Source organism: Streptomyces roseirectus (genome assembly GCF_014489635.1).
Classification (GTDB): Bacteria; Actinomycetota; Actinomycetes; order Streptomycetales; family Streptomycetaceae; genus Streptomyces; species Streptomyces roseirectus.
Map to the genome: position 1 here is coordinate 1,768,005 of NZ_CP060828.1, position 458,068 is coordinate 2,226,072.

Genomic DNA, 458,068 nt, shown 5'->3' on the forward strand with positions numbered 1-458,068 from the left:
GGAAGGGAACCCCCACCGTGCGAAGAACCCGCATCCTCACCACCGTGCTGGCGCTCGCCGCCGGTCTGCTCGCGGGCGCGCCGCCCGCACTCGCCGCGAAGCCGCCCGCGCGGGCGCTCGCGGCGGAGTCGTACAGCTGGCAGAACGCCCGGATCGACGGGGGCGGTTTCGTCCCCGGGATCGTGTTCAGCCGCAAGGAGAAGAACCTGATCTACGCGCGCACCGACATCGGGGGCGCGTACCGCTGGCAGGAGGCGTCGAAGACGTGGACGCCGCTGCTCGACTCGGTGGGCTGGACGGACTGGGGCCACACCGGCGTCGCGAGCATCGCGGCGGACCCCGTCGACGCGAACAAGGTGTACGCGGCCGTCGGCACGTACACCAACAGCTGGGACCCCGGGAACGGGGCGATCCTGCGGTCCGGCGACCGGGGCGCGACCTGGCTGAAGACGGACCTGCCGTTCAAGCTGGGCGGCAACATGCCGGGCCGGGGCATGGGCGAGCGGCTGGCCGTCGACCCGAATCGCAACAGCGTGCTGTACCTGGCCGCGCCGAGCGGCAAGGGGCTGTGGCGTTCGACGGACTCCGGGGCGACCTGGGCGCAGGTGACAACGTTCCCCAACGTCGGCAACTACGCGCAGGATCCGACGGACACGAGCGGGTACGCGAGCGACAACCAGGGCGTCGTGTGGGTGACGTTCGACGAGTCGACGGGCGGCGTGGGCGGCGCGACCCGCACGATCTACGTGGGCGTCGCCGACAAGGACAACGCCGTCTACCGTTCGACGGACGCGGGCGCGACCTGGTCCCGGCTCGCCGGTCAGCCGACCGGCTACCTCCCCCACAAGGGCGTCCTGGCGAACGGCGACCTGTACCTGGCGTACAGCGACAAGGGCGGCCCGTACGACGGCGGCAAGGGCCGGCTGCTGCGGTACGCGACGGCCACCGGCACCTGGACGGACATCAGCCCCGTCGCCGAGGCGGACACCTACTACGGCTTCAGCGGCCTCACCGTCGACCGGCAGAAGCCCGGCACGGTCATGGCGACCGCGTACAGCTCCTGGTGGCCGGACACCCAGATCTTCCGTTCGACGGACTCCGGGGCGACCTGGACGAAGGCGTGGGACTACACGTCCTACCCGAACCGCGCGGACCGCTTCACCATGGACGTCTCCTCCTCCCCCTGGCTGACCTGGGGCGCGAACCCCGCACCGCCCGAGCAGACGCCCAAACTCGGCTGGATGACCGAGGCGTTGGAGATCGACCCGTTCAACTCGGCGCGCATGATGTACGGGACGGGCGCGACGATCTACGGCACGGAGAACCTCAACAACTGGGACTCCGGAAGCAAGTTCACCATCAAGCCGATGGTGCGGGGCCTGGAGGAGACGGCCGTCAACGACCTCGCCTCGCCCCCGTCCGGCGCCCCGCTGCTCAGCGCGCTCGGTGACATCGGCGGGTTCCGGCACACGAGTCTGACGTCCGTGCCGCCGATGATGTTCACGCAGCCGAACTTCACGACGACGACCAGCCTCGACTTCGCCGAGACCAAACCCGACGTCTTCGTCCGGGCCGGGAACCTCGACTCCGGTCCCCACGTGGCGTTCTCGACCGACAACGGCGCCAACTGGTTCGCCGGGACCGACCCTTCGGGCGTGAGCGGCGGCGGAACCGTCGCGGCGGCGGCCGACGGGAGTCGGTTCGTGTGGTCCCCCGAGGGCACCGGCGTGCAGTACACGACCGGGTTCGGGACGTCCTGGCAGGCGGCGAGCGGGATCCCGGCGGGCGCGATCGTCGAATCGGACCGCGTCGACCCTCGGGTCTTCTACGGCTTCAAGTCCGGCACGTTCTACGTCAGTTCGGACGGCGGCGCGACCTTCACCGCGTCCGCCGCGACCGGCCTGCCCACGGGCGACTCCGTCCGCTTCAAGGCGCTGCCCGGCGCGAAGGGCGACGTCTGGCTGGCGGGCGGCGCGACCGGCTCGGCGTACGGGCTGTGGCACTCCACCGACTCCGGGGCGACCTTCACGAAGCTGTCGAACGTCGAACAGGCCGACACGATCGGCTTCGGCAAGGCGGCGAGCGGGGCCTCGTACCAGACGCTCTACACCAGCGCGAAGATCGCCGGGGTGCGCGGCATCTTCCGGTCGACCGACAAGGGGGCGAGCTGGACGCGGATCAACGACGACGCCCACCAGTGGGGTTGGACCGGCGCGGCCATCACCGGGGACCCGCGTGTGTACGGGCGGGTGTACGTCTCCACCAACGGGCGGGGCGTGATCTACGGCGACACGAGCGGGGGCAGCGGCGAACCCGAGCCCACCGGGGGCTGTTCGGTCTCCTACACCGTCACCGGCCAGTGGTCCGGGGGCTTCCAGGCGGACGTGAAGCTCACCAACACCGGTACGTCGGCGTGGAGTTCGTGGGCGCTGGGCTGGTCGTTCCCGGGCGGGCAGAGCGTGTCGGCGATGTGGAACGCCGAGTACACGCAGTCGGGGGCCTCGGTCACCGCGAAGAACGTCGGCTGGAACGGGGGCGTGGCCGCCGGGTCGTCCGTGAGCTTCGGGTTCACGGGGAGCTGGTCGGGGACGAACGCGAAACCGGCCGCGTTCAAGGTGGGCGAGCGGAGCTGCACGGTGCTCTGATCACCCATCAGGAATGAGTACGGCTACTCATGAGGAGGCGGTGGCGTTCCCGGCAGGCTGGTCGCATCCACCGACCAGGGAGCATTCCATGTCACGCCACCGCCTTCTGCCGCTGCTCGCCCTCGCCGGGCTGGCCGGCGCCCTGCTGACCGGCTGCTCCATCGAGGAGTCCATCTGCTCCGACGGCGAGTACCCGGTGCTGGCCGTGGGCGGCGCGGGCAGCGCCTGCGTCAAGGACGGCCAGGAGCCGGACAAGGGCTACGCCCGCTACCCGGCGGGGAAGGTTCCCGAGAAGGTCGGGGACAAGTGGGACGAGTACTGGCAGACGCGGACGCTCGACGAGAACGGCAAGGAGATCCCGGCACCGCCGATGTGACCGGGTGAGCGAGGGGGCCGGTGGACCGGCCCCCTCTTCCGGCACCGGCTACGGCGTGTAGACCGTCGGCCTCGGTGCCGTCGGCATCCCGGCGCCGATGAAGAAGCTGGGGTGCGAGGGCTGGTTGTAGGCGGTGTTCTGCCAGGCCAGGCCCGTGCGGTACATGGTGTCGTGCAGCAGGGTCGTGATCTTCGTGGACGTCTCGTGCGGCGTCGAGTAGATCCTCAGGGCCCGGTTGTCGGACGTCGCCCAGACGACTTCCTCGCGCCAGTCGCCCAGGATGTCGCCGGAGAGCGCCGGGGTCGCCTTCGTGCCGTTGGTTGGAGTGGACGCCGGAGCCGGTCAGCAGCCGGGTGTCGGACGCGGTGCCGTACTTGTCGATCCGGGTGCCGTCGAGGAGTTCGCGGACGGTGTCGCCGTCCCACCAGGACAGGAAGTTGACGGAGGACGGCTCACGTCCCTTGGCCGCGCCGCCCTCGTCGCGGATCGAGGTGTCCGAGGCCGACCAGACCTCGGCGCCGTCGTTGCCCGCCCAGACGTCCCCGGCGACTCCGCGCCCGTTGTCGCAGCAGACGGCAAGCGACCAACTCACCGTGCCGTTCGCGGGGTTGATGTAGAGCTGGGCCGGCTGCGACGTCGACTCCGAGACCTTGAAGTACTCCAGGCCCGCGCGCGAGGGGTCGAGGTCGCCGAGGTGCTGGGCGTCGCCGTGGCCCGTCCGGGTCGTCCACAGCCCGCTGCCGTTGTCGTCGACGGCCATCGCGCCGTACACGATCTCGTCCCTGCCGTCGTTGTCGACGTCCCCGACGGACAGGCTGTGCGAGCCCTGACCGTCGTACCCCCTACCGGAGTTGGTGGAGGAGCTGGTGTCGAAGGTCCAGCGGCGGGTGAAGGCACCGCCGCGCCAGTCCCAGGCGGCGATCACACTGCGCGTGCAGTAGCCGCGCGCCATGATCAGCGAGGGCCGGGCGCCGTCGAGGTAGGCGGTGCCGGCGAGGAAGCGGTCGACGCGGTTGCCGTACGAGTCGCCCCAGGAGGAGACCGTGCCGCGCGCGGGGACGTAGTCGACGCTCTGCATCGCGCGCCCGGTCCGGCCGTCGAACATGGTCAGGTACTCCGGGCCCGACAGCACGTACCCGCTCGAATTGCGGTGGTCCGCGCCGGAGTTGCCGATGACCGTGCCGGCGCCGTCGACCGTGCCGTCCGCCGTCTTCACGGCGACCTCGGCCTTGCGGTCGCCGTCGTAGTCGTACACCTGGAACTGCGTGTAGTGCGCGCCGGAGCGGATGTTGCGGCCCAGGTCGATGCGCCACAGCCGGGTGCCGTCGAGCTTGATCCCGTCGAGGACCGTGTTCCCGGTGTACCCGGACTGGGAGTTGTCCTTCGCGTTGGTCGGCTGCCACTTGAGGACGAAGTCCAGCGCGCCGTCGCCGTCGAGGTCGCCGACGGACGCGTCGTTGGCCTCGTAGGTGTAGGCGACACCGTCGGGCGTGGTGCCGCCGGCGGGCGGGGTGAGCGGAACGTCCTTGTATCCGGTGCGGAGTTGGACCGCGTGCACGGAGTCGGCCTGGGCGGGGGTGCCGGAGTGGAAGAAGTTCGTCGAGCCGCTGACCGGCGTCGAGTTGACCTTCGTGCCGGCCCGGTAGACGTTGAAGGAGACGTCGTTGGCGTCGGTTCCCAGCCAGCGCCAGCTGACCAGGTTCCCGGTGTCGGTGTGGACGCTCACCACGCCCCGGTCCAGCGCCTCGGCCTGGCGCGCGGTGGCGGCGCTCGCGGGGTGCGGGGCGAGGGCGACAAGTCCCATTCCTAGCAGGGCCGTTGCGGTGAGGAGGGCGAGGCTGTGTCTACGGTGGGGGGACGCTTCGGGGACGGGGTTCCTTCGGTGCGGGTGATGCATGGTGGGGGTTGGGAACTGTTGCTCTGTGACTGAGCGGGAGTGGAGTGTGTTCTGGTGTCCATGGGTGATTTCCGGAGGTGGAGGGGACCGGATTCCGCAGGTGCGGATATGCGTTCGTCGAACGCGTGACCTTTGCGTGTGGTGGTCGTTGTGTACGACGAAAGGGTCATCGGCCGGAGGGCGAGGCGGCGGGGTGGGCGGGTTGCGGAAGGTGGCGGCGTCGTTCGTGGTGCCGGGCCCGTCCGGGGTAGCGGTCCGTGACCGGCTCAAGCACCTCACCGGCCGGGACGAGGAGGTGCTGCGGCTGGTGGGCGCGCATCTGGGGCGTCTGGCGGCCTTGGATCTCAAGACCCGGTGCGCCGACGGCCTCGACCACGACTCGGACACGTGGGCAAAGCGCAAGCGGGATCTGACGGCCGGGTCGTCGTCGCGGTGGGCCGGGAGCATCACCAAGGCCACCCACGATCAGTGGGCACTCTCCCGCCGCTGCCAGTACGCGCACCTCCAGAGCCTGGAGGCAGGAGTCCGCACCCTGCGGCACCGGCTGTCGCTCCCCGTCGGGGAGAAGGGCACCCGACGCACGCCCGGCGGGTACCGGTCCCGTCGCGAGTGGTTCACGAAGTCCCGTCGCCTGGCAGACCTGGAGCACCGTCTCGACACCGTGCGTGCCGAGTGGGCGGCGGGTGTCGTGCACGTCGTGCGCGGCGGACGACGGCTGCTGAACACCCGGCATCACCTCGACGCCGCCGGGCTGACCGAGCCTCAGTGGCGGGAACGCCGGGAGGCGGAACGCTGGTTCCTGGCAGCCGACGGCGAGTCCGGCAAACGCTTCGGCAACGAGACCGTCCGCGTCACCCCCGACGGCGAGATCAGCCTCGAACTCCCCGCGCCACTGGCCCACCTCGCCAACAGTCCGCACGGCCGTTACACCCTCACCTCCACGATCGCCTTCGCGCACCGGGGCGCCGAGTGGCGTGACCGTGTCGAGGGGAACCGGGCCGTGGCCTACCGCATCCACCACGACGTGACCCGTGGCCGCTGGTATGTCACCGCGTCCTGGACCCGGCCCGTCGTCAAGACCGTGCCCCTGGAAACCGCACGCGCCCAGGGCCTGATCGGCGTCGACACCAACGCAGACCACTTCACCGCCTACCACCTCGACCCACACGGCAACCCCGTCGGCGGCCCCAAGCGGTTCTTCTACGACCTGTCCGGCACCGCCGACCACCGTGACGCCCAGATCCGGCACGCCATCACTCGCCTCCTCCACTTCGCGAAACGCACGGGTGCGCAGGCGATCGGGATCGAGGACCTGGACTTCACCGCCGAGAACTCAAAGCCCGGCTCGTCCCCATGGCCGCCGAACACGGCCTGTCCATCGTCGCCGTCGACCCGGCATACACCTCGATGTGGGGCGACGAGCATTGGCGCAAGCCGCTGACCAACAGGACTCGCAAGATGTCCCGACACGATGCCGCGAGCATCGCGATCGGGCGACGCGCCCTCGGACACCCGATCCGGCGTCGGGCGGCACCACCCCGTGCACACCAGAGCGATGTGCACGGGCATCGGACCACCCAGGCCGGACCAGGCGAACGAGGGCGTGAGGAAACCCGCCCCCGCATTCCCGGACCACGCACAGGATGCGTGCCGCCCGAAGCGGAGCGAACGCGGGAGACCAGGACACCCAAAACCGTTCGGGATGTCCGCAGTACACAGGTTTGGGTCCAAGACTCACTCCTGCTCACTGACTAGGAACGGTGGGCGGATTTCCAGGGCGCCGTTTTGGATTTCTAGGGCGCCCTCCTGGATTTCTAGGGGGCCTTCCTGAACGCCCGCACCCTGAACTCCGGGTCGGGCCTGGGCCTTTCCTGGTCCGGCAGAGCGGCCAGGCGCCGCGCGAAGCCGTCCGCGAGGGGGTGTCCCGGGGGCAGCGTCATGAACCAGCCGCGCCTGAGGTCCGTGATGGTCCGGCGCGGGCTGCGCCCCTGGCCCCGGCCGGTGAACCGGGCCTCCCCCGCCGCGACGAGGCCCGCCTCGGCCGCGTACGCCTCGACCCGCGCGGACGCGTCCGGCACCGGGGAGGCGGGGCGGGCCGCCATCACGGCGTCGATGTCACTGCCGACGTTGTGCGAGGGGCCCTTGTCGACCGTCGTGACATACACCCCGCCCGGCCGCAACAGACGCGCGCACTCCGCGATCGTCGCCCGCACCTCGCCCCGGCCCGGCAAGAGGTGCAGCAGCCAGACGCTGGTGACCGCGTCGAACGTGCCGTCCCTGAACGGGAGTTGCCTTCCGTCCGCGAGGACGATCGCGCCGGGGAGCCGCGCCGCCGCGTGCCGCGCCATGCCGTACGTCAGGTCGGCGCCGGTCACCCTCAGCGCCGGGCGGTCCTCAGCGAGGCGGCGAGTGACGATGCCGGTGCCGCAGCCCAGGTCGAGGAGGGTGCGGGCCGTGTCGGGGACCAGCCCGAGGACGGCACCGGCAGCGGCCTCGGCTCTGGGCTCACCGCCACGCAGGGCGTCGTAGCGTTCGGCTTCCTTGTCGTAGTCGAGCATGGCGGGGGCGCCCCCTGGGTCTGCTGTGATGTGTAATGCACTACACCGCACCCTGCCCCGCAGCCACCCCCTCCACCCGCCGCGCCAGCTCGAAGTCCAGCCCGGTCAGCGCGCCGCCGGCGGAATGCGTGGAGACGGCCAGCCGCACGGTGTCGTACCCGAGTGTCAGCTCGGAGTGATGGTTCAACTCGTCCTGGATCCGGGCCACATGGCCGACGAAGGCAGCGGCGTCCGCATGGGAGGAAAACCGGTACGAGCGGCTGAGGTTCCCCGACTCGACGGACCAGCCCGGCAGTTCGGCCAGCCGTTCCTCGATCTCCTTCTGGGACAGGGGCTCGGCGGACATGGCACTGTTCCCTTCGCTGGGTTCCCTCTCGCGGAGTTCCCCTTCAGCCTGCCACTACCGCGCCCGCCCCGCCCACTCGGCGGCGAAGTCGTCGGCCAGTGCCGCGATCCGGGCACGCCCCTCGACCTGTTCGACCCAGCGCTGCGGCAGCGCGAGGTCGCCGTGCATCACGCCTAGGAGGTTCCCGCAGAGCGACCCCGTGGAGTCGCTGTCGCCGGAGTGGTTGACCGACAGCAACAGGGCGCTCTCGACGTCGGGTTCGGCGAGGGCCGCGTACACGGCCATGGCCAGCGCCTCCTCGGCGACCCAGCCCTCGCCCAGTTCCTCGACCTTGGAGGCGTGGGCCCCGTCGTAGGAGGCGAGTTCGAGGGCCCGGCGCAGGGCGGTCGCCGTCTCCTCGTGGCGGGGGTAGGGCGCGAGGAGGCGCAGGGTGCGCAGGACGGCGGCCTCCAGGGACTCGCCGCGCACCAGGTGGGCGACGATCGCGGCGAACGCTCCGGCCGCGTAGTAGCCGGTCGGGTGCCCGTGGGTGAGCTGCGCGCAGCGGGCGGCGAACCCGAAGGCGGTGCCGGGGTCGGCGCCGGTCAGCCCGAAGGGCGCCGACCGCATGACGGTGCCGCACCCCTTCGAGTCCGGGTTGACGCGGCCGGGCTCACCGAGTTCGGACCAGGCGGCGTCGGAGTGGGGGACGCCGAGCCCGGAGAGGCAGGCGCTGCCGGGGGCGCGGCGGGCGTAGAGCCAGGGTTCGTCGACGAGCCCGCCGGAGGGTCCCTCGTAGGCGGGGCCGCCGTCGGGGCGGGGCACCGTCTGGGTGTGCAGCCAGCGGTCGTAGGCCCAGCGGATCACGCGGGTGCGTTCGACCTGGCGTCGGCCGAGGCGTTCGCTCTCCTTGATCTGGCGCAGGCCCTCGACGGTGAAGAGGGTCATCTGGGTGTCGTCGCTGACGCGGCCGAGGATGTTGTCGCCGTCCGGTACGTAATGTGTGACACCTCGCGGGCCGTGGGCGGCGCGGATGCGGTCCAGGGACAGGAACTCGACGGGATAGCCGAGGGCGTCGCCGACGGCCCCGCCGAGCAGGCAGCCGCGCACCCGGGCCCGGTACACGGCCTCCGCCTCGAAGGACCGCGGCTTCCACGGCTCGGTCATCTGCTCGGCTCTCCTTCTCGCCCGTCCGGTTCCGGGCTCCGGTCAACTACGGTCGCCCTCATGACCATTGTCCCGAGCGGCGCCGCCCCCTCGTCCACCGCCCCTGCCCAAGGCGCCGGACCACTGCTGCGAGCGTGGCGGCAGCGGCGTCGGCTCAGCCAGTTGGAGCTGGCGCTGCGCGCGGAGTCGTCGGCGCGGCACATCAGCTTCGTCGAGACGGGGCGGGCGAGGCCCAGCGAGGAGATGGTGCTGAGGCTCGCCGAGCATCTGGAGGTGCCGGTGCGGGAGCGCAACGCCCTTCTGCTGGCGGCGGGTTACGCCCCGCGCTTCACCGAGACCCCGCTCGACGACCCGGCGCTCGACGGGGTGCGCGCGGGCCTGGAGCGGCTGATCCGGGGCTACGAGCCGTACCCGGCGCTGGTGGTGGACGGTGTCTACACGGTCGTCGCCGCGAACCGCGGCATCGCGATGCTCCTGGACGGTGTCGACGAGGCGCTGCTCACGCCGCCCCTCAACGCGATGCGGCTGACCCTGCACCCGGGCGGTCTCGCGCCGCGCGTGCTGAACCTGCGGGAGTGGCGCGGGCATCTCCTGCACCAGATGGAGCGCCAGCTCGCCCTCCACCGGTCGCCGAGGCTGCGGGAGTTGTACGAGGAGGTCGCCGCGTACCCGGTGCCTGCCAGCGCGCCCGGGGACGGGTCCGGCGGTGAAGTGCCGGATTTCGCGCTGCCCTTGCGGATCACGCACGAGGGTCGCACCCTGTCGTTCGTGTCGTCGATCTCCACGTTCAACACCCCGATGGACGTGACGGTCGCCGAACTGGCCGTGGAGACGTTTCTGCCGGCCGACCCGGCGACGGCGAAACACCTTCAGGCGTACGCGTCCTGACAAAGGATCAGTGCGGTGCGCATCGGGGCGGGGCCGGGCGGGAAGGTAAAGCTGTGGTACGTGATATGTCACGCACCACCTGAAAGGCGTACGATATATCACACATCATGCACCCGCAGTCTCGCCGCTGAATCTCTCTTCACACCCGTGAGACCCACACCGGAACATGACACACTGCACACAGTTCTCGACGCGTAGGGGAGACGTGGCGTGAGTGAGCGGCGGCCCGCGCCCACGGTGGGCCAGGTGGTACTCGGCAGACGGCTCCAGGAGCTGCGGGAGACGGCCGGCCTCGGCCGGGAGGAGGCGGCCCGGGCCCTGCGGGTGGCGCCCGCCACGGTCCGGCGCATGGAGACCGCCGAGGTCGCCCTGAAGATCCCGTACGTCCAGGTCCTGCTGGAGACGTACGGGGTGCCGAACGACGAGGCGGCGGCGTTCGTCATGCTCGCCGAGGACGCCAACCGGCCCGGCTGGTGGCAGCGGTTCCACGACGTGCTGCCCGAGTGGTTCAGCCTCTACGTCAGCCTGGAGGGCGCGGCGCGGATGATCCGCTCGTACGAGCCGCACTTCGTGCCCGGTCTGCTCCAGACGGAGAACTACGCGCGCGCGGTCCTCGAAGCGGGCACGGTCGGCCAGACCACCCCCGAGACCATCGAGCGGCACGTCACCCTGCGGATGGCCCGGCAGGCCCTCCTGGAGCGTGACAACCCGCCGCACCTGTGGACCGTCATGGACGAGACGGTGCTGCGCCGCCCGGTGAGCACCGACTGCTCGGTCATGCGCGAACAGCTCGACAAACTCATCGAGTTCAGCGAACGCGACCGCGTCACGCTCCAGATCTCCGAGTTCGCGGCAGGCCCGCACCCCGGGACGTACGCCCCCTTCTCCCTGTTCCGCTTCGCCGAACCCGAACTCCCCGACATGGTCGTCACCGAGTACCTGACCGGCGCCCTCTACCTGGACTCCCGCAAGGAGGTCTCGGCCCACCTCGAAGTCCTCGACCACATGACGACCCACGCGGCATCGGCACAACGCACCCAGCAGATCCTGCGCGAGATCCGCGACAGTTACTGAGAGCGGCGGCGACCATGACCGGACCCGACGGCGAGACCGTCCGTATCGACACCACGCGTCCGCACCCGGCGCGCGTGTACGACTGGTGGCTCGGCGGCAAGGACAACTACCCGGTGGACGAGGCGCTGGCGCGCCGGATCCTGGCGGTCGACCCGACCGTGGTGCGCGGCGCCCGTGCCAACCGGCGCTTCATGCAGCGCGCGGCGCGCACGGCCGCCGAGGCGGGGCTGCGGCAGTTCCTCGACGTCGGGACGGGCATCCCGACCGAGCCGAACCTGCACCAGGTCGTGCAGGGTGTCGTGCCCGAGGCGCGTGTGGTGTACGCCGACAACGACCCGATCGTCCTGCGGCACGCGCAGGCGCTGCTGCGGGGCACCCCCGAGGGCGTCACCCAGTACGTGCACGCCGACGTCCGCGACCACGCGTCCCTGCTGGCCGACGCCGCGAAGTCGCTGGATCTCTCCCGGCCGGTCGCCCTGTCGCTGGTGGCGCTCACGCACTACCTGGACGACGGTGTCCACGACCTGCTGAGGCGGTACGTCGACGCGCTGGCGCCCGGCAGCTGGCTGATCCTCTCGCAGGTCACGCCCGATCTGAACCCGGAGGAGGTCGCGCGGGCCACCGAGCAGTTCCGGCGCTCCGGTACCCCGTTCTTCCCCCGCCCGCTCCACGAGTTCGCCCGCTTCTTCGAGGGACTTGAGCTGCTGGGGCCCGGCGTGATCCCGGTGCCCGGGTGGCGGCCGGATCCCCAGGACGTGGCGGATCAGGCAGAGGGCATCGTGCCGGTGTACGCGGGGGTGGGACGCAAGGGGTGAGGGGCTGCCTCAGTGCCCGCCACGGCAGCCGCAACGCCCGCTACATCAGCCCCAGGTCCCGCAGCTCCTTGTGCAGATCCGCGCGCGGATTGTCCCCGGACGACGCCGGCGGCGCCCCCTTCGTCCCGCCTCCGTCGGTCACGGCGGGCGCGGACGGCGCTGCCGGCACCGGCGCGGCCCCGGCCGTCGGCGTCTTCGCCGCCCTCGGCGCCCGGTCGCGCAGCAGCCACGCCCCCAGCAGCCCGCCGACGAGCCCGCCGAGGTGCCCGAGCCAGCTCACCCCGGGTGTACCGGGCACGGCGACGGTGAGGAGATAGGCGAACGACGCGCCCATCACCACGCCGATGAGGCTGTCGACGAGGTGCCGGTCGAAGAGCCCGCGCACCACGACGTACCCGAAGTAACCGAAGATCAGCCCGCTCGCGCCGACGGTCGAGACCCGGTCGTCCTCGAAGAGCCAGACGGCCGCCCCGCTGACCAGCGCGACGAGCCCCGACAGCACCAGGAACTTGGCGACGCCCCGGTACGCGGCGAGGAAGCCGAAGACGAACAGCGGACCCGAGTTGCTTTCCAGGTGGGCCCAGTTCCAGTGCAGGAAGGGCGCGGAGAGGAGGTGCGGCAGGGAGCCGGCGTCGCCGGAGACGATGCCGTACTCGCGCGAAAGCCCGTAGTCGTCCGCGAAGTTGGCGAGCTGGACCGCCCAGACGACGGCCACGAACGCGAACATCACGAAGAACGCCTTGCGCGCCTCCGCGATCATCCGCTCGGCGTCGACCTGCTGTCTGGCGCTCATGCCCCGCTCCCCTGTTCGCACCGCTTTCGGCCACTGTACGCATGACCGGGACGTTTCCGACACCGGTGCCCGGACGCTACGCGGCGCCGCCCTTCCCCTCCCGTTCGTCCCGTTCGTCGTCGACGATCTCGGCGTCCACGACGCCCTCCTCCTCGGACGCCCCGCCCGCCGGCGGCTCCTGGGCCCGCTCGTACATGGCCTGCCCCATCCGCTGGCTGACGGCGGACAGTTTCTCGACGCCGGCCCGCAACTCGGCGGTGTCCGGCTCCCCTTGGAGCAGCGTGCGCACCTCGCCGAGGGCGGCGTCCACCTCGGCCCTGGTGCCGGCGGGCACGCTCGCCTCGTTCTCGCGGACGAACTTCTCGGTCTGGTGGACGAGTTGTTCGGCCTGGTTGCGGGTCTCGACGGCCTCGCGGCGCCTGCGGTCGTCGTCCGCGTACCGTTCGGCGTCGCGCATCATGCGGTCGATGTCGTCCTTGGGCAGGGCGGAGCCGCCGGTGACGGTCATCTTCTGCTCGCGGCCGGTCGCGAGGTCCTTCGCGAAGACGTGCATGATCCCGTCGGCGTCGATGTCGAAGGCGACCTCGATCTGCGGGACACCGCGCGGGGCGGGCGGCAGTCCGGTGAGGTCGAAGACGCCGAGCTTCTTGTTGTAGGCGGCGATCTCGCGTTCGCCCTGGTAGACCTGGATGCCGACGGAGGGCTGGTTGTCGACGGCGGTGGTGAAGATCTCCGAACGCCGGGTGGGGATCGTGGTGTTGCGCTCGATGAGCTTCGTCATGATGCCGCCCTTGGTCTCGATGCCGAGGGACAGCGGGGTGACGTCGAGCAACAGGACGTCCTTCACGTCGCCGCGGATGACGCCGGCCTGGAGCGAGGCGCCGAGGGCCACGACCTCGTCGGGGTTGACGCCCCGGTGCGGGTCCTTGCCGGTCAACTCCCGTACCAGGTCGGCGACCACGGGCATGCGGGTGGAGCCGCCGACGAGGATGACGTGGTCGACGGCGGACAGTTGCACCTTGGCGTCCTTGACCGCCTGGTGGAAGGGGGTGCGGCAGCGGTCGAGCAAGTCGGCGGTCAGCTCCTGGAACTGAGCCCGCGTCAGTTTCTCGTCGAGGTGCATCGGGCCTTCGTCGGAGGCGGTGATGTAGGGCAGGTTGACGGTCGTCTCGGTCGACGACGACAGCTCGATCTTCGCCTTCTCGGCGGCCTCGCGCAGGCGTTGGAGCGCCATCCTGTCCTTGCCGAGGTCCACGCCGTACTGGCCCTTGAACCGCTTGACCAGATACTCGACGATCCGCTGGTCCCAGTCGTCGCCGCCGAGGTGCGTGTCGCCGTTGGTGGCCTTGACCTCGATGACGCCGTCGCCGATCTCCAGGAGGGAGACGTCGAACGTGCCGCCGCCGAGGTCGAAGACGAGGACCGTCTGCTCCTCGCCCCGGTCGAGTCCGTACGCGAGGGCGGCGGCCGTCGGTTCGTTGATGATCCGCAGCACCTTCAGGCCCGCGATCTCCCCGGCCTCCTTGGTGGCCTGGCGCTGGGCATCGTCGAAGTAGGCGGGGACGGTGATGACGGCGTCGGTGACGTCCTCGCCGAGGTACGCCTCCGCGTCGCGCTTCAGCTTCTGGAGCACGCGGGCGGAGAGTTCCTGGGCGCGCAGCCGTGCCCCGTCGATCGAGCCCTGCTCGGGGAAGCGCCAACTCGCGTCGCCCATATGGCGTTTGACGGAGCGTGCGGTGCGGTCGACGTTCGTCACCGCCTGGCGTTTGGCGACCTCGCCGACCAGTACCTCACCGTTCTTGGCGAACGCCACGACCGACGGCGTCGTCCGCGCGCCCTCCGCGTTCGCGACGACTGTCGGCTCCCCTCCCTCCAGTACCGCCACCACCGAGTTCGTCGTCCCCAGATCGATCCCGACCGGCCGTCCCATCGCCGTCCCCTTCCGTCCGGGTGTGTACGACTTCCAGCACAAAACTTGAGCGGGGGGTTGTCAAGGGGGCGTGTGGGGAACGGCAACGCGCGGGCCCCCTCCAGGGGAACCCGCGCGTCGGTGGGCGTCAGCCGGTCGCGTCTCAGACGGACTCGACCGTCAGCGTGATCTCCGTGCCCGCGAGCGCCTGGCTCACCGGGCAGTTCTTCTTGGCGTCCTCGGCGGCCGCGGCGAAGCCGTCCGCGTCGAGGCCGGGGACCTCACCGCGGACGGTGAGGTGGATGCCGGTGATGCCGGTGCCGGGCTGGAAGGTGACGTCCGCCTTGGTCTCCAGGCGGGTGGGCGGGGTGCCGGCGCCGGTCAGGCCGTGCGAGAGGGCCATGGAGAAGCAGCTGGAGTGGGCGGCGGCGATCAGCTCCTCGGGGCTGGTCTTCCCGTTCGCCGCCTCGGCGCGCGACGGCCACGACACGGCCTGCTCGCCGATGCCGGAGGAGTCGAACGAGACGGTCCCGTTCCCCTCGACCAGGTTGCCTTCCCAGACGGTGTGTGCGGTGCGCGTGGTGGCCACGGCTGTTCCTTTCGCTGTCGCGTCGGTCCCGGTTCCGGGTATCCGTGCCCCCTATCCGATCACACTCCCTGTCAGCGCACGTGAAAGACCGGCCCCCGGGGCGTGAACGGCAGCCTTCGCCCCTGCGGCACCAGATACGCGTGCTCGCGCCGCACCCGCAGCACGTCGCACCACCCGTCGGTGATGACGAGCACCGGCGCCCCCGCCGGAAAGTCCGCCGCGCGCAGCAACAGGTCGACGCCCGGCTGGAGTTGGGTCCCCCCACGCCCGCGCACCCGTACCCTCCCGGCGATCTCGGTCACCGGCAGGTAGCCGGCGTCGTAGGGCGCGGCGTCGCAGAACACGACGCGCGCGGCGGGGACGTCCCGCGCCTCGGCGTACGAGGCGATGGCGCCCAGCGCCTTGCCGAGCAGCGTGCGGTCCATGGAGCCGGAGGTGTCGAGGACGACGCCGAAGGTGCACCGCTCGGCCTCCTCGGGCGGGAAGTACCGTCCGGCGCGCGGGATGTCGGGGGTGGCCGCCTGCCGCCGGGAGGGACGGGCGTACGTCCGCAGGGGTTCGGGGCGCGGCACGAACTCGTCGAACCAGCGCGCGAGTCGCGCGTCCCACGGCAGCGGCGGATGGCTGAGCGCGCGGATCTCCTCGACCAGCCCGGCGGGCAGGAGGCCGCGTTCCTGGCGCTCGTGCAGGTCGAAGCCCTGGCACAGGCCGCGCCGGTAGAACTCGTCGAGGTCGACGTGGTCGGCGGGCGGGCCGAGCGGGGCGCCGAGCATGTCGCCGAGCCCCTTGCCGCGCAGGGTGGCGAGCCGCCGCATGCGGCGCAGGTCGCCGGCGATCCGGTCGTACACCTCCTCGGCGGACAGCCCCGTCAACTCCGGGTCGTACAGCAGCCCTTCGGGCATGACGCCGACGTTCATCTCACGCAGCCAGGCGTTGACGACGTAGTCGCAGGCGACGTTGAAGAGGTAGGGGTCGCGGGGTCCGCGGCGGTCGCCGTGGCGCAGGGCGGCGTGCAGCATCTCGTGGGCGAGGACGAACCGCCATTCCTCGTCGTCCAGTTGGACCATCGGGTTGACGTAGATCTCGCCCGCCTCGGCGTTCACGGCGGCGACGGAGATGCCGTGGGCGCGGGCGAGTTCGGCGTCGGCGACGAGGGTGATGCCGGCCGCGATGCCGCCGAGGAGGGGATAGGCGGAGATGAACCAGCTCAGCGCGCGCTGCCAGGGCCGCAGGGGCTCCTTCTCGCCGGTGAGGGTGTCGCGCCGGCCGCCCGCGACGTCCATGGCGGCGCTCATGGTGCGGGTCAGGGCGTGCGCGAACTCCGGCTGCCAGTCCGGGGGTTGCTGCTGGTCGTGGGACCAGGTGAGAAGCAGTTGGTCGGGTTCACCGCCCGCGGTGCCGCAGCGCTCGTAGGCGAGGGGGATCCCGTCGCGCCGCCAGCGGGCGGCGAGCCGGTCCTCGTCGCCGTCGGGGTAACCGGCCGGGAGGTCGTCGGGGGCGCGGCCGACGGGGAAGGTGAGCAGGAAGCGGTTGACGACGGCGCAGCGGGCGGCGAGGTCGGCGCGGTCGGGCTGGACGCGTTCGCCGCGCGCGGCGGGGACGTGGCCGAAGCCGAGGTGGAGGGCGGCGTGGGCCAACGCCCAGGCCCACTCGGCGGGTTCGGCGAGCCGGTCGGGGTGGGCGTGCGCGACGCCGTCGGACTCGACGACCAACAGGCCCTCGCGGGGCGCGAGTCGGCAGTCCTCGTGCCGGCAGGCCGTCAACGGGACGGAGTTCAGGGCCGGGTTGGCCCGCATCAGCCGCATGCCCTCGATGAACGCCTCGCCCGCGACGTCCCGCTTCTTCTTCTGCCGGCTCCCCCGGCTCACTTGCGCGCCTCCACCAGGCGCGGCATGTCGCGGGCCGCCTCGACGAGGAACCAGGACGGCAGGACGGGGTTGCCGTCGGCGTCGGAGGCGATGACCTCCTGGGCGATCTCCACGGAGATCTCGGCGAGTTGGACGAGCAGCGCCTTCGCGCGGTACGCGGTCTGGCGGCCGTTCGCGGACACGTGCTCCTTGCTCGCGGGGAGTTCCTTGACCAGGCGTTCGCGGAACGACTCGGCGAGGTAGTACAGCAGGTCGCGGTCCTCGACGCGGTGCGGCCAGCGGGCGTCACCGCGCAGCACGGCCTCGATGCCGAAGCGGCTGCGCACGATCTTGACGTACCCGCAGAACGCGGTCGCGTGCGTGGGGGTGAGCGTGCCGTGGGCGAGGATCTTCAGGGTCTCCTCGTCGAGGCCCTGGCCGAAGGAGTGCAGGGCGTCGGAGAGCATGTGCCAGGAGCGGGGCGTGGAGAACGGCTCCTCGGTCTTCGGCGGCTTCGACCACAGGTGGTCGGGGCGGTCGGTGAGGTGGTCGACGATCCACGGGTGGATGCCGGCGCCCGCCGCCCACGCCAGCCAGTCCTTCGGGGACGCCTCCAGGTGGATGTGCGCGAGCCGGTTGACCAGCGCGGACGCGATCGGGCGGGCGAGCGCGTTGTCGGTGGCGCGGTTGCCGGCGCCGATGACGATCGAGCCCTCGGGGAGTTCGTAGTTGCCGATGCGGCGGTCCAGGATCAGCGAGTAGAACGCCTTCTGCACGTCGGGCGTGGCCGCGTTCAGCTCGTCCAGGAACAGGCAGTACGGCTCGTCGCGCGCGATCGTCTCCGGCGGGCAGAACACCGAACGGCCGTCCCTGATCTGCGGCACCCCGATCAGGTCCTCCGGCGCGAGCTGCGTCCCGAGCAGACTCACACACTCCAGGCCCAGCGAGTCGGCGAACTCCCTCACCAGGGAGGACTTTCCGATCCCTGGCGCGCCCCACACGAACACCGGCCGCACGGTGGCGAGGCCGAGGAGGAGTTCCGGGAGGCGGGCGGGGGTGACGGTGACGGCTGCCTGCACGAGGCGGGCTCCTTGGGGATCGACGAGGCTCCGGGCGGATTCACGGGGCCTCGGACAGTGTGGGCGGGCGGGGCGGGGGCGCGCAGCCGATTTTCCGACGGTACGACCGCCGTGCCGGTATGCCCCGTCCCCTACGCCGCCTGCCGGTCCTCGTCCGGGTCCTCCACCGGCACCTGCGGCCCGTTCGCCTCGGTGAGCCAGCGGCGCAGGACCTGGTGGACGTGTTCCGCGCCGACCAGGTCCTCGCCGTCGCCGACCGGCTCGGACAGCGCGCGGGGGGAGAGGAGGAACGGTTTGCCCTGGGCGCCGCCGAGGCCGCCGTGGGAGCCGATCTGCTCCTCGAAGGCGAGGACTTCGCCGTCGTCCGGGTCGTGGAAGGAGTTGACCATGACGTCGGCGGTGTGCGGGAAGCCGTGCGTGCGGCGGACGGCGTCGGCGGCGCCGGGCCCGAAGGGGGCGAGGGGGCCCTTGCCGTCCTCCAGGTCGGCGACCGGGATCTGCGCGCCGTACGCGCCGAGGACGACCCCGCCGTGCTCGGCGCTGGCGACCAGGAGGAAGCCGATGCCGGGGTGGTTGGCGAGGGTCGTCAGGAGGGCGGGGTGGCGGGCGTCGATCTCCTCCTTGGTCATGCGGTGCGGGACGTCCGGGAAGGAGATCAGGCCGAGGTTCCCCGACGCGAGGACGATCGGCTCGGAGCGCCTGGAGGGCCGGTGCCGTTCACCGCGCTCCTCGACGGGCCGACGCAGTGCCGCGCGGACGGCGGCGCGCGCCTCCGCGCCGCTGTGGGTGCGCTCGGCGCGGCGCGGCACGGGCAGTCCGCAGCCGGCCCTCACGAGGTCGCCGAGGGTGAGTCCGTAGCGGGCGTGGAAGGTCTCGCCGGGGCTCTGGCCGTGGTCGGACAGGACGACGATCCGGTACGGGCGCGGCGCGTGCTCGGCGACCTTCTCGACGAGCGCGAGGGAGCGGTCGAGGCGGGCGAGGACCTTCTCGGCGTCGCGGCTGAGCGGCCCGGAGTGGTGGGCGACCTCGTCGTAGGCGACGAGGTCGGCGTACACGGACGTGCGCCCGGCGAGCATGTCGCCCATGACGGCGGCCACGACGACGTCCCGTTCGACGACCGTCGCGAACGCGCGCACCATCGGGTACAGGCCGCCCCGGCTCACGCGCGGGCGTTTGCGGCGGACCCGCGCGCGGGTGGACTGGCCGATCTCGCGGCCGACCTCGGCGACGAACGACAGCACGGTGCGCACCGCGTTGGCGGGGTCGGAGAAGTAGGCGAAGTAGCCCGCGCGGGAGCGGTTCTCGCGCCTGCGGCGGGCGGCGACGGACAACACGAGGGCCTGTTCGTCGGCGCCGCCGCCGAAGAGGTTGCCGCGGCTCGCGCCGTCGGCGGACAGCAGGCCGCTGTCGCGGGTGCGCTCGACCGCGCGGCGCTGGAGTTCGGCGGCGCTGGTGGGCCGGTTGCAGACCATGACCTCCCGGGTGTCCTTCTCGTACCAGCGGAAGGCGGGGATGTCGTGGTTGGAGCCGTGCAGGATGCCGAGCTGGCTGGCGCCGGTCTGGCTGGACCAGTCGGTGCGCCAGGGGGTGAGGCGGTGTGTGCCGGTGTCGCCGTCGAGCCAGCGGGCGACGGTCGGCATGAGGCCCGTGTGGGCGGCGGTGTGCAGCAGGTCGTGGCCGACGCCGTCGAACTGGAGGAAGACCGTCCCGGGCGTCTGGGGGCTCGCGGGGCCGCTGCCTCGCCTGCGGTCGGCGAGGCGGTAGAGGCGGCGCCGGTAGGCGTCGTCGTCGCGGACGGCGAGCGCGCCGCCGGTCGCGGAGGCGACGGCGGACATGACGGCGGCGACGATCACGGCCGTCTCGGGGGCGGCGGCGCCCTGTCCCGAGGGGTTGACGCGCAGCGCGACGAGCAGCAGCGAGCCGTTGAGCGCGAACACCAGCAGGCCGAGGACGAGCGCGGGCACGAGCAGCAGCAGGCGCACGAGGACGGGCCACACCAGGGCCGACAGGACGCCGAACACGCCCGCTCCGGCGCCGGCGGTGACGGCGATGCGGGTGGCGCTCTCGCCGTCGTTCGAGGTGAGCCGGAAGTCGGGCAGGATGCCGGCGAGGACGAGCATCGTGAGTGTGGACGCCGCCCATACCGTGCTGCTGCGCCCGATCTGACTGGCGATCCGCCGCCAACGCCCACCGCTCTTCACGGCTCCACCCTGTCACACGCCACTGACAACGCCCCGCCGCTCACGACCGGGGACGGCCCTCAGCGGCCGTCGTAGCCGGCGGTCGGCATGGAGAGCCTGCGGTGGACGCGGGCCTTCATCTGGGCGTCGTAGGCCGGTTCCGCGCCGCCGACGGTCTCCACCCGCACCCCGCGCCGCGCGCACTCGGCGGTGAACTCCTCGACGGACGACAGGGCGCTCTCCAGCACGCGCGTGCTGGGCGCGACGAACAGGTCGGCCCCGGGGCGCACCCCGTCCCACAGGACGCAGTGGTCGGCGCGCAGTCCGCTGACGACGAGTTCGCGCACGACGGTGAGGCCGCGCTCCTCGGCCCAGCGGGCGCAGATGGCGTGCTGGGTGCGGGAGTCCACCAGGAAGGGGTCGTCGTCGAGTTCCTGAAGCGGCGTCAGACTCGCGATCGCCGTGACGCGCACCGGTCCCATGGCGCCCCCTCACCTCCGGGTTTCGCCGCCGACCCTACTCCTGCCCGTAGGCTTCGGGGGAGTCGCGCGAAGGAGGCAAAGGGGTGCCGGTGGAGATCACCTGGTGGGGCCACGCCACCTGCACGATCGAGGATGCGAACGTACGCCTGCTGACCGACCCCCTGTTCGCCCGCAGGCTGGCGCACCTGCGCAGGCGCCGGGGCGCGGTGCCGCCCGAGGACGCGCTCCGCGCCGACCTGGCGCTCGTCTCCCACCTGCACTCCGATCATCTGCACATTCCGTCGCTGGCGCGCCTCGCGCCGGGTACGCGCCTGCTGGTGCCCCGGGGCGCCCCGCGCGCCGTCCCGGGCCTGCGGCGCCTGGCCCACCTGGACGTCACGGAGGTGGAGCCGGGCGACGAGACGACCGTCGGGCACGTGCGCGTGCGGGCGGTTCCGGCGCGGCACGACGGGCGGCGCCTGCCGGTGGGCCCGCAGCGCGCGCCCGCGCTGGGGTATGTGGTGGAGGGCGAGGCGCGGACCTACTTCGCCGGGGACACCGGGCTGTTCGAGTCGATGGCCAAGGAGGTCGGTCCGGTCGACGTGGCGCTGCTGCCGGTGGGCGGCTGGGGCCCGTACCTCGGGGAGGGGCATCTGGACGCGGGGCGCGCGGCCGAAGCGCTCGCGCTCCTGGGGCCGCGCAGCGCGGTGCCGGTGCACTACGGCACGTACTGGCCGATCGGGTTGGACGCCGTGCGCCCCCATGAGTTCCATGCGCCGGGTGACGAGTTCGTGCGCCTGGCCGCCGTGCGCGCGCCCCAGGTGACCGTGCACAAACTGCTGCACGGCCAGAGTGTGCGTCCGGAGGCCGCCCGGTGAGCTGGGAGTGGCTGGCGCAGAGCGCGTCGACGACGCCCGCCGAGTCGACGCAGCAGGCAATCGGCTATCCGACGCTGTTCCTGCTGGTGCTGCTCGGTGCGCTGGTGCCGGTGGTGCCGACGGGCGCGCTGGTGAGTTCGGCGGCCGTGGTGGCGTTCCACCAGACGGCGCCGTTCGCGCTGGCGCTGGTGTTCGTGACGGCGTCCCTGGCGGCGTTCTGCGGGGACGCGGCGCTGTATTGGCTGGGGCGGCGCGGGGTGGGGTCGAAGAACGGGTCGCGCTGGCTGGCGGCGATCCGCGCGCGGGCGCCGGAGGACCGGCTGGAGAAGGCGCAGGAACGGCTCGCCGAGCACAACGTGGCCGTCCTGGTGCTGTCCCGGCTGGTGCCGGCGGGGCGGATCCCGGTCATGCTGGCCTGCATCCTGGCGGGCTGGCCGCTGCGCCGCTTCGCGCGCGGGAACCTGCCGGCCTGCCTCGCCTGGGCGGTGACCTACCAGCTGATCGGGATCCTGGGCGGTTCCCTCTTCCCCGAGCCCTGGGAGGGCATCGTCGCGGCGATCGCGCTGACCGTGGCGATCAGCGCGGCGCCGATGCTGTGGCGTCGGGTGCGGGGGCCTTCGGAGTCGGAGGCCCACTAGGTCCGTCGGGGCCCGCGCCCGGACTGCTCATGCCAGGGTTCTCGACCCTCCGATCGGCAGGTCCCACAGGTCCGCGCGGTCCAGTCCCGCCTCTTCCCAGGCGGCGCGCACGCGTGTCAGGGGTTCCAGGACGGGTTCGGCGGAGAGCACGAACGTCCCCCAGTGCATGGGCGCCATCCTGCGCGCGCCGACGTCCTGCGCGGCGCGCACGGCCTCCTCGGGGTCGCAGTGGACGTCGCTGAGCCACCAGCGGGGGTCGTAGGCGCCGATGGGCAGCAGGGCGAGGTCGATGCCGGGGTAGCGCTGGCCGATGCGGGTGAACCAGTGGCCGTAGCCGGTGTCCCCGGCGAAGTAGACGCGCCGTCCGTCGGGCGCGGTGAGGACCCAGCCGCCCCACAGGGACCGGCAGGTGTCGGTCAGGGTGCGCTTGGACCAGTGGTGGGCGGGGACGAAGTCGAAGCGCACGCCGTCCAGTTCGGCGGCCTCCCACCAGTCGAGTTCGGTCACGCGCGCGAAGCGCCGCCGCCGGAACCAGGCACCCAGGCCCGCCGGCACGAACACGGGGGTGTCGCGCGGGAGCCTGCGCAGGGTGGGCCAGTCCAGGTGGTCGTAGTGGTTGTGGCTGATGACGACGGCGTCGACCTTCGGCAGCGTCTCCCAGGGGACGCCGACGGGCGTGATGCGCGCGGGCGTGCCGAGGATGCGGCGCGACCACACCGGGTCGGTCAGGACGGTGAGCCCGCCGACGCTCACGATCCAGCTGGCGTGGCCCGCCCAGGTGACGGCGACCGTGCCGGCGTCCACGCGGGGCGGGGCGCCCTGGGTGACGGGGAGGCGGGTGACGTCCGCCAGGCCCTCGCGGCCGGGGCGCACCGAGCCCTCGCGGGCGAAGCGGGCCATCGCCTTGAGGCCGGGCAGCGGCGCGGTCAGCCGGTCGTGGAACGCCCGCGGCCACACCCGGCGCTCCCCCAGCGGGCGGGGTTCGGCGAGCGGCGGGTACGGGGGCGCGAGGGAGGAGGGGTCCGCCGGGACACCGGTGTCCCGCGTGGTCGTGGCCGCTGCCGACTCGGACTGCTGCGTCATCGAGGCTCCCATCGCTGAGCGTCGTCACGGAGGCCGTCGAACACCGACCTCACGAGGGTCAACGCACGGTGCACGTGTGGCAGTTCCAACGGCGAGGGTGACGTGAGGCATTCCGCCCGTTCGTCGTCCGCCGCGCCCAGGAGCGCGCCCGTGGACAGGCGTACGCGCAGTGCGCCCAGGTCGTCGCCGAACCGGTGTCCGCCCGGCGCGGGCATCCCGAGCCGGGCGGTGAGGTGGTCCTCCAGTTCCTGGGCGTCGCCGACACCGCGCGCGGCGAGCGCGGGGCGCAAGGGGCCCAGATCGACGTAGACGTGCCGTCCCGCGCGCGGGGGCCGGGCCAGGGCGCCCGCCGCGACGACGGTGCGGTGCACGGCGTCCGCCACGCGTGCGTGCAGCCGTGCGACGTCCGCCACGCGCGCGGTGACCTCCGGGGGTTCCGCCAGCGCGCGGGCCGCCGCCGCGGCGACCGGGGTCGCGACGCGGGCGCCGAGCGCGGTGAGGACGTCCAGCACGCGTGCGTGGAGGCCGTTGCCGGCGGGCGTGCCGGGGAACCTCGCGATCGCGGCGGGCCAGCCGGCCGGCAGCAGCGCGCCCGCGAGGTCGCTCACGGCGATGACCTGTTCGGGCAGCATCTCGGCGGGGCTGACGAGGACGGTGTCGTGCGGGGCGTGCACGGTGTCCCGCCAGGTCTCGTCGCTGACCAGCAGCAGCCCGGCCCCCTCGGCGGCCTCCACCGCCTCGTGGACGGCCTCCGGAGGCGCGACCGTCGCCGTGGGGTCGTCGGCGACGGACAGCACCAGCAGCTTCGGCTCCCCGCCCTCCTCGCGCACCCGGCGCACGGTCTCCAGCAACGCGTACGGGTCCGGCACGCCCCCGCACTCGGCGGGCGTGGCCACGTGGAACACCGGCCGCCCCAGCAGCCGCGCGTACGGCGCCCACCAGGCCGCGCAGGGCCGCGGCACCAGGACGTCCCCGCCCAGCGCGGCGGTCAGCGCCAGCAGCAGCGCGGGCGCCCCCGGCGCGCCCACCACCTCCCCTCCCCCGATCCCACGCCGCCCCCAGTACCCGCGCGCCCCCTCCAACAGCCCGGCACCCCCACCCACCGGCTCGCTCTCCGCCCGCCCCGCCGCCGACACCACCGCCTCCACGAGCAGCGGCAACACCGGAACCCCGTCGGACGGCAACGGCGGCCCGTACCGGACGGTCCCGTGCCCACCGTCCACGCGCGCCGGCCGAGCACCATCGCCGCCCGTCGGACCGGCCCCGCCGGTGTGATCGCCGCCGCTCGGGGCATTCCCGCCGGAGCCGTCACCCGCACGCGCCCGCCCTACGGCGTCACCGCCACGCGGACCGCCCGCCCGGCCCCCGGCCCCGGCCTCCCGTTCTCCGCTCAGCCCCTCACCGGCCCCCCGGCCGTCCCGCGCGCCGGCGCCGTCCCCTGCGCCCGCTCCCCCGGCACCGCGACGCTGCCCCGAACCCTCCGTCTCTCCCCCGGCACCGCGACGCTGCCCCGAACCCTCCGTCTCTCCCCCGGCACCCGCGCCCGCCCGCCCCCGCGCGCCACCACCCCCAGCACTCGCCTCGCGCGCACCCCCGCCGCTCACCCCGCGCGTACCCGCGCCGTTCTCCTCGCGCGCACCCCCGCCACCCCCTCCACGCGCGCCCGCGCCGAAGTCGTCCCCATCCATTCCCGCACCCCGCACGGCGCCCTCAGCCCCCCGCCCCCGTGCCCCGGCGCCACAGCCGGTGTCCGGCGGCGGCGAAGGCGCCGGCGATGAACAGGCCGCCGGCGACCAGGGCGGGGACGGAGTCGGTGAAGGTGCCGCCGGCGCCGGCCTTGACGCCGTGCTGGACGGCCGGGCCGGGGCAGGAGTCGGGCCGGGACTGCTGCGGGGGACGTGTGCAGGTGCTGCCGCCGCCGGGACCGCCGCCGCCCGCGCGCGAGACGTCCAACGTGACGCTCCACGCGCGCCCTCGACCGCTCGCGCCGGGACAGGTGCCGTCGACCGTCCAGGCCGTGTCGGGCCCCGTCCCGTCGAGCCCCGTGAACTCCTCGGCCCCCGCGATTCGCGCGGTGCCCCGATAGACGGGGGCGGCGCCGGACACCAGCTGAAGACTCACCGTGTCCTCGGCGAACGCCAGGGACGTCGCCTCGATGCTCGCCGGCGCCGTACCGGTGACGGGGTCGCAGGTGACGGAGACGGTGACCGTGCCGCCGGGCGACACGGACGCCGGGGTGACCTCGGCGGCGGGGTCGGCGGCGGCGACCGGCGTCACGGCGCACACCCCGCCGGCGAGGACTGCGGCGGACAGGACACGGACGCTGCGGCGCATGGCGCTCCTTGGTGCGACGGCTGCGGAGGACGTACACCCATCACAGCCCGCCGCACGGCGCCACGCGCGCGTGCACCCTCGTTCGGCGGCAGCGGCGGCACCCGCCCGGGTGAACGGAGGCCCCAGGCGGCCCCGAGCAGACCGGGCAGCCCCACAAGGACGCCCCCAGGCCCCGGGCACCGGGCCCGAGACGGCCCCAGAGCGGCCCAGATCGCCCCGGAGTCCCAGAGACTCCCGGAACCCGCCTCGGACGGCCCCACGCGGCCCTGCACAGCCCCACGCGGCCTCAGGCGGCGTCCTGGAGGACCTGCTCCCGCACCCGCTCGCAGCAGCGGCTGATCAGCCGGGAGACGTGCATCTGGGAGATCCCGAGCTGTTCGGCGATCCGGCTCTGCGTCATGTCGCCGAAGAACCGCATGTAGAGGATCGCCCGCTCCCGCTCGGGCAGCGCCGCGAGCCGCCCCCGGACGGCCTCGCGGTCGACGACGGTGTCGAGCGCGGGGTCGGGTGCCCCGAGGACGTCGCCGAGGGAGTACCCGTCCTCGCCGCCGGGCAGCTCGGCGTCGAGCGAGAGGGCGGTGAAGCTGTCGAGCGCTTCCAGGCCCGCGCGCACGTCCTCCTCGCTGAGCTGCGCGCGCTCGGCGATCTCGGCGACGCTCGGCCGCTGCTGCCCGGCGCTACCCTGGGTGAGGTCCTGGCAGGCGAAGCGGACCCGGTTGCGCAGGTCCTGCACCCGGCGCGGCACGTGCAGGGTCCACAGGTGGTCACGGAAGTGCCGTTTGATCTCCCCCGTGACGGTCGGTACGGCGTAGCTCTCGAACGCGTTGCCCCGGTCGGGGTCGTAGCGGTCGACGGCCTTGACCAGGCCGAGCGCGGCGACCTGGCGCAGGTCCTCCAGGCTCTCGCCGCGGCTGCGGAACCGGCCGGCGAGGCGGTCCGCCATGGGCAGCCACGCCTCGACGATCTCGCCGCGCAGGGTGTCGTGGTCGGGGCCCTCCGGCAGGTCGGCGAGGCGGCGGAACGCCTCGGCGGTGTCGGGGGCGTCGTCGTGCGGGTGGTGCGTCACGCTCGCTGTGGTTCGCATGGTGGGTCGCAACTCCCTTGCCGGTGCTCTGGGGTGGACGGTTCACCGGGAGCGCACCCGCGCGGCGGACGGCCGTGCAACGAGCCGCCGGACGCGAGGCTCCTCGGAGTGCCTCCGGTCCGAAGCACGTGATTCCGCCTGCCCCGGCCCTCGCCCCGCAAACACCTCCACCCGGCCGCCAAAGCCCCGGGCGGCCGTCCGCACCCACGTCAGGCGCCCGCGTATGGCACCCGCCCCCGCGCCCGGCGCCCCTACCGCGCCCGCTCCACCCTCCGCTCGTCCCACACCGGCTCCGCCGTCTCCCGGACCTTCCCGTCGCTGCCGAACACCAGGTACCGGTCGAAGGAGCGCGCGAACCACCGGTCGTGGGTGACCGTGAGGACGGTCCCGTCGAACGCTTCGAGCCCTTCCTGCAGCGCCTCCGCCGACTCCAGGTCGAGGTTGTCGGTCGGCTCGTCGAGCAACAGGGCGGTGGTGCCCTGGAGTTCGAGGAGGAGGATCTGGAAGCGGGCCTGCTGGCCGCCGGAGAGCCGGTCGAAGGTCTGCTCGGCCTGCTGGGTCAACTCGTAGCGTCGCAGCCGGGACATGGCGGCGCCCCGGTCCTGGGAGTGCTCGGTCCACAGGATGTCGAGCAGGTCGCGGCCGAGGAGTTCGGGGTGGGCGTGGGTCTGCGCGAAGTGCCCCGGCACGACGCGCGCGCCGAGCTTCCACTCGCCGGTGTGCGCGACGTCCTCCCCGGCGAGGAGCCTCAAGAAGTGCGATTTCCCTGACCCGTTGGAGCCGAGGACGGCGACGCGCTCGCCGTAGAAGACCTCCAGGTCGAACGGTTTCATGAGCCCGGTCAGCTCAAGTCCCTTGCAGGTGACGGCCCTTACGCCGGTGCGCCCGCCCTTGAGCCGCATCCTGATGTCCTGCTCGCGGGGCGGCTCCGGCGGCGGCCCGGCCTCCTCGAACTTGCGCAGCCGGGTCTGCGCGGCCTGGTAGCGGGACGACATCTCGTGGCTGACGGCAGCCGCCTGACGGAGTGTCAGCACCAGCTTCTTGAGCTGCGCGTGCTTCTCGTCCCAGCGCCTGCGCAACTCCTCGAAGCGGGCGAAGCGTTCACGCCGCGCCTCGTGGTAGGTCCCGAACCCGCCGCCGTGCACCCACGCGTCGGCGCCGGCCGGTCCGGGCTCCACGGAGACGATCTTCTCGGCGGCGCGGGCGAGGAGTTCACGGTCGTGGGAGACGAACAGGACGGTCTTGCGGGTCTCCTTGAGCCGTTCCTCCAGCCACCTCTTGCCGGGCACGTCGAGGTAGTTGTCGGGTTCGTCGAGGAGCAGCACCTCGTCGCCCCCGCGCAGCAGCGCCTCCAGCACCAGCCGCTTCTGCTCGCCCCCGGAGAGGGTGCCCACCTTGCGCCACTGCGCCCGCTCGTACGGCATGCCGAGCGCGGCCGTCGTGCACATGTCCCACAGCGTCTCGGCCTCGTACCCGCGCACCTCGGCCCAGTCGGCGAGGGCCTGCGCGTACTGGAGCTGGGCGGCCTCGTCGTCCACGGTCATCAGCGCGTGCTCGGCGCGGTCGACGGCGCCGGCGGCCTTACGGATCTCCGGCGGGGCGACGGAGACGAGCAGGTCGCGGACGGTCGTGTCGTCGCGGACGGAGCCCACGAACTGGCGCATGACGCCGAGCCCGCCGCTGACGGTGACGGTGCCGCCGTGCGGTTTGAGTTCGCCGGAGATCAGCCGCAGCAGGGTCGTCTTGCCCGCCCCGTTGGGGCCGACGAGGGCGACGACCGCCCCCTCTCCCACCCGGAAGGAAACGTCGCCGAGCAACGCCCTCCCGTCGGGGAGGTAGTACTCGAGGTGCGCGGCTTCCAGATGTCCCATGGGACCGCATTCTGCGGGGCCGCGACCAGCAGGGCAAACCGATAAACGGCGCCCGCGCCTGACACACCGTCAGACCACATACTGAAACGGATTATCTCAGCATACGGCCCGCCGCGTTACCGTGAAGTCCGCACCGACCCGACGACGCGAAGGGGCACAGCCATGCCGAAAGCACGGGAGACGGCCGTCTACACCCACGGCCACCACGAGTCCGTCCTGCGCTCGCACACCTGGCGGACCGCCGCCAACTCGGCCGCCTATCTGCTGAGTTCGCTGAAGCCGCACATGCGGATCCTGGACATCGGCTGCGGTCCCGGCACGATCACCGCCGACCTGGCGGCCCTGGTCCCCGACGGCCGCGTGACGGGCGTCGACCATGCCCCGGACATCCTGGAGCAGGCCCGCGCGACCGCTGCGGAGCGGGGCCTGACGAACGTCGACTTCGCGGTCGCCGACGTCCACGATCTGGACTACCCCGACGACACGTTCTGCGTCGTCCACGCCCACCAGGTCCTCCAGCACGTCGGCGACCCGGTGCGGGCGCTGCGCGAGATGCGCCGCGTGACCAAGCCGAACGGTTTCGTCGCCGTCCGCGACTCGGACTACGCCGGCATGGTCTGGTACCCCGCCTCGGCGGGCATGGACGCCTGGGCCGACCTGTACCAGCGGGTCGCCCGCGCCAACGGCGGCGAGCCGGACGCCGGGCGCAGGCTGCGCTCCTGGGCGCTGGAGGCGGGGTTCACGGACGTCACGTCGACGTCCGCGACCTGGACGTTCGCGTCCGAGGAGGAGCGCGCCTGGTGGAGCGGCCTGTGGGCGGACCGCACGCTGGCGTCCGCGTACGCCGACCGCGCCACGGAGGGCGGCCACGCGACGCTGGACGACCTGCGGGCCGTCTCGGACGCCTGGCGGGAGTGGGGACGGCAGCCAGACGCCTGGTTCTCGGTCCTGCACGGCGAGATCCTGTGCCGGAAGTGACCTGACGGCCGTCCCGTGGGCGGGCCCGCGTCGCGGCCGTTCACGGGGCTTCGGCCGACGGCCACCGGCCCCGCGCGTCCCGTCCTCAGGGCCGCATCTCGACGGTGAGCGCCCACCGCTCATGGTCGCGCCAGGCCCCGTCGACGTGGAGCATCTTCGGCGACAGCCCTTCGAGCCGGAACCCGGCACCGCGCGCGAGCGCGATGGACGCCGTGTTGCCCGGCTGGACGTTTATCTCCAGCCGGTGCAGCCGCATCGGCCCGAAGGCGTAGCCGACGACCAGGTCGAGCCCTTCGCGCATCAGCCCCCGCCCGGCGGCGTGCGCGAACGCGCCGTACCCGAGCGCCCCGCACTGAAACGCGCCCTCGACGATGTTGTTGATGTTGATGAACCCGGCGATCGCCCCGTCGTCCTTGGCGCACACCAGGAACCCGGCCTTGGTCGGGTCCTCGATCAGCCGCGACGCGTACGCGGTGTACGCGTCGACCGTGTCGGGCGGGAACAGCCACGGCTGGTGCAGTTCCTTGCTCTCGCGCGCCCGCGCGGCGAACTCGGCCCCGTCCCCGTAGGTGAAGTGGCGTATCCCCACGCGGGGCCCTTCGGCGAGATAACGCTGGTCATGAGGCATCCGACCAGCCTACGACGGCCCCGCGCGGGGCGGGGCCGCCGCTACCGTCGTCGGCGCACGAAGTACGCCCCGCACAGCGCCCCCACGACGGCGGTCGCGAGGAGCGCCGTCCACAGCGGCATCGTCACCTCGGGGATCAGCAGCCGGATCTTGGTGGCGCGGGTGTTCTCGAAGATGAAGACCAGCGCGAGCACGGCCAGCACCGCGACGGCGATCCGCCCCGGCGTGAGCACGCCGCCCGCGCCCTTCTTCGCCCCGCTCTCGGGAGTCGTCCTAGGGCTCATGCGACCAGCGTGCGCCCGCCCGGCCGCATCCGCACGGCGAGCCCCGCCCCGGAGCGAGCCCCACGGCCCTCACCGCAGCGCGGGTTCCTCCAGCGCCAGCGTCCCCGCGTCCGCGTCGAGCCGGGCGGCGACCCCGAAGGGCACCGTCAGCGCGCCGGGCGCGTGCCCGAAGCCGAACTCCTCGACGACGGGGACGCCGAGCCCGCCGAGCCGGTCGGCCAGCATGGCGCGGACGAGGGGGTAGGCGTCGCAGTCGGCCCAGGACCCGAGGAGCACGCCCCGCACGCCGTCGAGCCACCCGGCGCGCAGCAGCTGGGTGAGGTAGCGGTCGAGGCGGTAGGTCTCCTCCCCCACGTCCTCCAGGCACAGCAGCCCTCCTCGCGCGGACGCGCGCGCGTGGGGCGTGCCCAGTTCGGCGGCGAGCAGCGCCAGGCAGCCGCCGAGCAGGACGCCCGCGGCCCGCCCGCCGACCAGCGCGCCGCCGCCGGTCGCGGCGATGACCTGGACGGTCTCGGGGGCCATGAGGGTCGCCCGGAGGTGTTCCTGCGTGGCGGCGTTCTTGACGAAGTCGACGCCGGCCGCCATCGGCCCGTGCAGGGTGACGAGGCCGAGCCGGTTCGCGAACGCCTCGTGCAGCGCGGTGACGTCGCTGAAGCCGACGAGCACCTTGGGCCCGGCCGCGCGCATCGCGTCCCAGTCGAGGAGGTCGGCCATGCGCTGGACGCCGTAGCCGCCGCGCGCGCAGATGACAGCGTCGACGGCGGGGTCGCACCAGGCGCGCTGGAGGTCGGCGGCGCGGTCGGCGTCGGTGCCCGCGAGGTAGGGGAACTCGGCGTGCCGGTCGAGGACATGGGGCGCGACGACGGGGTCGAGGTCCCAGCCGCGCAGGACGTCGAGGCCGGCCTGGAGGCGTTCCTCGGGGATCGGCCCGCTGGGGGCGACGATCGCGACGCGGGCGCCGGGGGCGAGGCGCCGGGGCCTGGTCAACTCGTTCACGGGGCCTGTTCTTTCGTGGTTCGGGGCGCGAACACCTGGATGTAGAGGGCGAGTTCGGCCTCCAGGGCGCGCACGTTCGTGTCGGCCCGGCGGAATCCGTGCCCCTCGCCCTCGAAGGTGAGGTAGGTGTACGGCACATCGACGCGGGCCAGGAACCGTGCGGACTGCGCGGGCGGGCAGATGACGTCGTCCAGGCCCTGGAGCAGCAGGAACGGCACGCGGACGCGATCCGCGTGGTCCGCCGGGGAGCGCTGCGCGAACCGTTCGCGCGGTCCGATGAGGCCGTCGAGGTAGCGGGACTCCAGGTCGTGCGTGCCGCCGTCCGCGAAGGCGGCGGGGTCGAGGACGGGGTAGCGGATCGCGGCGCAGGCGTAGACGTCCGTGGCGGTCAGCGAGACGGCGGCGGTCCAGCCGCCCGCGCTGCCGCCCCGGATCGCGAGCCGCGCCCGGTCGGCGGTGCCCTCGTCGGCGAGGGCGAGGGCGACGGCCGCGCAGTCCTCGACGTCGGCAACTCCCCAGCGTCCGCGCAGCCGTTCGCGGTAGGCGCGGCCGTAGCCGGTGGAGCCGCCGTAGTCGACCTCGACGACGCCGATGCCCCGCGAGGTGAAGTAGGCGACCTCCAGGTCGAGCACGAGCGGCGCCCGGCTGGTGGGCCCGCCGTGCGCCCACACCACGAACGGCGGCAACTCCCCTTCGGGGGCCGTGTGTTCGGGGTTGCGCGGCGGGTACACCTGGGCGTGGATCTCCCGGCCGTCCGGCCCGGCGAAGGTCCGCACGACCGGTCGCGGCACGTACTGCGGGGCGACGGCGTCCCGGTGCGCGGCGCCGATCGCCCGGACCCGCCCGCTCGCGGCGTCCGCCTCGACGACCTCGTACCCGCGGGACGGGCTCGCGCCGACCCCGACGACCCGCTCCCCGCGCACGGCGAGCGTGGCGGCGAACTCGGTCCGCCCGCCGCCGAGTTCGGTGATCTCCCCGGTGGCGGGGTCCAGCAGGCCGAGGGCGGCGGCGCCCCGGCCGTGGACGACGGCGATCCGCCCGTCGTCCAGCGGCGCGAACCAGCGTTGCCCGAGCGTCCACAGCGGCCCGCCGAACTCCTCCTCGCGCGGGTGGAGTCGGCGTCCGTCGCGGTACAGGTTCCACCAGCCGTCGCGGTCGGAGACGTACAACAGGCCGCCGTCCGGGGCCCATTCGACCTGGGCGACGGACTCCCGCGGGCCGCCCGCGACGACGCGGGGTGGCCCGCCGTCCACGTCGGCGACGAGCAGGTCGGTGCCGTCCCACGGCATCCTCGGGTGGTCCCAGGCGAGCCACGCCATCCGCCGCCCGTCCGGGGACAGCCGGGGCCCGGTGACGAACCTCCGTGTGTCGTCGGTGAGTTCGCGGACGGCGCCGGATCCGTCCAGCGCGACGGCGGCCAGGACGCGCCGTACGTCGGTGGGCGCGGGGCCGGTGAACTCCTCCTTCACGCACCAGACTTCGCCGCGCTCCGGCAGCAGGACCGGGTCGGCCCAGCGCGGCCCGGCCGAGGTGAGCGGGCGGGGTTCGCCGCCGTCGTACCGGTAGAGCCGCTGGTCGGCGAAGTGGACGAACACCACGAGGAGTTGACCCTCGTGCAGGGTGCCCGCCCAGGGGGTGCCGCCGTACTCGTGGACCCGGCTGCGGACGTTCCAGGGCGCCGGCAGGACCGCCTCCTCGGTGCCGTCGGGCCGGCGGCGGACGAGGGCGCGGCGGCCGTCCTCGGCGGGCCGGGGCGCGGTCCACCACACCTCGTCGCCGACGAACGCGACGTGGTCGGGGCGGCCGTCGTGCGCGGCGGCGAGGTCCGCGGTGACGGGCGAGGGCCAGGTGCCGTACGGCAGGACGCGGTTCACGCGGTGCGCAGGAAACGGTCGAGGACGTCGACGCCGAAGCGCAGCGCCTCGACGGGGACGCGTTCGTCGACGCCGTGGAACAGCGCCTGGTAGTCGAGCCCTTCGGGCAGCTTCAGCGGCGCGAACCCGTACGTCACGACGCCGACCCGGGAGAACTGCTTGGCGTCGGTGCCGCCCGACATGCAGTACGGCACGGTGTGCCCCTCGGGTGCGAACTCCTGGACGGCGGCCCGGAGTCGGGCGTACGTCGGCGTGTCCAGCGGCGCCTGGAGCGCGACGGAGTGGTGCTGGAACTCCCAACTGACGTCAGGGCCGGTCAGCTTGTCCAACGTCTGCCTGAACTCGTCCTCGGCGCCCGCGAGATACCGTCCGTCGACGTAGGCGACGGCCTCGCCGGGGATGACGTTGACCTTGTAACCGGCGTCCAGCATCGTCGGGTTGGCGCTGTTACGGACGGTCGCCTCGACGAGGCGCGCGGCGGGGCCGAGCTTGTCGAGGAGGGCGTCGACGTCGTCGAGGTCGGCCTCGACGCCGTAGAGCGCGGCGAGTTCGGTGAGGGCGGCGCTGACCGTGGGGGTGAGGCGGGCGGGCCACTCGTACTCGCCGATGCGGGTGATGGCCGCGGCGAGGCGGGTGACGGCGTTCTCGCGGTTCACCTTCGAGCCGTGCCCGGCGCGGCCGCGCGCGGTCAACTTCAGCCAGGCGGTGCCGCGTTCACCGGCCGCGATGGGGTAGATCTCGCGTCCGGCGCCGTCGTGGAAGGTGAACGCGCCCGACTCGCTGATGCCTTCGGTGCAGCCCTCGAAGAGCCCGGGGTGCTTGTCGGCGAGGAACCCTGAGCCGTCCTCGGCGCTGGCCTCCTCGTCGGCGGTGAACGCGATCACCACGTCCCGCCGGGGCCGTACGCCCTCGCGCGCCCAGGAGCGGACGACGGCGAGGACCATCGCGTCCATGTTCTTCATGTCGACGGCGCCGCGCCCCCACACGACGCCGTCGCGGACCTCGCCGGAGAACGGGTGGACGCTCCAGTCGGCGGCCTCGGCGGGGACGACGTCGAGGTGGCCGTGGACGAGGAGCGCGTCCGCCGACGGGTCGGTGCCCTCGATGCGGGCGACGACGTTGGTGCGGCCCGGCACGCGCTCCAACAAGGCGGGTTCCAGGCCGGTTTCGGCGAGTTTCTCGGCCGCGTACTCGGCGGCGGGCCGCTCGCGGCAGTCGCCGCCGCCCCGGTTGGTGGTGTCGAAGCGGATCAGGTCGGACGTGAACGTCACGACCTCGTCCCGTGCCTGCTGGTCAGCCATACTGCTCCTCGATCGCCGCCGCGGCGATCGTCGTGACCGCCTTGAACGTCCGGATGCCGTCGTACATGTGCTCGCTCGTGTAGGCGACCTTGCGCTCCCCCACGCGTTCCACGCCGGGCACGACCGTCACGGCCATCGCGAGGTGTTCCGCGTCGAACTCGACGGCCACCGTGTGCGGGCCGGCGCTCACCGGGTCGTGGCGGACCGCCAGCGCCGTCGCCTCGCGGGCCGCCGCGCGGATGTCGGCGGCCGTGCGCGCGGGCGTGCGGCAGACGGCCGCGTAGCGCGACACGTGGTCCTTGACGGCGACCTTCCGCGCCTCGGGCGCGTACCCGAGGGCGTCCTCGCAGGCGACGTCGTCGCCGGTCACCAGGATCACGGGGACGCCGTACTCGGCGACGACGCGCGCGTTGAGCAGGCCCTCGCTGGCGCGGACGCCGTCCAGCCAGACGCCGGTGATGCTGTTGGCGAGGTAGGTGTGGGCGAGGACGCCCTCCATGCCGGCGCCGCCGTGGTAGCCGACGAACGCGATGCCGTCGACGTCGCCGTACTGGACCCCCTCCACCATGGACAGGTCCTTGTGACGGCCCGTCAACATGTCAACGCGTTCGTCAAGACGCTCAAGCAGCAGGTTGCGCATCGTGGCGTGCGCCTCGTTGATCATCACGTGCTCGGCGCCACCGTCGAAGAAGCCGCGGACGGCCGCGTCGACGTCCGAGGTGAACAGCTCCCGGCACCGCTGCCACTCCGGGGAACCCGGCCGCACGTCCGCCGGCCAGGTGACCCCGGTGGCGCCCTCCATGTCCGCGCTGATCAGGATCTTCATGAGGCGTCACGTTACGCCACGGCGTCAGCCGGGGGCTCGGCCAGTGCGGCGGCCAGCGTGGCGCGCGCCCGCGCGACGCGGGAGCGGACCGTGCCGACGGGGCAGCCGCTGCGGACGGCCACCTCCTCGTAGGGCCACCCGGCGATCTGGGTCAGCACGAACGCCTCCCGGCGCTCCGGGGGCAGCGCCGCCAGCAGGTCGAGCAGCAGGACGCCGTCCTCGAACCCGGGGGCGACGACCGCCTCCCACGCGTCGGAGTCGCACACGCGCGGGCGCACGGCGGCCCGGCGGTGGCTGTCGACGACCGCGCGCCTGGCGATCGTCAGCAGCCACGCGCGCGAGGAGCTGCGCCCCTCGAACCGGTGCAGGCTGCCGAGGGCGCGGACGAAGGTGTCCTGGACGAGGTCGTCGGCGCCCTGCGGGTCGGCGCTGAGGTGGATGACGTAGCGCAGCACGTCCCGGTAGAGCGCCCGCACCCAGCGGTCGACGGCTACGGGGTCGCCGTCGCGCGCGGAGAGCGCCCACGCGGTGAGCGAGGCGTCGGCGTCCGGGCACGGCGGAGGCAGCGTGGAGACAGTCACGTCGGGGTGTCCTTCTCGGGGTCACGTCCGAGACCGCGCACGCGTGCGCGTGCCGGTCCGGTGAAGGTGAAGAAAGGTGAGGTGGAGGCGGCCGGGTACGGCCGTGGCCCGAGGCGCGCGGGGGCGGCTCGGGGCGACGGCTGCCGTCAGGCGGCAGCGCACCCCGGGGGCGGGCCCCTGGACGTGAGGGAGTGGACGAGCAGACGTGACTTCGGCGCCCGCGCGCTGTGCCGTCCCCGCCACCGGGGGCGCGGGAACTCCGGCGGCACGGCCACGGCGAGCGCGAGCCGCAGCGGGGCCGCCAGGCGGGCGCCGACGGCCCTGGCGATCCGGAACGCGGCGCGCTCCCCGTACGCCAGCCACAGGCCGCACAGGAGCGCGGCGAGGAGGTGGGCGAGGAGCATGCCGGGGGACGACGTCGAGGCGTCCGCGCCGGAAGACGTCATGCCGTCGTGGGCGTGCGGCATGCCCATGTGGGCCATGGAAGGCATCTGGGACATGTCCATGCTGGCCATACCGGCCGTGTCCGGCGTGCCCGCGTGCTGGACGGCGGAGAACCCCTGGTGCAGCAGCGTCTGGACGGCGAGGACGCCCGCGACGACCGCCGGCAGCCCCCGCTCACGTCCGGCGAGCGTCCAGGCGACGGCCCCGGTGGCGCCGAAGGCCGCCGCGAGCGCCCACGCGGGCAGGCCCGCGCCGGACATCGTCACGTGGCCCAGGGCGGCGAGCAGCACACAGACGGCCGCGAACATCGCGGCTCTCCCTGTACGCGCGCACCACCCGGCAGTCATGGGGCCACATCCTCGCATCCGGGGTCAGGCCGTCGGCCTGGGGTACGGACACCACCCCCGCCGACCGCTCACTCTGAGGGGTGTGATCCACGCCACGCAAGAGGGCGGAGGCCATCGCCCTCGGCCCGGCTCAGGCGGTGCGCCCCGCCACGGCCCACCGGGACGGCAGCACGATGAGCGCGCCGTCGGCCGTGTGCTCGGTCGTCGTCAGGGGCGCCTGCCCGAGCGCCAGGACGGTGAGCCCCGCCGACGTCAGGTGGCCGGGCACGGCCGCGTCGGACACCGCTCCGGGAGCGATGCCGTGCCGGAAGATCGGGGCGACCTTGGGTGGCGGCCCCTCGGGACGGCGTGCGAGGCCGCCCAGGATCGCGCCGGCCTCCTCGGAGGGCTCGACCAGGAAGACGCGGCCCCGGGCCCCCAGAAGGGCCGCCACGGCCTCCGTGAGGGGCCCGCGGTCCTCGGGGCCGCACTGGTGCAGGAGGCCCCTCATGTAGACGTTCGCGTCGCCCAGTTCGTCGTGGAGGCGTTCGGCGGCGTCCCGGTCGACGGCGTCCAGGAACCGGTACTCCGCGCGCCCCTCGGGGTCGGCGCGGCGGGCGTGCTCCAGGGCGGCCTCGGCGAGGTCCACGCCGAGCACTCGCGTGAAGCGGGTCGCGAGGAACCGCGTCTGGGTCCCGTTGCCGCAGCCCAGGTCGATCAGCGGCAGCCCGGGGTCGAGGAGGTGCGGCGTGAACAGTGGCACGTGCGCGGCGGCGGTGACGTCCGGCTCCGCGTCCCAGAGCACCGAGCCGGGCTCCTGCGGCGCCTCCCGCCAGAACCCTTCCCACGCCTCCCGGTAGTGCTGTGTCACGCTCATGACCGACTCTCCCCAGGGTGCGTCGCGGACCGCCGTGCGCCGACGGGCGAGTACGGTCTACCGCGCCCCGCGCCCGCCCACAAGCACGCGTCCGCCACAGTCGCCTCCCGGCGGCACGGCGTCCCCGCGCTCACCGCCTCGGCAGCGTCAGTTCGAACCACACGCTCTTGCCGGCCCCCGACCGGCTGGCGCCCCACTCGCGCGCCAGCGTGCTCACCACCCGCAGTCCGCGCCCCGTCTCGTCCAGCGCGCCCGCGTCGAGGAGGGTGGGCAGTTCGTGGTCCGCGTCGTCGACCTCGCACAGCAGCGTCTCCCCGCGCACGAGCCGCACGGTGACGGGCCGCCCGCGCGCGTGCCGGACGGCGTTGGTGACCAGCTCGCTCACCATGAGGACCGTGTTGTCGACGAGGCGGGCGAGCCCCCAGTCGTACAGCTGCTCGGCGATCGCGGCCCGCGCGCGGCGGACCTCGGCGGGCTCGGGTTTCAGGCGCCACTCGGCGACGTCGTCGGGCTCGATGCCGTTGAGGCGGGCCATGAGGAGCGCGACGTCGTCCTTGCGGCCCCCGCGCGGGTTGAGGGCGCGGATGATCGTGTCGCAGGCGTCGTCCATGGAGGCCGCGGGGTGCGCGGCGGACTCGCACAGGGTCTCCAGGCCGACACCGATGTCCTCGCCGCGGATCTCGACGAGCCCGTCGGTGCACATGACGAGCCGGTCGCCGGGCTCCACGCGCAGGCGCACCGCCTCGAAGGGCACCCCGCCGACGCCGACGGGCGCGCCGGTGGGCAGGTCGAGGAGTTCGCTGCCCCCGTCGACGGCGCGCACCAGGACGGGCGGGATGTGGCCCGCGTTGGCGATGCTCAGCTCGCCGGCGATGGGGTCGTACACGGCGTACAGGCAGGTCGCGAGGTAGTCGCCGCCGAGCCGCTGCGCGAGGTCGTCGAAGTTGCGCAGGAGCTGCGCGGGCGGCAGGTCGAGGCCGGCCATGGTCTGGATCGCGGTGCGCAGCTGGCCCATCTTGGCGGCCGAGTTGAGGCCGTGCCCCATGACGTCGCCGACGACGAACGCGGTGCGCGCGCCGGGCAGTTTGACCGCGTCGAACCAGTCGCCGCCGATGCGCCCGAGCTGGGTGCCCGGCAGGTAGCGGGTGGCGATGTCGCAGCCGGCCATGCGCGGCGCGATGTGCGGCAGCATGCTGTCCTGAAGGGTCTCGGCGACCGCCTCCTGGTACGTGTACATGCGCGCGTTGTCGAGGACGAGGCCCGCGCGGGCGGCGAGTTCGGCGCCGGTGACGCGGTCCATGTCGTTGAACTCGGCGCGCTCCGGGTGGCGCAGCAGGATCATGAAGCCGAGGACGACGTTGCGCGCCTTGAGGGGGACGACGAGCATCGAGCGGCCCGTGATCAGGGGCCGGATGTCGCGCTTGTCGAACTGCGAGGCGATCGCGTGCCCCAGCCGCTCGTCGATCCTCGGCACGAGCACGGGTTCGCCGGTCGTCATGCACTGGAAGAACGGCGTGTGCGCGGGGAACGGCATGGCCTCGCCGACGGGCACGACGTCGTCCCAGCGGCCGGGTTCGTCGGTGTGCTCCAGGGCGACGCGGTGCCACATGGTCCGCGTGTCGGGCACGCCCTCGTCGAACGCCTCGCCGGCGACGACCTGTTCGCGCAGGTAGGTGCCGGCGACGTCGGTGAAGCGTGGGACGACGGCCCGGCTGACCTCGACGATGGTCCGCGCGAGGTCGAGTGACGTGCCGATGCGCCCGCTGACCTCGTTCAGGAACTCCAGGCGCTCGCGTACGGCGACGTACTCCAGGTCCTCGCCGTCGTCGGTGAGGTCGTCGGGCACGGGCAGGCCCTGGGCGGCGGCGCGGGCGGCGCGTTCGCGGCGGACCTTGCGTTCGGTGCGCCGCGAGACGCCCCAGTCGGGGGTGACGGGCACCTTCTCGTTCTGGCTGAACTCCAGGACGGGGTAGCCGAGTTCGAGCACCTGGGAGACGATCCGGGCGCTCTCGCCGACGCTCATGCTGGGCAGGATCTCGGGGAGCCCGCGCGCGAGGTTGTCGGCGCCGGTGAACTCGGTGTGCCGGGCGAACCCCGGGGAGACCCGCTCGACGCACACGGCGTCGTCCGGGGTCTCGTCGTACAGGACGGCCGCGTCGGCGGCGAGCACCAGGAGCCGTTCGGTGCCGGGGCCGAGCAGGGGGTACGCCCACCACAGGACGTCCGCGCGGTCGTCCCCGGGCACGCTGATGCGGGCGCGTCCGGCGGAGGGGTAGCCGAGGTCCGTGCCGAGCGCGGTGCCGTGGCCGTCGTACTCGGCGAGGACGTCGTAGGGGGTGGGGGCGGGGGTGTCCGCGGGGTCGGGGAGGGCGCCGGCGACGGGCAGCAGGTCGAGGGCGGGCCGGCCGATCGCGTCCTCCTTGGGGACGCCGAAGAGCCTGCGCGCGCCGGTGCTCCAGTGGGAGACCAGGCCCTCGTGGTCGACCACGGCGACGGCCAGCGGGACGCGTCCCGGGCCGGGAGGCGTGTCCCGCTCGGTGCCACGGTCCATGGCCCAGGCCCTCTCTCCCCAGAGCTTCACAAGATCTGTCCCGCAGCCACCACGGTACGGGGGCGGCGGGCCGGGATGTGCGGCATTGCTGGAATTGGTGCGAGCGGGGCGCCGCCGGGCGCACAGGGCGCTCGACAGGGCGTTCGTCCGCCGCCCCGCGCCCCGGTCCCGGCCTCGGTGGTTCACGCGCGCCCCCACGCCTCAGTCCTCGTACCCGAGCTGGAGGTCCCGTTCCGTCCGGCCGCCGCCCGCGACCTGGAGGACGGTGGCGACGGGCGGGTACCCGGCGGCGATGACGGTGTACTCGCCGGAGGACAGGTCGACGAACCGGAAGCTGCCGTCGGGGCCCGTGGTGAGGGTGTCGACGACGTTCCCGGCGGCGTCCAGGAGGGTCACGCGCGCGTCCTCGACGGGCCGGCCGCCGCCCGCGCGGACGGTGCCGCGCAGGACGGCGCCGCCCGCGAGTTCGACGTCCTGGCGGGTCTCGCGGGCCTGCTGGACGGTGACGGGCAGGGCGGCGGGCCGGAAGGCGGGCGCGCTCGCGGCGAGCGTGTACTCGCCGGCCACCAGCTCGGTCATGGTGTAGCCGCCCTCGCGTCCGCTGCGGGTGGCGGCGACGACCTCGCCGTGGACGTTGGTGAGGGTGACCGTGGCGTCGCGCACGGGGGCGCCGTCGGCGGTGACGACCGTCCCGGCGAGGCGTCCGGCGCCGCCGAGGACGATGTCGAGGTCGACGGGGCGTTCGCCGACGGTCACGGAGACGGCCTGCGGCTGGTGGCCGCCCGCGGCGGCGATCAGGACGTACGCCCCGGTGCCCGGGGTGGCGAGCGCGTACCGCCCGTCCTCACCGCTGGCGCCGCGCCCGATCTGGGTGCCGGCGACGTCGATGAGGGTGAGGGCCGCGCGCGGGACGACGGTGCCGTCGGGGTGCTGCACGGTGCCGCAGACGGCGATCCCGGCGGCGTACGCCGCGCGGGCCGTCGGGACGGCCAGGGGCTCGGTCTCCGTCTCGTTGTGGGACACGAGGGGTTTCTCCTTGAGGAAGAAGGCGAGGAACAGGCCGACGAGCAGGACCGGCACGAGGTACAGGAAGATCCTCGGCATGGCGTCGGCGTAGGCGCGAATGTAGGCGTCGCGCAGCGCCTGGGGCAGCGCGTGGACGAGCTGCGGGGTGAGCGATTCGGCGTCGGGCGGTGCGGCGCCCGCGTGCGCGGGGACGCGGTCGCGCAGGGCGTCGGCGAGCCGGTTCGCGAAGAGGGTGCCGAAGATCGCGGCGCCGACGCTGCCGCCGATCTGCCGGAAGTAGTTGTTGGCGCTGGTGGCGGTGCCGAGGTCGGCGGGGCGCACGGAGTTCTGCACGGCGAGGATCAGCACGGGCATGACCAGGCCGATGCCGGCCCCGAGGACGGCCATCCAGAGGCTGTAGTGCAGCCGGGGCGTGTCGGTCTCCAGCAGCGACAGCAGCCACATGCCGGCGGCGGACAGGGCGCCGCCGAGGAGCGGGTAGAGCTTGTAGCGGCCGGTGCGGCTGATGAGCTGTCCGGAGACGACGGAGGCGACGACGATGCCCGCCATCATGGGCAGCATCAGCAGCCCGGACTCGGTGGCGGAGGCGCCGTCGACCATCTGCAGGAAGGTCGGCAGGTAGCTGGCGGCGCCGAACAGGGCGACGCCGACGACCAGGCCGATCAGCGCGGTGACGTTGAAGACGGAGTCCCTGAACAGCCGCAGGGGGATGAGGGGTTCGGCCGCGCGGTGCTCGGCGAGCAGGAACAGCAGGCTCGCGAGGACGGCGCCGGCGCCGAGCCCGAGGATGGCGCGCGAGCCCCACGCGTACTCGGTGCCGCCCCAGCTGGTCAGCAGGACCAGGCAGGTCGAGGCGGCGGCGAGCAGCAGCGTCCCGAGGACGTCGAACCGGGGCCGTACCGTCGGTTTGGGCAGTTTGAGGACGACGGCGACGACGGCGAGGGTGACCAGCCCGAAGGGGACGTTGACGTAGAAGCACCAGCGCCAGGAGAGGTGGTCGGTGAAGTAGCCGCCGAGCAGCGGGCCCGCGACGGAGGCGAGGCCGAAGGCGGCGCCGATGAGGCCCATGTACCGGCCGCGTTCCCGGGGCGGCACGATGTCCGCGATGATCGCCTGGACGCCGATCATGAGCCCGCCCGCGCCGACGCCCTGGACCGCGCGGAAGGCGATCAGCTGGTCCATGGTCTGGGCGCGTCCGGCGAGCGCGGAGCCGACGACGAAGACGACGATGGCGAACTGGAAGACGCCCTTGCGGCCGAGGAGGTCGCCGAGCTTGCCGTAGACGGGCAGGCCGATGGTGGAGGTCAGCAGGTAGGCGGTGATCGCCCAGGACATCTTGTCCAGGCCGTGCAGCTCGCCGACGATCTTCGGGAGGGCGGTGGCGACGATCATCTGCTCCAGCGCCGCGAGGAGCAGCGCGAGCATGAGGCCGACGAAGACGAGCCGCACCCGGCGGGGGCTGAGCCCGGCGTCCTGGGGAGGGGGTGGGGGCGCGGCGGCCGGCGGGCTCGCGACCGCCGGCTCCTCCTGCACCAGAGTGATCCCGCCCACGTACCGCTCCCCTCGTCGCACTTGCCTCACAATTCCCGCGTAAAGCGACAACTCCTGGCAAGCGCGACGAGTTACGGCGCCGACCGGGTTCGGGGGATCAACCACCCGAACCAGTGAATTCGATCAACGGCCGTGGACCGGGCGGAACTTGACCGCGCGGCCCGGCGTTCTACTTCTCCACCTCGGCGGCGAGGTTGGCGAGGAGCGCGTCGTAGATGCGGGCGAGGCCCTTGGGGGCGAAGGTCTTCTCGAAGAAGCCGCCGATGCCGCCGGCACCCTGCCAGGTGGTCGTGACGACGACCCGCGCGCGGCCCTCGCCGGCGGGGGTGACGCGCCAGACGGTGACCATGGAGGAGTTGCGGTCCTTCTCGACGAGTTCGCCGTCGCTGGGCTCGGTCACCTCCAGGAGGCAGTCGCGCACGCGCTTCTTGGTGGCCTGGAGCTTCCAGTGGACGAGGGTTCCCTCGCCGTCGCCGCCCTCGCGCACCTCGAACTCGCTGAACTGTTCGGGCATGAGCTTCGCGCGGGGGCCGCTGTAGTCGGCGAGTGTGTCGAACACCGTCTCCGGGTCCGCCGCGACGACGCGCTCGGTGATGGCCTCGACCTGCGCCATGAGTTCCTCCAGGGCCTGTTTCTCGGGGTCGGGGCAAGCCAACCACCCCGCCCGTCGGCCGCCCAAATCGGGGGTCCCAAAGCGATCGGAAACGGCACTCGCACGATCATGGGAACACGTGTTCTATTCTGGGGTCAGTGCTACCCAGGAGGCGTCATGCGCTGGCAGAACCTCACCCAGGAGCCCGGCGAGCACGGCCGGGCGGCCGACCCCGCCCTGTTCGGCGCGGACGCGGTGACCACCCGCACCTTCGACACACCCGAGTTCCGGGGGATCACGTTCCACGAGGTGCGGGCCCGCTCGGTCCTCAACCGCGTGCCGGGCGCCTCCCGGATGCCGTTCGAGTGGACGGTGAACCCCTACCGGGGCTGCACGCACGCGTGCGTGTACTGCTTCGCCCGCCGCTCGCACGGCTACCTGGACCTCGACACGGGCATCGGGTTCGACACGCAGATCGTCGTCAAGGTGAACGCCCCCGAGGTGCTGCGCCGCGACCTCGCCTCGCCGCGCTGGCGCGGGGAACACGTGGCGATGGGCACGAACGTCGACTGCTACCAGCGCGCGGAGGGGCGCTACCGGCTGATGCCGGGCATCCTGGCCGCCCTGCGGGACCGCACGAACCCGTTCTCGATCCTCACCAAGGGCACGCTGATCCTGCGCGACCTCGACCTGCTGCGGCAGGCCGCCGAGGTCACCGACGTCGGCGTCTCCGTCTCGGTGGGCTTCCTGGACGAGGCGCTGTGGCGCACGGTGGAGCCGGGCACCCCGGTACCCGAACGGCGCCTGGAGGTCGTGCGGGCGCTCACCGGGGCGGGGCTCGGGTGCGGGGTGCTGATGGCGCCGGTGCTGCCGTTCCTCAGCGACCACCCCGATCAACTGCGCGCCACCGTGCGGGCGATCGCCGCCTCGGGCGCGACGTCGGTGACGCCGCTGACGCTGCATCTGCGGCCCGGCGCGCGCGAGTGGTTCATGAGCTGGCTGGCGCGCCACCACCCGCATCTGGTGGCCCGCTACGACCGGCTGTACGCGTCCGGCGCGTACGCCCCGAACTGGTACCAGCGCCGGATCACCCGTCAGGTCCACGAGCTGGCCCGGGAGTACGGCATCGGGCCCACGCGCGGGGGGATGCCGCGCCGGCCGCCGCAGCCCGGTGACGCGGAGGAACCGGAGCCGGCCGGGCCGGTCCAGCTGAGCCTGCTCTGAGCGCGTCCGGCGGCTCCTTTCGGGTCAACTATGGGCGGAACGGGTTCTTCCGGCCGTAGTTGTCGGGACGATGCCGCGTGGGCCGTCGACCCGCGCGGCCCCGGCAGTCCCTGGGAGGCTCCATGAGAAAACGCGCAGCCGTACTGTGCGGTGCCGCCGCCGTCGTGGCCGCGACGCTCACCGCCGCGCCCGTAGAGGCCGCTCCGGCGCCGGCCGCCGCGAAGCTCGCCTGGAAGAGCTGCGGCACGTCCGACCACCCGACGCTCCAGTGCGCGTCCCTGAAGGTGCCGCTCGACCACGACAACCCGCGCGGGCGCCAGATCACGCTCGCGCTGTCGCGCGTCCCGCACACCGCGAAGCGGTTCCAGGGGCCGCTGCTCGTCAACCCCGGCGGGCCCGGCGGCAGCGGGCTGTCCCTCGCCGGGTTCGTCGCCTCGACGCTCCCCAAGGGCGTCGCCGCGCAGTACGACGTCATCGGCTTCGACCCGCGCGGGGTCGGGAAGTCGACGCCCGCGCTGGACTGCAAGCCCGGCCACTTCGATCCCGTGCGGCCCGACTCGGTGCCCGTCACCCCGGCGATCGAGCGGGCCAACCTCAAGCGGGTCCGGTCCTTCGCGCAGGCGTGCGGGAAGAAGTACGCGAAGCTCCTGCCACACATCGACACCGTGAGCGCCGTGCGCGACATGGACGCCATCCGCGCGGCCGTGGGCGCGCCGAAGCTGAACTACTTCGGGTACTCGTACGGGACCTACCTGGGCGCCGTCTACGCCAAGCTGTACCCGCAGCGCGTGCGCCGGCTGGTGCTCGACTCGATCGTCGACCCGACGGGCGTCTGGTACGACGACAACCTCGCCCAGGACCTCGCCTTCAACGACCGCCACCGCGCGCTGATGGCCTGGATCGCCCAGCACGACGCCGTCTACCGCCTCGGCACCGACCCCGAGAAGGTCGAGACGAAGTGGTACGCGATGCGCGCGGCGCTCGCGAAGAAGCCGGCCGGCGGGAAGGTCGGCGCGTCCGAGCTGGAGGACACGTTCCTGCCGGGCGGCTACTTCAACGGCTACTGGCCCCACCTCGCCGAGGCGTTCGCCGCGTACGTCAACAGCAAGAACGCGGCCCCGCTGGTCGCCGCGTACGAGACCTTCGCCGCCGTCGACGCGTCCGGGGACAACGGGTTCAGCGTCTACACCTCGGTGCAGTGCCGGGACGCCGCCTGGCCGCGGGACTGGGAGCGGTGGCGCGCCGACAACTGGGCTACGTACGCCAAGGCGCCCTTCATGACCTGGAACAACGCCTGGTACAACGCGGCGTGCGCGTTCTGGCCGGTGAAGCCGCTGCGCCCGGTGAACGTCACCAACCACAAGCTCCCGCCGGTCCTGCTGTTCCAGGCGACGAACGACGCCGCGACCCCGTACGAGGGCGGCGCGCTCACCCACGCGCTGCTGCGCCGCTCCAGCCTCGTCGTCGAGGAGGGCGGCGGGAACCACGGCATCACGCTCAGCGGGAACGCCTGCCTCGACAAGCACCTCGCCGCGTACCTCACCGACGGCACCGTGCCGCGCTCCGACGGCGGCCCCGTCGACGCGGTCTGCCCCAGCCTCCCCGACCCCAAGCCCCGCACCGACAAGGCCGCCGCCCCCTCCACCCACGGCTCCACCCTCCACGGCCTCTTGGGCTTCCGGGGCTGAGCCGCAGGTCAGGGGCGCTGCCGGGCCCTGATTCCCGACGCCGTCGGGGGCGTTGTCAGACCCGTGATCCAAGATGGACCCATGAGCGATCTGACCCGCCTCCCGGCCCCCGACGGCGTCGCCCCCGCCGCGCAGTACACCCACGTCGTCACCGGCACCGGTCGCCTGGTCGCCGTCTCCGGTCAGCTCGCCCTCGACGAGAAGGGCGAGCTGGTCGGGGCGGGGGATCCCGCCGCCCAGGCCCGCCAGGTCTTCGACAACCTCCGCCGCTGCCTCGCCTCGGCCGGCGCGGGCTTCGACGACGTCGTCAAACTCACCTACTTCGTCACGGACATGGCGTACATGCCCGCGATCCGGGAAGCGCGCGCCGCACACATACCCGACGACCGGCTGCCCGCCGCCTCCGCCGTCCAGGTCGCCGGGCTGGTGCGGCCCGAATTCCTCATGGAGATCGAGGCGTTGGCGGTGACCGCCCCGTGACGCCGCTCTCCGTCCGGCCCATGACCCTCGCGGACTGCGACCGTGTCGCCGAGATCCGCGTGCGGGGGTGGCAGAGCGCCTACCGGGGGCTGATCCCGCAGGACCACCTCGACGCCCTCTCCGTCCGCGCGGACGCCGCGCGGCGCCGGGAGCACCTTGAGCGGGCCGGGGCGGAGGTGGTGAACCTCGTCGCCGAGCGGGCGGGGACGGTCGTCGGGTGGGCCTGTCACGGGCCGTACCGGGAGGGGGACGCGCGTACGGCGGACGCGGAGTTGTACGCGCTGTACGTGGACGCCGGGGAGTTCGGTACGGGGGTCGGGCGCGCGTTGTTCCAGGAGACCGTGCGGCAGGTCTCCGTGCGAGGGCCGCGTCGGCTGTACCTGTGGGTGCTGAAGGGGAACGTGCGCGCGCGGCGGTTCTACGAGCGGGCGGGGCTGCGGGCGGACGGGGTGGAGGAGCCGTTCGAGGTGAGCGGGGTGGCGGTGCCGGAGGTGCGGTACGCGGGGGAGGTGGGCGGGTGATGCCGAGGGGCGCCGGGACGGGTGGGGCCGCGAGTTGCCGGGCACCCGGCAAGCCGTTGAGCCCGGGTGACACCGGGTATCCGGAAGGCGGGCGAGCCCCGCGTGGGGCACCGGCCGTCGAACCCCGACATGACGCCGCTGGGCCGTCGGCCCGCCCCGCCGCTCAGGCGCCCCCGCGCGGTGTCAGCCCTCCCCCGGCAGGCGGGCCAGTGCGCGTACCGCCGCCTCCGCCAGTGCCGGATGGGCCAGGGCTTCGCGCAGGACCGGGCGGGCGCGGGGGTCGGCAAGGGTGGCGAGGCCGTCGATGCAGGCCAGGGCGATGCGGCGGTAGGGGTCGTGGGGGGTGAGGCGGCGGTGGAGGGTCGTGATGAGGGCCGGGGTGGATTCGGGGGCCGCGAGGGTCGTGAGGAGGCGGACGGGGTGGAGGGCGTAGGCGACGCGGAGTTCGTTGGTGGCGAGGGCGGCGGCGGCGCGGGCGGTGCGGGGGTCGCCGAGGCGGGCCAGCGCGTGGGCGGCGGAGGCGCAGCGCGGGGGGTCGCGGTGGTTGAGGAACAGGACGAGGGATTCGAAGGCGCGCCGGTCGCCCGCGAGGCCGAGGCGGAACGCGGCCAGCTCCCGTGCCCACAGCGGCTGTCCGGGTTCGGTCAGTACGGCGGCCAGCGCGTCCGTGTCGTCGGTCGTCGCGAGCCGCTCGAAGAGCGCGCCCCCGCCCGACTCCCGCCGTAAGCGCTCCGTGAGCGATCGCGACTCCTCGTCCATGATTCAGAGCGTAGGCGGGGTGCGACCAGGAGGGGAACGGGTTGACGAAGTCCACCCGTTCCAGGGGCTGGCGCGCTCGTTACTCACCGGTTAAGCTCATACGAGCGGGACACCCTCTCGCGCACCTCCTCATGGCGGCCTGGTGACGCAGCCGCCATGGGAAGCACGACCCGGCTCCGGGACAGGGCCGGTCGGATCAGCAAGGCGCCGTACGGCAGGCGGGCGTGTGCACGCCCCCCGTCGACGGCCCCGGGCGTGTGCGCTCGCAGCCCGGCATCACCCGCACCCCTCAGCCCGGCATCACCTGCACCTCCGGGCATGCCTTCCGCACCTCCGTGCACCCCTTCCGCGCCCCGCGCGCCCCCTCGGCGCACCCGGCGCTCTCCCAGTCGTCACCTCTTTCCTGGAGTCCCGCGATGGCCGCTCCCCTGTCCCCTTCCACCGCCCCCGCCTCGACCGCCTCCCCCGCCCCCGCCGGCACCGACGGCACCGCCCTGCGGACCGTCGCCGTCGTCGGTCTCGGCACGATGGGCACCGGCATCGCCGAAGTCCTCGCCAAGGCCGGCCGCCAGGTGATCGGCATCGACATCAGCGCCGCCCAGACGGCCCGCTGCGTCGCCGAACTGGAGACCTCCACCGCCCGCGCCGTCGCCCGGGGCCGCCTCACCGAACGGCAGCGCGCCGACGCGCTCGCCCTGGTCCGCACGACGACCGACCTGCGCGAGGCGGCCGGCGCCGACCTGGTGATCGAGGTCGCGCCGGAGTCGTACGAGGTCAAGCAGCGGCTCTTCCGCGAACTGGACGCCGTCGTGCGCCCCGACACGATCCTGGCGACCGGCACGAACGCCCTGTCGGTGACCCGGCTCGCGGCCGAGTCACAGCGCCCGGAACGCGTGCTGGGCCTGCACTTCTTCAACCCGGCGCCCGCGATGAAGCTGGTCGAGGTCGTCTCGTCGGTGCTGACCGCCCCGCAGGCCGTCACCCGGGTCACCGAGCTGGCCGTCGAGCTGGGCAAGGAGCCGGTGGCCGTCGGCGACCGGCCGGGGTTCGTCGCGGACGGCCTGCTGTTCGGCTACCTCAACCAGGCGGCGGCGATGTACGAGGCGCGCTACGCCTCCCGCGAGGACATCGACGCGGCGATGCGCCTGGGCTGCGGCCTGCCCATGGGCCCGCTCGCCCTGCTCGACCTGATCGGCGTCGACACCGCGCGCACCGTCCTGGACGCCATGTACGCCGCCTCCCACGACCGTCTGCACGCCCCCGCGCCGGTCCTCAGGCAGCTCAGCGAGGCGGGGCTGACGGGCCGCAAGGCGGGCCGCGGCTTCTACACGTACGAGGCGCCCGGCAGCGCGGTCGTCGTCCCGGACGCCCTCACGCCGCTGCCCGGCGGCTCTGGCGTCCCCGGCCGCCCGGTCCGGTCGGTCGGTGTCGCCGGGTCGGGGACCATGGCGTCCGGGATCGCCGAGGTCTTCGCGAAGGCCGGGTACGACGTCGTCCTGGCCGCCCGCAGCGAGGAGAAGGCCACCGCCGCGAAGGCCCGGATCGGGTCGTCCCTCGCGCGCTCCGCCGCCAAGGGGCGGCTCACCCCCGAGGCGGCGGCCGGCGCGCTGGAGCGGATCACGCCCGCCGGGTCCTACGAGGCGTTCGCGGACGTCGACCTCGCCGTCGAGGCCGTCGCGGAGGATCTGGCGGTCAAGCAGCAGTTGTTCGCGACGCTGGACAAGGTGTGCAAGCCGGGGGCGGTGCTGGCGACGACGACGTCGTCCCTGCCGGTGATCGCGTGCGCGCGGGCGACGTCGCGGCCGCAGGACGTCGTCGGGATGCACTTCTTCAATCCCGCACCGGCGATGAAGCTGGTCGAGGTCGTCCGTACAGTGTTGACGGCGGACGATGTCCGATCAACGGTTGACGAGGTCTGTGCGGTGATCAAGAAGCATCCCGTCAACTGTGGAGACCGCGCCGGGTTCATCGTGAATGCCCTGCTGTTCCCGTATCTCAACAACGCGATCAAGATGGTCCAGGAACACTACGCGTCTCTTGACGACATTGACGCGGCGATGAAGCTGGGCGGCGGCTACCCGATGGGCCCCTTCGAGCTCCTGGACGTCGTCGGCCTGGATGTCTCGCTCGCCATCGAGAAGGTCCTGCACCGCGAGTTCCGCGACCCGGGCCTCGCGCCGGCCCCGCTTCTGGAGCACCTGGTCGCCGCGGGCTGCCTCGGCCGCAAGACGGGCCGCGGCTTCCGCGAACATGCCAGGCGCTGACGCCTTCCGGGAGGCGGCGGACTGGGGCGGACTGCTCGATTCCGCAGGCCGGGCGGACCCCGGACCTGCGCATCGAGCCGCACGCATGCAGTACGTTCGGGTCATGTCCCAGCCCGCCAAGTCCTCCCGTACCCCCGCCCCGTCCGACGCGCCGGAGAGTGCCGCAGGCAGCCGTGCCGCCGCCCAGCGGCTCAAGATGCGCCGAGAACTGGCGGCCGCCGCGATGGAGTTGTTCGCGACGAAGGGCTACGAGGGGACCACCGTCGACGAGATCGCGGCAGCGGCCGGGGTCGCGCGCCGTACGTTCTTCCGCCACTTCCGGTCCAAGGAGGAGGCGATCTTCCCGGACCACGACGACACCCTGGTGCGCGCGGAGGCGGTGCTGAACGCCGCCCCGGCGCACGAACACCCCCTCGACACCGTGTGCCGCGGCATCAAGGAGGTCATGCGGATGTACGCGGCGCGGCCGGAGATCTCGGTCGCCCGGTACAAGCTGACGCGCGAGGTGCCCACCCTGCGCGAGGCGGAGATCGCGTCGGTGGCCCGCTACGAGCGCCTGTTCACCCGTTACCTCCTGGGTCACTTCGACGAGCACGCGCACGACGACGACGCGAACGACGACCCGCTGCTGGCCGAGGTCGCCGCCTCGGCGGTGGTCACCGCCCACAACCACGTGCTGCGGCGCTGGCTGCGCGCGGGCGGCCAGGGCGATGTCGAGGCGCAGCTGGACCACGCCTTCGGGATCGTGCGCCGCACCTTCGGCACCGGCATCGGGCTCGGGCGCGCGACGACGGCCCCCTCCCCCGCCGCCCCGGCCCCGGCGTCGCTGTCCACGCAGGGCGAGGTCCTGGTGACGGTCGCCCGCACGGACGCCCCGCTGGACGAGGTCATGCGGGCCATCGAGCAGGCGCTCAAGGAGCGCTGACCCCCGCACGGACATCTCTGTGACGACGGCCACCCCACCGGGTGGCCGTTTTGGCATGTCAGAGGGCGTTTTCACCCGCCTCCGAACCCCCACTTGATCGATCATCGCTCACTTGTCAAGTAAAGATTTCATCTGAGCGCAATTCCTGGCACCCAGTGCCTTGCCGAGTGACACGGGGTGCCATACCGTGAAGTCGTCCGGGTGGCCGGCGGACGGCGACAAGCCGTACGCCGGTTGTCCCCGCGCACCACGTCGCCGCGCACCCGGACGCCTGCGTCACAGGCAACCTCCCGCGCCACAAAGCGCCGCCGCACCACAGAAGCCAGCACCCTCACCGCGCCCTCCCCTCAGGGGCGCACACCGCCGGAGGCAACACCGTGACCGTGAAGGACATCCTGGAGGCGATCCAGTCGCCACAGACGACACCGGCCGACTTCGCCGCCCTCCCGCTGCCCGAGTCGTACCGCGCGATCACCGTCCACAAGGACGAGACGGAGATGTTCGCGGGGATGACGACCCGCGAGAAGGACCCGCGCAAGTCGCTGCACCTGGACGAGGTGCCGGTGCCCGAACTCGGGCCCGGCGAGGCCCTGGTGGCGGTCATGGCGTCCTCGGTCAACTACAACTCCGTGTGGACGTCGATCTTCGAGCCGCTGTCGACGTTCGGGTTCCTGGAGCGCTACGGCAAGCTCAGCGAGCTGACGAAGCGTCACGACCTGCCGTACCACGTCATCGGCTCCGACCTCGCCGGCGTCGTCCTGCGCACCGGGCCCGGCGTCAACGCGTGGCGGCCCGGGGACGAGGTCGTCGCGCACTGCCTGTCCGTCGAGCTGGAGTCCTCGGACGGCCACAACGACACGATGCTCGACCCCGAGCAGCGGATCTGGGGGTTCGAGACGAACTTCGGCGGGCTCGCGGAGATCGCGCTCGTCAAGTCGAACCAGCTGATGCCGAAGCCGGCCCACCTCAGCTGGGAGGAGGCGGCCTCGCCGGGGCTGGTCAACTCGACGGCGTACCGGCAGCTCGTCTCAGGCAACGGCGCCGGGATGAAGCAGGGCGACAACGTGCTGATCTGGGGCGCGAGCGGCGGACTCGGCAGCTACGCGACGCAGTTCGCGCTCGCGGGCGGCGCCACCCCGATCTGTGTCGTCTCCAGCCCGCAGAAAGCCGAGATCTGCCGCCGGATGGGCGCGGAGGCGATCATCGACCGGACCGCCGAGGGCTACCGGTTCTGGAAGGACGAGCACACCCAGGACCCGAAGGAGTGGAAGCGGTTCGGCAAGCGCATCCGTGAGCTGACCGGCGGCGAGGACGTCGACATCGTCTTCGAGCACCCGGGCCGCGAGACCTTCGGCGCCTCGGTGTACGTCACCCGCAAGGGCGGCACGATCGTCACCTGCGCCTCCACCTCCGGCTACACCCACGAGTACGACAACCGCTACCTGTGGATGTCGCTCAAGCGGATCGTCGGCTCGCACTTCGCCAACTACCGCGAGGCGTGGGAGGCCAACCGCCTGGTCGCCAAGGGGAAGATCCACCCGACGCTGTCCAAGGTGTACGCCCTGGAGGAGACCGGGCAGGCCGCGTACGACGTCCACCGCAACCTGCACCAGGGCAAGGTCGGCGTGCTGTGTCTCGCGCCCGAGGAAGGTCTGGGCGTGCGCGACCACGCCAAGCGGGCCGAGCACATCGACGCCATCAACCGCTTCCGGAACGTCTGAGGGCACCCGATGACAGAGCGCCAGAAAGACCGCCCGTGGCTCATGCGGACGTACGCCGGGCACTCCACCGCCGAGGCGTCCAACGAGCTGTACCGCCGCAACCTCGCCAAGGGTCAGACGGGTCTGTCGGTCGCCTTCGACCTGCCGACCCAGACCGGCTACGACCCCGACCACGTCCTCGCGCGCGGTGAGGTCGGCCGGGTGGGCGTGCCGGTGGCCCACCTCGGGGACATGCGGCGGCTGTTCCAGGACATCCCCCTGGAGCGGATGAACACCTCGATGACGATCAACGCGACCGCGATGTGGCTGCTGGCGCTCTATCAGGTCGTCGCCGAGGAGCAGGGCGCGGACGTCGAACAGCTCCAGGGGACGACACAGAACGACATCGTCAAGGAGTACCTGTCGCGCGGGACGCACGTCTTCCCGCCGGGGCCCTCGCTGCGGCTGACGACGGACATGATCTGTTACACGGTCAACCACATGCCGAAGTGGAACCCGATCAACATATGCAGCTATCACCTCCAGGAGGCGGGGGCGACGCCCGTCCAGGAGATCGCGTACGCGATGTCGACGGCGGTCGCGGTGCTGGACGCCGTCCGTGACTCCGGGCAGATCCCCGAGGAACGTTTCGGTGACGTCGTCGGCCGGATCTCCTTCTTCGTCAACGCGGGCGTCCGGTTCATCGAGGAGATGTGCAAGATGCGGGCGTTCGGCCGCATCTGGGACCAGGTGACGCGCGAGCGGTACGGCATCGAGGACCCCCGGCAGCGCCGGTTCCGCTACGGCGTGCAGGTCAACTCGCTGGGGCTGACGGAGGCGCAGCCGGAGAACAACGTCCAGCGGATCGTGCTGGAGATGCTGGCGGTGACGCTGTCGAAGGACGCCCGCGCGCGGGCCGTGCAGCTGCCGGCGTGGAACGAGGCGCTGGGGCTGCCGAGGCCGTGGGACCAGCAGTGGTCGCTGCGGATCCAGCAGGTGCTGGCGCACGAGAGTGACCTGCTGGAGTACGAGGACATCTTCGCGGGGTCGCACGTCGTCGAGAAGAAGGTGGACGCGCTGGTCGCGGACTCCCTCGCGGAGATGGCGCGGATCGAGGAGATGGGCGGTGCGATGGCCGCCGTGGAGTCGGGGTACCTGAAGTCGCAGCTGGTGGCGTCGCACGCGGAGCGCCGGGCTCGTATCGAGTCCGGTCAAGAGTTGATCGTCGGCGTCAACGCGTTCAACACGACCGAGCCCAATCCACTCACCGCCGACCTCGGTCAAGCGATCCATACAGTTGATCCGGCTGTCGAGGAACGTGTCGTGGAGGCCGTCGGGCAGTGGCGTTTCACCCGGCAGGAGTCGTCCGACCGGCAGGGCATGGGCGATCCGTTCCACTATCCGACCGTCCGCCAGGCGCTCGACCGTCTGAAGGAGGCCGCGCAGGGGACGGAGAACCTGATGGAGGCCACCTTGGAGTGCGCCCGCGCGGGGATCACGACCGGCGAGTGGGCGGGCGCACTGCGCGAGGTGTTCGGCGAGTTCCGGGCGCCGACGGGCGTCTCGTCGGCGCCGGTCGCGGTCCCGGTGGAGGAGGGTTCGGCGCTGGCCGAGGTGCGTCGCAAGGTGGACGTCACCGCGCGGGAGCTGGGCTCGGGCAAGCTGCGGTTCCTGGTGGGCAAGCCGGGGCTGGACGGGCACTCCAACGGCGCCGAGCAGATCGCCGTGCGCGCGCGGGACGCGGGTTTCGAGGTCGTCTACCAGGGCATCCGGCTGACGCCCGAGCAGATCGTGGACGCGGCGCTCGCGGAGGACGTGCACGCGGTCGGCCTGTCCATTCTGTCCGGCTCGCACGCCCGGTTGGTGCCGGATGTCCTGGAGCGGCTGCGTGTGGCCGGTGCCACAGACATTCCGGTGATCGCCGGTGGCATCATCCCCAGCGGTGACGCCGAAGAGCTGCGGGCCGCAGGTGTGGCCGCCGTCTTCACCCCGAAGGACTTCGACATCACCGGGATCATCGGCCGCATCGTCGACGAGATCCGCACAGCGAACCGGCTCGACCCCCTGGAGGTCCCCGCATGACGCCCGTCAACCGCCTGCGCCCCCGCCGCTCCTGTCTGGCCGTTCCGGGGAGCAACCCGCGCTTCCTGGAGAAGGCGCAGGGCCTCCCGGCGGACCAGGTGTTCCTGGACCTGGAGGACGCGTGCGCGCCGCTCGCGAAGCCGGAGGCGCGGCACACCATCGTCAAGTTCCTCAACGAGGGCGACTGGACGGGCAAGACGCGGGTCGTGCGCGTCAACGACTGGACGACCGAGTGGACGTACCGGGACGTCGTCACGGTCGTCGAGGGCGCCGGGCAGAACCTTGACTGCGTCATGCTGCCGAAGGTGCAGAACGCGCAGCAGATCGTCGCCCTGGACCTGCTGTTGACGCAGATCGAGAAGACCATGGGCTTCGAGGTCGGCCGCATCGGCATTGAGGCGCAGATCGAGAACGCCCAGGGACTCAACAACGTCAATGAGATCGCCCAGGCCAGTCAACGTGTCGAGACGATCATCTTCGGTCCGGCCGACTTCATGGCGTCGATCAACATGAAGACCCTCGTGGTCGGCGAGCAGCCGCCGGGCTACCCGGCGGACGCCTACCACTACATCCTCATGAAGATCCTGATGGCGGCCCGCGCGAACGACCTCCAGGCGATCGACGGCCCCTACCTCCAGATCCGCAACGTGGACGGCTACCGCGAGGTCGCCCGGCGGGCCGCAGCGCTCGGCTTCGACGGCAAGTGGGTGCTGCACCCGGGCCAGGTCGAGGCGTCCAACGAGATCTTCTCGCCGTCGCAGGAGGACTACGACCACGCCGAGCTGATCCTCGACGCGTACGACTACTACACGTCCGAGGCGGGCGGGAAGAAGGGCTCGGCGATGCTCGGCGACGAGATGATCGACGAGGCGAGCCGCAAGATGGCGCTGGTGATCTCCGGCAAGGGCAGGGCGGCGGGCATGACCCGGACGTCGAAGTTCGAGATCCCGGAGGCGTGAGCGCGATGCAGTTCGGGCGCACCTACGAGGAGTTCGAGGTCGGGGCCGTCTACAAGCACTGGCCCGGCAAGACGGTCACCGAGTACGACGACCATCTCTTCTGCCTCCTCACGATGAACCACCACCCGCTCCACATGGACGCCAACTACGCCGAGAACACGACGGACTTCGGCAAGAACGTGGTGGTCGGGAACTACGTCTACTCGCTGCTGCTCGGCATGTCCGTGCCGGACGTCTCGGGCAAGGCGATCGCCAACCTGGAGATCGAGTCGCTGAAGCACGTCGCGCCGACGTTCCACGGCGACACGATCTACGGCCAGACGACGGTGCTGGACAAGTGGCCGTCGAAGTCGAAGGACGACCGCGGGATCGTCCACGTCGAGACCAAGGGCTACAAGCAGGACGGCACGCTGGTGTGCGTGTTCCGACGCAAGGTCATGGTGCCGACGGAGACCTACATCAAGGAGCGCGGCGGCGAGCAGCCCGGCCGCCCGGAACTTCAGGAGGGCTGAGTCACCATGGCACGCCTCGCGCAGACCGCCGGCCTCACCGACGTGCAGGCCGAAATCCTGTCCACCGTACGGGACTTCGTCGACAAGGAGATCATCCCGGTCGCGACGGAGCTGGAGCACCGGGACGAGTATCCGCAGCAGATCGTGGACGGGCTCAAGGAGTTGGGCCTGTTCGGGCTGATGATCCCGGAGGAGTACGGCGGTCTGGGCGAGTCGCTGCTGACGTACGCGCTGTGCGTGGAGGAGATCGCCCGGGGCTGGATGTCGGTGTCCGGGATCATCAACACGCACTTCATCGTGGCGTACATGCTCAAGCAGCACGGCACGAAGGAGCAGAAGGAGCACTTCCTGCCGCGGATGGCCGCAGGGGACGTCAGGGGCGCGTTCTCGATGTCGGAGCCGGGCCTGGGTTCCGACGTGTCGGCGATCACGTCGAAGGCGGTCAGGGACGGCGACGAGTACGTCCTGAACGGCCAGAAGATGTGGCTGACGAACGGCGGGACGTCGTCACTGGTCGCCGTTCTCGTGCGAAGTGACGAAGGACACCCGGAGGGTACGGCGCCCCACAAGTCGATGACGACGTTCCTGATCGAGAAGGAGCCGGGCTTCGGCGAGGTCCGGCCGGGCCTGACGATCCCCGGCAAGATCGACAAGATGGGGTACAAGGGGGTCGACACGACCGAACTGGTCATGACTGACCTGCGCCTTCCGGCCGACCGCGTGCTCGGCGGCGCCACCGGCCGAGGTTTTTACCAAATGATGGACGGCGTCGAGGTTGGCCGCGTGAATGTCGCGGCGCGTGGCTGCGGCGTCGCTCAGCGTGCCTTCGAGTTGGGTGTCCGGTACGCCCAGCAACGTCACACCTTCGGCAAGCCGATCGCCCAGCACCAGGCGATCCAGTTCAAGCTCGCGGAGATGGCTACCAAGGTCGAGGCCGCCCATGCGATGATGGTCAATGCGGCACGCAAAAAGGACTCGGGTGAGCGAAACGACCTGGAGGCCGGGATGGCGAAGTACCTCGCCTCCGAGTACTGCAAGGAGGTGGTCGAGGACGCTTTCCGGATCCACGGCGGCTACGGCTTCTCCAAGGAGTACGAGATCGAGCGCCTGTACCGCGAGGCGCCGATGCTCCTGATCGGTGAAGGCACCGCCGAGATCCAGAAAATGATCATCGGCCGAAGGTTGCTCGAAGAGTATCGATTCCAGGGCTAGATATACCGGTTGGGGGTGTTTTCTTCGAGAAGAAGGTCACACCCCGTCAACCCGTCTCAGCCGCCGACTCGTCTTCCTGGCTTACCCAGTTGTGGTCGTGAACCGCTACGATCGCCGGAAAGCCGCCGTCCCCCGTTCAGAGCGCGGCATCATCCGCTACGAAGGTCATCCATGCCCCACAGCCAAACCTCTGCACCTCGCGACAGCCTCGCCGGCGTACGCCTTGCGCGCGGAGCATCGCCGTGGCTTCTCCCGACCGTCGCCACCGCAGCCGTCAGCCTGGTCCGCGCCCGCCGCTCGGGCGCCGCGAAGGCAGTCGCCGTGCCCGCCACCGCGCTCGCGGCGGGCATGCTGTGGTTCTTCCGCGACCCCGAGCGAGAGATCGCCTCGGGCCGGGTCATCTCCCCCGCCGACGGCGTGGTGCAGAGCATCATGCCGTGGAAGGACGGGCGCACCCGGGTCGCGATCTTCATGAGCCCGCTCAACGTCCACGTCAACCGCGCGCCCCTCGCGGGCACGGTGACGTCCGTGGAGCACGTGCCGGGCGGTTTCGTCCCGGCGTTCAACAAGGAGAGCGAGCACAACGAGCGGGTCGTCTGGCACTTCGACACCGAGCTCGGTGACATCGAGATGATCCAGATCGCCGGCACGGTCGCCCGCCGCATCGTCCCCTACATCCCCGAGGGCACGAAGGTCGAGCAGGGCGAGCGCATCGGTCTGATCCGGTTCGGTTCGCGCGTGGACGTCTACCTGCCCGAGGGTATCGAGGCCGCCGTCGAGGTCGGGCAGAAGACCGTTGCGGGGGTGACTCGTCTTGACCGTGATTGACCCTGAGACGCAGACCGGCTGGGTGCCGGAGGCCGACGACGCGGACGACGAGGAGGAGATGCCCCTCTCGCTGCGGCTGTCGATAGCGGACGCCCTGACGCTCGGCAACGCCACCTGCGGCTTCATGGCGGTGTACTTCACCACCACCGGCATCCTCATCCCGCACCTCACCGGCAGCCAGGAGACCGGCATGGCGCGCAGCAGCGCGGCCACCGCGGTCATCCTGATGCTGTGCGCGGCGGTCTTCGACCTGTTCGACGGCCTGGTCGCCCGCAAGCTGCGCTCGTCCCCGATGGGCGCGGAGCTGGACAACCTCTCCGACCTGGTCAGCTTCGGTCTGGCCCCGGCGTACTTCGTCCTCGTCTACGGCATGGTCGCCAACGACGCGCACCAGCGGGTGGCGGCGGTCGGCGCGGTCGTGGTGCTGCTCGCGGTGGTGCTCAGACTCGCGCGCTTCTCGTGCGTGACGCCCGCGAACGGCATGTTCCAGGGCATGCCGTCGCCGTTCGGCGCGCTGACGGTCGTCGCGATCGTCCTGCTGGAGCTGCCTTTCGTGGCGACGCTCCTGGCGATCGTCGGGACGGCCTGGCTGATGGTGAGCCGCGTCGAGTACCCGAAGCCGCGCGGGCCGCTCGCGGGGGCGATGCTCTCGTGGATCGTCCTGTCGATGGGCATGCTCGCGGCGTGGGCGTTCGGCGCCCCCGGCGGGCAGCTCCTCCTCCAGACGGGCTGCGCGCTCCAGCTCGTCATGGGCGCGGTCATCCCCCTGTTCGCCACGGCCCGCCGGGTGAACAACTTCCGCGACAACCGCCGCGAGGCGCGCACGGCCCAGCTGCCGTAACCGCCCGCCACGCGTACGAAGCGCCCCGGACCTCTTCCAAGGTCCGGGGCGCTTCGGCGTTCCGCGGGTTCAGGCCGCCAGTTCCCGGCCGATCCGTTCGGCCACCTGCTCCAGGATCGGGCCCGCCTGCGCGATGCACAGGGCGACGTCCGGCTCGACCTCCGTGAGCGGGTAGGCGCGGCGGATGCCCGCGCCGGCCAGGTCCTGCGGGGTCAGGGCGAGCCGGCCGCAGACGGCGACGACGTCCTTGCCGGCGGCGCGCGCGGCGGCGGCGACGCCGGCCGGGGCCTTGCCGTGCAGGGTCTGGGCGTCGAGGGAGCCCTCGCCGGTGATGACGAGGTCGGCACGGGCGAGGGCGGGCGCGAAGCCGAGGACGTCGAGCATGACCTCGATGCCGGGGCGGAAGCGGGCGCCGAGCAGCAGCGCGCCGTAGCCGATGCCGCCGGCCGCACCGGCGCCGGGGGCGGCGGCGTGCGTGGCGGCGTCGGGGCCGAACGCGGTCTCCAGGACCTTCGCGAAGTGGGTGAGGGCGGCGTCGAGGTCTTCGACGTCGTCCGGGGAGGCGCCCTTCTGGGGGCCGTAGACGGCGGGGGCGCCCGTGGGGCCGGTCAGCGGGTTGTCGACGTCGCTGGCGAGGATGAGGTCGACGTCCTTCAGGCGGGCGTCGAGGCCGGTCAGGTCGGCGCGGGCGAGGGCGGCGAGGCCGCCTCCGCCGGGGGCGACCGGTTCGCCGTCCGCGTCGAGGAAGCGGGCGCCGAGCGCGGTGAGCATGCCGGCGCCGCCGTCGGTGGTGGCGCTGCCGCCGACGCCGAAGACGATCGTGCGGGCGCCCGCGTCGAGGGCGGCGCGCAGGAGTTCGCCGGAGCCGTACGTCGACGCGGTGAGCGGGGCGAAGACGCCGCGCGGGAGCCGCTGGAGGCCGCTGGCCTCGGCCATCTCGACGACGGCGGTGTCACCGCGCAGCGCGAACGCGGCGGTGACCTCGTGTCCGAGGGGGCCCGCGACTGCCGCCTCGCGGCGTTCGAAGCCGGCCGCGAGCGCGGCGGCCACCGTGCCGTCGCCGCCGTCCGCGACGGGCAGCGTCTCCACCTCGACGCCGGGGAGCGCCCTGCGCAGGCCCGCCGTCACCCGCTGCGCGACCTCGACGGCCGTCAGTGAGCCCTTGAACTTGTCCGCCGCGACGAGCACGTGCCGCCCGCCGTGGTCCGAAGCCTCCGCCACCTGTCTCCCATCCCCGCGCCGGTTCACGCCGCTGTGACCATAACCGGAGGACACCTTCGCCGTCATGCCCCGTCCGAAGACTGGGTTCCGGCTGGTTTCCGGCTGGTTTCCGGCTGGGTGGGGGCTGTGGGCGGGAGGGTGGTTCGGGAGGTTTTGGGGGTCCTCGGGGAGGTGGCTCGATACGCTGCCGAGATGAGCACTCTTGACTACGCCGCGTACATCGCCTCTCTGCCCCGTATCCTCGCGGGCGCCGCCGCGCTCTTCCGGGACGGTGAGGGGCGGGTGCTGCTCGTCGAGCCCAACTACCGTGAGGGGTGGGCGCTTCCGGGCGGCACGATCGAGTCGGACACCGGTGAGACGCCCCGGCAGGGGGCGCGGCGCGAGACCCTGGAGGAGATCGGCCTCGACCGTCCGCTCGGGCGGCTCCTCGCCGTCGACTGGGTGCCCGGCACCGGCCGTCCGCCGCTGGTGGCCTACGTGTACGACGGGGGTGTGCTCGGCGAGGCGGAGCTCAAGTCGATCCGGCTCCAGGAGGAGGAGCTGCTGTCCTGGAAGCTCGTGCCCCGCGACGACCTCGCGGCGCATCTGCCCGGCCAGTTGGGGCTACGCGTCCTCGCCGCGCTGGACGCGCTCGCGGACGGGGCGGGGACGGCGGAGCTGGAGAACGGGCTGCCGGCCTTCTGAACGGGGCTGTCGTTGGCGGGTGTTGGCTCTCGTCCGGGCCAACGGGCTGGCAACGTGCCTAGCCCTGCTCGGTGTTGGGCCTGATCTCGACCTCGCGCAGGGCCTCGTCGCGTTCGGCGACGCGGGCCTCTGTGCGGTGGCCGCGCTGGATGTAGTCCCGCAGGACCAGTTCGACGGCGTCCTGCGGGGTGCCGACCCCGGCCAGCACCATGGCCTCGACGACGAGTTCGGCGTCGAGGGAGACGGAGACCTTTGCCATGGCGTGACGCTATCACCGGGGCGCGGGGCCGGGATATCCGTTCGCCGGGCCGGGGTCGGAGACCTACGCTCGGCCCATGGCCAAGCCTCTCGTCGCGATCCTCACCGGTGCCGGTGTCAGCACGGACTCCGGCATCCCCGACTACCGCGGGCCGAACGGACTGTGGCGGCGCGACCCCGGGGTCGAGAAGCTGGTGACGTACGAGTACTACATGGGGGACCCGGAGATCCGGCGCCGCTCGTGGCGGATGCGGCGCGAGAGCGGGGCACTGAGGGCCGAGCCGAACGCCGCGCACCGGGCGATCGTGGAGCTGGAGTGGTCGGGGGTGCCGGTGCGGGTGCTGACGCAGAACGTGGACGGACTGCACCAGCTCGCCGGGCTGCCCGACCGCAAGGTGCTCGAACTCCACGGCAGCGCACGCCGGTTCGTGTGCACGGGGTGCGGTGCGCGGGGGCCGATGGAGGACGCCCTCGCGCGGATCGACGCCGGTGAGGACGATCCGCCCTGCCTGGAGTGCGGCGGCATCCTCAAGTCGGCGACGGTCATGTTCGGCGAACACCTCGACCCGGCCGTCCTCGGCGACGCCCTCGCCATCGCCAAGGCGTGCCAGGTCTTCTACGCCGTCGGCACGTCCCTCAAGGTCCACCCCGCCGCCGCCCTCGCCGGCGTCGCCGCCGAGCACGGGGCCCGGCTGATCGTCGTCAACGCGGAGGAGACGCCGTACGACGGGGTCGCGGACGAGGTGGTCAGGGAGCCGATCGGGACGGCGCTGCCCCGGCTGCTGCGGGAGCTGGCCGGGTAGAACTCCCGTTCAGAACAGGGCCGTTCCGCGTTCGAAGTCCAGCAGGCGGCGTTTGCGGGGCAGGCCGCCGCCGTAGCCGGTGAGGTCGCCCGAGGCGCCGATGACGCGGTGGCAGGGGACGATGATGCCGACGGGGTTCTTGCCGTTGGCGAGGCCGACGGCGCGGGAGGCGCGGGGGTTGCCGAGGGCGTCGGCGAGCTGGCCGTAGGTGCGGGTCTCGCCGTAGGGGATGGCCCGCAGCTGGGACCAGACGGACTTCTGGAAGTCGGTGCCGTTCAGGGCGAGTTCGAGGGTGAACTCGGTCAACTCGCCCGCGAAGTACGCCTCCAGCTGGGCCTCGGCCTCCGCGAAGCCGGTGTCGTCGCGGGGGCCGAAGGTCTCCTCCGGCGGGCGGTGGCGCTGGTCGGTCATGTAGAGGCCGCACAGGACACCGTCGTCGGCGACGAGGGTGAGCGGGCCGTAGGGGCTGTCGACGACCTTGTGGTGCTTCATGTGAACAACCTTAGGCGGGGAGGAAGTTGATGGGGTGGTCGTCGGTCGCCCACAGGTACTGGACGGCGTAGGCGCGCCAGGGGCGCCAGGCGGCGGCGCGGGCCGTGAGGGCGGCCGGGGTCGCGGGCAGGCCCAACTCCTGTGCGGCGCGGCGGACTCCGAGGTCGGTGGGGAGGAAGGCGTCGGGGTCGCCGAGGGCGCGCATGGCGATGACGTCGGCGGTCCAGGGGCCGAGGCCGGGGAGTCGGAGGAGGCGGGCGCGGGTTTCCGGCCAGTCGCTCTCGGGGCCCAAGTGGAGGGTGCCGTCCGCCAGTTGGGTGACGAGGGTGGTGAACGTCGTGCGGCGGGTGCGGGGCATCGCGAGGGTGTCGGGGTCGAGGGCGGTGAGTGCTTCGGGGGTCGGGAAGAGGTGGGTGAGGCCGCCCTCGGGGTCGTCCACGGGGTCGCCGTGCGCGGTGACCAGGCGGGCGGCGTGGGTGCGGGCCGCGGCCGTCGAGACCTGCTGGCCGAGGACCGCGCGGATCGCGAACTCGGGTTCGTCGACGGTGCGGGGGACTCTGCGGCCGGGGGCCTTGTCGACGAGGGGGGCGAGGGCGGGGTCGGTGCGCAACTGGTCGTCCACGGCGACCGGATCAGCGTCCAGGTCGAGCATGCGGCGGCAGCGGCTGGTCGCGACGGTCAGGTCGCGCAGGTCGCTGAGGGTGAGGCGGCAGGCGATGTGGTCGGGGTGCGGGGTGAGGGCGACGATGCCGTGGCCGTACGGGAGGCGCAAGGTTCTGCGCAGGGCGCCGCCGCGCCACTCCTCCACGCCGGGGACGGCTGTCGCCGCGAGGTGGCCGAACAGGTTGTCGGGGTTCAGGGGGGCGCGGAACGGGAGCCTCAGCTGGAGCGCGCCGGGGGTCTTGTTCGCCGACTTCGGTGCGCGGCAGCGGAGTTCGGTGGGTGAGAGGGCGAAGACCTCGCGGACGGTGTCGTTGAACGTCCGGACGGACGAGAAGCCCGCCGCGAACGCCACGTCCGCCATGGGGAGTTCGCTGGTCTCGATCAGGATCCGTGCGGTCTGGGCACGTTGTGCCCTCGCCAACGCCAGGGGGCCCGCGCCGAGTTCGGCGAGGAGTTGGCGCTCCACCTGCCGGGTGCTGTACCCGAGTCGGGCGGCCAGTCCCGGCACGCCGTCCCGGTCCACCACGCCGTCCGCGATCAGCCGCATCGCCCTCGCCACGGCGTCCGCCCGCTGGTTCCACTCCGGCGAGCCCGGGCTCGTGTCCGGCCTGCACCTCTTGCACGCCCTGAACCCCGCCTGCTGACACGCCGCCGCGCTCGCGTAGAACGTCATGTTCTCCGCCTTCGGCGGCACCGCCGGACAACTCGGCCGGCAGTAGATCCCCGTCGTATACACCGCCGTGAAGAACCACCCGTCGAACCGCGCGTCCTTCGACCGCACGGCCCGCACACAGCGCTCCCGGTCAGTGTGCATCGCGTTCTGCATACCCCCAGCATGGGGCCACCCCGAGGCTTCGGCTGGCGGAAATCCGACATGGACGTGGGGGTGGGTGACGCAGGGGCCCAGACCAAACGCAGCGAGCTGCACGACACGATCGCGCAGGTCCCGGGGCACGTCCCGGAGGAGAGACCGCAGCCGGGGCCGGGGGAACGGGGGCTGGAGCTGAGGGCCGAGGGTCGGGAGCTGAGGGCCGGGAGCTGGGGGCCGGGAGCTGGGGGCCGGGAGCTGGAGGCCGGAGGCCGGAGGCCGGAGGCAAGGTCGGGAGCCGGGGGTCGGAGGCCGGGAGCCGAAGGCCGGGGGTCGGAGGCCAGGAGCCGAAGGCCGGGGGTCGGAGGCCAGGAGCCGAAGGCCGGGAGCCGGGGCCGGGAGCCGAAGGTCGGAGGCCGGGGGCCGGGGGCCGGAGGCCGGGGGCCGGAGGCCGGAGGCAAGGTCGGGGGCGGGGGCCGGAGGCCAAGGGAACCGGCCAGCCTCAGCACGTCGGCGAGGACAGCCGGCTCCAGGGCCGCCGGGGTGGCGGGGTGGTCACGCCTTGTGCTCCTTGAGGATCGAGTGGACGACGACCGCGCGGACAGCGACGGACGCGGCGGTGCTTGCGACGGCGAGGAGCATGGAGACCAGGACCGCGCCGGCGACGAGGACCAAGGCGCCGCCGCCCGCGACGAGAGCGAACGCGCTGCCGAGGGAGAGCTGGATCGCCGGGCGGTGGGAGACCAAGGCGGACGGGACCGGGGGCGGGACGGCCAGAGTAGGGATGGCCGAGGGCCGGGGCCAAGGGCTGGAGCCGAGGCCGGGGGCCAGGGCCAAGTCCGAGGGCCGGAGCTGCGGCCGGGGCCCGGGAGTGGGGTTGCTCAGGGGCTGGTTCTGCTGGTTTCCCGGCAGGGCGGCGGATGCGGCAGGCGTGGGCCTGTGCCGACAGGCTCAGACGCCGCCCGGCGGTTCCGGGCCGGGCGCTGAGGGCCTTCGGGAGGGCTGCGCTCGGGCGGCGGGCTCGAACCCAGCGGACCTCATGCCCAGCCCCCGCCGCCCTCGCACCCGCACCCGCACCCGCACCCGCACCCGCACCCGGCCAGCCTCACCTCTGGGTCCGGCAGGACCTATACCCCGCCAACCTCACCCCGGGTCCGCCAGGCCCCATACCCCGCTGCCCTCACCCCCGGCCCTGGCTCCGGCTCCGGCCCTCGCTCCCGGCTCCGGTTCCGGCCCTAGCCCTCGATCCGGCTCCGGCTCCGGCTCCGGCTCCGGCTCCGGCTCCGGCTCCGGTCAGCCTCGCCCCCGGCCCCCGGCCCCCGGCCAGCCTCACCCCCTCAAACCCGCCAAGCCGACTCCCTCAGCAGTCGCAAGCCGTTCAGGCCGACCAGGACCGTCGAGCCCTCGTGGCCTGCCACGCCGAGCGGCAGCGGCAAGTGGCCGAGGAGGTCCCACAGGACGAGGGCCGTGATGAAAGTGCCGGCGATGATGAGGTTCTGGCGGACGAGGCGGCGGGCGGTGCGGGAGAGGCGGATGGCGGCGGGGACGGCGGTGAGGTCGTCGCGGACGAGGACGGCGTCGGCGGTCTCCAGGGCGAGGTCCGCACCGGCGCGGCCCATGGCGATGCCCGCGTGGGCGACGGCGAGGGCGGGCGCGTCGTTGACGCCGTCGCCGACGAAGAGGACGCGGGTGCCGAGGCCCTTGACGGCCGTCACCTTCTCCTCGGGGAGCAGACCGGCCCGGACGTCGGTGACGCCGGTCGCCTCGGCGACGCGCGCGGCCGCGCCGGGCTGATCGCCGGTGAGCAGGACCGGCGGGGCCGTGGTGAGCGCGGTGAGCGCGGCGACGGCGGCCGGTGCCTCGGGGCGCAGCCGGTCGGTGAGGACGAGGGTGCCGACGGGGACGCCGTCGCGGGTGACGAGGACGGTGGTGGCACCGCCCTCGCCGTCCACGCCGTCCACGCCGCCGTCGCCGTCCACGCCGCCCTCCGGCGCCGTCCCGGGAGCCGGCGGACGTCCGACCGTCACCACGGCGCCCTCGACCACGGCCTCGACCCCCACCCCCGGGCGTGCCGCGAACTTCTCGGCGGGCACCAAGCGGACCCCCCGCTCCCCCGCCGCTGCGACGATCGCGCGGGCCAGCGGATGTTCGGACGCGTACTCGGCGACGGCGGCCAGCGCCAGCAGCCCCGTCTCGTCGAGCCCGGAGCCGGGGGCGGGGAGTACCGAGACGACCTCGGGCGTCCCCTCGGTCAGGGTGCCCGTCTTGTCCAGCGCGACGACGTCCACGGCCCCCAACTGCTCCATGGCGACGGCGGACTTGACGAGGACCCCGTGCCGTCCGGCGTTGGCGACGGCCGACAGGAGCGGCGGCATGGTCGCGAGGACGACCGCGCAGGGCGAGGCCACGATCATGAACGTCATCGCGCGCAGCAGCGCACTCGTGAGGTCGGCACCGAACATCAGCGGCACGGCGAACACCGCGAGGGTCGCGACGACCACCCCGACGGCGTACCGCTGCTCGACCTTCTCGATGAGCACCTGGGTGGGCGCCTTGGTGCGGGACGCCTCCTCGACGAGCCCCACGATGCGGGCGATCACCGAGTCGGAGGGGTCGCGTTCGACGCGGACGCGCAGCGCGCCGGTGCCGTTGAGCGTCCCCGCGAACACCTCGTCGCCGGGCCGCTTGACGACGGGCATGGACTCGCCGGTGACGGTCGCCTGGTCGGCCTCGCTGAGGCCGTCGAGGACACGCCCGTCGGCGCCGATGCGCTCGCCGGGGCGGATCAACAGGACGTCGCCGACGGCGAGTTCGGCAGCGGGGACGGTCTCCTCGCCGGTGTCGGTGAGGCGGGTCGCGGTATCGGGCGCGAGGTCGAGGAGGCCGCGCACGGAGTCGGCCGTCCGGGCGGTGGCGAGCGCTTCGAGGGCGCCGGAGGTGGCGAAGATGACGATCAGCAGGGCGCCGTCGAGGACCTGCCCGATGGAGGCCGCGCCGATCGCCGCGACGATCATCAGGAGGTCGACGTCGAGGGTCTTCTCGCGCAGCGCGCGCAGGCCCTCCAGGGCGGGTTCCCAGCCGCCGGAGACGTAGGCGGCGGCGTAGAGGGGGCCGTACAGCCAGGCGGGGCCGCCGCCGAGGTCCGCCACGAGGGCGAGGACGAAGAGGAGGGTGGCCGCGAGGGCCCACCGCACCTCGGGCAGGGCGAGCAGCCGGGTGCGGCGGCGCGGGACGGCCGCCGGGCGGACAGGGGTGGGGGCAAGGGTCGCTGACACCCTCCCCACCATACAGGAACACATGAAGACTCATTCATTCGTTCATGTGCGATGAGTAGACTGTTCCCATGGGCCATGGAGTCGTCACCACCGAAACCGCAGATCGGGTCCGCCTCGACGCGGACAACGTGGCGAAGGTGGCCACCACGCTCCAGGCCCTCTCGACGCCGTCCCGTCTGCTGATCCTCGCGCGCCTGCGCGAAGGACCGCTGCCCGCGACGGAGTTGGCGGCGGAGGTCGGCATGGAGCAGTCGGCCTGCTCGCACCAGCTACGGCTGCTGCGCAACCTCGGCCTGGTGGTCGGCGAGCGGCGCGGACGGTCCGTCGTCTACGCGCTGCACGACCACCATGTCGCCGAGCTGCTGGACCAGGCGGTGTACCACGTGGAGCACCTGCGGCTGGGGCTCAGCGACACCGCCGAGTAGGGCCTCACACCTCACATATTGATCATGTGTCCGGCCAGCCCGTGCACCGCCTCCTTCACCGCCTCGCCCAGCGTCGGGTGGGCGTGCACGTTGCGGGCGACCTCGTGGACCGTGAGGTCCCACTGCTGCGCCAGGGTGAGCTCCGGGAGCAGTTCGGTGACATCGGGGCCGATGAGGTGCCCGCCGATCAGCTCGCCGTACTTCGCGTCGCTGATGAGCTTCACGAACCCGGTGGTGTCACCGAGGCCGTGGGACTTGCCGTTGGCCGTGAAGGGGAACTTGGCGACCTTCACGTCGTAGCCCTTCTCGCGGGCCTGCGCCTCCGTGTAGCCGAAGCTCGCGATCTGGGGCTGACAGTAGGTGGCCCGGGGGATCATCGCGTAGTCCAGCTCCATGGTCTCGGCGCCCGCCAGGGTCTCGGCGGCGATGACGCCCATGGCCTCGGCGGTGTGCGCGAGCATCAGCTTCGCGGTGACGTCGCCGATCGCGTAGATGTGCGGCACGGAGGTGCGGCAGCGGCCGTCGACGTCGATCGCGCCGCGCTCGGTGAGCCGGACGCCGGTCGCCTCCAGGCCGTAGCCGGTGACGTTGGGGGCGAAGCCGATGGCCTGGAGGACCTTGTCGGTCTCCAGGACCTGCCGCGCGCCGTCCCTGCCGGTGACGGTGACGCGGACCTGGTCGCCGGAGTCGTCGATGGACTCGACGCGGGTCGAGGTCAGCACGTCGATGCCCAACTTGCGGTACTGGCGGGCGAGTTCGGCGGAGACCTCGGCGTCCTCCAGCGGGGCGACGCGGTCCAGGAACTCGACGATCGTGACCTTCACGCCGTAGTTGTGCAGGACGTACGCGAACTCGATGCCGATGGCTCCGGCGCCCGCGATCACGATCGAGCGCGGGAGGTCGTCGGCGAGGATCTGCTCCTCGTAGGTGACGACACGCGCGCTCTTGCTGGTGCCGGGCAGGAGGCGGGGCGTGGCGCCGGTCGCGATGATGCAGTCCGTGAAGCCGATGGTCTTCGTGCTGCCGTCCGCGCCGCTGACCTGGAGGGTGTTCGCGTCGAGGAAGGTGCCCCGGCCGTCGAACTCGGTGATCTTGTTCTTCTTCATCAGGTAGTGGACGCCCTTGACGCGGCCGTCGGCGACGCGGCGGCTGCGCGCGTACGCCTCGCCGTAGTCGAAGGTGACCTGGCCCTCGACCTTGATGCCGAAGGTCTTCGCCTCGCGGGTGAAGATGTGGGCGAGTTCGGCGTTGCGCAGCAGGGCCTTGGTGGGGATGCAGCCGACGTTCAGACAGACGCCGCCCCAGTACTTCTCTTCAACGACCGCGACGCTCTTGCCCAGTTGGGCCGCGCGGACGGCGGCGACGTAGCCGCCGGGCCCCGCTCCGAGCACGACGACGTCGAATCGCTCGTCCATGACGGAATTCCTCTTCCCTCGGGAGCGCCCGAGGTGCCCCGGGCGCACGCGGTGGCCGCCGGAAACAGTGTCCGGCGGCCGTCTCCGTGAGGAATTCTCCTACTCGGCCGAGGTCGGACGGCGGGAGGCGGCTGTCGCGTCCGTCACGTCCTTGATCGGCCGCAGCCGGTAGGTGTAGGCGTAGTCGCGGCCGGCGAACAGCTTGTACTCGTCGTGGGTGTGCGCGCCCCAGCTGTTGTCGCCGCCGACGCCCATCTGCCGGTGGCTGACGCGCAGGACGACCTCGGCACGCGGGGTGAGCTGGTAGTCGTGCCGGACGCCGGCGGACAGGTCCTCGGGGGTGAAGTGCGAGGCGTTCACCTCGACGAGGGGTTCGCCGGAGACCAGCAGGCCCCTCCCCCGGGCGTCGGTGAGCGCCGCCCAGCGGACGTCGGTCTTGTTGCCGTTCTCCTGGGGGCGGATGTACGGGGTCCACTGGCCGGTCACGGTGCCGGACCAACGGCCCACGTCCGTACCGTTGTTGCGGTCCCAGTGGTTCTCCTCGGGGCCGCGCCCGTACCAGTGCAGGTGTTCGAGGCGGGCGGGCAGGAACAGCAGGCTGCCGACCTCCGGGATGTACGGCAGGTTCGCCGCGCCCGGGTGGAGGGTGTGGTCCACCTTGATCTCGGCGTTCCCGAAGACCGTGTAGGTGGTGGTGTACGTGGAGACCGTGGTCGTCGGCAGGGTGCCCTCGACCCTGATCTCGACGGCCCTGTCGGCGAGTTCGCGCACGGTGACGCTCTTCACCGCGCGCCGGGCGCCCGCGTCCCGCCAGGTCTGGTTGCGGGTGTGCTGCCCGTTGCCCTTGTCGTTGTCGGTGGGCGCCCGCCAGAAGTTGGGGGCGGCGCCGGAGACGAGCAGGGGCGCGCCGTCGACGACGTACGAGGTGATGAGGCCGCTCGCCCGGTCGACGGCGACCGTGAAGTTCCGGCCCGTCACGGTGACCTTCTCGGTGTCCTCGGTGTGGCTCAGGGCCGCGACCGCCGTGAGCGGTACGGGAGTCACCGCCGGGCTGCCCGCGTCCAGGGGGAGCTGGGCGCGGGCGACCTCGTGGCCGGACTTCGCCCAGGGCGTGGACTCCTTGAGGGTGAAGGCGAGTTGGAGGAAGTACTCGGCGCCGGGCGCGGGCTTCGCGGGCAGCTTCACCGGGACGGTGATCGCCTTGCTGGTGAGCGGCGCGACGTCGAGGTGACTCCGCGTCAGCTTGCCCTTCTGGACGGTCTCGCCGTCCAGGACGAGGGCCCAACTCGCGTCGAACTCGCGGAGGTTGGTGAACAGGTACTCGTTGACGAGGGTGACCTCGCCGGGCCTGGCACCCGCCGTGAACTGGATCTCCTGGTAGACGCGCTTGATCTCGGCGGCCTTGCCGGTGTGGCCCCGGTCGGCGGTGACGACGCCGTCGGCGACGAAGCTGCCGTCGTTCGGGAAGTCGCCCCAGTCGCCGCCGTACGCGAAGTACGTCTTCTCCTTCGGCTTGACGCCGGTGACGGCGACGGTGGCCGCGTCGAACCAGAGGCGGACGCCGTCGTCGGTCGGCTGCCGGGTGGTGGAGGCGAGTTCGGCGGCCGTCAGGGCGCGGGCGTAGACGTGGGCGCGGCGGATGGTGCCGCTGAACTCGCGGGTGTGGTTGTCGGTGTCGTTCGCGAGGGCGAGCGGCGCGGTGTTGCTGCTCGGGCGGCGGGTCGTCGTGCGGGTGGCGCGGGAGACGCCGTCGACGTACAGGGTGACGGTGCCCGCGTCGGCGTCGAAGACACCGGCGACGTGGTGCTCGCGGCCCGCCCAGTCGGCGGGCAGGGGCCAGGTCGCGCTGACCCACTGGCCGCCGCCGTGGATGAAGAACTCCAGGTTCTGGTCGGACTGCTTGAGGGCGTACTGGGTGTCGCCCTTGGCGATGATCGGCTGCTGGTAGCCGGTGACGCGCGGGGTGATCCAGGCTTCCAGGGTGAGCGAGCCGGTGAGGTCGAGGCCGGGGTCGCGGGGGAAGACGGTGGCGCCGGAGACACCCTTGTCGCGGTCGAACTCGCCCGCCGACGACATGAGTTCGGCACGCAGCTTCAACGGGCCCGTCTCGGTGAGGAGTTGACGGACCGGGGTGCGCTCGGTGAGGGACTGGTCGACGAAGTCCCAGATCCAGCCGCCCTGGAGGACGTCGTAGCGGCGGATCAGGTCCCAGTACTTCTTGAAGTTGCCGTTCGAGTTGCCCATCGCGTGGGAGTACTCGATCATCACGTACGGCCGGGTGTCGGCGGTGTCCTTGGCACGGGCCTCGACGCGCGCGGGCGAGTCGTACATCTCGGAGCGGATGTCGCTGATGCCGGGGCGGTCGTCGCCCTCGTACTGGACGACGCGGGTCGTGTCGTACGACTTGATCCAGTCGTGCATGTTCACGAACGTCCGCCCGCCACCCGCCTCGTTGCCGAGGGACCAGATGACGACCGAGGCGTGGTTCTTGTCGCGGTGGACCATGTTCTGGGCGCGGGCGACGCAGGCGGCGCTCCAGTCGGGGTGGTCGCCGGGGAAGCGGTCGCGGATGCCGTGGGTCTCCAGGTTGGTCTCGTCGACGAGGTACAGGCCGTACTCGTCGGCGAGTTCGTACCACAGCGGGTTGTTCGGGTAGTGGGAGGTGCGGACGGAGTTCATGTTGAGCTGTTTGATCAGCTTCATGTCCTCGACCAGGTCCGCGCGGGTGAGCGCCATGCCCCGGTCCGGGTGCATCTCGTGGCGGTTGGTGCCCCGGAAGGAGACCGGCCTGCCGTTGACGCGCATCAGCCCGTCCTTCAGGGCGAACTCGCGCAGGCCGACGCGGTGGGACACCGTCTCGACGACCTTCCCGGCCGGGTCGCGCAGTTGGAGGACGGCCGTGTAGAGGTAGGGGTGCTCGGCGGACCACAGGCGCGGCGCGGGGACGTCGCGGGAGGCGGTGACGGTGACGTCCTCCCCGGCGACGGTGACGTCGGCCCGCCCGCTGAGGGGGCGCGGCCAGACGGGGTGGCCCTTGGCGTCGTACAGCATCGTGTCGACGGTGTAGGCGCCCTTGGTGCCGTCGTACGCGCGCACGCTCGCGGTGACCGCGAGGGCGGCGCCCTTGTAGTCGCCGGTGAGCGGGGTGTCGAGCTTGAAGTCGCGCAGGTGGACGGGCGGGGTGGAGTACAGGTACACCGAGCGGAAGATGCCGCTCAGACGGATCATGTCCTGGTCCTCCAGCCAGTCGCCGTCGGAGTAGCGGTAGACCTCGACGGCGATCTGGTTGGTGCCCGCTCTCAGGTGCGGTGTGATGTCGTACTCGGCGGGGGTGTACGAGTCCTCGCTGTAGCCGACGAGTTCGCCGTTGATCCACACGTAGTGCGCGGACTTGACGCCCTCGAAGTGCAGGAAGGTGCGCCGGCCCGACCAGCCCCGGGGGACCGTGAAGGTGCGGCGGTACTGGCCGACGGGGTTGTAGCGGGTGGGGGCGGCGGGCGGCTGCGGGTTCTCGCCGAGACCGTTGGGACCCCACCAGGGGTAGGTGATGTTGACGTAGATCGGGAAGTCGTAGCCGTGCCGCTGCCACACCGACGGGACCGGGATCGTGTCCCAGCCCCGGTCGTCGAGGTCGGTGCGGTGGAAGTCCACGTCGCGGTCCTCGGGGCGGTCCGCGTAGGCGAACTTCCACGCGCCGTCGAGGCTCAGCCGGTACGGGGAGCGGGTGCGGTCGGCGGCCAGGGCCTGGGGGACGCCGTCGTAGGGCATCAGGGTGGTGTGCGGGGGCTGGGTGCCGACGCGGAAGGTGTCGATGCGGCCGTTCCACTCCGGCTGGGCCGCCGCCTCGCCGACCGCCCGCGCCGGGTGCGCGGTGCCCGCCGAGGCGGACAGGGCGAACGCTCCGAGGACGGCGGCGGAGCCCTCCAGGAGCCTGCGGCGGCTGACGGCCGGGCGCCAGGAGTCCGTCGGGAGCGGCTGTTGCGGGTGCGGGTGCGGCATTGGCCGTGACCTTCCTCGGTTCCTCAGGATGAACGGTCCTGTCGGATGCTGTTGCCGAACCGAACAGCGGCACGTTTCACTGACGATCCGTCAACTCATCCCCCCACCCCCCGCATTACCGCGCGGACGTGGGAGTACTGCTGGTGAAACGATGGCTACCGAGCCAGCCACACCCTAGGTCCCGAGTACAGTCGAGGCAATCACCCTGTAAGACTTTGTGCAATTCTGATCGACCGGAGCGTCACCTTCGACGGGCCTCCCCGATGCACGCGTCGAGGATCCCGACCGCCGCGTCGATGTCCCCCGCCGTGTGCTCCGCCATCACCTGGAGCCGGAACCGCGCCGCGTCCGAGGCCACGGCGGGCTGCTCGACGAGGTGCGCGATCAGCCCGGCACGCGCGATCAGCCCGGACGCGGTACGCCCCGTCGCGGTGTCACCGATCAGGACGGGGACGACGGGACAGACGACGTCCCCCATCACCTCCAGGCCGCGCCCGGTGAGCCCGTCCCTGAGCCGAACGGCGTTCGCCCGCACGGCGGTTCGGCGCCGGGCTCCCTCCTCGGAGGTGACGACGGACAGCGCGGCGAGGGCCACCGCCGTCTGGACGGGGGTGATGGCGCTGGAGAAGGTCTGCGGGCCGCCGAACATGCGGACGTACTCGCGCGCCGAGGACGAGCGCGTCGCGAGGAAGCCACCGGTCGACGCGAACGTCTTGGAGAACGCGCCCACCACGAAGTCGACTTCACCCAGGATGCCGTGCGCTTCGAGCTGCCCGCCGCCCCGTTCGCCCATGGCGCCGAAGTCGTGCGCCACGTCCACGAGGAGCTGGGCGCCGAACTCCCGGCACAGCGCGAGGAGTTCGGCGAGGTCCGGGGTGTCGGAGTCCATGGAGAAGACGCCCTCGGTGACCACCAGGACCGCCCTGGCCGTGTCGGTGGCACGGATCTTGGCGAGATGACGCCGGACCGCCTCGTTGTCCAGGTGCCGGAAGAACTCGACCGTCGCGCCGCTCGCCGCCGCGCCCTGCCTCAGCGAGTCGTGGGAGAGCTTGTCGAGGAGGATGTGGTCGCCCTTGTGCATCAGGGCGCGGATCGTGCCGAAACCCGAGGCCCAGCCGGTGGGGAACAGCATGACGTGGTCGGTGCGGAGCGCTTCGGCGAGGCCCGCTTCCAGGGCCTTGCTCAGCGGGTTCCCGCCGCCCAGCGCCGGCGAACCGGCCGTCAACGGGCCGTAGGTGTACAGCGCCTTGTGGGCGGCCTCCAGGATCTCGGGGTGTCCGGTCAGCGAAAGGTAGTCCTGGCCGCCGAAGTTGGGGCCCGCCGTGGTGACACCGGTGTCCGAGACCGCCGTGGCGTGCGGGGTGAGCGGGGTGGCGTAGCTGCGGAAGTAGGGCCACAGTCCGGCCTGTTCGCGGGCGCGCTGCCAGGCGAGGTAGGGGTCGTTGCGGGTGGTGAGGTCGGCGCCGGACGGGGTGCGGAACCGCATGATGTCCTTGCGGAGGGTGTCGTCCGCCGTGGGGAGAGGCATGAGGGGTCTTTCTCGAAAAGGGCCTGGTGAGAACGACGTTATGGGTGGGGTCTGGGGGTTGTGGGGTGTCCTGACGCGGTCTTGATCTTGCGTGAGCGGTTTCTGTACGCGCGGTCGCGGGCGGTTCGGGCGAAGTGCTCCCTCGGCGCGTCGTGCCGGGCCACAATGAACGGACTTGGGGGGCTCATGAAGATTCCGGCCTTGCTGTTCTTCCTGGTCGCCGTGCCGGCCGTCCTCTTGTTCCTGCCGCGTCCGAAGTGGGTGCGGGCACGGCAGGTGTTCGAGTTGCCGGAGGCGCGGGAACCGGCGGCGCATGTGCGGTACTCGGTGCTGGTGCCGGCGTTGCGCGAGCCGTACCTCGACGCGATGTTCACGCACCTGATGGATCCGGGCCGCCGGGACTTCGAAGTGCTGCTGCTCGTGTCGCCGGACGACCACGACACGCTAGCGCAGGCGCGGAGGCTGGAGGCCGTGGACCCACAGCTGTTCCGGACGGTCCTGCGCACCACACAGGGGTCCAGGCTGGCCGCCGCCCTCAACGAAGGGCTCGCCCACTGCGCCGGGGAGGTCGTCGGATTCCTGGAGGTCGACGACCCGTTGGCGCCCGGTCTCATCGACCGTGTCGACGGGGCGTTCCGGGCGTCCGGGGCGGACGTGGTCCGGCTCGCCGTGGACGTGCCCGGTGTGCTGGAGGCCGGGGAGATCGTCCACCGGACCGACGACGTGGTGTGCGTCCGGGGGCGGTCACCCGTCCGGACGACCCCGCACTTCTGGCGGGGCCACAGCGCCGGCTATTTCGTCCGCACCGACCTGCTGCGGCTGGTCGGCGGCTGGGACGACGGCTGCAGCGCCGAGGAACTGGAGCTGATGCTGCGCCTGTTCACGTACGGGGCGACCGGCGCGGTGCTGTACGGAGAGGAGACCCGGGTCACGATCCCCGTCGAGGCGACCCTGTCCCTCCAGACACGCATGCTGTACCGCCGTCGCCTGCGCCGGAACACGGGGCTGCTCCAGATCTACCGGACCCGCGAGTGGCACCGGATCCAGGGCAGGTTCCGCCGCTGGTCGGCCCGGCTGGCGCTGCTCCTGCCGCTGGTGCGGGACCTGGCCGGACCGACGGTCGCGGCGCTGACGGTCGCGGCGTCCTTCTTCGTGGGCGAGTCCGTCACCGTCGGAGTGGGGTGGACCGCTTTCGTCGTGCTGGCGTTCGTCCTCCCGGATGACGCCGCCGTGGTCTGGCTGCGTGCTCAGACGCGCACGGACCAGTCCTGGCTGAGGACGGCGTCGCCCGCGTCCATCGCGAACACCCTCCTCAGCGCCCTGACCCGCACCCCCGCCGCGCTCACCGCCCTCACCCACTACCTCCGGGGCGACACCCCCGTCCTCAACGCCCACTTCGAACACAGCCTCCGCAAACCGCCACCCCGCGCTCCCGGACCACCCCCGCCCGAGTCCGAGGAGGACGCCCCGGCGGACCTTCTGGCCCTCGCCTCCTCCCCCGACACCCCGGCGGCGGCCCAGGCGCTCGCCGCCGGACTCGACACCCTGTTCACCGCCCTGGGGCCGCCCCCAGAGGCGCAGCGCCTCGCCGGAACGGGCCCGGCGCCCAAGGGAGACGGAGGAGCCGACGATGGCTGACGAGATCGGGACGCAGCCCGCCCGGCAGCCGAGCGCCCTCGACATCGCCGCGCAGTGGGCCCAACTCCCCGCCGAACACCTGGCGGTGGCGCTCAGCGCGCTGGAACCGCAGCTCGCCCGGGAGCACGAGGCGCGGATGCGCTCCGAACAGGCGCAGGCGTACGCCGAGTTGGAGCAACTGCGTTCACGGGAGGCCGAGTTGAAGCGGGCGCACCGGCGCCGGCTGACGGGGACGTACTGCGCGGTGCTGGTGGCGCTCACCACCCTGGGCACGTCCGCGTACTTCGGGACGCATCAACAGCCGTGGCTGGCCGTCGCGTTCTTCGGCCCGACCCTGCTGTCCCTGGTGAAGATCCTCGCGCTGGGCCGCAGCGACGCGGACGACGTGAAACAGGCGGCGGCCGCCGTCCGGGCCGCCGCGAACGCGCTCCCGCCGCCGCCGTGACTCAGTAGACGTCCCTCATGTACCGCTTCTCGGCGGCGAGTTGCTTCACGTACGCCGCCGCCTCCGCCTCGGTCATGCCGCCGTGGACCATGGCGATGTCGCGCAGTGCGCGGTCGACGTCCTTGGCCATGCGGGAGGCGTCACCGCAGACGTAGAAGCGGGCGCCCTCGCGCAGCCAGGACCAGAGTTGGGGGCCGTGTTCGCGCATGCGGTCCTGGACGTAGACCTTGGCGCGCTGGTCGCGGGAGAACGCGGTGTCGAGGCGGGTGAGGGTGCCGTCGGCGAGGAGCGCGGAGAGTTCGTCCTCGTAGTAGAAGTCGGTGGCCCGGCGCTGCTCGCCGAAGAAGAGCCAGTTGGGGGCGCGGTGGCCGAGGGCGCGGCGTTCGTGGAGGAAGCCGAGGAAGGGGGCGACGCCGGTGCCGGGGCCGATCATCACGGCGGGGACGCCGGTCTCGGCGGGCGGGCGGAAGTGCGGGGAGCGCTGGACGTGCAGCGGGACGACGGTCCCGGGTTCGGCGTCGGCGAGGAACGGGGAGCAGACGCCCTGCCGGGGCCGTCCCTCGCGGTTCTCGTAGCGGACGACGGAGACGGTGAGGGAGACGAGGTGGGGGTCGGTGAGCGGGCTGGACGATATGGAGTACAGGCGCGGACGCAGCCGGCCCATGACGTCGGCCCATTCCTGCGCGTCCGCCTCGATGCCGAACTCGGCGGCCACGTCGACGGCTTGGCGGCCCCAGGACCACTTGGCGAGTTCGTCCTTGTTGTCGGGGCGCAGCAGCTTGCGCAACTCGCGCGGGTCGCGGGTGCGTTCGGCGGCGAAGCGGAGCAGGGAGGAGGTGACGCGGGTGATGTCGAGGTAGCGGGACAGGGCCTCGTCGAAGGGGACCTGGTCGCCCTCGACGCTGACCGGGGTGTCCGCGTCCAGTCCGGTGACGGTCAGCCACTCCTTGACCAGGGTCGGGGAGTTGAGGGGGCGTACGCCGAGCGCGTCGCCGGCCTCGTAGACGAGCGGGACCTCGCTGTCGCGGGTGTCGAACGTGAAGCGGCGCACCTCCTTGCCCGAACCGGCGCCGCTGAGCAGGACGTTGCCGACGAGGCGGCCGGTCGCGCCGGCGGGGCGGGGCGCCCGGCGCGGGGCAACCGCCTTGGGCGGTATGGGTGTTGCTGGAGCGGCGGTGGTGGTGAGGGCGCCGAGGACCTGGTCCAGCCACTCCTCGGCCCGCGTCTCGTAGTCCGGTTCGCAGTCGATGCGCGGCGCGAGGCGGACGGCGCCCAGCTCGTCCATGCGGTCGTCGAGCCGGCGTCCGTGGCCGCAGAAGTCGTCGTAGGACGAGTCGCCGAAGGCGAGCACCGCGTACCGGCGGCCTTCGAGGCGGCCCGCGTCGGGTGCGGTGAGGCCCGCCCAGAAGCCGGCGCCGTTGTCGGGGGCGTCGCCGTCGCCGAAGGTGCTGGTGATGAGGAGGAGGTCGGCGTCGGTGGGGAGGGCGGCGGGGTCGGCCTGGTCCATCTCGACGAGGGACGCGGTGTGGCCGCCCTGGGTGAGGCGGGCGGCGGTGGCGCTGGCGAACTCCTCCGCGTTGCCGGTCTGCGAGGCCCACAGGATGACAACCTGACGTGTGGCGGCGGGAGTCGGGGCCGTCGTCCGCGAATACAGGCCCGCCAGCGTGCCGTTGACCCACAAGGCGTGCTCGGGGCTGAAGGGCGCGTCCGGGGGGAGGACGGGGACGCCGGGGCCGCCCGCGGGGATCGCGGCGAGGAAGCCGAGCAGGTACTGCCGTTCGCGTTCGCTGAGGACGGGGGGCGGGGTGTTCTCCAGGCCGAAGAGGGCGGCGGAGGAGGTGGGCGGGGCGGTGGGGGAGGTGAAGACTGCGGACGGGACGAGGGCAGCCTTCGTGCCCTGTTCGGCGCCGTCCGGCATGCGTACGCTCACCGCCGTCGCCGTCTTCGTCAACGACACCGCGCACACCTTGAGTTCGGGCTGGAACGACAGCGGGTCGACGGCGTCGCTGCTGACCGCGTTGACGCTCAGGTACTCCCCGAAGAGGTCGTTCCAGTGGAACGGCGCGAAGCAACTCCCTTGCTGCACACGGTCGGTGACGACGGCGGGCAGGACGGCGCGGCCTCGCCGGGAGGCGACCTCCACCGAGTCGCCGTCCACCAGGCCGAGTTCGGCCGCGTCCTCGGGGTGGATCTCCACGAACGGGCCGGGGTTCAGCTTGTTGAGCTTGGCGACGCGCCCCGTCTTGGTGAGCGTGTGCCACTGGTGCTGGAGGCGCCCGGTGTTGAGGACGAACGGGTAGTCGTCGTCGGGCAGCTCGGCGGGCGGCAGGTGCGGGCGGGCGTGGAAGACGGCCCGCCCGGAGGGGGTCGCGAAGTTCAGGGTGCCGTCGGGGCGGACGTAGCGGATCGGGTTGCGGTCGGGTCCGGCGGGCGCGGCCGGCCACTGCACGGGCGTCTCGCGCAGCCGCTCGTAGGTCACCCCGCGCAGGTCGTAGCCGGTGGCGGGGTTGTAGGCGCCCTTGATCTCCTCGAAGATCTCCTCCGCGCCCGCGTAACTGAATCCGCTCGCGTAGCCCATCGCGCAGGCGATGTCGGCGATGAGCCGCCAGTCGGCGACGGCCTCGCCGGGCGCGTCGACGGCGGGCCGGGCCAGCGTGAGGGTGCGCTCGCTGTTGATGAGGACGCCCTCGGTCTCCGTCCACAGCGCGCCGGGCAGGATGACATCCGCGTACGCGGCCGTCTCGGTCTCCGCGAACACGTCCTGGACGACGACGAGTTCGGCGGCCTCCAGGCCCTCGATGACGGTCCTGCGGTTGCCGACGGAGGCTACGGGGTTGGTGCAGATGATCCAGGCCGCCTTGATCTCGCCGTCGGCCATCTTGCGGAACATCTCGACGGTGCCCTTGCCGACGCCGTCGGCGCGGATGGTGCCGGGCTCCAGTCCCCACAGTTCCTCGGTGAACCGCCGGTCGGCGTCGGCGAGTACGGACCGCTGGCCGGGCAACCCCGGTCCCATGTAGCCCATTTCGCGGCCGCCCATCGCGTTGGGCTGGCCGGTGAGGGAGAACGGGCCGCTGCCGGGGCGGCAGATGGCGCCGGTCGCGAGGTGGAGGTTGACGAGGGCGTTGGTGTTCCAGGTGCCGTGCGTGGACTGGTTGAGGCCCATCGTCCAGCAGCTGGTCCACTCCCCCGCCTCGCCGATGAGGCGCGCGGCCTCGCGCAGGTCGGCCTCGGGTATGCCGGTGAGTTCGGCGACGGTGTGCGGCGGGTAGTCGGCGAGGAAGGCGGGCATCGCCTCCCAGCCCTCGGTGTTCTTGGCGATGAACTCGGGGTCGGTGTGGCCGTTCTCGACCAGCAGGTGCAGCAGTCCGTTCAGCAGCGCGAGGTCGGTGCCCGGCTTGACCTGGAGGAACAGGTCGGCCTTGGCGGCGGTGGCGGTGCGGCGCGGGTCGACGACGATGAGTTTCGCGCCGGACGACTTGATCCGGTCCATCATCCGCAGGAACAGGATGGGGTGGCAGTCGGCCATGTTGGAGCCGATGACGAGGAAGACGTCCGCCTTGTCGAAGTCGTCGTAGGAGCCGGGCGGGCCGTCGGCGCCGAGGGACAGCTTGTAGCCGGTGCCCGCGCTGGCCATGCACAGCCGGGAGTTCGACTCGATCTGGTTGGACCGCAGGTAGCCCTTGACCAGCTTGTTCGCGAGGTACTGGGCCTCCAGGCTCATCTGTCCTGAGACGTAGAGGGCGACCGCGTCGGGCCCGTGCTCGTCGACGATCGCGCGCAGCCGGCGGGCCGTCTCGGCGACGGCGTCCCGGACGGGCGTCGGGTGGGGTTCCTCGCCCCGGTCCGTGCGGACGAGGGCGGTGGTGAGGCGGCCCGGCGCGGTGAGCATGTCGGCCGTGGTGGCGCCCTTGGTGCAGAGCCGGCCGAGGTTCGCGGGGTGCTCCTTGTCGCCGGACGCCTTCAGGACCGTCCGCCGTCCGTCGGGTCCGAGGCCGATGTCGAGGACCATGCCGCAGCCGACACCGCAGTACGAGCAGACCGTGCGCACCTTCGTCGCGCTGTCGGTCCGCGGGTCCGGCACGGCGGCCACGGGCGCCCCCTTCTGTCTGACGGTCGGCCTGGTTAGAGCCTCAGTGACGGTACGAAGTGCTGATTACGCCGGTGTCTCCCTCGCAGGTCACCGGGGGTTAACCCCGCCGCACAGATGCGGCGGGCGGGGTGTGAGCGCCGCCGGTCTCCAGCCCGGCGAGATCGCTCCGGCCCTGGTAGAGGGTGCGTCCGTCGCGGACGACGGTCAGGGTCAGCGGCGCGGTCAGGTGGTGCGCGGAGGCGGTCAGGGCGTGCGGTTCGGCCAGCGGCACGGGCACCGGGCTCGCCCCGCCGCCGGGCGCCTCGGCGGTGATCCGCACGGTCGTCCGGGGCCCCGCCGCCGTCACCCGCCACCGCCCGCCTGCGATCTCCGTCCGGACCCGGGCGAGCGGCGGGACGAGACGCAGGACGCGGGCGCCGACGCGGACGACGACGCTGGTCAGACGGGTGTCGAGGGGCCCGGCGGACAGGGGGCCGCCGGCCAGGGCGACGCAGACGTCGGGCCGGTCGAAGCCGTGCGCCTGCGCCCACCACCAGGTGTCCGGGAAGGCCGGGCCCCAGTTCTTCTCCGCGTAACAGCGGGCGCCGTCGAGCGCCGTCGGCGGGCCGCCGAGGGTGGCCTTGCCGGTGACGTCGGCGTCGAAGAGGTACGGGTGCCAGTACTGCGACAGTCCGGGCAGGAGGGAGCCGGCGCCGAGGCCGTGCAGCGGGCGGCCCGTCCACAGGGCGGGGCGCTCCAGCCGGACGGACAGACGGGCGTCGTCACCGAGGTCGACGTCCAGGCGGTCGCCGTCGACGGTGAGGGCGTCGCCGACGGTCAGGGCGAGGCGGTCGGGGTCGGACCAGGTGGCGTCGGTGGTGGTGGCGCGCAGGAAGCCGCCGGGTTCGGATGCGAGGAAGGCAAGGCCCCAGCGGTTTCCGGCATGCCGGACGAGGGCGCAGCCGGCGATCACCACCCGGTTCCCGGGTGTGGTGAAGCGCCAGAAGAAACCCTCGGTGGCGACGCCGTGCGCGGGGCGCGGATCGCCGAAGGGGAGATCGGCGCCGGTGGCCCGCCAGGCGTGGCGGAGCGCGGGGATCATGGGAGTCTCCTCATGGCACGGTACGGACGTCGCACGGCACGAAAATCGAGTATCACCGGTTTCCACCGGTTTCCCCGGCTCACCTCGGCAGGGCCAGGGCCGCCGCGAAGGCCGCGAGCACGGCCGGCGGATGCCAGGTGGCCCGGTTGAAGACGGCCATCGCCGCAGCGGCGGACGGCTCCCGCAGCAGCCGCACGCCGGGCCCGAGGAGCAGGAACACCGTCGCCAGGGCCGTGATTGTGACTCCGGACACACCGTATGAGTCCGTCAGGTACAGGGCGAGGGCGACGGCCGAGACGCCGGCGACGAGCAGGGCGACGGCGGCGCAGCGGACGGCCGCGGCGGGGCCGAGGACGACCGGGACCGTGCGGATGCCGAGGCGGGTGTCCTCGCCGGCGTCCACGAAGTCGTTCGGGATGTTCCGGCCGCCGATCTCCCAGGCCGCGAGCCACAGGCACAGCAGCCCGAGGGCGGGCCAGGGCACCGGGCCCGGCACCGCGAGGGCGCCCGCGCACGCGCCGACGGCGACGACGACGCCGGACAGCAGGCACTTCAGCGCGCTGACCGTGGCCAGCTTGCAGTACGCCACCTCCAGCGCGACGGCGACGACGAGGACCACGAAGGACACCGGCGACAGCCACGCGGTGACCGCCGTGCCCAGCGCCCCGAGCCCGACGACCCACATCACGGCGACGCGGTACGGGAGTTCACCGCGCGCCAGCGGGTGACGCACGCCGACGGTGTCGATGTCGAACCCGCTGAAGTCGCGTTCCTCGTGCGCGAACCGGGCGCGGTCGAGGCGGTGGTCGAGGACGTCGTTGGCGGCGAACGTCGCCAGGAACACGGCGAGCATCGCGCAGGCCAGCAGCAGGAAGCGGGCCGGGTCCGGGTCGTCGTCCACCACCAGGGCGGCGACGAGGGGCTGGGCGGTGCTGAGGGTCGCCTGGGCGGCGCGGGAGAGGCCGCAGAGCGCTTTGACGTACCGGAGCAGGCGATTGGGCCTGGACGGGCGTTCGGGCGCACCTCCGCCGGTGCTCGGCTCTGACCGTTTTTGTTCTGTCTGTTTCTGAAGTACCTCACTCACGGTGTGAAAACGGACTCCGCACCGGCGTAGTCACGGGCGAAAGCGGTCGCGTACGGTCCCGTCCTCGCCAGCGCGCGGATGCGTTCGCGGCGCAGTCTGAGGGCGAACCGGCGTTCCTCGGGGCCGCCGGGCGGCAGGTGGAGCAGGTCGAGGAGCCGGTCCGAGAAGTCCTGCGCCCACCAGGCCCCGGCGCCGCGCCGCGCCTCGTACCCGGCGAGGAGGCTGTCGTCGCCGGTGCGGACGCGGTGGATCAGGCCCGCCGCGAGGTCGGCGGCGTCGGCGACGGCGAGGTTGAGGCCCTTGGCGCCGGACGGCGTCAGGACGTGCGCGGCGTCGCCCGCGAGGAACACGCCGCCCGCGCGCAGTCCCCGGCGGACCCGGCCCCGCATCCGCAGCATGCCCCGCTCCCGCAGCCGGACGGGCCTCGGGTCGCCGGCGCCGGGGGCGAGCCGCAGGTCGAGGGCGGCGAGCACGCGGTCCTCGGGCCAGTCGGCGGGGTCGGCGCCGGCCGGGACCTGGAGGTAGAGGCGGGCGACGTTCCCCGTGCGCGGCATCATCCCGGCGAACCCGGCCTCGTGGACGGCGTACAGCACGCCCGCGACGGGGCCGGTCATGTCGGCGAGGACGGTCAGCCAGTCGTAGGGGTAACGGCGGCCCGTCACCAGGGAGTCGGGGACGCTCGCCGCGACGACGCCCTGCGCGCCGTCGCAGCCGGCCACGAAGTCGGCCCGGACGGCGCCCTGTCGGAGGCGCAGTGTCGTGCCGTCCAACTCCTGTACGGGGGCGTCGAAATGGACCGGGCAGCCGATCTCGTCCAGCTTCTCGACGAGGTCGCGCAGCAGCAGGTGCTGCGGGTACACCCAGTGCCGGAACCCGCCGGAGAGGGTGCCGTAGTCGACGCGGACGCGTTCGCCGAGGCAGGCGAACACGCACCAGCCGTGCCGTTCGCCCTCCTTCAGCAGCCGGTCGGCGAGGCCGTGCGCGGCCAGGAACTCGACGACGCGGTGCTCCAACAGGCCCGCGCGGGGCCGCTGTTCGACGTCCGCGCGGCTGCGCCGCTCCCACACCTCGACGTCGATGCCGGCGCGGTGCAGGAGCGCCGCGAGGACGAGTCCGGCGGGGCCCGCGCCGACGACCGCGACGCGTTCGCCGCTCATCGCGCGTCCGCCGGGACGACCGCCGGGTTGAACAGTTCGAAGACCGCCGCGAAGGGGCGTTCGCCGTGCCACAGGAGGTACGCCTTGTACGCGGCCGGTTGTCCGCACGGCCCCCAGGGGCGCCGGCCCGCGTCGAGCAGCGAACGCCGGTAGGCGGTGCCCGCCGCCTGGAGCATGGGGCCCAGCGGGGCGGAGGTGTCTTCGAGGCAGTGCCGGGCCGCCGGGCACAGGTCCGGGCGGGCGACGACCGCGTTCCGCGAGAGGTCGGCGCCGTCGGCCCCGCCGAGGACGGAGTGCCGGACGATGGCCTCGGCGCCGTCCGTGCCCAGCAACTTGCCTGCGCCCCAGGGGGTTTCGGCGGCGGGCACGCGGTGCTGCGCCGCCCGCAGGACCGTGACGTCGGCGCCGGTCCAGGCCCGCAGGAGGGTGGTCGTCAGGCCGTCGCCGCTCAGCAGGAGGCGGGTGGCGGGGTGGGTGAAGCGGCGGATGCGGGCGGTGACCTCCTCAAGGGGTCTCGCCACGAAGCGGGGGCTGTCCTCCTCCCGCTGCTCGGCGCTCAACTCATCGGTCCAGATAGGTGATTGCACCGGCACGCTTTCTCGGACGAAAGGACAGCAACCCGCCGAAAGGTAGCAGCAGAACGTTTCTGCCCTTCCGGGAAGAAACGTTCCGGCCGCCCGGAGTCACACCATGGGGTGAACCCGCGCGGCCTCCTAGAGCGCCGCGTACCCCGTGAACGCCGCGTACGCCGCCTCGTCGAACAGCACGAACCGCACCTCCTCGACCCGGGTCGGCGTCCGGCGCACGGTCCGGATCGCGATCCGCGCCGCGTCGTCGAGGGGCCAGCCGTAGATGCCGGCGGAGACGGCGGGGAACGCGACGGTGCGGGCGCCGAGTTCGTCGGCGAGTTCGAGCGACGCGCGGTAGCAGGAGGCGAGTTGGTCGGAGCGGTCGTCGGTGGCGCTGTGGACCGGGCCGACGGTGTGGATGACCCAACGGGCGTTGAGGTTCCCGGCTGTTGTGGCCACCGCCTGGCCGGTCGGGAGGCCCTTGCCGTAGTGCGAGGCGCGCAGCTTCCGGCAGTCCTCCAGGATCGCGGGGCCGCCCCGGCGGTGGATGGCGCCGTCGACGCCACCGCCGCCGAGCAGCGAGGAGTTCGCCGCGTTGACGATGGCGTCGACGGACTGGTCGGTGATGTCGCCCTGGACGAAGGTAAGGGTGGTCATGGGGCGTTTCTAGCAACCGGCGCGGTTCTCCGGGGAGTCATTTCGGCTGGCTCTGCTGGCGGGCCAACTCCAGCAGGACGTCCTTGATCTCTGTCGCCGCGTACGCCTCGCGGGTCAACGTCGGCTCTGAGCACAGGAGCACGGGGGTGTGGGCGGGGTTGTCGGGGAGGCGGCCGTGGCTGCCTCGGATGCCGGAGGGGTCGAGGGGGACCGTGCGGATGCGGTAGCGGAAGCCGAGTTTCTTGCGGAGCACCGAGCCGACGGCGCGGAGCCGGACGGCCGGGACCGTCGGGTCGTACAGCAACTCGGCCGGGTCGTAACCGGGTTTGCGGTGGATCTCGACCTGGCGGGCGAAGTCGGGGGCGCGTTCGTCGTCGAGCCAGTAGTAGTAGGTGAACCAGGCGTCGGGGTCGGCGACGGCGACGAGTTCGCCGGAGCGTTCGTGGTCGAGGCCGCGCTCCTTCTTGCCCGCCGCGTCCAACACCTCGTCCACGCCGTCGAGTTCGGCGACGACCTCGGCGACCCGGTCGGTGTCGGCGGGGTCGCGGACGTAGACGTGGGCGATCTGGTGGTCGGCGACGGCGAAGGCGCGGGAGGTCCAGGGGTCCAGGTACTCCATGCCGTCCTGGGTGTGGACGTCGAGGAGCCCGGCGGAGCGCAGCGCGCGGTTGATGTCGACGGGGCGGTGCGCGGGCGCGATGCCGTACTCGCTGAGGGCGACGACCGTCGCGCCCGCCCGCTCGAAGTGGTCGATCAACGGGCCGAGCGCGGCGTCGAGCCGGCGCGCCTCGGCGGCCGTCCGCGGGGAGTCGGGGCCGGTGCGCTGGGGCTCGTAGTCGAGGTGGGGGACGTAGACGAGGGTGAGGTCGGGCTGCTTCTCGTCGAAGATCTGCCGGGCGGCGCCCAGGATCCACTGCGTGGAGGGCAGCCCCGCGTTCGGGCCCCAGTAGGTGAACAGGGGGAACGGGCCCAGGCGTTCGGTGAGTTCGTCGTGCAGCTCGGGCGGCCAGGTGTAGCAGTCGGGTTCCTTGGCGCCGTCGGAGTAGTAGATGGGGCGCGGGGTGACCGTCCAGTCGACGTCGGCGCCCATCGCGTACCACCAGCAGACGTTGGCGACCGTGAAGCCGGGGTGCTCCCTGCGCGCCGTCTCCCAGATCTTCTCGCCGCCGACGAGCGCGTTGTGCTGGCGCCACAGCAGGACGTCGCCGAGGTCGCGGAAGTACCAGCCGTTGGCCACCGCGCCGTGTCCGGAGGGGAGTTCACCGGTGAGGAAGGTGGACTGGACGGTGCAGGTGACGGCGGGCAGGACGGTGTCGAGGCGGGCCCGCGAGCCGCGTTCGCCGAGGGCGGTGAGCGAGGGCATGTGGCGCAGGAGGTTGGGGGTGAGCCCGACGATGTCGAGGACGACGAGACGCTTGTTCATGGGCGTTCCTCTGAGGGGTCGGGGTGGGTGTTCTTGGCGTCTTTCAGGGCGGGGCGGGTGTCCTTCGGGGCGGGGCCGGTGTCTTTCAGGGCGGGGCCGTCGAGGCCGAGCCCGGTCAACCGGCCGTGGGCCCACGCGAGTTCGGCCGCGATGCCGCCGGGGAGGTCGGTGGGCGGGGTCGGCAGGACGGACCACGTGTACGTCTCGACCTCGACGTGGTCGCACAGCGCCTCCTGACCCGCGTACAACTCGGCGAGCACGGCGGCGAGTTGGCCGGAGGTGGTGCGCAGCGGCGGTTCGGGGTCGGCGTGCAGCGGGGCGTGGAAGTGGACGCGCCAGGGGCCGGTGTCCGTCGGGAGGGCGCCGTCGAGGGCGTCGGGCAGGTCGTCGGCGTCGAGGACCCGGCCCGCGCGGACGGTCCGGGTCTGGTGCAGGAACCGGGGTTCGGCGAGCCGGCGCAGGGCGGCGCGGGCGGCCGGGTCGGCGGGGTCGGTGGCCTCGATCGCGCTGGACGCCTGGAGTTTGACGACCGGCAGCCCGGCGGCGCGGAGGCGGGCGAGCGCGGCGGCCGGATCCTCGAACTGCACGGCGAGGTGGCAGGCGTCGAGGCAGACGCCGAGCCGGTCGGGGTCGAGTCCGCCGAGCCGTTCGACGGCCTGCGCGGTCGTCTCGACGACACAGCCGGGCTCGGGTTCGAAGCCGACACGGATCCGTCGCCCGGTGTCCGCCTCGATCCCGGCGAGCCCGCCGGCCAGCCGGTCCAGGGCCCGGCGCGCGGCGTCGGCGCGGTCGGCGGGCCAGGGTTCGCGCCAGGCCAGCGGGACCGTGGAGACGCTGCCCCGCCGGGCGTCGTCCGGCAGCAACTCGGCGAGCACACGGGCGCATTCGAGGGTGTGGGTCAGGCGTGCCTCGTCGGCCCAGTCGGGCAGGTAGACGTCCCGCTTGACGACCTCGCGGTGGAAACCGGCGTACGGGAAGGCGTTCAGGGTGACCGTCTCCAGCCCCCTGGCGGCGAGTTCCCCCTTGAGGCGCTTCAACTGCGCTGGTTCCCGGACGAGTTCCACGACGACGTCCCGCGCGAGCCACAGTCCGATGCCGAGCCGGTCCACGCCGAGGCGTTCGCGCACCGGCTCGGCGTACGTGGCGAGTTGGGCGACGACGCCGTCCAGGTCCTCCGCCTGGTGGACGTTGCTGCAGTAGCCGACGTGGACTGTCGAACCGTCAGGGTGCGTGAACCGCACGGGGGTTCACTCCCCGCCGCGTTTGATGGAGTTGCCGGCGAACAGGGCCGTGTCGTCCGGCTTGAGGTCCGCCAGGTCCAGGCGTCCGCTCTGGCCGTAGAAGGCGACCGGGTTGCGCCACATCACCTTGTCGACGGTGTCCTCGTCGAAGCCGTCGGCGAGCATCGCGTCGGCGGTCTTGCGTGTCTTCAAGGGGTCCGAACTGCCCCAGTCCGCCGCCGAGTTCACCAGGACGCGGTCGGTGCCGTGGCCTTTCAGGATCTCGACCATGCGGTCTTCGCTCATCTTGGTCCTCGGGTAGATCGAGAACCCGGCCCAGCAGCCGCTGTCCAGCACCATGCCGACGGTCAGCTCGTTCAGGTGGTCCAGGACGACGAGTTCGGGGGCGATGCCGGACTCGCGGACGACGTCCAGGGTGCGGCGGGTGCCGGCCGCCTTGTCGCGGTGCGGGGTGTGCACGAGCGCGGGCAGGCCGTGGTCCACGGCGAGTTGGAGCTGACGGGCCAGTGCCTCGTCCTCCGCCGGTGTCATCGAGTCGTACCCGATCTCGCCGACCGCCACGACGCCGTCCTTGGCGAGGTACCGGTCCAGTTCGTCCAACACCGGTAAGCAGCGCGGGTCGTTGGCCTCCTTGGGGTTGAGCGCGATCGTGCAGAAGTGCCGGATCCCGAACTGCGCCGCCCGGTAGGGCTCCCAGCCCAGCAGCGCGTCGAAGTAGTCGTGGAAGCTCTGCGGCGAGGTGCGCGGCTGGCCGAGCCAGAACGCCGGTTCCACCAGCGCGCGGACCCCTGCCGCGTACATCGCCTCGTAGTCGTCGGTCGTGCGGGACGTCATGTGGATGTGCGGGTCGAAGATGCGCATGGTCAGGACCTCCTTCGGGGGGCGGTGGTGCCGAGGGGGAGCGCGGGGGCCGGGCCGTCCGCGTCCGTCTCCGCCAGGGCCGCGAGGGCGCGGGACGCCGCTTCCGGGCGGGTGCCGGCGAGGTCGCGGGCGCGGGCGGCGAGGGACTTGGCCAGGGCCGTGTGCGCGCGGACCAGGGGCCAGACGTCGGCCGGTACCGTGCGGCCCGCCGCGATGCGTTCGTGCGCGAAGTCGGCCAGCATCCGGGCGAGTTCACGGTCCGCACGGGCGTCGAGGCCGTACAGGCGCTCCAGCGGGATGTCGTTGAACACGCACTTGAGGACGGCCTGCCGGTACTCGGCGTCCGGCAGCCGCGCCGCCGCGTACGCGCCCAGCGCCGCCTCGATCACGCTGTTGTCGTTGCCGCGCAGGGCCTCGCGGACGAGGTCCAGCGCGAGGTCACCGAGCCGGTCGGCGGAGGCGGACGCGAAGAGGGTGCGGCGGACGCCGGGGACACCGGGGGGTGGGGTGCGGCGGGGGGTGGGGATGGCCGGGGCGAGGGAGCCTGCCGGGATGCCGGTGGTGTCCAAGTCACCTGCTGCGTAGGGCTGTTCGGCGTCCGGGGGCCACTGCGCGCACTCCGTGTTGACCTCCTCCAGCAGGGGCAACGCCCGTAGTACGGCGCGTTGTTCGGCGGGGTCGCCGTGGCGGTAGAGGTCGGCGACCGCGTCCGCGAGGGCCGCTCCGCGCAGGGGGAGGGCGGTGAGGAGGGCGGCGCGGGCGGCGTCGTCGGTGTGCCAGTGGTCGGTGAGCCGGTCGTGGCCGCACTGGCGGCGCGCGGCGGGGAACAGGGCGCGGATGGCGGCGGGGTCGGCCGCGATCCGGGTGGTGGCGTCGTCGAGCCAGGCGCGCGCCCGGTCGGGGAGCGGTGCGCCGGCGAGCGCGGGCCGGGGGTCCGGTGGCGCCTGCGGGATCGGATGAGCGGTAGCCATGCCTGCGAACTCTCCTGGGGGATGGGAGGAGAACCGGGGGAAAACGAGGGGCTGTTACGCCGCCGCGCGCAGGAAGTCGAGGGAACGGCGGGCGAGTTCGGGCGCGTTCAGGGCGCCGCCCTGGATCTCGACGGAGACGAGCCCGGTGTGTCCGAGGTCGCGCAGCGCGGCCAGCACCGGGGGGAAGTCGATCTCGCCGGTGCCGAGTTCGAGGTGTTCGTGGATCCCGCGCCGCGCGTCCTCGACCTGGACGTTCAGCAGCCGGGGCGCCGCCAGCCGGATACAGTCCAGGACGCTCGCCTCCTCGACGCAGTGCGCGTGCCCGACGTCGAGGGTGATGCCGAACCGCTCGTGTCCGCCGGTGAGTTCGGCGAGGCGCAGACAGCGTTCGACGGTGTTGACGAACATGTACGGCTCGGGTTCGAAGGCGAGCGAGACGCCGTAGAACTCGGCGGTCTCCAGCACCCGTCCGACGCCGTCCGCGAGCCGCTTGAACGCGTCCACCTCCGGGACGCCGTCCGGCGCGGGCCCGCTGCACAACTGCACGCTGGGTGAGCCGAGTTCACCGGCGATGCGGACGGCCCGCCGCAGCAGGTCGACGCGCTGGTCGACGCCGTCGCCCATGAGGGTCGGCTGATGCTTGCCGTAGGCGTCGAGGAGGTAGGGCGCGCCGGTCTCGACGGTGACGCTCAGCCCGCGCCGCTCCAACTGGCGCCGTACGCCCTCGACTCGGCGGGGCAGGTCGTCGGCGTAGGGGTCGAGGTGGACGTGGTCGAGGGTGAGGGCCACTCCGTCGTAGCCGAGGTCGGCCAGGACACCTAACACCTGGTCGAGCCGGTGGTGCGTGAAACCGTTGGTGCCGTAGCCGAACTTGAGGGGGGAGGCCATGCGGGGGTTCCTCACGTCAGGTGGGGGACACGCGCCGGGCCAGTCGGCGCGCGAAGGGGTGCAGGGCGGCGAGGGCCGCTGCCGCTGCCGGGGCGCCCGCGCGGGCGGTGAGCGCCGCCTGGAGCGGCACCAGGGCGGTGATCCCGGCCCCGACCGCTCCGCGCACGTTCGCGCCCGAGGGCGCGCGGACGGCCCTCAACTGCGCGGCCCCGTAGGACCCGAGGTAGGCGAGCGCGGATCCGCCGACGACGAGGGCCGTGGCGGCGGTGCGCCGGTCCCGGGTCCGGCGGTCGAGGAGGGCGGTGAGGCGGGGGCCGACTGCCGTGCGGGGGGCCGTGGTTGGGTGGGTGCCGGGGCGGATCGCCTTTCCGGCGAGGCGAGTTGCCGTCGCGGCGGAGTGGAGCAGGGCGGCGAGGGCGGGCCGTGCCGCTTCACCGGCTGCCGCGCCGGCGGCCTCGGCCGTCCCGCTCGCCCCCGTCCCGCTCGTCCGGGGCGTCGTCCCCGTCCCCCCGTTCAGGCCCCGTGCCACCGGTCCCGCCGCCGTCGCCACCGCGGCGGCGGCCGAGGCCGCGAAGGTGCGGGCCGGGACGCTCGCGGGGGCGCCGGAGATCTCGTGGCGGCTGAGGGCGGTGAGCGTGTAGGTGTGGGCGCCGATGAGCGCGGCCGGGACGGCGCCCCGGCGCAGGGCGCTCGCCGCCGCGCCGCGCGGGGCGACGGCGAGGGCGCCGGTGAGGACGTCCGCCGCGCGGGCGCCCGCCATCACGGCGGGGCCCGCCGGGGTGGACTTGAGGCCGAGGTCATAGGCCCAGACGAGGCCGGCCAGCGGAAGCGCTCCCAGCAGCCCCCGGCGCCCGCCCGTGGCCGCCGCGATGCCGAGGCTCGCGGCGGTCAGCCCGGTCGCGACGGCGAGCGCCGTGCGCCGGGGCACGCGCCCCGAGGGGATGGGCCGGTCGGGGCGCTCCACGGCGTCGACCGCGGCGTCGGCGTAGTCGTTGAGCGCCATGCCCGCCCAGTACATGCACACGGACGACGCCGTCGCGCCGAGCACCCGTGGCCGCCAGGGAGTTCGGGCCGCCGCCGCTCCGGCGAGCACATCGCCCGGCACGCTCAGGGCCGCAGGCGCCCTGACGAGGCGTACGAAATCGGAAACGCGCCGGTCAGAGGCTTGTTCGGAGCGGAATAAGGATTTCCGATCATCCATACCCGCACCTTACTCACACAATTTTCACTTTCAAAGGTCTCCGGCGAAACCCCATCTCACCCTTGTTCCCGCAATCTTCGCCATACGGCCTTCGCGGCGTTGTGTCCGGACATGCCATGTACCCCCGGACCAGGGGGAGTCGCGGAGGAACAGATGAAGATCGCCGGGTGCGGGGTGGTGTACGGCGACAGCGAGAGCTTGGGCCGCAGCATCACCTGGAGCCCGGAGAACGCGCCGGTGCCGATGTCGCCGCCGACGTAGTTGGCGTTGCGGACGGCGAGTTGGGGCGGTCCGAAGGTGGCGCGAGCGAGGACCCTGTCCCTGAACCCCGGGGCGAACCGCTCCAGTTGGCGTTCGATCGCGTCCGTGAGGTCGCCGGTCCAGCCGCTCGGTACGTGCCCGTACGCCCAGAAGACCTGCTTGCCCTCGGGGGCCCGGGTGGGGTCGACGATGCTCGGCTGGACGGTGATCATGAACGGGCGGTCGGGGGCGCGGTTCTCCCGCGACGCGGCCCTCAGCGCGGCGCCGATCTCCGCGCTGTCCGCGCCGATCTGCACGGTCGTCGCGGACCGGGGCTCGCTCGCCCGCCACGGCACCGGGCCGTCGAGCGCGTAGTCGACCTTGAACACGCCCGCGCCGTACCGGTAGTTGTCGTAGTAGCCGCCGAAGCCGGCGATGCGCGCGAGGGCGGTCGGCGAGGTGTCGAAGACGTACGCGCGGGCCGGCGGGAGGTCGTCGAGGCGCTTGACCTCGTAGTCGGTGTGGATCTCGCCGCCGAGGTCCTTCAGGTACGCGGCCAGCGCGTCGGAGATGCCCTGGGAGCCGCCCCGGACGACCGGCCACCCGCGCGCGTGCGCGGCGAGCGCGAAGATCAGGCCGACGGCGCCGGTGGCGAGGCCGGAGAGCGGGGCCATCACGTGGGCGACCAGGCCCGCGAAGACCGTCTTCGCGCGCTCGTCCCGGAAACGGCGGGTCAGCCACGTCGACGGGGGCAGGCCGGTGAGTCCGAAGCGGGCCAGTGTGAGCGGGTCGCGGGGCAGCGCGGTCAGCGGCAGCGACATGAAGTCGCGCACCAAGGTGTCCCAGTGGGGCAGGTACGGCTCGACCAGCCGCCGGTACGCGCCCGCGTCACGCGGGCCGAACGACGCGGCCGTCTCCGCGACCGAGCGGGCCAGGACCGCTGCCGTGCCGTCCGGGAACGGGTGCGCCATGGGCAGCTCCGAGTGCAGCCATTCCAGTCCGTACCGTTCAAGAGGCATCGCGCGGAACGCCGGTGAGTTGATCCCCAGAGGATGCGCCGCCGAGCACGGATCGTGCAAAAACCCCGGCAGCGTCAACTCCTCGGTCCGCGCTCCCCCGCCGACCGTCCCCTTCGCCTCGAACAACGCGACCGAGAAACCCCTCCGCGCCAACTCCACAGCGGCAGTCAGTCCGTTCGGCCCCGCCCCCACCACCACCGCATCGAACACCGCCGCCACTCCGAACCCCTCCATCAGCCGACCGGCCATTCGAGCCCAGGATATGCCGGGGGTCTGACAGGGGGGTGGGGGCGGGTGTCAGGGGGCGGGGCAGGGGCAGGGGGAGGCGGACGGGGCGCCGGGGACCGCCCGGGGCGGTGGGGACCAGGGAGCGGGGACGGGTGCCGGGGAACCGTGAGACAGGGGCAAGGTGAGCGAGTTCAGCGTGGCGTCACGCACCGGGACGACGAGGACAGGGCCGACGGCCACCCTAACCCACGCCTCCGGCGAACCAGACGGGGCAGCGAGGCGGCGAGGGGGACGCTCGGGGCGGTGAGGGCTGAGGGCGGAGGTGAGTGCCGGGGCAGCGAGGCGGGGGCAAAGTGGGCGAGTTCGGCGCGGCACCACGCGCCGAGGCGACGAGGAAGGGGCGGCCTCTCTGTCCCACGCCTCCGGCAAACCGGACGGGGTGACGAGGCGCCCAGGGTGACTGCTCGGGGCCGTGAGGGCCAGGAGCGGAGGTGGGTGCCGAGGAGCAGCGAGGCGGGGGCAAAGCGGGCGAGTTCAGCACGGCGTCACGCGCCGGAGCGACAAGGACAGGGGCTGACGCCCTCCCCAGCCCACGCCTCCGGCGAACCGGACGGGATGGCGAGGCGCCGGGGTGACCGCTCGGAGCAGCGGGGGTGTGCCGGGGCGCGGAGGCAGGTGCCGGAGCGGCTGCCGGCGGCGGTGCACGCCCCGGAGCAGCCGCACAGCGCTGGTCACGCGAGTTCGGTCGGCGGCCCACGCCACCGCGCCCGCCCGCGCCCCTCGCGCACCGCACCGCACCGCACCGCACCGCACCGCACCGCACCGCACCGCACCGCACCGCACCGCACCAGCCTCAGTCGACTCCCGCCGGTCGACCACCACACTCGCCAGCCCCGTCGGACGCCCCTCCACCCGCGCCCGGCTCTGCACCACACCAGCCCCGGCCGACCGGCTCCCGCCCGCGCCCCTGCCGCGCGCCACCGCACCTCGCCAGCTCCGTCGGCCGCCTCCCCGCCCGCGCCCCGGCTCTGCACCACACCAGCCCCGGCCGACTGGCCCCCGCCCGTCAAATACCGCGCCACGTCAGTCCCGTCGGACGCCCCTGCACCCCGCGCTCCTGCCACGCACCACACCAACCCCGGCCGGCCGGCTCGGCGCCCGGCAACCACCGCGCTCCGCCGGCCCCGTCGGCCGCTCCCCCTACGCCGCCCCGCCCCCGCCCGCCAGCAACCCCGAGACCCTGCGTGCCGTCTCCGTGTCCCGTGCGGTCGTGAACGGCAGGGCGTTCTCGCCGGTGATGCGGAAGGGCTCGCCGGTGACGGTGAGGTGGGTGCCGCCGGCTTCCTGGACGAGGAGGAGGCCGGCGGCGTGGTCCCAGGCGGCCTCCCAGGAGAAGGCCGTGGCGTCGGAGTGGCCGCGGGCGACGGCGAGGTATTCGAGGCCGGCGGCGCCGCACGCACGCGGGGCGACTCCGTCGGTCCACAGGCGCCGCAGGACGTCCTTCTGGTCGTCGGTGGTGTAGTCGGGGTGCGAGCAGGCGACGCGGAGGTCGGCGCCGGGCTCGGGGCTGCCCGCGTGGAGGCGTTCGCCGTCCAGGAAGGCGCCGCCGCCGCGCACGGCCGTGGCGAGCCGGCCGAGCGCCGGCGCGTACGTCCAGGACGCGAGGAGGACACCGCGACGCGCGAGCGCGACCAGCGTGCAGAAGCCGTCCTCGCCGCGCACGAACGGGCGCGTGCCGTCGACCGGGTCGACGATCCAGACGGGGGCGTCACCGCGTATCGCGTCGTACACCGACGGGTCCGCGTGGACCGCCTCCTCGCCGACGACCACGGAGCCCGGCAGAAGCTTGCCGAGCCGTTCGGTGAGGAACTTCTCGGCGAGCCGGTCCGCGTCGGTCACCAGGTCGTGCGGTCCCGCCTTCTCGTCGACGTCGTGCGCCTCCAGCTGCCGGAAGCGGGGCATGATCTCGGTCGCGGCGGCCTCCCGGACCGCCTCCTCCACATCGGCCGCACGCCGGGCGAGAAACTCCTCGATGGTTTCCATGTCTTCGATCATGTCTCCATGAGAGCACGCCCCACTGACAACCGGCTCCCGCCCGGTGCACCCCGGGTGGAATCGGGATGAAACCCGGGTTCCGGGCGGTGCTCAGCGTCCGACCGCGTACCCCTGCATCCCGCGCGGGTTCGCCGCCGCCGACAGCACCCCGGTCCCGGGATCGCGCGCGACGGCGCACAGCCGCCCCTCCGACCAGGGCCCGCCCACGGTCACGTCGTGTCCGCGCCGCCGCAGCCCTTCGACGACGTCACCCGGCATCCGGGACTCCACGGTGACGCTGCCGGGCTTCGTCGCGCGCGGGTAGAACGAGCTGGGGAAGGAGTCGTTGTGCCAGTTCGGCGCGTCGATGGCGCCCTGGAGGTCGAGTCCGCCACGCGTGTGCGCGCGCAGGGCGACGGCGAGGAAGAAGTGCACCTGCCACTGGTCCTGCTGGTCGCCGCCGGGCGTGCCGAACGCCAGCACGGGGACGCCGTCGCGCAGGGCGATCGACGGCGACAGGGTCGTGCGGGGGCGCCGGCCGGGCGTCAGGGTGTCGGCGAGCCCTTCCTCCAGGCGCGTCATCTGGAGCCGTGTGCCGAGGGGGAAGCCGAGTTCGGGGACGACCGGGTTGGACTGGAGCCAGCCGCCGCTGGGGGTGGCCGCGACCATGTTGCCCCAGCGGTCGACGATGTCCAGGTGGCAGGTGTCGCCCCGGGTGGTCCCGTCGGTGGCGACGGTGGGTTCGCCGACGCCCATGCCGCTGACGTCCCCGGCGGCACCGGCCGCGTCGGCGTCCCCGCGTGCGTGCCCGCCGATACGCGGCTCCCGCCCGCCCGGCGCGCCGGGCCGCAGCTCGTACGACGCCTTGTCGCCGATCAGTGCGCGCCGCCCGGCGTTGTAGGCGTCCGACAGGAGTTCGGCGAGCGGCACGTCCCCGGTGTCGCCGTACCAGGCTTCCCGGTCGGCCATGGCGAGCTTGCAGCCCTCGATCAGGAGGTGGACGTAGTCGGCGCCGCCGTGGGGCGGCAGTTCCGGCGGGAGCAGGGCGAGTTGCTGGAGGAAGGCGGGGCCCTGGCTCCAGGGGCCCGGTTTGCAGACGGTCCAGCCGTTCCAGTCGTACGACGCGGGCGTCTCGTAGCTCGCGGACCAGCCCGCGAGGTCGGCGGCCGTGAGGGTGCCGGTGCGGCGCTCGCCGGTGGTGTCGAGGGTGGGGCGGGCGGCCTGGCGCGCCAGGGCCTCGGCGATGAAGCCCCGGCGCCACACGTCGCGCGCGGCGTCGATCTGCGCCTGCCGGTCGGCCGTGCCGGACACCTCGTCCAGGAGGCGGCGCCAGGTGGCGGCGAGGGCGGGGTTGCGCAGGAGCGTGCCGGGGCGGGGCGGGCGCCCGTCCGGGAGGTAGATCTCCGCCGAGGACGTCCACTCGGTCTCGAAGAGGCGGCGTACCGTCTCGACGGTCGTGCCGACGTTCTCCACGGGCGCGTGCCCGTGCTCGGCGTATCCGACGGCGTACTTCAGGACGTCGGCCAGGCGCTTGGTCCCGTGGTCGCGCAGGAGCAGCATCCAAGCGTCGAAGGCGCCCGGTACGGCGGCGGCCAGCGGTCCGGTGCCGGGCACGAGGTCCAGGCCGAGGTCCCGGTAGTGCGCGGCGCTCGCCGCGGCCGGGGCGACGCCCTGCCCGCACAGGAGCCGCACGTCCGCGCCCGCGGGCGCGAGGAGGATCGGCACCTCGCCCGCGGGCCCGTTCAGATGGGGTTCGACGACGTGCAGCACGAACGCGCCCGCGACGGCCGCGTCGTACGCGTTCCCGCCGTCCTCCAGGACGGCCATCGCCGACTGCGAGGCCAGCCAGTGTGTCGACGACACCATGCCGAAGGTCCCCTGGAGCGTCGGCCGTGTCGTGAACATCTCGTACCTCGCAGTCCGGGTCTCACGGGAGTTCTCGCGGTCATGGTAGATCGTTGCTACGACCATCGGACCGGCCGCGAACCTCCCCGCGGGCGCGCGCTAGCGGTTGGTCACCGGCATGCCGGTGCCCCGCCCGCGCGTCGCCGCCCGGTACCCGGCGCCGATCACCGCGGCCTGCACGAGCGCCCCGACGACGATCCCGACCAGCGGCAGCGGGCCCGGCAGCATCAGGAACAGCCAGGAGGTGGGCGCGGTGACCAGGAACAGCCACACGCCCACGAGACTCGCGTCCGGGTGGTCGACGAACAGCGCGTCCACGGCGACCCAGCCGGCGACGGCGAGCACCAGCGCGAGGTACGCCAGCGCGGCCGGGTTGACCAGGTTCTGCCGGGCCTTGACGACAAGCTGTGAGCCGTTCATGACGATCCTCCGAGATCTGCCGTGTCCTTCCTCCACCATCCCGGACCCGGTGCCCGCCGCCCTGAGTACGCGTACTCAAAACCGCCTCGCTCCTCGCCCCACCCGCGCCCGGCGTCACGTCCCGTCGCGGGCGCCGAGTCTGGTCATCGCGCGGCTGATGCGGGTCTTCGCGGTGAGGTGGTCGAGGCCGGGGGCGGTGGCGTGGTCGGGGGGCCGGGAGACGAACTCGCCGATGAGGGTGCGGGGCACGGCGGGGGCCGGGAGGGCGCCCCGCGCGCGATGACGTCGATCGCCTGGAGGAGGTCGGCCGGTTCGGCGTCCTTCAGCGGGAACCCGCTCGCCCCGGCGCGCAGCGCCTCGAAGACGTACTTTCGACCAGTGCGACGTCCGGCCGCTCGGCCCGGATCAGTTCCAGCGCCCGTTCCCCGTCGCCCGCCTCCCCGACGACCTCGACGCCGTCCTCGGCGTCCAGCAGGGCCCGGAAACCGGCCCGCATGAGGGCCTGGTCGTCGACGAGGGCGACGCGGATCACGGCGCCGCCCCCGGACCACCACAACGCCCCGGGTGCCACTCCCCCGGCTCCCGCGAGAACGCCCTCTCCATCTCAGGCCCCCTCCCCCAGCGGCAGTTCCGCCCGGACCGAGAAGCCGCCCTCCGCGCGGGGGGCCGCGTGCAGGGTGCCGCACAGGGCCGTGACGCGTTCGCGCATGCCGGTCAGGCCGGTGCCGGGACGAGGGGGGCGGGACGGGTGGGCGAGGCCGTCGTCGTCGACGCGGATCACCAGCGCGCGTTCGCCGTAGTCGAGGCGGACCTGGACGGTGGCCCGGCCGGCGTGGCGGGCGGCGTTGGTGAGGGCTTCCTGGACGATGCGGTAGGCGGCGCGTTCGACGGGGACGGCGAGGGCGCGTTCGACGCCGGTGACGGTGAGGCGGGCGGCGAGACCGGCGGCGCGGGCGCGTTCGACGAGGAGCGCGGGCGTGCCGTGGGGCTCGTCGGTGCGCAGGACGTGCAGCGTGGCGCGCAGTTCGCGCATGGCCTCTCCACTGGCCTCCTGGATGGCGGCGAGGACGGGCGGGACCTCCTCGCCGCGTTTGCGGGCGAGGTGTACGGCGACGCCCGCCTGGAGCTTGACGACGGAGATGCTGTGGGTCAGCGAGTCGTGCAACTCGCGCGCGATGCGCAGCCGTTCCTCCCCCGCCCGGCGCAACGCGGCCTCCTCGCGGGTGCGTTCGGCGTCGATGGCGCGTTGTTCGGTCTGGCGCAGGTACGCCTGCCAGTTGCGGTCGGCGAGCCCGCTCACGGCCGCGCACAGCACCCACCCGGCGAGCAGCGCGGCCGTGCCGGGCCGGTGGACGGCGTACCCGGCGAGGAACACCGCGCCCGCCCCGAGCGCGAGCGCGCGGTGTCCCACGCGCGCGGCGGTGTGCACGGCGCCCACGACCGGCAGCGCCGCCCAGGGCCCGGGGTCGGCGCGCAGGACGTACGCCGTGCCCCCGATCGTGGCGAGGGCCAGCACCGCGCGCGGGGCGCCGCGGTGGGCGGCGAGGGCGAGGGCGCCGGCGAGGATCAGGGGGAGGTCGACGGCCCGTGTGGACGTGTCGAGGGCCGCGCACGTCACCACGAGGGCGCCGGCCACGGCCGCGAGCGCCGCGTCGGCGAGCCGTGTCCGCGTGATCACTCGCCCGTCCATGTCCGCACCCTAGACCCCGGCACCGACAACGGCGTCCGCCCTGTGGACGGCTCCGGGACTACTCCCGCCGCAGTAGCCGGCGGCGGGACGACTCCGGTGGGTGTGCGTCACAACCGCTACGCCTGTAGGACGTTTTCGCGCGCGTCCGGCGGGAGGCTGCTGTGCATGACCACGCCCTTCCGCCACACCACGCCCCCGTCGCCCAAGGCCGCCGAGGGCCGCGTCGCCGAGGCGTACGCCCAGATCGCGCGCGACTTCGGGATCACCGCCCCGCCCACCTTCGTGGTCCTGTCGTCCGCGCCGGAACTGATGCTCCCCGCGTGGGCGCTCCTGCGCGAGTCGCTGATCGCCGGTCCGGGGGACCGCACCGGCAAGGAGGTCGCCGCGTACGGCGTCTCGCTGGCCAACAGGTGCCCGTTCTGTGTGTCCGCGCACACCGTCCTGCTGCACGCGACGGGCGACCACGCGCTCGCGGAACGCCTCGCGCGGGGCGAGCGCCCGGAGAGCGACGTCCACGCGCGCGTACTCGACTGGGCGATCCGGACCCGCGTCCCCGGCGCGGACCTCGGGCCGCTGCCCTTCGCGCGCGAGGAGCGCGCCGGGTACTTCGGGACGGTGCTCACCTTCCACTTCGTCAACCGTTTCGTGTCGGCCCTGCTGACCGGGGACCTGCTCCCGGCCGGCGCGCAGCGGCTGCGCCCGATGCGGTCCCTGACGGGCCGCGCGCTGTCCCGCACGGTCCGCCGCGAGGCCGTCCCGGGTGCGTCCCTGCCGCTGCTCCGCACGCCCGCCGAGGGGCCCGACGGAAACACCCGCGAGAACGCCGCCAACAGCCCCTGTGAGGGCCCGTCATGGGCGTCCGGCACCCCGGTGGCCCCCGCCTACGCCGCGCTGCGCACAGCCGCCCTCACGGGCGCCGACCTCCTCACGCCGGACGAGCGGAGCCTCGTCGAGGCGGCCGTCGCCGCCTGGGACGGCGCGCACCCGCCCGTCATCCTGCGCGGCTACCCCCACCGGCGTGAACTCCCGGCCGCGCGCCTCGCGCTGCTGTCCGCGCTCGCGCCGTACCGGATCACGGCGGACGACGTGGCGGCCTGGCGCGAGCACGCGGTCGAGGGCGACGGCACGGACAAGAGCGGCGACGGCGAGGGCGACGGCCGTACGGACCGTGACCTCGTCCGTCTGGTCGCGTACGGCGCGTTCCTCGCGGTGGAGCGGGCCGAGGCGACCTTGAACTTTTCACCGGCGCCCGCGCGGCACATTTAGGGAGGTTCGCCTCGTCAGCGCCTCTCAGCGCCCCGTCAACCCGGTGCCGCTGTCACCACTCAGCCACGCAGCGAGTTCGCGCTTTCGCACCACACACAGTCGTGTGACACTGGCGTCCCGTCGTCCGCGGTGCGGACTGGTCTCCGTGCCCTCCCCCACAAAAGAAGTGCGCCTGTGCGTTCTCTTCCTCTGCCGCTCGCCCTCGCGGCGCGTCTGTCCCCGGTGGTCGTGCTCGCCTGCGCGGGCTGGGCGCTGTCGTCCTCCCCCGCCGCTCCCGAAGACACGGCGGCGCAGGGGGACACCGGGCAGCGGACCCAGTCCGAGCCGGGGGACGCCCCCGCCACGCCGACGGCGACGAAGGCGTACGCGGCGGCTCCCGCGCCGTGCGGGAGCGTCCCCGTGGCGACGGTCACCTCGCTGGTGCCGGGCGCGAAGACGGCCGGCAAGGAGATCCCGTCCACGGACACGAAGATCCGGCGGACGTGCTCGTGGAACGCGCTCAAGGGGTTCGACTACCGCTGGCTCGACGTGTCGTTCGAGATCATGGACACCGAGGACGCGGCGGCGAAGTCGTACAAGGCGCGCGTCGGCGAGAAGAGCGGCGGCGGGGTGGTGCCGGGGCTCGGCGACGAGGCGTACTCGGTGGTCAACCTCACGACCGAGGACAAGCAGCAGACCCGCGAGGGCGTGGTGTTCGCGCGCGCGTCCAACGCGATCGTCATCGTCACGTACAACGGCAGCGACTTCGAGTCGAAGAAGGCGCCGGACACGAGCACGATCAACACGGGCGCGATCAAGGCGGCGAAGGACGCGATGGCGGCGCTGCGGGGCAGCGGCACGGGGTGAGGCGGGACGAGCGTCCGGCCCGCCCCGCTTCCCGGACCTCACGCGTCCGGCTCACCCCGCCACCGCGCCTCAGGCGTCCGCCGTCGCCCCCTTCCCCCTCCCCCGCAGCGCCATCAGCGCCAGGTACACCGCCATGGACGTCCCGAGCCCCACGGCCCACCCGTAGTCCGCGAGGGACTTGAGCGCCGGGATGGGCCGCCCGTCGATGATCGGGTCGAAGTCCGCGCCGCCGACCGCGAGGACGCCGCCGGCGAGGAAGGCGACGACGGCCCGCCAGTTCCAGCCGTTCTCGTACCAGTAGCGCCCGCCCGCGCGGTACAGGTCGACGAGGTCGAGCTTGCCGCGGCGCAGGATCCAGTAGTCGGCGATGAGGATGCCGGCGACGGTGCCGAGCAGGCCGCCGACCAGGCCGAGCCAGGTGAAGATGTAGCCCTGCGGGTCGGAGTACAGCTTCCAGGGGAAGATCAGCACGCCGAGGACACAGGTCGCGAGGGCGCCGGTGCGGAAACTGATCCTGCGGGGCGCGATGTTGGAGAAGTCGAACGCCGGGGAGACCAGGTTCGCCGCGATGTTGACGGACAGCGTCGCCACCAGGACCGTCACCAGCGCGAACAGCAGCCCGAAGACGTTGTCGGTCTTGGCGGCGAGCTGGACCGGGTCCCAGATCGTCTCGCCGTAGACGGCCTGCGAGCCGGAGGTGACCATCACGGACAGCAGCGCGAACAGCGTCATCGTGGTCGGCAGGCCGAGCGCCTGCCCCCAGGTCTGCGCCTTCTGGGACTTGCCGTAGCGGGTGAAGTCGGGGATGTTCAGCGACAGCGTCGACCAGAAGCCGATCATGCCCATCAGGGACGGCCAGAACAGTTTCCAGAAGTCGCCGCCCCAGCCCAGCTTGGACGGCTGGTCGAGCAACGGCCCGAAGCCGCCTGCCTTGTTGCTCATCCAGATCAGCATCACCACCGCGCCGACGAGGACGAAGGGCGCCGCCCAGTTCTCGAACCGGCGGATCGTCTCCATCCCCCGGTAGATGATGGCCACTTGGATCGCCCAGAAGATCGCGAACGACAGCCACATCGTCCACGCGTACCCGCCGAACTTCGCGGCGTCGCTCCACCCGGAGCCGATCAGCTTCCCGGCGAGGAAGTAGATCGCCTCACCGCCGATCCAGGTCTGGATCCCGAACCAGCCGCACGCCACCAACGCCCGTACGACGGCGGGGAGGTTGGCGCCGCGCACCCCGAACGAGGCGCGCGCGAAGACGGGGAACGGGATGCCGTACTTGGGCCCGGCGTGCCCGGTCAGCAGCATCGGCACCAGCACGATGACGTTGGCCAGCGCGATGGTGAACACCGCCTGCTTCCAGTCCATGCCGACGGCGATGAGACCCGAGGCGAGCGTCCAGGACGCGGTGTTGTGGGCCATGCCGACCCACAGCGCGGAGAAGTTGTACGTCGTCCAGGTGCGTTTCTCGACCGGGACGGGCAGCAGGTCCTCGTTGGCGTAGGGGCCGCTGGGCTGCGGAGCGCCGGGGGCGATCTCCACCCGGCCGTCGGCGAGGGTGACTTGGGAGGTCGGGGGCGGCGCGGTGGGCGCGGTGTCGGTCATGGGCCGGCCTATCGGGGAGAGGGAACGGGGCGAAGCCGTGCGGGTGCCGTGAGCGGTGCGCGTGGGGGTGCGCCCGGCCCCCGTCCCGGAGCGCGCGAACGGCCGTTCGCCGTGCGGCTTTCCGGGGCGGGGGAGACCAACTGACCAGGAAACGCTCAGCCGTTGACGGCCGGGATCACCGTCGTGCCGTACGCGTCGATGACCGCTTCCTGCGCGTCGTGCATGTCGTAGATCGCGAACTGGTCGACGCCGAGGGCCCGTAGGGCGTTCAGTTTCTCGACGTGCTGTTCGGGGGTGCCGATGACGCAGAACCGGTCGACGATCTCGTCCGGCACGAACTGGGTGTCGGGGTTGCCGCTGCGTCCGTGGTGGGAGTAGTCGTAGCCCTGGCGGGCCTTGATGTACTCGGTGAGTTCTTCGGGGACTTGGGAGGAGTGTTCGCCGTACTTGGAGACGAGGTCGGCGACGTGGTTGCCGACCATCCCGCCGAACCAGCGGCACTGTTCGCGGGCGTGGGCCAGGGCCTCGGGCGAGTCGTCGGCGGTGACGTAGGCGGGGGCGGCGACGCAGATCTTCACGTCGTCGGGGTTACGTCCGGCGGCCGCGGCGGCGTCCTTGACGGCCTTCACCATGTACTCGGTGAGGTAGAGGTCGGCGAGCTGAAGGATGAACCCGTCGGCCTCCTCGCCGGTCATCTTCAGCGCTTTGGGCCCGTACGCGGCCATCCACACGGGGAGTTGGGCGTCATCCTTGATCCAGGGGAACCTGACGACGGTGCCGCCGCCGAGGTCGGCCTCCTGTCCTGAGCCGAGGGCGCGGATGACCTTCATCGCGTCGCTGATCCGGGCCAGGGTGTTGGGAGTTCGCCCCGCGACGCGCATCGCGGAGTCGCCGCGGCCGATGCCGCACACCGTGCGGTTGCCGAACATGTCGTTGAGGGTGGCGAAGGTGGAGGCGGTGACCTCCCAGGTGCGGGTGCCGGGGTTGGTGACCATCGGCCCGACCGTCAACTTGCTTGTCTGCGACAGGATCTGACTGTAGATCACGAACGGCTCCTGCCACAGCACGGCGGAGTCGAAGGTCCAGCCGTAGGTGAAGCCGTTGTCCTCGGCGCGTTTCATCAGCTCGATGACACGCGAGGCGGGCGGGTCGGTCTGGAGGACAAGTCCGAAGTCCATGGGCGCCATTCCCTAGATGAGGTACTGACAGGTGGAGCGCGGGGTGTAGGCGCCGTGTCCGGCGCGTCCGGTGAACTCCCGCTCGGTGATGACGAGTTCGCCGCGCGAGAGCACCGTCTCGACCCGGCCGGTGAGCCGCTTGCCCTCGTACGCCGAGTAGTCGACGTTCATGTGGTGGGTCTCGGCGGAGACGGTCTGCTCGGCGTGCGGGTCGTAGATGACGACGTCGGCGTCGGCGCCCGGCGCGATGGTGCCCTTCTTCGGGTAGAGGCCGAACATGCGGGCCGGGGTGGCGCAGGCGATCTCGATCCAGCGGCGGCGCGAGATGTGGCCGTCCACAACTGCCTGGTGCAGCAGGTCCATTCGGTTCTCGACGCCGGGCAGGCCGTTGGGGATCTTCGAGAAGTCGCCCCGGCCCAGCTCCTTCTGTCCCACGAAGCAGAAGGGGCAGTGGTCGGTGGAGACGACCTGGAGGTCGTTGGTGCGCAGCCCCTGCCACAGCTTCGCCTGGTGCTCGCGGGGCCGAAGGGGCGTGCTGCACACGTACTTGGCGCCCTCGAAGTCCGGTTCGGCGAGGTTGTCGGTGGACAGGAACAGGTACTGCGGGCAGGTCTCGCCGAAGACGTTGAGCCCTTCGTCGCGCGCCCGCGCCAGCTCGGCGACTGCCTCCATCGCCGAGACGTGCACGACATACAGGGGGGCGCCCGCGACCTGCGCGAGCCGGATCGCGCGGTGCGTGGCCTCGGCCTCCAGGAGCGCCTTGCGGACCTCGCCGTGGTAGCGGGGGTCCGTCTCCCCGCGTTCCAGGGCCTGTTGGACGAGGACGTCGATGGCGATGCCGTTCTCGGCGTGCATCATGATCAGGCCGCCGTTGTCGGCGGAGCGCTGCATGGCGCGCAGGATCTGACCGTCGTCGCTGTAGAAGACGCCGGGGTAGGCCATGAACTGCTTGAAGGAGGTGACGCCTTCCTCGACGAGGAGGTCCATCTCCTTCAGCGTCTCGTCGTGGACGTCGGAGACGATCATGTGGAAGGCGTAGTCGACCGCGCAGTTGCCCTCGGCCTTGGCGTGCCAGGCGTCCAGGCCCTCGCGCAGGGTGTGGCCGACGCTCTGCACCGCGAAGTCGACGATGGTCGTCGTACCGCCCCAGGCGGCGGCGCGGGTGCCGGTCTCGAAGGTGTCCGAGGCGAAGGTGCCGCCGAACGACAGCTCCATGTGCGTGTGGGCGTCGACTCCGCCCGGGATGACGTACTTTCCGGTCGCGTCGATGGTCCGCTCGGCCGTCCACGCCTCGGCCGACGGGGTGCCGGTGGCGGCGAGGGCGGCGATCCGGCCGTCCTCGATCAGGACGTCGGCGTGGATCTCGTCGGACGCGGTGACGACGAGACCGCCGCGGATGACGGTACGACTGCTCATTGCTCCCTGCTCCTTCCTCACGAACGGTTACGGCAACGCCCGCGCGCGGGCCCGGAGTTCACGCCTGCCGGGCCCGCGCGCGGTGCCGGTCAGGGAGCGGTCAGCGGGCCGTAGGCGTCGGTGCGGCGGTCGCGGTAGAACTGCCAGCGGTCGCGGACCTCGCGGAGTTTCGCCAGGTCGAGGTCGCGGACGACGAGTTCGGACTCCTTGTCGCTGGCGACCTCGCCGACGAACTGGGCCTCCGGGTCCACGAAGTAGCTCGTCCCGTAGAAGTCGTTGTCGCCCAGTTCCTCCACGCCGACGCGGTTGATCGCGCCGACGAAGTACTCGTTGGCGACGGCCGCCGCCGGCTGCTCCAACTGCCACAGGTACGCGGAGAGTCCGCGCGAGGTCGCCGACGGGTTGAAGACGATCTCGGCGCCCGCGAGCCCGAGCGCCCGCCAGCCTTCCGGGAAGTGGCGGTCGTAGCAGATGTAGACGCCGATCCTCCCGGCCTTCGTGTCGAAGACGGGCCAGCCCGCGTTGCCGGGACGGAAGTAGAACTTCTCCCAGAATCCCTTGACTTGGGGGATGTGGTGCTTGCGGTACTTGCCGAGGTAGGAGCCGTCCGCGTCGATGACGGCGGCGGTGTTGTAGAGGACGCCGGGCTGTTCCTCCTCGTACATCGGCAGCACGAGGACGATGCCGTGCTCCTTGGCGAGTGCCTGGAACCGCTTGACGATCGGCCCGTCCGGGATCTGCTCGGCGTACTCGTAGAACGCCGGGTCCTGGACCTGGCAGAAGTACGGCCCGTAGAACAGCTCCTGGAAGCACAGGACGTCGGCTCCCTGGGCGGCGGCGTCGCGCACCGCCTGCTCGTGCACCTGGATCATCGACTCTTTGTCGCCCGTCCAGGCGGTCTGGAAGATCGCGGCACGGATCACTCTGCTCATCGGGACCTCCGGTCGCTGGGTGTGCTGGGGCGGGCGCCGGAAGTGCCGTCGTCCGCCCGAAGGGCGGGCTCTGCGGCGTCCGGTGCGTGCTCTCGGCGTGCCGCGCACAAGCCCTCGTACTGGGCGTACGTGGGCTTGTGCGCGGTGCGGCGAGAGTGCGTGCCGGGTGTCGCAGAGCAGACGGAACTTCCGGCGCCCGCCCCAGGAGCCTAGGAAGTCCGCGGGGGCGCTTTGAGTTGCAGCGTGTCACGTCTGCGGGCGTCTCGCGTGGCACGGTGTCACGCTCTCCTCGGCCCATGTTTCACCGCCGTTTTCGCAGGTCGTTCAGTGTTTCAGCGCTGTTGCGCGTCGTGCGCGAGGAGCGCGATGTGCATGGACGCGGCCTGTTCGAAGTCGTCGAGGTCGACACCGAGGCGCGCCTGTATCGCCTCCAGCCGGCGGTACAGGGCGGGCCGGGAGACGTGGTGGAGCTGCGCGGTGCGCGACTTGTTGCGGCCGGTCGCGAGGTAGGTGCGCAGGACGGCGAGCAGGTCGTCGTCGCCGTCGCACAGCAGCCCGTCCAACTCCCGTTCCGCGAACGCCTGGACGTGCGGGTCGTCGCGCAACAGCCGGACCAGGCCCCGCAGATGGACGTCCCGCAGGCGGACGACGCCGGGGAGGTCGAGGGCGTCGCCCGCGCCGTCGACGGCGTCGGCGACGTGCCGCGCCTCGCGCAGCCCCGCCGGGACGTCCTCCCAGCCGCCGCGGGGCCCGGCGGAGGCGACGACGGCCGGTCCGAGGCGGGCCGCGAAGTGGGCGGTGAGCGCGTCGGCGTCCTGGTCGCGGGGGAGGCTGAGCAGAACGGCGGTGATGCCGTCGGCGAGTTCGGCGACGAGTCCGGGCAGCCCCAACAGCCGTAGCGTGCGCTCCAGTTCACCGGCGTCGCGGTCGCGCACGACGAGCGGGACGAAGGTGCGCCGGTTGACCGGCAGCCCGGCGGCCCGTGCCCTGGGCAGGAGTTGGCGGGCCGGCACGACGCCCAGCGCGAGGTCGGTGAGCAGGCTCTGCGCGGACTGCTCCTCCCAGGTGGGGGCGGCGCCGAGCATCCGGTGCAGGACCAGCGCCTCGGCCGCCCGGTCGGCGAGGAGCCGGCCGCCCGCGATGTCGCCCCGGTAGCCGCACAGCACGAGCTGCCCCCAGCGTTCGCCCCGGCCGCCGAGTTCCGCGCGGATCCAGCCGTCACCCTCCCGCCCGCCGGCCTGCCGGGCGATGCGCTCCCAGTCGCGCAGCACGTCGTCGACGGCCGAGCGTTCCCCGGCGGTGGCGAGGACGCGGTGGGCGAGGTTGGTGACGACGACGGGACAGCCGCTGTGCTGCGCGACCTCGTCGAGGAGGCGTTGCAGCGGGGCCCCGGCGGTGATGAGTCCGGTGAGGGCGGTGCGGACCGCCTCGGAGAGGCTGACGGCGGCGAACTTCCGCCGCACCAGCCGGGATTGGACCTCTTCCGTCAACTCGGCGAAGGGGAACGGGCGGTGGAGGACGACGAGGGGCAGCCCGCACCGTTCGGCGGCCCGGCGCATCGCGTCGGGCGGGGTGGGGAAGGCGCGGCCGAGCCCGAGGACGACGGCGGCGGCCTCCGCGCGGTACAGGGACTGGATGTACTCGGCCTGCGCGCTGTCGTCCCCGGCGAGCAACACGCCTGTGGTGAGGACCATTTCACCGCCGCTGAGCATGACGCCGACGTCGGGCGCCTCGGCGACGTGGACCCAGCGCACCGGCCGGTCGAGCTGGCCGGCGCCGGCCACCACCTCGGGTTCCCCGGCCAGCACCCGTTCCAGGGACAGGACCTGACGGACCGACAGAGCTGGTTCCAAGGTGGTGGTCATCGCGTGGTTCCTTCGTTACCGCGTACTCCCGCTGTTACCGCGTGTTCCTGAGCGCGCTGTCGAGGATCGCGGCGCCCTCTTCGGCCTCCGCGACGGTCAGGGTGAGCGGCGGTGCGACGCGCAGGGCGCTGGTGGCGTGCCCGCCGCCCTTGCCGATGAGCAGTCCGCCGTCGCGGGCCGCCTCCAGGACGGCGGCGGCCCGGTCGGGGTCGGCCTCGTCGGTGCCGGGCCTGACCAGTTCGACGCCGATCATCAGCCCGCGTCCGCGCACTTCACGGACGCCGGGGTCCTGCGCGGCGGCGGCCCTGACGCGTTCGATGAGGAGGCCGCCGACGCGGCGGGCGTTGCCCTGGAGGTCGTGCTCCAGCAGGTAGGTGAGGTTGGCGAGCGCGGCGGCCATGGTGACCTGGGTGCCGCCGAACGTCGAAATGCTGTTGGAGTCCAGGCAGTTCATGATCTCGGCGCGGGCGATGACACCGCCGACGGACATGCCGTTGCCGATGCCCTTGGCGAAGGTGACGATGTCGGGCGGGCCGCTGCGGGCGTGCGCCTGCCAGCCCCAGAAGTGGTCGCCGGTGCGGCCCCACCCGGTCTGCACCTCGTCGGCGATCCACAGGATGCCGCGCTCGCGCAGCACTTCGCGGAACGCCGCGTACAGGCCGTCGGGCGGGGAGGTGAACCCGCCGACACCCTGGACGGGTTCGGCGATCAGCGCGGCGGGCGGGCGGGTGTGGCCGAGGAGGTCCTTCAGGTCGTCGACGCAGGCCGCGACGAACGCGTCGTCGTCGAGGTGGGCGTAGGGGCCCCGGGTGCGGACGCCGCCGTGGACGTACAGGGTCTGGAGCGGGGACAGGGAGGTCGGGGACCAGCCCTTGTTGCCGGTGATGCCGACCGTGGAGAAGGAGCGGCCGTGGTAGCTGTTGCGCATGGCCAGCACGGTGTTGGTGCGCCGGTAGGTCGTCGCGAGCAGCAGGGCGGTGTCGTTGGCCTCGGTGCCGGAGGTGGTGAAGAAGACGCGGGCGTCCGGGATGCCGGACAACTGGGCGATGCGCTCGGCGAGTTCGACCATCGGACGGTTCAGGTACAGGGTGGAGGAGTGGATGATCCGTCCGGCCTGCTCGCTCACCGCCTTCGTCACCTCGGGCAGGGCGTGCGCGGTCATCGTGGTGAGGATGCCGCCGAAGAAGTCCAGGTATCTGGTGCCGTCGGCACCCCACACGTACCGGCCCTCGCCGTGGGTGATCTCCAGCGGCTCCTCGTAGTACAGCGCGAGCCAGTCCGGCATGACGGCTCGGTGGCGGGCGTACAGGTCGCTCACGGCTTCACCAGTCCTTCGTAGGCGTCGGGGCGGCGGTCGCGGTAGAAGGCCCACTGCTGCCGCACGTCCTCGATCAGGTCGAAGTCGAGGTCACGGACGACGAGTTCCTCGTCCTCACCGCTCGCGACCTCTCCCACGAACTGTCCCCGCGGATCGACGAAGTAAGACGTCCCGTAGAAGTCGTTCTCGCCGTACTCCTCGCGGCCCACGCGGTTGATCGCGGCGACGAAGTACTCGTTGGCGACGGCCGCGGCGGGCTGCTCCAACTGCCACAGGTACGCGGAGAGTCCGCGCGAGGTCGCCGACGGGTTGTAGACCAACTGGGCTCCGTTGAGCCCGAGTTGCCGCCAGCCCTCCGGGAAGTGCCGGTCGTAGCAGATGTAGACGCCGATCTTCCCGACGGCCGTGTCGAAGACGGGCCAGCCCGCGTTGCCCGGCCGGAAGTAGTACTTCTCCCAGAACCCCTTGACCTGCGGGATGTGGTGCTTGCGGTACTTGCCGAGGTAGGAGCCGTCCGCGTCGATCACGGCGGCGGTGTTGTAGTAGAAGCCGCTGCCCTCGACCTCGAACACCGGGACGACGATCACCATGCCCGTCTCGCGCGCCAGCTCCCGCATCCGGCTCACCGTCGGCCCGTCCGGCACCGGTTCCGCCCAGCGGTAGTGCTCCGGCTCCTGGACCTGGCAGAAGTACGGCGCGTTGAACACCTCCTGGAAGCCGATCACCCGCGCGCCCTGCCGGGCCGCCTCCCTGGCGTGCTCCTCGTGTTTCGCCACCATGGACTCGGTGTCGCCGGTCCAGGTGGCCTGGACCAGTGCGGCACGTACGACATTGGCCATGAGCTGCTCCTTCGACGGGACGTCACAGCCTCTACGCCCGTAGAGAGCGGGGTACAGAGGCACGAACGTAAGCCTCAGCGACGCCCTTGCCAAGACCACCGCCGTTAACCCGGGGAGTCGATCGCGTTTCACACGCGGGAGGGGGTGGGGCGGGGCTGTTCGGAGTACACCGGGTACTACGGGTATGACAGAGCCCCGCCCGCCGCCCTCACGCCGTGAACCCCGCCACCCGCAGCGCGTGCACCACGTCCCAGTGCCGCTCGTCCGACACGCCCCGCGCGGCCCGCACGAGCAGCGGCACCAGGGTCTTCGGGTCCGGGGCGACGCTGCGGGCGGCCTCCTCGGGGGCGCGTACCCGGACGTACGCGTCGAGCAGGGCGTCCACCTCGCGCCGCCGCCCGTCCGCCGCCAGCGCGAGGACGGCCTGCCCGATCTCCTCGGCGGGCCGTGCCACCCCCTGCCGCAGGATCTGCTCCCCGTCGGCGCCGCGCCCGGCACCGGCGAGCGCGTCGGCCGCCTCGACCAGCCGTTCGGCGGGCAGCGAGGCCGCCTCCCACAGCAGCGTCGTCCAGTCGGCCCCGAGCCCGGCCCGCTGGAGCTCCCCCGCGACCAGCGGGATCCGCGCGGCGGGCCAGTACGCCAGCTCCACCAGCAGCGCGTGCGCCTCCCCGCTGCGCCCCTCGCCCCGCAGCGCGACCAGCCGCCGCACCACCTCGGCGGTCTCGCGCCGCGCGTCCGCGTCCGGCGTCTCGACGACCGGCTCCGCCGTCACCTCCGCGCCGGCCTCACGCCCGCCGGCCCGCGCGAACCGCGCCCCGCGCGGCCCCCGTCCACCGCCCGCCTCCGGCACGACCGTCACGGCCTCCTCCGGCACGGCGACGGCGGCCCCCTCCTCCACAACCCCCGCGAACCGCGCGCTCCCCCGCCGCCGCTTGCGCTGCTTGGGCACGGCGGCCGGACTCTCCCCACCACCGTCCGCCCCGCCGGCATCACCACGCACGACACCCCGGGCCACGGCCTCACCCCGCCCGGCCTCATGCCTCCCGGCCTCGACGGGGACGACGCGCCCGGCACCACCCTCCGCACCCCCCTCACCTTGGCCGGCGCCGGCCGAACCGCCCTCGGGAGCGCCCGCCGCACTCCCGCCGACCTCCCCTCCGCTCCCCCCGAATCCCCTGAGCCGACCGTTCACGTCCCGCCCTAACACGCCCACTTCACCGGCACCGGCAGCCCCGCTCCCGCCGACCCCACCACCCCAACCTCCGCCCCCGTCCCATCCACCCCACCCGTCCCGCTCCCGCTCCCGCCGCTCCAACTCCGCGACCCGGCCCCGCAGTTCCACGCACCGGGCGGTGGCCCGCTCGTGGTCGTCGTGGGCCCACGCGAGGTCGAGCCGTATCGCGTCGGCCTGTTCCCGCGTCGCGGCGGCGGCGAGCCGGCGGCCCAGCTCGGCCTGCCGCTCGACCGCGTAGCGCTGCTCGCGGAGCATGACGTCGAGCCGGTCACGGAGGGCGTCACCGGCGCCGGGCCGGGAGTCGTGGGCGTGCAGCGCCGCGCCGTGCAGGACGCGGACCCGCCGCGCCTCCTTCTCGGCGACGGCGGTGCCGTATGCGGCGGCGAGGTCCTGGAGCAGCGCCTCCATGACGTCCCAGGGCGGCAGTTCGGTGCCGTCGAGGCAGGCCCGCATGCCGTCGGGGTCGCGCTGCCAGAAGACGGCGCACCAGCCGGAGCCCTGGTCGAGGCGGCCCAGGAGGCCGTCCAGGCAGCTCACGAACTCCCGCACCTGCGCCGGGAGTTGATCCACACTCATCCCCAAACTCCTGCCGGCGGCCCGCACTTGGACTGGCCAGAAAACACCAGCCGTGTTACAGCGCGGCTACGAGCAGTTTGCGAAGGGGCCGCGAAGGCAACATGGCGAGATCCCGACCCACTCTCCCGATTCCGTTCACACCACCCCGGCGAGGACGCACCGCGCGGCCAACTCGTCCATGGACAGGCCGAGTGCGCCCGCCAGCGCGGCGATCGTGAAGAACGCGGGGGTCGGCGCCCGCCCGGTCTCGATCTTGCGCAGCGTCTCCGCCGAGATCCCGGCGTCCGCCGCGACCTCGGCCATGCTCCGTCCGCCGCGGGCCTCACGGAGCAACCGGCCCAGCCGCTCGCCGCGTTCACGTTCTTCGGGGGTCAAAGGGGTGCGCACCATGCCCCCATTCTAATACCGGTATAGTAATTGGCATGGTGGAGCTGAAGACGGACACGTCGATCGACGAGATGTACCGGGCCGGCCAGGTGGTCGCCCATGCCCTGACGGCCGTGCGGGAAGCCGCTGACGTGGGCGTTTCCCTGCTGGAGCTGGACGAGGTGGCGCGCGGCGTGCTGCGGGAGGCGGGCGCGGGCTCGCCGTTCCTCGGCTACCGCCCGTCCTTCGCGACGACCCCGTTCCCGGCCGTCGTCTGCGCCTCGGTCAACGACGCGATCGTGCACGGCATCCCGACCGGCTACCGGCTGCGCGACGGCGACCTCGTCTCGATCGACTGCGGTGCCCAACTCGACGGCTGGGCGGGCGACTCGGCGATCAGCTTCACCGTCGGCACCCCGCGCCCCGCCGACGTGACGCTGATCGAGACGGCGGAGCGCGCGCTGGCCGCCGGGATCGCCGCCGCGACGGTCGGCAACCGCGTCGGTGACATCGCGCACGCGATCGGGACGGTCTGCCGGGCCGCCGGTTACGGCGTCCCGCAGGGCTTCGGCGGCCACGGCATCGGCCGCCGCATGCACGAGGACCCACCGGTCCCCAACGAGGGCCGCCCGCACCGGGGCATGCGCCTGCGGCGCGGCATGGCCCTCGCGATCGAGCCGATGCTGATCGCGAGCGGCCGCGACGGCTACCACGAGGCCCCGGACGGCTGGACCCTGCGCACGAACGACGGCTCCCGCGCGGCCCACGTCGAGCACACGATCGCGATCACGGACGACGGCCCGAGGATCCTGACGGCACGGGACTGACGGCACCTGGCTGACGGCAGAGACGAGCCGGGCGGCCCACCCTCGCGAGGGTGAGCCGCCCAACCGTCTACCGCCCAACTGCCTTGCCTAACGCGCCGGATACACCACCTGCGCCGACCCGCCACCCCGCCGCACGGTCTCGGCGGCGGCGAGCCACTTCCCACCGGGCAGCCGCTGCACGGCGGTTGCGGCACCGATCTCGGGGTTCTGCCGGAACCCGTGCCCGATGGCCTCCAGCTCGGTCCTCAACTCGCTGCCGTAGAGCCCCGGTTCGAGTTCCGTGGTCGTCTGGTTGCGCTGGCTGGCGCGCGGCGCGGCGATCGCGTCGACGAGCGGCAGCCCCCGGTCCACGAACTCGGTGAGCACCTGGAGGACGGTGGTGATGATGGTCGCCCCGCCGGGCGAACCGAGCGCCACGACCGGCTTGCCGGCCCTGTCCAGCACGATCGTCGGCGAGATCGACGAACGGGGCCGCTTGCCCGGACCGGGCAGGTTCGGGTCGTGGACAGTGGGGCTCGCCGGGGCGAACGAGAAGTCCGTCAGCTCGTTGTTGAGGATGAACCCGCGTCCGGGGACGGTGATGCCGCTGCCGCCGGTCTGCTCGATGGTGAGCGTGTAGGCGACGACGTTGCCCCACTTGTCGGCGACGGTCAGATGGGTCGTGCTGTCGCCCTCGTAGGTCGTCGGCGCCGGCGTGCCGCTCGCGTCGCAGGCGGCCGGGTTACGCGGATCGCCGGGCGCGACGGGGCTGGTGAGGACGGCGTCGTCCTTGATGAGGCAGGCCCGCGCGTCGGCGTAGCGCTGCGAGAGGAGTTCCTTCGCGGGGACGTCCTCGAAGGCCGGGTCGCCGACCCAGCGGCCCCGGTCGGCGAACGCGATCCGGCTGGCCTCGATGTAGCGGTGCAGGTACTGGACCTCGCTCGCCTTCGAAAGGTCCGTCTTCTCAAGGATGTTGAGGGCTTCGCCGACCGTCGTGCCGCCCGAGGAGGACGGGGCGATGGAGTAGACGCCGAGCCCCCGGTACGAAGTCCGCGTGGGCGCCTGGAACTTGACGCGGTAGGCGGCGAGGTCGGTGGCGGTGAGCTTGCCGGGGCGGGCGTTCCACCCCGAATCCGGGTCCACGGGCGGCTTGTTGACGGTCGTGAGGACGTCCTCGCCGATGTCGCCCCGGTAGAGCGCGGCGACGCCCTTCCTGCCCAACTCGGCGTAGGTGCGGGCGAGATCGGGGTTCTTGAACGTCGAGCCGACCTCCGGGAGCCGCCCGCCGGGCAGGAACAGCTTCGCCGTGTCCGGGAAGTAGCGGAAGCGGGTCTCGTTGGCGGCGGTCTGCGAGCGGAACGTGTCGTCGACGGTGAAGCCGTCCCGGGCCAGCCGCTCGGCGGGCTTCAGCACCGAACCCAGGCTCCTGGTCCCCCACTTGGACAGCGCGCCGGCCCAGGTGGCCGGCGTGCCGGGGGTGCCGACGCTGAGGCCGCTGCTGACGGCGTCCGCGAAGGCGAGGGGCTTGCCGTTCTCGACGAACAGGTTCGCGTCGGCGCTCAGGGGCGCGGTCTCCCGGCCGTCGATCGTGTGCACCGTGCGGGACTTGGCGTCGTAGTAGACGAAGTAGCCGCCCCCGCCGACGCCCGCCGAGTAGGGCTCGGTGACGCCGAGCGCGGCGGCGGTGGCGACGGCCGCGTCGACCGCGTTGCCGCCCCTGCGCAGCACCTCGATGCCGGCGGCGGAGGCGTCCGGGTCGACGCTGGAGACCGCGCCGCCGTACCCGACGGCGACCGGGACCTTCTCAACTCCCGTCCGCTGAGCGGTCGGTGGCGCCGCCGCCCCGACCGAGACCACGGCGGCCGAGACCGCCAGGACCGTCAGTTTCCGTGCCGCAGGGCGCCGCAGGGCCATCGGTATGTACCTCCAGTCAAGGACCGTCCGCGCACTGTAGCCACACTGCCCCGCGCCGGGCAGCCGCATTCGGAGCACTGTCATACGACTGGCACATCTCGAACACGGGTACGCCTCCGGCGCGGCCGGCCGCTACCATGCGCGCCCATGAACGACGACGTGCGCAACATCGTCCTGGGCGTGGTGGCCGCCGGCATCAGCGCCGGTCTCGGCTGGCTGGCGCGGACGTACCTGTGGAGGCGCAGGCTCCGCCGCAAGCAGGCGTTCTTCGGGCTGCCGGAGAACTCCGAGTGCCTGCTCGTCGTCAACCGCGACCCGGCGACCGCCGAGCCCGCCGTGCACCGCTTCGACGTGTTCGCGCTCCTCGAACTGGCCGCGCTGATCAAGGACTGCGGGGCGAACGTCGAGATGGTCACGCAGGACGGGGTGCGGCAGGGCTTCGGCGAGCGGACGGAGTTCTGTGTCGGCGGGCCGGGGTCGAACCGGCGCATGCTGGCCCACATGTCGGCGATGCTGCCCGGCTTCCGTGTGAACATCGATCCCGAACCCGGCCCGGACCGGGGCGCGTTCCAGATCGGCACCGAGCGCTACCGGATGGACCCGGGGATCACGGAGTACGTCCTGCTGGCCCGGCTCACCACGGGCGAACGGCACGGCAGCCGCCCGGTGTTCCTGTTCTGCGGCCAGCGCGCGATCAACAACCAGGCGGCGACGCGCTATCTGGCCCGCCACCACGAACGCCTCGCCCGCAAGCACGGCGCCGACTCCTTCGCGCTGCTCCTGAAGGTCGTCAACTCCCAGGCGTACGGCCCGGATGTGGTGGAACTGGTGGCGGACGTGACCCGCGCGGTACGTACGCCACTGGCGGACCCGGTGGCCCCGACGTCACACCGGGCGCCGTAATACCCGTAATACCCGTAGTACCCCCGAGACCGAGACGGGCGGGCCCCCGCCGCGCCTCCACGGCTGGGGCCCGCCCGCTCCCGGCAAGCCGGTCCGGCGATGCGCCGCACACCTACCCGACCCGCTCCGCGTCGAGCACAACCCGTCCGGCGCGCGGCTGACCTTCTCCCCGCGCAGCGTCCGGCCCGTCGTACGGGCCGTGCGCGCTGCGCGAGCAGTGATCTCCGGCCGCGCGTCCGGCCGGGTATGGCTCTGGTGAACTGCTGCCCCCTATGGGCCCTGCGGCAAAGTCCCCGGCCCGGTCACCGTCGCTCCGGGGATGAACGATCCATCGTAGTCGAGCCCGGTCACGGTGTTGACGCCCCCCGGTAGGGCCTGTCGTCACATTTCCGTCGTCCGCCCGAAGGGCGGGCCGGGCGGGGTCTGGTGCGTGCAGCCGCAAGGCGGAGGAGGGAGTCGACGCGGAGCGTCGGCGACCGACGACAACGCCGCAGATGCGCGTGCCAGACCCCGCCCGGCAGGCGGGAATGTGACGACAGGCCCTAACACCTGTCGCAGGCGGCCCGGCACCGGCCGCGGGGGCTCCGGTCGGGCTCCTCCTCGCGGTTGTCGACGTCACGCGGTCCGATCACCGGATCGACGGCCATGCTCAGCCCTACTCGCTCTCAGCTGTGTGTCGTGGTTGCCGCAAGCTATCGAGAGCGGACGGGACTTGAGAGGCGACACGCACTTTTCGGGCATAAGCCGTATTTAACCTCTCTTCACGGGTTCGTGTCACACCGGCACCGCGCCGCCCCCCGCCCGCCCGTCAGACCTCGGCGATCTCCGCGTACCACTGCGACAGCTCCGGCACCCCGCTGGCCGCCCACTCCCGGCCGGCCGTCACGACGTCGAACTCCCGCCCGGAGCCCAGCCGTACGACGGGTTCGCCGCCCGGCCAGAACGCCCACTCGGCGCCCTCGACGGTCCGCACGATGACCGTCCCGAGGTAGAGCCCCGCGTCGTTGCCGAGCCAGGGCAGCGTCTCCTCGTCGTCGCGCCAGCGCGGCAGCAACTGGTCGAGCGCTTCCAGGGAACGGACCGTGTCGTCGAGTCTGACGCCCGCCTCCCCCGCCTGGGAGCGCAGGAGTTCGCACTCGGACAGCAGCTCGGCCACGCCCTCGGGGTCGGCGTCCAGCACCGCGCCCGCACTCCTCTTGCGCCTGTTGCCCAGAAAAGGGATGTTCATACGCCCAGCGTGGCATTCGCACCGGCGTACGCACCACAGGCGCGCGGGCACCTGTGCGCGCCACCCCGGTACGATCATCGGACGACAGGAGAAGGAGAGACGTGCGCCGGAGATCCTGGGCGTTCCCGCTGATCGTGACCCTGTTGCTGGTTCCCCAGTCCGCCGTGCGCGCCGGTGCACGCGCCCCGAGCGCCCCTCCCGTACCCCTGGAGAGCCACTTCGACAACCGGGGCATCAGCGCGGACGACCGCCCGTCCGGCGCGGACCTCGACGGCAGGGGCGCCTCCCTGCCGGCCGCCGCGCTCGCCTCGGCGGGCTGGACCCCGGGCCGCTCCCTGACCGTCGACGGCACCCGCCTGACCTGGCCCGCGACCGTCCCCGGCGCGCCGGACAACGTCCTCGCCGACGGCCAGCGGGTCCTCCTGTCCGGCCGGGGCGACGCGCTCACCTTCCTGGTCACGAGCACGGCGGGCCGCACCGCGCGGGGCGACGGCGAGATCACCTACGGGGACGGCACCCGTGCCCCCTACACCCTCGCGGCCCCCGACTGGCGGCGCGGCTCCCCCGCCGCCAAGGCGCTCGCCCTCCCGCACGTCAACACCCCCTCCGGCCGCCGCCCCGCACGCGCACGCGTGTACGCCGTGACGGTCCCCCTCGACCCGGCCCGCGCCGTGGCCTCCGTCCGTCTCCCCGTCGCCTCCGGCCTCCACGTCTTCGCCGCCGCCATCCGCGCCAACCCCTCGCCGTGGACCGGCACTTGGGCCACCGCCCACTCCGGCCTCCCCGCCGAGGGCCCCTGGACCGACCGCACCCTGCGCCTCGTCGTCCACACCTCGGCGGGCGGCACCCGCGTGCGCCTGCGCTTCGCCAACACCTTCGCGGACACGCCGGTGCGCATCGGGGCGGCGACGGTGGCCCTGCGGGCGGAGAAGACGGCGAGCCCCACAGCGCCCCGCACCGCCCCCACAGCCCCCCGAACCGTCCCGGACCCCCCTGCCGGGCCCCCGGCGCCGGGAGCGGCGCTCAGCGGGGCGGGAGCCGCCACGGAGGGCGCACCCGTGCCGGTGCTCTTCGGCGGCTCGGCCGGCGTCGAGATCCCCGCCGGAGCGCAGGCCGTCAGCGACCCGCTGGACCTCGCCGTACCGGCGGGCGCCGACCTGCTGGTGAGCTTCCACCTGCCCGGCACGGTGACCGCGCTCCCCACGCACCGATACGCCTCGCAACGCTCGTACGTCAGCGCGCCGGGCGACCACACGGCGGACCGCGCGGGCACGGCGTACACCTCCGGGATCACCGGCTGGCCCCTGCTGACCGGCGTGGACGTCGAGGGCGGCCCGGGGACCGTCGTCCTGCTGGGGGACTCGATCACCGACGGGTACCTGTCGACGACGGACGCGAACCGGCGGTGGCCCGACGCGCTCGCGGCGCGGCTACGGGGGCAGCGGGCGGTGCCCGCGTACGGCGTGCTGAACGCCGGGATCGCGGGGAACCGGGTCGCCGCCGACGGGTACGCGGGCGACGGGGTCTCGCCCGTCGCGTCGGGGGTCTCGGCGCTCGCGCGCCTGGAGCGGGACGCGCTGGCGCAGCCGTCCGTGCGGACGCTGGTCGTCTTCGAGGGGATCAACGACCTGCGCCGGGGCGGCTCGGCGGACGACGTGACCGACGGGCTGCGGGAGATCGCCGAGCGCGCCCGGGAGCGCGGGATAAGCGTCCTGGGCGCGACACTGCTGCCGTGCGCGGGGGACCTGAGATGTACCCCGGAGGTCCAGGAGGACCGGGAGAAGGTCAACGCGTGGATCCGGGACGGCGACGCCTTCGACGCCGTCCTCGACTTCGACGCCGCCCTGCGGGACCCCACCGACCCGTCCCGCCTGCTGCCCGCGTACGACAGCGGGGACCGGCTGCACCCGTCGGACGCGGGGTACGCGGCGCTGGCGGCGGCGGTGGACCTGACGGCGCTGTAAGGGGGCCCCGGCGCCGGACCGGACCCCCTCGGTCACACCTCCAGGTCGACGACCACCGGTGCGTGGTCCGAGGCGCCCTTGCCCTTGCGCTCCTCACGGTCCACGTACGCGTCCTTGACGGCCTTGGCGAAGGGCTCGTTGCCGTAGACCAGGTCGATGCGCATGCCCCGGTTCTTGGGGAAGGCGAGCTGGCGGTAGTCCCAGTAGGTGTACGGGCGGTCGTACTTGAGGGGCCGGGGGACGACGTCCGTGAGGCCCGTCTCGCGCAGGGCCGCGAGGGCGGCGCGCTCGGCGGGGGTGACGTGGGTCAGGCCCTCGAAGACCGCCGTGTCGTAGACGTCGTCGTCCGTGGGGGCCACGTTGTAGTCGCCGAGGACGGCGAAGGGGCGCCCGCCCGCCGCGTCGCCCGTGACGGCCGTCTTCAGGGCCTCGAACCACTGGAGCTTGTACGCGTAGTGCGCGTGGTCGACCTCGCGCCCGTTGGGCACGTACACCGACCACACGCGCACCGGGCCGCAGGTCGCCGACACGGCGCGCGGCTCGTCGGCGCCGTCGTACCGCGGGCCGCCGGGCAGGCCCTTGACGACGTCCTCGAGGCCGACGCGGGAGAGCACCGCCACGCCGTTCCACCGGCCCGTCGCGTTCACCGCCGCCTCGTACCCGGCCTCGCGCAGGGCGTCGAACGGGAACTGCTCCTCGGCGAGCTTGGCCTCCTGGAGGCAGAGCACGTCGGTGCCGCTGCTCTCCAGCCAGGCCAGGAGCCTCGGCAGGCGGGCGGTGATCGAGTTCACGTTCCAGGTCGCGATGCGCATGTCCGACAACCTACCGGGCGCCACTGACAGTCACAGCGCGGTGCTCTCCCCCGGCGCCAGCCGACCGTGCTCCGCGCCGCCCAGCGCGCCGATCTGGTTGTCGTAGATCGGCCGGGCGAGGTCGGTCAGGAGGGCGTCGTGGATGTCGTACGCGCGCGTGGGCTTCACCTCGCGGACGTAGTCGATCACCTCGGAGATCTTGCTCCAGGGCGCCATCACCGGCAGCATCAGCGTCTGAACCGCGTGGTCCGGGACGGTGAGCGCGTCGCCGGGGTGGAAGACCCGGCCGTCGTCGATGAGGTAGCCGACGTTCGTGATGCGCGGGAGGTCCGGGTGGATGACGGCGTGCAGTTCGCCGTGGACCTGGACGTCGAACCCGGCGGCGGTGAACGCGTCCCCGTGCCCGACAGTGTGCACGCGTCCGGGGAAGGCCGCCGTGAGCTGGTCGGCGACCGACTTCAGCGTCCAGATCTCGGCCTGCGGGTTCGCCTCCAGGGCGGCCCTCAGGTGGGCCTCGCTGAAGTGGTCCGGGTGCTCGTGGGTGACCAGGACCGCGTCCGCGCCGACGGCCGCGTCGGCCTCGCTGAACACGCCGGGGTCCAGGACGAGGGTGCGGCCGTCCTTCTCCAGACGGACACAGGCGTGCGACTTCTTGGTGAGCTGGATGGACTTCGTCATGGGTCCATCCTGCATCGCTCACTCCTGAGGTGTGGTCTCCTCCCGGATGACCTGCTGGGCCACCCGGAACGCGCTGTTGGCGGCCGGCACGCCGCAGTAGACGGCCGCGTGCAGCAGGACCTCCTTGATCTCGTCCGGGGTGAGGCCGTTGCGCAGGGCCGCGCGCGTGTGGAAGGCGAGTTCGTCGAGGTGGCCGCCCGCGACGAGGGCGGTGAGGGTGACGCAGCTGCGGGCGCGCCGGTCGAGGCCGGGGCGGTCCCAGATCTCGCCCCAGGCGTAGCGGGTGATGAACTCCTGGAAGTCGCCGGAGAAGTCGTCGGCCTGGGTGAGCGCGCGGTCCACGTGCGCGTCGCCCAGCACCTCGCGGCGCACCTTCAGGCCCGCGTCGTACGGGTCGGGGCGGCCCATGACCTGGTCGGTCGCCACGGGCGGGGCCGGGGCGATCTCGGCGATCGGGGCGGCGGGCTGCTGCGGAAGTACTACGGGTATCCCGGGGACGGCGGTCTGGCCGGTGTCGTAGCCCGGCTGCCAGGCCGTCGAGAAGTGCCGCACCAGCAGATCGGTGACGGCGGCCGGCTGCTCGACCGGCACGAGGTGCGAGGCGCCGGGGACGACGGCGAGGCGCGCGTCCGGGATCCCGGCGACCAGCGTGCGCGCCTCGGCGGGGCCGGTGACCTGGTCGTCGGAGCCGACGAGGACCAGCGTCGGGACGCCGACCCGGCCCAGTTCGTGCCGGACGTCGAAGGAGGCCAGGGCCTCGCAGGCGGCGATGTAGCAGCCGGGGTCGGTGGTGCGGACCATCTGGACGGCCCACTCGGTGATCGCGGGCTGCGCGGCGGCGAACCCGGCCGTGAACCACCGGTCGGGGGAGGTACGGGCGATCGGGTCGAGGCCGTTGGTGCGGACGATGACCCCGCGCTGGCGGAACTCGTCGGCCGTGCCGAACCGCGGGGAGGCCGCGATCAGCACGAGCGAGGTGAGCCGTTCGGGGTGGCGCAGGGCGAGTTCGACGCCGACGGCGCCGGCGAGCGCGCAGCCCGCGAAGCCGAAGCGCTGCACGCCGAGCGCGTCGAGGGTGGCCAGCAGGCGGCCGGTCAGTTCGGCGACCGAGCCGGCCGGGTGGGCGGGGGCGCCGCCGTGGCCGGGCAGGTCGAACCTGAACACCCGCCACTGTTTGGCGAGTTCGGGAATCTGCCGATCCCACATGTGCCAGGTCGTGCCCAGTGAGGGACCGAGGATCAGGACCGGGGCGTCCTCTGGCCCGTCGAGGCGGTATTGCAGGGTGTTCATCGGTGTCTCACTCACCCGGCCGACCCTCTCATCCGTCACGTGCGGTCACGTCGCCGGGGTGGACCTGCCGGGCTCTGCCCCGCTCCGGCCCGGTTCCGGCGGGTGGCTGGGAACACTCGTGTTCGCGCCCCTTTTCGGCCTTCCTGGGCCCGGCGGGCGGCTCTTCCCGGACGCCGGACGGACGGCGGGAAGGCCATCGCGCGCAGGTGAACAGGAGCGCCGCGCACGCCGCTGACCATACGGTTCCGGCCAGCGGCACGGGCACGGCACGGTTCCGCGGGATCGTGTACGTACAGGAGGGGAACGGTGATCACCGGGTGACCGCCGCAGGGGGCCGGACGACCGGCCACCAGGGGACGAACCGCTGGTTGCGGGCATCAAGAATGACCTGATCCACGCAAGTCCGGCGTTCCCGCCCGCCCCGTATCCCCTCATGGGGCGCAATCGGAATATGTAATTCCCTTGACGCATTCGACATAGCTAGTTCGCGCCATCGAACTTTGACAGCCGGAAGAGGGCGTTTTTAGACTCGCCGCGTTCTGTTGCCCCGCCCGGTCGGGGGTCTTGGGAGCCAGACGAGTCTTGGGGGAGACGATGAGTCAGCGTGCACCGGAACTACCGGTTCTGGCGAATACCGAGGCGTGGCGGGTCCTCGTGGTGGAAAGCGATATCCAATACGCGGAATCGCTGATCCATGGTCTGCGCCGCCATGGGCACGAAGTGGACGTGGCCGAGCGGGGCGGGGCGGCGCTCCAGGTGTACGGGCAGGCCGATCTCGTCCTCATCGATCTCGAACTGCCGGACCTGGACGGGCTGGAGGTCTGCCGGGCCATCAGGGCCGTGTCCGACACCCCCATCATCGCGCTGACCGCCCGGGGCACCGAGGTCGACCGGGTGCTCGGCCTCCAGGCCGGGGCGGACGACTACATGGTCAAGCCGTACGGGTTCCGGGAGTTGATGGCGCGGATGCAGGCGGTGATGCGGCGGGCCCGGCCCGTGCCGCGGCCCGTCGACGTCATTTCGCGCGGACCGCTCACCATCGACGCCGGCTCGCGCGAGGTGAGCCTCTACGGAAAACCCGTCCGCGTCACCCGCAAGGAATTCGACCTCCTGCATCTGCTGGCCTCCCATCCGGACAGTGTGATTCCGCGAAATCGGCTCATGCAGCAGGTGTGGGGCGATTCCTGGTCGCGGCGGACCGTCGACACACATGTCAGCAGTCTGCGCAGCAAACTGGGCGGCAGTGACTGGATCATCACCATTCGGGGAGTCGGATTCCGGCTCGGCAGCGGGTGAATTCCGAATCGATCACCCAGAACTCCGACCCGCCCCGCCCCGACCTGGACATCTGACATTCCTCTGACACGGATCTGAGCCGGCGCCCACACACGCGCACGCGATTTGTGAAACCTGACCAAGCCCTGCAACCCGGTCCGTTGCCCCCGGACCCCCGCACCGCAGAGGCTTGTTGTCAAGGCCCTATGCGCCTCATTTCTTCCACCGCGCCCCGGCGCGCGTTTCCCCGCGAACGAGAAGAGAGGGCACCGGCATGACCATCGCCGTTTCATCGACCCGTACCATCGCGGACCTCCTCCTGCGGGCCGCCCAGGACCACCCCGGTTCCGGCCTCCTCCACCAGGACGCCACCGGCCCCGACGGCGCACGGCTCCAGCGCTATCCCGAACTCCTCGACGAGGCCCGCAGGGTGCTGACCGGCCTGCGCGGCCGGGGTCTCGCCCCGCAGGACAAGGTCGTCCTGATCCTGGAGCGCCCGCAGGAGTTCCTGCCCGCCTTCTGGGCCTGTCTGCTCGGCGGCTTCGTCCCCGTCCCGATGGCGCCGCTCGGCGGTGACCCCGAGCGCTGGGCCGCCCAGCTCGGTCATGTGAACACCCTCCTCGACCGGCCGCTGATCGTCACCACCGAAGCCCTCGCGGTCGAACTGCCGCAGGTGGCGGGCCTGGGCGTGACCCCGCTGTCGGGTCTGTACGGCGCCGAACCCGCCGATCTCCTCCACCAGGCCGCGCCGGAGGACACCGCGCTCCTGGTGCTGACCTCGGGCTCCACCGGCAACTCCAAGGCCGTCCGGCTCACCCACGCCAACCTGCTCGCGTCCATGGCGGGCAAGAACGGCCACCACCGGCTCGGCCCGGACGACGTCTGTCTCAACTGGGTGTCCTTCGACCACGTGGCCGCCCTCCTGGAGTGCCATCTGCTGCCCCTGTACGCGGGCGCCACCCAGTTGCACGTCGAGGCGGCCGTGGTCCTCGGGGAGCCGCTGGAGTTCCTGCGGCTGGTGTCCCGGCACGGCGTCACCATGACCTTCACGCCCAACTTCCTGCTGGGGCTGCTGAACGCGTCCGCCGGCCGCCTTGAGGAGACCGGGCCCGTCGACCTGTCCCGGCTGCGGCACATCATCAGCGGCGGCGAGGCCGTGGTCCGCACCACCGGCGAGACCTTCCTGCGGCTCTTCGCGCCCCACGGACTGCGCCCCGACTCCCTGTGGCCCGCCTTCGGCATGACGGAGACCTGCGCGGGTTCCGTCTACTCGCAGACCTTCCCGGCCTTCGACCAGGGCCAGGAGTTCGCCAACCTGGGCACCCCCGTCGAGGGCCTGCGGCTGCGCGTCGCCGACGAGCACGACCGGGAGCTGGGCGAGGGCGAGACCGGTGAACTCCAGCTCGCCGGACCCATGATCACCCCGGGCTACCACAACAACGAGCAGGCCACCCGGGACGCCTTCACCGCCGACGGCTGGTTCCGCAGCGGTGACCTCGGCCGGCTCGACGAAGGCCGGCTCACCCTCGTGGGCCGCAGCAAGGACAGCGTCATCGTCAACGGCGTCAACTACTTCAGCCACGAGATCGAGACCCTGCTGGAGCAGTTGGACGGCGTCGCCCGTTCCTACGTCGCGGCGTTCCCGACCCGCGCCCCGGGCAGCGACACCGAGCAACTGGTCGTCGCCTTCCACCCGGAGACCGCGGACGGCGACGAACTCGCCCTGTACCGGGTGCTGTCCGCCGTCCGCTCCGGCGTCGTCATGCACTGGGGCTTCAGGCCCGCGCTGATCCTGCCGCTGCCCAAGGACGCCTTCCCGAAGACCAGTCTGGGCAAGATCCAGCGCGCCCTGATGCGCAAGAGGCTGGAGGCGGGCGCCTACGACGAGGTCACCCGGTCCGTCGCCGACCTCGTGCTGCGCCGACTCGGCGGATACACCCCGCCCGAGGGCGGGACCGAGCGGATCCTCGCCGGGATCTACGCCGAACTGTTCGACACCGACCCGGACCGGCTCAGCGCCACCGCCAACTTCTTCGACCTGGGCGGCACGTCGCTGGACATCCTGCGGCTGCGCAGCATGGTCGCCCAGCGGCTCGGCGCGCACGACCTCCAGATCATCACCGTCCTGATGGCCCCCACCGTCCGTGAACTGGCCGCCCGGCTGGGCGAGGACGGGGCGGCGGTGCGGCCGTACGACCCGATCGTCCCGATGCAGAGCACCGGCACGAAGACGCCGCTGTTCTGTGTGCACCCGGGCGTCGGCGAGGTCCTGGTCTTCGTCAACCTCGCCAAGTACTTCGTCGGCGACCGGCCGTTCTACGCGCTGCGGGCGCGCGGCTTCAACCCGGGCGAGAAGCCCTTCGAGAGCTTCGAGGAGATGGTCGCCACCTACGTCGAGGCGATCCGCGCGAAGCAGCCGCACGGTCCGTACGCCGTCGCCGGGTACTCGTACGGCGGGGCGGTGGCCTTCGAGATCGCCAAGGTGCTGGAGGGCCAGGGCGAGCGGGTCGACTTCGTCGGCAGTTTCAACCTGCCGCCGCACATCAAGTACCGCATGAACGAACTGGACTTCGTCGAGACGGCTGCCAACCTGGCGTTCTTCCTCGCGCTCATCGACAAGAAGCAGTCCCTCGACCTGCCGGGGCAGTTGCGCCACCTGTCCCGCGAGGAACAGCTCGCGCGCTTCATCGACCTCGCGCCGAAGGCCCGGCTCGCCGAACTCGACCTCACCCTGGAGAAGTTCACCGCGTGGGCCGCGCTCGCCGACGGGCTCACCGACCTGGGCCGCACCTACGCGCCCAGCGGCTCGGTCCGTTCGATGTCCGTCTTCTACGCGATACCGCTGCGCGGCACCAAGGAGGACTGGCTGAACAACGAGCTGCGCCGCTGGGACGAGCACTGCCCGGACGTCCGCTACCTCGACGTGCCCGGCGAGCACTACACCCTGATGGGCCCGAACCATGTGGCCGTCTTCCAGTCGATCCTGCGCGCGGAGCTCGACCGCGCGCTCGGCGACGCCGACTGACCCCCCGTCCGACCATGGAGAGGAACACGATGAACGGCAAGAAGATCCTGGTCACCGGGGGCACCGGCCAGGTGGCCGGACCGGTGGCCAAGGCCCTCGCGCGGGACAACGAGGTGTGGGCGCTCGGCCGGTTCGGCACCCCCGGCTCCGAGGAGGCGCTGGCCGAGCACGGCATCACCACGTTCCGCTGGGACATGGACGACACCGGCGACGACACCCTCAAGGGCGTGCCGGAGGACTTCACCCACGTCGTCCACTCCGCCGTGCGGCGCGGCGAGGACGGTGACTTCAACACGGCCGTCGAGGTCAACACGGTGGCCACCGGACGGCTGATGACCCACTGCCGGACCGCCGAGGCGTTCCTGTACGTCTCCACCGGCGCCCTGTACGCGCGCCAGACCCTGGACCACGCGTACACCGAGGACGACCCGGTCGACGGGGTCGCCGACTGGCTGCCCGTCTACCCCGTCGCCAAGATCGCCACGGAGGGTGTCGTCCGCGCGTATGCCCGTACCCTGCGGCTGCCGACCGTCATCGCCCGGCTCAACATCGCCTACGGGCCCGACGGTTACGGCGGTGTGCCGATGCTGTACTTCAAGCGGATGCTGGCCGGCGAGCCGATCCCGGTGCCCGTCGAGGGCCAGAACTGGTGCTCGCTGCTGTACACCGACGACCTGATCGACCAGGTGCCCCGGCTGTGGGAGGCCGCGTCGGTGCCGGCCGTGCTCACCAACTGGGGCGGTGACGAGGCGGTCGGGATGACCGACTGCGTCCGCTACCTGGAGGAGCTGACCGGGGTCGAGGCGAAACTGGTGCCGAGCGAAGTCACCCGGGAGACCTACCAGTTCGATCCGGCGACGCGCCGGCGGCTGACGGGCCCGTGCCGGGTCGGCTGGCGCGAGGGCATCCGCCGCACCGTCGAGTCCATGTATCCCGAGTACGTGAAGTGACGAGGAGGAACGGTCCGGTGATGACGCAGGAGAGCAACCTCCATCTGATCCACGCGGCGTACCGCGCGTTCCACGACCGGGACGTGGACGCGCTGCTGGCCGTCCTCGCCGAGGACGTGGAGTGGATCCACCCCGAGGGGATGCGCCCGTACGGTCTCGGCGGCACCAAGGTGGGCCACGCCGGGGTCAAGGAGTTCCTGGCCCACGTGCCGACCGTGCTGGGCGGTATGCGCCTGCACCCGCTGGAGTTCGTGCAGTCCGGCGACCGGGTCGTGGTCTTCGGCGTGCGGGACGTCACCTCGCACTCCGGGCACACCGAGTCCCTGGACTTCGTGCACTCCTGGACCCTGCGGGGCGGCCGGGCCGTCCGGATGGAGGACATCTTCGACACCGTCCTCTTCCACCGGCTGATAGAGAGCTGACGGTCGGTATGACGTACGCCTATCTGGGCCCGGAGGGCACGTTCACCCAGGCGGCGCTGCGCCGGGTCGCGCCCGGCGGGCAGGGCCGTCCCTTCCCCACGGTCCCCGCCGCGCTGGACGCGGTGCGCCGGGGGGACTGCGAGGCGGCCGTGGTGCCCCTGGAGAACTCCGTGAAGGGCGTGGTGCCCGTCACGATGGACCAGCTGGTCTCGGCGGAGCTGCACATCACGGCCGAGGTGGAGGTGCCGGTGACGTTCACGCTGATGGCCCGGCCCGGTACCGGACTCGACTCGGTCACCGAGGTGCTGAGCCATCCGCACGCGCTCGACCAGTGCGCGCGCTGGCTGGCGGAGCAGCTGCCCGAGGCGCGGCTGCGGCCCGTGGACTCCACGGCGGCGGCCGCGCGCGAGGTGGCCGAGGCGGCGTCGGCGGCGGGGGTCGCCGCGGTCGCGGCCCCGCTCGCGGCGGACCTGTACGGCCTCGCGTCCCTCGCCACCGGCATCGGTCTGCGGGCCGGCGCGGTGACCCGGTTCGTGTCGGTCGCCCCGGCCTGGTTCCCGCCGGCGCGGACCTGGCTGGACCGCACGTCCCTGCTGGTGAACCCCGGGGACGGCCCCGGCCGGCTGGTGGACATCCTCACCGAGTTCTGCTCCCGGGACATCGAGGTCAGCCGGCTCCACTCCTGGCCCACCGGCGACCGCCTCGGCAGCTACCGCTACTTCATCGACATCGACGGCCACATCGAGAACCCGCCCGTCCGGGAGGCGGTGTCGGCGATCGCCGGGCTCGGCGCGGGGGCCCGTTTCCTGGGCAGCTATCCGCGCTGGGGACGGCGGCCGGAGGAGCTGGTCCACACAGGACCGGCCGGCGCCCCCGTCTCCCTTCCCCCCACCCGTTCACCCCATCCAGGAGCGTGACCCGTGCCCACCCTGTTGCACCTCGACACCAGCCCGCGCATCGAGTCGGCCACGCGGCGGGTCACCGCCGAGTTCGCCGCGTCCTGGCGGGCGGCCCACCCGGACGGGACCCACGTCTACCGGGATCTGGCGGCGCTGCCCGTGGCGCACGTCGACGCCGAGCAGGTCGCCGTCATGCACCGGCTGGAGAGCGGTGAGGTGCGCGACCTCGACGCGGCCCGCGACGCCGCCGTCACCCCCGAGGAGAAGGCGAGCTGGGCGATCACCTGGGACCTCGTCGAGGAGGTGCGGGCGGCCGACACGCTCGTCCTCGGGGTGCCCATGCACAACTTCTCGCTGCCCGCCACCTTCAAGGCGTGGTTCGACCGGCTGGTGATCCCCCCGCTGGTGGTGGACCCGGCGACGGGGACCGGACCGCTGTCCGGGAAGCAGGTCGTGGTGGTCACGGCCCGCGGCGGCGCCTACGGGCCGGGCACGCCCCGGTACGCGTACGACTTCCAGGAGCCCTATCTGAAGGCCGCGTTCGGCATGGTCGCCCTCGCGGACGACCTGACCTTCCTGCACGCCGAGATGACCAAGTCCGGGCATGTGCCGCGGCTGGCCGGGTTCCAGGACATGGCCGCCGCCTCCCTCAAGCAGGCCCTGGAGGGGGCGCGCCTACAGGCTCAGCGGGGGGCCGAGGGCTACCGGGCGTCGTAGCTGCGGCGCGACATGCTGATGTACTCCCGGTGCCGCTCGGACCAGTGGATGAGGGAGCTGACCTCCGTGGACAGCGTGTGTCCGACCGGGGTCAGCTCGTAGTCGACCCGGGGCGGGGTGGTCGGGGTGACCGTGCGGATGACCAGTCCGTCGCGCTCCAGGCTGCGCAGCGTCAGCGTGAGCATGCGCTGCGAGATGCCGTCGATGGAGCGCCGCAGGTCCGAGTAGCGGCGTGGGCCGCCGCCGAGGAGCGCCATGATCAGCACGCTCCACTTGTCGCCGACCCGGTCCAGGACGTCCCGCAGCAAGCAGGTGGTCAACCCCTCGCCGACCTGGTCGGGAACATCGATGTGCGTAGCGCTCTTTGAGGTGCCGTCTTCTGCCACCCCAGCAGGATCGCCCAGAATTCCGAAGAGAACAAGAAGTGACCAACGCACTGTTCGTGCGTGACTCCGGCATCCCCCTGAGGAGAGACATGGCCGTCGAACCGAGCGTGCTGAGCGCGCTGCCGCCCCGCAAGGGGCCCCGGCCTGCCACGACCGGCCGGGAGATCCCGCACGACCAGCTGGAGGACTTCTCCCCGCCGGAGATCCGGGCCGCGCTGATCGCCCGCGCGCAGGCCCTGCCGGGCGTGTTCATGACCCAGAGCCAGGTCTCGGAGCCGTCGTCCCTGGCGCTGCGCCTGAACAAGGAGAACCGGGCCTTCGACGCGTTCCTGCACCCGTCGGTCGACGAGTTCGGGCACATCCACCGCACCGGGTTCATGCACCTCACGGTGCCGCTGGAATCCCTCGGCGCGCTGACCGAGCTGGGCTGGGTCGAACCGCACCCGATCTCCCGGCGGCCGGAGTTCCCGAGCGGCATCGTCATGCTGTACGCCCCGCGCGACGCCGACGAGCTGGAGGTCGCCGCGACGGTGATGCGGGCCTCGTACGAACTGGCCGTGCGGTGATCCCCGGCGTCGACTCCCCGCCCTCCAACGTCTTCTGACAGACCATCAGGAAGTGAGAGTACCTATGCGAGCAGTGACCATCACCGACTTCGGCACCACCCCCGCGGTCACCGAGCTGGCCAAGCCGGCGCCGGGGCCGGGCGAGATCCTGGTGAAGGTGCACGCCTCGTCGCTGAACGGCTTCGACGGCGCGGTGATCTACGGCGTGTTCAAGGACATGCTGGAGCACAAGTTCCCGGTGACGCTCGGCAAGGACTTCGCGGGCACGGTCGAGGCGGTCGGCGAGGGCGTGGCGCGTGCCGCCGGGGACCGGGTGTTCGGGGTGGTGATGAAGCCGGTCGTCTGTGACGGCGCCTTCGCCGAGTACGTCGTGGTCGCCGAGGGGTACGGGGTCACCGCCGTCCCGGAGGGGCTGAGCCTGGAGCAGGCCGGGGCGCTGGGCCTGGCGGGCACGGCCGCCGCGGGCGCCGTCGACGCGATCGCGCCCAAGGCGGGCGACACGGTCCTCGTCGTGGGCGCGACGGGCGGGGTGGGCGCGTACGCCGTCCAGCTGGCCGTGGCGAGCGGCGCGACGGTTGTCGCCACCGCGAAGCCGGGCGCCGAGGCGGAGTTCGTCACCGGGCTCGGCGCGCAGCACGTCGTGGACCACACCGGTGACCTCGCCGCGCAGGTCCGCGCGATCGCGCCGGGCGGCGTGACGGCCGCCGTGCACCTGGCCGGTGACCCGACCGCGCTCGTGGAGCTGCTGGCGGACGGCGGACGGCTCGCCTCCACCCTGGGCTTCGGCCCCGAGCAGGCCGGGCGCGACGGCATCACGATCACCTCCGTGATGGCCAACCCCGACACGGCCACGCTGGACCGGCTCGCCGACGCGGTCGCCGCCGGCGCCCTCCAGGTGCCCATCGGCCAGACCTTCCCCCTCGACTCGGTGGCGGAGGCGATGGGCGCGTTCGGCGCGGGCACCGTCGGGAAGATCGCCATCTCCGTCGCCTGACCCGCCGCGAAAGGCCGGGCGCGGCTCCGCACCCGGCAGGAGTTGCCTCGCGCCCGGCGGGGTTGCTTCGCGGCCGACAGGGACGGCCTCGCCACCCGGCGGAGTCGCCTCGCGCCCGGCGGGGCAGTCTCGCCACCCGGCGGGGCGGCATCTCGCCCGGCCGGGGGCGGCATCTCGCCCAGCGGAGGCAGCCTCGACCCGGCGGGGTGGCATCGCGCCCGGCGAGCCGCCTCGCGGCCGACGGAGTCGCTTCGCGCCCGGCGAGGGTTGCCTCGCCACCCAGCGGGGTCGCCTCGCAGCCAGCGGGGTTGCCTCACCCACCCGGCGGGGTCCCCTCGCCGCCGACGGAGTCGCCTCGCACCCAGCGGGGTCGCCTCGCCACCAGCGGGGTCCCCTCGCCACCAGCGGGGTCGCCTCGCCGCCGACGGAGTCGCTTCGCGCCCGGCGAGGGTTGCCTCGCCACCCAGCGGGGTCGCCTCGCACCCAGCGGGGTCGCCTCGCCGCCGACGGAGTCGCTTCGCGCCCGGCGAGGGTTGCCTCGCCACCCAGCGGGGTCGCCTCGCGCCCGGCGAGGGTTGCCTCGCCACCCAGCGGGGTCGCCTCGCAGCCAGCGGGGTTGCCTCACCCACCCGGCGGGGTCCCCTCGCCGCCGACGGAGTCGCCTCGCCGCCAGCGGGATTGCCTCGCCACCCAGCGGGGTCGCCTCGCCGCCGACGGAGTCGCTTCGCGGCCGGCGGGGTCGCCTCGCCCCCGCTCTCGCGCCGCCCGCTTCCTCGCCGTCCACCCACTCTCTCGCCGCCCACCCGCCGCCCTCACCACACACCGCCACCCCCTCGCCGCCCTCACCACGAGCCGCATGGAGATCGCCATGGATGACACCGCACGACCCGAGGACGCCGGTACGCGTCCCGACTTCGACGGGATGTTCCAGATCGTCACCAGCTTCTGGGTGGCGCGGGCGGTGCATGCCGCCGCCGCGTTGGAGCTGCCCGATCACCTCGCGCAGGAGCCTCGGACGGCCGCTGAGCTGGCCGGGGTGACCGGTACCGATCCCGGGTCCCTGGCCCGGCTGTTGCGGGCGTTGGCCGGGCTGGGGGTGCTGCGTTCGGACGGTGACGGCCGGTATGCGACGACGCCTCTCGGGGACACGCTGCGCTCGGACGTCCCCGGTTCCCTCGCGTCCTTCGTCCAGATGGAACTGGGTGAGGCCCACCACGCCACGTGGGGACTGCTTCCGGAGTCCGTGCGGTCGGGCGAGCCGGTCTTCGAGCGGGCGGTGGGGAAACAGATCTGGCAGTTCTTCGAGGACTCCCCCGTCATGAACGCCCACCTCGGGAAGGCGATGACCGGGCTCACCGCGATGGTCGCGGACGCCGTCCTCGACGTCTACGACTTCGGCCCCCACCAGCGGATCGTGGACATCGGCGGCGGCGAGGGCGGCTTCCTCGCCGCGATCCTCGCCGCGAACCCCCAGGCGCACGGCGTCGTCCTCGACCTGCCGCACGTCGTGGCGCACGGGCGGGAGCGGATCGAGGCCGCGGGGCTCGCGGACCGGTGCGACCTCGTGGGCGGCGACTTCTTCGAGAAGGTCCCCGAGGGCGGCGACCTCTACACGATGAAGTGGGTCCTGCACGACTGGGACGACGCCTCCGCCGTCCGGATCCTCACGTCCTGCCGCCGGGTCATGGGCGACGACGCGCGGCTGCTCGTCGTCGACACGGTCGTCCCGGACGGGGACGGCTTCTCCCCCAGCAAGATCATCGACCTCAACATGATGGTGCTCAGCGGCGGCCGGGAGCGCACGGCCGAGGAGTTCCGGCAGCTCTTCGCGGCGGCGGGCTTCACGCTGACCCGCGTCCTGCCCACCCGTTCCCCGAGCAGCGTCGTCGAGGCCGTCCCCGCCCCGCTCGCCTGACGTCCGACCCGCTTCACGCGTCCCCGCTTCACACCACTCCAGGAGTTCCCCGTGTTCATCGCCTACGTCGTCGTCGCGAGCCTGCTCGCCCTCGTCCTCGTCAGTTCCGGCAGAGCCAAGCTCGTCCGGGACGAGAAGGTCACCGAGGGGATGCACAAGATCGGCGTGCCGGACAGCTGGTTCCCGCGGCTGTCGGCCCTGGAGATCGCCGGCGCGCTCGGTCTGGTCGCCGGGATCTTCTACCGGCCGCTGGGCATCGCCGCCAGCGTCGGGATCGTCGCCTACTTCATCGGCGCGATCATCACCCACCTGCGCGCCAAGGACGCCAAGGGCCTGCCGGTGCCGGCCGTGCTGATGGTGGTCGCGGCGGCTCCGCTGCTGTTCGGCATCGCGTCGGTCTGACGAGGGGAGAGCACATGTCCGGCACGGTGAAGTCCCCGACCCGGGTCGACTTCTGGTTCGACCCGCTGTGCGGGTGGACCTGGATGACCTCCCGCTGGCTGCTGGAGGCGGCGCGCTCGCGCGACCTCGACATCCACTGGCACGTCATGAGCCTGGCGATCCTCAACGAGGACAAGCTCGACCAGATCCCGGAGCAGTTCCACGACCTGGTGGGGCCCAAGGGCCTGCGCCCGGTCCGGGTGATCGTCGCGGCCCAGCAGAGCCACGACGACGCGGCGATCGCCCGCCTCTACACGGAACTCGGCACCCTCTTCCACAAGGGCGGCGAGGTCCCCAGCCCCACCCTGGAGGCCATCGAGGCCGCGCTGACCGCGGCGGGCCTCCCGGCGGACCTGGTCCGGTACGCCGACACGGACACCTACGACGCCGAGGTCCGCGCCTCCCACGAGCGGTCCCAGGCCGCGGTGGGCGAGGAGTCCGGCAGCCCGGTGACCGCGCTCCCCGACGGGACGGGAGGGCAGCGCGCCTTCTGCGGCCCCGTCCTCACCCCCATCCCCAGGGGCGAGGAGGCCGCCCGCCTCCTCGACGCGCTCCTGCTCGCCGCCTCGGTCCCGGCGTTCGCGGAACTGAAGCGGGCTCGGTCGGGGGCGCCGGTCTTCGACTGAGGCCGGTGTCCAGACCGTGTCACAGTCGCGCGTCCGGCTGCGTCGGTCCTGTTGAAGCACCTCACACGACTACGAAGGAGAGGCGACGGGATGGGCACGGAAGCACCCGAGGCACGGCGGCGAAACCCCTGGCTGGTGCTGGCGGTACTCTGCGCGAGCTTCTTCATGACGCTGCTGGACACGACGATCGTCACGATCGCCATCCCGGAGATGGCCGAAGGGCTCGGCGCGTCGCTGGACGACATCCTCTGGTTCGCCAACGCGTACATGCTGGTGTTCGCGGCGCTGCTGCTGCTCTCGGGGCGGCTCGGCGACCGGTTCGGCGCGCAGCGCACCTTCACCGCCGGGCTCGCCCTGTTCACCGTGGCCTCGGCGGTGTGCGGGATCGTGGACACCCCGGGGCAGATGATCGCGGCGCGCGCGGTCCAGGGGCTCGGCGCGGCGGTGATGATGCCGCAGACCCTGGCCCTGATCAGCGCCGTCTTCCCGGCGGAGCGGCGCGGGGCGGCCTTCGGCGTGTGGTCGGCGGTCGCGGGCCTGGCGACCGTCGCGGGTCCGACCGTCGGTGGCGCGCTGGTCTCGGGCCTCGACTGGCGCTGGATCTTCTTCATCAACGTCCCGATCGGCGTGGCGGCGCTCGTGGGCGCGTTCGTCGTGGTGCCCGACGTGCGGACCGGGCAGCAGACGTCGCTGGACCTGCCGGGCGCCGTGCTGTCCACGGCGGGGCTCGGCCTGATCGTGTACGGGCTGATCGAGGGCGAGCGCTACGACTGGGGCACCATCGAGTCCTTCCTCAGCATCCCGCTGGTCCTGGCGCTCGGCGTGGCGCTGCTCGGGCTGTTCGCGCTGCACCAGCGGGCCCGCCAGGACCGCCGTCCGCTGGTCCCGTTCGAGCTGTTCCGCAGCCGGGGGTTCACCGTCTCGGCGGCGCTCGGGGCGATGCTGCTGTTCGGTTCCATCGGCGTGCTGCTGCCGCTCACCCTCTACCTCCAGTCCGCCCTCGGGCTCTCCGCCGGTGAGGCCGGGCTCGCCCTCGTGCCGGGGCCGCTGGTGTCGCTGTTCGTGGCGCCGGTCGCGGGCAACGCGGTCGGCAGGCTGGGCGGCCGCAAGATCCTCGTCCCCGGGCTGCTGGTCTTCGGCGCCGGCATCGCCCTGACGGCGGCCATGGCGCGGGCGGACTCCAGCGTGTGGGCGATCGTCCCCGGGCAGATCGTGTTCGGACTCGGCATGGGCCTGGTCTTCGCACCCACCAGCACCCTCGCGATGCAGGACATCCCGCCACGGCTGACCGGCGTCGCCTCCGGCATGTTCACCACGTTCCGGCAGATCGGCGCCGTCGTCGGCGCGGCGGCGGTCGGCGCGCTGCTGCAGAACCGGCTCGCCGCCGAGGGCGTGCCGGAGGAGGTGCGGCAGCAGGCCGGCCGGCTCTCGGACGCGGTGTACGCCGAAGGGCTGACCGACGCGGTGCGCTACGGCCTGTTCCTCACGGTCGCCGTGGCCGTCGTCGCCGCCGCCCTCGCGCTGCTCCTGCCGCCCCCGGCGCCGCAGCCGGAGCCGGACGCGGCCGCCGGGCCGCGCGCCGGGGCGGACGTGGCCCAGGCTGTGGACTGACCGATCTCGGCATTTCTTCTTTCCGCACTGTTCCCGAGGAGGAATTCCCATGTCGGAAAAGACTGTCATCCAGCGTTATCTCACCGCGCTCGGTGATCAGGACTGGGCCGCGCTGGAAAAGGTGTACGCCCCGGACGTCACCATGTACGCGCCGACCGCCTGGGGGGTGAAAGGCGTGGAATTCCTGCTGAAATTCTGCCAGGAGATCCACCGCGCCCACCCCGGAATCCGCGTCGTGCTGCACGACGAGTTCTACAGCGCCGACGGCACCCGGGCGGCCTTCCGGTTCGCGCTGCACTGGCACAACACCGGCCCGTACTTCGGGCACGCGGCCACCGGCGAGCGCGGGTCCAGCATCGAGCAGCACACCGTGCGCATCGAGGGCGGGCGGATCGTCGAGCAGGTCGTCGGGGTGAGCACCCTGGGGCTGCACTTCCTGCAGAAGGAGGCGTGGGGGGTGGCGTACGTGGCGGACGCGGCCGACCCGGCGCCCGAGATCGTCTCCGCGCCGCGGGCTGCGGAGGCGGGCCGTCCGTGACCCAGCCGCTCGTCGAGGGACCCTGGTCCATGGAGGCCGCCGCCGGACTGCGGGTGCCGGGGGACGTCGCCGAGCGGTTCCGGGCGCGCGGCTGGTGGCGGGACACCTCCGTCCTGCACGACCTGTTCCGGGTCGCCGCCGCGCGCCCCGACGACCCGGCGATCGTCGTGTGCAGCGCGCAGGACGGCCGCACCACCACCGTGTGCTACGCCGAACTCGCGTTCCACGTGCGGCGGTTCGCCGCCGCGCTGCACTCCCTCGGGGTGCGCCGGGGTGATCGCGTCGCGTTCCAGCTGCCCAACTGGTGGGAGGTGGCGGCCCTCACCCTCGCCTGCTGCTGGACCGGCGCGATCGCCGTCCCCCTGCTGCCCTCGCTGCACGCCCTGGAGCTGGAGCGCATGCTGGCGGCGGCGCGCGCCCAGGTGTGCGTCGTCGTGGACACCTGGGAGGGTTACGACTGCGTGGCCGCGCTGGAGGAGATCTCCGCCCGGCTGCCCTGGCTGCGCCATGTCGTCGTGCACGGGGAGCGGGTGCCGCCGTGGGCGGTCGACTTCCGTGAGTACTTCCTGCGCACCCCGCACGAGGAGCGGTTCGCCGCGCCGCGCCTGCCGGCCGGGGACGCCCTCGACCGGGTGTGCATGCTGCTGTTCACCTCCGGGACCACCGGGGAGCGCAAGGCGGTGCTGCACACGGAGAACACCCTGTACGCGGGCACCGGGGCGGGGGCCGGGGCGGTCGAGCGGGGCTGGGCCGCCCGCGAGGTGTTCAGCACCCCGCACCCCGTCACCGGTCCCGCGGGCCTGCTGTACTGCGTGTGGGGGCCGATCCTCGCCGGTGGCACCGGCGCCTACCAGGACGTGTGGGCGCCGGAGCGGTACCTGGAGCTCCTGTCGGCGGCCTCGGTCACCCAGACCTTCCTGGCGCCCTCCTTCGCCCAGCAGCTCCTGGCGGAACAGCGCCGGCGGCCCCGTTCGCTGCCCTCGCTGCGGTTCGTCATGACCGGCGCCGCCCCGGTGCGGGCGGACCTCGCGCGGGCGATCCACGACGAGCTGCGGGTGCCGGTGCGCTCGTGCTGGGGGATGACCGAGGCGGGCATGGGGTTCAGGACCCGCGAGGACGCCCCCTGCGACTGGGCCGCCAAGAGCGACGGCTCCCCCATGCCGGGCCTGGAGATGCGGCTGCTGCCGGGCCCCGGCGACGACGGTGTCCACCGGCTGCTGGTCCGGGGCGCCTCGCTGGCCGTCGGGTTCTGGCAGCCGGGCTCCGGGGAGCCGTTCCACGAGACGTGGCGCAGCGACGGCGGCTGGCTGGACACCGGGGACCTGGTCCGTGAGGACGGCCGGGGCGGCATCCGGTTCGCCGGGCGGGCGAGCCGGCGGGTCGGTGCGACGTTCATGATCCCGGTGGCCGAGGTCGAGCAGGAGATCCTGCGCCATCCCGGGGTGCGGGAGGTGGTGCTGGTCGGCTACGAGGACGAGTCGGGGCACGAGAGTTCGTGCGCCGTGGTGGTGGCCGACGGGGACCGCTGTCCGACGCTGCCCGAGCTGGTCGGCATCCTCGTCGAGCGCGGCATGACGCGGTGGTACCTGCCGACCCGGCTGCTGGCGGTCTCCCCCGAGCTGCCGCGCAACGAGAACGGCAAAATCCGGTACGAGCTGTTGAAAGCCATGATTGTAGACTCGGCGGGGCAGTCTGCGAGCGATCGCGACCAGCGCCGATCCTGAGGGAACGGGGAGTCATGGCCGAGGCGACAGCCGTCTCCGAGCGGTCCGGGACCTCGGATCCGTTCGAGCGGTACCGGCGGCTGATGTTCGGCATCTCGTACCGCATGCTCGGTACCGTCGCCGACGCGGAGGACGTCGTCCAGGAGACCTGGCTGCGCTGGCAGCGCGTCGACCGGGACGCCGTCGCCGATCCGCGCGGGTATCTGGTGCGGGCCGTCACCCGTACCGCCATCGACCAGATGCGGCGCAGCCGGGCGCGGCGCGAGGAGTACGTGGGGCCCTGGCTGCCGGAGCCGCTGCTGGTCTCGTCCGATGTCGCGCTGGAGTCCTCGCTGCTCGGGGAGTCGCTGAGCATGGCGGTCCTGGTGATGATGGAGACGTTGTCGCCGCTGGAGCGCGCGGTGTTCGTGCTGCACGAGGTGTTCGGCTTCAGCTTCCCGGAGGTCGCCGAGGCCGTCGACCGCACCGAGCCGGCGGTGCGGCAGCTCGGCAGCCGGGCCCGGCGCCATGTGCGGCTGCGCCGCCGCCGCTTCGAACCGGACCGCCGCCAGGCCCGCGAGATCACCGAGCGCTTCCTCGCCGCCTGCCTCGACGGCGACGTGGAAGCGCTCATGGCGGTCCTCGCCCCCGACGTCACGATGTGGGCCGACGGCAACGGCCACGCCGAAACCCCCCGCGTCCCCCTCCACGGCGCCCCCGCCCTCACCGCCTACTTCGCCTCCACCGCGGGCCGCTACCCACCCGGCCTGACGGTCCACCTCCACACCCAGCACGACGGCACCCCCGCCGCCGTCCTCACCACCCCGACCGGCGTCTTCGCCGTGGTCATCGCGGACATCGCCCTCACCCCCGACGGCCACCCCCACATCACGGCCGTACGCGCGATACGCAACCCGGAGAAGCTGGGGCGGGTGCGGGCGGAGAGCTGACCGGGCCGGCGTCGGTTACTCCGGGGCTGGTCCCAGGCCGTTGCGGCGTTGGCGGGTCATGACCCATTGGGCGATGTGGATGCGGGAGGGGACGTCGAGGCGGCGCATGACTTGGCGGACGTGGTTGACGACGGTCCATTCGGAGAGGCGGAGTTGTTGGGAGATCTGGCGGTTGGTCAGGCCCTGGCTGACCAGCATGGCCACCTCGTATTGGCGGGCTGTTAGTTGGACTGGGCGGGAGATCGCGGAGGCGGGTTCGGGGGTGGGGGGGCCTACGGCTAGGGCTTCGTCCGCGGCGGCGTCGGCGGAGAGGACGCGTCCTTCGCGTCGGGCCGCTTCGTGCTCGGGGCCGGACAGCAGGCGGCGGGCGTCGCGCAGTGCTGTCTCGTCGACGGCGACGAGGAGGGGGCGGGCTCCGGTCGCCTCGCGGAGGGCGGAGGCGGCGGCGAGCAGCCGGGCCACCCGGTGTCCTTGCTGCGGCAGCCTGCGCCAGACGTGGAGGGCGTGTCCTTCGAGGACGGTGGGGAGCATGGTGTGTTCCCCGATGGCGCGCAGCCGGTGCAGGCTCTCCCACAGCAGCCGTTCCGCGAGGGCCTGGTCGCCGCGCGAGTCGGCTAGGACGCCGCGCAGGCCCAGCACCAGCCCTTCGCCCCGGACGTCCCGGGCCCGTACGAAGAGGGCGTTCGCGGTCTCCAGGAGGTCGGCGGAGAGCTTGGCGTCGATGAGGCGGCTGCCGGTGGCGAGCGCCAGAGCGGCAGTCGCCGCCTCGACGGTCGCGCCCTCACCGGCTGCCGCGTCGAGCAGTTGGACCGCGGCCCTGCGTACCGCCGAGGGCACCGCGGGCCGGCGGCTGACCGCGAGCCGGGCGAGCGCGGCCTGCTCGTGGACGGTGTCGCCGGCCTCGTGGAAGGCGCGGGCCGCGTGCCGGAAGCAGTCCGCCGCCAGCCGTGCGTTGCCGCCGGCCAGCGCCAGCTGGCCGCGCGCCGCCTCGGCCCGCGCGGCGAGGCCCCCCTGTCCGGGGTCGGACAGGAACGCGATCGACGCCTTGGCGAGCCACTGCTCGCCGAGGGCGAGATGGCCGCGCACCAGCCAGAAGCGGTGCAGGGCGAGGGCGGCGCGCGCGGCGTCCGTCCGGCGTCCGCTCGCCTCCAGGTGGGTCAGCGCGGCCAGCAGGTCCTCGTGCAGCGGGGCCAACCGCCGCAGCCACTGGGCCTGTTGGGGGCCGGTCAGTTGCTCCTCGGCCTCCAGGGCGAGGGCCAGGAAGTGTTCCGCGTGCCGGCGCCGGGCCTCCGGCAGTCCGCCCGTCGCCGCGAGCCGTTCCAGGCAGAACTCGCGGACGGTGTTGAACATCGTCAGCCGCAGTTCCCCGCCGCCCGGCGTCACCCGCAGCAGGTGATGGCCGACCAGCGCCTCCACCACCTGTTCCGTGCGGTGCGCGGGGAGGTCCGAGAACTCCTCGACGGTGGTGAGGTTCACGCTGCCGGTGAAGACGGAGAGCCGGGAGATCAGCGCGCGCTGCTCCTCGTCGAGCAGCCGGAAGCTGTGCTCGGTGATCGTGCGGACGCTGCGGTGCAGGGGCGAGCGCGCGGCATGGTCGCCGCCGAGCACGGGCCGGCCCTCGCGCAGCCGGGTCAGCAGGCTGTCCACCGGGAAGAGCCGCAGTTTCTCGGCGACCAGTTCGATGGCCAGCGGCAGCCCGTCCATCCGGGTGCAGATCTCCGCGACGGCCTGGGCGTTCTGCGCGGTCAGGGCGAAGGAGGGGTCGACGGCCCTGGCCCGGTCGACGAACAGTTCCACCGCGGCGTGGTCCTGGAGCCCGGGGACGTCCTGCCGGTAGGGCGGGCTCGGCGTCGGCAGCGGGAGCACGGGGAAGAGCCGTTCCCCGTACAGGCTCAGCGGCCGGCGGCTGGTGGTGAGGACGCGCAGCAGGGGGAAGCGGCTCAGCAGGGTGTCGACGGCGGCGGCGGTGGCGTCGGCGGCCTGTTCGAAGCCGTCGAGGACCAGCAGGCTCGGTTCGTCGGGCAGCCGTGCGGCCAGGGTCTCCGCGAGGCCGTCGCCGCCGACGGTCTCGTGCAGGTCGAGGTAGGCGATCCGGTCGATCGGGGCGTCGGCCACGGCCGCGCAGGCCAGTCGGCTCTTGCCGACGCCGCCGGGGCCGGTCAGGGTGATCAGCCGGTGCGTCTCGCGGCCGAGCAGGGCGGAGAGGGTGAGGACTTCGAGGTCGCGTCCCACGAGTGTGGTGCGGTGGCTGGGTGCCCGGGAGGGCGTGTCGATGATCAGTTGCGCGCCCAGTTCGCCGGAGCCGAGCGCCCCGGCCGTCACCGGGATTTTCCCGTCGTGCAATTTTCGCGTCGAATTGATCGCGTTCCACTGCTCGGCACGATAACCCCCGTCCGTTGCCTTGCCCGAACTCCGAGGAAAAGTTTACGGCCAACCGTCCTCCGGCCACTTCCCGGCGGAAATATTTGGCCTATTCACGCCGCACGGGTTCCGGGGCCGAATTCACGTCCCGCTTTGTTCTTCTCCGGACCACCAGGCAGCCCGTTCCGAGGACCAGGCCCCAGAAGGCGGCCCCGAGTCCCAGCAGGGTGATTCCGGAGGCGGTGGTGAGGAACGCGACGAGGACGGCGGTCCGGTCGCGTGCCTCGGTGAACGCCCCCGACAGGCTCCCGCCGAGGGCGCCGAGCAGGGCGACGCCGGCCGCCGCCGAGATCAGGGCGGGCGGCAGCGCGGCGAACAGCCCCGCGACCGTCGTCCCGAACAGGCCGACCGCGATGTAGAGCGCTCCACAGCTGATTCCGGCCACGTACCGGCGGTCGCGGTCCTCGTGCGCGTCGGGCCCGGCGCAGATCGCGGCGGTGATCGCGCCGAGGTTGAGGGCGTGCGCGCCGAACGGCGCGAAGAGGGCGGACGCGATGCCTGTGTCCCGTACCAGTGGGCCCGGGGGCACCGTGTACCCGGCCTCCCGGAGCGCCCCGACGCCGGGCGCGTTCTGCGCGGACATGGTGACCAGGAACAGCGGCAGTGTGAGGCTCACCAGCGCCTGCCCCGGCCAGGCGGGCGCGGTGAACACGGGGGTGGCCGGGGACAGGTGCACGCCGTCCAGGGTCAGCGTGCCGGTGAGCGCCGCGACCGCCACGGCGGCGGCGAGGGGTGCCGCGATGGCGTACCGGGGGGCCAGTCGCTGGAGGACGACGTACCCCCCTACCATCACCCCGGCCACGGCGGGGGCGTCTTCGAGCGCCCGGAAGGCGTCCAGGCCGAACCGCAGGAGGATCCCGGCCAGCACGGCGGAGACGACGGCGGCCGGAACGCGCCGCATCAGCGCGTCGAACCAGCCGGTCACCCCGACGAGGACGGTGAGCGCGGCGGCGGCCAGGTACGCCCCGATCGCCGTCGCGTACGGGATGTCGTCGAGCTGCGCGACCAGCAGCGCCGCGCCGGGTGTGGACCAGGCCGCCACGACGGGCACGCGGTGGCGCAGGCTGAGCACGAGTCCGGTCACGCCGCTGCCCACGGCGATGGCCCAGATCCACGAGGAGAGCCGGTCGTCATCCAGTCCCCCGGCGTGCGCGGCCTGCACCACGAGGGTCAGCGGGCCCGCGAAGGAGACGACGACGGCGACGGCCCCGGCGACGACCGCGGACAGCGACACGTCGCGCCACAGGCCGCCGGCGGCCCGCGCCATCAGAGGATCTCGACGTTGGCGGCCGGCCGCAGCCGTCGCCGGCAGTCCAGGACGTGCCGTGCCCCGCGCAGCACGACGTCGTAGTCGAAGTCGTCGTGGTCGGTGAGCAGCACCACCGCGTCGGCGGCGGCGACCTCGGCCTCGGTCAGTTCCACCCGGCGGACCCGGGCGTCGAGCGGCGCGGTCTCCCGGACGTGCGGGTCGACGGCGTGCACCTGCGCGCCGGTGCGCAGCAGCAGTTCGGCGACGCGCAGCGCCGGGGACTCGCGGGCGTCACCGCTGTTGCGCTTGTACGCGAGGCCCAGCAGCAGCACCCGTGAGCCGTTGGCCGGGCGCTGGAGCTGGTTGAGGGCTTCGACGAGGCGTTGGACGACGTAGTGCGGCATCTGGCTGTTGACGTCGTTGGCGAGGTCGACGAACCGGAAGCGGCGGCCCAGTTGGCGTTCCACCCGCCAGGAGAGGTAGCGCGGGTCGACCGGCAGGCAGTGGCCGCCCACGCCGGGTCCCGGGGTGAAGGGCATGAAGCCGAACGGTTTGGAGGAGGCCGCGTCGATCGCCTCCCAGGCGTCCACGCCGAGTTCGCGCGCGATCACGGCCATCTCGTTGACCAGCGCGATGTTGACGTGCCGGTAGGTGTTCTCCAGGAGCTTGGCGAGTTCGGCGGTCTTCGGGTCCCGGACCGGCACGGTCCGCTCGACCACCGTGCCGTAGAACTCGCCGACCCGGTCCAGGGAGGCGGCGTCCACCCCGGAGACGATCTTGGGGGTGGTCTCCAGGGTCCAGCGCTGGTTGCCGGGGTCGATGCGTTCGGGGCTGTAGCCGAGGTGGAAGTCGGTGCCGGGGCGCAGTCCGCTCTCCTTCTCCAGGAGCGCCCCGAACACGTCCTCGGTGGTGCCCGGGTAGGTGGTGGACTCCAGGACGACCAGCGCGCCGGGCCGCAGGTGCGCGGCCAGCGTGAGCGCGGCGTCCTCGATGCAGGTCAGGTCGGGGACGTCGTCCAGGAGCGGCGTGGGCACGGTGACGACGGCCACGTCGAAGCCGGCGAGGTCTCCGGCGTCGGTCGTGGGGTGGTAGGCGCCCGACTCCAGGGCCTTGGCCAGCCGGCGTTCGTCCACGTCCTCCACGTAGGAGTCGCCCGTGCGGAGGCGGGCGATCCGGGCGGCGTCCACGTCGTAGCCCACGACGGTGTGGCCCGCCTCCACCGCCCGGACGGCCAGCGGCAGGCCCACGTACCCCTGGCCGACCACCGCCACGCGACGGCCCGTGCGCCGGGGGGCGCCGCCGTTCATCGATTGGGACATGGTGTGCCCTTTCAGCCGTTGTGCACGAGGACCAGGTTCGCCGCGACCAGGAGGACGACGCCCCAGCGGTGGGTGGTGACGCCTTGCCTGCGGGCCGCCAGCACCTCGCCCGCGACGAGCCCGGCGTGCGCCTGGCGGGCGCGCATCGCCACCACGGGCAGCAGAAACGCGCAAAACCACCAGGGCACCGCGCCGACCGCCGCCGCGAGGACGATCGCGCCGGTCTCGGCGAGCGAGAGCCCGGCGATGAAGCCCCGGTAGACGCCCGGGGGGACGCTCGTGGCCAGGTTGCGGCGGCCGGCCGCCCGGTCGCCGTCCACGTCGTTGATGTTGGAGTAGACCGAGACCAGCAGGCTCCACAGCCCGAACAGGAAGCACTCCAGCCAGGCCGCGCCGGTCAGCTCGCCGGTCAGCAGGGCGAAGGGGATCAGCACGCACAGGCCGGTGCTCAGCCAGATGACCGCCTCCTGGCCGCCCCGGTAGCTGAGCTTGAGGCCGTAGGAGTACTGGACGCTGATGACCACCGAGAAGCCCGCTGCCGCCAGCGCCCACCAGGGCCGGTGCGGGGCGGCCAGCGCGGTGAGCGCCCACAGCGCGCTGCCCCCGGCGGCGCAGCCCCAGCCGAAGCGCAGCGCCTGGCGCAGGGTGAGCCGGCCGTCGAGCAGCGGTTTGCGGTCGCGGGCCCGCAGTACCTGGCCCGGGTCGTAGTTGCGGGCGTCGCTGCCGTCGCGCAGTCCGGTGACGTCGTCCAGGGCGACGGTGGCCGCGACGACGCCGACCCAGCCCGCGTCGAACAGCAGCAGGACCCACCAGGTGCGCGGTTCCTGCCAGGCGGCGGTGGGCAGCAGGGCGAGGACCACGAAGACGCACAGGTAGTAGTCGAAGAAGGAGAGTTTCGCGAGTTTCGCGTAGGCGCCCGCGCGTTCCCGTATGCCGGTGCGCGGTGGCGCCGAGGTCGTCGCCGTCATCGCCGTGGCTCCGCCTCGCCCGGTTTGCGGCCGACCGTGCTGATCAGGACCTGGCTCAGCCAGTGGTGGGCCGGGTCGGCCATCTCGGCGAGGGCCGCGTCGATACGGGTGTCGTCAAGGAGGCCGGCGGCCACGATGCGCGGGCGCATGTACTCCAGCCACAGCATGTAGTGCCGGGCCTGGTCGGAGCCGCCGCGCACCATCACCGCCCGGCCCTCCGCCGTGGCATCGAGCCCGGCGGCCAGGACGAGGCGGAGGTCGGTGTGTCCGCCGCGCGGGTCGTGGCCCGACTCGCGCATCAGCCCGTATCCGGCGGCCCGGACGTCCTGGAGGAAGTCCTCGGACAGGAAGGAGCGGAAGAGCGTGGAGGAGTCGGTGTCCTCCAGGAACAGCAGCCCGCCGGGCCGCAGCGCGCGCACCATGCGGGCCACGGCGGCATCCCGGTCGGGCAGGTGCTGGAGCACCATGCGGGAGTGGACGAGGTCGAAGGCGGCCTCCGGCAGCTCCTCCTCCCGCAGGTCGTGCCGGACGACGTCCACCTGCGGCAGCGCGGCCAGTGCGGCCAGCCGCTCGGTCTGGAGGTCGGTGGCCAGGACCCGGCCCGTGGGGCCGACCCGGTCGGCGAGCCAGCGGGCCACGGAGCCCGAACCGGCCCCGATCTCCAGGCAGTTCCAGCCGGGCCCGACGCCCAGCGCGGCCAGCCGCTCCAGGGTGCCCGGGTCCCAGATCGCCTCGTTGGTCCGCAGCCGCTCGGTCTCCTTCTCCCAGACCGGGTCGAAGACGTACTCCCGCTGCGTCGGTGGACTCGTCATGGGGGTCTCCCTGGTCTGTGCGCGCGTGCTCATGCGTAGAACTCGCAGACCGTGTCGGCGATGAACTCCACCTCGGCATCGGTCAGATGGGGCCAGATCGGGATGGCGAGGTTGCGCTCGGAGGCCCGCTCGGCGTTCGGCCAGCTGCCGTCCGGGGCGGCCCACGGCGCGAAGGCGGGCTGCCGGGGCAGCGGCACGGGGTAGTAGATGTGGCTGCCGATCTGCCGTTCCGTGAGATAGGCGCGCAGGTCCTCGCGGCGGTCGACGAGCAGCGAGTAGACGTAGTAGCAGCGGCCGTTGCGGCCGGCCGGCGGGGCGAGCACCCCGCGTTCGCGCAGCGGCTCGAAGCGCTCGGTGTAGTAGTCGGCGATCCGCGCGCGGCGCTCCAGCCGGTCCGGGAAGCCGGCCAGCCGGTGCAGCTGGAAGGCGGCCAGCACCTCGTCGAACCGGTTGTTCTGGCCGATGCGGTGGTGCAGGAAGCGGTGCACGCCGTCCTGTCCGTGGTTGCGCAGCATGCGGGCGGCGCGGGCCAGTTCGGGGTCGTCGGTGAGGACCACCCCGCCCTCGCCCGCCGTGCCGAACGCCTTGACCTGGAAGAAGGAGAACACGCCGACGTCGCCCCAGCGGCCGGCGGGCCGGCCGTCCAGGACGGAGCCCTGGGCGACGGCGGCGTCCTCGATCAGCGCGAGCCCGTGCTCGCGGGCGATCTCGCCCAGCCGCTCCATGTCCGCCATGATCGAGAAGACGTGGGCCGGCATCAGCGCCTTGGTGCGTTCGGTGATCAGCGACTTCGTCGCGTCGGGGTCCAGGACCATGGTCCAGGGGTCGACGTCGGCGAAGACCGGGGTGGCCCCCGCGTTGGCCACCGAACTCGCCACCGGCTGGCAGCAGAAGGCCGGCACGATCACCTCGTCGCCCGGACCGATGTCCAGCGCGCGCACGGACAGCTCCAGCGCCCCGGTCCCGCTGGCGCAGGCGACGACATGGCCGGCGCCGGTCATCTCGCGCAGCGCCTCCTCCAGCTCGGCGGTGCGCTCCCCGAGGATGAACCGCTGGCCGGTGCCGGTGCCCAGGTCGCGGACGGCCGACAGCAGCGCCTCGCGGTCCTCCTCGAAGAGGTCGGGCGGGAAGAAGGGCAGGGTCCTCATGACGCGCTCCCCGTGTAGAAGCGGCGGACGGCCTCGCACACCCGGTGCACGTCGTCGAGGCCGAGGTCGGGGTGGAAGGGGAGCGCGACGGTGCGCTCGCAGGCGGCCTCCGCGTGCGGGAAGTCGCCCCGGCGGTGGCCGAGTCCGGCGAAGCAGGGCTGGAGGTGCAGCGGCGTCGGGTAGTAGACCTCGGTGCCGATGCCCTCGCGGGTGAGGTGCGCGACCAGGTCGTCGCGCCGCTCGGCCTCGATGACGTACACGTAGAACACCGGCTCCTGCGGCACGTCCCGCACGGCCACCGTGGGCAGCCGCAGGACGCCCGGCACGTCGCTCAGCAGCTCGGTGTAGGCCGCCGCCAGCTCCGCGCGCCGGGCGATCGCCGCGTCCAGCCGGGGCAGCTTGCCGAGCAGGACGGACGCCTGGATGTCGTCCATCTTGCTGTTGGTGCCGGAGACGCCCGAGAGGTTGGAAATACCGGCGATGTGGTCCACCGTGCGGCCCATCCGGCCGTGGTGGCGCAGGATCGCCACCCGTTCCGCGATCTCCGGGTCGTCCGTCAGGACGGCTCCGGCGTCGCCGAGGGCGCCGAGGGTCTTGGTGGGGAAGAACGACAGCACGCCGCCGTCGCCCAGGAGCCCGGCGTGGACGCCGGCGCGGCGCATGCCGATCGCCTCCGCGCTGTCCTCCACGACCTTCAGCCCGTGCCGGCCGGCCAGGGCGCCGAGCGCCCCCATGTCCGCGAGCTGGCAGAACAGGTGCACCGGCATGATCGCCCGGGTGCGCGGTGTGAGGACCGCCTCGACGGACGCCGGGTCCAGCGAGTAGGTCACGGGGTCGATGTCGGCGAACACCGGCGTGGCACGGGCCAGCGCCACCGAGGAGGCCGAGGCGACGAAGCTGAAGGCGGGCACGACGACCTCGTCACCGGGGCCGACGCCGCAGGCGCGCAGCAGCAGGACGAGCGCGTCCGTCCCGCTGTTCACCGCCACCGCGTGCCGGGCCCCGGTGTATTCGGCGAGCGCCTTCTCCAGTTCGGCGACCTGCCGGCCGTGGGAATACTTTCCGCGGTCGAACATCTCGTTGAGATGCCGCTCGATGTCCGGCCAGCAGTCGGTGAAGGTGTCGGCCTGAGTGAAGAACGGAACCGGGTGTTCGGTTTCCGGTTCGCTGTTTCGATCGGTGCTCCGGGTGGGGGAGATCACGCGTAATCCTCCGTGGACCGGGCGGAGACAGGGATGTGCGCAGCTAAGCCGCTCGTTTTCGCGACGGCAATGGCAAACCCTTGTCAGCACCGGGCGCGGGGGGCTGGCAAACATCAGTCATACCGGGGCTGGGGAGCGGAGAACGCGCAGGTCAAAGGGGTTCATGAGCGGCTTGAGCCGGCCTCGCCCGCGCCCTGCGGGGGTTCGGCGCTTGACACATCGACCCGTTCACCGCAGGTTTTCTGTGTCCGAAGCGGGTGACAGAGGATGTGCTCTCCTTGAAATCGCTGGACCATTTCGAAAAGCCGGAAATCCGGGAAGATTCGACGGAACCGCGCGGAAAAACCGTGATCCTCGCCGAGCCCCGCAGTTTCTGCGCCGGCGTGCAGCGGGCCATCGACATCGTCGAGGCGGCGCTGGAACGCTTCGGCCCTCCCGTCTACGTACGCAAACAGATCGTGCACAACGAACACGTGGTGCGTGACCTGGAGACCCGGGGCGCGCGGTTCGTGGACTCCGAGGAGGAGGTGCCGGTCGGCGCGGTCTGTGTCTTCTCCGCCCACGGCGTCTCCCCCGCCGTGCGCCGGGGCGCCGCCGGCCGGGACCTCCGGGTGATCGACGCCACCTGCCCGCTCGTGTCCAAGGTGCACCAGGAGTCCCGGCGGTTCGCCGAGGAGCGGCGCACGATCCTCCTCATCGGCCACGCCGAGCACGAGGAGGTCGAGGGCACCTACGGCGAGGCACCCGAGCGCACCCTCGTCGTCGGCACGGTCGAGGAGGTGCGCGCGCTGGACCTGCCCCGTGACGCGCCCGTCGCCTACCTCACGCAGACCACCCTCGCCCTGGACGAGACCAGGGAGATCATCGAGGCGATGGAGGAACGGTTCGACGATCTGCGCGGGCCGGGCAGTGACGACATCTGCTACGCCAGCCAGAACCGCCAGAACGCGGTCAAGGCCGTCGCCGCCCGTACCGGTCTGGTGCTCGTCGTCGGCTCCACGAACTCCAGCAACTCGGTGCGCATGGTGGAGGTCGCCCGCGACGCCGGCACCCCCGCCCACCTCGTCCCCGGTCCGGACGACCTCGACGAACGCTGGCTCGCCGGGGTGGACGCGGTCGGCGTCAGCGCCGGCGCCAGCGCCCCCGGCGCCCTCGTCGACGCCCTGCTGCGCCGGCTCGCCGCGCTCGGCTACGCCACGGTCGAGGTCGAGCAAACCGCCACCGAGGACATCGTGTTCGGACTGCCGTCCCAGCTGAAAGGCACCGCATGAGCGACGACGACGTCCTCACCCGGTCGCTGGAGGCCGTGCGGCGGCGCCTCCACTCGGTCCTCGGCGAGGAGAGCGCGCGGTGGAACGCCGTCGACCCGCGCTGTGCCGCGTTCGTCGACACCGTCACCGCCATCACCACCGCCAAGGGCAAGCTGCTGCGCCCCCGGTTCTGTCTCCTCGGGCACCTCGCCGCCGGGGGCGACCCCGCCGACGAGCGGGCCGTGGACGCGGCCGCCGCCCTCGAACTCCTGCACAGCTTCGCCCTGTTGCGCGACGACGTCCTCGACGACTCCCCGCTGCGGCGCGGCGCGGTCACGGCCCACGAGCGGCACGCCGAGGACCACCGGGCGCGGCTGCTGCGCGGGGAGCCCCGCCGGTACGGGGAGGGCGTCGCCAACCTCGCCGCCGACCTCGCGCACGTCTACGCCGACCGGCTCACCCGGGCCCTGCCCGAGGAGGCGCGGGCGGTGTGGGACGAGACCAGGGTCGAGGTCACCGTCGGCCAGTACCTGGACATCGCCGTGGCCGCCGAGGGGGTGGCCGACCCGGAGCTGTCCCGCTGGATCGCGGTCTGCAAGTCGGGCCGCTACACCATCCACCGTCCCCTCCAGCTCGGTGCCGTGCTCGCGGGCAGGCCCGACCTCGCCGGGGTGTTCGAGGGGTACGGGCTGCCGCTGGGCGAGGCGTTCCAGCTGCGGGACGACCTCATCGACGCCTTCGGGGACTCCGAGGACACCGGCAAGCCGGCCGGTCTCGACTTCGACCGGTTCAAGATGAGCTACCTGCTCAGTCTCTCCGTCCGCCGCGACGGGCGGATCCGGGAACTCGCCGCCGCGCCTACGGGGCCGGGCGGCGCGGCCAGGATGCGCGGGCTGCTCGTGGAGACCGGCGTCGCGGACGAGGTCGAGCAGCGCATCGCCGCTCTCGTCCAGCAGGCCCGCCGGGCCGTGGCCGACGCTCCCCTGGTGCCCCGGTGGCGCACCGAGCTGATGGACCTCACCGCACGCGTGGCGTACCGGGACCGCTGAGAGGAGCCGTACCGGCATGGAACGGACACTGATCATCGGGCTCGGACGGGCGGGCCTGGGCCTGCACTGGGCGGTCCTGCGCAGGCTGCGCGCCGAAGGGCGCCACCCGGACCTCTTCGACCCCGCCCCCGTCCTGGCCCTCGACCCCCTCGCCCCCGGGGCGCCCCTGCCGGTGTCGGCGGCCGAGGAGCTGCGCCCGGTCTCCTCGGTCGCCGAGGCCCGTGCGCTGCTGGATCCCGAGCGGACCGTCGTGCACCTGTGCACCCCGCCCGTGGCGCGTCTTGGCCCGCTGCGGGAGCTGGCGGCGGCCGGGTTCCGCCGGGTCGTCGTCGAGAAGCCTCTCGCGGTCGAGCGCCTGGCCGTCCACGACATCCTCGACCTCGGCCGTGCCGAGCGGCTGCGCATGGCGGTCGTCGCGCCGTGGCTGGCGAGTTCGCTGACGGCGCGGCTCGCCCGGCTGGTCGAGGAGGGCACACTCGGTGAGCTGCGCAGCGTCGACGTGCTGCAGAGCAAGCCGCGCATGAGCCGCACCCTGGCCGACGGCGGGCATCCCACCGCGTTCGACGTCGAGCCGCCGCACTCCCTCGGTGTCTGTCTGCGGCTCGCCGGGGACGCGGTCCTCGCCGGTGCCGAACTCGCCGACATGCGCGTCGGTGACACGGTCGTGCCCGGCATGGGCCGCGCCGAGCTGGTCCTGCGGCACCGGGAGGCCACCAGCCGGATCGTCTCCGACCTCACCTCCCCCGTCCGCGAGCGCCGCATCCGGCTGGGGTTCACCGACGGCACGGCGGTCGCGCACTACCCGGGCTCCGAGGACGACCACTACGCGCAACTGCGGTTCAGCCGCACCGGCCGGCCGGAGACCTGGGAGGTCTTCCCCGACGACGCGCTGTCCGCGTACTTCGTCGACACCTACCGCGCCCTGCGCGACGGCACCGACCTGGAACCGGACCTGCGCCTCGCCTCCCGCGTGGTGGAACTCCTCGCCGACGCCAAGGAGACGAGCCGCCGGCCCGGCCCGGCAGACGGGCGGGTGCCCACCGGGCACCCGGGACGGCGGGTGAGCCATGCGGGGTGACACCGAAGCCGTGCGGGCCGATACCGAGGCCGTGCGGGCCGACGCCCGAGCCGTGCGGACCGACGCCGGAGCCGTGCGGGCCGACACCGAAGCCGTGCAGGCCGACACCGGAACCAAGCGGGCCGACACCGAAGCCGTGCAGACCGACACCACAGCCAAGCGGACCGACACCGAAGCCGTGCGGGCCGACACCGAAGCCGTGCAGACCGACACCACAGCCAAGCGGACCGACGCCCGAGCCATGCGGGCCGACATCGGAGCCGTGCGGACCGACGCCGGAGCCGTGCGGGCCGACACCGAAGCCGTGCAGACCGACACCACAGCCATGCGGGCCGACGCCCGAGCCATGCGGGCCGACACCGAGGCCGTGCAGGCCGACACCGAAGCCGTGCAGACCGACACCACAGCCAAGCGGGCCGACGCCGAGACCATGCGCGCCGACACCGCGCCCCGGCACACCCCCGCCGCGTCCCGCCTCCACCCCCCGCCCGGCATCCGCTTCGCCGGTATCGGCGACGAGGCCGCCCCCGGCCTCGCCGGGCAGGTTCGGGCCCACCAGTTGCTGGGCTGGTCCGCCATAGAGCTGCGCGACGTCGACGGCACAGCCCTCGCCGACCTCGACGACGCCGCCTTCGAGCGGGTGGCCGGGACGCTGGCCGGGGCGGGGTTGGACGTCGTGTGCGTGGACTCCCGCATCGCCAACTGGGCCCGCCCCGTCACCGGTGACTTCGAGCTGGACCGGGGCGAGCTGGAGCGCCTGGCCCCGAGGTGCGCCGCGCTCGGCACCCGCCACATCCGCGTGATGTCCTACCCGAACGACCCCGACGCCCCGCTCGACGAGCCGGAGTGGGCCCGCGAGGTCATCGCCCGGATGCGGCGTCTCGCCCGGCAGGCGGAGGACGCCGGGCTCGTCCTGCTGCACGAGAACTGCGCGGGCTGGGCCGGCGCCGACGCGGCCCGCGCGCTGCGCCTGCTGGCCGAGGTCGACAGCCCGGCGCTGCGGCTGGTGTTCGACACCGGCAACGGGGTGGCGTACGGCTACGAGGCGTACGACCTGCTCACGGAACTCGTCGCGTGGGTGGACCACGTCCAGGTCAAGGACGCCCGCGCCGAGGCCGGCGAGGCGGTCTACACCCTGCCCGGCGAGGGGAGTTGCCGGGTCGCCGACTGTCTGCGGCTGCTGCTCGACCACGGCTACACCGGCACCTGGTCCATCGAACCGCACCGGACGGTCCGCCCCCACGAGGGCCTGGCGGACGCCGGACAGGACGGTGTCGCCGAGTTCGTCCGGTACGGCCGCGCCCTGGAGGCGCTGGCCGCCGGGCTGAGCGGGGAGGGCGCGCGATGAAGGACGCCCGCTTGAGTCCCGGTGACCGGGAACTGCTGCTGCGCCTGCTGGAACTGCCCACCGCGGGCCCGCTGGAGGGTGAGGGGGAGCCCCGGCTGTGGGAGGCCCAGCGCGCCTACGCCGACGCCGCGCGCGGGCTGGGCTTCGAGGTCGCGCACCACGCCGCCGCCGATCCGGCGGAGCTGACGGACGACCAGGTGCCGCTCGCCGTGCGCCGGGCCGTCGCGGAGGACCCCGGTTTCCTCGCCGTCCAGCCCTCGCTGGTGCTGGCGCTCGGTCCGGCGCTGCCGCAGGCGGACACGGTGATGTTCAACGTGCACCTCGACACCGTCGCGGGCCTGGAGCCGGCCGGGTTCGACGGGGAGCGGTTCACCGGGCGCGGGGCGATCGACGCCAAGGGTCCGGCCGTGGCGCTGCTGGCGGGGGTGCGCGCGGCGCTCGACGCCGTCCCCGGGCTGGCCGACGGCACCCGGGTACTGGTGCAGGCCGTGTCCGGTGAGGAGGGCGGTGCCCTGGGCGTGTTCGGCACCCGTCCGCTGATCCGGCGCGGCTGGTACGGCCGGCTCAACCTGTTCTGCGAGCCCACCGGGATGCGGCTGCTGCCGCGCGCGACCGCCGCGATGACCGCGTGCGTGCGGGTCGACGGCGACGACGCCATCGACGACCGTCCCGCCGCCGGGCACAACGCGACCGTCCTGCTCGGTCACCTCGCGCAGCGGCTCGCGGCCCGGCTCCCGGAGCGGGCGGGCGGCGGCCAGGTCTGTGTCGCCGGGCTGCACACCGGCCACCTCCACAACCGGGTGTACGGCACCGGTCGGCTGCTGCTCAACTGCTCCTACCCGGACTCCGCCGCGGGCCGCGCCCTGGCCGGCCACCTGGAGCGCGAGGTCGCCGAGGGGCTGCGGGAGTTCACCGAGACCTACCGCGCCCACCGGGACCTGGCCCGCACCGCCAGGGACGCCGCCGCGATCACCCGCGTCGAGTGGCACAAGCGCGGCCTGCCCGCGCTCGCGCCCGCCGACGACCCCTGGGCCGTCGATCTGCTGGAGCGCGGCGGGCTCGCCCGGTGGCCCGCCGACGAGCCCGCCTTCACCTGCGACGCGCTGTGGGCGGCCGGTCTGCCGGGCGCCTACACCGCCGTCCTCGGGCCCGGCGACCTCGGCCGCAATCACGCGCACGCGGCGGGGGAGTTCGCCGACCTGTCCGATCTCGAAGCCTTCGCCGGGGCGGTGAGCGGGATCCTCGTCCGCTTCGCCGCCCGGCACCACGCCGCCACGGGAGGAACACGACAGTGACCCAGTCGACCGACGCCCCGCCGCACGACGGGGTGACCGTCTCCCACGACGCCCTCGTGGCCTTCACCGCCGAGGTCTTCGCCGACCGCGGGGTGCCGGAGGCGCGGGCCCGCACCGCCGCCGAGGCCCTGGTCCACGGCGACCTGACCGGGATCGCCTCGCACGGGCTCGCCAACCTGACGCGGCTGTACCTGCCGGCCCTCGACGCGGGCCGCATCGACGCCGCCGCCGAGCCGGAGAAGGTCACCGACACCGGCGCCGCCGTCCTGCTCGACGGGCGCCGCTCGCTGGGCCTGTGGGCGGCGACGGAGGCGCTGGAGCTGGCCGCCGACCGCGCGCGGGAGACCGGCGTCGCCCTGGTGACGATGCGCGACGCGACCCACTTCGGGTGCGCCGGGTACCACACGGCCCGGATCGCCCGGCGCGGCATGGTCGCGTTCCTGGCCGCCAACTGCGGCCGTCAGCGCATCGCCCGTCCGCCGGGCGGCCGGGCGGCGATGCTCGGCACGAACCCGTTCAGTGTCGCCGCGCCGGCCGGCGACCGGCCGCCGTACGTGCTGGACATGAGCACCACCGTGGTGCCGACCGGCCGGGTGCGGGCCGCCGCCCGCGCCGGGGAGCCGATCCCGGAGGGCTGGCTGGAGGACGCCGAGGGCCGCCCGGTGACCGACCCGCTGGCCCTGGACGCCGGTGAGGGCTTCCTGCGCTGGCTCGGCGGCGACCCCGCCACCGGCGCCTTCAAGGGCTACGGGCTCGGTCTGATGGTGGAGGTGCTGGCCGCGCTGGTGCCCGGCGCCGGCCTCGGCCCCGCCCCGGAGGCCCTGACCGGCGACGGCCGGCCCACCGGCCGGGACGACGACATCGGCCTCACCGCCCTCGTCCTGGCCCCGGGCGCCCTGCGCCGCGAGCGGGACTTCCGTGCCGAGGCCGACGGGCTCTTCGGCGCGCTCCTCGACTGCCCGCCCCTCGACCCCGCCCGCCCGGTCAGCTACCCCGGCCGTCCCGAGGAGCTGACCGCCGCGCACCGCCGGCGGCACGGCGTCCCGCTGTCCGCCGAACGCCACGCCGAACTGACCGCCCTGGCCGCCGAACGCGGCCTCACGTTCCCCGGGGCGGGTGCCCGGTGACCCCGCTGACGGGCCGGCCGACCCGGATCGGCCTCATCGGTCTCGGCGTCATCTCGAAGTTCTACGTCGCCGCCTTCGAGCGGCTGCCGGGCCTGGAGCTGGCCGCCGTGTGCGATCTGCGGCCCGCCGCCCTGGAGCCGTTCCGCGACACCGCCCGCTACACCGGGCACGCCGGGCTGCTGGCCGATGCGGGCGTGGACGCGGTCGTCGTGAACGTCCCCAACGACGCGCACGCCACGGTGTGCGCCGACGCCCTCGCGGCGGGGGTCGCGGTCTGTGTCGAGAAGCCGCTCGCCACCCGGGTCGAGGACGGCCGCGCCCTCGCCGACCGGGCCCGGGAGACGGGCGTCACCCTCTTCACGTCCTTCCACCGCCGCTACAACTCCGCCGTGCTGCGCCTGCTGGCGGAGGTCGCGGCGGCCGGCGTCCCCGTGCGCTCCCTCACCGTCCGCTATCTCGAACGCATCGAGGACCACGCGGGCAGCGACCGCTGGTACCTCGACGCCGAGCGCTGCGGCGGCGGCTGCGTGGCCGACAACGGCCCCAACGCCTTCGACCTGGTGCGGCTGTTCCTCGGCGACGTCGGCCTCGTCTCGGCCGACGTCGTCCGCGACGGGCGGGACACCGACCGCCGGGCCGGCATCGACCTGCGTTCCACGGCGGGCGTCAGCGCCCGCGTCGAACTCGACTGGTCCTACGACGGCGAGGTCAAGGACGTCACCGTCGAACTCGCCGACGGCACCCGGCTGTCCGCCGACATGCTGGCCGGCCACCCGGAGTTCAAGGGCTCGCTCTGGCACGAGTACGTCGGGGTCCTCACCGACTTCGACGCCCGGCTGCGCGCCGGGCAGGACGCCTGCGCCGACGGGCTCGCCGCCCTCGAACTCGTCGACGCCGTCTACCGCGCGGAAGGAGCCCTCCGGTGAACCCGCACGAGGACGGCGCCAAGCACGTCGTGCGCTCCACGGTCGTCAAGGTGCTGACCCACCGCCGCGACGACCGGGGCATGCGGCTGGAGGAGTTCACCAGCCGCTGCGTGCGCGCCGGCGAGGTGCACGAGCTGGTCACCACCGACCAGGCCGGCAGCGCGCCCGGCGCCCGTGTCGACCGGGTCGGTTTCCTCGGCTTCGTCGAGATCCGGGGCGCCGGGGTGATCGACCGGGGCGACGAGGTGTGGGTCGACGGGCGCCTCGCGGGCACCGTGCTCGGCTTCGACGCCTGCCACTTCCCCAACCACTACAACGTGCTGATCGCCGCCGACACCCTGCTGACGGGCCCCGACCTGGACCTGCGTCCGGAGACCCCGGTGTCCTTCCGGCAGGTCGCGGTGGACGCCCGCGCGGACCGGCCCGTGGGAACGAGGAGCTGACCTTGGAACTGCTGGAACGCATCAAGAGCCCGGCCGACCTGCGCGGCCTCGGCCCCCTCGACCTCGACCGGCTCGCCGGCGAGATCAGGGCGCTGCTCATCGAACGGGTGACCCGCAACGGCGGTCACCTCGGCCCCAACCTGGGGGTGGTCGAGCTGACCATCGCCCTGCACCGCGTCTTCGACTCCCCGCGCGACAGCGTCGTCTGGGACACCGGCCACCAGGCGTACGTGCACAAGCTCCTCACCGGCCGGGTCGCCGACTTCGCCACGCTGCGCACCCGCGGCGGCATGTCCGGCTACCCCTGCCGGGCCGAGTCCGAGCACGACCTGGTGGAGAACTCTCACGCCTCCACCGCCCTCTCCTACGCCGACGGCCTGGCCCACGCCCGCCAGTCGCGCGGCGACCCGGGCCATGTGGTCGCCGTGATCGGGGACGGCGCGCTCACCGGCGGCATGTCCTGGGAGGCCGTCAACAACATCGCGGCGGCGCCCGGCCGGCCGCTGGTCGTCGTCATCAACGACAACGCCCGCTCCTACGCCCCGACCGTCGGCGGCCTCGCCCGGCACCTGGCGGCGCTGCGGACGGCGCGCGGGTACGAGGAGTTCCTGGAGCGCGCCAAGCACACCCTCCAGGGGGTGCCCGCCGTGGGCGACACGGTGTACCGGGCGCTGCACGGGGCGAAGAAGGGCCTCAAGGACTTCCTCACCCCGCAGGCGCTCTACGAGGACCTGGGCCTGAAGTACCTCGGGCCCGTCGACGGCCACGACCGGACGGCCGTCGAGGCGGCGCTGCGCCGCGCCCGCGCCTTCGGCGGCTCGGTGGTGGTCCACTGCATCACCGAGAAGGGCCGCGGCTACGCGCCCGCCGAGGAGGACGCCCGCGACCGCTTCCACGCGGTACGCGCCGCCCCGGTCCCCGGGCAGCCGCCGGCCGCCGGGCAGACCTGGACGGCGGCCTTCGGCGAGGAACTGCTCGCCCAGGCCGAATGCCGCCCCGACGTCGTGGCGCTGACCGCCGCGATGCTGGAGCCCGCCGGCCTGCTGCCCCTGCAACGGGCCCTGCCCGCGCGGGTGGTGGACGTCGGCATCGCCGAGCAGCACGCGGTGACCTGCGCGGCGGGCATGGCGATGGGGGGTCTGCACCCGGTGGTGTGCGTCTACGCGACCTTCCTGAACCGGGCGTTCGACCAGGTCCTCATGGACGTGGCGCTGCACCGGCTGCCGGTGACGTTCGTCCTCGACCGGGCCGGGATCACCGGCGACGACGGGGCGTCGCACAACGGGATCTGGGACCTGGCCGCCCTCCGGGCCGTGCCGGGCCTGCGGATCGCCGCCCCCCGCGACCGGGCCACGCTGCGCCGCCGGCTCGACGAGGCGCTGGGCACCGAGGACGCCCCGACCCTGCTGCGCTACCCCAAGGGCTCCCTGCCGGCCGACCTGCCCGCGCTGGAGCGGATCGCCGGGCCGGACGACACCACGTCCGTCGACGTGCTGGCCCGCACCGGCGAGGACGTCCTGCTCGTCGCGGTCGGCGCGCTCGGCGGCGCCTGCGTGGCGGCGGCCCGGGAACTCGACGACCGGGGCATCGGCTGCACGGTGGTCGACCCCGGCTGGGTGAAGCCCGTCCCCCGGGCGCTGGTGGAGCTGGCGGGCCGGTTCGACGTCGTGGTCACGGCCGAGGACGGCCTGCGCGCCGGCGGCGTCGGCGAGGCCCTGGCGGCGGCGCTGCGGGACGCCCGCACCGTCCCGCGTGAACTGCGCGTGCTGGGGGTGCCCACCGGGTTCCTGGAGCACGCCTCCCGTGCCGAACTCCTCGACGAGTGCGGTCTGTCGAGCGGCCGGATCGCCGAAGAGGCCGGCCGGGCGGTGGCCGACGCCGCCGGCCGGCCCCCACTGAAGGGAGCGGTGTGATGACCGCGTCCGTCGCCCTCGGCATGCCCGCCGTGCCCGCCCGGCTCGCCCCGCGCCGCCCGTCGCGGCAGATCAGGGTGGGCTCCGTGGCGGTCGGCGGGGACGCCCCGGTGTCCGTGCAGTCCATGACCACGACCCTCACCGCCGACGTGGACGCCACGCTCCAGCAGATCGCGCAGCTCACCGCGTCCGGCTGCCAGATCGTCCGCGTCGCCTGCCCCTCCCAGGACGACGCCGACGCGCTGCCCCGGATCGCGCGGAAGTCGCAGATACCGGTGATCGCCGACATCCACTTCCAGCCCAAGTACGTGTTCGCCGCGATCGACGCCGGGTGCGCGGCCGTGCGGGTCAACCCCGGGAACATCAAACGTTTCGACGACAAGGTCAAGGAGATCGCCCGGGCCGCCGCCGACGCGGGTGTGCCCATCCGGATCGGCGTCAACGCGGGCTCCCTCGACCAGCGGCTCCTCAAGAAGTACGGCAGGGCGACGCCGGAGGCGCTGGTGGAGTCGGCGCTGTGGGAGTGCTCGCTGTTCGAGGAGCACGGCTTCACGGACCTCAAGCTCTCGGTGAAGCACAACGACCCCGTCGTCATGGTCGACGCGTACCGGCAGCTCGCCGCGCGGTGCGACTACCCGCTCCACCTCGGGGTCACCGAGGCCGGGCCCGCCTTCCAGGGCACGGTGAAGTCGGCGGTCGCCTTCGGGGCGCTGCTCGCCGAGGGCATCGGCGACACGATCCGGGTCTCGCTGTCGGCGCCGCCGGTCGAGGAGGTGAAGGTCGGCATCCAGATCCTGGAGTCGCTGAACCTGCGGCAACGACGCCTGGAGATCGTGTCGTGCCCGTCCTGCGGGCGCGCGCAGGTCGACGTCTACAAGCTCGCCGACCAGGTCCTCGCCGGGCTCGACGGCATGGAGGTGCCGTTGCGGGTGGCCGTCATGGGGTGCGTCGTCAACGGGCCCGGGGAGGCGCGTGAGGCCGATCTCGGGGTCGCTTCCGGCAACGGCAAGGGCCAGATCTTCGTCAAGGGCGAGGTCGTCAAGACCGTCCCCGAGTCGAAGATCGTCGAGACGCTGATCGAGGAGGCCATGAAGATCGCCGAGCGGATGCGGGCCGACGGCACCCCGTCCGGGGAACCGGACGTCACGGTCCTGTGACCCCAAATCCAGCACAGCAGAAGGGCGCAATTCGTATGAGCACGGTCAGCTTCGACGTGACCCCTCCGCAGGCCCCCGGCACCACCTGGCGGCTCGGTGCGGAACTGTTCCTCCCGGCCGGTGACCCGCCCGACACGGTGCAGCTCCTGCTGCCGGGGCTCACCTACGACCGCCGCTACTGGACCGCCCCCGGGGCCCTCGACTACACCCGGTACGCGGTCGGCGAGGGCTGTGCCGTCCTCGCGCTCGACCGCCCCGGCACCGGCACGAGCGAGCGTCCGCCCGCCGAACAGGTGACGGTGGACAGCAACGTCGAGGCCGTGCACCAGGTGGTGACCGCCCTGCGCCGGGGCGCGCCCGGCGTGCCCGCCTTCCGGCACGTGGTCGCCGTCGGCCACTCCCTCGGCTCCGGCATCGCCCTGATCGAGGCGGCCCGGCACGGCGATCTGGACGCCCTCGTCGTCACCGGGCTGCTGCACGCCGTCGGCCCGCTCTACCCGGAGGCGGCGCCGGCGCTGTACCCGGCCGCCGAGGACGCGCTGCTCGGGCCGGCCGGCCCGCCGGAGAACTACCTGACCACCCGTCCCGGCCGGCGCGCCGCCCTGTACGAGCACGCGGCCGGCATGGACCCGGCGCTGTCCGCCTACCACGAGGACACCAAGTCGACGGTGACCGCGGGCGAGGGCTTCACCCTGGACGCCATCTACCAGCCGGAGGTGGCCGCCGCGGTGCGGGTGCCCGTGCTGCTCGTGGCCGGCCGGGAGGACCGGCTCTTCGGCGGCGGCGAGGTCTCCACCGGGGACGCCGCGTCCGTCGTCGCCCACGAACGGAAGTTCTACACCGGCACCGCCGACCTGGAGGCGTTCGTCGTCCCCGACGCCGCCCACTCCCTCAACGTCCACCGCAGCGCCCCGAGTTGGTACGCCGCCGCCCATGAGTGGCTTGCCCGGCGGGGGCCGGCCCATGAGTGAGACGACGGGTTCGCGCGCCGGCAGTCACGCCGTGGTGCTGGGCGGCAGCCTCGCCGGGCTGTGCGCGGCGGCGGCGCTGGCCCCGCACGTGGACCGGGTCACGCTCGTGGAGCGCGACCGCTACCCCGACGAGCCGCGCTGGCGGCGTGGTGTGCCGCAGGCCCGCCACACCCACAACCTGCTGGGCGCGGGCCAGCGCTCCCTCGAAACGCTCCTGCCGGGCCTGCTCGGCGACCTGCGCGACCTCGGCATGGTCGAGGTCCGGATGCCGCGGGACATGCTGCTCCTCGTGGCGGGCGGCTGGGTGGACCGCTTCGACAGCCGGCACGTCGTCCTGTCCGGCTCGCGCGACCTGCTCGACTGGGCGGTCCGCGGCCGGCTGCGGCGGCTGCCCGGCGTGGAGATCCGCGAGGAGACGGAGGCGGTCGGGCTCGTCGCGGGGCCGGGCGACTCGGTCCGCGGTGTGCTGCTGCGCGGCCGTGACTCCGGCGCGCGCACCGGGTGGGGCGAGCCGTACGAGTGGGAGGCCGACCTCGTCGTGGACGCGACCGGACGCGGCTCCCGCGCCCCGGCCTGGCTCCAGAGCCTCGGCCACCAGGCGCCCGAGGAGACCGTGGTGGACGCCGGCTGCGCCTACGCCACCTGCGTCTTCGAACCCCCGCCGGGGCACAGCGCCGACTGGAAGTGCGTCCTGCTCCAGTCGACGCCCGAGGAGCCCCGCTCCGGCATCCTCAACCCCATCGAGAACGGCCGCTGGATGGTCTCCGTGGCCGGCCTCGGCGGCGAACGGCCGCCCCTCGACCACGCGGGCTTCGTCGACTTCGCCAAACACCTGCGCAGCACCGCCTTGTACGACGCGATCCGCGACGCGAAGCCCCTGGGCGAGGTGTACGGGTCGGGCCGGACGGAGAACCGCAGGCGCCACTACGAGCGGCTGACGCGCTGGCCGGACCGCTTCCTCGTCCTCGGTGACGCCGTCGGCGCCTTCAACCCGGCCTACGGGCAGGGCATCTCCGTCGCGGGCATGAGCGCGCTCGTCCTGCGCCGGGCCCTGGAACGGGCCGGGACCCGCGCCGGCGGCCGGATCCCGGCGGGCTTCACCGGCCCGCTGCGCAAGCGGATCGCCCGCTGCGTGGACGCCGCGTGGATGCTGTCGGGCAACGCCGACCTCGCGTACCCGGGGGCCTCGGACGGCCCGCTGCCGCTCGCCGCGCGGCTCGGCAAGCGCTACACCGACCGGCTGCTGAAGGTGGCGACCACGGACCGGGCCGTGGCGACGGCCCTGTTCGACATGACCCATCTGCTGGCCCCGCCCCAGGTCGTGCTCCGGCCCCGGGTGCTGGCCTCGGTGCTGCGCGGCCCGAGGAACCCGACCACCCCGCCCTCCACTTTCAGGGAGCGCCCATGACCACCGAGTCCCAGCGCATGGTGGACGTCTACCGCAAGCGGGCCAAGCGGTACGACGTCACCTCCAACCGTCTCTACCTCATCGGCCAGCGCACGATGGCCTACAAGCACCTGGCCCTGGAACAGCTCGCCCTGCGGCCCGGTGACACGGTCGTCGACGCCGGCTGCGGCACCGGCCACAACCTTCCGCTGCTCGCCGAGGCGGTGGGGCCGACCGGCCGGGTGATCGGTGTCGACCTCACCGACGCCATGCTCGAACAGGCGGAGGACCGGGTGCGGCGGGCCGGGCTCTCCCAGGTCTCCCTGGTGCAGGCCGATCTGACGACGTACCAGTACCCGGAGCATGTGCGCGGGATCATCGCCTGCTTCTCGCTGACCCTCATCGGTGAGTACGCGAAGGTCGTCGAGCGCGGCTATGAGGCGCTGGATCCCGGCGGGCGGTGGGTGGTGCTGGACTACCGGCTGCCGCGCTGGTGGCCGCAGCGGCTGATCCCCGCGCTGGGTCCGATGATCGCCCCGTTCGGCGGTGACGTCAGCATGGTCCAGCGGCATCCGTGGGAGCCGGTCCAGGAGGGTGCCGCCCGGCATCGGACGCTGACCCGGTACGGGGGGTGGGTGTACGTCACGGTGGGGGAGGCACCGGAGCGGTAGGGTCCGCCGGCGCCGCGCTGGTGAGGGCGTCGATCGGGTCGTAGGCGGGCTCGCCCCGGGGCCACCAGTTCTCGTCGCCCGGTTCCGACTCGTACGGGTACCACAAGCCGTCCTGGCCGTACCGGAGTTGGAGGTGGCCGGCCGGGTGGGTGAGGTGGTTGCGCCAGGGGCGGAAGGCGGGGTGGCCGGTGGCGAGGAGGAGGGGGCGGGCGCGGTCGAAACGGCCTGCGGGCGGGTTCCAGGGCTCCTCCAGTACGGCGAGCCCGTCGAGGCCGCCCTGCCGCCAGGCCGCGACCGCGCGGGCCAGGTCGCCCGGGGTGCGGCCGGTGGCGGCGGCGAGGGACGAGTACAGGGCGCGGGTCGCCGCGGTGAGGCCGGAGCCGGGGCGGGCGGCGGCCAGCCGGACGGCGTCCTGCCAGAGTGTCAGCCCGCCGACCGCGTCCTCGCCGGTGGTGAGGAGGGCGTGCGCGCGGGCGGCGGCGTCGGTGGCGAGCTGGTCCAGCGCGAAGGCGTCCGGGCCGTCGGGGACGGACGGGTACGCCGGGGGCTGCTCGGGGTGCTTCGGGGCGGGCAGGGGGGCGGGCGGGGCCGGGAGCCGGTCCCGGCGCGCCATCGCCTCGGTGGCCCGGACGCCCGGCAGGTCCGCGCTCTCGTGGTCCCGCGCGGTGCGGGCCGCGTGCGCGGCGCTGCGGCGGGCCAGCGTGTCCAGCAGGTCGCGTTCGCCCCGGCCGCGCAGCAGGAGCAGGACGAACGGGTCGGCGTCCAGCAGGCGCGCGGTCTGGTAGCAGAGTGCCGCCGCGTGCTTGCAGGGGTGGCCCCGGTCCGGGCAGCTGCACTGCGGCTCCAGCTCGCCGGCCACCGGCAGCAGTGGCGCACCGGACTCCGCCGCCAGCGCCGGCGGGACCTCCTTGTCCAGCAGCGCGGCGATCCGCTCCGGCCGTTCCACCGCGGCGGCCAGCAGCCGCTCCCAGTCGGCCTCCTCCCATGTCCGCAGCCTGATCTGCACCCGGTAAGGCCTCGGGCGGCTCCCCTGCACGTACGCCAGCACCGATCCCGGCGTCACCGTGATCGCGTCCACCCTGCCGCTCTCCGCATACCCCTTCCCCCTCAGCAGCCGCCCCGCGTCCAGCGCGCCCCCCTCCAACGCCGACACCCACGCCTCACCCCACCAGGTCCTCGTGAAGGGGGCCGACTGGGAGGGGAGCGCGGGGAAGGTACGCCGGAGGTCACCGTCCCGGGAGGGGGCGGCCATGGTTCGGGGGATGTATGGGGGGTGGGAGGGGGCGGAGGGTTGAGTGGTTCGTGGGGGCTGGGGGGTTCCTGGGGGCTGAGGGGTTCCGGAGGGCTGGGGGCTCCCCGAGGGCTGAGGGCTCCCCGAGAGCTGGAGGCTCCCCGAGAGCTGGAGGCTCCCCGAGAGCTGGAGGCTCCCCGGGGTCTGGGGGCTCCCGGGGACCTGGGGGCTCCCCGAGGGCTGAGGGCTCCCCGAGGGCTGGGTCCAGTCCGCGAGCAGGTCCGAGATCGGGGTGGGGGCCGGGCTCGCGGCGTCCTGGACGGGGGCGGCGAGCGGCGTCGCGGAGGTGGTCCGGGGCCGGGCCGTGGCGCCGGCCGCCTCGGTCTCGTCGGCCGTCCGAGTCTCGTCGGCGTTGCCGGCCTTGTCGGTCTTGTCGGCGAAGGGACCGTCCGCAACGCGCGCGGCCCCCTCGTCGGACGCGGGCTCGCCGGCGTCCGACGCGTCGTATCCGTCGCCCGACGCCCCCGGTGCCCGCTCGGGCTCCCCGCTCTCCCCCGGCTCCCCCTCCTCGTCCGCCGGAGGCATCTGGAACGCCCCTGCCAGCCAGGACTTCAGCTCACGCGCCCGCGCCCCCGCGACCGGGTCCCCCGGCGCCGCCGCGCGCCGCGCGGGCTTCCGCCCACCCTGAGCAGCGGCCTCGCTCTCCTCCCGCATCTTGGCCCGCGCCGCCCGAAGCGCCTCCCGGGCACCGTCGGCCGGCCGGGGGCCGGTGACGGAGCCGGCCGGCTTCCCGGAAGATCCGGCGGAGGGCACGCCCGGGGAGCCCGCGTCGAGCTTCCCGAAGGGGCCCGCGTCGGACTTGCCGAAGAGACCCGTGTCGGACTTTCCGGAGGGACCCGCGTCGGACTTGCCGAAGAGACCCACGTCGGACCTCCCGAAGGAACCCGTGTCGGACTTTCCGGAGGGACCCGCGTCGGACCTCCCGAAGGAACCCACGTCGGACTTTCCGGAGGGACCCGCGTCAGAGGTCGCCGAACTCTCGCGTGCCCCGGAGGACGCCGCTTCCCCTGCCGCGCAGGACGCCGCTCCCGCCGAGCCGCCCGCACCCCGCGCGCGCCCCGCGCCCCCGGCAGCCGCCCCCGCCACAGCGCTCCGCACAGCGGCAGCGCCGCTCCCCCCACCGGAGCCACCCCGGCCGGCGCCCCCGACGCCACCCCCAGAAGCACCCGCCGAGCCGTCCCCACGACCGCCCCCGGAGTCACCCCCAAGAGCACCCACCGAGACGCCCTCACGGCCACCCCCAGAAACACCCGCCGACACACCCCCACGACCACCCCCAGAAACACCCGCCGACACACCCCCACGACCACCGCCGGAGTCACCCCCGCGCACGGAAGCCCCCTCACCGGCGCCGGCTCCCCCCGCGTCCGCCCGCCCGGCCGCCCCTCGCCGCGCCGCCAGCGCCTCCCGCAAGGCCGCCCGCGCGGCGTCACCGGGCCGGGCCACCGGCACACCCTCGCGACCGGCCTCGCTCTTCGGCCCGGCACACCCCGCGCCCGCACCGCCTCCAGCCACCGCCCCCTCCCCGTCGCCCCGCACCACGCCTTCCACAGCCTCTCGCCCCGAACCCTCCCCAACCGCCTGCCCACCCTCGTCCACGCGCACCCCCGCCACCGCCCCTTCCCCGGCACCCCGTCCAGCGCTCTCCTGCGGCCCCTCTCCGCCCGCACCCGCGCGCGGCACGGCACCGTCACCCTCCAGTGCCCCGCCGTCCACGCCCCCCGCAAGGCTCCGCGCCCCGGTGGCCACGTCCTCGCCCCGCGCTTTCCGGGCCTCCCGCATCGCCCGCCGGACGGCCTCCGCGAGGTTCACCGGCTCGCCCATCACCCCTCCCTCCGCAGCGACACCAGGTCGGACAGCTCGCGGTCGGTGAGTTCCGTCAGGGCCGACTCCCCGCCGCCGAGGATCGAGTCCGCGAGGGCCCGCTTGCCGGCCAGCATCTCGGCGATGCGGTCCTCGACGGTGCCTTCGGTGATGAGGCGGTGGACCTGGACGGGCTGGGTCTGTCCGATGCGGTAGGCGCGGTCGGTGGCCTGTTCCTCGACGGCGGGGTTCCACCAGCGGTCGACGTGGATGACGTGCCCCGCGCGCGTGAGGTTGAGTCCGGTGCCGGCGGCCTTCAACGACAGCACGAGCACAGGCGTGGCGCCGTCCTGGAACCGGTCGACCATGCGCTCGCGCTCGGGGACGGGCGTGCCGCCGTGGAGGAGTTCGACGGGCACCGCGCGGGCGGCGAGGTGCGCGGTGACCAGGCGGGCCATGCCGACGTACTGGGTGAAGACGAGGGCGGAGCCGTCCTCGGCGAGGACCGTGTCCAACAGCTCGTCCAGGAGGGCGAGTTTGCCGGAGCGGCCGGGGGCGCCGGCGTCCTGCTTGAGGTAGAGCGCGGGGTGGTCGCAGATCTGCTTGAGCGCGCCGAGGAGTTTGAGGACGAGGCCCCGGCGGGCCATGCCGTCCGACATCTCGATGGCGAGCATCGACTCGCGCACGACGGCCTCGTACAGCGCGGCCTGTTCGCGGGTGAGGGGCACGGGGTGGTCGGTCTCGGTCTTGGGCGGGAGTTCGGGGACGATCCCGGGGTCGGACTTGCGGCGGCGCAGCAGGAAGGGCCGCACGAGCCGGGCGAGTCGTTCGACGGCCTCGGCGTCCTCGCCGTTCTCCACCGCGCGCGCGTGCCGGGAGCGGAACGCCTTGAGGGGGCCGAGGAGTCCGGGGGTGGTCCAGTCGAGGAGGGCCCACAGTTCGGAGAGGTTGTTCTCGACGGGGGTGCCGGTGAGCGCCACGCGCGCGGGCGCCGGGATGGTCCGCAGGGCCTTGGCGGTCGCGGAGTGGGGGTTCTTGACGTGCTGTGCCTCGTCGGCGACGACCATGCCCCAGGGCTGTGCGGCGAGGGTGGTGGCGGCGGAGCGCAGGGTGCCGTAGGTCGTGAGGACGAAGCCGCCGTCCAGGCCGTCCAGGGTGCGTTCGGGTCCGTGGAAGCGGCGGACGGGGACGCCGGGGGCGAACTTGCCGATCTCGCGCTGCCAGTTGCCGAGGAGGGAGGCGGGGCAGACGACGAGGGTGGGTTCGGTGCGGGCGCGCTTGAGGTGCAGGGCGATGAGGGTGACGGTCTTGCCGAGGCCCATGTCGTCGGCGAGGCAGCCGCCGAGGCCGAGGGAGGTCATCAGCTCCAGCCAGGCGAGGCCGCGGAGCTGGTAGTCGCGCAGGGTGGCGTGCAGCCCGGCGGGCGGTTCGGCGGGTGCGAGGCCGGCGGTGAGGCGGTCGCGCAGCGCGGCGAGCGCGCCGACGGGGACGGCCTCGACGGTCTCCCCGTCGATCTCCGCGCTGCCGGTGAGGGCGACGGACAGGGCGTCGACGGGGTCGAGCAGGCCGAGTTCGCGTTTGCGGGCCTTGCGGACGAGTTCCGGGTCGACGACGACCCACTGGTCGCGCAGCCGTACGACGGGGCGGTGGGCCTCGGCGAGGGCGTCCATCTCGCCCTCGGTGAGGGGGTCGCCGCCGAGCGCCAACTGCCAGTGGAACGTGAGGAGTTCGTCGCCCTCGAAGAAGCCGGTGCCGTCGGTGGCCGAGCCGGGGGCGGAGCGGACGACGGCGGTGGCGGTGAGGTCCTGGGCGAGGTCGCGGGGCCAGTGGACGGCGACGCCGATCTGGGCGAGCCGGGTCGCCGCGCGGCCGAGGAGGTCGGTCAGCTCGTCCTCGGAGAGGGCCAGCGCGTCGGGCGCGTCGCGCTCGGTGAGGCGGGCCAGCGGGGGCCACACGCGTGCGGCGCGCCGTACGGCGAGGGCGGCGTCCACGCGTGCGCGGGGGCCGAACGCGGCTTCGGCGGCGCCGGACCACAGGGCCGACGCGTCGGTCACGAGCGTCGGGTCGGCGAGGCTGTGCACCTGGACGATCGCGGCTCCCGCGCGGGCGGCGCCCTCGCCGTCGTCGAACACCTGGGACGCGGCGAGGTCGAGGCGCAGGGAGATCCGTACGCCCGCGTCGCGTCCGGCGGCGACCTCGGCGGCCCAGTCGCGGGCGCCGGACAGGCGCTGGGGGCGGTGGTCGGCGAAGGGGCGGCCGACGGTGTGGGGTGCGGCCGGGGTGCGGGGCAGGGTGTCGGCGACGGCGTCGAGGAAGGCGCGGACCAGTGGCTCGGGGTCGGGCAGGCACAGGGGGCCCGGTCCTGGCAGGGGCACGGCGTGGCCCTCGTAGGGCAGGGCGGCGGCGATCTCGCGGAGGTGGGCGAGGTCTTCGGGGTCGAGGGGGCCCGCGCGCCACGCGTCGTCCCCGGCCGGGGTCAGGCCGGGCAGCAGGCGTCCGCGGGCGACGAGCCTGAGCGCGTGCAGGGCGGCGGCGCCCCAGCAGGCGGTGGCGGGGTGAGCGGCGGGGTCGCGGCGGGCGCGGACCAGGACGGGCAGGGCGCGCTCCACGGGCAGTGTGAGCGCCGGGGTCTGCCTGCGGCGGGCCGAGGCCGCGCCGTGCGGCCTGACGACCGTCAGCTCCGTGACGTCCCCGGTGGGCAAAGGGCCGGCCGCCGGGTCCCAGAAGGCGACGCGGCCCGCGCGGGGCAGGGGGGCGGGCAGGAACACCGCCGCCAGCCGTGCGGTCACCTCCGCGGCCTGCTCGTCCATGTGTTTCGTCCACCTCCGCCCGTGTCCTGGATCCGGTCGTCTCCGACTCTACGGGCGGGGTCTGACAATCGGTCCCGGCGACCGGCCCGGACCGGCTCGGGCGGGCTTCAGGGGCTGGTGCGGGAGACCACGTACACGATCGGGTTGGCGGTGTTCCAGGTGTTCACGACGACGTCGAGGGTCGGCTTCGGGTTCTTCTGCTCCTTGACCAGGCCGTAGTAGTCGCCGGGCCGGGCGCCGGGGCCGGTGAAGTCCCAGCCGGTGATGCCCTGGTCGCGGGTGTTGACGGCGATCTCGTCCTTGACCAGGTCGGTGCGGGAGAGCCCGAGGTCGGCGAGGAATTCGTCCAGTCCGGCGGTCGTCGTCTGGAACTGGACGTAGAGGCGGCTGGTGCGCCAGTTGTTGGTCTCGTAGTAGGCGACGTTGACCGAGGGGTGCGGCACGGGCACCCCGTAGAGGCGGCGCTGCACCTTGGACGGCCAGCCCGTGGTGAGGCCGGTCGCCGAGTACTTCGCCTCCTTGTCCTTGCCACTGTCGCGGCTCTGCGCGGCGGAGATCACCAGGTAGCCGGCCGGGACGCCGATCAGCAGCACGATGATCAGGAGGGTGAGCGCCCGGCGGCGGATCACGTGCGCGCGCGTCTCCGCGGGGCGCGCCGGTTCGTCCGGGGGCGCCGCCTGCCGGGGCAGCGCCGCGGTCACGCGGTGTCCTGCGTGCGGCGGGTCTCGGCGAACCGCTCGTAGCGCTCGTACCGCTCGACGCGGCGCCGCTTGGCGCGGCGGAACCGGCGGGCCACCAGGCGGGCCAGGTCGGCGGCGCCCACCATGCCCGCCTCGGGGCCGAGCTGCGCGCGCACGATGCGGGCCTCGGGGCGGTAGCCGCGGCCGGTGAGCTGGCGTTTGAACGCGTCGCGCGCGGGCGCGATGAGCAGGTCGTCGGCGGCCGAGACACCGCCGCCGATCACGAAGCAGGACGGGTCGAGGGCGGCGGCCAGGTTGGCGATGCCGACGCCGAGCCACTGGCCGATGTCCTGGAGCAGTTCGACGCACATCGCGTCGCCCTCGCGCGCCAGCTCGGTGATCATCGGGCCGGTGATGTCGCCGATCTGGCCCTTGACGTGCTCGATGATCCCGTAGGCGACCGGCGAGTCCGCCGCCGCGAGTTCCTTGGCCTCGCGCACGAGCGCGTTGCCCGAGCTGTACTGCTCCCAGCAGCCCCGGTTGCCGCACGGGCAGCGGTGTCCGCCGGGGACGACCTGCATGTGCCCGAACTCGCCGGCCACGCCGTACTTGCCGCGCTTGACCTGGCCGTCCTCCAGGATCGCGCCGCCGATGCCGGTGCCCAGGGTGATCATGACCAGGTGGTCCTCGCCGCGGCCGGCGCCGAAGCGCCACTCCGCCCAGGCGGCTGTGTTGGCGTCGTTGTCCACCAGGACCGGCACCGACAGGCGGCCCGAGAGGCGGTCGCGCAGGGGTTCGTTGCGCCACGACAGGTGCGGGGCGAACAGGACGCGGTTGCGGTCCGCGTCCACCCAGCCGGCCGCGCCGATGCCGACCGCGTGCACGTCGTGGCGGTCCGAGAGGTCCAGGACCAGTTCGACGATCGTGTCCTCGACGACCTTCGGGCTCTTCGACTTGTCCGGGGTCTCCGTGCGGACCTTCTCCAGGATGTTCCCGTCGGCGTCGACCACGCCCGCCATCACCTTGGTGCCGCCGATGTCGATGCCGACCGTCGGCACGCGCGGGGCCGTCAGGTGGGAGCGGCGCTCGCGGGTGCCGACGGTGCGCAGGACCGGGGCGCGGCGGGAGCCGATGGGGGCGGTGAAGTTGCCGTAGGTGCTCATCGGGCTCGATTCTGCCGCACGGTTGCGTTGGGCGCCGAGCGGGGCAGGGGGTGGGGTGTTCTGTGCGTTGCCGTCTGCGGCGCCGTTGTGGTTGATCGCGCCCACGCGGCGGAGCCGCATATCGGCACAGCCCCGCGCCCCTAACCCCGTTGCAGCTCGTGGCGTAGTGCGTCCAGCTCCGATCCACCTGCCATTTGGCTGGTCAACTCGTCCAGGGTGACCTCGTCCCGTGCGTAGTTGCCTGCCATCACCCCCCGCTTCAGCAGCACGAACCTGTCGCCCACCATGTACGCGTGGTGCGGGTTGTGGGTGATGAAGACCACGCCCAGGCCCTCGTCCCGCGCTGCCGCCACGTACTTCAGGACCACGCCCGACTGCTTCACGCCCAGTGCTGCCGTCGGTTCGTCCAGGACCAGGACCTTCGCGCCGAAGTAGACCGCCCTCGCGATCGCCACGCACTGGCGCTCGCCTCCGGACAGAGTGCCGATGGGTTGATCGACGTCGCGCAGATCAATGCCCATGCGGAGCAGTTCCGTGTGGGTCGTGCGGCGCATGAAGTCGACGTCGAGGCGTTTGAAGGGGCCTTTGCCGATGCGGGGTTCGGAGCCTAGGAAGAAGTTGCGCCAGACCGGCATGAGGCCGACGACGGCGAGGTCCTGGTAGACGGTGGCGATGCCGCGGTCCAGGGCGTCGCGCGGGGAGGTCAGGTGGGTTGATTCACCGTCAATGTTGAGCGTGCCGCCGTCGTGTTGGTGCAGTCCGGCAATGATCTTGATCAATGTTGACTTGCCGGCGCCGTTGTCACCGAGGACGCAGGTGATCTCGCCGGCGTTGACGGCGAGGGACACGCCTTCCAGGGCACGGATGTTGCCGTAGTGCTTGCTGACGTCGGTCAGTTCGACGAGGGTCACTTGCTTGCCTCCGCGCGCTTGCGGACCCACGTGTTGAGGAGGGTCGCGAGGAGCAGCATCGCTCCGAGGAAGAACTTGAACCAGTCGGGGTTCCACTCGGCGAAGACGATGCCCTTGCTGGTCATGCCGAAGATGAGCGCGCCGACCGCCGAGCCGACGGCGCTGCCGTAGCCGCCGGTGATGAGGCAGCCGCCGATGACGGCCGCGATGATGTAGATCAGCTCGTTGCCGACGCCCTCGCCGGACTGGACGACGTCGTAGGACAGCAGCAGGTGCTGGCCGGAGATCCAGGCGCCGAGGGCGACGCCCATGTAGAGGCCGATCTTGGTCTTGGTGACGGGGACGCCCACCGCGCGGGCGGCGTCCTCGTTTCCGCCGACGGCGAAGATCCAGTTGCCGGCGCGGGTGCGCAGCAGGATCCAGGAGGCGAGGGCGACCAGTCCGAGCCACCACAGGATGGTGACCTTGAAGTCGACGCCGCCGACCGTGAGGGTGGAGGCGAAGACGTCACGGGCGGAGGGGAAGCCCTCCATGTCGGCGATGGACTTGGTGGACACCGTGTCGTCGATCAACTTGGTCAACCCGAGGTTCAACCCGGTCAACATGAGGAACGTGCCGAGCGTGACGATGAAGCTGGGCAGTTTCGTGCGGGTGAGCACGAAGCCGTTGAAGGCGCCGATCGCCAGGGTGACGAGCAGGGACACGCCGACGCCGACCCAGACGTTCGCGGTCATCTGGTAGCTGAACATCGACGAGGTCAGCGCGGACGAGGTGACCAGGACGCCGGCCGACAGGTCGAACTCGCCGCCGATCATCAGCAGGGCGACGGGGACGGCCATGATGCCGATCGTCGAGGACGCGTACAGGACGGTCGACAGGCTCGCGGCGCGCAGGAAGCTGTCCGCGGTGACCGCGAAGAACAGGAACACGGCGACCGCGCCGACGACCGAGCCCAGTTCGGGGCGGCCGAGGAGGCGGCGCAGCGGCGAGGTCTCCAAGAGGCGTTCGTCGGTGGTGGCGCTCATCGGGTGCCCCGCTCGGTGTACTGGGCGAGCCGGGCGGCCTGGTCCTTGGTGATGATCTGGGGGCCGGTCAGGACGGGCTTGCCGCCGCCCAGGACGTCGTCGTTGTACTTGTAGAGCCACAGCAGGTCGACGGCCTCGTAGCCCTGGAGGTAGGGCTGCTGGTCGACGGCGAAGCCCAGGGAGCCGTCCGCGAGGCCCGCGGCGACCTTGGCGTTGAGGTCGAAGGTGTCGATCTCGGCCTTGCTGCCGGCGCTCTGCTTGGCCTTGACGGCGGTGTCGGCGTAGGGGGCGCCGAGGGTGACGACGGCGTCGACGGCGGTGTCGGCCTGGAGCTTGGCCTCGATCGCGGACTGCACGTCGGGCATGTTGGTGCCGGTGACGTACAGGTTCTGGACGGTGCCGGTGAACGTCTTGGCGACGCCCGCGCAGCGCTGTTCGTGGCCGACGTTGCCCTGTTCGTGCAGGACGCAGACGGCCCGCTTGCGGCCCCGCTTGTTCAGTTCCTCGCCGACGGCCTCGCCGGCGACGGTCTCGTCCTGGCCGATGTGGGTGAGCGCGCCGAACGCCTTGGACTCGGCGGAGCCGGAGTTGACGGTGATCACCGGGATGCCGGCCTTCTTCGCGCGCGCGACGGCGGCCTTCAGGGCGTCCGGTTTGGCGAGGGTGACGATGATGCCGTCGACCTTCTTGTCGACGGCCGCGTCGACGAGCTGGGCCTGCTGCTGGGCCTCGTCGTCGTGGGAGTACAGGAAGTTGATGTTGTCCTTGACGGCGGCCTGCTTGGCGCCGCTCTGGACGATGTCCCAGAAGGTGTCCCCGTCGCCGGAGTGGGTGATCATCGCGAAGGTCCAGCGGGGTGTGTCCACCGCTGCCCGTCCGCCCGCCGACGCGGCTTTGCGGGCGTCCTCGGCGCGCTTGCCACCGGTGCTGCTGCACCCCGCGAGGGACACGCAGAGCGCCCCCGCAACCGCGATCCCTGCCCAGGTCCGAAACCGTGCCACGAGGCCGTGCCCTTCTTGCCGTCTTGCCGTGTTCTGCCGTACGCCCGCACGCGGTGACCGCTCACCGGACGCAAACGCCCCAGTATCGAACACGGGGCGCGCGCGGCACGCGACCGGGGACCGCGACTCGGTCGCATTGTCCGGACATTGGGACTTATCGGCCTCCCGACACGCGCGCGTGGAGACGCGAAAAGGCCCGCGCGAGTCGCCTCGCGCGGGCCTCACGGCCGTACGGCGTCCTCAGGGGCGCACGAGGAGCTGGAACTCGAACGAGTAGCGGGTCGGGCGGTAGATGTGGTCGCCGAACTCGACGGCCCGGCCGGTGTCGTCGAAGGTGGTGCGCTGCATGGTGAGCAGGGGGGCGCCCTCGGGTTCGGCCAGGCGCTCGGCCTCGCCCGCGGTGGCCGCGCGGGCGCCGATGGACTGGCGGGCGCTGTGGAGGGTGATCCCGGCGGCGCGCATGAGGCGGTAGAGGCCGGTGGCCTCCAGCTGGCCGGTGTCGAGGTCCAGGAGGCCCGGCGGCAGGTGGTTGCACAGGTACGCCATCGGTTCGCCGTGCGCCAGGCGCAGCCGTTCGACGCGCTGGACGTCGCTCCCCTCGGCGACGGCGAGCGCGGCGGCGACCTCGGCGCTCGCCTGGACGGTGGTGTTGACCAGGACGGTCGTCGCGGGGCGCTGGCCGGCCGCCTCCAGGTCGTCGAAGAGGCTGCTCAGTTCGAGGGGCCGCTTGACCTGGCTGTGCACCACCTGGGTCCCGACGCCCCGGCGGCGCACGAGGAGCCCCTTGTCGACCAGGGACTGGATGGCCTGGCGGACGGTCGGGCGGGAGAGGCCGAGGCGCGCGGCCAGCTCGATCTCGTTGCCGAGGAGGCTGCCGGGGGTGAGCGAGCCGTGCTCGATGGCCGCCTCCAGCTGCTGGGACAGCTGGAAGTACAACGGCACCGGAGAGCTTCTGTCCACGCGGAGTTCGAGCTGCACGGTCGGGTCCACTTCTGGTTTCGGCACGGCCCGAGCGTAGCCGTGGGGTCCGTCGACGGGAAGCCGCGCAGTCAGATTGTCCGGACATGCTGATTGACAGCGCGCGGCCCACGACCTCACTTTGTCCTCATGCGTATCGGGGTCATCGGGACGGGCCGCATCGGCACCATTCATGCGAACACACTGAGGCGGAACCGCGAGGTCGGTTCCCTGATCCTGACGGACGCCGATCCCGCGCGGGCGCAGAAGCTGGCGCTGCGCCTCGGCGAGACGGCGGCGCCGGGCATGGACGAGATCTTCCGCTGGGGCGTGGACGCCGTGGTGATCACCGCGTCCACGGCCGCGCACGCCGAGCTGATCGGCCGCGCCTCGCGCGCGGGGCTGCCGGTGTTCTGCGAGAAGCCGATCGCCCTCGACCTGCCGGGCACCCTGCACGCGCTCGCCGAGGTCGAGGCGGCCGGCACGGTGCTCCAGATGGGCTTCCAGCGGCGTTTCGACACCGGCTACCTGGGCGCCCGCGAGGCCGTCCTCGCGGGCCGTCTGGGGCGGCTGCACACGGTGCGCACGGTGACCTCGGACCAGACCCCGCCGCCCGCCGACTGGCTGCCCGTGTCCGGCGGGATCTACCGGGACGACCTGATGCACGACTACGACGCGCTGCGCTGGGTGACCGGGCGCGAGGTCACCGAGGTGTACGCCACGGGCTCCGACGCCGGTCCGCCGATGTTCCGCGCGGCGCGCGACGTCGACACGGCGGCGGCCGTGCTGACCCTGGAGGGCGGCACGCTGGCGACGGCCACGGCGACGCGGATGAACGGCGCCGGGTACGACGTCCGCATGGAGCTGGCGGGCGAGCTGGACCAGATCGTCGTCGGCCTGGACGAGCGGACCCCGATCGCCTCCACCGAGCCGACCGGGCCGCCCGCCGCCGACAAGCCCTGGAGCAGCTTCCTGGAGCGTTTCGCGCCGTCCTACGAGGCCGAGCTGAACGCCTTCGTCGAGGTGGTCCGGGGCGAGCGCGCGAACCCCTGTGACGGCCGCGAGGCGCTTCAGGCGCTGCGGATCGCGGAGGCGTGCGCGACGTCCCTGCGGGAGCGCAGACCGGTGCACCTGGCGGAGATCGCGGGGGCGTACGCGTAGACCGGGAGCCGCGCATATATGCGTACCGGCGTCCGCCTTCAAGGCCGACCGACCGGTTTTCCGGCCGGTTCCACCGCCAAAGCTCACCCCCACGCCGCCCACGCCCCCTTCACCACCGCACCGGCAGACTCCGCACGCCCCGTATCAGCAGCCCCGGCAGCCACTCCCCCGGCGGCCCGTCCGGCGCGAGACCGGGGGCGCGCTCCAGGAGGGAGGTGAGCGCCGTGCGGGCCTCCAGGCGGGCCAGCGGGGCGCCGAGGCAGTAGTGGATGCCGTGCCCGAAGGCGAGGTGGCCCCGGGTGTCGCGGCGGGGGTCGAAGCGGTCGGGGTCGGGGTAGCGCGCGGGGTCGCGGTCGGGCGCGGCGAGGCCGATCAGCACGTGGTCGCCCTGTTCGAGGGCGACGCCGCCGATCTCCAGCGGCTGGGCCGCGTACCGGAACGTCGCGTTCTCCACCGGCCCCTCCCAGCGCAGCGTCTCCTCGATCACGCCGTCCAGGAGGCCGGGGTCGGCGCGCAGGGCGGTGAGGTGGGCGGGCTGGGTCAGGAGCGTGTGCACGGCGTTGGTGATCAGGTTGGCGGTCGTCTCGTGGCCCGCGATGAGCAGCAGGAACGCCATGCCGCGCAGTTCGCCCGCGGAGAGCCGGTCGCCGTCCTCCGCGGTGACGCGGATCAGGTCGCTCAGCAGGTCGTCGGTGGGCCGGGCGCTGCGCTTGTCCTCGATCAGCTCGGTCAGGTACGCGCCGAGGCGGGCGAACGCCTCGGGGCCCGCGTCCGGCCCGCTGGGCGCGACGGCCTCGGTGGACATCGCCCGGAACGCCGCGCGGTCCGGCTCGGGGACGCCGAGGAGTTCGCAGATGACGGTGATGGGCAGCGGGTAGGACAGCGCGTCCACGAGGTCGGCGCGCCCGCGCGGGATCATCTCGTCGAGCAGCGCGTCGGTGATCTGCTGGATCCTCGGGGCGAGGCTCTGGACGCGGCGCGCGGTGAACGCGCGCGTGACGAGCGCGCGCAGCCGGGTGTGCTCCGGCGGGTCGGTGCCGAGGAGGTGACGGCCGAGCAGTACTTCCTCGGTGTCGTCGCCGATGCCGCGCTGGTCCTTGACGAGTCTGCTGTCCGCGAGGGCCGCGCGCGCCTCCTCGTACCCGACGATCAGCCAGGGTTCCCAGAGCCCGTAGGTCCCCATGAGCCGCACCCGGTGGACCGGGCCCCGTTCGCGCAGGCGCGCGTACACCGGGTACGGATCGCGCCGGAACTCCTCGCCCAGCCCTGTCAGATCGACCACATCACCCATCGCTGCCCCCTCCCGTCACCCCGACAACGGACGGCGTCACCGGGAAGTGCCCGGCACGACGAGAAACCCGAACGACCGCGCGGTGTAAGGGAGTTGGGCCGACACCCGCGAAGCACCTCCCCCGCCCTCAGCCCCTCACCCGTCCCCGGCCCTATCCCCGTCCCCGTCCAACAGCCCCCCGTCATAGGCGAGCAGCGCGATCTGGACCCGGTTGTTGAGCCCGAGCCGCGCGAGGATCCGGGAGACGTGGGACTTGACGGTCGCCACGCTCATGAACAGCTCCCCGGCGATCTCGGCGTTGCTCATGCCCCGCCCGACGCGCACGACGACCTCCCGTTCCCGGTCGCCGAGTTCGGCGAGCCGTTCGCGGGCGCGCGCGTGCCGGGTGTCGGCGGCGACGCCCGCGGCGTGGGCCATCAGCTGGCGGGTGACGACGGGCGAGAGGACCGGGTCGCCCGCCGCGACCCGGCGGACCGCGTCCAGGATCTCGGCGGGCGGGGTGTCCTTGAGGACGAACCCGGCGGCCCCCGCGCGCAGGGCGCGCAGGACCTGTTCGTCGGCGTGGAAGGTGGTGAGGACGACGACCTGGGGCGCGTCGGCGCGGGCGCGCAGCCGTTCGGTGGCGGTCAGGCCGTCCACGACGGGCATCCGGATGTCCATCAGGACGACGTCGGGCCGTGTCCGGTCGGCCAGGGCCTCGACCTCGGCGCCGTCGGCGGCCTCCCCGACGATCCGGACGTCGTCGGCGCCGCCCAGCATCAGGGAGAGCCCGGCCCGCACCAGCGGGTCGTCGTCGACGAGGAGCAGTCTGATCGTCGTGGTCATGGGCTTACGAAATCACGTCCGGACGGCCCGGCGGGACCCCTCACCGCGCGCTCTCCGCCGGCCAGGGCAGCCAGGCGCGGACCTCGAACCCGCCGTCGGCCAGGGGCCCGTGCGCGAGGGTGCCGCCGGCGAGGGCGGCGCGTTCGGTGAGGCCGATGAGCCCCTGCCCGGAGCCGGGTACGTGCGGGACGTCGCCCTCGGGGGCCGGGTTCACGACGGTGACGGTGAGGCCGTCCCCGGGGGCGCCGGTGACCGTCACGGACACCTCGGCGCCGGGGGCGTGCTTGCGGGCGTTGGTCAGGGCCTCCTGGGCGATGCGGTAGGCGGTGCGGCCGACGGAGGCGGGGACGGCGGCGGGGTCGCTGACGCGCTGGTCGAGGACGACCTTGGCGCCGGCCTCGCGGGACTCGGCGGCCAGGGACTCCAGGCCGCCGAGCGTGGGCTGCGGGCGGCCCTCCTTGTCGTCGGCGTCGCTCGCGCGCAGGACGCCGATGATCTCGCGCAGGTCCTGAAGGGCCTCGTGGGCGCTCTCCCGGATCACGCCGGCCGCGCGGGCGATCTCCTCCTGGGGCGCGTCCGGGCGGAACTCCAGCGCGCCCGCGTGGACGCTCAGGAGGGTCAGCCGGTGCGCGAGGACGTCGTGCATCTCGCGCGCGATGGCCTCGCGCGCGAGGCGCTGCGCCTGTTCGGCACGCAGGCGCGCCTCGGTCTCCGCGCGGTGCGCGCGGTCGCGCAGGCTGAGCATGAGCTGTCGTTTGGAGCGGACGAACAGGCCCCAGCCGACGACGCAGGCGCTGAGCACGAGAACGAGCAGCAGCGAGCCCAGATAGGGCAGGGTCGGGTCGGGGCGCAGCCAGTAGAACACCGGCATCACCGCGAGGGAGGCGACGCAGACCGCGACGGACTGCCTGGGGGGCCGGTGGACGACCAGGGTGAACAGGACGATCAGTCCGGCGCCGCCCGCGCTCGCGGAGACCAGGCCGACGGGGATCATCGCGACGGCGATCGCCAGCGGCCAGCGGCGGCGCAGCCACACGGCGGCGCAGCAGAGGGCGCCCACGACCTGGTCGATGACGGCGACGGAGTGCGGGAGGTGTTCCTTGGGGAGGTCGTCGACGATGAGGAGGCCCATCAGGACGGCCACGAAGAACGCGGTGAAGTCGACGAGCCAGTCGCGCACGGTGCGCCGGGGCCGCCGGCCCGCCCGCGCGGGGCCGCCGTCCTGGTCGAGTTCGGCGACGACGGCGGACGGCAGCAGCCACCGCGGCCCCTCGAACGCCCGTGTCCCCCGGTCCTGCTTCACGGTCTTCACGGTCGACAAATCTATGCGGCCCCGACGCCCGCCCGCCGCCCCGGAGGGGTGATCGGCTACCTAAGTCGCGGCGTCGTCGACTTTCGGCCCTCCCGCGCGCGGGAGTCCGAGCCTTCCGTAGGGACGGCGTCGCCTCTCGGCCGGTGTGCGAGGGGGGTCCGCGGGGCGAGAGTCACCTGCATGAAAGCGCTGCTGGAAGTGATCGGGTTCCTCGCCCTGGCGCAGGGCGTGATGGGACTGCTGGACGAGTTGTTCGCCGACTGGGACATCGGGCTCGTGCGGCGGATCGGGTTCCTCGACGGGGTGGAGATCTACGCGAGCATCACCCTCGTCGTGCTCGCGTGCGCCCTGTTCGCCGTCGCGGAACGCCGGAAGCCCGACTGAGCTCAGTCGGGCTTCCGGGTCGCGCCTGTCCTTCAGGGGCTGAGCGTGGGGGTGCTCAGCAGCCGCGGTCGATCAGGTCGAACGTGGCGTAGTGGTCGGAGGTGTAGTAGTCCTCCTGGCTCTGCTGGCCGGTGACGATGCGCCGCGCGCCGCGGGTCGAGGAGCCCGGGGTGATCACGGTGTATTCGTGGTAGTAGCCACGGCTCTGGCTCGGCAGGACGCCTTCGCGGTTCTGGAAGACGACGCCGTCCTGCGAGTAGGGGAACGGGCCGCCCTGGTCGATCAGACGCAGGGTGGTGTACGCCTGGGACGGCAGGTCGCTGTAGCAGATGCTGCCGACCGCCGCGGCGGCGGGGGTCGCGGTGACCGCTCCGCCGACGAGGAGGGCGGACAGGGCGGCGGCTGCGACGCCGACTCGGGTGATGCGTGGGGGGAATCTCATGGGTCCATATGACGCGCGTAGAAGCTGGCATGTCAACGACAACTTCCAAGATTTTCCCGGCCCGTCCGATGAGTTTTCGGGAAGTTAACCTGCGGCTAGGAGACGGCCGGGATTTCGTACGACCGACGACGACGGACCCCGCCTCGCGGCGCGCGAGGCGGGGTCCGTCGTCGTCAAAAAAGCTGCTCAGCCGCCCAGTTCGCGGTGGCGGGCCGCGAGGTCGGCGGCGCCGCGCTCCGTGAGGGCGCCGTGCAGGCGCAGGCGCGAGATGCCGCCGTCCGGATAGATGTCCACGCGCGCGTGGGTGCCGACGGCCGGCTCCGGCAGGACGAAGCGGTGGTTGGTGTCGGGCTGCAGGCGCGTGCGCGGAAGGATCTCGCGCCAGTCGCCGTCGTCGCCGTCCCTGACCGCGACGGACGCCCAGCCGGCGCTGTTGCCCTTGAGGTAGGCCGTGTCGATCTCGATCGCGCGTATCTCGGCCTGGGCGGCGAGGCGGTAGCGGATCCAGTCGTTGCCCTGGTCGCGGCGGCGCCGGGTCTCCCAACCGTCGTCCATCTGCCGGGAGCGGCCGGGGCGGATGGTGTTGGAGGCCGGGGAGTAGAACAGGTTCGAGGCGTCCTCGGCCTGTCCGCCGTTCTCCAGGGCGACGACGTCGTAGGCGCCGAGCGCGGCGAGCCAGGCGGGGTCGGGCACGACCTCGCCGTACACGCGCAGGCGCGCGATGCCGCCGTCCGGATGCTGGTTGAGGCGCAGGTGCGTGAAGCGCTGTTCGACGTCGACGGCGAACCCGTTGGCCGCGTGGCCGCCGACCTCGGTGCGCGGGACGAGGGTCGTCCACTTGACGTCGTCGCGCAGCAGCTCCTCCGGGGAGGGCGAGCCCGGCACCGAAGTGGCCTCCACGGAGACGGCCTTGGGGTAGTTGCCGCGGAAGTGCGCGGTGTCGACGACGATGCCGCGGACGACGCCGGGGGCGCCGAGGCGGATCAGCGCCCAGTCGTGGTCCTCGGCGGTGGGCCAGGGGTGCTCGGCGCTCGCGCCGCGCCTGCGGCGGGTCTCCCAGCCGTCCATGACCTTGCCCTTGTGCCCGAAGTGCTCGGGGTCGAAGACCGCGCGGCCGGGCAGCAGCAGGTTCTCGCGGTGGGCGAAGAACTCGTCGTTGGCGGCGATCACCCCGGCGCCGAGCTGCCGGTCGGCGAGGTCGGCGAGGTGGGTGAAGGGGAAGTCGGCGCCGCGGTGGTCCGCGTACGGATCGCCGCCCTGGTAGGGCCGCGCGTCGCCGGTGAAACGGGGGATCGCCGTCACAGGGGGTGCCTTTCGGGAGTGGCCGGTGCGGGGTCTCAGTGGTCGCGGGTCAGCAGGCGGCCCTTCGGCTCGGTGAACTCGCCGCCGGCGACGACGCGTTCGCCGCGCAGCCAGGTCGACTTCACGACGCCGTACAGGGTCTTGCCCGCGTACGCGGTGACGCGGTTGCGGTGCTGGAGGGCCGCCGGGTCGACGGTGAAGGTCTCGTCGGGGGCGAGGACGGCGAAGTCGGCGTCGTGGCCGGGGGCGATGGCGCCCTTGCGGCCGTCGAGACCGACCAGGGCCGCCGTCCGCGCGGACATCCAGCGCGTGACGTCCTCCAGGGTGTGGCCCCGCGCGCGTGCGGCCGTCCAGACGGCCGCGAGGCTGAGCTGGAGGCCGGAGATGCCGCCCCAGGCGGTGGCGAAGTCGGGGGTCTTCAGGTCGGCCGTGGAGGGCGAGTGGTCGGTGACGACGCAGTCGATGGTCCCGTCGGCCAGGGCCTGCCACAGGAGGTCCTGGTTGGCGGCCTCGCGGATGGGCGGGCAGCACTTGAACTCGCTGGCGCCGTCGGGGACTTCCTCGGCGGTCAGGGTGAGGTAGTGCGGGCAGGTCTCGACGGTGATCCGGACGCCGTCCGCCTTGGCCTCGGCGATCAGCGGGAGGGCGTCGCTGGAGGACAGGTGCAGGACGTGCACGCGCGCGTGGAGGCGTTTCGCCTGCGCGATGAGGCCGGCGATGGCCGTGTCCTCGGCGTGGCGCGGGCGCGAGGCGAGGAAGTCGGCGTACTTGGCGCCGCCGCGCTGAGGGGCCGTCTCCAGGTGGTGCGGGTCCTCGGCGTGGACGATCAGGAGGCCGTCGAAGGCGGCGATCTCCTCCAGGGCGCGGCCCAGGCGCTCCTGGTCGAGGTGCGGGAACTCGTCCACGCCCGAGGGCGACAGGAACGCCTTGAAGCCGAAGACGCCGGCGTCGTGCAGGGGGCGCAGGTCGGCGGTGTTGTCGGGCAGGGCGCCACCCCAGAAGCCGACGTCGATGTGCGCCTTGTCGGCGGCGACCGTCCGCTTCACGTCGAGGTGGCCGACGGTCGTGGTCGGCGGGAGGGAGTTGAGGGGCATGTCGATCAGGGTCGTGATGCCGCCGGCCGCCGCCGCGCGCGTGGCGGTCCAGAAGCCTTCCCAGTGGGTGCGGCCGGGGTCGTTCACGTGCACGTGCGTGTCGACGAGGCCGGGCAGGACGACGTCGTCGCCGGCGTCCTCCACGCGCGCGCCGGAGGGGACCGGGGCGTCGTGGGGCAGGACGGCGGTGATCGTGCCGCCCGAGACCGCGATCGCGGCGGCTCGTTCGCCCTCGGGCGTGACCACGCGCGTGGAGCGCAGCACCAGTTCGGCCTCGGTCACGTGGACCCCTCTCTGACCTGGGTTTACATCCCCGAAACAGAATTCAACGTTCTGTTGAAGGAGTCTTCACTCGACCCCTCCGGAGCGTCAAGGGTCCACCCCTCCCGCCTAGACCTTTCCGCATCACGGAATTACGCTTTCACCAGTCAGAACGTAACGACGGACCCCCTGATGAGTCAACAGACCGGCGGGTAGGCTGCTGCCTCCTGACTGCCGAAAGGAACGCGCCGTGCCGCCGTCCAGCGCCAGCACCTCCGAGTCCGCCAAGTCCGCAGGAGGAGGGGTCCAGTCCCTAGAGCGCGCCTTCGACCTGCTGGAGCGGATGGCCGACTCGGGCGGCGAGGTCGGACTGAGCGAGCTGTCGGCGAGCAGCGGACTGCCCCTGCCGACGATCCACCGGCTGATGCGCACGCTGGTGGCCTGCGGCTACGTCCGCCAGCAGCCGAACCGGCGCTACGCGCTCGGGCCCCGGCTGATCCGGCTCGGCGAGTCGGCGTCACGACTGCTCGGCACCTGGGCGCGGCCCCATCTCGCGCGGCTCGTCGAGGAGACCGGGGAGACGGCGAACATGGCGCTCCTGGACGGCGACGAGATCGTCTACGTCGCGCAGGTGCCGTCCAAGCACTCCATGCGGATGTTCACGGAGGTCGGGCGGCGCGTCCTGCCGCACTCCACCGGCGTCGGCAAGGCGCTCCTCGCCGGCTTCCCCGACGGGGACGTACGCGCCCTCCTGAGCCGCACAGGGATGCCCGCGGCCACCGAGAAGACCATCACCACCCCCGACGCCTTCCTGGCCGCCCTGGAGGCCGTACGCGACCTCGGCTACGCCGTCGACGACAACGAGCAGGAGATCGGCGTCCGTTGCCTCGCCGTCTCCGTGCCCGACTCCCCCACCGCCGCCGCGATCTCCATCTCCGGACCCGCCGGGCGCGTGACGGAACAGGCGACCGAGCGGATCGTGCCCGTGCTCCAGCAGGTCGCCCGGGAGCTGTCGGCGGCGCTGGCCAGCCAGAACCACGTCTGACGTGCGGTACTGGCCGGGGCACTACACCGACCGCCACGGCCGCGAACCCGTCGTCTTCACCTCCGACGGCCGCGCGCGCATCCGCGTGACGATCCGGGGCGTGCTCTTCGAGGGCGACAGCATGGACGACCTCGGCGCGCTGTCCGGTGAGCCGCCCGCGCGGGCGTTCACGTTCATGGACGACGGGGCGCTCTGCTCCTGCCTCCTGGAGTGGCAGGAGCCCCTGCCCGTCACGGTCGAGGGCGACGGCACGCGCACGGGGGCGCTGCACTGCGCGCTGCGGATGGGCGACCCCCGTCCGGCCGGGGGCGGGATCGACGCGCAGGCGCTGAGCGTCTTCCTGCGGCTGGACGGGCGCGACTATCCGGCGGAGGGGGTGCATCACGGCATCGAGGACGCCCTGCACGAGATCCAGCTCCGACTGCCCGCCGGGACGCGCGTGAAGGCGTGCGTCGCGTGCGCGTGGTCCGACTACAGCCCGGCCGGGAGCGGGCTGATGGGCGACCTGGCGTGTTTCCGGGACGCGAAGGAGGCGTACCGGCGGGTGCGCGGGAAGCACGGGCCGGACGGCATCTTCGCGTGCTGGGACCGGCTCACGGAGTTCGTGCAGGAGACGTGGCTGTGCGGGGAGTTCGAGGAGCGGACGGGGAGTCCGGGGTACCGGGGGGCGTTTCCGTACACCCGGTGAGAGCGGGCGCGCACCCGGTGGGAGTGGGCGTTCACTCACCCCCTCTCGGACCCTCCGAACACCTCCACCCCCGCCCCGGCGCCGGCCCGCCGAACACCTCCACCGCCGCCCGGACCTCCGCCAGCCCTCCGGACAGGGCGCTGACCGAGCCGACGGCCGCGGTGATCGTCAGGAGGGAGGTGCGCAGGCGGGGGATCTCGGGGGTGCCGTGGGAGGCCATGGCGGCGAGGGTGGCGAGTTCGTCCTCGGCGATGGCGCGGTCGGGGAAGTCCGCGGGGTGGGCGGCGAGTTCGCGGCGCAGACGGGAGACCGCGGCGCGTAGCGCGGTGACTCTGGGATCCTCGTCGCTGCCGGTCACTGTCCTCTGCCCCAAGCTCCGCAACACCGTTCCTCCCCCCGAGGACGCGGGCCAGTAAACGCCACTCGCGGGGCGCGGCGCCACACAAGGGACGGAAAATCGGCGCCGTCCGGCCACCCACGCGGGCGCGCGTGAGGGTATGCAGGAGGCATGACGCACAACGAGGGCCAGGTCGTCGGTGTGGTGCTCGCCGCGGGCGGCGGGCGCCGGCTCGGGGGACGCCCCAAGGCGTTGCTCGTCCACCGGGGCCGTCCGCTGGTGGAGCACGCCGTGGCGGTGCTCCGCGCGGCCGGTGTCGCGCGCGTGCACGTCGTCCTGGGGGCCGCCGCCGGCGATGTGCGCGAGGCGGCCCGGCTGGAGGACTGCGTGGTCGTGGAGAACGCCGCCTGGGCCGAGGGCATGGGCGGCTCTCTGCGGGCCGGAATCGAGTCGGCCGGGGCGATGGGCGCGGGAGCGGTCCTGGTGGCGCTGGTGGACCAGCCAGGCGTCGGGACGGAGGCGGTGCGCCGGGTCCTGGAGGCGTACGAGGGCGAGGAGTCGCTGGTGTCGGCCGCCTACGACGGGGTACGCGGCCATCCCGTCCTCTTCGGCGCCGCGCACTGGGCGGGCGTCACGGCGTCGGCGACCGGCGACCGGGGCGCGCGGGCGTACCTCAAGGCGCACACGGTCCGGCTCGTGGAGTGCGGGGACGTCGCCGAGGCGTACGACATCGACGTCGAGGCGGACCTGGGCCGCCTGGAGTGAGCCGAGGCCCGCGATCCCCACTCAACAAACCATTGAACTTCCACGATGAGGAAACTAGTATCCATTTTTACGCCCCGCCCTCCACCACCGGAGAGCCGCCTCTCCGCGAAGGAAGTGACCGCTCATGTCCGCACTGACCCTCGTCGACGCCGAGCCGCTGCCCCGGCAGGAGGAGGTGCTGACGGACGAGGCCCTGGCGTTCGTGGCGGAGCTGCACCGGCGCTTCACCCCGCGCCGCGACGAACTCCTCGCCCTGCGCGCCGAGCGCCGCGCCGAGATCGCCCGCACCTCCACGCTGGACTTCCTCCCGGAGACCGCCGCGATCCGCGCCGACGACTCCTGGCGCGTGGCCCCCGCCCCGGCCGCGCTGAACGACCGCCGCGTCGAGATCACCGGCCCCACCGACCGCAAGATGACGATCAACGCCCTCAACTCGGGGGCGAAGATCTGGCTCGCGGACTTCGAGGACGCCTCCGCGCCGACGTGGGAGAACGTGGTCCTCGGCCAGCTGAACCTGTCCGACGCCTACACCCGGACCATCGACTTCACGGACGAGCGCACCGGCAAGTCCTACGCCCTGCGCCCCGACGCCGAACTCGCCACGGTCGTCATGCGCCCGCGCGGCTGGCACCTGAACGAGCGCCACCTCGTCGACGAGGACGGCACCCAGGTCCCCGGCGCCTTCGTCGACTTCGGTCTGTACCTCTTCCACAACGCGCGCCGCCTCATCGACCTCGGCAAGGGCCCGTACTTCTACCTCCCGAAGACCGAGTCGCACCTCGAAGCCCGCCTGTGGAACGAGGTGTTCGTCTTCGCGCAGGACTACGTGGGCATCCCGCAGGGCACGATCCGCGCGACCGTCCTGATCGAGACCATCACCGCGGCCTACGAGATGGACGAGATCCTGTACGAACTCCGCGACCACGCCTCGGGGTTGAACGCGGGCCGCTGGGACTACCTGTTCTCCATCGTGAAGAACTTCCGTGACGGCGGCGCCAAGTTCGTCCTGCCGGACCGCAACGCGGTCACGATGACGGCCCCGTTCATGCGCGCGTACACCGAACTCCTCGTCCGCACCTGCCACAAGCGCGGCGCGCACGCGATCGGCGGCATGGCGGCGTTCATCCCCTCCCGCCGGGACGCGGAGGTCAACAAGGTCGCGTTCGAGAAGGTCCGCGCCGACAAGGACCGCGAGGCCGGCGACGGTTTCGACGGCTCCTGGGTCGCCCACCCCGACCTGGTCCCGATCGCCATGGAGTCCTTCGACAAGGTCCTCGGCGACAGGCCGAACCAGAAGGACCGCCTGCGCGAGGACGTCCGCGTCGAGGCCGCCGACCTGATCGCCGTCGACTCCCTGACGGCGAAGCCGACCTACGACGGACTCGTCAACGCCGTCCAGGTGGGCGTGCGTTACATCGAGGCGTGGCTGCGCGGGCTCGGCGCGGTCGCCATCTTCAACCTCATGGAGGACGCGGCCACCGCCGAGATCTCCCGCTCGCAGATCTGGCAGTGGATCAACGCGGGCGTCGAGTTCGAGAACGGCCAGAAGGCGACCCCCGAGCTGGTCCGCGAGGTCGCCGCCGGTGAACTCGCCGCGATCAAGGCCGAGTTGGGCGAGGACGCGTTCGCCGCGGGCCGCTGGCAGCAGGCGCACGACCTGCTGCTGACGGTCGCCCTGGACGACGACTACGCGGACTTCCTCACGCTGCCCGCGTACGAACAGCTCAAGGGCTGATCCCCGGACGGCGGTTCACTTCTCCGAGTGGCCCAGGGACTTTCCCGGGGCCACTCGGTCGCGTACGGCCCTCTTCACGGCCGTCGGCTCGGGGAAGCCCTGTTCGCGCCGGTCCCAGACGACCTCGTCGTCGACCCGCACCACGAACACCCCGCCCGTGCCGGGTCTGAGGGCGAGTTCGCTCAGCTCCGTCTCGAACGTGGTCAGCAGTTCCTGCGCGAGCCAGGCGGCGCGGGGCAGCCAGCGGCACTGGGTGCAGTACTCGATCTCGACACGGCCACTCATCCGAGGTGCACCGACCAATCCTGTTGGGCCGCGGGCTTGCCGTGCAGGTCGGGGACCTGCTTGAGCCACGCGGGGCGTCCTTGCCGACTGCGCGCCGCGCGCAGGGCGTTCTCGGCGGCGAGCGCTTCCCCGCTGGGGAAGTCGGTGGGCAGCCACTGCCGGGAGGCGCGTACGCGCGCGTAGAGGTAGGCCACGTACGCCTCGCGGGCCTCGGCGGGCGTGGGGAAGTCCTCGGTGAGCCACGCGTCGGGGACCTCGGCGACGACCGCGCGCAGCAGTTCCTCGGTGACCTTCGGGGCGAGTTCGGCGTCGGCGGCGCGCACGTCGGGCCCGTACCCGCCGAGGGCGTGGTGGCGGAAGTCGTACGCCTTGTGCGGCTCGGAGGCGTCCCAGCGGTGGTGGAAGACGAGGGCGGCGCCGTGGTCGATGAGCCACAGGCGCGGCTCGGCGACACCGAGAGTGGGCCACACCATCAGGTTCGAACTGTGCACCGTACGGTCGACGTTGACGGTCAGGGCGTCCAGCCACACGACCCGGCCGGCCTCCAGCGGGCCGACCGCGAACGCCTTCGCGACGTCCGGCGTGAAGTCGCGCGCGCCCGGCAGGAAGTCCATGCCGAGGTTCAGCCCGGCGCTCGCCGCGTGCAGCTCGCGCACCTCCTGGTGCGGCTCGGCGTCCGCGATCGCGGGGTCGAAGCGGACCAGCACCAGCTCCGGGAACCGCAGCCCCAGCGCCCGCGCCAGCTCCCCCACGATCACCTCGGCCACCAGCGCCTTGCGCCCCTGCGCGGACCCGGTGAACTTCACGACGTACGTCCCCAGATCGTCGGCCTCGACGACCCCGGGCACCGAACCGCCCGACCTCAGGGGGTTCACGTATCGGACGGCAGTCACTTCGCGCAGCACACCGGCCAGCCTAAGCCAGGTCAGGAACCCGCCAGCGGGTTGGGCAGGGGGAGGTAGCGGGCGTCCGCGCCGTCGGCGCCGGTCCAGCGCAGCAGGAGGTTGGTCTTGCCGGGGAGGGTGGGCGCGGTCAGGAGCGCCGCCGCCTCGGGGAGGTCGCAGCGGGCGAACTCGTGCCGTACGGCGGGCCAGGGGTCGAAACCCGGGTGGTGCTCGACGAGGGCACCCGCGGCCTCGGTGAGGTGGTTGACGACGAGCGTGTAGACCAGCCTCTCCCAGCCCGCCGCGCGCCCGACGTCCGCGAGGAGCTTGACGCCCTCCGCGTCCCGGTACAGGGCCCGCACGGGCGTCCCCGAGCCGTCCACGGCCACCAGCGTGTTCTGGGCGTGCGCTTCGAGGACGACGCCGGCGGCGAACGCGGTCAGCGCGGGCCGGACGACGGCCCCGAGGTACGCCGTCCACCAGCCCCCGGGGTCGGGTGTGGCGGCGAGCGGGCTGCCGTCGAAGCCCTCGGTGAGGCCCGCCGCGAGCAGCGGGGTCGCGCCGAGGTCGCCGAAGCCGTCGCGGACCAGGACGGCCAGCTCCTCGAAGGCGAAGGCGGCGGTGCGGTAGCCGCGGTCGCTCAGCCAGGCGCCGGGCAGCGCGCGGGCGGCGGCCTCGTCGGTCCTGCGGAGTTTGCGCAGGTCGTGGGCCCACAGGCGGCGGATGTCGTTGGTGATGCGGACATCCAGGCTGAACTTGAGGAAGAGGTCGCGGGCCGGGTCGTGGACGGTGCGGATCGCGGCGGTCGGCCAGGTGTCGCCGGTCGTGCCGAGCCGGACGAGGTCCCCGTCCTCGAACGCCTGCCGCAGCGTCTCGCCGATGAGCGCGAGCTGCCAGGGGTGCGCGGGCAGCAGCCGGTAGCCGGGCGGGGCCTCGCCGAACGCGTCCAGGGCACGGACGTCGCCCTCCTCGACGACCAGGTCCTCGCGCACGCCGAGCAGGGTGAGCGGGAAGCTCGCATACGCCTCGGGCGCGTACGGCAGCCACGCCGCCGCCGGGCCACCGCCGCGCGCCTTGGGGGCCGGGTGGTAAGGGTGGCCCGTGACCAGGGACTGCTCGGAGCGGCGGTAGAGGTCGGCGGGCGGGGTCACACGCGCGCGTGCGTCGAGGATCGCGGCGACCGCCTCGCGGCTGTCCAGCATCTCGGCGGGGAGTTCGTGGTTGTCGAGGCCGGTGTGGAGGCGGAGTTCTTCGGCGACGAGTTTCACCAGGGCGGGGTGGTCGAGGGGGTGGGTGGTGCGGTCGGGGCGGTGCGCGCCGTCTCGCTCCGGTTCCGTGAGATCGAGGCCGGGCCCGGTGATCAGCTCGGGTTCCGTCGGCCGGCGCCCCCCGCGCACCCTCAGCAGCCGCCCGCTGGGCAGCCGGTGGACGCCCGGTTCGGCCGTCGGCTGGGCGACCTCCCGCAGCAGGCAGTTGAGCAGCGGCGCGGCGGCGTACGCGTCGGCGGGCGGGGGGTCGTAAGGCACGCGTTCCACTTCGTTCTCTACGGTCCGTGCGGGCAGGGGCGATCAGTATCGCCGTCGCCACAGCCTGCCATGACACTCTCCGTACGCTTCCGTCCGTATCGCCCGCAGCCCCGCACCGCACCGAGGAGCCCGTCCGTGCACCGTCCCCCCACCGCCGAGGCCGAGATCGCGGCCGAACTGGCCGTCCACCGGCCCGGCCTCGGCCCCCGGTACGCGGCCGAGCTGCCCGGCGCGCGCGCCGCCGTCCTGACCCGGCTGTGGCGCGCCCTCACCCACGAGCCGCTGCCCTGGATCGCCGCCCGCGACCTGGCCGCCGGGACGCTGCGCCTGGCGGACGGCCGCCGCCTGCACGGCCCGTCCCCGGACCCGTTCGCGACCGACGGGTACGTCACCGCCGTGCGTCTGGACGGTGCCGTGTACGACGATCCCGCGCGCCTGATGACGGACCTGGGCGTTCCGCACGCGACGGGATTCGCGGCCGAACTCGCGCACAGCGCGGCGTCGTTGGCGCTGTCCCGGGCCGACCGGGAGGAGCCCGGGGAGGATTGGCCCGCCTCTGACTGGGAGTGGGAGCAGCGCGTGATCGACGGTCACCCGTACCACCCCAACTGCCGTTCCCGGCCCGGCTTCTCGGTGGTCGAACAGCTCGCGTACGGTCCGGAGCACCGCGCGCCGGTCCGGCTGAGCCTCGTCCCCGTCCCGGTCGGGGAGTGTCTGACCTCGGGGACGTGGCCGGCGGAATTCCGGGACGGCGGGCGGCTGTTGGTCCCGGCGCACCCCTGGCAGGCCCGGCACGTCCTGAAGCGCACGGCGGACGCGGGGCTGACGGCGCACCCGCTGATGTCCCTGCGCACCCTCGCCCTGCCCGACGGCGGACCGCACGTGAAGACGGCGCTCAGCGCGCGCCTGACCTCCTCCGTGCGGGACATCTCGACCGGTTCGGTGCTCGCCTCGGCAGCCCTGTCGGCGTTCGCGGAGACGGTCGCCGCGCGGACGGACGGCCTGCTCCACGTCACCCGCACCCCGGGCGCGGCGACGGCCGGCTCCCCCGATCTCGCGGCGGTCTGGCGGGAGTCGCCGCTGCGGTACGCGGCGCCGGGCGAGCACATCGTCCCGGTGGCGGCGCTGGCCACCACCGAACTCCCCTCCCGCGCGGGCTGGTTGGCCGCCTTCGCTCGCCTGTGTCTGACCGTCGGCCTGCGACTGCTCGACCTGGGCGTGGCGTTGGAGGCGCACGGCCAGAACCTCCTGGCCGTCCTCTCCGCCGACGGCACCCCCCTCCGGCTGGTCTACCGGGACCTGGCGGACATCCGGGTGAGCCCGGCCCGCCTCGCCCACCACGGAATCCCCCTCCCCGACCTGCCCGAGCGGATCCTCACGGACGACGTGACGGCCCTGCGCAGCAAGCTGTTCGGCTCCCTGGTGGCCGGCGCCCTGGGCTCGACGGCGGGCAGCCGGACGGCCCTGGCCCAGGCCCTGGAGACGGCCCTCCCGGACCTCCCGCCCACCCCCGACCTCACGGCACTGCGTGAACTCCCGCTCCCCACCAAGGCGTTGACGCTGATGCGGCTGTCCCCGGGGGTGAGCGGGGACCAATGGGCACTGCTGCCCAACCCGTCGCGGAACTGACCGTGCGTACGGGGCCGTTGCCCCCCGGTGACCGTTTTGAAGCGGAGCGCTCCCGCTCACTAAGATCCGTCGATGATCAGAACACAACGGCTGGCGGCAGGGGTCTGCGCTCTGCTCGCCTCGCTCGCGGCCGGGCTCGCGTTCCCGACCGCGGCGGCGGCCGACGAAACCACCGCGCTCTCGCCCAAGGTCGACCTGGTGCTCGACGTCAGCGGCTCGATGCGGACGAAGGACATCGACGGCGGGACGCGGATGGCCGCGGCCAAGCAGGCGTTCAACGAGGTGCTCGACGCGACCCCGGAGACCGTCCTGCTCGGCATCCGCACCCTCGGGGCCAACTACCCGGGCGACGACCAGAAGACGGGCTGCAAGGACACCGCGCAGCTCTACCAGGTCGGCCCGCTGGACCGCACCGAGGCGAAGGCGGCGGTGGCGACCCTCTCCCCGACCGGCTGGACGCCGATCGGCCCGGCGCTGCTCGCGGCGGCCGGTGACCTGGAGGGCGGCACCGGTTCGAAGCGGATCGTGCTGATCAGCGACGGCGAGGACACCTGCGCGCCGCTGGACCCCTGCGAGGTGGCCCGCGAGATCGCGGCCAAGGGCATCGGGCTGACCATCGACACGCTGGGCCTGGTGCCCAACACGAAGATGCGCCAGCAGCTCAGCTGTATCGCGGAGGCGACCGGCGGGACGTACACGTCGGTGGAGCACACCACCGAACTCACCGACAAGGTCAACCAGTTGGTGGACCGGGCGGCGGCGCCCGTGGTGACGCCGGTGGCCACCGAGGGCGCCGCGTCCTGCGCGGGCGCGCCGGCCCTGAAGTCCGGTCTCTACACGGACCGTACGGAGTTCGCGCGCCAGCGCTGGTACAAGGTCGACGTCAAGCCGGGCCAGGAGCTGCGGAGTTCGGTGAGCGTGTCGGCCGACCGGGCGGTGAGCCCCAACTACGGCCTGCTGCTGCGGGCGGTGACGCTGAGCGGCCGTGAGATCGTGCGCGGCGAGGCGTCGGGCACCGGGCGAACCGACGTGCTGTCGACGGGACTTCGCTATCCGAAGGAGGAGAGCGACGAGGACGACGCTCCGGCGGAGACGGTGTGCCTCCAGGTCACGAACTCCTTCACGCCGGCGGCCGGGGTGAAGACGACGCCGGGTCTGCCGCTCGAACTGACCGTGGACGTGGTGGACGGCCCGTCGCAGGCGAGCGACGTCGCGTCGTTCGGCCTCGGGCGCGGCTGGTGGCTGCTCGGGGTGCTGGTGCTCGTCGGGTTCCTGGCGGGTCTGCTGTGGGGCTGGCTGTCGCGCTGGCGTGTCGCGGTGTGGAGGACCAACTGATGCGTATCACCCGAGTGTTGAGCACGGCCCTGCTGGCGCTTGGCCTGGCCGCGGCGCCGGCCGCCGCCGACTCCACGCCCTCGCCGAGCGCGTCCGCCGACGTGAAGGTGCCGGTCTCCGCGGGGACCTCGTTCCGGACGGCGGCGGAGATCGAGCAGGGGCAAACGGCGACGGCGAGCGGTTCGACCGGTGACTACATGTACTGGTCGTTCCCGGCCGACGCGAAGCAACGCCCCACGGTCAAGGCCACGTTGAAGCTCCCTCAGGCCCACACCGGCCAGACCTGGCAGCTCGACGTGTACGACGGCTTGCGGCGCCGCCAGGCGTGCCAGTACGGCGCGCAGACGCACACCGCCGCGCCGGGCACCAACTCGCTCGAACTCGCCTGTGTGCTGCGGACGGTGCGGTCCTGGGCGGAGCCGTGGGCCAACGACCCGCTGCCGGGCACGTATTACGTCCGGCTGACGGCCGTCGGTGTGAAGACCGCCGACCTCGGGCTGCCGGTCTCCGCTGAACTCCGCGTGGACTCCAAGAACATGGGCGGCGCGGCGGCCGTCGACGGGTCGCTCTCGGAGCCGCTGGTGCCGGGCGTCTCGGTCACCAAGGCCGAGGATTCGAAGGCGTCCCTGTTCAGCCTGGAGCCCGAGGACGGCTGGGACTCCGGCTGGTGGTCGAGCCGTTGGGTGTGGACCGGGGTCGGGGCGATCCTCGCCGCGCTCGCCGGGATCGGGGGGTACGCGCTGACGCGGGGGTCGGGGCGGCCCTCGCGGGTGCCGCCCGGCGCCTGAGGGACCGTCACGATGCCCACCGCTCACCGGCGGTGGGCATCGGTCGTCTCACGCCTCGCGCAGCGCCTTCGCGAGGGCGCCGTCACCGCTGACCTCGACGCGGCCGGCGCGGACGGCGTCGGCCAGGCCCAACTCCCCGCGCGCTATGGCCGTGCAGGTGTCCGTGTCGAGCGCGAGCCGCGCGTCCGCCTCGACCGGGGCGACCCCGTCGCCGTACACGGCGCCGTCCGTGCCGCCGACGTACAGATGGAACTCGCCTTCGTCCAGATGGACTTGAACGACTCCCTCGCCGTCGAGCGCGCGCAGCAGGGGCAGGGCGAACCAGTGGGCGCGGACGGCGTCGGTGGGGCGGCGTTCGCCCAGCTCGGCCTGGCCCCACGCGCCGAGGGCCTGGAGGACGTGCAGCAACTGCCGTCCGCGCACGGTGAGTTCGTAGACGTAGGCCGCGCCGGGCGGGGGGAGCCGGCGGCGGGTGGTGAGGCCGTCGCGTTCCATGTCCTTGAGCCGGGAGGCGAGTACGTCCGTGCTGACGCCGGGGAGGTCGGCGTGCAGGTCGGTGTAGCGGCGCGGGCCGGCCAGCAGCTCCCGGACGATCAGCAGGGTCCAGCGGTCGCCGACGACGTCGAGCGCGCGGGCGGCGGAACAGTACTGGTCGTAGCTTCGGCGAGGTGACATGCGACGCAGTCTAGACATGTTGTTGGACTTTCCAAGCTCCCACTTGGTAAAACCAAGCATCACGAGTTTCCGGAGGGACGCATGGAGTTCCGGCAGTCGAACAAGCTCAGCGAGGTCTGCTACGAGATCCGCGGGCCGGTGATCGAGCACGCCAACGCGCTGGAGGAGGCGGGGCACAGCGTGCTGCGCCTCAACACCGGCAACCCCGCGCTCTTCGGGTTCGAGGCGCCCGAGGAGATCGTCCAGGACATGATCCGGATGCTCCCGCAGGCCCACGGCTACACCGACTCGCGCGGCATCCTCTCCGCCCGGCGCGCGGTCTCCCAGCGCTACCAGAAACTGGGGGTCGAGGTCGACGTCGACCACGTCTACCTCGGCAACGGCATCTCCGAGCTGATCTCGATGGCCGTCCAGGCGCTGATCGAGGACGGCGACGAAATCCTCATCCCCGCACCGGACTTCCCCCTCTGGACGGCCGTCACGACCCTCGCGGGCGGCAAGGCCGTGCACTACCTGTGCGACGAGCAGTCCGACTGGAACCCCGACCTCGCGGACATGGCGTCGAAGATCACCGACCGGACCAAGGCGGTCGTGATCATCAACCCCAACAACCCGACGGGCGCGGTGTATCCGAAGGAGGTCGTCGAGGGCATCCTCGATCTCGCCCGCCGGCACGGGCTGATGGTCCTCGCGGACGAGATCTACGACCAGATCCTCTACGACGACGCCGTCCACCACTCCGCCGCCGCGCTCGCCCCCGACCTCGTCGTCCTCACGTTCTGCGGGCTCTCCAAGACGTACCGCGTGGCCGGGTTCCGCTCGGGCTGGCTCGCCGTCTCCGGGCCCACCCAGCACGCCAGGAACTACCTGGAGGGCCTGACCATGCTGGCGTCCATGCGCCTGTGCGCCAACGCGCCCGCGCAGTACGCCATCCAGGCCGCCCTCGGCGGACGCCAGTCGATCAACGACCTCACCGCGCCCGGCGGCCGCCTCCACGAACAGCGCGACGTCGCCTGGCGGCGCCTCAACGAGATCCCCGGCGTCTCCTGCGTCCGCCCCAAGGGCTCCCTCTACGCCTTCCCCCGCCTCGACCCCAAGGTCTACCCCATCCACGACGACGAGAAGTTCGTCCTCGACCTCCTCCTGCGCGAGAAGATCCAGGTCGTCCAGGGCACGGGCTTCAACTGGCCCACCCCCGACCACTTCCGCATCCTCACCCTGCCCCACGCGGACGACCTGGAGGCGGCCATCGGCCGCATCGGCCGGTTCCTCAGCGGGTACCGGCAGTAGTCGGCCCAGGGGCCGTTGTCAGTGGTGCGTCGTAGCCTTCGGAGCAGGAGAGGAGGTGCGACGTGACACGGGTGCCGACGGCCGCGCAGCGCAGGGTGATCGAGGGGGCCGAGCCGGTGAGCGGGCGGTTGCGGGGGACGGCCGCTCAGCTGGAGGGGCTGGTGAAGCGGGGGCTGGCGTTCCGGCATCCCCGGCCGCCGCACGATCACTTTCTGACGCCGGCGGGGCATCGGGGGCGGGAGGAGATCGGGCGGGAGCCGGTCGCCGCGCCGTCCGAGGCCGACAGCGGGGTGTTCGTCGCGCGGATCGGGGGCGAGGAGGAGGCCGTCGGGCCTTCGCGGGCGCGCGAGGTGCACAGCGCCTGGCAGGGGCTGCTCGAACTGCGCCGGATGACCAATCCGGACGGCGACACCAGTCGCCCGTGCGCGTGGGAACGCACGCATCTCGTCCGGGGCGCCGCGCTGGCCCTGGAGGCGGCGGGGCTGCGGCCCGCGGGGGCCGGTGACGAGGGGTACCGGGTGCGGGCCACGCCCCAGCCGGAGGCGGTCGCCGTGTACGGCCCCGAACTCCCCGAGTACGCCGGGGTGTTGGAGGCCGCCGGCTGGCAGGTCAGCGAGCACACCGACACGCGGTCCCGGGAACGGTACCTGCTGGCCTCACCCAGGCGGAGGTGAACCACCGGCGACCCGGCCACGGAACACCCCTCCCGCGCGCCGTCGGCGAGGGCACGGCCCTGCGGTGGCCCGGCCTGGCCGAGCCGCCCCGCACGCCGGCCGACAGCGCCGCATCCACCGCGCCACCGCCGACCTCTGTCCCGCGCCGCCCGCACGCCCGCACGCCCGCCGACCTCATCACCTCACTCCGCCCCCCGCCAGCAGCGAGCCCGGCCCCTCCCCTCCCCTCCTCACCCCGCCCAGCCCCCACCGCGAGCCCAGTCGGCCCCGCCCTCACCCCGCCGCGATCTCCGCCAGCCTCCGCGCCTCCGCCCGGGTCGAGCGGGCGATCTCGTCCTCGTCGGCGGTCAACAGGCGCCCGTTCTCGACGATCTGACGCCCATTGACGAACGACGCCGTCACCGGGGCCGCCGCCCCGAAGACCAGCGCCGTCACCGGATCGGCGATCGACGCGTGGGCCAGCGTGTCCATCCGCCACAGCACGAGGTCGGCCAGCTTGCCGGGTTCCAGCGAGCCGATCTCCCGTGCGCGGCCCAGGACTTGGGCGCCGCCGTAGGTGCCGAGCCGCAACGCCTGCCGGGCGTTCAGCGCGGCCTCCCGGTGCGCCCCCAGCCGGTTGATGAGCAGCGCGTTGCGCAACTCCGTGTGAAGCTCGCCGGATTCGTTGGAGGCGGTGCCGTCGACGCCGAGGCCGACGGGGACGCCGGCGGCGAGCAGGTCGGGGACGCGGGCGATCCCGGCGGCCAACCGGGCGTTGGAGGAGGGGCAGTGGGCGACGCCCGTGCCGGTGCGGGCGAACGCCGCGATGTCGGAGTCGTTCATGTGGACGCAGTGGGCCATCCAGACGTCCTCGCCGAGCCAGCCCGTGGACTCGAAGTAGTCGGTCGGGCCCATGCCGAAGAGTTCGTGGCAGAACTTCTCCTCCTCGACCGTCTCCGAGCCGTGCGTGTGCAGGCGCACACCGAGGCGGCGGGCCAACTCGGCGCCCTGGCGCATGAGTTCGGTGGAGACGGAGAACGGGGAGCAGGGGGCGACGGCGACCTGGGTCATCGCGTCGAAGGAGGGGTCGTGGTGGCGGCGCACCGTCTCCTCGGTCGCCGTGAGCGCGCCGTCCAGACTCTCCACCGCGAAGTCCGGGGGCAGGCCGCCGTCCGACTCGCCGCGGTCCATGGAGCCGCGCGCGAGGGTGAAGCGGACGCCCAGGTCGCGGGCGGCGCCGATGATCGCGGCGGAGAGGTCGCCGGTGCCGCGCGGGAAGACGTAGTGGTGGTCCATCGCGGTGGTGACGCCGCCGCGCGCCATCATCGCGAGGGAGCCCTCGGCGGCGGCGCGGACCATCGGCTCGTCGATGCGCGCCCAGGTCGGGTAGAGGGCGACGAGCCAGTCGAAGAGGTTGTGGTCGGTCGCGAGGCCCCGGGTGATCCACTGGTAGTAGTGGTGGTGGGTGTTGACGAGGCCGGGGGTGACCAGATGGCCCGTCGCGTCGATGCGGCGGGCGACGTCCGCAAGGCCCTCGGGGGCCGGGCCCGCGCCGAGCGATTCGATGCGGTTGCCGTGCAGGACGACGTGACCGGTCGCGTGCTCGGTGTCGGCGGCGTCCACGGTCGCGATCGCCGCGTTCTCGATGACGATGCGCTGGGCCATCGCTCAAGTCCTCTCGGGGAAGGGCGTGTTCAGAGGTTGGTGAGGTCGACGGGGATGCGCGCCTCGGCGCCGTCGCGCAGGATCGTCGCCTCGATGAGGCCGTAGGGGCGGTCGGCGGCGAAGTAGACCTCGTTGTCGTTCTTGAGGCCGAACGGCTTCAGGTCGACGAGGAAGTGGTGCTTGTTGGGGAGCGAGAAGCGGATCTCGTCGATCTCCGGGCGGTGTTCGACGACGCGGGCGCCCATCGCGTACAGGGTCTGTTGGAGGGAGAGCGAGTAGGTCTCGGCGAACGCCTCCAGGATGTGCCGCTTCGTCTGCGCGTAGGACTCCTGCCAGTCGGGCAACTCGCCTTCCTCGCCGGACCAGTTGAAGCGCCAGCGGGCGGCGACGTCGGTGGCGAGGATGCGGTCGTACGCCTCGGGGAGGGTCGTGTACTCGTCCTTGACGTAGCCCCAGAACTCGGAGTTGGTCGAGTTGAGGACGGTGAGGTCCTTCAGCCCGGACACCACCTCCCATGACACACCGTCAAAAGTGACCTGGGCGAGGCGGGTTTCCTGTCCCTTGCGGACGAAGGAGTGCTCGCCCTCGCCGCCGTGCTCGATCCGCTCCCAGGCGAACTCCTCGATGCGGACGCGGGCTTGGTGGATCGTCTCCTGCGAGGTGACGAAGTGCCGGGCGAGGTGGATGCCGAACTGCTCGGCTGAGTCGACGCCGTACTCCTTGGCGAACGCGTACACCGTGTTCTTGGTGGTGTCGGTCGGCAGGACGCTGGCGTTGGATCCCGAGTAGTGGACCTCGCCCATGTCGCCGCTGAGGGAGACGGAGACGTTCAGGTCCTTGATGTGATGCGTGGCGCCGTCGCGGACGACGCGGACCACTCTGGTCTCGGCCTTGCCGTACTGGTTCTGGCCCAGCGTTGCGCGGGTCATGGTCCTAGCTCCCTCGGTAGACGGAGTACCCGAACGGGTTCAGCAGCAGCGGTACGTGGTAGTGCTCGCCGGGTTCGACGGCGAACGCGACGGCGACCTCCGGGAAGAACGCGGTGTCGACGTCGAAGACGAGGCGGGCGTGCGCGGTGCCGTCCGGCAGGGGCGGGAAGTCGGTGCAGCGGCCGTCCGCGTCGGTCCGCGCGGTGCCGACGTCCTGCCAGTCGCCGCCGGTGCGGGCGGCGAGGCGGACGGGGACGCCGGCGGCGGGGCGGCCGGCGGTGGTGTCCAGGATGTGCGTGGACACGGTGCTGGTCATGCGGGGTCACCTTCGACGAGTCGTGCGAGCCGGATGCGGTTGATCTTCCCGAGTTCCCCCCGGACGATCTCGCGTTCGCGCTCCGGCGTGTTCCCGATCCGTTCCCGGGCGGCGTCGCGCAGTTGCCCGCCGGTCAGGCCGGTCGCGCAGATCAGGAAGACGTGGCCGAACTTCTCCTGGTAGGCGAGGTTCAGTTCGAGCATCTGTGCCTTCAGTTCCGTGTCCGCGCCGCTCATCCCGCACTGTTCGCGGGATGAGACGGGGTCGCCCGGCCGGGGTCGCCCGATCGGCGGGTGCCCCGCGAGGGCGGCGTCCAGTCCGGCGTCGTCCAACTCGTGGACGGCCGTCTCGCCGGCGGCGTACAGGGCCTCGGCGGTGGGGTACGGGCGGGACGCCAGCAGGCGCCGGACCCAGGCCGGGGCGGCGCACACCTCGGTGAGGGCGGCGTGGGCGGCCGGCTCGGGGAGCGTGTTGAACCGGGTCAGGCCCGGGGAGGGGGGCGTCACGGCGTCAGCTAACGCCGTCGCACGAACGTTCGTCAACAGTTTGTTGAAAATTCTGGGTTACACGGGATGCCCGGTGGGACTACGCGAGGTGCCCGGCGGGGTTACCGGTAGGACTACGCGCCCTTCTCCCGGTTCAGGTAGTTGTAGACCGTGAACCGGCTCACACCGAGCGCGCTCGCCACCGTCTCCACACCGTGCCGCACGGTGAACGCGCCCCGCGCCTCCAGCGTCCGCACGATCTCCTGCTTGGCCCTGCGGTCCAGGTCCGCGAGGGGTTTGCCGAGCTTGCGCTCCATCGCGGCCAGGATGTGATCGAGCGAGTCGGCGAGCTGGGGCAGCCGGACGGCGACGGCGTCGGCGCCGGCCCAGGTCAGGACGACGTCGTCGGGGCCCGCCTCGTCGGCCGGGACCAGCTCGCCGCCGATCGCGTCGACCAGGGGCTTGACGGCCGCGATGAAGGCGTCGGGCTCGTTCACGCCCCCTCCCCCACCACGTTGACCTGGAGCGACACCCGCGTCGCCCCCGCCTCCAGCGCCTGCCTCAGCACCGCGTCGACGGCCCCGAGGACCGCCTCCGCACCCCCCTCGGCCGTGTTCCCGAACGGCCCGACGTCGACGGCGTCCAGCTCCGCCGCCTCCAGCGCCCGCCGCGCGGCCAGCGCGTGTCCCGGCACCTCGTCCAGGTCGAACGGCTCGGTCGTGAACTCCACTCGCAATCGCACGCGCACAACCTAACGTGCGGCGGGGGGCGGAGGGCAGCCCCGAAGGGACCCTGGCCGGCTGTGCCAGAATCGGGCTTCCGGCATGCGGAACTCGATCGGGGAGCGGCGATGGGCTTCACGGACCTGCGGTACACCGTCAACGTGTCGATCCTGTTCACCGAACTCCCCCTGCTGGAACGGCCGGCGGCGGTCGCGGCGAGCGGTTTCGGGAACGTCGAGATGTGGTGGCCGTGGCCGGACGCGGCCGTGCCGGACCGGGGTCGGCTGGACGCGTTGCGGCGGGCGATCGAGGAGGCGGGGGTGCGGCTCACCGGGCTGAACTTCTACTCCGGGCAGCTCCCCGGCCCCGACCGGGGCGCGCTGTCCGTGCCGGGCGTGGCGGCGGAGCGGTTCCGGGAGAACGTCGACGTCGTCACCGAGTTCGCGGGCTCGCTGGGGTGCCGGGCGCTCAACGCGCCGTACGGCAACCGGATCGACGGGGTGGACCCCGCCGAGCAGGACGAACTCGCCCTGGACAACCTCGCGTACGCGGCGCGCGCGGCGCACGGGATCGGGGCCGTGCTGCTGGTCGAGGCGCTGAACCGGGTGGAGTCGCCGAGGTATCCGCTGCACAGCGCTTCAGCGGCCGTCGACGTCGTGAACCGCGTCAACTCCCTTACGGGACTGGGCAATGCGCGGTATCTGATGGACCTGTACCACCTCGGCGTCAACGGCGAGGACGTCCCCGCCGCGATCGACCGCCACGCCGGCGTCACCGGCCATGTCCAGATCGCGGACGCGCCGGGACGCGGCGTGCCGGGAACGGGCACGCTGCCGTTGCGGGCATGGCTGGAACGGCTGACGGACGCCGGGTACGACGGGCTCGTGGGGCTGGAGTACATGCCCGGCGACGCGGGGAGCGGCGGGGCGTTCGAGTGGCTGTGAACCGGCGTTGAGGCAGGGCGCCTCACCAGCGTCGTATCTGCGCATAAATGCGTTACGGCACCGGTCGTAGCAGCCGTACGGAAACCTCAAATGAACCTCTGAAGACGCGCCCGGGGGCTTCAACCGGCCCGGAACCAGGGCACATTGAGTGCATGCGGGGCCCGTCGGAACGGGGGCGGCGGGTCCCGCGCGGGGGCGCCTTCGCGGCCGGACGGGGGAACGGGGGAACCCGGCCGCGAGGCACCGCCCTAGCCCCCGTACATCTCCCGCAGCTCGATCTTCCGTACCTTCCCCGACACCGTCATGGGGAACGACTCCAGCACCTGCACCCGGGTCGGGATCTTGTAGTGGGCGAGGCGGCCCGCACAGAAGGCGCGGATCTCCTCCAGGGTGGGCGGGTCGCCGGGGTCGTGGGGGATGACGCAGGCGAGGACTTCCTCGCCGTACGTCTCGTGGGCCGCGCCGACGACCTGGACGTCACGGATCCTGGGGTGCCCGTACAGGAACTCCTCGATCTCGCGGGGGTAGATGTTCTCGCCGCCCCGGATGATCATGTCCTTGATGCGGCCGACGATCTCGACGTACCCGTCGTCCCGCATGACCGCGAGGTCGCCGGTGTGCATCCAGCGTCCGGCGTCGACGGACTCGGCGGTCTTCTCGGGCTCGTTCCAGTAGCCGAGCATGACGCTGTAGCCCCGGGTGCACAACTCGCCCGCGCGGCCCCGGAGTTGGGTCACCCCGGTGGCCGGGTCGACGATCTTCACCTCGATGTGCGGCAGGACGCGGCCGACGGTCCGGGTGCGGTGTTCGAGGTCGTCGTCGCGCCGGGTCTGGAGCGACACCGGGGACGTCTCGGTCATGCCGTAGCAGATGGAGACCTCGGCCATGTGCATCTCGGCGACGACGCGTTTCATCACCTCGACCGGGCAGGGCGAGCCCGCCATGATGCCGGTGCGCAGGCTGGTCAGGTCGTAGGCGGCGAAGTCGGGGAGGTTCAGCTCCGCGATGAACATGGTCGGCACGCCGTACAGGGATGTGCACCGCTCCTGTTCGACCGCCCTGAGCGTGGCCCCGGGGTCGAAGGAGGGGGCGGGGATGACGACGCAGGCGCCGTGCGAGGTGGCCGCGAGGTTGCCCATCACCATGCCGAAACAGTGGTAGAAGGGCACCGGCACGCAGATCCGGTCGCGCTCGTCGTAGGCGATCGACTCCCCCACGAAGTAACCGTTGTTGAGGATGTTGTGGTGCGAGAGCGTGGCCCCCTTGGGGAACCCCGTCGTGCCGGACGTGTACTGGATGTTGATCGGGTCGTCGCAGGACAACTCGGCCTCGCGGGCGAGGAGTTCACCGCGCGGTACTCCACCGCCACGGGCGAGGAACGCGTCCCACCCCGGGTCCCCGAAGTACACGGCCTCTCGCAACTCGGGGCAGCGGCCCCGCACTTGGCCGACCATCGCCCGGTAGTCGCTGCTCTTGTGGCCGGTGGAGGCGAACAGCAGCGACACCCCGGCCTGGTCGAGCACGTAGGCGACCTCGTGCGTGCGGTAGGCGGGGTTGATGTTCACCATCACCGCGCCGATCCGCGCGGTCGCGTACTGCACGAGCACCCACTCGGGCGTGTTCACCGCCCAGATCCCGACCCGGTCCCCCCTGGCGACCCCGCTCGCCAGCAGCGCGCACGCCAACTCCTCGACGTCGGCGGCGAATTCGGCGTACGTCCAGCGCCGCCCCGACGGCACGTCGACCAGCACCTCACGCCCGCCCCAGCGCGCCACGGCCCGGTCGAGGTCGGCCCCTATGGTGTGCCCGATGAGGGGAACGGCCCCGGTGCCGTGCGCGTAGGAGAGGGCGCCACCGGGAGAGCCGTCGCCCGAGGAGCCCGCGCCTCCGAACGCGTCCCGCGAACTCCCGTCCCCGAGAGGCCCGTTCACCGGACACCCACCCGCGAACGACCCGGCACGCGAACGCCGTTGCCGGGGGCGGGAGTCGCGGCGCCAGCCGTCGTCGAGGCCGTGGCCGCGCGGACGGCCGCTCCCGGCAGCCGAGTCACACGGCCGACTGCGCGCAGCCGACGGGCCGCCCGGACTCCCCTCCCCCGTGGGGGAGTCGCCGGCGCGCCCACTGCCGAGGCGCCCGCTACCGGCGCGCCCCCTGCGGGCGGGAAGTCCTCCGGCCGACCGCCTCGCCGACCCCCGCCGCCCGTACCCCCGTCCCCGCCCCTGTCCCCGGCTCCCGCCCTCACCGGAAGTCCTCCTCGCGGTACTCGTTCCGCGACCCCTCCGCCGTCGCCTCGCGAAGCTCTATCCGCCGGATCTTCCCGGACACCGTCTTCGGCAGCGGCGCGAACTCCAGCCGCTTGACCCGCTTGTAGGGCGCGAGCACCTTGCGGGAGTGCTCGAAGAGCAGGGCCGCCGTCTCGGGCCCCGGCGTCCACCCGGCCGCGAGGACCACGTACGCCTTGGGCACCGCGAGCCGCACCTCGTCCGGCGCGGGGACGACCGCCGCCTCCGCGACCGCCTCGTGTTCGAGGAGCGCGCTCTCCAGCTCGAAGGGCGAGATCTTGTAGTCGCTGGCCTTGAAGACGTCGTCGCTGCGCCCGATGTACGTGAGGTAGCCGTCCGCGTCGCGGGAGGCGACGTCGCCGGTGCGGTAGTAGCCGCCGGCCATCGCCTCGGCGGTGCGGTCGGCGTCGCCGTGGTAGCCGGTCATGAGGCCGACGGGGCGGGCCGAGAGGTCGAGCGCGATCTCGCCCTCGGTGACGCCGGGCGCGCCGGAGACGGGGTCGAGGAGTTCGACGCGGTAGCCGGGGCTGGGGCGGCCCATGGAGCCCGTCTTGAGGGGCTGGCCGGGGCTGTTGGCGACCTGGACGGCCGTCTCCGTCTGCCCGAAGCCGTCCCGGATGGTGAGGCCCCAGGCACGCCGTACCCGCTCTATCACTTCGGGGTTGAGGGGTTCCCCGGCGGCGACGGCCTCGCGGGGCGGGGTGGCGAGTTGGCCGAGGTCGGCCTGGATGAGCATGCGCCAGACGGTCGGCGGCGCGCAGAACGTGGTCACCCCGGCCCGGTCCATCTCGGCCATCAGCCGACTCGCGTCGAACCGGGCGTAGTTGAAGATGAAGACGGTCGCCTCGGCGTTCCAGGGCGCGAAGAGGTTGGACCAGGCGTGCTTGGCCCAGCCGGGCGAGGAGATGTTGAGGTGGACGTCGCCGGGCTTCAGGCCGATCCAGTACATGGTCGACAGGTGGCCGATGGGGTAGGACGCGTGGGTGTGCTCGACGAGCTTGGGGCGGGCGGTCGTCCCGGAGGTGAAGTAGAGCATCAACGGGTCGTCGGCCAGGGTCTCACCGTCGGGGGTGAACCCGTCGGACGCGGAGTGGACGCCCGCGTAGTCGTGCCAGCCCTGGACGGGTTCGCCGACCGCGATGCGGGTGTAACGGCCGGGCACCTCGGCGAACTTGGGGGCGTCGGCGGAGCGGGTGATGACGTGGCGCACCCGGCCCCGGTCGACGCGGTCGCGCAGATCCGCCGGGCCCAGCAGGGGAGTTGCCGGGATGACGACGGCGCGCAGCTTCATCGCGGCGAGGGCGATCTCCCACAACTCGGCCTGGTTGCCCAGCATCACGAGGACGCGGTCCTCGGCGCGCACGCCGCGTGCGGTGAGCCAGTTCGCGACCTGGTTGGAGCGGGCGGACAACTCGGCGAAGGACAGCTTCAGTTCGGTGCCGTCCTCCTCCACGATGTGCAGCGCGGTGCGGTCGTTGCCGGCCGCGATCGTGTCGAACCAGTCGAGCGCCCAGTTGAAGCGTTCGGGGCGGGGCCATTCGAACCCGGCGTACGCGGCGGCGTAGTCCTCACGGTGCGCCAGCAGGAAGTCGCGGGCTCTGCGGAACCCGTCCGCCGAACCGGCGGAAACGGCAGAGGGGTTGGAATCGATGGAAACCCGTACAGAGAACGAATCCCGCGTCACCATGTGTAGTCCTCCTGTCCACGGAGAGCGATCCTCCGGTCCGCTCCCGCTCCGTACCGGTCCATTGCCCGGCGGCACTCTGCCATCGTGTAATCCGTGATGCAGGTCTCACTACCCCCGAACGGGGGTGTGCGCGGCGGCAAGGCCGTAGAAAGAGGCGGGTGCAGGGTGGCAGCGGACGCGTCGGGAACGATGGAGATTCATGGCGCGCTCGTTCGGTTGCGCAGGACCACCGGGTTGCCGGTGACGTTCGGCGGGCCGGCCGAGCAGGGCCAGCGGCGGATGCGGATCACGGAGATGAGCGGCGCGCGCACGTCGTCGCTGCGCGGTCTCGCGGTGACGGCCGGATACGGGCTGGGCGGCAAGACGCTCGCCCTGGCCCGGCCGATCGCGGTGAGCGACTACTCGGTCTCGCGGCAGATCAGCCACGAGTACGACGTCGCGGTCGCCGAGGAGGGCATCCGGTCGGTGCTGGCGGTGCCGATCGTGGTGCACCGCCGGGTGCGCGGCGTGCTGTACGGGGCGCTGCGCACCGCGCTGCCGCTGGGCGACCGGATGCTGGTCGCGGCGGTGGACGTGGCGCGCGACGTCGAGCAGGCGCTGGTGGTGCAGGACGAGGCGCGGGCGCTGCTGGAGGCGGCGCACCCGGCCCCGGAGCCGGGGCGCCCGGCGGACGCGGCGGGCTGGGAGCAGGTCCGGGAGGCGCACGCGGCGCTGCGGGCGCTGGCCCCCCGGATCACCGACCCGCAGTTGCGGGCGGAACTTCTCGACGCCTGCGGTCTGCTGACATTGAGCGCGGAGCAGGCGCGATCCGTAGAAAGCGGTACCGCGCTCGCCCCGCGCGAGCTGGACGTCCTCGCCTGCGTGGCGGCCGGGGCGACCAACGCGGTGATCGCCGAGCGGCTGGGGCTCAGGCCCGAGACGATCAAGGGTTATCTGCGCTCGGCGATGCGCAAACTGGGTTCGAGGACCCGGGGCGAGGCGGTCGTGGCGGCGCGGCGGGCGGGGCTGCTGCCGTAGGTGCCGCACGCGCCCGGGGGTCGGTTTCCGGACAGGGAAGGGGTGGCCGATGATGACGAGCGATTCAGTCGTGCGGTTACTGAATTTCTCCATGCCGTCGGCTGTTGTCTCCCTCACCACGGTGTCCGTCCGAATTTCAAAGCGACGTTGCCTAGAATTTGGCCCGCACACGACATTCGGAGGGGAGCGGTGACCGTGCGACGGGACTTCAAGGAGTCTGCCCGATGCCGCCCCGACCTGGTCATCGGCAGGGACGAGCTGTGGGCGTCGGCCCGCGACCAGCTCGCGGGCGGCGGCAGCGTGCTGCTCCACGGACCGGCCGGAATCGGAAAGTCGACGGTCCTGCGCGCTTTGGCGACGGATTACGGCGAGAGCGCGCACACGGTGCTGCGCTGCTCGGCCACCGAATCCGAATCCCATCTCCCCTTCCTGGCCCTCGCCGACCTCTTCGGGCTGGTCCTCGACGAGGTCGCCCCCGCCCTGCCCGCCGCCCAGCGCACCGCGCTCGAATCGGCGCTCACCGGGCGCGGCGAGTCCACCCTCCAGCGCGACGGCCTCGCCCTGCGCCTGGCCGTCCTGTCGGCCCTGCGCGCCCTGGCCGCGCGCGGTCCCGTCCTGGTCGTCGCCGACGACATGCAGTGGCTGGATCCGGCCAGCGCCGAACTCCTCGGCTTCGCCGCGCGCCGGCTCGGCGACACCCCCGTCCAGCTCCTGTGCGCGGTGCGGACCGAGGGCCAGGAGTACGACCGTCAGCTGCGCTCGTCCCCGCCGGACACCCTCGCGATCCGGCTGAACGCCCTCTCGCGTGCGCACGTCTCCGCGCTGCTCGACCACCGCGGCTACACCGAGCTGCCCCGCTCGACCGTCCGGGACATCCACCGCACCAGCGGCGGCAACCCCCTGTACGCGCTGGAGCTGGGCCGCGCCCTGAGCGAGATGCCGACCGCGCCGCGCCCCGGCGAGCCGCTGCCGGTGCCGACCTCGCTGCGCGCCCTGGTCCTGTCCCGCCTCGACATGCTCTCGGCGGAGGCCCGCCGCACCCTGCTCGTCGCCAGCGCCGGCGCCCGCCCCACCCTCGCCCTGCTGCACGCGGCCGGCCGCGAGAACGCCGAGGCGGAGACCGCGCAGGCCGCCGCGCTGGGCCTGCTCGCGACGGAGCCCGAGGGCCCCGCCGTCCGCTTCGCGCACCCGCTGATCTCGGCCGCGCTCTACGCGGAGGCGCCCGCGCAGGACCGGCGGGCCGCGCACGCGGCGCTGTCGACGGCGGCCTCCGACCCGATCGAACGCGCCCGGCACCTGGCGCTGGCCACCACCGGCACCGACCCGGAGGTCGCCGACCGGCTCTCCGAGGCCGCCGCCCTCGCCCGCGACCGGGGCGCCCCCTCGGTCGCCGCCTCCCTCGGCCTGCTCGCCGCCCGGCACACCCCGCAGGGCGCGACGCCCTCCCCCGACGAACGCCGGCTGGAGGCCGGCGAGGACGCGATCACCGCGGGCGAGGCCGACTTCGCCCGCGACATCGCCCACGACGTGCTGACCCGGGCCACCGCGCCCGCCGACCGGGTGCGCGCCTGGATGGTCGTCATCGAGTCGGCCGGGCAGGCGCTCGGCGAGGTCGACGCGGTCTTCCCGAAGGTCCTCGCCGACGCGGGCGACGACCCGCGCCTGCTCGCCCTCGTGCACTACCAGCTCTCCTGGCGGGGCCTGGTGGTGGACGGCGACTTCGCCGAGGCCCGCCGGCAGGCCGCGCACGCCGCCGAACTCGCCGAGCGCGGGGGCGACCGGCGCACCGAGCTGATGGCGCTGTCCCTGCGCGCGTCCACCGAAACCCTCATGGGCCACGCGGACGCGCCCGCCACCATCAAGAAGGCCCTGCGCGAACCCCAGTTCGCGGACGTCGCCTGCCACCACAACGGGCCCGCGATGGCCCGCTTCCGCTGGCTCATGATGAGCGACCAGCTCCCCGAGGCGCGCACCACCATCACCGCGCTCCTGCGCGAGGTGCAGCGGCGCGGCGTCGTCGAGAGCGAGGTGCACTTCCAGCGCTTCCTCGCCGAGACCGAACTGCGCTCCGGGCACTGCGGACGCGCCCTCGACCTCGCCCGCGAGTCCCTGCGCCTCGCCCGCGACTCCGGGATCGGGCTCGGCGCCTCCGCGATGCTGACGTCCATGGCGGAGGCGTCCGGCGGCGACGTCGAACGCGCCCTGGACCTCGCCCGCGAGGCCGCCGGGCGCGCCGAGGCCGACGGCGATCAGATGTACCTGTCCAAGGCGCTCGCCTCCCTCGGGTACGCCCAGCTCGTCGCCGACGACCCGGCGGGCGCCGTGCACTCGCTGCGCCGGGTGCGGGAGCTGGAGCAGGGCCTCGGCATCACCGACCCCGCGCGCGGGCGCTGGCAGGGCGACCTCGCCGAAGCCCTCGTGCGGATCGGGGAGCCCGCCGAGGCGCAGGACGTCATCGACGTCACCCGCGCGCACGCCGTGCGGCTCGGCCGGGAGAGCATCATCGCCGTCCTCGACCGCGCGGAAGCCCTCGTGCGGGCCGCCCGCGGTGAGCACGAGGCCGCGATCGCCCAGCTGACGTCCGTCCAGGACCGGCTGGCCAAGCTCGGGTACGCCCTGGAGGAGGCCCGCGCGGCGTTCGCGCTGGCCCGGCTGCGGACCCGGCGCCCCGGGCCGACGTCCTACGACGAGGCCGCCCGGCTGCTGCGCCGGTGCCGGGCCGTGCCGTGGCTGCGGCTGGTCGACGCGGCGCTCGCGGCGCCGGAGCCGCAGGAGCCGCCGGCCGAGGTGGAGCGGCAGCCCGCCGCCGACGCGCTGGAGGGGCTGGCCTCGATGGAGCGTCAGGTCGCGGCGCTGGTCATGGAGGGCGCCACCAACCGGGAGATCGCCGCGCGCCTGTTCATCAGCGTCAAGACCGTGGAAGCGACCCTGACCCGGGTCTACCGCAAGCTGGGGATCCGCTCCCGGGTGGACATCGTGCGGCTCGCGGCGGGGCGGCGGGCGACCTGAGGGGGCGGCCGGTTTACTGCCGTTGACCGGCAATCCGGGGTTTACCCGCGTAGCACCGAGGGTTTTCCCTGTCCGGGTCCCCTAGGGGGTTCCCTCATTGGGGTGAGGGTGTGACGGGCCATAGGTTTTGGGACGTGCCGCTCAGCCGGGCACACGGGGGTCGGTCCCGCGACCCCCGTGCACCACAACCCCCCACAACACAACAGCACACAGCACCCGCGCGTACTCCCCACGAGCCCCCTCCCCCACGAGGAGACACAGTGTCCGCGCTCCACCGTGCGAGAAAGGCCGCCGTAGCCCTGACGGCGACCGCCGCAGCGGCAGCCACCCTGTCGCTCGGCACCCCGTCGGCATCGGCAGCACCCCAGCCGATCGTCGGCGGCACGACGACCACCACGACGTCGTATCCGTTCATGATGCAGATCACGGACGCCTCGCAGAATCAATTCTGCGGTGGCACCCTCGTCGCCCCGACGAAGGTCGTGACCGCCGCGCACTGCGTGGTCGACGAGACCGCGAGCAGCGTCCGGGTGGTCGGCGGCCGGACGTATCTGAACGGCACGAACGGCACCGTGAGCCGGGTCGGCGACATCTGGATCCACCCCGACTACACCGACGTCACCAACGGCGATGACGTGGCGGTCCTCACCCTGTCCACCTCGATGCCGTACACCACGGCCCCGTACGTCTCCTCCGCCCAGACGAACGTGTACGCGGCCGGCACCACCGCCCGGATTCTCGGCTGGGGCACCACGTCCGAGAACGGCAGCTCCTCCAACCAGCTGCGGACCGCGACCGTCCCGGTCGTGTCCGACTCCGGTTGCGGCAGCGCCTACGGTTCGGACTTCGTCCGGTCCGACATGGTCTGCGCCGGATACACGTCCGGCGGCACCGACTCCTGCCAGGGCGACAGCGGCGGTCCCCTGCTCATCGGGGGCGTCCTGGCAGGGATCACTTCCTGGGGAGAGGGGTGCGCGAAGGCCGGTTACCCGGGTGTCTACACCCGGCTGACCACCTTCTCGTCCCTCGTGACCTCCGAGGTCAACTCGTAGAGGTCCACCCGGGAGCACGACCAGGGGGCGTTGCGGGCCTCCACGAGCGGCCCGCAACGCCCCCTGTCCATATCTCCTTCACGGCACCAGCGTCCCGAACCTCAGCTCGTACCCCTCCCCGGGATACAGCGTCCCCATCGTCCGGGCCGCCTCCTCCTCCAGCGCCTCCCGCTCAACCCCCGTGAGCCGGCCGAAGGGCTGGACGGTGAGGACGCCGTCCGCGAGTTTCCACACGCCCGCGAGGAACCCGTCCACCAGGAACGTCGGGAAGGCCATGTTCCCGACCCACGTCCGGCCCCAGTACTCCGCCGGGATCACCCGGGTGCGGTCCGCGTGGGACAGGAGCAGGTTGTCGTACTCGGGCAGGAGGCGGGGCGGGGCCGGGGTCGCGGGGTCGGGGCGGGGCGCGTCGGGGACGTCGAAGAGTTCGGTGCCCCGCTCGTCGCGGAACGTCAGCAGCCTCGGGCGCAGCCGCTCGAACACCGGACGCAGCCGGGTCACGCCGGCCCAGGTCTGCGCGTCCTTGACGGAGGCGGGGCCGAAGGCGGCGAGGTAGCGCAGGACGATGTCGTCGACGTCGTACGCGGGCGCGGTCCGCCCCAGCCAGTGGCCGGCCGTCGTCAGCGCGACCTGTCCGCTCCGGCCCCACACGCCGCGCGGTGTCACCTGCACCAGCGGGAGCAGGCAGCGGGCGGCGATGCCGAGGGCCTGGGGGTCGGCGTCGGGCCACTCGGCGGCGAGGGCTTCCCGCACCTCCTTCGGGGTGCGGGGCTCCTCCTCGACCAGGGCGCGGGCGCGCGCGGCGACCCGGTCGAGGTCGACGCCGGTGAGCCCTTTGCGGAACACCTTCAGCTCACGCTCGCGCGCGAGCTGGGCGAACGGCCCGAGTCCGAGGCAGTCCTCGGCGGTGTGCAGGTGGATCGTGGAGCGCAGGGTGACCATGCGGACGGCGTCCCGGCCGGTCATGAGCCGGGCGAGGGCGTCCGGCGTGAACCCGTCGAGGCGGGCGGCGAGGGAGTGGTAGGGCGGCCTGACGTTCTGCGCCTGGAGCCCGACGAGGTGGGCCACGGCGTCCCGCACCCCGGTGTCCGACCGGCGCAGGAGGAGTTGCCGGGCGAGGGTGGCGCGGTTGAGGGCGCGGGGGGAGAGGACCGTCATGCAGTGCACGGTAGCTGTCCTCTAGGTCAGATCCTGGCCTCGTTGCGGCCTCTCTCGCGCCCGCTCGTGTTTCCCGGGCCGCGTATATCCTGCCCGTGATCGTCAGGAAACGGACAGACCCGACACCACCGGGAGGCAGCCGCGATGCCCGAGCGACGCCGCGCCGCGAAGTTCCCCCGCAGACCGGTCTGGCGCCGCACCCCGCCGCCGCCCCCTCGGCCGGACCCGCCCCGCCCCGCGCACCGCGCCGCGCCCGAGCCGCCCGCCCCGGCGGAGACCGGCAGCGTCGTCGAGGCGGCCCTGTACCGCGACGGCGTCCGCATCTCCTCGCCCGCGAGCCTCGCCGACACCTACCGTGAACTCCGCGAGCAGGCGGGCAGCCTGGCGTGGATCGGCCTCGCGCGGCCGACCGAGGCCGAACTGCACTCCCTGGCCACGGAGTTCGGGCTGCACCCGCTCGCCGTCGAGGACGCGAAGGAGGCCCACCAGCGGCCCAAGCTGGAGCGCTACGGCGACACCCTCTTCGTCGTGCTGCGCGCGGCGCGCTATCTGGACGCCCCCGAGGAGATCGACTTCGGCGAGCTGCACGTCTTCCTCGGCCCCGACTTCGTCCTCACGGTCCGGCACGCCGACGCCCCCGACCTGTCCGCCGTGCGCCGGCGCATGGAGGAGACCCCGGAGCTGCTGCGGCTTGGCACCGAGGCCGTCCTGTACGCGATCCTGGACGCCGTCGTCGACGGGTACGCGCCCGTCGTCTCCGGTGTCCAGAACGACATCGACGAGATCGAGACGGAGGTCTTCCGCGGCGACCCCGAGGTGTCCCGGCGCATCTACGAACTCTCCCGCGAGATGGTCGAGTTCCAGCGCGCCACCCGTCCGCTGGTCGGGATGCTGCACGGCCTGATGGCCGGCTTCTCCAAGTACGGCACGGACGACGAACTCCAGCGCTACCTGCGCGACGTCGCCGACCACGTCACGCACACCAGCGAACGCGTCGACGGTTTCCGCCAGGCCCTCACGGAGATCCTGACCGTCAACGCGACCCTGGTGACCCAGCAGCAGAACGCCGAGATGCGGGCGCTCGCCGAGGCGGGCTTCGAACAGAACGAGGAGGTCAAGAAGATCTCCTCGTGGGCCGCGATCCTCTTCGCCCCGACCCTCGTCGGCACCATCTACGGCATGAACTTCACCCACATGCCCGAACTCGACTGGCCGCTCGGCTACCCCTTCGCCCTCGCCCTCATGGGCGTCGTCTGCGTGAGCCTGTACGTCGTCTTCAAACGCCGGGACTGGCTCTGAGCGTCTGTGCCACATACACGGTCAGCCGCGCAGGAACCGTTCGCCGAGGAATTCGCCCGGCGCCGGGGCCGGGGGGAGGTAGGCGAGGGCCGAGGCGCGGTGTTCGGCGTAGGGGTGGAGGTCGTCGGTGGTGGCGAGGCGTTCCTGGACGCGGGTGAAGAGGGCGGGGTCGCGCATGTAGGCGAGGAAGAGGAGGCCCCGGTCGGCGGGGCCGTTGTCGTAGGCGCAGCCCCGGCGGAGCATGCGGGCGCCGCCGTCGAGGCGGGGGCTGGCGGCGCGGACGTGGGAGTGGAGGGGGGTGGTGTAGCGGCCCTCGGGGGTCTTGGCGAAGACGTCGACGTCGTCGTGTTCGTGGCGGCGGCCGAGGGGGGCGCCGGTCGTCTTGTGGCGGCCGATCGTCTGTTCCTGGGTGGTCAGGGGGAGGCTGGTGAATTCCTTCACCTTGAGGTGGACGCGGCGGACGACGAGGTAGGTCGCGTCGTCCGTCCAGATCCAGCGTTCGCACTCCTCGGGGGTCGGGTTCTCGGTGCCGTCCTTGAAGCCCAGGAGGTTGCGGGGGGTCTGGCCCGGTTCGGTCGGGGGGAGGAAGCCGTGCTGGCGCCAGCGGGGGCGGAGGGTGCCGGCCGCCGCGGTGAGGAGTGCGGTCGTCTTCGCGGTGAGGGTCTGCCGGGTGGGGGCGGCCAGGTGGAGGAGGAGGTCCGTGCTGGTGCGGGTGAGCCGGTCGCCGGGGAACGGGGGGAGGTCGCGCAGGAGGGCGGGGGGTGTGCGGGCCAGGCGCGGGGGGAGGGTGGGGCCGAAGCCGAGGGCCGCGGTGAGGGCGGGCTCCTGGGGGTGCAGGAGGAGGGGGGTCCAGCGGGTCAGGGTCTGGGTGAGGGCCTTCAGCGCCGCCGGTCCCGTCAGGTGGGGGGCCAGGTCCAGGGCGAGGACCAGGGTCGCGGGCTGGTGGGGGGTGGGGATGCGCTGTCTGCGGGGCGGGGTGGGGGGTGCCGTGCGCGGTGCCGGGGGCGGGAACCTCGTGCAGGCGGTCGCCGTGACGCCGGCCAGGCCCGCCGCGGTGGCGGTCAGGAGGGTGCGGCGGGCGGGGGCTGAGGGCAGGTGGTGTTCGGTCATCTCAGTCATGGGAATTTCGGACGATACCGCCGCGATCATCCGGAAACCGGTCACCTTCGGGTACGTGTCCCCGGCGCCGTCGCGCCCGAGGAGTAGTACCCGGGTACTGCTCCCCCACCCGATTGAGTCCCTGGGTGCCGTCCCCGCCGCACCCCCCGCTCCTAGCGTGGACCGCGTGGCCGAATCCGGCCCCGACCTCCGTCTTCTCCTGGTGGGAGTACTTCCGTGGCCACGTTCCTCTACCGCCTGGGCCGGCTGGCGTTCCGGCGCGGACGGCTGTTCCTGACGGCGTGGATCGTCGTCCTCCTGGCGGTCGGGGCGGGCGCGCTGGGCGCGTCCGGGAAGACGACGGACGACTTCACGCTGCCGGGCACACAGTCGCAGGCGGCGATCGACCTGCTGGGGAAGGAGTTCCCGCAGGCGTCGGCATCGGGCGCGACCGCGCGCGTCGTGTTCGAGGCGCCGGCCGGGCAGCGGCTCACCTCGGCGGCGCACCGGGCCGAGATCGCCTCCCTGGTCGCCGAGTTGAAGAAGGCCCCGCAGGTCTCGAACGTGTCGGAGCCGTTCGCGGCGGACCAGGTCAGCCGCGACGGCACGATCGCGTACGCGCAGGTGACGTACACCGCGCCCAAGGCCGACCTGTCGAAGGCGGCCTCGCGGGCGCTGGACGACGTGGCCGCCGCGGGCGAGAAAGCGGGCCTGAAGGTCAGCCTGGGCGGCAACGCCGTGCAGGAGAAGGCGGCGAGCAAGGCGGCGGAGCTGATCGGGCTGGTCGTCGCCGCGCTGGCCCTGGTCGTCACGTTCGGCTCGCTGATCGCCGCCGGACTCCCGCTGCTGACGGCCGTGTTCGGGGTCGGCGTGGCCATCCTGTGCATCACGCTGGCGACCGCGTTCGTCGACATGGCGTCCGCGTCGTCGACACTCGCGCTGATGCTGGGCCTGGCCGTGGCGATCGACTACGCGCTGTTCATCGTCTCCCGGTACCGCAGCGAGCTGCGGGACGGGCGCGAGCCGGAGGAGGCGGCCGGGCGGGCGCTGGGGACGGCCGGGTCGGCGGTCGTCTTCGCCGGGCTGACGGTGATCATCGCGCTGGCCGGGCTGAGCGTGATCGGCATCAAGATGCTGACCAGCATGGGGCTGGCCGCCGCGTTCGCCGTCGCCGTCGCCGTCCTGATCGCGCTGACGCTGCTGCCGGCGGTGCTGGGGTTCGCCGGGACGCGGATCATGAAGGGGAAGCTGACCAGCGCGCGGCACCGGGCGGAGGAGCGCGGTGAGCGGGAGGCGATGGGCGTGCGCTGGGGACGGTTCGTGACCCGTAACCCGGTGAAGATGCTGGTCGTCTCGGTGCTGGGCCTGCTGGTGCTGGCGCTCCCGATGAAGGACCTGCGGCTGACGCTGCCCGACGACAGCATGGCCTCGCCGGGCACGACGCAGCGGACCTCGTACGACACGCTCAGCAAGGGGTTCGGTCCCGGTTTCAACGGGCCGCTGACCGTCGTCGTCGACGCGCGCGGCAGTGACGACCCGAAGCGGGCGGCGGCGGACGCGTTCACCCTGCTCCAGGGGCTCGACGACGTCGTCAGCGTGCGCCCGGCCGCCTTCAACCAGGCCGGTGACGTCGCCCTGCTCGGCGCGGTCCCGAAGTCCTCGCCGAGCAGTGCGGCGACGAAGGAGCTGGTGGGCGACATCCGCGAGCACAGCGCCGAGCTGAAGCGGGAGACCGGTGCGGTGCTGATGGTGACCGGTACGACGGCCGTGAACATCGACGTGTCGCAGAAGCTGGGCGACGCGATGGTGCCGTACCTCGCGATCGTCGTCGGGCTCGCGCTGATCCTCCTGCTGCTGGTGTTCCGCTCGGTGCTGGTCCCGCTGAAGGCGGCGGCCGGGTTCCTGCTGAGCGTCGTCGCGACGCTGGGCGTGCTGGTCGCCGTGTTCCAGTGGGGGTGGCTGAAGGACCTGTTCGGCGTCGAGCAGACCGCGCCGATCGTGAGCATCCTGCCGATCCTGCTGATCGGCGTGGTGTTCGGGCTCGCGATGGACTACGAGGTGTTCCTCGTGACGCGGATGCGGGAGGAGTACGTGCACGGGGCGGAGCCGGTGGAGGCGGTCGTCGCGGGGTTCCGGCACGGGGCGCGGGTGGTCACGGCCGCCGCGGTCATCATGATCTCCGTGTTCGCCGGGTTCCTCCTCGACGACACCGCGCTGGTGAAGTCCATCGGTCTCGGCCTCGCCTCCGCTGTCCTGTTCGACGCGTTCGTCGTGCGGATGACGATCGTCCCGGCGGTGATGGCGCTGATCGGCCGCAGGGCGTGGGCGCTGCCGGGGTGGCTCGACCGGGTGCTGCCGAACGTGGACGTCGAGGGCGAGAAGCTGCGGCACGTCCTCGACGAGCGGCCCGAGCCGGTGCCCGCACGGCAGGGCTGACCAGGGATGTCACCTCCCGCGCCGTAGAGTCGTACGGCATTCCTCCCGGCGAAGGACGAAGGGCGGCTCCGTGACCACAGGGCCCGGCATCCGTGAGCGGCCCCGGCTGCCCGAGTCGCTGGCCGACGACCCGGACCAGAAGGTGATCATCCCGATCATCAACCGGCTCGGGGCGTGGCGGACGGCGGACCTGGCGCACCCGTGGGTGCGGCGGTGCGCGGTGCCCGCGTTGTGCGCGCTGCTGGGGGTGCCGTCGATCGTGAACCCGGCGAACGACGCGCCCTGGTGGATCCACGTGCTCCTGATGACGGCGTTCTGCGTCCCGCTGCTGTGGCGGGAGAGCCGGCCCGCGACGGTGTTCGCGTTCACCACCGGGGTGTCGGCGCTCTCGCAGGCGCTCGTGGTGTTCAACGGCGCGGACGCCGCGCGGGCCGTCGCCCTCTACAGCGTCGGCCGGCACGGCACACCCCGGCAACTGGTCGTCGCGGTGAGCGTGACGATGCTCCAACTCCTCGCGTGGGCCGCTGTGTTCTGGACGTCCGGGCAGCTGGAGTACGTGTCACGGCCCGAGGTGGCGGCGCTCCTGGCGATGGCGGCGATGGCCGCGTTCGCCGGTCTCGGGCTCGCCGGGCGGCTCGTCAACACCGTGATCGCCGCCCTGCAGAAGGAGCGCGACCAGCAGGCGCAGCTCGCCGCCGCCGCCGAACGGGCCCGGGTGGCGCGGGAGATGCACGACATCCTCGGCCACACCCTCGCCGTCATCGTCGGCCTCGCGGACGGCGCCGCCGCGCTCGCCGCGACCAGGCCCGAGCGGGGTGCCGAGACATTACGGATCATCGGCGAGAGCGGGCGCGACGCGCTCGGCGAGCTGCGGCGGCTGCTCGCCGTCGTCGACGTGGACGGCGCACCGCGCGGCGAGGCGCCGCTCGCGCCGCAGCCGGGGGCACGCGATCTGGACGCCCTGCTGGACCGGGTCCGGGCCGCCGGGCCCAGTGCCCGGCTGCGCACCGAGGGTCAACTGGACGCGCTGTCACCGGGGTTGCAGCTCGCCGTCTACCGCATCGTGCAGGAAGCGCTCACCAACACGCTCAAGCACGCGGCGCCGGACACGGACGTCTCCGTCACCGTCACGGCCGGTGCGGACGCCGTTCTCGTCGCCGTCGAGGACACCGGGCCGTCGCTGGCCGGGGCGTCGCGCGGGCGGGCCGGACAGGGGCTCGTCGGGATGCGGGAGCGTGCCGCCCTCTACCAGGGCGAGGTCACCGCGGGGCCCAACTCCCGTGGTGGCTGGGCCGTTCGGGCCCGGCTGCTGCCCACCACCACTCACCCGGAGAACCACCACCCATGACCACCGTGCTCATCGTCGACGACCAGGCCCTCCAACGCCTCGGTTTCCGCATGCTGTTGGAGGCGCAGCCCGATCTCAGCGTCGCCGGCGAGGCGTCCGGCGGCAGCGAGGCCGTCCGCCTCACGGCCGAACTGCGGCCCGACGTCGTCCTCATGGACGTCCGGATGCCCGGCATGGACGGCATCGAGGCGACCCGCCGCATCGTCGGGTCCGGGGGGCGGTCCCGGGTGCTGGTGCTGACCACCTTCGACCTCGACGAGTACGCGTACGACGCGTTGCGCGCCGGGGCCAGCGGGTTCTTCCTCAAGGACGTGCGGCCCGAGGAACTGGTCGTCGGGATCCGGGCCGTCGCCGCCGGGGACTCCGTCATCTCCCCCGGCCTGACCCGCAAGCTGATCGACGCGTTCACCACGCGGATGCCGCGGGTCGGGGCCGGGGAGGACCGCCGGCTCGGTGAACTCACCGAGCGGGAGCGGGAGGTGCTGACCGCCGTCGCCTCCGGCTGGACCAACGGGGAGATCGCCGAGCGGCTGCACCTCGCGGAATCGACCGTGAAGTCGCATGTCAGTCGGGTGATGGCGAAGATCGGGGCGAGGGATCGGGTGCAGGCGGTGATTTTTGCGTATGACGTGGGGTTGGTGCGGCCGGCGTGAGGGGGGGGCGGCGTGTGGGGGGGGTAGGGCGCGTGAGGGGGCGGGGCGGCTCGTGAGGGGGAGCGGGGCGTGTGAGGTGTGGGGCGTGTGAGGTGTGGGCCGCCATGGCAGTGCCGCCCGCGTGGCAGCGCCGGTCGCGTGACGGTGGCGGTGGCTGTGCCGGTCAGGTGGTGAGCGGGAACACCAGGCAACTGCTCGTCGCGTGGGCGAGTTTGCGGTCGGCCTCGTCCAGCAGGACGGCCTCGGCGAGTGCCGTCGTCCGGCCCGCGTGCAGCACGGTGCCGATCGCCCGTACCCGGCCCGTCTCCGTCGTGATCCGCCGCAGGAACTTCACGTTCAGGTCCAGCGAGGTGTAGCCCGTCGCCGGCGGGAGTACCGACTGCACCGCGCAGCCGGCCGCCGAGTCGAGGAGCGTCGCGTACACGCCCCCGTGCACGCTGCCGATCGGGTTGTAGTGCTCCTCCCCCGGGACCAGTGAGAAGACGACCCGGCCCTCCTCGACCTCGTCCAGCCGGAAGTCGAGGGTGGCGGATATCGGGGCGGCGGGAACGGTGCCGGCCTGGATGCTCCGGAGGAAGTCGAGCCCGCTGCCCTTGCCGACGGCGGCCGCCGTGATCGCCGGGTCTCCCCATTCGTACGTTCTGCTGCGTCCCATGCGGCGACCGTAGCAGGGGTGTTCACGCGCCCGGGGCCGGTCCGCTCACGGGCTCCGTCCACACCCCGAACCACTGCTCGGCCCCGAACTCCTCGAACCGCGACACCTCGCTGAACCCCAGCCGCCGCGCAAGCCGCAGGGAGCGGACGCACATGCCCCGACCGCTCGGCCCCACGCCGATCCAGGGACACCGTCCCGACCATCACCCCGTCGAGTTCGACGACGAAGCACCCAGCCCGCTGACCGGGCACAGCCGGCCCGCCCCTCTCGAGCTCCCCCCGATCCCGAGGCCCCCCGAGATACGCCTGCACCTCACCCGACGCCAACAACTCAACGAACACCCCCCGATCCCGCCCCTCCGACTCCCGCAACACCAACCGCTCAGTCCTGACAGGAGCAGGCGGCCAAACAACGGATCCAAGCCCAGTAGTCATACCGTCCAACTTATAAGCGCCCCCCACACGAGAACCGCCCCCATCACCCCGCCCGCAACACGAAGCACCGAACCCCGCCGACCCCCAGGTCGTACCAGGCGCCCTCGCCCCACCCTTCCGTGAACTCGGCCACCTCCTCCGCACTGACCCCGATCCCCCGCCGCTCCGGCACCAGCCGCTCGGCCAGGGAGGTCGTCACCACCCACGCCCCGCCGGGCGCGAGGAGCCGCCTCACCCGTTCCCCGACGGCTCGCTTGTCCGGCAGGAAGGCGAGTACGAGGCGCATGGTCACCAGGTGGAACGCGCCGGGCGGCAGCTCGCGGGCGACCGCGTCCGCGTCGGCGAAGTCCAACCGCCGTACCCGCAAGCGGGGTTGGAGGTCCGTGTACCGGTCGCGGGTGGCGGCGACGGCGGATTCGGCCCAGTCGACGGCCAGGGTGTCCCATCCGAGAGCGGCGAGGCAGGCGGCGTAGTTCGGAGGGGTCGGGGAGCAGGAATCCGTCGCCGGCGGCGAAGCGGGTCTCCCAGGCGGCGAGGGTTCCTCCCGGCACCCCTCACACCCCCCGCAACAGTCGGTTGATCGCTCGGCCGAAGATGGAGCGGGCCGCCGTCCGCAATGCTGGATCGAAGGCGTTCGGCAGGAAGCGCACCGCCAGTTCCTCCCGCCACACGACGTGGGCGCGACCGCCGGGGCCTGTTCCCACCTCGATCTCGGCCCGGCCGAGGACGACGCGACCGCGTTTTTCCAGGCGGCAGAGGCCGGGGGTGGTGGGGGACGGGGGGTGCCAGAGGGTCACCTCCATGCGGTCGTCGAAGGAGAGGGGGCCGAGGCCGGTGCGGGCGACGAAGACCGTGCCCTCGGTGGTGGGGGCGGGGGTGAGGACGGTGACCCGGGTGAGGGGGACGACGTCCCCGTGCCGGTGCCAGGCGGTGAGCCGGTTCCAGGCTTCCTCGGGCGGCAGCGGAACCGTGCGGTGGAGCTCGAAGGTGACCACGGCCCGATCGTAGGACGCACCGGTGTCGGAGTAACGCGGCGATCAAGGCCGACATCCCTCTACCATCACCGCAGAGCCGGGCAATCCGCCCGCGTCACGGGGGAGTTGATCACCCATGCCATTGAAGACCTATGGCGTCCTGATCGCCCGTGCGGTGGACACCCGCCGCGAGGGCGCCACGGACACCCCGCACTACCAGATCCACCTGAGGGACGAGACCGGCACGAACTACCGCGCCTCCGTGAACGTCCTCTCCCAGGAGCGCCCGTCGGAGCTGCTGTACCTGGTCGACGACGACTTCACGCACCCGGTCACCGCCCGTCTGACGGGCCTGACCCCGGGCTGGACCAAGCTCCCGGCGGGCCCCGGCGGCCCGAACCTGGACTTCATCAGGGGCAACCTGTTCGACCCGGCGAAACTGCGGACGCTCCCGCCGGAGGTGAGCGGCCCGGACAACGACCTGGCCGACCTGCTGGACCACTACGTGCGCCGGGCGGTGGCCGCCCCCGAGGCCCGGCTGCACGTCTTCGGCGAGCGCTGGGGCCCCGAGACCGGCGTCCGGGACAAGGTGTTCGGCTTCCTCCCCGGCAACGGCGTCCACGACGTCCACATGAACCAGGGCAACAGCGCCCGTTTCCGCAAGGACGACGGCGTCTGGCAGGACGGCGGCCTGCTGATCCACTTCCCCGGCGAGAACCGCTGGGTCGCGATCTTCCTGGCGTTCCAGAGCCAGGCGTGGCACACGGACGACGTGACGGGGCACGCCCTGACCGACACGGACGGCAGCCGCCCGAAGCCCGGCACCGAGCCGGTCCGCGTCCTGACGGCCCTGGTCAACCCGCGCGGCCCGGCCCCCGAGGCGGAGCGGGTCACGCTCCTGAACGCCTCCCCGGACACCCGCGACCTGACGGGCTGGTCCCTGGTGGACCGGGCGGGCAACAACACCCCTGTGCCGCCGGGCGAGTTGGCGGCGGGCGCCATCCTGCCGGTACCGCTGGCGGGCGGCGCCCAACTCCCCAACAACGGCGGCGAGATCACCCTCCTGGACGCCAAGGGCCTGAAGGTGCACGGGGTTTCGTACACCGCGGCGCAGGCGGGCCAGGAGGGCTGGACGATCACGTTCTAAGCATTCACTGGCGGTAGAACGTCGCGTCGGCGCGGTCCGTCGCCGTGCCGGGCGCCTGCGTATACAGCAGGTAGTCGTAGTGCCGGAGGTACCGGCCGGGCGTTCCGTACGACTCGTACGACACCCCGGCCGCGTCCGCGAGCCCGGCCCGGCCGAAGAAGCTCGCGCCGGCCGCGAACGCGGCCGTCCCGTCGTTCTTCTCCACCCGCACCTCGCCCGCGCTGGTCGAACGCAGGTAGTAGCCGGGGAAGTTGGCGGACTCCAGGGACACCGTCCCGCTGCCCGCGAGCCCGGTCACCGTGCGGAACTGCGAGTCGGCGAGCGGGGAGACGTTCGCGTCGATGCGGGCCCGGTAGTCGTAGTGGCGGACGAACCGGTCGGGGTAGTTGTACGAGGACAGGCGGTGCGGGGTGACCCCGTCGGCCACCGGGATCCCGAAGTCGGGGGTGCCGTCGGCCTTCCAGTAGACCTTCTGCACGCGGGTGCGGCGGTTGGGGTCGTTCAGCGGGTCGCCGGTGATGTCCTTGTAGCTGCGGTCGTGGTAGACGAGGATGTCCGACCGGCCGTCCTCGGAGACGGTGAACGAGTTGTGGCCGGGCCCGTACTGCGAGGTCGCGGCGCTGCTCTGGAAGACGGGGGTCGAACTCTTCGTCCAGGAGGCCGGGTTGGTGAGGTCGGCGGTCGCGGACGCGGTGAGCATCCCCATGCAGTAGTTGGCGTCGGTGGCGCTCGCCGAGTACGTCATGAAGACCTTGCCGCCGTGCTGGATCAGCGCGGGACCCTCGTTCACCTTGAACCCGATGGTCTCCCAGGGCAGCGTGGGCTGCGAGAGTTCGGCCGGGGTGCCCTGGATCGTCCAGGGGTTGGCCATCTTCGCGATGAACAGGCTGGTGTTGTTGTCCTCGGCGGGGTTGCGCTGCGCCCAGGAGAGGTAGCGCACACCGTTCACGACGAACGTCGTCGCGTCCAGGGAGAACGTCTCCCACGTGGTCTTGATCTGGCCCTTCTCGGTCCAGGTCGCGGTCAGCGGGTTCGCGCCGGTGCCCTCCAGGACGTACATCCGGATCGCCCAGATGTCGTCGGTGGCTCCGGCCGCGAAGTACACGTACCACTTGCCGTCGATGAAGTGGATCTCCGGCGCCCAGATGTGCGCGCCCATGACCCCGCTCGCGTGCTTGGTCCAGATGGTGACCTCGGGGGCCGCCGCGAGGCCCTGGATGGTCGTCGCGCGGCGCAGCACGATGCGGTCGTAGGCGGGGACGGTCGCGGTGAAGTAGTAGTAGCCGTCCGTGTGTTTGAAGATGTGCGGGTCGGCCCGCTGTTCGGCGATCGGGTTGGTGTAGGTCACGGCGGGCGACTCCGGCGCGGCGGCCTGGGCGGGGGCGGGGCCGGTGAACACCCCGGCCAGGGCGAGGAGTACGGCCGTCAGCAGCCGTACGGCGTTACGTCTCAAGGGAGTTCTCCAGGAAGGGGTCAGGCGGCGGGCACGAGGCGCCACTGCCGGCAGGTGTTGTTCAGCCACGTCCACTGCCGGACGTTCGCCCCGTCGGCGTTCGAACCGCCGCTGACGTCGAGGCACTTGCCGCTGTCGCGGTCGACCAGCGTGCAGGCGGTGGGGGTGTTGGCGCTCTCGCCGGAGGGGCCGGGGAGGGTCGGGCCGGTGGCGACGGGGGTGCCGAAGTCCGGGGTGCCGTCGGCGTTCCAGGTGAACTTCTGGGCCCGCGTGGTCCGTCCGTTGCCACAGCCGCCGGACGAGGAGGAGGCGCTGAGCGGGTCGGCGCCGGCGCTCTCCAGGACGTGCGCGGTGGCGGCCGGCAGGCCGAGCAGCGTCAGTACGCGGACCAGAAGGTTCCGGCCGCGATACATCCGAGGCATACAGGACCGTCCCTTGTCCGTAATTTCGAACGTAGTTCGTAACTTCGGCCAGAACATAAAGGTCCGGCATGATCCCGTCAATGATTTCGACTTCGGAAACCGGTCGGTCTACAGCGATGTGCGTCCGGTTCGGACCGTGACCCACCCCGCATTAACCTCTCCCCATGACCACCACGGACAAGCCCGACACCCGGGACCGCCTCCTGGCCGCCGCCGCCGACCTCTCCTACCGACAGGGCGTCGGGATCGGCGTGGAAGCCCTCTGCAAGGCCGCGGGTGTGTCCAAGCGCTCCATGTACCAACTCTTCGCCAGCAAGGACGAGTTGCTGGCGGCGAGCCTTCAGTCGAGGGCAGCGGCCTACACAGCCCACCTCCTGCCCCCGGCGGACACCGAGGACACCCCGCGCGACCGCATCCTCCACATCTTCACCCAGGTACAGACCCACGCCTCCGCCCCCGACTACAAGGGCTGCCCCTTCCTCGCCGTCCAGGTCGAACTCAAATCCGCCGACCACCCCGCGAGCAAGGTCGCCCACACCGTCAAGGAAAACCTCCGGAAGTACTTCAGGGCCGAGGCGCAAAAAGGCGGAGCCCCGGACCCCGACCTCCTCTCCCGCCAGCTCATCCTGATCTTCGACGGCGCGAGCGCGAGGGCGGGAATCGGCGCGGACGATCTGACGGGCCTCCTCCACCCCCTGGTGGAAACGCTGCTGGAGAAGGCGGGCCTGTGAGGCTGCGCCGCGTTCAGGTGCGGGAGCGTCGTGGCTGATCGCGCAGTTCCCCGCGCCCCTAAAAAGGCGGGCTGCTGTGGTCTTTTGTCTGCGGAAGGAAGCGCGGGGCCCTGCCGACATACGGCTCACCGACTTCAGGGGCGCGGGGCTGTATTCGATATGCGGCTCCGCCGCGTGGGCGCGACCAGCCACAACAGACCCGCAGCCGCCGAACTCAGCGCATGACCCGAGCTCTTGGGCGAACCGGCACCCCCGACGGAGGCTCATGGTGGATGGGCGTGTGAGCCCCGGTAAGTGACACCCCGCTCCCGCCCCTGCGTTCCGCGATGATCTCCGCGGCGATGGAGAGGGCCGTCTCCTCGGGGGTACGCGCGCCGAGGTCGAGCCCGATCGGGGAGTGGAGGCGGGACAACTCCGGTTCGGTCACGCCGACTTCACGGAGGCGGGTCAACCGGTCGAGGTGGGTCCGGCGGGAGCCCATCGCCCCGACGTACCCGACAGGCAACCGCAGGGCGAGCCGAAGCAACGGCACGTCGAACTTCGCGTCGTGCGTGAGAACGCACAGGACAGTCCGGCCGTCCACCTCGGTGCGGGCCAGGTACTCGTGGGGCCAGGAGACAACGACCTCGTCGGCTTCCGGGAAGCGTTCCCGCGTCGTGAAGACGGGCCGCGCGTCGCACACCGTGACGTGGTACCCGAGGAACTTCCCGACCCGCACGAGCGCCGACGCGAAGTCGATCGCCCCGAACACGATCATCCGGGGCGCCGGCACGGACGACTCGACCAGCAACGTCAACGGCACAGCGCACCGCAACACCTCCAGCGTCCCGGTCCGCCCGGCATCGAGAAACGCCCGCACCTCGGCGACGACCGCCCGGTCAAGCGCGCCCCCAGCGGCACCGAGAGACCCCTCCCAGCCCCCGTCCCCGCGCACCACCAGCGCCCGCCCCACCACCTCGGACGGCCCCCGCACCACCCGCGCCAGCGCCAAACACTCCCCCGCAGCCACCGCCCGCACCGCCCCCACCTCGACCCCCCGCACCGGCGTCACCAGCACATCGATGACACCCCCGCAGGTCAGCCCCACGGCGAACGCGTCGTCGTCGCTGTACCCGAACCGCTCGACAACCGCCGAACCACTGCGCAGCGCCTCCCGGCACAGCTCGTACACGGCCCCCTCGACGCACCCCCCGGACACGGACCCGACAGCGACCCCGTCGGCGTCGACGGCGAGCGCGGCGCCCGGCATCCGGGGCGCGCTCCCGCTGACGGCGACGACGGTCGCGACGGCGAAGTCCCGCCCCTCCTCCGCCCAGCGGCTCAGCTCCCCGGCGATGTCGAGCATCACGCCGTCCCGGTGAGGTGTTCCGGCCGGACCGGCGTCCGGTTCAGCTCAAGCCCCGTGGCCGCGCGCACGGCCGCGAGGACGGCGGGCGTCGAGGACAGGGTCGGCGCCTCCCCCACCCCCCGCAGCCCGTACGGCGCGTGCTCGTCGGCGAGTTCGAGCACGTCGACGGGGATGGTCGGGGTGTCGAGGATCGTCGGGATCAGGTAGTCCGTGAAGGAGGGGTTGCGCACCTTCGCCGTCACGGGGTCGACGACGATCTCCTCCATGACGGCGATCCCGAGCCCCTGCGCGGTACCGCCCTGGATCTGCCCGACGACGGACAGCGGGTTGAGCGCCTTGCCCACGTCCTGCGCGCAGGCCAGCTCGATCACCTTGACGAGCCCCAGCTCGGTGTCGACCTCGACGACGGCCCGGTGCGCGGCGAAGCTGTACTGGACGTGCCCGTCGCCCTGCCCGGTGCGCAGGTCGAACGGGACGGTGGGCCGGTGGCGCCACTCCCGTTCCAGTTCGACGGCCTCGTCCCCGAGGACGTCGACGAGGTCGGCCAGCACCTCGCCGCCGTCGGTGACGACCTTGCCCCCTTCGAGCAGCAGCTCGGCGTGGGCCCAGGCGGGGTGGTACGACCCGAACCTGCGCCGCCCGAGCTCCAGCACCCGTTCCCTGACCAACTCGCAGGCGTGCTTGATCGCCCCGCCGGTGACGTACGTCTGCCGGGACGCGGACGTCGAACCGGCGCTGCCGACCCTCGTGTCGGCGGGATGGATGGTCACCTGCGAGACGCCCAGCTCGGTCCGGGCGATCTGCGCATGTACAGTCACCCCGCCCTGCCCGACCTCGGCCATGGCGGTGTGGACGAGGGCGACCGCCTCTCCCCCTACGACTTCGAGGCGGACACGAGCGGTTGAGTAGTCGTCAAAACCCTCCGAGAACCCGACGTTCTTGATGCCGACCGCGTACCCGACCCCGCGCACGACCCCTTCGCCGTGCGTCGTGTTGGACAGTCCGCCGGGCAGCTGCCGTACGTCGACGCCCTCGCTGCTCTCCCACTGCCGCTCCGGCGGCATCGGCAACGCCTTGACACGGCGCAGGAGTTCGGCGACCGGCGCCGGGGAGTCGACGACCTGCCCGGTGGGCAGCCGCGAGCCCTGTTCCATCGCGTTGAGGCGCCGGAACTCGACGGGGTCCATGCCGAGTTCGGCGGCGACCTTGTCCATCTGGGCCTCGTACGCGAAGCACGCCTGCACCGCCCCGAAGCCGCGCATCGCGCCGCAGGGCGGGTTGTTGGTGTAGAGGGCGAGCGCTTCGATCTCGACGTCGTCGACGACGTAGGGCCCGACCCCGAGGGAGGCCGCGTTGCCGACGACGGCGGGGCTCGCGGAGGCGTACGCGCCGCCGTCGAGGACGATCCGGGCCCTGACGTGGGTGAGCTTGCCGTCGCGGGTCGCGCCGTGTTCGTACGTCAGCCGCGCGGGGTGGCGGTGGACGTGCCCGAAGAAGGACTCGAAGCGGTTGTAGACCATCTTGACCGGCTTGCCGGTGCGCAGGGCGAGCAGGCAGGCGTGGATCTGCATCGACAGGTCCTCGCGCCCGCCGAAGGCGCCGCCGACGCCCGCGAGGGTCATCCGGACCTTCTCCGGCGGCAGCCCGAGGACGGGCGCCATCTGGCGGAGGTCGGAGTGGAGCCACTGGGTGGCGATGTAGAGGTGGACGCCGCCGTCCTCCTCGGGCACGGCGAGCCCGGACTCGGGGCCGAGGAACGCCTGGTCCTGCATGCCGAAGACGTACTCGCCGGTGACGACGACGTCGGCCCGCCGGGCGGCCTCGGCGGCGTCGCCCCGGACGATCGGCTGCCGGTGCAGCACGTTCGGATGAGGTACGTGTCCGGCGTGGTGGTCCGTACGGTTCTCGTGCACCAGCACCGCGTCCGGCGCGGTCGCGGACGACTCGTCGGTGACGACGGGGAGTTCGCGGTACTCGACGCGGATCTTCGCGGCGGCGCGGCGCGCGGTCTCGGGGTGGTCGGCGGCGACGAGGGCGACGGGTTCGCCGTGGTGGCGGACCTTGCCGTGGGCGAGGACGGGGGTGTCCTGGACCTCCAGGCCGTAGTGGCGGACGTCGGTGGGCAGGTCGTCGTAGGTCAGGACGGCGTGCACGCCGGGCAGGGCCAGCGCTTCGGAGACGTCGAGGGAGACGATGTCCGCGTGGGCCACCGGGGAGCGCAGGAGCTGGCCCCAGAGCATGTCCTCGTGCCACATGTCCGAGGAGTAGGCGAACTCGCCGGTGACCTTGAGGGTGCCGTCCGGGCGGAGGGTCGATTCGCCGACGCCGCCCTTGGTGGGGGTGCCCTGGGTGAGTCCGGCGGGGGTCGTGCGGGGCATGGTCACTCTCCCTGCCGGGCCGCCGCGAGGCGTACGGCGTCCATGATCTTCTCGTAGCCGGTGCAGCGGCACAGGTTGCCGGACAGCGCCTCGCGGATGTCGGCGTCGGAGGGGCTGGGGTTGTGCTGGAGCATCTCGTCGGCGGCGACCAGGAGCCCCGGCGTGCAGAAGCCGCACTGGACGGCGCCGGCGTCGATGAACGCCTGCTGGATCGGGGCGAGTTCACCCTCGCGGGAGGCGAGTCCTTCGACGGTGACGACGTCCCGGCCCTCGGCCTGTCCCGCCGCGACCAGACAGGCGCAGACGGGGACGCCGTCGAGGCGGACCGTGCAGGATCCGCACTCGCCCTGTTCGCAGGCGTTCTTGGAGCCCGGCAGTCCGAGCCGTTCACGCAGGACGTAGAGCAGGGACTCGCCCTCCCAGACGTCGTCGGCCTGCTGCGGCCGTCCGTTGACGGTGAGGTTGACGCGCATCACGCGACGCCCCCTTTCCGAAGAGAGGCCCGGTACGACTCCCAGGTCCAGGTCAGTGTGCGGCGGGCGAGGATGCCGACCGCGTGGCGGCGGTAGCTCGCGGTGCCGCGTACGTCGTCGATGGGGTTGCAGGCGGCGGCGCAGAGGTTCGCGAACTCCTTGGCCAGCGAGGGGGTGACGATCCGGCCGTCGTCCCAGAGGCCGTGCTCGTCCAGTGCGGCGGCGAGGAATTCCTCGGCGGCCTTGGCCCGGACGGGGGTCGGGGCGGCGGAGCCGATGCCGGTGCGCACGGTCCGGGTCTCGGGGTGCAGGGCGAGGCCGAAGGCGCAGACGGCGATGACCATCGCGTTGCGGGTGCCGACCTTGGCGTACTGCTGGGGGCCGTCCGCCTTCTTGACGTGCACGGCGCGGATCAGTTCGTCGGGGGCGAGGGCGTTGCGTTTGACGCCGGTGTAGAAGTCGTCGATGGGGATGCGGCGGCTGCCGCGCACCGACTCGACCTCGACCTCGGCTCCGGCGGCGAGGAGCGCGGGGTGGGCGTCCCCGGCCGGGGAGGCGGTGCCGAGGTTGCCGCCGACGCCACCCCGGTTGCGGATCTGCGGGGAGGCGACGGTGTGCGCGGCCAGGGCGAGGCCGGGCAGTTCGGTGCGCAGGTGCTCCATGATCCGCGTGTAGGGGACGGAGGCGCCGAGCCGTACGGAGTCCTCGCCGGTCTCCCACTCGTACAGGTCGCCGATGCGGGTCAGATCGAGCAGGTGTGTGGGGCGGCGGTGGTCGAAGTTGATCTCGACCATCACGTCGGTGCCGCCCGCGATGGGTACGGCGGTGGGGTGCTCGGCCTTCGCGGCAAGCGCCTCATCCCAGCCGGCGGGGCGAAGGAAGTCCATGACCGGGTCTCCCGTCCGGATCTTGCCGTGTTCAGGTGTTGTTCACGGGGTTCACGGCCAGTACACAAGCCGCCGCTCCGGCCGGGTCAGTCACCGAATCTCCGAAGGAGTTGGCTGGTCGCAGCGGTCATCTTGTAGATTCGTATGAACAGAAGACCACAGAAACCTCCCTGACTTCCCGCTGAAACACGGGGAAACACGGGAAGCGATTCCCGACCTCCATCGTAGATTTCGAGACACGGAAACGGCGGCGACGAACCATGCGGCTGCGCGCACTGCTGGACACCGACGCGCTGGGCCTCAGGCTGCTCGGCGGCGGGGACGAACTGGAACGAACCGTGCGCGGGGTCATGACGACCGACCTGCGCGACCCGAGCCGCTACCTCTCCGGCGGCGAACTGGTCCTCTCGGGGCTCGCCTGGCGCCGGGACGCCGCCGACTCGGAGCCGTTCGTCCGGCATCTCGTGCAGGCCGGGGTCGTCGCGCTCGCGGCGGGCACCGCCGAGTTCGGGGAGGTGCCGGAGGACCTGGTCGTGGCGTGCGCGAAGCACCGGCTGCCGCTGCTCCGGGTCGACGAGTCGGTGTCGTTCGCGGCGGTCACCGAGCACGTCGTGCGGCAGGTGTCGGGCGAGCGCGCCGGGGACCTCGCGGCGGTCGTCGACCGGCACCGGCGGATGATGACGGCCGGTCCCGCGGGCGGGGGCCCCGAGGTCGTCCTCGACCTGCTCGGCTCCGACCTGGACCTGCGGGCGTGGGTGCTGTCGCCGACCGGGCGGCTCGTCTCGGGCGCCAAGGGGGCCCCGCTGCCGCAGGAGGCGCGCACCCGGCTCGCGGCCGAACACCTCGCGGCGGCGCGCACCGGCCGGCGCGGGCCGCAGCGCGTGCAGGTCGGCGCGGTGACGTACTCCCTGTTCCCCGTCCGGGGCGGCGGGCGGCCCGCGCAGTCGCCGCGCGCGATCCGGGAGACGGCCCTCGCGGACTGGCTGCTGGCCGTCGAGGCGGACGCCGGGGACTGGCCCGACGAGCGCATGGACCTCCTGCACGGCGTCACCCAGCTGATCGCCGTCGAACGCGACCGCCGCGACGCGGCCCGCACGGTACGGCGCCGGCTCGCCCAGGAACTCCTCGAACTCGTCCAGACGGGCGCGGCCCCGCCGGAGATCGCCGCCCGCCTGCGGGTGGCGGCCCCCGTGCTGCTGCCGGGGGTGGGGGCCGCGCCGCACTGGCAGGTGGTGGTGGCCCGCGTGGAGTGGGCGGACCCGGGTGCGGGACGCGCGCCGGGCTCCGAGGCCGGTGCCGGGCGCGGCGAGTGGGGTGACGGGGACGGCGGGACCGGCGCCGTCGCGCAGGCCCTGCTGGAGGAGATCCTGGTCGGCCGGTTCACGGCCGGAGTCGAGCCCGCCGAGCGGATCGCCGTCGCGCACACCGGCGAGGAGGCGGTCGCGCTGGTGCCGCTGCCGTCGGTGTCGAGCGAGCACGACGGCTCGGAGGCCGGTGTCCTCGCGGACGCCCTCCTGGACGCCGTGCGCGAGCCGCTGGCCACCGGGCTCGACGGGGAGGGGCGGCTCACGCTGGGCGTCAGCGCGGCCGTCCACTCGGCGGAGGGGCTGCGCGGGGCGCTGGAGGAGGCGCGGCACGCCCGCCGGGTCGCGGCGGCGCGTCCGGGTCCGGTGTCGGCGGCCGGACACCAGGAGCTGGCCTCGCACGTCCTGCTGCTGCCGTTCGTCCCGGACGACGTGCGCCGCGCGTTCACCGCCCGGCTGCTGGACCCGCTGCGCGAGTACGACCGGCGCCACCGCGCCGAGCTGATCCCGACGCTGGAGGCGTTCCTCGACTGCGACGGCTCCTGGACGCGGTGCGCGTCCCGGCTCCACCTGCACGTCAACACACTGCGCTACCGGGTGGGCAGGATCGAGCAGTTGACGGGTCGTGACCTCGCGAAGCTGGAGGACAAGCTCGACTTCTTCCTGGCGCTGCGCATGAACTGACGCACGGCCGTCCAAACCCCGGCGCACCGACTTCCCCCGACTTTGTGAAATCCTTCACCCGCCCCCTTGGCCCCGTGCCAGGATCCGTGCTGAGATGCGGCCACCACTCACTCAACAGCTCGATGGCGTGCTCGGGGAGGGCAACGTGGCGCACACCGCCATGTCTGGTTACGGAACGACTCCTGGTGACGATCCCCTCCAGACCGCGGTGTGGCGGCTGCGGTCGCGCGCCTGCTGGGCCGACGCGGTGGCACTGCTGCCTCCCGATACGCCGTCCGGCTCGCTCCAGCGGGCCTCGCTCCTGGTCGAGCGGTGCCTCTACACGGAGCAGGGGTGGGCCGACGCGGAGGACGCGCTGCGGGCCGCCGAAGCGCTCGCCCACACGGACGCCGAGCGGGGCGCCGCCGCTTGTGAACGCGGGTACTTGGCCTACGCGTCCACGATCCACGGGGTGCGTGACCGCACGGACGAGGCGCGGGCCGCGCTCGGGCGCACCGCCGCGCTCGTCCCTCCGGGGAGTGCGCTGCGGGGGCTGCTCGACTACCGGCGCGGGCTGCTCGCCGAGAACCTGTCCCGCTCGCCGCAGTCCGCGCGGGCCGCGTACCGCCGGGCCCATGCGGCGGCCTCGGACGCGTCCGACACCCTTCTCCTGTCGTCCACGTGGCGCCATCTCGCCGGACTCGCCCTCCGCGAGGGCGAGTTGGCCGAGGCGCGGCACGGCTTCGCCGAATCCCTGCGGCTGCGGGAGGAGTTGGGGTACCTGGTGGGGACCGCCCCCGCGCTGGCCTCGCTGGCCGACGCGGAGACCGAGCCGGAGGCGTCACGGCTGCGGGAGGAGGCGCGGCGGTTGTTCCAGCTCCTGGGGGGCGTACCGACGTGGCTGGCCCGGCAGTTGGGGGCGGTGAAGGACGCGTCGTAGGTCGGGTGCGGGCGGGTGGGGGCCGATCGCGCAGTTCCCCGCGCCCCTAAAAGCAAAAGACGGCGGGGTGCCCCGGCGTTTTCAGGGGCGCGGGGAACTGCGCGACCAGCCACATCCAACCCGCACCCGGCACACCACCGAACCCCCTCCCCCCTACCCCGCGAAATGCTCACCCACCAGAACCCTCACCATCTCCAAGTCCCGCCCCACCAACGCGTCCACCAACCGCACATGTCCCACCGCGTCGGCCATGAGATCCCCCCGCCCCGGCAGCGCACGCCAGTGCAAGTCCTCGGCGATGCGGACGAGTTGACCGTTGCCGGCGTAGCCGAGGAGCGCGCCGTGGAAGGCGCGGTCGGCCTCGGCATAGGTGGCCCGGCAGCCGGAGGCCGCCGCGTGGACGCCCGCGTCGGCCAACGGCCGCAGATCGGCCCAGCGTTCGGGGGAAACGGTCCGCGCGAGCCGGAGTATCACCGGCACTTCGATGAGCCCGCGTATCTCGGCCAGCTCGGCGAGCTCACGGGCCCCCCGCTCGACGACCCGGAACCCCCGGTTGGGGACGACTTCGACGGCCCCTTCGAGCGCGAGCTGCTGCATGGCCTCCCGCACGGGCGTCGCGGAGACCCCGAACCGCTCGCCGAGGACGGGCGCGGAGTACACCTCACCGGGCAGCAGCTCACCGGAGACCAGCGCGGTGCGCAACGCGTCGAGGATCTGCCCCCGGACGGAGGCCCGCTGGACGACGGGCCGGGGCGAGGGAATGGGCACCTCACTGTGGGTGTGCTCACCACGGGCGGAACCCTGAGACACGGCGTCCTGCGGAGCACCTTGCTGCGGCACCGTCGTCCGGCGTTCGGCGGCACACCCGTACGGCGCACCCCCCTGTAAGCGCGCGGCGGCGCTGCCGTACGACTCGGCGGAGCCCTGTGGGGCCTGGTTCACGAGGGTCTCCTCCGGGCTTGTCGGTACTTGGGGCCATTACGACCGGTTGTTACTCGTCCGTCAAGCACCTTAGGCCCACTGGCGGTCAGTTCAAATCCCAACGACCATGGATAAGGTTAGGCTTACCTACAAACCTCGTGGATCGGTGGCCCCGGCATGCCCACTCCCCCGCCCGTCACGCACGACGCCTACGCCCGCCTCACGGAGGTCTGCCCGAGCGTCACGGTGCGGCACGTCGGGGAGGGTGAGCCGGCGCCGTCGGGCGGCGGCTGGGTGTCGGCCGCGGGACTCGCCGAGGGCGGCGCCGAGCTGGCACGATTCCTCGCCTGGGACGACGCCCAGGTGCTGCGGGACCACGGGAAGAAGGGCCGCCCGGACGTGGTCGCGAGCTTCGGCCTGCACCGCTACTCCTGGCCGGCCTGTCTGCTGTTCACGATCCCCTGGTTCCTGCACCGCAGGGTCCCCCGCCTCCCCGTGACGCATGTCTCCTACGACCGCACCGACGGCATGCGCCTCGCGGTGCGTACGCCGGACTCGTTCGCGTGTCTGCCGGGCGACCCCGCGGCGGCGCACCCGGGCGCACGGGTCGTGCCGGACGAGGAGGCACTGCGGGCGGAGCTGCGGTCGGCCGTCGCCGAGCACCACGAGCCGCTGCTCGCCGGGTTCGGCCCCCGGATGCGGCGGCGGGGGCGGGCGCTGTGGGCGACGGTGACGGACGAGATCGTCGAGGGCGTCTGGTACGTCGCCGCGCTCCTCGGTGACGAGGAGAAGGAACGGGCCCGGCGCGAACTGGAGTTGCTGCTGCCGGGGGCGACGCGCCCGTACGTCGGGACGGCGGCGTTCCGTGAACTCACCGGCCCGGACGGTCAGGCGCTGCCGACGCGGGACCGGGCGAGCTGCTGCATGTACTACACGATCGACGCGGACGACCCCTGCGTGACCTGTCCGCGCACCTGTGACGCCGAGCGGATCGCCAAGCTCACGGCCGCCACGGCGAGTTGACGCCCCCTTGGTTCGGGGCGCGTCCGGTGCTGTCGTAAGATCATCGCCGAACGGGACAGCCGTACGGTCACAGGGGATTCACAATTTCCTCACGAGCCGCGGGAACTTTCCGTGGAACCATCCGTACGGGTAGTCTTGTTCGAACTCAACTCCCGCCGCTCAAGCAGCAGTTCGAGCAGAACGTCGCCGTGGGCATCCCCTTGCACCTCCTTGGCGGCCTCTTGTCCCGAAACCCCCTTGAGGGCCGGTGGGATTGGGCCACTATGGCGGGCGATACGCCCTATCCCAATGCAAGGGACTCCAGATGAGACTGACCGACATATCGCTGAACTGGCTGCTTCCGGGCGCCGTACTGCTCCTGGGCCTGCTGGCGGCGATTGCGGTGCTCGCGCGGAGCAAGCGGTCCGGCGGGGAGCATGCGAAGGACGACTCCTGGGAGCGCAGCGAGGAGCGGCGTAGGCGCAAGGAAGCGTTCTACGGCATGGCCTCCTACGCCCTGCTCTTCTGCTGCGCCGCCGTCGCCGCGGCGCTCTCCTACCGAGGGCTGGTCGGCTTCGGCCAAGAGAACCTCGGCCTCTCCAACGGGTGGGAGTACCTCGTCCCGCTCGGCCTCGACGGCGCGGCCATGTTCTGCTCGGTCCTCGCGGTCCGCGAGGCGAGCCACGGTGACGCGGCGCTCGGCTCCCGGATACTGGTGTGGACGTTCGCCGGTGCCGCCGCCTGGTTCAACTGGGTGCACGCACCCCGGGGCCTCGGTCACGACGGCGCCCCGCAGTTCTTCGCCGGGATGTCCCTGTCCGCCGCCGTCCTCTTCGACCGCGCGCTGAAGCAGACCCGCCGTTCCGCGCTGCGCGAGCAGGGTCTGGTGCCGCGTCCGCTGCCGCAGATCCGGGTCGTGCGCTGGATAAGGGCGCCGCGCGAGACGTACAAGGCGTGGTCGCTGATGCTCCTGGAGAACGTCCGCAGCCTCGACGAGGCGGTCGACGAGGTGCGCGACGACAAGGCGCGCAAGGAGGAGGCCAAGCGGCTGCGGCGTGAGCAGCAGCGCGTGGAGAAGGCCCAGCTCAAGGCGATCAGCCGGGGGCACCGGGGGTTTCCGGGGCGGGGTGGCCGGCCGATGGAGGCGCCGCCGGAGGTCGCTCTTGAGCGGGTCGGCGGCGGCACTTCGGAGCCTGCCATAGCGGCCTCCGCCGCGCCGGAGCAGCTTCCCGTCCGTCAGCGTCCCTCGCTCTCGCCCGTCCGTCCCGGGGCGGAGGCGCCCAGCGCCTCCGCCGCGTCCACGTCGACCGTCGACCTCACGGCCGAGGACGACACCATGGCGCTGCCCCGGCTGGACTCGCTGGAGCGCAAGCTCAAGGATCTGGAGCAGCAGTTCGGCTGAGCGAGGATCTGGAGCAGCGGCTCACGCCGCACCATGAGCACGTCACGGCGTGAGCCGTGAAGCACCTCGGGGCGGGGGCGCGACCTTCCAACAGGGCCGCGCCCCCGCCCCGTTGTCCTGCCCGCCGGTGAACTAGGCGGCGTCCGCGTCCAGTTCGAACCAGACCGCCTTGCCGATGCCGTGCCGGCGTACCCCCCAGGCGTCCGCGAGGGACTGGACGAGGAGGAGGCCCCGGCCGTGGGTGCCGTCGTCGGGGTGGGGGGCCCTCGGGGTGGGGAGCTGGGGGACGAAGTCCCGTACCTCCACCCGGAGTCCGTCCGGGCCGACCGTCGCCGTCAGGACCGCGTCGTCGTCGGTGTGGAGCAGCGCGTTGGTGACCAGTTCGCTGGTCAGCAGCTCCGCGATGGCCGAGCGTCCTGGCTTGCCCCAGTTGCGCAGGAGTTCCCTGAGCGCGTGCCGGGCCTCGGGGATCGCGGCCAGGTCCGCGCGTCCCAGGTGGCACCTCAACTGCCCCGTGTCGTCCGGGTTCTCGCCTGTCCGCGCCGCGTGTCCCTGTGGGGAGCGCGGCGCCTGCGGTGTCGCCGAGGAGGCCCCGATCGCCATGGGACCGCCCCCTCGTGCCTGCCTTTTCATGACCCCCGCCCGCGCGCCGATGTCGGTTTCCCTCCTGCTCGAACACGTTCACGGGGATCCATGCCCCGTGCGGCCGCCCGCAGTCCTGCGCGGCCGCGGGGCCGCCGGATGTTCGGCCATGTTCCCGGCACCGCGTGCCGCGCCCGCCGTCGCGCCTCTGACCAGCCCACAAGGGCCCCCGGCATATGCCAAGGGCCTTCTCCGCCGCGTCTTCGGCGACACCGGGTCCCCCCGCGACGTATAGCCGAGCGCGAACGGGGTACCGCACCCGTTCTCCGCCGCCCCCGCCCCCGCGGTCTACGCACCCCCGCGCGCGACCCGGTCCCCACCGTCGACCGCCCCCTCCCGAACCCGGCGTATCCCACCCGGAGCCACCCGTCGGCCCCGACTGCCCCGCACTCCGCCCAACTTGGCCAAAAACCACCGCGCCCACCCGAGGCGATCTGGTGCGGCCGGGGTCCCGGTGCTGCTCACACGGGGGTGAAGGGAACGTGAACGGTGAGGCGGGAAGGGGGACGGGGGCCGCGGGCGACGGCGAAGGGGGCGCGGCCGGCGTGCCGGGACCCGGTTCCGGTGGGCGGAGATTCGGACGGCTCCGCTCCGAGGCGACGGTCCCGGAGGCGGCTCGGAACCGGCGAGGTGAACGGGGTGGCGTGGGGGGAGGTACGGGGCCGCCCTCTCGTCCCCCATGCGTGAGGGCGGCCCCGGTTTTCGGATGGTCAGCGCAGCTTGTTCACCGCCGTGACGGTGGTCTTCTTGAACGCCTTCACCGGGGCGTTCGCGAACGAGCCCAGCTCGCCCCAGTCGACGACCGTCACCCGGGTGCCGTCGCGGCCGACGCCGAGGAGGCGGACGTCCGTGGCGCCCCAGTCGCCGACGGTGTGCAGGCCGAAGACGTGCGCGCCCTCCTCGACCTTGACGGCGCCGTAGTCCTTGAACTCGGCCTGGACGTCCGGGTACTTGTCCTCGATGCGGGCCGCACAGGTGCGGATGTCCTTCTCGATGCGCGCGTAACGGCCCTTGGCGGCACGCTCGTCGGGCAGGACGACGCTCACCTGGACGGCGCCGGTGTCGAGTTCGGTGCGGAAGGTGCGGTGCCAGGTGGCGTCGCCGCCGCCCAGCGCCATGCCGAGGCAGGTGTCCACCTCGATCTCCTCGGGCACGCCCGCGGTGACCGGGCCGGCCGTCCAGGCGGACGAGGCGTGCGGCGGGAGGTCGCCCGGCGCGAGGAATCCGGGCGGCGCGGGGTTCGCCGCCGCCGGGACGGCCGTCGCCGTGACGACGGTGAGGCAGGCGGCGGAGAGTGCGGTGAGCACGGCCGCGTGGACGCGAGTGCGCATGAGTGGTCCCCCGTGGGTGTCGTACGTGGATGTGAACTCGGCGCACCTCGGCGTACCTTCGGTCGGGACGGGTCGGGTCCCGGCGGGGCCGTTCGGTGCGACACCACGAGCATCACGGGTCACGGCGGACCGGGGCAAGCGGCACCGCCCGTCCGCCGGGGATGGAACCATCCCACCCCGGCTGACGTGCAGTTACATGAGTGCCTGGGATACCGTCCCGGGCCCGGCGAACCGGGGGAACGGTGACCAGCGGCCAGCACGCGGCAACCTTCGCGGCCCATCTGCGCGACCTGAAGTCCCGCACCGACCGCAGCTACGGCTCCCTCGCGCGCCGCCTCGGCATGAACACCTCCACCCTCCACCGCTACTGCGCCGGCGAGGCCGTCCCCCAGGACTTCGCCCCCGTCGAACGCCTCGCGGGCTTCTGCGGCGCGAGCCCGGCGGAACGCCTGGAACTCCACCGCCTGTGGCTGCTGGCGGTGGAGGAGAGGCAGGGGCGGGGACGCAGGGAGGAGGGAGCGGAGGGGGCAGAGGGGGTAAAGAGCGGGGCGGACCTCAACGCCGGAGGCGGGGTGGGCGACGGGGCCGGTGCGGTGGCTGACGCCGAGGCGGGCGTGAGCGGATCGGAGGGCGAGGGGGGCGCAGGCGCCGGGGCGGGTGGCCGGGGTGAGGGTCGGGCGGAGGTCGACGCCGAGGGCAGTGTGAGCGAGGCGAGTCCAGGGGGACCCGGTGTCGGTGAGACCGATGCCTTTGCCTCCTCCGGCTCCGGTGCGCACTCCCCGTCCGCCGATGACCCCGTCGTGCATGACGCCGTGCCGGCTCGCGCCCGTCCCTGGTATCGGCGGCGGGCCGCCGTCTTCGGGGCCGTCGCCTGTGTCGTCGCCGCGACGGTCGGGACGTTGGCCGCGTTGCCGGATGGGCGGCGGGATGTGCCTCCGGGGGTGACGGCGCAGGGTGGGGAGGAGGTGCCGGGGGTGGTCGTCACGCCGGGGGGTGGGTCGCCGAGTGCGAGTGCGGCGCCGAGTGGGAGCCCCGGGGCGTCCGGGTCGCCGTCGCCGTCGCCGTCCGCGAAGGGGGCCTCGCCCTCACCCGGCGGGAACGGTGGGAGCGGTGGGGGTGGCTCCGCTTCTCCGTCCGCCGGTAAGCCCTCCTTCGCCGGGACGCCGCTCACCTGGACCGCCGACTCGCATGTGTGGGCGAACGGCTGCGCGCACTACTACGTGGTCGACCGGCCGCCCGCGCAGGTGCCCCCGCCCCCGATGTCCCAGGACGCGCGGGCCTGGGCGGCGGCGGAGGGTGCCCTGCACGGGAAGGAGACGATGGTCCGGATCACCGTCCAGGGCCGTTCGGAGACGGCGGTCGTCCTGGAGGCGCTGCGCGTGCGGGTGGTGACCCGCACGGCGCCCGCCCCCGGCAACGCGTACGCCACGGACCAGGGCTGCGGCGGCTCCCTCACGCCCCGCGAGTTCGCCGTCGACCTGGACAAGGACCGCCCGATCGCCCGCTCGATGCCGGGCAACGACGCCGGCACCGTCCTCCCGGCCGTCAGCTTCCCCTACCGGGTCTCGGCGAAGGACCCGGAGGTGCTGCTGGTGTCGGCGCGGACGGCGGGCTGCGACTGCTCCTGGTACCTGGAGCTGGACTGGTCATCGCAGGGCAGGACGGGCACGGTCCGGATCGACGACGCGGGCACCCCGTTCCGCACGACGGCCATCGCGCACCTGCCGAGGTACGAGTACGACACCCTGGACCGGGGCTGGCGCCCGCGCGAGTACTGACGTCGCGGGCGCACGCTCACGTCTCCCAGACGGCCGCCGCTGTCCGGTCGTCCGCGTAGCCCTTCACCCTGATCTGGACGTCCGCGAGGAATTCCGCGAGGCCGGGGGCGGGGGCGCCGGACCAGCGGGCGGTGAGGTGACCGGCGAACTCCAGCTCGCCCCGCAGGGGGTCGGCCAGGCCCGAGGTGCACATCAGCAGGGTGTCCCCGGGGCGGGCGAGGGAGGTGCGGAAGCGGAAGGGGTCGGGGGGCGGGAGCTGGTCGTAGGGGGTGGTGGACTCCGGTGGGTAGGGGCCGGACGCCGGGTCCTGCGCGTACGGGCCCGCCGCCGCGCCCGGCAGGGGACGTTCGGGGTCGCTCGCGGGCTCGCCCGCCGCCGGTTCGATGTCCTGCCACTCGCCGCCGCGCAGGCGGAACAGGCCGCCGTCGCCGACGCCGAAGAAGACGCGGGTGCGGCACTCGGGGTCGGCGGGGAGGAGGAGACAGCGCAGGGTCGCCGTGTACTCCTGGGGAGCGAGGCCCTGTTCGGCGGCGCCGGCGCGCAGTCGGCCGAGGCTGCGGTCGGTGAGGCGGTGCAGACCGGACTTCAGGTCGCCGCGCCGGCCCGCGCGGATGTCCTCCGCGAGCCGCACGTGGCTGCGGCCCACCGCGCGGCCGATCCACCGGCACACCTCGGCCGCCGCCCGGTGCGCCCCGACGGTCGCCCGCGCGCCGGTCGCCATCGCGATCAGCACCAGCGCCTGGTCCCCGTACCCGAACCGTGCCGTCAACAGCGCGTCGCGCCTCGGCTCGCCCCGGTACCTCGCGGAGTCGCCGCGCAGCGACACCGCCCGGACCGTCCCGCTCCCGTACCGGGCGCCGTCCAGCACGGTGTCCGCGACGAGGTCGTCCAGCGCGTCCGGGTCGGCCAGGGGCAGGGCGGTGGGGTTGGCGTCGTAGGTGGGCGGGCCCGAACCGACGTACTCCTTGAGGGCGGGGCGCGGCGGAGGGGCTGCGGCCGGCGCCTCGGTCTCCGGGGCGGGCGGCTCGGGGCGCTCGGCGAAGCCCGGGGGGAGGGGGCCGGGCGGGAAGGTCGTGGGTCCGGTGGGGGTCTCGGGCGGGGGTTCCCAGGGGGCGCGGGGGGAAGGGGGCGGGGGTGAGGCGGGCGCGGGCTCGGTGGCGGGGCGAGGTGAGGCTGGCTCGGGTGGGGTGACAGGACGAGGTGCGGCGAGCTTGGGCTCGGTGGCGGGGCGAGGTGCGGCGGGCTTGGGCGCAGCGACGGGGCGAGGTGCGGCAGGCTCGGGCGCAGCGACGGGGCGAGGTGCGGCAGGGCCGGGAGAAGCAGCGGGACGTGGCGGGGTGACGGGACGCGGTGGGGCCGACTCCGGCGGGGCCGGTCGCGGCGAGGCTGCGGGCTCGGGCGGCGACGGCTGTGACGGGACCGGCTGCGGCGGTCCGGCGGGGTGAGGCGGGACGGGGCGGGGTGAGGTGCCCGGCCTGGGCGGGGCCTGCTCCGGTGGAGCCGGTCGCGGCGAGGCGCTGGGGTGGGGCGGGGCGGACGGGGTCGGCTCGGGTGGGGCGGAGGCCGGCGGGGTGGGGCGTGCCGAGGCGGCGGGGCCGGACGGCGCGGGAGGCGGCGAGGTCGGCTGAGGCGTCGCGGGCGGGGTGCGGCGGACCGGGGTGAGGTGGACCGTGTCGTCCGGCTCCTCGGGCCCGGCGTCCGCTCGCGGCGGGGTGTCGCGGACGTCTGCTCCGGGGCCGGCGTCCGCTTGCGGCGGGGTGATTCGGGCGTCCTCGGCTCGCGCGTCCTCTGCCGGGTGGTCGTCCTCGGTGGGGCTCGGCGTGCGCGGGTACGCCTTCCGGGCGGGGCTGGCCGGTTTCCCGGCGATGGGCTCGATGTCCGCGTCCCCGGCGGCCTTGTACCCGGCGTCCCCTGTGACCTCGTCCCCATGGTCGGCCGGCGTCAAGGGGCCGGACGGGTCGCGTGGCCCCGGTACCGTCGCCGTGCCCGGGTTGACCGTGCCGGAGGCCGAGGCGAAGCGGTCGTCCAGGGAGTCCGGGGTGGTGGTGGGGCCGGTGTCGTCGGCGGTGTCGTCGTACAACTGCCCCCACCAGTCGTCCTGGTGACCGATGGGACTTCCCCCCTGCTGGCTCATGCCCCTAATTGTCCACCGCGCGGGCCGGAAGAAAACGGGGCAACGGGAAAATGCGAGCCATGGGGAACGGATCGCACGGCGTGTCACGGGTTCACTCGAACACGCGCCCGGGAAGCGGGACGCCGGACGACCCCACCCCCCACGGGAGGGCCGCCCGGCGTCGCGAGTGTGCGGGAGTCACCTGGCAGCCGGCTGTGAACGCCCGTCTGACCTGCGCGGCGTCCGGGGCTCGGGCACCCTGGGCAGATGGGAGCGTGGGAACTCCTGCCGGTCGGCCTGGTCATCCTGCTCGGCCTGTGCGGAGTACTGGTGCCCGGCGTGCCGGGGTCGTGGCTCGTGTGGGCCGGGGTCCTGTGGTGGGCGCTGAAGGACCCCCAGCCGGTCGCGTGGGCGGTGCTGGTCGGGGCGACGTCCGCGTTGCTGCTCGCGCAGGTCGTCCGCTGGGCCCTGCCGCCGCGCCGGCTGCGGGGCAGCGGCGCGAGTCCCCGGATGGCGGTGTACGCCGGGCTCGGCGCCGTCCTCGGTTTCGTCCTGCTCCCCGTCCTCGGCGCGCTCCCCGGCTTCGTCGGCGGCGCCTGGCTCAGCGAGCGGCTGCGGCTGGGCGACGACAGGGCGGCGCGGTCGTCCGTCCGGACGGTGCTGCGGGCGGGCGGCTGGAGCGTCCTGACGGAACTGTTCACGTGTCTGCTGATCGCGGGGGCGTGGGTGGGGGCGGTGGTGTGGGGGTGAGCGCGTTGAACTCAGGTCAACCTCGTGCAGGGGCGCTTGACGGGGTGCGGAACTCGGGCGCTACTTATCGGTGCTCACTACACACAAGCCGATCAAAGGGGGCTCAAATGGGAAAGATCACGCGATCGAGGCTGACTGTCACGCTGGCGGTCGCCGCCACCGTCGGCCTTGCCCTTCCGGGAGTTGCCGGTGCGGCGGACGGCTCACCCCAGCTCAGGACCAACACGGCCTGTACCGACTTCAAGGCGACAGCAAGGGAAAACGTGTCCATCCGCGCCGAGCGCGATACCGGTTCCCGTCTGGTGACCACTGCCCTGAAGGGGGAGACGTGGGCCTGTGGCTCAAACAGCGTCACCCTGGGCGACCGGTACACCGCTTGCGGGACAACGAACGGCAACGGTTGGTTCTACGTCTACAACAACAACGCCTGGGGCTGGAGCGTGTCAGCCTGCTGGGCGTGACGTCACAGGCTGCCCTCCAGCGTCAGCAGGCTCACCTTTCGTTCCAGTCCGCCCGCGTACCCCGTCAGTGTCCCGTCCGCGCCGATCACGCGGTGGCAGGGGCGCAGGATGAGCAGGGGGTTGGCCCCGATCGCGCCGCCGACGGCGCGTACGGCGGCGCGTGAGGCGTCGATGCGGGCGGCGATCTCGCCGTATGTGACGGTCGTGCCGTAGGGGACGTCGTCCAGGGCGGCCCAGACGCGCTCGCGGAACGCGGTGCCCGAGGCACGCAGGGTGAGGTCGAACTCCTTGAGGTCGCCGGCGAAGTAGGCGTCGAGTTGGATCCGGACGTCCCGGAAGGGGCCGGTGTCCTCTCGCCAGCCCGGTTCGGGGACGCGTCCGCCCTTCTGGCCCGGCACGGAGAGGGAGGTGAGGGCGCCGTCGGGGTCGGCGGTGAGGATCAGCTCGCCGAGGGGGCTGGGGATCCGGGTGTACGTGCTCATCGCGCTTCCTCAGGTCGGTCGGCCCGCGCCGGGCCCTCGTACCGTCCAGTGTGAGCGGTACGGGGGCCCGGGGCTGGCGGAAATCCGACATGGGGTTCGGGGGGCGGGGCTTACACCTCCCACCCCCGCTTGGCCGCCCGCCTGGCCCGCCCCTCCGCCCCCTTCGCCTTCCACTCACGTCGGATCTCGGCCCGTAGCCGGGCGTCGGACTTGGCGACGATCCACTCGTTCTCGCGGACGAGCTTGCGGTAGCTGTCCAGCCGCCGCACGGCGAGCGCGCCGTCCTCGACGGCGGCCAGGACCGCGCAGCCGGGCTCGGCATCGTGGGCGCAGTCGTGGAAGCGGCAGTCACGGGCCAGTTCCTCGATCTCGGAGAAGACCTGCCCGACCCCGCCGCCCGCGTCCCAGAGGCCGACGCCGCGCAGTCCGGGGGTGTCGATGAGGACGCCCCCGGTGGGGAGGGTGAGGAGGTTGCGGGTGGTCGTGGTGTGCCGCCCCTTGCCGTCGACGTCGCGCGCGGCCCGGACGTCCATGGCATCGACGCCGACGAGCGTGTTGGCGAGCGTCGACTTGCCCGCCCCGGAGGCGCCGAGCAGGACGGAAGTGCCGCGCCGGACAAGGGAGTTGAGGTGGTCGACGCCTTCGCCGGTGTGCGCGCTGACGGTCAGCACCGGCACCCCGGGCGCGGTGGTCTCGACGTCCCGCACGAGGTGCGCGAGGACGACGGGGTCCCCGACGAGGTCGGCCTTGCTGAGGACGACGACGGGCCGCGCGCCGGACTCCCAGGCGAGCGCCAGGTACCGTTCCACGCGCCCGAGATCGAGTTCGACGGCGAGCGAGACGGCGATCACGGCGTGGTCGACGTTGGCGGCGAGGACCTGTCCCTCGGACCGCTTGGACGAGGTGGACCGCACGAACGCGGTCCGCCGGGGCAGCAACTCCCGTACATAGCGCGGGTCTTGCCCGGCGGGGTCGACGACGGCCCAGTCCCCGGTGCACACGACCTTCATCGGATCGCGCGGCACGACGAACTCGGTGTCGGCGCGCACGACGCCCTCGGCGGTGACGACGTCGCACAGCCCCCGGTCGACGCGCACCACGCGCCCGAGGACGGCGCCCGTCGCCCGGTGGGACGCGAACGCGTCCTCCCAGCCCGTGTCCCACCCGTAGGCGGCGAGCGGATGCGGGAGGGCATCGGAAGGAGACGTTCCGGCGGGCGAAACGTCGGGAAAAGCGGAGAAACTCAAGGGAAACCCTTCACAAGGGCGGCCCCGGCAGCGCGCTCAGCGCGTCTTGACTGTCAGCCGACGACCGCGGAAGTGGAGCAGAACACCTGGTTGCCGCGGGACACACCCGCCTGGAAAGCAGTCATGACGCACACCTCCGGATCTTTCCTCGACGTCCTGTACGGGGCCCGCACAGCGTAGAGAAGCGGCGAAAGCGTTCACCACCGAATTTCCGCGTCCGGCACCCTTTTCTCAGAGCCGCATCAGAGCCGCATCGGAATGTGCTCGGAGTTTGCGGTCTGCGCCCTGTCGTACCGGCCCGTCACCTTCCAATACCCCTGGTAACCGCACGAGTTCACCACACGGCGCCCGTACGATCCACTCCCCGCCCCGGGCGTGTCGTCGCCGCCCGTTCACCCCCCACCGCTCTTTTCGCAGTCCGGAGCCGCCCGTGTCCTCGCTCTATCCGCTCGCGTCCACCCTGATCGACGGGATCGAAACGCCGGTCGTGCGGCCGGAGATCGTCCGGGACGGGGAGGGCGCGGTCCGGGAGGTGTCGGTGCCCGCGCTGGTGCCCGCGGTGGGGTACGGGTCGCTGGCGGACCTGCCGTTCGACAACGCGACGCGCGCGCCCGGCGATGTGGTGTTCAGCCGGCGTGCGGGGGACGGGAGGTGGACGGACGTGACGGCGGAGCGGTTCGCCGGGGAGGTCACGGCGCTCGCCAAGGGGCTGATCGCGGAAGGACTTTCGCCGGGTGACCGGATCGCGGTGCTGGCGCGTACCTCGTACGAGTGGACCTTGACGGACTTCGCGGCGTGGGCGGCGGGGCTGGTGACGGTGCCGGTGCACCCGGGGTTCTCGCCGCGCCGTATCCAGTGGGTGCTGCGGCACTCGGGGGCGGCGGCGCTGGTGGCGGACAGCGTGGCGCAGGCGGCGGTCGGCCAGGAGGCGGGGCTGCGGCGCGTGTGGGTGATCGAGCGGGGGAATCTGGCGCATCTCGCGGCGCTGGGCGCGGACGTGCCGGACGGGGAGGTCGGGGTGCGGCGCGGGATGCTCGGCCCGGGGACGCCGGCGTCGCTGGTCTACACGTCGGGGACGACGGGCCGGCCCACGGCGTGCGCGCTGACCCACGGCAATTTCTTCGCGCAGGTCGACAACGTCGTGGAGTTGCTGTTCCCGGCGCTCAAGTCGGCGGCGGGCAAGGACACTTCGGTGCTGCTGTGCGCGCCGCTCGCGCACGTCTTCGGGCGGGTCGCGGCGCTGGCCTGTGTGCGGGCGCGGGTGCGGGCGGGGCACGCGCCGTCCACGGCGGCGGAGGAACTGCTGCCGCTGCTTGAGGAGTTCAGGCCGACGGCGCTGTTCGCGGCGCCGACCGCGCTGGAGAGCCTGTTCGGTCATCTGCGGGCCAGGGCCCAGGAGTCGGGGAAGCTGACGGCGTTCGACCGGTCGGCGCGTATCGCGGCCCGGTTCGGGGAGGCGGAGCAGCGTCAGCGGCTGGGCCGGGGCGAGGGTCCGGGGCGGACGCTGCGGGCGGCACGCGCCGTCTACGACCAGGGCGTGTACCGCCGGCTGCGTACCTCGCTGGGCGGGCGGGTCGGGCACGTGGTGTGCGGCGGGGCGGCGCTGCGGCGGCAGTTGGCGGCGTTCTACACGGGCGCGGGCGTCCCGGTGTTCGAGACGTACGGGCTGACCGAGGCGACGGGCATCGCGACGCTGGCCCCGCCGCTGCGGCCCCGGCTCGGGACGGCGGGCCAGCCGCTGCCGGGGACGGCGGTGAGGATCGCCGGGGACGGCGAGATCCTGGTGTCGGGCGGCCATGTCCTGCACGGCCGGTGGGATCCGGGGGCGAGCAAGCTGCTGCCGGCGGCGCCGGGCGGCTGGCTGCCGACCGGTGACCTCGGGCATCTCGACGAGGAGGGGTATCTGGTGGTCGCCGGGCGGCGCGCGGACACGCTGACGCTGCTGGACGGCACCCGGGTGGCGCCGGTGGCGGCCGAGAACCGGCTGCGGGCCCACCCGTTGGTCTCCCGCGCGGTCCTGGTCGGCGACGCCCGCCCCTACGTCGCCGCCCTGCTGACCCTCTCCCCGGCGGGCCTCACGCACTGGCGCCGGACCGAGAAGCGCACCGCCACACCGTACGAACTGCTGCTGGGCGACGCCGAGTTGCGGGAGGTGCTACAGGCGGCGGTGGACGAGGCGAACGCGGCGACCGGCGCCGGCATCCGCAGGTTCGCGGTGCTGCCGGGGGACCTCGCGGCGGGGCATCTGACGCCGGTGGGGACGTTGCGGCGGGAGCGGATCCTGGGGGACTTCGCGGGGGAGGTGGAGGGGCTGTACCGGTGAAGTGCCGGGCGGGCGGCGGGCGTTCAGTCCACGCAGAGCCGGTAGCCCACCCCCCGTACCGTCCTGATCAGGGTGTGTCCCGGGTCGCCGAGCTTGCGCCGCAGGTAGTAGACGTACGTCTCCACGCTCCCGGATCCCTCGAACCGCCGGTGCCACACGCGCTCCTGCAGCTGTTCGCGGGTCAGGACGCGGCCGGGGTTCTCCAACAGGCAGCGCAGGAGGGCGAATTCGGTGCTGGTCAGCTCCAACGGCCGTCCGGAGACGCGGACCTGGTGCGCGTCGACGTCCATCTCGACCTCCCCGGCACTGAGCCGGCCCGGCCCGGCGGCGGCGTCGCGGATCCCGCTGCGGCGCAGCAACGCCCGTACGCGTGCGGCGACTTCGCGCAGCTCGAAGGGTTTGGTGACGAAGTCGTCGCCGCCGAGGTCGAGTCCACGCACGAGGTCGTCGACGCCGCCGCGGCCGGCGAGGAAGAGGACGGGGACGGTGACGCCCCTGGCGCGCAGGATGCGGCAGACCTGGAAGCCGTCGACGTCGGGGAGGCGGACGTCGAGCAGGACGAGGTCGGGTGGGACGCGGGCGATGAGTTCGAGGGCCTGGCGGCCGGTCGCGGCGGCGCTCACCCGGAAGCCGGCGAACTCCAGCGCCATGGTGAGCAGGCCCCGGACGCTGTCCTCGGCGTCGACGACGAGGAGGCGTGCGGGGACAGGGGTGGTCATGTCCTGTTCCTTCATCCGCAGGGGTACTTGAGTCATCAAGTTCTACGGAACGTATCGTCACACATACCGATGGGTAACTGAACTTGCCCCTGGCATCCCCCACCGCCTCTGGCGCCCCCGCCACGCGCGAAACGCCCCGGACCTCGGAAGGCCCGGGGCGCATGTCAACTCACCCTAGTCGCACGGGTGTCCGTTCAGCGTGAAGCCGTAGGGCGCCGTGTTCTTGCCCTCCCAGGAGGCGAGGAAGCCGAAGGAGAGGGTGCCGTCCGCCGCGACCGACTTGTTGTAGTCGGCGGCGGTGGCGATGACCCGGGAGCCCATCTGCGCGACGGACGCGTCCCACATCTGGTCGACGTGCTGGCCGTCCTTGAACGACCAGGAGACGTGCCAGTCGGTGAGCTGTTCGACGGTCGTGACGGTGACGGTGGCCTGGAAGCCGTCCGGCCACTGGTTGACGAGGTCGTAGGTGACCGCGCACAGCGGCTTGCCGGTGCCGGTGCCACCGGAGGAACCGCCCGTGGCGCCCCCGGGCGCGCTCGGGGACTCGCTCGCCGCCGACGACGAGGTGCCCTGCGGCTCCGGGTCGGTGCGGGTGGCGCCGTCCGTCGGGGTGGGGCTGTCCGACTTCGGCGTCGGCGACTCGAAGGAGGGCCCGCCGCCGACGACCGGCATGGAGTCGGTCGGCGTCCCCCGCGAGGCGGTCTCGTCGCGCGTCTCGCCGCCGAACGGCATCAGCGACACGCCGAGCGCGAGGACCGACACCAGCACGGCGGCCACGAGCAGCCCGCCGCGCAGTGCCTTCGCCTTCGCCGCCGCGGCCTTGGCCGCCTCGCTCTCCGGGTCGGCCAGGTCGGGCCGTCCGGCGCCGAGCCGCACCTCGGCGGCGCGCCGGCGGCGCTCCAGGTAGGCGAGCCCGCCCCAGCCGATGACGCCCCCGGCGAGCGCGGCCGGCAGCCCGCCGCCATGCAGCCGCAGACACGCGGCGGCCTCGGCGCACTCGACGCAGGTCGCGAGGTGGCGGGAGAGGTCTTCGGGCGCGTCGGCGGTGGTCGAGCGGGTGACGGCGTCCAGGAGGCGGACGTAGGAGCGGCACTCCGCGTCGAGCGGCGTGTCGAGGTGGTTGCGGTGGCAGCGGTCCCGGAAGAGTCCGCGCACCTCGTTCAGCTGCTCGGCGGCGTCCTGCGGGTCGAGGCCGAGGCGGCGGGCGACGGCGCGCAGCGGCAGCGCCTCCACCTCGGCGAGCCACAGCAGCGCGGCGTCCGGCTCCTGCATGTCGCGCAGGCCGCGCAGGGCGATCGGGCGGCGCAGGGGCGGGCCGGTGTAGCGGGCGGCCTTCTCCGAGTTGAGCCACAGGCGCAGATCGGGGTCGAGGCGGTGCCCGTGGCCGCCGGCCTCCCAGCCGGCGGCGGTGGTGCGGACGGCCGTCAGCAGCAGGGGTATGCGGGGCAGCCGCGCGGAGCGGCGGCCCATGCTGCGGGTGCCGTCCTCGGCGGCGCGGGCCTCGCGGATGCCGAGGGCGAACGCCTGGCGGGCCAGCTGGTGGGCGGCGGTCGAGCCGGCCGTGCACAGGTCGGCGTACGAAAGGACGGCGTCCCAGCACTCGGAGAACAGCGCGGCTTCCGCGGCGTCCTTCGGGGTCGGCAGGTCGGGCATGGGTCTCCTGCATTCGAATGCGAGGTCAACTCACCATAGCGGCAATGGAGTTGGGGGGAACCTCGCGGCAGGGCCGAAGCTTTTCACGTCATCGACACAACTGACAAGCGCGGTATTCAAAAGCGTCACCGTGCGTTGCCGCTATGCGCCGAAGACCGGCAAAGCGCCCTGACGTGAAACGCGGCCGGCCCGTACGAGAGGCCCGACGTCGGTCCTTCATACGGGGCCGGCCGCGCTCGCGCTCAACCCGTGTCCTGTCCGTTACACAGCAGCTTCATCTTTCGCGGGCAGGCTGTCCATGAAGGAGCTGACCGAGAAGACGGCGCGGCCGGGGCCGGGCGGGCCGTAGCCGGGGGGCGAGGAGAGGCCGAAGTCCTCCATCGTCTGCCGGTACGCCTGGAGCAGGCGGATGTGGTACTCCAGCGGAGCGCCCGCGGGGTTGGCCTTGCCGAGCGGGGTCGTCGGCTCCGGGCACCAGGTCGTGAACCTCGGGGTGATGCCGTTCGACATGAAGAAGCGCAGGCCCTCGGTGGTGGAGTCGATCGCCTCGTCGACCGTCTTGAAGCCGAACGGCTCCGCCATCTCCACGCCGGCGACGAAGTTCGGGATCACGTTGCGGGCGCCGAAGACCTCCGCGGAGTCCAGGATGCGGCGGTGCCACTCGTCGCGGCCGACGTACCTCTCCTTGCCGGGGCAGTACATCTTGAACAGGTACTCGTCCCACACCTCGTAGTTGGGGTGGTAGATCTGCACGCCGTAGTCCTTGAAGCGCTGGACGTCGTCCTTCGGCAGCGCCTGGGCCACGACCTTGCCGATCCAGCGGCCGGGGAAGCGTTCCTCGATGGCCTTCGCGTAGTGGCCGTAGAAGTCGGCCTCGTCCCGGCCGGAGACCGTCTTGGTGATCGCGCCGCCGGTCAGCGTGTAGGCGGTGGACGCCTTCGCCGTGTCGTACCGGTCGATGATCTCCAGCGCCTCCAGGACCTCCTCGACGTCCTTGACGCCCGTGTAGGGGCGGCCGGCCGCCTTGTGCTGGCGCCAGTTGTGGTTGATGTCGCAGTACTGGCACTCCTCCTTGGCGCCGAAGTACTGGCACACCCGGAAGACGGTCAGGTAGATCAGGTAACCCCACTGGATGGTGGGCGCCACCTCCATCACGGACTTCCCGTTGGACAGCTTGTGCCGGTAGTACTCCGGCATCGGCGGGACACCGACGTCCGCGATCCGCTTCCCGTCCAGGTAGAGCCCGAGCATGCCCTCCTCGTCCGCCGCGACCCGGTACGGGGACGCCGGGTTGACCCGTACGGAGACGACCGTCCGCCGCAGGTCGTACGGGCCGCCGGTCAGGATGATCTCCTCCGGGGGCCTCCTCAGCGCGGCCTCGCCCAGTTCGGGCAGGGTGCCGTGGTCGAACGAGAAGATGAAGTACGACTTCGGCTTCACCTCCCCGCCCTCGTTGTCACTCAGTGCGGAGGGGTCGAAGGCCACTCCCCCGCGCAACAGGTCCTCCTTGAAAACGGCCTCCCGAGGCACCCCAGGAAACCGCTCCATCAGATCCTCGACCAGCGCGGTACGGCTGCCCATCCCGTCACTCCTCCCACTCACACACGTACGACTCCTCACGGTATGCCCCCGAGGCGGGGGGTGTGGGGGCGGGGTGGGGTTGGGGTGGTGTCGGGGTGAGGACGGGTCCGGGGCCGGGGCGGGAGAAATGGCCGGCGGAGCCTTTGCGGCGAGGGGGTGAGGGGGCGGGCGGGGCCTTTACCTCGGGCGAAAGCAGCCGGGGCGAGCTTCGCCGCACAGGCGCGTGTGTGAGCTAATTCATGGGCCACGTATCCGTTCATCCCGCGCCTGAATTCCGCGTTCCCTGTACCGCCCCGCTGTTTTCCCCACGGCGTTCCGCACCCCGCCACGCGAATTTCCCCGCCCCCTTTTCCCTCTCCCCCACAACCCACGGCGCCAGCATTCCGGTGGCGGCGAGGATTCCGCCGAGGACGATCCAGCCCGCACGCCCCCAGGAAACGCACAGGGCGATCACCAGCCCCGGCCCCACCGCTTCCGCGAGGGCGAAGGAGAGTTCGAAACCGGCGGCGAAATGGAGGAGTTCGCCGACGGTGTGGACGACGACGCCGGTGATGATCAAGAGTCCCGCGGCCCACCCGGGAACTCCCTGGGCCGCCGAAATGATCACGCAGGACACGAGAAACACGGCCCGGCGCGCCGGTAGGCGATTCCCCGGCTCGCGCGCACCTGGAAAAGGACGACGATGACCGTCCCGGTCACCATGGACGCCCCGACCAGCCACAGCGGCAGCGCGACGGTGAGCACCTTGAACTGGACGGCCATCACCCCGTCGAGCACGGTGACGAACAGGTACCGCCGATCCCGCAGAGCGCCCCGCCGAGGCCCGCCCACCGGAACCGGCACACGTGCCGGCGCCGGCAGCCGCACAAGCACGACGGCGGCTGGCCCGACAAGCGCCAACACATTGGCCACGACGAGCAGTTGATACGCCCGAAACTCCCGCGGCCGCACCCCACCGAACGCCCGGATCAACGGCGCCCGCGCCGCGCCGCCCGCGAGGGAGACGGCGACGACGAACGCGGTGAAGGTGTCCGCCAGGAGGAACCCGGCGGTCGCCCCCGCTTGGACGGCCGGCGTCACGGCACACACCAAGCTCTCGGAGACGCCGGATCGCGAAGGGGCGTGACGGCGCTGTGAAGCGCAGGCAAGTCGTCCCTCCCTGCTCAGCAGGCGCGCGCCGCCGGCGAAAGCTCATCCGCCGGCACCGGCGTCCGCCCCCACGAGGTAGGTTTCACCCGCATCCCCTCGGAAGCCGGAAGGACGGCCGTATGACCGCGAGTGTGACCAACTGGGCGGGGAACATCAGGTTCGTGGCGAGAGAGGTGCTGCGGCCGGACGGGGAGGAGGCGCTGCGGAAGGCGGTCGCGCGGAACGACCGTGTCCGGGTGCTGGGGAGCGGACACTCGTTCAACCGGATCGCGGAGCCCGGTGAGGAGGGGGTTCTCCTCTCGCTGGAGGCGCTGCCTCAGGTGATCGAGGTCGATGGGGAGCGCCGGACCGTTCGGGTCGGGGGTGGTGTGCGGTATGCCGAACTCGCGCGCAGGGTGCACGAGTCGGGGCTGGCGCTGCCCAACATGGCGTCGCTGCCGCATATTTCGGTGGCCGGCTCGGTCGCGACGGGCACGCACGGTTCGGGGGTGGGGAACGGGCCGCTCGCCGAGGCTGTGCGGGAGGTGGAACTCCTGACCGCTGACGGCTCGTTGGTGCGGATCGGGCGTGAGGACGCCCGTTTCCCCGGCGCGGTCACCTCGCTCGGCGCGCTCGGGATCGTCGTCGCGCTGACACTGGACCTGGCGCCGGGATACGGCGTCGAGCAGTACACGTTCACCGAACTGCCGTTGGAGGGGCTGGACTTCGAGGCCGTGGCGGGCGCCGCGTACAGCGTGAGCCTGTTCACGGACTGGCGTGCGCCGGGCTTCAGGCAGGTGTGGGTGAAGCGCCGCACGGACCAGCCGTACGCGGGTTTCCCGTGGGCGGCGCCGGCCACGGCCAAGTTGCACCCGGTGCCGGGGATGCCGGCGGAGAACTGCACGGAACAGTTCGGCGTCCCCGGCCCCTGGCACGAGCGACTGCCGCACTTCAAGGCGGAGTTCACCCCGAGCAGCGGCGACGAACTCCAGTCGGAGTACCTGCTCCCCCGCGAACACGCCCTAGCCGCGCTGACCGCGCTCGGGGACATCCGCGAGGCCGTCTCCCCGGTGCTCCAGATCTGCGAGGTCCGCACGGTCGCCGCCGACCGGCAGTGGCTGAGCCCGGCGTACGGCAGGGACTCGGTGGCCGTCCACTTCACCTGGATCGACGACACGGACGCGGTGTTGCCCGCCGTCCGCGCGGTCGAGAGCGTTCTCGACGGTTTCGGGGCGCGCCCGCACTGGGGGAAGGTCTTCACCACGGCCCCCGCGACGCTGCGCGAGCGCTACCCGAGGCTGGCGGAGTTCCGGGCGCTCGCTCAGGAGCTGGACCCGGCCGGGAAGTTCACGAACGCTTTCGTCCGTGACGTGCTCGGAGAGTGAGTCCGGCGCCGGATCGGGCGACTTTATAAAGCCCCTTTCCGAACCCTTGTCGAATGGCGGGACGCCCCCATAGCCTGGCGCGGCGCCGGAGCGACGCTGCTTCGGCGCGGGTGGAAGGGATGGGGGCAACTCCGGTGAAGCGCACATCACGCGACATCCGCACCGCGAACCGTTACGAGGTGCTGCGCCAGATCATCGCCAGCTCACCCACCTCGCGGCAGGAGCTGGCCGCCGCGACCGGCCTCAGCCTCGCCACCGTCGCGACCCTCGTCGGGGAGCTGCTGGACCTGCGCATGATCACCGAGGTCGGTTTCGAGGACTCGGCGGGCGGCCGGCCGCGCGGCCTCGTCGCGGTGAACGCCTCGGGCGGCGCGCTGATCGGCGTCGACATCGCGGAGACGTACGTCTACGCCGAGCTGTACGACCTGGGGCTGAACGTCCTGGCGCGGGCGGAGGAGCGGATGCGGCCGGGGCAGAGCACCCCCGAGGAGGTCGTCGCCCATGTCGCGACGACCACCCGCTCGGTCGTCGCGCAGGCCGGGGTGGAGTCGGCGCGGGTGCTGGGCGTCGGGGTGAGCATGCCGGGGCAGGTGGACCGGGCCACCGGGGTCTCCGAGTACGCGCCCAACTGGGACTGGCAGGACGTGCCGTTGCTCGACCTGCTCGCCGAACACATCCCGTACCCCCTGTACTTGGACAACCCGCTGCGCGCCTGCGCGGTCGCCGAGCTGTGGTTCGGGGCGGCGCGCGGGTACGGGGACGCGGTCGTGCTGATTCTCGGGACCGGGGTGGGCGCGGGTCTGATCCTGGGCGGGGCGGTGCACCGGGGGGTCAGTTCGAGCGCCGGGGAGTGGGGGCACTCCACGCTGGTGCTCGACGGGCGGCTGTGTCACTGCGGCAACCACGGGTGCGTCGAGACGTACGTCGGGGCGCCCGGAATCATGCAGAACATCAGGGAGTTGAGCCCGCGCAGCCCGCTGCTGCACCCCGGTGACCAGTCGGCGACGATCGACGCGCTCGCGGCGGGGCTCGCGGCGGGGGACCCCGACGCCGTCAAGGTCGTCCGGGATCTGGCGCGGTATCTCGGTGCGGCGATCGCGGACTTGGTGAACGTGCTGAACCCCGAGGTCGTCGTGCTGGGGAGCTGGGTGGCGATCCGGCTCGGGACGCCGTTGCTGCGCGAGGTCCGCGCGGCCGTGGCCCGGCACGCGCTGAAGCGGCCGATGGCCGCGACCCGGATCGTCCTGTCGCCGATCCTCACCGACTCGGTCTGCATGGGCACGGCGACGCTGGCCCTGGAGGGCGCGTTGCAGTCGGTCGGGCAGACCACGGGCAAGCGCGCCACCAGGGCGAGGAGCCGCACCGCACCGCCTACGTAACGAGTGGAGAGCCGTCCTCAACTCCCCCATCTCGCCAGGCTGTTCGTGATACCGAACAGTCACAACGCTTCGAACAGACTTTGTTCAACCCCTTGCCGAAGCCTTAGCCGAAGGTTAACGTCCCGCTCCGCAGCGCCTTTCGAGCCACCGAGCCAAAAGCCGTTGTGTCGCAGCCGCACTCAAGACAAGGACGTCAAGCATGTCGGCATCGAGCATGAGCAACTGGAATCGTCGATCCGTCCTGCGGGCCGCGATGGGTCTGGCCGCCGCCGGCGGGCTGGCCGCGTGCGGCGGCAACAACGGCCGCGGCGGCGGTTCCGGTTCGGGCGCGAACCTCGTCCAGTACTTCCACGCCTACGGCGAGAACGGCGTCGAGGCGGCCGTGAAGAAGTACGCGAAGGCGTACAAGGGGGCGAACGTCTCCACGCAGTGGATCACCGGCTCCAACTTCGAGCAGAAGCTGTTCGCGGCGCTGCTCACCGACAACGCGCCCGACGTCTTCGAGTTCCACCCGCAGATCCAGCTCGTCAAGAGCGGTCAGGTGGCCGACCTGACCGACATCATCTCGCCGGTAAAGAGCGACTTCAACCAGGCCGACATCACCTCGCACACGGTCGACGGCAAGATCTACGGCGTCCGCATGATCGACGACCCGCAGTTCTTCTTCTACCGCCCCTCCATGTTCGAGAAGGCGAAGGTCCAGGTCCCGACGACGCTGGAGGAGCTGATAGAGGCCACGAAGGCCCTCACCACCAGCAAGGTCAAGGGCGCCTACCTGGGCAACGACATCACCCCGGTGCAGTCCCCGCTGATCTGGTCGGCCGGCGCCGACACCCTGACCCCGGACAACAAGCCCGCGTTCAACACGGACGCCGTCGCGGCCGGCCTGAAGCAGATGCGCGGGCTGTTCACCAGCGGCAACCTGCTGCTGGGCGCCCCGACCGACTGGTGGGACCCGTCGGCGTTCACGCAGGGCCTGACCGCGATCCAGTGGTGCGGCATGTGGGCGATGCCCGCGATGCAGCAGGCGCTCGGCGACGACATCGGCATCTTCCCGTTCCCGAAGATCGGCGCGGCCGGCAAGCAGTCGGTGATCAACGGCGGCTGGTCGATGTTCGTGAACGCCAAGGGCAAGAACGTCGAGGCGGCCAAGGAGTACGTGAAGTGGCTGTGGATCGACCAGAAGCAGTACCAGGAGGACTTCGCGACCTCCTACGGCTTCCACATCCCACCGCGCACCTCGCTCGCCGAGAGCGCCACGAAACTCAAGACGGGCCTGCCGGCCGAGGGCGTCAAGCTCTTCAACCAGTTCGGGCACTTCGACAACATCGGCTGGACGCAGGCCATGATCTCCTCGATCAACGACGTGATCGCCAACTCCATCCGTAAGGACGACGACCCGAAGGCGCAGCTCGCCGCCGCCGAGAAAAAGGTCGACGCCGAGCTGAAGAAGCTCTTCGGATAGTCCGGCGGAGAACCCGACATGTCGACCACCACGACGCGGAAGGCCGCCTCCTCCGCCCCGGCACCGGCCCCCAAGGGCCGGCCGAGGCGGAGGTTCTCGGCGAGCCCCACCGCGAACTTCTGGCTCTTCACCGGGCCCTTCCTCATCGGCCTGGTGATCTTCGTCTTCGTGCCGATCGGCTGGAGCATCTGGCTCAGCTTCTTCGAGGCACGCTTCACGGTCACCCCGAGCGAATTCGTCGGCTTCGAGAACTACAAGTCGATCCTCACCGACGTCGACTTCCGCAACTCGCTGGTCACCTTCACCGTCTTCGCCGCGTTCATCGTGCCGCTCACCTGGGCGGTCTCGCTGGGGCTCGCGCTGCTGGTGAACCGGATCACGATCATGCGGGCGTTCTTCCGCTCGGCGTTCTTCCTGCCGACCGCGGTGAGCTACGTCGCCGCCTCGCTGATCTGGAAGATGTCCCTGTTCAACGGCGTCCGCTTCGGCCTCGCCAACACGGTCATCGGCTGGTTCGGCGTCGACAACATCGCGTGGCTCGCGAGCCCCGACCCGCCGTGGTACTGGCTGGTCATCGTCACCGTCCGGCTGTGGCTGCAGTCCGGGTTCTACATGATCCTGTTCATCGCGGCGCTGCAGAACATCCCGAAGGAGCTGTACGAGGCCGCGGCCATCGACGGCGCCAAGCCGGGCTGGCAGACGTTCCGCCACATCACGCTGCCCCAGCTGCGGGCCACCTCGACCGCCGTCATCCTGCTCCTGCTGATCGCCGCCTACCAGGCGTTCGACGAGTTCTTCAACCTGCTGTCCAAGGCGACGTGGGGCCAGCCGCCGCTGGTGGAGCTCTACAAGATGGCGCTGGGTGAGAACCAGAACTACGGCGTCGGCAGCGCGGGCGCGGTCGTGCTGACCCTGCTGATCTGCGTCGTCACGCTGATCCAGGGCAAGATCATGGGCTTCGGAAGGGGGGAGGAGTCGAAGTGAAGGATCGTAAACGCGGCTCTGTCCTCGGCAACACCGGCCTCTACCTGGCGACCTCCGTGGCCGCCCTGCTCTTCCTCATCCCCTTCTACCTGATCGTGCGCAACGCGCTCATGACGGACAAGGAGATAACGGGCGAGAACTGGAAGTGGTTCCCGACCAGCATCCAGTGGGGCAACGTCAGCGAGCTGTTCGACGACCCGACGGTCGACTTCGCGCGCTCGCTGTGGAACTCGACGGTCGTCGCCGTCCTGTCGACGACCGGCATCCTGCTGGTGTGCTCGCTCGCCGGGTACGGCCTCGCGCGGATCCCGTACAAGCACGCCAACAAGGTGTTCTACGTCGTCCTGGCGACCCTGATGGTTCCCACGGCCGTCACCTTCGTGCCCAGTTTCGTCCTCGTCTCGTCCCTCGGCTGGGTGGACTCTTACCGAGGTCTCATCGTTCCGGGGCTCTTCAGTGGTTTCACCTGTTTCCTGTTCCGGCAGTACTTCCTGGGATTCCCCAAGGAGCTGGAGGAGGCGGCGCGCGTGGACGGGCTCGGTTACTGGGGCGCCTACTGGCGCGTCGTGGTGCCGAACTCGCTGAACTTCTTCGCGGCCATGGCGACCATCACGTTCATCAACGGCTGGAACTCCTTCCTCTGGCCCCTGGTCATCGGGCAGGATCCCAGTTCGTGGACGGTGCAGGTCGCGCTGTCCTCGTACATGACCAACCAGACCGTGAACTACCACCTGATCTTCATGGCCACGGCCGTGTCGATCCTCCCTCTCGTGTTCGTCTTCCTCTTCCTCCAGCGCTGGCTGGTGCAGGGGATCGCACAGACGGGCATCAAGGGCTGAGCTAGGAGACCGATGTCTTTCCGCACCACCTCCACGGACGTCGACTATGTCGAGGACGTCGCGCCGGGCCGCGGGGCGCTTGCGCCGCGCGCCTGGTACCCGTCGTCGGACGCGGCCACGCTGTCGCTGAACGGCCCCTGGCGGTTCAGACTGTCGGCGACGGCCGGCGCCGAGGACGACTCGTTCGCGGCGCCCGGGTACGACGCCGGGGGGTGGGCGGAGGTCTCGGTCCCCGGGCACTGGGTGCTCCAGGGCCACGGCGCCCCGATCTACACGAACGTCCAGTACCCGTTCCCCGTCGACCCGCCGCACGTCCCGACGGAGAACCCGACCGGTGACCACCTGCGCGTCTTCGACCTGCCCGCCGACTGGCCGACCGGCGGGGACGTCGTCCTGCGCTTCGACGGTGTCGAGTCCTGCGCCCGCGTGTGGCTCAACGGCACGGAACTCGGCGAGTTCAAGGGCTCGCGCCTCGCGCACGAGTTCGCGGTCGGGCCCCTGCTCAAGGCGTCCGGCAACGTTGTCGCGGTCCGCGTCCACCAGTGGTCGGCGGGCTCCTACCTGGAGGACCAGGACCAGTGGTGGCTGCCGGGCATCTTCCGTGACGTCACGCTGCTGCACCGGCCCGAGGGCGCCGTCCAGGATTTTGAGGTCATCGCTTCATACGACCATGTCACCGGCACCGGCACCCTGCGCGTCGACTCGGACGTCCCCGGCCGAGTGACGGTCCCCGAGCTGGGCCTGGACATCGAGACCGGTTCCCCGGTGTCCGTCGCCGTCGAGCCGTGGACCGCCGAGACGCCGCGCCTGTACGACGCCGTCCTCGCCACCGCCGGCGAGCGCGTCCCGCTGCGGATCGGGTTCCGGACCGTCGTACTCGAAGACGGCCTGATCAAGGTCAACGGGACGCCGATCCTGTTCAAGGGCGTCAACCGGCACGAGTGGCACCCCGAGACGGGCCGCGCGCTGGACCTGGAGACGATGCGCGAGGACGTGCTGCTGATGAAGCGGCACAACATCAACGCGGTGCGCACCTCCCACTACCCGCCGCACCCGGCGTTCCTGGACCTGTGCGACGAGTACGGGCTGTGGGTGATCGACGAGTGCGACCTGGAGACGCACGGCTTCGTCGAGCAGAAGTGGCGGGACAACCCCGTCGACGACGACCGCTGGACCCCCGCGCTCCTCGACCGGGCCGAGCGGATGGTCGAGCGCGACAAGAACCACCCGTCGATCGTGTTCTGGTCGCTGGGCAACGAGGCGGGCACCGGGCGCGGGCTGACCGCGATGGCCGAGTGGATCCACGGCCGTGACTCCTCGCGGCTCGTGCACTACGAGGGCGACTGGTCCTGCCGGGACACCGACGTGTACTCGCGGATGTACGCCTTCCACGAGGAGACCGAGGAGATCGGCAAGCACCTCGACGGGGGCGCCGGGAAGCGGCGTGAACTCCCGTTCATCCAGTGCGAGTACGCGCACGCCATGGGCAACGGTCCGGGTGGACTCGTCGACTACCAGCGGCTGTTCGAGAAGTACGACCGCCTCCAGGGCGGGTTCATCTGGGAGTGGATCGACCACGGCATCGTCCACGAGGAGTTCGGGTACGCGTACGGCGGCGACTTCGGCGAGGAACTGCACGACGGCAACTTCGTCTGCGACGGCCTGATCTTCCCCGACCGCACCCCCTCCCCCGGGCTCCTGGAGTTCAAGAAGGTCATCGAGCCGGTGGGTCTGACGGGGGCTTCGGGCACCCTGACCGTGACCAACAAGCAGGATTTCGCGGACCTTTCGGCGTTCGCGTTCTCCTGGGCGTTCCAGGTGGACGGCGAGGAGGTCGCGTCGGGTCCGCTGGAGGTGCCCGCGCTCGCGGCGGGCGAGTCGGCGGACGTGAAGCTGCCGCCGGTGCCCGCGGACGCGCCGGCGGGGGCGGAGACGGGGTGGACGGTGCGTGCGGTGCTGGCCGCCGACACGCTGTGGGGCGCTCAGGGCCATGAGGTCGCGTGGGGCCAAGTCCCGGTCGCGGCGCGGGTGTTGCCGTCGCTGGGCGCGCCTGTCGCGCCGGTCGTCGGCTCGGACGCGATCACGCTCGGTCCGGGTGTGTTCAACTCCCGTACGGGTGAGCTGACTTCGATCGGTTCCGTGCCGGTGACGGGCGGGCTGCGGCTCGACGTGTGGCGGGCGACGACCGACAACGACAACGGGACCGAGTGGTTCTCCGGGATCAACTACAGCGAGTTGTGGCGCAAGTTGGGCCTGCACCGGATGCGGCACCGCATCGACGCCGTCGAGCTGGACGGGGACGCGTTGACCGTGCGGACCCGGGTCGCGCCGGCCGCCGCCGAGGTGGGGCTCGCGACCGTGTACCGGTGGACGTCGGACGGGGCGCGGCTGAAGCTGACGGTGTCGGTGACGCCGGAGGGCCGGTGGACGGTGCCGCTGCCGAGGCTCGGCGTGCGGTTCGGGCTGCCGGGGTCGACGGACGCCGTCAGCTGGTTCGGCGGCGGGCCGCTGGAGGCGTACCCGGACACGCGGGAGGCGTCGCGGATCGGGGCGTGGCGGTCGACCGTCGACGCACTCCAGACGCCGTACGTGTTCCCGCAGGAAAACGGCTCGCGGGCCGACGTCCGCAGGGCTACTCTGGGCGGGCTCCAGGTCGAGGGCGACCCGGAGTTCTGGTTCACGGCACGCCGTTGGACCACCGAGGAGCTGGACGCCGCCCGTCACCGCACCGACCTGGTCGCCGGTGAGACGGTGTGGGTCCATCTGGACCACGCGGTGCACGGCGTGGGGACGCAGGCGTGCGGGCCCCGGCCGCTGCCGCAGTACGTACTGGAGGCAGCGCCCGCCGAGTTCTCGTTCGTGTTCTCGGAAGCCGTCTGATGTGATCCCCGTGGTTCGCTGATCCCCGTTCGAGGCCGGTCCGGCACGCTCCGGGCCGGCCTCGGCCGTGCGCCCAGCCCCCCTCCCCCGCCCTTCTCGTCTCCCCCTGTGTAACCGTCCCCGTGTTGTATGGAGGCTCATCGAGTGAGCGGCAGCATCGAGGTGCGCGGGCTGTCCCGCACCTTCCACACCACCGTCCGCCGGCCCGGTTTCGCGGGCGCCCTGCGTTCGCTGGTCGACCCCGAGCGGGTCGTCAAGCACGCCGTCTCGGACATCACCTTCGACGTCGCCGAGGGTGAACTCCTCGCCCTGCTGGGCCCGAACGGCGCGGGCAAGTCCACCACCATCAAGATGCTCACCGGCATCCTCACGCCCACCGCGGGCGAGGCGCGGGTCGCGGGCGTCGTGCCGTACCGGGAGCGGGAGCGCAACGCCCGCAACATCGGGGCGGTGTTCGGGCAGCGCACCCAGCTGTGGTGGGACCTGCCGGTGCGCGAGTCGTTCCAGATCCTGCGGGACATCTACGAGGTCCCCAAGGCCGAACACGCGGCGCGGCTCGCGGAGTTCGACGACCTGCTCGACCTGTCGTCGTTCTGGGACACCCGGGTGCGCCACCTCTCGCTGGGCCAGCGGGTGCGCTGCGACCTCGCGGCGGCGCTGCTGCACGATCCGGCGGTCGTCTTCCTCGACGAGCCGACGATCGGCATGGACGTCGTCGTCAAGGAACAGGTCCGGGAGTTCCTGCGGCACCAGGTCGAACAGCGGGGCCGTACCGTCCTGTTGACGACGCACGACATGACGGAGGTCGAACGGCTCGCGGAGCGCGTGGTGTTGATCAACCACGGGCGGCTGGTCCTCGACGGGCCGCTGGAGGACATCCGGCGCAAGTTCGGCTCGACCTGGCAGGTGCGGGCGACCCTCGCGGATCCGCACACCGAGGTGACGGCGTTGCGCGGGATAGCCGTCGTGGGGCGTGAGGGTCCGCAGGTCGTGTTCGGGCCCGACGGGCCGGACGCGCCGACCGTGCACCAGGCGCTGAAGGCGGTCATCGAGCGGTACGAGGTGACGGACATCGCGCTCGACGAGGCCGACCTCGAAGACGTCATGCGGGCCGCGTACGTGCACACGGAGGACGGGCGATGAGCTCCTTCGCGTGGCGGGCCGCGCGGGTCACCCCGCTGGGCGAGCTGTACTCGCCGCCCCGGATGACGGGGGCGCTGCTGCGGCTGACCGTGCAGATCGTGCTCGTCGCCTCGCTGTGGCACGGCCTCTACTCGAACAACGGCACGACCGCCGGGCTCGACCGGGGGCAGGCGATCACGTACGCGGTGCTCGCCGTACTCAGCTCGCGGATCCGGGAGCTGGACCAGTACTCGGGGCGCGACACCGTCCAGCAGCACATGCACTTCGGGACGATCGTGTACTGGTGGATGCGGCCGACGCCGCCCCGGCGCTACTACGCGTTGCGGGCGCTGGGCGAGCAACTGTACGGGTTCGCCTGGGCGTTGGCGGGCTACGCGGTCTGTCTCGCGGCCGGTGTGGTGGATCCGCCCAAGTCGGCTGCCGTGGCGGGGGTGTTCGTGCTGAGCCTCGTCCTCGGGCAGTGGATCCTCTACTACATCATGCTGGTCATCGACCAGTGGTGCTTCTGGGCGCTGCGCAACGGGGCGGCCCTGCTGATCCTGGTCTTCGCGCAGAACCTGCTCTCCGGGGTGTACGCGCCGCTGTGGTTCTTCCCCGACTGGTTCGTGACCCTCAGCTCCTTTCTGCCGTTCCAGGCGACGCTGAGCGTGCCGCTCTCCCTCTACATCGGCCGCATCCCCCTGTCCGACGCCGGCTTCCAACTCGCCGTCCAGGCGGGCTGGGTGGCCCTGCTGGCCCTGTTCACCCGGTTCCTGTGGGCGCGGGCCGCCCGCCGGGTCATCGCGCAAGGAGGCTGATCCGCATGTCCTCAGCGGTCAAGGCGGCGCGGATCGTCTGGCGCGTCACGCGTCTCAACTTCCGCGCGCAGCTCGAATACCGCGCCGAGTTCCTTCTCATGATCGTCATCGGCGCGGTCTGGCAGGTCTCGGTGATCGTCTTCGCGACCGTCCTGCTCACCCGGTTCACCGGCATGGGCGGCTGGGACAGCCGTGACGTCCTCATGATCCCCGCGATCCGCATGCTGGCCCACGGGCTCTTCGTCCTCTTCCTCGGACGCGTCCACGGCATCGGGCGGTTCATCCAGGAGGGGAAGATCGATGCGTACCTGCTGCGGCCGTTGCCGGTGTACCGGCAGGTGCAGCTGGAGTACTTCCCTACCAACGCGATCGGTGATCTCACCGTCGCCGTCGGGCTGATGGTCGGGGCGCTCAGCCGCAGCCACCTCGACTGGGACCTCGCCCGGGTCGGCTACCTCATCGCCGCCGTGCTCGGCGGGATGCTCCTTGAGGCGGCCCTGTTCACCCTCGTCGCCTGCGCGTCTCTGCGCTTTCCCGCCGCCGACTACTGGGGGCGCTGGCTGGAGGAACTCCTCGGCACGTTCGGGAGCTACCCCCTCAACGTCCTCCCCAAGGCGGTGGGCGGGTTCCTCACGTACGGGCTTCCGCTGGCGTTCGTCGCGTACTTCCCGGCCGCCGTGCTGACGGGGCACGGGCATGGGACCGTCGTGCCGTACTGGGTGGCGGCGGTGTCTCCCGTGCTGGGGTTGCTCGCGTATCTCGGGACCCGGGTGTTGTGGAGGTGGAGTCTGCGGCACTACAGCGGGGTGAACGCGTAAGGGGTTGGTTCCGGGCGGGCGTCGCGTAGGCGGGCCGGCTGGTCGTGCGGGCCGTCCTCGGGGGCGGGCTGTTGATGCCGGTCGGCATGGCGATGGTGCTCGCGCCGGCCGACCGGGGGCGGTTCGGGCGGACGATGGCACTGGTCGGGCTGCCCGTCCTGGCACTGGATCTTCCTCGTCAACCTGCCCGTGGGCGCCCTGGCGTCGGGGCTCGCCGCGCGGCTGCTGGTCCCCGACGCGCCCCGCGCCGACGCCGTGCCCCAACGGGACGTGCGGGGGCTGGTGTTGCCGCCGCCGGGGTTGGCCCTGCTGCTGTTCGGGCTCGCCTGTTGGATCTGCGGCTGTTGGGGGACCGGACGTTCGCCCTCGGGATCGGGACGCTCGCGCTGTTCGCCTGCGGGTACTTCGGCTCGGCGCCGCTCGGGCCCATGTACTGGCAGGGGGTGCGGAGTTGGGGCGCGGAGCGTGGACAAAGTGTCGCCCCGCGCGATGATCGTGTCGGGCGCGGTGCCGGCGTCGGCCGGAATGGCGGCCACCGGGACGCAGATGGGCGTCGAGGGGGTGGCCGCCTGGCGGGTGACCGCGGCGTTGGCGGTGATGGGGGTCGGGGTCAGGATGGTGATGATGCCGACGATGACCGTCGCGAGCCGGGAACTGCCCAAGGACCGGATGGGCGCGGCCAGTACGGCTCTGACGATCGATCAGCAGGTGGCGGCGTCCGTGGGGGTCAGCCCTTCGGGGTTTCGGACGGTGTTTCTGGTGGCGGCGCCGCTGTCCGCGCCGGCCGTGGTTCCGGCGCTGCGGCTGCCGGGACGGCGCGACGGTCGCGGCCCGCGCGCCGGATCGGCGTGAACAGGGCCGTCCCCGCGATCAGCACGCAGCAGACCCCGGCCACCGCCGCGACCGGCGCCGTGCCGTGCCGTTCCGCGAGCCAGGTGAGGACGGCCGCCCCGATCGGCGCCGCCGAGTACTGGAGCGTCCAGAACGCGGACGTCACCCGCCCCAGCAGGGGTTCGGGCGTCACCTCCTGACGCAGGGACACCGAGCAGGTCCCGCCGATGGCGATGGAGGCGAGGAACAGGGCGGTGAGGACGGCGACTTGGGCGACACCGGCGAACCCGAGACCGGCCACCGCGAGGCCGGCCACCGCGACGGACGCCGTCCACACCGGCCCGAACCCGAGCCGGCGGCGCAGCCGGGCGACCAGCAGGGAGCCGGTCACCGTGCCCAGCGCGCCGACCGCCATCACCGCCCCGACGGTGCCGTTGTCACGGCCGAGGTCGTGCTTGAGGTGGTAGATCACCAAGTCGGTCAGGCCGAGGGTCATGAAACTGAACAGGCACAGCAGCACGGTGAGCGACCGCAGCACCGGATGGCGGCAGAGGAACCCCACCCCGGCCGTCAAGTCCCGCCAGATACCGGGCCGTTCGGCGCCACGGCCGGCAACTCCCTTCAGCCGTACGGCGAAGAGGCACGCGGCGGAGACGCCGAAGCTGGCCGCGTCCACGCCCACGGCGGCGGCCGGCCCCGTCCACGCGGCGAGCGCGCCCGCGCCGAGCGGGCCGAGGACGCCCGCTGCCGCCGCCGTCGCGTTGAGCCGGCCGTTGGCCTCGGTGAGGCGGGTGGTGCCGACGAGGCCGCGGACGGCGGTGACGTAACCGACCGCGAAGAGCATGCCGATCGCCTCGCACAGCGGCAACACGACGTACAGCAGCCAGACTTGGGGTCCCGCGAGCCACACCAGGGGGATCAGGCCGTACAGCGCCGCGCGGGCGAGGTCGCAGCCGATGAGGAGCTTGCGGCGGTCGACACGGTCGACGATCGCGCCCGCGAAGACCGCCGAGAGCACCAGGGCCGCGCCGCCCGCCGCCGTCAGCAGGCCCATGCCGGCGATCGAACCGGTGGCTTCGAGGACGAGCAGCGGGAGGGCGACGAGCGCGAAGGAGTCGCCGAGGACGGAGAGGGTCTGGGCGATCCAGAAGGTGGCGAAGTCCCGCTGTCTCCACAGGGGTTGGCCGGCGTCCGGACCGAGCTTCTGGTTCATTCAGCCGGCTCCCTGCATCGTTCGCGGTGTGGGGATCGCCTGCGGCTCGCGCATCCCCGGTATCGGTGAGACCAGCAGCCACAGCACCGCCAGCGCGCCCAGGGGCCGGACCCCGTGGTTGACGGTCATGTACGCCCCGGTGACCCTCGCCCGCATCCCCTCCGAAACGGCCCCCACCTGAAGGGAGTTGAGGTTCACGTCGAACAGCATGACACCGAGGAACGAGAGGAAAAGGGCGCCGGCGAGACAGCCCGCCGCGACCATCGGCGGGCCCCCGGCCGCCGCGCACAGAGCCAACGGCAGCGGGAAGAGAACCGAGCCGATCACGACGCTCCGGCCCGCGCCGATCCGCCGCGTCAGCGCCGGTGCGAGGAACGCGCCCACGAGCGCGCCGACCCCGAACGCCGTCCCGATGACATCCGGCGCGAGGCCCCGTTCCCGGTCGGCGAACAGCACCGGTTCCCCGAGCGCACACCGGATGACCTCCCGGATGTGCCGGCCCCCCTTCGTCGGCGGGACGAGGCGCGCGAACACGGTGGACGACGCGCCGGTGACGAGGGCGACCTGGGCGGTGGTGGTGTGGAGGGTGGTCGCGGCGGTCAGGGGGATGGCCGACTCGGATATTCGCTCGCCGAGTCGGGAGGTCGTCTGGGCGGTCCAGAGGCGACGGAAGTCGGGGTTGCGCCCCAGGAGGCCGGTCACTGTCCGGGGGATTCGGGAAGTTCAGGCAGGAAGTTGGTCAACAGCCTTACCTGCCTGGCGTCCTGTGGTCGCTCGTCCGGCGTGCGGTGCACGTACGGGGCGATCAGTTCCTCGAACGCGTCGCGCAGGGCGGCCAGTTCGTCCGACGTGACGGCGATCCGTGTGTTCAGGCCGCCCGCCAGTGCGACCCACTCCGGCTCCAGTTCCGGCGCGGTCTCCTCCAGCCAGCGCAGGGGGAGTTCGGCGACGCGTGCGTAGATCTCGCCGGCGAGCAGGTGTGCGGCCGAGCGGCCCTCGCCGTCCGGCGGGACCGTGAGCCGGAAACCGCGCGCGGCCGACTCCCACCGCCGCTCCCTGCCGTCGGTGCCGCCCTCCGCGTCCCGCACCAGCCCGAACCCGGCGAGGTGGCGCAGATGCCAGCTCGTGACGGACGGCGTCGCCCCGACGTGCGGCGACAGTTGCGAGGCGGTGGCGGGGCCGTGGCGCTGGAGCCGTTCCAGGACGGCGAGGCGGACGGGGTGGGCCAGGGCGCGCATCGCCTTGGGGTCGGTGATCTGGAGGTCGCCGAGGCGATTTCCTGAGTCCATGGTCTGAGAGTGTTCTCTCAGAAACTGTGAGAGTCAACTCTCAGGAATGTCCGGTTGCGCGGGCCTGCCGGGGCGCGTGCACCATGACCTGCGTGAACACCTCCTCCGGCCGTACGGTCCAACTCGGCGAGCACCCCGTGTGGGACGCCGCCCTCGCCCTCCTCAACCGCGAGCGGGTGTACGTGGTGATGCCGGACGGCACCTGGCACGGCAACGACCTCCCGAGCGGCTGTGGGAGGTGTGGCCGGTGTGCGATAGGTGAGTCGATACCCCGTCACAGAAAGCGGCGGGAGCGGTGAAAAGAGCGGAAACGGCGCGCGGCGTGGCCACCGGTTGCTCACAGTTTCCCTGCGGTTCGCTCTTGCCCCTTGTGCGCGGCACCGGTCGCCTCCAACCTGAGCATTGCTCAATTCTCTTTACGCCTCGACGCCCATCCCTTTTCCCTTTCTTTTCGTCGACCGGAGACTCCCCCACCATGAGACGCATCATCGGCACCCTCACGGCGGCCGCCCTCGGCCTCGCCGGGCTGACCGTGGCCACGGCGGCGCCCGCGCAGGCGGCGACGTCGGGGACGTTCAACGTCCTGACGTACAACGTCGCGGGCCTGCCGGAGCCCCTGAGTTCGAGCAAGCCGGCGACCAACACCCCGTTGATCTCGCCCCGGTTGGGGGCCTACGACATCGTCAACGTGCAGGAGGACTTCAACTACCACGCTGCGCTGTACGAGCGCGACGACCACCCGTACCGCACGCCGACGAGCGGCGGCGTGCCGTTCGGGGACGGGCTCAACACGCTCTCCGACCTGCCGTTCGAGGACTTCGAGCGGGTCCGCTGGAACAGCTGCACCGGCACCAACTGCCTGACCCCGAAGGGCTTTTCGCTGGCCCGGGTGCGGCTCGCGGAGGGCGCCTTCGTGGACCTCTACAACGTCCACACCAACGCGGACTCCACCGAGGACGCGCTCGCCGCGCGGCGCGCCAACATCACGCAGCTCTCCGACTTCATCCGGGCCAACTCGGCGGGCAACGCGGTGATCGTGATGGGCGACACGAACACGCGCTACACCCGCAGCGGGGACAACATCCGCACGCTGACCTCGGTGAACGGCCTCACCGACGCGTGGGTCCAGCTCGTCAGGGGCGGGACGGCGCCGACGCAGGGCGCGGACGCGCTGGTCTGCCCGACGAGCGCGCCGCCGAACACCTGCGAGGTCGTCGACAAGGTCCTGTACCGCGGCAGCAAGCTGATCGACCTCTCGGCGACCCGCTACAACAACGACTGGGCGAAATTCCTCGACTCCGCCGGCGGCAACCTCTCCGACCACTTCCCGCACGCCGTCGACTTCACGTACACCCTCAACTCGGCAGTCCGGGCAAGCGACTTCTTCGGCGGTCCGCACGGCACGGCCTTCAACGACGCGGACGATCTGCCGGCCGCGCCCGCGCCCCGCACGCTCACCCTGCGCGGCGACGCCCGCCTCGACGCCCTCTCCCTGACCCACGCGGACGGCACCGCCCTCACGCACGGCGGCACCGGCGGCACGGCGACGTCCCTCACGCTCACGGCGGGCGAACACCTCACCTCCGTCAAGCTGACACAGGGTCAGAAGGACGGCCACACGCGGATCTTCTCCGCCGACTTCGGTACGGACAAGGGGCGTTCCCTCTCCGCCGGGACAGCGACCTCGGACACCCGGACCTTCACCGCGCCGGCCGGGTGGCAGATCGTCGGCTTCACCGGGCGGGCCGGGGCCGAGGTGGACAAGCTGGGGGTGCTGTACGCGCCGATCAAGTGAGGCGCGGAGTCGTCGGCCTGAGGGGGCGCGGGCGGCGGACGGGATCGCCGTGAGCGGCCGGGGACCTGGGCGGCGCGAGCAGCCGGGGACCTGGAGGGCGCGAGCGGCCGAGGACCTCGGCGGCGCGAGCAGCCGGGGACCTGGAGGGCGCGAGCGGCCGAGGACCTCGGCGGCGCGAGCAGCCGGGGACCTGGAGGGCGCGAGCGGCCGAGGACCTCGGCGGCGCGAGCAGCCGGGGACCTGGGCGGCGCGAGCGGCCGAGGACCTCGGCGGCGCGAGCGGCCGGGAGCCTGGGCGGCGTGAGCCGTCGTGGGTCGGCGCGGGCGGCCGAGGGGTGCCTCAGCCTCGGTGAGCCCGACGCGAGCTGTCGCGGACGGCCGGGAGTCGCCGTGAACCGCCGCGCCCCCTGGTGAACCGCCGTGAGCTGCGGCGAGCCGGCGCGGTGTCTTCGTCCTCGGCGCCCTGAGGGAGTCCCCGGCACCCCCGGCGTCCTGAGGGTGTCCCCGGCGCTCCCGGCGTCCCCGGCGTCCCCGGCGTCCCCGGGAGCCTAGGTGTCCTAGGATCCCGCCTAGGACATGGACGGAGGTGCCGCGTGGCGCGTGCGGGGATCACGGTCGACCGGCTCGTGGAGGCCGCCGCCGAGCTGGCCGACGAGGTGGGGTTCGAGAACGTCACCCTGTCCGCGCTGGCCCGGCGGTTCGGCGTCAAGGACGCGAGCCTCTACTCGCACGTCAAGAACCTCCAGGAACTGCGCACCCGCCTCGCGTTCCTGGCCGGCGCCGAGATGATCGACCTCATCGCGACGGCGGTCGCGGGGCGCGCCGGCAAGGACGCACTGGTCGCGTTCGCGGACGCCTACCGCGCGTACGCCCGGCGCCACCCCGGCCGCTACGCCGCCACCCAGATCCGCGTCGACCAGGACCTCGTCGCCCAGGCCCCCGCCCTGCGCCGCACCGCCGACATCACCTACGGCATGCTCCGCGCGTACGGCCTCGAAGAGCCCGACCTCACCGACGCCGTCCGCCTCCTGCGCAGCACCTTCCACGGCTACTGCGTCCTGGAGGCGTCCGGCGGCTTCGGCGCCTCCCGCGACGTCCAGGAATCCTGGGACCGAGCGGTCGCCGCACTCCACTCGGCCCTGGTCAACTGGCCCCGCAGAGAGGACCGTTAGCGTTCCTCACACCACCCGTTCGGCCGCGCTGCGCTCCACACGGAACTCGTTGCCCTCGGGAACGGCGATGAAGAGGACCCCGGCGCCTTCGATGAGGGCTTCGGGGTCACCGGGACGGCACTCCTCGTGGACGGGTTGGCCGAGGACCTGGGACCAGAAGCTGGCGAGGGCGTAGGCGTCATGGCAGTCGATTCTCACACCGGCGACAGCCACCGCCGGGTCGGGATCACCAAGTGGGCCGACGGGCCTCGCCGTTCACCCCGCCCGGTACAGGGCGCCCCACCGCCAGCAACCGGTCCCGCAGCATCTCCGAGAGTTCCTGCCGTTCCTGCTGGGTGAGCGTGCCGAGCAGGCCCGCCATGTCCTCCTGCCAGTTCCCTTCCGGGCGTAGGAGTTTCTGGTGGCTGACCGACCACTCCAGCACCCGCCCGACCTCTTCCGGTCGGCGCGCCAGCCAGAGCGCGGCCAATGATGCCGGGCCGTCACGCAGGACGCGCAGGCAGAAGTCGTATTCTTCGCGCGGGAGTACGGACCAGGAGTGCGCCGGAATCTGGCCGGGCTGCCCCAGGCTCAGTTCACCGGAGCCCTCGGCGCCGTACACGTCCACGAGACGGTAGGTCAGACCGACGTCGTCCAACATGAAGGAGTCGGCGGCCAGTTGGTGCATCACGCTCGCCGCGCTCACGTCGGACTCGCCGGAACCGGCCAGCGCGCGCAGTCGCCGGTCGAGGTCGGCGCGTACGGCGCTCCAGCCCTCCTTCGTGCCCGAGCGCACGGTCCGCGCGGGGTCGTGGACCCACCACAGCACCCTGGCGTCCACCGACTCCGCGCCGTACATCGTGGGCAACGTGACGCGCCTGGTGCCGAGTTGTTCGTCGAGACGGACGTGGAACGCCGCGTCGTACCGGCCCAGCAGGGACGGCGCCGGTTCTTCGGTGATGCGGCTGAGTTCGTCGACGGGGGTCGACTTCCGGTGCGGGGCGCCCAGTACGCGGTATCTGTGGTCGGGTGTCCTCAGGACGAGCGCCCGGTCCCGCCGTCCGGACCAGCGCTGGCCGAGGAGTTCGCGCCAGGGGGAACGGGGGGCGACGGTGTAGACGGGGGTGTCGGTCATCTCGGGGTCCCTTCCGGTGCCGGTGAACTGGCGCCCGCACGCCAGGCGTTGAGTGCGCGGCGGGCGGTGTCCCGGCCCGCGAGGTCGGGGGCCGAATGGCGGTCGATCTCGACGAAGAGCCGCAGGGTGCCGTGGCGCATGTCGCGGGCGAGGTGGTCGAAGAGCGTGGTCACGGCCTGGGCCCTGCGCTCGTTCCAGGTGCCCTCGCGGCACCAGCTCAGCAGGGCGCCCCCGGTGGGCCCGAACGAGGCGTCCCGGTCCAGGGCCCGGCGTACGAGGTCCACGATCGGCGCACTGAACTCCCCCTCGCCCAGCAGCTCTTCCCCGAACCACTCGCCGCCGTGCAGCAGCGAGGGCAGGACGGCGAACGCGAGGTCCGCCTCCCATTCCGGGTCGGCGTCGGCCCAGCCGAGGACGCACCGGAAGACCATCGGCCGGGTGTCCTCCGTGAAGAGTTCGGCCAGGGCGGCGCGGATCGCCCGGTTGACGTGCCGTTCCTCCTCGTCGGACTGCGGTGATCTGGGCAGCCCGCGCAGCAGGGACAGCGCGAGGTCGGGCCTCGCCAGCCCGAAGCGGGTGCCGCAGGCGTGGGCGACGGTGGTGCGCCGCTGCCAGCCGGCACGCCGACTCCAGTCGGTGAGACGGTACTTGACCTCGGTCGCGAGCACCGGGTCGTCGGCGGCCATGCCCAGCGCGTGCGCGGCGATACGCCTGCCGGTGCCGGTGTCGGAGCCCGCGAGGGTCGAGATGTGTCCCAGGGCCCGCCGTCCGCCGCCCCATCCCGCCGCGAGGCCCATCACGTGCCCGGCCGGCGTGGCCAGTTCGGAGTCGTCCTTCACCCCTTCGAGCCAGGCGGTGAGGACGACGGACAGTCTGCCGTACTCCCGCCACACGTGCCGCAGGACTGTCTCGGCCTTCCGGTGCCGGGTGAAGCGCACCGGCTCCACGGCGTAGGTGAAGCCGCTCGCCGTGCGGATCTCCTTCGGCGCGCACTGGGCCCGGACGGTGCGCAGCAGGTCGTCCAGCGAGCGTCGGAAGACGAACCGCGGGTTGTCGCGCGGGACTTCGGAGGAGCCTTCGGTCGCCGGGAGGAGCGCGGCGAGCTGTCCGTCGGCGACCTCCAGGAGCCGGTCCGCCTCCTCCCGTACGACGCGGTGGTCAAGGCCCTCGAAGACGCACGCGGCCATGAGGAAGGCGAGGCCGTCGGGGTCGTCGCGCAACGTGTCGATCAGTTCCGGTGCTTCGTCCTCGGCGAGGAAGCTGAGGCGGCTGCGGATGTCCTCGCCTTCCTGGTCCGGGCCGGTCAACAGGGCGACGAGTTCGGCGACTTCGGCGGGGACCAGCTCCGGTGCGAGCAGCTCGTCGACGAGGCCCGGTTCGAGGCGTTCCAGGAAGGCGGCCCGTTGTCCGGCGTCCGGGATCTCCGCTTCCAGGCGGGCGTCGAACACGGCCCGAGGCGGCGGCGGTTCGCAGCGGACGGGGGTCAGGTGCAGGTCGCGTTCGACGCGGCGCAGGAGTTCGGGGTCGTCGGGGAGGATGATCACCATGCTGGCCCGCTCGGTGCGCAGGCGGTCGCGCAGGTTGCCCAGGACGGCGGGCTTGAGCGGCTGAGTGGGGACGAGCCCGTCGACCAGGTAGCCGAGGGTTCCTTTGTTCTTGGGCTGCCAGAGGTCGAGGTCCGTGCTTCCGTCGACGGCCCTGAAGTTCAGTCCGCCTCCGGTGTGCCGGCGCAGCAGGTTGAGCGCCGCCGTGCGGCGGCCCGTGCGGGGTGCGCCGGTCAGAAACAGGACTCCGGTGCCGAGTTGCGCCAACGCGGCGGGAAACCAAGGGGGTTCGGCGAATCCGCGTTCGGCCTCCAGGATCTCCAGGGAGGAGATGGGCCCTTCCAGGGCCTCGATGCGCTGGGTCTGCGTCGCCGTGATCCCGCTCTGTACCCGCTGACCGCCGTTCACCGTACCGGTGTTGATGTTCGCGTAGGACGCGTAGATGACGGAGCGGGCGTCGGCGGGCAGGTCGTCCGTGTCGTCGTACCCGTCGTTCTCCCCGAGCGCGTTCACCGCGACCCCGTGTTCTTGTCGCCCTGCACGGTGTCGCCGAGATTGCCGTGCACGGTGCCCACCTTGTGTCCGCCGACCTGGTCCCCGCCGACATGGCTGACGTTCTGGTCCCCGCCGACGTTGCTGACGTGCTGACCGCCGTGCACCGTACCGCTGTTGACGTTTCCGTGGTCCGCGCGCTGGATCACCTTCCCGCCCCGCCGCCCCTTCGCCCGCTCCTGCGGCACGGCCTTCTGCTGGTCGTCCACCACGTGGTCCCCGAGGATGCGGCGGTCGTAGAGGTTCCCGGAGGGGGCGGGGATGTAGAGCCAGGCGCGTTGCGCGAAGCGCTTGCCCTCGACCGTGGCGGGGACTTCGATGAAGTGGTCGGGGTGGCGGCCGGTGTAGCCGCTGGCCACCGCGTCCTCGAAGCAGCGGTCGGAGACGATCGCCGCCACCTGGGTGATGTTCTCGCTGGAGGCCGCGAGCATCGCCTTCACCGGGCGGGAGTCGAGCAGCCGGTGGGTGTCGTTGCGGGGTGTGCCGTTGCCGTCGAACTCCTCGCCGGAGTCGGGCAGCGGGCCGATGTGGAGGCTGACGCGCAGGCGCAGACCCGCGACTCCGTTGGAGTGGACGTTGAACTCGGTGAGGATGTCCTGGAGTTGGTGCAGCCAGGGGTGGATGACGAAGGGCATGGCCGCCGGGTCGAACCCGAACACGTAGCCGTCGCCGGTGGAGTTGGGGAAGCGGCGGTCGTTCCACAGCTCGTCGAGGCCGGACCGCTCCAGTGACATCCTGAGGAGCTGGGGGATGTTGCGGCTGATGGTGCCGTGCTCGATGGCGGGGTGGCCGGTGAAGTCCTTGGCGTCGACGGCGACGATGCCCCGGTAGGGCGGGAGTGCACGGCTGCGGCTGTACGGGGACGCGGTGGGCACGGGCAGGTCGGACATGGTCTTCCTCTCGGATTCCTGAAGTGGGTCTGTCGGCCGGGCACTTCGAGAATCCGGGAAAGCGCTCGGGTCACCTGCTGCCCGAGTGCAGCAATCAGGTGACGCGGGTCACATTCGAGTGGTGTGACGGCGTCTCTCGCGCGGCGAACCGGCGCAGGGCGGGCAGGTCCCCGATCTCGATCCCGCCCCGGCCTCTGACGCGTACGGCCCCGAAGACCGGCTCCTGGGCGATCAGGCGGCCGACGGTGTTGCGGGACATCTTCAGATGTTGGGCCAAGTCCATGACGCTCAAGGGGAGTTCGACACCCTCCCGGACGCACGGACCGGGCCAGTACGAGATGTCGGCGATGCGCACGAGCGCCCCGGCAACCCGTTGCGGCGCCTCACCGGTGTGACGCCCCTCGGTGGTCTCACGAACCCGGATGATGGCGTGCCGTTCGAGGTGCGGGGCGAGCCGGTGGTCGTCGACGAACCGGCCGAACCGGGCCGCCGGCATGACCGCGACCCGGCAGGGGTCGAGCGTCTCCACACTCGCGAGCCGTCCACCCCCGCCCCGCACGGCCATCTCGCCGAGCAGTTCCCCCGGCCCCCGGAACGCCAACAGGTCCTTCGCGCCGTCGCGTTCGGCCCTGACGACCTTGGTCAGCCCGCTGAGCAGCACCAGTACATGCGAACCGTCCTCCCCTTGCCGCAGCAGGACGTCGCGGGCGGGGTGGAGGCGTTCGTGCGCGCCCTCCAGCAGTGCCGCCCAGACCCCCTCCCCCACGATGTGCCGCAGGGTGCGCCCCTCCCAGCCGGGGTGTGCCACGTCGCTCATGACACCGACCTTAGAATCAATTCGCCGGTGCCGCAGCGGAGTCGGGTAACTACAGATGGCGTTCGACCTCCACCTTCCCGTCGGCCAGCCGGACCTTGACCTCACTGCCGTCGGCCCACCGCACCGCCAACTCCCCCTCCCCGTACGTCTCGACAGTCGCCCCCTCCCCCAACTCCTCCGGCTCCGCCTCCCCCGTGAGGCGGGCGAGGGCGACGAAGAGGGTGGGTCCGGGGCCTGTGCGGGTGCCCTTGAGGAGAGTGAGATCGGCGTGGGCGCCTTCGGGGGCGGACCAGCCGGTGAGGTGGACGAGAGTGTTCTCGGGGGCGTCCGAGATGAGGAACGCGCGTACTTCCAGGGGGCCTTGGGCCAGGGTGACGCTGGTGACGCGGGCGCCGGTGGCGGTGGTGTGGCGGGAGGCGATCCAGTCGTCGCCGGCGCCGAGGGGGGTGATGTCCGTGCGGGTGGGGTCGCCGCCGACGATGACGCTGTTGTCGGGGGTGGGGGACGAGGTCGGGGTTGTCACCGTCGAGTAGGCGAGGCGGGTGTAGTAGGGGTCGTAGCGGACGTCCTCGCTGCCGTGGTTGTGGAGGCGGACGATGCCGTCCGAACTGGTCGACTGGAGGAGCCAGTTGGGGGCCTTCAGCGGCGTCAGGGCGTCCTCGCGCTCCGCCGGGGACGGGGTTTCCGTCGCGGTCCAGACCTCGTGCTCCGCGGGGAGGAGGAGGCCGAGGAAGCCCTTGCTGGCCCAGTACGGGGACGCCGGGCCCGAATAGCCTTGCAGGACCTCGGGGTCGGGACCGTGCCAGCCGAGGGTGAGGAGGCCGGTCGTGTCGTCCACCGCGTTCCGGTCCAGGAAGTACTTCAGGGCGCCCGAGGCGAGGCGGCGGGTCTCGCCGGGGGGCAGCGGGGTGCGGCCGGTGAGGGCGCCGAGCCACAGGGGGGCCGTCGTCGCGAAGCGGTACGTGAGGGAGCGGCCCTGGTGCAGCGGGGCGCCGTCGCCGCCGAACAGGCGGGCGTAGTCGGCGAGATGGCGTTCCAGGCGGCCGCCGTAGAGGTCGAGGAGGGCGGTGTCCTGGGTGAGCCAGGCGTGCAGGACCGGGTAGAGGTGCAGGGCCCAGCCGTTGTAGTAGTCGAACTTGCGGCCGTCGCCGTCGGTGTACCAGCCGTCGGCGACGTACCACCGCTCGATGCGCTCCAGGCCCTGGGTGATCGCGCGGCGGGAGGCTTCGGGTTCGTGGCCGATCGACTCCAGGAAACCGCCGACGGTGACCGGGAACAACTCCCAGTTGCAGGGCCAGGGTTCGGCGGTGAGGGCGTCCGACAGCCAGGCGGCGGCGCGCTGTTGGACCGAGGGGGTCAGGCGGTCCCACAGGAGGGGGCGGGTGAGGTGGAGGGCGAGGGCGATGGAGGCGGCCTCGACGAGGGACTGGTGACGGTCCTCGATCTTCGGCCACACGCCCGCCGTGCCCGCCGCCAGGCCGTCCGCGTAGCGCTCCAACGCCGTCTCGTCGCGGCGGAACGCGGCCAGCAGGAGGGTCCGGGCGTAGCCTTCGAGGCCGTCGGAGAGGCGGCCCGTCCAACTCTGGCGGTCGCCGGGGAAGTGGTAGAGGGCGCGGTCGGGGGTGGCGTACGGCTCGGTCGCGGCGAGGAGGGTGTCGGCGGCCGTCTCCCAGTGGGCGCGGGTGTAACCGGTGACCGGGCTGCGGGCGGGGTCGGGCGGGGGGAGGTGCATGTGCGGGTTCTCTCTGCCGGATTGCCGAATACTGCCGGATTTGCCGAGTACTGCCGGATCGCCGAGTACGTCATGGGCCTGGGGCGCCCCGGTTCCGGTCGGGACGCCCCAGGGGCTTGTACGGGCTCATTCCCCCTGCGGGGTCACCCCACCCTCACCAGACCCCGCGGTATCAACTCCCGCGCGGCCAGCTCGTCCCGGACGAGTTCCGCGTACAGGGTCGCCCCATGCACGGACGTGTGCGTGTTGTCGCGCTTCTCGTTGTAGAGGTAGACCGACTTGGACCCCTCCGGCCCCAGCGACTCCACCAGCGCCTTCGTCTTCGCCGTGAGGTCGATCAGCGGAACGCCCCGCGCCGCCGCCACCGAGCGGATCACCGCCGGATGGTCGACGCCGAGGCCGTTGACGAGGAGTGCGGTGCCGTTGTTCAGCGTGCCGTCGGAGTTGAACCAGCGCCGCACGATGGGGGTCACCAGCACGGGCCGCCCCTGCTGCGCGCGGACGCCGGCGACCAGGGCCTCCAGGTTCGCGCGGTACGTCGCCTCGTCGGTCGTCTTGTCGTTGTGCGCGAGCTGGATGAGGACGAGGTCACCGGGCCGGATCAACGGCTGGACGGTGGCCCAGAGTTGAGGGTTCGACAGATAGGTGACCGTACTCTCTCCGGAATCCGCGTAGTTGGCGACGGAGAGGCCCTTGCGCAGGAACTGCGGGAGCTGTTGGCCCCAGCCGGAGTAGGGGTCGCCGGGCTGGTCGCAGACCGTGGAGTCGCCGACGAGGAAGATCTGGCGGGCGTGCCGGGCGGGGGTGACCTGGATGCCGGCGAGCGCGGGTGCTCCGCCGCCGAGGGCGAGGTCGAGACCGGGAGTGCCGGCGGGGCCGGTCGGCTCGCCCTCCGGCGTACGGACGTCGACGGTGAAGCTGCGGGCGATGCGCTCGCCCTCGGGGACGGCCGTCTCCGGGAGGAGCGAGCGGCGCGTCTCACCGGTGACGCTCGTGGCGGACGCCGCGTCGCCGCCGAGGAGGACCTTCACGTCGTAGGTGCCCGGCGGGACGTCGAAGTGGCAGGCGGTTGCGGTGCAGTTCTCCAGGCCGAGGCGCGGGGCACCGGAAGCGCCGGATGCCGGTCCAGAATAAGCCTGGGCGGGGACGGCGGACAGGGCGGTGCTCAGTGTCAGCGCGGCCAGCACGGCGATGTTGAAACGTCTCACTCGCTGCTCCTCGATAGTGCGACAGGGCCTGGCCGCAGGACCGTACCCCCATCCGCAAGCGCTTTCTAGACTCTGGCGCCATTTCACATGATTGCCAACCTCCCGCAAGCGAAAGCCCTTTCGCGAAATCGATTCAACTGTCACTCTGCTGAAGCCCGGGTGCCGGACCCGCCGACGCCGGACCGGGCACCCGCACCCATCCCGCACCGACTCCGCACCCGCTCCCCCCACACCTCGAACCCCACCCGCAGGAGGCTCCCCATGGCCGGAACACCCATGTCCGAAACTCCCCAGCCCGCCACCGGCGTCGGCCGCCGCGCCTTCGTCCTCGGCACCGCCGCGGCGGCCGGCACGGCCGCGCTCGCCGGTCCGCTCGCCGCAGGCGCCTCGGCGGCGGGCTTCGGTTGGAGCGACGACGGCTCCAACTACGTCGTCGACACCGGCGCCAGCCTGGTCTTCAAGGTCAGCAAGTCCAACGGCGACCTGTCCTCGCTGGTCTACAAGGGCGTCGAGTACCAGGGCTACGACGGCAAGAACTCGCACATCGAGTCGGGGCTCGGCTCCTCGACGGTGAGGATCACGCAGTCCGGCTCGACGATCCTCGTCTCGGTCGCGTACGGCACGCTCAGGCACTACTACGCGGCCCGCAGCGGCGAGAACAACGTCTACCTGTGGACCAACCGCGCGGACACGTCGGTCGCCTCGACCCGCTTCATCCTGCGCGTCAAGGCGGGCCTGTTCCTCAACGACCAGCCGGATTCCTACACGTACGCGCCGACGGCCATCGAGGCGTCGGACGTGTTCCGCAAGTCCGACGGCCAGACCCGCTCGAAGCACTACTCGAAGCTGCGGGTCATCGACTACGACTACGTCGGCTGGAGCGCGAACGGCGTCGGCCTGTGGATCGTCCGCTCCAACCACGAGAAGGCGTCCGGCGGCCCCTTCTACCGCTCCCTGCTGCGCCACCAGAGCGCGGACGGCGGCGGCCTGTACGAGATCCTGCACTACGCCCAGAACCAGACGGAGAACGAGCGCTTCGGTCTCCAGGGCCCGTACGTCATCGCCCTCACCGACGGCGGCGCGCCCTCCTCCTCGCTGTACCCGGGCACGCTGACGACGTCCTGGGCGGACTCCCTCGGCATCGCCGGGTACGTGCCGGCGAGCGGGCGTGGCAGAGTCGCGGGCGTCGGCATCACCGGGCGCGACACGGCGCACCCGTACACCGTGGGACTCGCCAACTCGACGGCCCAGTACTGGGGTTCGGCGCGTTCCTCGGACGGGTTCTTCTCGATCGGCGGGGTCCTGCCGGGGACCTACACGTTGACGGTCTACAAGGGTGAACTCGCCGTCCACACCCAGTCGGTGTCGGTGTCGGCGGGCGGGACGACGTCGCTGAACTCGATCGCGCTGGCCTCCTCCAACGACCCGTCCAACGCGGGCGCGATCTGGCGGATCGGCGACTGGAACGGGACGCCGAGCGGGTTCAAGAACGCCGACCTGATGACGTACGCGCACCCCTCCGACGTCCGGGCCTCGGCGTGGACGGGGAACGTCGTGATCGGCAGCGGGACCGAGACGTCCGCGTTCCCCTGCTACCTGTGGAAGGACGTCAACTCCGGGCTGATCGTGTACTTCAAGCTGACGGCCGCGCAGGCCGCCGCCGCGCACACGCTGCGGATCGGGGTGACGACGGCGTACGCGAACGGGCGTCCGCAGGTGGTCGTCAACGACAACTGGACGTCGGCGATCCCGACGCCGCCGGCCCAGCCGAGCACGCGGTCGCTGACGAACGGGTCCTACCGGGGCAACAACCACACGTTCACGTACAGCGTTCCGGCGAGTGCGTGGCTGACCGACACGGGCCAGTACAACACGCTGAAGATCAATGTCGTGAGCGGGTCGGGGTCGACCGGGTTCCTGAGCGCGGGGACGGCGATCGACGCGATCGATCTGCTGGCGTGAGAAAAGGGGCGGGGGCCTTCCGTGCGAAGGCTCCCGCCCCTCAGGGACGTCAACTACCGCGCGTCCACTGCTGGTTGGTCGTCCCGTTGCAGGCGTGCGTGATGATCGCGGCCGAGTTGGCGGTGGAGCCGCCGTTGACGTCGAGGCATTCGCCGCTGGCGCGGGACTTGACGAGCCAGTAGTTGCCGGAGGCGGTGAGGCTCCACTGCTGGGTCGTCGCGGTGCCGCAGTTCTGCTGGGTGACGTCGGTCGCGTTCTCCTGGAGGCACAACGAGCTCTGGCGGCCGACGAGTTGGTAGTAGCCGGTGCCGAGGTCCTTGAACCACCACTTCTGGTTGCCGCCGCTGTTGCAGGTGTACTGGCTGATCGCGACGCCCGCCTGGAGGGACTGGTTCGCGACGTCCGCGCACTTCGAACTGTGGCGGGCCACCAGGGTGTTGTAGGTGGCGCTGACGCCGCTGACGGTACCGGCGGCCGTGTCCACGGTGATCTCCGGGGACCACGACATCGACATCGAGGTGCTGCTGGGGAAGGTCAGCGGGAGCCACACGTAGCGGGAGTCGTTGACCTTGCCGCCGAAGGAGTTGCCCCAGCGGTCGCCCATGTAGAGGTACGAGGTGCCCGACGTCCCCTGGACGGGCAGGACGTAGGCGGTCTGCGAGCCGTACGCGGTGGAGTCGCCGACGTTCGTCATCGCGGACCAGGGGCCGGCGAGGCTGGTCGCGGTGGCGTACTGCTGCTGGTTGGGGTTCCAGCCGGTGGCGCCCGAGGTCAGCATGAAGTAGACGCCGCCCCGCTTGAACAGGGCCGGGGCCTCGCGGTGGCCGCCGGGCCAGGGGTTGGCGACGAGGCTCGCGATACCGGTGTAGTCGGCCGTCAGCCGGTAGATGTGCAGGTCGTAGTTCTCGTTGGCGGCCGAGACCATGTAGCCGGTGCCGTCCGTGTCGACGAACGCGGTGATGTCGCGGGACATGTGCTGGCCGAGGGGGCGGAAGCTGCCCTGGTAGGCGTAGTCGCCGTCGACGGTGTCGGAGACGGCGACGGCGGCGCGGGCCTCGCCGTAGTCGACGCCGTTCTCCTTGTGCATCCACATCACGAACTTGCCGGTGGAGGCGTTGTAGATGACCTTCGGGCGTTCGATGTACGCGGTGCCCAGCTCCGTAGCGCTGGACTGGGTCAGGACGCGGTTACGGAACTCCCAGGTCTTCAGGTCGGTCGAGCGGTAGGCGTCGACCGAGCGGAAGGTGTTGTCGGCGTTGCGGTCCTCGCCGAACCAGTAGTAATAGGAGCCGACCTTGATGACCCCGCCGCCGTGGGCGTGCACCGCGTTCCCCGACGTGTCGGTGAACTGGACGCCGTTGGGCAGCGTCTGCGGTGCCGCCTGCGCCGGCCCCGCGACGGCCAAGGCGCCGGCCAGGGCCGTACAGAGGGCGATCAGGACCGCGTACACACGTCTCATCTCACGCACTCTCCATCACCGAACAACGTTCGATATTCCGAACCGAATATGACATTCCGAACGCCGAAAAGGTAAGGGCGTGTTACGACGGGGTCAACGGGTCTGACGCGCCCAGAGAGAAACCGTTTTCCAAAACTTTTTTCGCAACGTTTCCGACGACTTTCGGAAGGGGCGAAGGGGGACGGCGGGCGGCCATCCGTCCTGCCGCTGGGCACCCCGGACGAGGCGGGAGAGGACGCGGGCGCCGCCTCTCGGCGTCGGCGCAGCCGCCGGGGACGACTCCGGCGGCTGCGCGTCACACCTCGACTCCGGCGCCGAGCCGTCTCGCCCCGGCCCCGTCGCTCACCACTGCCCCGGCGCTCGCCACCGCGCCGGGGCTGGCGCCCGGCCGCATCGCCACCCCGGGAGTTCTGCGCCCACAACGGCCCCGGCGGTGTGGTTGCGCGACAACCGCTGACTGAGCCAGGGCTTGCCGACCACCCCTCCAGCCCGGCCCTCAGCCCAGCCCCGCGTCAGGCCGTCGCGTCCCCTGCAGCCGACGTGACCTCGCCCCCGGCCGCCAACTCCCCTTCCTCCGGCCCCTCCTGGCGGCCCTTCAGCCAGACGTAGAGCGGGATGCCGGCGAAGAGGAAGAGGGCGCCCTGGTAGACGGCCGCGTAGCCCGCGCCGGCGATCAGCCAGAAGGAGAAGGCGAAGGAGAGGGCGGCGATGAGGAGGTCACGGGTGAGGGTGGCGGGGCGGAGGTGGGTGCGGGTGCCCCGTGCCAGCCAGTAGAGCTGGGCGGCGGCGGAGAGGAGGTAGGGGACGCAGCCGGTGAAGGTGGTGATGAGGACGAGGACGCGGAAGGTGGTGTCGGGCCCGGCTGTGTAGTTGAGGGCGATCAGGGCGGTGCCCAGGAGAGCGACGGCCCAGACTCCGAAGCCGGGCACGCCGCCCTTGCCGACCTTCGCGAACGGCTTGGGGAAGAGGCCGTCGAGGGCGGCGGCGTAGGGCATCTGGGCGGCGAGGAGGATCCACCCGTTGAGGCAGCCGACGATGGAGGCGACGGCGACGAGGGCGATGGCGGTGCCGCCCCAGGTCCCGCCGGTGATGGAGTTGACGGCGTCGGCGAACGGCGCCCCGGACTCGACGAGTCGATCGTGCGGGACGAGCCCGAAGACGGCGACGGTGCCGAGGACGTAGACGAGCGCGGAGGCCAGCGTGCCCAGCACGCTCGCGCGCCCCACCGTCCGCTCGGGATCGTCGACCTCCCCCGCGCTGACGGCCGCCGACTCCACCCCGAGGAAGCTGTAGAGGAGCAGCGCGGCGGACGCGGCGAGCGCGCCCGGCACGCTGTCGCCGGTGGCGTTGAAGGGCCCGAAGTTGTCGGTGTCGACGAAGAAGAGCCCGACGGTGGCGACGAGCAGCAGCGGCACGAACTTGAGGACGGTGGACACGATCTGCACGGTCCCCACCCACCGCGTCCCCGCGAAGTTCGCGACGGCCGGCAGCCACAGCGCGAGCAGCGCGACGAGCCCTTCGAGCGCGTGGTTGCCGTGCAGCGGGATCAGGACGTCGACGTAGCCGACGACGGCGACGGCGAGCGCGGCGATGCTGACCCAGCACATCGTCCAGTACGACCAGGCCGACAGGAACCCGGCGAAGGGCCCGAAGGCGTCGCGGGGGTAGACGTAGAGGCCCCCGGTGACGGGGCTGCGCCGCGCGAGCCTGCCGAAGAGGAGCGCGAGCAGGACGGCGGCGACGGAGAGGACACCGAACGCGAGGAGGCTGAGCGTGCCGTAGGGGGCGACGGCGGCGGGGAGCGCGAAGATGCCGCCGCCGATGATGTTGCCCATGACGAGGGCGGTCGCGGTGGCGAGGCCGAAGGTGCGGCGGGGGGACGCGGGGCGCGCGGGAGCCTTGGCGGCGGCCTCGGTCTCGGGGGTGTCGGCGGTGGTCATGTGTGTCCGTGTTTCTCGGGGCGGGGAGGGCGTGATCGTATCCCCGCATCCCACATCGTGGGCCAACTGTTCACACAGTGGACATATTCGGCCGACCTCGGCTCACCGGGCGCGGCCGCCCGCCCGTGTCGATTAGCGTCGTCGTATGAGCCTCTACCTGCCTCCCGTGCCGCCGACCCCGCCCCTCGCCGAGGCCCTGGCCGCCGGTGTCGTGATCCTCGACGGCGGCATGTCCAACCAACTGGAGTCCCTGGGCCACGACTTGAGTGACGAGCTGTGGTCGGCGCGGCTGCTGGCCGAGGAGCCGGAGGCGATCGCCGAGGCGCACTTCTGGTACTTCATGGCGAGCGCCGACGTCGCGATCACCGCGAGCTACCAGGCGACGTTCGAGGGGTTCGCGAAGCGCGGCTTCGACCGCGAGCAGGCCGCCGAACTCATGGCGCTGAGCGTCGAGTTGGGCCGCCGCGCGATCCGCAAGGCGCGGGAGCGGGGCGCGGACCGCCCGCTGTGGGTGGCGGCGTCGGTCGGCCCGTACGGGGCGATGCTCGCGGACGGCTCGGAGTACCGGGGCCGCTACGGGCTGAGCGTCGCGCAGCTCGCGGACTGGCACCGGCCGCGCCTTGAGGTGCTGGCCGCGGCCGGTCCCGACGTCCTCGCCCTGGAGACGGTCCCGGACACCGACGAGGCCGCGGCTCTGCTGGGCGTGGTGCGTGAACTCGGCACGCCCGCCTGGCTGTCGTACAGCATCGACGGCGACCGCACCCGCGCCGGGCAGCCGCTGGAGGAGGCGTTCGCGCTCGCGGCGGACGTGGACGAGGTGATCGCGGTCGGCGTCAACTGCTGTGCCCCCGAGGACGTGCTGGGCGCGGTGGAGACGGCGGTGCGGGTGACGGGCAAACCGGTCGTGGTGTACCCGAACAGCGGGGAGACCTGGGACGCGAACGCGCGGGCGTGGACCGGGAGTTCGTCGTTCGCGCCGGAGCTGGTGAAGGGCTGGGAGGCGGCCGGGGCGCGGCTGGTCGGGGGCTGCTGCCGGGTCGACGGGAAGGCGATCGTCGAGATCGCCGACACCCTGCTCCCGTTGGAATAGACCTGGAGTCGGCGGAGCCGCGAACAGGGCCGCCTTGGCGCTGCTAGCCTCCCGCTGGGAAACCGTTTCCCGGAAGTGTTTCCGCAGTTCCCGTGGCGCACGGCGCGGCGGTCTTCCGGGCACGGGGCGAGGAGGGGCGGAACATGACCAGGAAGAGCGACCCGGCGCGCAGCAACATCCGCGACGTCGCGGCCCGCGCGGGTGTCTCGGCGGCGACCGTGTCGCGTGTGCTCGGCGGGGTCTACCCGGTGAGCCAGCAGACCCGCGCGCGGGTGGTGCGCGCGGTGCGCGAGCTGAACTACGTCGCCGACGCCCGCGCGAAGGCCATCGCGGGCGTGGGTACTCCGACGCTGGCGTTCGTCCTGGAGGACATCACCGGTCCGTCGTTCGCGCTGATGGCGTACGGGGTGGAGCGCGAGGCCGCCCGCAACGGGCACCTGTGCCTGGTGTGCGGCACCGAGGGCGACGTCCGCCAGGAGACCGAGTTCGTGGAGATGATGCGGGCCCAGCGCGCCGCCGCCGTCATCCTGGTCGGCGGGACGGCGGACACGCCGGAGTACCGGGAGCGGACCCGGCGGATGGCGGACCTGCTGGCGTCGGTGGGGTCGCGGCTGGTGCTGTGCGGCCGTCCGCCGCTGGACGCGGGGGCGCCGGTCACGGTCATCGAGTACGACAACGAGTCCGGCGCGCACGCGCTGGTGGCGCACGTCCTCGCGCAGGGCCACAGCCGGGTGCTGTTCCTCGGGGGCCGCCCCGACCACACGACGGCGCAGGGCCGCGAGCGCGGTTACGTGAGCGCGCACCGGGCGCGCGGTGTCGACGTCGACCCGGACCTCGTCCTGCACGGCGACTTCACCCGCGACTCCGGGCACCGGCTGATGCGCCGGGCCCTCGCGGACGGTCTGGACTTCACGGCGGTCGTCGCCGCGACGGACATGGTCGCGGCGGGCGCCCTGACCGCCCTGCACGAGGCGGGCCTGAAGGTCCCGGACGACGTGTCGCTCGCCGGGTACGACGACATCCCCTACGCCCGCGACCTGTACCCGGCGCTGACGACCGTCCACGTCCCCTACGAGGAGCTGGGCCGGGTCGCCGTCCGCACCGCGCTGGGGCGGGCGCCGGGGGCCTCGGACGAGCATCTGCTGCTGGGGACGCACGTCGTGGTCCGTGACTCGGTGAAGCCGCCGAAGGACATGCGGTAGGTCAGCGGGCCCGGTCGGTGGCCGCGCGGCGCAGGCGGCGGACGACGGACCGCAGCTCGGTGCCGCGCAGGGAGCGGGCGGGCAAGGGCTGCGGGGCGGGCGTCTGGTGCGGGACGGCGGGCTCGGCATCCCACAGGGCCAGCTCGGCGTCGCGCGGCCCGGCCGCCGTGCGCGCCGGTCCGTCCCCGAAGATCCGCACGGGGTGCCCGGCGTCCCAGGCGCGCCAGCCGGGGTCGCCGGTCCGCGCGAACCGGACCCAGGCGCCGTGCATCTCGGCGGCGAGCGCGCGCGGCGGATCGTCGCCGGCGAGGCGGACGGAGTCGGGCGCGTCCCCGGAGTCGAAGACGAAGCCGAGTTCGAGGGAGTGGCAGGCGCCGAGTCCGGGCCGCCCGGACGGCCAGGCGAACTCGTAGGCGTACGTCGTGCCGGGGCGGGCGTCGGCCAGCCGGTGCAGGGGGCGGCGCAGCATGTGGTCGGTGACCATCTGGCCGACGATCTCGGCGGGCCCGGCGTCCGGGTGCAGGGCGCGGTAGCCGCGCGGGATCTCGGAGCCGCAGTGGCAGCGGGCCATGGCCCCGGCGAGGGCGACGGGTCCGAGCCGGTCGACGCGCTCGACGAGGCCGCCGGGGACGAGCCACAGCCGGTACTCGTCGCTGGTCCAGCCGAGGAGGAGGCCGGCGTCCCGGGCGGCGTCGCCGTCGAGCAGGGCCTGGAGCGGGTCGCGGGGCACGAGGTCGCCGTCGACGACGATCCCGAACGCGGGCCCGCCGAGGACGGGGCTGGAGAGCCGGCCCACCTCGGCCTGGGTGCGCAGCAGCAGCTCGCGGTCGACGGCGGCGAACGCCTCGGCGGTCGCGGGAACCTTCAGCCTCGCCGCCATCCGGCGCACCATCCGCCGCACCTTGTCCCGGTCCACGGCCTCGGGCGCGCCGCTCTGCAGCACCGCCCGCCGGAACAGGCCCCGCGCCCGCGGGGCGGCGACGAGGGCGCCGATGCTGATCGCGCCGGCCGACTGCCCCATCAGGGTGACCCTGTCGGGGTCGCCGCCGAACCCGGCGATCGCCTCGCGCACCCATTCCAGGGCGGCGAGCTGATCGCGCAGGCCCGCGTTGGCGGGGGCGTCGGGGAACAGGCCGTAGCCCTCGACGCCGAGCCGGTGGTTCAGGGACACGAACACGATGCCGTCGCGGGCGAAGGAGCTGCCGTCGTACACCGGGACGGCGGAGGAACCCCTGGTCAGGGCGCCGCCGTGGAACCAGACGACGACCGGCAGGCGCGCGCCGGGTCCCGGCTCGGGCGTCCACACGTTCAGGTTGAGACAGTCGTCCCCGGGGATGTCCGGGTCGGACAGGTACTGCGCGAACGCCTCCGAGTACGGCGGTTTCGGAGCCGTCGGCCCGAAGGACCCGGCGTCGCGGACTCCGGACCAGGACTCAGGGGGTACGGGGGGCAGGAACCGGCGGGGGCCGAAGGGGGGTGCCCCGTAGGGGATGCCCCTGAATACCGCGATGCCCTGCTCGTACCTGCCGCGTACGGTCCCGTGGGGGGTCTTCGCCACCGGGTCCGTCTGGTTTGCCGTCCGGCCTGCTGTCATACGCCCACCAGCCCTTCGCCGCGCTCGTGCACCGGTAGTACCAGAGCACCACGAAGGCGCCCGGTATTCCGGTGCACGAGGCGTTCAGGGGGCTATTTGGCGTACATCAGGGTGCCGAAGCCGAGCTGGTCGAAGCCGCCGCTGGTGGTGCCGTAGTCTCCGCCGCCGCCCTCGGGGGCGACGGTGGCGTAGATCTGGGCGATGTACTTGTCGTCGAGGTTCAGCCTGCCCTTGTAGTGGAAGTGCAGCTGGGCCCAGACGGGGCGGGCCTGGCCGCGGGCGGTGGCGGAGACGGCGGTCTGGGACTGCTGGGCGCAGTTCTGGCCGGTGCCCCAGGTGTAGGTGGTGAAGGGGACGTCGAGGCCGAGGTTGTACTTGGCGACGTACTGGGCGGCCTTGAAGAACCGGCGGTCGTCGTAGGAGTACAGGTCGTCGCCCTGGTTCCAGGCCATTTCGCAGATCGCGCCCATCTGGCCCATGCCCATCAGGCTGTGGCCCTGGTCGCGGCCCGACTCCTGCCACTGGCCGAGCGCGTAGCCGTCGGAGTCGGTGTGGAGGAAGGGCACGGCGTTCTTGATGGAGCCGTTGCCCGCGCCGGACTTGAAGTAGGTGACGGCCTGGTCGTACTTGGCGGCGTCGTCGTTGAGGATGCCGATCGCCATGACGGAACCCATGGTGCACAGGTCCCAGTTGGCCCAGTAGTTGGTGATGCAGGCGTCGTTGTGGCCGGTCAGGAACTGGTTGTTGAGCGGGTAGAAGACGCGTGCCAGCATCTCCTGCGCGGCGGCGAGGTCGAACCCCGGGTAGCCGCGCATGAGTTCGCAGGCGTTGGCGAACTCCCAGCCGTAGATCCCGGCGGCGAGGAAGCGGTCCGCGTTGCCGGTGACCGACGTCAGCGTCCTCGACCAGGCGTTGAGGATGTTCGCGGCGCAGGCCGCGTTGGCCTCGGTGCCGGCGACGCGCCAGCGCAGGGCGTTCTGGTAGGCGGCGGCGATGTCGTTGTAGAGCTGGGGGTAGTTCTCGCCGGTGCCGCCGCGCACGATCGTCGCGGTGGCCCGGTTCGTCCAGGTGGACGCGGAGTGGGAGTTGGCGGTCAGCTTGTTCCAGCCGGCCAGCCAGGGGTTGGTGCCCGCGGCGACGCGGACCTTGGCGCGGTTGATGTCACCGGCGTTGTGGAGCATGCCGGGGTGGGTGAAGGTCGCCGGGGCGGCGTCCGCGGTGGTGGGGGTCAGCGCGGAGGCCGCTCCGCCGAGGGCGAGGGCGGCGCCGAGGCCGCCCGCCGTTTTCAACAGGGTGCGGCGGGTGGGGAGTTGGGGAGTGCGGCTCATGGGGGTGGGGCTCCCGTCTAGTCGGAGGTGATGATCACCTCGGTGAACCGTGCGGTGGCGAGGGCGAGTTGGCTGCGCGAGCAGACCACCGGGCCCACGTGGTAGGGGGCGTCACCGAAGAGCGGGACCGTGCCCTCGGCGAGGGTGGTCCAGGTGACGCCGTCGTCGGTGGAGACGGCCGCGGCGAAAGCGGTTCCCGTGCGCTTCAGCCGCAGCAGAGCGGGGAGTTGGACGGCGGTGGTGCCGGTGAACGCGGAGGCTCCGGCGACCGTCGGGCGCAGCATGAGCTGCGCGGTGGTGCCGCCGGTGACGATCACTCCGGCGGCCTGGTCGAAGGGGTTCAGGGACTTCGTCATCAGCAGCCCGACCCGGTCGGCGCTCGCGCCCTCCCGGGAGAGCAGCCGGGCGGTGACCGTGCAGTCGCCGCTGACCGGCTGCCGCACGAACTGCCCTGTCATCCCTTGGTTGTTGACGCCGAGGTCGCCCGCGCCCTTCACCGTGAAGGTGTCGTCCGTGTACGTGGTGCTGCCGGGGGTGAGGACGGCGACGACGCCGAGGGTGGCGAAGGCGGCCGGGTCGGTGACGATGTCGCCGAGGTCGGCGGCGGTCCAGGGAGCGGGGACGTCGCTCTCGACGCGGGCCCGGGGCTCACGGACGCCGGGGACCGAGGCGGCCACCGCGCGTGAACGCGGGCCACGGCCCGACGAGTTGGTCTTCGCGACGGCGTAGTGGTAGGTGAGGCCGGCCTCGGCGGTCGGGTCGGTCCAGCGGATGCGGGTGCCGAAGCCGACCGGGCCGACGTCGGCCGCGACCGTCCGGTACGGCCCGTCCGGGCGCGGGGCGCGCAGGACGGTGTAGCGGGCGGAGAGATCGGGATCGGTCCACGTGAGGCCGTCGGGGCCCGACTTGAGGTCGGTGGCGGTGCGGGTCGGGCGCGGGACGCTCCAGACGGTTCCGGCGCTGTCGGTGACCGTGACGTTGTCGAAGGCGCCGGTGCCGGTCTCGGCGTACGCCTCGTCGACGCCGAGGCTTGAGGTGAGGACGAGTCCCGCGCGGACCGTGCGGCCCAACTCGACGTCGGTGGCGCCGACTTGGGTCCAGTGGACGCCGTCCGGGGAGATCGCGCCGGTCAGGCGGCGGCCCGTGCGGGTCACGCGGACCCAGTAGGGGGCGCGCAGCCGGTAGCCGTCGCCCGCGCCCTCGACGTACGGCGCTTCGAGCGGGGTCGCCGACTCGGGGAGGGTGCCGAGGTCGGAGAGGGGGAAGGCGGCGCGGGTGGTGATCGACTCCTGCTGCGAGGGCGGGACGGGGGTGGAACCGGTCGCTCTCACCGGGCCGTTGGTGGTCGTGCGGACCGTCCACACGCCGCTCCAGGTGTGCAGCGGCAGTCCCTGGATCAGCATCGAGGCGTGCGCCGCGCCGGGGTCGGCGGAGTCGCGGAGGGTGACGCCGATCTTGGAGTACTGCGAGCTGAGCGGCCACACGATCCGCGCGGTGACCGATCCGTCGCCGTGCAGCGGGAGTTGGGCGAACCGGTGGGTGTCGGCGGTCCCGGACGCCTCCAGCACGAACCGCTCCCCGTCGTACACCGTGGAGCCGGGGATCTGCACCGCCCCGACGTCCCCGCTCGACCAGGGCCCCGGCAGCCCGGCGTGGGCGCCGACCACCGTCGAACTCCCGCTGCCGCCGAGGGCGTTGGCGGCGGTGACGGTGTAGTGGTAGGCCCGTCCGGGCCGGACGGCGGTGTCGGTGTACGCCGGTTCGCGCACCCCGCTCGCCAGCAGCGTGAACGGCCCGGCGGGATGGGTGGCCCGCCGGATCGCGTACCCGTCCGCGTACGCCGACGGCAGCCACGCCAGCCGGACTTCGCGCTCCTCCCCCGCCGCCATCAGCCCGGCCGGGGGCGCGGGGATCGCCGGCGCCGGGGCGGTCGTGCCGGCGTAGGTGAAGGTGCCCCAGCTCGGCAGGTCGTCGTTGCCGCCCTCGACGACACGTGCGCCGCCCGCACCCCGGAAGACGGCGGCCCGCGTGTGGGGGGCGTCGAGGCCGCGCACGCCCGTGTAGTGGGCGAGGTACATCTCGTAGGCCGGGGGGAGGTTGCCGCGGCCGATGGCCGAGACGGACCGCTTGAGGTACTTGCCGGTGCGGTCGAGGTCGGGGGTGAAGGGGACGTCGCCGCCGAGGTTGTAGCGGGCGGCGTACTCGGCGTTCGCGAGGACGCGGTTGCCGTCGAAGCCCCACAGGTCGACGCCCTGGTTCCAGGCGACCTGCGCGATGTCGCCCATGAGGCCGACGGCGAGCTGTTCGTGGCCCTGGTCGCGGCCGGACTCCTGGCCCTGGCCGGCCGCCGTGACGACGCGGTGGGCGACGCTGCCGTTGCCCGCTCCGGCCGCCGCGTAGCGCAGGGCGTCCTCGACGAGGGTGGGCTCCTCGCAGAACACGCCGATGGCCAGGATGGTCTGCATGGCCGTCAGGTCCCAGTTGCCGTTGGCGTACAGCATGTAGCCGGAGACCGCCGGGTACCAGACGTCGAGGAACGACCGTTCGCAGCGCGCGATATCGGCCTCGGCCCAGCCGTCGTAGCCGGTGTGGCGCAGGAGTTCGGCGGCGTTGGCGAACTTGAAGCCCTGGAGGCCGGCGCCGAGGGGGCCGTCCGCTCCCGTCACGGCGGTCAGTGAGGCGGACCAGGCGTTGAGAATGTCGCGGGCCTTGTCGGCGTGGGCGCGGTCGCCGGTGACCGCCCACAGGAGGGCGTTCTGGTAGGCGGCGGCCGAATCGGCGACGGCCTGGTTCTGGAAGTTGGTGGGGCCCCGGCCCCAGGAAACGATCTGGCCGGTGTTCTGGACCGGGTAGGTGCTCTGCGAGCGGGCGTGCGCGGCGAGCGCCAAGTAGCCGTCATACACCGGCGATTGCTTCGCCTCGACGGCGGCCTTCATCCGGGCCAGGTCGGCGGCGGTGTGCAGGAGACCGGGGTGGGCGAAGCGCGAACTCCCTTGACCTGTAAGGGCGTTGGCGCTCGCCGCCGGCACGGTCAGGGTGCTCGTGCCGGCGGCGAGGAACAGGGCCGCGGACGAGGTGAGCAGCCCGCGGCGGCTGAGCGGGCTCACTGGGCGGCCTGCGCTTCCGCCGTGGTGATGAACCGCAGGTTGATGACGTGCTCGTTGGCGAACCACTGCATGACGTCGGTCGTGTAGTACCAGCCCGGCTTCTTCATGGAGTCCGCGATGGCCTGCCCGTTGATGACCAGGTTCTCGAACGTCACGTTCCTGATGGCGTGTTCGGCGTCGTAGCCGAGGAAGAGCGAGGGCTTGGCGTTGGTGCCGGTGTAGGTGAGGTTCTTGACGTAGACGTTCTCGATGCCCCGGCCGACCGATGTGTTGTACTTCGTGTTGTACATGACCTTCATGTAAATGACCTGGCCCCAGCGGAAGTTCTCGATCCGTATGTCCTCGGCGTGGACGTTGCGGATCAGGTTCGAGTCGCCGGGGTTCAGCGCGATGCAGCCCTGGTAGTTCATCTGCGGTTCCCGGTGGTCGCAGATGTCGATGTTCTCGAAACGCAGGTTCTCGATGACCTCGGGGCTCTCGGTGTTGCCGTGCGTGCCGACGTTGATGGGGTGGGCGACGTCGGCCCAGAGGGTGGCGTTGCGGACGGTGACGTTGCGGGTGTCGCCGTAGTAGTTCCAGCGGTGCGTGTAGATGGCGACGCAGTCGTCCGAGTTGCGCATGAAGACGCCGTCGACGACGACGTTCTCGCTGCAGAAGACGTCGATGCCGTCGCCCCAGCCCTTGGAGCTGAACGAGCGCAGGCCCTCGATGTGGACGTTCCTGCTGTTGCCGAGCTGGGTGGCGTACCCGTTCGGGTTGAGCATGGTGACGCCCTCGATCCGGATGTTCTCGCTGTGCTCGACCAACGCCCCGCCGCCGGACACGGAGTTGATGAACCCGCGCCCGGTCAGGCGCGCGTTGCGCACGTTCTGGAAGAGGACGGTGGCCCTGAGGACGGCGCCGCCGTCGAGGTACACGGTCTGGCCCTCGGCGACCTTGAGGGTGCCGTCGGCGGTGGTGTGCACGCCGGGGCCGAAGTAGACGACGTCCGGGTCGTCGGCCTTGGGCGGGTGCGGGTCGACGCGGCCGGTGAGGACGTGCAGGGTGTCGAAGACGTCGTCGTTGATCTGGACGACGACGTTGCGGGGTTCGTCGAGGGTGAACCGGAGGGTGTCGCCGAGGAGTTCGGGTGTGATGCCGTACGAGTCGGGCCGTACGCGGGCCTTGGTGGTGCCGCCCTTGAGGTAGGTCACCTCGATCTCGACGGGGCCGTGGAAGTCGAAGGAGACCAGGGAGGAGTTGTAGACCTTGCTGGAGCCGGTGGCCGCGTTGATCTCGCTGAGCTGGGGGCGCCAGATGTCCAGGGTCTGCCAGTCGCCCTGTGCGGTGCGGACGCGGACCTTGTAGCTCGTGTTGGTCGGCATGGCCGCCGGGCGGGGGTAAGTCACCAGCCTGGGCGTGGAGTCGGTGTCGTCCGCGCGGGCGGTACCGGCCGTCACCCCGGACAGGCCGGCGGCGAGCGTGGCGGCGCCGGCCGCCTGGAGGGCCGTGCGGCGGGAGAGGGGCGTGTTCATGCGGGGGCTCCTTGGCGGAAAGGCTCGAAACGGCGAAGGCGCTTGGCTCGACGGGGAGTTACTTGAGGCCGGAGGTCGACATGCCGGCCACGAAGCCGCGTTGGGCGACGAGGAAGACCAGCAGGATCGGCACGACGTACATCACCGAGGCGGCGGCCTGGAGTTCGGGCACGGGCGCGCCGGACTCGTTGACGTACGTCGTCATCACGGCGACCGCGAGGGTGGTGCGGTCGGTGGAGAGCAGGAGCTGGGGTGCGATGTAGTCGCCCCAGGTCCAGGTGAAGGCGATGATGAAGCTCGCGGAGAGGACGGGCCAGGACTGCGGGAGGAAGATCCGCCAGAAGATGCCCGTATAGCCGGCGCCGTCGATGATGGCGGCCTCCTCCAGTTCGCGGGGCAGCCCGGCGAAGAACTGCCGGAAGAGGAAGACGAGGTAGGGCGCGGCGGACAGCCCCCACAGCACCCAGGGCCAGTAGGTGTCGACCATGCCGAGCTTGGCGAAGATGAGGTAGGTCGGCAGCAGGGTGATCATCTGGGGCAGCATCATCGAGCCGATGAGGATGCCGAACAGGGTCTTCTTGCCGGGCGCGGACAGCCGGGCGAAGCCGAAGCCGACCCAGGCGGAGCTGAGGGTGACGAGGGTGGCGTAAAGGAGGGCGATGATCAGGGAGTTGCGGGCGTAGCCGAGGAAGTCGATCTGTGTGAAGGCGTCGGCGAAGTTGTGCCACTGGAAGTGGTCGGGGAGCCAGTGGACGGGCGAGGCCGCCAACTCCCCTTGCGTTTTGAGGCCGGTGAGGATCAGCCAGCCGAACGGGCCGAGGAACAGGCCGGTCAGGGCGACGAGTCCGGTGTAGAGGGCGAGGCGGCCGGTGCGGACTCGGACGGTCGTGGTCACTTCTTCGCCTCCGGGTCGACGTGGTAGAAGACCGCGCCGGACGTGAACCGGAAGAGCAGGCCCGTCACGGCGAGGATGATGACGAAGAGCACCCACAGCAGCGCGGAGGCGTAGCCGTAGCGGCCGAGCGCGAAGTACTGCGCGAACACGTGCATCATGTAGAGGTAGTTGGACTGCGGGACCGTGGTGATCCCGGTGGTGTCGCCGAGCGGCGCGAGCAGCAGCGGCATGATGGTCTGGACGGACGCGATCATCCCGGTGACGGTCTGGAAGAGCAGGACGGGCGACAGCAGCGGGACGGTGACGCTGCGGAAGGTCCGCCAGGCGCTCGCCCCGTCGAGGCGGGCGGCCTCGTGGAGTTCGCGGGGGACGTCCTGGAGCCCCGCCAGCGAGATGATCATGATGTTGCCGGCCGCCCACAGCACCGTCATCAGCAGCACGTACCGGGCGTAGGGGTCGGCGAGCCAGCCGACGGCGTCGAAGCCGAGGAACGTCAACACCCCGTTGGTGGCACCGGAGTTCTGGTCGAACAGCGCCTTGAAGGCGAGCCCGGCGCCGACCGGCGGGACGACGGCGGGCAGATAGATCAGCGTCCGGAACAACCCCCGTGCCTTCACCGGGCGGTTGAGGAGGACGGCGAGGCCGAGTCCGGCGGCGATCGACAGGGGGACGGAGGTGACCGCGAAGAGCCCGGTGCGGCCGAGCGCGTCCCAGGTGACCGGGTCGTGGATCAGCTCGCGGTAGTTGCCGAGGCCGATGTACCTCCAGTGCGGCGAGAGGCCGTCGAAGGTGGTGAAGCTGAGCCAGAGCGCGTACCCCATCGGAATCACGGTCAGCAGCAGGAAGCCGGCGATCCAGGGCGAGGTGAAGAGGTAGAAGGCGCGCTGCCGGCGGGCGACCATGCTGGTGCCACGCCCACGCCCTCGCCCGTGCCGGGTCGGCGGTGCCTCGGCCGGCGCCGGCCCGGTGATCTGATCGACCGTCATCCCACCTGCTCCTTACCGCGCTTGAGCTGTTCGTTGACGACGTCGTTCAGCCGTCCGGCGAGCGCGTCGACGGAGATCCGGCCGTTCATCGCCGCGGGGGCGACCTGATTGAAGAGCGCGTCGAGGGCGTCGGCGCGGGTGTAGGGCGTGAAGGAGACGACGGAGAACCGCTTGAGTTCGTCCTCCTGCACCCGCAGCGTCCGCTGCTGGTACGTCTCTTGACGAGGCATCAGGGAGCGCAGGGACTTGAGGGTCGGGATGCCCCAGCCGCCGGCGGCGCGTTCCCTGGCTGGTTCCTCGCCGAAGAACCACTCGAAGACCCGCCAGGCGGCGTCCTTGTTCCTCGCCTTCTTCGGCATCCACAGTCCGGTGCCGCCCTGGCAGGCGCTGATGCGGGGGCCGCCGGCGAAGACGGGGGCGGGCGCGAGGCGGGAGACCTCGGCGAGCTTCGGGTCGGTGGCGATCATGCCGCCGAGCCAGTAGCCGCTGTTGGTCATCGCCATGCGTCCGGCCTGGTAGGTGGGGCCGTCCCAGCCGTTGGGGTCGGGCTGGATCAGGCTCGGGCCGACCTTGGTGCGGCAGTAGTCGATGTACCAGGCGAGCGCCTTGCGGGCCTCGGGGGTGGTGAAGTCGGCGCGGCTGAAGTCGTCGCTGAAGAGGCTGCCGCCCGCCGACGCCGTCATCGTCGCGAGGAGGGTGGAGCGGGTGAGGCCCGCGTAGCTGCCGCCGAAGACGATGGTCTGGCCCTGTCTGCGCCGGACCAGCCGGCGGGCGTTCTCGGCCCACTCCTCGTAGGTGACGGGCTCGGTCTCGGGCGGGTAGGAGAGGCCGGCCTCGTCGAAGACGGCGGTGTTGTACCAGTACATGGAGTCCTGGGAGAAGTCCTTCGCCATGCCGTAGCGCGGGCCCTTGCCCTGGGTGCGGCCGTCGAAGCGCCACAGGTCGTTCACCGGGTCGAGGTCGTCGGCCCGCAGGACCGTCGAGCGGGCGAAGTAGGGGTCGAGGACTTCGGCGACATCGCGGGCGGCGAAGTACGCGGCGTCCACCGCGCCCACCCCGCGCACCAGATCGGGCGGGTTTCCGCTGGTCAGCATGGCGATCAGCTTCGTGATGTCCCACTTGACCAGCTCGACGCCGATGCCGAGTTTCCGCTTGGCCTGCCTGACCTGGTCGGGGGTGATGTCGCCGGGCGAGACCATCATGGTGACGGTCTCGCCCCCGCCGCCGACCGAGCCGGACACCTGGAGGGCGCAGCCGCTGAGCGCCGCCGCGCCCGCCCCGCCGGCCGACAGCGCGAGGAACCTGCGGCGGCTGGGAGGGGCGGCGGCATGGGAGCGCATGGGGTATCGCCTTCCTGAGACGTACGGAGAGACAGACGGAGAGACAGACGGAGAGACAGACGGGCATGACAGCGGCTCACCCGGATCATGCATAGCAACCGGTTGCTACGACCGAGTGGGCTGAGCTTCTGCCGCGACACGGGGCGCGTCAAGAGTCTGCGCACGTTTTCGAAAACTCCGGACGCACCGGAACCCGTCGCCCAACTAGCCGAAACCGCCCCTGAGATGCCAAGCTGACCTGCGCCGACACCGTACGGATCAGCCGCCCGAACGCCTCGCCACCCCCTGCCCCGCCCGCCGGATTCACACGACCCACCCACCCACACAGGCAACAACCGGTTACCGATTGACCCTGACTCAACGGCAGATCTACGGTAGAAGACGCTTTCAGTAACCGTTTCCCGTACGCATCCTCAGGAGAGTCATGCCCAGCGCCCAGTTGCCGAGGGCCGTGTTCGCCATGGATCCGGTGCACCTCCCCCTGCTGTTCCCCGAGCCGCTGCTCGCGCGGCTGCGCCGGACGGCCGACATCGACCCCGCGCTCGTCGTGCGGGACCTCGCCGACCCGGCGGCGGCGTCCGCGCTGGCCGGGGCGGAGATCCTGGTCACCGGCTGGGGCTGCCCCCGCCTCGACGAGCGGGCGCTCGCCGCCGCCCCGAAGCTCCGCGCCGTCCTGCACGCGGCGGGGTCGGTGCGCTCCCTCGTCGGGGACGCCCTGTGGGAGCGGGGGGTGCGCGTGTCCAGCGCGGTCACCGCGAACGCCGTGCCGGTCGCCGAGTACACGCTCGCGATGATCCTGCTCGCCGGGAAGAACTTCTTCGCCCTGCGCGAGAGTTACCGCCGCACGCACACGCAGCCGACGTCCGCCGAGACCGCGCCGATCGGGAACCTGGGCCGCCGGGTCGGGGTGATCGGCGCCTCCCGGGTGGGGCGCAGGCTGCTGGAGCTGCTGCGGCCGTTCGACTTCGAGGTGCTGCTGCACGATCCGTACGTCGACACCGCCGAGGCGGCGGCGCTGGGGGCCCGGCTGCTGTCCCTGGAGGAGCTGCTGACGCGCAGTGACATCGTCAGCCTGCACGCGCCCGACATCCCCGAGACGCACCACATGCTGGACCGCGCCCGGCTCTCGCTGATCCCCGACGGCGGGTTCCTGATCAACACCTCGCGGGGCGCGCTGGTCGATCACGCCGCGCTCACCGACGAGTTGGTGTCGGGCCGTCTCCAGGCGGTCCTGGACGTCACCGACCCGGAGCCGCTGCCGGCCGGCTCGCCGCTCTACACGCTGCCGAACGTGGTGCTCACGCCGCACATCGCGGGCTCGCTCGGCAACGAGCTGGCGCGGCTCGGCGAGATCGTCGTCGCGGAGGCCGAACGGCTCGCCGGGGAGCGGCCGTTGGAACACGAGGTGCGGCATGCGGACCTCGCCAGGGTCGCCTGAGACGAGAGGGAGCCGTGCCGGTGAGTGAACGCCAGGCCGGGCGCAGGGTGACCATCAAGGACGTGGCGCGCCGGGCCGGCGTCTCGGTGGCGACGGTCTCCCGGGTGCTGGGGGTCAGCAACTACCCGGTGGCCGCGGCCACTCGGGACCGGGTGATGAAGGTGGTCCGCGAGCTGGACTACGTCACCAACGCGCACGCCAGGTCGCTGGCGGGCGGGGGCACGCCGACGGTGGCGATCCTGATGAACAACATCACGGGTGCCGCGTTCGCCCACGTCGCCAAGGGAGTCGAGGGCGCGGCGACGCTGCGCGGCTGGCTCTCGCTGGTCGGCACCACGGGCGACGACCCGGAGCGGGAGCTGGCGCTGGTCAACGCGATGCGCCAGCAGGGGGTGGCCGCGGTGGTGCTGCTCGGCGGGGCCTACGACCGCACGGAGTACCAGACGCGGATGGGCCGGTTCGCGCGGTCGCTGGACGCGGCGGGCTCGCATCTGGTGCTGGTCGGCAGGCCGCCATTGGAGGGGGACGTGCCGGCGACGACGGTGAACTACGACAACGAGGCGGGGGCCTACGCCATGGCCAGCCACGTCCTGTCGGCGGGCCACCGCCGGGTCCTGGTACTGCCGGGCCCGGCCGGACTGACCACCGCCCAGGGCCGGTTGAAGGGCGCGCGGCGCGCTTTCGACGCGTACGGGGTGCCGTTCGACCCCGGGCTCGTGCGGCACGGCAGCTACGACTACGAGCACGGTTTCTCGGCGGTGCGCGAAGTCCTGGCGCGGGGCGCGGACTTCACGGCGGTCCTCGCGGGGACGGACGTGGTGGCGGCGGGCGCGACGCAGGCGCTCAAGGTGACGGGCCTGCGGGTGCCGGACGACGTGTCGGTCGCCGGGTACGACGACATTCCGCTCGCCTCGCATGTGACGCCGCAGCTCACGACGGTCCATGTGCCGTACGAGGAGATGGGGCGGGTCGCGCTGCGGGCGGTCGCCGACCGGCGGGCGGGGGACGTGCTCGCCGGGCCCGGCGCGGGCCGGCCGGCCGAGGCCGAGCATCTGGTCCTGGGCACCCATGTCGTCGTCCGCGACTCGGTGCGCCCGCCTCGACCGGGGCGGTAACTCCGCTGCCGGGGGCCCGAGTCGAGGGGCCTCCGAGGCTTGTCCCAGGTGCCGTAAGCGGTTACCGAATTTCGGGTCGATTCGTCCAAGATTTTTCTCGCACGCCTCTTGATAATGCCGTTCTCGTCGGCCTACGGTCGCAGCAACCGGTTACTACCGCTTCTTCTTGAGCCCGGCCCGACGCCGCGATCCTCCCGCCGTCCGGCCGCCGCGCACGGCCAGTACCGAGCCGCCGATCTCGCCCCGCCGAGACGCCTGATTCCCGAAGGAACACGGTCAGATGAATGCCCTCAGCCCCCGCAGAAGGATCGCCCGCGCCGCCGTCGCGGGAGTCGCGCTGACAGGTCTGCTCGCCGCCTGCGGCGGTTCGGGTGACGACGACGGCTCCTCGGCGTCGGGTCCGGTGACGCTCGACTACTGGGGCTGGGCCAACGGCCAGCCGGCGGTCGTCAAGGCGTTCAACGCGGCGCACCAGGACGTCCGGCTCAAGTACACGAAGGTCACCGACCAGTTGACGATGCAGAAGCAGCTGACCAACGCGGTGAAGGCGGGCAACGCGCCCTGTCTCGTGCAGAACACGGCCGAGTACGTGACGACGTGGGTGTCCCAGGGCGCGCTCGCCGACATCTCGAAGTACGTCGAGCCGAGCAGGGCGAAGTTCAACGCCGGTTCCTGGGCGAGCGCGCAGGTGCGGGGCACGTTCTATGGCGTGCCGACGAGTTCGTCCCCGAACTTCACGATCTACCGGGCCGATGTCTTCCAGAAGTACGGCGTCAAGGCGCCCACGACGTGGGAGGAGTTCGTCGCGGCCGGCAAGGAGCTCAAGAAGCACGGCGTGAAGATCACCAACTACGCCGGTGAGGACCCCTCCACGCTGGAGGTGCTGGCGATGCAGGCGGGCGCGCACTGGTACGCGATCGACGGCGACGCCTGGAAGATCGACTTCCAGGACGCGGGCACCCTGAAGGCCGCGAAGGTCATCCAGGACGTCATCGACAACGACCTCAACTCGACGCTGTCGTTCGCCGATTACGCGGCCGTGCAGCGCAACTACGACAACGGCGGCACCGTCACCCGGCAGATCTCCACCTGGCAGATGGCGGGCATGGTGCAGAACTTCACCAAGTCGTTCGGCCAGTGGGCGCTGGCGCCGTGGCCGGCGTTCGCGGGCGAGGCCGCCAAGACGCCGGCCGGCACCAACCTGACGGGCGGCGTCAACCTCGTCACCAAGGACTGCAAGCACCAACAGCAGGCCGCCGAGGCCGCGTTGTGGATGTCGACCGACCCGGGTGCCGTGCGGACGATGGCGAGCCCCGAGACCGGCAACGGCGTGATGCCCGCCCTCGCCGACACCAGCTCCTACGTCGACGCGTCGATCTCGCGGAAGCTGCTCGGCACGCACTACGCACCGGCGAAGAAGGTCGTCTCCGACAGCCTGGACACGGTCACCACCGACTGGACGTTCGGCCCGAACTGGACGGCCATGTTCACCGAGTTGCAGGCGGGCTGGGCCAAGGTCGTCAGCAAGGAGCAGAAGGTCACCGACCTGCTCGCGCACATGCAGAAGTGGACGGTCGACGACCTCAGGTCGCGCGGCATCAGCGTGAAGGGCTGAGGGAGCCTCAGATGATCCGCTCCCAGCGCTGGAAGGGTGCCGCCTTCACGGTGCCCTTCCAACTCGGCTTCGTCTTCCTGTACTTGCTGCCCATCGGCTACGCCGTGTATCAGTCGCTCTACAAGGTCCAGCAGTCCGGGCTCGGGCTCGGCGGCGGCACCGAGGAGTTCACCGGACTCGCCAACTACCGCCAGGGGCTGACCGATTCGGCGTTCATGGGCTCCGTGCTGCGCGTGGTGGTGTTCGCCTGCGTGCAGATCCCGGTGATGCTGATGGTCAGCCTCGTCCTCGCGCTCCTGCTGGACGCGGTGACCTCGCGCGCGGCGAGCCGGTTCCGGATCCTGCTGCTCGTGCCGTACATGATCCCGGGGGTCGTCGCGGCGATCGTGTGGATCAACCTCTACAGTCCGGACGTCGGCCCGCTCACCGCGATCGGCGACGCGTTCGGGTTCCACTGGAACTTCTTCGTGCCGTCGATGGTGTGGCCGTCCATCGGCAACCTGCTGACCTGGCACGGCATCGGCTACAACATGGTCATCATCTACTCCGCGCTCCAGGCGGTGCCGCGCGAGCTGTTCGAGGCGGCGCGGCTCGACGGGGCCTCGGAGATCCGGATCGCCCGCAGCATCAAAGTTCCGTACGTGCGGGGCGCGTTGGTGCTGACGGGGCTGCTGTCGATCATTCAGATGCTCCAGCTGTTCAACGAGCCCGCGCTGTTCCGCAACGTCACGCCGCAGACGGTGAACGACAGCTTCACGCCGATCATGATCATCTACAACCAGGCGTTCAACGCGGGCAACTACCACTACGCCGCGGCCCTTTCGGTGCTCCTCGCGCTGATCCTGGGCCTCGCCTCCTTCGTCTTCTACCGGCTGACATCGAGGGAGGCCGACTGATGACCCTCACCCAGGACCGTGCGCCGAAGACGTCGGTGCGCAGGCTCAACCGGCCCGATCCGCGGGCACGTTCACGCGGCGGGCAGCGGTTCCTGCTCGTCGGGCTCGTCCTCGCGTCCGTCTACAGCCTGTTCCCGGTGTGGTGGCTGATCGTGGCGGCCACCAAGGACCGTACGGGGCTGTACCAGTCCAACGGGCTGTGGTTCTCCGGCTGGCACCTGTGGGACAACCTCCGCCAGGTGTTCACCTACGAGGACGGCATCTTCCTGCGCTGGACCGCCAACTCCCTTCTCTACGCGGGCGTCGGCTCCCTCGGCGGCACCCTGATCGCCCTCGCGACCGGGTACGGGCTCGCGCGCTTCGACTTCCCCGGCCGGGGGTTCGTCTTCGCGTCCGTCGTCGGCTCGTTCATGATCCCGATCGCGCTGCTGACGCTCCCGCTGTACCTGCTGTTCTCCGAGATCGGCATGGTCGACACGCCCTGGGCGATGCTGGTCCCCTGTCTGATCAACCCGTTCAGCGTGTACCTCGCCAAGGTCTACACCGAGTCCACGATCCCCTACGAACTCCTGGAGGCCGCGCGCCTCGACGGCGCCGGTGAGCTGCGGATCTTCTTCTCCATCGTGCTGCGCATGATGACGACGGGCGGGGCGACGGTGTTCCTCCTCGCCTTCGTCAACACGTGGAACTCCTTCTTCCTGCCGCTGACCGTGCTGCGCGGCGAGAACAACTGGACGCTCAACATCGGGCTCTACAACTGGTCCGGCAAACGCCTGGAGTCGGGCGTCGACCTCACCGGGCTCGTGCTGACCGGGGCGCTGCTGTCCATCGTGCCGATGGCCGTCATGATGGTCGCGATGCGCCGGTACTGGAAGTCGGGTGTGACGCTGGGGGCGCTCAAGTGATGTGCGATGAAGGGGGGTTGATCGCCCGCAACCCGGTCATCCGGGGGTTCGCCCCCGATCCCTCGCTGGTCCGGGCCGGCGACTGGTACTACATCGCCACGAGTTCGTTCGAGTGGTTCCCCACGATTCCCATCCACCGCTCCCGTGACCTCGCGCACTGGGAGTACGCCGGGCACGTCTCCGGCGCCGTCCCCGGCAACTCCCTTGCGGGCGTGCCCGATTCGGGTGGGATCTGGGCGCCGTCGCTCAGCTTCGACGGCGCGACGTTCTGGATGGTGTACGCGATCGTCCGCTCGGTCGGCACGCCCTACTTCGACCTCGACACCTACGTCACCACCGCGCCGGACCCCACTGGCCCCTGGTCCCCACCCCGCCGCGTCCCCAGCCACGGCTTCGACCCCGCCCTCTTCCACGAGGCCGGGCGCCTCTGGCTCCTCAACCTCCAGACCGACCACCGCCCCTCCGGCAACCGCTTCTCCGGCATCACCGCAACGCAACTGGACCGCACCTCGCTGACCCCCCTCTCCCCCACCCACCTCCTCCTCCAACACGAACGCCTCATCGAGGGCCCCAAGTTGGTCCACCGCGACGGCTGGTACCACCTCATCCTCGCCGAGGGCGGCACCGGCTTCGACCACGGCGTCCTCACGGCCCGCAGCCGCGCGTTGACCGGCCCCTACGAACTCTCCGCCCGCCCCCTCCTGACCTCCCGAGACGCCCCCTCCCTCCCCCTACAAAAGGCGGGCCACGCGGAGCTGGTCGAGACAACCAGCGGCGAGTGGTTCCTCAGCCACCTGACAGGCCGCCCCCTCCCGACCCCCTCAGGCCCCCGCTGCACCCTCGGCCGGGAAACCGCCGTCCAGGCGCTGGAGTGGGACACCGACGGGTGGCCCCGGTTGAGGGGCGGGGGGTGGCATCCGGCGGAGACGGTGGATGTCACGGGGGCAAGGACGGCCGGGGAGCACGACGCCCCCGCCTCCCCGGACAACGGCCCCCACACCCCCGTCCCCCTCACCTGGCCCTGGAGCACCCTGCGCGAACCCCCCTCCCCCACCTGGGCCGACACCACGTCCCGCCCCGGCTGGATCAGGCTGCGGGGGCGGCAGGGGCCCGAGTCCCGGTGGGCGCAGAGTCTGTTGGCGCAGCGGCTCACGGAGCACCATGCCGTCGCTCAAGTCACCGTGGAGGCGAGGCCGGTGACGTTCACGCAGGCTGCTGGGCTGATGCTGCGGTACGACGGGGAGGCGTACCTGAGTCTGGATGTGACGTGGGCGGAGCCGGAGGGGGAGGGGCAGCGGGGTCAGCAGTGGCGGGGGGAGGGGCGGACGGTGCTGAGTCTGGTCGAGCGGGACGAGACCGGCGCGCGTGAAGTCGCCGTCGTGGACGTCGACTTGGCGGAGCCGATCACGCTGGGCGTCTCCGTCGAGGGACCGGAGGCGAGGTTCTGGTACCTGCGCGGCGACACGTACACCCCCGTCGGCCCCGCCCTGGACGCGAGCCGTCTGTCCGACGACCACGGCGACCGGCTGAGGTTCACCGGCACACTGGTCGGCATCCACGCCAGGGACCTCGTCGACGCCGCGTTCACGGCGGACTTCCGGGACTTCCGCCTGGAGTGCGAGGAACTGCCGCAGAGGTCGTCCCGTGACCGGTACGGAGTGTCCTGAAGAACGCGCGGATGTCGTCGACGAACAGGCCGGGAACCTCGAACGCGGGGAAGTGCCCGCCTTCGGTGTGCTCCCGGAAGAAGGTCGTGCTGTCGCCGGGCCCGAGGACCTTGCGGACCAGGGGGTCGCTGTGGAACAGCGAGGAGGCCATGGGGACGGCGGACGCGCCGCCCCAGCCCGGGTCGTCGGCGTGGGCCAGTTCCCAGTAGAAGTCGCCCGCCGCGGGCCCGGTCCGGGTGAACCAGTAGAGGCTCGCGGTGATCAGGACGTCCTCGCGGCCGATGGGCGTGGCGGGGTTGGCCCACTGCGCGAACTTCTCCGCGATCCAGGCCAGTTGCAGGACCGGCGAGTCCGCCAGCCCCGCCGAGAGGGCGTTGGGCGCGGTCGAGTGCAGCACCCGGTACCCCTTCATCTGCGACCAACTACGCTGCGCCTCTTCGAGTTCGGCTCGCTCCTGCGGGCTCAGCCCCTCGGGCACAGGAAAGTCCTCGCCGGCCATACCGAGCTGAAGCCGGTCACCATGGACGTGCGCGCCGATCACCCGCTCGGGCATCAGCAACGCCACCCGCCCGGTCACACCGGCCCCGAGGTCGCCCCCTTCCACGCCGAAGCGTTCATAGCCCAGACGCCCCATGAGCTCCCCGAAGGCCGTCGCGGTGCGCTCCAGATTCCAGCCGCGCGCCGAGAGCGGGCTGGAGAAGACGAACCCCGGCAGCGAGGGAACGACGACGTGGAACGCGTCGGCCGGGTCCCCGCCGTGGGCACGGGGATCGGTCAGCGGCCCACTGGCCTCCAGGAACTCCACGAAGGAGGTCGGATAGCTGTGATTGAGCAGGAGCGGCATGGCGTCCGGCTCCGGCGAGCGGAGGTGCAGGAAATGGATGGTCTGCCCGTCGATCTCGGTCAGGAACTGCGGAAAGGTGTTGAGCCTGGCCTCGTGGGCCCGCCAGTCGAAGCCGTTCGCCCAGTAGCCCGCCAGATCGTCGAGGTAGGCCGACGGGATGCCGTGATCCCATTCCGACTCGGCGCCGGGGACCGGATACGGCGACCGGGTGCGCGCCAGACGGTCGTGCAGGTCATCGAGATCGGCCTGCGGGATCCGAATCCGGAAAGGACTGATGTCAGCGCACATGGCCCCATACTCCCGGCGAGTCCCGGCATGCGCATTGCGGAGATGGTGCCGCCCCCTCAGGACGGAACAACCTCCAGAGCAACCCGGCGTTCGAAGTTTCGAAAGTCGGGGCCCGCTGTCAAGACCGCCGGAACCCGTGACTCCCGGTGTCTTCCCGTCACGCTGCGGCGCCTCTAGGATAGCAAGCGCTTTCTGTCGGCCGGGACACCGAAAACGGCCGAAACAGCGCTGGTCGAGCTTTCGCTGGCCCAACGGCGGGCCGGAGAGGTGGGTTCCCGATGGTCCGCACGGCGACTTCCAACGTGACGGCCGGACCGACGCTGGCGGTCGTGGCGCGCGAGGCGGGCGTGTCGGTGCCGACGGCCTCGAAGGTGGTCAACGGCCGCGAGGACGTGGCGCCGGACACCCGCCGCCGGGTCACCGAGGCGCTGGACCGGCTCGGCTACGTCCGCAGACCCCGCTTCGACGCCTCGAAGCCACCCCGCCTCGTCGACCTCGTCGTCCACACCCTCGACAGCTCCTGGTCCGGCGCGGTGCTGCACGGCGTCGAACAGGCCGCGCACGAGGCCGGGTTGGACGTCGTCGTCTCGGCCGGCCTCGGCCGCACCGCGCGCGGCGACCGTCCGCAGCGCGGCTGGCTGGACAAGCTGACCGCACGCGGCTCGGCCGGAGTCCTGTTCAACCTGGCCGAGTTGACGGACTCCCAGTACGCGTGGCTGGAGCAGCACCGCATCCCGTTCGTGATGATCGACCCCGTGCACGAACCGCCGTCCGGCGTCGTGTCGGTGGGCGCGGCGAACTGGCAGGGCGGGGTCAGCGCGACGGAACACCTGCTGGCCCTGGGCCACGAGCGGATCGCCGTCATCGCCGGGCGCCGCCGCAAGCAGTGCAGCAACGCCCGTGTCGCCGGCTACCGTTCGGCGCTCTCGGCCGCCGGGCTGCCACAGCGCGCCGAGTACATCCGGTACGGCTCCTTCGAGGAGGGCGCCGCACGGCAGCGGATGCGTGAACTCCTCGACCTCCCCGAACCGCCGACCGCCGTCTTCGTCTGCTCCGACCACATGGCCCTCGGCGTCTACAAGGCCCTGGCGGAACGGGGGTTGAGGGTCCCGGACGACGTCAGCGTCGTCGGCTTCGACGACCTCCCCGAGTCCCGCTGGGCCAGCCCCGGCCTCACGACCGTCCGCCAGCCGCTGGGCGAGATGGCCGCGACGGCGCTGCGCCTGCTGGTACGGATGATGGACGGGGAGCATCCCGAGGGGACGCGGACGGAGTTGTCGACGCGGATGGTGGTGCGGGCGAGCACGGCGGCACCGAGGGTGGGGGCGCGGGTCTGACGCCGCGCGGGTGCACGGCTCCTGACGCTCCGTCAACCCTCAATGCCTCGCCAGCCCCTGACACTCCGCCAACTCTCAATACCCCGTCAATCCCCTTGCGCCGCCCACATGATGCCGCCCCGCAGGTGCTGCTGGAACGCCGGGTCGTCGTACGCCTCGTCCGCGTGGCCCAGGGCCGTGTAGAAGACGCGGCCCTCGCCCTGGGTGCGGGTCCAGGCGAGGGGGTGGTCCTCGCCCATGCCGCCGCCCTCGTAGGAGGACTCGTCGGCGGTGAGCAGCACCCGTACGGAGCCACGGGGGTTGGTGCGGAAGTCGTACCACTCGTCGGTGAAGTCCCAGACGCCGGGCAGGTGCCGGGTCGCGGGGTGGTCCGCGTCCTCCACGACGGCCTTGCCGGGCTGGAACTCGGGGTGGCGGTCGAAGCGGGCGCCGACGAGTTCGCCGTAGTAGGGCCAGTCGTACTCGGTGGTGGACGCCGCGTGCACGCCGACGAAGGCACCGCCCGACTCCATGTGCGCGGCGAGGAGTTCACGGCCCTTCGGGGTCAGCACCTCACCGCTGGTGGAGAGGAAGACGATCGCCGCGTACCGCTCCAGCGGGGACTCCAGGGCGGCCGGGTCCTCGGTGTGGTCGACCGTCCACTCCCCCATGATCTCGCGCAGCGCGGCGGCCGCGTACGGGATGGAGTCGTGGCGGTAGCCGGTGGTGCGGCTGTAGACGAGCAGACGTGGTGCCATGGGGCGAGCCTATGCCGCCGGGCGGCGCGGCGCGGGGCCGGGCGGGGGCCGTGGGGGCGACCGAAAATTTCGTGGCAACCGGTTTCCGGGAGAGTGGCGACCGGTTGCCGGGAAACTCGGATGCCGTCCGCTCCCCGGCCGGGCTAGTGTCGCGCGCTGATGATGCACGAGAACGAGATCCGGACGGACGTCGCGCTGGTGCGGCGGCTGCTGGCCGCGCAGTTTCCCGAGTGGGCGGGGGCGGCGGTCGCCGAGGTGCGGACGGCCGCGACGAACAACGCGGTGTACCGGCTCGGGGACGGGCTGGTGGTGCGGCTGCCGATCGTCGAAGAGGCCGTGGAGCAGGCGGAGTTCGAGGAGACGTGGCTGCCGAGGCTGGCGCCCTCGCTGCCGGCGCCCGTCCCTGAGCCGGTGGCGCTGGGGCGGCCCGGGGAGGGGTACCCGTTCCCGTGGACGGTGTCCCGGTGGATCGAGGGGACGCATCCGACCGGGGCCGAAGGGGAGTCGTTCGCACGGGAGTTGGGGGCGTTCGTGGCCGCGCTGCGGACCGCCGGGACCGAGGGCGCGCCGACCGGGTACCGGGGTGTGCCGTTGCGGTCCCGGGACGTCTCCACGCGGGCGTGGATCGCCACGGCCGCCGCCGACGTCGACGTGTCCGCCGTGCTCGCCGCCTGGGAGCACGCCCTCGCGCAGCCCGAGTGGGACGGGCCTCCCGTCTGGGCGCACGGCGACCTCATACCCGGCAACGTCCTTGTCCGGGAGGGGGAGTTGGGGGCGGTCATCGACTTCGGCGCGGCCGGGGTCGGGGACCCCGCGTGCGACGCGATCCCCGCGTGGGCCCTGCTGGACGCCGCGCACCGGTCCGCGTTCCGCGAGGCCGCCGGGTTCGACGACGCGACCTGGGCGCGGGGGCGGGGGTGGGCGCTGACGTTCGTCAGCGGGATCGACTACTACCGGACGACGAATCCGGCGATGTCCGAGCTGGGGCTGCGGACGGTGAACTCCGTGCTGGCGGACCTCGGTTGAGACGCCGGAGGGGTGCGGGGCGGTGGAGTCGCACGGGGTGTGCCGCCGCGCGTTGTGAACGTGACAGCCCTTTGCATATATGTACCTTGCGCACGCGGAACGCGTAGTCTCCTACAGGATGAACACAATTCCCGCACGGCTTGACCATCTTGTGTTCGCGACGCCTCAACTGGACGCGACCATCGAGGAGTTCACCCGACGGACCGGGGTCGTGCCCGCGCCGGGCGGGGCGCATGTCGGGCTCGGTACGCGCAACCACCTGGTCGGGCTCGGGGGGCGGGTCTACCTGGAGATCATCGGGCCCGACCCGGACCAGACGGGACGCGACGGGGCCGACCCGTCCGGGCTGGGCGGGATCGACCGGGCACGCGCGGTGACCTGGGCGATCGAGCCGCCCGACCTCGATCTCGCGGTGGCGACCGCGCGGGCCCGTGGCTACGACCCCGGCGACATCCACCCCATGTCACGCCGCCGCCCCGACGGGACCCTGCTCGCCTGGCGCGTCACCGAACGGTCCGCCGGGCTCGTCCCGTTCCTCATCGACTGGGGCACCTCCGCCCACCCCAGCGCCTCCGGCCTGCCGTTGACGCCGCTGCTCTCCCTGACGGCGACGGCCCCCGACCCCGCCGCGCTCCACCCCCTGCTCGCCGCGCTGGACGCCGAACTCCAGCTGTCCGAGGGGCCGCCCGGCATCTCCTTCACCCTGGACACCCCCAAGGGTCCGGTCACCTTCGACTGACACTCCGTCACGCGGCTCTGATCAGCCGGAGTTGGCCGATCTCCGCGACGTTCTTCATCAGCTCGGCGTTCACCCAGGCGAGGAGGTGCCCGACGGTGAGCCCGGCGTCCGCGCTCCACGGATAGCCGGACGGCCGCCCCAACTCGCCCTCGTCGAGCGCGTCCACGGCCGCAGCCCACTGCGCGTACACCTCCCGCAGCCACGCGACGGCCGGCTCCCCCGGCCCCGGCCACTTCACGTCGTCCCTCGCCCTGACCTCCCCGCCGCGCACGTGGTCCGTCGCCGTCCCCAGCCACCATCCGACATGCCAGCCGACCCACGCGACCGTCGGCACCGGCACCGGCTCGGGTTCCGTCTCCGCCCAGTCGGGCACCCAGCCGCCGGCCCCGTCCGGCCGCAGCGTCCAGCAGTTGGCGGCGGGCTCCCAGAGGTGGTCCTCCGGTTCCAGCCGGTCGAGGTGGTACTCGAAGAGGGACCAGGTGAAGTCGGTCTGCCAGCGGAGGAGTTCGAGTCTCGAGGGGTTGGTCATCGGGACACCCTCGCGGCGGGGGCGCGCCCACGCAAACGGGTTTCCCGGCGCGTCCGTTTCCTTCAAGACCGGCGACTCCCCGCCTCCCTACGGTTGTCCCCATGACTCCACGATTCGACGCCATCGGCCTCCTCGTCCACGACATGTCCGCCTCCGTCGCCTTCTACCGCCGTCTCGGCTTCGACTTCCCCGAGGGAGCCGAGCACGAGGGCCACACCGAGGCCGCCCTCCCCGGCGGACTGCGCCTCATGCTCGACTCCGAGGACACCGTCCGGTCCTTCATGCCGGACTTCGAGACCCCGGGCCCCGGCGGACGCGCCTCCCTGGCCCTGCTCTGCGCCGATCCGGACGAAGTCGACGCCGTCTACGAGGAGTTGACGTCCGCCGGCCATCACGGCGAGGCCGCCCCCTGGGACGCGGCATGGGGCCAGCGGTACGCGGTGCTCCACGACCCGGACGGCAACGGGGTCGACCTGTTCGCCCCACTGAAGCAGCCCTAGGCGCCCAGCTGTCCCGGCGTAACCCCCGTCAACTCCCGTACTTCACGCGACAGATGCGCCTGATCTGCATACCCCGCCCGTACCGCCGTCTCCGCCTGAGAGACCCCGGACCGCAACAGACGCAACGCCCGTTGCAGACGCAGGACGCGGGACAGGGTCTTGGGACCGTACCCAAAGGCATGCAGGGAACGCCGATGCAACTGCCTCGAACTCAGCCCCAGTTCATCGGCGGCCGTCGCGATCGGGCGCCCGGCATCGAGAACCGCGACCAGGCGGGACAGCAACGGATCGGGCGGAACGGCCCGTTCAAGGGCCACGTTCTCCAACTCCACCACCGGATCCGACGCCGCCTCGACACGGTCATTCAGCCGACGCACCTCGGATGCGGGCCAGAGGTCCGCCAACTCGACACGAAGGTCCCGAAGTTCATACGCGGGAACACCCAACAGAGCCGGAGCGGTCCCGGGACGAAAACGAACCCCCGCCCAGAAAACCCGCTCCCCCTCGGGAACATACGCACGGGTATCAGGCCCCGCGACCAACAACCGCCCCTCACTCCACAACAGATCCATACATCCGTCCGGCAACACCACCCCCTCCCGGCCCGGCGTCTTCGTCCACACCACCGCGCCCCTCACCCGCGACGCCCGCTCCTCGTACACACCCCCCACGCTACGCCCGCCCCCGATACTCCTGCGGACTCACCCCGTACACCCGCTTGAACGCGCTGGAGAGGGTGAACGCGCTGCCGTACCCCACGCGACGGGCGACGGCGGCGATCGTGTCGTCGGTGTCGCGCAGCAGGTCGGCGGCGCGGGCGAGGCGCCAGTGCGTCAGGTACGTCATCGGCGGCTCCCCCACGAGTTCCGTGAACCGGCGGGCCAGCGCCGCGCGGGAGACGCCCGCCTTGGCGGCGAGGCCGGCGAGGATCCAGGGGTGGGCGGGGTCGTCCTGGAGGAGGCGCAGGACGCGGCCGACGACGGGGTCCGCGAGGGCGTTGTACCAGCGGGGCGCCTCGGCGTCGGGGCGGGAGAACCAGGCGCGCAGGGCGGCGATGACGACGAGGTCGAGCATGCGGTCGAGGACGGCCTCCTGGCCGGGTTCGTCGCGCCCGATCTCCTCGACGAGCGGCGGCGTCAGGGGGTTTCGCCACTCCCGCGCGGTGAGGGAGAGCAGCGGCGGCAGGGCGTCGAGGAGCCGTCCGCTGATCTCGCCGCGCATGAGGTAGGTGCCGATGACGACGACGGTGGATCCGTCGGCCCGGTTGCCCCAGCTGCGCGGTCCGAGGTCCATGGCCCCGTCGAGGGGCCGTCCGTCGGGGTGGGCGCAGACCCCGCCGGGGAGGATGAGGGCCTGCGGGGGCGTGGCGGGGTCGTCCGCGCACGTGTACGGCTCGGGGCCGCGTGCGATCGCGAGGTCCCCGGCCCGCAGCCGCACCGGCGGGCCGCCGTCCGGCGCCACCCAGGCGTCGCCGTGGACGACGAGCATGACCGTCAGCGGCGCGCGGTCCTCGACCCGGACGCTCCACGGCGGGTCGAAGCAGGCACGGACGAGGAACGCGCCCCGTGCGCGGGGGCCCTCCAGGAGGCCGGCGAGGGGGTCCATGCGGTCAGCGTAGACGCGCGCTTATGGGTGTGAGCCGTTCGCGGATGGGCCCGTGCGGTGGGGGCGGGTTGACTGGGGCGCATGACGAACGACGACCTGACCTTGGTGGTGACCGGCGCGACCGGTCGTACGGGTGGCCGGGTGGCGCGGGCCGCCGAGGCGGCGGGGCTGCGCGTGCGGCCCGCCTCGCGTGCCACGGGTTTCGCCTGGGACGACCCGACGACCTGGGCGGACACGCTGCGCGGCGCCGACGCGGCGTACCTGGTGTATCCGCCGGACATCGGTGTCCCCGGCGCGGCCGGTGCCGTGGGGGCGCTGGCGCGGGAGGCGGTGGCGCTCGGCGTGCGGCGGCTCGTGCTGCTGTCGGGGCGCGGCCAGGGCTCGGCGCGTCCGGCGGAGGAGGCGCTGATCGCGTCGGGCGCGGAGTGGACGATCGTCCGCGCCTCGTGGTTCACGCAGAACTTCAGCGAGGGCCCGATGGCGGACGGCCTGCGTTTCACCGGGGACCTGGTGTTCCCGGCGGACGAGGTGACCGAGCCGTTCCTGGACCTCGCGGACGTCGCCGAGGTCGTCGTGCGGACGGTCGTCGAGGGGCAGACGTACGTGGGGCGCGCGCTGGACCTGTCCGGGCCCCGGCTGATGACGTTCCGGGAGGCCGTCGCCGAGATCGGGCGGGCGGCGGGGCGCGAGCTGACGTACACGCCGGTCACCTCGGAGCAATACGCCGAGGTTCTGACGGGGTTCGGGCTGCCGTCCGGGGAAGTCGCGTTCCTCGTCGGCGAGTTCGGCTCGCTCCTCGACGGCCACAACTCGTATTCGTCGGCCGACGGCGTCCGGGAGGTGCTGGGCCGGGCGCCGCGCGACTTCACGGAGTTCGCGCGGGACGCGGCGGCGGAGGGAGCCTGGAAGGTGTGAGCACCCGCTCGTAGGGCGAGCGGCCGGCGTTCACTTCTCCCGCCGCTCCTCCCCCTCCGCCTTCGCCACCGTCTTCGCGTGGGTCCGCAGCCGGGCGGTCACGTTCTCGTGGGGCAGGAAGCGGGACCAGCGTTCGGGGAACTCGGAGGGCATGTCGGGGTCGTCGGGGTCCTCGTAGCCCTGGGCGGCGGACATGCGGGCGACGTACTCGACGACCTCCTCCTTGCGCTGGCGTTCGTTGGCGGCGCGGGCGGCGGCGGTGGCGGCGGCGGGCCAGACACGGTCGATCGCGGCGTTGACGGCGGCGCCGACGAGGACGGCGAAGGCGGCGACGCCGATCCAGAGCAGGACGGCGACGGCGGCGGCGAGGGAGCCGTAGATGGTGGCGCCCTCGATGGTGTGCTGGAGGTAGATCCGCAGCAGGAAGCTGCCGAACACCCACATCGCGAGGGCGACGAGCGCGCCGGGCACGTCCTCGATCCAGGGCGAGCGCACGGGCACGGACACGTGGTACAGCGTCGTCAGGAACGAGATCGACAGCAGGGTGACGACCGGCCAGTACAGGAGCTGCACGAGCGTCGCCGACCAGGGCACGATCCGCACGACGGCGTCGGGCCCGGCGACCATCAGCGGCAGCGCGACCGCCCCGATGACGAGGGCGACGACGAACAGGGCGAACGCGACGAGCCGGGTCTTGACGATGCCGCGCACGCCGTCGAGGCCGTACATGACGGTGATGGTGTCGATGAAGACGTTCACCGCGCGCGAGCCCGACCACAGGGCGAACAGGAACCCTATGGAGATGATGTCGGGCCGCCCGCCCTTCATGACGTCGTCGAGGATCGGCTGCGCGAGCTGCTGGACGCCCTTGTCGGACAGGACCGTGCGGGAGGCGTCGAGGAGGTTGTTCTCCAGGCTGGTGATGGTGTCGGTGCCGGTCCAGTCGTCGACGTAGCCGAGCAGCCCGATGAGGCTGAGCAGGAGCGGCGGCACGGACAGCAGCGTGAAGAACGCGGCTTCCGCGGCGAGGCCCAGGATCCGGTACTCGATGCACGAGTTGACGGTGTCCTTGAGCAGCAGCCAGGCGGTCCTGCGCATGGACACGTCGCGGTAGAGGGCGCGTGCCCGGTGGAAACGCCCGGCCGGGACCTCGGGGTGCTCGGATGACTGACTTGCTGGCTGCACGCCCTAAAGGTATCCGCCACCACGGCCCGGACTCATACCCGCTCCCCCGGCGTCGGCGCACGTGACGCCCGGGGAGGGGATAGGTTCGCGACATGGCAGGGACCACCCACAGCGTGACCAATCAGCCCCCTCCCCTTGTCGGATATGACGTCTACGGCTCCGACCGGGCCCTGACGGAGGCCGTGGACCGGCATCTGGCGCCCGAGCTGCGGGCCTCCGCCCACACCGGACTCGGTGAACTGGGCCGGTCGGCCGGTTCCGTACAGGTGCGCGAGTGGGCCGCACAGGCGGACGGGAACCCGCCGGGGCTTCGTACGCACGACCGGTTCGGCAACCGGGTCGACGAGGCCGTCTTCCATCCGGCGTGGCACCGGCTGCTCGGCAAGGGCGTCGGGGCGGGGCTGACCGGGGGCTGGTCGGAGCCGGGCGGCCAGGTGCGGCGGGCGGCGGCGTTCCTGGTGTGGACGCAGGCCGACGCGGGGACGTGCTGTCCGCTGTCGATGACGCACGCGGCGGTGCCCGCGCTGCGCACGGACCCGGAACTCGCGGCCGTGTGGGAGCCGTTGCTGACGTCGTCGCTGTACGAGCGGGAGTCGCGGCCCCCGCTCGCGAAGGCGGGCGTGCTGCTGGGCATGGGGATTACGGAGAAGCAGGGCGGCAGCGACGTCCGCGCGAACACGACGGAGGCCCGGCCGCTCGCCGACGCGGGGGCGTACGCGCTCACCGGGCACAAGTGGTTCCTGTCGGCGCCGATGTCGGACGGCTTCCTGGTGCTCGCGCAGGCCGACGAGGGGCTGACGTGCTTCCTGGTGCCCCGGGTCCTCGACGACGGGTCGCGCAACCGGTTCCTGCTCCAGCGCCTCAAGGACAAGCTGGGCAACCGGTCCAACGCGTCGGCGGAGGTCGAGTTCGACGGGACGTGGGCCCGGCGGGTCGGGGACGAGGGGGACGGGCTGCGCACGATCATCGGCATGGTCGCGGCGACCCGCCTGGACTGCGTGCTCGGCTCGGCGGGGCTGATGCGGCAGGCCGTCGCGCAGGCGATCCACCACTGCGCGCACCGCGAGGCGTTCGGCGGCCGGCTCCTCGACAAGCCCCTCATGCGCAACGTCCTCGCCGATCTCGCCCTGGAGTCGGAGGCGGCCACCGCCCTCGGCCTGCGGCTCGCCGCCGCCTACGACGACGGCGGCGAACAGGAGCGCGCGCTGCTGCGGATCGCCGTCCCGGCCGCCAAGTACTGGGTGACGAAGCGCTGTTCACCGGTGGTGGTGGAGGCCGCCGAGTGTCTGGGCGGCAACGGGTACGTCGAGGAGTCCGGCATGCCCCGCCTGGTCCGGGAGTCCCCGCTGAACTCGGTGTGGGAGGGCGCGGGCAACGTCCAGGCCCTCGACGTCCTGCGCGCCCTCCAGCGTGAACCGGCCGCCCTGGACGCCTATCTCCGCGAGGTGGGCCGGGCCCGGGGCGCCGACCACCGCCTCGACACGGCGATCAAGAACCTGCTGACCGAACTCGCGGACCTCTCCGGCGTGGAGGCCCGCGCCCGCCGCCTCGCGGAACGTTTCGCCCTGGTCCTCCAGGGGTCGCTGCTGGTGCGTTTCGCACCGCCGGAGGTCGCGGACGCGTTCTGCGCGTCGCGGCTGGGCGGGGACTCGGGGGCGACGTTCGGGGGGCTGCCGCACACACTGGACCTGGGGGCGGTGGTGGAGCGGGCACGGGTGGGGTGAGAGCCGTCCCGGGCCGCTCCCCGGACGGGGTGGTGCCGCGCCGACACGGCACCACCCGCGCGCCCAGGTCCTGCGAGACCGGGGCCGCCGCTCTCGTCGGCGTGGCTCAAGTTTCAAGGACCACAGGCACGTTCACCAGGGTTGCAGGGGGTTGCAACGGTCCCGTGCCAGTGGGCGGACGCGACCGGACGCCGTGCCGGGGCGTCAGGATGTACCTCTCTTCACGTCGTCTCCGGAGGCACCCGTGGCGAATCCGCCGATGAAAGCGGCGCAGAACGTGGCCGGGGAGGCCGCCCGACCGGGGCGTGCCCCCGTGAGCCGGCGGCCCCGGCCCGCGCCGCGCAAGGTGATCGCGCAGTCCTGGACGAGGGTGAAGCGCGACGGCGTGGACCCGGAACACGAGTTCGGTCCCGGCCTGCTCGCGCCGGAGGAGGTCCGCAGGCGGCGTGCGGACTCCCCGTTGCGCGAGGTCGTGCCGGTGCTGCGCGCGGGGTTGCTGCCGGCCGCCGACGAGGCCCGGCACATCATGATCGTCGCCGATGTGGAGGGCCGCGTGCTGTGGCGGGAGGGCTCCTCGCCGGTGCTGCGCAGGGCCGACGAGGTGGGCCTCGGCCTCGGCGCCGACCTCAGCGAGTCGGTCGCCGGCACGAACGGGGTGGGGACCCCGGCGGTGCTGCGGCGCCCGGTGCAGGTGTTCGCCGCCGAGCACTACGTACGGTCGCTGACCGGCCTGACCTGCGCGGGCGCCCCGATCACCGACCCGCGCGACGGCACCCTGCTCGGCGTCGTCGACGTCAGCGGCCCGCAGGAGACCCTGCACCCGGCGACGCTGGCGTGGGTGGAGTCGGTGGCGAAGCTGGCGGAGGCGCGGCTGCGCGAGACGCACCTGGGTTCGCTGCAACGGCTGCGCGCGGTGGCCGCGCCGGTGCTCGCGCGGCTCGGCGGCCGGGCGGCCGTCGTGGACCGGGACGGCTGGACGGCGGCGGTCACGGGCATGCCGTACCTCCAGCGGATCACGCTGCCCAAGTCGCCGTCGGCGGGCGCGTGTTGGGTGCCGTCGCTGGGGGCGTGCGCCCTGGAGCCGCTGGACGAGGGCTGGTTGGTGCGCGCGGTGGAGCCGGGCGGGTGCCGTAGCGGCGGGGAGCGGATCGCGCTGGACCTCGCGGGGCGGCGGCGCTGGTCGGTGACCGTGTCGGGCGGCGCGGGCGCCTGGTCGCAGGAACTGAGCCCGCGGCACGCCGAGTTGCTGTACCTGCTGGCCGTCCGCCGCGAGGGGCGCAGCGCGGCGGAGCTGGCCGGGGAGGTGTTCGGCGATCCGGCGCGGACGGTAACGGTGCGGGCGGAGATGTCGCGGATACGCCGCTACCTCGGCGAGTTCCTTGAGCACCGGCCGTACCGGTTCCGGGACGGTGTGGAGGTGGCCGTGGCGCTGCCCGGCGAGCCGGGGGATCTGTTGCCGCACTCGATCGCGACGGCGGTGCGGCTGGCGCGTGACTCCGCGTCATGAAGGGTGCCGTGCGGGGTGATCCGGCATAGGGAAATCCCTTCGAGTTCCCCTCGCACACGCTTTCCGCACATCCTTTGCCGGGTCCGCCTCCCGGGCACGGCCCGTCTGCCGTAGCATCGCTGACGGGTCACCCCACCTGCTCCTCGGTCAACGCTCGGATCAACAGGCGCAGTTGGCCCGCCTTGGGAGGACTGATGACGCAACGTGGCCGCCACCGCAGGCGCCGGAGGGGCAGAGCGCTGCGCGGGTTCCTCGCCGGGACCGCCCTCGCCCTCACCGCCGCCGCCACCATGATCAGCGCCTCACAGGCCACCGTCTCGGACACACCGGGCGAGCTGAAGCAGGTGGAGGTCACGTCCGCGCTGCGGATGACGGAAGACCTCGTGCCGCGCGCCTCGCTGGACCGGCTCGCCGCCGGGATGGGCCGTCCGGTCGGGGTGAGCGACGTCCTGGCCTCCGGTGACCGGCTGCTGCGCGACCGCGCCGAGTGTCCGGCCGCCGAGCTGGCCGGGCTCCCCGTCGAGCCGGAACCCGCGACCGCGTACTGCTGGGACGCCGCCGACACGAGTGGCTGGCGTCCGGGCGCGGTGACGACCTCGGGCGACGCGGACGAGGACGGGGTGTGGGGCACGAACCGGGTGATCCTCTCCGGCTGGTCCCACGCCGGCGGCCTCGCGAAGGTCGCGTTCGTCGACGCGAACGACCCCGGGCGGCTGACGTACTCCTGGGTCCTGCTGGCGGTCCCGGTGGACGGCGGCAACGACATCCGCCCCCTGGGCTCCCAGCTGTCGGGGATGGTCTGGTACCAGGACAAGCTGCTGGTCACCGCCGGTGCCGGGGACGGTGCCGCGCTGTACGTCTTCGACATGAACCGCGTCCAGCGCGCCACGGTCGACGGCGACGCGGTCGGCCGCGTCGCCGGGGGCTGGTCGGCGCACGGCGCGCGGTTCGTGCTGCCCGCGATCGGCACGTACCGGCTCGGCGCCGGGTCACCGCGCCCCGACACGATCTCCCTCGACCGCAGCACGGTCCCCGACAGCCTGGTCGCCGCCGCCTCCGGCCGCCCCGACGCGTCCGGGAAGCGCGGCGGGGCCCGCCTGTGGCGCTACGCCTTCAGCTCCCTGCCCGACCGGGGCGGTCTCCTCGCGGCGGACACCTTCGGCCGGGTCGCCCCGACGGAGGCGTACCGCACCGGCGTCAAGAACCTCCGGGGCGTCCTCTCCCGCGACGACACCTGGTACGTCAGCCAGTCCCCCGCCCCCGACCACACCCACGGCACCCTCTGGCGCCAGAACACCGACGGCACCTCCGCCGCCGAGTGCGACAGCTCCGACGACCACGCCTGCTGGAGCGCGTCCCCCCAGTCCCTCTCCTACTGGTCCGCCACCGGCGAGGTCTGGTCCCAGTCGGGCCACACCCTCTTCGCCCTCCCCCTGGCGTCGGTGGACAGGGCGGCGAAGAAGCAGTGGAGCGAGGACGCGTCCTGAACGCGGACGGGGTCTGAGCGCGGGCGGAACCCGGGCACGGGTGGATGGCGTCCAGGCGGACGGTGTCACCGCGCGGACGGTTCGGCTCCGCCCGGTGGGGACGCGAAGGCCGTCGGCCCGCCCGGCCGCAGCGCGAACCGCCCACGGACGCCGGCGCCCCACCACGGCGCGACGACCACCACATCAGCCGACCGCCCCGCCGGGTCACGGACTCCACGCCGCCACACCACTCCACGGGACACCATCCACGGGCGGGCTCCGATACGCGTACGGATCCTGAACGCGGGCGCGTCCTGAACGCAGGCGCGTCCTGAGCCGCGTCGGCCCGCAGGAACCGCCCGCCCTGGGCAACGCGTCGGCCGATCCCGCGCGACGCCGGCCCCGGCGCGTCGCCGCCCCGAGGGACGCCGGGACCGAAAGCCGACCGCCCCCCCCTGATCGCCGCCCGCCCGCGAGAGCCCCCCGCCCGCTCACCCCGGTTCCCGCGCACCGTCGGCCATCCCCCCACGACTCCCCGACCCTCGATCGACAGACCCCGCGTCCGGATGATTCCCTGGCGGGCATGAGCAAGATGCCCGTGACCACCTGGTCCTTGGAGCAGTCCGCGCTGACTGATCTGCTGCCCGCCGCCGCCCCGGAGGGGGATGTGCGGATCGCGCGGGCGGCGGTGCCGTCGCCGGAGTTCAGCCGGTTTCTGTACGCGTCGGTGGGTGGGGACATCCGCTGGACCGACCGGCTCGGCTGGTCGTACGCGCGGTGGCGGGAGCACCTGGAGCGGCCGGGGGTCGAGACGTGGGTGGCGTACGAGCGGGACACGCCCGCGGGGTACGTGGAGCTGGACCCGCAGGACGACGGCGTCGTGGAGATCGTGTACTTCGGTCTGCTCCCGGCGTTCCGGGGCCGGCGGATCGGCGGTCACCTCCTGTCGCACGGCACCGCGCGCGCCTGGGACCTCGCCGAGCGCTGGCCTGAGCGGACGCCGACGAAGCGGGTGTGGCTGCACACCTGCTCACTGGACGGCGAGCACGCGATGGAGAACTACCTGCGCCGGGGCTTCCGCCTGTTCGACACCAAGGTCGAGGAGGAGCCCCAGGTCCCCGCACCGGGCCCGTGGCCGGGCGCCTACCCGTCCTGACCTGCGCCGACAAGCCCCCGTGCGGCTCATGTGACCGAACACACCCTTGTCTCGCCTGACGAGACAAGGGTGTCCGCATGACGGATAAAGCTGGACTGTGTCCAGAACGCCGTGCCACGCTTTCCACCATGTCCGGAACTGGAATTGCCTTGGTGAGTCGGCGGCACGTCGATCTCTGCCGCATGTCCAGCGCCATCTGTCCGGCGAGCTGACGAGCCGCGTCGCCGCCGTCCCGCCCTTCCGTCTGTCCTGCGCCCGTACCCCTGACGTGCTGGGATTACCCAGGTCAGAGCCGCATTCGCCTGTCTTGAAGGACGTACATAACCATGGCCGCCACCCCGGAGAACCCTGCCGCCGCAGCGCCCCGTCGCAAGGTGAGCCGTCACCGCGGCGAGGGCCAGTGGGCCGCGGGGCACTTCACCCCGCTGAACGGCAACGAGCAGTTCAAGAAGGACGACGACGGTCTCAATGTGCGGACACGCATTGAGACGATCTACTCCAAGCGCGGCTTCGACTCGATCGACCCGAACGACCTGCGCGGCCGGATGCGCTGGTGGGGCCTCTACACCCAGCGCAAGCCCGGGATCGACGGCGGCAAGACCGCGATCCTGGAGCCGGAGGAGCTGGACGACAGGTACTTCATGATGCGCGTCCGCATCGACGGCGGCCGCCTCACCACCCGGCAGCTCCGCGTGATCGGCGAGATCTCGCAGGAGTTCGCGCGCGGCACCGCCGACCTGACGGACCGGCAGAACGTCCAGTACCACTGGATCCGCATCGAGGACGTCCCCGAGATCTGGAACCGCCTGGAGGCCGTGGGCCTGTCCACGACCGAGGCGTGCGGCGACTGCCCCCGCGTCGTGATCGGCTCGCCGGTCGCCGGGATCGCCGAGGACGAGATCATCGACGGCTCCTGGGCCATCGACGAGATCAACAAGCGGTACATCGGGAACAAGGAGTTCTCGAACCTGCCGAGGAAGTTCAAGTCGGCGATCTCGGGCTCGCCGCTGCTCGACGTGGTGCACGAGATCAACGACATCGCGTTCGTCGGCGTCGAACACCCCGAGCACGGCCCCGGTTTCGACCTGTGGGTCGGCGGCGGCCTCTCCACGAACCCCAAGATCGGCGTCCGCCTCGGCGCCTGGGTGCCCCTTCAGGACGTCCCGGACGTCTGGGCCGGCGTCGTCGGCATCTTCCGCGACTACGGCTACCGCCGGCTGCGCACCCGCGCCCGGCTGAAGTTCCTGGTCGCCGACTGGGGGCCGGAGAAGTTCCGCCAGATCCTCGAGGACGAGTACCTGAAGCGGAAGCTGACCGACGGCCCGGCGCCGACGGAGCCGTTGCGGCGCTGGCGCGACCACATCGGCGTGCACCGCCAGAAGGACGGCGCCTTCTACGTCGGTTTCGCGCCGCGCGTCGGCCGTGTGGACGGCACCACGCTCGCGAAGATCGCGGACCTCGCGGAGGCGCACGGCTCGGGCCGGGTGCGGACCACCGTCGAGCAGAAGATGATCATCCTGGACGTCGCCGAGGACCAGGTCGAGTCGCTGGTGGAGGCGCTGGAGGCGCTGGACCTGAAGGCCCGCCCGTCCACGTTCCGCCGGGGCACGATGGCCTGCACCGGCATCGAGTACTGCAAGATCGCGATCGTCGAGACGAAGGCGCGCGGCGCCTCGCTGATCGACGAACTGGAGCGCAGGCTCCCGGACTTCGACGAGCCGCTGACCATCAACCTCAACGGCTGCCCGAACGCCTGCGCCCGGATCCAGGTCGCGGACATCGGTCTCAAGGGCCAGCTCGTCACCGACGAGAACGGCGAGCAGGTCGAGGGCTACCAGGTCCACCTCGGCGGCGCGCTCGGCCTCCAGGCCGGGTTCGGCCGCAAGGTGCGCGGTCTGAAGGTGACGTCGGCGGAGCTGCCCGACTACGTGGAGCGCGTGCTGAAGCGGTTCCAGGCCGAGCGCGAGGACGGCGAGCGCTTCGCGGCCTGGGCGGCACGGGCGTCCGAAGAGGCGCTGTCATGAGCGAGCGCGCGGCGCCCTTCTACTGCCCCTACTGCGGCGACGAGGACCTGCGCCCGAACGAGGCCGGTCACGGCGCCTGGGAATGCGGGGCGTGCAACCGCGCATTCCAGTTGAAGTTCCTCGGGCTCCTGTCCCGAGGGCTTCGACGAGCCGACCACGGAGGCGACGAGATATGACGACCGCTCAGATACCGCGCACCGACGACGAGTTGAAAGAGCTGGCCGAGCAGGCCGGCCGGGATCTCGAGGACGCCTCGGCGCTGGAGATCCTTCAGTGGGCGGTGGACACCTTCGGTGACGGCTTCTGCGTCACCTCCTCCATGGAGGACGCCGTGGTGGCCCACCTCGCCTCCCGCGTCCGCGAGGGCGTGGACGTGGTCTTCCTCGACACCGGCTACCACTTCCCGGAGACGATCGGCACCCGGGACGCCGTCGAGGCGGTGATGGACGTCAACGTCATCACCCTGACGCCCCGTCAGACGGTGGCGGAGCAGGACGCCGAGTACGGCCCCCAACTCCATGACCGCGACCCCGACTTGTGCTGCAAGCTGCGCAAAGTCCAGCCGCTGGAGCGGGGACTGACGGCGTATCAGGCGTGGGCGACCGGCCTGCGCCGCGACGAGTCGCCGACCCGCGCGAACACCCCCGTGGTCGGCTGGGACGCCAAGCGCCGCAAGGTGAAGGTCTCCCCCATCGCCCGCTGGACGCAGGACGACGTGGACGCGTACGTCCTTCAGCACGGCGTGCTCACCAACCCGTTGCTGATGGACGGCTACGCGTCCGTCGGCTGCGAGCCCTGTACCCGCCGGGTCCTGGAGGGCGAGGACGCGCGCGCCGGGCGCTGGGCGGGACGCGCCAAGACCGAGTGCGGGCTGCACGGATGACGACGAATCAGGAGACCGACGTGACGAGCGGAGCCACCGTCTGGCTCACGGGTCTGCCGAGTGCCGGCAAGACCACCATCGCCTACGAGCTGGCCGGGCTGCTGCGCGCCGAGGGTCACGCCGTCGAAGTCCTCGACGGTGACGAGATCCGCGAGTTCATCTCGGCGGGCCTCGGCTTCAGCCGCGAGGACCGGCACACCAACGTGCAGCGCATCGGCTTCCTCGCCGAACTCCTTTCCCGCAACGGCGTCAAGACGCTGGTCCCGGTGATCGCGCCGTACGCGGACAGCCGTGAGGCCGTGCGCAAGCGGCACCAGGTGGGCGGGACGCCGTACCTGGAGGTGCACGTGGCGACGCCGGTCGAGGTGTGCTCCGTCCGCGATGTGAAGGGCCTGTACGCCAAGCAGGCGGCGGGCGAACTCACCGGTCTCACCGGGGTCGACGACCCGTACGAGGCGCCCGAGTCACCGGATCTGCGGATCGAGTCGCAGGACCAGACCGTGCGGGAGTCCGCCGCGTCGGTGTACGCGCTGCTCAGCGAAAGGGGACTGGTGTGACCACCACCGTCGCGACGGCCACCGGGGGCACCTACGCCCTCTCGCATCTGGACGCCCTCGAATCGGAGGCCGTGCACATCTTCCGCGAGGTCGCGGGCGAGTTCGAGAACCCGGTGATCCTGTTCTCGGGCGGCAAGGACTCCATCGTCATGCTGCACCTGGCGCTGAAGGCGTTCCGCCCGGCGGCGGTGCCGTTCTCGCTGCTGCACGTCGACACCGGGCACAACTTCCCCGAGGTCCTGGACTACCGGGACCGCGCCGTCGCCAGGCACGGGCTGCGGCTGCACGTCGCCTCGGTGCAGGACTACATCGACCGGGGCGTCCTCAAGGAACGGCCCGACGGGACCCGCAACCCGCTCCAGACGCTGCCGCTGACGGAGAAGATCCAGGCGGAGAAGTTCGACGCGGTGTTCGGCGGCGGGCGCCGCGACGAGGAGAAGGCCCGCGCGAAGGAGCGGGTGTTCTCGCTGCGGGACGAGTTCTCGCAGTGGGACCCGCGCCGCCAGCGCCCGGAGCTGTGGAACCTCTACAACGGCCGGCACGCGCCCGGCGAGCACGTGCGCGTGTTCCCGCTGTCCAACTGGACCGAGCTGGACGTGTGGCAGTACATCGCCCGCGAGGGCATCGAGCTGCCGGAGATCTACTTCGCGCACGAGCGCGAGGTGTTCCAGCGGTCCGGGATGTGGCTGACGGCCGGCGAGTGGGGCGGGCCGAAGGCGTCGGAGCAGGTCGAGAAGCGGCTGGTGCGCTACCGCACGGTCGGCGACATGTCCTGCACGGGCGCCGTCGACTCCGACGCGACGACCCTGGACGCGGTCATCGCCGAGATCGCCGCGTCCCGGCTGACGGAACGAGGTGCCACCCGCGCCGACGACAAGCTGTCCGAGGCCGCGATGGAGGACCGCAAGCGCGAGGGGTACTTCTAACCATGAGCACGACACTCCCCAGCACGACTCCCGCCGGGACCACGCTCACGGAGACGACGCTGCTGCGGTTCGCGACCGCCGGCTCCGTGGACGACGGCAAGTCGACCCTCGTCGGCCGGCTGCTGCACGACTCCAAGTCGGTCCTCGTGGACCAACTGGAGGCCGTGGAGCGGGCGTCGGCCTCACGCGGCCAAGAGGCCCCGGATCTCGCCCTGTTGACGGACGGCCTGCGCGCCGAGCGCGAGCAGGGCATCACGATCGACGTGGCCTACCGCTACTTCGCCACCGCCGCACGCCGGTTCATCCTCGCCGACACGCCAGGGCACGTGCAGTACACCCGCAACATGGTGACGGGTGCCTCCACGGCCGAGCTGACGGTGATCCTCGTCGACGCCCGCAACGGCGTCGTCGAGCAGACCCGCCGGCACGCGGCGATCGCGGCCCTGCTGCGCGTCCCGCACGTCGTCCTCGCCGTCAACAAGATGGACCTGGTCGACTACGAGGAGGGCGTGTTCGCGGCGATCGCCGAGGAATTCACGGCGTACGCGCTCGAACTCGGCGTCCCCGAGGTCACCGCGATCCCGATCTCGGCGCTGGCCGGCGACAACGTCGTGGAGCCGTCGGCGCACATGGACTGGTACGGCGGCCCGACGGTCCTCGAACACCTGGAGACCGTCCCCGTCGCCCACGACCTGGCGCACTGCCACGCGCGGCTGCCCGTGCAGTTCGTGATCCGGCCGCAGACCGCCGAGCACCCCGACTACCGGGGCTACGCGGGCCAGATCGCCGCCGGTTCGTTCCGGGTCGGCGAGGCCGTCACCGTCCTGCCGTCGGGGCGCGCCTCGCGGATCGCGGGGATCGACCTGCTGGGCGTGCCGGTCGAGGAGGCGTGGACGACGCAGTCGGTGACGGTCCTCCTGGAGGACGACATCGACGTGTCGCGCGGCGACCTGATCGTGCCGAGCAAGGACGCCCCGGCGACGACACAGGACGTCGAGGCGACCGTCTGCCACGTCGCGGACCAGCCGCTGACGGTCGGGCACCGCGTCCTGATCAAGCACGGCACACGCACGGTGAAGGCGATCGTCAAGGACATCCCGTCCCGGCTCACACTCGACGACCTGTCCCTGCACCCGCACCCGGGACAGCTCGTCGCCAACGACATCGGCCGGGTGAAGATCCGCACGGCCGAGCCGCTGCCCGTCGACTCGTACGCCGACTCGCGCCGCACCGGCTCGTTCATCCTGATCGACCCGGCCGACGGCACCACGCTGACGGCCGGCATGGTCGGCGAGTCCTTCGCCGCCCCGGAGCCCGTCAAGGACGCGTCGGACGACGACGGTTGGGACTTCTGACGATGACTCGGACCGACTTCTACTCGACGTTCGCGAAGGAGGGCGGCCGGGTCGGCAGCGGCGCCCTCGGCAGCGGGCAGGGCGGGGTGGCCCGATGTGCGCGCTGACGTACGCGCACCGCTCGCGCGCCCTGTCCCCCCACCGGACGTCCCGTCACCGACGAAAACCCACTGCCGAACTCCCGGCCACGGCCTGAGAGACCGTGACCGCCGGGCCAACGAGAGGAAACCCTCCCGTGCCTGCCTCCTCCCCGCTTCCGCGCCGCGGTCTCGCGGTGGCCGCCGCGCTCCCCCTGTTCACCCTGGCCGCCTGCGGCTACGGCTCCGAGTCCAAGGACACCTCCGCCGAGCAGAAGGTCGCCGCCGGCGCGCAGAAGACCGACGGACTGGACTCCGTCAAGATCGGCTACTTCGGCAACCTCACCCATGGCACGGCGCTGGTGGGCCGTCAGCAGGGCTTCTTCCAGAAGGCGCTCGGCGCGACCAAGGCCGAGTACGCGACGTTCAACGCGGGCCCCTCGGAGATCGAGGCGCTGAACGCGAAGTCGATCGACATCGGCTGGATCGGCCCCTCCCCCTCGATCAACGGCTACACCGCCTCGAACGGCACCAACCTGCGGATCGTCGGGGGGTCGGCGTCGGGCGGCGTGAAGCTGGTGGTGAACCCGGCGAAGATCAAGACCCTGGCGGACGTCAAGGGCAAGAAGATCGCGACCCCGCAGGCCGGCAACACGCAGGACGTGGCGTTCCTCAACTGGATCGCCGAGCAGGGCTGGAAGGTCGACGCGAAGAGCGGCAAGGGTGACGTCTCCGTCGTCCGCACCGACAACAAGATCACCCCGGACGCCTACAAGTCCGGTTCCATCGACGGCGCGTGGGTGCCGGAGCCGACCGCGTCGAAGCTGGTCGCCGAGGGCGCGAAGGTGCTGCTCGACGAGGCGTCGCTGTGGCCGGACAAGAAGTTCGTCATCACGAACATCATCGTGCGCCAGGACTTCCTGAAGGAGCACCCGGCGGCCGTCGAGGCGGTCCTGAAGGCGTCCGTCGAGACGAACAAGTGGATCAACGCCAACCCGGACCAGGCGAAGGCCGTCGCCAACGCCCGGCTCGCCGAGGACTCCGGCAAGGCGCTCCCGGCGAAGGTCCTCGACCCGGCGTGGAAGTCCATCCAGTTCATCGACGACCCGCTGGCCGCCACCCTCGACGCCCAGGCGGCGCACGCGGTCAAGGCGGGCCTGCTCACCAAGCCGAAGCTCGACGGCATCTACGACCTGACGCTGCTGAACAAGGTCCTCAAGGCCGAGGGCGCGAGCCCGGTCGACGACGCCGGTCTCGGCGTCAAGTAACCCGACACTCCCAGGAGGTGACGACCATGGCCACTGCCCTCGCCAAGGCGGCCGAAGGGGCCGAGTCGGTGGAGCACGCCGCACGGATCCAGCACGTCTCGAAGTCCTTCACCGGACCCGCGGGCTCGCAGCTCGTCCTGGACGACATCACGCTCGACGTCGCGCCGGGCGAGTTCGTCACCCTCCTGGGGGCCTCCGGCTGCGGCAAGTCGACCCTGCTCAACCTCGTGGCCGGGCTCGACGAGCCGTCCGCCGGGACCATCGCCACGGACGGGCGGCCGTCCCTGATGTTCCAGGAACACGCCCTGTTCCCATGGCTGACCGCGGGCAAGAACATCGAACTCGCCCTGAAACTGGGGGGAGTTCCCAAGCCGGAGCGGCGCCCCAGGGCCGAGGAACTGCTCGAACTGGTGCGGCTGAAGGGCTCGTACGGCAAGCGCGTCCACGAACTGTCCGGCGGGATGCGCCAGCGGGTGGCGCTGGCGCGCGCGCTCGCCCAGGACAGCCGGCTGCTGCTGATGGACGAGCCGTTCGCCGCGCTCGACGCCATCACACGGGACGTCCTGCACGACGAACTGACCCGGATCTGGGCCGAGACGGGCCTGTCGGTGCTGTTCGTCACGCACAACGTGCGCGAGGCGGTGCGGCTCGCGCAGCGCGTCGTGCTGCTGTCGTCGCGGCCCGGCCGGGTGGCCCGCGAGTGGACCGTGGACATCCCGCAGCCGCGCCGCATCGAGGACGCCCCGGTGGCCGAACTGTCCCTGGAGATCACCGAAGTACTGCGTGGGGAGATCAGCCGCCATGGCCAGCAGTGAGACGAAGCCCGCTCCGGCCCCGGGCGGTGTCGAGGCCGGCCTCGACGCGCTGGAGACCCAGGTCACCGGGCGCGTCCCGTGGACGACGACCCTGCGCACCAAGGTGCTGCCGCCGGTCACCGCGATCGTGGTCGTGCTGGTGGTCTGGCAGGCCCTGATCAGCTTCGGGATCGTCGACGACCCGGTGAAACTGCCCTCCCCGGGCGACGTCGCCGCCGAGTTCAAGGACGCCTGGCTCCAGGGCGAACTGCTGGGCTACATCTGGACCAGCGTCTCGCGCGGTCTGCTGGGCTTCCTCATGGCGCTCGCCATCGGGACCCCGCTGGGGCTGCTGGTGGCCCGCGTGAAGTTCGTGCGGGCGGCGATCGGGCCGATCCTGTCGGGGCTCCAGTCGCTGCCGTCGGTGGCGTGGGTGCCGCCGGCGGTGATCTGGCTCGGGCTGAACAACTCGATGATGTACGCGGTGATCCTGCTGGGCGCGGTGCCGTCCATCGCCAACGGCCTGGTGTCCGGCATCGACCAGGTGCCGCCGCTGTTCCTGCGCGCGGGCCGCACACTGGGCGCGACCGGCGTCAAGGGGGCCTGGCACATCGTCATGCCGGCCGCGCTGCCCGGGTATCTCGCGGGCCTGAAGCAGGGCTGGGCGTTCTCGTGGCGCTCGCTGATGGCCGCCGAGATCATCGCGTCCTCGCCCGATCTGGGCCTGGGGCTCGGCGCGTTGCTGGAGTTCGGGCGCAACGCGAACTCCATGGCGATGGTGTTCGAGGCGATCATCCTCATCCTGTTCGTCGGCATCGCGATCGACCTGCTGATCTTCAGCCCGCTGGAGCGGCGGGTGCTGCGCGGTCGCGGCCTGCTGGTGAAGAGCTGAGCCGCCGTGTTCCGTAAGCCGGTTCGCCCCGTCCTTCTGGTGGTCGCCCACGGCAGCCGTGACCCCCGGCACGCGGCGACCGTGCACGCCCTGGTGCGGCGGGTGCGGTCGCTGCGGCGGGGGCTGCGCGTGGAGACCGGCTTCCTCGACTTCAACTCCCCTTCCGTCCCTGAGGTGTTGGAGTCACTGGCGGCGGAAGGGGTGCGTGACGTGGTGGCGTTGCCGCTGCTGCTGACGCGGGCCTTCCACGCCAAGGCGGACATCCCGGCCGTCCTCGCGGACGCGCCGGGCGCCCTGCGGATCCGGCAGGCGGCGGTCCTCGGGCCCTCGCCGCTGCTGCTCACGGCGCTCGAACGCCGCCTGGCCCAGGCGGGGTTGACGCCCGCCGACAAGTCCTCGACCGGGGTCGTGCTGGCCTCGGCGGGGTCCACCGACCCGGAGGCGATCGCGGTGATCGCCGACATCGCGCGGGAGTGGTGGCACACCGGCTGGTGTGCCGTGCGGCCCGCGTTCGCCTCCGCCTCCCTGCCCCGCACCGAGGACGCGGTACGGGAGCTGCGCGACCTCGGCTGCCGCCGCGTCGCCGTCGCACCGTACGTCCTCGCGCCCGGGTTCCTCCCCGACCGCATCGCGCGCGGGGCGGCCGGCGCGGACGTCCTCGCCGACGTCCTCGGCCCGGCGCCCGAGGTGGCGCGGCTGCTGCTGCGCCGGTACGACGAGGCGCGCGGGGCTCAGCCGATCCTCGGGTCGCGCCCGCTGGCGGCCAGCGCGCGGGCGAACACCGGGGCGTCGTAGGGGAGTTCGACGGGCGCGGCGAAACCGTCGTACTGGCGGTAGAGGTCGGCGTGCCTGAGCACCACGTCCAGGACCAGGGCGGCGGTCCCCTCGGAGACGTGGAACTCCTGGCCAGTGGCGGTCGCGACGTCCCAGCCGTGTACGGCGGTCTCCTTGATCAGGAGGCCAGCCAGGTCGGTCGCGGGCAGGGTGGCGTAGCCCAGGTCGATCTCGCCCTCCCAGGCGGCGGGGTCGGACCAGGCGGCCAGCGCGCGGTCCAGTTGGGCGGCGTAGGCGTCGGCCCAGTCGGGGTCGGCGGTGAAATCGGTTTCCGTGAGTTTCCCGGGGAGCTGGGTGCGCAGGGCGCGGTGCTCCAGGCCGTGGGAGGTGTAGAGGACCCAGTGGTTGACCAGGGTGCGCAGGTCCCAGCCGGTGCAGGGGGTGGGGTCGCCGAGCCGGGCCGCCGGGACGCCGTGGGCGATCCGGGCGGCCTCGGCGGCGCATTCGACGAGGTGGGCATGGCTGTCGTTCGTCATACGGGCCACGCTAGGCGCGGTCCGCCCCGCCTTCTTGAACAAACGCGACAGCGTCGTCCGCGAGCCTCAGCAGCTCCTCGACCGGCAGCGATCCGGCCGGGCGGCGTGCGCGGGCGAACTCGTTGGCGAGGCGCTGGAGGAGGGAGTTCAGCGGGGTCGGGACGCCGTGGAGGCGGCCGAGGAGGGCGATCTCGCCGTTGAGGTAGTCGGCCTCGATGCTGCCGGTGCCGCGCGCGAGGGACTGCCAGGAGGAGCCGCCGCCGCGCGGGGCGCCGGGCAGCGGGCGGAGGGTGATCTTGTCGCCGCGCAGGGCCCTCTCCTCGTCGGCGCCCGTGTACTCGATCCCCGCCGCCTTCAGCACCGCCTCGCCCTCCGCCCGCACCTGCTCCCACAGGGCCGCCGCGCCGTCCGAACCGGCCACCGCCTCAAGGGCGTTGCCGAGGTTGGTGAGGAGTTTCGCGTACTGCCAGCGGGTGACGTCGGGGACGACGGGCGCCTCGAACTTCGCCGCCTCCAGGTCTTCGGCGATGCGGTGGGCGGTGGCGTCCGTGCCGTGCGGGTAGCGGCCGAGGTGGAGGATGCCGGTGAGCGGGGAGCCGGCGGCGGAGACCACGCCGGGTTCGACGTGGGCGGACGGCAGCCAGACGCAGACGCCGTACACGCGGGCGAACCGGCGCAGCGCGAGGCGTTGGCTCTCCACGCCGTTCTGCGCGCACAGCAGGGGGAGCCGGTCCGCCGCCGTCCCGCCCCCGGCGACCGGCGCCGGGCCCCACGCGGCGAGGGCGGCCTCGCTGTCCTGCGTCTTGACGGCGAGGACCAGCACGTCGTCGGCGCGCAGCTCGCCGAGCGCTCCGGGGCCGTCGACGACCGGCAGCCGACAGGTCAACTCGCCCTCGGGGACGTGCAGTCGCAGCCCGTGCTCCTTCAGCGCCGCGTGGTGCGCGCCGCGCGCGACCAGGACGACGTCCCGGCCGGCGCCCGCGAGCCGCCCGCCGATCGTGCCGCCGACCGCTCCTGCTCCGATGATGATGTAGCGCATGGGACGAGCGTAGGGTCTCGCGGGTGACCTTTGAGAAGACGTTCGCACTCGGCGGTGAACTGCCCCGTCCGCCGCCTCGGTTTCGGCACCGCCCAGCTCACCGGGCCCGGCTACTGGGGGCCGCGCGGGGACGCCCGGGACGCCGTCGCCGTGCTGCGGCGGGCCGTGGAGCGCGGGGTGACGCTGATCGACACGGCTGACAACTACGGGCCGTGCGTAGCCGAGGAGTTGATCGCCGAGGCGCTGTGGCCGTACCCGGCCGGGCTGGTGATCGCGACCAAGGGCGGGGTGGTGCGGACGAGCGACAGCGCCTGGCACGTCGACGGGCGGCCGGAGCGGCTGCGGGAGATGTGCGAGGCGAGCCTGCGCCGGCTGCGGACCGACCGCATCGACCTGTACCAGCTGCACCGGCTCGACCCGAGCGTCCCGCTCGCCGAACAGCTCGGCGTGCTCGACGAGTTGAGGGCCGAGGGGAAGATCCGGCTGATCGGCCTCGACACGGTGACGCCGGAACAGCTTCTGGACGCCTTGGAGTTGACGTCGATCGCGTCCGTCCAGAACCGGTACCACCTGCGGGACCGGTCCTCCGAGGCGCTGCTGACGGTGTGTGAGGAACGCGGGATCGCCTTCCTGCCGTGGTTCCCGCTGGGCGACGGCGCCCTCCTCACCGACCCGGCCTGCGCGCGCCTGGCCGCCGCGCACGGGGTGAGCGCGGGCCAGGTCGCGCTGGCCTGGCTGCTGCACCGGTCCCCGGTGCTCTGCCCGACGCCGGGGACGGGCACGCTCGCGCACCTGGAGGAGAACCTGGACGCCGGTGAGCTGCGGCTGTCGGAGGGGGAACTGCTAGCCCTGTGAGGTGAGTTCGGCGAGTTTCGTCACCGTGTTCCAGTTGCGGGTGGTGGCGATCAGGCCCTTCGTCACGCGGGGCCGGGCGAGCTGTTCGGCGAGCTTGGAGCGGCCGAGGCCGTCGGGGGCGTAGAGGTAGAGGGCGCGGTCGCCGAGGCGGAACTCCTCGGGGAGGAGGGCGGGTTGGTCGATCCCGGCGAAGCGTTCGGCGTCGACGGGGGCGGAGAAGTAGGTGACGTGGAGCTGCTTCGGCTCCAACTCGCCTGCCGGGAACGGGCATTCCTCGACGACCGACGCGAGGTAGGCATGGTCGCGGACGACGACGTCGACGGTGAAGCCGAAGTGCTTCTCGATCGCCGCCTCCAACTCGGCGGCGAGGGAGGTCTCGTCGCCGTGGTCCGCGCTGAACACGGCCTGGCCGCTCTGGAGATGGGTGCGGACGGCGCCGTGGCCCAGGGTCTCCAGGAGGGCGCGCAGGTCGGCCATGGGGAGCCTGCGGTGGCCGCCCACGTTGATGCCGCGCAGGAGGGCGGCGTACGTCGTCGTCAAGGGTTCACCCGTCGTCATGGGGTCACCCTAGGGTGCCATCGCCGCCGGTCAGGGCGGCGCGCCCCTGAGAGGGGCCGGGTGCGACCCCGATGTGTGTAGGGGGCCGTCGTCCTCCGCTGCGGTGAGAGGGCGCGCTCCATGGGGATGACGTCGCGGGCCCGCACTTCACCGGTCAGCACGACGAGTGGTTCTTATCCGGGCCATACCTTCGAAGCGAAGGTGATGACAGCGGGTCGTCACCCGGTCCGAGGGGGATGGCCGGTCATGGGGAAGGCAGACGTGCGGGTGCGGGGCTTCGCGGCCCGCGCCGGGGGGTGGAGCGCCCGCCACCGATGGGCGGCCGTGGGGATCTGGGTGCTGTTCGTGGTCCTGGCGATGGGTCTCGGCTCGGCGATGGGCCGGGTGGACGTCGGTGACGCGGACGGCCTCAAGGGCGAGACGCGCACCGCCGCGACGATCGTCAAGGACGCCGGCATCGAGGAACCGGCGGGCGAGACCGTCCTCGTGCAGGCCAAGGGCGACCGGCTCAAGGCGACGGACGCCGAGTTCAGGCGGGCCGTGACGGAGGTGATGGCCGCCGTCGACAGGACCGGCCGCGTCACCGACGTCACCTCCCCCTACGACTCGCGGACCATCTCCAAGGACGGGCGCAGCGCGCTCGTGCGGTTCGACATGCGCGGCGAGGCCGAGAGCGCCGGCGAGCGGGTGGAGCCGGTGCTGAAGGCGGTGGCCGACGTGCGGGAGCGGCACGCGGACACGCTGCGGATCGAGGAGATCGGCTCCGCCAGCATGAACAAGACGTTCGACGACGCGTTCGGCGACGACTTCAAGCAGGCCGAGTACTCCGCCGTCCCCGTCGCGCTGGGCATCCTGCTCATCGCGTTCGGCGCACTGGTCGCGGCGCTGCTGCCGGTGGCGCTGGCGCTCACGGCGATCATGGCGACGGTGGGCCTGATGGGCGTCGTCAGCCACATCCAGCCGATGAGCGACACCGCCGACTCGGTGATGCTGCTGGTGGGGCTCGCCGTCGGCGTCGACTACTGCCTGTTCTACCTGCGCCGGGAGCGCGAGGAGCGGGACGCCGGGCGCGATCCGCAGACGGCGCTCAGGATCGCGGCGGCGACCAGCGGGCGGGCGATCGTGGTCTCCGGGGTCACGGTGTGCGTGGCGATGGCGGGCATGCTGTTCACGGGGCTCGCCGAGTTCGAGGCGATGGGGCTGGCCTCGCTGATGGTGGTCGCCGTCGCGATGGTCGGTTCGGTCACGGTGCTGCCCGCGCTGCTGTCGCTGCTGGGCACGCGGGTCGAGAAGGGCCGGCTGCCGTTCCTGCGCCGGCGGCCCGGCCGGGGCGGGGAGAGCCGGCTGTGGTCGGCCGTCCTGAAGCGGGTCCTCGCGCGGCCGTGGGTGTCGGTGGCCGTCGCGGGCGGCGCGCTCCTCGCGATCACCGCACCGGCGCTCGGCATGAAGACCCAGAACCTCACGCTGGAGCAGGAGTTCGGGGACCGGCTGCCCATCGTCCAGACGTACGTGCGGGTCAACGAGGCGTTCCCCGGGGGTACCGCGCCGGCCGAGGTCGTCGTCAAGGCGCGGGACATCTCGGCGCCCGACGTCCGGTCCGCGCTTGAGGAGTTCAAGGTGCGGGCGGTCGAGTCGGGGGCCTCGCGCGGGCCCGTCGAGATCAAGGTGCACCAGCGGCAGAATCTCGCCTACGTGTATGTCCCGCTGGTCGGCGGCTCCGATCTGGACGCGGCGGGCAAGAGCCTGGTGAAGCTGCGGGACGAGGTGCGGCCGGCGACGCTCGGCACGGTGGCGGGAGTTCAGGCGCCGGTCACCGGGGACGTGGCCGGCTCGCACGACTTCAACGAGCAACTCGTGGGCTCCGTCGCCCCGGTGTTCGTGTTCGTCGTCGTCTTCGCGTTCCTGCTGATGCTGCTCTCGTTCCGCTCGCTCACCGTCGCGCTCACCTCGATCGCCCTCAACCTCCTTTCCGTGGGCGCCGCTTACGGGATCCTCGTCGCCGTGTTCCAGCACGGCTGGGGCGCCTCGCTGGTCGGCGCGGAAGGGGTCGGGGCGGTCGTGACCTGGCTGCCGCTGTTCCTCTTCGTCATCCTCTTCGGCCTCTCGATGGACTACCACGTCTTCGTGGTCTCCCGGATCCGCGAGGCCCGGGTGCGCGGCCGGTCCACCGCGGACGCCATCACCCACGGCGTCGTCACCACCGCCGGGGTCGTCACCAGCGCCGCCGTCATCATGGTCGCCGTCTTCGCGATCTTCGGGACGCTGTCCATGCAGTCGATGAAGCAGATGGGGGTCGGTCTCGCGGCGGCCGTCCTCATCGACGCGACGGTCATCCGGGGGGTGCTGCTGCCCGCGGTGATGGCGCTGCTCGGGGAGCGGAACTGGTATCTGCCGCGGTGGTTGCGGTGGCTGCCGGACATGACGCACGACGAGTCGCCGGCGGAGCCGGTAGAAGAGCCGAAGGTGCCGTCGCGGGTGTGAACCGGCCTGGGCCGAGGGCCCGTTGACTTCCAGGAGGAGTCGACGGGCCCTCGGTTGTTCACGCCAGTACGTCGAACAGCCGCAGCCACTCCCCCGGCGTCACCTCGCCCACCAGTGCCCGTGGGTCCACCCCCGCCGTCCGGAACGCCGCGTCCACCCTCCGCCTGGGGCACACCCTGCGCAGCGAGGCGTGCAGGGAGCCGCCGACGCCGGAGAAGCCCGCCTCGACCAGCTCGCCCCACCTCCCGTACGCGCCCGGCGCGACCAACGGCGTCCGGCGCCGCTCGATCCGCACCACCCCGGCGTCCACCCGGGGCGCCGGGCGGAACCGCGTCCGTCCGACCCGTCCGACCAGCCGCCACTCGTACCGGGGCCAGGTTCGGACGGTCAGCAGGGTCCAACTCCCGTAGTCCCCGGTGCGTTTGCGGGCGTACTCCAGCTGGGTCATGAGCGTCGCGTCGGTGAGGCCGGGCGCCCGCAGGCACCAGTCGACGATGGCCACCGTGCGGGAGAACGGCACGTTCCCGGCGACGGAGAACGGCGTGCGCGGTGGCCGTGCGGCGAGGAAGTCGCCGCCGATCACCGTGACTTGAGGCATCCCGGCGAACCGGGTGCGCAGCCCCGGCAGGAGCCCGGGGTCGATCTCGTAGGCGCGCAGCTCGCGGCAGCGCGGGGCGAGGTGTTCGGTCAACGCGCCTTTGCCCGCGCCGACTTCGAGCATCAGCGGGGCGTGGTCCGTGAACGGCACGGCGAGTCGGGCGAGTTGTCGCGCGGCGGAGCGGTCCGCGAGGAAGTTCTGCGAGAGCGCACGCGCGGATCGGGAGGGGCGGGCCATGGCCGACGTCCTTGTTCTTCCGGATTTTGGGGAAACGGGCAGCCGTGACCCCGACCGGAAGACAGGAAAAAGGCACGCCGATCAGGCGTGTGAGAGTGATGGACGACCCGGCGGCTCAGCCGTCAGCGGGCGTCGTACCTCGGACCGGTCGGGGTTCCGGGGCCACGACGCGTCCGAATGGAGTGCGTGGTGCCCCGGCCGAGACCGGTGTCGAAGATCGCGCAAATGCCTGCCACGGGGCCGACGTTAGGCGGACCGACCCTGCGCGGGCAACGTATTTTCAGCGCCGGCAGCGGGCGCGTTTTTCAGCGCTGGTAGCGGGCCAGCACCAGGTTCCCGTCCTTCTCCAGGCGCCGGCGCAGCTCACCGAGGCCGATCGCCCCGCTGTAGTACTCCTGGAGCGCGGGGGTGGCGACCTTGTCCTTCCACTCCGGGTAGCCGCGTACGGACTGCGCGGGCGCGGGGACGAGGTGGCCGGCGAGGGCCGTGCCGGTGGCCCAGCCGTGGTCCGGGGTGTGCAGGGCGGGGTCCTTCAGGGCGGCCGTGCCGGTGGGGAGCATCCAGTCGCCGAGGGCGAGGCGGACCATGTTCGCGGGGCGCAGGAGGAAGTCGAGGAAGGCCGCCGCCTCCTTCTTGTGGGGGCTGTCCTCGGCGATGGAGAGGGTCTGCGGGCTGACGCCCTGGGTGAGTCCGGCGGCGCCCGCGGGCGCGGGGAGCACCTGCCACTCGAAGCCCTCGGGGGCCTGCTGGGAGATCTGCTGACGGTAGGAGAAGCCGAGCGGGACCATCGCGTACTTGCCGGCGAAAAAGCCGGGGAGCGTGTCCGAACCGCCGCTGCCCAGCGTCGAGTTCGCGGCGCTGTGGTCGGTGTTGACCTGGTCGTGGACCGTGCGCGGCACGACCTCGTCGCCGGTGTCCATACGGACGGTGACCTTGCCGTCGTCGCCCCGGTGGAAGAGCCGGCCGCCTGCCGAGAGGGAGAGGTTGAGGGTCGCGGAGACGGGTTCGCGCAGGGGCCAGGCGACGCCGAACCTGCCGTCGCCGCTGAGCTGTCGGGTGACGCTCCTGAACTCCGGCCAGGTCCAAGGGTGTTGGGGTGTGGGGATGCGGACGCCGGACTCACGCAGCCACTTCGCGTTGGCGATCAGCACCCGGGGTTCCTGGAGGAAGGGAACGCCGTAGACGCCGTCACCGAAGGTCGTGGTGGCCCAACTCCGCGCGGGGATGTCGGACTTGAGGCGTTGCGGAAGGAGGCCGGTCAGGTCGGCGAGGTAACCCCCGTACGCGAAGTCGGCGAGGTCGTCGGAGGCGTCATGGATGACGTCGGGCGCCTCGCCGCCCTCGAAGGAGGTGAGGAGCTGGTCGTGGACGCTGTCCCAACTCCCCTGCACGTACTCGACCTTGACGCCGGGATGGGTGGCGTTCCACTCGTCGACGAGGTCCTTGGTGGCCGCGACGGACTCGTCCTGCCACGCGAGGGACTGGAAACGCAGGGTGACCCGGCCGTCGTCACGGGAGTCGGAGGAGTCGGAGGAGCAGGCCGCGAGGAGGACGAGGAGGAGCGCGACAACGAGGTTCAGCGGGCCGGCCCCGAAGCGTCGCGGTTTCACCCTCTTGGAGAACATCAGCTCTTCACCGCCCCCGCCAACAGCCCACCCGTGATCCTGCGTTGGACGAACGCGAACACGACCAGCGACGGCAGCGTCGCGAGGAACGACGCGGCGGCCAGCGGCCCGAGGTCGGCGACGCCCTCCGCGCCGATGAAGTGCGTGAGGATCACCGGCAGCGTCTGCCGCTCCGGTGTCTTCAGCAGGACCAGCGCGAAGAAGAACTCGTTCCAGGCGGTGACGAACGCGAACATCGCCGTCGCCGCGATCCCCGGCGCCAGCAGGGGCGCGGTCACCGACACGAGCGTCCGCAGCCGCCCGGCCCCGTCGACGGCCGCCGCCTCCTCCAACTCCCGTGGCACGGCGCGGACATACCCGGTGAGCATCCACAGCGCGAACGGCAGCGCCCACACCACGTACACGATCACCAGCCCGGCGGGCGAGTCGATCAGCCGCAGGTTCTTCAGCAGCAGGAACAGCGGGATGATCAGCAGCACGAACGGGAACGCCTGACTGACGACCACCCACCCGCTCACGGCCCGCGCGAGCCGCGTCCGGCGCCGCGCGAGGACGTAGGCCATCGGGGTGGCGACGAGGACGGCGATCAGCGCGGCGGCGAGCGCGACGAGCAGCGAGTTCAACCCGGCGCGCAGCAGGGGCTGTTCGTCGAACGCCTGCCGGAAGTTGCTGAACGTCGGGTCCCTGGGGATCCAGGTCGGATGTGAACTGCCCAGTTCCCGGGGTGGTTTGAACGCGGTGGACAGCAGCCACAGCAACGGGAAGGCGAGGAAGGCGAGATACGCGAGCAGCGCGGCGTACTGCGCGGCGCGCCCCGCCCGCCTCACGACTCGGCTCCCCGGGTGAGCCGTCCGGCGAGGAACACCGACAGGCACACCGCGACGACCGCGACCATCACGCATCCCATCGCCGCCGCGTAGCCGAACTGGCCGTAGCGGAAGGCTTCCTCGTAGGCGAACAGCATCGGCAGGCGGGTGCGTCCGCCGGGTCCGCCGCTGGTCAGGACGTAGACCAGGGCGAAGGAGTTGAAGTTCCAGATGAAGTTGAGGGCGGTGATCGCGAGGGCGACCGGTCTCAGCGCGGGCCAGGTGACCGCGCGGAACCTCCGCCAGGCGCCCGCGCCGTCCACCTGTGCCGCCTCGTGCAGTTCACGCGGGGTGTTCTGGAGGCCGGCGAGCAGGGCGACGGTCGTCGTCGGCAGGCCCGCCCAGACGCCGACGACGATCACGGCGGGCAGCGCCGTCCCGAGCCCGCCGAGCCAATCCCGGCCGTCGCCGAGCCCCACGCTTCGCAGCGTCTCGTTGAGGATCCCGGCGTCGGGGTGGTAGACGAGCCGCCACATGATGCCGACGACGACCTCGGGCATCGCCCACGGCACGATCGCCAGCGCCCGCGCGAGCCAGCCGAGGCGCAGGCCCTGGTTGAGGAGCGACGCGAGTCCGAGCGCCAGCAGGAACTGGGGGACCGTCACGCCGAACGCCCACACGAGGCCGATCCTGAACGACTCCCAGAACAGCGTGTCGTGCAGCAGGTCCCGGAAGTTGAGCGACCCGATCCACTGGGTGGCCCGCGTGCGCCCCGACTGCGCGTCCGTGAACGCGAGGGAGATCCCGTACAGCAGGGGGCCCACGCTCAGGACGAGGATCGGCACCAGCGCGGGCAGCACCAGAAACCACGCGCCCCGGTCCAGCACTCCCTGCCGCACCCTCACACGCCACCCCTTCCGCCGGGCCCCGCCATGGTCGTGAACCCGTCCACCTCCGTCAAGACACCGCGCGCACGGTCCCACCAGTGGGAATGCGACACTGACGCGCACGTGGCCGAATCCCGACGGGGCCCTCCGGGGTCCTCCGGGGCCCTCGGGGCGGTCGTGGTCGGGGGACGCCGGAGGGCACGCCATGGCGGTACGGGCGGGCCGGGGGACGGCGCGGGCTGGGCCGGAGGCGGTACAGGCCCGGCCGGAGGCGGTGCAGGCCGGGGGACAGCGCGGGCGGGCCGGGCCCTCTCGTCGGTGGCCCCTCGGTGAGGATGAGGACGAACGGCGGGTGCACGGCGACGGCCGCGCGCCCCCGGTGAGTAGGCAGTGGCGGCCGGCCGGTCGCCCCGTGGAAAGAGGCAGATCGATGGACGAGGCACGGGCGCGTGAGGTGCTGGCTCAGGCCGAGGTGGCGGGCGCGGCGGGCGCGCGGCTGCTGGCGCTCGGGGAGAACGCCGTGTTCGCGGTGGGCGAGCTGGTCGTGAAGGTCGGCCGGGACGCCGAGCTGCTGGAGCGGGCGCGACGGGAGCTGGCGGTCGCCGGGTGGCTGGAGCGGGCGGGGGTGCCGGCGGTGCGCGCGGCCTCGGCCGACGCGTCGCTGGTCGACGGGCATCCGGTGACCGTGTGGCACCGGCTCCCGGACGCCGTGCGGCCCGCCGAACCCCGCGACCTGGCCGGGCTGCTGCGCCTCGTGCACGCCCTGCCCGCGCCCCCGTTCGTCCTGCCCCCGCGCGATCTGCTGTCCGGTGTGGAGCGCTGGCTGCGGCTCGCGGGCGACGCGATCGACCCCGCGGACGCGGCGTACCTGCGTGAGCGCCGCGACGGTTTCGCGGCGGCGGCCGCCGCCCTCACCCCTCACCTTCCGCCGGGTCCCGTCCACGGCGACGCCCTCCCCCGCAACGTCCACATCACCCCCGAGGGTCCCGTCCTGATCGACCTGGAGACGTTCTCGACGGATCTGCGCGAGCACGACCTGGTCGTCATGGCCCTCTCCCACGACCGCTACGCCCTCCCCACCCCCGCCTACGACGCCTTCACCGCCGCCTACGGCTGGGACGTCCGCGCCTGGTCCGGCTGCGCCACTCTCCGGGGCGCCCGGGAGACGGCCAGTTGCGCCTGGGTGGCCCAGCACACCCCCACCAACCCCAAGGCCCGTACGGAGTTCAGCCGCCGGGTCGCCTCCCTGCGCACGGGCGACGAGTCGGTCCGCTGGTACCCGTTCTGACGGGCCGTCCTCAGACCTCCTGCGCCACGACCTCCCGCAGCGGCCACACCCCGTCCACCACGGCGTCGGCGTCGCCCTTTCTCCGCAGGAACGCCTGGAAGTCGGCCGCCCACTGCGCGTACCACTCCACCTGGCTGCGGTGCAGTTCCGCCACACCCAGCTCCCCCACCTTGGGGTGGCGTCCTGCGACGGCACGGGCGAGGCGGGCGGCGGCCAGGGCGTCGGCGGAGGCGTCGTGCGCGGCGTCGAGGCGTATGCCGTACTCCGCGCAGACGGCTTCGAGGTTGCGCTTGCCGCGCCGGTAGCGGTCGACGTGCCGGTCGATGGTGTACGGGTCGACGACCGGCGCGGGCGGCTCGCCGTCCAGCCGCTCCCGCAGGGACGGCAGTCCGTGCCGGCGCAGTTCGGCGGAGAGCAGTGTGAGGTCGAACGAGGCGTTGTAGGCGACGACGGGGACCCCGGCCCGCCAGGCGTCGACGAGGGCGCGGGCGACGGCGTCGGCGACGACTCCGGCGGGCTGTCCCTGTGTGCTCGCGCGTTCGTTGCTGATGCCGTGCACGGCGACCGCGTCCGCGGGGATCTCGACCCCCGGGTCGGCCAGCCATTCGCGGCTCCCGCGCACCTCGCCGTCCACGACCTCGATCACGGCCGCGGTGACGATGCGTGCCTCCCGCGGGTCCGTCCCCGTGGTCTCCAGGTCGAACCCGATCATCAGCTCCTGGTGCCAGGCCATGAAAGGCCCCCCTTCTCGGTGGTGCTTCCCCCAGTGGTCTCCAACCCTCCCACGAGCCACTGACAATCGGAGGACCCCCTTCCGCATCCCCCGCACCGAACCGCCGATTTCAGGACACAGGGCGTGAATCAGTCCAGGCCAGCTCGAACTCCTCCCGGTATGCCGGGAACAGCCCGCCCTCGTCGGCCCCGTCCGCCTTCACCACCCGGTGTCCGCCGCGCAGCACCAGCACCGGCGCCTCCATCCCGCGCATCCCCCGCAGGTACGACTGGACGACCGCGACCCCGTCGGCCCCGTCCCCGTCCACGAGGTACGCGGTGAAGCGCGGCGTCTCGTCGTACACCTGGATCTGGAAGGCGCCGGGATCGCGCAACTGGGAGCGCACGCGCCGCATGTGCAGGATGTTCATCTCGACGGCGCGGCTCAATTCACCCCGTTTCATACCGAGTTCCCGCTCGCGCCGTTTGACGGCGCTGGAGGCGGGGTTGATGAACAGCAGCCGCACCCGGCTGCCCGACTCGGCCAGCCGCACCAGCCGGCGGCCGGAGAAGTTCTGCACGAGGAGGTTGAGCCCGATGCCGATGGCGTCGATCCGCCGCGCGCCCCCGAACAGGTCCTCGGCGGGGAACTGCCGCATGAGACGCACCCGGTCGGAGTGGACGGCGACGACGTCGGCGTACCGGTCGCCGACCAGGTCCTCGACGGCGTCGACGGGCAGCCGGCGCGCGGACGGCACGTCACCGCTCGTGCCCAGCATCTCCAGCAGGCGCGCGGACGCGCGTTCCGCCTGGCTCAGCACCGCCTTGGACAGCGCCCGGTTGCGGGAGACGACGTTGCGGGTCACCTCCAGCTCGTCCAGGGCGAGTTCGACGTCGCGCCGCTCGTCGAAGTACGGCTCGAAACAGGGCCAGTGCTGGACCATCAGCTCGCGCAGCTGCGGGAGCGTCAGGAACGAGATGACGTTGTCGTCGGCCGGGTCGAGGAGATAGCCCTTGCGGCGGCTGACCTCGCGCACGGCGACCGCGCGCTGCACCCACTCCTGCCCCGCGGGCCCGGCGGCGGCCACCACCCACTCGTCGCCGTGCACGGGCTCGTACACGGGCCGCAGCACGGCCGACACGACGGCCCGCAGCCGCTGTTCGACGAGGTTCAGCCAGATGTAGGCCCGGCCGGCGCGCTGCGCGCGGGTGCGCACCTCGTGCCAGGCGTCGGCGTCCCAGTCCAGCTCCGGTCCGATGGCCCCCGCGTCCATGGGTCTGGCCAGCGACACCGTGCCGGGCGGGGCGTCCGCCGAGCCGCCCTCGTGACCCTCGTCACCAGGGGGCAGCTCCAGCCCTCCCGAGCCCACCCAAGCACCGCCTTCCGCTCACCTGAGCTCCGCCGTCCCAACGATCAAGGAAGGGTACTCCGGGAGCGGTCGGCGGTGCAGCCGGATGGACAGGGTCGCTTCGGACCGCCTTGAATCCATCGCCCTCGGGATGGGGAGGAAGTGAGCGGAGCAGCGAGTTGGACAACTGGACGGATCCCGGTTCGCCCTACGGTCGTACAACCACACGTCCCACACCTGGAAGAGTCGTCCCATGCAGGTCTGGCCTGGACAGGCGTACCCCCTCGGTGCCACGTACGACGGCGCCGGTACGAACTTCGCCCTCTTCACGGAGGCCGCGGACCGAGTGGAGCTGTGTCTGCTGCACGACGACGGCTCGGAGACGGCGGTGGAGCTGCGCGAGAGCGACGCGTTCGTGCGCCACGCCTACCTGCCCGGGGTGATGCCCGGCCAGCGCTACGGCTTCCGCGTGCACGGCCCCTACGAGCCCGCGCGCGGGCTGCGCTGCAACTCGGCGAAGCTGCTCCTCGACCCGTACGCGCGCGCGGTCAGCGGGTCGGTGCGCTGGGGCGAGGAGGTGTACGGCTATCCCTTCGGCGCCCCGGACAAGCGCAACGACCTGGACTCCGCGCCGCACATGATGACGTCGGTCGTGGTGAACCCGTACTTCGACTGGGGCGACGACCGGCCCCCGCGCACCGAGTACCACCGCACGGTGCTCTACGAGGCCCATGTGAAGGGCCTGACGATGCTCCACCCGGCGCTGCCGCCGGAGCTGCGGGGCACGTACGCGGGGCTCGCGCACCCGGCGGTGATCGAGCACCTGACGCGGCTCGGGGTGACGGCGCTGGAGCTGATGCCGGTGCACCAGTTCGTCAACGACCACCGGCTCGTCGACCTCGGTCTGAACAACTACTGGGGCTACAACACGATCGGGTTCTTCGCCCCGCACAACGCGTACGCGTCCTGGGGCGACCGGGGGCAGCAGGTCCTGGAGTTCAAGTCGGCGGTCCGCGCGCTGCACGACGCGGGCATCGAGGTCGTCCTGGACGTCGTCTACAACCACACCGCCGAGGGCAACCACCTGGGGCCCACGCTGTCGTTCCGGGGCATCGACAACGGGAGCTACTACCGGCTGGCGGACGACCGGCGCTACTACACGGACACCACGGGCACCGGGAACTCGCTGCTGATGCGGTCCCCGCACGTCCTCCAGATGATCATGGACTCGCTGCGGTACTGGGTGACCGAGATGCACGTGGACGGGTTCCGCTTCGACCTCGCGGCGACCCTCGCGCGCCAGTTCCACGAGGTGGACCGGCTGTCGTCGTTCTTCGACCTCGTGCAGCAGGACCCGGTGGTGTCCCAGGTGAAGCTGATCGCCGAGCCCTGGGACGTCGGCGAGGGCGGCTACCAGGTGGGCAACTTCCCGCCCCTGTGGACGGAGTGGAACGGCAAGTACCGCGACACCGTGCGCGACCTGTGGCGGGGCGAGCAGCGCACGCTCGCGGAGTTCGCGTCCCGGCTGACCGGCTCCTCCGACCTCTACCAGGACGACGGGCGCCGGCCGCTGGCCTCCGTCAACTTCGTGACCTGCCACGACGGTTTCACGCTGCGCGACCTGGTGTCCTACGACGAGAAGCACAACGAGGCCAACGGGGAGGGCAACCAGGACGGCGAGAGCCACAACCGGTCCTGGAACTGCGGCGTCGAGGGCGACACCGACGACCCCGGGGTGCTGCGCCTGCGCGCCCGCCAGGCACGCAACTTCGTCGCGACCCTGATGCTGTCCCAGGGGGTGCCGATGATCAGCCACGGCGACGAGTTCGGGCGCACCCAGCGCGGCAACAACAACGCGTACTGCCAGGACAGTGAGCTGTCCTGGGTGCACTGGCCCGAGGACGACGACGGCGACCTGCTCGCCTTCACGCGCGCGCTGGTCGGGCTGCGGCGCGAGCACCCCGTCTTCCGGCGCCGGCGCTTCTTCCACGGGCGGCCCGTCGAGGGCACTCACGACGACCTCTCCGACATCGCCTGGTTCACGCCCGAGGGCCGCGAGATGACCGACCAGGACTGGACCTCCGCGACGGCCTCCGCCCTCACGGTCTTCCTCAACGGGCGCGCCATCTCCGAGCCGGGACCGCGCGGCGAACGCATCACCGACGACTCCTTCCTCCTCATGTTCAACCCCTCCCCCCGCTCCCTCACCTTCACCGTCCCCGTCGACCACGGCCCCCGATGGCGCCTCGTCCTCGACACCGACCACCCCACCCTCACCGCCCCCACCCCCAAGATCTCCGCCGGCGACCAGCTCTCCCTGATCGACCGAAGCGTGGTGGTACTCCAACGCCCGGCGTAGCACGGGGGTTCCCGGGGAGGCACTCGCGCTTGCCGGCCGTCCTGCCGGCGAGCCGGTTCCGCCGTATACGCGCGCGCCGGTACACAACCTCCCTCCCCCGGGTACCTAGACCTGCATGACCCCTGAGCGCCCCGTCCCCACGGCCACCTACCGGCTGCAGCTCCAGCCCTCGTTCACGTTCGCGGACGCCGCACGGGCGGTGCCGTACCTGGCACGGCTGGGGGTGTCGCATCTGCATCTGTCGCCGGTGCTCGAAGCGGTGCCGGGTTCGGCGCACGGGTACGACGTGGTGGATCACGCGCGGGTGCGGGGGGAACTGGGCGGCGAGGAGGGGCTGAGGGCGCTGGCGGGCGCGGCGCGTGAGCGGGGGCTCGGGCTGGTCGTGGACGTCGTGCCGAACCACATGGCGATGGCCCCGAGACACAACCGGGCGCTGTGGGCGGTGCTCAGGGAGGGCCCGGAGTCGGCGTACGCGCGCTGGTTCGACGTCGACTGGGAGGCGCAGGGCGGGCGGATCCTGGTGCCGGTGCTCGGCGGGCCCGTGGGCGAGGAGCGGGAGCACCTGCGGGTCGAGGACGGGACGCTGCGCTACCACGACCACGTCCTGCCGCTGCGCGAGGGCACGGCCGGCCTGCCGCTGCCGGAGCTGCTGGAGGCCCAGTGGTACCGCCCGGTGTGGTGGCGGCTGGCCCGCACGGAGCTCAACTACCGGCGTTTCTTCAGCATCTCGGAGCTGATCGGCGTGCGCGTGGAGGACCCGGACGTCTTCGAGGCCACCCACGGCACCCTGCTGCGCCTCCTGGACGACGGCGTCCTGGACGGCCTGCGCGTCGACCACCCCGACGGCCTCGCCGACCCGGACGCCTACCTGGAACGCCTGCACCGGGCGACGAAGGGCCGCTGGACGGTCGTCGAGAAGATCCTCGCGGCCGGTGAACCCCTGCCCCGGGCCTGGCCGGTGGCGGGAACGACCGGCTACGACGCGCTACGGCACGTGGACGGCCTTTTCACGGACCCGGCGGGCTGGGAGACCCTGCGGTCCCTCTACGGGCGTCACACGGCCGCTGAGGCGGATCGGGGCGGCGACTGGCCGGCGACCGTCAGGCGGGCCGCGTACACGACGCTCGCCCACGAACTCGCCGCCGAGCTGGACCGCCTGACCCGCACGGCCGTCCGCGCCTGCGCCGCCTCCCCCGATCCCGCCGCGAGCGACCGCGCCCCGTGGGCCCTGCGCACCGCCCTGACCGAACTCCTGGTCCGCATGGAGGTCTACCGCCCCTACCCGTCGGCCGACCCGGCGTCCGTGCTCACGCGCGACGCCGCCCGCGAGGCCCGCGCGGCGTTCGCGGTGCCGGAGGAGGCCCGCGCGGTGGACGTCGTCCGGAACCTGCTCGTGGCGCCCGCCGAGACCGGCGCCGAGGCGACCGAGCTGCGCACCCGTTTCGCCCAGACGTCCTCCGCCCTGCGCGCCAAGTCCGTGGAGGACACGGCGTTCTACCGGTTCACGCCCCTGCTGTCGGCGACGGAGGTGGGCGGCGACCCGGGCGACCCGGCGGTGTCGCCGGACGCGTTCCACGCGTACTGCGCGCGCGTGCAGCGCGACTGGCCGGCCGGCGGCACGGCCGTGTCCACGCACGACACGAAGCGCAGCGCCGACGTCCGCGCGGCCCTGGCGGTGCTCACCGAGTGCCCCGAGCGGTGGACCGCACTCGTCGCCGGGCTCCCGGCGTGCGCGGACGGCCACTTCACGTGGGCGGCCTGGCAGACGGTGTTCGGCCTCGGCCCCGCCGACCCCGCGCGCCTGCGCGAGGCGCTGCTGAAGCACGTGCGCGAGGCGGGCCTGCGCACGAGCTGGACGGAACGGAACGAGCCGTACGAACAGGCGGTGGCGGCGTTCGCCGACGCGGGCCCCGCAGGCGCGGACCGGGTGCTCGCCGCGCGCGCGGAACTCGCCCCGCACATCCGGGCGAACGTCCTGGGCACCGCCCTGGTCCACCTGACGATGCCGGGCGTCCCGGACGTCTACCAGGGCACCGAGACCGAGTACCGGGCCCTCGTCGACCCCGACAACCGGCGCCCGGCCCGGTTCCCTCCGGCCGACCCGGACGAGAAGGCCGCCCTGACGGCCGCCGCGCTGCGCCTGCGCCGCCGCCGTCCCGGCGTGTTCGGCACGGCGGCGGAGTACACCCCGCTCCCCGCGCGGGGCGACGCGGCCGGCCACTGTCTCGCGTACGTGCGCTCCGGGGCGGTCCTCGCGGCGGTGACGCGGCTGTCGCTGCGGCTGGCCGAGGCGGGCGGCTGGCGGGAGACGGTGCTGCCGCTGCCGCCGGGGCACTGGGCCGACGTCCTGGATCCCGGGCGGGTGTTCGAGGGGCACGTACGCGTGGAGGAGCTGTTCGGGGGTACCCCGGTGGCGTTGCTGGAGAGGGCGGTGGAGTGAGATCCGTCGGCGTACGCGCCTGATCACGCGCCCGGCGTGCGCGTGGGGGCCGCACTTCGATCACCGTGCTCCCCGTCGGCCCGTGCGTACCACCGGCAACCGGCGTCCTTGACAGCGCCAGACGGGCGTGGGGTAGTGGGGAGGGCGGAGCAGGACAGGTGTGACGGGGGTGAGTCTTGCCGGAGCCGCGCTATCCCACGCTGGCCGAACTGACCGAGGCCGCGCGGGCGTTGACCGTACGGCGTCCTGGACTGTGCGGGATGCGCCAGGTCGGGGTGTCCCGTGCGGGACGTCCGCTGCACCTGCTGTCCGTCGGGCACGCGCGCCGCGCGGTCCTGGTCGTGGCGGGGGCGCACGCGAACGAGCCGACGGGCGGGCCGACGCTCCTGGCGGTCGCCGAACAGGTGCTGCGGGAGAGGCGGTTGCGCACCGGGAGGTCGTGGCACTTCCTGGTGTGCGCGGACCCGGACGGCGCGAGCCTGCACCGTACGCCCGCGCCGCGCAGCCTCCTGGACTACCACCTGGGTTTCTTCCGGCCGGCCGGTCCCGAGCAGCCGGAGTGGTCGCCCGCCGCGCTGCCCCCGGACCGGCTGCCGCCCGAGACGCGCGCGCTGACGGGCGTCATCGACGAGCTGCGGCCCTACCTCCAGGTGTCGCTGCACGGCACCGATCTGGGCGGCAGCTGGGTGCAGTTGACGCGCGACATACCGGGTCTCGCGGCGCCGTTCGCGAGATCGGCGGCGCGGCTACGGATACCGGTGGAGACGGGCGCCTCGGACGCGGCGGGCTGGCCGGTGTCGGGGCCCGGCGTCCACGTGATGCCGGGCCCCGGCGCGGGCGCGGCGTACCCGAGCATGCCGGACGACGCGCGGCACAGCACCTGGTACCGCACGCACCGCTACGGGGGCCTCACGGCGGTCGTGGAGGTGCCGATGTGGGCGAGCGACCTGGTGGACGACCGGGCGCCCCACCCGGACCCGCCGGCGGCGCTGCGGCACCTGGCGCACCGGCTGCTGTGCGACGCGCGCAAGGTCGAGGAGGTCCACCGGGAGGCGCTGCCCCGCCTGTACGCGCCCGAGGGGCCCCTTCTGCGCGCCGCGCGCTGGGGCCTGGACCTGGTGCCGGGCCTGGCCTCGGACTGGGCGCACACGCCCCCGGCGGACACCACCCGCGCCTACGTCAGCAGTGTCGACGCGTTCGCGCGCCGGCTGCCGCTGCGGGCGGCGGCGATGCTGCTGCGGGTGCTGCGTGAGCACGACGACCGCGCGGCGGGCCGGCTCGAACACCTGGTGCGGGTGTGGAGCGCGTCGTTCGCCGACCACTTCCACGCCCGCTGGGTGCCGCTGCCCCACCAGGTGGAGCACCAGTCCCGCACGGTGGTGGCGGCGGCGCTGCACGCGCGCGGGAGGGCGGCCTAGGTGGCGGGGCTCACTTGTCCAGGGCGAAGACGGCGCCCGTCTCGGCTCCCATCTGGCACGCGTTGCCGAACGTCTTCTCGTACTGGACGGGCCGCCCGTTCCACTGCCCGCGCGCGGCGGCCGTGACAGGGGCGTAGACGTGCGTGCAGTAGATCTCCTGGGGCGGGATGGCCCGGATGTCGCCGTGGGCCGCCCTGAGCTGTCCGCACGCCTCCGCCGCGCGCTTGTGGCCCTGCGGGACGTCGTTGCACAGCAGGAGGGTGCCGCGCATGTCGCTGGAGTGGCCGTCGCCCTCGGTGACGCTGATCTGGAGCCAGTTGCCCGGCAGGGCGGCGCTCTGGGCGGCGCCCGCGGGGGCGGTGAGGGTCGTGAGGAACAGGGCGGCGGCGAGAACGAGGAAACGTGTCATGGGGTGTGCATCGGCACGCGCGCCCGCCGTCCGCACCCCGACTCACCCGAACGTGCGTCGAACCCCCGTCCGCCGCCGATCCGCCGCCCGTCCGCCGTCAGTCCGCCGCGAGCCTGAACTCCATCCGCCCGAAGGAGATCTGATCGCCCTCCCGGACGATCGCCGCGCCGATGACCCGGCGGCCGTTGACGGTGGTCCCGTTGGTGGAGCCGAGGTCACGCAGGACCCACAGGCCGCCCTGGAGGCTCAGTTCGGCGTGCACCCGGGAGACGGTCTCGTGGTTGAGGCGCAGCCCGTTGGCGGGGTCGCGGCCGATCCGCAGCGGGTGTCCCGCGCCGGGGTGGGGCAGCAGGAGCTTGGGCAGCCGCTCCGCGCGCCAGGCGTTGCGCAGCCGCACACCGAACCCGGAGACCGCCTCGACGGTGCCGAACACCAGGCGCGACAGCCGCTTCTCGCGGGGCAGGTCGGCGGTGAGGGCGGCGAGTTCGTCGGAGCGCCGCGCGGCGAGCGCCAGTTCCATGCGCCGGATGAACGTGTCGTGCGACAGGCGGCCCATGGCGACGCCGTCCCGCAGCACCTTCAGCGCCTTGTCGCGCTCCACGTCGGAGAGCCGCGCGGGGTACGTGTTGAACTCGAAGGACGACGTCACGCAGGTGATTGTCTTTCAGCGGCCCCCGGGTGTCCAGAAAACCGGAGAACGAGCGCCCCACGCGCGGGGACCGCGCGGCGGAACGCCCCCTCGGCGCGACGGCCCCTCATGACGCACGATGGACGGGCCGCCGACGAAGGGGAACCGTCCGTGCAGTTCGACGTGTGGGCACCGCAGGCCACCAGGGTGACGCTCCACTGCGACGGCGCCACGCGCGCGTTGGCGCGCGATCCGGAGCGCCCGGACTGGTGGACCGGCGAGACGGAGGCGTCCGACGGCTCCCGGTACGGCTTCGCGGTGGACGACGGTCCCGTGCTGCCCGACCCGCGCTCGCGCCGCCAGCCGGACGGGCCCGACGGGCTCAGCGCGGTCGTCGACCAGGGCGCGTACGCGTGGCGCGTGGAGTGGTCCGGACGTCCGCTCCAGGGGGCCGTCCTGTACGAGCTGCACGTCGGCACGTACACGCCGGAGGGCACCCTGGACGCCGCCGCGGACCGGCTGGGCCATCTCGCCGCCCTGGGGGTCACCCACGTCGAGCTGATGCCCCTGTGCCCGTTCCCCGGCACGCACGGCTGGGGCTACGAGGGCGTGTCCCTGTGGGCCGTCCACGAGCCGTACGGCGGTCCGGCGGCGCTGAAGCGGTTCGTGGACCGCGCGCACGCGCTGGGGCTCGGCGTCGTCCTGGACGTCGTGCACAACCACCTGGGGCCGTCGGGGAATCATCTGCCCGCGTTCGGGCCGTACTTCACGGACACCCACCACACGCCGTGGGGGGCCGCCGTCAACCTGGACGCGGCCGGCTCCGACGAGGTGCGGGCGTTCCTGCTGGGCAGCGCGCTCGCGTGGCTGGAGGACTTCCGGCTGGACGGGCTGCGGCTCGACGCGGTGCACGCGCTGCGGGACACACGCGCGTACCCGTTCCTCGAAGAGCTGTCGCGGGCCGTGGACCGGCTCGCCGCCGAGACGGGGCGTCCGCTGTTCCTGATCGCCGAGTCCGATCTGAACGACCCCCGGGTGATCGCCCCGCGCGAGCGGCACGGGCTCGGGCTGCACGGCCAGTGGAACGACGACTTCCACCACGCCCTGCACACCGCGCTGACCGGCGAGTCCCAGGGCTACTACGCCGACTTCGCGCGCGCTCCCCTGGCGGCGCTGGCCAAGACCCTGGAGGGCGGTTTCTTCCACGACGGGACGTACTCGGCGTTCCGCGGGCGCCGGCACGGCCGTCCCCTGGACCGCTCCCGGGTCGCCGCCCACCGGCTCCTCGGCTACAGCCAGACCCACGACCAGATCGGCAACCGCGCGCAGGGCGACCGGCTCGCCGCGTCCCTCCCGCCCGGTCTGCTGGCGTGCGCGGCGGCGCTGACGCTCGCGGGGCCGTTCACGCCGATGCTGTTCATGGGCGAGGAGTGGGCCGCCTCGACGCCCTGGCAGTTCTTCACCGACCACACCGACCCCCAGCTCGCGGACGCCGTACGGCGGGGCAGGCGGCGGGAGTTCGCGGCGCACGGCTGGGCCGAGGAGGACGTCCCCGACCCCCAGGACCCGGCCACGCGCGCCCGCTCCTGCCTGGACTGGTCCGAGCCCGAACGCGAGCCCCACGCGCGCGTACTCGCCTGGTACCGCGCCCTGATCACCCTGCGCCACTCCCACCCCGACCTCACCGACCCCGACCTCACCGACGTCCACGCCACCTTCGAGGAACCCTCCCGCTGGCTCGCCCTCCGCCGCGGCGACCTCCGCCTGGCGGTCAACCTCGCCCCCACCCCGGCCGACATCCCCCTGGGCCCCCGCCCCGCCCGCGTACTGGCCTCCTGGGACCCCGTCGAACCGCCGGGCCCCGACGGCCTGCTCCGACTCCCGGGAGAGTCCTGCGCGGTGCTGGAACAGGACTGAGGGTCGGGACTGAGACAGAGGCCGGGACGGGGCACGGCAGGGGCCGGGGACGGGGCACGGCAGGGGCCGGGGACGGGGCACGGCAGGGGCCGGGGCGCGTACGGGTCGAGGCCAGGGCATCCCGGCCGCTCCGGTCCGCTCGCCTGGCCGCTCCGATCCGCTCCCCCGGCTGCTCCGGCCCACTTCCCCAGCCGCACGGGCGGGACGATGGCCGCCGAACACGCGCGGACACGGCCGGACGGGCGCGAACACGAACACGATCAGCCCCCCCCTGCTCGCCACCGCCCGCCCCCGGCCTTCGACGCCGCACGCCCCACGCCCACCCGGCCCCACCACCCGACCCCGGCCGACACCCCCGCCCCGCCCTACTCCTCGTCCTCCCGCAGCTCCGTCACCCGCTCCAGCAGGATCGCCTCCCACGCGCGCTTGAGCCTCACGCGCGGCAGTGCCGAGCGGGCCGGTGGGCCGGTGAGGCGGTCGGCGAGGTGGACGACCGCGTCGCAGCGGGCGAGCCAGAGGCCGCGCAGGCAGGGGCGGGGGCCATAGCCGGCGAGGGTGGCGGCGCGGACGGCCGCGCCGGCGCCCACGGCGAGGGCGAGCCCGGCGATGTCCTCGGCGGGGTCGCCGAGGACGGCGTCGGTCCAGTCGAGGACACCGCGCACGCGCCCGTCGGCGCTCACGATCAGGTGCTCGCCGCGCAGCCGGTGGTGGACGAGGACGGCGGAGGCGGGCTGCGAGGCGAGCTGGGCGGCCCCGGCCTGGGTGAGCTGGCCGAGCCGCGCGGCGTCGAACTCGTCGGCGCCGGCGAGGCGTTGCGCCGCCTGGACGGCCATCCGGCGCAGCGCCTCCAGGGAGCGCGGGGCGGCGCGCGGCACCCCCAGCGACTCGGCCTGCCGCGCGGTCACCTCGCGCAGCCCGCCGAGCAGCCCCGCGAGGTCGGCCTCGCCGACGGCCGACACGTCGTGCTCCTCGGCGGTGCCACCGGGCACCAGCGTGTCCAGGGTGTAGGTCAGGCCCGGCGCCCACTCGCCGTGCGCGACGCTGACCGGCACGGCGACCGGCACGTGCGGCCGGACGGCGTCCCGCAGCCGCAGCTCGCGGCGCTGGCGCGCGGCGGCGTCCCGGTCGGGGGCCAGGCGCAGCACGTGGCGGGCGCCGACCCACCACGTGGAGTGCCCCTCACCCTCGGTGACGGGGCGGACGCCGGGGTCCTGGGCGCCGTTCTTGAGGAGGGTGCGGGCCAGCCGGCGGACGGTGTCCGCGGTGGGGGTGGGTGCCTGGGTCATCGTCGCGCCGTCGCAGGTCGGTGAGGGGGTGAGGGGGCCGCGGGACTCAGCGCACTATGACCATCTCGCGGGTGGTGCGGTTGAGCCTGCGCCCGCCGTCCTCGGTGACCGTGACGATGTCCTCGATGCGCACCCCGAACCGGCCGGGCAGGTAGATGCCGGGTTCCACGGAGAAGCACATGCCGGGCACGAGGGCCTGCTGTTCGCCCTCGATCATGTACGGGGGTTCGTGGGTGGTGACGCCGATGCCGTGGCCCGTGCGGTGGATGAACCGCTCGCCGTACCCGGCGTCGGCGATGACCGCGCGGGCGGCCCGGTCGACGTCCTGGCAGGCGGCGCCGGGGCGCACCGCGCGGAAGCCCGCCTCCTGGGCCTCGCGCACGATGTCGTGGACCCGGCGCTCCTCCTCGGTGGGTTCGCCGACGTGGACCGTGCGGGTGGTGTCGGAGCCGTAGCCGTCCTTGAGGCCGCCGAAGTCGAGGACGACCATGTCGCCGTCCTCGATGACCCGTTCTCCCATCTCGTGGTGCGGGTTGGCGCCGTTGGGGCCCGAGCCGACGATGGTGAAGTCGACTTGCTGGTGGCCGTGTTCGCGCAGCAGGCGGGCGAGGTCGGCGCCCACCTCGGACTCGCGGCGTCCGGCGAAGCGCACGGCGCGGATCTCCTCGAACGCCGCGTCGGCGGCGGCGCCCGCGGCGGCCATCAGCTCCAGTTCGGCCGCGTCCTTGACGGCGCGCAGCATCGGCAGCGCCTCGGTGAGCGCGGCGTACGCGGTGGCGGGCAGGGCCTTCTGGAGGGCCAGCAGGTGCAGCGACCAGGTGTTGTCGCTGACGCCGAAGCGCCCGCGCGGGTCGAGGAGGGCGGCGGTCGCGGCGTACGGGTCCTTGCCGTCGGTCCAGTCCCGCAGGGTCAGCGCGGGCGCGCCGGCCGCCTTCTCGGCGTCGGGCGCCTCCAGCGCGGGGACGACGAGGACGGGGTCGTCACCGGGCGTCAGGACCAGCAGGGTCAGCCGCTCGGTCTCGGCGGTCGGGGCGTATCCGGTGAGCCACACCATGTCGGGGCCCGGTGCGACGAGGAGGCCCGCGAGTCCCGCCTCGGCCGCTGTGCGCGCGGCGCGTTCCATGCGGGCTCGGTAGTCCTCGGCGGTGAAGGGTGCGGTGGCGGTCATGCGGGCCTCCGGGCGGGTCACGGGCTACGGGCAGCATCCTGCCCGTGCGGCGGGGGCCGCGCGAGCCGGTCGCCGCGCGCCACACCGGGTGCGGCGTGCGGTTCTCCCCCATCGTCGCGCATCGGCCGGACCGGCCACGGAAGTTTTCCACAGCCCTCCACCATTAATCCGATGATCATCACCTCACAGCACGACCCCCGGAACGACCGTCAACTGCTGGTACCCCCCGCCCCGGTGCAGCACCGTCACCCTGACCTCCTCGCCCGGCTCGGCCTTCGCCAGCGCGCGCACGAGGTCGGCGGCCGAGTCGACGCGGGCGCCGCCGAACGTCAGCAGGACGTCACCGCGCACCAGCCCGGCCGTGTACCCGGGTCCGGGGACGTGGACGGCGACGATCGCGGCCCCCGCCTTGTCCGCGTCCACGGCCTCCAGCCCGAGGGACGCCCGCGCGGGCGCCGGCGAGGGGGCGGGGGCGGACGGGGACGGCGTCACCGGTCCCGGCAAAGCCGTCCCGGGCGCGGTCTTCGTCCCCGCGCGTGCCGCCTGTTTCTGCATCTCCGCCAGCTTGCTCATGCCGATGACGGCCGCCCCGACGGTGCCGAGTCCGACGCCGGCCAGGACGAGCACCGTCGCGACGAAGCACCCGAGCACCAGGGTCGTGATCCGGCGCCCCCGCCGCCGCGCGGCATGCGGTCGCCGTGCCGCCGCGCCCCGCTCACCTCCCCCGGGTTCCCGTCCTGGCATCGGCTTGGGCCGCAACGCGGTCTGCTGTTCCATGGGGATCGCCTCCGGCAGATGCTCTACCCGGCGCACCCGCGCGCGACGTGCCACGAACGAGTGAGACTGACCTCCGGTCAACAGAGGTAGCGACGGCCGCGCCCCCTCGCCCCTCACCCCAGCGCCCCCACCAGCGCCTCCCCCGCCCCCGACAACACCCCCGCGAACACACACTCGACCCGATGCACCACCCACGGCTCCACCAGCGCGACGACACACGTCCCCACCCCCATCCGCGCCCCCACCGACCACGGCAGCAACGCCAGCCCGTGCCCCGCCGCCACCAACCCCGCCAACGTCCGGACATCCGTCCCTTCGTACCGCAGCGCGGCGCGAAACCCCTGCCCTCCCTCGGCCGCCCGCACCTGCGGCAGGGGCAGCGCCGTGTCGGGAGCGTCGATCCAGCGGGCGTCCACGAGGTCGGCGAGGCGCAGCCCGTCGCGGCCGGCCAGCGGATGGGAGGCGGGCAGCAGCACGCCCACCGGCTCCTCGGAGACCCGTCGCGTCGTCAGCGGCGCCACATCGGGCAGCCGCAGCGGATCGCTGGGCGCCGCGAGCCCGTCCACGAGGCCGACGTCGGCGCCGCCGGTGGCGACGGCCGCGGGAACGTCCTCGCGCGCGAGGACGCGCACGGTGACGCCGACGGACGGCAGCGCGGCCGGCACGCGCGCGTGGAGCGCGGTCGGAGAGGCGGCGAGGGTCAGCCCGTGCGGGGGCGCGGCGGCGATGCGGGCGACGTCCGCGCGGGCCGCGTCGAGCCGCAGGAGGAGGGGCGCGGCGTGTTCCAGGAGGCGGTCCCCGGCGGCCGTGGGGGCGACGGGGCGGCGGGTGAGGAGCGCCGCCCCGAGGTCCTGTTCGAGGGAGGCGATGTGCTGCGAGACGGCGGACTGGGTGTAGCCGAGTTCGCGGGCGGCGGCGGAGAAGGAGGCGAGGCGGGCGACGGCGACGAAGGTGCGCAGGAGGTGCGGGTCCATGCCCGCCAGGGTGCATCAGCTTCGCTGATCGAGAGTGCAGGAATCATCGTTGGACGTGAACTCGGGACGCCTTCGAGGATGGGCGGCATGACAACAGCACGGATCGCCCTGGTCGGGGACCGCTCCCCGCACGTCGTCTCGCACACGCGCATCCCGCCCCTGCTGGAAGCGCTCGCCGTCCGGGACGGTCTGGTCCTGGACGCCTACTGGATCCCCACCGAGGACGCGGCGCGGGAGGGTGCCGTGGCCGGGTTCGACGCGGTGTGGGTGGTGCCGGGGAGCCCGTACCGCAGCGAGGAGGGCGCGGTCGCGGCGATCCGGCACGCACGCGTGCACGGCGTGCCGTTCCTCGGCACGTGCGCCGGTTTCCAGCACGCGCTGCTGGAGTTCGCGCGCGGCGTGTGCGGCCTCCCTCACGCGGCGCACGCCGAGAACGACCCCGGCGCGCCGGACCCGCTGATCGCGCCGCTGGCCTGTTCCCTCGCCGGCCACGAGGCCGTCGTCGACGTCGTGCCGGGGACGCTCGCCGAGGCCGTCATCGGCTCGGAGCGGACGGTCGAGCGGTACTTCTGCGCGTACGGTCCCTCGGGGCACCTGGACACGCTCCAGGCGCACGGGATGCGTTTCTCCGGGCACGACGAGGAGGGCGCTCCCCGGATCGCCGAACTCCCCGGCCACCCCTTCTTCCTCGCGACGCTGTTCCAGCCGGAGCTGGCCGGCGACGGCTCGCACCCGCACCCGGTGGTCAGGGCGCTGGCGCGGGCCGCCGTGGAGCATGCCGTACGCGCGCGTGGGGCTCAGCCGGTGTGACCTTCATGGCCGCCGTGCCCGCCGCCGTGGTCGAACTTCAGCGCCTCCGGGGGCAGGACGACGAAGGGCCGCATCATGCCCATGTCCTCGTGCTCCAGGAGGTGGCAGTGGTACATGAAGCGCCCGTAGGCGCCGTCGAACTCGCCCATGACCCGCAGGCCCTGGCCGCCGAGGGCGCGGAAGACGTCCTTGTAGCCCTGCTCGTTGGCCGGGATCGGCACGACGTCCGGCTTGAGGGTGATCGGGGTGGCGGTGCCGCCGGCGTCGGGCCTGAAGCCCGTCACGTCGTAGACGTCGCGGCCCATGACCTGGAAGTCGGCGAGGTGGATGTGCATGGGGTGGGTGATCCCGGAGAGGTTGAGGAAGGTCCACTGCTCGTGGGAGCCCTCGGCGACGGTGAAGCCCAGGCCGTCGTTGAAGGTGCGTGAGATGCGCCGGTAGGTCTTCGGGACGCCGTCGGCGCCCGCGATCTGGATGATGCCGTCGGCCGGGAACTGGATGCCGTCGGCGTTCTCCAGGTGCGCCATCTCCCAGATCTCCGGGTGTCCGCCGCCGCCCTTGGTGTTCGGCGGGGTGAGGACGACCATCCGATGCTCGTGCGGTGTGTCGTGGCTGATGCGGCGGAAGGAGCCGGACAGCACCTCGGGGAGTTCGAAGGCGTCCGGTTCGCACACCTCGCCGACGCGGAACTGCATGACGTCCGGGTAGCGCACGTCGCCCGCCTGGTCAGGGACGCCGGGCGCCTGGTTCGGGCCCTTGTTGACGAGCCGCAGAGTGCGGCCTTCGAGCCCCCGGAAGTCGAAGAGCAGGTCGAAGCGCTCGGCCGGTGCCGCGATCAGCGTGGGCATGGCCGCGTCGAAGTCGATCGGCACCGGGCGCGGCAGGAGGCCGCCGTCGCTGCCGATCTGGTGGACGACGGCGGGGACGGGCAGGTCGTCCTCGTCGAGCAGGACGAGGTTGTAGGTGCGCGCGTTGGACGCGTTGACCAGCCGGAAGCGGTACCAGCCCGCCTCGACGTCGGCGTAGGGCCAGATGCGGCCGTTGACGGTGGTGTACGGGCCGGTGAACGGGATGGAGACGGGCTTGCCGGTCTCGGGGCTGTCGCCGACGATCACCGTCTTGTGCAGCAGGCGGCCGTTCAGCCTGCCGTCCTCGTCGGTGTCGAGGTTGCGGTCGGCGAGCAGCAGGGGGATCTCGCGGGCGCCGGAGGGGAGCCCGAGGGCGTCCTCCTCGTCGTCCCGGACGAGGTACGTGCCGTACAGGCCCGTCATCACGTTCCACCGGGTGATGTTCATGGCGTGGTCGTGGTACCACCACTGGACGGCCTGGTGGTCGTTCGGGTACTCGGCGAGCTGGGCGTCGCCGAAGCCGACCGCGTTGTCGGCCCAGCCGTCGTTGCCGCCGCCCGTCTGGGCGCCGTGCAGGTGGGTCACCGACCAGGCGGGCAGGGCGGCGACGTCCTTGTTGGGCTCGACGCCCTCGCGGCCCGGTTCGGTCGTCGCGCCGAGGCGCCTGACCTCGACGGACGTCACCGGGTACTCGCTCCCCTCGGGGATGCGGTTGGTCCAGGCGATGCGGACGCGCTGGCCCCTGCGCACCTCGACGGTCGGGCCCGGCACCCGGCCGTCGTAGCCCCACATGAGGGTGGGCGGCAGTTGCGGGTGCAGGCGCACCCAGGTCGGGCGCAGGGCGATCTCGGTCTCCTGCGTGACGTCCCCCTGCGCGGGGCGCAGGACCGGCGGGACGGTGAGCGGCGCGGCGTACGGCGTGAGTTCCTGGGCCGCCGCGGCTTCCGCGCCGCTCTCCGCAATCTCGGTGATCTCGTTCTCGGTGCTCTTCTCGACGGTGTCGGTCATGTCGCACTACCCCCGTAGTGGTCGCGTCGGGTGTTCCCCTCACCACAGAAGACTCCGGACGCCCCTCCATGGTTCAGCGAATGTCCCATTCCGCAAGAAAAAGTTATGAAAACACCGGTTTCACCTGGCCGAAGGCAGCCGGCGCCCGGTCCGGGAGGAACCCGTGCGCGCGCGAGGCGAGGTACGGCGCCTTGTAGCGGTCGACCTCGCGGTGCCAGTTGAGGACGCCGGCCATCCAGTGGCGCAGGTCCGCGACGTAGGTGTCCATCGCCGCGCGGGCGTCGGCGTCGAGCGCGAAGTCGTCGTACAGGACCGGCAGTTCATGGGCGACGACGTGCTCGAACTGCTCCATGCGCTGGTTGATCAGGTCGGCGACGATCCGCACGCCCGTGGGGTAGTCGCAGCCGAAGAAGTTCTGGACGACGAGGATCGCGTTGTGCAGCTCGCCCTCGTACTCGATCTCCTTCTGGTACGAGAAGACGTCGTTCAGGAGGGCCCCGTAGTCGATGGCGGAGTTCTCCAGCGAGCGGACCGGGCCGCTGGCGTAGATCTCGGGCGGGATGCCGGGGCCGAGACCGAGGCGGCACATGCTCAGGGTGAGGTCGGAGCCGAAGGTGGCGCGGCGCATCTCCAGGTAGTCGACGGGGTCCGGGATCCGGTTCTGGAGCTGGTTGGACAGCTCCCACAGCCAGCTCTCGGTCATCTTGTCGACGCACCCCTTGAAGGCGCGGCGCTCGCCGGGCGTCATGTCGGCCGTGGTGCGCGCCCACAGGTCGACCAGCCCCCGCTCCAGGCCGCTCGCCGGCGTCAGGGCCGCCGTCGCGCTCTCGACGGGCATGCAGTCCGACAGGCGCGCGGTCGTCAGGCGCGCGCCCGCGAAGTCGCCGCGCTTGCCGAACACCAGGGGGTAGTAGTCGTCGGCGTAGGTGCCCCAGGCGAGCCACTGCGAGCTGAGGTCGAGCTGCTGCGCGTCCGCGTCCGGGTCGATGCCCGCCGAGCACAGCGGGAGGTCGGCGACGCGCAGCTTGTCCTCGTCCCAGACGCCCTCCTCCAGCATCCCCATGCGGTGCATCCAGGGGACGATCCGCTCGCGCGCGCCCTCCAGGTGCGGGCTCAGCTCCACCTCGTAGGGCATCCGCAGCTCGGGCAGCAGGGACGGGCCGACCTTCTGGTACGGCACGTGCGTGTACGCGCGAAGACGCTCGGCGGCGGCCGTGGCGAGGAGCGCGCCGATCCCGGCGGCCGACGTGCCGGGCCCGGTCAGCCGCTCCCAGGGGCCCGCCTGGTGGGCGCCCTTGTTCATGTACCGGCTGGAGCGCATGTGCCACTCCTGGCCGCCGGACTGCCAGTCCTGGAGCCCCTTGGTGTACGCGGCGATCGCCGCCGCCTCGTCGGGCCGCAGCCCCTTCTCCAGGGCGAGCGCGGGCACCTCCGTGAACGCGGTGTGCTCGAACTGGTGCAGGCGCGAGGTGAGGATGTCGTTGACGGTGTCGGCGGCCTCCTGCGTGGTGCAGCCGAAGAACGTCTCCAGGACGAGCACGCCGTTGCTGTTCTCGCCCTCGTCCCGCACCTCGCGCTCGTAGGAGAACAGGTCGTTGCGCAGGTGCACGGCGTCCGAGAACGTCTCCATCAGCACGCGCAGGGGCCTGGTCCCCGCGACGGCGGCCGGGACCTCGGCGGTCGCGTACTCGACGAGCCCCGCCGACCAGGGGGCGCCGCCGACCTTGCGGCGCATCTCGATGTACTCGACGGGGTTGGCGATGCGCCCCTCGTCGATGTTGGACAGCTCCCACATCGACTCGTTCAGCAGGTGCTCGGTGGCGACGGCGAACCGGCGCCGCCAGTCCTCGGACATCGCCGGCACGGTCCGCGCCCACAGGTCCGCGAGCCCCGCCTCCACGGGGTTGCGCGGCTCGGGGACGGGCGTCGCCAGGTCGAGCGGCATGAACAGCGGCAGCCGGTCCAGGTGCGCCTTGCCGGCCGCGCGGTCCGGGGTGCGCTTGAACATGTCGAGGAAGTGGTCGTCGAAGAAGAACACCCACACGTACCAGTCGGTGATCAGCGACAGGGCGTCCGCGTCGCAGTCCGGGTGCGTGTACGCGCACAGCAGGCCGTAGTCGTGCGCCTCCAGGTCGGCCTGGTCCCAGATGCCCGACCCCTCCAGCATGCCCATCTCGCGCGCCCACTCCGTCGAGTGCGCGCGCGCCTGTTCGACGTGCGGGTTCAGCCGCGCGGGGTGCGGCATGTAGAAGTGCGGAAGCTCGAACGGCTGAGTCATGGCGGGGCCCTACCCATGGCCCGTCCGGGGCATCCGTTCGGCGGCACATGATCACACCATCGCGTGAATCCGCCCCGAAAAGCTGTACGACAGCCGCGTTCCGGGCATGCGCCCGCCTTCCCGGACGCCCCCTTGCCACCCGGCGCCACCACCCCTCACCGTGACCCGTATGACGACCCCCTTCGCGCTCCCCCACGAGCTGCGCGGCGACGGCGCCCACAAGGTGTTCGCGGTGCACGGCTGGCTCGCCGACCGCACCGCGTACGCGCCCGTACTGCCCGATCTCGACCGGGACACGTTCCAGTACGCACTGGTCGACCTGCGCGGGTACGGCCACGCGCGCGACGCGGACGGCGCGTTCACGACCGCCGAGGCCGCCGCCGACCTCGTGGCGCTCGCCGACCGGCTCGGCTGGGACCGGTTCTCGGTCGTCGGGCACTCCATGGGCGGCGCGATCGGGCAGCGGCTCCTCACGCGCGCGCCGGACCGGCTGCGGCGCCTGGTGGGCGTCTCGCCGGTGCCCGCGTCGGGCCTCGACCTGCCGCCGGAGCAGTGGACGCTGTTCGCGGACGCCGCCCACCGTCCCGAGAACCGGCGCGCGATCCTCGACGTCACGACCGGCGGCCGGCGCCCCGCCGCCTGGCTGGACCGCATGGTCGCCCGCTCCCTCGCCGTCAGCGCCCCCGAGGCGTTCCGCGCCTGGCTCGACTCCTGGGCCCGCGAGGACTTCCACCAGGACGTCCAGGGCTCCCCGGTACCGTCCCTCGCCCTCACCGGCGCCCTCGACCCCGCCCTGTCCGCCGACCTGATGCGGCGGACCTGGCTGGAGTGGTACCCGAACGCCGAGCTGTACGAGTTGGCGTCGGCGGGGCACTACGCGATGGACGAGACGCCGCTGGAGCTGATCGAGGTGTGGGAGAAGTTCCTGAAGGCGGACGACAAGGGCGACGAAACAGACGGCGCCTGATGAGCCGCAGCCTCAGCAGACCGGCGCCCCCTCACACCCCCCGCACCTGAATCAACGCCCGCGTCCCCCCGATCCGCCACCCCTGCCCCTCACTCGCCGTCAACGCCGCCTCCGTCTCCGCCGAAAGCCCCGTGATCACATCGGACTTGAGCGTCCGCAACGCCGCGACCACTCCGGGAAAGTACGCGGTGACGTCCGCGAACGGCGTCGTCGGCGCCCACAGCCGATCCCCCACCAGACGCCGGTAGTTGAGGTCGCCCTTGAACACGGTGACGGACGCTCCGGCGAAGTCGGCGCGCAGGTCGTCCGGCATGTCCGCGTACGGCAGGGGTGACGCCGAGAAGGGGTGCGCCCGGACGACGAGGGTGCCGTCGGACAGCGCCGCCCACAGCCGCCGCCCGAACTCCCCCGCCGCGCCCGGCGCCGCGACAAGCGCGCGGACGGCGTCGAGGACGTCGTCGAACGTCGCGTCGGAGACGTAGTACGGGTAGGGCTTGACGTGCAGCACCGCCCGCTCGATCTGATGTTCCGTCAACAGGTGGGCCAGGAACAGCAGATCGGGCACCAGTTCGCGTCCCGCGTTGTCCGCGACGAGGCACAGGACCGTCGCGTCCTTCAGTGCCGCCCACAACGCGTCGCTGTCGTCGGCGACGAGGCCGCTCACCGCGGCGCGCTCCTCGGCGCCGGCGTCGGAGAGCCGGAAGCCGAGGTCGGCGCGGTTGCCCCAGAGGGAACCGTGCAGCAGCGCCCGCCCCCGCTCCGTGGCGGACCGTTCCGCGAGGTCGTCGAGGGCGGCCAACTCCGCTTCCGTCTCGGCCGATTCGAGTTCGGCGAGCTTCATCGGGCGGAAGGGGTCGACCCCTTGCCAGACGCCGGGCCCGAAGTAGCCGACGGCTTGGAGGAGTTGGCGGTAGAAGTAGCTCTCCGACCAGAGCCAGGGCACGTCGTACCAGGAGGTGCCGAGGTGCCCGTCGAGCCCCCAGGCGCGCCAGCGGTCGAGGTCGTGCGCCTCGTCGGGCAGCGGCTCCAGCGCGCCCCGCGTGCAATTGACGGCCAACTCGTCGAGGGCCCGCCGCACTTCGGCGTCGTAGGGGAACGCCTCGCGGACCTGGCGGATGATCGCGGGGTGCCGTTCGGCGAGGACACCGCGCCGGAACGAGCCGGGTTCGTCTCCGAGGAGCACGGGCGGGACGGGGGTGTGGGGCATGCGGATCACCGTACCGCGCGGATCGGCCCCGTCACCGGCCCTCCGCGCCACGCCCCACACCGCGCGGCGTCCGCGCGAGCCCGCGAGCGCGCCGCACGTTCATCCGTCCCCCGGCGCCCGTGTCGGAAACGCTTCCCCGGACGGTTTCCGGACACGTGTAAACACCGCCCCGCACACCACTCGGCCACTCCCCCGCGCCAAGTCGCGCACGGCACCCCCGACTTGCCCGCCCGGGACGCCCCCTCAGGACACGCAAGCCGCCATGATCTCCCGCTCCAACCGGGACGCGAGGCTCAGATAACGCGGTCTTCGCGGAACCGGCACCAGCCCCCGGATGAGGACGTACCACATCTCCGCCATCCGGCGGGGCAGACGGGTCGTGGTCTCACGGGAGCGGCCGACCACACGGGTGCCGACGAAGAAGCAGACCAAGGAGTGCGCGACGGCGTCGACGTCGACGTCCTGGTGTATGTCGGCCTCGCGGACCGCGCCGGACAGGCCGCGGGTGACCAGCTCAAGCCACTCGGAGAAGGGGTGGCGCAGCGGGGGTTTCACCGCGACGCCGCCGGTCGCGAGTCTCAACCCCGCGCGGGCGATGGGACCTTCGACGGACAGCCGGGTCAGGCCGAAGGTGAGGCGCATCAGCGCTTCGAGGGAGGAATAGCCCCGGTTGTCGATCTCGCCCGCGACGCGTTGCGAAGCCTGGGACTGAAGTTCCATGATCGCGTGGGCAAGGTCCTCCTTGGCCGCGAAGTGGAAGTACAGGGCGCCCTTGGTGACTTGGGCGTGCTCGACGATGTCACTGAGGCTCGTCGATTCGTAACCATGCCGGTCGAACAGATCGGCGGCGGCCGTGATGATCGTCGCGCGGGTCTGTTCGGCGCGTAACTGCCTCGCCATCGACTAGCTCACTCCTGGGCTGGTAAAAGAACGGGTCATGCCGTTTGTTTCTCACCCCCTGTAAACAATAACTCACCCTACGGCGGCGTCGACCCCACACTCGAAGACTGCCGACTCCCGTTGCACGCCGACGACTTGGAGGTGTCCGCCACCGTCGTCGCGAGCCTCGATCCAGACGGGTTCGTCCAGTTCAGCGTACCTGTGGAAGACCGCGTGGTACGCGCTGGGGGGCCGTTTGCCGGGAAGCGCCGAGCGGGCCGCCTGGCGGGCCGCCTCCAGCAGGAGCATCCCGGGGACGTGATCGAGCGGATGGTCGAAGAAAACGGGGTGTGCGGTATTTACCCGTAGCTGCCAACGCCCGCCGGGCGGCGCCGGATCGGGCCCGGCGGGGGCGAGGACGACATCGGCGGGCAGCGCCCGGTCCACACTCTCCGGCGGCACCCCGGGCGGCACGGGCAGCGCGGTGACCGTGCCCGGCGTCCGGCCGCCCCGCAGCCTGCGGTAGACGGCCTCACCGACGCAGGTGAAGGAGACGTCCGCGGTCGCGGCCTGCCCCCCGCGGCACAGCACGCGCGCGGTGTACCGGCAGGCGGTGGGGCGCCCGCTCCTGAACCGGACGTCGGTGAAGGCGAGTTCGACGACCGGCTCGGCCGGCAGCGGCCCCACCTCCAGGTGGTGCGGATCCGTGGCGACGGCGAACTCGTTGAGCACGAACCGCTGTTCCAGCGGGACGCCGTACTCGGTGTGCATGACCAGGGTGCCGGCCTGCCGGACCGTCTCCACCACCAGCAGCGGGTCGTAGGAGCACCAGTCCGGCGACACGTGTAACCCGTGGGCGCGGGGCCACTGGGCGTACACGGTGAAGCGGTCGGTCCCGGTGCGCCGCCAGCCGGTGAGCAGCGTCTCGGAGAGCGCCGCGCGGTGGACGAACTGGCGGGGGACGGTCGCCGTCAGGAACGGGGTGCCGGACGGGGTGTCAGCGGACTGCCGTGGTCGGGTCATCGCATCCTCCCTGCGGCCACCCGTAAGGCCACGGCAGACGGTGAATCGTCCGCACAGTGGACGTTAGAGTACGAGGCGACCGGTTTGGCATCAATGAGATCAGTCGACGGCATCCTATGATCGGGCCGAACAGACACACGATCGCGGGATCGGCCAACTCGGTTCCGCGGAGGGGCTCTTATGGCTAAACAGGAGCGCGCCATCAGAACGCGCCAGGCCATCGTGGAAGCAGCCGGCGCGGTTTTCGACGAACACGGTTACACGTCCACCACCATCGCGATGGTCCTGGAACGCTCCGACGTCACCAAGGGCGCGCTGTACTTCCACTTCCCGTCCAAGGAGGCGCTGGCGCAGGCGGTGCTCAACGAGCAGGTGCCGTTCGGGATCGTCCCGCCGCAGGCGTGCAAGCTCCAGGAGATCGTCGACATGACGTTCGTGGTGGGCCAACGGCTGCTCACCAGCTCGTTGTTGCGGGGCAGCATCCGGCTGGCGGTGGATCAGGAGGCGCCGAGCCGGATCGACCACGGGGGGCCGTTTCGGCAGTGGTCGGAGCGCCTGGAGGAACTGCTCGAACTCGCGCGGGAGCGGGGCGAGTTGCTGCCGACGGTGCAGCCGCGTCAAACGGTGGAACTGCTCGTCGGCTGTTTCAGCGGGATCCAGTTGATGTCCCGGGCGCTGTCCGGGCGCGCGGATCTCGGTGAGCGGCTGTCCGTCCTGTGGGCGCACATCCTGCCGAGCATCGCCGTGCCGGGGCTGCTGCCCGCGCTGGACACCCGGGCGGACCGGGGCGTGCGGGTGCTGGCGTCGCCGGAGCGGGTCGCGTCGTAGAAACGTTTCCCGGGAGCACGAGAACGGCGGGCCGGCCGGTGTCCATCCACACCGGCCGGCCCGCCCGTTTCTGCGAACCGCGTTACATCTCAGCTGAGTTGACGGAGTGTCAGAAGGTCAGCTTCCAGCTGTTCAGCGTGCCCGCGTCCTGCGCCGCCGTGTCCTGGACGCGCAGCTTCCAGGTGCCGTTGGCGGTCTCGCTGGAGGCGTCGACGGTGTAGGTGGTGTCGATGTTGTCCGTCGAGTCCGAGGAGCTGGACTTCAGGCGGTACGCCGTGCCGTCGGGCGCGACCAGGTCGATGACGAGGTCACCGACGTAGGGGTGCGTGATGTTCACGCCGACCTGGAGCGCGGCGGGCGCGTTGCCGGTGCGGCCGGTGACGGAGATCGAGGACTCGATGGCCGGGGCGTTGTCCGGGACGGCGGTGGCCGTCGTGTTGGTGAACACCGCGCCGGTCGTGCCGCCGCCCGTGCCGCTCACCGCGGCGACGGTCTTGGCGGCGTCCGCGAGGCCCGCGCCGCAGCCGCCCGAGCAGGCGCCCGGCAGGGCACGGGCGTTGGTCTTGATGGCCGACTCGATCTGGGCCGGGGTCAGCGCCGGGTTGGCCGACTTCAGCAGCGCGGCGAGGCCCGCGACGTGCGGGGTGGCCATGCTGGTGCCCTGGTAGTAGGCGTAGTTCTCGCCGACCGGGGTCTTGGTGCCGGAGTTCAGCGTGGAGAGGATGCCGTTCGCGGTCGCGGTGCGGGTCTCGCCGCCCGGCGCCGCGATGTCCACCTGGGAACCGAAGTTGGAGTACGACGCCTTGGCGCCGGCGCGGTTGGTCGCGGCGACCGAGATGACGTTGTTGCAGTTGCCCGGGTTGTGGTTCGCGACGTTCTCGTTGTCGTTGCCCGAGGCCACGACGACCGTCGTGCCCCGGCCCACGGCCGCGTTGATCGCGCTCTGGGTCGCCGTCGAGCAGGCGCCGTCGCCGCCGAGGCTCATGTTGATGACCTTGGCGACGTTCGTGTTGGCCGGCACGCCGGAGACGGTGCCGCCGGAGGCCCAGGTGATCGCGTCGATGATGTCGGAGTCGTAGCCGCCGCACTTGCCGAGCACGCGCAGCGGGGAGATCTTCGCGCCGTGCGCGATACCGGCGATGCCCTTGCCGTTGTTGGTGACGGCGGCGATCGTGCCGGCCACGTGGGTGCCGTGCCAGGAGGAGGTGGAGGCCGGGATGCCCGAGCCGCACTCGTTGGCGTTGTACCAGTCGCCCGGGTCGGCCGGGTTGTTGTCACGGCCGTTGCCGTCGACGGAGACGGCGGTGTCGGCGATGAAGTCGTAGCCGGCGACGATGTTCGCGGCCAGGTCGGAGTGCGCGACGTAGCCGGTGTCGATGACGGCGACGGTGACGCCGGAGCCGGTCGTGGTGTTCCAGGCGCCCGGCACGTTCATGCCGGCCGTCGTCTCGAACAGGTCCCACTGCTTGGCGTACTCGGTGTCGTTGGGGTCGGCCTGCGGCTGGTTCAGGCGGTCCGGGACGACGAAGGCGACGGACGGGTCGGCCTTGTACTTGGCGACGACGTCGGCGACGTCGCCCTTGTCGGCGCCGCCGAGGTCGACCAGGGCCGCGCCGGTGCCGAGGCGGCGCTCGAAGTCGACGTCCGCGCCCTTGGCGGCGGCGTCGGCCTCGGCGGCCTTGTTCGAGGTGGCCTCGTCCGCACCGGACTTGTAGCCGACGATGAGGCGTTCGGCGGTGACGCCGGGGGCGGCCTCGGTCTGCGCGGCGGGGACGGCCGGCAGCGCGGCGGTGTCCTGGGCGGGCGCGGCGACGGCGGGGAGGGCCGTGCCCGTGAGCAGGGCGGCGGAGACGGCGGCGACGGATATCAGCTTCCGTCGCAGAGCGGGCGAAGTGCGCAAAGGGGTGCCTTTCGGAGCCGGCTCCGGGCAGGGCGGAGCGGCGGTCGATTTCGCTTCGGCGTCGAAGCGGCGGGGGGTGTATCGAGTGGGCGCGCGGTGGCGGGCCAGGCGGGGTGACCGACCGGTTTCGGGGTTACCTATGGGTCGGCCGTGGTGGAACGATAGGCAAAGAGAAGGTCATCCGGATACAGGGGAAACCCTCGATCCGACGACAAGAACCCCATGTCAGGGGGTGGTTCGGGAGGAGATGCCCGACTTGAGTCATGCCCATGGCAAATCAACGGAAAGTGTTTTCCGGGGCGATGCGGCATACCTCTGAACGCGGAGGCGGGCGCGGCCGTACATGCCCGGTGCAGCCGTATCGGAGGAGGCTCCCCTCATGTCCCGTCACCGTCTGGTCCCCCTCGCGGCGGCCGTGCTCGGCACCCTGGTCGCCACCACCGGCCCCGCCGCCGCGCACGGCGCCCCGACGAACCCGGTGAGCCGGGTCTTCGCCTGCTCCCCCGACGGCGGCGCGAACGCGGACACGGCGGCCTGCCGGGCGGCGGTGCGGGCGAACGGCACGTCCTTCGCTGCCTGGGACAACCTGCGCGTCGCGGACGTGAACGGGCGCGACCGGGAGACGGTCCCGGACGGCGAGCTGTGCAGCGGAGGTCTGGCCGCGTACCGGGGGCTCGACCTGGCGCGCGCGGACTGGCCGGCGACCCGGCTCGCACCGGGCGGGACGCTGCGGATGACGTACGTCTCGACGATCCCGCACACCGGGTCCTTCGAGCTGTACCTGACGAAACCTGGGTACGACCCCGCGAAGCCGCTCACCTGGTCCGACCTGCCGGCCCGCCCCTTCGCCGTCGCCACCGACCCCCGACTCACCGACGGCGCCTACCGGTTCACCGCGAAGCTGCCCGCCGACCGCACGGGACGGCAGGTGCTCTACACGATCTGGCGGAACACGAGCACGGCGGACACGTACTACTCGTGCTCGGACGTGGTGTTCCCGGAGACACCCCGCGAGGCGAAGCCGGCCAGAACACCTGAGGCCAAGACGTCAGAGGCCAAAACACCGGAGGCCCGGGCGCCCGAGATACAGGAGCCCAAGTCGCCTGAACCGACGCCGAGTTCAACACCTCTGTCCGTGTCGGCCCCGGCAGAGCGCGGCCTCTCCCCCATGCTGGCGGGCGGCGCCGCGGCCGTGCTGGTGCTGGCCGGTGGCGCCGCCCTGTTCACGCGGCTGAGGCGTCGCTGAACGCCCCGGTCGGGTCAGGTCAGTTGACCGTCACCGGGTTCGCGCCGTCCGACACCGGGGCGTACTTCGCGGTGAAGTAGCCGGCGGAGAAGCAGAGGGACGAGCCGGAGGTGCGGGTGAACGCCTGGCTGGTGAAGTTGATGCTGTTGTCGGTGTTGCTGGTGGTGCCGGTCAGGCTCGGGCCCTGGTAGACGCAGGTGATGCTGCCGAGCAGGGTGCGCAGGACGATCGTGGTCTGGATGGTGCCGCCGCTCGGCGGGTTCACCGAGAGGGCGCCGCCGGAGGCCGCGGTGACCGTGTAGGGCAGGTTGTTGACGGTGATGCTGGTGACGCCCGTGACACCGAGGACGTTCGCGGTGCAGTTGCCGAAGGTGTGCGAGTTCAGCGTCTCGGTGGCGGTGCCCGGCGCGGTCGGGTTGTCGGTGACGGTGGCGTTGAAGCCCGAGGTCGCGCAGGAGATGCCGCTGGTGCCGGTCGCGCTGGAGTAGAACGTGGCGGCGGTGCCACTGGCCAGCGACGCGGTCAGGACGGTGCCGGCGGCGACGTTCTCGCCGTTCACGGTCAGGACCGCGTCGCCCGCGGCGGAGGCCGGGGAGATGGCCGGGAGGGTGAGGGCGGCGGCGGCGCCGACGACGGCGAAGAGGGAGCGAGCGCGCATGTGCGGGTGCCTCTTTCTTTTCAGGGGGGGGGTGCAGGAGACGCCCGTGGGCACGGGGTCTCAAGGGGGGTGTGGTGCCAAGGGGGCGTCGACGCCAGGCCAGGTGAGCGGACACGGGCGGAGGTGCCCGCCCCTGGTGAGGGCGGGCACGTCCGGTGCGGAAGGTCCGGGAGCGCGACAGACGTCGCGCTGCGGATCCGGCGCCACGGATCCGGGCTGAGCCAGGCAGAGTTGTAGACCTGATGCTCAGTCAACGTCAAGGACTCTGACCGAAGTTGATGAAGTGACGGGTCCTCAGAAATGAAGTGCTGTCAGCCGCGCACCACAGGTAGCGCCATGATCCATCGCTGGCGCACAATGAACACCCTTTTTCCACATCTCCCTTGACCCGTCCTTGTAACCATCGGTAACTTCCTGGCTTGGCTACTGCCGCGTAACGAGAAAGTCCGTACGACTTCCGGGAGTTGTGGGGAGCGTGCACGGCAGCCGCTGTCCGCGCCAGGACAACGCGCCACAAAGCAACCTGCATGTACTAATGCCCATGGGAGCAGACATGGCCTCGTCCCCGGACGTCACACCGTCCGCCGACAACACACCCGGGAGTCCGGGTAGCGGCACCACTCCAAGACGCGGCAGGGTCCGCGGCCGTCGGGCCGCCGTGCTGGCGGTGCCCGCCACGCTCGCCGCCGCGACCCTCGCCGTCCTGACCGCCGAGGGCATCCTCGGCGTCCAGTTCGCGATCTCCGGCATGCCGTTCGTCGTCAAGGCGGACAAGCTGGAGGGCGTCGGTTTCGAACAGTACGGCTCGCTCGACCACATGATCCCGAACAGCCCGAACGAGGGCGACACGGGCGGTCAGGTCCTCGTCGTGACCTCGGTCATCGGCAAGGGCAAGCTGACCAACATGTGCCAGTCCGTCGACCTCGGCGGCATCCAGCTCATCCTGACCGCCGGCAACAAGGGCACCAAGGTCGAGGTGGAGAACCTGGCGATCGACTCGGACGAGATCATGGGTAACGCCTCGTTCAACGACATCGAGATCGGCCGCGACTCCAGCACCTTCGACCGGGTCCCGGGCTACAAGGGATCGCCGGGCGTCTACGGCCAGCAGGCGCGCACGGTCACGATCGACAACCTGTACCAGCGCAACTACGCGGCGACCGCGGCCGTCTTCAAACTGCCCGACCTGCGGATGAAGTTCTCCACCAGCGGATGCCCGGGGACGTGATCCAGTGAACCGACCCGAACCGCCGGCCGTACCCGAGCCCGGGGCGGCCGCGTCCGCCGAGCCGACGGCACCCGCCCAGGCGGGTCCGAAGGCGTCGGCGCGGCAGCGTTTCCGTCAGTGGCGAGGCCGCCGGCCGTTCGTGGGCGGGGCACTCCTCACCTTCGGCGGCGTCGAGATCCTTGTCACCATGAAGGCGCCGCTGGGTGTGATCCTGCACATCGGCATGCAGGGGCTGGCGGGGTATCTCCTGCCGTCGCTGATGATCGTGTGCGGTCTGCTGATCCTGTTCAACCCGGCACAGCGGCTGTTCTACTCGATCACCGCCGTGCTGCTCTCCCTGGGCACCTGGGTGACCTCCAACATCGGAGGGTTCATGGTCGGCCTGCTGTGCGGGCTGATCGGCAGCAGCATGGCCTTCGGCTGGCTGCCCGACCAGGAGCCGCGCCGCACCCGGCGGCAGCGGCGCGAGGAGTCCCGTTCGGCGGCGGAGGCGCTGCTCCCCAAGGGGGCCGGGGAACCCGCCTGACCCCGTCGCCGCGACCAACTCCTGCGCACAGCACGACACCGGCCGGTGCGGCCCGCTGCCACGCACAGCGGACCGCACCGGCCCCACTCGTCCTACGGGGGCGCTCAGGCCGTGGGCTGCGCCCGCACCGACTCCGCCGCGGTCGTCACGGCCGTCGGCTCGACCGGCTTCGTCTGGGGGACGGTGGACTCGGCCACCACCGGCTCGGCCGCACCCTCCTCCTTCATCGCCTTCGCCTCGCTCTTGAGGATGCGCATCGACTTGCCGAGGGCACGGGCGGTGTCGGGCAGCTTCTTCGAGCCGAAGAGCACGATGACGACGATCGCCACGATCAACAGGTGCCAGGGTTCCAGTCCGTTGCGGAGCATGACCTGATCTCTCTTTCGTCGAGCCTAGTCGGAGTCGCACCCCGGAAGGTTGCTACATTGCGCAACTATATAACCTAGGGCGAGACACAGCGAGGGCGCCGATGACCGTCACCAGCAGCCACAGCGCGACACCGCCACGCCACCGGACCGGCGGCGGCCGGTCGGCGCCGCCTGAGCGGGACCGCAAGGGGCGGGGCCGGAGGGAGCGGAGCCAGAGGGAGCGGGGTCAGAAGGAGCAGGGCCGGGGGCGTCGCCGCGGTGCCCAGCGCACCCCGCGGGCCCGCCGGCTCCGGGTGGGCCTCGCCCTCGCGCTGTCCCTGCTGGTGCTGCTCGGCGCGGGCGCGGGCTGGCTGTACCTCAAGCTCGACGGCGACATCACCACCTTCGACGCCGGGGGCCTCTCCGAGCAGCGGCCCGCGGACACGGCGGGCGAGAACGTGCTGGTCATCGGGTCGGACGCGCGCACCGACGGGAACGCGGCGTTCGGTGGCGGCGACAAGAACGACATCGGGCGCTCCGACACGACGTTCCTTCTCCACGTCTACGCCGACCACCAGCACGCGCTCGCGGTCTCCATCCCCCGCGACACGCTGGTGACCATCCCGCCGTGCAAGCTGCCCGACGGGACGTGGTCGGCGGAGCAGCGGAACACGATGTTCAACGCGGCGTTCTCCATGGGGCAGACGGACAAAGGCAACCCCGCCTGCACCCAGAACACCGTCGAGAAGCTGACCGGGATGCGGATCGACCACACGGTCGTCGTCGACTTCAAGGGGTTCGCGGCGCTGACCGACGTCGTCGGCGGGGTGGACGTCTGTCTGCCCAACGACATCTACCAGAAGGACCTCAGCCCCGGCCGGGCCACGCGCGGCGACCTGCTCTTCAAGCAGGGCGAGCAGAAGGTCTCCGGGCAGAAGGCGCTGGACTACGTGCGCATCCGGCACGGGATCGGCGACGGCTCCGACATAGGCCGGATCAAACGCCAACAGGCGTTCGTGGCCAGCCTGTTGAAGCAGATCAAGGAGAAGGGCCTGTCCCCCACCAACCTCCTGCCGCTCGCCGAGGCCGCCACCAAGTCGCTCACCGTCGACCCCGGCCTCGGCTCCGCCGACAAGCTGATCTCCTTCGCCATGTCCCTCAAGGACGTCGACCTCCACAACACCAAGTTCGTGACCGTGCCCTGGCGTTACGAGGGCGCCCGGGTCGCGATCGTCGAACCGGACGCGTCCGCCCTGTGGTCGGCCCTGCGCGAGGACCGCACGATCGACGGCAAGAACGCGGGCGGCAAGCACACGGGCGGCGACAAGAGCCCAACCCCGGCCCCAACTCCCGTCTCCGGCGCGGGCATCGACGTCGCCGTCTACAACGGCACCACGACCCCCGGCCTGGCCGCCAAGGGCGCCGCCAAACTCACCGCCGCCGGCTTCACCGTCACCGGCACGGCGACCGCCGCCAGCCAGTCCCACACGACGACGGTGGTCCAGTACGGCCCGGGGCTGGAGAAGAGCGCGCGGACGCTGGCCGCCGCCTTCCCCGGCGCCCGGTTGGAGCCCATCTCCGGCGCGGCCCTGAACGTCGTCCTCGGCGACGACTACGCGACCACCGCCTCCCCCGCCCCGTCCACCGTCCCCACCCAGGTATCGGCGGACGCCCGCTCGGCCGACGACAACCCGTGCTCCAACCTGACGTACGGCTGAGGCCCACCGGACGGGGTCACCCCGCCCCTACCTCCGCACCAGTACCCGCAGCGCCACCCCGTACAGCACCAGCACCGCCCCCAGCAGGAGGTAGTACGGCAGGGGTAGACCCGTCATACCGAGGGTGGTGCCGAGGGGGCTCGGCGGGGCCAGGAGGCCGACGGTGACGAGGGCGAGGGCGGCCCAGCCGACGGGGCCGGGGCGGCGGGCCCCGCGTACGGCGTGCCGGCCGGTGCGCAGGAGGACCATCACGAGGGCCTGGGTGAGAAGGTTCTCGGTGAACCAGGCGGAGTGGAACAGCGCTTCGTCGTCGACCTCGTCAGGACCGCGCAGCGCGAACGCCAGGATGCCGAACGTCGTGAGGTCGGCGACCGCGTTGAGCGCGCCGAAGCCGGTGATCAGCGCGAGGAAGGAACGGGGGCGCAGGACGGTCGGGCGGCGCAGCACCGCCGCCGAGGGGCGGTCGTACGCGAAGGCGAGCTGCGCCGCGTCGAAGCACAGGTTCTGCGCGAGGACCTGTGCCGGCAGCATCGGCAGGAACGGCAGCAGCAGGCCCGCCGAGAGCATCGCGAGGACGTTCCCGAGGTTCGAGGAGAGCGTGACCCTCAGGTACGACGCGATGTTGCCGCTGCTGTACCGCCCGGCGGTGACCGCGTGCCCGACCGCCGTCAGCTCCTTCTCCCCCAGGACGACGTCCGCACTCTCCCGCGCCACCGCGCACGCCGACCTCGGCGCGATCCCCACATCCGCCGCCCGCAGCGCGGGCGCGTCATTGACCCCGTCCCCGAGAAACCCGACGGTGTGCCCGGCGGCCCGCAGGGACGCGACGACGCGAGCCTTGTCCTCGGGGGTGCAACGGGCGTAGACGGTGGCGTCGGGGACGGCGCCCGCGACACGACCGGCACCTTCGGGGACGTGCCCCGCGACACCTGCGGCCCCTTCAGCCCCGTTGCCCGCGACTCCTCCGGCCCCTTGAGCCTCGTCGCCGGAGCGGTCGGGCCTGGCGCCGGAGCCCTCAGCCCCGTCACCCGAGCCCCCGGCCCCGTCGCCGGAGTTGTCGGCCCCGTCCCCCGCCCCCAGCACCACCGGCTCCCCCGGCTCCAGCCCCAGCTCCCGGCACACCCTCGCCGCGGTGCCGGGTGCGTCGCCCGTGAGGACCCGCACCGACACTCCCCGCGCCGCGAGCCCCCGCAGGGCCTCCGCCGCGCTGGGTGCGAGGTCGTCGCGGAAGGCGACGAGACCGCGGAAGGTCAGCCCGCGTTCGTCGGCCGGGGTGTAGGGCCGGGTCCGGGCGGTCCGTTCGGCCGTGGCGACCGCGAGGAGCCGCAGCCCGTCGTCCGCCTCGGCCGCGGCGAGCTTGCGCAGCCGGTCCCGTTCGGACGGCGCGAGGGCGCAGCGGTCGAGGACGTCGTCCACCGCGCCCTTGGTGATCAGCAGGTGCGTGCCGACTCGGCGCCCGCGCACGACGGCGGTCGCGAGCCGGCGGGACGGGTCGAAGGGGATCGCGTCGACCCCGTCGTACTCCTCCCCCGCCGCCCCCTCGGCGTCGAGCAGCGCCTCGTCGAGCGCGTCCGGCGCGGGCAGGTCGGCGAGGTGGAGGGTCCACCACGCCTGGACGGCGGCCCAGCGCACGACGTCCGCGTCGTCGCCCCCGTCGGGCCCGATGCCGCGTGCGAGGACCGGACGGTCCTGGGTGAGCGTGCCGGTCTTGTCGACGCACAGGACGTCGATCGCGCCGAGGTCGTGCAGCGCGGGGAGGCGTCGGACGATCACGTTGTGGGCGCGCGCCAGCAGGGTCGCCCCGCGTGCGAGACACGTCGTGACGATCACCGGCAGCATCTCGGGCGTCAGCCCCACCGCGACGGCGACCGCGAACGGCAGCGTCTCCAGGCCCCGGTCCCGCAGCGCCGCGTTCGCCATCAGCACCAGCGGCGGCGTCAGCAGCATGAACCGGATCAGCACCCACGAGATCCCGTGCACCGACCGGTCGAACGCACTCCCCGCAGGCCGCACCGGCGGCCCCTGCACAGCCGCGAACCTGGTCCCCGCCCCCGTCCCCACCACCACAGCACTCGCGGTCCCGGAGACGACGTCACTGCCCTGAAAACAGAGGTGGGGGACGTCGAAGGGGGCTGCCCCGGGCCCACCGGAAAGCGAGCCCGGCGTACGGGAAGCCGCGCCCCCGGAGACCTCACCACCGCCAGTCTCACCCTCGCGCACCGGCCCTGCCCCGCCGGGGCCCACGCCCTCGGGAACCAACCCCGGATCCTCAGCACGCCCGCCCCCGGCGGACACCCCCACCGCACCGAAACGCCCGCCCCCGGCAAGCACCCCCACCCCCTCCGCCCATTTCCCCACCGGCGCCGACTCCCCCGTCAGCGCCGCCTGGCGCACCGTGAGCCCGCGGGCCCGCAGCAGCCGCACGTCGGCCGGGACGAGGTCTCCCGGCCCCAGCCGGATCACATCGCCGGGGACGAGTTCGGTGGCCGGGATCTCGCGGGTGCGCGGCTCGGCGTCGGGGCCGGGGCGGCGGACGACCGTGGCCGTGCCGGCGACGAGGTCGCGCAGGGCGGCCACGGACCGGTCGGCGCGGCGTTCGCCGGCGGCGCGCAGGACGCAGCTGACGGCGACGAGCGCGAGGATGACGGTCGCGGTGCCCCAGGAGGAGACGAGCGCGGAGACGAGGCCGAGGCAGAGGAGGACGCAGGTGAAGGGGTCACGGACGCCGGTGAGCAGGAGGCGCGGCCAGGCGACGGAGGTGGTCTCGGGAAGCGTGTTCTCCCCGTGCTCCGCGAGCCGGACGGCGGCCTCGTCCTCGGTCAGCCCCTTGGGCCGGCTCCCGAGCCGCCGCAGGGTCTCCAGGGCGCTGTCGTCGGCCTGCGGGCCCCGCTCAGAGGCCACGGAGGCGGGGCACCGGCACCTCGGCCCCGGCGGCCCGTTCGCTCAGCCGCCCGAGGACCAGCCGCACGACCTCGACGACGTCGGCGTCGTCCACGAAGTACACCTGCCGGCGCCCCTCGCGCCGCGACCGCACGAGCCCCGCGAGCTTCAGCTTGGTCAGGTGCTGGCTGACGGCGGGCAACGCCCCGCCGACCCGCTCGGCCAGCCCCGTCACGTCGCTCTCGCCCTGCGCCAGCGCCCACACGATGTGCAGCCGCGCCGGCGACGCCAGCAGCCCGAAGTTCTCGGCGGCCTGCGCGAGCACGTCACTCGACGGGTCCTCGAACGCCACGGTTGCCGACCTCCTGAGCGCGGACGTACTGCTGACACGGATCGTCCCAGTTTACGGGCGCACCAGGCCGAAGCACGCGGACGTGAACACTCCCGCCCCGAGCACCGGCATCAGCGACGACACGGACTCGCCGCCACGAGCACGGCGACCGTCTCCTCGTACGCCCCCTGCCGGGCCCACTCCAACGGCGTGAGGCCCGTGCCGTGGTCCTCACGGAGGGCGGGGTCGGCGCCGTGTGCGAGAAGGGCGCGGACGGTGGCGGTGTGGCCCCAGCAGGCGGCGGCACACAGGGGTGTGCCTTCGGCGCCCTCGCCCGCGCTCTCGGCGTTCGGCGGGGCTCCCGCGGCGAGGAGATGGCGGACGGCTTCGGCGTTGCCGTGGACGGAGGCGGCGTAGAGGGGGGTGGTGCCGTAGCGGTCGGGGATCGTGGGGTCGGCGCCGGCGCGCAGGAGGGCGGCGACTTCGGTGCCGGTGTCGCTCAGGGCGGCGGCCATGAGGCGAGCGGTGAGCTTCTTCTGGCGTCTTCTGTTCATCGGGGCGAGGTTAGGGGGCGGGTTCCGGATGGGCTTCCGGTTTTTCGGGTGTGAGCGGGTGTCCGTGAACAGCAGAAAACCCGCCCCATCGGGACGGGTTTTCCTTTTGAGCGCTGGGCAAGCCTTGCACCTGCATCTCCCCGCAGGAAGCGGGACGTCTTTCCTTGGACCACCAACGCGTGTTCTGTTCCGCCTTGTTGGGGCGGCCAGTTCGTGGTTGAAGCTTACCGCACGTCGAGGGGTGGTCGGCGCGTCGGGTTCACAACTGGGCCAGGGTCGGGAGGAGTTCGGTGGCGGTGGCGATGTCGGCGGTGAGGGGGCGGTCGTCCGTGCCGGTGGGGAGGGCGGCGGAGGCGGTGGTGAAGGCGGGAGTGGGCGGCTGGGTGGGCCGGAGGCGAAGTGCCCTGACGGCGCTGACGAGTTCGCAGGCGAGGAGTGTCGCGTAGGCGTCGGCGGCCCGCAGGGACTGGCGTGCGGCCTGGCCCGCGAAGCTGGCGGCCTCCTCAAGGCCGAGGGAGACCACGGCGTGCCCCGAGGACGCGGGCACCGCCTGTGAACGCACCTCCGCGAGCGCGGAGTTGGCCGTGTACTCCAGGATCATCGTCCCCGAACTGCTCGCCGGCCCGTCCGCCAGGAACGGCGCGAGGCCGGTGAGTTCGGGGTGGCCGAGCGCGGAGAGGCGGGCGGTGGAGAGCTGGGCCGTCTTCAGCAGGGCGAGGTTCAGCCCGTCCAGCGCGAGCGCGAGCGGCGCCGCGAAGAACCCGCCGTGGTGGTAGGCGGTGCCCTCGTCGACGTCCACCAGGGGGTTCTCGGAAGGGCAGTTGACCTCGACCTCCACCACCTCCCGCAACCGGTCGGCGGCATCCAGCGCACACCCGTGCACCTGCGGAAACGCCCGGAACCCGTACGGGTCCTGCACCCGCCGCGCGGCCACGGTCGGCATCCGGCCCCACCCCAACAACCGCCGCACCTCCCCCGCGACACGCGCGGCACCGGCATAGGGCCGCAACGCGTGCACAGGTTGCGCGTACGCCTCCCCGGACCCGGAGACCGCCGCGAGGGACAGCGCGGCGACGACATGAGTGGCCCGCAGCAACACATCCACCCCGTCCCAGGCCAGCGCGGCCTGCGCGAGGGCAAGGGCGTTACTGCTCAACAGGGCGAGGGCATCGCCGGGTTGGAGGATGACGGGGGCAGGATGCGCACCGAACGCCCCGGCACCGGACACGCCGCCCCCGAACGCCCCACCACCGGACACGCCGCCATCACACGCCCCACCACCGGACACTCCGGCACCGGAAGCCTCGGCAGCAGACACCTCGTCGCCGCACGCCCCGCCACCGGACATCCCGGCACCAGACGCCCCAGCAGCGGACGCCCCGCCACCGCACGTCCCGCCACCGGACACCCCGCCGGACGCCATGTCACCGGGCGCCCCGTTACCGCACGCCCCGCCACCGGCTACCTCGCCACCGAACGCTCCGGCACCGGACCCCCCGTCGCCCAACCCACCCCCGATCCACGGTCGTTCCCCGATCAGCGTCAACCCCGTCTGGGCCAGTGCCGTCAGATCCCCGGTGCCGAGCCCCCCGTACTCGTTCACGGCGGGGTGGACCCCGAGGCGCAGGGCGTCGATCAAAGCGTCGATGATCGCGGGCTGGATCCCCGCGCCCCCGGCGAGGAGTTGGTTGGCGCGTACGGCGAGCATCGCGCGGACCTGCCGGGAAGGCAGCAGCGCGCCCGCGCCCCCGGCGTGGCTGCGCAGGAGGCGGAGGCTGTGGGCGTGCTCGTCGTCGGCGTCGACGGTGACCGAGCGGTTCGCGCCGACGCCGGTGCCGCGCCCGTACAGCCGTCCGGAGGCGGCGAGTTGACGGGCCGTCAGCTGGGAGAGGGCGGCGCGTTCGCGGGCCGCGGGGTCGGCGGCGGGGACCGCCTCGCCGTCCGCGAGGGCGGTCAGCTCACCGAGGGTGAGGGCGGATCCGGTGAGGATGACCCGGGTGTCCGTACCGCGCGCGGACACCCGGGGTGCGTCGGTGGTGCTCAACGGGTTCAGTCCAGGCCGACGGACTTCAGCCACGCCTTGGCGACGTCCAGCGGGTCCTTGTTCTCCAGCTGGACCTGCGCGTCGAGGTCGAGCAGCGTCTTCGTGTCGAGCTTCGCGGAGACCGCGTTGAGGGCGGCGACCCCGTCGGCGGAGAGGGCTTCCTTGTAGACGAGCGGGGTGACGTTCGCGAAGCCGAAGAGGTTCTTCGGGTCCTGGAGGACGACGAACTTCTCCTTGAGGATGGTCGGGTCGGTCGTGAAGATGTCCGCCGCCTGCACGGTGTTCTTCTTCAGCGCCGCCTGCGTGAGCGGACCACCGGCGTCGAGCGCCTTGAACGACTTGAACGTCAGCCCGTACTCGGACTCCAGGCCGAGCATGCCCTGGTGGCGCGTCTGGAACTCGGGCGAGCCGCCGAGGACCAGCTCGGGTGCGATGTCCTTGAGGTCGGCGAGCGTGGACGACGCCGTCAGGTTGTACTTCTTCGCGGTCTCCGCGTTGATCGTGACGGAGTCCTTGTCCTCGGCCGGCGAGGATTCGAGCAGCGTCAGCTTGGGGTCGAGCTTGGCCTTGGCCGTCGCGTTGACGGTCTCCAGCGAGGTCTGCGGCGCCTTGGCGTCGAGGTAGGCGAGCAGCGAGCCGTTGTACTCGGGCAGGACGGTGATGGAACCGTTCTTGAGGAGCCCGTAGGTCGTCTCGCGGCTGCCGATGTTGGGCTTGTAGGAGACCTTGATGCCCTTGGCCTTGAGCGCTTCGCCGTAGATGTCGGCGAGGAGGGTGCTCTCGGCGAAGTTGTTCGACCCCACGACGACCGTCTTGCCGTCCGAACCGCCCCCGTCGAGGGGGTTGCTGCCGGTGTCGTCGGAGCTGCAGCCCGCCAGCAGGACCGTCGCCGCGGCGAGGACCGCCGCCGCGCCGGTGTTGCGACGGATGGCTCTGCGGGGGTGTGCGGTAGAAGTCACGGTTCCCGTTTCCGACTTGGGGGGAGGAGGCTGATGCGCCTGAGAGTCCGTAGACACAGACTCCGGAGGTCCCTCGATCCAATCCAGCGGCTTCTTGGACAGTCAAGAGGAGTTGTGTAAACGGTTGGCGTCGATTTCGGCAGCTCCCCTTCCCGTTCCGCTTACGCACGTGGCCGATTGTGGTCGGCGTCGCTTCGTAATGGATTCTTGACCCAGGGCGATGTGCCTGTCCGTTCGGGGAAGCGATAGCCTCGCCGCAGTCGGATCCGATCACTCACCGGTACGGATCGGCGGCCGACCCATCAAGTCCGGGCAGCACCAGAAGCGGAACGGGCGACCGATCGGAACCGGCCATCGTCAGGCCATCCCGTGCGCGAGGCGCGCGGCGCACCACCCGCCCTGAAGGAGGCCCGGTGTCCACGAACGAGGCGGACGCCCCCGCCCGGTCGGCACCCGCCCGCGTCCGCCGCGGGCTGCGCGGACTCACCGACCGGTGGCCCTTCCAGCGCAAGCTGAACGTCCTGGTGGGCGTGCCGCTCGCGGTCATCGCCGTCCTGCTGACGTACGTCATCACCGACCTGCTCCAGGAGTCGAGCCGGGCCGAGGACGCCGCCCAACTGGTGCGCGACAGCTCCGAGGTGGCGCAGTTGGTCTCGCTGGTGGAGGCCGAGCACCAGCAGGCGATCCTGCTGTCGGTGCGCCACGAGGCGTCCTTCGACGGCGGCACCCCCTCCACCGACCCCTACCGGGTCGCCCAGGTGAAGGTCGACGAGCAGGTGCGCAAGGTGCGCGACTCCTTCGGCGGCCGGCTCCCGGCAGGCGAGGCGCAGGCGCTGCGCGAGGTCGAGGGCCTGGCGGGGCTGCGGACGACGATCGAGCAGGGCTACCTGCCCGCCGACAACATCGACCCGGCGTACACCGGCGCGGCCCGCGGCCTCATCGACGGCCTCGGCCTGGACCGCAACTCGGCGCTGGCGACGACGTTCACCGGCAACCTGCTGGACTCCCTGCTGCGGGCCGACGCCGCGCACGGCGCCTTCGAGACCGGCGTGTTCTCGGCGCTGACCGGCGACAGCAACGCACTCATCGAGTTCACCGGCGCGGTCGGCGCCTACGAGCTCTACACGTACCAGGCCCAGCGGTTCAGCCGGTTCGCGAGCGCCGACCAGGCCGACCGCCTCGGCGGCGTCGAGCACAACGCGGCGCAGGCCGTGATCGACCAGCACTACGCCGAACTCTCCGTCGACCCCAGCGCGTTGCAGTCGACGACGACCGAGCAGATCCGCACCTCGCTGCGCCAGGCGCTGGCCGCGTACGGCGACTACCAGCAGCAGGCCGAGAACCGGCTGAAGATCACCGACTCGCTGATCGGCGAGATCGCCGACCGCGCGGACGACGCGGCGAGCAGCGCCCGCTGGCGCGTCACCCTGCTGCTGAACCTGGCGATCGTCGGGTTCGTCCTGTGGATCGCGTTCTCGGTGCTGGTGCGCCGCTCGGTCGTGCGCCCGGTGCTCGCGCTGACCGGCGCCGCGCGCGAGGTCGCCGACGTCGCCGGGCGCGAACTCGCGCGGGTCGCCGACGACGACGCGGAGGAGACCGGCTCGCCGAGGCTGCGCGAACTGCCGGTCACCGCGGACGACGAGATCGGGGAGCTGGCCGAGGCGTTCAACAACGTCCAGACGACAGCGGCGGCGCTCCTTGAACGCCAGGTGCTGAGCCGGCGCAACGTCGCCGAGATGTTCGGCAACGTGGGGCGCCGCGTCAGCAACTTGACGACCCGTCAGCTCACGCTGATCGACGCCGTGGAGCGCGGCGAGACCGACCCGGCGCTCCTTGAACGCCTCTACTCCATCGACCACATCGCCGTCCGCCTGCGCCGCAACGCCGACAGCCTGATGCTGCTCGCCGGGATCCGCGAGACGGTCCTCGACTCGGGGCCGACCGCGCTCACCAACGTCGTGCGGGCCGCGCTCGGGCAGATCGAGGGGTACCAGCGGGTCGAGCTGCGGGCCGCGTCCGAGGTGATGGTCGAGCCGGACATCATCGGCGACCTCACGCTGATGGTGGCCGAACTCCTGGAGAACGCCGTGTCGTTCTCGCCGGCCGACTCCCCCGTCGAGGTCGGGGTGCGTTCGCACGCCGAGGGCGCCTCCATCACCGTCGTCGACCACGGGCTCGGCATGAGCGCCGAGCGGCTGGCCGAGGAGAACGCGCGGCTGGTGCGGCGCGAACGGCTCGATCTGGTGCCGACGAAGGTGCTCGGCCTCTTCGTCGTCGGCGCGCTCGCCCGGCGCTGGGAGATCGAGGTCACGCTCTCCCGCACGCCGGGGGGCGGGCTGACCGCCGAGGTGTCCCTGCCGTCGGCCCTGCTGCTGACGCTGAGCGGCCAGGAGCCGGGCCTCGCGGAGACGGTGGTGCGCAAGTCGGCGGTTTCCGCCGGGAGCTTCGGGGCAGACGCCCGGACGTCGGCGACGGTGAGCACGGAGAGGTCTGTGGGCGAGGACGGCGGAGCGAGCGGGGAACGGCCTTCCACCGCACGGCACTTCACCGACGCCGGCACACCCCGGACGGCCGATGCCGCGGACACCGGCACGCCCCGGACGGCCGACGCCGACATGCCCCGGACGCCCGATGCCACCGACTCCCCGGCGCCCGCCGGGAGTTCACGCCCTGATCCGGCCGATAACCCCGCGCCCGGCGGGAGTTCACGCCCCGAGCCCGCCGACACCCTCCCGCGCCGGCCCCCCGCCGACGACCCCGCCCCCTTCATCCCCCGGGCCCGCTCCGAGGAGCGTCCCGAGGCCGGCCCGCGCCCCCTCAAGCGCCGGGTCCGCGGCGCGACCCTGCGCACGACGGTGGACGCCGCCGCGCAGCAGGCCGCCCGCACCGCCTCACGCCCCGCCGACGCGGACGCCGTCCGGGACGCGCTGGACGAGTTCGAGGAGGCGGTCGCCCGCGCGAACGCCGACACGGCGGAGCACCCGGCGGGCCCCTTCACCGAGGCGGCCCCCTTCACCGGAGCGGGCCCCGGCGGCGAGAATGTCCAGGACACCACGCAGAACACGCTTGCGCACGACGACGTGCACAGCCGTCGACCCCCCACCGACGACCGGAACCCCACGCACCACCAGAACCACCTTCCGGAAGGAGCCGAGCAGTGAGCACGTCGACAGGTGACACCCCCGCGGGTGAGGCCACGCCGACCGATCTGCGGGCCGCCGCAGCCGATTTCACCTGGCTGCTCAACCGTTTCGCCACCGAGACCGCGGGCGTCGTCGACGCCATCGCCGTGTCCTCGGACGGACTGCTGATAGCCGTCTCGGAGCTGCGTGAACACGCGGACTCCGAACGGCTCGCGGCGATCGTCTCCGGCATCACCTCGCTCGCCGCCGGGGCCTCCGGCAACTACGGCCTGGGCGGGCTGAACAAGGTCATCATCGATCTGGAGGGCGGGCACGTGCTGGTCTCCTCGATCGGCAGCGGCGCCGTCCTCGGCGTCGTCACCGACAAGGAGGCGAAGCTCGGCAACATCGCCTACGAGATGACCGTGTTCGCCAACCGGGCGGGCTCCGCGCTCAGTCCGCAGCTGGTGCTGGAGCTGAAGAACACCGTGGGCGCCGCCAAGCAGAGCCAGCAGGACCGCCACCGTCACCAGAGCAGGACACGCTGACCGGCGGTCACCTCTGAAGAGCTGACGAAGAGCCGGCGAAGAGCCGACGAGCTGACGAGAAGAGCAGGCGAAGATGGCGGACGGGCGCACCCCGCAGGGCGCCGGCGAGGACGACGCGCCCGCGCGCGTGCCCTCCGCCGTCCGGCCCTTCCTGGTCACCGCCGGGCGGGTGGCCGGTTCGGCGGCCTCCGGGCGTCCGATGCCGGTCGAGACCCAGGTGGTGGCGACGGCGGACGGGCTCGGTGTGCTGGACCGGCTCTCCTTCGAACAGCACGACATCGTCGCCGCGTGCCGGCGTCCGCAGTCCATCGCGGAGATCGCCGCGCGGCTGCGGCTGCATCTCAACGTGGTGCGGGTCCTCGCCGAGGATCTGCGCGCGGCCGGGCACCTGACGGTGCACGTGCCCGACTCCGGCGCGATCCACGACGCGTCCGTCCTGCGCAGGGTTATCGATGGCCTGCGGGCCATCCCCGACTCCCGGGGGGTACTCCGTGACTCCGACTGAACCGTTCACCGGCGCCGGCGCCGCGGTGGCCGCCGAACGGCCGCCGCTGCCGGTCAAGCTGGTGATCGCGGGCGGCTTCGGGGTGGGCAAGACCACCGCCGTCGGTTCGATCTCCGAGATCGAACCGCTCACCACCGAGGCGGCGATCACCGAAGTCGCGGCGGGTGTCGACGACCTGTCGCACACGCCGCGCAAGACCACGACCACGGTCGCGATGGACTTCGGCTGCATCACCATCGACCCGACGCTGAAGCTCTACCTGTTCGGCACGCCGGGCCAGGAGCGCTTCGGCTTCATGTGGGACGACATCGTCGAAGGCGCCGTCGGCGGCCTCGTCATCGTCGACACCCGCCGCCTCGACGACTGCTACGCCGCCGTCGACTACTTCGAGCACCGCCGGATCCCCTTCGCGGTGGCCATCAACGCCTTCGACGGCAAGGTGGAACACACCCTGGACGAGGTCCGCTGGGCCCTCGACGTCACCGACGGCGTCCCGCTGCTGGTGTTCGACGCCCGCGAACGGGGCTCTGTCCGGGACGCGTTGCTGGTGGTCCTGGAACAGGCGCTGGCCCGCACAGGGGGCTGACGGCGTGAAATACCCGGGCGGGACGCGGAGTTGACCCTGTCATGAGCAACGACGCCCGTACGATCACCAACCCGCCCGCGCTCCACGACCCGACCCCGCTCGTCTACAGCCATGTCGTCTCGGCGCCCGGCGACCTCGTCTTCGTCTCCGGCCAGTACGCCTCCGACGCGACCGGCGCCCCGGTGCCCGGCGACTTCGCCGCCCAGGTGGAACTCGCCTTCGACCACCTGGGAGAGGCGTTGGCGGCGGTCGGCCTCGGCTTCGAACACGTCGTGAGACTGGGCACGTTCGTCGTCGACCACGACGCCGAGAAGCTGGACGTCCTCGGCAAGGCGCTGCCCGCCCGGTTCGGGAACCGCTTCCCGGCGCAGACCCTGAGCGGGGTCGCCTCGCTCGCGCTGCCGGGGATGCTGTTCGAGGTGGACGCCATCGCCGTCCGGCCGGTCTGAGAAAACACAGAGGGCGGTACCCCCTCGGAGGGGGTACCGCCCTCTGTCGTCACGCGCTCCTGCGCACCCCCGGCGACACCGCGAGGCGGGCCACCGCCCAGAACAGGCCCAGCGTGGCGAGGGCCATGAAGGCGACCAGGGTGGCGCCGCCGACGACCTTCTCGTAGTCGTGCTGGTAGAGGCCGTCGATGATGAAGCGGCCGAGCCCGCCGAGGCCGACGTAGGCGGCGATCGTGGCGGTGGACACGATCTGGATGGCGGCGGAGCGGATGCCGCCGAGGATCAGGGCGAGGGCCACCGGGAGCTCCACCCGGAACAGGATGTCCGTCTCCCGCATGCCCATGCCCCGGGCGGCGTCCACGGGCGCCGGGTCGACCGAGCGCATCGCCTCGTAGGTGGTGACGAGGATCGGCGGGACGGCGAGGACGACGAGCGGGATCATCACCGGCAGCATGCCGAACCCGAGGATCATCGTGGCGAGGACGAGGAGCCCGAACGTGGGCAGCGCACGCGCGGCCGTCGCGACGAACGCGAGGGCGTTGCCGCCGCGCCCGTAGTGCCCGGTGACCAGTCCGATCGGCAGCCCGATGACGGTGGCGAGGGCCAGCGCCTCCAGGGAGTACTGGACGTGCTCCCACAGCCGCGCCGGGATCCCCGCGTACCCGCTCCAGTTGGCGTCGTTGTCGAAGAAGGCGTTGATGTAGTGCAGGACGTTCACCGGACGGCGTCCTCCAGTGCGGCGGGGACCGCCTCGGGCCTGGGCCGGCGGGCGCGCGCCCGGGGCATCCACGGCGTGAGCAGCGTGCGCAGCCCGACCAGCAGCGCGTCCACGACGACCGCGAGGGCCGCCGAGGTCAGCACCGAGTTCCAGGCCAGCTCGGGGCGGTTGTAGATGTTCGCGTCGTGCAGCAGGTTGCCCAGCGCCCCCTGGTTGCCGATCAGCGTGCCGACGCTGACCAGCGAGATGCTGGAGGCGACGGCGACCCGGAGGCCGGCGATGATCGCGGGCACGGCGATCGGCAACTGCACCTGGACGTACCGGCGTACGGGCCCGAAGCCCATCGCGGTCGCGGCCGCGAGGGTTTCCTGCGGCACGGACCGCACCGCGTCGACGATCGCCGGGACGAGCACGACGAGGCTGTAGACCGTCAGCGGGATCATCACGGTCAGCTCGGTCATGCCGGTGTAGTCGATGAGGACGACGAAGAAGGCGAGCGAGGGGATCGCGTACAGCACGGTCGTCACCCAGAGCACGGGCGGGTAGAGCCACTTGAGCCGTACGCAGAGCTGGCCGAGCGGCAGTGCGATGACGAGCCCGGCGAGGACGGGGAGCAGCGCCTCGCGCAGGTGCAGCCCGATGAGGCCGAGCCAGCTGTGCTGGAGGTCGCTGGGGATGTCGAAGAAGCCGTCGAAGTAGCTCACCGCAGGACCTTCGGCTGTGGGGACGCGCTCTCCTCGTGGGCGCCGCGGATGGCCTGGGCGATGGCCTGCTGCGAGACGACTCCGGCGGCCCGCCCCTCCGCGTCCACGCCGACCGCCCATCCGCTCGGCGAGAGGACGGCGCAGTCGAGCGCGGCCCGCAGCGAGTCCCGTCCGGCGGCGAACGGGCGCCCGCAGGACAGGAGTTGACCCGGTTCGATCTCCCCCGCGGTCAGCCGGTCCGGCTCGCTCCAGCCGAGCGGCCTGCCGTCGAGGTCGGTCACGAGCAGGTACGGGAGGTCCGCGCGCGCCGCGAGCTGTTCGGCGCCGGCGTCGATCGCGACGACCGCCTCGGTCGTCAACTCCAGCCCGTCGGACGGGAAGAAGGAGAGCCGGCGGATACCGCGGTCCGCGCCGAGGAAGTCCTCGACGAACGCGTCGGCGGGCCGCGACAGCAGCTCGGCCGGCGGTGCGAACTGGGCGAGCTTGCCGCCGGTGCGCAGTACGGCGACCATCGTGCCGAGCTTCACGGCTTCGTCGATGTCGTGCGTGACGAAGACGATGGTCTTGCCCAACTCGTCCTGGATGCGCAGGAGTTCGTCCTGGAGTCCCTTGCGGACGACGGGGTCGACGGCGGAGAACGGCTCGTCCATCAGCAGGACGGGCGGGTCGGCGGCGAGCGCGCGGGCCACGCCGACGCGCTGCTGCTGGCCGCCGGAGAGCTGGTAGGGGTAGCGCTTCGCGAGCGCCGCGTCGAGGCCGACGCGCCCCATCAACTCCCGTGCGCGGTCCCGCGCTTCGGCCTTGCCGGTGCCCAGCAGGCGGGGCACGGTGGCGATGTTGTCGAGGATGGTGCGGTGCTGGAAGAGCCCGGCGTTCTGGATGACGTAACCCATGCCCCGGCGCAGGGTGTTGACCGGCTGCTTGCGGGTGTCGACGCCGTCGATGGTGATCATGCCCTCGCTGGGCTCGACCATCCGGTTGATCATCCGGAGGGTGGTGGTCTTGCCGCAGCCCGAGGGACCGACCAGGACGGTGATCGCGCGGTCCGGTATCTCCAGGGAGAGCCGGTCGACCGCCACCGTGCCGTCCGGGTACCGCTTGGTGACTGAATCTATCCGTATCAAAACGCCGAACACCCTTCGGGTCTGGCCGATTCCGCCCGTGATCGGCCGCGTTCTCGGCCGTTGCGGGGAGAGTGTAGACCGCTTGTGTTGCATCTCTTCAACGGGTGCACGGTCTGAATTTCGCCATTCGAGACGGACGTCGACGACCACCCCTGAGCGCCTGCCCGCAGGCGCCGGTGTCACACCTGTGCGATCGGCACCCCGTCCGTCCGCAGCACTCCCCCGCCCGCCACCACCGCGAACACCTCGCACCCCGTCCGCCCGGCGGCCCACTCGACGCCGTCGCGTCCCATGGCGAAGGCGGCGGTGGCGACCGTGTCGGCCAGGGTGAGGGTGGGCGCGACGATGGTGAGGCTGTCGAGGCCGGTCGCCGCGAGACCCGTGCGCCCGTCGATGATGTGGTCGCCGCGCTCGTACCGCGCGGACGTCGCGACGGCCCCGTCGGCGACCTCCAGCACGGCGCACACCTGATCGGCGAACTCCGGGTGGCGCACCCCCACCCGCCAGGGCCCGCCGGCGACGACGACGTCGCCCCCGGCGTTGAGGCAGAACCGCCGCACGCCGGCCCCCGTCAGCAGGTCGGCCGCGCGCTGCACGGACCAGCCCTTGACGACGGCGCAGGGGTCGAAGTCCCGGCCGGGCAGCCGGACGTCGAACGCCCCGCCGGTCGCGGCCCGGTACTCCTCGCACAACCCCAGCACCTCGACGAGGTCGGCGCTCAGCTCGCCGTCCGGCAGTTCGCCGCGCCCGTAGCGCGAGACCTCGCTGCCGGGCTTGAACGGGCTGAACCGCTCGTCGACCTCGCGCAGCCAGCCGAAGACGGCGTCGCCGATCCCCTCGGGGACGGTGTCGTCGTCGATCCTCAGCGAGACCGGGAACCCCATGACGTGCTCGACACGGTGCACGGCTCAGCCCTTCGCGTCGAGCGCGGCCTGCAACGACTCGCGGTAGCCGTCGCTGGTGATGGTCGCGCCGGAGACGGTGTCGATGTCCGCGCTCTGCGCCGCGAGCGTCTCGGCGATCAGCTTCGGCACGGCGTTCTTCGTCTGCGGGTGGTTCGGCGCCTTCAGCATCTCGACGGCGGTGATCTCGTCGCCCTCGAAGGTGACCTGGACCTGGACGTCGCCCTTCTCGGTCGGGACGGTCGTCCCGGCGACGGTCTTCGAGGAAGAGGCGGCGGGGGCCGACGGGGTCGCGGCGGTCTTCGCGGCGGCGGTGTGCGCGTCGATCGCCGCCTGGAGCGACTTCTTGTAGCCGTCGCTGGTGATCGTCGCCCCGGACACCGTGTCGATGGCGGCGCTCTGCGCCTGGAGCGTCGAGGCGATCAGCTTCGGCACGGCCGCCTCGGTCTGCGGATGGTCCGGCTGCTTCAGCATCTTGACGGCGCTGATCTTCCCGCCGTCGTAGGTGATCTGGACCTGGACGTCGCCCTTCTCGGTCGGGACGATGATCCCGGAGAAGACGGTCCCGGAGGCGGACGCGGCCGGCGCGCTCACCTCCGCGCTGGAGGCCGTACTGGACGACGACTCGACGCCTGGGGTGTAGCGGAAGACGGGGATCAGCCCGGCGACGGACAGGACAAGGACAGGAATAGCTCGTTTCACGGTGTCTCTCTCATCCCGCCAGGCTGAAGCGCTCGAAGTGGATCTGCGGTTTCGGCACGTCCAGCTCGCGCAGGGTGCCGAGGACCGCGTTCATCATCGGCGGCGGCCCGCACAGGAAGACGTCCCGCTCGGCGATGTCCGGGACCAGCGCGGCGAGTTCGCGCGGGGCGAGCCGGTCGGGGACGGGCGGCCCGGTGACGAGGTGCAGCTCGGCGCCCTTGGCGTGGGCGAGGTCGCGCAGCTCGTCGTAGAGGACGGCGTCGCGCTCGTCGCGGACCCGGTAGACGACGATCGCGTGCCCGGTGAGGTCTTCCATGAGGGCGCGGATCGGTGTGACGCCGACGCCGCCGGCGATGAGCAGCGCGTCGGTGCGGGTGCGGTGCAGCGCGGTGAACGCGCCGTAGGGGCCCTCGGCGAAGACGCGGGTGCCGGGCTTGATGTGCCGCAGGCCCGCCGAGCCGTCACCGGCCGCCTTCGCGGTCAGGCGCAGGCGCAGTCCGTCGGGGGCGGCGGACAGCGAGAAGGGGTTGGCCTGCCACCAGCGGTCGCGGGTCAGGAAGCGCCACAGGAAGAACTGGCCGGCCTGCGCGGGCATCTTGTCGAGGTCGCGCCCGGTGATGTGCACGGAGACGACGTTGTCGGACTCGGGCACGACCTCCGAGACGCGCAGCTGGTGGCGCCAGTTGCGCCACAGCGGCAGCACGAACCGGCCGAGGACGACCGAGCCGAGCGCGACGCCCCACACCCCGTACCAGTAGGCGGTCGCGGCGCCGGACGCGGTGAACGTCGTGCCGATGGCGACCTGGTGGGTGAAGGCGAGGACGACGGCGACGTACGTGTAGAGGTGGATGAAGTGCCACGTCTCGTACGCGAGGCGGCGGCGCGCCCAGCGGGCCGAGGCACCGCCGATGACCAGGATCAGGACCAGGGCGACGACGGCGCGCAGGACGCCCTCGGCGGTCTCGGCGAGGTTCACGAGCTGGTTGACCGGGTCCATCGTCCCGGCGAGGTCGGCGTAGCCGAACGCGATGAACACGACGTGCCCGACGAGCGTCCACAGCAGGCCGAAGCCGGTCCAGCGGTGCCAGTTGGTGAGCCGGTCCATGCCGATGCGGCGGTCGAGCCAGGGCAGGCGGGCGACCAGCAGGAGCTGGAAGGCCATGAACAGGGCGCCGTACAGGCCGGCGAAGCGGGCGAGCACGATGAGCGCGTTGGAGCCGAACCCGGCGTCCGCGGCGAAGTACGTGACGGCTGCCACGTTCGCGGCGAGCAGCGCGTACAGGCCGGTGCGGGCCACCACTTTCGGTCGTATCCCCGTGGCGGCGGGTGTGGGGGGAGACTGCTGGACGGTCGTCACGGGCTGAAACTCCTCGATCGGCTTCTCAGGACATGAGCTTCGCCGTCGGGAGCTGTCGATATCCTGTCGTAAGACTTTCAAGTAATTATCGATCCAGGAGAGTGTCATCCGCGGGACTCGTCCTGTCAGTGGCGTAGCGCACTATGAACGGGTGGAGAAAGTACGCCTGCTCGTCGTGGACGACGACCCGCCGATCGCCGATCTCGTGGCGACGGTCGCCCGCTACGAAGGCTGGGAAGCGGTCACCGCGAACTCCGGTGAGGACGCGCTGCGGCTGGCCGCCGAGTTCCAGCCGGACATCGTGGTGCTCGACCTGATGCTGCCCGACCTGGACGGCTTCGGGGTGCTCGACCGGCTGCGGCGGTCGGGGACGATGGTGCCCGTGGTGTTCCTCACGGCGCGTGACGGCGTCGCGGACCGTGTCGCCGGGCTCACCCGCGGTGGTGACGACTACCTGGTGAAGCCGTTCGCCGTCGAGGAGCTGATGGCCCGCCTGCGCACGGTCCTGCGCCGCTCGGCGGGCCCGAACTTCACCCGCTCGGTCCTCCAGGTCGCCGACCTGACGATGGACGAGGACACCCGCGAGGTCCGCCGCGCGGGCCAGTTGCTCACGCTGACGCCGACCGAGTACGAGGTGCTGCGCTACCTGATGCGCCGCTCCCCCACCGTCCTCACCAAGGCGCAGATCCTCGACCACGTCTGGGAGTACGGCTTCGGCGGCCGGTCCAACGTCGTCGAGCTGGTCGTCAGCCGGCTGCGCCGCAAGCTGGACGCGACCGGTGACCCGCTGATCCACACCGTGCGCGGCTTCGGGTACGTCGTGCGCCGGCAGGCCGCGGAGTGACCGGGCGCCTGCGTGGGGCCTACCGGCGGATGCGGCTCGGCACGCGGCTCGCGCTCGGCCTCGGCGCGCTCGCGCTGATCGTCTTCGCCGTCGTCGGCACCGCCCTGACGACCTACATGCGCGACTACCTCTCCGCCCAGCTCGACACCACGCTCGCGCAGGCCCAGATCGCCCAGTCCAAGTCCATCGCCGACGACGGCAAGCTGTCGGGCAAGAAGTACTGGAGCTGGTTCTACGCCGTGTACGACGTGCGGGACGGCACGACGCGGCTGCGCAAGCCCGAGGACCCCACCGACCTCCCGGAGGACGTCGACGCCTTCGCGGCTCTCGCCAAGGCGCAGGTGACCTCCCAGGACGAACTGCTGCGCACCGAGCACATCTCGGACGCCGGGGACTACCGGATGCGCGCCTGCGAGGTCGAGCCCGGGGTGGTCCTGGTCAGCGCGGCGCCCCTCGACGACATCGACGACACCGTGCAGCGGCTGGTCAAGATCCAGGTCGTCGCGTTCGGGCTCGCGCTCCTCGTCCTCGTCGTCATAGGCCGCCGGCTCCTGCGGCGCGGGCTCAACCCGCTCAGCGACATGGCCCACACCGCCCACGGCATCGCCTCCCACGACCTCACGGACTCCGCCGCGCGGCTGCCGCTGCGCGCCGACGAGCGGGGCGGCGGGCCCGAGGTGGAGGAGCTGCGGACCGCGTTCAACACGATGCTGGAACACATCGACGCCTCCCTCGCGGTCCGCGCGGAGGCCGAGCAGCGGCTGCGCCGGTTCATCGCGGACGCCTCGCACGAGCTGCGCACGCCCCTGATGTCCGTCCGCGGGTACGCCGACCTCTTCCAGTACGCCGCCGCGAACGCGCCCGAGGAACGTGAACGCCATCTCGCGCGGCTGCGCGCGGAGGCGGCCCGCATGGGGTTCCTCCTCGACGACCTCCTCCTGCTCGCCCGCCTCGACGCCGCCGAGGTCGAGGCGCCGCTGCGGATGGCCGAGACGGATCTGACGGACCTGGTGGAGCAGGCCGCCGACGCGTTCCGGGCCGGCCACAAGAACCACCCGCTGACGGTCCTCCCCGGACCCGCCTCGCTCAAGCTCCGCCTCGACCCCCAGCGCATCCGGCAGGTCCTGGACAACCTCCTCACCAACGCGGCCGTACACACGCCGGCCGGCACCCCCGTCTCCGTCTCGGTCCGCGTCGAGAACGGGCTGACGTCCGTCCGCGTCGCCGACGAAGGCCCCGGGGTGCCCGAGAGCGACCGCGAGCGGGTGTTCGACCGCTTCTACCGCGTCGACAAGGCCCGCAGCCGGGACCGCGGCGGCAGCGGACTCGGCCTGTCCGTGGCGCGCTCGCTGGTGCGGGCGCACGGGGGGACGATCCGGTTGACGCAGGAGGAGAGCAGGACGGTGTTCGTGGTGGAGCTGCCGGGCTGAGGCGGGACGGTGTCCGGGGGGGACTGCCCGGCTGAGGCGTGACGGTGTCCGTGGCGGGACTGCCCGGCTGAGACGGAACGGTGTCCGTGGCGGGACTGCCCGGCTGAGACGGAACGGTGTCCGTGGCGGGACTGCCCGGCTGAGACGGAACGGTGTCCGTGGCGGGACTGCCCGGCTGAGGCGGAACGGTGTCCGTGGCGGGACTGCCCGGCTGAGACGGGACGGTGTCCGTGGCGGGACTGCCCGGCTGAGCGTGGCGGGGCCCCTGGCTGAGGAGGCGAGGGCCCGCCGCCGGCTGAGGGGGGCGCGGGCCCTTAGCTGAACATGGCGCGGGCCCCTGGCCGAAGGTGGCCGAGAACCCGACACCCACTGAGGATGACGCAAGCCCTCACCTGAACATGGCGCAGGCCCCTGGCCGAAAGTGGCCGAGAACCCGACACCCACTGAGGACGGCGCAGGCCCTCACCTGAACATGGCGCAGGCCCCTGGCCGAAAGTGGCCGAGAACCCGACACCCACTGAGGACGGCGCAGGCCCTCACCTGAACATGGCGCAGGCCCCTGGCCGAAAGTGGCCGAGAGCCCGACACCCACTGAGGACGGCGCAGGCCCCTGACCGAGGGGGCGCCGACCCCTAGCCGAGCGTGGCGAGGGCCCGCCGCACCGTCTCCTCGCTCACCCCTTCCGGCGTGTTGTCGAACGCCAGCCGTCGCGCCCCCTCCCAGCGGCACGGGTTCGCCTCGGTCCTCGACCAGAACGCCGCCCAGTCCGCCAGCTTCGAGGCGTCCCTCGCCAGGCCGCGTGCCCGGACGCGTTCGCGGGCCGTCGCCGAGTCCACGCGGACGTGCACCACGACGGGTTCGACGCCGGTGGGCCAGCCGTGCCGGCGCGGCGCTGCCGTGAGGAAACCGGCGTCGGCGAAGTAGCTGCCGAAGGGGGCGTCCAGGACCACGTCCCGGCCCACGGCGAGGTTGTCCCGCGCCAGGTCGAGCAGCGTCAGGTACTCCAACTCCCGTACGGCGGACAGGTAGTACGCGTTGCCGTCCCGGTCACCGGGGTCGGTGCCGGCCGCCGCGAGCAGGGCCTCCGTCAGCCGTGTGCAGGCCGTGTCCTTGTCGAGGTGGGCGGCGCCGGTGAGCCGGGCGAGGAGGCGGGCGACGGTGGACTTGCCGGAGCCGGCGGGCCCGATGACGAAGTAGGCCCTCACGCGCGCGGCCCCTCCGCCTGCGTGTCCCGCACGAAGAACAGGTACGACGCCCCGCCGACCAGCAGCAGCACCCCGCCGACCAGGAAGACCAGCGTGTAGCTGTTGCCGGTCGCGTCGAGGATCGCCCCCGTGACGATCGGCGCCAGCGCGGCCCCGAGGAACCCCCCGAAGTTCTGGATCGCCCCGAGCGAGGCGACCTGGTGGGGCGCCGCGAGGTCAGAGGCCAGCGTCCACAGGCACCCCATCGGCACCTGCGCCGCGAAGTACCCGAGCGACAGCAGCGCCACGGCGAGCGGCGTGCTCTCGACGTACGCGACCGGCAGGACGGCGACGGCGGCGAGGACCGCCCCGCCGACGATCGGCACCTTGCGCGCCGTCACCGTCGGCAGCCCGCGCCGGATCAGCCGGCCGGACAGCACGCCGCCGGTCAGCACCCCGGCGATCCCGCACAGGTACGGCAGCGAGGCCAGCCAGCCCGTCTCCGCGAGGCTGAACCCGCGCGAGGTCTCCAGGTAGCTGGGCAGCCACGTCAGGTACACCCACACGGTGTAGAAGATCCCGAACGCGCCGAGGATCATGAACCAGGTGTTCCGCTGCCCGAACAGCGCGCCCCAACCGGCCTTCGGCGCCCCGCCCTTGACCTCCTCGGCGATCTCCTCGCCCCGGATCAGCGCCTGTTCCCGCAGCCCCGGGTCCCGGTACACCCGCAGCCACACCAGCATGACGAAGATCCCGAGCACCCCCACCGCGAGGAACATCCCCCGCCACCCGAACGCGATCAGCAGCGAGGTGAGCAGCGGCGGCGCGATCGCGTTGGCTATCTGCGACCCGGTGTTGACGACGGAGATGGGCAACGCCCGCTCCTCCTTGCCGAACCACCGCTCGTTGACCTTCAGACTGGCGGTGAAGAAGGGCGATTCGGCGACCCCGAGGGCGACCCGGGCCGCGTACAGGAACCCGAAACTCCCCGCGGCGGCGGTGACCATCGTCATCAGCGACCACAGCCCCGCGGCCCACGCGTACATCTTCTTGGGCCCGAACCGGTCGACCAGATACCCGGCGGGCAGATTGGCGACGGCGTAGGGCCAGGAGAACGCGGCGAGCAGCAGCCCCATCTCGGTGGAACTCAGCCCGAACTCCCCGGAGATGGTGGTGTTCGCGACGCTGAGGGTGGCCCGGTCGAGGTAGTTGACGATCCCGCCGACGACGAGAAGGGCGACGAAGACCCAGCGGACCCTGAGGCCGGCCGAGGTCTTGACGGACGAGGAGACGAGCGAGTCCTGAGCCACTGCACAACTCCTTGCGAGACGGACGACCAGTTGCGGGCCTCTTCGATCAGTTCCGGGCCTCTTCGATGGCCCGCAGCATCACGGACGCGGCCTCGGTCACCCGCCGGTAGTCCCCGTCCCCCCGCGCGGCCTTGGTCACGAAGCTCCCCACCCCCACGGCCACCACCCCGGCGTCGAACCACTCCTTCACGTTGTCCGGCGTGACCCCGCCCGCGGGCATGATCGGCGCCCGGCTCAACGGCGCCCGCACGGTCCGCACGTAGGAGGCCCCGCCGGAGAACTCGGCCGGGAAGAGCTTCACGATGTCGGCCCCCGCCTCCAGCGTCCGCACGATCTCGGTCGGCGTGAACGCCCCGCTGACCGTCACCGCCTGGTACCGGTTGGCCGCGGCGATCATCTCGGGCTCCAGGTTCGGGCTGACCAGCAGCCGGGCCCCCGCCTGCACACAGGCGACGGCGGACGGCGCGTCCAGCACGGTCCCGGCCCCCACCAGCACGTCGTCCCCGTACCGGGCGGCCAGCGTGGAGATCACCCCCAGCGCCCCCGGCACGGACAGCGTGATCTCCAGCGCCCGGATCCCCCCTTCGACGGCCGCCTCGGCGACAGCGAGGGCTTCCTCCGCGCTGTCGAGCCGCACGATCAGCAGCGCGCCCGTCCGCGTGATCGTCTCCAGATCCGTAAACTTCGTTACCATGACAGCACACGCTAGAACATGGATTCACACGCTGTCACGGGTCCGGACGCCGGAATCTCGCCGCCCGGGGACGGCTAGGCTGACCGGCGTCCACCCCACCGCAGCGAGGAGACCCAGGTGAGCCCAGCGGGCAAGGCCCCCCTGATCCCCGAGCAGCGCCACCAGGAACTGCTGCGGCTGCTGCGGGCCAGCGGTGTGCTGAGCATCAGGGACCTGACGGCGGCCCTGGACGTCTCGCACATGACGGTCCGCCGGGACATCGCGGCGCTGGAGCGGACGGGCCTGGTCGTCTCGGTGCAGGGGGGCGTACGCCTGGCCGAGCGCGCCGGGCACGCGCCCCCGCGTGAACGGGCGACGCGCGCCGCCCTGGAGATCCCCCGCAAACAGGCGATCGCCGAGCGCGCGGCGTCCCTGGTGGCGGACGGCATGGTCGTCTACCTGGACGCGGGGACGACGTGCCAGTCGGTCGTCCCCTTCCTCGCGCCCCGCGCCGGCCTCACGGTCGTCACGAACGACCTGCACGCCGCGCTGGCCCTCTTCGCGCTCCCGTCCGTACACATCGTGCACACCGGCGGCGAGATCGACCCGGCGAGCGCGGCCGGCGGGGGCCCGCTGGCGGCGCGGGCGATCGAGGGCGTCAACATCGACCTGTGCCTGCTGAGCGCCGGCGCCTGGGACCTGGCCCACGGCGTGACCAGCCACTCCACGGAGAAGGTGCTGCTGAAGCAGGCGGTGATGCGCGCGTCGGGCGCGGTCGCGCTGCTCGCGGACAGTACCAAGTGGGGCTCCACGGAACGGTTCACGGTGACCTCGCTGGAACGCCTCGACACGGTCGTCACGGACACGGACCTCCCGGACGAGGTCGCGGACCGCATCGCACAGGAGGGCCCGGAGGTGCTGCGGGCGGGCTGAGCCCCGCGCCGGGAACTCCGCCGGCACCCCGGGCGTTGACCGGGAACACCGTCAACATCACCCTCGTTGCCACCCGCAATCACCCGCGTTGATCGGGAACACCGCCCGTGTCAAGGCGAGTTGAACCACACGCCCCGCCCTGAACCGCCGCGCCGCCCGAACCGTAAGAGAGTGCGACAGGCCCGTCGTACCGGGATGAGCGGCGGTCACCCTGGGCAGAACTCACCCAACCGACCCGACGACCTCCCACCGGCCCCTCCCCGAGTCGCCCCTCCGCCCGCACCTCGTAGGCTTCCGGACACCGCACCGTCACACCGGAGGGGAACCGTTCCTTCATCCCCTCCCCACCGGTACCGGTCCAGGGGCGCGCGAGCCACCTCGTACGCCCCACCGCTCACCCGGACCAGGCACCGCCCGCACCTCGCCCCCTCCCGCAGGCCCCACGCGGGAGGGGGCGACGCGAAAGGACGAAGCGCCCCGTGACCGTGCTGCCGACCACGAAGACGCTGTACGACGAGACAGCCCCGCTCCCGACGGCCAAGACGGCCGGCCGAGGCCCCGCCGTGAACCGCCACGTGCGCCGGGCGATCAGTCTGCTCCCCCTGCTGTTCCTGATCGTCTGGGCGGCGTTCGACTGGCACACGGTCAGCGACGGCGTGACCCGGCTGGCCGGCGCGGACCCCTGGTGGCTGCTGGTCGGCGCCGGTTTCACCTTCCTCGGCTGCGTGGCGGCGGCGTTCATCCGCCAGGGCGCGCTGGTGGACCGCCTCCCCCCGGGCCCCCTCCTGGCCTCCCAGTTCGCGGCGGGCGCCGCCAACCACGTCCTCCCGGCGAGCCTCGGCGCCCACGCGGTCACCCTCCGCTTCCTCCAGCGCCAGGGCGTCCCGCTGCCCCGTGCGACGGCTTCCCTGGCCCTCTACTCCCTGGCCCGCGCGGTCGCGAAGACCCCGGTGGTCCTGGCCTTCGTGATCGCGGCGCCGAACGCGGTCCGCCCGGAAGCCCTCCTGCCCAACGGCCAGGCCCTGATGATGGCGGTCACGGGCATCCTCCTGATCCCGGCCGCCGCCGCCCTCCTCCTCGCGGCGATCCGCCCCCTGCGCCGCCCCACGACAGACTTCGTCCGTACCGCTCTCACCGGCGTGAAGGCCATCCACGCCCGCCCCACCCGCTTCCTCTCCCTCTGGGGCGGCGCGATGGCGGCCCCCCTGATCCAGGCGGCCATAGTCGCTTCCGTCGGCACAGCCCTGAACCTCCCCCTCTCCTGGCTCCAGCTGGCCTTCGCCTACCTCGCCGCCAGCACCGCCGCCGGCGCCGTCCCCGCCCCCGGCGGCATCGGCCCCCTCGACGCCGCCCTCATCCTCACCCTCGCCGGCTACGGCACCCCCCTCTCCCTCGCCACCGCCACCGTCCTCGGCTACCGCGTCCTGACGGTCTGGGTGCCCTTGCTGCCGGGAATGCTGGTGATGTCGGCGATGGTGCAGCGAGAGCTGCTGTAGCCGCCCGGGGGCGCCTGCAAGGTTTCCGCAAGGCCCCCGCAAGGATTCCGTCGGCCCGGCCGGGCACCCCCTCACCGAGCACCTTCATGCCGGGTACAGAAACACGGGGGTACCACATGAACCGGAGCACGGAACGGAAAACCGCGAAGACCGATTCCCCGACCCGCACCTCGCAGTGGCTCACCCTGCCGCACTGCAAGCGTGTCCTGGTCGTCGTCCACACGGAGGTCTACGGCAAACGACTGCTCGACATCCTGCCCCTGCTGGAGTCCGACCTGCGCGTCCAGGTCGAGTTCACCATCGCTCCCCACGCCTTCAACCCCGGAGCGGCGCGCTCCGTACCGACCCTGCACGGCGGGCTGATCCCCTGGGAGACGGCCGTGCGCGGCCGGTTCGACCTGGTGGTCGCCGCCGGTTCGCAGGGGCTGCACCTGCTGGACGGCCCGCTGCTGCGGCTGCCGCACGGGGCGGGGCACACCACGCTGTCCCGGCCGGGCGACGACCGCGACCCCGGCGCGCCGCGCACCGTGGGCGGTCTCGGCCGGCGGTACCTGATGCGCGACGGACGCGTGATCCCGGCGGCGCTGGCCCTCGCCCACCGCGACGACCTGGGGGTGCTGCGCCGGCACTGCCCGGAGGCACTGCCGGTCGCCGAGGTGGTCGGGGACTCGTCGTACGACCTGCTCAGGGCGGGGCTGCGCAGGCGCTCCGAGATCCGGGCCGCGCTGGGGCTGCGCCGGGGGCAGAAGCTGGTGGTGGTCTCCTCCACCTGGGGTTCGGGTTCCAGCTTCAACCGGCTGGACGCCCTGCTGCCCCGGCTGCTGGCGGAGCTCGACCCGGCCCTGTTCCGGATCGCCGTGATCGTGCATCCCAACGTGTGGTCCGGGCACGGCGACTGGCAGGTCCGGTCCTGGCTGGCGGCGGCCCGCGCGCACGGCATCGCGGTCGTCCCGCCGGAGGCCGACTGGCGTGCGCCGGTGATCGCCGCCGACTGGCTGATCGGGGACCACGGGTCGGTGACGCTGTACGCCACCCTCGCCCGGGTGCCCGTCCTGCTGGCCCGGTTCCCGTCCGACGACGTCAACCCCGACTCGCCCATCGCCGAACTGGCGCGCGTCGCACCGGCGTTGTCGGCCGGGCACCGCCTGCCGGAGCAGCTCGCGTACGCGCGCTCCAGGTATCCGGCGGACGACTACGCCCGGATCGCGCGCCAACTGTCGTCCGAGCCGGGCCGGTTCGGCCGCAACCTGCGCACCTTGATGTACCGGCTCCTGAAACTCGGCGAACCGGCGCATCCACCGGCCCTGCCGCCCCTGCCGCTGCCCGCCCCGCTGTGGGGGACGACGCAGGGCGAGGTGTCGGCGTGAACGGCCTGCTGGTCGTCCGGCTGGACGCGGGCGGCGGGGAGAGCTGGCGGGAGTGTGCCGACATGCTGTACGCGGCACGCCCGTTGGCGCTCCCCGAGGCCCGGTCGCTGACCTCTCTCGTGCTGGAGCGCTACCCGGGCTGCGGCCTGGTGTGCGTGCCCGGCGAGGACGGCGGCTGGGTCCTCGGCAGCCGCTCCCGCCTCACGGTCGTAACCCTTCCAACCGGCCCGCCAGACGCCCCGCGTCCGCTTCGCTGACCGGCCGGTAGAGGGCCAGGGACTCGGTGTACCGGTCCCTGGCCCTGTCCATGTCCCCGCGTTCCTCGGCACCCCGCCCGAGCAGCTCCAGCGTCCGGGCCTGCCAGTGGACGGAGCCGGTCGCCTCGAACTCGGCGACGGCCTGGTGGAGTTGGCGGTCGGCGGTGTCGTGCAGGCCGGCGAGGGCGTGGGCACGGCCGAGGAACGTGAGGGCTCGTGCGGCGTCGTACGGGTCGTTCTCGTCGAGGAGTTCGGTGCGGGCCCGGGTCAGGTGCGGGAGTGCGTCGTCCGGACGGCCGTCGGCGAGAGCGATGTCGCCGAGACAGATGCGGGTCAGGGCCGCGCCGCGCCGGTAGCCGATCGCCTCCCGGAGGGTGAGGGCCTGGGCGAAGTACACCTGGGCTTCGGAGAGGCGTCCGGCGAGTTGATGGGACTGCCCGATCCCGTGCAGCGCCTGCGCCTCGGCCCGGCGGGCGGTGTGCGTCTCTCGCGGGTCCGCGGCCGCCACGTCCTCGCGTGCGAGGTCCAGCGCTTCGTGGTACAGGGCGATGGCTTCGTCGTGCCGGCCCGCGTTGCGCAGACCGCCGCCGCCGTCCGTCAGCATGCGGGCGACGGCGTCCCGGTCCCCCGTCCGCCGGGCCGCCGCGAGCCCGATCTCGTGGGCCTCGGTCCACAGGTCGTAGGGTCTGATCCGCAGGAAGTAGGGATACATCGCGTCCGCCAGCTGCCAGGCCGCCGTGTCCTCACCCCGCCGGGCGCAGTCGCGCAGGACGGCCATGAGCGGGCCGCTCTCCTCGACCAGCCACCGCAGCGCTCCGGTGGCGTCGGTGAACGGGGCCGGCGAGGGCTGCCCCGCGTAGTCGCGGCTCAGCGTGCGATGGGTGGGGGTGAGCAGCGCCTCGGCGGCCGTGGTCACGGACAGATAGTGGTCGACGGCCCTCCGCCGCGCGTGGTCGGTGCTCTCGGCACTCTCCTCGGCGGCGGCGCGCTCACGGGCGTGCAGCCGGAGCAGGTCGTGGAAGCGGTAGCGGTCGGGGCCGAGGTCTTCCAGGAAGTTCGCCTCGACCAGCGCGTCGAGCACCCGTTCCGCCTCCGCGTCTCCCGTCCCGCAGACGGCGGCGGCGACCGCCGAGGAGAAGTAGGGCACCGGTAACAGCCCCAGCTTCCGGTACCCGGCGGCCAGTTCCGGCGGGAGCAGACGGTACGACTCCTGCAACGCGGCCCGCACGGCTGCCTCCCCCTCGATGCTGAGCGCGTCCAGCGCGCCCCCGTCCCCGCCGCCGAGCGCCCGCGCCATCACGGCGAGCGGCTGGCGGGGCCGGGCGGCGACCCGTGCGCCCGCGACGCACGCGGCGAGGGGGAGGCCCGCGCACGCCCGCGCCATCGCGAGGGCCGCCTCGGGTTCCCGCCGGACGCGGTCGGCGCCGACGCGGCGGCTGAGCAGTTCCATCGTCTCCCGGGTGGCGAGCGCGGGGAGTTCGAGGAAGGAGGCGCCCTCGGGGCCGAGTCCGGTCAGGCGGTTGCGGCTGGTCACGACGGTCACGGCGGCGGCCGAGCCGGGCAGCAGCGGGCGGACCTGTGCGGCGCTGCGCGCGCTGTCGAGGAGCAGTGCCATGCGCCGGCCCGCGGTCGCCGAACGCCACAGGGTCATCCGCCCGTTGAGGTCGGCGGGGACCTGGTCGTGGCCGAAGGAGCGGAGCAGTTCGAGGAGGAGTTCGCCGGGGCTCGCGGGCCCTTCGGGGGCGTGGCCGCGCAGGTCGGCGTACACCTGTCCGTCGGGGAACTCGGTCTCGCGGCCGAGCAGCCAGCGCCGGGCGAGGGTCGTCTTGCCCATCCCGGCGGGGCCGCTCACGACGACGGTCACCGGTCCGCCGTGCGCCACCAGCCCTTCCAGCAGGTCGAGTTCGGCGACGCGGTTGACGAAGTGCCCCGGTGCCGGGAGCAGTTGCCGGGGGACGGCGGGAGCGGCCGGGGTGTGGAAGTGGATGCCTCCCGTGATGTCCCGCGCCTGGACGACGGGGCCGGTGAGCCGTGCGGAGGTGCCGATGGTGTTCTCGACGCCGGCGGCGCGGTCGTCCTCCGCGTCCAGGGAGGTGAGCCAGCGGCGCAGTGCGCGGTGCAGGTCGGGTGAGGTGGCCGCGCGCCGGGCGAGCGCGTGTGCCAGGCGCCGCAGGGCGGATTCGTCGTACGGGGGCTCGGGGAGTTCGGGGGCGTCGGGGAGTTCGTCCACGAGTCGTCGCAGTGCGTGGGGATCCCGGGCCGCCGTCGTCAGAGCCGCCCTCAGTTCTCGCTCCGTCGGTTCTGGCATATGCCACTCCTACCCGGGGCGCCCACATCCGAAGAGAAAAGGACAGGAATTGGCCATAAACAATGTCAACTTACTTTCGTATGTGATTACTTATGGCCGCGTGCGATTCTTGTCCACTCCGAAGTGCGGTCCTTCGAACGGAGGCACTGGTGGACTTACGGATTCGCGTGCTGGGGCCGGTGGAACTGCACGGGAACCAACAGATCGACACACTCGGATCGACACGGGACGGCTTGATCGTCGGTTGTCTGGCACTCGACGCCGGCCGGCCCGTCTCCACCGACAGCCTCATCCACCGGCTGTGGGACGACACCCCGCCCGCCCGGCCCCTCGCGAACCTCTACACCTACGTCGCCCGCGTCCGCCGCAGGCTGCGGGACCTCGGCGCCGAGGGATGCCTGGTCCAGCGCACGCACGGCTACCTCCTGGACCTCGATCCGGACCGGGTGGACAGCCACCGGTTCCAGCACCTCGTCGCCCAGGCCCGCGCACTGTCCGACCGGGGAGCCGACCAGCAGGCGCTGCGGCTGCTGGGCGAGGCGGACGCGCTCTGGCTGGGCGAGCCGCTGGCCGGCCTGCCGGGGCTGTGGGCCGAGGGCGTCCGGGGTGTCCTCACCGAACGCCGACTGGCCGCACAGCTGATCCGCGCCGACATCGGGCTGCGCGAGGGACACTTCGCCGACCTCGTCCCGGACCTGACCGCGCTCGCCGAGGAGCACCGCACCGACGAGGCCATCGCCGCCCGGCTGATGACGGCCGCCTACGGCTGCGGACGCCTGACCGACGCCCTGCGCGTCTACGACACCGTCCGCCGCCGGCTCGCCGGGGAACTGGGCGCCGACCCCGGCGAGGCCCTTGCCCGCCTGCACCACCTGATCCTCAACAGCGCCCCGGTCGAGGCCCTGCTGAACCGTCCCGAGCCGACCGTCCCGGCGCCCCGCACCCTGCCGAGCCACGCCGAACTGGTGGGCCGCGAGGCGGAGTTGTCGACGATCGTGCAACATGCGACCCGTGCGTCCGCCGACACCTCGGCGCCCCGGCACATCATCGCCCTCCAGACCGTGTCCGGCATGGCCGGCGTGGGGAAGACCGTCCTCGCCCTGAACGCCGCCGACCGCATCGCCTCGCTCTACCCGGACGGCGTCGTCCACCTCGACCTGCGCACCCACGCCCCGGGCCAGCAGCCGCTGACCGTCATCTCCGCGCTGACCTCGCTGATCCGCGCCTTCGGCGTACCGGCGTCGGCCCTGCCCGGCGACCCGGACGCGCTGACGGCCCTGTGGCGCGGGCTGCTCGACACCCGAAGAGCCGTCGTCATCCTCGACGACGTGCGCGACGCGCGTCAGTTGCGGGACCTGCTCCCGGGCCCCTCCCCGTCCCTGGTCCTCGTCACCAGCCGCCGCCGGCTGACCGGACTGCCCGGACTGCGCTCGGTCGACCTGGACGTCCTGCCCGCCGCCGACGCCCTCGCCCTCTTCCGGTCCGTGGCCGGCCACGAGCGGACCCGGCAGACGGGCGAGGTCGCCGACATCGTGCGGCTGGCCGGCTTCCTCCCGCTCGGCATCGAACTCCTCGCGGGCCGACTGGCCTCCCGCCCCACCTGGACGACCTCGCACCTGCTGCGCAGACTCACCCAGGGACAGGGGCGGCTGCGGGAGATCAGGGACGGCGCGCGCGGCAATATCGCCGCCGCGTTCGACGTCTCGTTCCGCGCGCTCGAATCCGTGGAACGGAAAGTGTTCCGGTTCCTCGGACTCCGTTTCGGGCCGACGATCGACGCCTACGCGGTCGCGGCACTCACGGATCTCCCCCTCGACACCGCCGAGAATGTCCTCGAATCCCTACTCGAGGCGCATTTGATCCAAGAGCCGAGTCCCGAACGCTATACCCTCCACGATCTGCTCGGGGAATACGCGCGCGCCATCGCCATGTCCGAGGAGTCGAACGCGGCGCGTGAAGAAGCGCTTTCACGGCTGGCCGAATTCTGTCTCCAGGCCGCCGACGCCGCCGACCGGCTCGCCTATCCGCGCCGGCTGCGCACCGACCGCGCCCACTCGGCCGGCCGTCCCGTCCCGCCCTGGGGCGACGCCACCGCCGCCCGGGACTGGCTCGCCGCCGAACGCATCGGCCTCATGGCCGCCGAGCGCCACTGCCGCACCACCGGCCACAGCCGCCTCGCCGCGCTCCTCGCGAGCGCCCTCGCCGCCTTCCTCGACGACGACGGACACTCCGCCGAGGGCTGGCGCATGCACGCCGCCGCCACCGAGCACTGGCGCGAGAGCGACGACCGCCATCGCGAGATCCATGCCCTCATCGACCTCGGCAACGCCCTCACCTGCTGCAGCCGCTACGAGGACGCCCGCACCGCCTACACCCGCGCCCTCACCGCCGCCGAGGAGACCTCCGACCCCGAGTCCGGCGCGGAAACCCTCCACCAACTCGGCATCCTGTACTGGCACTTGGGCGACTTCCGACAGGCGCTGGCCTACCAGTCGCGCACGCTGGCGCTGCACGCGGCGACGGGGGACGACTGGCAGCTGGCCCGCTGCCGGAGCAACCTCGGGATCACCCACCTCTACCTGGGTGATTTCACCGAGTCGGAGAAAAATCTCGAAGCGGCACTGGACGGGTTCCGGGAAGCGAGAGACCTGCGCCGGTACGCGCGCACCCTCATCAACTTGTCCGACCTTCACCTGCGCACCGAACGGAAAGACACCGCCCGGGAATTCCTGGACGAGGCGCTGACCATCCTCACGGAAATGAGAATTCCGGCGGAGATCGCCGGGACACAGGTGAACCTGGCCAACACCATGGAATCACCCCGGGATCTCACCAAAATGCTCGACCTCTATCAGGACTCCCTCACCACATTCCGCAGGCTCGGCGACCGCCGGAATGCCGCGGAAACCCTGTACGCCATGGGAAGCGCACTCCACGCCGCGCACCGCTTCACCGAGGCCGCCGACCGGCACCGCCACTCCCTGGAGCTGGCCCGCAGCGTCGGAGCCGTCCACGAGACAGCCCAGGCGCTGCACGCCCTGGCCCTCGCCGAACAGCAGCTCGGCCAACTGGACGCCGCCGCCGACCACCTCACGGAGGCCATCACCCTGGCCGAGCGAACCGGCGCGGCACACGAGGCGGCGGAGGCCCGGAAGAGCCTGACGAAGCTGCGCCGGGCGCAGAAGGAACGCCCCCAATAGCACACGGCGATCTATGCCGGGGCCAATTCCACAGGATCCACGAAACCCGGAGAGCCAAGTTGCGCAGGGTAATGCCCCAGAGGTATTACTTACCGCACAGCCATACGGCTGCCGAATGTCTGTGCGTACAGTTCTCGGGAGCGTCCCTTGCACTACCTGCTCATCCACTACGCCGTCGAAATCATTAGAATCTGTTTTCCGTGTTGAATCGCCATCGCGCCCTGCCCAGCCGGTAAAGGAGCCCCCATGGACCCCGTCTCCGTAGCCCTGTTGGCCGCTCTCGCCGGAGGTGTGGGTGGGGAGGCCGGGCGGGAAGCCTGGCAGGGGCTGGTCGCGTTGGTGCGGAGGCCGTTCCGGCGGGGGGAGTCGGGGGACGTGAGTTCCGGGGAGGCGGAGCTGGACGCGTTGGCGGCGGCGCCGGGGGACGAGACGCGGGCGCATGTGCTGAGTACCGCGCTCGCCGTCCGGGCCGCGCTGGACGCGGAGTTCCGGCGGGAGTTGGAGGAGTGGCGGCAGCGGGCCGAGCGGGCGCGGGACAGCGGGGGGACGTACAACACGATCTCCGGGGGGACGTTCCACGGCATGGTGATCCAGAGCCGGAACACCCACGTGCGTCCCCCCGGGGACTGACCTCAGCTCTCCGTCGGCGTCAGGCGCAGGGAGATCGAGTTGATGCAGTACCGCTGGTCGGTCGGCGTCGCGTAGCCCTCGCCCGAGAACACGTGCCCGAGATGCGACCCGCACCGGGCGCAGCGCACCTCGGTGCGGACCATCCCGTGGGACCGGTCCTCGATCAGCTCGACGGCGTCGGTGTCCTTGGGGTCGTAGAAGGACGGCCAGCCGCAGTGGGACTCGAACTTGGTCGTGGAGGTGAACAGTTCGGCCCCGCACGCCCGGCAGGAGTACACGCCCACCGTCTTCGTGTCGGTGTACTCCCCCGTGAACGCCCGCTCGGTGCCCGCCTGCCGCAGCACCGCGTACTCCGCCGGGTTCAGCTCCGCGCGCCATTCCTCGTCGGTCTTCTCGACGTCGTACGACATGGCAACCCCTCTATCGAGACAGCTGGTCCAGGATCAGCGGGCCGAGGTCGGTGACATCGCCCGCGCCCATGGTGAGAACGAGATCACCGGGCCGGGCCATTCCCGCGACGACACCGGGCGCGGCCTGCTTGTCGTGGACGGCGGTGACGTCGGCCCCGGCGGCGCGGGCCGCGTCGATGATCAGCTCGCTGGTGATCCCCGGGATCGGGTCCTCGCGGGCGGGATAGATGTCGAGGACGACGGAGGCGTCGGCGAGCGCGAGGGCCGCGCCCATCTCCCGGCCGAGTTCCTGGGTGCGGGAGAAGAGGTGCGGCTGGAAGAGGACGAGGATGCGGGCGTCCCCGGCGGCGGCCCGCATCGCCTCCAGGTCGGCGGTCATCTCGGTGGGGTGGTGGGCGTAGGAGTCGATGACCTGTGTCCCGGCGGCCTCGCCCTTGAGCTGGAGGCGCCGCTTGACCCCGGTGTAGGCGGCCAGCGCGGGCGCCAGCTCCTCGGCGGGCACCCCGAGCGCGGCCCCGGCGGCGAGCGCGGCGACCGCGTTCAGCGCGTAGTGCCGGCCGGGCACGGACACGGTGAACGTCAGCTCCCGCCCGTCCAGCAGCACGGTCACCTCGCTCTTGAGCCCCTGCGGGACGACGGCCAGGACGCGGACGTCGGCGTCGACGGCCTCGCCGTAGGTCACGACCCGGACGCCCTCGACCCGCCGCGTCAGCTCCCGCGCGCCGTCCTGGTCAGCGGAGATCACCAGCGTCCCGCCGGGCACGATCCGCCCCGCGAAGGTGACGAAGGAGTCGTAGATCTCCTCCATGGAGGCGTAGTTGGCGTGGTGGTCCAGCTCCACGTTCAGCACGATCGCCACCTCAGGCGCGTACTTGTGGAAGCTGCGGTCGGACTCGTCGGCCTCGGCGACGAAGATCTCCCCGGCGCCGTGCAGCGCGTTGGAGCCGGGCGCGTCGAGGTCCCCGCCGATCGCGTACGACGGCTCACGGCCGAGGGTGGCGAGGGAGACGGCCAGCATCGAGGTGGTCGTCGTCTTGCCGTGGGTGCCGGCGACGGCGATGGGCCGCAGGCCGTCCATGAGCGCGGCGAGCGCGTCGGAGCGGTGGACGACGGGGATGCCCAGCTCGGCGGCGCGCACGAGTTCGGGGTTGTCGGCGCGGATCGCCGAGGAGACGACGACGCTGCTGGCGTCGTCCGCGAGGTGGGCCGCGGCGTGCCCGATGTGGACGGTCGCGCCGAGCGCCCGCAGCGCCTGCGCCGTCTCCGAGTCCTTCGCGTCGCTCCCGGCGACCTTCGCGCCCCGCTGGGCCAGGATCTTGGCGATCCCGGACATCCCGGCCCCGCCGATCCCGATGAAGTGCGGACGTTCGAGGGAGGCGGGAAGGCCGGGTGCCATGGCGAGTACTCCAGAGGTCGAGCCAGAACAGGTCAGTCGGCCCAACCCTAGCCGGGGCCCGGCGCTACGGGCTTACGCCTCGTTGTGGGAGAAGAGTTTCAGCACCGGCACGCCCACTTTGTGCCGCGCCCGCGAGGCCCAGTCGCGGTGGAAGAACTCCTCCACGTAGTGCGGGTCGGTCAGCACGATCACCTCGTCCGCGCCGGCCTCGTCGACCACGCTCTTCAGCGCGTCCAGCGGGTGGTTCTCGACGAGGGTCCCCTGTGCCGTGCTGCCGGCGGCGCGCAGCGCGGTCAGGGACACCTCCAGCGCCTGCGCGCCCACGCTGCGCGCGGCCTCGCCCTCGGGGGTGTCGCCTTCGTGGACGGCCTCGTCGAGCTCGCCGAGGGCGACGTCGTCGATGGCGCGCAGCAGCCGGTCCGCCTGGTCCCCGCGAGGCTGGAGCAGCACGTGGAAGGTGACGGGCTCATCGCCGTGCAAGGTCGTGACGAACTCCACGTCGGCGGACGTCAGAGCTTTCTCGATCATCAGAACGCTGGTGAACACCTGTACCCCGCTTCTCCTTCGAGGACCCCCGTGGCCCTCACTCCTCCGAAGGCCGTCCATGGCCCTGCGGAAACCATCCTTCCCCGTGCTCGCACGGGTCCTGCCGAGTCCTAGTCTGCCCACCCGAAGCTAAGCGGAACGACACATTCCGGCTTTTTGACAGCTCCGGGGTGTCGGACTCACGTTCCGGAACCCCCCTCTCCCCTTTGATACCGCCCGAAGAGGAACCCGTCCTCCTCCAAAAGGGACGTCAGTGCGAAGCGCCGGGGCACCGCCACGGGCGGCCCGTCGGTGATCCGCTGGGCCCCTCCGGCGGTGAGCACCGGCGACAGCGCGAGACACAGCTCGTCGAGCACCCCGGCCGCCACGAACTGCCCGAGCAGCCGGGGCCCGCCCTCGGTGAGCAGCCGCGTGAACCCGCGCCCGGCGAGCACACCGGGCACCCGCGCCGGGTCCACCCCCGCCCCGTCCCCGGCGACGACCACCTCGGCCCCCGCCTTCCGCGCCTCCTCGACCCGCGCCGGGTCCGCGCCCGCGCCGGTCAGCACCAGCGTCGGCACAAGCGGCGCGGTGAACAGCTCCCCCGTGAAGTCGAGGTCGAGGCTCGCGGAGACGACGGCGACGGCGGGCGCGGGCCCCTGTCCCGCGGCGGCCCGGCGTGCGGCGAACTCCGCCCGCGCGCGTGCGGGCCCGTACCCCTCCTGCCGTACGGTCTGCGCGCCGACGATGACGACGTCCGCGAGCCCGCGCAGCGCGCCGAAGATCCGCAGGTCCGCCTCGCCGGAAAGGGGCCGGGAGCGGCCGTCGTGCTGGCCCGCGCCGTCGAGGGAGCCGACCATGTTGGCGCGCAGCCAGCACTTCCCTTGGGCCAGTTCGGGATAGCCGTACGCGTCCGCCAGCCGGTCGAGGCTCCACTCCCCCGCCTCGGCGGTGGCTGTCTGGTCGGTCACAGGGAACAGGCGTCGCATGCCCGGCAGTCTCGCATGCCCTTTAGCATGGGTAACCGTGTCCATGTACTCCCCCGGCTCCTCTGGGATCGAACCGATAGCCCACGCGGCACCCGTCTCGCTGTGCACGCGCGAGCCGCACGTCCCCGCGGACCGCCTGGTGGCCGAGATGGTCCCGCCGCCCCGGTTCGCGGCGGCGCGGTTCGGGACGTACCTGCCGGACCCGAACCAGCCGAGCCAGACGGACGCCGTCCGCGTCCTGGAGACCTTCGCGCAGGGCCTGGGCGGCGCCCACGCGGCGGGTGCGGCCAAGCGGGGGTTCCTCGGGTTCGGGAGCAGGAGGCCCAAGGCGCCCGCGGGCCCGCGCGGCGTCTACCTGGACGGCGGCTACGGCGTCGGCAAGACCCACCTGCTGGCCTCCCTGTGGCACGCGGCCCCGGCCGAGCCGGCGCTGAAGGCGTTCGGCACGTTCGTCGAGCTGACGAACCTGGTCGGCGCGCTCGGCTTCCAGCAGACGGTGAAGACCCTCTCGGGCCACCGCCTGCTGTGCATCGACGAGTTCGAGCTGGACGACCCGGGCGACACCGTCCTCGTCTCCACCCTGCTCGGCAAGCTGGTCGACGCGGGTGTCGCGCTCGCCGCGACCTCCAACACGCTGCCGGGCAAGCTCGGCGAGGGCCGGTTCGCGGCGGCCGACTTCCTGCGCGAGATCCAGGGCCTGTCCGCCCGCTTCCGCGCGCTGCGCATCGACGGCGAGGACTACCGCCACCGGGGCCTGCCCGAGGCGCCCGCGCCGTACGACGAGGAGATCGTCGCGAAGACCGCGTACGCCACCGAGGGCACCTCGCTCGACGCGTTCCCGGCGCTCCTGGAGCACCTGGCGAAGGTCCACCCGAGCCGCTACGGCGCGCTGACGGACGGCGTACGCGCGGTGTGCCTGACGGACGTCGGCCCGGTGCCCGACCAGTCGACGGCCCTGCGCCTGGTCGTGCTGGCCGACCGGCTGTACGACCGCGAGGTGCCGGTGCTGGCGTCGGGGCTGCCCTTCGACCGGCTGTTCAGCGAGGAGATGCTGGCCGGCGGGTACCGCAAGAAGTACTTCCGCGCGATCTCCCGGCTCACCGCGCTGGCGCGTGACGCGAAACCGCTCATCGAAGGCTGATTCAGAGCCAACCAATCGCTGTCAAGGGCTGGTTCCGGACACGTATCCCGCTCTTTTGAGGCGGTCTCCCGCTCGAAACGTCGAGTTAACCCTGCAAAGCTCTTTGCAGGGTTAACGTGTTTCTTGACCAGTCATTGACCAGTCGTTGGTACTGACTAGAGGCGCGGAAACGTCGAGGGGGGTGCATGTTCCAAGGCAGGACGGTTCGCATGGGCATGGCGCTCGTCGCCGCCTTCCTTCTCGCTCTCCCCTTCTTCACCACCGCGTCACCCTTCACACACGCGCACACGGCCAGTCAAGTACAGGCCAAGGCTCAGCCCGGAAAGCATCCCTCGGGTATGGCTCTGCGTGACACGAAGGTCACGTCCCGCGACTGTGACCGGTCCGGGGGTCCTGCGGGTCCGCTGCGCACCCGCGACCGACACCGCGTCACCCTGAACGCCGACACGGCTCCCTCCGAGCCCGAACGCGTCATGCTGGCGCAGGATCCCGCGGCCGCGCACCCGGCAGCACTGCCCGGTGCGGACCGCCACCGCCTGTCGAGACCGTCGACGGGCCACTCTCCAGCGGCACTTCAGGTCTTCCGCTGCTGAGAGAGCAGGCAGAACAGAGCAGTTCCCCCACCCTGTCCTGCACGTCCGACGCGCCCCCCACAGCGCGCCAGGAGGAGTCACCACATCATGCAGCCCCTCATCGACAACGCCCGTACGTTCGGACAGCGCCCTGAGGAGTTCGCCAAGCTCGCAGAAGGCCAGTCCCCTCAGGTCCTCTTCATCACCTGCTCGGACTCGCGGGTCGTCCCCGCGCTGATCACGGGCGCCCGCCCCGGCGAGCTCTTCGAGCTGCGCACCGCGGGCAACATCGTCCCCCCGTACGGCTCCGGCGCCCCCTCGGGCGAGGCCGCGACCATCGAGTACGCCGTGGAAGTCCTCGGCGTGAGCGACATCGTCGTGTGCGGTCACTCGCACTGCGGCGCGGTCGGCGCGCTCGTGCGCGGTGACGACCTGGACGCCGTACCGGCCGTCCGCGACTGGCTGGCGCACGCCGCCGACGAGCCCGACGCGACCGAGCCGTCCGATCCGACCGTCGCCCGCGCGGTCCAGAACCACGTCCTCGCCCAGCTCCTGCGGCTGCGCTCCTACCCGTGCGTCGAGAAGCGGCTGGCCGACGGCCGGCTCACGGTGCGCGGCTGGTACTACGAGGTCCACACGGGCGCCGTGCAGGAGCACGACGTCGCCACCGACCGCTTCCAGGCTCTGTGAGCGGCCCGATGACGACCTCTCAGAACACCCGTATATCCCGTTTCCCGCACCTCAAGGAGGACTTCGCGGCCTCCCTGGTGGTCTTCCTGGTCGCGCTCCCGCTGTGCGTGGGCGTGGCCGTGGCCTCCGGGGTGCCGGCCGAACTCGGCCTGATCACCGGCATCGTCGGCGGGATCGTCACCGGACTCATGCGGGGCTCCAGCCTCCAGGTGTCCGGGCCCGCCGCGGGCCTCACGGTCCTCGTCTTCGAGGCGGTCCAGGAGTTCGGCCTGCCCGCCCTCGGCGTCATCGTCCTCGCCACCGGCGTCCTCCAGATCACCATGGGGGCCCTCAAACTGGGCCGCTACTTCCGGGCGATCTCGGTCTCCGTCGTCGAGGGCATGCTGGCCGGTATCGGTCTGGTGCTGATCGCCGGCCAGCTGTATTCGCTCATCGGTACGAAGGCCCCCGAGTCGGGGCTCGGCAAGATCGCCGGGCTGCCCGAGGCGTTCGTGGACGCGGCGGGCTCCACCGCCGCGCTGTCCTCGCTGGCGCTCGGCGCGGGAACCGTCGCCGTCCTCGTCCTGTGGAAGCGGATGCCGGCCAAGGTGCGTACGGTGCCGGGTCCGCTGGCCGCCGTGGGGCTCGCGACCGCCGCCGCGCTCGTCCTCGACCTGCCGGTGGCGACCGTCGAGGTCAAGGGGCTGCTGGACTCCATCCAGCCGCCCTCGCTGGGCGACTTCGGGGAGCTGGGCAGCGTCGGGCTGCTCGGCACGGTCGTCGCGTTCACGCTGATCGCGTCCGCCGAGTCCCTGTTCAGCGCGGCGGCCGTGGACCGGCTGCACTCCGGTCCGCGCACCGAGTACGACAAGGAACTCATGGCGCAGGGCGCGGGCAACGCGGTCTGCGGGGTGCTCGGCGCGCTGCCCATGACGGCGGTGATCGTCCGCAGCGCCGCGAACGTCCAGGCGGGGGCCCGCACCAAGGCGTCCCGGGTCCTGCACGGCGTCTGGCTCCTGCTGTTCGCCGCGCTCTTCCCCGACCTCCTCGCCTACATCCCGATCCCGGCGCTGGCCGGCATCCTCGTCCACGCGGGCGCCAAGCTGGTTCCCGTCCGGGCGATCGCCTCGCTGTGGCGCGAGCACCGGGGTGAAGCCCTCATCCTCGTCGCCACGGCCGTCTCCATCGTCGCGGTCAGCATGTTCGAGGGCGTGCTCATCGGTCTCGCGCTCGCGGTCGTGAAGACGGCCTGGGAGGCGTCGCACATCAAACTGGAGGTGGTCGACAAGGGCGCGGGCCCCGTCCAGGCGTACCTGTCGGGCAACGCGACGTTCCTGCGGCTGCCGAAGATCCTCGACAGCCTGGAGTCCCTGCCCCAGGACCGGCCGGTCGAACTCGACCTGTCGGGCCTGCACCACCTGGACCACGCGTGCCGGACGGCCCTGGAGAACTGGGCGGAGCGGCACAGCGAGGTCGGGACCGAGCCGGTGAAGATGACGGAGCCGGTGAAAGTGACGGCGGGCTAGAGCTTTTGGAGGGTGCGGACAACGCCGAGCGGCTGGGGACGCGGGAAACCGCGCGTCTTGAGGGGCGCGGGGAACTGCGCATCTTTTAGGGGCGCGGGGAACTGCGCGACCAGCCACAACGTTGCCGCACCCTCCGACGGCGCACACCCCCCACCCCCTTCCGAGCCCCCTCGTTCCACAGAACGACACGCCTGGTTCCGGTACGGCGTTCCCCCTGATAGACACACCGGGTCAACTCCCTGTCCGCCAGCAGGAAGGCCCCTCATGTCCACCACACGCCGCACCCTCCTCACCCGTACCGGTGCCGCGGGCGCCGGGATCGTGTTCGCCGGCGCGCTCACCGACCTCTTCGCCGGCACCGCGGTCGCCGACCCGATCGGCCACCGCGGCTACGGCCCCCTGATCCCGGACCCGAAGGGCCTCCTGGACCTCCCCGAGGGCTTCTGTTACCGCGTCCTGTCCCGCGAGGGCGACCCCCTGCGCTCCGGCGAGGGCACCGTCCCGTCGAACCACGACGGCATGACGGCCCTGCCGGGCAGAGGCGGACGCGTCCACCTGGTCCGCAACCACGAGAACCGCCCGACGGCCGAGCACCCCGTGCCGACGGTCGAGGGCCTGACCTACGACCCCGAGGGCAAGGGCGGCTGCACGGCCCTCACGCTGGACGCCCGGGGCGACGTCCTCACCGAGCGCGTGGCCATCGCCGGCACCGCCGTCAACTGCGCGGGCGGGCCCACCCCCTGGGGCACGTGGCTGACCTGCGAGGAGACCGAGGACAAGGCCGGCACCAGCGGCTACACCAAGGACCACGGCTACATCTTCGAGGTCGACCCGGCCGACCCGCACCGCACGGGCGCGGTCCCGCTGACCGCGATGGGCCGCTTCCCGCACGAGGCCATCGCGATCGACCCGCGCAACGGCGTCGTGTACGAGACCGAGGACGCCTTCGACAAGCCGTTCGGCCTCTTCTACCGCTTCCTCCCGGCGAAACCCCTCGGCGGACTCGGCTCCCTGCGCGCGGGCGGCCGGCTCCAGGCGATGCGTGTCCCGGGCGTGGACGACCTCTCGACGATCCAGGAGACGGGGGCGTCGTTCGACCGCGTCGAGTGGGTCGACGTCCCCGACCCGGTGGCCTCCACGACGTCCACCCGGCTCCAGGACTACGGGCCGAAGGGCATCACCCGCTCGCAGAAGCTGGAGGGCTGCTACTGGGGCGGCCGTTCGGTCTACTTCGTGTCCTCGTTCGCCCGTACCTCGCAAGGGTCGGCCGCCACCCACTTCGGCCAGATCTGGCGGTACGACCCCGACCGCCGCCGCCTCACCCTCGTCGTCGTCTTCGGCCCCGACACCGACATCCAGCTCCCCGGCGAGTCCCCCGACAACATCTGCCTCGCCCCCAGCGGCGGCCTCATGGTCTGCGAGGACGGCAACGGCGCCCAGCACGTCTACGGGGTGACCCGACAGGGCGAGGTCTACGCCATGGCCCGCGGCCGCCAGAACATCGGCACCCCGGAGACCCCCGAATGGGGCGAGTTCGCCGGCGTCACCTTCTCCCCCGACCGCCGGACGATGTACCTCAACTGCTACACCCCCGGCACGACATTCGCGGTAACGGGCCCCTGGCGGTAGCGAACCCCGCGGCGATCCCAACGCCGCCCACAACGGACGGGGCCGGGCCCGGGGACACCCCGGCCCCGTCACACACCCCGACGCACCTCGGCCACACGAGCCCAGCCCGGACACCCAGGCCCGGCTCGGACACCCCAACCCCCGCCTTGGACACCCCGGCGCGACTCGGCCGCACGAGCCCGGCCCGGACACCCAGGCCCGACTCGGACACCCCAACCCCGCCAGGCACCCCAACCCGATCCGGACATACCAGCCCCGCCGCGCAACCGGACAAGGAAAACCCTCGTCGCGGCCACGCATCCCGGCCCCGTCACACACCCCGACGCACCTCGGCCACACGAGCCCAGCCCGGACACCCCGGCCCGACTCGGACACCCCAACCCCGCCAGGCACCCCAACCCGATCCGGACATACCAGCCCCGCCGCGCAACCGGACAAGGAAAACCCTCGTCGCGGCCACGCATCCCGGCCCCATCACACACCCCGACGCACCTCGGCCACACGAGCCCAGCCCGGACACCCCGGCCCGACTCGGACACCCCAACCCCGCCAGGCACCCCAACCCGATCCGGACATACCAGCCCCGCCGCGCAACCGGACAAGGAAAACCCTCGTCGCGGCCACGCATCCCGGCCCCATCACACACCCCGACGCACCTCGGCCACACGAGCCCAGCCCGGACACCCCGGCCCGACTCGGACACCCCAACCCCGCCAGGCACCCCAACCCGATCCGGACATACCAGCCCCGCCGCGCAACCGGACAAGGAAAACCCTCGTCGCGGCCACGCATCCCGGCCCCGTCACACACCCCGGCCTGCCCGGTTCACGCGTCCGGTCCTTCTCAGGCGCCCCAGCCTCGCCGCGCACTCCACCCCGGTGCGCACTCCAGCCCCGCCACGCACCTCACCCCGGTGCGCACACCGACCCCGCCTCGCATCCGCGTCGAGGAAGCCTTCGGCTGCGCCGTACTCTCCGGCCCCGCTCCAGCGCCTCGGCCTCGCTCACGCGCCCGGCCCGGTGCGCGACTCCGGCCCCGCCGTGCGTCCGGTGCGGGGAAGCCTTCGGCCCTGTCGGGTATCCCGGCGTCGGTTGAGGGTGGCGAACCGCCGAGTGGTGTAGAGCCGTCCGGACCGCGCCCGTCCGAGCACTGCGATCGCCGACGAGGCCGAAGCCCGCGCCGCTGCGTGAGCCGGTCAGCGCGACGAGGCCACTCGGCCCCGGGCTGACGCGCGGAACTCGGCCACGACCTGCGAAGCCGCGATCGCCGAGCGGCTGCACCACGGGGCGGGACGCCACCCGGTTGAGCGTCCCGCCCCCGCAGCGCGCCCGTGTCTCGACTCCGCCCGGTCGAGGCCCGGCCCACCTGAGTGAACGTCCGGAGCGGCGGCTCGGTTGGTTTGTGTGATCGGCATATCGTCCTACGGTGATCACTCCTGTACGCCGTCTCGCCGCCGTCGCGGCCCTCGCCGCCTCGCTCGCCGCCTGCGGCACCACAAAGGCCGGTCCGCCGGCCTCGGCTCCGGCGCCCGAGCGGGCCGCGTCGGCCTCGCCGTCCCCGTCCCCGTCCCGGCCTGTGCCCTCGGCGCCTCCGACGATGGCTGCGGGGCCCTCGGGGCTCACGCCGGTCTTCGAGCATGCGCCGCGGGGGGCGCGGACGGTGGCGCTCACCTTTGATGCGGATATGACCGCTGATCAGGGGGCACGGGCGGCCAGGGGGGAGCGATTCGACAACCCGGGGCTGATCGCGGCGCTGCGGGCGTTGAGGATTCCGGCGACGGTGTTCATGACGGGGCGCTGGGCGGAGGAGTACCCGGAGCAGGCGCGTTCGATCGGCCGGGACCCTTTGTTCGAGGTCGCCAACCACTCGTACAGCCATCACGCGTTCACGTCGGACTGCTACGGCCTGCCGACGGTCCCGGAGTCGGGGATGCGCGCGGACGTCGAGAAGGCGTACGCCGCTTTCCGCGCGGCCGGTGTTCCGCACGCGATGCCCTACTTCCGCTTCCCCGGCGGCTGTTACGACAAGACGGCCCTGCACGCGCTGAGCGCCACCGGTGTGACGGCCGTCCAGTGGGACGTCGTCAGCGGCGACGCGTTCGCGACGGACGCGGACGCGGTGGCCCGCCAAGTCCTCGACGGCGTCAAGCCGGGCTCGGTCGTCGTCATGCACTGCACCCGCAGCGCCGCCCCCACCACGGAACGCGCCCTGCGCACGATCGTCCCCGAACTGCGCCGCAAGGGGTACCGCTTCGTGAAGGTCTCCGAGCAGATCCGGGCCGCCGTAGGCTGACCGGCATGACCGACACCCCGTACGCCGAGTGCGTGCTGTGCCGCGAGCCGACGGAGTATCCGGAGACGCAGAAGGGGATCACGCTGTGTCCCGTGTGCGAGTGGCAGGAGGCGCAGCGGACGGCGTGCTCGGGCTGAGCTGGCGAGGGGCGCGTACACGCCGGTGCCCCTCAGTCCGCCGTCCGCCGCGACACCAGCGCGCACGCCCCCGCCACCACCCCCACCGCCACAACCCCCGCGACGATCACCGGCACCACCGGCACCGGGACCACCGCGTCCCGCGACCCGGTGACCAGCCCGCTGACCGCCGCCTGCGCGGGCGACCCGCTCACGACGAGGGCCAGCAGGGCGCCCAGCATGAGCGCGGGCACGGCCCTCCCCGACGACCGCAGCACCGGCCACGCGCTCAGCACCCCGACGGCGGTCCCCAGCAGCGCGCAGGCCAGCGCCGCCAGCACGCCCGCCCCGGCGGCGTCGAGGACCGGCACCCGGCGCTGGTGGTCCGCGCTGACGGGATCGCTGATCCAGGTCACGACGAGCGTCCCCACGAGCCCGATCGCGAGCCCCGCGCCCGCCCCCACCAGCACGGCCCCCAGATGCGCCCGCGCGGGCCCGACGGCCGCCGCGACGACACTCCGCGCGGCCGACGGCTCGTGGCCGGCGCAGATCCGCACGAGCCAGGCGGTCACCGGCAGCAGCGCGGCGGCGGCGTACCCGAGCGAGTCGAGGATCGGCTGCCCGCCCTGCACCCCGACCCCCAGGAAGACGGCGTACAGCAGGACCGGCGGCAGCCACCGCTGCGACCGCGCGAGCAGCGCCGCCTGATACCGCACGACGGCCCTCATCGCCCCTCCTCCGTGCGCACGCTCTCGACGTGCCACGGCGGCCGGGCGTCCAGCAGCGCCCGCAGGACGACGTCGGAGTGCGAGACGGGAACGGCGATCCGGCGCACGCCCGCCTCCCCGGAGCCCACGGAGACGGCCCGCCGCAGCACCTCCCTGGGCAGCTCCGCCCCCACAGCCCCGCGCACCTCGACGACGGCACACGGCCCGTCCGGCACGACGGCCTCCTCCCGCGCACGCCGCCGGACCCCGCCGTCACGCACCTCGTACACGGCGTCCGCGGCCCCCGCGAGCCGCCGGGGGTCGTGGTCGACGAAGACGACGGCCCCGCCCGCCGCCGTGCGTTCCGCGACCGCCCGCTCCAGTTCCCCGCGCGCCTCGGTGTCGAGCCCCGTCCACGCCTCGTCCAGCACGAGCAGGTCCGGCGCCGCCACGAACGCCTGCGCCACGGCGACCTTCTGACTGCTCCCCTTGGACAGCCGCCCCATCGGCGTCCGCGCGAACCCCCCGGCCCCGAACCGCTCCAGCCACTCCCCCGCCGCCTTCCCGGCCCCGGCCCTGCTCAGCCCATGGATCGCCCCCAGGTGACACAGATAACCGACCGGCGTGAAGGGCAGCGCCGCCGGGAACCGCTCCGGGACGTACGCGGTGCGGGGCCGCCCCTCGACCCTGCCCTCGCTGGGCGCGTCGAGCCGGGCCAGCAGCCTCAACAGGGTTGATTTCCCGGTGCCGTTGGCCCCTTCGACGCGGGTGAGGGTCCCGGCGGGCAGGTCGAGGCCGACGTCCCGGAGGATCCAGGGCCCGCGCGCGCCGTAGCGGCGGCCCACGCGGTCGAGCCGGAGTGCGTGATCCATGGCCGCATCCTCTCCTGTCCGTGAGGTCACGTAGCCTGCTGCGGGTGAGTGACAGTCCGTTTCAGTCCGAAGCCGGCCCGCGTGACGAGGCCCCGCAGTTCGTCCTGCCGCTGGTGGTCCGTATCGAGCGGGACGCGCCGCCGGCCCGCACCGACGCCCTGGAGACCGCCGCCCGCGCGGTCCTGGTGATCCTCGACGACGCGCGCTCCACGGGGGACGGTGAGTGGGCGCGGGCGATGGCGGACTGGCAGGACGCCCGGATCCGGAAGGTGGTCCGGCGGGCGCGGGGCGCGGAGTGGCGGCGTGCGGAGGCGCTGGACGGGATCACCGTGGCCGGCAAGTCGGCCGAGGTGCGGGTGTTCCCGCCGGTGCCGCTGGACGGCTGGCCCAAGGACCTCGCCCGCCTCCAGGTCTCCGGCACGGACCTCGACGACCCCGAGCCGCCGGCCGGCCCGGAGACGGACGTCCCGGTGCTGTGGCTCAACCCCGACCTCGACATGTCCGCCGGGAAGACGATGGCGCAGACCGGGCACGCCGCCCAACTCGCCTGGTGGGAGCTGGGCGACGAGGAGCGGGCCGCCTGGCGCGACACCGGTTTCGCGCTCGCCGTCCGCACGGCCGACCCCGGCCGCTGGTCCCAACTCACGGCGAGCGGGCTGCCGTTGGTCCGTGACGCGGGCTTCACCGAGATCGCGCCGGGGAGTTGCACGGTCGTGTCGGATCATCCGGCGCTGCGCAGGCGGCTGCCGTGATCAGAGGCCCGGCTTCCGGTCCTGGAAGATCGGGTCCGGGTTCGGGCTGCCAGTGGGCGCGCGGTCCGGTTCCACGGGTCGACTCGCCCTCACGGAAAGGCCGGGAACGGGGAGTTGTACGGTCTGTCCCATCGGATCATCCGGGCCGCGCAGGCGGTTACCGTGAGGTCCGCCACAGCCGTTCGCAGCACCGGGGAGTCGTCATGTCGCTCGACCGTCCGCCGATCAACAGCGGGGTTCCGCACTCGGCGCGGATCTGGAACTACTGGCTCGGCGGCAAGGACTGCTACCAGATCGACCGCCAAGTGGGCGACCAGATACGGTCGTTGAACCCCGAGATCGTCGACATCGCGCGCGCCCAGCGGGCGTTCCTCAAGCGGGCGGTCACGTATCTCGCGGGCGAGGTGGGGATCCGGCAGTTCCTCGACGTCGGCACCGGCCTGCCGACCCACGACAACACGCACGAGGTCGCGCAGTCCGTCGCGCCCGAGTCGCGGATCGTGTACGTCGACCACGACCCGGTCGTCCTCCAGCACGCGCACACCCTCCTCGCCGGGACGCCCGAGGGCGCGACCGACTACATCGAGGCGGACCTGCGCGACCCCGCCGCGATCCTGCGGGCCGCGCGCGCCACCCTCGACTTCGAGCGTCCGGTCGCCCTCATGCTCCTCGGCATCGCCGCGCACATCCCCGACGACTCGGCGTACGACCTGGTGGGCGAGCTGAAGTCGGCCCTCCCGGCGGGCAGTCACCTCGTCTTCTGCGACAGCACCGAGATGTTCCACCCCGCCGAGATGCGTGCCATGGTCGAGCGCTGGAACGAGGCCGGCGACAACCCCCGCGTCAACCGCACCCCCGACCAGCTCGCCCGCTTCTTCACCGGCTTCGACCTCCTGCCCCCCGGCCTCGTCCCCGTCGCCGACTGGCACGCCCCCTCCGACGACCCGTCCCGCCGCGACGTCGACAGCTTCGGCGGCGTCGCCCTCAAACCCTGACCCGGCAACCTCAAATGTTCCTCTGAACGCACCCCCCGAAGGTTCACCCCCGGGTGACGCGGGCCATACCTCCGTCACCCACACAGGGCCGAACCACCGGAGGAGGGGCCATGCCGGAACGAACCCCAGGCACGAACACACTGCCGGAACCGACAACACACCCGAACACCGCCCTCCGCCCCGGCACGCGGACGCCACCCCGGCCCACCGCCGCCCCGGCCGCGAGGCCCGCCACCGCCCCGGACACCGGGACCAGGCCGAGCCCCGAACCACCGACCTCCCCCGCCACCACTGCGCGGCCGGCCGCCGCACCCCGCACAGCCGACGCCGCCCAGGCAACGGCCCCCGACACCAGGACCCGGCCCTGCGCCGCCCCTCGCCCCGGCACCAGCACCGCCCCGGCGACGGGGCCTCTCGGCGTCGGCACCGGCGTTTCCGCAGCGGGCGACGCCGAGAGCCGATCCACAGCGGCGCCCCGCCTCGCCCCCGGTCCTCACTCCGCCTCAGAAACCACATCCGGCCCCCGGCCCACCGCCGCCCCGGCCGTGAGGCCCGCCACCGCCCCGGATACCGGGACCAGGCCGAGCCCCGAACCACCAGCCTCCCCCGCCACCCCTGCGCGGTCAGCCACCACACCCCGGGCAGCCGACGCCACTCAGCCGGCGGGCCCCGCCACCGAGCCCCGGCCCGCCGCACCTCTCCCTGGCACCAGCGCCGCCCCGGCCACTGGTCCCGGCACCGGCGTTTCCGCAGAGGACGACACCGAGAACCGGTCCACAGCAACGCCCCGTCCCCACCGCGCCTCAGACCCCCGGCCCACCACCAGCCCCGCCTCCGGCCCCCGGCCAGACGCCACGCCGCCGACCTCCCCCGCCACCACTTCACGGCCGGAGGCCACACCACGCCCTGCCACGGCGGCCCACGTTTCCGCAGGGGCAGACGTCGAGGACCGGCCCGCTGACGCGACTCGCCCCGCCCTCGGCCGCCACCCCTCCCCGCCGCCCTGTCCTGGAGCCGACCCCCGCCCTGCCGCAGCGGCTCGCGGCGCAGCCGAACCCCGGCCCACCGCGACCGCCCGCCCCGCCGCAGGGCTCCGCGCCGAGGACCGGCCCGCGTCGGCGGCTCACCCCGCCCACGGCCGCCGCCTCACCCCGGAAACCTCGCCCGGCACCCGGCCCGCCCCCTCCCCCTCGCCCCTCCGGCCCCCCGCGTTCCGGCTCGGGACCGGCATAGGGTGGCGGCCCGAGATCGCGGAGGCGATCGAGGGGATGCCCGGGGTCGAGTGGGTGGAGGCTGTGGCGGAGAACCTGTGTGCTGGGCATCTGCCGGAGTCGTTGGTGCGGCTGCGGGCCCGGGGGGTGACGGTCGTGCCGCACGGTGTCTCGTTGGGGCTGGGTGGGGCGGAGCGGCCGGAGGAGGGGCGGCTGAGGGCGTTGGCGGAGCGGGTGGAGGCGTTGGGTGCGCCGTTGGTCACGGAGCACATCGCGTTCGTGCGGGCGGGCGGGGCGCTGACCGCGACGGCGGCGCTGGAGGCGGGCCACCTGCTGCCGGTGCCGAGGACGAGGGACGCGCTGGACGTCCTGTGCGAGAACGTCCGCATCGCCCAGGACGCCCTGCCCGTCCCCCTGGCCGTCGAGAACATCGCCGCGCTACTGGCCTGGCCCGGCGAGGAGATGACCGAGGGCCAGTTCCTGTACGACCTGGTCGACCGCACCGGCGTCCGGCTCCTCATCGACGTCGCCAACCTGCACACCAACCACGTGAACCGGGGCGAGGACCCGGCCCGCGCGCTCGCCGAACTCCCCGTGGAGGCCATCGCGTACGTCCATGTCGCGGGCGGTCACGAGAGGGACGGCGTGTGGCACGACACCCACGCGCACCCCGTCCCCGCCGCCGTCCTCGACCTCCTCACCGCGCTCACCTCCCGCACCGCCCCGCCCGGCGTCCTCCTGGAACGCGACGACAACTTCCCCGATCCGGCGGAACTGCGCGGGGAGTTGGCCGCGATCAGGGACGCGGTGTCGCGGGGCTCCCTGGCGAGGACCCGCACGGAGACACTGGCGGCGGTGAGGCCGACGCCCGCGCGGAACACGACGACGACCGCCTCCCCCTCACCGACGCCTGCCGACTCCCCCTCTCCGACGGCCACTCCGGACCCCGTCCAGGAACCGCACCCCGCCCCCGACACCTCCACCCGCCGGCGCCTCGCCCTCGTCCAGACCGCCCTCCTCTCCGCCCTGACCGCCGGCACCCCCGCCCCCGAGGGCTTCGACCGTGCCCGACTCGCCGTCCAGGCAAGGGCGTTGGCGGCGAAACGGGCCGGCGTGGTCGCGAAGGTCGCCCCCGAACTCCCGGAGATCCTGGGCGAGAAGTACCGTCCGGCGTTCCTGGCGTACGCCACGGCCCGCCCCCTGCGCGGCGGTTACCGCCAGGACGCTCTGGACTTCGCCGAACGCCTGCTGGAGGAGGGCGAGTTCGGCACACCCCTCGCCCACTTCACGACGCCCCGCACCCGACGTCTCGTCCGCCGCTGGTGGCTGGACAGGTCGGGCCCGGCGCCGAGGACCCCGTCACGGCTGGCGCGCACGGTCCGTGCCCTGACCGGCCGTTGAGACCCCCACCCGCCATTCACCCCCGCACATCCGTTCACACAATCCCCCGGTAAACTGCGGATCCCGCACCCGGCACACACGATCCACCGAAGTGCGGTGCCACACCCGGGAGGCACCATGCGAGCGCGTCACGAAGAGAGCTGGGCGGGCAACCTCCTCAGCGGAACCGGCGTCATCATCGTCGGCCTCATCCTGACCCTGCTGGCGCTGGCGTTCCCGATCTGGTCGTACGCGGACCGCGCGGACACCGGCACGCCCGGCCCGAGCCTGCTGAACGCCCGTACGGAGACGACCCGGTTCGGCCCGCTGTCCGCGCTGGACCGGGATTTCATCGAGAAGGTGCGCCTCGCGGGCCTGTGGGAGATCCCGGCGGGCCGACAGGCCCAGCAGAAGGGCACGACGACGGCTGTGCGGACGGCGGGCCGGCACCTGGTCGACGGCCACACGTTCCTGGACGAGCGCGTCCGCAACGTCGCCGCCCTCCTGGACGTCCCCCTGCCGGACCGCCCGACGGACCAACAGCAGGGCTGGCTGCGGGAGTTGGACGAGGCCCAAGGCACCGGCTACGACTGGAAGTTCGCGAACCTCCTGCGCCTGGCGCACGGCCGGATCTTCCCGGCCGTCGCCCAGGTCCGCGCGAGCACCCGCAACTCTTTGGTCCGTGCCCTCGCGGACGACGCCAACGCGGCGGTCCTGGACCACATCCAGGTCCTGGAGGCGACGGGGTACGTCGACTTCGACGCCCTGGCGCGGGGCCTGGCGACGGACTCACCCCCGCCCCTCACGGTCCCGGTCACCCCGTGACCCTCCGCTTCCCCAACTCCCCGTAAGCGGAACGTCACATACCCACAACACTCCGCCCGGATCGTGAACAAAGCATGGTGGTACCACGGGCAACTGGCATAGAAACACGGCATGTTCTGGGTGCTTCTGCTGGTCCTGGCGTGGTCCGTCGCGGTCACGGCGTGCGCACGCCTGTGCCTGGCCGCCGTACGCTCGGCGACCACCGGGACGAACGCGGCGCGCGCCGCCGGACACACGCCCCCGGCGCACGGCCTGACGCTGTACGAGGCGGCGTTCCTCTCCGGCGGCCCCGCCCGGGTCGCCGACCTCACCCTGGTGTCGATGGCGAGCGACCACCGTCTGCTCCTCGCGCACACCGGCTGGGCCACCGTCGTCGACCCGCGCGCCCGGGACGAGATGGAGCGCTCGGTGCTGGGCGCGATCGGCCCCGAGGGCCAGTCCCCGATCCCCCCGGTCCGCGCCCGCACGGCGACCGGCGAGGCGGTCAGGGGCCTGGCGGACCGCCTGGTGAACGCGGGCCTGGCGATGCCGGACGGGGCGCGGACGACGGTGGCGGCGGGCCTGCGCGAGGTCCGCGCCGCCGCGACGGCCGTCCTCGTCCTGGGCGCCGTCGCCCTCCTGGTCCCGGCGCCGAACGTGCCGCACACGCTGGTCGCCCTCTGGTTCGCGCTCCCCCTGGCCCTGACGCTGAGCTGCCTCGCGATCGCCCGCGCGGAGATCCCCCCGTACGCCCGCTGGGCCTCCCCGGCGGGCCTGCGCCTCCTGGACTCCCTGTCCCACGACCGCACCTACCTCACCTCGGTCGCCGTCCACGGCGTTCGCGCCCTGAACGAGCCCAACCTGAGGGCGGCGTTCGAACGCACCCCGTACCCCTGGCACGAGTGACCCCGTAGTACCGGCGGTCTAGTACTCAAGTGACAGCGGCTCAGTACCCACAGCGGCTTAGTACCCGGGGTGCCAGGGGGGCGCATCGGCGTATTGCCCCGACACCCGCCCCAGGTGCTTGCCTTCCCCCACACCCGAACCCAAACATCCCTTTTGTCGCCGCCGTGCACCGAAGGGACCCCGATGAGAGCCGCCGCACTCCACTCGGCCGCAGGAGCCCTGCTGCTGACCGCCCTCGTCGCCGCCCCCGCAGCCGGCACACCCCCTACCCCTCCAGAGGGACGCGCCCGTACCTCCCCGGAGGGGCGCGGCACGGCCGTGGCCGCCGCCCGCGCCGCCGCGAAGGGCATCGAGTTCGGGGCCTGCCCGGACGCGGAAGACCTCCCCGGGGCCATGAAGTGCGGGACGGTCCAGGTGCCCCTGGACTACGCCCGCCCGGACGGCACCCTGATCCCCCTGACGGTCAGCAGGGTCGAGGCCACCCACCGCGACCCCGGCAACAGCAAGCGCCGCGTCCCCCGCCAGGGTTCCCTGGTCTACAACCCGGGCGGCCCCGGCGGCTCGGGCCTGTACTTCCCGCTGATCGGCCTGGTCCCGGAGTGGAAGCGGATCGCCGCCGCGTACGACCTGGTCGGCTACGACCCGCGCGGGGTGGGCCGTTCGGCGCCCCTGTCCTGCCAGGACCCCAAACACTTCGTGAAGGCCCCGTCGAACTCCCCCTCCCACCCCTCGGAGTCGTACAAGCGCGAACGGATCGCCCAGGCCCGCGCCTACGCGCGCGGGTGCGCCGAACGCTCCGGCAGCGCCCTGCGCCACTACCACTCCCTGAACAACGCCCGCGACCTGCACGTGCTGCGCGCGGCCCTGGGCGAGGAGAAGCTGACGTTCATGGGTGCCTCGTACGGCACCTACTACGGCGCCCTGTACGCGTCCCTGTTCCCCGGCCACGTGCGCCGCATGGTCTTCGACTCGGCCGTCGACCCCGATCCGGCGCACGTCTGGTACCGCAACAACCTCGCCCAGTCCCTGGCGTTCGAGAGCCGCTGGACGGACGTCCGCGAGTGGATCGCCCAGCACGACGACGTGTACGGCCTCGGCGCCACCCCGCAGGCCGTCCTGCGCAGCTACGAGCGCGCGCGGGCCCAGCTCGCGGCCGAACCGGCGGGCGGGGTCGTCGGCCCCTCCCAGTTGCAGCGGGCGTTCCTCCAGGCCGCGTACTACGACGACTACTGGCCGCATCGCGCGCGTGCGCTGTCGGAGTACCTGAAGGGCCGGCCGCAGCAGCTGATCGGACAGGCGGGCCCGGTGCGGGAGTTCGCGGCTGAGGCGGAGAACTCGCACGCCGTCTACACGGCCGTCGAGTGCAACGACGCGCCCTGGCCGACGAGTTGGCGGACCTGGGACCGGGACAACACGCGGATCGCGCGCGTGGCGCCGTTCGAGACGTGGGACAACGCGTGGACGAACCTGCCGTGCGCGTTCTGGCCGGCGCCGCGCCGGCGCCCCCTGGACGTGCGCACCGCGCCCGGCGAGCTGCCGCCGACGCTGATCCTGGCGGCCGAGCGGGACGCCGCGACGCCCTACGAGGGCGCGCTGGAGCTGCGCCGCAGGCTCGCCGGGTCGGTCCTGGTGACCGAGCGGGACGCGGGCAGCCACGGCATCGGCGGGGCGTCGAACGCGTGCGTCAACCGCCACCTGGAGGCGTACCTGCTCCAGGGCCGGCTGCCGGGCCGCCACACGGCGTGCGCCCCGCACCCGCAGCCGAGGCCGACGGACCGCGTACGGGAGGCGGCCCGCCGGCTGCGCTGAGCCCCGCGCGGGTTACGCGAGGCCCGCGACCAGTTCGCCGATCTCCTTGCGGCGGCCCGTGTAGAACGGGACCTCCTCGCGCACGTGCCTGCGCGCCTCGGAGCCGCGCAGGTGACGCATGAGGTCGACGATGCGGTACAGCTCGTCGGCCTCGAAGGCGAGGATCCACTCGTAGTCGCCGAGGGAGAACGAGGCGACGGTGTTGGCGCGCACGTCCGGGAACCCGCGGGCCATCTTGCCGTGGTCGGCGAGCATGCGGCGGCGGTCCTCGTCGGGCAGCAGGTACCACTCGTAGGAGCGCACGAAGGGGTACACGCTGACGTAGTCGCGGGGCGTCTCGTCGGCCAGGAACGCGGGGATGTGCGAGCGGTTGAACTCGGCGGGGCGGTGCAGCGCCATGTTCGACCACACCGGCGTGAGGGCGCGGCCCAGCTTGGTGCGGCGGAAGAGGTTGTACGCCTCCTGGAGCTGGTCGCTGGTCTCCGCGTGCCACCAGATCATGAGGTCGGCGTCCGCGCGCAGCCCGGACACGTCGTAGGTGCCGCGCACGGTGACGTCCTTGGCGGCGAGCTGGTCGAACAGCTCCTGGACCTCGTCGGCGTAGCCCGCGCGGTCCTCGGGGAGGACGTCCTTCAGCTTGAAGACGGACCAGAGGGTGTAGCGGATGACCTCGTTGAGGTCCTTGGCCAGCTTGCCCTTGTTGGGGATCCTGCCGGGTTCGGTGGTGGGGGCGTTCTCGCTCATGCCTGTCATTCTCCCGCCCCGCCGTGGAGGCTCTGCACCGGGTTGGCGGCCAGCTCGCGCACGGCGCTGAGATCGCCGCCGATCTGGTCGACGGCCGCGTTGGCGCTCGCGATGCACGCGGGGATGCCGACGCCGTCGTACTGGGCGCCGCAGACCGCGAGGCCGGGGAGCTTGGCGACGTGTTCGCGGATGCGGGCCACGCGCGCGTGGTGGCCGACGGGGTACTGGGGCAGGCCGTCGGTCCAGCGGACGACGCGGGTCTCCAGGGGCGTCGCGTCGAGCCCGGTGGCCTCGCGCAGGTCGCGGCGGGAGATGTCGACGAGGGCGGTGTCGTCGCGCTGGAGGATCTCGGTCTCGCCGTGGCGGCCGAGCGAGGTGCGCAGGACCAGGACGCCGGGGTCCTGGTCGGCGACCCAGGCCCATTTGCGCGAGGAGAACGTGGACGCCTTGATGGAGTGCCCGTCGACCGGCGGGACGAGGAACCCGCTGCCGTCGGGGAGGAGGTCGGCGTCCGCGCGTCGGTAGGCGAGGGTGACCAGGGCCATGGACGCGTACTCGATCGCCCGCAGTTCGGCGGCGGCCCCCGGCGCCTCGACGGCGAGCAGCCCGGCGGCGACGGGCGCGGGGACGGCGACGACGACGGCGTCCGCGCGCAGCTCCCGCTCCTCGCCCGGTTGCCCGGCGACGATCCGCCAGCCGTCCGCGTCCCGGCGCAGTTCCCGCGCGGGCGTGCCGGTCAGGATCTCGCCGCCGCGCGCGCGGACGGTGTCGGCGACCGCGAGGGGCAGGGTGCCGATGCCGCCCTCGATGCCGGTGAAAACGGGCCCGGTCTGCTGGTTGGCCGCCATCCTGGCCTGGAGTTCGCGGACGCCCTCGGTGAGCGAGGTGTGGGCCTGGGCGATCTGGAACAGCGGGGGGACGGCCGCCCGCATGGAGATGCGGTACGCGTCGCCCGCGTAGACGCCGCCGAGCATGGGTTCGACGAGGCGGTCGACGACCTCGCGGCCGAGGCGCGCGGCGACGTACTCGCCCACGGCGACGTCGTCGCCGACCTCGGTGCGCGGCAGGTCGGCGTCGCGGCCGATGCGGGCCAGGCCCTCCTCGGAGAGGACACCGGCCAGGGCCTCGGCGGCACCGGGGACGCCCATCACGTGCCCCTTGGGCATGGGGCGCAGGGCGCCCCGGGTCCAGATCGAGGCGGTGGCCGTGGCGGGCGGCTGGAGGCGGTCGGTGAGGCCCGCCTCGCGCGCGAGGGCGACGCCTTCGGGGCGGCGGGCGAGCATGGACTCGGCGCCGAAGTCGGTGCGCACGCCCGCGATCTCGCCCGGCAGCAGCTTGCCGCCGACTCTGTCCGCCGCGTCGAGCACGGTGACCCGCGCCCCGCGCTCCAGGAGGCGGTGGGCCGCGGCGAGTCCCGCGATCCCGGCCCCGATGACGACGACCTGCCCTGTACCGCCCGTAGGTGCTGCGCTCATGGATCCAGCCTCTCAGACCCCACTGACAACGCCGCGAGCGCGGTGTGTCCGGGGTGAATCCCGAACGTGACCTCTTCGGGACCCGGTCGCGCCAACGTTCGCGGGGGTCCGCGCGTCCAAGGAACGTCAGTCGACGCGACGCGTCTTCACACCGTTCAGGGGGACATCTCCACATGGCCGCACGCAGATCCGCACACACCCTGGCCGCGTTCCTGGCCGCCGCCGCCCTCACGCTCGCCGGTTGCAGCGCCGACAGCGACGGCGGGTCCTCGGCCGGCCAGGACAAGGCCGCCGTCAAGGAGGACTCAGCGCGCGCGGGCGCCGACGAAGGCGAATCGCTCACCGAGGAGGACGCCTCGGCGGCCGACGAGGGCAAGCCGGGCGCCAAGGCGTCCGCCGCGCCGGTGGTCTCCCCGAGCCACATCATCCGCACGGCGTCCCTGACCGTGCAGGTCGAGGACGTCACCAAGTCCCTGGCCGCCGCCCGCGCGGCCGCCGAGAACGCGGGCGGCTACGTCGGCGACGAGACCACCACGCGCGACGAGGACGACGCCGAGCACACGGAGGTCGTCCTGCGCGTGCCCGTCGAGCGCTACGACTCCGTCCTGGCGGCCCTCCAGGGCGCGGGCAAGCTCCTGGAGCGGTCGTCGAAGGCCGAGGACGTCACCGACCAGGTCGTGGACGTCGCGAGCCGGGTCCAGTCGCAGCGGGCGAGTGTCGCGCGCGTGCGGGAGCTGATGGACCGGGCGACGTCCCTGAGCGACATCGTCAGCCTGGAGGGCGAGCTGAGCCGCCGTCAGGCCGACCTGGAGTCGCTGCTGGCCCGGCAGGCGTCCCTGAAGGACCGCACGAGCCTCGCGACGATCACGCTGTCGCTGACGCGGACGCCGCCCAAGGAGTCGACGGGCGGCGACGACGATCCGGGTGTCCTGGACGCGCTCTCCGGGGGCTGGGACGCGTTCGTGACGGGGCTGCGCTGGGTCGCGGTCGCCCTCGCGGCGACGCTCCCGTTCCTGGTGGTGGCCGCGCTCCTGTTCGCGCTGTGGCGGCGGCTGGCCCGCCGTGTGCTCCCGGCGCCCGCGAGTACGCCCGCCGCCGCGCTGCCGGCGCATCCGGAGGGCGGTGAGGAGCCGCGGCCGTAGCGTGGGCGCATGAGCAACAGTGCGCGGCACCGGCTGGTCGTGATCGGCGGTGACGCCGCGGGCATGTCCGCGGCGTCCCAGGCCCGGCGGGCGAAGTCCCCGGACGACCTGGAGATCGTCGCCTTCGAGCGGGGTTCGTTCACCTCGTACTCGGCGTGCGGCATCCCCTACTGGGTGGGCGGCGACGTCACCGACCGGGACGACCTGATCGCCCGTACCCCCGAGGAGCACCGCGCGCGGGGCATCGACCTGCGCCTGCGTACGGAGGTCACCGAGATCGACGTGCCCGGTCGGCGCGTGCGCGCGCGGGACGCCGGTTCCGGGGTGGAGTCGTGGACGGGGTTCGACCAGCTCGTCGTCGCGACGGGGGCGCGCCCGGTGCGGCCGGACATTCCGGGGATCGGCGCGCGCGGGGTGCACGGCGTGCAGACGCTGGACGACGGGCAGGCGCTGATCGACACGCTGGCCCGCGCGCGGGGGCGCCGGGCGGTGGTCGTCGGGGCCGGGTACATCGGCGTCGAGATGGCGGAGGCGCTGGTCCACCGGGGTTTCGAGGTGACGCTCGTGAACCGGGGCGGCGAGCCGATGTCGACGCTGGACCCGGACATGGGCCGGCTGGTGCGCCGGGCGATGGAAGGGCTCGGGATCACCATGGTGAACGGCGCGGAGGTGACGGCGCTGCGCACGGACGCGGACGGGCACGTGCGCGCGGTGGTAGCGGGCGGCGCCGAGTTCCCGGCGGACGTGGTGGTCCTGGGGATCGGGGTGCGTCCCGAGACGTCCCTCGCGCGGGCGGCGGGGCTGCCGCTCGGGGAGCACGGCGGGCTGCTGACCGACGAGCACATGCGCGTGCGGGGGCACGAGGGCATTTGGGCGGGCGGCGACTGCGTGGAGGTTCTGGACCTCGTCTCGGGCCGCGCGCGGTACGTGCCGTTGGGCACGCACGCCAACAAGCACGGGCAGATCATCGGGACGAACGCGACCGGTGGCGACGCGGTGTTCCCGGGGGTCGTCGGGACGGCCGTCAGCAAGGTGTGCGGTCTGGAGATCGCCCGCACGGGGCTGCGGGAGAAGGACGCCGTGCGCGCGGGGCTGGCGTTCGAGAGCGTCACGATCGAGTCGACGTCCCGGGCGGGTTACTACCCCGGGGCGGCGCCCCTCACGGTGAAGATGCTCGCCGAGCGGCTGAGCGGCCGTCTGCTGGGCGTTCAGATCGTCGGCGGAGAGGGAGCCGCCAAGCGGGTCGACATCGCCGCTGTGGCCCTCACAGCGGGCATGACGGTGTGCCGGATGACGACCCTGGACCTGGGCTACGCGCCGCCGTTCAGCCCGGTGTGGGACCCGGTGCTGGTGGCGGCGCGCAAAGCGGCCCAGAAGGTGGCGGCTTAGGCGGTGCCGGTGAGGCGGGGCAGCGCGGAGACGGCCGCCGCCTGCTCGACGGGCTTCGCGTGGCTCGCGGGGACCTGGCGGGTGCGCAGGCGGTGGCTGACCGCCTCGTCGAGGGTCACGGGACGGCCCGTCTGGGAGGCCAGCCGGCCGGCCTCCTGGCCCAGCCTGGCCACGTCCTCCCAGGGGAGCCGGATCACGAGGGAGAGTTCGGCCTCGCCGTCGGGCAGCGCCTGCATGGAGGGGGTCACTCGGTCGTTCATCGCTGTTCCTCACGTCGTCCCCGCGGCGCCTTCCCCACGCCGCGGATGGTTGCCGGTTCATACGCACGCGCGCGGGTCCACGTTCACCGGTTCGCGCGGCGCATCGCGGGAAGTAGTTCCTCGTGGTCATCCCCGTCCATGACGTGAACCCCGCACGGCGCACCCCTGTGGTGACGTACGCGCTGATCGCGGCGAACGTGCTCGTCTTCCTGTGGATGCCGGGTCTCGCCGGCAGTGTGAGAGGCGACAGCACGATCGCCCAGACGTGCCATCTGCACGCCTTCCTGGAGCAGTGGGCGGCCGTGCCGCGCGAGCTGATCCACGGCCGGCTCCCGCAGATCGTGGCGACCGGCGAGCTCGAGACGGACGGCCAGCGGGTGGGCTGCGCGCTGGGCCCGCCGGACTACGACAAGTCGCCCGTGCTGAGCGTGTTCACGGCGATGTTCCTGCACGGCGGCTGGCTGCACCTGCTGGGCAACATGCTGTTCCTGCTGATCTTCGGCAACAACATCGAGGACCGCATGGGGCACGTGCGGTTCGCGCTGTTCTACGTCACCTGCGGGTACGCGGCGTCCTACGGGTTCGCCGTCCTGAACGCCGACTCGACGGACCCGCTGATCGGGGCGTCCGGGGCGATCGCGGGGGTCCTGGGCGCCTATCTGGTGCTGTATCCGAGGGTGCGCGTGTGGGTGCTGGTGCCGTTCCTGGTGTTCCTGCCGCTGCGCCTGCCCGCGTGGCTGGTGCTGGGCTTCTGGTTCGGGCTCCAGGCGTTCTACTCGGCCGGCGAGGGCGTGTCGTCGGCCGGGACGGTGGCCTACGAGGCGCACGTCGTCGGGTTCGTGGCCGGCATGCTGCTGGCCTGGCCGCTCAAGCGGAACACGATCCCGCCGCCGGAGCCGCGCGGCCTGCTGTTCGGCAGGCGGGCGCGGACCCGGCACTCCTGGTGAGTCAGCGGGCGGTCCGCGTGTGGACGTACTCCGCGAGCCGCGTGAGCGCGTCCGGGTCGGTCTTCGGCATCACGCCGTGCCCGAGGTTGAAGACGTGCCCCTCCAGGCCCGCCGCCGCGTCGAGGACTTCGCGTGCCTTGGTCTCGACGACCTCGGTGCCCGCGAACAGGACCGTCGGGTCGAAGTTGCCCTGGAGCGCCTTGCCGGGGCCGATCCGGCGGGCGGCCTCGTCGAGCGGGACGCGCCAGTCGACACCCACCACGTCCGCCCCGGCCTCGCCCATGAGGCCGAGGAGTTCGCCGGTGCCGACGCCGAAGTGGATGCGCGGGACGCCGTACCCGGCGACCGCGTCGAAGACCTTCGCCGAGGCCGACATGACCGAGCGCCGGTAGTCGGCCGGGGAGAGCGCGCCGGCCCAGGAGTCGAAGAGCTGCACGGCGGAGGCGCCCGCCTCGATCTGCACCTTGAGGAACGCGGCCGTGATGTCCGCGAGCCGGTCCAGCAGGTCGGCCCACAGCTCCGGGTCGCCGTACATCATCGCCTTGGCGTTCTCGTACGTGCGCGAGGGGCCGCCCTCGACGAGGTAGCTGGCGAGCGTGAAGGGCGCGCCCGCGAAGCCGATCAGGGGGGTCGCGCCGAGTTCGGCGGTGAGCAGGCCGACGGCCTCGGTGACGTAGGAGATGTCCTCGGGGGTGAGGTCGCGCAGTTGCGCGAGGTCGGCGCGGGTGCGGATCGGCTTCTCGACGACGGGGCCGACGCCGGGCTTGATGTCGAGGTCGACGCCGATGGCCTTGAGGGGGACGACGATGTCGCTGTAGTAGATCGCCGCGTCCACGTGGTGCCGGCGGACCGGCTGGAGGGTGATCTCCGCGACCAGTTCGGGGCGGGTGCAGGACTCCAGCATCGGGATGCCCGCGCGCACCTTGTGGTACTCGGGGAGCGACCGGCCGGCCTGTCGCATGAACCACACCGGGGTGTGGGGCACGGGTTCGCGCCGGCACGCCTTCAGGAAGGGGCTGTCGTACGTCGCTGTCGGCGGGCGGCCCGCGGGGCTCTCGTTCGCACTCACGACGGCAAGTCTCGCACGCCCCTGTGACAGCCTCGTCGCCGCCTTGTTCGCCCAGCGCGCACGCGTGCGCGCGCCCGTGGCCGGGTGTCTTGCCCTGCGCGAAGGTCCCGTTCCCCTTACTCTTCCCCGCATGGCTGCGGCTCAGGGACGACTGGCGGACGGCGCGGGGATGGACGACGCGAACGGGGGTGGGCGGGAGGCTCCAGCGGCCTTTCTGGCCGCCGTGGAGGCACTGCGGGCGGCGCGGGTGCGCCCCCAGATCGAGGTGGAGCCGACTCCGGCGCCGCAGCGGCTCGCGCCGTACGCGTACGCGCTGGAGGCGACCGTCGTGGACGGCGACCAGGATCTCGCGGACGGGCGGCTGATCCTGCTGCACGATCCCGAGGGGCACGACGCGTGGCGCGGGGCGTTCCGGCTGGTGACGCTGGTGCGGGCGGAGCTGGAGCCGGAGATGGCGGTGGATCCGCTGCTGCCGGACGTGTGCTGGTCGTGGCTGACGGGTGCGCTGCAGGCGCGCGGGCTGACGTACGGCGAGGCGAGCGGGACGGTCACGCGCGCGGGGTCGCACTACTTCGGCGGGCTGTCGGAGCGTCCGGCGACGTCGCAGATCGAGATCCGGGCGTCCTGGACGCCGCGTACGGGGCTCGGCGGGGTGCCGGACGCGGCGGCGCACCTGGCGTCCTGGTGCGACCTTCTCGCGCAGGTGGCGGGGCTTCCGCCGGCCGGTCCGGGGGACGCCTCCGTCGTCACGCTGCCCCAGCGTCGGGGACCGGAGTCACACTGATCCAGCCGCGTCTCCCCCGAACGGGCGCATCTTGGTCATCCTTTTGTCGATACGGCCACTTTCCATCACCCAAGCGCACGCGAGTGAACCGACTCGATCTTCGGATGATCGATCACACGTCCGAATTGCACGGATTCTTGCTCACTAGATCGTGATCATTTTCTAAAGGACCCCGGGTTCGCTGCCGAAGACGACTGTGACCTTGAAAAGCACGGTTCGTCCCGGCTTCGTCCCCACGAGCCCCACGCGAACCGGCCCGCCCCCACTCCGCAGGAGGCCCGGTGTCCGTTCTCCTTGAGCAACCCGCAAGCCTGGTCGCCTACCGCCCGAACAAGCCCACCGCGATGGTCGTCGTGGCCGACCCGCGCGTCCGCTCCACCGTCACCCGTCACCTCTGGGCGCTCGGTGTCCGCGACGTGATCGAAGCCTCGTCCATCGCGGAGGCTCGTCCCCGCATCGGCAACCCCCGCGACATCTGCGTCGCCGACGTCCACCTCCCCGACGGCTCCGGTCTCACCCTGCTCTCCGAGACCCGCGCCGCGGGCTGGCCCAACGGGCTCGCCCTGTCCGCCGCCGACGACATCGGCGCCGTCCGCAACGCACTCGCCGGCGGCGTCAAGGGCTACGTCGTCACCGGCACCCGGGCCGGTGTCGGCCTGCCCGGCCGGCCCGGCGCCGCACCCATCGGCGCCGCCGCCGCACGCCTGCACCGCCGTCCCCCGGGCGCCCCGAGCCACCCGGGCGGCTACCGCGAACTGTCCGGCCGTGAGGTGGAGGTGCTGCGGCTGGTCGCCGAGGGCCAGTCGAACAAGGCCATCGGCGTCTCGATGGGCCTGTCCGCGCTGACCGTCAAGAGCCACCTCGCCCGGATCGCCCGCAAGCTCGGCACCGGCGACCGCGCCGGAATGGTCGCGGTCGCGCTGCGGACCGGGATCATCCACTGACCCCGATCCGCCCCTGACCCTCCGCGATCCATGCGGAACAAGGGACTCCGGCTGGTTTCACACAAAGAATTCAGGCGGAAGCAAGCCCTCCGGACACCCCCTCACGACCCACCGTCCACCACCCCTCCGCACCCGGCCGACACCACGCGCACGGCCGTCCGCACCGCAGCAGGAACCGTTTCTGCCGGTCGTCGCCGCAGCGCCCCGAACGGGTCGCACGCGTGACCGGTTTACGCCCCTCCCCCGCCCGTCGACGGAACGTTCCGTCGGCGGGCGGCCGTCTTGCACGGATACCCTTGACAGGTGACCGACGCCCAAGAAACCGCAGCAGCCAGTTCACTGCGAACCACCGGAGGCGCCCCTCCGGACGACGGCGGATCTACTGCTCCGGGGGCACCGACGCCCTTGCTGGAACCCCGCGAGGGGATCCCGCCCGTGGTCGCCGACGAGGAGACGCTGGCGGAGGTGATCGCCGCGTTCGCCGCGGGCACCGGGCCCGTCGCCGTCGACGCCGAGCGGGCCTCCGGTTACCGCTACGGACAGCGCGCCTACCTCGTCCAGCTACGCCGGGCCGGGGCCGGGACCGCGCTCGTCGACCCCGTCGCCTGCCCCGACCTCTCCGCGCTCGGGGACGCCCTCGCCGACACCGAGTGGGTACTGCACGCCGCGACCCAGGACCTGCCGTGCCTGCGCGAGATAGGCATGATCCCCACCCGCCTCTTCGACACCGAACTCGCCGGGCGGCTCGCCGGGTTCCCCCGCGTGGGGCTCGGGGCCATGGTCGAGAGCGTCCTCGGATACGTCCTGGAGAAGGGGCACTCCGCCGTCGACTGGTCCACCCGCCCGCTGCCCGAACCGTGGCTGCGCTACGCCGCACTCGACGTGGAGCTGCTGGTCGACCTGCGCGACGCGCTGGAGGCCGAGCTGGAGCACCAGGGCAAGCTGGAGTGGGCCCGGCAGGAGTTCGCCGCGATCGCCGCCGCGCCGCCCGCCGAGCCCCGCAAGGACCCCTGGCGGCGCACGTCCGGGATGCACAAGGTGCGCCGGCGCCGGCAGCTCGCGGTCGTGCGGGAGCTGTGGCAGACGCGCGACCGGATCGCGCAGCGGCGTGACGTGTCGCCGGGCAAGGTGCTGCCCGACGCGGCCATCGTCGAGGCCGCGCTCGCCGTGCCGGCCACCGTGCACGCGCTCGCGGCGCTGGGCGGGTTCGGGCACCGGATGGGGCGGCGTCAGCTGGAGCAGTGGCAGGCCGCCGTCGACCGCGCGCGGGCGCTGAGCGAGTCTCAGCTGCCGTTGCCGGGACAGCCGGTGACCGGGCCGCCGCCGCCGCGCGCGTGGGCCGACAAAGACCCCGCCGCCGCGGCCCGGCTCAGCGCCGCCCGCGCGAAGATCTCCACGCTGGCCGAGCGGCTGAACATGCCTCAGGAGAACCTGATCACGCCGGACACGGTGCGGCGGGTGTGCTGGGAGCCGCCGCACTCCGCCGACGCGCAGGGGATCGCGGACGTGCTGGGTTCGCTCGGAGCGCGGGCGTGGCAGGTGGAGCTGGTGACGCCGGTGCTGGTGGAGGCGCTGGGGACCGGCGCCGCGTGAGCGTCATCGCGTCGCTCCCCGCGTGAACCCGTTGTAGATGAACTTCTGGAGCGCCAGGAAGATGATCAAGGTCGGGAGGATCACCAGGATCGCCCCGGCCGAGATCGTCTCCCAGTGCGCGCTGAAGGGGCCCTTGAAGCGGAACAGGGACGTCGAGATGACGCCGTGGTCCTGGGAGGGCAGGTAGAGGAACGGGATGTAGAAGTCGTTGTAGACGGTGATGCCCTTGACGATCACCACCGTCGCGATCGCCGGTTTCAGCAGCGGGAAGATGATGCGGCGGTAGATCGTGAAGGCGTTCGCGCCGTCGAGGCGGGCCGATTCGTCCAGCGAGACGGGGATCGAGCGGACGAACTGCAGGAAGATGTAGATCGAGACGATGTCGGTGCCCATGTAGAGGGCGATGGGTGCCCAGAGGGTGTCGAACATGCCGAAGCCGTTGACGATCTGGAAGGTCGCCACCTGGGTCGTGACGCCGGGGACCAGGGCCGCCAGGAGGAAGAGCGCGACCACCAACTTGCGCAGGCGGAAGGTGAAGCGGTCGATCGCGTAGGCCGTCATCGAACCGATCAGGACGGTCCCGGCGATCGAGAACAGCAGGATGACCGCCGTGTTGCCGAAGGCGGACAGCATGTGGCCGTCCTGGAACGCCGTGACGTAGTTGTGGACGTTGAGGAAGTCGTCCGGCAGGGACAACGCCTGGTCGCCGCGCGCGAGTTCGTCGTCCGTCTTCAGGGACGTCAGCAGGACGACCGTCAGCGGGAGCAGGACGACGAGGGTGGCGAGGATCAGGGAGAGGTACACGAGGGTGCGGGCGAGCGCGCGGCGCGTCATGTGAGGTCCACCCTGTCGTCGGGGACCAGCCGGCGCTGGATCCAGGTGACCGCGAGGACGATGAGCAGGAGGACCACCGCGCAGGCCGAGGCGAGGCCCGTCTTGTTGAACTGGAAGGCCAGCTTCACGGTCTGGATGACGAAGGTCTCCGTGCCGGTCGCGCCGCCGGTCATGATGTACGGGATCTCGAACGCGGCGAGGGACCCGGAGACCGAGAGGATGACCGTCAGCGTCAGCACCGGTTTGATGCCGGGCGCGATGATGTGCCGGAACTGGTGCCAGCGGTTCGCGCCGTCCAGCTCGGACGCCTCGTACAGCTCGCCGGGGATGGACTGGATCGCGCCGAGGAACAGGACGAAGTTCAGCCCGAGGTAGCGCCAGACGGAGACGCCCGCGAGGGAGGTGTTCGCGGAGACCGGCGTCCCGAGCCAGGCGTGGTCGGTGTGGACGCCGAAGAGGGCGAGGACGGAGTCGAGGGTGCCGCCGTCCTGGAAGAAGTACAGGAACACGAACCCGATGGCGACCCCGTTGATCAGGTACGGGAAGAAGAGCACGCCCTTGAAGAAGTTCCGGAACCGGACATTGAAGCTGAGGATCGTCGCGAAGTAGAGCGCGGCGACGATCTGCACGGCGGACGCGGCGAGGTAGTAGCCGCTGACGAAGAACACCTCGAACAGGTCGGGCCTGGTGGCGAGTTCGCGGTAGTTCTCGCCGCCCGTGTAGCGCAGCTCGGGGCTGACGCCGTCCCAGTCGGTGAAGCTGTAGCCGACCATGTTGACGATCGGGACGTACGTGAAGGTGATCAGCAGGGCGAGCGGCGCGAGGAGGAACAGCCAGGGGGTGAGGCCCCGCAGGAGGCGGGCGCGGCGCGGGGGCCGGGCGGGCACGGGCGCGGGCCGGCCGGGCCGGGTGCCCTTCCGTGCGCCGCCCCGGCCCGGCGCCCTGGTGGTCTGATGTGCGAGGTCCGCCATCAGGGCCCCACGTTCTTCTGGGCGGCCGTCCACTTCTCGCTGAGGTCGCCGAGGAAGTCGTCGAGGCTGCCCTTGCGGGCGCCGCGGGCGAGGTCGACGAGGTCGAGGCGGTAGTCGGGGGCGTAGAGGCCGACCTCGGACTCGTTGTCGATCAGTTTGACCTTGGCGCCCTGGGTGTCGTCGAGTTCGATGAGCTTGACTCCGGCGTCCTCGTAGGGCTTGAGGACGGCGGGCAGCGGGGCGTTCTGGAGCGGGGAGATCGCGAGGTTGTCCTTGTCGTAGCCGGACTTCTCGGTGAACCAGTCGATCCAGGCGCGGGCGGCCTCCTTGTTCTTGGAGTGGACGTTGACGGCCTGGTTGTAGTCGGGGCTGACGGTGGAGCAGAACTTTCCGCCGGTCTGCGCGGGGAACGGCATGAAGCCGATGTCGTCGGGGTTGACGCCGGCCTGCTTGGCGGCGTCCTGGAACTGGACGATGGCCCAGGTGCCGAGCCACTGGGTGGCGATCTGGCCCTTGGCCAACTGGGGTTTGGAGAGTTCCCAGTTGGTGGTGGTCGGGTCCTTCTCGGCGAGGCCCTGTTTGACGATGTCGTGGAGCAGGGTGTCACCGACGCGCAGGTCGGCGCCCTCGGCCCAGGGGTCGCCCGAGGCGAGTCTGTCGGTGGCCTTCGGGTCGCAGTGGACGGCGCCGTTGACGGAGGTCCAGGAGGACAGCGTCCACTGGGCGGCGAAGTTCGTGTAGTAGGGGGTCGCGTCGGTCTTGTCCTTGATCGCCTTGAGGGCGGTGAGGAACGCCTGGGGTGTGGTGGGCCAGTCGGTGACGCCGGCCTCGCGCCAGATCCGCTTGTTGTAGACGAAGCCGGGCATCACGCCGATCGGGGCCTGCCCGTAGACCTTGCCGTCGACGGCCGTGAAACCGGTGAAGCGGAACTTCTCGCTCCGCTCCTCGACGGCGCCGAGGGAGGCGAAGAACTTCGGGTAGTCGGACTTCTTGATGACCGCCGGGATCATCAGGACGTCGCCGTAGTTCTCCGTGTTCATCCGGATCTTGACTTCGGCCTCGTAGTTGGTGAGCGCCTGGAACTCGACCTTCACCTTCGGGTACGTCTGGTTGAAGGCGTCCGCGTACTTCTTCATCCTCCCGCTCTGCACCAGGTCGGTCCGCTGGGTGAGGACGGTGATGGTGCCGGAGACCTTCGCGGGGTCGTCGGGCGCCTCGGCGTCGGCGCCCTTCGAGGCGGATCCGGTGGAGGTGCAGCCGGCGGCGAGGAGGGCGGCTCCCACGGCTACGGCCAAGGCGGTACGGCGGTTCATGTGCATCGACTCCGTTCAGTGGGACGGATGAGCACGTGCGGGGTTGGCTGATTCGGCACTCTGACAGGGCTGACTCAACCGGTAAAGTCCCATTCCCGCCAAGGATGCGAAACACGTCGTCCTCCCTTGAGGTGGACCGGTTTAGGGAGAGCGCATGCTTCAGGTCGCACCGCTGCACGACGGCTGGACCCTGCGGCACGACGGCGAGGCGCTTCCGGCGGTGGTGCCGGGCTGCGTGCACACCGATCTGCTGGCCGCCGGGGTGATCCCGGACCCCTTCCTCGGGCGGAACGAGACCGAGGTGGCGTGGGTCGGGCGGCGCGAGTGGACCTACGAGCGCGACCTCGTGGCGGAGCCGAACGGGCACGAGCAGACCGACCTCGTCTTCGACGGGCTCGACACCGCCGCCGAGATCAGGATCGACGGCCGGCTCCTGGGCCGGGTACGGAACATGCACCGCTCCTACCGGTTCGACGTGACCGGCATGAGCGGCCGGCTGACCGTGCGGTTCGCCTCCGCGTACGCCGAGGCGGAGGCCGTGCGGGGGAAGGTCGGCGAGCGGCCCGCCGCGTACGCCGAGCCCTACCAGTACCTCCGCAAGATGGCCTGCTCCTTCGGCTGGGACTGGGGGCCGACGCTGGTGACGGCGGGGATCTGGCGCCCGGTGCGGCTGGAGCGCTGGGAGACCGCCCGCATCGCGCGGGTGCGTCCCCTGGTGAGCGTCGAACAGGGCGCGGGCGTCGTCGAGTTGCACGTCGAGGTCGAGCGTTCCCGGGTCGAGGCCGCGCTCGCCGTCGAGGCCCGGGTGGGCGGTGTCCGGGTGCGCGGCGCGATCGACGGCACGAGCGGCACCGTGCGGCTGCGGGTGCCGGACGCCGCGCTGTGGTGGCCGCGCGGGTACGGCGAACAGCCGCTGTACAACGTGGAGTTGACGCTGCTGAACGGTACGCGGGCGCTGGACGGGTGGCACCGGCGGATCGGGTTCCGCACGGTCGGGCTGGACACCTCGGCGGACGCGCACGGCACCGGGTTCACGCTGGTCGTCAACGGGGAGCGGCTGTTCGCGCGGGGCGTGAACTGGATCCCGGACGACGTGTTCCCGTCCCGGATCACCCGCGAGCGCTACCGGCGGCGGCTCACGCAGGCCGCCGAGGCGGGCGTGGACCTCGTCCGGATCTGGGGCGGGGGGATCTACGAGAGCCGTGAATTCTACGACGCCTGCGACGAGTTGGGGCTGCTGGTGTGGCAGGACTTCCCGTTCGCGTGCGCCGCCTACCCGGAGGAGCAGCCGCTGCGGGGCGAGGTGGAGGCGGAGGCGCGGGAGAACGTGGTGCGGCTGATGCCGCATCCGTCGCTGGTGCTGTGGAACGGCAACAACGAGAACCTGTGGGGGTTCCGTGACTGGGGCTGGGAGGAGTCGCTGGCCGGGGACTCGTGGGGCGAGGGGTACTACCTGGGTCTACTGCCGCGTGTCGTCGCGGAGTTGGACCCCACGCGGCCCTACACGGCCGGCAGTCCCTGGTCGGGTTCGTGGGAGCGGCATCCTAACGACCCCGCGCACGGCACGCACCACTCGTGGGAGGTGTGGAACCGCCTCGACCACTCCGCCTACCTCGCCGAAGTCCCGCGTTTCGTCGCGGAGTTCGGCTGGCAGGCGCCGCCCGCGTGGGCGACGCTGCGGCGGGCGCTGCCCGGTGAGGAACTGGCGCCGGACTCCCCCGGTGTCCTGCACCACCAGAAGGCGGACGACGGCAACGGCAAGCTGGAACGCGGGCTCGCGCACCATTTCGCCCTGCCCGGCGGGGACTTCGACCGCTGGCACTATCTGACGCAGGTCAACCAGGCGCGGGCCGTGGCGACCGGCGTCGAGCACTGGCGCTCGCACTGGCCGGTGTGCGCGGGGACGGTCGTGTGGCAGCTCAACGACTGCTGGCCGGTGACGAGTTGGTCGGCGATCGACGGGGACGGGCGGGAGAAGCCGCTCTACCACGAGCTGCGCCGGCTGTACGCGGACCGGCTGCCGACGTTCCAACTCCGGGGTGGGCGGCTGGTGTTGGCGTGCGTCAACCAGGGGGCCGGGCAGTGGCGCGGGAGGGTGTCGCTGCGCCGGATGACCGTGGACGGGGAGGTGGTCGCCCGGTCCGAGGTGCCGTTCACCGTCGGGCGCAGGGCAGTCGGTGAGGTGGCCGTCGAACGGGAGCTGGTGCCGGACGGGGCCAAGGAGTTCCTGGTCGCCGACCTGGACGGGCTGCGGGCGCTGTGGTTTCCCGTCGCCGACCGTGAGATCCCGTATCCCCGGCCGGAGTTCGAGGTCGAGGTGGCGCCGGGCGAGGTGACGGTGACGGCGCTGACCCTCGTCCGGGACCTGCTGTTCCAGGCGGACCGGCTGGGGCCCGGGGTGCGCACGGACCGGGGGCTGGTGACGCTGCTGCCCGGGGAGCGGGTGACGATGGGGGTGAGCGGGTGGGAGAGTCCCGACGCCGCCGCCGCGCGTGCCGCGCTGTACTGCCAGGAGCCCGCTCGATGACGAGTACCAGTCCCCGCGTCACCATCAAGGACGTCGCCGCGCGCGCCGGTGTGTCGAAGGGGGCGGTGTCGCTCGCCTTCAACCACAAGCCGGGGCTGTCCGAGGCGACGCGGGACCGGATCTTCGCCGCCGCGCGGGAGCTGGGGTGGGCGCCGAGCCTGACGGCGCGTTCGCTCGCGGGGGCGCGGGTGGACGTCGTGGGGCTCGCGATCTGCCGGCCGGCGCGGATGCTGGGGCTCGAACCGTTCTACATGGAGTTCGTCTCCGGGGTGGAGAGCGTGATCGTCGAGCACTCCTGCTCGCTGCTGCTGCGGCTGGTGAAGTCGCCGGAGGAGGAGGCGGGGCTGCTGGAGTCGTGGTGGCGGGGGCGGCAGATCGGGGGGTCGATCCTCGTCGACTTCCGGGCGGACGATCCGCGGGTCGCCGTCGCCGAGCGGCTGGGGATGCCGGTAGTGGCCGTCGGGGACCCCGCGCTGACCGGGGCGCTGACGGCCGTGTGGACCGACGACGCGGCGGCGATGCGGGAGGCGGTGCGGTATCTCGCGGCGCTCGGGCACCGGCGGATCGCGCGGGTGGGGGGCGCGGCGGAGCTGGGGCACACGGCGACGCGGGCGGCGGCGTTCGACGCGGCGGCGCGGGAGCTGGGGCTCGCCGGGGCGCGGCAGGTGGCGACCGACTACTCCGGGGAGGCGGGGGCGCGGGCGACGCGGTCGATGCTGACGTCCGCCGAGCGGCCCACGGCGATCGTCTACGACAACGACATCATGGCGGTGGCCGGGCTGTCGGTGGCCCAGGAGATGGGGGTGCGGGTGCCGGCCGACGTGTCGCTGCTCGCCTGGGACGACTCGCAGCTGTGCCGGCTGACGCATCCGACGCTGTCGGCGATGAGCCATGACGTGCACGGGTTCGGGGCGGAGGTGGCGCGGACGCTGTTCGGGGTGATCCTGGGGGAGGGTGCCGGGTCGCATCCGGTGGCCACTCCGGTGCTGACGCCACGGGGGTCGACGGCGCCGCCACGGCCGTGATCAGGCTTACGGGACGCACACTTCCGGTGTGACCTTCGCCGCTCCGACCCCCGGGGCTGGGCAGTCACGTTACTGATAAGTAGCATGGGGGCTGAGCGCCCGCTCAGCGATCAGCGGAGGGCGGCGCGTCGCAGCTGTGCCATCCCGCACCTGGAGGAGCCATCGTGCCTCGTACCGTCAGGGACGTCGTCTTCGTCGACGGCGTCCGCACCCCGTTCGGCAAGGCGGGCCCGAAGGGCATCTACCACGAGACCCGGGCCGACGACCTCGTCGTGAAGGCGATCCGGGAGCTGCTGCGCCGCAACCCCGGCCTGGACCCGAAGAAGATCGACGAGGTCGCGATCGCGGCGACCACACAGATCGGCGACCAGGGCCTGACCATCGGCCGCACGGCCGGCATCCTCGCGGGCCTCCCGCAGTCCGTGCCCGGCTACTCCATCGACCGCATGTGCGCGGGCGCCCTGACGGCCGTCACCACGGTCGCCGGCTCCGTCGCGTTCGGCGCGTACGACATCGCCGTCGCCGGTGGCGTCGAGCACATGGGCCGCCACCCGATGGGCGAGGGCGTCGACCCGAACCCGCGGTTCGTCAGCGAGAAGCTGGTCGACGAGTCGGCGCTGTTCATGGGCATGACCGCCGAGAACCTGCACGACCGCTACCCGCAGATCACCAAGCTGCGCGCGGACGAGTACGCGGTGCGCTCGCAGGAGAAGGCCGCGAAGGCGTACGCGAACGGCAAGATCCAGGCCGACCTGGTTCCGATCTCCGTCCGCCGCACGAACGAAGAGGCCGGTGAGACGGGCTGGGGCCTGGTCACCGCCGACGAGCCGATGCGCCCGGGGACGACCCTGGAGAACCTGTCCGGCCTGAAGACCCCCTTCCGGGTGCACGGCCGGGTCACCGCGGGCAACGCGGCCGGTCTGAACGACGGCGCGACCGCGTCCCTCATCGCGTCCGAGGACTTCGCGCGCGAGAACGGCCTGCCGGTCAAGATGCGCCTGGTCTCCTACTCTTTCGCGGGTGTGGAGCCGGAGGTCATGGGCTACGGCCCGATCCCGGCCACCGAGAAGGCGCTCGCGCAGGCGGGGCTGTCCATCGAGGACATCGGCCTGTTCGAGATCAACGAGGCGTTCGCCGTCCAGGTCCTCGCCTTCCTGGACCACTACGGCATCGCGGACGACGACGAGCGCGTCAACCAGTACGGCGGCGCGATCGCCTTCGGCCACCCGCTGGCCTCCTCCGGCGTCCGTCTGATGACGCAGCTGGCCCGCCAGTTCGAGGAGCAGCCACACGTCCGCTACGGCCTGACGACCATGTGCGTCGGCTTCGGCATGGGCGCGACCGTCATCTGGGAGAACCCGCACTTCGAGGGGGACAAGTGAGCACCACCGCTGAGCTGTTGAAGGGTGCGGCCGAGCTGTTCCCCGACGAGGTCGTCACGTCGGCGCACGTGCGCCACTTCGACCTCCCCTTCGGCGCGGGCCGCTTCGCGCTGATCACGCTGGACAACGGCCTCGACCACACCAAGCCGACCACGTTCGGCCCGGCGTCGCTGGCGAACCTGAACACGGCGCTCGACCAGGTCGAGGCGGAGGCCGCGGCCGGCGACATCGTCGGCGTCGGCGTCACCGGCAAGCCGTTCATCTTCGCGGTCGGCGCCGACCTCAAGGGCGTCGAGCTGCTGAAGGAGTGGGACCACGCCTACGCGATCGGCAAGGGCGGCCACGACGTCTTCAAGCGCCTCGCGACCCTCGCGGTGCCGACGTTCGCGTACTACAACGGCGCGGCCATGGGCGGCGGCGTCGAGGTCGGGCTGCACTGCCGGTACCGGACCGTCTCCAAGGCGATCCCGGCGTTCTCGCTGCCCGAGGTCTTCCTCGGCCTCGTGCCCGGGTGGGGCGGCTGCACGCTGCTGCCGAACCTGATCGGCGCGGAGAACGCCGTCTCGGTGATCGTCGAGAACAGCCTCAACCAGAACAAGCAGCTCAAGGGGCAGCAGGTCTTCGACCTCGGGATCGCCGACGCGATCTTCGAGGGCGCGGACTTCCTGGAGCAGTCGCTGATCTGGACGGCGTCCGTCCTCAAGGGCGACGTCAAGGTCGAGCGGCCGGCCGTCGACCGCGGTGAGGCGTGGGACCAGGCCGTCGCCAAGGGGCGGGCCTTCGCCGACTCCAAGGTGCACGGCGCGGCCCCGGCCGCCTACCGGGCGCTGGACATCGTCGCCGCCGCGAAGGACGGCGACCTCCAGGCCGGGTACGACGCCGAGGACAAGGCGCTCGCCGACCTGATCATGGGCGGGGAACTGCGCGCCGGGATCTACGCGTTCAACCTCGTGCAGAAGCGCGGCAAGCGGCCCGCCGGGGCGCCGGACAAGTCGCTGGCGCGTCCGGTCACCAAGGTCGGTGTCGTCGGCGCCGGTCTGATGGCCTCGCAGCTCGCGCTGCTGTTCCTGCGCCGCCTCGAGGTGCCGGTCGTGCTGACCGACATCGACCAGGAGCGCGTCGACAAGGGTGTGGGCTACGTCCACGCCGAGATCGACAAGCTGCTCGGCAAGGGCCGGATCAACCAGGACAAGGCCAACCGGCTCAAGGCCCTGGTCACCGGCGTCCTCGACAAGGCCGAGGGCTTCTCCGACGCCGACTTCGTCATCGAGGCCGTGTTCGAGGAGATCGGCGTCAAGCAGCAGGTGTTCGCCGAGGTCGAGGCGGTCGCCCCGGCGCACGCGATCCTCGCGACCAACACCTCCTCGCTGTCGGTCACCGAGATGGCGTCGAAGCTGAAGCACCCCGAGCGGGTCGTCGGCTTCCACTTCTTCAACCCCGTCGCCGTGCTGCCGCTCCTGGAGATCGTGCGCGGCGAGCAGACGGACGACGCGGCCCTCGCGACCGCGTTCGGCGTCGCCAAGAAGCTGAAGAAGACGGCCGTCCTCGTCAAGGACGCGCCCGCGTTCGTCGTCAACCGCATCCTCACCCGGTTCATGGGCGAGGTGCAGAACGTCATCGACGAGGGCACGCCGGTCGAGGTCGCCGAGAAGGCCGTCGAGCCGCTGGGCCTGCCGATGTCGCCGCTGGTCCTCCTCGAGTTGGTCGGCCCCGCCATCGGTCTGCACGTCTCCGAGACCCTGCACGGCGCCTTCCCGGACCGCTTCACCGTCTCCCCCAACCTCAAGGCGGTCGTCGAGGCGGGCAAGCGCGGCTTCTACGTCTACCGCCCGGAGAACGGCTTCAAGCCGGAGCTTGACCCCGAGGTCGCCGCCCTCCTCAAGCAGGGCACCGACGTCCTCACCGAGGAACAGGTCCGCGCCCGCGTCCTCGAAGCCGTGGCCCAGGAGATCGGGCTCATGCTGGACGAAGGTGTCGTCGCCGAGGCCCAGGACATCGACCTCTGCCTCATCACCGGCGCCGGCTGGCCCTTCCACCTGGGCGGCATCACGCCGTACCTCGACCGCGAGGGCGTCTCCGAGAAGGTGAACGGCAAGAAGTTCCTGGCGGCGGGGGCGGCGTCGGTTCCGGCGTAACACCCACAGCCGTACGGAGAGGGCCCTCGCGGGAAGCGGGGGCCCTTTTCGCTGCGTCGGCGGGCACCAACGGCCATGCCCTGTAACGGTTTTCGCGTCCCGGGCCGAGAACGGGCGACAGGTTCCCGACTCAGGAGGGCGCACTGGTGGACGACGCGGAGCAGGCACGGGGCGGACCGGCCGCGGCGGTGCGTGCTCCACGGCTCTTCGAGGAGTTCTACCGGCGTCACGTCGACGCGGTACTGCGGTTCGTGGCCCGGCGCGTCGACGACCCGCACACCGCGGGCCGACCTCACCGCCGAGATCTTCCTCGCCGTCCCCGACTCCCCGGATCGAGGAGCGGATCGACGCGAGGCCCTGGCCACCCCCGTACGGCTGCCGGAGGGCGAGCGCGCCCTCATGGAGCTGCCGGCCGTCGAGCAGCTCACAGTGCCGGGGCGCCGGTCGGGGCGGCGACCTTCGCGATGCGAGAGCAGGAGCCGACTGTCGAGGACCAGCACGAACCGAGGCGCGGGCTCGGCGTGTTCGGCGTCCGCGTGACGTTCGAGAACACGCGGGGGACGGCCGGCCTCGCGCGGTGGAGCAGCGAGGCCGTGCCCTGGGTGCCGGAGAAGGTCAGCCTGCCCGGTGGCTGAGTTGTTCCTGCTGTTCCAGCCGGCTGTGCTTGCGGCCGTACAGGAAGTACACCGCGAAGCCGAGTGCCATCCAGAGGCCGAACCGCAGCCAGGTCTCGGCGGGGAGGTTGAGCATGAGCCAGAGGGAGGCGGCGACGGAGAGGATGGGGATGAGGGGGACCCAGGGGGTGCGGAAGGCGCGGGGGAGGTCGGGGCGGGAGCGGCGGAGGATGACGACGCCGATCGCGACGACCACGAAGGCGAACAGGGTGCCGATGTTGACCAGTTCGGCGAGTTCGCTGAGGGGGGTGAAGCCGGCCACGATCGCGATGACCACGCCCAGGAGGATCGTCGGGCGGTGGGGGGTGCGGAAGCGCGGGTGGACGTGGGAGAAGAACGTCGGCAGCAGGCCGTCGCGGCTCATCGCGAAGAAGACCCGGGTCTGGCCGAGCAGGAGGATCATGCAGACGGTCGTCAGGCCGACCGCCGCGCCGAAGCTGATGAACCCGGCGAACCAGGGATGGCCGGTGGCCTTGAAGGCGTCCGCGAGGGGCGCGGTGACCGAGAGGTCGGTGTAGTGCTGCATGCCGGTGACGACGACGGAGACGGCCACGTAGAGCGTCGTGCAGATGAGCAGGGAGCCGAGGATGCCCCGGGGCATGTCGCGCTGGGGGTTCTTGGTCTCCTCGGCCGCCGTCGCCACCACGTCGAAGCCGATGAACGCGAAGAAGACGACGGAGGCGGCGGTGAACACGCCCATGACGCCGAAGTTGGAAGGCGCCCAGCCGAACATGAGCTGGACCAGCGGGGACTGGAGGTCGCCGCCCGCTTCGACCGGCTGGGACTTCGGGATGAACGGGTCGTAGTTGTCGCCCTTGACGAAGAAGGCGCCCGCGATGACGACGACGAGGACGACGGTCACCTTGATCGCGACGACCAGCGACGTCACGCGCGCGGAGAGCTTGGTCCCGAGGACGAGGATCCCGGTGAGGACGAGGACCAGGGCCGCGGCGAGGATGTCGAAGCCGAAGCCGTCCGCGCCGTCCCGCCCGCTGAGCGCGGCCGGCAGGTGCCAGCCCGCGTTGTCCAGGAGCGAGGCGATGTACCCGGACCAGCCGACGGCCACCACCGCCGTGCCGAGCGCGAACTCCAGGACGAGGTCCCAGCCGATGATCCAGGCGGGCAGCTCCCCCAGGGAGGCGTAGCTGAACGTGTACGCCGAACCGGCGACCGGGACGGTCGAGGCGAACTCGGCGTAACAGAGCGCGGCGAGCGCGCAGACGACGCCGGCGACGACGAACGCGAGGGCGACGGCCGGGCCCGCGTTGTTCTTGGCGACCGTGCCGGTGAGGACGAAGATGCCGGTGCCGATGATGACACCGACGCCGAAGACCGTCAGGTCCAGGGCGGACAGGGACTTCTTGAGAGCGTGCTCGGGCTCCTCGGTGTCCTGGATCGACTGCTCGATCTTTTTCGTCCTGAAGATACTGCTGCTCACGGGTCGGACCTCCCACGCCTGATCATCGAGAGGGGGCGTAGGTCGTATGCCCGGACGTCACACCATTAACGCGAATGGACCGGATCCGTCACTCTAAGTAGTGAAGGATCCGGCCCATCCAGGCGTGTCAGTCGCGCGCCGACTCCACGGAACCGACCTCGGCGTCACTGCCGTAGCGGCCGTCGAGCCGCGAGACCAGGCCGGTGACCTGCCGCGCGATGTCCGGCGCGGTCAGCCCGATCTCCGCCATGACCTCCGCGCGCGAGGCGTGGTCGAGGAAGCGCGGCGGGATCCCGAAGTCACGCAGCGGTACATCGACGCCCGCGTCCCGCAGCGCCTGCGCGACCGCCGAGCCGACACCGCCCACGCGCGAGTTGTCCTCGACGGTGACGACCACCCGGTGCTGGTCCGCGAGCGGTGCCATCGCCTCGTCGACCGGCTTCACCCAGCGCGGGTCGACGACGGTCGTCGTGATGCCCTGCTGGTCGAGCAGGCCGGCGATCTCCAGGCACATCGGCGCCAGCGCGCCCACGGAGACCAGCAGGACGTCCGGGGAGTCCGTGCCCGGCTCGCGCAGCACGTCCATGCCGCCCACGCGCCCCACGGCCGGGACGGCGGGCCCCACGGCGCCCTTCGAGAAGCGGACGACGGTCGGCGCGTCGTCCACCTCGACGGCCTCGCGCAGTTGCGCGCGCACCTGGTCGGCGTCGCGCGGGGCGGCGAGCCTGAGCCCCGGGACGACCTGGAGGATCGACATGTCCCACATGCCGTTGTGGGAGGCGCCGTCGGTGCCGGTGACGCCCGCGCGGTCCAGGACGAACGTGACACCGCACTTGTGCAGGGCGACGTCCATCAGGACCTGGTCGAAGGCGCGGTTCAGGAACGTCGCGTAGACGGCGAAGACGGGGTGCACGCCCGCGTGCGCGAGGCCGGCGGCGGAGACGGCGCCGTGCTGCTCGGCGATGCCGACGTCGTAGATGCGGTCGGGGAACGCGTCAGCGAACTTCTTCAGGCCGACCGGCTGGAGCATCGCGGCGGTGATGGCGACGATGTCCTCGCGCTCCTTGCCGAGCGCGACCATCTCGTCCCCGAAGACGGACGTCCAGTCGGCGCCGGACGCCTTGACCGGCAGGCCGGTGTCGGGGTGGATGGGGCCGATGCCGTGGAAGCGGTCCGCCTCGTCCTGGAGGGCCGGCTGGTAGCCGCGGCCCTTCTCGGTGATGCAGTGGACGATGACCGGGCCGCCGAAGCGCTTCGCGCGCGTGAGCGCCGACTCCAGGGCCTCGATGTCGTGGCCGTCGATCGGGCCGAGGTACTTCAGGCCCAGGTCCTCGAACATGCCCTGCGGGGCGATGAAGTCCTTGAGGCCCTTCTTCGCGCCGTGCAGGGTGTCGAAGAGGGGCTTGCCGACGACCGGGGTGCGCTCCAGGAGGTCCTTGCCGCGGGCCAGGAAGCGCTCGTAGCCGTCCGTGGTGCGCAGGGTCGCGAGGTGGTTGGCGAGGCCGCCGATGGTGGGCGCGTAGGAGCGCTCGTTGTCGTTGACGACGATGACCAGGGGGCGGTCCTTGGCGTCGGCGATGTTGTTGAGCGCTTCCCAGGCCATGCCGCCGGTGAGGGCGCCGTCCCCGATGACCGCCGCGACGTGGGCGTCCCGGTTCAGGATCTCGTTGCCCTTGGCGATGCCGTCGGCCCAGCCGAGGACCGTGGAGGCGTGGCTGTTCTCGATGACGTCGTGCTCGGACTCCGCCTGGGAGGGGTAGCCGGAGAGGCCGCCCTTCATCTTGAGCTTCGAGAAGTCCTGCCGGCCGGTGAGGAGTTTGTGCACGTAGGACTGGTGTCCGGTGTCCCAGAGGATTTTGTCCCGGGGGGACTCGAACACGCGGTGCAGGGCGATGGTCAGTTCGACCACGCCGAGGTTCGGGCCGAGGTGGCCGCCGGTCTTGGAGACGGCTTCGACGAGGAAGGTCCGGATCTCCCCCGCCAGCTGGTCCAGCTCCTCCAGGCTGAGCCGGTCCAGATCGCGCGGTCCCGTGATGCGGGTCAGCAGCGGCACCCGTGCCTCCTTGCAGTAGAGCTGTTCGAGCTGTTGCCGGGCTTGTCGAGTCTAATGTTCCGTCCCGGTGGCCGGACTCCGGCCCATGGGTCGTACGTCACGCGTTCGGCCGTACCCATCATCGGCTGAACCTATGACATGACCGCGCCCGGCACTCGTGTTCGAGTGCCGGGCACGTCAGGTCGGATCGGCTCGCGGGGAGCGTCAGCCGCGTCCGGACGCCTTCTGGCTCTTGCGGGACACCGAGTCGATGACGACCGCGCCGAGCAGGACGCCACCGGTGATCATGTACTGGATGGACGTGTTCATGTTGAGCAGGTCCAGGCCGGTCTGGATCGACTGGATGACCAGCATGCCCAGCAGCGCCGACCACACCGAGCCGCGTCCGCCGAAGAGCGACGTACCGCCGATGACCGCCGCGGCGATCGCCAGCATCAGGGTGTTGCCGCCGCCCGCGTTCAGCGTCGCGGACGCCGTCTGGCCGGCGAAGAACATGCCGCCGACCGCCGCGAAGCCGCCGGAGATGGCGAAGACGCTGATGCGGATCATCGGCACGTTGATACCGGCGCGGCGGGCCGCCTCGATGCCGCCGCCGACCGCGAAGACCTTGCGGCCGTACGTCGTGCGGCGCAGCACGAAGTCGACGATGACCAGCGCGGCGAGGAAGATCACCAGCGAGTTGGAGACACCGTTGGAGTTGTTCAGGACGGCCGCCGCCGCGAACGAGGCGATGGCGAGCAGGCCGACCCGGATCAGGATCTCGGCGGTGGGCCGGAACGGGACGCCGGCCTCCTTGCGGCGGCGCTGCTCGCCGAAGTTGCCGACCAGCGAGAGGACGACCGCGAGGCCGGCCAGCAGGTAGGCGCCGATGATCTGCTGGTCCATGAAGAACGAGCTCTGGCCGAGGAGCTTCACCGGGCCGGAGTCCGAGGGGATGTTGATGGTGCCGGAGGAGCCCAGCAGCCACAGCATCAGGCCGTTCCAGCCGAGGAAGCCGGCCAGGGTGACGACGAACGCGGGCACGCCGATCTTCGCGAAGAACCAGCCGTGCAGCGCGCCGATCGCGGCGCCGGTGAGCACCGTCAGGAACAGCGAGAGCCAGGGGTTCATGGTGTGGTCGACCACAAACACCGCGAACAGGGTCGAGGCGAGGCCGCTGACCGAGCCGACGGACAGGTCGATCTCGCCGAGCAGCAGCACGAACACCAGGCCGATGGCGAGCATGCCGGTGGCCGAGAGGAAGTAGCTGATGTTGGAGAGGTTGTCGGCGCTCAGGAACCGGTCGTTCTTCACCTGGAAGATCGTCCAGATGACGATCAGGCCGAGGACGACGGGCAGGGAGCCCAGCTCACCGCCCTTGACCTTGCGGACGAACTCCGTCCAGTAGCCCTTGAAGCCCTCTTCGCGGACGAGGAGGCGGGGGTCGACGACGGTGACCGGGGCGGCCGTGGGGTCGTCGGCGGGGGCGACGGTGTCCTGGCCCTCGGCGGCCTTGGTGGCGTCGGCCTTCGCCGTCTTCTCCGCCTCGGCCTGTTCGGCCTTGGCCGTCTTCTCGGTCTCCACGACCTGGGTGTCCTTCGTGTCCTGCGTCTTCTTCGGGGTGTCGCTCACTTCGCCGCCTCCGTGGTGCGACGCCCGGCACGGCGGGTCACGGCGTTGTCCGTGGCGCCCGTGATCGCGGCGATGATCTCTTCGTGGCTGGTGTCCTTCACCGGGAAGGAGCCGTTGTTCCTGCCCAGGCGCAGCACGGTGACCGTGTCGGCGACCGCCTTGACGTCGGCCATGTTGTGGCTGATCAGGATGACGCCGAGGCCGCGCTCGCGCAGCCGCTCGACGAGGTCGAGGACCTGCGCGGTCTGCTCGACGCCGAGGGCGGCGGTGGGCTCGTCGAGGATGACGACCTTGGGGTCGCCGATGAGGGCGCGGGCGATCGCGACGACCTGGCGCTGGCCGCCGGACAGGCTCGCGATCGGGATGCGGACGCTCGGGATGCGGATGGAGAGCGTCGACAGCAGCTCGCGCGCGTTCTTCTCCATCGTGACCTCGTCGATCGTGCCGCGGCGCAGCAGCTCACGGCCGAGGTAGAGGTTGCCGACGACGTCGAGGTTGTCGCAGAGCGCGAGGTCCTGGTAGACGGTCGCGACACCGAGGGACTGGGCGTCGTTCGGCTTGTTGATGCTGACCGCGTCGCCCTCCCACTCGATGACGCCCTCGTCGATCGGGTGGACCCCGGCGATCGTCTTGACCAGCGTGGACTTTCCTGCGCCGTTGTCGCCGACCAGGGCGACCACTTCTCCGGCGTGGACCTCCAGATCGACGTCGGTGAGGGCCTGGACCGCACCGAATCGCTTGGAGACTCCGCGCAACGCCAGCACGGGCGTAGCGGACACGTGAACCATCTCCTTCGCCGCCTGACCGGCGGGATGCCGCGCTGGGTTTACAGGCGCGGAGGGTCGTGCGCGGGCGCCCTGTCGGACGTCTCCCGCGCACCGGGCTTTACAAGATGAACATGCGCGCGCCGGCTGCCGTCGGCAAGGGCGTCACGCGCTCCCCGGTCCGTCCGGCGCCCGTCCCGGTAGCGGGACGTAGAGGTGGGGCGGACGCCGGACGAGTTCGGGGGGTAGGGGGTACGGGGGTGGCTCCGGGGTCGTACGGGGACGACGGTGAGGGGCGAGGGGGATCGGATGGCCCGCTGTGCCGGCCGCCCCGATCCGCTCCGCCCCCGTGGAACCCGTAGTACCTGTGGGGCGTGGGCTCCGTCGTACCTGCCCGGAGCCCCGTACCCCCGTGGCCGCCTACTGGAGGCCGGCGGCCTTGCAGGGGGCCGCGAACTCGCCGGTGCAGATCTGCGCGGCGGTGTAGAGACCGTCCTTGACGACGGTGTCCTTGATGTTGGCCTTGGTCACCGAGACCGGGGTCAGCAGCTGCGAGGGCACCTTGTTGCCGGAGCCGCTGGTCAGGGTGGTGGTGGCGAGGGAGGAGATGTCCTTGCCGTTCAGCAGGTCGACCGCCATGGTCGCGGCGGCCTCGGCCTCGGGCTTGAACGCCTTGTAGACGGTGGAGGACTGGGTGCCGGCGACGATGCGCTGGATGCCCGCGAGCTCCGCGTCCTGGCCGGTCAGCGGGATGCCGCTGATGCCGGCGCCCTTGAGGGTGTTGGCGATGCCGCCGGACATGCCGTCGTTGGCGGAGTAGACGCCGGCGATGTTCTTCGCGCCGATCTGCGTGATCGCGGCGGACATCTTCTGCGCGGCGACGGTGTCCTTCCACAGGCCCGACTGCTCGTAGGCGATGGTGACCTTGCCGTCGAGGGCCTTGTGGGCGCCTTCCTTGAACTGCGCGGCGTTCGGGTCGGCGTCGTCGCCGTTGATCATGACGATCTTGGACGCCTTGGTGGCCTTCGCGCCGAGCGAGGTGAGCAGCGCCTGGCCCTGGAGCTCGCCGACCTTGACGTTGTCGAAGGAGACGTAGCCGGAGACCGGGCCCTGGGCGAGGCGGTCGTACGCGACGACCTTGACGCCCTTGTCGACCGCGGCCTGGATGGAGGACTTGATCGCGGCGGAGTCCTGGGCGGAGACCACGATCACCTTGACGCCCTTGGTGATCATGTTGCTGACCTGCTGGGCCTGCATGGTGGCGCTGGCGGCGGCGTTCGCGTACTCGACCTTGCAGTCGGCGCAGAGGGCCTTGACCTTGTCCTCGAAGTACGGCTTGTCGAACTTCTCGTACCGCGCGGTCACGGTGTCGGGGAGGAGCAGCCCGATGGACTTGCTGCCACCGCCGGAGCCGGTGCCTGCGGACGACGCGTCGCTGCCGCTGTCCTTGTCGTCGCCCGCCTTGCCGCACGCGGCCATCGCGAGGGCCATGGAGACGGCGGTGGCGCCGATGGCGAATCTACGCATCGTTGCGTTCATGGGGTTTGCCTCCCTGACAGGGCCGCAACGCTGCGGCCGAGGTGGCTGGAAGTCAACTCGGCCGTACGTTCGGCGTCAAGAAGTAAATACTTAACGAGATGGCAACGGCGGAATGCGTTCTCTAAGTGAAGGCGGGTGTAGCGGACGTCAGCGTGCCGTCCAAAAGCGTCGAATCGCCCATCTCGCTCAGGGCCAGCGCGAGCGCCCCGAGGACCTCCGCGCGGCCCCCCAACGCCCCCGGCAGCACGGTCAGTTGACGTGCCGCGCTGGGGATGGCGTAGCGCCCGACGGACTCCCGGATCGGCCCCAGTACCAGCTCTCCGGCCTCCGCGAGATCCCCGCCGAGGACGACTCTGCTGGGGTTGAGCAGGTTGCAGAGGTTGGCGACGCCGCTGCCGATGTGGCGCCCCACATCAGCGATGACACGGCGGCAGCCGGGGTCTCCGTCCCGCGCGAGGCGCACCATGCCCTCGACCGTGAGTTCCGGGCCGTGACTGGGCCGAAGGAGTGGCAGGACGTAGCGCGCGGCGGTGAACGTCTCCAGGCAGCCCCGGTTCCCGCACCGGCAGACGGGGCCGGACTCGTCGAGCGTGATGTGCCCGATCTCGCCCGCCGTGCCGCCCGGACCCCGGTAGATCCGCCCGTTGATGACGAGGCCCGCGCCGACGCCGCTGGCGACCTTGATGTAAGCAAGATCACGGACGCCCCGGCCGCTCCCCCACACCATCTCGCCGAGCGCGCCGAGGTTGGCGTCGTTGTCGACGTGGACGGGGACGCCGAGCCGGCCGCGCAGTTCCTCGGCGGGTCGGGTGCCGATCCAGCCGGGCAGGATCGCGGAGGAGCCCAGCGTCCCGGACTCCAGGTCGATCGGGCCGGGGACGCCGAGACCGACGCCGGCGATCTTCGAGCGGTCCACGCCGGTCGCCTCGATCAGGCGGCTGACCAGCTGTTCCGCCCGGTCGAAGCCCTGCGCGGAGGACGCGTCGACGTCCAGCGGCTCGGCCTCCTCGGCGAGCACCTGGTGGGCGAGGTTGCCGACGGCGACCCTGAGGTGCGTGTGGCCGAAGTCGACCCCGATGACGATGCCGGCGTCCCCGCTGAGGCTGACGCTGCGCGCCCTGCGGCCGCCCGCCGACGTGGGCGTGACCTCGACGGTCCCGCCTTCCTTCAACTCCCGGACGATGTTGGAGACGGTCGCGGCGGACAGGCCGGTCGTGCGGGCGATCTCCGCCTGGGTGAGGGATCCGGCCAGCCGGACGGCCCGTACGACCCGCTCCAGGTTGGCTCGGTGCAGTGACGACTGCGACCCTGGAGTCTCCACGACGACCTCCCGCGCGCGAGGCCGCATCGACGAGGCCCCGTCTATGTCCAACTAGTGAACTCTAAGCTGAGCCGTTCCGGTCGCCTCCCGTCAAGAGGTTGAACAGTTTCCGGGGAGATGCGGGGCGCAAGGTGTGGGGGATGCTCGTGCAAGCGTTTTCTGCCGCTTTCACCAGGTGTACGGGGATCACTTCACGGCGCCCGCGGTGAGCCCCGCGACGACCTGGCGCTGGAAGACGACGTACGCCCCGAGCACCGGCAGCATCGCCATCACCAGGCCCGCGAAGAGCCCTGACCAGTCGCCCTTGTAGCCCTGGCTGACGGCGAGCTGGACGAGGCCCTGGGTGAGGACGCGTTTGTCGGGGTCCGTGTTGAGGACCGTGGGCAGCAGGTACTGGTTCCACTGGCCGAGGAAGTTGAAGATGCCGACGCTGACCAGGGCGGGCCGGGCCATGGGCAGCATGATCTGGAAGAAGGTCCGGCTGTGCGAGGCGCCGTCGACGAACGCCGCCTCGGCGACGGAGGTGGGCAGGGTGCGGAAGAACGCCGTCAGGAAGAAGACGGTGAACGGCAGCGAGTAGGCGATGTAGACCAGGATCAGCCCGTGGATGGTGTTGAGCAGGCCCATGTTGTTCACGACGTAGAACAGCGGGACCAGGGCGAGCATCACCGGGAAGCTCATGCCGCCGACGAACAGGTAGTAGACGAACCGGTTGCCGGGGAACTCGAAGCGGGCCAGCACGTAGGCGGCCATGGAGCCGAGGACCAGCGTCCCGACGAGCGAACCGCCCACCACCACGAGCGTGTTGAAGAAGTAGTCGCCCATGTCGGCCTCGGTCCAGGCCCGGCCCCAGTTCTCGAAGTGCAGCCGGTCGGGCAGCGCCCAGGGCGAGTTGAAGATCGAGGAGTCGGTCTTGAACGACGTCATCACCGCCCACACCAGCGGCAGGACGACCATCACGGCCCACAGGATCAGCACGCCGTGCGAGAAGACGTTGAGGACGCCCCCCTCCCGCTTGGCGCGCGGCGCGGGAGGGGTGTCGCCGGAGACCTTGGCGAGCGGCGCGGGAGCGGGTGTCTCGGTGGTCTTCATCAGTACTCCAGCCGCTCCCGCCGCCCCAGCCGCATCACGACCGCGGCGAACGCGAGCGTGACGACGAGCAGGGCGACGCCGATGG

The 458,068-nt window shown here is 72.5% G+C and carries 388 protein-coding genes and 6 pseudogenes (1 of these 394 running past the window's edge); 181 read left to right on the forward strand and 213 right to left on the reverse strand.

What is annotated here, in order from left to right:
* The first annotated feature begins 17 nt into the window (after positions 1-17).
* Entirely contained in the window at positions 18-2,645 is a 2,628-nt protein-coding gene (locus IAG44_RS07180; RefSeq protein WP_187746281.1) for a cellulose binding domain-containing protein, read from the forward strand.
* Positions 2,646-2,733: 88 nt separating this feature from the next.
* Complete coding sequence (locus IAG44_RS07185; RefSeq protein WP_187746282.1) at positions 2,734-3,021, forward strand: SCO0607 family lipoprotein; 288 nt, start codon at positions 2,734-2,736, stop codon at positions 3,019-3,021.
* A gap of 48 nt (positions 3,022-3,069) precedes the next feature.
* On the opposite strand, the pseudogene IAG44_RS07190 reads toward IAG44_RS07185, so the two are convergent.
* Positions 3,070-4,918, reverse strand: a pseudogene (locus IAG44_RS07190) (rhamnogalacturonan lyase).
* Between the two features lie 193 nt (positions 4,919-5,111).
* Between IAG44_RS07190 and IAG44_RS07195 the strand changes: the two are divergent.
* A pseudogene (locus IAG44_RS07195) lies at positions 5,112-6,673 on the forward strand (IS200/IS605 family accessory protein TnpB-related protein).
* Between the two features lie 59 nt (positions 6,674-6,732).
* Here the strand turns inward: IAG44_RS07195 and IAG44_RS07200 are convergent.
* From IAG44_RS07200 to IAG44_RS07210, 3 genes are read right to left on the reverse strand one after another with little or no spacing between them, the layout of a single operon-like run.
* Positions 6,733-7,476: a class I SAM-dependent methyltransferase gene (locus tag IAG44_RS07200; RefSeq protein WP_187746283.1), complete on the reverse strand. Its 744-nt coding sequence runs from the start codon at positions 7,474-7,476 to the stop codon at positions 6,733-6,735.
* A 40-nt stretch (positions 7,477-7,516) separates the two neighbouring features.
* The gene (locus IAG44_RS07205; protein ID WP_187746284.1) at positions 7,517-7,822 is read right to left on the reverse strand and encodes a 4a-hydroxytetrahydrobiopterin dehydratase; all 306 of its coding nucleotides are present in this window, start codon (positions 7,820-7,822) and stop codon (positions 7,517-7,519) included.
* A 54-nt stretch (positions 7,823-7,876) separates the two neighbouring features.
* The gene (locus IAG44_RS07210) at positions 7,877-8,968 is read right to left on the reverse strand and encodes an ADP-ribosylglycohydrolase family protein (protein WP_187746285.1); all 1,092 of its coding nucleotides are present in this window, start codon (positions 8,966-8,968) and stop codon (positions 7,877-7,879) included.
* 60 nt (positions 8,969-9,028) lie between these two features.
* On the opposite strand from IAG44_RS07210, the gene IAG44_RS07215 reads away from it, so the two are divergent.
* The 3 genes from IAG44_RS07215 to IAG44_RS07225 all read left to right on the forward strand — a co-directional run bounded on the left by IAG44_RS07215 (position 9,029) and on the right by IAG44_RS07225 (position 11,745).
* Positions 9,029-9,856: a helix-turn-helix domain-containing protein gene (locus IAG44_RS07215; RefSeq protein ID WP_187746286.1), complete on the forward strand. Its 828-nt coding sequence runs from the start codon at positions 9,029-9,031 to the stop codon at positions 9,854-9,856.
* A 210-nt stretch (positions 9,857-10,066) separates the two neighbouring features.
* The gene (locus IAG44_RS07220) at positions 10,067-10,930 is read left to right on the forward strand and encodes a helix-turn-helix domain-containing protein (RefSeq protein ID WP_187746287.1); all 864 of its coding nucleotides are present in this window, start codon (positions 10,067-10,069) and stop codon (positions 10,928-10,930) included.
* Positions 10,931-10,944: 14 nt separating this feature from the next.
* On the forward strand, positions 10,945-11,745 hold the full coding sequence (locus IAG44_RS07225) for an SAM-dependent methyltransferase (protein WP_187746288.1): 801 nt from the start codon (positions 10,945-10,947) through the stop codon (positions 11,743-11,745).
* A 40-nt stretch (positions 11,746-11,785) separates the two neighbouring features.
* Here the strand turns inward: IAG44_RS07225 and IAG44_RS44230 are convergent, their stop codons facing one another.
* From IAG44_RS44230 to IAG44_RS07260, 7 genes are all read right to left on the reverse strand, one after another.
* The gene (locus tag IAG44_RS44230; protein ID WP_187746289.1) at positions 11,786-12,538 is read right to left on the reverse strand and encodes a rhomboid family intramembrane serine protease; all 753 of its coding nucleotides are present in this window, start codon (positions 12,536-12,538) and stop codon (positions 11,786-11,788) included.
* Between the two features lie 76 nt (positions 12,539-12,614).
* Entirely contained in the window at positions 12,615-14,468 is a 1,854-nt protein-coding gene (gene dnaK / locus IAG44_RS07235) for a molecular chaperone DnaK (RefSeq protein WP_187746290.1), read from the reverse strand.
* Positions 14,469-14,610: 142 nt separating this feature from the next.
* Positions 14,611-15,036 (reverse strand): OsmC family protein, encoded by a 426-nt coding sequence (locus IAG44_RS07240; RefSeq protein ID WP_187746291.1) that lies wholly within the window; start codon positions 15,034-15,036, stop codon positions 14,611-14,613.
* A gap of 71 nt (positions 15,037-15,107) precedes the next feature.
* The gene (locus IAG44_RS07245) at positions 15,108-16,904 is read right to left on the reverse strand and encodes a vWA domain-containing protein (protein WP_187746292.1); all 1,797 of its coding nucleotides are present in this window, start codon (positions 16,902-16,904) and stop codon (positions 15,108-15,110) included.
* Positions 16,901-17,962 (reverse strand): ATP-binding protein, encoded by a 1,062-nt coding sequence (locus IAG44_RS07250; protein ID WP_187746293.1) that lies wholly within the window; start codon positions 17,960-17,962, stop codon positions 16,901-16,903. Before IAG44_RS07250 ends, IAG44_RS07245 begins: the two co-directional genes overlap by 4 nt.
* 131 nt (positions 17,963-18,093) lie before the next feature.
* Entirely contained in the window at positions 18,094-20,163 is a 2,070-nt protein-coding gene (locus tag IAG44_RS07255; protein WP_187746294.1) for an alkaline phosphatase family protein, read from the reverse strand.
* Between the two features lie 59 nt (positions 20,164-20,222).
* A complete protein-coding gene (locus IAG44_RS07260; protein ID WP_187746295.1) occupies positions 20,223-20,624 on the reverse strand; it encodes a hypothetical protein in 402 nt (133 codons plus the stop codon).
* Positions 20,625-20,707: 83 nt separating this feature from the next.
* On the opposite strand from IAG44_RS07260, the gene IAG44_RS07265 reads away from it, so the two are divergent.
* Positions 20,708-21,481: an MBL fold metallo-hydrolase gene (locus IAG44_RS07265; protein ID WP_187746296.1), complete on the forward strand. Its 774-nt coding sequence runs from the start codon at positions 20,708-20,710 to the stop codon at positions 21,479-21,481.
* Positions 21,478-22,119 (forward strand): DedA family protein, encoded by a 642-nt coding sequence (locus tag IAG44_RS07270; RefSeq protein ID WP_246561562.1) that lies wholly within the window; start codon positions 21,478-21,480, stop codon positions 22,117-22,119. Before IAG44_RS07265 ends, IAG44_RS07270 begins: the two co-directional genes overlap by 4 nt.
* Before the next feature lie 27 nt (positions 22,120-22,146).
* On the opposite strand, the gene IAG44_RS07275 is transcribed toward IAG44_RS07270, so the two are convergent.
* Positions 22,147-23,202 carry an MBL fold metallo-hydrolase gene (locus IAG44_RS07275; RefSeq protein ID WP_187746297.1) on the reverse strand — a complete coding sequence of 352 codons (1,056 nt, stop codon included), beginning with the start codon at positions 23,200-23,202 and terminating at the stop codon, positions 22,147-22,149.
* Positions 23,199-24,425, reverse strand: a complete 1,227-nt coding sequence (locus IAG44_RS07280; protein ID WP_187746298.1) for an aminotransferase class I/II-fold pyridoxal phosphate-dependent enzyme — start codon at positions 24,423-24,425, stop codon at positions 23,199-23,201. The genes IAG44_RS07275 and IAG44_RS07280 overlap by 4 nt, the downstream gene beginning before the upstream one ends.
* Here IAG44_RS07280 and IAG44_RS07285 point away from each other — a divergent pair.
* A complete protein-coding gene (locus tag IAG44_RS07285; RefSeq protein ID WP_187746299.1) occupies positions 24,411-24,980 on the forward strand; it encodes a hypothetical protein in 570 nt (189 codons plus the stop codon). The two genes, IAG44_RS07280 and IAG44_RS07285, sit on opposite strands and share 15 nt — an antisense overlap.
* Here IAG44_RS07285 and IAG44_RS07290 read toward each other — a convergent pair.
* From IAG44_RS07290 to IAG44_RS07300, 3 genes are all read right to left on the reverse strand, one after another.
* Positions 24,913-25,536, reverse strand: a complete 624-nt coding sequence (locus tag IAG44_RS07290; RefSeq protein ID WP_187746300.1) for a hypothetical protein — start codon at positions 25,534-25,536, stop codon at positions 24,913-24,915. The two genes, IAG44_RS07285 and IAG44_RS07290, sit on opposite strands and share 68 nt — an antisense overlap.
* Positions 25,537-25,822: 286 nt before the next feature.
* Entirely contained in the window at positions 25,823-26,620 is a 798-nt protein-coding gene (locus IAG44_RS07295) for an RNA polymerase sigma factor SigF (RefSeq protein ID WP_187746301.1), read from the reverse strand.
* A gap of 251 nt (positions 26,621-26,871) precedes the next feature.
* On the reverse strand, positions 26,872-28,491 hold the full coding sequence (locus tag IAG44_RS07300; protein ID WP_187746302.1) for an ABC-F family ATP-binding cassette domain-containing protein: 1,620 nt from the start codon (positions 28,489-28,491) through the stop codon (positions 26,872-26,874).
* A gap of 162 nt (positions 28,492-28,653) precedes the next feature.
* On the opposite strand from IAG44_RS07300, the gene IAG44_RS07305 reads away from it, so the two are divergent.
* Positions 28,654-29,469, forward strand: coding sequence for a class I SAM-dependent methyltransferase (locus tag IAG44_RS07305; protein ID WP_187746303.1), 816 nt, complete (start codon positions 28,654-28,656; stop codon positions 29,467-29,469).
* Positions 29,470-29,554: 85 nt separating this feature from the next.
* Here IAG44_RS07305 and IAG44_RS07310 read toward each other — a convergent pair whose 3' ends face one another.
* The 12 genes from IAG44_RS07310 to IAG44_RS07365 form a co-directional block, all read right to left on the reverse strand.
* A complete protein-coding gene (locus IAG44_RS07310; RefSeq protein WP_187746304.1) occupies positions 29,555-30,097 on the reverse strand; it encodes a GNAT family N-acetyltransferase in 543 nt (180 codons plus the stop codon).
* 41 nt (positions 30,098-30,138) lie between these two features.
* Positions 30,139-30,381, reverse strand: coding sequence for a LapA family protein (locus IAG44_RS07315; protein ID WP_187746305.1), 243 nt, complete (start codon positions 30,379-30,381; stop codon positions 30,139-30,141).
* 69 nt (positions 30,382-30,450) lie between these two features.
* Positions 30,451-31,377, reverse strand: coding sequence for a S66 peptidase family protein (locus IAG44_RS07320; RefSeq protein ID WP_187746306.1), 927 nt, complete (start codon positions 31,375-31,377; stop codon positions 30,451-30,453).
* Positions 31,374-33,251 (reverse strand): prolyl oligopeptidase family serine peptidase, encoded by a 1,878-nt coding sequence (locus IAG44_RS07325; RefSeq protein ID WP_187746307.1) that lies wholly within the window; start codon positions 33,249-33,251, stop codon positions 31,374-31,376. The genes IAG44_RS07320 and IAG44_RS07325 overlap by 4 nt, the downstream gene beginning before the upstream one ends.
* On the reverse strand, positions 33,248-34,552 hold the full coding sequence (locus IAG44_RS07330; protein WP_187746308.1) for a M20/M25/M40 family metallo-hydrolase: 1,305 nt from the start codon (positions 34,550-34,552) through the stop codon (positions 33,248-33,250). The genes IAG44_RS07325 and IAG44_RS07330 overlap by 4 nt, the downstream gene beginning before the upstream one ends.
* Positions 34,545-35,378 carry a M55 family metallopeptidase gene (locus IAG44_RS07335; protein WP_187746309.1) on the reverse strand — a complete coding sequence of 278 codons (834 nt, stop codon included), beginning with the start codon at positions 35,376-35,378 and terminating at the stop codon, positions 34,545-34,547. Before IAG44_RS07335 ends, IAG44_RS07330 begins: the two co-directional genes overlap by 8 nt.
* An 11-nt stretch (positions 35,379-35,389) precedes the next feature.
* The gene (locus tag IAG44_RS07340) at positions 35,390-35,959 is read right to left on the reverse strand and encodes a sigma-70 family RNA polymerase sigma factor (protein WP_187746310.1); all 570 of its coding nucleotides are present in this window, start codon (positions 35,957-35,959) and stop codon (positions 35,390-35,392) included.
* 146 nt (positions 35,960-36,105) lie between these two features.
* The gene (locus tag IAG44_RS07345) at positions 36,106-36,750 is read right to left on the reverse strand and encodes a hypothetical protein (protein ID WP_187746311.1); all 645 of its coding nucleotides are present in this window, start codon (positions 36,748-36,750) and stop codon (positions 36,106-36,108) included.
* 130 nt (positions 36,751-36,880) lie between these two features.
* Positions 36,881-37,606 carry a class I SAM-dependent methyltransferase gene (locus IAG44_RS07350; protein ID WP_187746312.1) on the reverse strand — a complete coding sequence of 242 codons (726 nt, stop codon included), beginning with the start codon at positions 37,604-37,606 and terminating at the stop codon, positions 36,881-36,883.
* Positions 37,607-37,736: 130 nt separating this feature from the next.
* Entirely contained in the window at positions 37,737-40,157 is a 2,421-nt protein-coding gene (locus IAG44_RS07355) for a SpoIIE family protein phosphatase (protein WP_187746313.1), read from the reverse strand.
* A 201-nt stretch (positions 40,158-40,358) separates the two neighbouring features.
* Complete coding sequence (locus IAG44_RS07360) at positions 40,359-42,734, reverse strand: MFS transporter (protein ID WP_187746314.1); 2,376 nt, start codon at positions 42,732-42,734, stop codon at positions 40,359-40,361.
* 169 nt (positions 42,735-42,903) lie between these two features.
* Positions 42,904-43,347: an SRPBCC family protein gene (locus IAG44_RS07365; protein WP_187746315.1), complete on the reverse strand. Its 444-nt coding sequence runs from the start codon at positions 43,345-43,347 to the stop codon at positions 42,904-42,906.
* A gap of 156 nt (positions 43,348-43,503) precedes the next feature.
* On the opposite strand from IAG44_RS07365, the gene IAG44_RS07370 reads away from it, so the two are divergent.
* From IAG44_RS07370 to IAG44_RS07385, 4 genes are all read left to right on the forward strand, one after another.
* Entirely contained in the window at positions 43,504-44,550 is a 1,047-nt protein-coding gene (locus IAG44_RS07370) for an Rv2578c family radical SAM protein (protein WP_187746316.1), read from the forward strand.
* Between the two features lie 122 nt (positions 44,551-44,672).
* Positions 44,673-46,238 carry an alpha/beta hydrolase gene (locus IAG44_RS07375; protein ID WP_187746317.1) on the forward strand — a complete coding sequence of 522 codons (1,566 nt, stop codon included), beginning with the start codon at positions 44,673-44,675 and terminating at the stop codon, positions 46,236-46,238.
* A gap of 81 nt (positions 46,239-46,319) precedes the next feature.
* Positions 46,320-46,718 (forward strand): RidA family protein, encoded by a 399-nt coding sequence (locus IAG44_RS07380; RefSeq protein WP_187746318.1) that lies wholly within the window; start codon positions 46,320-46,322, stop codon positions 46,716-46,718.
* 20 nt (positions 46,719-46,738) lie between these two features.
* Positions 46,739-47,239, forward strand: a complete 501-nt coding sequence (locus IAG44_RS07385; protein ID WP_187746319.1) for a GNAT family N-acetyltransferase — start codon at positions 46,739-46,741, stop codon at positions 47,237-47,239.
* A gap of 183 nt (positions 47,240-47,422) precedes the next feature.
* On the opposite strand, the gene IAG44_RS07390 is transcribed toward IAG44_RS07385, so the two are convergent.
* A complete protein-coding gene (locus IAG44_RS07390; protein ID WP_187746320.1) occupies positions 47,423-47,998 on the reverse strand; it encodes an adenylosuccinate lyase in 576 nt (191 codons plus the stop codon).
* A 416-nt stretch (positions 47,999-48,414) separates the two neighbouring features.
* Here IAG44_RS07390 and IAG44_RS07395 point away from each other — a divergent pair, with 416 nt between their 5' ends.
* The 9 genes from IAG44_RS07395 to pssA all read left to right on the forward strand — a co-directional run bounded on the left by IAG44_RS07395 (position 48,415) and on the right by pssA (position 59,321).
* Positions 48,415-50,262, forward strand: a complete 1,848-nt coding sequence (locus tag IAG44_RS07395) for a 3-hydroxyacyl-CoA dehydrogenase family protein (RefSeq protein WP_187752554.1) — start codon at positions 48,415-48,417, stop codon at positions 50,260-50,262.
* 85 nt (positions 50,263-50,347) lie between these two features.
* A complete protein-coding gene (locus tag IAG44_RS07400) occupies positions 50,348-51,187 on the forward strand; it encodes a TetR family transcriptional regulator (protein ID WP_187746321.1) in 840 nt (279 codons plus the stop codon).
* Positions 51,188-51,570: 383 nt separating this feature from the next.
* Complete coding sequence (gene ccrA / locus IAG44_RS07405; RefSeq protein ID WP_187752555.1) at positions 51,571-52,908, forward strand: crotonyl-CoA carboxylase/reductase; 1,338 nt, start codon at positions 51,571-51,573, stop codon at positions 52,906-52,908.
* A gap of 9 nt (positions 52,909-52,917) precedes the next feature.
* On the forward strand, positions 52,918-54,969 hold the full coding sequence (locus IAG44_RS07410; RefSeq protein ID WP_187746322.1) for a protein meaA: 2,052 nt from the start codon (positions 52,918-52,920) through the stop codon (positions 54,967-54,969).
* Complete coding sequence (locus tag IAG44_RS07415; RefSeq protein WP_187746323.1) at positions 54,966-55,928, forward strand: HpcH/HpaI aldolase/citrate lyase family protein; 963 nt, start codon at positions 54,966-54,968, stop codon at positions 55,926-55,928. Before IAG44_RS07410 ends, IAG44_RS07415 begins: the two co-directional genes overlap by 4 nt.
* 5 nt (positions 55,929-55,933) lie before the next feature.
* Entirely contained in the window at positions 55,934-56,440 is a 507-nt protein-coding gene (locus IAG44_RS07420) for a MaoC family dehydratase (protein ID WP_187752556.1), read from the forward strand.
* Between the two features lie 6 nt (positions 56,441-56,446).
* A complete protein-coding gene (locus IAG44_RS07425; RefSeq protein WP_187746324.1) occupies positions 56,447-57,652 on the forward strand; it encodes an acyl-CoA dehydrogenase family protein in 1,206 nt (401 codons plus the stop codon).
* Between the two features lie 171 nt (positions 57,653-57,823).
* The gene (locus IAG44_RS07430; protein ID WP_187746325.1) at positions 57,824-58,480 is read left to right on the forward strand and encodes a phosphatidylserine decarboxylase; all 657 of its coding nucleotides are present in this window, start codon (positions 57,824-57,826) and stop codon (positions 58,478-58,480) included.
* A complete protein-coding gene (pssA, locus tag IAG44_RS07435; protein ID WP_246561564.1) occupies positions 58,467-59,321 on the forward strand; it encodes a CDP-diacylglycerol--serine O-phosphatidyltransferase in 855 nt (284 codons plus the stop codon). Before IAG44_RS07430 ends, pssA begins: the two co-directional genes overlap by 14 nt.
* A 69-nt stretch (positions 59,322-59,390) precedes the next feature.
* Here pssA and IAG44_RS07440 read toward each other — a convergent pair whose 3' ends face one another.
* Positions 59,391-60,509, reverse strand: a complete 1,119-nt coding sequence (locus tag IAG44_RS07440) for a glycerate kinase (protein ID WP_246563907.1) — start codon at positions 60,507-60,509, stop codon at positions 59,391-59,393.
* Positions 60,510-60,734: 225 nt separating this feature from the next.
* Between IAG44_RS07440 and IAG44_RS07445 the strand changes: the two genes are divergently transcribed.
* Positions 60,735-61,226 (forward strand): NUDIX domain-containing protein, encoded by a 492-nt coding sequence (locus IAG44_RS07445; RefSeq protein WP_187746327.1) that lies wholly within the window; start codon positions 60,735-60,737, stop codon positions 61,224-61,226.
* A gap of 58 nt (positions 61,227-61,284) precedes the next feature.
* Here the strand turns inward: IAG44_RS07445 and IAG44_RS07450 are convergent, their stop codons facing one another.
* Positions 61,285-61,485, reverse strand: a complete 201-nt coding sequence (locus tag IAG44_RS07450) for a type II toxin-antitoxin system VapB family antitoxin (protein WP_187746328.1) — start codon at positions 61,483-61,485, stop codon at positions 61,285-61,287.
* A 76-nt stretch (positions 61,486-61,561) separates the two neighbouring features.
* Here IAG44_RS07450 and IAG44_RS07455 point away from each other — a divergent pair, with 76 nt between their 5' ends.
* The gene (locus IAG44_RS07455; RefSeq protein WP_187746329.1) at positions 61,562-62,287 is read left to right on the forward strand and encodes an SIR2 family NAD-dependent protein deacylase; all 726 of its coding nucleotides are present in this window, start codon (positions 61,562-61,564) and stop codon (positions 62,285-62,287) included.
* A gap of 9 nt (positions 62,288-62,296) precedes the next feature.
* Here IAG44_RS07455 and IAG44_RS07460 read toward each other — a convergent pair whose 3' ends face one another.
* The 4 genes from IAG44_RS07460 to IAG44_RS07475 all read right to left on the reverse strand — a co-directional run bounded on the left by IAG44_RS07460 (position 62,297) and on the right by IAG44_RS07475 (position 67,537).
* Positions 62,297-62,779, reverse strand: a complete 483-nt coding sequence (locus IAG44_RS07460) for a methylated-DNA--[protein]-cysteine S-methyltransferase (protein ID WP_187746330.1) — start codon at positions 62,777-62,779, stop codon at positions 62,297-62,299.
* 10 nt (positions 62,780-62,789) lie between these two features.
* Entirely contained in the window at positions 62,790-64,256 is a 1,467-nt protein-coding gene (locus tag IAG44_RS07465; protein WP_187746331.1) for an AlkA N-terminal domain-containing protein, read from the reverse strand.
* A 549-nt stretch (positions 64,257-64,805) separates the two neighbouring features.
* Positions 64,806-64,997 carry a hypothetical protein gene (locus IAG44_RS07470; protein ID WP_425508427.1) on the reverse strand — a complete coding sequence of 64 codons (192 nt, stop codon included), beginning with the start codon at positions 64,995-64,997 and terminating at the stop codon, positions 64,806-64,808.
* A gap of 590 nt (positions 64,998-65,587) precedes the next feature.
* Positions 65,588-67,537, reverse strand: coding sequence for a heavy metal translocating P-type ATPase (locus tag IAG44_RS07475; RefSeq protein WP_187752559.1), 1,950 nt, complete (start codon positions 67,535-67,537; stop codon positions 65,588-65,590).
* A 56-nt stretch (positions 67,538-67,593) separates the two neighbouring features.
* On the opposite strand from IAG44_RS07475, the gene IAG44_RS07480 reads away from it, so the two are divergent.
* A complete protein-coding gene (locus IAG44_RS07480; protein WP_187746332.1) occupies positions 67,594-67,950 on the forward strand; it encodes an ArsR/SmtB family transcription factor in 357 nt (118 codons plus the stop codon).
* A gap of 11 nt (positions 67,951-67,961) precedes the next feature.
* On the opposite strand, the gene lpdA is transcribed toward IAG44_RS07480, so the two are convergent.
* The 3 genes from lpdA to IAG44_RS07495 all read right to left on the reverse strand — a co-directional run bounded on the left by lpdA (position 67,962) and on the right by IAG44_RS07495 (position 74,892).
* Complete coding sequence (gene lpdA, locus IAG44_RS07485) at positions 67,962-69,365, reverse strand: dihydrolipoyl dehydrogenase (protein ID WP_187746333.1); 1,404 nt, start codon at positions 69,363-69,365, stop codon at positions 67,962-67,964.
* Positions 69,366-69,464: 99 nt separating this feature from the next.
* Positions 69,465-73,364, reverse strand: a complete 3,900-nt coding sequence (locus IAG44_RS07490; RefSeq protein WP_187746334.1) for a glycoside hydrolase family 2 TIM barrel-domain containing protein — start codon at positions 73,362-73,364, stop codon at positions 69,465-69,467.
* Positions 73,365-73,605: 241 nt separating this feature from the next.
* Complete coding sequence (locus tag IAG44_RS07495) at positions 73,606-74,892, reverse strand: aminotransferase class I/II-fold pyridoxal phosphate-dependent enzyme (protein WP_187746335.1); 1,287 nt, start codon at positions 74,890-74,892, stop codon at positions 73,606-73,608.
* A gap of 186 nt (positions 74,893-75,078) precedes the next feature.
* Here IAG44_RS07495 and IAG44_RS07500 point away from each other — a divergent pair, with 186 nt between their 5' ends.
* Together IAG44_RS07500 and IAG44_RS07505 are read left to right on the forward strand one after the other, a co-directional pair.
* Entirely contained in the window at positions 75,079-76,530 is a 1,452-nt protein-coding gene (locus tag IAG44_RS07500; RefSeq protein WP_187746336.1) for a glycosyltransferase family 2 protein, read from the forward strand.
* On the forward strand, positions 76,523-76,975 hold the full coding sequence (locus IAG44_RS07505; RefSeq protein WP_187746337.1) for a hypothetical protein: 453 nt from the start codon (positions 76,523-76,525) through the stop codon (positions 76,973-76,975). The genes IAG44_RS07500 and IAG44_RS07505 overlap by 8 nt, the downstream gene beginning before the upstream one ends.
* 1 nt (position 76,976) lies before the next feature.
* On the opposite strand, the gene IAG44_RS07510 is transcribed toward IAG44_RS07505, so the two are convergent.
* From IAG44_RS07510 to IAG44_RS07595, 18 genes and pseudogenes are all read right to left on the reverse strand, one after another.
* Complete coding sequence (locus IAG44_RS07510; protein ID WP_246563939.1) at positions 76,977-80,987, reverse strand: bifunctional nitrate reductase/sulfite reductase flavoprotein subunit alpha; 4,011 nt, start codon at positions 80,985-80,987, stop codon at positions 76,977-76,979.
* Positions 80,988-81,165: 178 nt separating this feature from the next.
* Positions 81,166-82,149, reverse strand: a complete 984-nt coding sequence (locus tag IAG44_RS07515) for a tocopherol cyclase family protein (RefSeq protein WP_187746339.1) — start codon at positions 82,147-82,149, stop codon at positions 81,166-81,168.
* A 79-nt stretch (positions 82,150-82,228) separates the two neighbouring features.
* The gene (locus IAG44_RS07520; RefSeq protein WP_246561565.1) at positions 82,229-83,233 is read right to left on the reverse strand and encodes a UbiA family prenyltransferase; all 1,005 of its coding nucleotides are present in this window, start codon (positions 83,231-83,233) and stop codon (positions 82,229-82,231) included.
* Complete coding sequence (locus IAG44_RS07525; RefSeq protein ID WP_187746340.1) at positions 83,230-84,390, reverse strand: FAD-dependent monooxygenase; 1,161 nt, start codon at positions 84,388-84,390, stop codon at positions 83,230-83,232. Before IAG44_RS07525 ends, IAG44_RS07520 begins: the two co-directional genes overlap by 4 nt.
* Positions 84,387-84,977: a hypothetical protein gene (locus IAG44_RS07530; protein ID WP_187746341.1), complete on the reverse strand. Its 591-nt coding sequence runs from the start codon at positions 84,975-84,977 to the stop codon at positions 84,387-84,389. Before IAG44_RS07530 ends, IAG44_RS07525 begins: the two co-directional genes overlap by 4 nt.
* Before the next feature lie 126 nt (positions 84,978-85,103).
* Positions 85,104-85,616 carry an O-acetyl-ADP-ribose deacetylase gene (locus IAG44_RS07535; RefSeq protein WP_187746342.1) on the reverse strand — a complete coding sequence of 171 codons (513 nt, stop codon included), beginning with the start codon at positions 85,614-85,616 and terminating at the stop codon, positions 85,104-85,106.
* A gap of 37 nt (positions 85,617-85,653) precedes the next feature.
* Complete coding sequence (locus IAG44_RS07540) at positions 85,654-87,039, reverse strand: alkaline phosphatase family protein (RefSeq protein ID WP_187746343.1); 1,386 nt, start codon at positions 87,037-87,039, stop codon at positions 85,654-85,656.
* Positions 87,036-88,280: a metabolite traffic protein EboE gene (gene eboE, locus IAG44_RS07545; RefSeq protein ID WP_187746344.1), complete on the reverse strand. Its 1,245-nt coding sequence runs from the start codon at positions 88,278-88,280 to the stop codon at positions 87,036-87,038. Before eboE ends, IAG44_RS07540 begins: the two co-directional genes overlap by 4 nt.
* A 6-nt stretch (positions 88,281-88,286) precedes the next feature.
* Positions 88,287-89,141 (reverse strand): TatD family hydrolase, encoded by an 855-nt coding sequence (locus tag IAG44_RS07550; RefSeq protein ID WP_187746345.1) that lies wholly within the window; start codon positions 89,139-89,141, stop codon positions 88,287-88,289.
* Between the two features lie 2 nt (positions 89,142-89,143).
* Positions 89,144-90,112 (reverse strand): EboA domain-containing protein, encoded by a 969-nt coding sequence (locus IAG44_RS43370; protein ID WP_246561566.1) that lies wholly within the window; start codon positions 90,110-90,112, stop codon positions 89,144-89,146.
* A 54-nt stretch (positions 90,113-90,166) separates the two neighbouring features.
* Complete coding sequence (locus IAG44_RS07560; RefSeq protein ID WP_187746346.1) at positions 90,167-91,000, reverse strand: sugar phosphate isomerase/epimerase family protein; 834 nt, start codon at positions 90,998-91,000, stop codon at positions 90,167-90,169.
* A gap of 16 nt (positions 91,001-91,016) precedes the next feature.
* Positions 91,017-92,105, reverse strand: coding sequence for a UbiA family prenyltransferase (locus tag IAG44_RS07565; protein WP_246561567.1), 1,089 nt, complete (start codon positions 92,103-92,105; stop codon positions 91,017-91,019).
* Positions 92,106-92,257: 152 nt separating this feature from the next.
* Positions 92,258-93,709, reverse strand: a complete 1,452-nt coding sequence (locus IAG44_RS07570; protein WP_187746348.1) for a phytoene desaturase family protein — start codon at positions 93,707-93,709, stop codon at positions 92,258-92,260.
* 1,179 nt (positions 93,710-94,888) lie between these two features.
* A complete protein-coding gene (locus IAG44_RS07575) occupies positions 94,889-95,743 on the reverse strand; it encodes an inositol monophosphatase family protein (protein WP_187746349.1) in 855 nt (284 codons plus the stop codon).
* A gap of 90 nt (positions 95,744-95,833) precedes the next feature.
* A complete protein-coding gene (locus IAG44_RS07580) occupies positions 95,834-97,627 on the reverse strand; it encodes a gamma-glutamyltransferase family protein (protein WP_187746350.1) in 1,794 nt (597 codons plus the stop codon).
* 99 nt (positions 97,628-97,726) lie between these two features.
* Complete coding sequence (locus tag IAG44_RS07585) at positions 97,727-98,047, reverse strand: SCO4225 family membrane protein (RefSeq protein ID WP_187746351.1); 321 nt, start codon at positions 98,045-98,047, stop codon at positions 97,727-97,729.
* 114 nt (positions 98,048-98,161) lie between these two features.
* Positions 98,162-98,579: pseudogene (locus tag IAG44_RS07590) on the reverse strand (response regulator).
* A gap of 72 nt (positions 98,580-98,651) precedes the next feature.
* Positions 98,652-99,737 (reverse strand): sensor histidine kinase, encoded by a 1,086-nt coding sequence (locus IAG44_RS07595; RefSeq protein WP_187746352.1) that lies wholly within the window; start codon positions 99,735-99,737, stop codon positions 98,652-98,654.
* Between the two features lie 165 nt (positions 99,738-99,902).
* Between IAG44_RS07595 and IAG44_RS07600 the strand changes: the two genes are divergently transcribed.
* Entirely contained in the window at positions 99,903-101,003 is a 1,101-nt protein-coding gene (locus IAG44_RS07600) for a carboxymuconolactone decarboxylase family protein (RefSeq protein ID WP_187746353.1), read from the forward strand.
* A gap of 174 nt (positions 101,004-101,177) precedes the next feature.
* Positions 101,178-101,849, forward strand: coding sequence for a hypothetical protein (locus IAG44_RS07605; RefSeq protein ID WP_187746354.1), 672 nt, complete (start codon positions 101,178-101,180; stop codon positions 101,847-101,849).
* 69 nt (positions 101,850-101,918) lie between these two features.
* Here the strand turns inward: IAG44_RS07605 and IAG44_RS07610 are convergent, their stop codons facing one another.
* The 9 genes from IAG44_RS07610 to IAG44_RS07650 form a co-directional block, all read right to left on the reverse strand.
* Positions 101,919-103,454, reverse strand: a complete 1,536-nt coding sequence (locus tag IAG44_RS07610) for an NCS1 family nucleobase:cation symporter-1 (RefSeq protein ID WP_187746355.1) — start codon at positions 103,452-103,454, stop codon at positions 101,919-101,921.
* Positions 103,455-103,609: 155 nt separating this feature from the next.
* Positions 103,610-104,632, reverse strand: a complete 1,023-nt coding sequence (locus tag IAG44_RS07615) for a TIGR03842 family LLM class F420-dependent oxidoreductase (protein ID WP_187746356.1) — start codon at positions 104,630-104,632, stop codon at positions 103,610-103,612.
* Positions 104,633-104,644: 12 nt separating this feature from the next.
* Entirely contained in the window at positions 104,645-106,048 is a 1,404-nt protein-coding gene (gene hydA / locus IAG44_RS07620; RefSeq protein WP_187746357.1) for a dihydropyrimidinase, read from the reverse strand.
* 89 nt (positions 106,049-106,137) lie between these two features.
* Positions 106,138-106,980: a nitrilase-related carbon-nitrogen hydrolase gene (locus IAG44_RS07625; RefSeq protein WP_187746358.1), complete on the reverse strand. Its 843-nt coding sequence runs from the start codon at positions 106,978-106,980 to the stop codon at positions 106,138-106,140.
* A gap of 332 nt (positions 106,981-107,312) precedes the next feature.
* Positions 107,313-108,845, reverse strand: coding sequence for a PucR family transcriptional regulator (locus IAG44_RS07630; protein WP_187746359.1), 1,533 nt, complete (start codon positions 108,843-108,845; stop codon positions 107,313-107,315).
* A gap of 34 nt (positions 108,846-108,879) precedes the next feature.
* Entirely contained in the window at positions 108,880-110,163 is a 1,284-nt protein-coding gene (locus IAG44_RS07635; protein WP_187746360.1) for an aspartate aminotransferase family protein, read from the reverse strand.
* Positions 110,160-111,002, reverse strand: a complete 843-nt coding sequence (locus IAG44_RS07640) for a nitrilase-related carbon-nitrogen hydrolase (protein ID WP_187746361.1) — start codon at positions 111,000-111,002, stop codon at positions 110,160-110,162. The genes IAG44_RS07635 and IAG44_RS07640 overlap by 4 nt, the downstream gene beginning before the upstream one ends.
* A gap of 208 nt (positions 111,003-111,210) precedes the next feature.
* Complete coding sequence (locus IAG44_RS07645; protein WP_187746362.1) at positions 111,211-112,812, reverse strand: hypothetical protein; 1,602 nt, start codon at positions 112,810-112,812, stop codon at positions 111,211-111,213.
* Between the two features lie 135 nt (positions 112,813-112,947).
* On the reverse strand, positions 112,948-113,202 hold the full coding sequence (locus tag IAG44_RS07650) for a helix-turn-helix domain-containing protein (RefSeq protein WP_187746363.1): 255 nt from the start codon (positions 113,200-113,202) through the stop codon (positions 112,948-112,950).
* A 32-nt stretch (positions 113,203-113,234) separates the two neighbouring features.
* Here IAG44_RS07650 and map point away from each other — a divergent pair, with 32 nt between their 5' ends.
* Positions 113,235-114,005, forward strand: coding sequence for a type I methionyl aminopeptidase (map, locus tag IAG44_RS07655; protein WP_187746364.1), 771 nt, complete (start codon positions 113,235-113,237; stop codon positions 114,003-114,005).
* Between the two features lie 87 nt (positions 114,006-114,092).
* Here the strand turns inward: map and ggt are convergent, their stop codons facing one another.
* Positions 114,093-115,892 carry a gamma-glutamyltransferase gene (ggt, locus tag IAG44_RS07660; RefSeq protein ID WP_187752561.1) on the reverse strand — a complete coding sequence of 600 codons (1,800 nt, stop codon included), beginning with the start codon at positions 115,890-115,892 and terminating at the stop codon, positions 114,093-114,095.
* 153 nt (positions 115,893-116,045) lie between these two features.
* Between ggt and IAG44_RS07665 the strand changes: the two genes are divergently transcribed.
* The gene (locus IAG44_RS07665; protein WP_187746365.1) at positions 116,046-116,801 is read left to right on the forward strand and encodes a hypothetical protein; all 756 of its coding nucleotides are present in this window, start codon (positions 116,046-116,048) and stop codon (positions 116,799-116,801) included.
* Positions 116,802-117,609: 808 nt separating this feature from the next.
* On the opposite strand, the gene IAG44_RS07670 is transcribed toward IAG44_RS07665, so the two are convergent.
* The gene (locus tag IAG44_RS07670; RefSeq protein WP_187746366.1) at positions 117,610-118,029 is read right to left on the reverse strand and encodes a DUF6278 family protein; all 420 of its coding nucleotides are present in this window, start codon (positions 118,027-118,029) and stop codon (positions 117,610-117,612) included.
* A 101-nt stretch (positions 118,030-118,130) separates the two neighbouring features.
* Here IAG44_RS07670 and IAG44_RS07675 point away from each other — a divergent pair, with 101 nt between their 5' ends.
* Positions 118,131-119,993 (forward strand): SGNH/GDSL hydrolase family protein, encoded by a 1,863-nt coding sequence (locus IAG44_RS07675; RefSeq protein ID WP_187746367.1) that lies wholly within the window; start codon positions 118,131-118,133, stop codon positions 119,991-119,993.
* A 32-nt stretch (positions 119,994-120,025) separates the two neighbouring features.
* Here the strand turns inward: IAG44_RS07675 and IAG44_RS07680 are convergent, their stop codons facing one another.
* The 3 genes from IAG44_RS07680 to pcaDC are packed head-to-tail and all read right to left on the reverse strand — an operon-like array spanning position 120,026 to position 122,788.
* On the reverse strand, positions 120,026-120,805 hold the full coding sequence (locus tag IAG44_RS07680; protein ID WP_187746368.1) for an exodeoxyribonuclease III: 780 nt from the start codon (positions 120,803-120,805) through the stop codon (positions 120,026-120,028).
* Between the two features lie 30 nt (positions 120,806-120,835).
* Positions 120,836-121,471 (reverse strand): MBL fold metallo-hydrolase, encoded by a 636-nt coding sequence (locus IAG44_RS07685; RefSeq protein WP_187752562.1) that lies wholly within the window; start codon positions 121,469-121,471, stop codon positions 120,836-120,838.
* Positions 121,472-121,501: 30 nt separating this feature from the next.
* On the reverse strand, positions 121,502-122,788 hold the full coding sequence (gene pcaDC, locus IAG44_RS07690; RefSeq protein ID WP_187746369.1) for a bifunctional 3-oxoadipate enol-lactonase/4-carboxymuconolactone decarboxylase PcaDC: 1,287 nt from the start codon (positions 122,786-122,788) through the stop codon (positions 121,502-121,504).
* A 579-nt stretch (positions 122,789-123,367) separates the two neighbouring features.
* Here pcaDC and IAG44_RS07695 point away from each other — a divergent pair.
* The 6 genes from IAG44_RS07695 to IAG44_RS07720 all read left to right on the forward strand — a co-directional run bounded on the left by IAG44_RS07695 (position 123,368) and on the right by IAG44_RS07720 (position 130,061).
* Positions 123,368-124,069, forward strand: a complete 702-nt coding sequence (locus IAG44_RS07695; protein WP_187752563.1) for a response regulator transcription factor — start codon at positions 123,368-123,370, stop codon at positions 124,067-124,069.
* A 253-nt stretch (positions 124,070-124,322) separates the two neighbouring features.
* Positions 124,323-127,073 (forward strand): non-ribosomal peptide synthetase, encoded by a 2,751-nt coding sequence (locus tag IAG44_RS07700; RefSeq protein WP_187746370.1) that lies wholly within the window; start codon positions 124,323-124,325, stop codon positions 127,071-127,073.
* 29 nt (positions 127,074-127,102) lie between these two features.
* The gene (locus IAG44_RS07705) at positions 127,103-128,023 is read left to right on the forward strand and encodes an NAD-dependent epimerase/dehydratase family protein (RefSeq protein WP_187746371.1); all 921 of its coding nucleotides are present in this window, start codon (positions 127,103-127,105) and stop codon (positions 128,021-128,023) included.
* A gap of 20 nt (positions 128,024-128,043) precedes the next feature.
* Positions 128,044-128,445: a nuclear transport factor 2 family protein gene (locus IAG44_RS07710; protein WP_187746372.1), complete on the forward strand. Its 402-nt coding sequence runs from the start codon at positions 128,044-128,046 to the stop codon at positions 128,443-128,445.
* 8 nt (positions 128,446-128,453) lie between these two features.
* Complete coding sequence (gene pheA / locus IAG44_RS07715; RefSeq protein WP_187746373.1) at positions 128,454-129,362, forward strand: prephenate dehydratase; 909 nt, start codon at positions 128,454-128,456, stop codon at positions 129,360-129,362.
* Between the two features lie 3 nt (positions 129,363-129,365).
* The gene (locus tag IAG44_RS07720) at positions 129,366-130,061 is read left to right on the forward strand and encodes an FMN-dependent NADH-azoreductase (protein ID WP_187746374.1); all 696 of its coding nucleotides are present in this window, start codon (positions 129,366-129,368) and stop codon (positions 130,059-130,061) included.
* Here the strand turns inward: IAG44_RS07720 and IAG44_RS07725 are convergent.
* The gene (locus IAG44_RS07725) at positions 130,046-130,447 is read right to left on the reverse strand and encodes a winged helix-turn-helix transcriptional regulator (RefSeq protein ID WP_187746375.1); all 402 of its coding nucleotides are present in this window, start codon (positions 130,445-130,447) and stop codon (positions 130,046-130,048) included. The genes IAG44_RS07720 and IAG44_RS07725 overlap by 16 nt on opposite strands.
* Positions 130,448-130,485: 38 nt before the next feature.
* Between IAG44_RS07725 and IAG44_RS07730 the strand changes: the two genes are divergently transcribed.
* The 9 genes from IAG44_RS07730 to sigJ all read left to right on the forward strand — a co-directional run bounded on the left by IAG44_RS07730 (position 130,486) and on the right by sigJ (position 139,791).
* Positions 130,486-131,013, forward strand: a complete 528-nt coding sequence (locus IAG44_RS07730; RefSeq protein WP_187746376.1) for a luciferase domain-containing protein — start codon at positions 130,486-130,488, stop codon at positions 131,011-131,013.
* 64 nt (positions 131,014-131,077) lie between these two features.
* Positions 131,078-132,007, forward strand: coding sequence for an NADP-dependent oxidoreductase (locus tag IAG44_RS07735; RefSeq protein WP_187746377.1), 930 nt, complete (start codon positions 131,078-131,080; stop codon positions 132,005-132,007).
* An 868-nt stretch (positions 132,008-132,875) separates the two neighbouring features.
* On the forward strand, positions 132,876-133,922 hold the full coding sequence (locus IAG44_RS07740; protein ID WP_223006785.1) for a methyltransferase: 1,047 nt from the start codon (positions 132,876-132,878) through the stop codon (positions 133,920-133,922).
* A 51-nt stretch (positions 133,923-133,973) separates the two neighbouring features.
* On the forward strand, positions 133,974-134,324 hold the full coding sequence (locus IAG44_RS07745; RefSeq protein ID WP_187746378.1) for a DoxX family protein: 351 nt from the start codon (positions 133,974-133,976) through the stop codon (positions 134,322-134,324).
* 14 nt (positions 134,325-134,338) lie between these two features.
* On the forward strand, positions 134,339-134,989 hold the full coding sequence (locus IAG44_RS07750; RefSeq protein WP_187746379.1) for a mycothiol-dependent nitroreductase Rv2466c family protein: 651 nt from the start codon (positions 134,339-134,341) through the stop codon (positions 134,987-134,989).
* A 90-nt stretch (positions 134,990-135,079) separates the two neighbouring features.
* Positions 135,080-136,600: a DHA2 family efflux MFS transporter permease subunit gene (locus IAG44_RS07755; protein WP_187746380.1), complete on the forward strand. Its 1,521-nt coding sequence runs from the start codon at positions 135,080-135,082 to the stop codon at positions 136,598-136,600.
* A 49-nt stretch (positions 136,601-136,649) separates the two neighbouring features.
* Entirely contained in the window at positions 136,650-137,138 is a 489-nt protein-coding gene (locus IAG44_RS07760) for an ester cyclase (protein ID WP_187746381.1), read from the forward strand.
* On the forward strand, positions 137,135-138,862 hold the full coding sequence (locus tag IAG44_RS07765; RefSeq protein WP_187746382.1) for an AMP-binding protein: 1,728 nt from the start codon (positions 137,135-137,137) through the stop codon (positions 138,860-138,862). The genes IAG44_RS07760 and IAG44_RS07765 overlap by 4 nt, the downstream gene beginning before the upstream one ends.
* 14 nt (positions 138,863-138,876) lie before the next feature.
* On the forward strand, positions 138,877-139,791 hold the full coding sequence (sigJ, locus tag IAG44_RS07770; RefSeq protein WP_187746383.1) for an RNA polymerase sigma factor SigJ: 915 nt from the start codon (positions 138,877-138,879) through the stop codon (positions 139,789-139,791).
* A gap of 15 nt (positions 139,792-139,806) precedes the next feature.
* On the opposite strand, the gene IAG44_RS07775 is transcribed toward sigJ, so the two are convergent.
* From IAG44_RS07775 to IAG44_RS07805, 7 genes are all read right to left on the reverse strand, one after another.
* The gene (locus tag IAG44_RS07775) at positions 139,807-142,134 is read right to left on the reverse strand and encodes a helix-turn-helix transcriptional regulator (RefSeq protein ID WP_187746384.1); all 2,328 of its coding nucleotides are present in this window, start codon (positions 142,132-142,134) and stop codon (positions 139,807-139,809) included.
* A gap of 127 nt (positions 142,135-142,261) precedes the next feature.
* Positions 142,262-143,479, reverse strand: a complete 1,218-nt coding sequence (locus IAG44_RS07780) for a benzoate/H(+) symporter BenE family transporter (protein ID WP_187746385.1) — start codon at positions 143,477-143,479, stop codon at positions 142,262-142,264.
* Positions 143,479-144,780 carry a nucleotide sugar dehydrogenase gene (locus IAG44_RS07785; RefSeq protein WP_246561568.1) on the reverse strand — a complete coding sequence of 434 codons (1,302 nt, stop codon included), beginning with the start codon at positions 144,778-144,780 and terminating at the stop codon, positions 143,479-143,481. Before IAG44_RS07785 ends, IAG44_RS07780 begins: the two co-directional genes overlap by 1 nt.
* An 11-nt stretch (positions 144,781-144,791) precedes the next feature.
* Complete coding sequence (locus tag IAG44_RS07790; protein WP_187746386.1) at positions 144,792-145,748, reverse strand: UbiA family prenyltransferase; 957 nt, start codon at positions 145,746-145,748, stop codon at positions 144,792-144,794.
* Positions 145,745-146,560 carry a class I SAM-dependent methyltransferase gene (locus tag IAG44_RS07795; RefSeq protein ID WP_187746387.1) on the reverse strand — a complete coding sequence of 272 codons (816 nt, stop codon included), beginning with the start codon at positions 146,558-146,560 and terminating at the stop codon, positions 145,745-145,747. Before IAG44_RS07795 ends, IAG44_RS07790 begins: the two co-directional genes overlap by 4 nt.
* 29 nt (positions 146,561-146,589) lie before the next feature.
* Positions 146,590-147,708, reverse strand: coding sequence for a DegT/DnrJ/EryC1/StrS family aminotransferase (locus IAG44_RS07800; protein ID WP_187746388.1), 1,119 nt, complete (start codon positions 147,706-147,708; stop codon positions 146,590-146,592).
* Positions 147,705-148,910: a DegT/DnrJ/EryC1/StrS family aminotransferase gene (locus IAG44_RS07805; RefSeq protein WP_246561569.1), complete on the reverse strand. Its 1,206-nt coding sequence runs from the start codon at positions 148,908-148,910 to the stop codon at positions 147,705-147,707. The genes IAG44_RS07800 and IAG44_RS07805 overlap by 4 nt, the downstream gene beginning before the upstream one ends.
* 347 nt (positions 148,911-149,257) lie before the next feature.
* Here IAG44_RS07805 and ispH point away from each other — a divergent pair, with 347 nt between their 5' ends.
* The 13 genes from ispH to IAG44_RS07870 are packed head-to-tail and all read left to right on the forward strand — an operon-like array spanning position 149,258 to position 163,525.
* Complete coding sequence (gene ispH / locus IAG44_RS07810) at positions 149,258-150,181, forward strand: 4-hydroxy-3-methylbut-2-enyl diphosphate reductase (protein ID WP_187746390.1); 924 nt, start codon at positions 149,258-149,260, stop codon at positions 150,179-150,181.
* Positions 150,178-151,209: a polyprenyl synthetase family protein gene (locus IAG44_RS07815; RefSeq protein WP_187746391.1), complete on the forward strand. Its 1,032-nt coding sequence runs from the start codon at positions 150,178-150,180 to the stop codon at positions 151,207-151,209. The genes ispH and IAG44_RS07815 overlap by 4 nt, the downstream gene beginning before the upstream one ends.
* Positions 151,210-151,225: 16 nt before the next feature.
* Positions 151,226-152,287, forward strand: coding sequence for a Gfo/Idh/MocA family oxidoreductase (locus IAG44_RS07820; RefSeq protein ID WP_187746392.1), 1,062 nt, complete (start codon positions 151,226-151,228; stop codon positions 152,285-152,287).
* Positions 152,277-153,635: a TIM barrel protein gene (locus IAG44_RS07825; RefSeq protein ID WP_281404279.1), complete on the forward strand. Its 1,359-nt coding sequence runs from the start codon at positions 152,277-152,279 to the stop codon at positions 153,633-153,635. The genes IAG44_RS07820 and IAG44_RS07825 overlap by 11 nt, the downstream gene beginning before the upstream one ends.
* Positions 153,632-154,930 carry a M20/M25/M40 family metallo-hydrolase gene (locus IAG44_RS07830; RefSeq protein WP_187746393.1) on the forward strand — a complete coding sequence of 433 codons (1,299 nt, stop codon included), beginning with the start codon at positions 153,632-153,634 and terminating at the stop codon, positions 154,928-154,930. The genes IAG44_RS07825 and IAG44_RS07830 overlap by 4 nt, the downstream gene beginning before the upstream one ends.
* Complete coding sequence (locus IAG44_RS07835; protein WP_187746394.1) at positions 154,927-156,057, forward strand: Ldh family oxidoreductase; 1,131 nt, start codon at positions 154,927-154,929, stop codon at positions 156,055-156,057. Before IAG44_RS07830 ends, IAG44_RS07835 begins: the two co-directional genes overlap by 4 nt.
* Positions 156,054-156,983, forward strand: coding sequence for a Gfo/Idh/MocA family protein (locus IAG44_RS07840; RefSeq protein ID WP_343075723.1), 930 nt, complete (start codon positions 156,054-156,056; stop codon positions 156,981-156,983). Before IAG44_RS07835 ends, IAG44_RS07840 begins: the two co-directional genes overlap by 4 nt.
* A complete protein-coding gene (locus IAG44_RS07845) occupies positions 156,980-157,426 on the forward strand; it encodes a DUF6917 domain-containing protein (RefSeq protein ID WP_187746395.1) in 447 nt (148 codons plus the stop codon). The genes IAG44_RS07840 and IAG44_RS07845 overlap by 4 nt, the downstream gene beginning before the upstream one ends.
* A gap of 2 nt (positions 157,427-157,428) precedes the next feature.
* Complete coding sequence (gene dxs / locus IAG44_RS07850; protein ID WP_187746396.1) at positions 157,429-159,339, forward strand: 1-deoxy-D-xylulose-5-phosphate synthase; 1,911 nt, start codon at positions 157,429-157,431, stop codon at positions 159,337-159,339.
* Positions 159,339-160,496, forward strand: a complete 1,158-nt coding sequence (gene ispG / locus IAG44_RS07855; protein WP_187746397.1) for a flavodoxin-dependent (E)-4-hydroxy-3-methylbut-2-enyl-diphosphate synthase — start codon at positions 159,339-159,341, stop codon at positions 160,494-160,496. Before dxs (IAG44_RS07850) ends, ispG begins: the two co-directional genes overlap by 1 nt.
* A gap of 35 nt (positions 160,497-160,531) precedes the next feature.
* Positions 160,532-161,467: an alpha/beta hydrolase gene (locus IAG44_RS07860; RefSeq protein ID WP_187746398.1), complete on the forward strand. Its 936-nt coding sequence runs from the start codon at positions 160,532-160,534 to the stop codon at positions 161,465-161,467.
* Complete coding sequence (locus IAG44_RS07865) at positions 161,460-162,875, forward strand: NAD(P)/FAD-dependent oxidoreductase (protein ID WP_187746399.1); 1,416 nt, start codon at positions 161,460-161,462, stop codon at positions 162,873-162,875. The genes IAG44_RS07860 and IAG44_RS07865 overlap by 8 nt, the downstream gene beginning before the upstream one ends.
* Positions 162,872-163,525 (forward strand): class I SAM-dependent methyltransferase, encoded by a 654-nt coding sequence (locus tag IAG44_RS07870; protein WP_187746400.1) that lies wholly within the window; start codon positions 162,872-162,874, stop codon positions 163,523-163,525. The genes IAG44_RS07865 and IAG44_RS07870 overlap by 4 nt, the downstream gene beginning before the upstream one ends.
* Here IAG44_RS07870 and IAG44_RS43380 read toward each other — a convergent pair.
* The 8 genes from IAG44_RS43380 to IAG44_RS07910 form a co-directional block, all read right to left on the reverse strand.
* Positions 163,497-165,680 (reverse strand): SWIM zinc finger family protein, encoded by a 2,184-nt coding sequence (locus IAG44_RS43380; protein WP_425508428.1) that lies wholly within the window; start codon positions 165,678-165,680, stop codon positions 163,497-163,499. The two genes, IAG44_RS07870 and IAG44_RS43380, sit on opposite strands and share 29 nt — an antisense overlap.
* A gap of 959 nt (positions 165,681-166,639) precedes the next feature.
* On the reverse strand, positions 166,640-169,429 hold the full coding sequence (locus IAG44_RS07880) for a DEAD/DEAH box helicase (protein WP_187746401.1): 2,790 nt from the start codon (positions 169,427-169,429) through the stop codon (positions 166,640-166,642).
* Between the two features lie 107 nt (positions 169,430-169,536).
* Positions 169,537-170,130, reverse strand: coding sequence for a sugar kinase (locus tag IAG44_RS07885; protein ID WP_187746402.1), 594 nt, complete (start codon positions 170,128-170,130; stop codon positions 169,537-169,539).
* Complete coding sequence (locus tag IAG44_RS07890) at positions 170,127-171,272, reverse strand: ROK family glucokinase (RefSeq protein WP_187746403.1); 1,146 nt, start codon at positions 171,270-171,272, stop codon at positions 170,127-170,129. The genes IAG44_RS07885 and IAG44_RS07890 overlap by 4 nt, the downstream gene beginning before the upstream one ends.
* Before the next feature lie 140 nt (positions 171,273-171,412).
* A complete protein-coding gene (locus IAG44_RS07895) occupies positions 171,413-172,183 on the reverse strand; it encodes an ATP-binding cassette domain-containing protein (RefSeq protein WP_187746404.1) in 771 nt (256 codons plus the stop codon).
* Entirely contained in the window at positions 172,180-173,208 is a 1,029-nt protein-coding gene (locus IAG44_RS07900) for an ABC transporter permease (RefSeq protein WP_187746405.1), read from the reverse strand. The genes IAG44_RS07895 and IAG44_RS07900 overlap by 4 nt, the downstream gene beginning before the upstream one ends.
* Entirely contained in the window at positions 173,205-174,209 is a 1,005-nt protein-coding gene (locus IAG44_RS07905; protein WP_187746406.1) for a sugar ABC transporter substrate-binding protein, read from the reverse strand. Before IAG44_RS07905 ends, IAG44_RS07900 begins: the two co-directional genes overlap by 4 nt.
* 240 nt (positions 174,210-174,449) lie before the next feature.
* Positions 174,450-175,187: a GntR family transcriptional regulator gene (locus IAG44_RS07910; protein ID WP_187752569.1), complete on the reverse strand. Its 738-nt coding sequence runs from the start codon at positions 175,185-175,187 to the stop codon at positions 174,450-174,452.
* Between the two features lie 129 nt (positions 175,188-175,316).
* Between IAG44_RS07910 and IAG44_RS07915 the strand changes: the two genes are divergently transcribed.
* Positions 175,317-176,327, forward strand: coding sequence for a Gfo/Idh/MocA family oxidoreductase (locus IAG44_RS07915; RefSeq protein ID WP_187746407.1), 1,011 nt, complete (start codon positions 175,317-175,319; stop codon positions 176,325-176,327).
* A 109-nt stretch (positions 176,328-176,436) separates the two neighbouring features.
* Here the strand turns inward: IAG44_RS07915 and IAG44_RS07920 are convergent, their stop codons facing one another.
* The 3 genes from IAG44_RS07920 to IAG44_RS07930 form a co-directional block, all read right to left on the reverse strand.
* Positions 176,437-177,618, reverse strand: coding sequence for a cytochrome P450 family protein (locus tag IAG44_RS07920; protein ID WP_187746408.1), 1,182 nt, complete (start codon positions 177,616-177,618; stop codon positions 176,437-176,439).
* A 135-nt stretch (positions 177,619-177,753) separates the two neighbouring features.
* Entirely contained in the window at positions 177,754-178,443 is a 690-nt protein-coding gene (locus tag IAG44_RS07925) for a response regulator (protein ID WP_187746409.1), read from the reverse strand.
* Positions 178,444-178,483: 40 nt separating this feature from the next.
* Positions 178,484-179,755: a sensor histidine kinase gene (locus IAG44_RS07930; RefSeq protein ID WP_187746410.1), complete on the reverse strand. Its 1,272-nt coding sequence runs from the start codon at positions 179,753-179,755 to the stop codon at positions 178,484-178,486.
* A 180-nt stretch (positions 179,756-179,935) separates the two neighbouring features.
* On the opposite strand from IAG44_RS07930, the gene IAG44_RS07935 reads away from it, so the two are divergent.
* Positions 179,936-180,139, forward strand: a complete 204-nt coding sequence (locus tag IAG44_RS07935) for a hypothetical protein (protein ID WP_187746411.1) — start codon at positions 179,936-179,938, stop codon at positions 180,137-180,139.
* Between the two features lie 55 nt (positions 180,140-180,194).
* Here IAG44_RS07935 and IAG44_RS07940 read toward each other — a convergent pair whose 3' ends face one another.
* From IAG44_RS07940 to allB, 3 genes are all read right to left on the reverse strand, one after another.
* Positions 180,195-180,581 carry a guanyl-specific ribonuclease gene (locus tag IAG44_RS07940; protein ID WP_187746412.1) on the reverse strand — a complete coding sequence of 129 codons (387 nt, stop codon included), beginning with the start codon at positions 180,579-180,581 and terminating at the stop codon, positions 180,195-180,197.
* Between the two features lie 186 nt (positions 180,582-180,767).
* Positions 180,768-181,883 (reverse strand): allantoicase, encoded by a 1,116-nt coding sequence (gene alc, locus IAG44_RS07945; protein WP_187746413.1) that lies wholly within the window; start codon positions 181,881-181,883, stop codon positions 180,768-180,770.
* Positions 181,884-181,918: 35 nt separating this feature from the next.
* Positions 181,919-183,259 carry an allantoinase AllB gene (allB, locus tag IAG44_RS07950; protein ID WP_187746414.1) on the reverse strand — a complete coding sequence of 447 codons (1,341 nt, stop codon included), beginning with the start codon at positions 183,257-183,259 and terminating at the stop codon, positions 181,919-181,921.
* A gap of 229 nt (positions 183,260-183,488) precedes the next feature.
* Here allB and IAG44_RS07955 point away from each other — a divergent pair, with 229 nt between their 5' ends.
* Positions 183,489-184,283, forward strand: coding sequence for an IclR family transcriptional regulator (locus IAG44_RS07955; protein WP_187746415.1), 795 nt, complete (start codon positions 183,489-183,491; stop codon positions 184,281-184,283).
* 1 nt (position 184,284) lies between these two features.
* Positions 184,285-184,971: a DUF6304 family protein gene (locus IAG44_RS07960; RefSeq protein WP_187746416.1), complete on the forward strand. Its 687-nt coding sequence runs from the start codon at positions 184,285-184,287 to the stop codon at positions 184,969-184,971.
* Between the two features lie 31 nt (positions 184,972-185,002).
* On the opposite strand, the gene IAG44_RS07965 is transcribed toward IAG44_RS07960, so the two are convergent.
* Complete coding sequence (locus tag IAG44_RS07965; protein WP_187746417.1) at positions 185,003-185,356, reverse strand: DUF5955 family protein; 354 nt, start codon at positions 185,354-185,356, stop codon at positions 185,003-185,005.
* Positions 185,357-185,479: 123 nt separating this feature from the next.
* Here IAG44_RS07965 and IAG44_RS07970 point away from each other — a divergent pair, with 123 nt between their 5' ends.
* Both IAG44_RS07970 and aceB read left to right on the forward strand, forming a co-directional pair.
* Positions 185,480-186,073 carry a nucleotidyltransferase family protein gene (locus IAG44_RS07970; protein WP_187746418.1) on the forward strand — a complete coding sequence of 198 codons (594 nt, stop codon included), beginning with the start codon at positions 185,480-185,482 and terminating at the stop codon, positions 186,071-186,073.
* Positions 186,074-186,197: 124 nt separating this feature from the next.
* Entirely contained in the window at positions 186,198-187,808 is a 1,611-nt protein-coding gene (gene aceB, locus IAG44_RS07975; RefSeq protein ID WP_187746419.1) for a malate synthase A, read from the forward strand.
* Between the two features lie 15 nt (positions 187,809-187,823).
* Here aceB and IAG44_RS07980 read toward each other — a convergent pair whose 3' ends face one another.
* Genes IAG44_RS07980 through IAG44_RS07990 form a run of 3 tightly spaced genes read right to left on the reverse strand, consistent with a single transcriptional unit; the run spans position 187,824 to position 190,512 of the window.
* On the reverse strand, positions 187,824-188,093 hold the full coding sequence (locus IAG44_RS07980) for an Rdx family protein (protein ID WP_187746420.1): 270 nt from the start codon (positions 188,091-188,093) through the stop codon (positions 187,824-187,826).
* Positions 188,090-188,998: a HipA family kinase gene (locus IAG44_RS07985; RefSeq protein WP_187746421.1), complete on the reverse strand. Its 909-nt coding sequence runs from the start codon at positions 188,996-188,998 to the stop codon at positions 188,090-188,092. Before IAG44_RS07985 ends, IAG44_RS07980 begins: the two co-directional genes overlap by 4 nt.
* A 20-nt stretch (positions 188,999-189,018) precedes the next feature.
* Positions 189,019-190,512, reverse strand: a complete 1,494-nt coding sequence (locus IAG44_RS07990; RefSeq protein WP_187746422.1) for an IucA/IucC family protein — start codon at positions 190,510-190,512, stop codon at positions 189,019-189,021.
* A 126-nt stretch (positions 190,513-190,638) separates the two neighbouring features.
* On the opposite strand from IAG44_RS07990, the gene IAG44_RS07995 reads away from it, so the two are divergent.
* The 3 genes from IAG44_RS07995 to IAG44_RS08005 all read left to right on the forward strand — a co-directional run bounded on the left by IAG44_RS07995 (position 190,639) and on the right by IAG44_RS08005 (position 194,255).
* Positions 190,639-192,132 carry an IucA/IucC family protein gene (locus IAG44_RS07995; RefSeq protein WP_187746423.1) on the forward strand — a complete coding sequence of 498 codons (1,494 nt, stop codon included), beginning with the start codon at positions 190,639-190,641 and terminating at the stop codon, positions 192,130-192,132.
* Between the two features lie 72 nt (positions 192,133-192,204).
* Entirely contained in the window at positions 192,205-193,467 is a 1,263-nt protein-coding gene (locus IAG44_RS08000; protein WP_187746424.1) for a VWA domain-containing protein, read from the forward strand.
* Positions 193,467-194,255: a hypothetical protein gene (locus tag IAG44_RS08005; RefSeq protein ID WP_187746425.1), complete on the forward strand. Its 789-nt coding sequence runs from the start codon at positions 193,467-193,469 to the stop codon at positions 194,253-194,255. Before IAG44_RS08000 ends, IAG44_RS08005 begins: the two co-directional genes overlap by 1 nt.
* A gap of 48 nt (positions 194,256-194,303) precedes the next feature.
* Here the strand turns inward: IAG44_RS08005 and IAG44_RS08010 are convergent, their stop codons facing one another.
* Positions 194,304-194,930, reverse strand: a complete 627-nt coding sequence (locus tag IAG44_RS08010) for a winged helix-turn-helix transcriptional regulator (protein ID WP_187746426.1) — start codon at positions 194,928-194,930, stop codon at positions 194,304-194,306.
* An 81-nt stretch (positions 194,931-195,011) separates the two neighbouring features.
* On the opposite strand from IAG44_RS08010, the gene IAG44_RS08015 reads away from it, so the two are divergent.
* Together IAG44_RS08015 and IAG44_RS08020 are read left to right on the forward strand one after the other, a co-directional pair.
* Positions 195,012-196,220, forward strand: a complete 1,209-nt coding sequence (locus IAG44_RS08015; RefSeq protein WP_187746427.1) for a pyridoxal phosphate-dependent aminotransferase — start codon at positions 195,012-195,014, stop codon at positions 196,218-196,220.
* A gap of 62 nt (positions 196,221-196,282) precedes the next feature.
* Entirely contained in the window at positions 196,283-196,894 is a 612-nt protein-coding gene (locus IAG44_RS08020; protein WP_187746428.1) for a hypothetical protein, read from the forward strand.
* A gap of 273 nt (positions 196,895-197,167) precedes the next feature.
* Here IAG44_RS08020 and IAG44_RS08025 read toward each other — a convergent pair whose 3' ends face one another.
* The 6 genes from IAG44_RS08025 to IAG44_RS08050 form a co-directional block, all read right to left on the reverse strand.
* The gene (locus IAG44_RS08025; protein ID WP_187746429.1) at positions 197,168-198,538 is read right to left on the reverse strand and encodes an 8-oxoguanine deaminase; all 1,371 of its coding nucleotides are present in this window, start codon (positions 198,536-198,538) and stop codon (positions 197,168-197,170) included.
* Positions 198,539-198,567: 29 nt separating this feature from the next.
* A complete protein-coding gene (pucL, locus tag IAG44_RS08030; protein ID WP_187746430.1) occupies positions 198,568-199,467 on the reverse strand; it encodes a factor-independent urate hydroxylase in 900 nt (299 codons plus the stop codon).
* 4 nt (positions 199,468-199,471) lie between these two features.
* Positions 199,472-199,783 carry a hydroxyisourate hydrolase gene (gene uraH, locus IAG44_RS08035; protein WP_187746431.1) on the reverse strand — a complete coding sequence of 104 codons (312 nt, stop codon included), beginning with the start codon at positions 199,781-199,783 and terminating at the stop codon, positions 199,472-199,474.
* Positions 199,780-200,289 carry a 2-oxo-4-hydroxy-4-carboxy-5-ureidoimidazoline decarboxylase gene (gene uraD, locus IAG44_RS08040; RefSeq protein ID WP_187746432.1) on the reverse strand — a complete coding sequence of 170 codons (510 nt, stop codon included), beginning with the start codon at positions 200,287-200,289 and terminating at the stop codon, positions 199,780-199,782. Before uraD ends, uraH begins: the two co-directional genes overlap by 4 nt.
* Before the next feature lie 113 nt (positions 200,290-200,402).
* Positions 200,403-200,765: a helix-turn-helix domain-containing protein gene (locus tag IAG44_RS08045; protein WP_187746433.1), complete on the reverse strand. Its 363-nt coding sequence runs from the start codon at positions 200,763-200,765 to the stop codon at positions 200,403-200,405.
* Entirely contained in the window at positions 200,762-201,010 is a 249-nt protein-coding gene (locus tag IAG44_RS08050; RefSeq protein WP_187746434.1) for a hypothetical protein, read from the reverse strand. Before IAG44_RS08050 ends, IAG44_RS08045 begins: the two co-directional genes overlap by 4 nt.
* A 108-nt stretch (positions 201,011-201,118) precedes the next feature.
* On the opposite strand from IAG44_RS08050, the gene IAG44_RS08055 reads away from it, so the two are divergent.
* Positions 201,119-201,934, forward strand: a complete 816-nt coding sequence (locus IAG44_RS08055) for a TIM barrel protein (protein WP_187746435.1) — start codon at positions 201,119-201,121, stop codon at positions 201,932-201,934.
* Between the two features lie 248 nt (positions 201,935-202,182).
* Here the strand turns inward: IAG44_RS08055 and IAG44_RS08060 are convergent, their stop codons facing one another.
* Positions 202,183-203,745 (reverse strand): AMP-binding protein, encoded by a 1,563-nt coding sequence (locus IAG44_RS08060; RefSeq protein WP_246563968.1) that lies wholly within the window; start codon positions 203,743-203,745, stop codon positions 202,183-202,185.
* A gap of 427 nt (positions 203,746-204,172) precedes the next feature.
* Complete coding sequence (locus IAG44_RS08065; protein ID WP_246561572.1) at positions 204,173-205,903, reverse strand: AMP-binding protein; 1,731 nt, start codon at positions 205,901-205,903, stop codon at positions 204,173-204,175.
* Between the two features lie 189 nt (positions 205,904-206,092).
* Between IAG44_RS08065 and IAG44_RS08070 the strand changes: the two genes are divergently transcribed.
* The 3 genes from IAG44_RS08070 to IAG44_RS08080 all read left to right on the forward strand — a co-directional run bounded on the left by IAG44_RS08070 (position 206,093) and on the right by IAG44_RS08080 (position 210,981).
* The gene (locus tag IAG44_RS08070; RefSeq protein WP_187746437.1) at positions 206,093-206,920 is read left to right on the forward strand and encodes a helix-turn-helix transcriptional regulator; all 828 of its coding nucleotides are present in this window, start codon (positions 206,093-206,095) and stop codon (positions 206,918-206,920) included.
* A 189-nt stretch (positions 206,921-207,109) separates the two neighbouring features.
* A complete protein-coding gene (locus tag IAG44_RS08075; protein ID WP_187746438.1) occupies positions 207,110-209,929 on the forward strand; it encodes a helix-turn-helix transcriptional regulator in 2,820 nt (939 codons plus the stop codon).
* 260 nt (positions 209,930-210,189) lie between these two features.
* Positions 210,190-210,981, forward strand: coding sequence for a S1 family peptidase (locus IAG44_RS08080; protein WP_187746439.1), 792 nt, complete (start codon positions 210,190-210,192; stop codon positions 210,979-210,981).
* Between the two features lie 78 nt (positions 210,982-211,059).
* On the opposite strand, the gene IAG44_RS08085 is transcribed toward IAG44_RS08080, so the two are convergent.
* The gene (locus tag IAG44_RS08085; protein WP_187746440.1) at positions 211,060-212,139 is read right to left on the reverse strand and encodes a winged helix DNA-binding domain-containing protein; all 1,080 of its coding nucleotides are present in this window, start codon (positions 212,137-212,139) and stop codon (positions 211,060-211,062) included.
* A 144-nt stretch (positions 212,140-212,283) separates the two neighbouring features.
* Here IAG44_RS08085 and IAG44_RS08090 point away from each other — a divergent pair, with 144 nt between their 5' ends.
* Positions 212,284-213,438 carry a magnesium and cobalt transport protein CorA gene (locus IAG44_RS08090; RefSeq protein WP_187746441.1) on the forward strand — a complete coding sequence of 385 codons (1,155 nt, stop codon included), beginning with the start codon at positions 212,284-212,286 and terminating at the stop codon, positions 213,436-213,438.
* Positions 213,439-213,459: 21 nt separating this feature from the next.
* Here IAG44_RS08090 and IAG44_RS08095 read toward each other — a convergent pair whose 3' ends face one another.
* A complete protein-coding gene (locus IAG44_RS08095) occupies positions 213,460-214,557 on the reverse strand; it encodes a Dyp-type peroxidase (RefSeq protein ID WP_187746442.1) in 1,098 nt (365 codons plus the stop codon).
* A gap of 216 nt (positions 214,558-214,773) precedes the next feature.
* On the opposite strand from IAG44_RS08095, the gene IAG44_RS08100 reads away from it, so the two are divergent.
* From IAG44_RS08100 to IAG44_RS08110, 3 genes are all read left to right on the forward strand, one after another.
* Complete coding sequence (locus IAG44_RS08100; protein WP_187746443.1) at positions 214,774-216,972, forward strand: MMPL family transporter; 2,199 nt, start codon at positions 214,774-214,776, stop codon at positions 216,970-216,972.
* Between the two features lie 70 nt (positions 216,973-217,042).
* The gene (locus tag IAG44_RS08105; protein WP_246561573.1) at positions 217,043-218,320 is read left to right on the forward strand and encodes a sensor histidine kinase; all 1,278 of its coding nucleotides are present in this window, start codon (positions 217,043-217,045) and stop codon (positions 218,318-218,320) included.
* Positions 218,317-218,973 (forward strand): response regulator, encoded by a 657-nt coding sequence (locus IAG44_RS08110; RefSeq protein WP_187746444.1) that lies wholly within the window; start codon positions 218,317-218,319, stop codon positions 218,971-218,973. Before IAG44_RS08105 ends, IAG44_RS08110 begins: the two co-directional genes overlap by 4 nt.
* Before the next feature lie 163 nt (positions 218,974-219,136).
* On the opposite strand, the gene IAG44_RS08115 is transcribed toward IAG44_RS08110, so the two are convergent.
* The 4 genes and pseudogenes from IAG44_RS08115 to IAG44_RS08130 all read right to left on the reverse strand — a co-directional run bounded on the left by IAG44_RS08115 (position 219,137) and on the right by IAG44_RS08130 (position 221,057).
* Positions 219,137-219,628, reverse strand: coding sequence for a PaaI family thioesterase (locus IAG44_RS08115; RefSeq protein ID WP_187746445.1), 492 nt, complete (start codon positions 219,626-219,628; stop codon positions 219,137-219,139).
* 22 nt (positions 219,629-219,650) lie between these two features.
* Positions 219,651-220,062: pseudogene (locus tag IAG44_RS08120) on the reverse strand (GNAT family N-acetyltransferase).
* A 43-nt stretch (positions 220,063-220,105) separates the two neighbouring features.
* Positions 220,106-220,687: a class I SAM-dependent methyltransferase gene (locus IAG44_RS08125; RefSeq protein WP_187752572.1), complete on the reverse strand. Its 582-nt coding sequence runs from the start codon at positions 220,685-220,687 to the stop codon at positions 220,106-220,108.
* Positions 220,617-221,057 carry an SRPBCC family protein gene (locus IAG44_RS08130; protein ID WP_187746446.1) on the reverse strand — a complete coding sequence of 147 codons (441 nt, stop codon included), beginning with the start codon at positions 221,055-221,057 and terminating at the stop codon, positions 220,617-220,619. The genes IAG44_RS08125 and IAG44_RS08130 overlap by 71 nt, the downstream gene beginning before the upstream one ends.
* 115 nt (positions 221,058-221,172) lie before the next feature.
* On the opposite strand from IAG44_RS08130, the gene IAG44_RS08135 reads away from it, so the two are divergent.
* Complete coding sequence (locus IAG44_RS08135; RefSeq protein WP_187746447.1) at positions 221,173-222,183, forward strand: DUF2278 family protein; 1,011 nt, start codon at positions 221,173-221,175, stop codon at positions 222,181-222,183.
* Between the two features lie 4 nt (positions 222,184-222,187).
* Here IAG44_RS08135 and IAG44_RS08140 read toward each other — a convergent pair whose 3' ends face one another.
* Both IAG44_RS08140 and IAG44_RS42935 read right to left on the reverse strand, forming a co-directional pair.
* Positions 222,188-223,636 carry a family 43 glycosylhydrolase gene (locus IAG44_RS08140; RefSeq protein ID WP_187746448.1) on the reverse strand — a complete coding sequence of 483 codons (1,449 nt, stop codon included), beginning with the start codon at positions 223,634-223,636 and terminating at the stop codon, positions 222,188-222,190.
* 35 nt (positions 223,637-223,671) lie between these two features.
* Positions 223,672-223,941, reverse strand: a pseudogene (locus IAG44_RS42935) (RICIN domain-containing protein); the annotation flags it as partial.
* Positions 223,942-224,222: 281 nt separating this feature from the next.
* On the opposite strand from IAG44_RS42935, the gene IAG44_RS08150 reads away from it, so the two are divergent.
* Positions 224,223-224,789 (forward strand): TetR/AcrR family transcriptional regulator, encoded by a 567-nt coding sequence (locus IAG44_RS08150; protein ID WP_187746450.1) that lies wholly within the window; start codon positions 224,223-224,225, stop codon positions 224,787-224,789.
* Positions 224,790-225,003: 214 nt separating this feature from the next.
* Here the strand turns inward: IAG44_RS08150 and IAG44_RS08155 are convergent, their stop codons facing one another.
* The 4 genes from IAG44_RS08155 to IAG44_RS08170 are packed head-to-tail and all read right to left on the reverse strand — an operon-like array spanning position 225,004 to position 229,875.
* Positions 225,004-226,134, reverse strand: coding sequence for an XdhC family protein (locus IAG44_RS08155; RefSeq protein WP_187746451.1), 1,131 nt, complete (start codon positions 226,132-226,134; stop codon positions 225,004-225,006).
* Positions 226,134-228,515 carry a xanthine dehydrogenase family protein molybdopterin-binding subunit gene (locus tag IAG44_RS08160; RefSeq protein WP_187746452.1) on the reverse strand — a complete coding sequence of 794 codons (2,382 nt, stop codon included), beginning with the start codon at positions 228,513-228,515 and terminating at the stop codon, positions 226,134-226,136. Before IAG44_RS08160 ends, IAG44_RS08155 begins: the two co-directional genes overlap by 1 nt.
* 2 nt (positions 228,516-228,517) lie before the next feature.
* A complete protein-coding gene (locus IAG44_RS08165; RefSeq protein WP_187746453.1) occupies positions 228,518-228,988 on the reverse strand; it encodes a (2Fe-2S)-binding protein in 471 nt (156 codons plus the stop codon).
* Positions 228,988-229,875, reverse strand: a complete 888-nt coding sequence (locus IAG44_RS08170) for an FAD binding domain-containing protein (RefSeq protein WP_187746454.1) — start codon at positions 229,873-229,875, stop codon at positions 228,988-228,990. The genes IAG44_RS08165 and IAG44_RS08170 overlap by 1 nt, the downstream gene beginning before the upstream one ends.
* Before the next feature lie 260 nt (positions 229,876-230,135).
* On the opposite strand from IAG44_RS08170, the gene IAG44_RS08175 reads away from it, so the two are divergent.
* Entirely contained in the window at positions 230,136-231,863 is a 1,728-nt protein-coding gene (locus IAG44_RS08175) for a PucR family transcriptional regulator (RefSeq protein ID WP_187746455.1), read from the forward strand.
* A 145-nt stretch (positions 231,864-232,008) separates the two neighbouring features.
* Entirely contained in the window at positions 232,009-232,782 is a 774-nt protein-coding gene (locus tag IAG44_RS08180) for a hypothetical protein (RefSeq protein ID WP_187746456.1), read from the forward strand.
* Between the two features lie 153 nt (positions 232,783-232,935).
* Here IAG44_RS08180 and IAG44_RS08185 read toward each other — a convergent pair whose 3' ends face one another.
* Complete coding sequence (locus IAG44_RS08185; protein WP_187746457.1) at positions 232,936-233,724, reverse strand: GntR family transcriptional regulator; 789 nt, start codon at positions 233,722-233,724, stop codon at positions 232,936-232,938.
* A 156-nt stretch (positions 233,725-233,880) separates the two neighbouring features.
* Here IAG44_RS08185 and IAG44_RS08190 point away from each other — a divergent pair, with 156 nt between their 5' ends.
* Both IAG44_RS08190 and IAG44_RS08195 read left to right on the forward strand, forming a co-directional pair.
* The gene (locus tag IAG44_RS08190) at positions 233,881-234,726 is read left to right on the forward strand and encodes a (2Fe-2S)-binding protein (protein ID WP_187746458.1); all 846 of its coding nucleotides are present in this window, start codon (positions 233,881-233,883) and stop codon (positions 234,724-234,726) included.
* Between the two features lie 304 nt (positions 234,727-235,030).
* Positions 235,031-236,107, forward strand: coding sequence for a DUF2637 domain-containing protein (locus IAG44_RS08195; protein ID WP_187746459.1), 1,077 nt, complete (start codon positions 235,031-235,033; stop codon positions 236,105-236,107).
* Positions 236,108-236,239: 132 nt separating this feature from the next.
* Here IAG44_RS08195 and IAG44_RS08200 read toward each other — a convergent pair whose 3' ends face one another.
* Together IAG44_RS08200 and IAG44_RS08205 are read right to left on the reverse strand one after the other, a co-directional pair.
* Positions 236,240-236,710, reverse strand: a complete 471-nt coding sequence (locus tag IAG44_RS08200; RefSeq protein ID WP_246561574.1) for an ATP-binding protein — start codon at positions 236,708-236,710, stop codon at positions 236,240-236,242.
* A gap of 749 nt (positions 236,711-237,459) precedes the next feature.
* Positions 237,460-238,080 carry a hypothetical protein gene (locus tag IAG44_RS08205; protein ID WP_187746461.1) on the reverse strand — a complete coding sequence of 207 codons (621 nt, stop codon included), beginning with the start codon at positions 238,078-238,080 and terminating at the stop codon, positions 237,460-237,462.
* A gap of 242 nt (positions 238,081-238,322) precedes the next feature.
* Between IAG44_RS08205 and IAG44_RS08210 the strand changes: the two genes are divergently transcribed.
* Positions 238,323-239,858: a helix-turn-helix domain-containing protein gene (locus tag IAG44_RS08210; protein ID WP_246561575.1), complete on the forward strand. Its 1,536-nt coding sequence runs from the start codon at positions 238,323-238,325 to the stop codon at positions 239,856-239,858.
* Between the two features lie 16 nt (positions 239,859-239,874).
* Here IAG44_RS08210 and IAG44_RS08215 read toward each other — a convergent pair whose 3' ends face one another.
* Positions 239,875-241,992 (reverse strand): PP2C family serine/threonine-protein phosphatase, encoded by a 2,118-nt coding sequence (locus IAG44_RS08215; RefSeq protein ID WP_187746463.1) that lies wholly within the window; start codon positions 241,990-241,992, stop codon positions 239,875-239,877.
* A 246-nt stretch (positions 241,993-242,238) separates the two neighbouring features.
* Between IAG44_RS08215 and IAG44_RS08220 the strand changes: the two genes are divergently transcribed.
* The gene (locus tag IAG44_RS08220; RefSeq protein ID WP_187746464.1) at positions 242,239-242,721 is read left to right on the forward strand and encodes a DUF456 domain-containing protein; all 483 of its coding nucleotides are present in this window, start codon (positions 242,239-242,241) and stop codon (positions 242,719-242,721) included.
* A gap of 107 nt (positions 242,722-242,828) precedes the next feature.
* Positions 242,829-243,182 (forward strand): hypothetical protein, encoded by a 354-nt coding sequence (locus IAG44_RS08225; protein ID WP_187746465.1) that lies wholly within the window; start codon positions 242,829-242,831, stop codon positions 243,180-243,182.
* A 2-nt stretch (positions 243,183-243,184) separates the two neighbouring features.
* Here the strand turns inward: IAG44_RS08225 and IAG44_RS08230 are convergent, their stop codons facing one another.
* On the reverse strand, positions 243,185-243,664 hold the full coding sequence (locus IAG44_RS08230; protein WP_187746466.1) for a methylated-DNA--[protein]-cysteine S-methyltransferase: 480 nt from the start codon (positions 243,662-243,664) through the stop codon (positions 243,185-243,187).
* Between the two features lie 110 nt (positions 243,665-243,774).
* Positions 243,775-244,911: a ribosome small subunit-dependent GTPase A gene (rsgA, locus tag IAG44_RS08235; protein ID WP_187746467.1), complete on the reverse strand. Its 1,137-nt coding sequence runs from the start codon at positions 244,909-244,911 to the stop codon at positions 243,775-243,777.
* Between the two features lie 430 nt (positions 244,912-245,341).
* Here rsgA and IAG44_RS08240 point away from each other — a divergent pair, with 430 nt between their 5' ends.
* Entirely contained in the window at positions 245,342-247,234 is a 1,893-nt protein-coding gene (locus IAG44_RS08240) for an AMP-dependent synthetase/ligase (protein WP_187746468.1), read from the forward strand.
* Between the two features lie 23 nt (positions 247,235-247,257).
* Here the strand turns inward: IAG44_RS08240 and IAG44_RS08245 are convergent, their stop codons facing one another.
* From IAG44_RS08245 to IAG44_RS08265, 5 genes are all read right to left on the reverse strand, one after another.
* Complete coding sequence (locus tag IAG44_RS08245) at positions 247,258-247,953, reverse strand: response regulator transcription factor (protein ID WP_187746469.1); 696 nt, start codon at positions 247,951-247,953, stop codon at positions 247,258-247,260.
* 174 nt (positions 247,954-248,127) lie between these two features.
* Positions 248,128-249,606 (reverse strand): cellulose-binding domain-containing protein, encoded by a 1,479-nt coding sequence (locus tag IAG44_RS08250; protein ID WP_187746470.1) that lies wholly within the window; start codon positions 249,604-249,606, stop codon positions 248,128-248,130.
* 261 nt (positions 249,607-249,867) lie between these two features.
* A complete protein-coding gene (locus IAG44_RS08255; RefSeq protein ID WP_187746471.1) occupies positions 249,868-251,187 on the reverse strand; it encodes a radical SAM protein in 1,320 nt (439 codons plus the stop codon).
* Between the two features lie 256 nt (positions 251,188-251,443).
* The gene (locus IAG44_RS08260) at positions 251,444-251,794 is read right to left on the reverse strand and encodes a hypothetical protein (protein WP_187746472.1); all 351 of its coding nucleotides are present in this window, start codon (positions 251,792-251,794) and stop codon (positions 251,444-251,446) included.
* Positions 251,791-252,267, reverse strand: a complete 477-nt coding sequence (locus IAG44_RS08265) for a hypothetical protein (protein ID WP_187746473.1) — start codon at positions 252,265-252,267, stop codon at positions 251,791-251,793. The genes IAG44_RS08260 and IAG44_RS08265 overlap by 4 nt, the downstream gene beginning before the upstream one ends.
* Positions 252,268-252,455: 188 nt before the next feature.
* Between IAG44_RS08265 and IAG44_RS08270 the strand changes: the two genes are divergently transcribed.
* The 9 genes from IAG44_RS08270 to IAG44_RS08310 all read left to right on the forward strand — a co-directional run bounded on the left by IAG44_RS08270 (position 252,456) and on the right by IAG44_RS08310 (position 264,005).
* Positions 252,456-253,700: an FAD-binding protein gene (locus IAG44_RS08270; protein ID WP_187746474.1), complete on the forward strand. Its 1,245-nt coding sequence runs from the start codon at positions 252,456-252,458 to the stop codon at positions 253,698-253,700.
* Positions 253,701-253,834: 134 nt separating this feature from the next.
* Entirely contained in the window at positions 253,835-255,079 is a 1,245-nt protein-coding gene (locus IAG44_RS08275) for an ROK family protein (RefSeq protein WP_246561576.1), read from the forward strand.
* Positions 255,080-255,278: 199 nt separating this feature from the next.
* Positions 255,279-256,544, forward strand: a complete 1,266-nt coding sequence (locus IAG44_RS08280; RefSeq protein WP_187746476.1) for an ABC transporter substrate-binding protein — start codon at positions 255,279-255,281, stop codon at positions 256,542-256,544.
* Between the two features lie 18 nt (positions 256,545-256,562).
* Positions 256,563-257,528, forward strand: coding sequence for a carbohydrate ABC transporter permease (locus IAG44_RS08285; RefSeq protein WP_187746477.1), 966 nt, complete (start codon positions 256,563-256,565; stop codon positions 257,526-257,528).
* Positions 257,525-258,367: a carbohydrate ABC transporter permease gene (locus IAG44_RS08290; protein ID WP_187746478.1), complete on the forward strand. Its 843-nt coding sequence runs from the start codon at positions 257,525-257,527 to the stop codon at positions 258,365-258,367. Before IAG44_RS08285 ends, IAG44_RS08290 begins: the two co-directional genes overlap by 4 nt.
* A 12-nt stretch (positions 258,368-258,379) precedes the next feature.
* Positions 258,380-261,247: a glycoside hydrolase family 2 TIM barrel-domain containing protein gene (locus IAG44_RS08295; protein ID WP_187746479.1), complete on the forward strand. Its 2,868-nt coding sequence runs from the start codon at positions 258,380-258,382 to the stop codon at positions 261,245-261,247.
* A gap of 144 nt (positions 261,248-261,391) precedes the next feature.
* Entirely contained in the window at positions 261,392-262,390 is a 999-nt protein-coding gene (locus tag IAG44_RS08300; RefSeq protein WP_187746480.1) for an ABC transporter ATP-binding protein, read from the forward strand.
* A complete protein-coding gene (locus IAG44_RS08305) occupies positions 262,387-263,187 on the forward strand; it encodes an ABC transporter permease (protein WP_187746481.1) in 801 nt (266 codons plus the stop codon). Before IAG44_RS08300 ends, IAG44_RS08305 begins: the two co-directional genes overlap by 4 nt.
* A gap of 5 nt (positions 263,188-263,192) precedes the next feature.
* Positions 263,193-264,005 carry an ABC transporter permease gene (locus IAG44_RS08310; protein WP_187746482.1) on the forward strand — a complete coding sequence of 271 codons (813 nt, stop codon included), beginning with the start codon at positions 263,193-263,195 and terminating at the stop codon, positions 264,003-264,005.
* On the opposite strand, the gene IAG44_RS08315 is transcribed toward IAG44_RS08310, so the two are convergent.
* The 4 genes from IAG44_RS08315 to IAG44_RS08330 all read right to left on the reverse strand — a co-directional run bounded on the left by IAG44_RS08315 (position 263,984) and on the right by IAG44_RS08330 (position 267,338).
* A complete protein-coding gene (locus IAG44_RS08315) occupies positions 263,984-264,667 on the reverse strand; it encodes a hypothetical protein (protein WP_187746483.1) in 684 nt (227 codons plus the stop codon). The two genes, IAG44_RS08310 and IAG44_RS08315, sit on opposite strands and share 22 nt — an antisense overlap.
* 65 nt (positions 264,668-264,732) lie before the next feature.
* Entirely contained in the window at positions 264,733-266,049 is a 1,317-nt protein-coding gene (locus tag IAG44_RS08320) for an MFS transporter (protein ID WP_187746484.1), read from the reverse strand.
* A complete protein-coding gene (locus IAG44_RS08325) occupies positions 266,050-266,751 on the reverse strand; it encodes an MFS transporter (RefSeq protein ID WP_246561577.1) in 702 nt (233 codons plus the stop codon).
* Positions 266,748-267,338, reverse strand: a complete 591-nt coding sequence (locus IAG44_RS08330) for a helix-turn-helix domain-containing protein (protein ID WP_187746485.1) — start codon at positions 267,336-267,338, stop codon at positions 266,748-266,750. Before IAG44_RS08330 ends, IAG44_RS08325 begins: the two co-directional genes overlap by 4 nt.
* Positions 267,339-267,430: 92 nt before the next feature.
* Between IAG44_RS08330 and IAG44_RS08335 the strand changes: the two genes are divergently transcribed.
* The 3 genes from IAG44_RS08335 (at position 267,431) to IAG44_RS08345 (ending at position 270,304) form a co-directional block, all read left to right on the forward strand.
* A complete protein-coding gene (locus IAG44_RS08335; protein ID WP_187746486.1) occupies positions 267,431-267,637 on the forward strand; it encodes a hypothetical protein in 207 nt (68 codons plus the stop codon).
* 176 nt (positions 267,638-267,813) lie between these two features.
* Positions 267,814-269,133 (forward strand): jacalin-like lectin, encoded by a 1,320-nt coding sequence (locus IAG44_RS08340; RefSeq protein WP_187746487.1) that lies wholly within the window; start codon positions 267,814-267,816, stop codon positions 269,131-269,133.
* A 592-nt stretch (positions 269,134-269,725) separates the two neighbouring features.
* Entirely contained in the window at positions 269,726-270,304 is a 579-nt protein-coding gene (locus tag IAG44_RS08345; RefSeq protein ID WP_187746488.1) for a TetR/AcrR family transcriptional regulator, read from the forward strand.
* A gap of 6 nt (positions 270,305-270,310) precedes the next feature.
* On the opposite strand, the gene IAG44_RS08350 is transcribed toward IAG44_RS08345, so the two are convergent.
* The 7 genes from IAG44_RS08350 to IAG44_RS08380 form a co-directional block, all read right to left on the reverse strand.
* Positions 270,311-270,517 carry a VOC family protein gene (locus tag IAG44_RS08350; protein WP_281404280.1) on the reverse strand — a complete coding sequence of 69 codons (207 nt, stop codon included), beginning with the start codon at positions 270,515-270,517 and terminating at the stop codon, positions 270,311-270,313.
* Between the two features lie 13 nt (positions 270,518-270,530).
* The gene (locus IAG44_RS08355; RefSeq protein WP_187746489.1) at positions 270,531-271,418 is read right to left on the reverse strand and encodes a hypothetical protein; all 888 of its coding nucleotides are present in this window, start codon (positions 271,416-271,418) and stop codon (positions 270,531-270,533) included.
* Entirely contained in the window at positions 271,415-273,475 is a 2,061-nt protein-coding gene (locus IAG44_RS08360; protein ID WP_246561579.1) for a hypothetical protein, read from the reverse strand. The genes IAG44_RS08355 and IAG44_RS08360 overlap by 4 nt, the downstream gene beginning before the upstream one ends.
* Entirely contained in the window at positions 273,472-274,404 is a 933-nt protein-coding gene (locus IAG44_RS08365; protein ID WP_187746490.1) for a hypothetical protein, read from the reverse strand. The genes IAG44_RS08360 and IAG44_RS08365 overlap by 4 nt, the downstream gene beginning before the upstream one ends.
* Before the next feature lie 94 nt (positions 274,405-274,498).
* On the reverse strand, positions 274,499-275,221 hold the full coding sequence (locus IAG44_RS08370) for a Crp/Fnr family transcriptional regulator (RefSeq protein WP_246561581.1): 723 nt from the start codon (positions 275,219-275,221) through the stop codon (positions 274,499-274,501).
* Between the two features lie 49 nt (positions 275,222-275,270).
* The gene (locus IAG44_RS08375) at positions 275,271-276,953 is read right to left on the reverse strand and encodes a DUF2264 domain-containing protein (RefSeq protein ID WP_187746491.1); all 1,683 of its coding nucleotides are present in this window, start codon (positions 276,951-276,953) and stop codon (positions 275,271-275,273) included.
* A 143-nt stretch (positions 276,954-277,096) separates the two neighbouring features.
* A complete protein-coding gene (locus tag IAG44_RS08380; protein WP_187746492.1) occupies positions 277,097-278,161 on the reverse strand; it encodes a rhamnogalacturonan acetylesterase in 1,065 nt (354 codons plus the stop codon).
* A gap of 261 nt (positions 278,162-278,422) precedes the next feature.
* On the opposite strand from IAG44_RS08380, the gene IAG44_RS08385 reads away from it, so the two are divergent.
* On the forward strand, positions 278,423-280,123 hold the full coding sequence (locus IAG44_RS08385; RefSeq protein ID WP_187746493.1) for a rhamnogalacturonan lyase B N-terminal domain-containing protein: 1,701 nt from the start codon (positions 278,423-278,425) through the stop codon (positions 280,121-280,123).
* Between the two features lie 49 nt (positions 280,124-280,172).
* On the opposite strand, the gene IAG44_RS08390 is transcribed toward IAG44_RS08385, so the two are convergent.
* A complete protein-coding gene (locus IAG44_RS08390) occupies positions 280,173-281,582 on the reverse strand; it encodes an RICIN domain-containing protein (protein WP_187746494.1) in 1,410 nt (469 codons plus the stop codon).
* A 512-nt stretch (positions 281,583-282,094) separates the two neighbouring features.
* Entirely contained in the window at positions 282,095-283,522 is a 1,428-nt protein-coding gene (locus IAG44_RS08395; RefSeq protein WP_187746495.1) for an amino acid permease, read from the reverse strand.
* A gap of 145 nt (positions 283,523-283,667) precedes the next feature.
* Between IAG44_RS08395 and mmuM the strand changes: the two genes are divergently transcribed.
* Together mmuM and IAG44_RS08405 are read left to right on the forward strand one after the other, a co-directional pair.
* Entirely contained in the window at positions 283,668-284,612 is a 945-nt protein-coding gene (gene mmuM, locus IAG44_RS08400; protein WP_187746496.1) for a homocysteine S-methyltransferase, read from the forward strand.
* Between the two features lie 143 nt (positions 284,613-284,755).
* On the forward strand, positions 284,756-285,814 hold the full coding sequence (locus IAG44_RS08405) for a LacI family DNA-binding transcriptional regulator (RefSeq protein WP_187746497.1): 1,059 nt from the start codon (positions 284,756-284,758) through the stop codon (positions 285,812-285,814).
* A gap of 1 nt (position 285,815) precedes the next feature.
* On the opposite strand, the gene IAG44_RS08410 is transcribed toward IAG44_RS08405, so the two are convergent.
* From IAG44_RS08410 to IAG44_RS08440, 7 genes are all read right to left on the reverse strand, one after another.
* Positions 285,816-287,372 (reverse strand): carboxylesterase/lipase family protein, encoded by a 1,557-nt coding sequence (locus tag IAG44_RS08410; protein WP_425508429.1) that lies wholly within the window; start codon positions 287,370-287,372, stop codon positions 285,816-285,818.
* Positions 287,373-287,500: 128 nt separating this feature from the next.
* Entirely contained in the window at positions 287,501-288,736 is a 1,236-nt protein-coding gene (locus IAG44_RS08415; RefSeq protein WP_187746499.1) for an alginate lyase family protein, read from the reverse strand.
* Between the two features lie 17 nt (positions 288,737-288,753).
* Positions 288,754-291,843: an alginate lyase family protein gene (locus tag IAG44_RS08420; RefSeq protein ID WP_187746500.1), complete on the reverse strand. Its 3,090-nt coding sequence runs from the start codon at positions 291,841-291,843 to the stop codon at positions 288,754-288,756.
* Positions 291,840-293,357: a glycosyl hydrolase family 28 protein gene (locus tag IAG44_RS08425; protein ID WP_187746501.1), complete on the reverse strand. Its 1,518-nt coding sequence runs from the start codon at positions 293,355-293,357 to the stop codon at positions 291,840-291,842. The genes IAG44_RS08420 and IAG44_RS08425 overlap by 4 nt, the downstream gene beginning before the upstream one ends.
* 58 nt (positions 293,358-293,415) lie before the next feature.
* Positions 293,416-294,252 carry a carbohydrate ABC transporter permease gene (locus IAG44_RS08430; protein WP_187746502.1) on the reverse strand — a complete coding sequence of 279 codons (837 nt, stop codon included), beginning with the start codon at positions 294,250-294,252 and terminating at the stop codon, positions 293,416-293,418.
* A complete protein-coding gene (locus IAG44_RS08435) occupies positions 294,249-295,238 on the reverse strand; it encodes a carbohydrate ABC transporter permease (protein WP_187746503.1) in 990 nt (329 codons plus the stop codon). The genes IAG44_RS08430 and IAG44_RS08435 overlap by 4 nt, the downstream gene beginning before the upstream one ends.
* Positions 295,235-296,578 (reverse strand): extracellular solute-binding protein, encoded by a 1,344-nt coding sequence (locus IAG44_RS08440; protein ID WP_187746504.1) that lies wholly within the window; start codon positions 296,576-296,578, stop codon positions 295,235-295,237. The genes IAG44_RS08435 and IAG44_RS08440 overlap by 4 nt, the downstream gene beginning before the upstream one ends.
* Before the next feature lie 424 nt (positions 296,579-297,002).
* On the opposite strand from IAG44_RS08440, the gene IAG44_RS08445 reads away from it, so the two are divergent.
* The 6 genes from IAG44_RS08445 to IAG44_RS08470 all read left to right on the forward strand — a co-directional run bounded on the left by IAG44_RS08445 (position 297,003) and on the right by IAG44_RS08470 (position 304,214).
* Positions 297,003-298,016: a hydroxyacid dehydrogenase gene (locus IAG44_RS08445; protein ID WP_187746505.1), complete on the forward strand. Its 1,014-nt coding sequence runs from the start codon at positions 297,003-297,005 to the stop codon at positions 298,014-298,016.
* Between the two features lie 20 nt (positions 298,017-298,036).
* Positions 298,037-299,131, forward strand: a complete 1,095-nt coding sequence (locus IAG44_RS08450; protein ID WP_187746506.1) for a LacI family DNA-binding transcriptional regulator — start codon at positions 298,037-298,039, stop codon at positions 299,129-299,131.
* 280 nt (positions 299,132-299,411) lie between these two features.
* Positions 299,412-300,746, forward strand: coding sequence for an ABC transporter substrate-binding protein (locus tag IAG44_RS08455; protein ID WP_187746507.1), 1,335 nt, complete (start codon positions 299,412-299,414; stop codon positions 300,744-300,746).
* Between the two features lie 11 nt (positions 300,747-300,757).
* Positions 300,758-301,642, forward strand: a complete 885-nt coding sequence (locus IAG44_RS08460; RefSeq protein WP_187746508.1) for a carbohydrate ABC transporter permease — start codon at positions 300,758-300,760, stop codon at positions 301,640-301,642.
* Positions 301,642-302,547 carry a carbohydrate ABC transporter permease gene (locus IAG44_RS08465; RefSeq protein WP_187746509.1) on the forward strand — a complete coding sequence of 302 codons (906 nt, stop codon included), beginning with the start codon at positions 301,642-301,644 and terminating at the stop codon, positions 302,545-302,547. The genes IAG44_RS08460 and IAG44_RS08465 overlap by 1 nt, the downstream gene beginning before the upstream one ends.
* The gene (locus IAG44_RS08470) at positions 302,547-304,214 is read left to right on the forward strand and encodes a glycoside hydrolase family 43 protein (protein WP_187746510.1); all 1,668 of its coding nucleotides are present in this window, start codon (positions 302,547-302,549) and stop codon (positions 304,212-304,214) included. Before IAG44_RS08465 ends, IAG44_RS08470 begins: the two co-directional genes overlap by 1 nt.
* Here IAG44_RS08470 and IAG44_RS08475 read toward each other — a convergent pair.
* The gene (locus IAG44_RS08475) at positions 304,132-305,346 is read right to left on the reverse strand and encodes an epoxide hydrolase family protein (RefSeq protein ID WP_187746511.1); all 1,215 of its coding nucleotides are present in this window, start codon (positions 305,344-305,346) and stop codon (positions 304,132-304,134) included. The genes IAG44_RS08470 and IAG44_RS08475 overlap by 83 nt on opposite strands.
* Positions 305,347-305,624: 278 nt before the next feature.
* On the opposite strand from IAG44_RS08475, the gene IAG44_RS08480 reads away from it, so the two are divergent.
* Positions 305,625-306,683, forward strand: a complete 1,059-nt coding sequence (locus IAG44_RS08480; protein WP_187746512.1) for a LacI family DNA-binding transcriptional regulator — start codon at positions 305,625-305,627, stop codon at positions 306,681-306,683.
* Positions 306,684-306,769: 86 nt separating this feature from the next.
* Here IAG44_RS08480 and IAG44_RS08485 read toward each other — a convergent pair whose 3' ends face one another.
* On the reverse strand, positions 306,770-307,420 hold the full coding sequence (locus tag IAG44_RS08485; protein WP_187746513.1) for a ThuA domain-containing protein: 651 nt from the start codon (positions 307,418-307,420) through the stop codon (positions 306,770-306,772).
* Between the two features lie 159 nt (positions 307,421-307,579).
* Here IAG44_RS08485 and IAG44_RS08490 point away from each other — a divergent pair, with 159 nt between their 5' ends.
* Both IAG44_RS08490 and IAG44_RS08495 read left to right on the forward strand, forming a co-directional pair.
* Positions 307,580-308,446, forward strand: coding sequence for an aminoglycoside phosphotransferase family protein (locus IAG44_RS08490; protein ID WP_187746514.1), 867 nt, complete (start codon positions 307,580-307,582; stop codon positions 308,444-308,446).
* A gap of 118 nt (positions 308,447-308,564) precedes the next feature.
* Complete coding sequence (locus tag IAG44_RS08495) at positions 308,565-309,185, forward strand: VOC family protein (protein WP_187746515.1); 621 nt, start codon at positions 308,565-308,567, stop codon at positions 309,183-309,185.
* 7 nt (positions 309,186-309,192) lie between these two features.
* Here IAG44_RS08495 and IAG44_RS08500 read toward each other — a convergent pair whose 3' ends face one another.
* Positions 309,193-309,714, reverse strand: a complete 522-nt coding sequence (locus IAG44_RS08500; RefSeq protein ID WP_187746516.1) for a DinB family protein — start codon at positions 309,712-309,714, stop codon at positions 309,193-309,195.
* A gap of 101 nt (positions 309,715-309,815) precedes the next feature.
* Here IAG44_RS08500 and IAG44_RS08505 point away from each other — a divergent pair, with 101 nt between their 5' ends.
* Positions 309,816-310,214, forward strand: a complete 399-nt coding sequence (locus IAG44_RS08505; protein WP_187746517.1) for a VOC family protein — start codon at positions 309,816-309,818, stop codon at positions 310,212-310,214.
* Here the strand turns inward: IAG44_RS08505 and IAG44_RS08510 are convergent.
* Positions 310,211-310,876, reverse strand: a complete 666-nt coding sequence (locus tag IAG44_RS08510; RefSeq protein ID WP_187746518.1) for a helix-turn-helix domain-containing protein — start codon at positions 310,874-310,876, stop codon at positions 310,211-310,213. The genes IAG44_RS08505 and IAG44_RS08510 overlap by 4 nt on opposite strands.
* 10 nt (positions 310,877-310,886) lie before the next feature.
* Positions 310,887-311,819, reverse strand: a complete 933-nt coding sequence (locus IAG44_RS08515; protein WP_187746519.1) for an AraC family transcriptional regulator — start codon at positions 311,817-311,819, stop codon at positions 310,887-310,889.
* 81 nt (positions 311,820-311,900) lie between these two features.
* Here IAG44_RS08515 and IAG44_RS08520 point away from each other — a divergent pair, with 81 nt between their 5' ends.
* Positions 311,901-312,734, forward strand: a complete 834-nt coding sequence (locus IAG44_RS08520) for an SDR family oxidoreductase (RefSeq protein ID WP_187746520.1) — start codon at positions 311,901-311,903, stop codon at positions 312,732-312,734.
* A gap of 30 nt (positions 312,735-312,764) precedes the next feature.
* Here IAG44_RS08520 and IAG44_RS08525 read toward each other — a convergent pair whose 3' ends face one another.
* Positions 312,765-313,919: a YihY/virulence factor BrkB family protein gene (locus IAG44_RS08525; RefSeq protein ID WP_187746521.1), complete on the reverse strand. Its 1,155-nt coding sequence runs from the start codon at positions 313,917-313,919 to the stop codon at positions 312,765-312,767.
* Positions 313,920-314,011: 92 nt separating this feature from the next.
* Between IAG44_RS08525 and IAG44_RS08530 the strand changes: the two genes are divergently transcribed.
* The 15 genes from IAG44_RS08530 to IAG44_RS08600 all read left to right on the forward strand — a co-directional run bounded on the left by IAG44_RS08530 (position 314,012) and on the right by IAG44_RS08600 (position 329,343).
* Positions 314,012-315,643 carry an acyl-CoA dehydrogenase family protein gene (locus IAG44_RS08530; protein WP_187746522.1) on the forward strand — a complete coding sequence of 544 codons (1,632 nt, stop codon included), beginning with the start codon at positions 314,012-314,014 and terminating at the stop codon, positions 315,641-315,643.
* A 259-nt stretch (positions 315,644-315,902) separates the two neighbouring features.
* Positions 315,903-317,150 (forward strand): GAF domain-containing protein, encoded by a 1,248-nt coding sequence (locus IAG44_RS08535; RefSeq protein WP_187752577.1) that lies wholly within the window; start codon positions 315,903-315,905, stop codon positions 317,148-317,150.
* A 194-nt stretch (positions 317,151-317,344) separates the two neighbouring features.
* Positions 317,345-318,637: a hypothetical protein gene (locus IAG44_RS08540; protein ID WP_187746523.1), complete on the forward strand. Its 1,293-nt coding sequence runs from the start codon at positions 317,345-317,347 to the stop codon at positions 318,635-318,637.
* Between the two features lie 562 nt (positions 318,638-319,199).
* Entirely contained in the window at positions 319,200-319,772 is a 573-nt protein-coding gene (locus IAG44_RS08545) for a GNAT family N-acetyltransferase (protein ID WP_187746524.1), read from the forward strand.
* Between the two features lie 128 nt (positions 319,773-319,900).
* The gene (locus IAG44_RS44505; protein WP_316944184.1) at positions 319,901-319,984 is read left to right on the forward strand and encodes a putative leader peptide; all 84 of its coding nucleotides are present in this window, start codon (positions 319,901-319,903) and stop codon (positions 319,982-319,984) included.
* A gap of 114 nt (positions 319,985-320,098) precedes the next feature.
* Positions 320,099-321,796 carry a nitrite/sulfite reductase gene (locus IAG44_RS08550; RefSeq protein ID WP_187746525.1) on the forward strand — a complete coding sequence of 566 codons (1,698 nt, stop codon included), beginning with the start codon at positions 320,099-320,101 and terminating at the stop codon, positions 321,794-321,796.
* Positions 321,793-321,972, forward strand: coding sequence for a hypothetical protein (locus IAG44_RS08555; protein ID WP_187746526.1), 180 nt, complete (start codon positions 321,793-321,795; stop codon positions 321,970-321,972). Before IAG44_RS08550 ends, IAG44_RS08555 begins: the two co-directional genes overlap by 4 nt.
* Positions 321,969-322,679 carry a phosphoadenylyl-sulfate reductase gene (locus tag IAG44_RS08560; RefSeq protein ID WP_187746527.1) on the forward strand — a complete coding sequence of 237 codons (711 nt, stop codon included), beginning with the start codon at positions 321,969-321,971 and terminating at the stop codon, positions 322,677-322,679. Before IAG44_RS08555 ends, IAG44_RS08560 begins: the two co-directional genes overlap by 4 nt.
* On the forward strand, positions 322,676-323,236 hold the full coding sequence (cysC, locus tag IAG44_RS08565) for an adenylyl-sulfate kinase (protein WP_187746528.1): 561 nt from the start codon (positions 322,676-322,678) through the stop codon (positions 323,234-323,236). Before IAG44_RS08560 ends, cysC begins: the two co-directional genes overlap by 4 nt.
* A complete protein-coding gene (gene cysD, locus IAG44_RS08570; protein WP_187746529.1) occupies positions 323,233-324,162 on the forward strand; it encodes a sulfate adenylyltransferase subunit CysD in 930 nt (309 codons plus the stop codon). The genes cysC and cysD overlap by 4 nt, the downstream gene beginning before the upstream one ends.
* Positions 324,163-324,164: 2 nt before the next feature.
* On the forward strand, positions 324,165-325,517 hold the full coding sequence (locus tag IAG44_RS08575; RefSeq protein ID WP_187746530.1) for a sulfate adenylyltransferase subunit 1: 1,353 nt from the start codon (positions 324,165-324,167) through the stop codon (positions 325,515-325,517).
* 235 nt (positions 325,518-325,752) lie between these two features.
* The gene (locus IAG44_RS08585; protein WP_187746532.1) at positions 325,753-326,862 is read left to right on the forward strand and encodes an aliphatic sulfonate ABC transporter substrate-binding protein; all 1,110 of its coding nucleotides are present in this window, start codon (positions 325,753-325,755) and stop codon (positions 326,860-326,862) included.
* Positions 326,863-326,888: 26 nt separating this feature from the next.
* Positions 326,889-327,677 carry an ABC transporter ATP-binding protein gene (locus IAG44_RS08590; protein ID WP_187746533.1) on the forward strand — a complete coding sequence of 263 codons (789 nt, stop codon included), beginning with the start codon at positions 326,889-326,891 and terminating at the stop codon, positions 327,675-327,677.
* Complete coding sequence (locus IAG44_RS08595) at positions 327,664-328,548, forward strand: ABC transporter permease (RefSeq protein WP_187746534.1); 885 nt, start codon at positions 327,664-327,666, stop codon at positions 328,546-328,548. The genes IAG44_RS08590 and IAG44_RS08595 overlap by 14 nt, the downstream gene beginning before the upstream one ends.
* A gap of 6 nt (positions 328,549-328,554) precedes the next feature.
* A complete protein-coding gene (locus IAG44_RS08600; protein WP_187746535.1) occupies positions 328,555-329,343 on the forward strand; it encodes a sirohydrochlorin chelatase in 789 nt (262 codons plus the stop codon).
* On the opposite strand, the gene IAG44_RS08605 is transcribed toward IAG44_RS08600, so the two are convergent.
* A complete protein-coding gene (locus IAG44_RS08605; RefSeq protein WP_187746536.1) occupies positions 329,280-329,858 on the reverse strand; it encodes a TIGR03086 family metal-binding protein in 579 nt (192 codons plus the stop codon). The two genes, IAG44_RS08600 and IAG44_RS08605, sit on opposite strands and share 64 nt — an antisense overlap.
* 10 nt (positions 329,859-329,868) lie before the next feature.
* Positions 329,869-330,897, reverse strand: a complete 1,029-nt coding sequence (locus IAG44_RS08610; protein WP_187746537.1) for a ketopantoate reductase family protein — start codon at positions 330,895-330,897, stop codon at positions 329,869-329,871.
* A gap of 23 nt (positions 330,898-330,920) precedes the next feature.
* Here IAG44_RS08610 and IAG44_RS08615 point away from each other — a divergent pair.
* A pseudogene (locus tag IAG44_RS08615) lies at positions 330,921-331,752 on the forward strand (aldo/keto reductase).
* Here the strand turns inward: IAG44_RS08615 and IAG44_RS08620 are convergent.
* A complete protein-coding gene (locus IAG44_RS08620; RefSeq protein ID WP_187752578.1) occupies positions 331,741-332,292 on the reverse strand; it encodes a DUF1697 domain-containing protein in 552 nt (183 codons plus the stop codon). The pseudogene IAG44_RS08615 and the gene IAG44_RS08620 sit on opposite strands and share 12 nt — an antisense overlap.
* A 264-nt stretch (positions 332,293-332,556) precedes the next feature.
* On the opposite strand from IAG44_RS08620, the gene IAG44_RS08625 reads away from it, so the two are divergent.
* On the forward strand, positions 332,557-334,791 hold the full coding sequence (locus tag IAG44_RS08625; RefSeq protein ID WP_187746539.1) for an MMPL family transporter: 2,235 nt from the start codon (positions 332,557-332,559) through the stop codon (positions 334,789-334,791).
* A 58-nt stretch (positions 334,792-334,849) separates the two neighbouring features.
* On the opposite strand, the gene erm is transcribed toward IAG44_RS08625, so the two are convergent.
* The 4 genes from erm to IAG44_RS08645 all read right to left on the reverse strand — a co-directional run bounded on the left by erm (position 334,850) and on the right by IAG44_RS08645 (position 338,962).
* The gene (erm, locus tag IAG44_RS08630) at positions 334,850-335,626 is read right to left on the reverse strand and encodes an ErmE/ErmH/ErmO/ErmR family 23S rRNA (adenine(2058)-N(6))-methyltransferase (RefSeq protein ID WP_187746540.1); all 777 of its coding nucleotides are present in this window, start codon (positions 335,624-335,626) and stop codon (positions 334,850-334,852) included.
* Positions 335,627-335,931: 305 nt separating this feature from the next.
* Positions 335,932-337,251 carry an ABC transporter substrate-binding protein gene (locus IAG44_RS08635; RefSeq protein WP_187746541.1) on the reverse strand — a complete coding sequence of 440 codons (1,320 nt, stop codon included), beginning with the start codon at positions 337,249-337,251 and terminating at the stop codon, positions 335,932-335,934.
* Complete coding sequence (locus tag IAG44_RS08640; protein WP_425508430.1) at positions 337,251-338,153, reverse strand: carbohydrate ABC transporter permease; 903 nt, start codon at positions 338,151-338,153, stop codon at positions 337,251-337,253. The genes IAG44_RS08635 and IAG44_RS08640 overlap by 1 nt, the downstream gene beginning before the upstream one ends.
* Positions 338,075-338,962, reverse strand: a complete 888-nt coding sequence (locus IAG44_RS08645) for a carbohydrate ABC transporter permease (RefSeq protein WP_246561583.1) — start codon at positions 338,960-338,962, stop codon at positions 338,075-338,077. Before IAG44_RS08645 ends, IAG44_RS08640 begins: the two co-directional genes overlap by 79 nt.
* Before the next feature lie 412 nt (positions 338,963-339,374).
* Here IAG44_RS08645 and IAG44_RS08650 point away from each other — a divergent pair, with 412 nt between their 5' ends.
* Positions 339,375-340,232, forward strand: coding sequence for a phosphotransferase enzyme family protein (locus IAG44_RS08650; protein ID WP_187746543.1), 858 nt, complete (start codon positions 339,375-339,377; stop codon positions 340,230-340,232).
* A 10-nt stretch (positions 340,233-340,242) separates the two neighbouring features.
* On the opposite strand, the gene IAG44_RS08655 is transcribed toward IAG44_RS08650, so the two are convergent.
* Positions 340,243-340,965, reverse strand: a complete 723-nt coding sequence (locus tag IAG44_RS08655; RefSeq protein ID WP_187746544.1) for a 3'-5' exonuclease — start codon at positions 340,963-340,965, stop codon at positions 340,243-340,245.
* Between the two features lie 109 nt (positions 340,966-341,074).
* On the reverse strand, positions 341,075-342,313 hold the full coding sequence (locus IAG44_RS08660; RefSeq protein ID WP_187746545.1) for an SAV2148 family HEPN domain-containing protein: 1,239 nt from the start codon (positions 342,311-342,313) through the stop codon (positions 341,075-341,077).
* A 232-nt stretch (positions 342,314-342,545) separates the two neighbouring features.
* On the opposite strand from IAG44_RS08660, the gene glgX reads away from it, so the two are divergent.
* The 3 genes from glgX to IAG44_RS08675 all read left to right on the forward strand — a co-directional run bounded on the left by glgX (position 342,546) and on the right by IAG44_RS08675 (position 348,509).
* Positions 342,546-344,651 carry a glycogen debranching protein GlgX gene (gene glgX, locus IAG44_RS08665; RefSeq protein WP_187746546.1) on the forward strand — a complete coding sequence of 702 codons (2,106 nt, stop codon included), beginning with the start codon at positions 342,546-342,548 and terminating at the stop codon, positions 344,649-344,651.
* Between the two features lie 115 nt (positions 344,652-344,766).
* Complete coding sequence (gene treY / locus IAG44_RS08670) at positions 344,767-347,091, forward strand: malto-oligosyltrehalose synthase (RefSeq protein WP_187746547.1); 2,325 nt, start codon at positions 344,767-344,769, stop codon at positions 347,089-347,091.
* 176 nt (positions 347,092-347,267) lie between these two features.
* Entirely contained in the window at positions 347,268-348,509 is a 1,242-nt protein-coding gene (locus IAG44_RS08675; RefSeq protein ID WP_246561585.1) for a M14 family zinc carboxypeptidase, read from the forward strand.
* Between the two features lie 10 nt (positions 348,510-348,519).
* Here IAG44_RS08675 and IAG44_RS08680 read toward each other — a convergent pair whose 3' ends face one another.
* Both IAG44_RS08680 and IAG44_RS08685 read right to left on the reverse strand, forming a co-directional pair.
* Positions 348,520-348,918 (reverse strand): SSI family serine proteinase inhibitor, encoded by a 399-nt coding sequence (locus IAG44_RS08680; protein WP_187746548.1) that lies wholly within the window; start codon positions 348,916-348,918, stop codon positions 348,520-348,522.
* Positions 348,919-349,015: 97 nt separating this feature from the next.
* Entirely contained in the window at positions 349,016-349,567 is a 552-nt protein-coding gene (locus IAG44_RS08685) for an FHA domain-containing protein (RefSeq protein ID WP_187746549.1), read from the reverse strand.
* A gap of 150 nt (positions 349,568-349,717) precedes the next feature.
* On the opposite strand from IAG44_RS08685, the gene treZ reads away from it, so the two are divergent.
* A complete protein-coding gene (treZ, locus tag IAG44_RS08690; protein WP_187746550.1) occupies positions 349,718-351,463 on the forward strand; it encodes a malto-oligosyltrehalose trehalohydrolase in 1,746 nt (581 codons plus the stop codon).
* A gap of 365 nt (positions 351,464-351,828) precedes the next feature.
* On the opposite strand, the gene IAG44_RS08695 is transcribed toward treZ, so the two are convergent.
* The 4 genes from IAG44_RS08695 to IAG44_RS08710 all read right to left on the reverse strand — a co-directional run bounded on the left by IAG44_RS08695 (position 351,829) and on the right by IAG44_RS08710 (position 355,668).
* Positions 351,829-352,749 (reverse strand): aminoglycoside phosphotransferase family protein, encoded by a 921-nt coding sequence (locus IAG44_RS08695; RefSeq protein ID WP_187746551.1) that lies wholly within the window; start codon positions 352,747-352,749, stop codon positions 351,829-351,831.
* 46 nt (positions 352,750-352,795) lie between these two features.
* A complete protein-coding gene (locus IAG44_RS08700; RefSeq protein WP_187746552.1) occupies positions 352,796-353,917 on the reverse strand; it encodes an aminopeptidase P family protein in 1,122 nt (373 codons plus the stop codon).
* A gap of 183 nt (positions 353,918-354,100) precedes the next feature.
* A complete protein-coding gene (locus IAG44_RS08705) occupies positions 354,101-354,694 on the reverse strand; it encodes a PDZ domain-containing protein (protein WP_246561587.1) in 594 nt (197 codons plus the stop codon).
* Between the two features lie 113 nt (positions 354,695-354,807).
* Positions 354,808-355,668, reverse strand: coding sequence for a LysR family transcriptional regulator (locus IAG44_RS08710; protein WP_187746553.1), 861 nt, complete (start codon positions 355,666-355,668; stop codon positions 354,808-354,810).
* A gap of 87 nt (positions 355,669-355,755) precedes the next feature.
* On the opposite strand from IAG44_RS08710, the gene IAG44_RS08715 reads away from it, so the two are divergent.
* Complete coding sequence (locus IAG44_RS08715; RefSeq protein WP_187746554.1) at positions 355,756-356,478, forward strand: CTP synthase C-terminal region-related (seleno)protein; 723 nt, start codon at positions 355,756-355,758, stop codon at positions 356,476-356,478.
* Here the strand turns inward: IAG44_RS08715 and phsA are convergent.
* Together phsA and cyc2 are read right to left on the reverse strand one after the other, a co-directional pair.
* Entirely contained in the window at positions 356,466-358,334 is a 1,869-nt protein-coding gene (gene phsA, locus IAG44_RS08720) for an O-aminophenol oxidase PhsA (RefSeq protein WP_187746555.1), read from the reverse strand. The two genes, IAG44_RS08715 and phsA, sit on opposite strands and share 13 nt — an antisense overlap.
* A gap of 103 nt (positions 358,335-358,437) precedes the next feature.
* Positions 358,438-360,612, reverse strand: coding sequence for a germacradienol/geosmin synthase Cyc2 (gene cyc2, locus IAG44_RS08725; RefSeq protein WP_187746556.1), 2,175 nt, complete (start codon positions 360,610-360,612; stop codon positions 358,438-358,440).
* Between the two features lie 169 nt (positions 360,613-360,781).
* Here cyc2 and IAG44_RS08730 point away from each other — a divergent pair, with 169 nt between their 5' ends.
* On the forward strand, positions 360,782-361,579 hold the full coding sequence (locus tag IAG44_RS08730) for an alpha/beta fold hydrolase (RefSeq protein ID WP_187746557.1): 798 nt from the start codon (positions 360,782-360,784) through the stop codon (positions 361,577-361,579).
* A gap of 31 nt (positions 361,580-361,610) precedes the next feature.
* On the opposite strand, the gene IAG44_RS08735 is transcribed toward IAG44_RS08730, so the two are convergent.
* The 3 genes from IAG44_RS08735 to IAG44_RS08745 all read right to left on the reverse strand — a co-directional run bounded on the left by IAG44_RS08735 (position 361,611) and on the right by IAG44_RS08745 (position 364,688).
* Positions 361,611-362,786, reverse strand: coding sequence for a damage-control phosphatase ARMT1 family protein (locus IAG44_RS08735; protein WP_187746558.1), 1,176 nt, complete (start codon positions 362,784-362,786; stop codon positions 361,611-361,613).
* A 243-nt stretch (positions 362,787-363,029) separates the two neighbouring features.
* A complete protein-coding gene (locus tag IAG44_RS08740; RefSeq protein ID WP_187746559.1) occupies positions 363,030-363,686 on the reverse strand; it encodes a ScbR family autoregulator-binding transcription factor in 657 nt (218 codons plus the stop codon).
* 72 nt (positions 363,687-363,758) lie between these two features.
* Complete coding sequence (locus IAG44_RS08745) at positions 363,759-364,688, reverse strand: ScbA/BarX family gamma-butyrolactone biosynthesis protein (RefSeq protein ID WP_187746560.1); 930 nt, start codon at positions 364,686-364,688, stop codon at positions 363,759-363,761.
* A 180-nt stretch (positions 364,689-364,868) separates the two neighbouring features.
* Here IAG44_RS08745 and IAG44_RS08750 point away from each other — a divergent pair, with 180 nt between their 5' ends.
* On the forward strand, positions 364,869-365,516 hold the full coding sequence (locus IAG44_RS08750; protein ID WP_187746561.1) for a ScbR family autoregulator-binding transcription factor: 648 nt from the start codon (positions 364,869-364,871) through the stop codon (positions 365,514-365,516).
* Positions 365,517-365,625: 109 nt separating this feature from the next.
* Here IAG44_RS08750 and IAG44_RS08755 read toward each other — a convergent pair whose 3' ends face one another.
* Positions 365,626-367,416 carry a S8 family peptidase gene (locus IAG44_RS08755; protein WP_187746562.1) on the reverse strand — a complete coding sequence of 597 codons (1,791 nt, stop codon included), beginning with the start codon at positions 367,414-367,416 and terminating at the stop codon, positions 365,626-365,628.
* Between the two features lie 379 nt (positions 367,417-367,795).
* On the opposite strand from IAG44_RS08755, the gene IAG44_RS08760 reads away from it, so the two are divergent.
* Positions 367,796-368,662 carry a lytic polysaccharide monooxygenase auxiliary activity family 9 protein gene (locus IAG44_RS08760; protein WP_187746563.1) on the forward strand — a complete coding sequence of 289 codons (867 nt, stop codon included), beginning with the start codon at positions 367,796-367,798 and terminating at the stop codon, positions 368,660-368,662.
* Between the two features lie 19 nt (positions 368,663-368,681).
* On the opposite strand, the gene IAG44_RS08765 is transcribed toward IAG44_RS08760, so the two are convergent.
* Positions 368,682-369,320 (reverse strand): Tat pathway signal sequence domain protein, encoded by a 639-nt coding sequence (locus tag IAG44_RS08765; RefSeq protein WP_187746564.1) that lies wholly within the window; start codon positions 369,318-369,320, stop codon positions 368,682-368,684.
* Positions 369,321-369,873: 553 nt separating this feature from the next.
* Here IAG44_RS08765 and IAG44_RS08770 point away from each other — a divergent pair.
* Together IAG44_RS08770 and IAG44_RS08775 are read left to right on the forward strand one after the other, a co-directional pair.
* Positions 369,874-370,548: a DUF6230 family protein gene (locus IAG44_RS08770; protein ID WP_187746565.1), complete on the forward strand. Its 675-nt coding sequence runs from the start codon at positions 369,874-369,876 to the stop codon at positions 370,546-370,548.
* A gap of 4 nt (positions 370,549-370,552) precedes the next feature.
* Positions 370,553-371,074, forward strand: a complete 522-nt coding sequence (locus tag IAG44_RS08775) for a DUF6114 domain-containing protein (RefSeq protein ID WP_187746566.1) — start codon at positions 370,553-370,555, stop codon at positions 371,072-371,074.
* Between the two features lie 104 nt (positions 371,075-371,178).
* Here the strand turns inward: IAG44_RS08775 and tatA are convergent, their stop codons facing one another.
* A complete protein-coding gene (tatA, locus tag IAG44_RS08780) occupies positions 371,179-371,442 on the reverse strand; it encodes a Sec-independent protein translocase subunit TatA (protein WP_187746567.1) in 264 nt (87 codons plus the stop codon).
* 101 nt (positions 371,443-371,543) lie between these two features.
* Between tatA and IAG44_RS08785 the strand changes: the two genes are divergently transcribed.
* Complete coding sequence (locus IAG44_RS08785) at positions 371,544-373,139, forward strand: LCP family protein (protein ID WP_187746568.1); 1,596 nt, start codon at positions 371,544-371,546, stop codon at positions 373,137-373,139.
* Positions 373,140-373,166: 27 nt separating this feature from the next.
* Here the strand turns inward: IAG44_RS08785 and IAG44_RS08790 are convergent, their stop codons facing one another.
* The 5 genes from IAG44_RS08790 to IAG44_RS08810 form a co-directional block, all read right to left on the reverse strand.
* Complete coding sequence (locus IAG44_RS08790) at positions 373,167-376,040, reverse strand: HAD-IC family P-type ATPase (protein WP_187746569.1); 2,874 nt, start codon at positions 376,038-376,040, stop codon at positions 373,167-373,169.
* Positions 376,030-376,371 (reverse strand): ArsR/SmtB family transcription factor, encoded by a 342-nt coding sequence (locus IAG44_RS08795; protein ID WP_187746570.1) that lies wholly within the window; start codon positions 376,369-376,371, stop codon positions 376,030-376,032. The genes IAG44_RS08790 and IAG44_RS08795 overlap by 11 nt, the downstream gene beginning before the upstream one ends.
* A 110-nt stretch (positions 376,372-376,481) precedes the next feature.
* Positions 376,482-376,904, reverse strand: a complete 423-nt coding sequence (locus IAG44_RS08800; protein ID WP_187746571.1) for an ankyrin repeat domain-containing protein — start codon at positions 376,902-376,904, stop codon at positions 376,482-376,484.
* Between the two features lie 259 nt (positions 376,905-377,163).
* Positions 377,164-378,948, reverse strand: coding sequence for an aromatic amino acid ammonia-lyase (locus tag IAG44_RS08805; protein ID WP_187746572.1), 1,785 nt, complete (start codon positions 378,946-378,948; stop codon positions 377,164-377,166).
* Between the two features lie 5 nt (positions 378,949-378,953).
* Complete coding sequence (locus tag IAG44_RS08810; RefSeq protein WP_187746573.1) at positions 378,954-379,907, reverse strand: ABC transporter substrate-binding protein; 954 nt, start codon at positions 379,905-379,907, stop codon at positions 378,954-378,956.
* Positions 379,908-380,320: 413 nt separating this feature from the next.
* Here IAG44_RS08810 and IAG44_RS08815 point away from each other — a divergent pair, with 413 nt between their 5' ends.
* From IAG44_RS08815 to IAG44_RS08835, 5 genes are all read left to right on the forward strand, one after another.
* Positions 380,321-383,068 (forward strand): ATP-binding protein, encoded by a 2,748-nt coding sequence (locus tag IAG44_RS08815; protein WP_187746574.1) that lies wholly within the window; start codon positions 380,321-380,323, stop codon positions 383,066-383,068.
* Positions 383,065-383,577: a roadblock/LC7 domain-containing protein gene (locus tag IAG44_RS08820; RefSeq protein ID WP_187746575.1), complete on the forward strand. Its 513-nt coding sequence runs from the start codon at positions 383,065-383,067 to the stop codon at positions 383,575-383,577. The genes IAG44_RS08815 and IAG44_RS08820 overlap by 4 nt, the downstream gene beginning before the upstream one ends.
* 73 nt (positions 383,578-383,650) lie before the next feature.
* Positions 383,651-384,082 (forward strand): DUF742 domain-containing protein, encoded by a 432-nt coding sequence (locus IAG44_RS08825; protein ID WP_187746576.1) that lies wholly within the window; start codon positions 383,651-383,653, stop codon positions 384,080-384,082.
* Positions 384,069-384,668, forward strand: a complete 600-nt coding sequence (locus IAG44_RS08830; protein WP_187746577.1) for a GTP-binding protein — start codon at positions 384,069-384,071, stop codon at positions 384,666-384,668. Before IAG44_RS08825 ends, IAG44_RS08830 begins: the two co-directional genes overlap by 14 nt.
* A gap of 41 nt (positions 384,669-384,709) precedes the next feature.
* Positions 384,710-385,117, forward strand: coding sequence for a RidA family protein (locus IAG44_RS08835; RefSeq protein ID WP_187746578.1), 408 nt, complete (start codon positions 384,710-384,712; stop codon positions 385,115-385,117).
* A gap of 49 nt (positions 385,118-385,166) precedes the next feature.
* Here the strand turns inward: IAG44_RS08835 and IAG44_RS08840 are convergent, their stop codons facing one another.
* The 6 genes from IAG44_RS08840 to IAG44_RS08865 all read right to left on the reverse strand — a co-directional run bounded on the left by IAG44_RS08840 (position 385,167) and on the right by IAG44_RS08865 (position 390,624).
* Complete coding sequence (locus tag IAG44_RS08840; RefSeq protein ID WP_187746579.1) at positions 385,167-385,835, reverse strand: ABC transporter permease; 669 nt, start codon at positions 385,833-385,835, stop codon at positions 385,167-385,169.
* A complete protein-coding gene (locus tag IAG44_RS08845; RefSeq protein WP_187746580.1) occupies positions 385,832-386,539 on the reverse strand; it encodes an ABC transporter permease in 708 nt (235 codons plus the stop codon). The genes IAG44_RS08840 and IAG44_RS08845 overlap by 4 nt, the downstream gene beginning before the upstream one ends.
* Complete coding sequence (locus IAG44_RS08850; protein ID WP_187746581.1) at positions 386,536-387,663, reverse strand: ABC transporter ATP-binding protein; 1,128 nt, start codon at positions 387,661-387,663, stop codon at positions 386,536-386,538. Before IAG44_RS08850 ends, IAG44_RS08845 begins: the two co-directional genes overlap by 4 nt.
* A gap of 179 nt (positions 387,664-387,842) precedes the next feature.
* Positions 387,843-388,568 (reverse strand): FAD:protein FMN transferase, encoded by a 726-nt coding sequence (locus IAG44_RS08855; protein ID WP_187746582.1) that lies wholly within the window; start codon positions 388,566-388,568, stop codon positions 387,843-387,845.
* A gap of 3 nt (positions 388,569-388,571) precedes the next feature.
* On the reverse strand, positions 388,572-389,267 hold the full coding sequence (locus IAG44_RS08860; protein WP_187746583.1) for an FMN-binding protein: 696 nt from the start codon (positions 389,265-389,267) through the stop codon (positions 388,572-388,574).
* A gap of 10 nt (positions 389,268-389,277) precedes the next feature.
* Positions 389,278-390,624 carry a ferredoxin reductase family protein gene (locus IAG44_RS08865; RefSeq protein WP_187746584.1) on the reverse strand — a complete coding sequence of 449 codons (1,347 nt, stop codon included), beginning with the start codon at positions 390,622-390,624 and terminating at the stop codon, positions 389,278-389,280.
* A 151-nt stretch (positions 390,625-390,775) separates the two neighbouring features.
* On the opposite strand from IAG44_RS08865, the gene IAG44_RS08870 reads away from it, so the two are divergent.
* Together IAG44_RS08870 and IAG44_RS08875 are read left to right on the forward strand one after the other, a co-directional pair.
* The gene (locus IAG44_RS08870) at positions 390,776-391,468 is read left to right on the forward strand and encodes a response regulator transcription factor (protein ID WP_187746585.1); all 693 of its coding nucleotides are present in this window, start codon (positions 390,776-390,778) and stop codon (positions 391,466-391,468) included.
* Positions 391,465-392,898, forward strand: a complete 1,434-nt coding sequence (locus tag IAG44_RS08875; protein WP_187746586.1) for a sensor histidine kinase — start codon at positions 391,465-391,467, stop codon at positions 392,896-392,898. Before IAG44_RS08870 ends, IAG44_RS08875 begins: the two co-directional genes overlap by 4 nt.
* A gap of 632 nt (positions 392,899-393,530) precedes the next feature.
* Here IAG44_RS08875 and IAG44_RS08880 read toward each other — a convergent pair.
* The 3 genes from IAG44_RS08880 to IAG44_RS08890 are packed head-to-tail and all read right to left on the reverse strand — an operon-like array spanning position 393,531 to position 396,086.
* Positions 393,531-394,103: a P-loop nucleotide/nucleoside kinase family protein gene (locus IAG44_RS08880; protein WP_187746587.1), complete on the reverse strand. Its 573-nt coding sequence runs from the start codon at positions 394,101-394,103 to the stop codon at positions 393,531-393,533.
* On the reverse strand, positions 394,100-395,392 hold the full coding sequence (locus tag IAG44_RS08885) for an MFS transporter (RefSeq protein WP_187746588.1): 1,293 nt from the start codon (positions 395,390-395,392) through the stop codon (positions 394,100-394,102). The genes IAG44_RS08880 and IAG44_RS08885 overlap by 4 nt, the downstream gene beginning before the upstream one ends.
* Positions 395,393-395,438: 46 nt before the next feature.
* Entirely contained in the window at positions 395,439-396,086 is a 648-nt protein-coding gene (locus IAG44_RS08890; RefSeq protein WP_187746589.1) for a bifunctional 4-hydroxy-2-oxoglutarate aldolase/2-dehydro-3-deoxy-phosphogluconate aldolase, read from the reverse strand.
* A gap of 117 nt (positions 396,087-396,203) precedes the next feature.
* Between IAG44_RS08890 and IAG44_RS08895 the strand changes: the two genes are divergently transcribed.
* From IAG44_RS08895 to IAG44_RS08910, 4 genes are all read left to right on the forward strand, one after another.
* Positions 396,204-396,998: a DeoR/GlpR family DNA-binding transcription regulator gene (locus IAG44_RS08895; protein WP_187746590.1), complete on the forward strand. Its 795-nt coding sequence runs from the start codon at positions 396,204-396,206 to the stop codon at positions 396,996-396,998.
* Positions 396,999-397,477: 479 nt separating this feature from the next.
* Positions 397,478-398,494 (forward strand): lysylphosphatidylglycerol synthase transmembrane domain-containing protein, encoded by a 1,017-nt coding sequence (locus IAG44_RS08900; RefSeq protein WP_187746591.1) that lies wholly within the window; start codon positions 397,478-397,480, stop codon positions 398,492-398,494.
* Positions 398,495-398,610: 116 nt separating this feature from the next.
* The gene (locus IAG44_RS08905) at positions 398,611-399,861 is read left to right on the forward strand and encodes a hypothetical protein (RefSeq protein WP_187746592.1); all 1,251 of its coding nucleotides are present in this window, start codon (positions 398,611-398,613) and stop codon (positions 399,859-399,861) included.
* Complete coding sequence (locus tag IAG44_RS08910) at positions 399,858-400,118, forward strand: hypothetical protein (RefSeq protein ID WP_187746593.1); 261 nt, start codon at positions 399,858-399,860, stop codon at positions 400,116-400,118. Before IAG44_RS08905 ends, IAG44_RS08910 begins: the two co-directional genes overlap by 4 nt.
* On the opposite strand, the gene IAG44_RS08915 is transcribed toward IAG44_RS08910, so the two are convergent.
* Entirely contained in the window at positions 400,063-402,426 is a 2,364-nt protein-coding gene (locus IAG44_RS08915; RefSeq protein ID WP_187746594.1) for a tetratricopeptide repeat protein, read from the reverse strand. The two genes, IAG44_RS08910 and IAG44_RS08915, sit on opposite strands and share 56 nt — an antisense overlap.
* 149 nt (positions 402,427-402,575) lie before the next feature.
* Between IAG44_RS08915 and IAG44_RS08920 the strand changes: the two genes are divergently transcribed.
* Positions 402,576-405,626, forward strand: coding sequence for an AfsR/SARP family transcriptional regulator (locus tag IAG44_RS08920; protein ID WP_246561588.1), 3,051 nt, complete (start codon positions 402,576-402,578; stop codon positions 405,624-405,626).
* A gap of 246 nt (positions 405,627-405,872) precedes the next feature.
* On the forward strand, positions 405,873-406,256 hold the full coding sequence (locus tag IAG44_RS08925) for a hypothetical protein (RefSeq protein ID WP_187746595.1): 384 nt from the start codon (positions 405,873-405,875) through the stop codon (positions 406,254-406,256).
* 2 nt (positions 406,257-406,258) lie between these two features.
* On the opposite strand, the gene msrB is transcribed toward IAG44_RS08925, so the two are convergent.
* The 4 genes from msrB to IAG44_RS08945 form a co-directional block, all read right to left on the reverse strand.
* Positions 406,259-406,666, reverse strand: a complete 408-nt coding sequence (msrB, locus tag IAG44_RS08930; protein WP_187746596.1) for a peptide-methionine (R)-S-oxide reductase MsrB — start codon at positions 406,664-406,666, stop codon at positions 406,259-406,261.
* Positions 406,667-406,676: 10 nt separating this feature from the next.
* On the reverse strand, positions 406,677-408,062 hold the full coding sequence (gene murC / locus IAG44_RS08935) for a UDP-N-acetylmuramate--L-alanine ligase (RefSeq protein ID WP_187746597.1): 1,386 nt from the start codon (positions 408,060-408,062) through the stop codon (positions 406,677-406,679).
* Between the two features lie 72 nt (positions 408,063-408,134).
* Complete coding sequence (locus tag IAG44_RS08940; protein ID WP_187746598.1) at positions 408,135-408,608, reverse strand: indole-3-glycerol phosphate synthase; 474 nt, start codon at positions 408,606-408,608, stop codon at positions 408,135-408,137.
* 179 nt (positions 408,609-408,787) lie between these two features.
* Entirely contained in the window at positions 408,788-409,576 is a 789-nt protein-coding gene (locus IAG44_RS08945; RefSeq protein ID WP_187746599.1) for a pyrimidine reductase family protein, read from the reverse strand.
* A gap of 43 nt (positions 409,577-409,619) precedes the next feature.
* Between IAG44_RS08945 and zapE the strand changes: the two genes are divergently transcribed.
* The 6 genes from zapE (at position 409,620) to IAG44_RS44235 (ending at position 417,542) form a co-directional block, all read left to right on the forward strand.
* Complete coding sequence (zapE, locus tag IAG44_RS08950; protein WP_187752583.1) at positions 409,620-410,717, forward strand: cell division protein ZapE; 1,098 nt, start codon at positions 409,620-409,622, stop codon at positions 410,715-410,717.
* Between the two features lie 680 nt (positions 410,718-411,397).
* Positions 411,398-411,979 (forward strand): carbonic anhydrase, encoded by a 582-nt coding sequence (locus tag IAG44_RS08955; RefSeq protein WP_187746600.1) that lies wholly within the window; start codon positions 411,398-411,400, stop codon positions 411,977-411,979.
* A gap of 8 nt (positions 411,980-411,987) precedes the next feature.
* Complete coding sequence (locus IAG44_RS08960) at positions 411,988-413,484, forward strand: SulP family inorganic anion transporter (protein ID WP_187746601.1); 1,497 nt, start codon at positions 411,988-411,990, stop codon at positions 413,482-413,484.
* Between the two features lie 264 nt (positions 413,485-413,748).
* Positions 413,749-415,113 carry an alkaline phosphatase PhoX gene (locus tag IAG44_RS08965; protein WP_187746602.1) on the forward strand — a complete coding sequence of 455 codons (1,365 nt, stop codon included), beginning with the start codon at positions 413,749-413,751 and terminating at the stop codon, positions 415,111-415,113.
* 1,425 nt (positions 415,114-416,538) lie between these two features.
* Positions 416,539-417,405 carry a polysaccharide deacetylase family protein gene (locus IAG44_RS08970; RefSeq protein WP_187746603.1) on the forward strand — a complete coding sequence of 289 codons (867 nt, stop codon included), beginning with the start codon at positions 416,539-416,541 and terminating at the stop codon, positions 417,403-417,405.
* A 5-nt stretch (positions 417,406-417,410) separates the two neighbouring features.
* Complete coding sequence (locus IAG44_RS44235; RefSeq protein WP_281404281.1) at positions 417,411-417,542, forward strand: hypothetical protein; 132 nt, start codon at positions 417,411-417,413, stop codon at positions 417,540-417,542.
* 32 nt (positions 417,543-417,574) lie between these two features.
* On the opposite strand, the gene IAG44_RS08975 is transcribed toward IAG44_RS44235, so the two are convergent.
* Positions 417,575-418,249, reverse strand: coding sequence for an ABC transporter (locus tag IAG44_RS08975; protein WP_187746604.1), 675 nt, complete (start codon positions 418,247-418,249; stop codon positions 417,575-417,577).
* Complete coding sequence (locus IAG44_RS08980; RefSeq protein ID WP_187746605.1) at positions 418,246-419,100, reverse strand: ABC transporter ATP-binding protein; 855 nt, start codon at positions 419,098-419,100, stop codon at positions 418,246-418,248. The genes IAG44_RS08975 and IAG44_RS08980 overlap by 4 nt, the downstream gene beginning before the upstream one ends.
* Positions 419,101-419,144: 44 nt before the next feature.
* Between IAG44_RS08980 and IAG44_RS08985 the strand changes: the two genes are divergently transcribed.
* From IAG44_RS08985 to IAG44_RS09010, 6 genes are all read left to right on the forward strand, one after another.
* On the forward strand, positions 419,145-419,852 hold the full coding sequence (locus tag IAG44_RS08985; protein WP_425508431.1) for an aminoacyl-tRNA hydrolase: 708 nt from the start codon (positions 419,145-419,147) through the stop codon (positions 419,850-419,852).
* 203 nt (positions 419,853-420,055) lie between these two features.
* Entirely contained in the window at positions 420,056-420,847 is a 792-nt protein-coding gene (locus IAG44_RS08990) for an SAM-dependent methyltransferase (RefSeq protein WP_187746606.1), read from the forward strand.
* A 1,268-nt stretch (positions 420,848-422,115) separates the two neighbouring features.
* A complete protein-coding gene (locus IAG44_RS08995) occupies positions 422,116-423,459 on the forward strand; it encodes a multinuclear nonheme iron-dependent oxidase (protein WP_246561592.1) in 1,344 nt (447 codons plus the stop codon).
* 117 nt (positions 423,460-423,576) lie between these two features.
* A complete protein-coding gene (locus tag IAG44_RS09000; protein ID WP_187746607.1) occupies positions 423,577-424,263 on the forward strand; it encodes a DUF4142 domain-containing protein in 687 nt (228 codons plus the stop codon).
* A gap of 111 nt (positions 424,264-424,374) precedes the next feature.
* Complete coding sequence (locus IAG44_RS09005) at positions 424,375-425,148, forward strand: TIGR04222 domain-containing membrane protein (RefSeq protein ID WP_187746608.1); 774 nt, start codon at positions 424,375-424,377, stop codon at positions 425,146-425,148.
* Positions 425,149-425,331: 183 nt separating this feature from the next.
* A complete protein-coding gene (locus IAG44_RS09010; RefSeq protein ID WP_187746609.1) occupies positions 425,332-426,957 on the forward strand; it encodes an alpha/beta hydrolase in 1,626 nt (541 codons plus the stop codon).
* 12 nt (positions 426,958-426,969) lie between these two features.
* Here the strand turns inward: IAG44_RS09010 and hemQ are convergent, their stop codons facing one another.
* Both hemQ and hemG read right to left on the reverse strand, forming a co-directional pair.
* Positions 426,970-427,701 carry a hydrogen peroxide-dependent heme synthase gene (hemQ, locus tag IAG44_RS09015; RefSeq protein WP_187746610.1) on the reverse strand — a complete coding sequence of 244 codons (732 nt, stop codon included), beginning with the start codon at positions 427,699-427,701 and terminating at the stop codon, positions 426,970-426,972.
* Between the two features lie 5 nt (positions 427,702-427,706).
* On the reverse strand, positions 427,707-429,176 hold the full coding sequence (hemG, locus tag IAG44_RS09020; RefSeq protein ID WP_187746611.1) for a protoporphyrinogen oxidase: 1,470 nt from the start codon (positions 429,174-429,176) through the stop codon (positions 427,707-427,709).
* A gap of 173 nt (positions 429,177-429,349) precedes the next feature.
* On the opposite strand from hemG, the gene IAG44_RS09025 reads away from it, so the two are divergent.
* On the forward strand, positions 429,350-430,318 hold the full coding sequence (locus IAG44_RS09025) for a DUF4349 domain-containing protein (protein ID WP_187746612.1): 969 nt from the start codon (positions 429,350-429,352) through the stop codon (positions 430,316-430,318).
* A gap of 9 nt (positions 430,319-430,327) precedes the next feature.
* Positions 430,328-431,707, forward strand: a complete 1,380-nt coding sequence (locus IAG44_RS09030) for an FAD-dependent oxidoreductase (protein ID WP_187746613.1) — start codon at positions 430,328-430,330, stop codon at positions 431,705-431,707.
* On the opposite strand, the gene IAG44_RS09035 is transcribed toward IAG44_RS09030, so the two are convergent.
* The gene (locus IAG44_RS09035; RefSeq protein WP_187746614.1) at positions 431,704-431,967 is read right to left on the reverse strand and encodes a hypothetical protein; all 264 of its coding nucleotides are present in this window, start codon (positions 431,965-431,967) and stop codon (positions 431,704-431,706) included. The genes IAG44_RS09030 and IAG44_RS09035 overlap by 4 nt on opposite strands.
* 122 nt (positions 431,968-432,089) lie before the next feature.
* Between IAG44_RS09035 and IAG44_RS09040 the strand changes: the two genes are divergently transcribed.
* Positions 432,090-432,914 carry a rhomboid family intramembrane serine protease gene (locus tag IAG44_RS09040; protein WP_187746615.1) on the forward strand — a complete coding sequence of 275 codons (825 nt, stop codon included), beginning with the start codon at positions 432,090-432,092 and terminating at the stop codon, positions 432,912-432,914.
* Between the two features lies 1 nt (position 432,915).
* Here IAG44_RS09040 and hemE read toward each other — a convergent pair whose 3' ends face one another.
* Positions 432,916-433,983, reverse strand: a complete 1,068-nt coding sequence (hemE, locus tag IAG44_RS09045) for a uroporphyrinogen decarboxylase (protein WP_187746616.1) — start codon at positions 433,981-433,983, stop codon at positions 432,916-432,918.
* 130 nt (positions 433,984-434,113) lie between these two features.
* Between hemE and IAG44_RS09050 the strand changes: the two genes are divergently transcribed.
* The 3 genes from IAG44_RS09050 (at position 434,114) to IAG44_RS09060 (ending at position 437,304) form a co-directional block, all read left to right on the forward strand.
* Positions 434,114-434,767: a DUF3000 domain-containing protein gene (locus IAG44_RS09050; RefSeq protein WP_187746617.1), complete on the forward strand. Its 654-nt coding sequence runs from the start codon at positions 434,114-434,116 to the stop codon at positions 434,765-434,767.
* Between the two features lie 281 nt (positions 434,768-435,048).
* Entirely contained in the window at positions 435,049-435,711 is a 663-nt protein-coding gene (locus IAG44_RS09055; protein ID WP_187746618.1) for a response regulator transcription factor, read from the forward strand.
* 303 nt (positions 435,712-436,014) lie between these two features.
* Positions 436,015-437,304, forward strand: coding sequence for a ribonuclease D (locus IAG44_RS09060; protein WP_187746619.1), 1,290 nt, complete (start codon positions 436,015-436,017; stop codon positions 437,302-437,304).
* Positions 437,305-437,307: 3 nt separating this feature from the next.
* Here the strand turns inward: IAG44_RS09060 and IAG44_RS09065 are convergent, their stop codons facing one another.
* Genes IAG44_RS09065 through IAG44_RS09075 form a run of 3 tightly spaced genes read right to left on the reverse strand, consistent with a single transcriptional unit; the run spans position 437,308 to position 440,422 of the window.
* Positions 437,308-438,138: a carbohydrate ABC transporter permease gene (locus tag IAG44_RS09065; protein ID WP_187746620.1), complete on the reverse strand. Its 831-nt coding sequence runs from the start codon at positions 438,136-438,138 to the stop codon at positions 437,308-437,310.
* The gene (locus IAG44_RS09070) at positions 438,135-439,109 is read right to left on the reverse strand and encodes a carbohydrate ABC transporter permease (RefSeq protein ID WP_246561593.1); all 975 of its coding nucleotides are present in this window, start codon (positions 439,107-439,109) and stop codon (positions 438,135-438,137) included. Before IAG44_RS09070 ends, IAG44_RS09065 begins: the two co-directional genes overlap by 4 nt.
* On the reverse strand, positions 439,109-440,422 hold the full coding sequence (locus tag IAG44_RS09075; protein WP_187746621.1) for an ABC transporter substrate-binding protein: 1,314 nt from the start codon (positions 440,420-440,422) through the stop codon (positions 439,109-439,111). Before IAG44_RS09075 ends, IAG44_RS09070 begins: the two co-directional genes overlap by 1 nt.
* 154 nt (positions 440,423-440,576) lie before the next feature.
* Between IAG44_RS09075 and IAG44_RS09080 the strand changes: the two genes are divergently transcribed.
* The 5 genes from IAG44_RS09080 to IAG44_RS09100 all read left to right on the forward strand — a co-directional run bounded on the left by IAG44_RS09080 (position 440,577) and on the right by IAG44_RS09100 (position 448,126).
* The gene (locus IAG44_RS09080; protein ID WP_187746622.1) at positions 440,577-442,949 is read left to right on the forward strand and encodes a glycoside hydrolase family 2 protein; all 2,373 of its coding nucleotides are present in this window, start codon (positions 440,577-440,579) and stop codon (positions 442,947-442,949) included.
* Positions 442,946-443,974 carry a LacI family DNA-binding transcriptional regulator gene (locus tag IAG44_RS09085; RefSeq protein WP_187746623.1) on the forward strand — a complete coding sequence of 343 codons (1,029 nt, stop codon included), beginning with the start codon at positions 442,946-442,948 and terminating at the stop codon, positions 443,972-443,974. The genes IAG44_RS09080 and IAG44_RS09085 overlap by 4 nt, the downstream gene beginning before the upstream one ends.
* 164 nt (positions 443,975-444,138) lie before the next feature.
* Positions 444,139-445,356, forward strand: coding sequence for a thiolase family protein (locus tag IAG44_RS09090; RefSeq protein ID WP_187746624.1), 1,218 nt, complete (start codon positions 444,139-444,141; stop codon positions 445,354-445,356).
* Positions 445,353-447,491: a 3-hydroxyacyl-CoA dehydrogenase NAD-binding domain-containing protein gene (locus IAG44_RS09095; RefSeq protein WP_187746625.1), complete on the forward strand. Its 2,139-nt coding sequence runs from the start codon at positions 445,353-445,355 to the stop codon at positions 447,489-447,491. Before IAG44_RS09090 ends, IAG44_RS09095 begins: the two co-directional genes overlap by 4 nt.
* A gap of 464 nt (positions 447,492-447,955) precedes the next feature.
* Positions 447,956-448,126 carry a hypothetical protein gene (locus tag IAG44_RS09100; protein WP_187746626.1) on the forward strand — a complete coding sequence of 57 codons (171 nt, stop codon included), beginning with the start codon at positions 447,956-447,958 and terminating at the stop codon, positions 448,124-448,126.
* Here IAG44_RS09100 and IAG44_RS09105 read toward each other — a convergent pair.
* The 8 genes from IAG44_RS09105 to IAG44_RS09140 all read right to left on the reverse strand — a co-directional run.
* Positions 448,107-449,603, reverse strand: coding sequence for an amino acid permease (locus tag IAG44_RS09105; RefSeq protein WP_187746627.1), 1,497 nt, complete (start codon positions 449,601-449,603; stop codon positions 448,107-448,109). The genes IAG44_RS09100 and IAG44_RS09105 overlap by 20 nt on opposite strands.
* A gap of 127 nt (positions 449,604-449,730) precedes the next feature.
* Complete coding sequence (dxs, locus tag IAG44_RS09110) at positions 449,731-451,656, reverse strand: 1-deoxy-D-xylulose-5-phosphate synthase (protein WP_187746628.1); 1,926 nt, start codon at positions 451,654-451,656, stop codon at positions 449,731-449,733.
* A gap of 204 nt (positions 451,657-451,860) precedes the next feature.
* Entirely contained in the window at positions 451,861-453,219 is a 1,359-nt protein-coding gene (locus IAG44_RS09115) for a sugar ABC transporter permease (protein WP_187752587.1), read from the reverse strand.
* Positions 453,220-453,263: 44 nt separating this feature from the next.
* Entirely contained in the window at positions 453,264-454,055 is a 792-nt protein-coding gene (locus IAG44_RS09120; protein ID WP_187746629.1) for an ATP-binding cassette domain-containing protein, read from the reverse strand.
* A 396-nt stretch (positions 454,056-454,451) separates the two neighbouring features.
* Positions 454,452-455,570 carry a sugar ABC transporter substrate-binding protein gene (locus tag IAG44_RS09125; RefSeq protein WP_246561595.1) on the reverse strand — a complete coding sequence of 373 codons (1,119 nt, stop codon included), beginning with the start codon at positions 455,568-455,570 and terminating at the stop codon, positions 454,452-454,454.
* 121 nt (positions 455,571-455,691) lie between these two features.
* Positions 455,692-456,891, reverse strand: coding sequence for an ROK family transcriptional regulator (locus IAG44_RS09130; protein WP_187752589.1), 1,200 nt, complete (start codon positions 456,889-456,891; stop codon positions 455,692-455,694).
* Positions 456,892-457,077: 186 nt separating this feature from the next.
* Positions 457,078-457,983 (reverse strand): carbohydrate ABC transporter permease, encoded by a 906-nt coding sequence (locus IAG44_RS09135; protein ID WP_187746630.1) that lies wholly within the window; start codon positions 457,981-457,983, stop codon positions 457,078-457,080.
* Positions 457,983-458,068, reverse strand: partial view of a carbohydrate ABC transporter permease gene (locus tag IAG44_RS09140; protein ID WP_187746631.1) — the final stretch only. The gene runs 841 nt beyond the window's last position; 86 of the gene's 927 nt are visible here — the last part of the coding sequence; its start codon lies beyond the right edge, outside the window — the gene reads right to left on this strand; it ends in the stop codon at positions 457,983-457,985. Before IAG44_RS09140 ends, IAG44_RS09135 begins: the two co-directional genes overlap by 1 nt.

What these genes read in the sequence shown, in the direction of transcription:
- IAG44_RS07185 (WP_187746282.1), top strand. Translation starts at nt 2,734, where the DNA reads ATGTCACGCCACCGCCTTCTGCCGCTGCTCGCCCTCGCCGGGCTGGCC.
- IAG44_RS07200 (WP_187746283.1), bottom strand. Translation starts at nt 7,476, where the DNA reads ATGCTCGACTACGACAAGGAAGCCGAACGCTACGACGCCCTGCGTGGC.
- IAG44_RS07205 (WP_187746284.1), bottom strand. Translation starts at nt 7,822, where the DNA reads ATGTCCGCCGAGCCCCTGTCCCAGAAGGAGATCGAGGAACGGCTGGCC.
- IAG44_RS07210 (WP_187746285.1), bottom strand. Translation starts at nt 8,968, where the DNA reads ATGACCGAGCCGTGGAAGCCGCGGTCCTTCGAGGCGGAGGCCGTGTAC.
- IAG44_RS07215 (WP_187746286.1), top strand. Translation starts at nt 9,029, where the DNA reads ATGACCATTGTCCCGAGCGGCGCCGCCCCCTCGTCCACCGCCCCTGCC.
- IAG44_RS07225 (WP_187746288.1), top strand. Translation starts at nt 10,945, where the DNA reads ATGACCGGACCCGACGGCGAGACCGTCCGTATCGACACCACGCGTCCG.
- IAG44_RS44230 (WP_187746289.1), bottom strand. Translation starts at nt 12,538, where the DNA reads ATGAGCGCCAGACAGCAGGTCGACGCCGAGCGGATGATCGCGGAGGCG.
- dnaK (WP_187746290.1), bottom strand. Translation starts at nt 14,468, where the DNA reads ATGGGACGGCCGGTCGGGATCGATCTGGGGACGACGAACTCGGTGGTG.
- IAG44_RS07260 (WP_187746295.1), bottom strand. Translation starts at nt 20,624, where the DNA reads ATGGGACCGGTGCGCGTCACGGCGATCGCGAGTCTGACGCCGCTTCAG.
- IAG44_RS07275 (WP_187746297.1), bottom strand. Translation starts at nt 23,202, where the DNA reads ATGACGCAGCAGTCCGAGTCGGCAGCGGCCACGACCACGCGGGACACC.
- IAG44_RS07290 (WP_187746300.1), bottom strand. Translation starts at nt 25,536, where the DNA reads ATGCGCCGCAGCGTCCGTGTCCTGTCCGCCGCAGTCCTCGCCGGCGGG.
- IAG44_RS07295 (WP_187746301.1), bottom strand. Translation starts at nt 26,620, where the DNA reads ATGCGAACCACAGCGAGCGTGACGCACCACCCGCACGACGACGCCCCC.
- IAG44_RS07300 (WP_187746302.1), bottom strand. Translation starts at nt 28,491, where the DNA reads ATGGGACATCTGGAAGCCGCGCACCTCGAGTACTACCTCCCCGACGGG.
- IAG44_RS07305 (WP_187746303.1), top strand. Translation starts at nt 28,654, where the DNA reads ATGCCGAAAGCACGGGAGACGGCCGTCTACACCCACGGCCACCACGAG.
- IAG44_RS07310 (WP_187746304.1), bottom strand. Translation starts at nt 30,097, where the DNA reads ATGCCTCATGACCAGCGTTATCTCGCCGAAGGGCCCCGCGTGGGGATA.
- IAG44_RS07315 (WP_187746305.1), bottom strand. Translation starts at nt 30,381, where the DNA reads ATGAGCCCTAGGACGACTCCCGAGAGCGGGGCGAAGAAGGGCGCGGGC.
- IAG44_RS07330 (WP_187746308.1), bottom strand. Translation starts at nt 34,552, where the DNA reads ATGGCTGACCAGCAGGCACGGGACGAGGTCGTGACGTTCACGTCCGAC.
- IAG44_RS07335 (WP_187746309.1), bottom strand. Translation starts at nt 35,378, where the DNA reads ATGAAGATCCTGATCAGCGCGGACATGGAGGGCGCCACCGGGGTCACC.
- IAG44_RS07345 (WP_187746311.1), bottom strand. Translation starts at nt 36,750, where the DNA reads ATGACTGCCGGGTGGTGCGCGCGTACAGGGAGAGCCGCGATGTTCGCG.
- IAG44_RS07350 (WP_187746312.1), bottom strand. Translation starts at nt 37,606, where the DNA reads ATGAGCGTGACACAGCACTACCGGGAGGCGTGGGAAGGGTTCTGGCGG.
- IAG44_RS07355 (WP_187746313.1), bottom strand. Translation starts at nt 40,157, where the DNA reads ATGGACCGTGGCACCGAGCGGGACACGCCTCCCGGCCCGGGACGCGTC.
- IAG44_RS07365 (WP_187746315.1), bottom strand. Translation starts at nt 43,347, where the DNA reads ATGGCGCAGGTCGAGGCCATCACCGAGCGCGTCGTCGCGGCGGACCCG.
- IAG44_RS07370 (WP_187746316.1), top strand. Translation starts at nt 43,504, where the DNA reads ATGCGCTGGCAGAACCTCACCCAGGAGCCCGGCGAGCACGGCCGGGCG.
- IAG44_RS07375 (WP_187746317.1), top strand. Translation starts at nt 44,673, where the DNA reads ATGAGAAAACGCGCAGCCGTACTGTGCGGTGCCGCCGCCGTCGTGGCC.
- IAG44_RS07380 (WP_187746318.1), top strand. Translation starts at nt 46,320, where the DNA reads ATGAGCGATCTGACCCGCCTCCCGGCCCCCGACGGCGTCGCCCCCGCC.
- IAG44_RS07385 (WP_187746319.1), top strand. Translation starts at nt 46,739, where the DNA reads ATGACCCTCGCGGACTGCGACCGTGTCGCCGAGATCCGCGTGCGGGGG.
- IAG44_RS07390 (WP_187746320.1), bottom strand. Translation starts at nt 47,998, where the DNA reads ATGGACGAGGAGTCGCGATCGCTCACGGAGCGCTTACGGCGGGAGTCG.
- IAG44_RS07395 (WP_187752554.1), top strand. Translation starts at nt 48,415, where the DNA reads ATGGCCGCTCCCCTGTCCCCTTCCACCGCCCCCGCCTCGACCGCCTCC.
- IAG44_RS07400 (WP_187746321.1), top strand. Translation starts at nt 50,348, where the DNA reads ATGCAGTACGTTCGGGTCATGTCCCAGCCCGCCAAGTCCTCCCGTACC.
- IAG44_RS07410 (WP_187746322.1), top strand. Translation starts at nt 52,918, where the DNA reads ATGACAGAGCGCCAGAAAGACCGCCCGTGGCTCATGCGGACGTACGCC.
- IAG44_RS07415 (WP_187746323.1), top strand. Translation starts at nt 54,966, where the DNA reads ATGACGCCCGTCAACCGCCTGCGCCCCCGCCGCTCCTGTCTGGCCGTT.
- IAG44_RS07420 (WP_187752556.1), top strand. Translation starts at nt 55,934, where the DNA reads ATGCAGTTCGGGCGCACCTACGAGGAGTTCGAGGTCGGGGCCGTCTAC.
- IAG44_RS07425 (WP_187746324.1), top strand. Translation starts at nt 56,447, where the DNA reads ATGGCACGCCTCGCGCAGACCGCCGGCCTCACCGACGTGCAGGCCGAA.
- IAG44_RS07430 (WP_187746325.1), top strand. Translation starts at nt 57,824, where the DNA reads ATGCCCCACAGCCAAACCTCTGCACCTCGCGACAGCCTCGCCGGCGTA.
- IAG44_RS07445 (WP_187746327.1), top strand. Translation starts at nt 60,735, where the DNA reads ATGAGCACTCTTGACTACGCCGCGTACATCGCCTCTCTGCCCCGTATC.
- IAG44_RS07450 (WP_187746328.1), bottom strand. Translation starts at nt 61,485, where the DNA reads ATGGCAAAGGTCTCCGTCTCCCTCGACGCCGAACTCGTCGTCGAGGCC.
- IAG44_RS07455 (WP_187746329.1), top strand. Translation starts at nt 61,562, where the DNA reads ATGGCCAAGCCTCTCGTCGCGATCCTCACCGGTGCCGGTGTCAGCACG.
- IAG44_RS07460 (WP_187746330.1), bottom strand. Translation starts at nt 62,779, where the DNA reads ATGAAGCACCACAAGGTCGTCGACAGCCCCTACGGCCCGCTCACCCTC.
- IAG44_RS07465 (WP_187746331.1), bottom strand. Translation starts at nt 64,256, where the DNA reads ATGCACACTGACCGGGAGCGCTGTGTGCGGGCCGTGCGGTCGAAGGAC.
- IAG44_RS07475 (WP_187752559.1), bottom strand. Translation starts at nt 67,537, where the DNA reads ATGGTGGGGAGGGTGTCAGCGACCCTTGCCCCCACCCCTGTCCGCCCG.
- IAG44_RS07480 (WP_187746332.1), top strand. Translation starts at nt 67,594, where the DNA reads ATGGGCCATGGAGTCGTCACCACCGAAACCGCAGATCGGGTCCGCCTC.
- lpdA (WP_187746333.1), bottom strand. Translation starts at nt 69,365, where the DNA reads ATGGACGAGCGATTCGACGTCGTCGTGCTCGGAGCGGGGCCCGGCGGC.
- IAG44_RS07490 (WP_187746334.1), bottom strand. Translation starts at nt 73,364, where the DNA reads ATGCCGCACCCGCACCCGCAACAGCCGCTCCCGACGGACTCCTGGCGC.
- IAG44_RS07495 (WP_187746335.1), bottom strand. Translation starts at nt 74,892, where the DNA reads ATGCCTCTCCCCACGGCGGACGACACCCTCCGCAAGGACATCATGCGG.
- IAG44_RS07500 (WP_187746336.1), top strand. Translation starts at nt 75,079, where the DNA reads ATGAAGATTCCGGCCTTGCTGTTCTTCCTGGTCGCCGTGCCGGCCGTC.
- IAG44_RS07505 (WP_187746337.1), top strand. Translation starts at nt 76,523, where the DNA reads ATGGCTGACGAGATCGGGACGCAGCCCGCCCGGCAGCCGAGCGCCCTC.
- IAG44_RS07510 (WP_246563939.1), bottom strand. Translation starts at nt 80,987, where the DNA reads ATGGTCCTCGACATCGGCCTCGGACCCGACGGACGGCGGACGGTCCTG.
- IAG44_RS07515 (WP_187746339.1), bottom strand. Translation starts at nt 82,149, where the DNA reads ATGATCCCCGCGCTCCGCCACGCCTGGCGGGCCACCGGCGCCGATCTC.
- IAG44_RS07525 (WP_187746340.1), bottom strand. Translation starts at nt 84,390, where the DNA reads ATGAGCGGCGAACGCGTCGCGGTCGTCGGCGCGGGCCCCGCCGGACTC.
- IAG44_RS07535 (WP_187746342.1), bottom strand. Translation starts at nt 85,616, where the DNA reads ATGACCACCCTTACCTTCGTCCAGGGCGACATCACCGACCAGTCCGTC.
- IAG44_RS07540 (WP_187746343.1), bottom strand. Translation starts at nt 87,039, where the DNA reads ATGAACAAGCGTCTCGTCGTCCTCGACATCGTCGGGCTCACCCCCAAC.
- IAG44_RS07550 (WP_187746345.1), bottom strand. Translation starts at nt 89,141, where the DNA reads ATGCGCATCTTCGACCCGCACATCCACATGACGTCCCGCACGACCGAC.
- IAG44_RS43370 (WP_246561566.1), bottom strand. Translation starts at nt 90,112, where the DNA reads ATGGCTACCGCTCATCCGATCCCGCAGGCGCCACCGGACCCCCGGCCC.
- IAG44_RS07560 (WP_187746346.1), bottom strand. Translation starts at nt 91,000, where the DNA reads ATGGCCTCCCCCCTCAAGTTCGGCTACGGCACCAACGGTTTCACGCAC.
- IAG44_RS07570 (WP_187746348.1), bottom strand. Translation starts at nt 93,709, where the DNA reads ATGGCCGGTCGGCTGATGGAGGGGTTCGGAGTGGCGGCGGTGTTCGAT.
- IAG44_RS07575 (WP_187746349.1), bottom strand. Translation starts at nt 95,743, where the DNA reads ATGATCGAAGACATGGAAACCATCGAGGAGTTTCTCGCCCGGCGTGCG.
- IAG44_RS07580 (WP_187746350.1), bottom strand. Translation starts at nt 97,627, where the DNA reads ATGTTCACGACACGGCCGACGCTCCAGGGGACCTTCGGCATGGTGTCG.
- IAG44_RS07585 (WP_187746351.1), bottom strand. Translation starts at nt 98,047, where the DNA reads ATGAACGGCTCACAGCTTGTCGTCAAGGCCCGGCAGAACCTGGTCAAC.
- IAG44_RS07595 (WP_187746352.1), bottom strand. Translation starts at nt 99,737, where the DNA reads ATGGACGGGCGAGTGATCACGCGGACACGGCTCGCCGACGCGGCGCTC.
- IAG44_RS07600 (WP_187746353.1), top strand. Translation starts at nt 99,903, where the DNA reads ATGACCACGCCCTTCCGCCACACCACGCCCCCGTCGCCCAAGGCCGCC.
- IAG44_RS07610 (WP_187746355.1), bottom strand. Translation starts at nt 103,454, where the DNA reads ATGACCGACACCGCGCCCACCGCGCCGCCCCCGACCTCCCAAGTCACC.
- IAG44_RS07615 (WP_187746356.1), bottom strand. Translation starts at nt 104,632, where the DNA reads ATGGACTTCGGACTTGTCCTCCAGACCGACCCGCCCGCCTCGCGTGTC.
- hydA (WP_187746357.1), bottom strand. Translation starts at nt 106,048, where the DNA reads ATGAGCAGTCGTACCGTCATCCGCGGCGGTCTCGTCGTCACCGCGTCC.
- IAG44_RS07625 (WP_187746358.1), bottom strand. Translation starts at nt 106,980, where the DNA reads ATGAGCAGAGTGATCCGTGCCGCGATCTTCCAGACCGCCTGGACGGGC.
- IAG44_RS07630 (WP_187746359.1), bottom strand. Translation starts at nt 108,845, where the DNA reads ATGACCACCACCTTGGAACCAGCTCTGTCGGTCCGTCAGGTCCTGTCC.
- IAG44_RS07640 (WP_187746361.1), bottom strand. Translation starts at nt 111,002, where the DNA reads ATGGCCAATGTCGTACGTGCCGCACTGGTCCAGGCCACCTGGACCGGC.
- IAG44_RS07645 (WP_187746362.1), bottom strand. Translation starts at nt 112,812, where the DNA reads ATGAGTGTGGATCAACTCCCGGCGCAGGTGCGGGAGTTCGTGAGCTGC.
- IAG44_RS07650 (WP_187746363.1), bottom strand. Translation starts at nt 113,202, where the DNA reads ATGGTGCGCACCCCTTTGACCCCCGAAGAACGTGAACGCGGCGAGCGG.
- map (WP_187746364.1), top strand. Translation starts at nt 113,235, where the DNA reads ATGGTGGAGCTGAAGACGGACACGTCGATCGACGAGATGTACCGGGCC.
- IAG44_RS07665 (WP_187746365.1), top strand. Translation starts at nt 116,046, where the DNA reads ATGAACGACGACGTGCGCAACATCGTCCTGGGCGTGGTGGCCGCCGGC.
- IAG44_RS07670 (WP_187746366.1), bottom strand. Translation starts at nt 118,029, where the DNA reads ATGAACATCCCTTTTCTGGGCAACAGGCGCAAGAGGAGTGCGGGCGCG.
- IAG44_RS07680 (WP_187746368.1), bottom strand. Translation starts at nt 120,805, where the DNA reads ATGCGCATCGCGACCTGGAACGTGAACTCGATCACCGCCCGCCTGCCG.
- IAG44_RS07695 (WP_187752563.1), top strand. Translation starts at nt 123,368, where the DNA reads ATGAGTCAGCGTGCACCGGAACTACCGGTTCTGGCGAATACCGAGGCG.
- IAG44_RS07700 (WP_187746370.1), top strand. Translation starts at nt 124,323, where the DNA reads ATGACCATCGCCGTTTCATCGACCCGTACCATCGCGGACCTCCTCCTG.
- IAG44_RS07705 (WP_187746371.1), top strand. Translation starts at nt 127,103, where the DNA reads ATGAACGGCAAGAAGATCCTGGTCACCGGGGGCACCGGCCAGGTGGCC.
- IAG44_RS07710 (WP_187746372.1), top strand. Translation starts at nt 128,044, where the DNA reads ATGACGCAGGAGAGCAACCTCCATCTGATCCACGCGGCGTACCGCGCG.
- pheA (WP_187746373.1), top strand. Translation starts at nt 128,454, where the DNA reads ATGACGTACGCCTATCTGGGCCCGGAGGGCACGTTCACCCAGGCGGCG.
- IAG44_RS07735 (WP_187746377.1), top strand. Translation starts at nt 131,078, where the DNA reads ATGCGAGCAGTGACCATCACCGACTTCGGCACCACCCCCGCGGTCACC.
- IAG44_RS07740 (WP_223006785.1), top strand. Translation starts at nt 132,876, where the DNA reads ATGGATGACACCGCACGACCCGAGGACGCCGGTACGCGTCCCGACTTC.
- IAG44_RS07750 (WP_187746379.1), top strand. Translation starts at nt 134,339, where the DNA reads ATGTCCGGCACGGTGAAGTCCCCGACCCGGGTCGACTTCTGGTTCGAC.
- IAG44_RS07755 (WP_187746380.1), top strand. Translation starts at nt 135,080, where the DNA reads ATGGGCACGGAAGCACCCGAGGCACGGCGGCGAAACCCCTGGCTGGTG.
- IAG44_RS07760 (WP_187746381.1), top strand. Translation starts at nt 136,650, where the DNA reads ATGTCGGAAAAGACTGTCATCCAGCGTTATCTCACCGCGCTCGGTGAT.
- sigJ (WP_187746383.1), top strand. Translation starts at nt 138,877, where the DNA reads ATGGCCGAGGCGACAGCCGTCTCCGAGCGGTCCGGGACCTCGGATCCG.
- IAG44_RS07780 (WP_187746385.1), bottom strand. Translation starts at nt 143,479, where the DNA reads ATGGCGCGGGCCGCCGGCGGCCTGTGGCGCGACGTGTCGCTGTCCGCG.
- IAG44_RS07785 (WP_246561568.1), bottom strand. Translation starts at nt 144,780, where the DNA reads ATGTCCCAATCGATGAACGGCGGCGCCCCCCGGCGCACGGGCCGTCGC.
- IAG44_RS07790 (WP_187746386.1), bottom strand. Translation starts at nt 145,748, where the DNA reads ATGACGGCGACGACCTCGGCGCCACCGCGCACCGGCATACGGGAACGC.
- IAG44_RS07795 (WP_187746387.1), bottom strand. Translation starts at nt 146,560, where the DNA reads ATGACGAGTCCACCGACGCAGCGGGAGTACGTCTTCGACCCGGTCTGG.
- IAG44_RS07800 (WP_187746388.1), bottom strand. Translation starts at nt 147,708, where the DNA reads ATGAGGACCCTGCCCTTCTTCCCGCCCGACCTCTTCGAGGAGGACCGC.
- IAG44_RS07815 (WP_187746391.1), top strand. Translation starts at nt 150,178, where the DNA reads ATGAGCGACGACGACGTCCTCACCCGGTCGCTGGAGGCCGTGCGGCGG.
- IAG44_RS07820 (WP_187746392.1), top strand. Translation starts at nt 151,226, where the DNA reads ATGGAACGGACACTGATCATCGGGCTCGGACGGGCGGGCCTGGGCCTG.
- IAG44_RS07825 (WP_281404279.1), top strand. Translation starts at nt 152,277, where the DNA reads ATGCGGGGTGACACCGAAGCCGTGCGGGCCGATACCGAGGCCGTGCGG.
- IAG44_RS07830 (WP_187746393.1), top strand. Translation starts at nt 153,632, where the DNA reads ATGAAGGACGCCCGCTTGAGTCCCGGTGACCGGGAACTGCTGCTGCGC.
- ispG (WP_187746397.1), top strand. Translation starts at nt 159,339, where the DNA reads ATGACCGCGTCCGTCGCCCTCGGCATGCCCGCCGTGCCCGCCCGGCTC.
- IAG44_RS07860 (WP_187746398.1), top strand. Translation starts at nt 160,532, where the DNA reads ATGAGCACGGTCAGCTTCGACGTGACCCCTCCGCAGGCCCCCGGCACC.
- IAG44_RS07865 (WP_187746399.1), top strand. Translation starts at nt 161,460, where the DNA reads ATGAGTGAGACGACGGGTTCGCGCGCCGGCAGTCACGCCGTGGTGCTG.
- IAG44_RS07870 (WP_187746400.1), top strand. Translation starts at nt 162,872, where the DNA reads ATGACCACCGAGTCCCAGCGCATGGTGGACGTCTACCGCAAGCGGGCC.
- IAG44_RS07880 (WP_187746401.1), bottom strand. Translation starts at nt 169,429, where the DNA reads ATGGACGAGCAGGCCGCGGAGGTGACCGCACGGCTGGCGGCGGTGTTC.
- IAG44_RS07890 (WP_187746403.1), bottom strand. Translation starts at nt 171,272, where the DNA reads ATGAGCACCTACGGCAACTTCACCGCCCCCATCGGCTCCCGCCGCGCC.
- IAG44_RS07900 (WP_187746405.1), bottom strand. Translation starts at nt 173,208, where the DNA reads ATGAGCGCCACCACCGACGAACGCCTCTTGGAGACCTCGCCGCTGCGC.
- IAG44_RS07915 (WP_187746407.1), top strand. Translation starts at nt 175,317, where the DNA reads ATGCGTATCGGGGTCATCGGGACGGGCCGCATCGGCACCATTCATGCG.
- IAG44_RS07920 (WP_187746408.1), bottom strand. Translation starts at nt 177,618, where the DNA reads ATGGGTGATGTGGTCGATCTGACAGGGCTGGGCGAGGAGTTCCGGCGC.
- IAG44_RS07925 (WP_187746409.1), bottom strand. Translation starts at nt 178,443, where the DNA reads ATGACCACGACGATCAGACTGCTCCTCGTCGACGACGACCCGCTGGTG.
- IAG44_RS07935 (WP_187746411.1), top strand. Translation starts at nt 179,936, where the DNA reads ATGAAAGCGCTGCTGGAAGTGATCGGGTTCCTCGCCCTGGCGCAGGGC.
- IAG44_RS07940 (WP_187746412.1), bottom strand. Translation starts at nt 180,581, where the DNA reads ATGAGATTCCCCCCACGCATCACCCGAGTCGGCGTCGCAGCCGCCGCC.
- IAG44_RS07970 (WP_187746418.1), top strand. Translation starts at nt 185,480, where the DNA reads ATGACGCACAACGAGGGCCAGGTCGTCGGTGTGGTGCTCGCCGCGGGC.
- aceB (WP_187746419.1), top strand. Translation starts at nt 186,198, where the DNA reads ATGTCCGCACTGACCCTCGTCGACGCCGAGCCGCTGCCCCGGCAGGAG.
- IAG44_RS07980 (WP_187746420.1), bottom strand. Translation starts at nt 188,093, where the DNA reads ATGAGTGGCCGTGTCGAGATCGAGTACTGCACCCAGTGCCGCTGGCTG.
- IAG44_RS08000 (WP_187746424.1), top strand. Translation starts at nt 192,205, where the DNA reads ATGATCAGAACACAACGGCTGGCGGCAGGGGTCTGCGCTCTGCTCGCC.
- IAG44_RS08005 (WP_187746425.1), top strand. Translation starts at nt 193,467, where the DNA reads ATGCGTATCACCCGAGTGTTGAGCACGGCCCTGCTGGCGCTTGGCCTG.
- IAG44_RS08010 (WP_187746426.1), bottom strand. Translation starts at nt 194,930, where the DNA reads ATGTCACCTCGCCGAAGCTACGACCAGTACTGTTCCGCCGCCCGCGCG.
- IAG44_RS08015 (WP_187746427.1), top strand. Translation starts at nt 195,012, where the DNA reads ATGGAGTTCCGGCAGTCGAACAAGCTCAGCGAGGTCTGCTACGAGATC.
- IAG44_RS08025 (WP_187746429.1), bottom strand. Translation starts at nt 198,538, where the DNA reads ATGGCCCAGCGCATCGTCATCGAGAACGCGGCGATCGCGACCGTGGAC.
- pucL (WP_187746430.1), bottom strand. Translation starts at nt 199,467, where the DNA reads ATGACCCGCGCAACGCTGGGCCAGAACCAGTACGGCAAGGCCGAGACC.
- uraH (WP_187746431.1), bottom strand. Translation starts at nt 199,783, where the DNA reads ATGACCAGCACCGTGTCCACGCACATCCTGGACACCACCGCCGGCCGC.
- IAG44_RS08055 (WP_187746435.1), top strand. Translation starts at nt 201,119, where the DNA reads ATGGGCTTCACGGACCTGCGGTACACCGTCAACGTGTCGATCCTGTTC.
- IAG44_RS08065 (WP_246561572.1), bottom strand. Translation starts at nt 205,903, where the DNA reads ATGGTGACGCGGGATTCGTTCTCTGTACGGGTTTCCATCGATTCCAAC.
- IAG44_RS08070 (WP_187746437.1), top strand. Translation starts at nt 206,093, where the DNA reads ATGGAGATTCATGGCGCGCTCGTTCGGTTGCGCAGGACCACCGGGTTG.
- IAG44_RS08085 (WP_187746440.1), bottom strand. Translation starts at nt 212,139, where the DNA reads ATGACGGTCCTCTCCCCCCGCGCCCTCAACCGCGCCACCCTCGCCCGG.
- IAG44_RS08090 (WP_187746441.1), top strand. Translation starts at nt 212,284, where the DNA reads ATGCCCGAGCGACGCCGCGCCGCGAAGTTCCCCCGCAGACCGGTCTGG.
- IAG44_RS08095 (WP_187746442.1), bottom strand. Translation starts at nt 214,557, where the DNA reads ATGACTGAGATGACCGAACACCACCTGCCCTCAGCCCCCGCCCGCCGC.
- IAG44_RS08110 (WP_187746444.1), top strand. Translation starts at nt 218,317, where the DNA reads ATGACCACCGTGCTCATCGTCGACGACCAGGCCCTCCAACGCCTCGGT.
- IAG44_RS08115 (WP_187746445.1), bottom strand. Translation starts at nt 219,628, where the DNA reads ATGGGACGCAGCAGAACGTACGAATGGGGAGACCCGGCGATCACGGCG.
- IAG44_RS08135 (WP_187746447.1), top strand. Translation starts at nt 221,173, where the DNA reads ATGCCATTGAAGACCTATGGCGTCCTGATCGCCCGTGCGGTGGACACC.
- IAG44_RS08150 (WP_187746450.1), top strand. Translation starts at nt 224,223, where the DNA reads ATGACCACCACGGACAAGCCCGACACCCGGGACCGCCTCCTGGCCGCC.
- IAG44_RS08155 (WP_187746451.1), bottom strand. Translation starts at nt 226,134, where the DNA reads ATGCTCGACATCGCCGGGGAGCTGAGCCGCTGGGCGGAGGAGGGGCGG.
- IAG44_RS08160 (WP_187746452.1), bottom strand. Translation starts at nt 228,515, where the DNA reads ATGCCCCGCACGACCCCCGCCGGACTCACCCAGGGCACCCCCACCAAG.
- IAG44_RS08165 (WP_187746453.1), bottom strand. Translation starts at nt 228,988, where the DNA reads ATGCGCGTCAACCTCACCGTCAACGGACGGCCGCAGCAGGCCGACGAC.
- IAG44_RS08170 (WP_187746454.1), bottom strand. Translation starts at nt 229,875, where the DNA reads ATGGACTTCCTTCGCCCCGCCGGCTGGGATGAGGCGCTTGCCGCGAAG.
- IAG44_RS08175 (WP_187746455.1), top strand. Translation starts at nt 230,136, where the DNA reads ATGCGGCTGCGCGCACTGCTGGACACCGACGCGCTGGGCCTCAGGCTG.
- IAG44_RS08190 (WP_187746458.1), top strand. Translation starts at nt 233,881, where the DNA reads ATGCCCACTCCCCCGCCCGTCACGCACGACGCCTACGCCCGCCTCACG.
- IAG44_RS08195 (WP_187746459.1), top strand. Translation starts at nt 235,031, where the DNA reads ATGAGACTGACCGACATATCGCTGAACTGGCTGCTTCCGGGCGCCGTA.
- IAG44_RS08200 (WP_246561574.1), bottom strand. Translation starts at nt 236,710, where the DNA reads ATGGCGATCGGGGCCTCCTCGGCGACACCGCAGGCGCCGCGCTCCCCA.
- IAG44_RS08205 (WP_187746461.1), bottom strand. Translation starts at nt 238,080, where the DNA reads ATGCGCACTCGCGTCCACGCGGCCGTGCTCACCGCACTCTCCGCCGCC.
- IAG44_RS08215 (WP_187746463.1), bottom strand. Translation starts at nt 241,992, where the DNA reads ATGAGCCAGCAGGGGGGAAGTCCCATCGGTCACCAGGACGACTGGTGG.
- IAG44_RS08220 (WP_187746464.1), top strand. Translation starts at nt 242,239, where the DNA reads ATGGGAGCGTGGGAACTCCTGCCGGTCGGCCTGGTCATCCTGCTCGGC.
- IAG44_RS08225 (WP_187746465.1), top strand. Translation starts at nt 242,829, where the DNA reads ATGGGAAAGATCACGCGATCGAGGCTGACTGTCACGCTGGCGGTCGCC.
- IAG44_RS08230 (WP_187746466.1), bottom strand. Translation starts at nt 243,664, where the DNA reads ATGAGCACGTACACCCGGATCCCCAGCCCCCTCGGCGAGCTGATCCTC.
- IAG44_RS08245 (WP_187746469.1), bottom strand. Translation starts at nt 247,953, where the DNA reads ATGACCACCCCTGTCCCCGCACGCCTCCTCGTCGTCGACGCCGAGGAC.
- IAG44_RS08250 (WP_187746470.1), bottom strand. Translation starts at nt 249,606, where the DNA reads ATGCCCGACCTGCCGACCCCGAAGGACGCCGCGGAAGCCGCGCTGTTC.
- IAG44_RS08255 (WP_187746471.1), bottom strand. Translation starts at nt 251,187, where the DNA reads ATGGGCAGCCGTACCGCGCTGGTCGAGGATCTGATGGAGCGGTTTCCT.
- IAG44_RS08270 (WP_187746474.1), top strand. Translation starts at nt 252,456, where the DNA reads ATGACCGCGAGTGTGACCAACTGGGCGGGGAACATCAGGTTCGTGGCG.
- IAG44_RS08280 (WP_187746476.1), top strand. Translation starts at nt 255,279, where the DNA reads ATGTCGGCATCGAGCATGAGCAACTGGAATCGTCGATCCGTCCTGCGG.
- IAG44_RS08285 (WP_187746477.1), top strand. Translation starts at nt 256,563, where the DNA reads ATGTCGACCACCACGACGCGGAAGGCCGCCTCCTCCGCCCCGGCACCG.
- IAG44_RS08295 (WP_187746479.1), top strand. Translation starts at nt 258,380, where the DNA reads ATGTCTTTCCGCACCACCTCCACGGACGTCGACTATGTCGAGGACGTC.
- IAG44_RS08305 (WP_187746481.1), top strand. Translation starts at nt 262,387, where the DNA reads ATGAGCTCCTTCGCGTGGCGGGCCGCGCGGGTCACCCCGCTGGGCGAG.
- IAG44_RS08310 (WP_187746482.1), top strand. Translation starts at nt 263,193, where the DNA reads ATGTCCTCAGCGGTCAAGGCGGCGCGGATCGTCTGGCGCGTCACGCGT.
- IAG44_RS08320 (WP_187746484.1), bottom strand. Translation starts at nt 266,049, where the DNA reads ATGAACCAGAAGCTCGGTCCGGACGCCGGCCAACCCCTGTGGAGACAG.
- IAG44_RS08330 (WP_187746485.1), bottom strand. Translation starts at nt 267,338, where the DNA reads ATGGACTCAGGAAATCGCCTCGGCGACCTCCAGATCACCGACCCCAAG.
- IAG44_RS08340 (WP_187746487.1), top strand. Translation starts at nt 267,814, where the DNA reads ATGAGACGCATCATCGGCACCCTCACGGCGGCCGCCCTCGGCCTCGCC.
- IAG44_RS08355 (WP_187746489.1), bottom strand. Translation starts at nt 271,418, where the DNA reads ATGACCGACACCCCCGTCTACACCGTCGCCCCCCGTTCCCCCTGGCGC.
- IAG44_RS08365 (WP_187746490.1), bottom strand. Translation starts at nt 274,404, where the DNA reads ATGTCCGACCTGCCCGTGCCCACCGCGTCCCCGTACAGCCGCAGCCGT.
- IAG44_RS08370 (WP_246561581.1), bottom strand. Translation starts at nt 275,221, where the DNA reads ATGAGCGACGTGGCACACCCCGGCTGGGAGGGGCGCACCCTGCGGCAC.
- IAG44_RS08375 (WP_187746491.1), bottom strand. Translation starts at nt 276,953, where the DNA reads ATGCACCTCCCCCCGCCCGACCCCGCCCGCAGCCCGGTCACCGGTTAC.
- IAG44_RS08385 (WP_187746493.1), top strand. Translation starts at nt 278,423, where the DNA reads ATGGCCGGAACACCCATGTCCGAAACTCCCCAGCCCGCCACCGGCGTC.
- IAG44_RS08390 (WP_187746494.1), bottom strand. Translation starts at nt 281,582, where the DNA reads ATGAGACGTGTGTACGCGGTCCTGATCGCCCTCTGTACGGCCCTGGCC.
- IAG44_RS08395 (WP_187746495.1), bottom strand. Translation starts at nt 283,522, where the DNA reads ATGACCACCGCCGACACCCCCGAGACCGAGGCCGCCGCCAAGGCTCCC.
- mmuM (WP_187746496.1), top strand. Translation starts at nt 283,668, where the DNA reads ATGAGCCTCTACCTGCCTCCCGTGCCGCCGACCCCGCCCCTCGCCGAG.
- IAG44_RS08405 (WP_187746497.1), top strand. Translation starts at nt 284,756, where the DNA reads ATGACCAGGAAGAGCGACCCGGCGCGCAGCAACATCCGCGACGTCGCG.
- IAG44_RS08415 (WP_187746499.1), bottom strand. Translation starts at nt 288,736, where the DNA reads ATGAGCCGCACTCCCCAACTCCCCACCCGCCGCACCCTGTTGAAAACG.
- IAG44_RS08425 (WP_187746501.1), bottom strand. Translation starts at nt 293,357, where the DNA reads ATGAACACGCCCCTCTCCCGCCGCACGGCCCTCCAGGCGGCCGGCGCC.
- IAG44_RS08435 (WP_187746503.1), bottom strand. Translation starts at nt 295,238, where the DNA reads ATGACGGTCGATCAGATCACCGGGCCGGCGCCGGCCGAGGCACCGCCG.
- IAG44_RS08440 (WP_187746504.1), bottom strand. Translation starts at nt 296,578, where the DNA reads ATGCGCTCCCATGCCGCCGCCCCTCCCAGCCGCCGCAGGTTCCTCGCG.
- IAG44_RS08445 (WP_187746505.1), top strand. Translation starts at nt 297,003, where the DNA reads ATGCCCAGCGCCCAGTTGCCGAGGGCCGTGTTCGCCATGGATCCGGTG.
- IAG44_RS08455 (WP_187746507.1), top strand. Translation starts at nt 299,412, where the DNA reads ATGAATGCCCTCAGCCCCCGCAGAAGGATCGCCCGCGCCGCCGTCGCG.
- IAG44_RS08460 (WP_187746508.1), top strand. Translation starts at nt 300,758, where the DNA reads ATGATCCGCTCCCAGCGCTGGAAGGGTGCCGCCTTCACGGTGCCCTTC.
- IAG44_RS08465 (WP_187746509.1), top strand. Translation starts at nt 301,642, where the DNA reads ATGACCCTCACCCAGGACCGTGCGCCGAAGACGTCGGTGCGCAGGCTC.
- IAG44_RS08470 (WP_187746510.1), top strand. Translation starts at nt 302,547, where the DNA reads ATGTGCGATGAAGGGGGGTTGATCGCCCGCAACCCGGTCATCCGGGGG.
- IAG44_RS08475 (WP_187746511.1), bottom strand. Translation starts at nt 305,346, where the DNA reads ATGTGCGCTGACATCAGTCCTTTCCGGATTCGGATCCCGCAGGCCGAT.
- IAG44_RS08480 (WP_187746512.1), top strand. Translation starts at nt 305,625, where the DNA reads ATGGTCCGCACGGCGACTTCCAACGTGACGGCCGGACCGACGCTGGCG.
- IAG44_RS08485 (WP_187746513.1), bottom strand. Translation starts at nt 307,420, where the DNA reads ATGGCACCACGTCTGCTCGTCTACAGCCGCACCACCGGCTACCGCCAC.
- IAG44_RS08490 (WP_187746514.1), top strand. Translation starts at nt 307,580, where the DNA reads ATGATGCACGAGAACGAGATCCGGACGGACGTCGCGCTGGTGCGGCGG.
- IAG44_RS08495 (WP_187746515.1), top strand. Translation starts at nt 308,565, where the DNA reads ATGAACACAATTCCCGCACGGCTTGACCATCTTGTGTTCGCGACGCCT.
- IAG44_RS08500 (WP_187746516.1), bottom strand. Translation starts at nt 309,714, where the DNA reads ATGACCAACCCCTCGAGACTCGAACTCCTCCGCTGGCAGACCGACTTC.
- IAG44_RS08505 (WP_187746517.1), top strand. Translation starts at nt 309,816, where the DNA reads ATGACTCCACGATTCGACGCCATCGGCCTCCTCGTCCACGACATGTCC.
- IAG44_RS08515 (WP_187746519.1), bottom strand. Translation starts at nt 311,819, where the DNA reads ATGGACCCCCTCGCCGGCCTCCTGGAGGGCCCCCGCGCACGGGGCGCG.
- IAG44_RS08520 (WP_187746520.1), top strand. Translation starts at nt 311,901, where the DNA reads ATGACGAACGACGACCTGACCTTGGTGGTGACCGGCGCGACCGGTCGT.
- IAG44_RS08530 (WP_187746522.1), top strand. Translation starts at nt 314,012, where the DNA reads ATGGCAGGGACCACCCACAGCGTGACCAATCAGCCCCCTCCCCTTGTC.
- IAG44_RS08535 (WP_187752577.1), top strand. Translation starts at nt 315,903, where the DNA reads ATGAAAGCGGCGCAGAACGTGGCCGGGGAGGCCGCCCGACCGGGGCGT.
- IAG44_RS08540 (WP_187746523.1), top strand. Translation starts at nt 317,345, where the DNA reads ATGACGCAACGTGGCCGCCACCGCAGGCGCCGGAGGGGCAGAGCGCTG.
- IAG44_RS08545 (WP_187746524.1), top strand. Translation starts at nt 319,200, where the DNA reads ATGAGCAAGATGCCCGTGACCACCTGGTCCTTGGAGCAGTCCGCGCTG.
- IAG44_RS44505 (WP_316944184.1), top strand. Translation starts at nt 319,901, where the DNA reads ATGTCCGGAACTGGAATTGCCTTGGTGAGTCGGCGGCACGTCGATCTC.
- IAG44_RS08550 (WP_187746525.1), top strand. Translation starts at nt 320,099, where the DNA reads ATGGCCGCCACCCCGGAGAACCCTGCCGCCGCAGCGCCCCGTCGCAAG.
- IAG44_RS08555 (WP_187746526.1), top strand. Translation starts at nt 321,793, where the DNA reads ATGAGCGAGCGCGCGGCGCCCTTCTACTGCCCCTACTGCGGCGACGAG.
- IAG44_RS08560 (WP_187746527.1), top strand. Translation starts at nt 321,969, where the DNA reads ATGACGACCGCTCAGATACCGCGCACCGACGACGAGTTGAAAGAGCTG.
- cysC (WP_187746528.1), top strand. Translation starts at nt 322,676, where the DNA reads ATGACGACGAATCAGGAGACCGACGTGACGAGCGGAGCCACCGTCTGG.
- IAG44_RS08575 (WP_187746530.1), top strand. Translation starts at nt 324,165, where the DNA reads ATGAGCACGACACTCCCCAGCACGACTCCCGCCGGGACCACGCTCACG.
- IAG44_RS08590 (WP_187746533.1), top strand. Translation starts at nt 326,889, where the DNA reads ATGGCCACTGCCCTCGCCAAGGCGGCCGAAGGGGCCGAGTCGGTGGAG.
- IAG44_RS08595 (WP_187746534.1), top strand. Translation starts at nt 327,664, where the DNA reads ATGGCCAGCAGTGAGACGAAGCCCGCTCCGGCCCCGGGCGGTGTCGAG.
- IAG44_RS08605 (WP_187746536.1), bottom strand. Translation starts at nt 329,858, where the DNA reads ATGACGAACGACAGCCATGCCCACCTCGTCGAATGCGCCGCCGAGGCC.
- IAG44_RS08610 (WP_187746537.1), bottom strand. Translation starts at nt 330,897, where the DNA reads ATGCGCTACATCATCATCGGAGCAGGAGCGGTCGGCGGCACGATCGGC.
- IAG44_RS08625 (WP_187746539.1), top strand. Translation starts at nt 332,557, where the DNA reads ATGGGGAAGGCAGACGTGCGGGTGCGGGGCTTCGCGGCCCGCGCCGGG.
- erm (WP_187746540.1), bottom strand. Translation starts at nt 335,626, where the DNA reads ATGGCCCGCCCCTCCCGATCCGCGCGTGCGCTCTCGCAGAACTTCCTC.
- IAG44_RS08635 (WP_187746541.1), bottom strand. Translation starts at nt 337,251, where the DNA reads ATGTTCTCCAAGAGGGTGAAACCGCGACGCTTCGGGGCCGGCCCGCTG.
- IAG44_RS08640 (WP_425508430.1), bottom strand. Translation starts at nt 338,153, where the DNA reads ATGCGTGATGGTCGCGGTCGTCGCGGTGTGCCTGTCGGTGTTCCTCGC.
- IAG44_RS08650 (WP_187746543.1), top strand. Translation starts at nt 339,375, where the DNA reads ATGGACGAGGCACGGGCGCGTGAGGTGCTGGCTCAGGCCGAGGTGGCG.
- IAG44_RS08655 (WP_187746544.1), bottom strand. Translation starts at nt 340,965, where the DNA reads ATGGCCTGGCACCAGGAGCTGATGATCGGGTTCGACCTGGAGACCACG.
- glgX (WP_187746546.1), top strand. Translation starts at nt 342,546, where the DNA reads ATGCAGGTCTGGCCTGGACAGGCGTACCCCCTCGGTGCCACGTACGAC.
- treY (WP_187746547.1), top strand. Translation starts at nt 344,767, where the DNA reads ATGACCCCTGAGCGCCCCGTCCCCACGGCCACCTACCGGCTGCAGCTC.
- IAG44_RS08680 (WP_187746548.1), bottom strand. Translation starts at nt 348,918, where the DNA reads ATGACACGTTTCCTCGTTCTCGCCGCCGCCCTGTTCCTCACGACCCTC.
- IAG44_RS08695 (WP_187746551.1), bottom strand. Translation starts at nt 352,749, where the DNA reads ATGACCCAGGCACCCACCCCCACCGCGGACACCGTCCGCCGGCTGGCC.
- IAG44_RS08700 (WP_187746552.1), bottom strand. Translation starts at nt 353,917, where the DNA reads ATGACCGCCACCGCACCCTTCACCGCCGAGGACTACCGAGCCCGCATG.
- IAG44_RS08705 (WP_246561587.1), bottom strand. Translation starts at nt 354,694, where the DNA reads ATGGAACAGCAGACCGCGTTGCGGCCCAAGCCGATGCCAGGACGGGAA.
- IAG44_RS08710 (WP_187746553.1), bottom strand. Translation starts at nt 355,668, where the DNA reads ATGGACCCGCACCTCCTGCGCACCTTCGTCGCCGTCGCCCGCCTCGCC.
- IAG44_RS08715 (WP_187746554.1), top strand. Translation starts at nt 355,756, where the DNA reads ATGACAACAGCACGGATCGCCCTGGTCGGGGACCGCTCCCCGCACGTC.
- phsA (WP_187746555.1), bottom strand. Translation starts at nt 358,334, where the DNA reads ATGACCGACACCGTCGAGAAGAGCACCGAGAACGAGATCACCGAGATT.
- cyc2 (WP_187746556.1), bottom strand. Translation starts at nt 360,612, where the DNA reads ATGACTCAGCCGTTCGAGCTTCCGCACTTCTACATGCCGCACCCCGCG.
- IAG44_RS08730 (WP_187746557.1), top strand. Translation starts at nt 360,782, where the DNA reads ATGACGACCCCCTTCGCGCTCCCCCACGAGCTGCGCGGCGACGGCGCC.
- IAG44_RS08735 (WP_187746558.1), bottom strand. Translation starts at nt 362,786, where the DNA reads ATGCCCCACACCCCCGTCCCGCCCGTGCTCCTCGGAGACGAACCCGGC.
- IAG44_RS08740 (WP_187746559.1), bottom strand. Translation starts at nt 363,686, where the DNA reads ATGGCGAGGCAGTTACGCGCCGAACAGACCCGCGCGACGATCATCACG.
- IAG44_RS08745 (WP_187746560.1), bottom strand. Translation starts at nt 364,688, where the DNA reads ATGACCCGACCACGGCAGTCCGCTGACACCCCGTCCGGCACCCCGTTC.
- IAG44_RS08750 (WP_187746561.1), top strand. Translation starts at nt 364,869, where the DNA reads ATGGCTAAACAGGAGCGCGCCATCAGAACGCGCCAGGCCATCGTGGAA.
- IAG44_RS08760 (WP_187746563.1), top strand. Translation starts at nt 367,796, where the DNA reads ATGTCCCGTCACCGTCTGGTCCCCCTCGCGGCGGCCGTGCTCGGCACC.
- IAG44_RS08765 (WP_187746564.1), bottom strand. Translation starts at nt 369,320, where the DNA reads ATGCGCGCTCGCTCCCTCTTCGCCGTCGTCGGCGCCGCCGCCGCCCTC.
- IAG44_RS08770 (WP_187746565.1), top strand. Translation starts at nt 369,874, where the DNA reads ATGGCCTCGTCCCCGGACGTCACACCGTCCGCCGACAACACACCCGGG.
- tatA (WP_187746567.1), bottom strand. Translation starts at nt 371,442, where the DNA reads ATGCTCCGCAACGGACTGGAACCCTGGCACCTGTTGATCGTGGCGATC.
- IAG44_RS08785 (WP_187746568.1), top strand. Translation starts at nt 371,544, where the DNA reads ATGACCGTCACCAGCAGCCACAGCGCGACACCGCCACGCCACCGGACC.
- IAG44_RS08800 (WP_187746571.1), bottom strand. Translation starts at nt 376,904, where the DNA reads ATGAACAGAAGACGCCAGAAGAAGCTCACCGCTCGCCTCATGGCCGCC.
- IAG44_RS08825 (WP_187746576.1), top strand. Translation starts at nt 383,651, where the DNA reads ATGGCGGACGGGCGCACCCCGCAGGGCGCCGGCGAGGACGACGCGCCC.
- IAG44_RS08835 (WP_187746578.1), top strand. Translation starts at nt 384,710, where the DNA reads ATGAGCAACGACGCCCGTACGATCACCAACCCGCCCGCGCTCCACGAC.
- IAG44_RS08890 (WP_187746589.1), bottom strand. Translation starts at nt 396,086, where the DNA reads ATGGTAACGAAGTTTACGGATCTGGAGACGATCACGCGGACGGGCGCG.
- IAG44_RS08905 (WP_187746592.1), top strand. Translation starts at nt 398,611, where the DNA reads ATGAACCGGAGCACGGAACGGAAAACCGCGAAGACCGATTCCCCGACC.
- IAG44_RS08915 (WP_187746594.1), bottom strand. Translation starts at nt 402,426, where the DNA reads ATGCCAGAACCGACGGAGCGAGAACTGAGGGCGGCTCTGACGACGGCG.
- IAG44_RS08925 (WP_187746595.1), top strand. Translation starts at nt 405,873, where the DNA reads ATGGACCCCGTCTCCGTAGCCCTGTTGGCCGCTCTCGCCGGAGGTGTG.
- msrB (WP_187746596.1), bottom strand. Translation starts at nt 406,666, where the DNA reads ATGTCGTACGACGTCGAGAAGACCGACGAGGAATGGCGCGCGGAGCTG.
- murC (WP_187746597.1), bottom strand. Translation starts at nt 408,062, where the DNA reads ATGGCACCCGGCCTTCCCGCCTCCCTCGAACGTCCGCACTTCATCGGG.
- IAG44_RS08945 (WP_187746599.1), bottom strand. Translation starts at nt 409,576, where the DNA reads ATGCGACGCCTGTTCCCTGTGACCGACCAGACAGCCACCGCCGAGGCG.
- zapE (WP_187752583.1), top strand. Translation starts at nt 409,620, where the DNA reads ATGTACTCCCCCGGCTCCTCTGGGATCGAACCGATAGCCCACGCGGCA.
- IAG44_RS08955 (WP_187746600.1), top strand. Translation starts at nt 411,398, where the DNA reads ATGCAGCCCCTCATCGACAACGCCCGTACGTTCGGACAGCGCCCTGAG.
- IAG44_RS08960 (WP_187746601.1), top strand. Translation starts at nt 411,988, where the DNA reads ATGACGACCTCTCAGAACACCCGTATATCCCGTTTCCCGCACCTCAAG.
- IAG44_RS08965 (WP_187746602.1), top strand. Translation starts at nt 413,749, where the DNA reads ATGTCCACCACACGCCGCACCCTCCTCACCCGTACCGGTGCCGCGGGC.
- IAG44_RS44235 (WP_281404281.1), top strand. Translation starts at nt 417,411, where the DNA reads ATGACCGACACCCCGTACGCCGAGTGCGTGCTGTGCCGCGAGCCGACG.
- IAG44_RS08975 (WP_187746604.1), bottom strand. Translation starts at nt 418,249, where the DNA reads ATGAGGGCCGTCGTGCGGTATCAGGCGGCGCTGCTCGCGCGGTCGCAG.
- IAG44_RS08980 (WP_187746605.1), bottom strand. Translation starts at nt 419,100, where the DNA reads ATGGATCACGCACTCCGGCTCGACCGCGTGGGCCGCCGCTACGGCGCG.
- IAG44_RS08990 (WP_187746606.1), top strand. Translation starts at nt 420,056, where the DNA reads ATGTCGCTCGACCGTCCGCCGATCAACAGCGGGGTTCCGCACTCGGCG.
- IAG44_RS08995 (WP_246561592.1), top strand. Translation starts at nt 422,116, where the DNA reads ATGCCCGGGGTCGAGTGGGTGGAGGCTGTGGCGGAGAACCTGTGTGCT.
- IAG44_RS09000 (WP_187746607.1), top strand. Translation starts at nt 423,577, where the DNA reads ATGCGAGCGCGTCACGAAGAGAGCTGGGCGGGCAACCTCCTCAGCGGA.
- IAG44_RS09005 (WP_187746608.1), top strand. Translation starts at nt 424,375, where the DNA reads ATGTTCTGGGTGCTTCTGCTGGTCCTGGCGTGGTCCGTCGCGGTCACG.
- IAG44_RS09010 (WP_187746609.1), top strand. Translation starts at nt 425,332, where the DNA reads ATGAGAGCCGCCGCACTCCACTCGGCCGCAGGAGCCCTGCTGCTGACC.
- hemQ (WP_187746610.1), bottom strand. Translation starts at nt 427,701, where the DNA reads ATGAGCGAGAACGCCCCCACCACCGAACCCGGCAGGATCCCCAACAAG.
- hemG (WP_187746611.1), bottom strand. Translation starts at nt 429,176, where the DNA reads ATGAGCGCAGCACCTACGGGCGGTACAGGGCAGGTCGTCGTCATCGGG.
- IAG44_RS09025 (WP_187746612.1), top strand. Translation starts at nt 429,350, where the DNA reads ATGGCCGCACGCAGATCCGCACACACCCTGGCCGCGTTCCTGGCCGCC.
- IAG44_RS09030 (WP_187746613.1), top strand. Translation starts at nt 430,328, where the DNA reads ATGAGCAACAGTGCGCGGCACCGGCTGGTCGTGATCGGCGGTGACGCC.
- IAG44_RS09035 (WP_187746614.1), bottom strand. Translation starts at nt 431,967, where the DNA reads ATGAACGACCGAGTGACCCCCTCCATGCAGGCGCTGCCCGACGGCGAG.
- IAG44_RS09050 (WP_187746617.1), top strand. Translation starts at nt 434,114, where the DNA reads ATGGCTGCGGCTCAGGGACGACTGGCGGACGGCGCGGGGATGGACGAC.
- IAG44_RS09065 (WP_187746620.1), bottom strand. Translation starts at nt 438,138, where the DNA reads ATGACGCGCCGCGCGCTCGCCCGCACCCTCGTGTACCTCTCCCTGATC.
- IAG44_RS09070 (WP_246561593.1), bottom strand. Translation starts at nt 439,109, where the DNA reads ATGGCGGACCTCGCACATCAGACCACCAGGGCGCCGGGCCGGGGCGGC.
- IAG44_RS09075 (WP_187746621.1), bottom strand. Translation starts at nt 440,422, where the DNA reads ATGAACCGCCGTACCGCCTTGGCCGTAGCCGTGGGAGCCGCCCTCCTC.
- IAG44_RS09080 (WP_187746622.1), top strand. Translation starts at nt 440,577, where the DNA reads ATGCTTCAGGTCGCACCGCTGCACGACGGCTGGACCCTGCGGCACGAC.
- IAG44_RS09085 (WP_187746623.1), top strand. Translation starts at nt 442,946, where the DNA reads ATGACGAGTACCAGTCCCCGCGTCACCATCAAGGACGTCGCCGCGCGC.
- IAG44_RS09100 (WP_187746626.1), top strand. Translation starts at nt 447,956, where the DNA reads ATGCGAGAGCAGGAGCCGACTGTCGAGGACCAGCACGAACCGAGGCGC.
- IAG44_RS09120 (WP_187746629.1), bottom strand. Translation starts at nt 454,055, where the DNA reads ATGGTTCACGTGTCCGCTACGCCCGTGCTGGCGTTGCGCGGAGTCTCC.
- IAG44_RS09125 (WP_246561595.1), bottom strand. Translation starts at nt 455,570, where the DNA reads ATGAACGCAACGATGCGTAGATTCGCCATCGGCGCCACCGCCGTCTCC.
- IAG44_RS09135 (WP_187746630.1), bottom strand. Translation starts at nt 457,983, where the DNA reads ATGAAGACCACCGAGACACCCGCTCCCGCGCCGCTCGCCAAGGTCTCC.